The 335,995-nt window shown below is 70.3% G+C and carries 334 protein-coding genes, 3 tRNA genes and 1 pseudogene; 132 read left to right on the forward strand and 206 right to left on the reverse strand.

The window, feature by feature from the left end; translation table 11 throughout:
- Positions 1–29: 29 nt before the first annotated feature.
- Together HNO83_RS01110 and HNO83_RS01115 are read right to left on the reverse strand one after the other, a co-directional pair.
- Positions 30–524: a gluconokinase gene (locus HNO83_RS01110; protein WP_175335654.1), complete on the reverse strand. Its 495-nt coding sequence runs from the start codon at positions 522–524 to the stop codon at positions 30–32.
- Complete coding sequence (locus HNO83_RS01115) at positions 521–1,936, reverse strand: GntP family permease (protein ID WP_217498550.1); 1,416 nt, start codon at positions 1,934–1,936, stop codon at positions 521–523. The genes HNO83_RS01110 and HNO83_RS01115 overlap by 4 nt, the downstream gene beginning before the upstream one ends.
- Before the next feature lie 142 nt (positions 1,937–2,078).
- Here HNO83_RS01115 and HNO83_RS20685 point away from each other — a divergent pair, with 142 nt between their 5' ends.
- Positions 2,079–2,774: a FadR/GntR family transcriptional regulator gene (locus HNO83_RS20685; RefSeq protein WP_175335655.1), complete on the forward strand. Its 696-nt coding sequence runs from the start codon at positions 2,079–2,081 to the stop codon at positions 2,772–2,774.
- Positions 2,775–2,801: 27 nt separating this feature from the next.
- Here HNO83_RS20685 and HNO83_RS01125 read toward each other — a convergent pair whose 3' ends face one another.
- The 5 genes from HNO83_RS01125 to HNO83_RS01145 form a co-directional block, all read right to left on the reverse strand.
- Positions 2,802–4,193, reverse strand: coding sequence for an MFS transporter (locus HNO83_RS01125; RefSeq protein WP_175335656.1), 1,392 nt, complete (start codon positions 4,191–4,193; stop codon positions 2,802–2,804).
- Positions 4,194–4,226: 33 nt separating this feature from the next.
- Entirely contained in the window at positions 4,227–5,243 is a 1,017-nt protein-coding gene (locus HNO83_RS01130) for a LacI family DNA-binding transcriptional regulator (protein WP_175335657.1), read from the reverse strand.
- A gap of 145 nt (positions 5,244–5,388) precedes the next feature.
- Positions 5,389–6,705, reverse strand: coding sequence for an APC family permease (locus HNO83_RS01135; protein ID WP_175335658.1), 1,317 nt, complete (start codon positions 6,703–6,705; stop codon positions 5,389–5,391).
- A 71-nt stretch (positions 6,706–6,776) separates the two neighbouring features.
- On the reverse strand, positions 6,777–7,871 hold the full coding sequence (locus HNO83_RS01140) for a hypothetical protein (protein WP_175335659.1): 1,095 nt from the start codon (positions 7,869–7,871) through the stop codon (positions 6,777–6,779).
- A complete protein-coding gene (locus tag HNO83_RS01145; protein WP_349627044.1) occupies positions 7,846–8,454 on the reverse strand; it encodes an RNA polymerase sigma factor in 609 nt (202 codons plus the stop codon). The genes HNO83_RS01140 and HNO83_RS01145 overlap by 26 nt, the downstream gene beginning before the upstream one ends.
- Before the next feature lie 136 nt (positions 8,455–8,590).
- Between HNO83_RS01145 and HNO83_RS01150 the strand changes: the two genes are divergently transcribed.
- The 4 genes from HNO83_RS01150 (at position 8,591) to HNO83_RS20515 (ending at position 11,730) form a co-directional block, all read left to right on the forward strand.
- Positions 8,591–10,177, forward strand: a complete 1,587-nt coding sequence (locus HNO83_RS01150; protein ID WP_175335661.1) for a Na+/H+ antiporter — start codon at positions 8,591–8,593, stop codon at positions 10,175–10,177.
- A gap of 79 nt (positions 10,178–10,256) precedes the next feature.
- A complete protein-coding gene (locus HNO83_RS01155) occupies positions 10,257–10,421 on the forward strand; it encodes a hypothetical protein (RefSeq protein ID WP_175335662.1) in 165 nt (54 codons plus the stop codon).
- A gap of 77 nt (positions 10,422–10,498) precedes the next feature.
- Complete coding sequence (locus HNO83_RS01160) at positions 10,499–10,705, forward strand: hypothetical protein (protein ID WP_175335663.1); 207 nt, start codon at positions 10,499–10,501, stop codon at positions 10,703–10,705.
- A 74-nt stretch (positions 10,706–10,779) separates the two neighbouring features.
- Positions 10,780–11,730, forward strand: a complete 951-nt coding sequence (locus tag HNO83_RS20515; protein ID WP_175335664.1) for a helix-turn-helix transcriptional regulator — start codon at positions 10,780–10,782, stop codon at positions 11,728–11,730.
- Positions 11,731–11,754: 24 nt separating this feature from the next.
- On the opposite strand, the gene HNO83_RS01170 is transcribed toward HNO83_RS20515, so the two are convergent.
- Both HNO83_RS01170 and HNO83_RS01175 read right to left on the reverse strand, forming a co-directional pair.
- The gene (locus HNO83_RS01170) at positions 11,755–12,024 is read right to left on the reverse strand and encodes a hypothetical protein (protein WP_175335665.1); all 270 of its coding nucleotides are present in this window, start codon (positions 12,022–12,024) and stop codon (positions 11,755–11,757) included.
- Positions 12,025–12,087: 63 nt separating this feature from the next.
- The gene (locus HNO83_RS01175; protein ID WP_175335666.1) at positions 12,088–13,203 is read right to left on the reverse strand and encodes a glutamate--cysteine ligase; all 1,116 of its coding nucleotides are present in this window, start codon (positions 13,201–13,203) and stop codon (positions 12,088–12,090) included.
- A 238-nt stretch (positions 13,204–13,441) separates the two neighbouring features.
- On the opposite strand from HNO83_RS01175, the gene HNO83_RS01180 reads away from it, so the two are divergent.
- A complete protein-coding gene (locus HNO83_RS01180; protein WP_249776401.1) occupies positions 13,442–13,798 on the forward strand; it encodes a hypothetical protein in 357 nt (118 codons plus the stop codon).
- Here the strand turns inward: HNO83_RS01180 and HNO83_RS01185 are convergent.
- Genes HNO83_RS01185 through HNO83_RS01195 form a run of 3 tightly spaced genes read right to left on the reverse strand, consistent with a single transcriptional unit; the run spans position 13,708 to position 16,684 of the window.
- Entirely contained in the window at positions 13,708–14,127 is a 420-nt protein-coding gene (locus HNO83_RS01185) for a VOC family protein (protein WP_175335667.1), read from the reverse strand. The genes HNO83_RS01180 and HNO83_RS01185 overlap by 91 nt on opposite strands.
- Positions 14,128–14,147: 20 nt before the next feature.
- The gene (locus tag HNO83_RS01190; RefSeq protein ID WP_283810044.1) at positions 14,148–15,323 is read right to left on the reverse strand and encodes a cystathionine gamma-synthase; all 1,176 of its coding nucleotides are present in this window, start codon (positions 15,321–15,323) and stop codon (positions 14,148–14,150) included.
- Complete coding sequence (locus HNO83_RS01195) at positions 15,320–16,684, reverse strand: cystathionine beta-synthase (protein WP_175335669.1); 1,365 nt, start codon at positions 16,682–16,684, stop codon at positions 15,320–15,322. The genes HNO83_RS01190 and HNO83_RS01195 overlap by 4 nt, the downstream gene beginning before the upstream one ends.
- Before the next feature lie 65 nt (positions 16,685–16,749).
- Here HNO83_RS01195 and HNO83_RS01200 point away from each other — a divergent pair, with 65 nt between their 5' ends.
- A complete protein-coding gene (locus HNO83_RS01200) occupies positions 16,750–17,421 on the forward strand; it encodes a metal-dependent transcriptional regulator (protein WP_175335670.1) in 672 nt (223 codons plus the stop codon).
- Positions 17,422–17,487: 66 nt separating this feature from the next.
- Here the strand turns inward: HNO83_RS01200 and HNO83_RS01205 are convergent, their stop codons facing one another.
- Genes HNO83_RS01205 through HNO83_RS01220 form a run of 4 tightly spaced genes read right to left on the reverse strand, consistent with a single transcriptional unit; the run spans position 17,488 to position 21,778 of the window.
- A complete protein-coding gene (locus HNO83_RS01205; protein WP_175335671.1) occupies positions 17,488–18,162 on the reverse strand; it encodes an NYN domain-containing protein in 675 nt (224 codons plus the stop codon).
- A gap of 54 nt (positions 18,163–18,216) precedes the next feature.
- A complete protein-coding gene (locus tag HNO83_RS01210; protein WP_175335672.1) occupies positions 18,217–19,455 on the reverse strand; it encodes an Nramp family divalent metal transporter in 1,239 nt (412 codons plus the stop codon).
- Between the two features lie 52 nt (positions 19,456–19,507).
- Entirely contained in the window at positions 19,508–19,858 is a 351-nt protein-coding gene (locus HNO83_RS01215) for a nuclear transport factor 2 family protein (protein ID WP_175335673.1), read from the reverse strand.
- 30 nt (positions 19,859–19,888) lie between these two features.
- Positions 19,889–21,778, reverse strand: coding sequence for an ABC transporter ATP-binding protein (locus HNO83_RS01220; protein WP_249776403.1), 1,890 nt, complete (start codon positions 21,776–21,778; stop codon positions 19,889–19,891).
- 196 nt (positions 21,779–21,974) lie between these two features.
- Here HNO83_RS01220 and HNO83_RS01225 point away from each other — a divergent pair, with 196 nt between their 5' ends.
- From HNO83_RS01225 to HNO83_RS01245, 5 genes are all read left to right on the forward strand, one after another.
- Entirely contained in the window at positions 21,975–23,258 is a 1,284-nt protein-coding gene (locus HNO83_RS01225) for an ABC transporter substrate-binding protein (protein WP_175335674.1), read from the forward strand.
- Between the two features lie 83 nt (positions 23,259–23,341).
- On the forward strand, positions 23,342–24,385 hold the full coding sequence (locus HNO83_RS01230; protein WP_175335675.1) for a carbohydrate ABC transporter permease: 1,044 nt from the start codon (positions 23,342–23,344) through the stop codon (positions 24,383–24,385).
- Complete coding sequence (locus tag HNO83_RS01235; protein ID WP_175335676.1) at positions 24,382–25,299, forward strand: carbohydrate ABC transporter permease; 918 nt, start codon at positions 24,382–24,384, stop codon at positions 25,297–25,299. The genes HNO83_RS01230 and HNO83_RS01235 overlap by 4 nt, the downstream gene beginning before the upstream one ends.
- Positions 25,300–25,303: 4 nt before the next feature.
- Positions 25,304–25,543, forward strand: coding sequence for a hypothetical protein (locus HNO83_RS01240; RefSeq protein WP_175335677.1), 240 nt, complete (start codon positions 25,304–25,306; stop codon positions 25,541–25,543).
- Positions 25,544–25,556: 13 nt separating this feature from the next.
- Positions 25,557–26,564 carry a LacI family DNA-binding transcriptional regulator gene (locus HNO83_RS01245; protein ID WP_175335678.1) on the forward strand — a complete coding sequence of 336 codons (1,008 nt, stop codon included), beginning with the start codon at positions 25,557–25,559 and terminating at the stop codon, positions 26,562–26,564.
- 194 nt (positions 26,565–26,758) lie between these two features.
- Here the strand turns inward: HNO83_RS01245 and HNO83_RS01250 are convergent, their stop codons facing one another.
- Together HNO83_RS01250 and HNO83_RS01255 are read right to left on the reverse strand one after the other, a co-directional pair.
- Entirely contained in the window at positions 26,759–27,997 is a 1,239-nt protein-coding gene (locus HNO83_RS01250; RefSeq protein WP_175335679.1) for an MFS transporter, read from the reverse strand.
- Positions 27,998–28,065: 68 nt separating this feature from the next.
- Positions 28,066–28,530 carry a MarR family winged helix-turn-helix transcriptional regulator gene (locus tag HNO83_RS01255; protein WP_175335680.1) on the reverse strand — a complete coding sequence of 155 codons (465 nt, stop codon included), beginning with the start codon at positions 28,528–28,530 and terminating at the stop codon, positions 28,066–28,068.
- 90 nt (positions 28,531–28,620) lie between these two features.
- On the opposite strand from HNO83_RS01255, the gene HNO83_RS01260 reads away from it, so the two are divergent.
- Positions 28,621–30,084, forward strand: coding sequence for an amino acid permease (locus tag HNO83_RS01260; protein WP_175335681.1), 1,464 nt, complete (start codon positions 28,621–28,623; stop codon positions 30,082–30,084).
- Here the strand turns inward: HNO83_RS01260 and HNO83_RS01265 are convergent.
- From HNO83_RS01265 to HNO83_RS01285, 5 genes are all read right to left on the reverse strand, one after another.
- Positions 30,079–30,729 (reverse strand): class I SAM-dependent methyltransferase, encoded by a 651-nt coding sequence (locus HNO83_RS01265; RefSeq protein WP_175335682.1) that lies wholly within the window; start codon positions 30,727–30,729, stop codon positions 30,079–30,081. The two genes, HNO83_RS01260 and HNO83_RS01265, sit on opposite strands and share 6 nt — an antisense overlap.
- An 89-nt stretch (positions 30,730–30,818) precedes the next feature.
- A complete protein-coding gene (locus tag HNO83_RS01270) occupies positions 30,819–30,962 on the reverse strand; it encodes a hypothetical protein (RefSeq protein ID WP_175335683.1) in 144 nt (47 codons plus the stop codon).
- 233 nt (positions 30,963–31,195) lie between these two features.
- Entirely contained in the window at positions 31,196–31,585 is a 390-nt protein-coding gene (rplL, locus tag HNO83_RS01275; RefSeq protein WP_064110997.1) for a 50S ribosomal protein L7/L12, read from the reverse strand.
- Between the two features lie 53 nt (positions 31,586–31,638).
- Positions 31,639–32,154 carry a 50S ribosomal protein L10 gene (gene rplJ, locus HNO83_RS01280; protein ID WP_175335684.1) on the reverse strand — a complete coding sequence of 172 codons (516 nt, stop codon included), beginning with the start codon at positions 32,152–32,154 and terminating at the stop codon, positions 31,639–31,641.
- Between the two features lie 313 nt (positions 32,155–32,467).
- Complete coding sequence (locus HNO83_RS01285; RefSeq protein ID WP_175335685.1) at positions 32,468–33,601, reverse strand: DUF5005 domain-containing protein; 1,134 nt, start codon at positions 33,599–33,601, stop codon at positions 32,468–32,470.
- A 166-nt stretch (positions 33,602–33,767) separates the two neighbouring features.
- On the opposite strand from HNO83_RS01285, the gene HNO83_RS01290 reads away from it, so the two are divergent.
- Genes HNO83_RS01290 through HNO83_RS20690 form a run of 8 tightly spaced genes read left to right on the forward strand, consistent with a single transcriptional unit; the run spans position 33,768 to position 43,930 of the window.
- The gene (locus HNO83_RS01290) at positions 33,768–34,793 is read left to right on the forward strand and encodes a LacI family DNA-binding transcriptional regulator (protein WP_175335686.1); all 1,026 of its coding nucleotides are present in this window, start codon (positions 33,768–33,770) and stop codon (positions 34,791–34,793) included.
- Positions 34,794–34,839: 46 nt separating this feature from the next.
- A complete protein-coding gene (locus HNO83_RS01295) occupies positions 34,840–35,784 on the forward strand; it encodes an ROK family protein (RefSeq protein ID WP_175335687.1) in 945 nt (314 codons plus the stop codon).
- Positions 35,781–37,550: a class I mannose-6-phosphate isomerase gene (locus HNO83_RS01300; protein WP_175335688.1), complete on the forward strand. Its 1,770-nt coding sequence runs from the start codon at positions 35,781–35,783 to the stop codon at positions 37,548–37,550. The genes HNO83_RS01295 and HNO83_RS01300 overlap by 4 nt, the downstream gene beginning before the upstream one ends.
- A 49-nt stretch (positions 37,551–37,599) precedes the next feature.
- The gene (locus HNO83_RS01305) at positions 37,600–38,859 is read left to right on the forward strand and encodes an ABC transporter substrate-binding protein (protein WP_175335689.1); all 1,260 of its coding nucleotides are present in this window, start codon (positions 37,600–37,602) and stop codon (positions 38,857–38,859) included.
- Positions 38,859–39,734, forward strand: coding sequence for a carbohydrate ABC transporter permease (locus tag HNO83_RS01310; RefSeq protein WP_349627045.1), 876 nt, complete (start codon positions 38,859–38,861; stop codon positions 39,732–39,734). Before HNO83_RS01305 ends, HNO83_RS01310 begins: the two co-directional genes overlap by 1 nt.
- A gap of 8 nt (positions 39,735–39,742) precedes the next feature.
- Entirely contained in the window at positions 39,743–40,567 is an 825-nt protein-coding gene (locus HNO83_RS01315; protein WP_175335690.1) for a carbohydrate ABC transporter permease, read from the forward strand.
- A gap of 34 nt (positions 40,568–40,601) precedes the next feature.
- Positions 40,602–42,749, forward strand: a complete 2,148-nt coding sequence (locus HNO83_RS01320) for a glucosidase family protein (RefSeq protein WP_175335691.1) — start codon at positions 40,602–40,604, stop codon at positions 42,747–42,749.
- Complete coding sequence (locus HNO83_RS20690) at positions 42,746–43,930, forward strand: GDSL-type esterase/lipase family protein (RefSeq protein WP_217498552.1); 1,185 nt, start codon at positions 42,746–42,748, stop codon at positions 43,928–43,930. Before HNO83_RS01320 ends, HNO83_RS20690 begins: the two co-directional genes overlap by 4 nt.
- On the opposite strand, the gene HNO83_RS01330 is transcribed toward HNO83_RS20690, so the two are convergent.
- The 5 genes from HNO83_RS01330 to HNO83_RS01350 all read right to left on the reverse strand — a co-directional run bounded on the left by HNO83_RS01330 (position 43,908) and on the right by HNO83_RS01350 (position 49,422).
- Complete coding sequence (locus tag HNO83_RS01330; protein WP_175335692.1) at positions 43,908–44,816, reverse strand: DsbA family protein; 909 nt, start codon at positions 44,814–44,816, stop codon at positions 43,908–43,910. The two genes, HNO83_RS20690 and HNO83_RS01330, sit on opposite strands and share 23 nt — an antisense overlap.
- A 109-nt stretch (positions 44,817–44,925) precedes the next feature.
- Positions 44,926–46,476 carry a sensor histidine kinase gene (locus HNO83_RS01335; protein ID WP_175335693.1) on the reverse strand — a complete coding sequence of 517 codons (1,551 nt, stop codon included), beginning with the start codon at positions 46,474–46,476 and terminating at the stop codon, positions 44,926–44,928.
- Positions 46,473–47,243, reverse strand: a complete 771-nt coding sequence (locus HNO83_RS01340; RefSeq protein WP_283810034.1) for a response regulator transcription factor — start codon at positions 47,241–47,243, stop codon at positions 46,473–46,475. The genes HNO83_RS01335 and HNO83_RS01340 overlap by 4 nt, the downstream gene beginning before the upstream one ends.
- A gap of 71 nt (positions 47,244–47,314) precedes the next feature.
- Positions 47,315–48,211, reverse strand: coding sequence for an RNA polymerase sigma-70 factor (locus HNO83_RS01345; RefSeq protein ID WP_175335694.1), 897 nt, complete (start codon positions 48,209–48,211; stop codon positions 47,315–47,317).
- The gene (locus tag HNO83_RS01350) at positions 48,208–49,422 is read right to left on the reverse strand and encodes an NAD(P)/FAD-dependent oxidoreductase (RefSeq protein ID WP_175335695.1); all 1,215 of its coding nucleotides are present in this window, start codon (positions 49,420–49,422) and stop codon (positions 48,208–48,210) included. The genes HNO83_RS01345 and HNO83_RS01350 overlap by 4 nt, the downstream gene beginning before the upstream one ends.
- A gap of 166 nt (positions 49,423–49,588) precedes the next feature.
- Here HNO83_RS01350 and HNO83_RS01355 point away from each other — a divergent pair, with 166 nt between their 5' ends.
- Positions 49,589–51,133, forward strand: coding sequence for an ABC transporter permease (locus HNO83_RS01355; RefSeq protein WP_175335696.1), 1,545 nt, complete (start codon positions 49,589–49,591; stop codon positions 51,131–51,133).
- Positions 51,134–51,169: 36 nt separating this feature from the next.
- Positions 51,170–51,841, forward strand: a complete 672-nt coding sequence (locus tag HNO83_RS01360; protein WP_175335697.1) for an ABC transporter ATP-binding protein — start codon at positions 51,170–51,172, stop codon at positions 51,839–51,841.
- A gap of 66 nt (positions 51,842–51,907) precedes the next feature.
- On the opposite strand, the gene HNO83_RS01365 is transcribed toward HNO83_RS01360, so the two are convergent.
- Together HNO83_RS01365 and HNO83_RS01370 are read right to left on the reverse strand one after the other, a co-directional pair.
- A complete protein-coding gene (locus tag HNO83_RS01365) occupies positions 51,908–52,528 on the reverse strand; it encodes a hypothetical protein (protein WP_175335698.1) in 621 nt (206 codons plus the stop codon).
- Between the two features lie 8 nt (positions 52,529–52,536).
- On the reverse strand, positions 52,537–53,133 hold the full coding sequence (locus HNO83_RS01370) for a pentapeptide repeat-containing protein (protein WP_349627046.1): 597 nt from the start codon (positions 53,131–53,133) through the stop codon (positions 52,537–52,539).
- A gap of 59 nt (positions 53,134–53,192) precedes the next feature.
- Here HNO83_RS01370 and HNO83_RS01375 point away from each other — a divergent pair, with 59 nt between their 5' ends.
- Both HNO83_RS01375 and HNO83_RS01380 read left to right on the forward strand, forming a co-directional pair.
- On the forward strand, positions 53,193–53,741 hold the full coding sequence (locus HNO83_RS01375) for an isochorismatase family protein (RefSeq protein WP_175335699.1): 549 nt from the start codon (positions 53,193–53,195) through the stop codon (positions 53,739–53,741).
- Between the two features lie 128 nt (positions 53,742–53,869).
- A complete protein-coding gene (locus HNO83_RS01380; protein WP_175335700.1) occupies positions 53,870–54,496 on the forward strand; it encodes a DedA family protein in 627 nt (208 codons plus the stop codon).
- Between the two features lie 78 nt (positions 54,497–54,574).
- Here HNO83_RS01380 and HNO83_RS01385 read toward each other — a convergent pair whose 3' ends face one another.
- The 4 genes from HNO83_RS01385 to HNO83_RS01400 are packed head-to-tail and all read right to left on the reverse strand — an operon-like array spanning position 54,575 to position 58,598.
- Complete coding sequence (locus HNO83_RS01385) at positions 54,575–55,609, reverse strand: sugar phosphate isomerase/epimerase family protein (protein ID WP_175335701.1); 1,035 nt, start codon at positions 55,607–55,609, stop codon at positions 54,575–54,577.
- Positions 55,606–56,772 carry a Gfo/Idh/MocA family protein gene (locus tag HNO83_RS01390; RefSeq protein WP_175335702.1) on the reverse strand — a complete coding sequence of 389 codons (1,167 nt, stop codon included), beginning with the start codon at positions 56,770–56,772 and terminating at the stop codon, positions 55,606–55,608. The genes HNO83_RS01385 and HNO83_RS01390 overlap by 4 nt, the downstream gene beginning before the upstream one ends.
- 9 nt (positions 56,773–56,781) lie before the next feature.
- Positions 56,782–57,879, reverse strand: coding sequence for a Gfo/Idh/MocA family protein (locus HNO83_RS01395; protein WP_175335703.1), 1,098 nt, complete (start codon positions 57,877–57,879; stop codon positions 56,782–56,784).
- Positions 57,876–58,598: a sugar phosphate isomerase/epimerase family protein gene (locus HNO83_RS01400; RefSeq protein ID WP_175335987.1), complete on the reverse strand. Its 723-nt coding sequence runs from the start codon at positions 58,596–58,598 to the stop codon at positions 57,876–57,878. The genes HNO83_RS01395 and HNO83_RS01400 overlap by 4 nt, the downstream gene beginning before the upstream one ends.
- A 165-nt stretch (positions 58,599–58,763) precedes the next feature.
- Here HNO83_RS01400 and HNO83_RS01405 point away from each other — a divergent pair, with 165 nt between their 5' ends.
- The 5 genes from HNO83_RS01405 to HNO83_RS01425 all read left to right on the forward strand — a co-directional run bounded on the left by HNO83_RS01405 (position 58,764) and on the right by HNO83_RS01425 (position 63,793).
- Complete coding sequence (locus HNO83_RS01405) at positions 58,764–59,954, forward strand: ROK family transcriptional regulator (protein WP_175335704.1); 1,191 nt, start codon at positions 58,764–58,766, stop codon at positions 59,952–59,954.
- Between the two features lie 74 nt (positions 59,955–60,028).
- Complete coding sequence (locus HNO83_RS01410) at positions 60,029–61,174, forward strand: Gfo/Idh/MocA family protein (RefSeq protein WP_175335705.1); 1,146 nt, start codon at positions 60,029–60,031, stop codon at positions 61,172–61,174.
- Positions 61,171–61,905, forward strand: coding sequence for a ThuA domain-containing protein (locus HNO83_RS01415; RefSeq protein WP_175335706.1), 735 nt, complete (start codon positions 61,171–61,173; stop codon positions 61,903–61,905). The genes HNO83_RS01410 and HNO83_RS01415 overlap by 4 nt, the downstream gene beginning before the upstream one ends.
- 26 nt (positions 61,906–61,931) lie before the next feature.
- Positions 61,932–62,975, forward strand: a complete 1,044-nt coding sequence (locus tag HNO83_RS01420; RefSeq protein ID WP_175335707.1) for a Gfo/Idh/MocA family protein — start codon at positions 61,932–61,934, stop codon at positions 62,973–62,975.
- A gap of 35 nt (positions 62,976–63,010) precedes the next feature.
- Positions 63,011–63,793, forward strand: a complete 783-nt coding sequence (locus tag HNO83_RS01425) for a YqaJ viral recombinase family protein (protein ID WP_502708416.1) — start codon at positions 63,011–63,013, stop codon at positions 63,791–63,793.
- Here the strand turns inward: HNO83_RS01425 and HNO83_RS01430 are convergent.
- A complete protein-coding gene (locus HNO83_RS01430) occupies positions 63,685–64,443 on the reverse strand; it encodes a DUF998 domain-containing protein (RefSeq protein ID WP_175335709.1) in 759 nt (252 codons plus the stop codon). The genes HNO83_RS01425 and HNO83_RS01430 overlap by 109 nt on opposite strands.
- A gap of 205 nt (positions 64,444–64,648) precedes the next feature.
- Between HNO83_RS01430 and HNO83_RS01435 the strand changes: the two genes are divergently transcribed.
- Complete coding sequence (locus HNO83_RS01435) at positions 64,649–65,617, forward strand: NADP-dependent oxidoreductase (protein WP_175335710.1); 969 nt, start codon at positions 64,649–64,651, stop codon at positions 65,615–65,617.
- 13 nt (positions 65,618–65,630) lie between these two features.
- Here the strand turns inward: HNO83_RS01435 and HNO83_RS01440 are convergent, their stop codons facing one another.
- Together HNO83_RS01440 and HNO83_RS01445 are read right to left on the reverse strand one after the other, a co-directional pair.
- Entirely contained in the window at positions 65,631–66,608 is a 978-nt protein-coding gene (locus HNO83_RS01440; RefSeq protein WP_175335711.1) for an Abi family protein, read from the reverse strand.
- A gap of 197 nt (positions 66,609–66,805) precedes the next feature.
- Positions 66,806–67,339, reverse strand: a complete 534-nt coding sequence (locus HNO83_RS01445; RefSeq protein WP_175335712.1) for a GNAT family N-acetyltransferase — start codon at positions 67,337–67,339, stop codon at positions 66,806–66,808.
- Positions 67,340–67,441: 102 nt separating this feature from the next.
- Here HNO83_RS01445 and HNO83_RS01450 point away from each other — a divergent pair, with 102 nt between their 5' ends.
- Positions 67,442–67,792, forward strand: a complete 351-nt coding sequence (locus HNO83_RS01450; protein ID WP_175335713.1) for a hypothetical protein — start codon at positions 67,442–67,444, stop codon at positions 67,790–67,792.
- 63 nt (positions 67,793–67,855) lie between these two features.
- On the opposite strand, the gene HNO83_RS01455 is transcribed toward HNO83_RS01450, so the two are convergent.
- The 8 genes from HNO83_RS01455 to HNO83_RS01490 all read right to left on the reverse strand — a co-directional run bounded on the left by HNO83_RS01455 (position 67,856) and on the right by HNO83_RS01490 (position 74,912).
- On the reverse strand, positions 67,856–69,853 hold the full coding sequence (locus HNO83_RS01455; protein ID WP_217498553.1) for a S53 family peptidase: 1,998 nt from the start codon (positions 69,851–69,853) through the stop codon (positions 67,856–67,858).
- A 351-nt stretch (positions 69,854–70,204) separates the two neighbouring features.
- The gene (rplA, locus tag HNO83_RS01460; RefSeq protein WP_175335714.1) at positions 70,205–70,894 is read right to left on the reverse strand and encodes a 50S ribosomal protein L1; all 690 of its coding nucleotides are present in this window, start codon (positions 70,892–70,894) and stop codon (positions 70,205–70,207) included.
- Positions 70,895–70,965: 71 nt separating this feature from the next.
- Positions 70,966–71,397, reverse strand: a complete 432-nt coding sequence (gene rplK, locus HNO83_RS01465) for a 50S ribosomal protein L11 (RefSeq protein WP_175335715.1) — start codon at positions 71,395–71,397, stop codon at positions 70,966–70,968.
- Between the two features lie 118 nt (positions 71,398–71,515).
- Entirely contained in the window at positions 71,516–72,439 is a 924-nt protein-coding gene (gene nusG, locus HNO83_RS01470) for a transcription termination/antitermination protein NusG (protein WP_175335716.1), read from the reverse strand.
- 52 nt (positions 72,440–72,491) lie between these two features.
- On the reverse strand, positions 72,492–72,764 hold the full coding sequence (gene secE / locus HNO83_RS01475; RefSeq protein ID WP_175335717.1) for a preprotein translocase subunit SecE: 273 nt from the start codon (positions 72,762–72,764) through the stop codon (positions 72,492–72,494).
- Positions 72,765–72,806: 42 nt separating this feature from the next.
- Positions 72,807–72,879 (reverse strand) — tRNA-Trp (locus HNO83_RS01480).
- 126 nt (positions 72,880–73,005) lie between these two features.
- On the reverse strand, positions 73,006–73,680 hold the full coding sequence (locus HNO83_RS01485; protein ID WP_175335718.1) for a LuxR C-terminal-related transcriptional regulator: 675 nt from the start codon (positions 73,678–73,680) through the stop codon (positions 73,006–73,008).
- On the reverse strand, positions 73,677–74,912 hold the full coding sequence (locus tag HNO83_RS01490; protein WP_175335719.1) for an ATP-binding protein: 1,236 nt from the start codon (positions 74,910–74,912) through the stop codon (positions 73,677–73,679). The genes HNO83_RS01485 and HNO83_RS01490 overlap by 4 nt, the downstream gene beginning before the upstream one ends.
- Positions 74,913–75,026: 114 nt before the next feature.
- On the opposite strand from HNO83_RS01490, the gene HNO83_RS01495 reads away from it, so the two are divergent.
- The 3 genes from HNO83_RS01495 to HNO83_RS01505 all read left to right on the forward strand — a co-directional run bounded on the left by HNO83_RS01495 (position 75,027) and on the right by HNO83_RS01505 (position 78,796).
- Positions 75,027–76,241 carry a PspC domain-containing protein gene (locus tag HNO83_RS01495; protein WP_175335720.1) on the forward strand — a complete coding sequence of 405 codons (1,215 nt, stop codon included), beginning with the start codon at positions 75,027–75,029 and terminating at the stop codon, positions 76,239–76,241.
- Between the two features lie 23 nt (positions 76,242–76,264).
- Positions 76,265–76,543: a hypothetical protein gene (locus HNO83_RS01500; protein WP_249776404.1), complete on the forward strand. Its 279-nt coding sequence runs from the start codon at positions 76,265–76,267 to the stop codon at positions 76,541–76,543.
- A gap of 162 nt (positions 76,544–76,705) precedes the next feature.
- Positions 76,706–78,796 carry a RecQ family ATP-dependent DNA helicase gene (locus HNO83_RS01505; RefSeq protein ID WP_175335721.1) on the forward strand — a complete coding sequence of 697 codons (2,091 nt, stop codon included), beginning with the start codon at positions 76,706–76,708 and terminating at the stop codon, positions 78,794–78,796.
- Positions 78,797–78,827: 31 nt separating this feature from the next.
- Here the strand turns inward: HNO83_RS01505 and HNO83_RS01510 are convergent, their stop codons facing one another.
- From HNO83_RS01510 to HNO83_RS01590, 17 genes are all read right to left on the reverse strand, one after another.
- Positions 78,828–79,646, reverse strand: a complete 819-nt coding sequence (locus HNO83_RS01510; protein ID WP_175335722.1) for a hypothetical protein — start codon at positions 79,644–79,646, stop codon at positions 78,828–78,830.
- An 89-nt stretch (positions 79,647–79,735) separates the two neighbouring features.
- Positions 79,736–80,878 carry a UDP-N-acetylmuramate dehydrogenase gene (locus tag HNO83_RS01515; RefSeq protein WP_175335723.1) on the reverse strand — a complete coding sequence of 381 codons (1,143 nt, stop codon included), beginning with the start codon at positions 80,876–80,878 and terminating at the stop codon, positions 79,736–79,738.
- Positions 80,875–81,312: a MaoC family dehydratase gene (locus HNO83_RS01520; RefSeq protein ID WP_175335724.1), complete on the reverse strand. Its 438-nt coding sequence runs from the start codon at positions 81,310–81,312 to the stop codon at positions 80,875–80,877. The genes HNO83_RS01515 and HNO83_RS01520 overlap by 4 nt, the downstream gene beginning before the upstream one ends.
- Positions 81,312–81,758, reverse strand: a complete 447-nt coding sequence (locus HNO83_RS01525) for a MaoC family dehydratase N-terminal domain-containing protein (RefSeq protein WP_175335725.1) — start codon at positions 81,756–81,758, stop codon at positions 81,312–81,314. Before HNO83_RS01525 ends, HNO83_RS01520 begins: the two co-directional genes overlap by 1 nt.
- A gap of 532 nt (positions 81,759–82,290) precedes the next feature.
- Positions 82,291–82,644, reverse strand: coding sequence for a hypothetical protein (locus tag HNO83_RS01530; protein WP_175335726.1), 354 nt, complete (start codon positions 82,642–82,644; stop codon positions 82,291–82,293).
- Between the two features lie 202 nt (positions 82,645–82,846).
- Positions 82,847–84,076 carry an ABC transporter permease gene (locus tag HNO83_RS01535; RefSeq protein WP_175335727.1) on the reverse strand — a complete coding sequence of 410 codons (1,230 nt, stop codon included), beginning with the start codon at positions 84,074–84,076 and terminating at the stop codon, positions 82,847–82,849.
- Positions 84,073–84,771, reverse strand: coding sequence for an ABC transporter ATP-binding protein (locus tag HNO83_RS01540; RefSeq protein WP_175335728.1), 699 nt, complete (start codon positions 84,769–84,771; stop codon positions 84,073–84,075). The genes HNO83_RS01535 and HNO83_RS01540 overlap by 4 nt, the downstream gene beginning before the upstream one ends.
- Positions 84,771–85,790: an efflux RND transporter periplasmic adaptor subunit gene (locus HNO83_RS01545; protein WP_175335729.1), complete on the reverse strand. Its 1,020-nt coding sequence runs from the start codon at positions 85,788–85,790 to the stop codon at positions 84,771–84,773. The genes HNO83_RS01540 and HNO83_RS01545 overlap by 1 nt, the downstream gene beginning before the upstream one ends.
- Before the next feature lie 4 nt (positions 85,791–85,794).
- Positions 85,795–87,018, reverse strand: a complete 1,224-nt coding sequence (locus HNO83_RS01550) for an MFS transporter (protein WP_175335730.1) — start codon at positions 87,016–87,018, stop codon at positions 85,795–85,797.
- The gene (locus HNO83_RS01555; protein WP_175335731.1) at positions 86,999–89,788 is read right to left on the reverse strand and encodes an FAD-binding and (Fe-S)-binding domain-containing protein; all 2,790 of its coding nucleotides are present in this window, start codon (positions 89,786–89,788) and stop codon (positions 86,999–87,001) included. Before HNO83_RS01555 ends, HNO83_RS01550 begins: the two co-directional genes overlap by 20 nt.
- 13 nt (positions 89,789–89,801) lie before the next feature.
- Positions 89,802–91,448, reverse strand: coding sequence for an ABC transporter ATP-binding protein (locus tag HNO83_RS01560; RefSeq protein WP_175335732.1), 1,647 nt, complete (start codon positions 91,446–91,448; stop codon positions 89,802–89,804).
- A complete protein-coding gene (locus HNO83_RS01565; RefSeq protein WP_175335733.1) occupies positions 91,445–92,623 on the reverse strand; it encodes a serine hydrolase domain-containing protein in 1,179 nt (392 codons plus the stop codon). Before HNO83_RS01565 ends, HNO83_RS01560 begins: the two co-directional genes overlap by 4 nt.
- A complete protein-coding gene (locus HNO83_RS01570) occupies positions 92,620–93,828 on the reverse strand; it encodes an anhydro-N-acetylmuramic acid kinase (protein ID WP_175335734.1) in 1,209 nt (402 codons plus the stop codon). Before HNO83_RS01570 ends, HNO83_RS01565 begins: the two co-directional genes overlap by 4 nt.
- Positions 93,828–94,763 (reverse strand): N-acetylmuramic acid 6-phosphate etherase, encoded by a 936-nt coding sequence (gene murQ / locus HNO83_RS01575; RefSeq protein ID WP_175335735.1) that lies wholly within the window; start codon positions 94,761–94,763, stop codon positions 93,828–93,830. Before murQ ends, HNO83_RS01570 begins: the two co-directional genes overlap by 1 nt.
- A complete protein-coding gene (locus tag HNO83_RS01580) occupies positions 94,760–95,653 on the reverse strand; it encodes an ABC transporter permease (RefSeq protein ID WP_349627047.1) in 894 nt (297 codons plus the stop codon). Before HNO83_RS01580 ends, murQ begins: the two co-directional genes overlap by 4 nt.
- Positions 95,650–96,627 (reverse strand): ABC transporter permease, encoded by a 978-nt coding sequence (locus HNO83_RS01585; RefSeq protein WP_175335736.1) that lies wholly within the window; start codon positions 96,625–96,627, stop codon positions 95,650–95,652. Before HNO83_RS01585 ends, HNO83_RS01580 begins: the two co-directional genes overlap by 4 nt.
- A 55-nt stretch (positions 96,628–96,682) precedes the next feature.
- The gene (locus HNO83_RS01590; protein ID WP_175335737.1) at positions 96,683–98,230 is read right to left on the reverse strand and encodes an ABC transporter substrate-binding protein; all 1,548 of its coding nucleotides are present in this window, start codon (positions 98,228–98,230) and stop codon (positions 96,683–96,685) included.
- Positions 98,231–98,414: 184 nt separating this feature from the next.
- Between HNO83_RS01590 and HNO83_RS01595 the strand changes: the two genes are divergently transcribed.
- The 3 genes from HNO83_RS01595 to HNO83_RS01605 all read left to right on the forward strand — a co-directional run bounded on the left by HNO83_RS01595 (position 98,415) and on the right by HNO83_RS01605 (position 100,166).
- Positions 98,415–99,296, forward strand: coding sequence for a MurR/RpiR family transcriptional regulator (locus HNO83_RS01595; RefSeq protein ID WP_249776405.1), 882 nt, complete (start codon positions 98,415–98,417; stop codon positions 99,294–99,296).
- Positions 99,297–99,306: 10 nt separating this feature from the next.
- A complete protein-coding gene (locus tag HNO83_RS01600) occupies positions 99,307–99,819 on the forward strand; it encodes a GNAT family N-acetyltransferase (RefSeq protein WP_175335739.1) in 513 nt (170 codons plus the stop codon).
- Positions 99,820–99,890: 71 nt separating this feature from the next.
- Positions 99,891–100,166, forward strand: a complete 276-nt coding sequence (locus HNO83_RS01605; RefSeq protein WP_175335740.1) for a type II toxin-antitoxin system TacA family antitoxin — start codon at positions 99,891–99,893, stop codon at positions 100,164–100,166.
- 63 nt (positions 100,167–100,229) lie between these two features.
- On the opposite strand, the gene HNO83_RS01610 is transcribed toward HNO83_RS01605, so the two are convergent.
- Together HNO83_RS01610 and HNO83_RS01615 are read right to left on the reverse strand one after the other, a co-directional pair.
- Positions 100,230–100,754 (reverse strand): GNAT family N-acetyltransferase, encoded by a 525-nt coding sequence (locus HNO83_RS01610; protein WP_175335741.1) that lies wholly within the window; start codon positions 100,752–100,754, stop codon positions 100,230–100,232.
- 78 nt (positions 100,755–100,832) lie between these two features.
- Positions 100,833–102,068 (reverse strand): S1C family serine protease, encoded by a 1,236-nt coding sequence (locus tag HNO83_RS01615; protein ID WP_249776406.1) that lies wholly within the window; start codon positions 102,066–102,068, stop codon positions 100,833–100,835.
- Between the two features lie 263 nt (positions 102,069–102,331).
- Here HNO83_RS01615 and HNO83_RS01620 point away from each other — a divergent pair, with 263 nt between their 5' ends.
- Complete coding sequence (locus tag HNO83_RS01620) at positions 102,332–103,156, forward strand: alpha/beta fold hydrolase (protein ID WP_175335742.1); 825 nt, start codon at positions 102,332–102,334, stop codon at positions 103,154–103,156.
- Positions 103,157–103,175: 19 nt separating this feature from the next.
- Here HNO83_RS01620 and HNO83_RS01625 read toward each other — a convergent pair whose 3' ends face one another.
- Genes HNO83_RS01625 through HNO83_RS01640 form a run of 4 tightly spaced genes read right to left on the reverse strand, consistent with a single transcriptional unit; the run spans position 103,176 to position 110,554 of the window.
- Entirely contained in the window at positions 103,176–103,925 is a 750-nt protein-coding gene (locus HNO83_RS01625; RefSeq protein WP_175335743.1) for an ABC transporter ATP-binding protein, read from the reverse strand.
- A complete protein-coding gene (locus HNO83_RS01630) occupies positions 103,912–104,823 on the reverse strand; it encodes an ABC transporter ATP-binding protein (RefSeq protein ID WP_175335744.1) in 912 nt (303 codons plus the stop codon). Before HNO83_RS01630 ends, HNO83_RS01625 begins: the two co-directional genes overlap by 14 nt.
- Positions 104,820–107,513 (reverse strand): FtsX-like permease family protein, encoded by a 2,694-nt coding sequence (locus HNO83_RS20695; RefSeq protein ID WP_175335745.1) that lies wholly within the window; start codon positions 107,511–107,513, stop codon positions 104,820–104,822. Before HNO83_RS20695 ends, HNO83_RS01630 begins: the two co-directional genes overlap by 4 nt.
- Positions 107,510–110,554, reverse strand: coding sequence for an FtsX-like permease family protein (locus HNO83_RS01640; protein ID WP_175335746.1), 3,045 nt, complete (start codon positions 110,552–110,554; stop codon positions 107,510–107,512). Before HNO83_RS01640 ends, HNO83_RS20695 begins: the two co-directional genes overlap by 4 nt.
- A gap of 30 nt (positions 110,555–110,584) precedes the next feature.
- Between HNO83_RS01640 and HNO83_RS01645 the strand changes: the two genes are divergently transcribed.
- Complete coding sequence (locus HNO83_RS01645) at positions 110,585–111,577, forward strand: class I mannose-6-phosphate isomerase (protein WP_349627048.1); 993 nt, start codon at positions 110,585–110,587, stop codon at positions 111,575–111,577.
- Between the two features lie 56 nt (positions 111,578–111,633).
- The gene (locus HNO83_RS01650; protein ID WP_175335747.1) at positions 111,634–112,173 is read left to right on the forward strand and encodes a GIY-YIG nuclease family protein; all 540 of its coding nucleotides are present in this window, start codon (positions 111,634–111,636) and stop codon (positions 112,171–112,173) included.
- A gap of 77 nt (positions 112,174–112,250) precedes the next feature.
- Here HNO83_RS01650 and HNO83_RS01655 read toward each other — a convergent pair whose 3' ends face one another.
- A complete protein-coding gene (locus tag HNO83_RS01655) occupies positions 112,251–113,783 on the reverse strand; it encodes an MFS transporter (RefSeq protein ID WP_249776407.1) in 1,533 nt (510 codons plus the stop codon).
- 153 nt (positions 113,784–113,936) lie between these two features.
- On the opposite strand from HNO83_RS01655, the gene HNO83_RS01660 reads away from it, so the two are divergent.
- The 8 genes from HNO83_RS01660 to HNO83_RS01695 all read left to right on the forward strand — a co-directional run bounded on the left by HNO83_RS01660 (position 113,937) and on the right by HNO83_RS01695 (position 121,314).
- Positions 113,937–114,503: a TetR/AcrR family transcriptional regulator gene (locus tag HNO83_RS01660; protein ID WP_175335748.1), complete on the forward strand. Its 567-nt coding sequence runs from the start codon at positions 113,937–113,939 to the stop codon at positions 114,501–114,503.
- Between the two features lie 38 nt (positions 114,504–114,541).
- Positions 114,542–116,266 carry a cation:proton antiporter gene (locus tag HNO83_RS01665; RefSeq protein ID WP_175335749.1) on the forward strand — a complete coding sequence of 575 codons (1,725 nt, stop codon included), beginning with the start codon at positions 114,542–114,544 and terminating at the stop codon, positions 116,264–116,266.
- A gap of 95 nt (positions 116,267–116,361) precedes the next feature.
- Positions 116,362–116,541, forward strand: a complete 180-nt coding sequence (locus HNO83_RS01670; protein ID WP_175335750.1) for a hypothetical protein — start codon at positions 116,362–116,364, stop codon at positions 116,539–116,541.
- Between the two features lie 29 nt (positions 116,542–116,570).
- Complete coding sequence (locus tag HNO83_RS01675; protein WP_175335751.1) at positions 116,571–116,984, forward strand: Fur family transcriptional regulator; 414 nt, start codon at positions 116,571–116,573, stop codon at positions 116,982–116,984.
- A 22-nt stretch (positions 116,985–117,006) separates the two neighbouring features.
- Positions 117,007–118,500: a catalase gene (locus tag HNO83_RS01680; RefSeq protein ID WP_175335752.1), complete on the forward strand. Its 1,494-nt coding sequence runs from the start codon at positions 117,007–117,009 to the stop codon at positions 118,498–118,500.
- Between the two features lie 135 nt (positions 118,501–118,635).
- Complete coding sequence (locus tag HNO83_RS01685; protein ID WP_175335753.1) at positions 118,636–119,772, forward strand: 3-oxoacyl-[acyl-carrier-protein] synthase III C-terminal domain-containing protein; 1,137 nt, start codon at positions 118,636–118,638, stop codon at positions 119,770–119,772.
- A complete protein-coding gene (locus HNO83_RS01690) occupies positions 119,769–120,443 on the forward strand; it encodes an iron-containing redox enzyme family protein (protein WP_175335754.1) in 675 nt (224 codons plus the stop codon). Before HNO83_RS01685 ends, HNO83_RS01690 begins: the two co-directional genes overlap by 4 nt.
- 1 nt (position 120,444) lies before the next feature.
- Positions 120,445–121,314, forward strand: a complete 870-nt coding sequence (locus tag HNO83_RS01695) for a DUF6999 family protein (protein WP_175335755.1) — start codon at positions 120,445–120,447, stop codon at positions 121,312–121,314.
- Here the strand turns inward: HNO83_RS01695 and HNO83_RS01700 are convergent.
- Positions 121,311–122,003, reverse strand: coding sequence for a PhzF family phenazine biosynthesis protein (locus HNO83_RS01700; RefSeq protein ID WP_175335756.1), 693 nt, complete (start codon positions 122,001–122,003; stop codon positions 121,311–121,313). The two genes, HNO83_RS01695 and HNO83_RS01700, sit on opposite strands and share 4 nt — an antisense overlap.
- A gap of 59 nt (positions 122,004–122,062) precedes the next feature.
- Here HNO83_RS01700 and HNO83_RS01705 point away from each other — a divergent pair, with 59 nt between their 5' ends.
- A complete protein-coding gene (locus HNO83_RS01705) occupies positions 122,063–122,284 on the forward strand; it encodes a three-helix bundle dimerization domain-containing protein (protein ID WP_175335757.1) in 222 nt (73 codons plus the stop codon).
- A 33-nt stretch (positions 122,285–122,317) separates the two neighbouring features.
- On the opposite strand, the gene HNO83_RS01710 is transcribed toward HNO83_RS01705, so the two are convergent.
- Both HNO83_RS01710 and gabT read right to left on the reverse strand, forming a co-directional pair.
- The gene (locus HNO83_RS01710; RefSeq protein ID WP_175335758.1) at positions 122,318–123,802 is read right to left on the reverse strand and encodes an NAD-dependent succinate-semialdehyde dehydrogenase; all 1,485 of its coding nucleotides are present in this window, start codon (positions 123,800–123,802) and stop codon (positions 122,318–122,320) included.
- A complete protein-coding gene (gene gabT, locus HNO83_RS01715; RefSeq protein WP_175335759.1) occupies positions 123,799–125,160 on the reverse strand; it encodes a 4-aminobutyrate--2-oxoglutarate transaminase in 1,362 nt (453 codons plus the stop codon). Before gabT ends, HNO83_RS01710 begins: the two co-directional genes overlap by 4 nt.
- 92 nt (positions 125,161–125,252) lie before the next feature.
- Between gabT and HNO83_RS01720 the strand changes: the two genes are divergently transcribed.
- Both HNO83_RS01720 and HNO83_RS01725 read left to right on the forward strand, forming a co-directional pair.
- A complete protein-coding gene (locus HNO83_RS01720) occupies positions 125,253–126,704 on the forward strand; it encodes a PucR family transcriptional regulator (RefSeq protein WP_175335760.1) in 1,452 nt (483 codons plus the stop codon).
- A 101-nt stretch (positions 126,705–126,805) separates the two neighbouring features.
- Positions 126,806–127,729, forward strand: a complete 924-nt coding sequence (locus tag HNO83_RS01725) for an aldose 1-epimerase family protein (protein WP_175335761.1) — start codon at positions 126,806–126,808, stop codon at positions 127,727–127,729.
- A 144-nt stretch (positions 127,730–127,873) separates the two neighbouring features.
- Here the strand turns inward: HNO83_RS01725 and HNO83_RS01730 are convergent, their stop codons facing one another.
- Positions 127,874–130,156 carry an FUSC family protein gene (locus HNO83_RS01730; RefSeq protein WP_175335992.1) on the reverse strand — a complete coding sequence of 761 codons (2,283 nt, stop codon included), beginning with the start codon at positions 130,154–130,156 and terminating at the stop codon, positions 127,874–127,876.
- 104 nt (positions 130,157–130,260) lie between these two features.
- On the opposite strand from HNO83_RS01730, the gene HNO83_RS01735 reads away from it, so the two are divergent.
- Positions 130,261–132,219: a potassium transporter Kup gene (locus HNO83_RS01735; RefSeq protein ID WP_175335762.1), complete on the forward strand. Its 1,959-nt coding sequence runs from the start codon at positions 130,261–130,263 to the stop codon at positions 132,217–132,219.
- A 508-nt stretch (positions 132,220–132,727) separates the two neighbouring features.
- On the opposite strand, the gene HNO83_RS01740 is transcribed toward HNO83_RS01735, so the two are convergent.
- The 3 genes from HNO83_RS01740 to HNO83_RS01750 are packed head-to-tail and all read right to left on the reverse strand — an operon-like array spanning position 132,728 to position 134,597.
- A complete protein-coding gene (locus HNO83_RS01740) occupies positions 132,728–133,963 on the reverse strand; it encodes a hypothetical protein (RefSeq protein WP_175335763.1) in 1,236 nt (411 codons plus the stop codon).
- A complete protein-coding gene (locus HNO83_RS01745; protein ID WP_175335764.1) occupies positions 133,954–134,316 on the reverse strand; it encodes a hypothetical protein in 363 nt (120 codons plus the stop codon). Before HNO83_RS01745 ends, HNO83_RS01740 begins: the two co-directional genes overlap by 10 nt.
- Positions 134,313–134,597, reverse strand: a complete 285-nt coding sequence (locus HNO83_RS01750; protein WP_175335765.1) for a TIGR04197 family type VII secretion effector — start codon at positions 134,595–134,597, stop codon at positions 134,313–134,315. Before HNO83_RS01750 ends, HNO83_RS01745 begins: the two co-directional genes overlap by 4 nt.
- A 154-nt stretch (positions 134,598–134,751) precedes the next feature.
- On the opposite strand from HNO83_RS01750, the gene HNO83_RS01755 reads away from it, so the two are divergent.
- Complete coding sequence (locus tag HNO83_RS01755; RefSeq protein WP_249776408.1) at positions 134,752–135,024, forward strand: ester cyclase; 273 nt, start codon at positions 134,752–134,754, stop codon at positions 135,022–135,024.
- A gap of 67 nt (positions 135,025–135,091) precedes the next feature.
- Entirely contained in the window at positions 135,092–135,628 is a 537-nt protein-coding gene (locus HNO83_RS01760; RefSeq protein WP_175335767.1) for an MOSC domain-containing protein, read from the forward strand.
- A 25-nt stretch (positions 135,629–135,653) separates the two neighbouring features.
- Here the strand turns inward: HNO83_RS01760 and HNO83_RS20520 are convergent, their stop codons facing one another.
- A complete protein-coding gene (locus tag HNO83_RS20520) occupies positions 135,654–135,782 on the reverse strand; it encodes a hypothetical protein (RefSeq protein WP_283810036.1) in 129 nt (42 codons plus the stop codon).
- Positions 135,783–135,868: 86 nt separating this feature from the next.
- Positions 135,869–136,804: an NADP-dependent oxidoreductase gene (locus tag HNO83_RS01765; RefSeq protein ID WP_175335768.1), complete on the reverse strand. Its 936-nt coding sequence runs from the start codon at positions 136,802–136,804 to the stop codon at positions 135,869–135,871.
- 98 nt (positions 136,805–136,902) lie between these two features.
- Between HNO83_RS01765 and HNO83_RS01770 the strand changes: the two genes are divergently transcribed.
- Positions 136,903–137,406, forward strand: coding sequence for a MarR family winged helix-turn-helix transcriptional regulator (locus tag HNO83_RS01770; RefSeq protein WP_175335769.1), 504 nt, complete (start codon positions 136,903–136,905; stop codon positions 137,404–137,406).
- Positions 137,407–137,424: 18 nt separating this feature from the next.
- On the opposite strand, the gene HNO83_RS01775 is transcribed toward HNO83_RS01770, so the two are convergent.
- From HNO83_RS01775 to HNO83_RS01785, 3 genes are read right to left on the reverse strand one after another with little or no spacing between them, the layout of a single operon-like run.
- Positions 137,425–137,754, reverse strand: a complete 330-nt coding sequence (locus HNO83_RS01775) for a hypothetical protein (protein WP_175335770.1) — start codon at positions 137,752–137,754, stop codon at positions 137,425–137,427.
- A gap of 25 nt (positions 137,755–137,779) precedes the next feature.
- Positions 137,780–138,118, reverse strand: a complete 339-nt coding sequence (locus HNO83_RS01780; RefSeq protein WP_175335771.1) for a YciI family protein — start codon at positions 138,116–138,118, stop codon at positions 137,780–137,782.
- A 31-nt stretch (positions 138,119–138,149) separates the two neighbouring features.
- Positions 138,150–138,602 carry an MSMEG_6728 family protein gene (locus HNO83_RS01785; protein WP_349627049.1) on the reverse strand — a complete coding sequence of 151 codons (453 nt, stop codon included), beginning with the start codon at positions 138,600–138,602 and terminating at the stop codon, positions 138,150–138,152.
- Positions 138,603–138,741: 139 nt separating this feature from the next.
- Here HNO83_RS01785 and HNO83_RS01790 point away from each other — a divergent pair, with 139 nt between their 5' ends.
- Complete coding sequence (locus HNO83_RS01790) at positions 138,742–140,394, forward strand: thiamine pyrophosphate-binding protein (RefSeq protein ID WP_175335773.1); 1,653 nt, start codon at positions 138,742–138,744, stop codon at positions 140,392–140,394.
- Between the two features lie 71 nt (positions 140,395–140,465).
- On the opposite strand, the gene HNO83_RS01795 is transcribed toward HNO83_RS01790, so the two are convergent.
- From HNO83_RS01795 to HNO83_RS01815, 5 genes are read right to left on the reverse strand one after another with little or no spacing between them, the layout of a single operon-like run.
- The gene (locus HNO83_RS01795) at positions 140,466–141,635 is read right to left on the reverse strand and encodes a serine hydrolase domain-containing protein (RefSeq protein ID WP_175335774.1); all 1,170 of its coding nucleotides are present in this window, start codon (positions 141,633–141,635) and stop codon (positions 140,466–140,468) included.
- Positions 141,632–142,609: a glycoside hydrolase family 68 protein gene (locus HNO83_RS01800; RefSeq protein ID WP_175335775.1), complete on the reverse strand. Its 978-nt coding sequence runs from the start codon at positions 142,607–142,609 to the stop codon at positions 141,632–141,634. The genes HNO83_RS01795 and HNO83_RS01800 overlap by 4 nt, the downstream gene beginning before the upstream one ends.
- A 4-nt stretch (positions 142,610–142,613) precedes the next feature.
- Complete coding sequence (locus HNO83_RS01805; protein WP_175335776.1) at positions 142,614–143,438, reverse strand: carbohydrate ABC transporter permease; 825 nt, start codon at positions 143,436–143,438, stop codon at positions 142,614–142,616.
- The gene (locus HNO83_RS01810) at positions 143,435–144,421 is read right to left on the reverse strand and encodes a carbohydrate ABC transporter permease (protein ID WP_249776409.1); all 987 of its coding nucleotides are present in this window, start codon (positions 144,419–144,421) and stop codon (positions 143,435–143,437) included. Before HNO83_RS01810 ends, HNO83_RS01805 begins: the two co-directional genes overlap by 4 nt.
- Before the next feature lie 23 nt (positions 144,422–144,444).
- Positions 144,445–145,797 carry an ABC transporter substrate-binding protein gene (locus HNO83_RS01815; protein ID WP_217498555.1) on the reverse strand — a complete coding sequence of 451 codons (1,353 nt, stop codon included), beginning with the start codon at positions 145,795–145,797 and terminating at the stop codon, positions 144,445–144,447.
- Positions 145,798–145,953: 156 nt separating this feature from the next.
- On the opposite strand from HNO83_RS01815, the gene HNO83_RS01820 reads away from it, so the two are divergent.
- The 3 genes from HNO83_RS01820 to HNO83_RS01830 all read left to right on the forward strand — a co-directional run bounded on the left by HNO83_RS01820 (position 145,954) and on the right by HNO83_RS01830 (position 147,707).
- A complete protein-coding gene (locus HNO83_RS01820) occupies positions 145,954–146,979 on the forward strand; it encodes a LacI family DNA-binding transcriptional regulator (protein WP_175335777.1) in 1,026 nt (341 codons plus the stop codon).
- Between the two features lie 78 nt (positions 146,980–147,057).
- Positions 147,058–147,267: a hypothetical protein gene (locus HNO83_RS01825; RefSeq protein ID WP_175335778.1), complete on the forward strand. Its 210-nt coding sequence runs from the start codon at positions 147,058–147,060 to the stop codon at positions 147,265–147,267.
- Positions 147,267–147,707, forward strand: coding sequence for a MarR family winged helix-turn-helix transcriptional regulator (locus HNO83_RS01830; RefSeq protein ID WP_175335779.1), 441 nt, complete (start codon positions 147,267–147,269; stop codon positions 147,705–147,707). Before HNO83_RS01825 ends, HNO83_RS01830 begins: the two co-directional genes overlap by 1 nt.
- Before the next feature lie 73 nt (positions 147,708–147,780).
- Here HNO83_RS01830 and HNO83_RS01835 read toward each other — a convergent pair whose 3' ends face one another.
- The 8 genes from HNO83_RS01835 to HNO83_RS01870 all read right to left on the reverse strand — a co-directional run bounded on the left by HNO83_RS01835 (position 147,781) and on the right by HNO83_RS01870 (position 154,828).
- Positions 147,781–148,191 carry a hypothetical protein gene (locus HNO83_RS01835; RefSeq protein WP_175335780.1) on the reverse strand — a complete coding sequence of 137 codons (411 nt, stop codon included), beginning with the start codon at positions 148,189–148,191 and terminating at the stop codon, positions 147,781–147,783.
- A 74-nt stretch (positions 148,192–148,265) separates the two neighbouring features.
- Entirely contained in the window at positions 148,266–149,891 is a 1,626-nt protein-coding gene (locus tag HNO83_RS01840; protein ID WP_175335781.1) for an alkaline phosphatase family protein, read from the reverse strand.
- A complete protein-coding gene (locus tag HNO83_RS01845; RefSeq protein WP_349627057.1) occupies positions 149,888–150,616 on the reverse strand; it encodes a RibD family protein in 729 nt (242 codons plus the stop codon). The genes HNO83_RS01840 and HNO83_RS01845 overlap by 4 nt, the downstream gene beginning before the upstream one ends.
- Entirely contained in the window at positions 150,516–151,568 is a 1,053-nt protein-coding gene (locus HNO83_RS01850; protein WP_175335783.1) for a lysylphosphatidylglycerol synthase domain-containing protein, read from the reverse strand. The genes HNO83_RS01845 and HNO83_RS01850 overlap by 101 nt, the downstream gene beginning before the upstream one ends.
- A gap of 11 nt (positions 151,569–151,579) precedes the next feature.
- Positions 151,580–152,398: an SAM-dependent methyltransferase gene (locus HNO83_RS01855; RefSeq protein ID WP_217498556.1), complete on the reverse strand. Its 819-nt coding sequence runs from the start codon at positions 152,396–152,398 to the stop codon at positions 151,580–151,582.
- Positions 152,395–153,459, reverse strand: coding sequence for a glycosyltransferase family 4 protein (locus HNO83_RS01860; protein WP_175335784.1), 1,065 nt, complete (start codon positions 153,457–153,459; stop codon positions 152,395–152,397). Before HNO83_RS01860 ends, HNO83_RS01855 begins: the two co-directional genes overlap by 4 nt.
- Positions 153,456–153,851, reverse strand: a complete 396-nt coding sequence (locus HNO83_RS01865; RefSeq protein ID WP_175335785.1) for a 6-pyruvoyl trahydropterin synthase family protein — start codon at positions 153,849–153,851, stop codon at positions 153,456–153,458. Before HNO83_RS01865 ends, HNO83_RS01860 begins: the two co-directional genes overlap by 4 nt.
- Positions 153,851–154,828: a zinc-dependent alcohol dehydrogenase gene (locus tag HNO83_RS01870; RefSeq protein ID WP_175335786.1), complete on the reverse strand. Its 978-nt coding sequence runs from the start codon at positions 154,826–154,828 to the stop codon at positions 153,851–153,853. Before HNO83_RS01870 ends, HNO83_RS01865 begins: the two co-directional genes overlap by 1 nt.
- An 83-nt stretch (positions 154,829–154,911) precedes the next feature.
- Between HNO83_RS01870 and HNO83_RS01875 the strand changes: the two genes are divergently transcribed.
- Complete coding sequence (locus HNO83_RS01875; RefSeq protein WP_349627050.1) at positions 154,912–155,661, forward strand: CDP-alcohol phosphatidyltransferase family protein; 750 nt, start codon at positions 154,912–154,914, stop codon at positions 155,659–155,661.
- A gap of 72 nt (positions 155,662–155,733) precedes the next feature.
- The gene (locus HNO83_RS01880) at positions 155,734–158,388 is read left to right on the forward strand and encodes a lamin tail domain-containing protein (RefSeq protein ID WP_217498557.1); all 2,655 of its coding nucleotides are present in this window, start codon (positions 155,734–155,736) and stop codon (positions 158,386–158,388) included.
- Between the two features lie 60 nt (positions 158,389–158,448).
- Here the strand turns inward: HNO83_RS01880 and HNO83_RS01885 are convergent, their stop codons facing one another.
- From HNO83_RS01885 to HNO83_RS01920, 8 genes are read right to left on the reverse strand one after another with little or no spacing between them, the layout of a single operon-like run.
- Complete coding sequence (locus HNO83_RS01885) at positions 158,449–158,766, reverse strand: hypothetical protein (protein WP_175335787.1); 318 nt, start codon at positions 158,764–158,766, stop codon at positions 158,449–158,451.
- The gene (locus tag HNO83_RS01890; protein WP_175335788.1) at positions 158,763–159,086 is read right to left on the reverse strand and encodes a hypothetical protein; all 324 of its coding nucleotides are present in this window, start codon (positions 159,084–159,086) and stop codon (positions 158,763–158,765) included. Before HNO83_RS01890 ends, HNO83_RS01885 begins: the two co-directional genes overlap by 4 nt.
- An 18-nt stretch (positions 159,087–159,104) precedes the next feature.
- On the reverse strand, positions 159,105–160,340 hold the full coding sequence (locus HNO83_RS01895) for a hypothetical protein (RefSeq protein ID WP_175335789.1): 1,236 nt from the start codon (positions 160,338–160,340) through the stop codon (positions 159,105–159,107).
- The gene (locus HNO83_RS01900; protein WP_175335790.1) at positions 160,337–160,714 is read right to left on the reverse strand and encodes a hypothetical protein; all 378 of its coding nucleotides are present in this window, start codon (positions 160,712–160,714) and stop codon (positions 160,337–160,339) included. Before HNO83_RS01900 ends, HNO83_RS01895 begins: the two co-directional genes overlap by 4 nt.
- A gap of 56 nt (positions 160,715–160,770) precedes the next feature.
- Positions 160,771–161,250: a hypothetical protein gene (locus tag HNO83_RS01905; protein WP_175335791.1), complete on the reverse strand. Its 480-nt coding sequence runs from the start codon at positions 161,248–161,250 to the stop codon at positions 160,771–160,773.
- Positions 161,237–161,662: a hypothetical protein gene (locus tag HNO83_RS01910; protein WP_175335792.1), complete on the reverse strand. Its 426-nt coding sequence runs from the start codon at positions 161,660–161,662 to the stop codon at positions 161,237–161,239. The genes HNO83_RS01905 and HNO83_RS01910 overlap by 14 nt, the downstream gene beginning before the upstream one ends.
- Positions 161,659–161,946 carry a hypothetical protein gene (locus HNO83_RS01915; protein ID WP_175335793.1) on the reverse strand — a complete coding sequence of 96 codons (288 nt, stop codon included), beginning with the start codon at positions 161,944–161,946 and terminating at the stop codon, positions 161,659–161,661. The genes HNO83_RS01910 and HNO83_RS01915 overlap by 4 nt, the downstream gene beginning before the upstream one ends.
- The gene (locus HNO83_RS01920; protein ID WP_217498558.1) at positions 161,943–162,323 is read right to left on the reverse strand and encodes a hypothetical protein; all 381 of its coding nucleotides are present in this window, start codon (positions 162,321–162,323) and stop codon (positions 161,943–161,945) included. The genes HNO83_RS01915 and HNO83_RS01920 overlap by 4 nt, the downstream gene beginning before the upstream one ends.
- 172 nt (positions 162,324–162,495) lie before the next feature.
- Here HNO83_RS01920 and HNO83_RS01925 point away from each other — a divergent pair, with 172 nt between their 5' ends.
- Positions 162,496–163,008, forward strand: coding sequence for a GNAT family N-acetyltransferase (locus HNO83_RS01925; protein ID WP_175335794.1), 513 nt, complete (start codon positions 162,496–162,498; stop codon positions 163,006–163,008).
- A 120-nt stretch (positions 163,009–163,128) separates the two neighbouring features.
- Here the strand turns inward: HNO83_RS01925 and HNO83_RS01930 are convergent, their stop codons facing one another.
- Positions 163,129–164,139 carry an aldo/keto reductase family protein gene (locus HNO83_RS01930; protein ID WP_175335795.1) on the reverse strand — a complete coding sequence of 337 codons (1,011 nt, stop codon included), beginning with the start codon at positions 164,137–164,139 and terminating at the stop codon, positions 163,129–163,131.
- Positions 164,140–164,286: 147 nt separating this feature from the next.
- Here HNO83_RS01930 and HNO83_RS01935 point away from each other — a divergent pair, with 147 nt between their 5' ends.
- Entirely contained in the window at positions 164,287–164,583 is a 297-nt protein-coding gene (locus HNO83_RS01935) for a DUF2277 domain-containing protein (RefSeq protein ID WP_175335796.1), read from the forward strand.
- Here the strand turns inward: HNO83_RS01935 and HNO83_RS01940 are convergent.
- The 11 genes from HNO83_RS01940 to HNO83_RS01990 all read right to left on the reverse strand — a co-directional run bounded on the left by HNO83_RS01940 (position 164,575) and on the right by HNO83_RS01990 (position 175,687).
- Complete coding sequence (locus HNO83_RS01940; RefSeq protein ID WP_175335797.1) at positions 164,575–165,900, reverse strand: NosD domain-containing protein; 1,326 nt, start codon at positions 165,898–165,900, stop codon at positions 164,575–164,577. The genes HNO83_RS01935 and HNO83_RS01940 overlap by 9 nt on opposite strands.
- The gene (locus HNO83_RS01945; RefSeq protein ID WP_349627051.1) at positions 165,897–166,811 is read right to left on the reverse strand and encodes a carbohydrate kinase family protein; all 915 of its coding nucleotides are present in this window, start codon (positions 166,809–166,811) and stop codon (positions 165,897–165,899) included. The genes HNO83_RS01940 and HNO83_RS01945 overlap by 4 nt, the downstream gene beginning before the upstream one ends.
- A complete protein-coding gene (locus HNO83_RS01950) occupies positions 166,808–167,788 on the reverse strand; it encodes a glycoside hydrolase family protein (protein WP_175335799.1) in 981 nt (326 codons plus the stop codon). The genes HNO83_RS01945 and HNO83_RS01950 overlap by 4 nt, the downstream gene beginning before the upstream one ends.
- 11 nt (positions 167,789–167,799) lie before the next feature.
- A complete protein-coding gene (locus HNO83_RS01955) occupies positions 167,800–168,846 on the reverse strand; it encodes a LacI family DNA-binding transcriptional regulator (protein ID WP_175335800.1) in 1,047 nt (348 codons plus the stop codon).
- A gap of 25 nt (positions 168,847–168,871) precedes the next feature.
- Positions 168,872–169,711, reverse strand: coding sequence for a carbohydrate ABC transporter permease (locus tag HNO83_RS01960; protein ID WP_175335801.1), 840 nt, complete (start codon positions 169,709–169,711; stop codon positions 168,872–168,874).
- The gene (locus HNO83_RS01965; protein WP_175335802.1) at positions 169,708–170,601 is read right to left on the reverse strand and encodes a carbohydrate ABC transporter permease; all 894 of its coding nucleotides are present in this window, start codon (positions 170,599–170,601) and stop codon (positions 169,708–169,710) included. Before HNO83_RS01965 ends, HNO83_RS01960 begins: the two co-directional genes overlap by 4 nt.
- Before the next feature lie 59 nt (positions 170,602–170,660).
- Entirely contained in the window at positions 170,661–171,938 is a 1,278-nt protein-coding gene (locus tag HNO83_RS01970; protein WP_175335803.1) for an extracellular solute-binding protein, read from the reverse strand.
- A gap of 190 nt (positions 171,939–172,128) precedes the next feature.
- Positions 172,129–173,397, reverse strand: coding sequence for a wax ester/triacylglycerol synthase domain-containing protein (locus HNO83_RS01975; RefSeq protein WP_175335804.1), 1,269 nt, complete (start codon positions 173,395–173,397; stop codon positions 172,129–172,131).
- Between the two features lie 330 nt (positions 173,398–173,727).
- Complete coding sequence (locus HNO83_RS01980) at positions 173,728–174,630, reverse strand: alpha/beta hydrolase (RefSeq protein WP_175335805.1); 903 nt, start codon at positions 174,628–174,630, stop codon at positions 173,728–173,730.
- Between the two features lie 11 nt (positions 174,631–174,641).
- On the reverse strand, positions 174,642–175,145 hold the full coding sequence (locus HNO83_RS01985) for a beta-class carbonic anhydrase (RefSeq protein WP_175335806.1): 504 nt from the start codon (positions 175,143–175,145) through the stop codon (positions 174,642–174,644).
- Between the two features lie 173 nt (positions 175,146–175,318).
- Positions 175,319–175,687 (reverse strand): VOC family protein, encoded by a 369-nt coding sequence (locus tag HNO83_RS01990; protein WP_175335807.1) that lies wholly within the window; start codon positions 175,685–175,687, stop codon positions 175,319–175,321.
- 62 nt (positions 175,688–175,749) lie between these two features.
- Here HNO83_RS01990 and HNO83_RS01995 point away from each other — a divergent pair.
- A pseudogene (locus HNO83_RS01995) lies at positions 175,750–176,193 on the forward strand (MarR family winged helix-turn-helix transcriptional regulator); the annotation flags it as partial.
- A gap of 4 nt (positions 176,194–176,197) precedes the next feature.
- Here HNO83_RS01995 and HNO83_RS02000 read toward each other — a convergent pair.
- Positions 176,198–177,643, reverse strand: a complete 1,446-nt coding sequence (locus HNO83_RS02000) for an MFS transporter (protein ID WP_175335809.1) — start codon at positions 177,641–177,643, stop codon at positions 176,198–176,200.
- The gene (locus HNO83_RS02005) at positions 177,640–178,080 is read right to left on the reverse strand and encodes a MarR family winged helix-turn-helix transcriptional regulator (protein WP_175335810.1); all 441 of its coding nucleotides are present in this window, start codon (positions 178,078–178,080) and stop codon (positions 177,640–177,642) included. Before HNO83_RS02005 ends, HNO83_RS02000 begins: the two co-directional genes overlap by 4 nt.
- 53 nt (positions 178,081–178,133) lie before the next feature.
- Between HNO83_RS02005 and HNO83_RS02010 the strand changes: the two genes are divergently transcribed.
- The 4 genes from HNO83_RS02010 (at position 178,134) to HNO83_RS02025 (ending at position 180,312) form a co-directional block, all read left to right on the forward strand.
- Complete coding sequence (locus HNO83_RS02010; protein WP_175335811.1) at positions 178,134–178,688, forward strand: cysteine hydrolase family protein; 555 nt, start codon at positions 178,134–178,136, stop codon at positions 178,686–178,688.
- Positions 178,689–178,833: 145 nt separating this feature from the next.
- Entirely contained in the window at positions 178,834–179,172 is a 339-nt protein-coding gene (locus HNO83_RS20215; RefSeq protein WP_175335812.1) for an ArsR/SmtB family transcription factor, read from the forward strand.
- A 1-nt stretch (position 179,173) separates the two neighbouring features.
- Entirely contained in the window at positions 179,174–179,824 is a 651-nt protein-coding gene (locus HNO83_RS02020) for a dihydrofolate reductase family protein (RefSeq protein ID WP_175335813.1), read from the forward strand.
- A gap of 14 nt (positions 179,825–179,838) precedes the next feature.
- Positions 179,839–180,312: an SRPBCC domain-containing protein gene (locus tag HNO83_RS02025; RefSeq protein WP_175335814.1), complete on the forward strand. Its 474-nt coding sequence runs from the start codon at positions 179,839–179,841 to the stop codon at positions 180,310–180,312.
- Here the strand turns inward: HNO83_RS02025 and HNO83_RS02030 are convergent.
- Complete coding sequence (locus HNO83_RS02030; protein ID WP_175335815.1) at positions 180,296–180,928, reverse strand: TetR/AcrR family transcriptional regulator; 633 nt, start codon at positions 180,926–180,928, stop codon at positions 180,296–180,298. The two genes, HNO83_RS02025 and HNO83_RS02030, sit on opposite strands and share 17 nt — an antisense overlap.
- A gap of 71 nt (positions 180,929–180,999) precedes the next feature.
- Between HNO83_RS02030 and HNO83_RS02035 the strand changes: the two genes are divergently transcribed.
- The 8 genes from HNO83_RS02035 to HNO83_RS20700 all read left to right on the forward strand — a co-directional run bounded on the left by HNO83_RS02035 (position 181,000) and on the right by HNO83_RS20700 (position 188,867).
- The gene (locus HNO83_RS02035; protein ID WP_175335816.1) at positions 181,000–182,529 is read left to right on the forward strand and encodes an MFS transporter; all 1,530 of its coding nucleotides are present in this window, start codon (positions 181,000–181,002) and stop codon (positions 182,527–182,529) included.
- Between the two features lie 186 nt (positions 182,530–182,715).
- Complete coding sequence (locus HNO83_RS02040) at positions 182,716–183,480, forward strand: HAD family hydrolase (RefSeq protein ID WP_175335817.1); 765 nt, start codon at positions 182,716–182,718, stop codon at positions 183,478–183,480.
- A gap of 77 nt (positions 183,481–183,557) precedes the next feature.
- On the forward strand, positions 183,558–184,577 hold the full coding sequence (phnD, locus tag HNO83_RS02045; RefSeq protein ID WP_175335818.1) for a phosphate/phosphite/phosphonate ABC transporter substrate-binding protein: 1,020 nt from the start codon (positions 183,558–183,560) through the stop codon (positions 184,575–184,577).
- Positions 184,578–184,665: 88 nt separating this feature from the next.
- Positions 184,666–185,478: a phosphonate ABC transporter ATP-binding protein gene (phnC, locus tag HNO83_RS02050; protein WP_175335819.1), complete on the forward strand. Its 813-nt coding sequence runs from the start codon at positions 184,666–184,668 to the stop codon at positions 185,476–185,478.
- The gene (phnE, locus tag HNO83_RS02055) at positions 185,475–186,275 is read left to right on the forward strand and encodes a phosphonate ABC transporter, permease protein PhnE (RefSeq protein WP_175335820.1); all 801 of its coding nucleotides are present in this window, start codon (positions 185,475–185,477) and stop codon (positions 186,273–186,275) included. The genes phnC and phnE (HNO83_RS02055) overlap by 4 nt, the downstream gene beginning before the upstream one ends.
- Positions 186,272–187,171 carry a phosphonate ABC transporter, permease protein PhnE gene (phnE, locus tag HNO83_RS02060; protein WP_175335821.1) on the forward strand — a complete coding sequence of 300 codons (900 nt, stop codon included), beginning with the start codon at positions 186,272–186,274 and terminating at the stop codon, positions 187,169–187,171. Before phnE (HNO83_RS02055) ends, phnE (HNO83_RS02060) begins: the two co-directional genes overlap by 4 nt.
- Positions 187,168–188,016 carry a metallophosphoesterase family protein gene (locus HNO83_RS02065; RefSeq protein ID WP_349627052.1) on the forward strand — a complete coding sequence of 283 codons (849 nt, stop codon included), beginning with the start codon at positions 187,168–187,170 and terminating at the stop codon, positions 188,014–188,016. Before phnE (HNO83_RS02060) ends, HNO83_RS02065 begins: the two co-directional genes overlap by 4 nt.
- A complete protein-coding gene (locus HNO83_RS20700; protein WP_175335822.1) occupies positions 188,013–188,867 on the forward strand; it encodes a MurR/RpiR family transcriptional regulator in 855 nt (284 codons plus the stop codon). Before HNO83_RS02065 ends, HNO83_RS20700 begins: the two co-directional genes overlap by 4 nt.
- A gap of 15 nt (positions 188,868–188,882) precedes the next feature.
- Here HNO83_RS20700 and HNO83_RS02075 read toward each other — a convergent pair whose 3' ends face one another.
- The gene (locus tag HNO83_RS02075; protein WP_175335823.1) at positions 188,883–189,419 is read right to left on the reverse strand and encodes a TetR/AcrR family transcriptional regulator; all 537 of its coding nucleotides are present in this window, start codon (positions 189,417–189,419) and stop codon (positions 188,883–188,885) included.
- Between the two features lie 83 nt (positions 189,420–189,502).
- Between HNO83_RS02075 and HNO83_RS20220 the strand changes: the two genes are divergently transcribed.
- Positions 189,503–190,201, forward strand: a complete 699-nt coding sequence (locus HNO83_RS20220) for an SDR family NAD(P)-dependent oxidoreductase (protein ID WP_175335824.1) — start codon at positions 189,503–189,505, stop codon at positions 190,199–190,201.
- Between the two features lie 64 nt (positions 190,202–190,265).
- The gene (gene mraY, locus HNO83_RS02085; RefSeq protein ID WP_175335825.1) at positions 190,266–191,372 is read left to right on the forward strand and encodes a phospho-N-acetylmuramoyl-pentapeptide-transferase; all 1,107 of its coding nucleotides are present in this window, start codon (positions 190,266–190,268) and stop codon (positions 191,370–191,372) included.
- Positions 191,373–191,464: 92 nt separating this feature from the next.
- Here mraY and HNO83_RS02090 read toward each other — a convergent pair whose 3' ends face one another.
- The gene (locus HNO83_RS02090; RefSeq protein ID WP_175335826.1) at positions 191,465–192,496 is read right to left on the reverse strand and encodes a LacI family DNA-binding transcriptional regulator; all 1,032 of its coding nucleotides are present in this window, start codon (positions 192,494–192,496) and stop codon (positions 191,465–191,467) included.
- 308 nt (positions 192,497–192,804) lie between these two features.
- On the opposite strand from HNO83_RS02090, the gene chvE reads away from it, so the two are divergent.
- From chvE to HNO83_RS02120, 6 genes are all read left to right on the forward strand, one after another.
- Entirely contained in the window at positions 192,805–193,926 is a 1,122-nt protein-coding gene (chvE, locus tag HNO83_RS02095; protein ID WP_175335827.1) for a multiple monosaccharide ABC transporter substrate-binding protein, read from the forward strand.
- A 72-nt stretch (positions 193,927–193,998) separates the two neighbouring features.
- The gene (mmsA, locus tag HNO83_RS02100; protein WP_175335828.1) at positions 193,999–195,543 is read left to right on the forward strand and encodes a multiple monosaccharide ABC transporter ATP-binding protein; all 1,545 of its coding nucleotides are present in this window, start codon (positions 193,999–194,001) and stop codon (positions 195,541–195,543) included.
- Positions 195,540–196,715 carry a multiple monosaccharide ABC transporter permease gene (mmsB, locus tag HNO83_RS02105; RefSeq protein ID WP_175335829.1) on the forward strand — a complete coding sequence of 392 codons (1,176 nt, stop codon included), beginning with the start codon at positions 195,540–195,542 and terminating at the stop codon, positions 196,713–196,715. Before mmsA ends, mmsB begins: the two co-directional genes overlap by 4 nt.
- A gap of 37 nt (positions 196,716–196,752) precedes the next feature.
- The gene (locus HNO83_RS02110) at positions 196,753–197,454 is read left to right on the forward strand and encodes a helix-turn-helix transcriptional regulator (protein WP_175335830.1); all 702 of its coding nucleotides are present in this window, start codon (positions 196,753–196,755) and stop codon (positions 197,452–197,454) included.
- Between the two features lie 101 nt (positions 197,455–197,555).
- Complete coding sequence (locus tag HNO83_RS02115) at positions 197,556–197,924, forward strand: VOC family protein (RefSeq protein ID WP_175335831.1); 369 nt, start codon at positions 197,556–197,558, stop codon at positions 197,922–197,924.
- Between the two features lie 534 nt (positions 197,925–198,458).
- A complete protein-coding gene (locus tag HNO83_RS02120) occupies positions 198,459–199,172 on the forward strand; it encodes a hypothetical protein (protein ID WP_249776410.1) in 714 nt (237 codons plus the stop codon).
- Positions 199,173–199,238: 66 nt separating this feature from the next.
- Here HNO83_RS02120 and HNO83_RS02125 read toward each other — a convergent pair whose 3' ends face one another.
- The 3 genes from HNO83_RS02125 to HNO83_RS02135 all read right to left on the reverse strand — a co-directional run bounded on the left by HNO83_RS02125 (position 199,239) and on the right by HNO83_RS02135 (position 201,492).
- Positions 199,239–200,108 carry an alpha/beta fold hydrolase gene (locus HNO83_RS02125; RefSeq protein ID WP_175335832.1) on the reverse strand — a complete coding sequence of 290 codons (870 nt, stop codon included), beginning with the start codon at positions 200,106–200,108 and terminating at the stop codon, positions 199,239–199,241.
- 157 nt (positions 200,109–200,265) lie between these two features.
- On the reverse strand, positions 200,266–200,598 hold the full coding sequence (locus HNO83_RS02130) for a hypothetical protein (RefSeq protein ID WP_175335833.1): 333 nt from the start codon (positions 200,596–200,598) through the stop codon (positions 200,266–200,268).
- A 9-nt stretch (positions 200,599–200,607) separates the two neighbouring features.
- A complete protein-coding gene (locus HNO83_RS02135) occupies positions 200,608–201,492 on the reverse strand; it encodes a P-loop NTPase family protein (protein ID WP_175335834.1) in 885 nt (294 codons plus the stop codon).
- A gap of 1,109 nt (positions 201,493–202,601) precedes the next feature.
- On the opposite strand from HNO83_RS02135, the gene HNO83_RS02140 reads away from it, so the two are divergent.
- Complete coding sequence (locus tag HNO83_RS02140; protein ID WP_175335835.1) at positions 202,602–204,194, forward strand: MFS transporter; 1,593 nt, start codon at positions 202,602–202,604, stop codon at positions 204,192–204,194.
- 12 nt (positions 204,195–204,206) lie between these two features.
- Here HNO83_RS02140 and HNO83_RS02145 read toward each other — a convergent pair whose 3' ends face one another.
- Complete coding sequence (locus tag HNO83_RS02145; protein WP_175335836.1) at positions 204,207–204,803, reverse strand: TetR/AcrR family transcriptional regulator; 597 nt, start codon at positions 204,801–204,803, stop codon at positions 204,207–204,209.
- 109 nt (positions 204,804–204,912) lie between these two features.
- Here HNO83_RS02145 and HNO83_RS02150 point away from each other — a divergent pair, with 109 nt between their 5' ends.
- On the forward strand, positions 204,913–205,932 hold the full coding sequence (locus HNO83_RS02150; protein ID WP_175335837.1) for an aldo/keto reductase: 1,020 nt from the start codon (positions 204,913–204,915) through the stop codon (positions 205,930–205,932).
- Positions 205,933–205,945: 13 nt separating this feature from the next.
- Here HNO83_RS02150 and HNO83_RS02155 read toward each other — a convergent pair whose 3' ends face one another.
- From HNO83_RS02155 to HNO83_RS02165, 3 genes are read right to left on the reverse strand one after another with little or no spacing between them, the layout of a single operon-like run.
- Entirely contained in the window at positions 205,946–206,251 is a 306-nt protein-coding gene (locus tag HNO83_RS02155; RefSeq protein WP_175335838.1) for an EthD family reductase, read from the reverse strand.
- A 30-nt stretch (positions 206,252–206,281) separates the two neighbouring features.
- Positions 206,282–207,772 (reverse strand): dihydrolipoyl dehydrogenase family protein, encoded by a 1,491-nt coding sequence (locus HNO83_RS02160; protein ID WP_175335839.1) that lies wholly within the window; start codon positions 207,770–207,772, stop codon positions 206,282–206,284.
- Positions 207,769–208,335: a hypothetical protein gene (locus HNO83_RS02165; RefSeq protein ID WP_175335840.1), complete on the reverse strand. Its 567-nt coding sequence runs from the start codon at positions 208,333–208,335 to the stop codon at positions 207,769–207,771. The genes HNO83_RS02160 and HNO83_RS02165 overlap by 4 nt, the downstream gene beginning before the upstream one ends.
- Positions 208,336–208,459: 124 nt before the next feature.
- Here HNO83_RS02165 and HNO83_RS02170 point away from each other — a divergent pair, with 124 nt between their 5' ends.
- The 4 genes from HNO83_RS02170 to HNO83_RS02185 all read left to right on the forward strand — a co-directional run bounded on the left by HNO83_RS02170 (position 208,460) and on the right by HNO83_RS02185 (position 210,210).
- Positions 208,460–209,017 (forward strand): TetR/AcrR family transcriptional regulator, encoded by a 558-nt coding sequence (locus tag HNO83_RS02170; RefSeq protein ID WP_349627053.1) that lies wholly within the window; start codon positions 208,460–208,462, stop codon positions 209,015–209,017.
- 65 nt (positions 209,018–209,082) lie between these two features.
- The gene (locus HNO83_RS02175) at positions 209,083–209,232 is read left to right on the forward strand and encodes a hypothetical protein (RefSeq protein WP_175335842.1); all 150 of its coding nucleotides are present in this window, start codon (positions 209,083–209,085) and stop codon (positions 209,230–209,232) included.
- 127 nt (positions 209,233–209,359) lie between these two features.
- A complete protein-coding gene (locus HNO83_RS02180; RefSeq protein ID WP_175335843.1) occupies positions 209,360–209,686 on the forward strand; it encodes a DUF7882 family protein in 327 nt (108 codons plus the stop codon).
- 98 nt (positions 209,687–209,784) lie between these two features.
- The gene (locus tag HNO83_RS02185) at positions 209,785–210,210 is read left to right on the forward strand and encodes a hypothetical protein (RefSeq protein WP_175335844.1); all 426 of its coding nucleotides are present in this window, start codon (positions 209,785–209,787) and stop codon (positions 210,208–210,210) included.
- A gap of 12 nt (positions 210,211–210,222) precedes the next feature.
- Here HNO83_RS02185 and HNO83_RS02190 read toward each other — a convergent pair whose 3' ends face one another.
- From HNO83_RS02190 to HNO83_RS02200, 3 genes are all read right to left on the reverse strand, one after another.
- A complete protein-coding gene (locus tag HNO83_RS02190) occupies positions 210,223–210,789 on the reverse strand; it encodes a GNAT family N-acetyltransferase (protein ID WP_175335845.1) in 567 nt (188 codons plus the stop codon).
- A gap of 97 nt (positions 210,790–210,886) precedes the next feature.
- A complete protein-coding gene (locus tag HNO83_RS02195; RefSeq protein ID WP_175335846.1) occupies positions 210,887–211,324 on the reverse strand; it encodes a hypothetical protein in 438 nt (145 codons plus the stop codon).
- A gap of 88 nt (positions 211,325–211,412) precedes the next feature.
- Complete coding sequence (locus HNO83_RS02200) at positions 211,413–211,832, reverse strand: MarR family winged helix-turn-helix transcriptional regulator (RefSeq protein WP_175335847.1); 420 nt, start codon at positions 211,830–211,832, stop codon at positions 211,413–211,415.
- 52 nt (positions 211,833–211,884) lie between these two features.
- On the opposite strand from HNO83_RS02200, the gene HNO83_RS02205 reads away from it, so the two are divergent.
- The gene (locus HNO83_RS02205; protein WP_175335848.1) at positions 211,885–212,673 is read left to right on the forward strand and encodes an alpha/beta fold hydrolase; all 789 of its coding nucleotides are present in this window, start codon (positions 211,885–211,887) and stop codon (positions 212,671–212,673) included.
- A 20-nt stretch (positions 212,674–212,693) separates the two neighbouring features.
- Here HNO83_RS02205 and HNO83_RS02210 read toward each other — a convergent pair whose 3' ends face one another.
- The 12 genes from HNO83_RS02210 to HNO83_RS02265 form a co-directional block, all read right to left on the reverse strand.
- On the reverse strand, positions 212,694–213,617 hold the full coding sequence (locus HNO83_RS02210; RefSeq protein ID WP_175335849.1) for a Ppx/GppA family phosphatase: 924 nt from the start codon (positions 213,615–213,617) through the stop codon (positions 212,694–212,696).
- 9 nt (positions 213,618–213,626) lie between these two features.
- Positions 213,627–214,406 carry an HAD-IIB family hydrolase gene (locus HNO83_RS02215; RefSeq protein ID WP_175335850.1) on the reverse strand — a complete coding sequence of 260 codons (780 nt, stop codon included), beginning with the start codon at positions 214,404–214,406 and terminating at the stop codon, positions 213,627–213,629.
- Positions 214,406–215,509, reverse strand: coding sequence for a LacI family DNA-binding transcriptional regulator (locus tag HNO83_RS02220; RefSeq protein WP_175335851.1), 1,104 nt, complete (start codon positions 215,507–215,509; stop codon positions 214,406–214,408). The genes HNO83_RS02215 and HNO83_RS02220 overlap by 1 nt, the downstream gene beginning before the upstream one ends.
- Positions 215,491–220,074, reverse strand: a complete 4,584-nt coding sequence (locus HNO83_RS02225; protein ID WP_175335852.1) for a polysaccharide lyase family 8 super-sandwich domain-containing protein — start codon at positions 220,072–220,074, stop codon at positions 215,491–215,493. Before HNO83_RS02225 ends, HNO83_RS02220 begins: the two co-directional genes overlap by 19 nt.
- 34 nt (positions 220,075–220,108) lie before the next feature.
- Positions 220,109–221,203: a glycoside hydrolase family 130 protein gene (locus HNO83_RS02230; RefSeq protein ID WP_175335853.1), complete on the reverse strand. Its 1,095-nt coding sequence runs from the start codon at positions 221,201–221,203 to the stop codon at positions 220,109–220,111.
- 39 nt (positions 221,204–221,242) lie between these two features.
- On the reverse strand, positions 221,243–222,145 hold the full coding sequence (locus tag HNO83_RS02235) for a carbohydrate ABC transporter permease (RefSeq protein WP_349627054.1): 903 nt from the start codon (positions 222,143–222,145) through the stop codon (positions 221,243–221,245).
- Positions 222,142–223,053, reverse strand: coding sequence for a carbohydrate ABC transporter permease (locus HNO83_RS02240; protein WP_175335854.1), 912 nt, complete (start codon positions 223,051–223,053; stop codon positions 222,142–222,144). Before HNO83_RS02240 ends, HNO83_RS02235 begins: the two co-directional genes overlap by 4 nt.
- 61 nt (positions 223,054–223,114) lie before the next feature.
- Entirely contained in the window at positions 223,115–224,440 is a 1,326-nt protein-coding gene (locus HNO83_RS02245; protein WP_175335855.1) for an ABC transporter substrate-binding protein, read from the reverse strand.
- A gap of 160 nt (positions 224,441–224,600) precedes the next feature.
- Positions 224,601–225,626 carry a LacI family DNA-binding transcriptional regulator gene (locus HNO83_RS02250; protein ID WP_175335856.1) on the reverse strand — a complete coding sequence of 342 codons (1,026 nt, stop codon included), beginning with the start codon at positions 225,624–225,626 and terminating at the stop codon, positions 224,601–224,603.
- A 115-nt stretch (positions 225,627–225,741) separates the two neighbouring features.
- A complete protein-coding gene (locus tag HNO83_RS02255) occupies positions 225,742–226,329 on the reverse strand; it encodes a ClpP family protease (RefSeq protein WP_175335857.1) in 588 nt (195 codons plus the stop codon).
- Complete coding sequence (locus tag HNO83_RS02260) at positions 226,326–226,955, reverse strand: ClpP family protease (protein ID WP_175335858.1); 630 nt, start codon at positions 226,953–226,955, stop codon at positions 226,326–226,328. Before HNO83_RS02260 ends, HNO83_RS02255 begins: the two co-directional genes overlap by 4 nt.
- Before the next feature lie 87 nt (positions 226,956–227,042).
- Positions 227,043–227,555, reverse strand: a complete 513-nt coding sequence (locus HNO83_RS02265; RefSeq protein ID WP_175335859.1) for a MarR family winged helix-turn-helix transcriptional regulator — start codon at positions 227,553–227,555, stop codon at positions 227,043–227,045.
- A 93-nt stretch (positions 227,556–227,648) separates the two neighbouring features.
- On the opposite strand from HNO83_RS02265, the gene HNO83_RS02270 reads away from it, so the two are divergent.
- Entirely contained in the window at positions 227,649–228,218 is a 570-nt protein-coding gene (locus HNO83_RS02270) for an NADPH-dependent F420 reductase (protein WP_175335860.1), read from the forward strand.
- A 28-nt stretch (positions 228,219–228,246) separates the two neighbouring features.
- Here the strand turns inward: HNO83_RS02270 and HNO83_RS02275 are convergent, their stop codons facing one another.
- From HNO83_RS02275 to HNO83_RS02285, 3 genes are all read right to left on the reverse strand, one after another.
- Positions 228,247–228,780 (reverse strand): PspC domain-containing protein, encoded by a 534-nt coding sequence (locus HNO83_RS02275; RefSeq protein WP_175335861.1) that lies wholly within the window; start codon positions 228,778–228,780, stop codon positions 228,247–228,249.
- Positions 228,777–229,094, reverse strand: a complete 318-nt coding sequence (locus HNO83_RS02280) for a PadR family transcriptional regulator (RefSeq protein WP_175335862.1) — start codon at positions 229,092–229,094, stop codon at positions 228,777–228,779. Before HNO83_RS02280 ends, HNO83_RS02275 begins: the two co-directional genes overlap by 4 nt.
- An 87-nt stretch (positions 229,095–229,181) precedes the next feature.
- A complete protein-coding gene (locus HNO83_RS02285) occupies positions 229,182–230,516 on the reverse strand; it encodes a YibE/F family protein (protein WP_175335863.1) in 1,335 nt (444 codons plus the stop codon).
- 114 nt (positions 230,517–230,630) lie between these two features.
- Here HNO83_RS02285 and HNO83_RS02290 point away from each other — a divergent pair, with 114 nt between their 5' ends.
- Positions 230,631–231,416 carry a nucleotidyltransferase domain-containing protein gene (locus HNO83_RS02290; RefSeq protein WP_175335864.1) on the forward strand — a complete coding sequence of 262 codons (786 nt, stop codon included), beginning with the start codon at positions 230,631–230,633 and terminating at the stop codon, positions 231,414–231,416.
- A 10-nt stretch (positions 231,417–231,426) separates the two neighbouring features.
- Here HNO83_RS02290 and HNO83_RS02295 read toward each other — a convergent pair whose 3' ends face one another.
- Positions 231,427–231,630 (reverse strand): hypothetical protein, encoded by a 204-nt coding sequence (locus HNO83_RS02295; RefSeq protein ID WP_175335865.1) that lies wholly within the window; start codon positions 231,628–231,630, stop codon positions 231,427–231,429.
- 143 nt (positions 231,631–231,773) lie between these two features.
- Between HNO83_RS02295 and HNO83_RS02300 the strand changes: the two genes are divergently transcribed.
- On the forward strand, positions 231,774–232,628 hold the full coding sequence (locus HNO83_RS02300; RefSeq protein WP_175335866.1) for a serine/threonine-protein kinase: 855 nt from the start codon (positions 231,774–231,776) through the stop codon (positions 232,626–232,628).
- A 6-nt stretch (positions 232,629–232,634) separates the two neighbouring features.
- Here the strand turns inward: HNO83_RS02300 and HNO83_RS02305 are convergent, their stop codons facing one another.
- From HNO83_RS02305 to HNO83_RS02330, 6 genes are all read right to left on the reverse strand, one after another.
- The gene (locus tag HNO83_RS02305; protein ID WP_175335867.1) at positions 232,635–233,531 is read right to left on the reverse strand and encodes a 1-phosphofructokinase family hexose kinase; all 897 of its coding nucleotides are present in this window, start codon (positions 233,529–233,531) and stop codon (positions 232,635–232,637) included.
- On the reverse strand, positions 233,528–234,481 hold the full coding sequence (locus HNO83_RS02310) for a carbohydrate kinase family protein (protein WP_175335868.1): 954 nt from the start codon (positions 234,479–234,481) through the stop codon (positions 233,528–233,530). Before HNO83_RS02310 ends, HNO83_RS02305 begins: the two co-directional genes overlap by 4 nt.
- On the reverse strand, positions 234,478–235,365 hold the full coding sequence (locus HNO83_RS02315) for a carbohydrate ABC transporter permease (protein WP_175335869.1): 888 nt from the start codon (positions 235,363–235,365) through the stop codon (positions 234,478–234,480). Before HNO83_RS02315 ends, HNO83_RS02310 begins: the two co-directional genes overlap by 4 nt.
- Positions 235,365–236,318 carry a carbohydrate ABC transporter permease gene (locus HNO83_RS02320; RefSeq protein WP_175335870.1) on the reverse strand — a complete coding sequence of 318 codons (954 nt, stop codon included), beginning with the start codon at positions 236,316–236,318 and terminating at the stop codon, positions 235,365–235,367. Before HNO83_RS02320 ends, HNO83_RS02315 begins: the two co-directional genes overlap by 1 nt.
- 20 nt (positions 236,319–236,338) lie before the next feature.
- Positions 236,339–237,685 (reverse strand): ABC transporter substrate-binding protein, encoded by a 1,347-nt coding sequence (locus tag HNO83_RS02325; RefSeq protein WP_217498562.1) that lies wholly within the window; start codon positions 237,683–237,685, stop codon positions 236,339–236,341.
- A gap of 73 nt (positions 237,686–237,758) precedes the next feature.
- Positions 237,759–238,640, reverse strand: a complete 882-nt coding sequence (locus HNO83_RS02330) for an SIS domain-containing protein (RefSeq protein WP_175335871.1) — start codon at positions 238,638–238,640, stop codon at positions 237,759–237,761.
- A 155-nt stretch (positions 238,641–238,795) separates the two neighbouring features.
- Here HNO83_RS02330 and HNO83_RS02335 point away from each other — a divergent pair, with 155 nt between their 5' ends.
- On the forward strand, positions 238,796–239,866 hold the full coding sequence (locus tag HNO83_RS02335) for an amidohydrolase family protein (protein WP_175335872.1): 1,071 nt from the start codon (positions 238,796–238,798) through the stop codon (positions 239,864–239,866).
- A 25-nt stretch (positions 239,867–239,891) separates the two neighbouring features.
- Here HNO83_RS02335 and HNO83_RS02340 read toward each other — a convergent pair whose 3' ends face one another.
- Entirely contained in the window at positions 239,892–240,740 is an 849-nt protein-coding gene (locus tag HNO83_RS02340) for a class II fructose-bisphosphate aldolase (RefSeq protein WP_175335873.1), read from the reverse strand.
- Positions 240,737–242,080 (reverse strand): alpha-galactosidase, encoded by a 1,344-nt coding sequence (gene melA / locus HNO83_RS02345; protein WP_175335874.1) that lies wholly within the window; start codon positions 242,078–242,080, stop codon positions 240,737–240,739. The genes HNO83_RS02340 and melA overlap by 4 nt, the downstream gene beginning before the upstream one ends.
- A 121-nt stretch (positions 242,081–242,201) precedes the next feature.
- Between melA and HNO83_RS02350 the strand changes: the two genes are divergently transcribed.
- Positions 242,202–243,017, forward strand: coding sequence for a DeoR/GlpR family DNA-binding transcription regulator (locus tag HNO83_RS02350; protein ID WP_175335875.1), 816 nt, complete (start codon positions 242,202–242,204; stop codon positions 243,015–243,017).
- A 90-nt stretch (positions 243,018–243,107) separates the two neighbouring features.
- Here the strand turns inward: HNO83_RS02350 and HNO83_RS02355 are convergent, their stop codons facing one another.
- From HNO83_RS02355 to HNO83_RS02365, 3 genes are read right to left on the reverse strand one after another with little or no spacing between them, the layout of a single operon-like run.
- Entirely contained in the window at positions 243,108–243,839 is a 732-nt protein-coding gene (locus HNO83_RS02355) for a hypothetical protein (RefSeq protein ID WP_175335876.1), read from the reverse strand.
- 3 nt (positions 243,840–243,842) lie between these two features.
- Positions 243,843–244,472 (reverse strand): helix-turn-helix domain-containing protein, encoded by a 630-nt coding sequence (locus tag HNO83_RS02360; protein ID WP_175335877.1) that lies wholly within the window; start codon positions 244,470–244,472, stop codon positions 243,843–243,845.
- A gap of 22 nt (positions 244,473–244,494) precedes the next feature.
- Positions 244,495–245,295: a TIGR04255 family protein gene (locus HNO83_RS02365; protein ID WP_175335878.1), complete on the reverse strand. Its 801-nt coding sequence runs from the start codon at positions 245,293–245,295 to the stop codon at positions 244,495–244,497.
- A gap of 158 nt (positions 245,296–245,453) precedes the next feature.
- Between HNO83_RS02365 and HNO83_RS02370 the strand changes: the two genes are divergently transcribed.
- Positions 245,454–246,332 (forward strand): serine/threonine-protein kinase, encoded by an 879-nt coding sequence (locus HNO83_RS02370; protein ID WP_175335879.1) that lies wholly within the window; start codon positions 245,454–245,456, stop codon positions 246,330–246,332.
- On the opposite strand, the gene HNO83_RS02375 is transcribed toward HNO83_RS02370, so the two are convergent.
- The 4 genes from HNO83_RS02375 to HNO83_RS02390 all read right to left on the reverse strand — a co-directional run bounded on the left by HNO83_RS02375 (position 246,307) and on the right by HNO83_RS02390 (position 252,421).
- A complete protein-coding gene (locus HNO83_RS02375) occupies positions 246,307–248,376 on the reverse strand; it encodes a glycosyltransferase family 39 protein (RefSeq protein WP_175335880.1) in 2,070 nt (689 codons plus the stop codon). The two genes, HNO83_RS02370 and HNO83_RS02375, sit on opposite strands and share 26 nt — an antisense overlap.
- Positions 248,377–248,378: 2 nt before the next feature.
- Positions 248,379–249,644 (reverse strand): glycosyltransferase, encoded by a 1,266-nt coding sequence (locus HNO83_RS02380; protein ID WP_175335881.1) that lies wholly within the window; start codon positions 249,642–249,644, stop codon positions 248,379–248,381.
- Positions 249,645–249,722: 78 nt separating this feature from the next.
- The gene (locus tag HNO83_RS02385) at positions 249,723–250,313 is read right to left on the reverse strand and encodes a hypothetical protein (RefSeq protein WP_175335882.1); all 591 of its coding nucleotides are present in this window, start codon (positions 250,311–250,313) and stop codon (positions 249,723–249,725) included.
- A gap of 131 nt (positions 250,314–250,444) precedes the next feature.
- Positions 250,445–252,421: an ATP-binding protein gene (locus HNO83_RS02390; protein WP_175335883.1), complete on the reverse strand. Its 1,977-nt coding sequence runs from the start codon at positions 252,419–252,421 to the stop codon at positions 250,445–250,447.
- A gap of 153 nt (positions 252,422–252,574) precedes the next feature.
- Between HNO83_RS02390 and HNO83_RS02395 the strand changes: the two genes are divergently transcribed.
- Genes HNO83_RS02395 through HNO83_RS02415 form a run of 5 tightly spaced genes read left to right on the forward strand, consistent with a single transcriptional unit; the run spans position 252,575 to position 255,959 of the window.
- A complete protein-coding gene (locus HNO83_RS02395; protein ID WP_175335884.1) occupies positions 252,575–252,901 on the forward strand; it encodes a hypothetical protein in 327 nt (108 codons plus the stop codon).
- A complete protein-coding gene (locus HNO83_RS02400; protein WP_175335885.1) occupies positions 252,879–253,859 on the forward strand; it encodes an FAD:protein FMN transferase in 981 nt (326 codons plus the stop codon). The genes HNO83_RS02395 and HNO83_RS02400 overlap by 23 nt, the downstream gene beginning before the upstream one ends.
- Entirely contained in the window at positions 253,856–254,431 is a 576-nt protein-coding gene (locus tag HNO83_RS02405) for a ferric reductase-like transmembrane domain-containing protein (protein ID WP_175335886.1), read from the forward strand. The genes HNO83_RS02400 and HNO83_RS02405 overlap by 4 nt, the downstream gene beginning before the upstream one ends.
- Entirely contained in the window at positions 254,428–255,672 is a 1,245-nt protein-coding gene (locus HNO83_RS02410) for an NADH-ubiquinone oxidoreductase-F iron-sulfur binding region domain-containing protein (protein ID WP_217498564.1), read from the forward strand. The genes HNO83_RS02405 and HNO83_RS02410 overlap by 4 nt, the downstream gene beginning before the upstream one ends.
- Positions 255,672–255,959: a ferredoxin gene (locus HNO83_RS02415; protein ID WP_175335887.1), complete on the forward strand. Its 288-nt coding sequence runs from the start codon at positions 255,672–255,674 to the stop codon at positions 255,957–255,959. The genes HNO83_RS02410 and HNO83_RS02415 overlap by 1 nt, the downstream gene beginning before the upstream one ends.
- A gap of 136 nt (positions 255,960–256,095) precedes the next feature.
- On the opposite strand, the gene HNO83_RS02420 is transcribed toward HNO83_RS02415, so the two are convergent.
- Positions 256,096–256,941 (reverse strand): SDR family oxidoreductase, encoded by an 846-nt coding sequence (locus HNO83_RS02420; RefSeq protein WP_175335888.1) that lies wholly within the window; start codon positions 256,939–256,941, stop codon positions 256,096–256,098.
- 66 nt (positions 256,942–257,007) lie between these two features.
- Here HNO83_RS02420 and HNO83_RS02425 point away from each other — a divergent pair, with 66 nt between their 5' ends.
- Complete coding sequence (locus HNO83_RS02425) at positions 257,008–257,430, forward strand: hypothetical protein (protein WP_175335889.1); 423 nt, start codon at positions 257,008–257,010, stop codon at positions 257,428–257,430.
- A 2-nt stretch (positions 257,431–257,432) separates the two neighbouring features.
- On the opposite strand, the gene HNO83_RS02430 is transcribed toward HNO83_RS02425, so the two are convergent.
- Positions 257,433–258,203 carry a GNAT family N-acetyltransferase gene (locus HNO83_RS02430; RefSeq protein ID WP_175335890.1) on the reverse strand — a complete coding sequence of 257 codons (771 nt, stop codon included), beginning with the start codon at positions 258,201–258,203 and terminating at the stop codon, positions 257,433–257,435.
- A 189-nt stretch (positions 258,204–258,392) separates the two neighbouring features.
- On the opposite strand from HNO83_RS02430, the gene HNO83_RS02435 reads away from it, so the two are divergent.
- From HNO83_RS02435 to HNO83_RS02450, 4 genes are read left to right on the forward strand one after another with little or no spacing between them, the layout of a single operon-like run.
- Positions 258,393–258,542: a hypothetical protein gene (locus HNO83_RS02435; RefSeq protein WP_175335891.1), complete on the forward strand. Its 150-nt coding sequence runs from the start codon at positions 258,393–258,395 to the stop codon at positions 258,540–258,542.
- Entirely contained in the window at positions 258,539–259,285 is a 747-nt protein-coding gene (locus HNO83_RS02440; protein WP_175335892.1) for a cytochrome b N-terminal domain-containing protein, read from the forward strand. The genes HNO83_RS02435 and HNO83_RS02440 overlap by 4 nt, the downstream gene beginning before the upstream one ends.
- Positions 259,282–260,250: a hypothetical protein gene (locus HNO83_RS02445; protein WP_217498565.1), complete on the forward strand. Its 969-nt coding sequence runs from the start codon at positions 259,282–259,284 to the stop codon at positions 260,248–260,250. The genes HNO83_RS02440 and HNO83_RS02445 overlap by 4 nt, the downstream gene beginning before the upstream one ends.
- A gap of 35 nt (positions 260,251–260,285) precedes the next feature.
- Positions 260,286–260,765: a hypothetical protein gene (locus HNO83_RS02450; protein WP_175335893.1), complete on the forward strand. Its 480-nt coding sequence runs from the start codon at positions 260,286–260,288 to the stop codon at positions 260,763–260,765.
- Positions 260,766–260,846: 81 nt separating this feature from the next.
- On the opposite strand, the gene HNO83_RS02455 is transcribed toward HNO83_RS02450, so the two are convergent.
- Positions 260,847–261,032: a twin-arginine translocase TatA/TatE family subunit gene (locus tag HNO83_RS02455; protein WP_175335894.1), complete on the reverse strand. Its 186-nt coding sequence runs from the start codon at positions 261,030–261,032 to the stop codon at positions 260,847–260,849.
- Between the two features lie 180 nt (positions 261,033–261,212).
- Here HNO83_RS02455 and HNO83_RS02460 point away from each other — a divergent pair, with 180 nt between their 5' ends.
- The 4 genes from HNO83_RS02460 to HNO83_RS20705 all read left to right on the forward strand — a co-directional run bounded on the left by HNO83_RS02460 (position 261,213) and on the right by HNO83_RS20705 (position 266,442).
- Positions 261,213–262,256, forward strand: coding sequence for a LacI family DNA-binding transcriptional regulator (locus HNO83_RS02460; protein WP_175335895.1), 1,044 nt, complete (start codon positions 261,213–261,215; stop codon positions 262,254–262,256).
- 251 nt (positions 262,257–262,507) lie between these two features.
- Positions 262,508–264,865, forward strand: coding sequence for a ricin-type beta-trefoil lectin domain protein (locus tag HNO83_RS02465; RefSeq protein ID WP_175335896.1), 2,358 nt, complete (start codon positions 262,508–262,510; stop codon positions 264,863–264,865).
- A gap of 131 nt (positions 264,866–264,996) precedes the next feature.
- Positions 264,997–265,212, forward strand: coding sequence for a hypothetical protein (locus HNO83_RS02470; RefSeq protein WP_175335897.1), 216 nt, complete (start codon positions 264,997–264,999; stop codon positions 265,210–265,212).
- 42 nt (positions 265,213–265,254) lie between these two features.
- Positions 265,255–266,442, forward strand: coding sequence for a right-handed parallel beta-helix repeat-containing protein (locus HNO83_RS20705; protein ID WP_175335898.1), 1,188 nt, complete (start codon positions 265,255–265,257; stop codon positions 266,440–266,442).
- Between the two features lie 82 nt (positions 266,443–266,524).
- Here HNO83_RS20705 and HNO83_RS02480 read toward each other — a convergent pair whose 3' ends face one another.
- From HNO83_RS02480 to HNO83_RS02495, 4 genes are all read right to left on the reverse strand, one after another.
- Positions 266,525–267,427, reverse strand: a complete 903-nt coding sequence (locus HNO83_RS02480; RefSeq protein WP_175335899.1) for a carbohydrate ABC transporter permease — start codon at positions 267,425–267,427, stop codon at positions 266,525–266,527.
- Complete coding sequence (locus HNO83_RS02485; protein WP_175335900.1) at positions 267,424–268,296, reverse strand: carbohydrate ABC transporter permease; 873 nt, start codon at positions 268,294–268,296, stop codon at positions 267,424–267,426. Before HNO83_RS02485 ends, HNO83_RS02480 begins: the two co-directional genes overlap by 4 nt.
- A 53-nt stretch (positions 268,297–268,349) precedes the next feature.
- On the reverse strand, positions 268,350–269,663 hold the full coding sequence (locus HNO83_RS02490) for an ABC transporter substrate-binding protein (RefSeq protein ID WP_217498567.1): 1,314 nt from the start codon (positions 269,661–269,663) through the stop codon (positions 268,350–268,352).
- 112 nt (positions 269,664–269,775) lie between these two features.
- Positions 269,776–270,777, reverse strand: a complete 1,002-nt coding sequence (locus HNO83_RS02495) for a LacI family DNA-binding transcriptional regulator (protein WP_175335902.1) — start codon at positions 270,775–270,777, stop codon at positions 269,776–269,778.
- 217 nt (positions 270,778–270,994) lie between these two features.
- Here HNO83_RS02495 and HNO83_RS02500 point away from each other — a divergent pair, with 217 nt between their 5' ends.
- The 10 genes from HNO83_RS02500 to HNO83_RS02545 all read left to right on the forward strand — a co-directional run bounded on the left by HNO83_RS02500 (position 270,995) and on the right by HNO83_RS02545 (position 283,229).
- Positions 270,995–272,338, forward strand: coding sequence for a glycoside hydrolase family 172 protein (locus HNO83_RS02500; protein ID WP_217498568.1), 1,344 nt, complete (start codon positions 270,995–270,997; stop codon positions 272,336–272,338).
- 2 nt (positions 272,339–272,340) lie between these two features.
- Positions 272,341–273,639, forward strand: coding sequence for a glycoside hydrolase family 32 protein (locus HNO83_RS02505; RefSeq protein ID WP_175335904.1), 1,299 nt, complete (start codon positions 272,341–272,343; stop codon positions 273,637–273,639).
- Positions 273,640–273,862: 223 nt separating this feature from the next.
- Positions 273,863–274,891: a LacI family DNA-binding transcriptional regulator gene (locus HNO83_RS02510; protein WP_175335905.1), complete on the forward strand. Its 1,029-nt coding sequence runs from the start codon at positions 273,863–273,865 to the stop codon at positions 274,889–274,891.
- 24 nt (positions 274,892–274,915) lie between these two features.
- Positions 274,916–276,241, forward strand: coding sequence for an ADP-ribosylglycohydrolase family protein (locus tag HNO83_RS02515; RefSeq protein WP_175335906.1), 1,326 nt, complete (start codon positions 274,916–274,918; stop codon positions 276,239–276,241).
- Complete coding sequence (locus HNO83_RS02520; protein WP_175335907.1) at positions 276,238–277,251, forward strand: nucleoside hydrolase; 1,014 nt, start codon at positions 276,238–276,240, stop codon at positions 277,249–277,251. Before HNO83_RS02515 ends, HNO83_RS02520 begins: the two co-directional genes overlap by 4 nt.
- A 25-nt stretch (positions 277,252–277,276) precedes the next feature.
- Positions 277,277–278,632, forward strand: coding sequence for an ABC transporter substrate-binding protein (locus HNO83_RS02525; protein WP_175335908.1), 1,356 nt, complete (start codon positions 277,277–277,279; stop codon positions 278,630–278,632).
- Positions 278,633–278,720: 88 nt separating this feature from the next.
- On the forward strand, positions 278,721–279,644 hold the full coding sequence (locus tag HNO83_RS02530; protein WP_217498569.1) for a carbohydrate ABC transporter permease: 924 nt from the start codon (positions 278,721–278,723) through the stop codon (positions 279,642–279,644).
- On the forward strand, positions 279,641–280,483 hold the full coding sequence (locus HNO83_RS02535) for a carbohydrate ABC transporter permease (protein WP_175335909.1): 843 nt from the start codon (positions 279,641–279,643) through the stop codon (positions 280,481–280,483). The genes HNO83_RS02530 and HNO83_RS02535 overlap by 4 nt, the downstream gene beginning before the upstream one ends.
- Positions 280,480–281,355 carry a ribokinase gene (locus HNO83_RS02540; RefSeq protein ID WP_217498570.1) on the forward strand — a complete coding sequence of 292 codons (876 nt, stop codon included), beginning with the start codon at positions 280,480–280,482 and terminating at the stop codon, positions 281,353–281,355. The genes HNO83_RS02535 and HNO83_RS02540 overlap by 4 nt, the downstream gene beginning before the upstream one ends.
- A 44-nt stretch (positions 281,356–281,399) precedes the next feature.
- Positions 281,400–283,229 carry a choice-of-anchor Q domain-containing protein gene (locus HNO83_RS02545; protein ID WP_175335910.1) on the forward strand — a complete coding sequence of 610 codons (1,830 nt, stop codon included), beginning with the start codon at positions 281,400–281,402 and terminating at the stop codon, positions 283,227–283,229.
- Positions 283,230–283,377: 148 nt separating this feature from the next.
- Here the strand turns inward: HNO83_RS02545 and HNO83_RS02550 are convergent, their stop codons facing one another.
- The 5 genes from HNO83_RS02550 to HNO83_RS02570 are packed head-to-tail and all read right to left on the reverse strand — an operon-like array spanning position 283,378 to position 290,388.
- Positions 283,378–285,288, reverse strand: a complete 1,911-nt coding sequence (locus tag HNO83_RS02550) for a glycoside hydrolase family 127 protein (RefSeq protein ID WP_175335911.1) — start codon at positions 285,286–285,288, stop codon at positions 283,378–283,380.
- Positions 285,285–286,199, reverse strand: a complete 915-nt coding sequence (locus HNO83_RS02555) for a carbohydrate ABC transporter permease (protein WP_175335912.1) — start codon at positions 286,197–286,199, stop codon at positions 285,285–285,287. The genes HNO83_RS02550 and HNO83_RS02555 overlap by 4 nt, the downstream gene beginning before the upstream one ends.
- A gap of 1 nt (position 286,200) precedes the next feature.
- Positions 286,201–287,112, reverse strand: a complete 912-nt coding sequence (locus tag HNO83_RS02560; protein WP_175335913.1) for a carbohydrate ABC transporter permease — start codon at positions 287,110–287,112, stop codon at positions 286,201–286,203.
- Positions 287,112–288,392 carry an ABC transporter substrate-binding protein gene (locus HNO83_RS02565; RefSeq protein WP_175335914.1) on the reverse strand — a complete coding sequence of 427 codons (1,281 nt, stop codon included), beginning with the start codon at positions 288,390–288,392 and terminating at the stop codon, positions 287,112–287,114. Before HNO83_RS02565 ends, HNO83_RS02560 begins: the two co-directional genes overlap by 1 nt.
- A gap of 34 nt (positions 288,393–288,426) precedes the next feature.
- On the reverse strand, positions 288,427–290,388 hold the full coding sequence (locus HNO83_RS02570; RefSeq protein WP_175335915.1) for a glycoside hydrolase family 127 protein: 1,962 nt from the start codon (positions 290,386–290,388) through the stop codon (positions 288,427–288,429).
- Between the two features lie 146 nt (positions 290,389–290,534).
- On the opposite strand from HNO83_RS02570, the gene HNO83_RS02575 reads away from it, so the two are divergent.
- Entirely contained in the window at positions 290,535–291,632 is a 1,098-nt protein-coding gene (locus HNO83_RS02575; protein ID WP_175335916.1) for a LacI family DNA-binding transcriptional regulator, read from the forward strand.
- A 64-nt stretch (positions 291,633–291,696) separates the two neighbouring features.
- Here HNO83_RS02575 and HNO83_RS02580 read toward each other — a convergent pair whose 3' ends face one another.
- The 19 genes from HNO83_RS02580 to HNO83_RS02670 all read right to left on the reverse strand — a co-directional run bounded on the left by HNO83_RS02580 (position 291,697) and on the right by HNO83_RS02670 (position 309,619).
- A complete protein-coding gene (locus HNO83_RS02580; RefSeq protein ID WP_175335917.1) occupies positions 291,697–292,464 on the reverse strand; it encodes a glucosamine-6-phosphate deaminase in 768 nt (255 codons plus the stop codon).
- A complete protein-coding gene (locus tag HNO83_RS02585; RefSeq protein WP_175335918.1) occupies positions 292,461–293,372 on the reverse strand; it encodes an ROK family protein in 912 nt (303 codons plus the stop codon). The genes HNO83_RS02580 and HNO83_RS02585 overlap by 4 nt, the downstream gene beginning before the upstream one ends.
- 5 nt (positions 293,373–293,377) lie before the next feature.
- Positions 293,378–294,394: a zinc-dependent alcohol dehydrogenase family protein gene (locus HNO83_RS02590; RefSeq protein ID WP_175335919.1), complete on the reverse strand. Its 1,017-nt coding sequence runs from the start codon at positions 294,392–294,394 to the stop codon at positions 293,378–293,380.
- Between the two features lie 25 nt (positions 294,395–294,419).
- Complete coding sequence (locus HNO83_RS02595; RefSeq protein WP_175335920.1) at positions 294,420–295,415, reverse strand: Gfo/Idh/MocA family protein; 996 nt, start codon at positions 295,413–295,415, stop codon at positions 294,420–294,422.
- On the reverse strand, positions 295,412–296,401 hold the full coding sequence (locus tag HNO83_RS02600; protein WP_175335921.1) for a Gfo/Idh/MocA family protein: 990 nt from the start codon (positions 296,399–296,401) through the stop codon (positions 295,412–295,414). The genes HNO83_RS02595 and HNO83_RS02600 overlap by 4 nt, the downstream gene beginning before the upstream one ends.
- Positions 296,398–297,264, reverse strand: coding sequence for a sugar phosphate isomerase/epimerase family protein (locus tag HNO83_RS02605; RefSeq protein WP_175335922.1), 867 nt, complete (start codon positions 297,262–297,264; stop codon positions 296,398–296,400). The genes HNO83_RS02600 and HNO83_RS02605 overlap by 4 nt, the downstream gene beginning before the upstream one ends.
- Positions 297,261–298,118, reverse strand: coding sequence for a sugar phosphate isomerase/epimerase family protein (locus HNO83_RS02610; protein WP_175335923.1), 858 nt, complete (start codon positions 298,116–298,118; stop codon positions 297,261–297,263). Before HNO83_RS02610 ends, HNO83_RS02605 begins: the two co-directional genes overlap by 4 nt.
- Positions 298,115–299,329 (reverse strand): sugar ABC transporter permease, encoded by a 1,215-nt coding sequence (locus tag HNO83_RS02615; RefSeq protein ID WP_175335924.1) that lies wholly within the window; start codon positions 299,327–299,329, stop codon positions 298,115–298,117. The genes HNO83_RS02610 and HNO83_RS02615 overlap by 4 nt, the downstream gene beginning before the upstream one ends.
- Positions 299,326–300,078: an ATP-binding cassette domain-containing protein gene (locus HNO83_RS02620; RefSeq protein WP_175335925.1), complete on the reverse strand. Its 753-nt coding sequence runs from the start codon at positions 300,076–300,078 to the stop codon at positions 299,326–299,328. Before HNO83_RS02620 ends, HNO83_RS02615 begins: the two co-directional genes overlap by 4 nt.
- A gap of 14 nt (positions 300,079–300,092) precedes the next feature.
- Positions 300,093–301,208, reverse strand: a complete 1,116-nt coding sequence (locus tag HNO83_RS02625; protein ID WP_175335926.1) for a substrate-binding domain-containing protein — start codon at positions 301,206–301,208, stop codon at positions 300,093–300,095.
- Between the two features lie 127 nt (positions 301,209–301,335).
- Positions 301,336–302,322 carry a substrate-binding domain-containing protein gene (locus HNO83_RS02630; RefSeq protein ID WP_175335927.1) on the reverse strand — a complete coding sequence of 329 codons (987 nt, stop codon included), beginning with the start codon at positions 302,320–302,322 and terminating at the stop codon, positions 301,336–301,338.
- Positions 302,323–302,335: 13 nt separating this feature from the next.
- Complete coding sequence (locus tag HNO83_RS02635) at positions 302,336–303,358, reverse strand: ABC transporter permease (RefSeq protein ID WP_175335928.1); 1,023 nt, start codon at positions 303,356–303,358, stop codon at positions 302,336–302,338.
- Complete coding sequence (locus HNO83_RS02640) at positions 303,355–304,170, reverse strand: ATP-binding cassette domain-containing protein (protein ID WP_217498572.1); 816 nt, start codon at positions 304,168–304,170, stop codon at positions 303,355–303,357. Before HNO83_RS02640 ends, HNO83_RS02635 begins: the two co-directional genes overlap by 4 nt.
- Before the next feature lie 28 nt (positions 304,171–304,198).
- A complete protein-coding gene (locus HNO83_RS02645) occupies positions 304,199–305,740 on the reverse strand; it encodes a GMC family oxidoreductase (RefSeq protein WP_217498573.1) in 1,542 nt (513 codons plus the stop codon).
- 162 nt (positions 305,741–305,902) lie between these two features.
- A complete protein-coding gene (locus tag HNO83_RS02650) occupies positions 305,903–307,063 on the reverse strand; it encodes an ROK family protein (RefSeq protein WP_175335931.1) in 1,161 nt (386 codons plus the stop codon).
- Between the two features lie 171 nt (positions 307,064–307,234).
- Positions 307,235–307,609 carry a hypothetical protein gene (locus HNO83_RS02655; RefSeq protein ID WP_175335932.1) on the reverse strand — a complete coding sequence of 125 codons (375 nt, stop codon included), beginning with the start codon at positions 307,607–307,609 and terminating at the stop codon, positions 307,235–307,237.
- A gap of 626 nt (positions 307,610–308,235) precedes the next feature.
- Positions 308,236–308,802, reverse strand: a complete 567-nt coding sequence (locus HNO83_RS02660; RefSeq protein ID WP_175335933.1) for a dihydrofolate reductase family protein — start codon at positions 308,800–308,802, stop codon at positions 308,236–308,238.
- A complete protein-coding gene (locus HNO83_RS02665; RefSeq protein ID WP_175335934.1) occupies positions 308,790–309,257 on the reverse strand; it encodes an SRPBCC family protein in 468 nt (155 codons plus the stop codon). The genes HNO83_RS02660 and HNO83_RS02665 overlap by 13 nt, the downstream gene beginning before the upstream one ends.
- Positions 309,257–309,619 (reverse strand): ArsR/SmtB family transcription factor, encoded by a 363-nt coding sequence (locus tag HNO83_RS02670; RefSeq protein WP_175335935.1) that lies wholly within the window; start codon positions 309,617–309,619, stop codon positions 309,257–309,259. The genes HNO83_RS02665 and HNO83_RS02670 overlap by 1 nt, the downstream gene beginning before the upstream one ends.
- A 209-nt stretch (positions 309,620–309,828) precedes the next feature.
- Here HNO83_RS02670 and HNO83_RS02675 point away from each other — a divergent pair, with 209 nt between their 5' ends.
- Entirely contained in the window at positions 309,829–310,194 is a 366-nt protein-coding gene (locus HNO83_RS02675) for a bleomycin resistance protein (RefSeq protein ID WP_175335936.1), read from the forward strand.
- A gap of 21 nt (positions 310,195–310,215) precedes the next feature.
- Here HNO83_RS02675 and HNO83_RS02680 read toward each other — a convergent pair whose 3' ends face one another.
- A complete protein-coding gene (locus HNO83_RS02680) occupies positions 310,216–310,887 on the reverse strand; it encodes a TetR/AcrR family transcriptional regulator (RefSeq protein WP_175335937.1) in 672 nt (223 codons plus the stop codon).
- Positions 310,888–311,108: 221 nt separating this feature from the next.
- Between HNO83_RS02680 and HNO83_RS02685 the strand changes: the two genes are divergently transcribed.
- Both HNO83_RS02685 and HNO83_RS02690 read left to right on the forward strand, forming a co-directional pair.
- The gene (locus HNO83_RS02685) at positions 311,109–312,023 is read left to right on the forward strand and encodes an NAD(P)-dependent alcohol dehydrogenase (RefSeq protein WP_249776412.1); all 915 of its coding nucleotides are present in this window, start codon (positions 311,109–311,111) and stop codon (positions 312,021–312,023) included.
- A 35-nt stretch (positions 312,024–312,058) separates the two neighbouring features.
- Entirely contained in the window at positions 312,059–312,508 is a 450-nt protein-coding gene (locus HNO83_RS02690) for a DUF6326 family protein (RefSeq protein ID WP_175335938.1), read from the forward strand.
- A gap of 67 nt (positions 312,509–312,575) precedes the next feature.
- Here HNO83_RS02690 and HNO83_RS02695 read toward each other — a convergent pair whose 3' ends face one another.
- Genes HNO83_RS02695 through HNO83_RS02715 form a run of 5 tightly spaced genes read right to left on the reverse strand, consistent with a single transcriptional unit; the run spans position 312,576 to position 318,031 of the window.
- On the reverse strand, positions 312,576–313,505 hold the full coding sequence (locus HNO83_RS02695; protein WP_175335939.1) for a carbohydrate ABC transporter permease: 930 nt from the start codon (positions 313,503–313,505) through the stop codon (positions 312,576–312,578).
- A 1-nt stretch (position 313,506) separates the two neighbouring features.
- Positions 313,507–314,472, reverse strand: a complete 966-nt coding sequence (locus tag HNO83_RS02700) for a carbohydrate ABC transporter permease (protein WP_175336008.1) — start codon at positions 314,470–314,472, stop codon at positions 313,507–313,509.
- 40 nt (positions 314,473–314,512) lie between these two features.
- The gene (locus HNO83_RS02705) at positions 314,513–315,889 is read right to left on the reverse strand and encodes an ABC transporter substrate-binding protein (RefSeq protein WP_175335940.1); all 1,377 of its coding nucleotides are present in this window, start codon (positions 315,887–315,889) and stop codon (positions 314,513–314,515) included.
- 41 nt (positions 315,890–315,930) lie between these two features.
- On the reverse strand, positions 315,931–316,911 hold the full coding sequence (locus tag HNO83_RS02710; protein WP_175335941.1) for a sugar phosphate isomerase/epimerase family protein: 981 nt from the start codon (positions 316,909–316,911) through the stop codon (positions 315,931–315,933).
- Positions 316,904–318,031, reverse strand: a complete 1,128-nt coding sequence (locus HNO83_RS02715) for a Gfo/Idh/MocA family protein (protein WP_175335942.1) — start codon at positions 318,029–318,031, stop codon at positions 316,904–316,906. Before HNO83_RS02715 ends, HNO83_RS02710 begins: the two co-directional genes overlap by 8 nt.
- A gap of 168 nt (positions 318,032–318,199) precedes the next feature.
- Between HNO83_RS02715 and HNO83_RS02720 the strand changes: the two genes are divergently transcribed.
- Together HNO83_RS02720 and HNO83_RS02725 are read left to right on the forward strand one after the other, a co-directional pair.
- Entirely contained in the window at positions 318,200–319,417 is a 1,218-nt protein-coding gene (locus HNO83_RS02720; RefSeq protein ID WP_175335943.1) for an ROK family protein, read from the forward strand.
- A 130-nt stretch (positions 319,418–319,547) separates the two neighbouring features.
- Positions 319,548–320,537: an NADP-dependent oxidoreductase gene (locus HNO83_RS02725; protein WP_175335944.1), complete on the forward strand. Its 990-nt coding sequence runs from the start codon at positions 319,548–319,550 to the stop codon at positions 320,535–320,537.
- 230 nt (positions 320,538–320,767) lie between these two features.
- On the opposite strand, the gene HNO83_RS02730 is transcribed toward HNO83_RS02725, so the two are convergent.
- The 5 genes from HNO83_RS02730 to HNO83_RS02750 form a co-directional block, all read right to left on the reverse strand.
- On the reverse strand, positions 320,768–323,377 hold the full coding sequence (locus HNO83_RS02730) for a CBM35 domain-containing protein (protein WP_175335945.1): 2,610 nt from the start codon (positions 323,375–323,377) through the stop codon (positions 320,768–320,770).
- A gap of 90 nt (positions 323,378–323,467) precedes the next feature.
- Positions 323,468–325,111: a hypothetical protein gene (locus HNO83_RS02735; protein WP_175335946.1), complete on the reverse strand. Its 1,644-nt coding sequence runs from the start codon at positions 325,109–325,111 to the stop codon at positions 323,468–323,470.
- Between the two features lie 28 nt (positions 325,112–325,139).
- Positions 325,140–326,414, reverse strand: coding sequence for an ABC transporter substrate-binding protein (locus HNO83_RS02740; protein ID WP_175335947.1), 1,275 nt, complete (start codon positions 326,412–326,414; stop codon positions 325,140–325,142).
- A 72-nt stretch (positions 326,415–326,486) separates the two neighbouring features.
- Positions 326,487–327,428, reverse strand: coding sequence for a carbohydrate ABC transporter permease (locus HNO83_RS02745; protein WP_249776413.1), 942 nt, complete (start codon positions 327,426–327,428; stop codon positions 326,487–326,489).
- Complete coding sequence (locus tag HNO83_RS02750; protein ID WP_175335948.1) at positions 327,428–328,357, reverse strand: carbohydrate ABC transporter permease; 930 nt, start codon at positions 328,355–328,357, stop codon at positions 327,428–327,430. Before HNO83_RS02750 ends, HNO83_RS02745 begins: the two co-directional genes overlap by 1 nt.
- Positions 328,358–328,467: 110 nt before the next feature.
- On the opposite strand from HNO83_RS02750, the gene HNO83_RS02755 reads away from it, so the two are divergent.
- Entirely contained in the window at positions 328,468–329,490 is a 1,023-nt protein-coding gene (locus tag HNO83_RS02755; RefSeq protein ID WP_175335949.1) for a LacI family DNA-binding transcriptional regulator, read from the forward strand.
- Positions 329,491–329,616: 126 nt separating this feature from the next.
- Here HNO83_RS02755 and HNO83_RS02760 read toward each other — a convergent pair.
- The 3 genes from HNO83_RS02760 to HNO83_RS02770 form a co-directional block, all read right to left on the reverse strand.
- Positions 329,617–329,690: transfer RNA gene (locus HNO83_RS02760), tRNA-Met, on the reverse strand.
- A 45-nt stretch (positions 329,691–329,735) separates the two neighbouring features.
- Positions 329,736–329,807 (reverse strand) — tRNA-Thr (locus HNO83_RS02765).
- Positions 329,808–330,017: 210 nt separating this feature from the next.
- Positions 330,018–330,974 (reverse strand): aldo/keto reductase, encoded by a 957-nt coding sequence (locus tag HNO83_RS02770; RefSeq protein WP_175335950.1) that lies wholly within the window; start codon positions 330,972–330,974, stop codon positions 330,018–330,020.
- A 110-nt stretch (positions 330,975–331,084) separates the two neighbouring features.
- Between HNO83_RS02770 and HNO83_RS02775 the strand changes: the two genes are divergently transcribed.
- The 3 genes from HNO83_RS02775 (at position 331,085) to HNO83_RS02785 (ending at position 334,902) form a co-directional block, all read left to right on the forward strand.
- Positions 331,085–331,942 (forward strand): pentapeptide repeat-containing protein, encoded by an 858-nt coding sequence (locus tag HNO83_RS02775; protein WP_175335951.1) that lies wholly within the window; start codon positions 331,085–331,087, stop codon positions 331,940–331,942.
- 181 nt (positions 331,943–332,123) lie between these two features.
- Entirely contained in the window at positions 332,124–333,149 is a 1,026-nt protein-coding gene (locus HNO83_RS02780; protein WP_175335952.1) for a LacI family DNA-binding transcriptional regulator, read from the forward strand.
- Between the two features lie 34 nt (positions 333,150–333,183).
- The gene (locus tag HNO83_RS02785; protein WP_175335953.1) at positions 333,184–334,902 is read left to right on the forward strand and encodes a glycoside hydrolase family 13 protein; all 1,719 of its coding nucleotides are present in this window, start codon (positions 333,184–333,186) and stop codon (positions 334,900–334,902) included.
- Between the two features lie 12 nt (positions 334,903–334,914).
- On the opposite strand, the gene HNO83_RS02790 is transcribed toward HNO83_RS02785, so the two are convergent.
- A complete protein-coding gene (locus HNO83_RS02790; RefSeq protein ID WP_175335954.1) occupies positions 334,915–335,727 on the reverse strand; it encodes an inositol monophosphatase family protein in 813 nt (270 codons plus the stop codon).
- Between the last annotated feature and the right edge of the window lie 268 nt (positions 335,728–335,995).

Consider the following 335,995-nt stretch of genomic DNA (forward strand, 5'->3'; position numbering starts at 1 on the left):
ACTCAGGAGCTCTTGGCTTGGAGCGGGGGTCAGAGGGCGGCGGCGGCTTGGGCGGCGAGGGTTGCGGGAGGGGCGGCGATGTCGAGGGTGATGTGGCGCTCGTCGGGGGTGAGGGGCTCCAGGGTGGCGAGCTGGCTCTGCAGCATGCCCGCCTTCATGAAGTGGTGCTCGCGGGAGGCCAGCCGTTGTTCCAGGAGTTCGGGCGTGCCCGCCAGGTGCACGAACGTCACCTCGTCGCGCCGCAGCACGTCCCGGTAGCGCCGGGCGAGCGCGGAGCACGCGACCACGACCGACCGCCCCGCGGCCAGCCGCTCGTCCGTCCAGGCCGCGATCGCGGCGAGCCAGGGCGCACGGTCGTCGTCGGTGAGCGGGATGCCCGCGGCCATCCGTTCGACGTTCGCGACGGGGTGCAGCGCATCCCCCTCCAGGAGGTCCCAGCCGAGCCGCTCGGCGAGGAGCGCCGCCACGGTCGACTTGCCGCAGCCGGCGACCCCCATCACGACGACCGCGCGCCCGGCGCTCATCCGAGGCCGCCGACGAACAGACTGAGGACGAGCACGCCCGCCAGGCCGACGATCGAGACCAGGCATTCCAGCACCGTCCAGCTCTTCAGCGTCTGCGGGATGTCGAGCCCCAGGTACTCCTTCACCAGCCAGAACCCGGCGTCGTTGACGTGCGAGAGGAACACCGAACCCGCGCCGATCGCCAGCACCATCAGCGAGATCATCGGCGTCGACAGGTGCTCGGTGAGCGGCAGCAGGATGCCGGCAGCGGTCACGGTCGCGACCGTCGCGGAACCGGTGGCGACGCGGATGAGCGCCGCCACCGTCCAGGCGAGCAGCAGCACCACGATGCCGCTGGCGCCGGTCGCCCAGCCGGCGATGACCTGGCCGATGCCCGTGTCCACGAGCACCTGCTTGAAGCCGCCGCCCGCGCCGACGATGAAGATGATGCCCGCGATGGGCGGCAGCGACGCGCTGAGGCTGGTCTGGATGGCCTTGCGGTCCATCCCGCCGCCGACGCCGAGCAGGAACAGCCCGGCGAGGACCGCGACCGTCAGGGCGATGACGGGAGTCCCCAGGAAGTCGACCGCGACCTTCCACACGGGCGCCGCGTCCGGCGACGCGATGTCGGCGACCGCCTTGGCCAGCATGAGCACGACCGGCAGCAGGATGCTGACGAGCGCCGCGGCGAACGACGGACGGCGACGGGTCTCGATCTCCTTCTCGTCGGCGACGAACAGGTCGGGCACGCCGACCGGCACCCAGCGGGCGGCGAGCTTGCTGAACAGCGGACCCGCGATCGCGATGGTCGGGATGGCGACCAGCACGCCGAACGCGAGGGTCAGGCCGAGGTTCGCACCGAGGGCGCCGATCGCGACGAGGGGGCCCGGGTGCGGCGGGACGAGGCCGTGCATGGCCGAGAGGCCGGCGATGGTCGGCAGGGCGATGCGCATCAGCGGCAGGCCGGAGCGGCGGGTCACCAGGATGATGACCGGCATGAGCAGCACGAGGCCCACCTCGAAGAACATCGGCAGGCCGATGATGGCGCCGACCGCGCCCATCGTCCACGGCAGCAGCCGCGCGCTCGTGCGGGAGACGAGGGTGTCGACGATGCGGTCGGCCCCGCCCGAGTCGGCGAGCAGCTTGCCGTACATCGCGCCGAGCCCGATGAGCACGCCGACGCTGCCCATGGTGTTGCCGAAACCGGTGATGAAGCTGGCGACCACGGCATCCGCGGCCATGCCGCCGACCAGCCCGGCGACGAGCGAGCCGAGCAGCAGCGAGAGGAACGGGTGGAGCTTGAGCCAGGTGATGAGGATCACGATCACCGCGATGCCGACGATGGCGGCGAGGATCAGCTGTCCCTCGGGGGCGGTGGGGTGGGGCGCCGGAGCGGCGGCGGCCGCGAGGCGCGAGAGGGTGGTGTGGAGCATGAACGTCCTTGGTCAGTGCGGATAGGGCAGGAACACTCTAGGAATAAATCAGATTTGTGTCTAATCAATGCCGGACAATACCGACATTACGCCGACCAACGACCGCTTTGACCGGATGAGTCTCCTCCGCGGATAATGAAGCGTGACCCAGCCAGCGCCCGGCTCCCGCCACGAGCAGACGATCGCGTCGCTCGGGGCCCGGATCGTCGCGGGCGACATCCCGGTCGGCACGGTGCTGACGCCCGAGAGCCTCGGCAGCTCGCGCACCGTCCTGCGCGAGAGCATCCGCGTGCTCGAGTCGCTGGGCCTCGTGCAGGCGCGCCGCCGCCGCGGAACGATCGTCACCCCGTCGAGCGCCTGGCAGGCGCTCGACCCACGCGTGCTCGCCTGGCGGCTCGCCGGTCCCGACCGGCTGACCGCGCTCGGCGACCTCAGCGAGCTGCGCCTCGCGGTCGAGCCGGTCGCCGCGCGCCTCGCCAGCGCCCGGGCGACGCCGGCGCAGTGCGGCGAGCTCACGGCCGCCATCGTCGGCATGGCGGCGACGCAGCGGTCCGCAGATCACGACGAGTACCTGGCGCACGACCGCGACTTCCACCGCATCCTGCTGGAGGCCTCCGGCAACCCCACCTTCGCCGCCCTCAGCGGCGCGGTGGCGGAGGCCCTCAACGGCCGCACCGCGCACGACCTCATGCCGCACAACGCCAACCCCGAGGCGATCCGCCTGCACGAGGAGGTCGCCGCGGCGGTGCGTGGAGGCGACGCGGCGGCCGCGGAGGCGGCGATGCGGGCGATCGTCGAAGAGGCGGACGCCGCGGTGCAGCGCGTAGCGCGGGCGTAGCGCGGGCGCGGCGCGGGCGTAGGGCCGCTACCGCCGCAGCAGCCGCGGCCCCACCGCCCAGGCGAGCCCGCACAGCACCACGGTCAGCGCGAAGGCGCCGACGTACGGCCACCCGCCGTCGAGCAGCCGGAGCGCCGCGAACACGATCGCCGTGGCCGCCAGGGCGATCGCCGAGCCGGTGGCATCCGCGATCGAGAGGGCCGAGCTGTTGAAGCCCTGGTTCTCCGGGGTCGAGTACTTCAGCGTGAGCACGCCGAGACGCGGGTACAGGATGCCCATCCCGCCGCCGGCGAACGCCCAGCCGACCACGACGACCGTGGGGTGGAGGTGCCACACCGCGGTCGAGATCAGGCAGGCGAGCGCGATCGTCAGCCCCAGTGCGCCGAAACGTGCCGCGGCGAGGTCGGTGATCGACGGGAACCGGCCCTGCAGCCACGAGGCCGCCGACCAGGTCAGGCCCGCCGCCGTGAGCGCGAGGCCCGCCACCGCCGCCGACAGGCCGTACTCGGTGACCATGATGCGCGGCACGTACACCTCTGCTGCAAAGAAGGTGCCGGCCACGAGCGCGCGCATCAGGATGACGCTGGGCAGCCCGGCCCGCGCCAGCAGCGTGCCCCGCGGGATCAGCGGCCGGATCGCGAACGCGGCGACGGCGGCGGCCACGACCGGGACGATCCACTGCACCGGTCCGGAGGCCTCGGCGGCGAGCGTGAGCGCGAGCACGGCGACGGCGAGGAGCACCGCCCAGAGCAGGCGGGAGACCCGGATCGGCGTCGTCTCCTGCGGGGTGGTGAGCGCTCCACGCATCACGGGCACCACCATGAGCATCGCGAGCGCGACCAGCGTGACGACGCCGAGGAACACCCAGCGCCAGCCGACCGTCTCCGCCAGCACCCCGGCGATGAACGGGCCGATCAGCGACGGGATCACCCAGGCCGCGGCGAAGCCCGCGAAGATCCGGGCGTGCAGCACGGGCGGGTACACCCTCGCCACGATCACGTACAGCACGACGGTCAGGCCACCGCCGCCGAGGCCGTGCACCAGCCGGCCGACGACGAAGACCGGCATCGTGGAGGCCGTTCCGGCGATCAGCAGGCCGGCCGCGAACAGCACGACGGATGCGATCAGGGCGTTGCGCGGGTTCCCCCGGTCGGCCCAGGCCCCTGCGGACACCATCCCGACCACGCTGACCGCCAGCGGCCCCGCGAAGGCGAACGCGTACAGGGCGTCGCCGTGCAGCTCCCGGCTCACCTCGGGCATGATCGTGGTGACCGCGAGCGCCTCGAACGCGGCCAGCATGATCAGCAGGCACATCCCGATGCTGGTCCAGCGGAAGCGCGGGCCGAGCACGCCGCCGGGAGGGGCGACATCGCCGGGTGCGGAGCCTGCAGTCACCGAGTCCAGGTCGCGCGAGCTCATAGGGGCCAGCCTAGGCCCGACCGCCGACGCCGGTCAGGCCGTGCGCGGAGGCGCGGTCGACGAGCGCACGATGAGCTCCGGCTGCAGGCTCACCGCCGTCGCCTCCGCTCCCCCCTCGATCTCGGCGACCAGGCTCTCGACGCTCCGCCGGCCGAGGTCGGTGAAGTCCTGCAGCACGGTCGTCAGCGGCGGCCAGAAGTGCGCGGCCTCCGGGATGTCGTCGAAGCCGACGACGCTCAGTTGCTCCGGGATGCCGAGCCCCCGTTCGCGGGCCGCGTGGTAGACCCCGAGCGCCATCTGATCGTTCGAGGCGAACACGGCCGTGACGCCCGGGTCGTCCAGCACCCGGCGGCCGAGCCGGTAGCCGGACTCCGCCGTCCAGTCGCCCTCCAGGACCGGCTCCGGAGCCAGCCCGGCCTCCTCGAGCTCGGCGCGGTAGCCGTGCACGCGCGCCTCCGCCTCGAACCACTCGAGCGGTCCCGACAGGTGCACGATCCGGGTGTGCCCCAGGCGGATGAGGTGCCCCGTGGCCGCGCGGGCTCCGGCCACCTGGTCGACCGTCAGCTCGCGCTGCACGGCCGAGGGACCGCCGAGCAGGGTCACATAGGGCACGCCGAGCCGCGCGCGGCTCAACCGGTCGAGCACCACCTCCTGCGGGGCGATCACCACGATGCCCTCGACAGACTGCGCGAGCAGGTGGTCGAGCCCTGCGGAGATCGCGTCGGCGCTCAGGTCGGGCAGCTGCGCGACCGCGACCGAGTAGCCGGCGGCCCGCCCGGCATCCTGGATCGCGTTGATGCTCGACACCGGCCCGTAGAGGGCGGCGGCCGAGGTGGAGAGCACGCCGATGGTCCGCGACCGGGCGGTGACGAGCGCCCGCGCGGCGCGGTTGGGACGGTAGTGCAGCTGGTCCATCGCGGCGCGGACCCGCTGCCGCGTCGACTCCCGGATGCTGGGGTGCCCGTTCACGACCCGGGAGACGGTCTGGTGCGACACCCCCGCGAGGGCGGCGACGTCGCGCATGCTGGCGGCGCGCTGGTGCTCGGTCACGCGTCCCCTCCCTGCGTCCGCGGCCCGCGCGGGTGCCCCCATTATGCGCGCTCGCGGTCGCGGCGCCGCGACTGCTGCCGTTCGGAACGTCCGCGCCGCGGCGAGCACCCGCCCTCGTTCCGAACGGCAGCAGTCGCGAGCGGGCTCAGCGTCGCGCGCGCTGCACGGCGCCGACGGCGAGCGCCACGAGCGCCACGACGGCCGGGAAGACCAGGTGCCAGCCGGCCAGCACGAGCAGGCCCGCGGCGAGCACGCACGAGAGCAACGCCATCCACCAGCCGAGCGACCGCCGGGGCAGCAGCCGGAGGGCGGATGCGACGCCGAGGCCGTAGACGGCCGCGGCGATGCTGGTGTGCACGAGGATGAACGGCGGGAGGTCGCCGCTCGCGAGCACCACGACGGAGTACAGCGCCATGACGACGGCGGAGAGCAGCAGGCCGCGGCGCGCGACCGCGCCGTTCTCGACGCCGCGGCCGAACCAGGCCGGGAGGTCGCCGTCTCGGCCCATGGCGGCGCCGAGCTTGCTGAAGGCGGCGAGGTATGCATTGAAGACACCGGTGACCACGATCGCCGCGATCACCGCGACGACCACGCCGCCTCCGGAGCCGGTCGCCACCTCGACGAGGTCGAGCAGCGGCACGGCGCTCGTCGCGGCGCGCTCCCCGAGCACGACGACGGTCACGGTCTGGATCGCCAGATAGGCGACCGACACGATCACCAGCGCCAGGGCGGTGGCGCGTGGGATGTCGCGCCGCGGGTTGCGGAACTCTCCCCCGATGCCGGCCACGGCCTCCCAGCCCGCGAACGCCCAGATGTACAGGCTCATCGCGAGCCCGACGCCCGCCCAGCCGTGCGGGAGCAGCGGCTGCAGGTTCTCCGGCCTTGCGTGGGGCGCGGCGGCCGCGAGCACGAAGATCAGCACCGCGATGAGGGCGCCGGAGAGGACCAGTTGCACAGAGGCGGCGAACCGCACACCGAACGCCGTCACGATTACCGGGACGATCATGAGCGCGACCGCGATCAGGGTCGTCGTCGCTGTGTCGCCGCCGATCACGGCGACGACGTACCGCGCGGTCATGAGCGCGGCGATGGGAGCGCCGATCGGGGTGACGAAGAAGAACCAGTAGCCGATCACCCGCGCCGCGCCCGGCCCGAACGCGCGGCGCGCGAACGTGGCGACGCCGCCCGCATCAGGATGACGCCGGGCGAGCGCCGCGAAGGTGGCCGCCAGCGGCACGGAGATGAGCGCGAGCGCCGCGACCGCCACGATCGCGCCAGGACCGGCCGCCGCCGCGGCGAGCGCCGGCAGGACGAGGATGCCCGTCCCGAGCACCGCCGCGATGTACAGGGCCGTGCCGCCCGCCACTCCGAGACGACCGTGGGGCGTCGCGGGGACCCGTGGATCGGGGAGCTCCGGCTCCTCGCCCCGGGCGTGCGCGGTCGAGGGCGCCCGTTCAGTCATGCGTCCATCCTGGCGGACACCACCGACAGCGGATGAGGGGCCGGCGGTCCCGGCCCCTCATCGTCAGCTGCTCACCGTTGAGCCGGCGCGGAGTCGACCACCTGCTGCGTGATGACGTACGTGACATCGAACCGGTCGCCGAAGAACGCCGGCCGGGTTCCATCCGGGTTCGCACGCGAGTCATAGCGCTCCTCGACCTTCCGGACCTCACCGGTGGCGTTGTCGATGCTCACCCGGTACGTGAGCTCGACGTCGGAGTCGTACTCGAGCACGCTGAACTCGCCGCTGGTGCCGATGATCCGGGTTCCCGGCGCCAGCGCGAGGGCCTTGAGGAAGGTGGCGCGGTACTCCGCCGGCGCGGAGTGGAACTCTTCACGCGTGAGCTTGCCCCACATCCGGATACCGGTGAGTTCGGGCAGCTTCTCCTCGTTGCGTTCCAGACCCGTCAGTTCGACGAACTCGCGAGTGCGCTGGAGCTGCGCGTCGAAGAACGCCTGCGGGTCACGGGAGTACTCGCCGACGGACGACGCGGGCCCGAGGTTCTCCACGGTCGCCGCGGGAGCCGGTCCGCCGATCGCCGGGACACCGTTCCGCTCGTAGTAGCCGTTCCAGGCCGCCTCGGCCGCTGCCGTGTCTCCCAGGGCCTCGATCCCGTGGAACGGCGTCTGCTCTCCGATCACATCGGCGGCGGGGTCGGCGGGCCGATACTGGGTCTCGATCGACGACGAGCGTACGACCGCGACCACCTCCCCGCTGCTCTCCTGGAAGGGGTCTTCCGACGTCTCCCAGCCCGTTCGCAGGTCGACCATCTGCTCCATGTCGATCGACGTCCGCAGGTACTGCCCGGGCTGAAGGGCGACGTCCGCCGTCTTGAGCTGCAGCTCCGCCGCCCGGTTGAGCACCGCCGAGGCGAGCTCCATCTTCGGGGCGGCCTCCGCCGTGCCGGCGAGGCGCGGGGCCTCCACCGCAGCCGGTTCACCGCCCACGACGAACGCCGTCACGACGCCTCCGACGGTCAGCACGCCGGCCGCCGCGAGCGTCGCACCCGCGACCCGTCGCCTCCGCGAACGGTGAACCGCCATCTCGCTCTCCAGCGCCGCCCGCGCAGCGCTCAGGTCGCTGGCCGATTCGGGGCGCGCCTCACGCACCCTGTCGAAGGTATCCATCGTCTCTCTTCCTTTCGTCGGTTCTCTCTGCGAGCACTCGCGCCGGTCGGGGCGGCGACGCGAGGCGGGAACGGATGCGGTTCAGCCGCGAGCGCACGGTGCCCACCGGGACACGCAACGCCGCGGCGACCTGCTCGTACGTCAGGTCGCCCCAGGCGTAGAGCAACAGGGTGTCGCGATCGCGCTGGGACAGCCCCGCGATGACCGGCGCGAGCTCTCGCACCGCCGCCGTCGCGTCCACGCGGTCCCCCGCGCACTGGACCTCGTCCGCCGTGCTGAGCTCCGCGCTCCCGGCCCCGGCGGCCCACGCGCGCCAGTGCGCGGCCTCGGCGGACCGGTGACGGCGGATCATCCGCACCGCGATCCCCAGCAGCCACGGGCGGGCAGACTCCTTCGACAGGTCGAACCGTCGACGAACGCGGAACGCCGCGAGGAACGTCTCGCTGAGGATGTCGTCTTTGGCGGCCGCGCCCACCCGGGACGCGACGAACGCCTCCACGCAGGCCGCATGCCGCTCGAAGATCTCCGCGAACCGTTCAGGCGCGCGGAGCGACTCCCGGATCACATCGCTATCAGTACTCACACTGTGTATTGCTTCTCTTGGTACGAAAGGTTCGATATCCGTCATCGGAGAAGACGCATCCGCGGGGGAATCATGATCCGCTGGGAGGGTTCCCCGCCGCCCTCCGCCGCGGGAACATGGGCGACAAGGAGGTCTGTTGCTCGGACTCGAACTCGTCGTCGTCATCGGCGTCACCACCCTGCTGACCAAGGTCATCGCCCGCAAGACCGGGATCGCCCAACCCCTGCTGCTCGTCGGCATCGGCGTGCTCCTGGGGCTCGTGCCGCTGTTCCGCGGCATCGAGCTCGCCCCCGAGGTCGTGCTCTTCCTCTTCCTCCCGGCGATCCTGTACTGGGAGAGCCTCACCACCTCCCTGCGCGAGATCCGGAGCAACCTGCGCAGCATCGCCCTGATGAGCACCGCCCTCGTCGTGCTGACCGCGGCCGCCGTCGCTGTGCTCGCGCACGCGATGGGCCTGCCGTGGGGGCCGGCCTGGGTGCTCGGGGCCGCCGTCGCGCCGACCGACGCCACCGCCGTCGTGTCGTTCACGCACTCGCTGCCGCGGCGGAACGTCACCATCCTCCGCGCCGAGAGCCTGGTGAACGACGGGACGGCGCTCGTCCTCTGGTCGCTCGCCGTCGGGTTCACGATCGGCGACGCCGACGTGAGCCTCGGCGGCGTCACGGTGACGTTCCTGATCGCGTACCTCGGTGCGGCGGCCATCGGCGCCCTCGTCGCCTGGCTGGCGATCCTCGCCCGGCGTCGGCTGCGCGACGCCATCACCCAGAACATCGCCATGCTGCTGACGCCGTTCGTCGCCTACCTGCTGGCCGAGCTCATCCACGCCTCCGGGGTGCTCGCCGTGGTCGTCGCAGGGCTCATCATCAGCCAGGCCGGCCCGCGCATCGGCGTCGCGGAGGGCCGGCGCCAGTCCGACGCCTTCTGGACCTTCTCGACCTTCCTGCTCAACGCCAGCCTGTTCGTGCTCGTCGGCATCGAGCTCCCCCGCTCGACCACGGACCCGGGCACACGCGACATCGGGATGGGCCTCCTCGCGATCGTGGCGGTCACCCTGATGGTCGTGGCCGTGCGCTTCGTCTTCCAGTTCGGCTCGGTGTTCCTGATCCGCCTGCTCGACCGCCGCCCGGAGCAGAGGGCACGACGGATGAGCAGCCGCTGGCGTGTGGTCAGCAGCCTCTCCGGCTTCCGCGGGGCGGTCTCCCTCGCGGCCGCGCTTGCGGTGCCGGCGGCCCTCGACAACGGCCACCCGTTTCCGAACCGCGACTTCATCGTCTTCGTCACGACGGGCGTCATCATCGTGACCCTCGTCGTGCAGGGACTCATCCTGCCGAAGGTCGTGCGCTGGGCGAAGCTGCCTGGCGACGAGGCCGTCGGCCACGAGCGGCGGCTGGCGGAGACCAGCGCGACGCGCGCGGCGCTCGACGAGCTGCCGGAGCTGGCTCGGCGGCTCGGCGTGGACGAGGAGGTGAGCGAGCGCATCCAGAACGAGTTCGAGGAGCATCTGGAGCTGCTGGAGGCCGAGGACGAATCCGAGGGCGGGGAGGAGGCCGTCGAGCGCAGCCGTCAGGACACCGAGCTCCGGCTGGCGCTCCTGCACTGCAAGCGCGAGGAGGTCGTCCGCCTCCGCGACGAGGGCGACATCGACGACATCGTGCTCCGGGACGTGCAGCGCCGGCTCGATGTGGAGGAGGTCCGGCTCACGGGCCGCGAACCCGGCGAGTGACCCCTATCCGGCGTGCGGGAGCCCGTCTACCATCGCCGTCAGAGCATCCGGAAGTCCGGCATCCAGGAAGGGAGCGGCCATGACCGACGCGAAGGAGAACTGGCCGGAGACGCCGTCGGGGGAGCCGATCGACGTCGACGCCATCGCCGAAGGCGGGGATGGCGTGGGTCCGTACGACGCGGACGGCTTCGTCGAGCCGGAGCACGACGAGTACGATCCGCTGGAGGACGACGGCGGGAATTGACTGCCGCGGCTCTTGTCCCCCGGTCATGTACCCCGATAGGGTCGCCTTGGAAGGCCGCCCAAGGGGAGGGGTGCAGCATGACCACGTTCGAATCATCCATCGGGAACATCCCGAAACCGGGGCAGGATCTCCATCTGGTCCGGTGGGTCCACTCGGCGGACGGCTGGAGGAGCCAGACGCTGCTCTGCACCTATGTGGGCTGCACGCCGGAGCACTGGATCGTCGACGAGCACGGCGAGCAGGTCTCGCTCGAGCGCGCCGAGTGGTCGCAGTTCGCGTTCTGACGGAACGCGGGGGCTTACACTCCAGGCAGGGATGACCGGCCCTCAGCGTGAGAGCCGGCCCGGCGAGGAGCGATGTGCCCGACACCTTCCACACCCGCGAGCAGGCCGCCGGTCCCGATGCCGCCGAGGAGATCCTGCGCCGCAGCTACGGCGATGTCTCACTCGGCCCGGGCGTGCGCGAGAGCGGCCTCAGCTACGGAGAGGAGCTGCGGGGCGACGACCGCCTGCTGCTGGGGCGCCACCGCTTCGGCGGCGACCTCTCGCTGGCGTTCGAGCTGCCATTCCTCGCGGTGGGCCTCGCCTCCGGCCGCTACCGCTGGCAGGCGGGGGACGAGGAGGGCGACCTGGCGGCGGAGCCCGCGCTGTTCCAGCCGTCCGCGACGGCCCGCGGGTCCATGGACCACGCCGACGTCACCGTCGTCGCGTTCGACCCCGCGGCCCTGACGACGACCGCCCGGGGTCTGTTCGGCGAGGAGCGACTGGAGGCGTCGTTCCTCTCCGCCGCCCCTGTGTCGGCGGCCGCCGCCCGCCACTGGCGCTCTGTGCACGACAACGTCTGGCGGCAGGTGGACGCCGGCGCGTTCGAGAGCCCGCTGCTGCGGGCCTCGCTGTACCGCCAGCTCGCCGTCGCGACTCTGGAGACCTTCCCGCTGCCCGGGGACCACGAGGCGCGCCGGACCACCGTCGCCTCTCGCGGGCTGGCCTTCAAGCACGCGGTGAGCTTCATCGACGAGCACGCGTCGCTGCCGATCACTCCGGAGGACATCGCGCTCGCGGCCGGGACCTCCGTGCCGGAGCTCGTCCGCGCCTTCGACATGCACCTGCCATTCACTCCGCTGCAGTATCTCGCCAGCGTGCGCCTCGCCGCCGCGCACGGCGACCTCCAGCGGCCGCTCGACGGGTCGGCCACCACGGTCGCGTCCGTCGCAGCGCGGTGGGGCTTCCCGGACGAGCCCACCTTCGCCCGGCTCTACGCGGAGCGGTTCGGGCACCCTCCCCAGCGCACGCTCGACCTCGCGGGCTGAGCACGCCGGTGCGCCGTCGCCCCGTCAGAGCCCGGCGTGCGCGGCCAGCAGCTCGACGGCCACGCGCCAGTCCTGCGCGGTGACGCCCTCACCCGACTCCTCCTCGCCCGGCAGCCGCGCGACGAACCCGGGCCACAGCTCGCCCGTGCTGTGCAGTTCCTCGATCAGGCCGAGGTACTCGCCGCCGTAGTAGACCTCCCACGCCGCGGTCGCCGTCGGGCTGTACATGAGGGTCAGCGGCAGCGAGCCGTACGTGTAGACGGCGTGCTGGTGGGCGAGCTGCCTCTCCGTCATGACCGCAGAATAGGCGCGATCACCGTCGGGCGGAAGGCCGGATGACCCGGGGCGACGTGGGGCTCATGCGACGACCAGATCGTCGTCCTCCGACTGCTCGTGCGTCGCCGTCACGGCGAGCCCGACGACGTCGCGCATCCGGCCGCGCCGCGCGAACGCGGAGCGCTGGCGGCCCGCGCCTCCGCCGACGGCGTGGATGCGGGCGACCCCGCGGCGGACGAGCGCGAGGTCGCCGTTCGCCTCGAGCGCTCCGGCGGTGTGGGCCACGAGCGCATCCACCGCTTCCACCGCCGAGACCTCGCGCCAGGTCACCGGATGCGGGAGCGAGCCGTTCACCCCCGTCAGTGCGGCCTGCCACTCGGCCAGCCGCAGGGCCGCCGAGGGGACGGCCGCCGGAGGGATGCCCGCGCGCCACTCGGCGACCGCGGTGTCGACGAGCGCCCGGACCAGGGCGGCGATGACGGCGGCGTCGCGTGCGTCGAGGCAGACATCCGCCACCCGGATCTCCACCGTCGGAACCTTGTGCGACACGCGCGCGTCGAGGTACAGCATCCCGGAGTCGAGGATGACGCCTGTGTCGACGAGGAAGCGTTCGAACCGGTCGTACGCCTCCACCGAGCCGAAGACGTCGGTCGGGCCGGCGCTCTGCCACTGGTGCCAGGCCGCGAAGCGGTAGCTGGCGTGCCCGGTGTCGGCGCCGCCGAAGAACGGCGAGTTGGCGCTGAGAGCGAGCAGGGTCGGCAACCAGGTGCGGATGCGGTCGAGGACGGCGACGCCCTCCTCGCGGGAGTCGATGCCGACGTGCACGTGGTAGCCGCAGACCAGCGTTCCGCGCGCCGTCAGCCCGTACCGCTCGATCATCTTCGCGTAGCGAGGATCGTCGGTGACGTGCGGCCGCATGCGCATCGGCGACATGGCGACCGCGATCGCCCGGGCCCCGTGCCGCTGCGCGAGGGAGTCGGCCAGCTCCCTGCCGCCGACGATGTCGAGGAGGAGGTCGCTCGTGGAGAGCACCGGGCGCGTCTGCGTCTCGATCATCTCCTGGTTGAACTCGGCGCTGACGGAGGGGCCGTCGACCACGGGCGGCGCGTCGGCGAGGAGCGCAGGAGCGAGCGGGGCCGCCAGCCCCCGCGCATCGACCAGGAGGAGTTCCTCCTCCACCCCGAAAGTCCTCACCATTCCACTATCGGGGGCAGGCGGCGCCCCGTAAATACCCTGTACTCCGTGAATCACCCGTGCAGCGGAGGCGCCTCGCCGAACGAGGCGGGGTACATCCGCATGCCGATTTCTTGCAGGTCGGGGTACATTTCCGGCCGGATCGTGCTCGCTGTCTTGGTTCGACGAGCGACCTGCGCCTATAACTGACTCAACCGCGCAACGATCCACCGCCCGACCGCACCGGCAGCCAGGAGGCACCATGTGGGACACGACCACTCGCATCCCGTTCGACGCCTCGCTGCTCACCGAGCGCGGCGGAGCCGAGGCCCGCGCCGAGCTCCTGCGGCTGATCGCCTCGCGGCCCGGCATCGGAATGGACGAACTGCACGGGATGCGCCTCCCCGGCCTGTTCGCGGGCCTGCGCGCCCTGTACCGCGCCGGACTCATCCGCACGGACACCGCCCCTCCGCGCTTCTTCGAGCGCGGCACGCGGGTCTTCCCCGCGGACGGAGGTGCCGCCGGCGCTCAGCCGAGAGTGAGCGTCCCGTCGTCGGCGAGCGGCCAGCCCGGGTTGAGCGCCACCTCCCAGACGTGCCCGTCCGGGTCGGCGAAGTAGCCGGAGTAGCCGCCCCAGAATACGCGCGCCGCAGGCTTCAGGATGCGCGCGCCCGCCGACTCCGCCTCGGTGAGCACGCGGTCCACGTCGGCCTCCGATCGCTGGTTGCACGCCAGCGTGATGCCGCTGAACGTGCCGTCGATCGGCGCGCGCGCATCCTCCGCGAGGTCGTCGCGGTCGAACAGCGCGAATGCCATGCCGGGCAGCTGGTAGAACACGACCCCGTCCGGCGCGTCGGCCGGCTGCCAGCCGAGCCCTTCCTCGTAGAACGTGCGAGAGCGCGCCAGGTCGGCGACCCCGAGCGTGATGAGGCTGATGCGTTGGTCCATGCGGCCGACGCTAGCGCGGGCTACCGACGCAGCGCCTGCTCCACGTCCTCCAGCAGGTCGTCGACGTCCTCGATGCCGACCGACAGTCGCACGATGTTGTCCGGGACCTCCAGCGCGGTTCCGCGGACGGACGCGTGCGTCATCTCGCTCGGGTAGCCGATGAGCGACTCCACGCCGCCGAGCGACTCGGCCAGCTGGAATACGCGGGTGGACTCGGCGAAGCGGCGCGCCGCCTCCGCTCCCCCCGCGAGCGCGACCGACAGCATGCCGCCGAAGCCGCTCATCTGCCGGGCGGCGAGCTCGTGGCCGGGGTGGTCCGGCAGGCCCGGGTAGTAGACCCGCTCGACGCCGGCGTGGCCGACCAGGGCCTCCGCGATCGCCTGCGCGTTGGCGCTGTGCTGCCGCACGCGCACCTGCAGCGTCTTGATGCCGCGCACGGTCAGCCACGCGTCCATCGGCGAGGACACCGCACCCGCCGCGAACTGCAGGAACTGCGCCTTGGCGGCGAGCTCCTCGTCAGCGAACACCAGCGCGCCGCCGATCACGTCGGAGTGGCCGCCGAGGTACTTCGTGGTCGAGTGCACGACGACGTCGGCGCCGAACGACAGCGGCTGCTGCAGCGCGGGCGAGGCGAACGTGTTGTCCACGACGACGACCGCGCCGGCCGCGTGACCGAGCTCGACCAGGGCGGCGATGTCGCTGATCTTCATCAGCGGGTTGCTCGGCGTCTCGATCCAGAGCATCCGGGTGCCGTCGGCGGCGAGCGCCTCGCGCACGGCGTCCAGGTCGGACAGGTCGACGGTCGTGTTCCGGATGCCCCACTCGCCGTGGATGCGCTCGATCAGCCGGTGCGTGCCGCCGTACGCGTCGTTGCCCAGCACGATGTGGTCGCCCGGCCGGAGCGCCGCGCGCAGCAGCGCGTCCTCGGCCGCCAGGCCCGAGGCGAAGGACAGCGCGCGCACGCCGCCCTCGAGGGAGGCGAGCAGCGTCTCGAGCGACGAGCGGGTCGGGTTGCCGGCGCGGCCGTACTCGTAGCCGTTCCGCAGGCCGCCGATGCCGTCCTGCACGAACGTCGAGGTCTGGTAGATGGGCGGGATGATCGCGCCGGTGGTCGGGTCGAACTCCTGACCCTCGTGGATGGCGCGCGTGGCGAAGCCGTGTGTCATGTGCCGTTCTCTCGTGTCGCGGGGTTTCAGTCGCTGAAGTAGTTGAGGAGGTCCTGCCGGGTGAGGACGGCGACAGGCTTGCCGCCGTCGGTCACCAGCAGCGCGTTGGTCGTGGCGAGCGCGGCGCGGGCGGCCGTGACCGGCTCGTTCACGCCGATCAGGGCGAGCGGTTCGCCCAGGTGCTTGCCGACCGGGTCGCTCATCTCGGCGTGGCCGCTGAACACCGCGTCCACCAGGGAGCGCTCGTCGAGCGCGCCCGCGACCTCGCCCATGACCACCGGCGGCTCGGCCGTGAGCACGACCAACTGCGAGACGCCGTACTGGTTCATCGTCTGGATGGCGTCGCGCACGGTCTCGGTCGGGTGCGTGTGCACCAGGTCGGGGAGGGCGCCGCTCTTCGTCTTCACGATGTCGTGCACCGTGGACTCGTCGGGCACCTCGCTGAAGCCGTGGGACTGCATCCACCGGTCGTTGAAGATCTTCGCCAGGTAGCCGCGGCCGCCGTCCGGCAGGATCACGACCACCACGTCGTCCGGGCCCAGGTCCTTCGCGGCGCGCAGGGCGGCAGCGACGGCCATCCCGCTCGACCCGCCGACCAGGATGCCCTCCTCGCGCGCCAGCCGCCGCGTCATCCGGAACGCCTCGGCGTCGCTCACCGCGATCACCTCGTCGACCACGGTCGGGTCGTAGGCGCCCGGCCAGAAGTCCTCGCCGACGCCCTCGACCAGGTACGGCCGCCCGGTGCCGCCGGAGTAGACGGAACCCTCGGGGTCGGCGCCGACGATGCGGACGCGTCCGTCGGAGACCTCCTTGAGGTAGCGTCCGGTGCCCGAGATGGTGCCGCCGGTGCCGACGCCGGCGACCAGGTGCGTGATGCGGCCGTCGGTGTCGCGCCAGATCTCCGGACCGGTGGTCTCGTAGTGGCTGCGCGGGCCGTTCGGGTTGAAGTACTGGTTCGGCTTGAACGCGCCGGGGATCTCGGCGGCGAGCCGGTCGGACACCGAGTAGTAGGAGTCGGGATGCTCGGGCGGCACCGACGTCGGCGTGACCACCACCTCCGCGCCGTAGGCGGTGAGGACGTTGATCTTGTCCTCCCCCACCTTGTCGGGGAGCACGAACACGCACCGGTAGCCGCGCTGCTGCGCGACCAGGGCGAGCCCGACTCCGGTGTTGCCGCTCGTCGGTTCCACGATGGTGCCGCCGGGCTTCAGGAGCCCTTCCTTCTCCGCCGCGTCGATGATGCGGGAGGCGATGCGGTCCTTCGACGAACCTCCGGGGTTCAGGTACTCGAGTTTGACGAGCACCGTCGCCGCGATCCCGTCGGTCAGCCTGTTGAGCTTCACGAGCGGGGTGTCGCCGACCAAGTCGATGATGGTCTCTGCGTACTTCACGCGACCAACCGTAACAGCGCGTTCGTGCCCGGACGACTCTGTGACGTCCCGCCTAGAATCGGCTCATGCCGGTGTCCGACCTCTCCCCCGTCGCGCAGGACTACCTCAAGATCATCTGGTCGGCGCGGGAATGGTCGGACGTGCCCGTCACCGTGAAGCAGCTGTCCGAGCGGATGGGCGTGCGCGCGGCCACGGTGTCCGACGGTGTCCGCCGCCTCGCCGACCAGGGCCTCGTCGCCCACGAGCGTTACGGGCGGGTCGAGCTGACCGACGAGGGACGCCGCCACGCGGTCGCCATGGTGCGGCGTCACCGGCTGATCGAGACGTTCCTGGTGGAGGAGCTCGGCTACGGCTGGGACGAGGTGCACGATGAGGCCGAGGTGCTGGAGCACGCCGTCTCGGACGAGCTCGTGGCCCGCATCGACCGCCGCCTCGGCTTCCCCTCCCGCGACCCGCACGGCGATCCCATCCCCACCGCCGACGGCACCCCGCGGCGCCCGGAGGCGGTGCCGCTGCTCGACGCCGCCCCCGGCGCCGACGTGACGGTGGTGCGCATCTCGGACGCCGACCCCGCCGTGCTGCGCTACCTCGCCGAGCGCGGAATCGGCCTCGACACGACGCTTCGCGTCGAGGAGCACCGGGCGTTCGCGGGCGACGTCACCGTGGAGGTCGGCGGCGCGCCCGTCGTCCTCGGCGCGACGGCGGCGGCCGCCGTCTGGGTGGCCCCGCGCGACTGAGCCGCTCGCGGCAGCCAGCGAGCTGAGCTAAGATCGACACACAACCCCCGTTCCTCTGGATCGGGCTCAGGGCCCCGCTTCGGCGGGGCTCTGCTTCTTCTTCCAGGCCGACGGTCGCCTCACCGGCCGCCCGCTTCGGGAGACCATGACGTCCGGCAGCTGCGACTCCGCGACCAGCGAAGGCCGCAGGTAGAGACTCGACCGCGCGCCCACGCGTTCGAACTCCTTCGTCCGCTCGTCGCGCGGGTAGACGACGATGACGCGTCGCCCGCACCGGTTGACGGCGATATCGAGGGCGGCACCGAGGTCCGAGTCGCTGCTCACCACCACATAGGCGTCGTACGCTCCGTCGACCGCGTCCACCACGAGCTGGACGGCGAGCTTCACATCCGACCCCTTCTCTTGCACCTTCCACACGTCGACCCACCGCACCTCCTCGGTTCCCCTCAGGCGAGCCCGGCTCGGATGGATGGTGAACTGCGACCGGTGGATCGTCACGCGAGGAAGCGTCTCGAGCGCACGCAGGTATGCGGCCTGGCGATCCGGCGCGGTCGGATCCTCCGGGTTCGCGCGACCGCGCACATGTGCGGTGAAGTAGTGGATGCGAGCGATGGAGTAATCGTCCAGGAGGGAGTCGAAGAGCCGCTCCAGATCTAGCCACTTGTTCTCGGGCCGGCTCTCGAGCTGCCCCTTGTAGAGATTGAACCCGTCCACGTAGACGGCAGCGGAGGGCTTCGGCACGCCGGACACCCTATCGACGCGAGGCGCCGCCGCCAGCGTCGGCGGTGGCCGCAATCAGGCGCCGGCGACCGTCAGCGCGACGAGCGCCAGGTTCAGCAGCACGACGAGGCCGGCGACCGCGCCCCCGGCGATGCGCACCCAGAGCCGGTCGGCGTGCTCGCCCATCACCGCCCGGGACCCGGTCAGGCGCAGTAGAGGGATCATCGCGAACGGGATGCCGAGGCTGAGGAAGACCTGCGACAGCACCAGCGCCCAGGTCGGATCGACCCCGAGCGCGAGGATGACGACCGCCGGCACCACCGTGACGATGCGGCGCGTGAGCAGGGGCACCCGCAGCCGCAGTAGCCCGCCCATGATGGTCGCCCCGGCGTAGCTGCCGACCGAGGTGGAGGCGAGCCCCGAGGCCAGGAGGCCGATCGCGAAGACGACGCCCACGGCGGGGCCGAGCGCGGCGGAGATGGCCGCGTGCGCGCCGGCGATCGTGTCCGTGCCGGCCACACCGCGCAGGGACGCCGCGGCCACGAGCAGCATGGCGATGTTGACGGCGCCGGCGAGGACCAGGGCGAGCAGAACATCCAGCCGGGTGGCCTTGAGCAGGATGCGGATGCGGCCGCCGCCGGCGCCGTGCCGGTCACGGGCGAGCGCCGAGTGCAGGTAGATCGCGTGCGGCATGACCGTGGCACCGAGCATCCCGGCGGCCAGCAGCACCGTGGGGGCTCCGTCGAAGCGCGGGACCAGCCCGGCCGCCGCTTCCGTCCAGTTCACCGGGCTCACGAACAGGCCGGCGAGGAAGCCGACCGCGATCACGGCGAGCAGGCCCAGGATGACGGCCTCGAACGGACGCTGGCCCCGCCGGGACTGGATGGCGAGGATGCCGATCGCGACCACCCCGACGATGAGGCCGCCGAGGGGCAACGGCAGCCCGAAGAGCAGGTTGAGCGCGATGGCGCCGCCGATGACCTCCGCAATGTCGGTCGCGGCGGCGACCAGCTCGGCCTGCACCCAGTACGCGCGACGGCTGGTCGTGCCGAGCCGTTCGCCCAGCAGCTCGGGGAGGCTGCGCCCGGTGACGATGCCCAGCTTGGCGGACTGGTACTGCACGAAGACGGCGATCGCGTTGGCCGCGACCAGCACCCAGACCAGCAGGTAGCCGTAGCGGGCGCCCGCGGTCAGGTTGGCGGCGACGTTGCCGGGGTCGACGTAGGCGATCGCGGCGACGAACGCCGGCCCGAGCAGCAGGAGCAGCCGCGCGGGGGCAGCCCGCGATGCCCGCTCCCGCACGTCAACGCTCATCGGCCCCTCCGACTTGAAAGTTAGCCCAGTCTAACTCTCGTCGGCAAGGGCGTCAGGCGAGGAGGGTGCGGAGGGTGTGGATGCGGCCGTCGCGGACCTCGATAAGGTCGATTCCGCGCGCGACGGGCTCGCCCTCCGGGCCGAAAGTCCATGCCAGCGCGCCGGAGTCCAGGCCGAGGTAGGCCGGCCCCGCCTCGGCGAGGGCGAACGACGGCGGGGTGCCGTCGAGGATGCTCGCCGCCTTCTCCTCGAGCCCGTCCCAGCCGCGCACCTCCCCCTCGGGATCGGCGAACACGACGTCCTCGGCGAAGACACGCTCGATCGCGGCGCGACGGGATGCGGCATCCCGGTTGCCGAAGACCTCATGCAGGTTGGCGGACAGCAGTTCCGTGATCGTCGGCACAGGGTCTCCCTTATCAGTCGCGGGCGGTCGTCACTCCTCGACAACCGCGCTCTCGGTCTGCTCGCGGTACAGCCGCGAGTACACGCCGCCGAGCTCGAGCAGCTCGCGGTGCGTTCCGCGCTCGACCACTTTGCCGTGGTCGATCACGAAGATGATGTCGGCCGCGACGATCGTCGAGAGCCGGTGGGCGATCGCGATGGTGGTGCGGCCGCTCGATGCGGTGTCCAGCGCCTGCTGCACGACCCGTTCCGAGATGGTGTCGAGCGCGCTCGTCGCCTCGTCGAGGATGAGGACCTCCGGGTCCTTCAGCAGCACCCGCGCGATCGCGATGCGCTGCTTCTCGCCGCCGGAGAGGCGGTAGCCGCGCTCCCCCACCACCGTCGCGTACCCGTCGGGGAAGCCGACGATCGTCTCGTGGATGTTCGCCCGCTTCGCCGCATCCTCGAGCTCCGCGTCGGTCGCGTCCGGCCGGGCGTAGCGCAGGTTCTCGGCGATGGTCGCGTGGAAGAGGTAGGTCTCCTGGCTGACGACGCCGATGTGGGAGACGAGCGACTCCTGCTGCAGGTCGCGGACGTCGGTGTCGCCGAAGCGGATGTGGCCGCTCGTCGCGTCGTAGAACCGCGGGATCAGGTACGAGACGGTGGTCTTTCCGGCGCCGCTCGGGCCGACGAAGGCCGCGAACTCCCCGGGGCGGATGACGAACGACACGTCGTCGAGCGTGTTGCGCTCGCCCTCGCGCGAGTCCGGGTAGCGGAAGACGACGTGGTCGAACTCGATCCGGCCGAGCTTGCGGCTCGGGTCGACCGGCACCGCGTCCGCTCGGTCAGCGATCGCGGGCTTCAGGTCGAGGTACTCGAAGATGCGGGCGAACAGCGCGCCGGAGGTCTGCAGGTCGAGCGCGACGCGCATCAGCGCGAGCAGCGGGAACAGCAGCCGCGCCTGCACGGTGGTGAAGGCGACGATCGTGCCGGCCGAGATGTCGGTGGTCCCTCCGGCGATCAGCCAGCCCGAGACCAGGTAGACGATCGCCGGGATGGACGACAGGAAGATGTTCACCATGGCGAAGAACCACTGGCCGCTCATCGCCTGCGACACCTGCAACCGGATCTGGTTGCCGTTCTCGTCCGAGTAGCGCTCCACTTCGGCGCCCTGCCGGTTGAAGCTCTTCGACAGCAGGATGCCGGACACGCTCAGCGTCTCCTGCGTGATCGCGGTCATGTCCGAAAGCGACTCCTGCGTCTTGGTCGCGATGCGGGCGCGCACCTGCCCGACGCGGCGCTGCGCGATCACCAGGATGGGCATCAGCACGACCGCGACGATCGTGAGCTGCCAGTTCAGCAGCAGCATGGCGACAAGCGCGGCGATCACCGTGACGGTGTTGCCGAGGATGCTCGACATGGTGTTGGTGAGGACGTTGGCGACGCCGCCGACGTCGTTCTGCAGCCGCGACTGGATGATGCCCGTCTTGGTGTGCGTGAAGAAGCTGAGCTCCATCGACTGCAGGTGCGAGAACAGCCGGACGCGCAGCGCCCCCATGACCTTGTTGCCGACCGACGCCGTGAGATAGGTCTGCCACACGCCGAGCAGCGCGGAGACGACGTACACGACGAGCATGAGCACGACGATCTCCACCAGCACCGGCAGGTTCGGCGTCCCGCTCTTCGGGAACAGGCCCTGGTCGAACGCCCGCTCGGTCAGCAGCGGCGGGATCACGGTGAGTGCCGCCCCCGCGAGAACGAGAACGATCGTGACGGCGATCGCCGCGCGGTGGGAGGCGAACAGTTCGACGATGCGGCGGAACAGGTGCGGGATCTTCGGAGCGGTCGCGTTCAGCGCCCGCTGCGCCTCCGCATCGCCGCCGCTGACGCGCCCGCGACCGCCGCCGCCTCCGGCCGCCGCCATGCCGCGCATCCCGCTCATGGGTTCAGCCTAAGCCTCCCCACCGACCGTCCCGTTCCGTCCGCGTACGCGCTGGGAGAACGCCCGACGGGGCGTCGCCGCGTGATCGAACCGTGATGCAAGCGCTTGACGTAAACGCTTGCATCAAGGGTGAACGGAGGGGTACGGTTTCGGCGGGCGCAGCCGCGCTCGCACCAAGAGCTCAACGAGGAGTGAAATGAAAGCAGCACGTCTCTCCGTGATCGCCGGTGTGGCCCTTGCGGGTCTCGCACTGGCTGGATGCACCGGTGGCGGTGGCTCCGGAAGCGGCGGCGGCGACGCCGGCGCGAACACCGACGGCAAGGGCCCGATCACCTACGTGCAGGGCAAGGACAACTCGAACGTCGTCCGCCCGCTGATCGAGAAGTGGAACAAGGCCCACCCGGACGAGAAGGTCACCTTCAAGGAGCAGACCGACCAGGCCGACCAGCAGCACGACGATCTGGTGCAGCACTTCCAGGCGAAGGACGCCAACTACGACGTCGTCGACGTCGACGTCGTCTGGACGGGTGAGTTCGCCGCGAAGGGTTGGCTCCAGCCGCTGACCGGCACGTTCAAGATGGACAACTCCGCCCTGCTCGCGCCGACCGTCAAGTCGGGCACCTACAACGGCACGCAGTACGCGGCCCCGCAGACCTCCGACGGCGGCATCCTGTACTACCGCAAGGACCTGGTCCAGTCCCCGCCGAAGACGTGGGATGAGATGCTCAAGGACTGCGACATCGCCAAGGCGAAGGGCATCGGCTGCTACGCCGGTCAGTTCGCGCAGTACGAGGGCCTCACGGTGAACGTCGCCGAAGCGATCAACACCAACGGCGGCACCATCGTCGGCTCCGACGGCAAGAAGGTCACCGTGGACAGCCCCGAGGCGAAGGCGGGCCTGACCCGGCTGGTGGACGGCTTCAAGAACGGCCAGATCCCGGCCGAGGCCATCACCTACCAGGAGGAGCAGGGCCGGCAGGCGTTCGAGGCCGGCAAGCTGATGTTCCTGCGCAACTGGCCGTACGTGTACAACCTGGCCAAGACGGACGGCTCCTCGACGGTGAAGGACACCTTCGGCATCGCGCCGCTGCCCGGCATCAGCGCGGACAAGCCGGGCGTCTCCAGCCTCGGCGGTCACAACGCGGCGATCAGCGTCTACTCCAAGCACAAGGCCACCGCCTTCGAGTTCCTGAAGTTCCTGCAGAGCGAAGAGACGCAGAAGTTCTTCGTGACCCAGGGCTCGCTCGCACCGGTCGTGTCCTCGCTGTACGACGACGCATCGCTGAACAGCCAGCTGCCGTACCTGTCGACGCTGAAGACGTCGATCGAGAACGCCGTGCCGCGGCCGGTGTCCCCGTTCTACCCGGCCATCACCAAGGCCGTGCAGGACAACGCCTACGCCGCCCTGAAGGGCGACAAGTCGGTCGACCAGGCGCTGAAGGACATGGCGTCGGCGATCAACACCGCCAGCGCCGGCTGATCCCGGCCTGAATCGGTCGCCGGGCGGCGGGAACTCTCCCGCCGCCCGGCTCCCCTCCTTCCGACCCCCATCCGGAGGCACACATGTCAACGTCGAACGTCGTCGCCCCCTCATCCACCCAGACCGGCGCCGGAGGCAAGAAGCCCGTCCGCGCCGGCGTCAAGCAGAACCGCCGCCAGCAGAGCCGCTGGGCCCTCTACCTCATCATCCCGACCCTCGTCCTGCTCGCCATCGTCATCGGCTACCCGGTGGTGCAGGCGATCGTGATGTCCTTCCAGAAGGACGCCGGCCTCGACCCGGCCACCGGCCTGTTCGTGCAGGGCGGCTTCGCCGGCTTCGAGAACTACGCGCACTGGCTGTTCCAGCAGTGCGCCGGCCCGAACGGGACCACGATCAGCTGCCCGCCCGGAAACCTGGGCTCGGCGTTCTGGAGCTCGGTCTTCGTCACCTTCTTCTTCACGGTGACCACCGTGATCCTGGAGACCCTGCTCGGCCTCTGGTTCGCCCTCATCATGAACCGGGCCTTCCGCGGCCGCGGCTTCGTCCGCGCGGCCATCCTGATTCCGTGGGCCATCCCCACCGCCGTCACCGCGAAGCTGTGGTTCTTCATCTTCTCGGTCGCCGGCGTCGCCAACGCCCTCATCGGCGCCCGCATCCTGTGGACCTCCGACGAGTGGGCGTCCCGGTTCGCGGTCATCATCGCCGACACCTGGAAGACGACGCCGTTCATGGCGCTGCTCATCCTCGCCGGCCTCCAGCTCATCCCGGAGGACGTCTACGAGGCGGCGAAGATGGACGGCGCGAGCACCTGGCAGCGCTTCTGGCGGGTGACCATGCCGCTGCTGAAGCCGGCGCTCATGGTCGCCATCCTGTTCCGCGTTCTCGACGCGCTCCGCATCTACGACCTGCCGCAGATCCTCACCGGCGGCGGAGGCGGGACCGGACATGCCACGACGACCCTCTCGATCCTCGTCGTCGACCAGATCAGGCAAGGGTTCAACAGCGCAGCGGCTCTGTCGACCATCACGTTCATCATCATCTTCCTGATCGCGTTCATCTTCGTCCGGATACTCGGGACGAACGTGGTCAGAACGCAGGAGGACCAGCAGAAGGGAGCGAAGCGATGACCGCCGTCGCCGGGCCCGCCGCCGCCACGACCGAGGCAGAGAGCCTCCCCCGCACCACGACGAAGCGGCGCACCGCCGCTCGGCGCCGCCGCAGCCAGAGCGCGCGCACCGGAATCCAGGCGATCGTGATCGTGCTGTGGTGCCTGCTGCCGTTCTACTGGATGGTCGTCACCTCGTTCCGGGATGTCGGCTTCACCTTCGACAACACCCCGTGGTTCACCCACTTCACCTGGGACAACTACGCGACCGCGCTGTCCACCCAGCTCGGCAACAACCTGCCGGGCGCGCTGCTGAACTCTTTGTTCATCGGCGTCTGCGTCACGATCATCTCGCTGGTCGTCGGCATCTTCGCCTCGTACGCGCTCGCCCGCCTGGACTTCAAGTTCAAGGGCATCGTGCTCGGCGTGATCCTGGCGGCGTCGATGTTCCCGGGTGTCGCGCTCATCACCCCGCTGTTCCAGCTGTTCACGAACATCGGGTGGATGGGCACCTACCAGGCGCTGATCATCCCGGAGATCTCGTTCGCCCTGCCGCTGACGGTCTACACGCTCACCTCGTTCTTCCGCGAGATGCCGTGGGACCTGGAGGAGGCGGCGCGGATCGACGGGTGCACGCAGGCGCAGGCGTTCCGGAAGGTGATCCTGCCGCTGGCGGCGCCCGCCGTGTTCACGACCGCGATCCTGGCGTTCATCTCCTCGTGGAACGAGTTCCTGATCTCCAGCCAGCTCTCCAGCGACCGGACGCAGCCGGTCACGGTGGCCATCGCCTCCTTCACCGGCACCCAGCCGCACCAGGAGCCGTACACCGCGATCATGGCGGCCGGAACGATCGTGGTCGTCCCGCTGATCATCCTGGTGCTGATCTTCCAGCGCCGCATCGTGGCGGGTCTGACGGCCGGCGGCGTGAAGGGCTGATCGGATGCGCTGGCGTGATTCCCGTGAAGTGGTCGACGTTGGCCTCGGCTTCGTCGGTTTCTTCTCGGTCGCCTTCCTCGGCATCACCGTCTTCTGCGAGCTGACCGGCGAGCCGGCGCTCGGGTGGGCGCTCACCCTGCTGGTGCTCGTGCTCGCCTTCATCGGCCTCCTGCAGCTGCGCCGTCGCATCATCGCGCGGCGGCAGGAGGCCGAGGAGGCGCGGTTCGAGCGCCAGGACTCCTGAACGGACCGGTCCGATGGCGGGTATCGAGGAGGTCGCGCGCGCGACCGGGGTCTCGACGGCCACCGTCTCCCGGGCGCTGCGCGGCCTCCCGAACGTCTCCGACAAGACGCGGGCGGCCGTGCGGCGCGCGGCCGACGAGCTCGGCTACGTCGCGTCGTCGAGCGCGTCCGGGCTCGCGAGCGGACGCACGCTCGCGATGGGCGTGGTCGTCCCGTCGGTGAGCCGCTGGTTCTACACCCAGGTGCTGGAGGGTGTGGATGCGGAGCTCCGGGCGGCGAGCTACGACATGATCCTGTTCAACCTGGGCGGCCACCGGGGCGACCGGGAGCGCGTGTTCCACCGCAGCATCCTGCGCAAGCGCACGGATGCACTGCTGGCCCTGTGCCTCGACTTCACCCCCGCCGAGCGCGAGCAGCTGGCGACCCTCGGCCACCCGACGATCGTGGTGGGCGGCCCGGTGAAGGGTCTGCGCAGCGTCGGCATCGACGAGACATCGACGGCTTACACCGCGACGTCGCACCTGATCTCGCTCGGGCACACCGGCATCGCGCACCTGGGCGGCGAGGACGAGGAGGGGCTGAACAGCCAGGTGCCGATCGGCCGGCTGCACGGCTTCAAGGACGCGATGCGCGACGCCGGACTCACCGTGCGACCGGAGTGGGTCATCCCCGGCGGGTTCTCGCTGCCGGAGAGCCGCGCGGCGATGAACCGGCTGCTCGACCGCCCGGGCCCCCGGCCCACGGCCGTCTTCGCCGGCTCGGACGAAATGGCGTTCGGCGCCATCCTCGCGGCGGGCGACCACGGCCTCCGCGTGCCGGAGGACCTCTCGGTCATCGGGATCGACGACCACGACTACGCGGCGGGGTTCGGCCTGACGACGATGGCGCAGGACCCGTTCGAGCAGGGCGCGATGGCCGCGCGCATCCTCCTGGACGAGCTCGGCGGTGCCGAGCCCCGGGTCAGCTCGGTCAGTTCCCCGGTGAGCCTGGTGGTGCGGTCCTCCACCGCTCCGCCACGCTGATGCGCGGAAACGTTCTCGCAGTCTGAGAGAATAGGTGTCGCGATCATCCGGCCGACCGTGCCTTTCGGGTAGGCGCGACCGGCTGATGGGATCGTCCGTCGGGCTATCGGGGCCCACATGACGGGAAGAGCCGCCCTGACTCGTCAGGGCGGCTCTTCGCGTGCCGGGAACGTTCTCGTCGAGGAGCGCGGCCGTCAGTCGGCGTCGGCGAGGGCCAGGACCTCCGCCTCCTGCTGGGCGGTCTCCGTCGGGGCGTCCACGCGCTTGAGATGCTTGTGGCCGACGACGATGAGCGCTGCCGCGACGAGCACGGAGATCCCGCCCGCGTAGAACGGCATCGCGCGGCTCACGGTGTCGGCGAGCAGGGTCGCGGCCGGCGGCGCGATGGCGCCGCCGAGGAAGCGCACGCCGGAGTAGGCGCTCGACGCGACGGTGCGCGGGAGGTCGGTGGCCTCCATCACGCACTCGGTGAGCACGGTGTTCAGGATGCCGAGCAGGAGACCGCCGACGATGACGCAGACGATCAGAGCGACCAGCGAGTTCACCCAGAGGCCGGCGGCGAGCAGGTCGAGCGCGAGCAGCGGCATCACCAGCCACAGCACCCGCGTCCGAGGGAGGCGGGAGGTGAGCAGCGGCGCGACCCAGACGGAGGTGACCGCGAGGGCCACGCCCCAGCCGAAGAAGATGAGGCCCAGCGTGATCGCGTCCTCCACGCCGAGCGGGACGAGCGCGAACGGCGTGTAGGCGAGCAGGACGAAGAAGCCGATGTTGTAGAACAGCGCGGCGGCGGCGAGGAAGCCGAGCGCCGGCTTGCCCAGCGCGCGGAACGGAGCGGACAGGCGCGTCGGGGTCGGCTTCTCCGGGTTCTTCTTGAGCAGCACGACGATCGCGATGAAGCCGATGGCCATCAGGGTCGCTGTGCCGAAGAACGGTCCGCGCCAGCTCCAGCTGCCGAGGAGTCCGCCGAGGAGCGGCCCGATGGCGATGCCGAGCCCGAGGGCCGCCTCGTACAGGATGATCGCCGACGAGGTGCCGCCGGATGCGGCCCCGACGATGGTGGCGAGAGCGGTCGAGATGAACAGCGCGTTGCCGAGGCCCCAGCCCGCGCGGAAGCCGATGATCGACTCGACATTCTGCGAGAGGCCCGCCGCGAGCGCGAATACGACGATCAGGGCCAGGCCGATGAGCAGCGTGCGCTTCGCGCCGATGCGGCTCGAGATCCAGCTGGTGAAGAACATGGCGACGCCGGTGATGAGGAGGTAGCTGGTGAACAGCATCTCCGTCTGGGTCGGCGTCGCCTGGAGGCTCTTGGCGATCGCGGGCAGGATCGGGTCGACGAGCCCGATGCCCATGAAGGCGATGACGGACGCGAAGGCGACGGCCCAGACGGCGGTCGGCTGCTTCAGGATGCTGGTGGGGCGTTCATGGGACATGGAGGGGTGTCGGCTCCTTGGACGATCGAGTGGGTGAGGGGTGGGAGGGGAGGTCGGCGCGCGACGCTTTAGCGGCTTCCGGCCACGGCCGCCGAGGTCGCCGCGGAGAGGTCGACCCGCGACCCGATGATCTCGACGGTCGTGCGCATGGCGGCGACCTCGGCCTCGCTCAGGTCCGAGAACATCGGGACCAGGGCGGCCGAGAGCTCGTCGCGCCAGGTCTGCAGCGCGTCCACCCCCTTCTCGGTGACGGCGATCTGCCAGGCGCGCGCGTCGTCGGCGTCGGCGATGCGCTTCACCCATTCGGCGTCGACGAGGTTGCGGACGAGCTTGGTCATGGTCGGCTGCGAGACCCGGCTCTGAGTCGCCAGCTCGCCGAGCCGCATCGGGCCGCCGCTCTGGAGCACGCTGAGGGTGCGCCAAGTGGCGGGCGATTCGGTGCTCCCCGTGACCTGGGCGGCGAGCCGTGCGAGGCGGTGCGCGGCGACGACGAGGTCGCCGATGATCTGGCGGAGTTCGGGTGTCTCGGGCATGACCTCCATTATATATAGCTTGCCTATGTTTCGTCAATTGCGGCCACCCGTGTTTGCGCCCGAGGTATGGGGAGGTAGTTGACTTCCCGCATGACAAAGACGTTCGACTCCGGCCGGCAGTACCACCGCGGCCTCAAACGACGACACATCCAGATGATGGCCATCGGCGGCGCGATCGGAACAGGGCTGTTCCTCGGCGCCGGCGGCCGCCTGGAGTCCGCCGGTCCCGGCCTCATGTTCGCCTACGCCATCTGCGGGGTGTTCGCGTTCCTGATCCTTCGGGCCCTCGGCGAGCTGGTCGTGCACCGTCCCGACTCCGGGTCCTTCGTGGTCTACGCCCGGGAGCTCTTCGGCGAGCGCCTCGCGTTCGTCACCGGATGGGTCTACTGGATGTACTGGGCGATGATCGCGATCGTCGACACCACCGCCATCGCGCTGTACCTGAACTTCTTCGGCCGCTACATCCCGTGGTTCGGCGAGGTCCCGCAGTGGGCGTGGGCGCTCGGCGCCCTCCTCCTCGTGATCGGGCTCAACCTGCTGTCGGTGAAGGTGTTCGGCGAGCTCGAGTTCTGGTTCGCCCTCATCAAGGTGGCCTCGCTGGTGCTCTTCTTCGTCATCGGCGTCGGCTTCATCGTCTTCGGTCAGGAGGTCGGCGGCCACACTCCCGGGTTCTCCCTGATCGCCGACAACGGCGGGATGCTGCCGAGCGGCCTCCTCCCCCTCGTCCTGGTCGTGCAGGGCGTGGTGTTCGCATACGGCGCCATCGAGCTCATCGGCACCGCAGCCGGTGAGACCGCCGACCCGGAGAAGACCATGCCCCGCGCGGTCAACACCGTCATCCTGCGCATCGCCGTCTTCTACGTGGGCTCGATCCTCCTCCTCTCGCTGCTGCTCCCCACGTCCGCCTACACGGCAGGCGAGAGCCCCTTCGTGACCTTCTTCTCCTCCATCGGCGTCGCCGGCGCCGACTCGGTGATGAACCTGGTCGTGCTCACCGCCGCCCTGTCGTCCCTCAACGCCGGCCTCTACTCGACGGGCCGCATCGCGCGTGCCCTGGCCCAGCGCGGAACGGCGCCCGCCTTCGCGGGACGGCTGAACCGGGCGGGAGTGCCGTACGGCGGCATCCTCATCACGGGTCTGTTCGCCCTGGTCGGCGTCGGGCTCAACGCCGTCATCCCGGAGGGCGCGTTCGAGGTCGGGCTCAACATGACCTCCCTCGGCCAACTGGTGGTCTGGGGCGTCATCGTGGCCTGTCAGCTGCGGTTGCGTCGCCGGTCTCTCGAGGGGGTGCTGGAGCGTCCGCGGTTCCGGATGCCGTGGTCGCCATGGAGCGGGTACCTCACCTTCGGGTTCCTCGGCGCCGTCGCCCTGCTCATCCTGCTCGACTATCCGACCGGCACGCTGACCTTCGGCGCGGTCGTCGTGCTCGCCGTGCCGGCGCTGGTCATCGGATGGTTCGCCGTGCGGCGCCGCATCGTCCCCGACGCGCCGGAACAGGTCGCCGACCGCGGCTCCCTGGTGGGAGCGGGCAACGGCCCGGCCGACGATTCATGAGCGCCGGCGTGCCAGCACATACCCCTGCGGCGACTTCTGCGGCGGCACGGGCTGGGTCACGAACTCCGCGAGCAGTTCGAACCCCGCGTCGTCGAGGCGCCGGAGCACCGCGGCCGGGTCCTGCCGCCGTGTCCGGAGGTCGATGTCGTGTCCGTAGGCATGCGTCAGATGCACGATGTCCTGACCCGCCTGGAACGCGAGCAGCAGAGCGCCACCCGGGCGGACGACGCGGGCGAACTCGGAGTACAGCTCCGGCTGTCGTTCCTCGGGCGTGTGGATGACGGAGTACCAGGCGAGCGCGCCCGCGAGCTCGCCGTCGGCGAAAGGCAGAGCGGCCATCGACGCGACCTCGAACCGCAGCGCGGGATGCTCGCGCCGCGCGACATCCACCATGCGTGGGGACAGGTCGATGCCGACCACGTCCATCCCGAGGGCTGCCAGGTGGCCCGTGATGCGGCCGGGGCCGCAGCCGAGATCGCCGACGAGTCCGCCGCCCGCGCGGGCCACCTGCTCCGCGAAGACGCCGAGCATGGCGCGGTCGTACTCGCTCTGCGCCAGGTCGTCCCGTAGCAGGGCCGCGTAGTCCTCGGCGACGAGGTCGTACGCGGTGCGGGTCTCGGTCACGTCCGGGTGCTCCGTACTCACCCTCGGAGTCTAGAGCCGGGCGATTCGTGCCGAATGTGCGTCATCCCGCGGGAAAAGCGCACATTCGGCACGAATCGTGGTGGGGGGTGTTACCGCAGGTACCTGTCGTAGAGGAGGGTCCTGCGGCACAGATCCGGCGGGTGGCACCCGCTGTCGCGGGGCTCCCCGTGGAGCAGCGCGTGACCGAAGTCGCGCAGCCGGGCGGCGTAGGTACGCCAGGAACTCGTATTCATGGTGGCTCTTCTTCCGTTGTGCGTCCTTGCACACCGATGCACGCTGGCAGGCGCGATCGGACGCGATGGGATGGATGAGCATCCGCGTCCGGGCGCGTTAACGCACGGAGGGCGTCGCCCCGTTGCGGGGGCGACGCCCTCCACAACGCGGACACTCTCTATTGCGAGGAGTCCGCGTCGCGATACGACGAGCCTGTCAGCCTGTCAGTAAGAAGAGCCCCGAAGGGCGCGAATTACTTGAGGGTGACGGTGGCGCCAGCCTCTTCGAGCTGGGCCTTCGCCTTGTCGGCGGTCTCCTTGTTGGCGCCCTCGAGCACGGTGCTCGGCGCGCCATCGACGAGGGCCTTCGCCTCACCGAGGCCGAGGCTGGTGAGGGCGCGCACCTCCTTGATGACCTGGATCTTCTTGTCACCGGCGGCCTCGAGGACGACGTCGAAGGAATCCTTCTCCTCGACCTCTTCGGCGGCGGCACCCGCACCACCGGCGGCCGGGGCGGCCACGGCGACGGGGGCGGCGGCGGTGACCTCGAAGGTCTCCTCGAACTTCTTCACGAACTCGCTGAGCTCGATGAGCGTGAGCTCCTTGAACGCGTCGAGCAGCTCGTCAGTCGACAGCTTTGCCATTGTTCTCTCCTTAGTTTCTGTGGTTACTCACCGCTGGCAGGATCCGGGACGGATCAGGCAGCGGACTCCTGCTTCTCACGCAGCGCGTCGACCGTGCGAACGGCCTGCGACAGCGGTGCGTTGAACAGATATGCGGCTCCGAACAGCGAGGCCTTGAAGGCGCCGGCCAGCTTGGCCAGCAGAACCTCACGGGACTCGAGGTCGGCGAGCTTGCCTACCTCTTCTGCGGTCAGAGCGTTACCGTCGAAGTAACCGCCCTTGACCACCAGCAGAGGGTTTGCCTTGGCGAAGTCACGCAGCGACTTCGCGACGGCGACAGGGTCACCGTGCACGAAGGCGATCGCGGACGGACCGGCGAGCTCGTCGTCGAACGACGAGATGCCTGCCTTGTTGGCCGCGATCTTGGTCAGCGTGTTCTTCACCACGGCGTACGTCGCGTGCTCACTGATGGACTTGCGCAGCGTCTTGAGCTGAGCAACAGTGAGACCGCGGTACTCGGTCAGCAGAACGGCGGTCGAGCTCTCGAACAGTCCTTCGAGCTCGGCAACCGTGGCTTCCTTGTTCGCCATGGCCTACTCCTCAATCTTCTTCGTCGCACACCGCGGGAGCGGTGTGCCGACCAGAGACCGCCGGGCAAAGAAAAAAGCTCCGGCGCAGGGCACGGAGCTGACGACCGCAAGGAACTCGCGGAGATTTGCTTCACACACCTGCGCGGGCCTCCACCTGAGTGGAACTTCGGTCGTGCATGCACGACGACCAGCGGTCTTTGGCTCAGAACAGGCTACGGGATGCGGGCATGCGTCCGCAACTCGACCCCGAGGTGCACGTCGTGGCGGCTGTTCCGGCCGGATTCCCGCCACGACGTGCAACCGGGCGAGACGATCAGCCGAGATGGACGTCGATGTAGCGCGGCCGGTAGTTGTCGACGTTCCGGTACACGTCGGCGGTGTCGAAGCTGTTGACGTTGTAGGTCACCAGCAGCGTGTCGCGGTCGCCCAGTTCCGGATGCGCCTTGGCGTTGTAGGTGAAGACGTTCCCCGAGGTCTCCGGGGTCGTGTAGAGAAGGGTCTTGCCGGTGAACGGGCCCACCGGGGACGAGGACCGGTAGAGCACGACGTGCTGACTGAGGATCTCGGTCGCGTCGCTGGTCACGAGCGCGTAGCCGCCCTGGAACTTGGACACGCTGTACTCGTTGGCGACCCCTTCCATGACGCGGCCCGAGGCGGACTCGTCCGCCGACCAGCCCGAACCCGTCCAGAACTGCCACGGCGCGCGGGTGAGACCGTTCGTCCGCACGCGCGCCACGTGCATGTACTTGGTCGCCTGCAGGTCCTCCACGCCGTAGACGTAGGTCCACGGGCCGTCCTCCAGGATCGCCGAGCCCCACTGGACGGTTCCGGCCGGCCGATCGACGACCCCCTCCAGCCGCAGGGAGTGCACATCGAAGGAGGCGACAGCGCTCCCCGCATAGGCGAAGTCGAACGGCCCGTCGCCGGTCTTGCGGAAGTGCAGCAGCATGACGCGCAGGTGCGAGCCCTCCACTGTGCCGTCTCCGAACCAGTACCAGTCCTTCCCCTCGTCGCCGCCCGCAACGGTCACCAGCGACTCCGGGGCCGCGGCGGTCCCGCCGGTGTAGGTCGTGAGGGTGCCCTTGCGGTCGACGACGATCGAGTTGTGGATGAACGGCGAGTCCGCCGGCCGGGAGTGGTCGGCGTTCACCCGGCCGAGGAACGTGTCGGAGTACAGCCAAGCGATTGCCCCTCCGGGCAGCGGGACGCTGTAGGCCGAGTCGGCGCCGGTCCAGCGTCCGGCGGTGTCGCCGTAGTGGCCGAACCGCTGGGTGAGGGTGGCATCCACCGTCGCGGACACGGCGGGAGGGGCAGCGGTCGACAGGGATGGCGCGTCCGTCTCCGCCACGGCGGCGGGAGCGGCGAGGGTGGCGGCGACGGCGGCCGCGACGGCGGCGAGGGCGGAGCCCAGGGCGGCCCTGCGGAAGGGGCGAGGCGTGCGGTGCATGGCTCTCCGATCGGTTCGCCGTCCGGGCGCCGGACGGCGGTGTCCATGGTGTGCGGGTGGTCCGCATCGTTGATATCGTTATCAACTGCGGGACACCATAGCACCCCCACGCCGCCGACGGGAGTGCTCGGCTAGGTTGGAGCCGGAGACCGGCGGAGGAGCCACGATGACCGAGACGTTGCCGGACGGCCAGGCGAAGCCGCCGACCGTCCGAGAAGTCGCGCAGCTCGCCGGCGTCAGCCCGATGACGGTCTCCCGCACGCTCGCGGGCGGCAAGAACGTCCGGCCCGACGTGCAGGACCGCGTGTTCGAGGCGGCCCGCGCGCTCGGCTACCACCGCAACGAGAACGCGCGCAGCCTCCGGCCCGGCCACACCAGCGGGCTCGTCGGCGTCGCCATCACCAACCTCGGCAACCCGTACTACGGCAACTTCGCCCTGGGAGTCGAAGAGGTCGCCGCGCAGTACGGCCGGCGCATCCTCCTCGGGAACACCGGCGAGGACATCGCGCGCGAGCGGCAGCTCGTCACCGACTTCATCGGCCGCCAGGTCGAGGGACTGATCGTCGTCCCCTCCGGCGAGGACGCCGCTCACCTGCACGAGGAGGCCCTGCGCGGACGGCCGCTCGTGCTGGCCTCCCGCACGGTGCCGGGCGTCCCGGCCGACTCCGTCGTGCTCGACGACGTCGGAGGCGCGCGGCGGGGCACGGCCGCCGTGATCGAGGCCGGTCACCGCCGGATCGCCTACCTGGGCAACGTGACCAGCGTCTTCACGGGCCGGCGCCGTTTCGAGGGTTACCGCGAGGCGCTCGACGCCGCCGGGATCCCCTTCGACCCTGCGCTGGTGCGGCGGGGGCAGCAGGATGTGGAGACCGCCTCGGCCGCCATGACGGAGCTGCTCGCGCTCCCCGACCCGCCGACCGCCGTCTTCACCGCCAACAACCGGAACACGATCGGCGCCATCCGGGCCCTCGCCGGCCGGATGCAGGCGAACGAGGACCTGCCGGCCATCGTCGGGTTCGACGACTTCGAGCTGGCCGAGCTGATGCCGATGCCGGTCACGATCGTCACCCACGATCCGCGGGCCCTGGGCCGCGAGGCCGCGCGACTGCTGTTCGACCGTCTGCTCGGCCGGACGGAGGCCGCACCGCGGTCCCTGCAGATGCCGACGCCACTGCGCATCGCCCGGCCCTGACGGGATGTCCGCCCGGCGAAGTTGACGCCGATCTGGACGATGTGCAATGGTAACGATACCAAGACGGAAGGACCCGGACGTGGGCGTGCTGTGCATCGACTTCGGCGGCACCGAGATCAAACTCGGTGTCCTCGAGGGCTCCCGCACGCTCGCCGCGACCGCCCTCCCGAACACGGGCAGCGAGCGCGACCTCGACGCGGTGGCCGCGGCCGCCGGCGGCCTGTCGCAGCCGTTCGACGCGGTCGGGATCGCCGTGCCGGGAGTGGTGGACCGCCCCACCGCCTCCCTCGTCGCGGCGCACGGCAAGTACGGCTGGGCGCTCGGGCGCGACCTCGGGGCCTGGTCGCGCGACGCCTTCGGTGCGGCGGCGGTCGTCGAGAACGACGCCCGGGCCGCCCTCCTGGGCGAGACGACCCACGGCTGCGCCGCCGGCGCCCGCGACACCGTTCTCGTCACCCTCGGCACCGGGATCGGCACGGCCGCCCTGGTCGACGGCGTCCTGCTGCGCGGCCCCCACGACCACGCGGGCATCCTCGGTGGACACATCACGGTCCAGCTCGACGGACCGCCGTGCACCTGCGGCAACATCGGCTGCGCCGAAGCGGTCGCGAGCACCTGGGCGCTCCAGCGCGACGCCGCCGCCGACCGGGCGCTCGCGGCAGCGCTCGCCACCCCCGACGGCTCCGCGCCCGGCCTCAAGGAGCTGATCGACCGCTCCGGCGACGAGGTGGCGGCCCGCGTGCTCGACCGCTTCGTACTCGCCTGGTCTGCCGCGATCGTCGGGATGTGCCATGCCTACGACCCCGAGACGGTGATCGTCTCCGGCGGGGCGATGCGCGCCGCCGACCTCCTCCTCCCCCGTCTCACCGCCGTGGTGCACGAGCACCTGTGGTCGTCCTCCTTCCGCCCGCCCCTGATCTCCCCGGAAGCGCCCGAGCACTCGGTGCTCCTCGGCCTCTCGGCCGCCGCTTCCCGAAAGGACCTCTCGTGACGACCGCCCCCTCCACGTACGACCGCCAGCCGAGCATCCCCCTTCCGGCCGGCAGCCGCATCCTCTCCGGCGCGGAGGCCTGGGCGGAGCTGGACCGGGCGGCCCGCACGGCCGGCGGTCAGCCGGTCATCGCGGTCGACGCGTACCCCGGAGTCGACGTCCCCGCCCTGGTCGCCGAGCTGCAGGCGGCACTCCCCGAGTACGCGGTCATCGACATGGAGGTCGCCGCCAAGCCCGCCGAGCAGCTCGAGGCGATGATCGCCCGCAACCTCACCGACGACCGCGTGTTCGGCGTGATGAGCCACTTCACCCTGGACGAGTTCTACCTCGCGGCCGAGCTGGAGGAGCTGGGGGCGGCCGTCTCCGCCTCCCGCCGGCCGACCGTGCTCGTCGGCTGGGGCGCCTCCCTCGTCCCGGTCGGGCCGAGCGTGCTCGTGCTCGCCGACCTCGCGCGCTGGGAGATCCAGCGCCGCCACCGTGCCGGGGCGACGAACTGGCACGCGGCCAACCCCGGAGAGGACATCCTGCGCAAGTACAAGCGGGGCTTCTTCGTGGAGTGGCGCACGGCCGACCGGCACAAGCGCACGCTGTTCGACCGGCTCGACTACGTGCTCGACACCAACACCAGCATCCCGGAGGCGGGCCTGATCACCGGCGACGCCTTCCGTGGCGCGCTCGCCGCCGCCAGCACCGCGCCGTTCCGCGTCGTCCCGTTCTTCGACCCCGGCGTCTGGGGCGGCCAGTGGATGAAGCGCACCCTCGACCTCGAGGACGGCCCGGCCAACTACGCCTGGTGCTTCGACTGCGTCCCCGAGGAGAACTCGCTGCTGCTGGAGGCCGACGGCCGCGTCGTCGAGATCCCCGCGATGGACCTCGTGCTCACCCGGCCGCGGGAGCTGCTCGGCGCGAAGACCTTCGCGCGCTTCGGTGCGGAGTTCCCGATCCGCTTCGACTTCCTCGACACGGTCGAGGGCGGCAACCTCTCCCTTCAGGTCCACCCGCTGACGGACTACATCCTCGACACCTTCGGGATGCACTACACGCAGGACGAGAGCTACTACCTGCTCGACGCGGAGGACGATGCGGTCGTCTACCTGGGCCTCAAGAACGGCGTGGACCGCGACGAGATGCTGCGGGCGCTCGAGGCCGCGGCCGACCCCGACCGCCCGTTCGACGCCGAACGCTTCGTCAACGTGTTCCCGGCCCGCAAGCACGACCACTTCTCGATCCCGGCGGGCACCGTCCACGCCTCGGGGGCGAACTCGATGGTGCTCGAGATCTCGGCGACGCCGTTCATCTTCACCTTCAAGCTGTGGGACTGGGGGCGCCTCGGGCTGGACGGCATCCCGCGTCCCGTCCACCTGGAGCACGGCAGCCGCAACATCCAGTGGGACCGCGACACCGACTGGGTGCGGGAGAACCTCCTCGACCAGGTCGAGCTCCTCTCGGAGGGCGACGGGGTGCGCGAGGAGCGCACCGGCCTCCACGCGCTGGAGTTCCTCGAGGTGCGCAGGCACTGGTTCGAGACCGAGGCGCAGCACGACACCGACGGCACGGTCAACGTGCTGAACCTGGTCGAGGGTGACGCCGTCGACGTGGTCAGCCCGACCGGCGCCTTCGCCCCGTTCCGGGTCCACTACGCCGAGACGTTCATCGTCCCGGCCGCCGTCGGCCCCTACATCGTCCGCCGAGCGGCGGGCTCGTCCGCCGAGGCCTTCGCGACCGTCAAGGCCTCGGTGCGCGGCACCAGCACCACCGACAACTGAACACCGCACAGTACCCGGCCGACGGCCGGACCCGAACAAGGGAGTTCACATGCACAAGAGACGCACCATGGCACTCGCCGCGTCCGTCCTGGCCGCCGGCCTCCTGCTCGCCGGATGCTCCGGCGGCGGGGACTCGGGCGCGACGACCGGCACGCTGAAGTTCTACACGGACAAGGCCGCCTGGAAGCCGCAGTTCCAGTCCCTCAACCCGACATCGCAGAAGGATGTCAAGATCTCGCTCAGCACGACCGGCTACTCCGACGAGAACCAGTACCAGGCCTTCGTCAAGCAGTCGTTCCGCACGCAGCAGAGCCCCGGGCTGTTCACGTGGGCCACGGGCGACCAGCTCAACCAGCTGGTCGGGCAGAAGCTCGTCGCGGACACCTCCTCGATCTGGAAGAAGGCGATCGCCGACGGCGACGTCAGCGAGGACCTTTCCAAGTACTACACGGTCGACGGCAAGCAGTACTGCGTGCCGATGAACATCGCGTACTGGGTCATGTACTACAACAAGAAGATCTTCGACCAGAACGGCATCGAGAAGCCGACGACCTGGAAGGAGCTGATGGACGACGCCGCGAAGCTCAAGAAGGCCGGAGTGACGCCGTTCTACCAGACCAGCACGCTGTTCACCTTCCCCTGGTTCGAGACGCTGGTCGCGGGCACGGATCCGAAGCTGTACAACGGCCTCTCGGACGGATCGGTGAAGTACACCGACCCGCGCATCGTCGACATCATGAACGAGTGGCTCGACCAGCAGAAGAAGGGCTGGTTCAGCGACGCGGGAAGCAAGACGGACCCGGCCCAGATGCTCAAGCAGGGCGACATGGCGATGATCAACTTCGGCACCTTCTTCGGCGCGTCCCTCGACGGCGTCGGCATGAAGGCCGGCACCGACTACGACTACTTCATCATCCCGGCGGTCAACCCGGACCTGAAGAAGACCCCCGTCCCGGTCGAGACCGGCCCGATGTGCGTGGCGCAGAGCTCGAAGCAGAAGGACCTCGGTCTCGCCTACTCGAAGTGGTGGATGACCGCGGGCGCGCAGACGGCGTGGAGCAACGCCCGCGGCGACGTGCCCTTCAACCCGAAGGCCGAGGTCAAGGACGCGGGGCTCAAGAAGCTCGGCGAGGACGTCTCGGGCCGCGACTACCAGCTGGTCACCCGCTACTTCGAGGCCGCCCCGACGCCCGTCCTGAACGTGGCGCTGGAGGAGTTCGGCGCCTTCTCGGCCAACCCCGGTGACCCGCTGCCGTACCTGCAGAAGATCCAGGATGCCGCCGACAAGTACTGGGCGAGCAAGAAGTAGTGAGCGACGCCCGACCTCAGTACCGCTGGGCCGCCCGGGGCTTCATCGCCCCGGGCGCGATCCTGGTGGCCGTCCTCCTCTACCTCCCCCTGCTGTGGACGGTGTTCCTCAGCCTCACCGACTACAACGGACTCGGCGACCCGGTGTGGGCCGGGCTGGCGAACTACCAGACGATGTTCGAGGACCCCGACTTCCTCAACTCGATGTTCAACACCCTGCTCTGGGTGGTCGGAACGCTGGTCATCCCCGTCGGGCTCGGCCTCGCGCTGGCGCTGCTGACCTTCAACCTGAAGGGCGGGGTCTGGCTGCGCCTGCCCTTCCTGATCCCGTATGCCATCTCCGGAATCGGCGTCGGCCTGATCTGGTCGTTCGTGCTGCAGAGCAACGGTGCGCTGGACCAGGCCCTGCACTTCTTCGGCGTCCAGGACACCCCGAGGTGGCTGCTGGACGCGCCGCTCAACACGGTGGTCATGATCGTCGCGGCGGCGTGGCAGGGCGTGGGCGTGAACGCTCTGCTGTTCACGATCGGGTTGCAGTCGATCCCGAAGGAGCCGCTCGAGGCCGCACGCCTCGACGGAGCGCGAGGGTTCCGGCTGTTCGGCAGCATCCTGTGGCCGATGCTCCGCCCGCTGACCACCGTCGTGATCGGGCTCTCGATCGTCGCGAGCCTGAAGACGTTCGACATCGTGCTGGGGATGACGAAGGGCGGCCCCGGCCGCGTCTCCGAGACGCTCGCCCTCACCATGTACAACGACACGTTCGTCGACAGCCAGTACGGCTTGGGGTCGGCCATCGCGGTGTTCCTCACCGTCGTGACCCTCGTCGCTTCTGTGCTGTACCTGCGGCAGCAGCTGTCGAAGAAGAACGAGCTCTAGGAGAACCCATGGCGTCGACCGCCTCCCGCATCGCCCGGACGACCGTCCTCGTCGTCTTCGGCATCATCTGGCTGCTGCCGGTGTACCTGCTCGTCGTGAACGCCGCGAAGTCGCCCCAGGCGTACGACTCCAAGCAGTCGTGGATCCCGACCGGCTTCGACCTGTTCTCGAACATGGCGGAGGCGTGGCAGCTCAGCAACCTGGGCGACAGCGTCACCAGCACGGTGATCTACGCGGTGGTGTCGCCGCTGATCGCGGTGATCGTCGGCGCCGCCGCCGGTTTCGCCATCGTCGCCCTCCGGCTCAAGCGCGGCTTCTTCTGGTTCGTGTTCATCTTCGGGGGGACGGTGTTCCCCCTCCAGATGGTCCTGCTGCCGTTGTTCGACGGGTACTCCCGCGTGGGGCTCTTCGACACGCAGCTGGGCATGATCATCGTGTACACAGCCATCTCCATCCCGTTCAGCGCCTTCGTGATGCGCAACTTCTTCACCGGCATCGCGCACAACGTCTTCGAGGCGGCGGTGGTGGACGGCGCATCGACCTGGCGCATCTTCGTGCGCATCTACCTGCCGATGGCATCGAGCGCACTGGTGGCGGTGTTCATCCTCCAGGCCACGTTCATCTGGAACGACCTGCTGCTCGGCCTGACGCTCAGCCAGTCCGACAACGTGCGCCCGATCGTCACGACGCTCAGCGGGATGCAGAGCACGTACGGCGGCGCGCAGCTGTCGACCGTGCTCGCGGCGGGGATCCTGGTGTCGCTGCCGACCGTCATCCTGTTCCTGTTCACCCAGAAGTTCTTCTCCCGCGGCCTGGCCCTCGGGCAGTACTGACCCGCACCACGCCGTCCCTAGCTCTGGAGCACCGATGCCCCGCACCGCCAACCGCACCATCCCGACGGTCGACGACCTCGCCGCCGAGCCGGTCTCGCACCACTACGACGACCTGATCGCCCCGGCCGGCCTGACCAACCACCGCGGAACGGTGACGGTCGGGCACGACCTCGTCGGGCTGTCCTCCGTGACGTTCCCGCCGGTGTCGCAGGGGCTCGCGAAGACCGGCGCTCTCTTCGTCGACGGCCGGGTGTTCGAGTCGTTCGGCATCCCGATCACGCACTCCTGGCGTCCCGACCGGGTCGTCCGCGAGGCCGAGGTCGACGGCCTGGCGATCGCGTCGACGACGGTCGCCGTGCCGGGCGAGCACGCGGTGGCCGTGGACATCGTCGTACGCAACACGGGCGACCGCCCGAGGTCCGTCCGCATCGGGCTGGCGCTCGCGGCACGCGTGACCGCGGTCGCCGGCTCGTGGGGCGACGCGGAGTCGCCGAACGTGCGCAACACGGTCGAGGTGGACGGCGACGAGACCCGGTTGGTGTTCACCGACGACGGCCGGACGGCGTGGAGCGTGCAGGGCCTCGACCGCCCCGGGAGCGCGCGCGTGAGCGCCGTCCCGCCGTCCCCGGTGGACGGCTTCGAGGTCGGCATCGGCGGCGCCGGGCGCGGAGGGGAGGTCGACACGGTGCTGGAGGTCGCCGCCGGCGGAACCGCCCGGGTCGGTTACATCCACTCCGTCGCCCCCGATCGGGAGCAGGCGGTCGCCGCGTACGACCGCGTCGCGGCCGACGTCCCCGCAGCCGTCGCCGCGGCGGAGCGCTACTGGGACGACCAGCTGCGCGCGGCGTTCACCACCGGGAACGGCGAGTACTCCGGCCGGCTGCCGGAGCTCGACACCAACTCGGACGAGCTGCGGACGCTCTACTGGTGGGGCGTGCTCGGGATGCTGTACTTCCGCCGCGACTACGAGACCGGCGTCCGTCCGCGGACCTACGACACCCTGATGCCGAACTACTGGGCGACCACCACGTTCATCTGGGACTACTCCCTCAGCTCCGTGGCGCACGCCCTCCTCGACCCGGACGAGATGCGCGCCCAGCTGCTGCACTGGATCGGGAGCGACATCCACACGCACTTCGGCACGTCGGCGCTCACCGGCGGCCCGGTCGGCCGCTGGTACTCGGTCAACGACTACGCGATGACGCGCCTGGTGGCCGACTATGTGCGCATCACCGGCGACGACGGCTTCCTCGCGGAGCGCGTCGGCGCGGCAGGCGCCGAGCGGACCGTCCTGGAGCACGTCGTCGAGTGGGCGCAGGCGTACCGCGGGCTGCGGGTCGGCGGCCGGCTCGCCGACTACGGCGAGATCGACAACCTGCTGGAGTGCGTCAGCTCGTACACGCACGAGGTGGCGAGCCTGAACGCGGCCAACGTCTGGAACCTCCGCACCGCCGCCGATCTCCTCGACCGCGCCGGCGACCGCGAGCGCGCGGCCGGGCTGCGCGACGAGGCGGAAGCGCTGCTCCCCCACGTGCGTGCGCTGTACCTGGACGGGACCGGCCACTTCGCTGCGGGCCAGCCGGACGGCACCCGCATCCCGGTCCGCCACTGCTACGACTTCAACGTGGTCGGCACCACCATCGCCGACGACCTGGAGCCCCGGGTCCGCGACGAGATGGTCGCCTTCTTCAGGCACGACCTGCAGACGGACAACTGGATGCGCGCCCTCTCCCCCTGGGACCCGGACGCGAGCTTCAGCGTGCGCCCCGACCACCAGTGGAACGGCGCCTACCCCGCCTGGCCCGCGGATGCCGCTCGCTCGCTCATCGCGCTCGGCGCCGCCGAGGTCGCACTGCCCTGGCTGGGCGGGCTCGCCCGCACGGCGAACCAGGGTCCTCCCGGTCAGGCCCACTTCGTCGAGGAGGCGCTTCCCGGCATCGCGGGAGGGGCACGCAAGGCCCCTCCGCAGCTGCCGTACATCAACGACTGGGCGTGCTCGTCCGCGGGGGCGTGGATCGCCCTCGTGCTCGAGTCGGTGTTCGGCGTCCGGTCCGCGGTCGACGGAAGCGTCTCCGCGGTCTCCGTCGCCCACCGGCTGGACCCCGACGCCACCCTCGCCGGTTACGCTGCGGGCGGCCGGCGCTACCGCATCCATGCCGACGGCCGGGTGGACGAGGAGTGACCGCACCGATCGAGGTGCCGCTGGACCCGGTGCTCGGCAGCCCGGTGGAGCTGCGCGGCGCCGTGGAGGTCGTGCGTGGAGCCCTCGGTGTGCTCCCCCGCCGCGTGCGGTCGGATCAGTGGTCGCGCATCCCGGACGACTTCATGCTCGCGTCGGTATCGCAATGCGCGGGGGTGCGCCTCGCGTTCCGGACGCCGGCCGACGTGCTGGAGCTGACGGTGCACGCCACGAAGATGGTCCCGGACGAGCAGGTTCCGCTCCCCGCGGCCGCGTACGAGCTCGTGGTCGACGGCCGCCTGGTGCAGACCAGGGAGTCGTCCGCCGGCTCGCGTTTCGTGTTCGCCTTCGAGCGCCCGGATGCCTACCGCGTTGCGGGAGCGACGGACACCCTCCGGTTCGAGGGGCTCGGCGGCTCGATGAAGGACGTGGAGCTGTGGCTCCCCTACACCGACGAGGTGGAGCTCGTCTCGTTGCGCGCGGACGCTCCGGTCGAGGCCCCCCGCTCGCCGTCGGGCCTCCGCTGGCTGCACCACGGCAGCTCGATCAGCCACGGCTACATCGCGACCCGCACCTCCCGGACCTGGCCGGTCGCCGCCGCCCGCGCGGTCGGGGCCGAGCTGACCAGCGCAGCGTTCTCCGGCAACGCACTGCTCGACCAGCTGACCGCCAGGACGATGCGCGACACCCCCGCAGACGTCATCAGCGTCAAGGTCGGCATCAACGTCGTCAACGGCGATCTCATGCGGCGCCGCATCTTCCGGAGCGCGCTGCACGGGTTTCTCGACACGATCCGCGACGGGCATCCCGGGACGCCGCTGCTCGTCGTCTCCCCGATCTTCTGCGAGCCGGTTGAGCACCTCCCGGGCCCGACCATCCAGGATCCGGCCCGCACGGACCCGTGGACGATCACGGCCGGACGGGAGGAGGAGCTGGAGCAGGGGAAGCTGAGCCTGGGTGTCATCCGCGAGGAGATCGCGGCCCTCGTCGCCCTCCGCTCCGGCGAGGACCAGAACCTCCACCACCTCGACGGCCTGACGCTGTACGACGCGGACGACGCCGCGCGGATGCCGCTCCCCGACAACCTCCACCCGGGTGACGACGTGCAGGCCCTCATCGCCGAGCGCTTCGCCCGGCTGGTGTTCGGGCCGGGCGGTGCTTTCAGCGGGCCGAAGGGAACGTGAGGTCCTTGCCGCTGCCGGCGTCCCGGACCATGGTCTCGACGAACCTCGCGAACTGCTCGGGATCGCTGATCGCCCCTCGGTACCTCTCCCCGTTGACGAAGACGGCCGGGGTGGTGAAGCCACCGCGGATCGGGTCCTTCAGCTGCGGATGGGACGTCGCGGCGAGCGTCGCGTTCGTGACGAAATCGGCATGCGTCTGCTCGTTGACGCAGGTGGTGATCGCCTTCGAGGAGACCCCGGCGCCCGCGAAGACCTTGAGGATCTCGTCGTTGGTGAGCCCGTCGTCGTTCGCCTCGTCCGGCTGATCGGCGAACAGGGCGGCGTTGACATCCCAGAATTTCTCCGGCCGAGAGCTTGCGACGCAGCTCGCGGCTGCGGCCGAGCGCGTGGAGTACTCGTTGTTCGTCGGGATGTCGCGGATCGCAACCGGGTGCAGCTCCAGGGTCGCCGTTCCGTCGGTGAGCCACTTCTCGATCTGCTCCGCGTTCTGGGCCTCGAAGGCTTTGCAGCCGGGGCACTGATAGTCGACCCAGATCTGGACGTGAGCGGTCTTGCCGTCGAGGGCTACCGTGGTGGGCTTCGGCTCTGCGCCCTTCGTGAGGGCCGCCGCCGGCGTCACGGTCATCGATCCGTCGTAGCGCACGCCGCCGCTCGGCATGTTCTTCGGGTTCACCGCCTCGGCGACGGCGGCTGGTCCGCTCCCGAACACCACCGCACCGACGATCGCCAGCGCCGACACGATGCCGAGGATCACGGAACCCTGGACGACGATCTTGCGTCGCCTGGCCTTCCTGGCCGCCTCCTCGCGGACCCTCCGGGCGGTCTCGCGGGCCTGCTGCCGGCGGTCGTTCCTGCTCGGACCCGTCGCTCCCCTGCCGGTGCCCATCCCTACCGTCCCATCGATCTCGGCGAACGGGGTGCGCGATCGCGCCCCTCAAGTGAGAGACGCGATCGAAGCCGGCTTCATGACGCGGTGACGCCCGCGGCCCGCGTACTCAGTCGCTCGACGGCGCCAGGGGCAGCGCCACCGTGAACACGGTGTCGCCCGGGACGCTGCGCACCGTGACCTCCCCGCCGTGCGCCTGCACGACGGCCTGCACGATCGCGAGCCCGAGCCCCGTGGAGCCGGTGGCGCGGTTGCGGGAGCTGTCGCCGCGGGCGAAGCGCTCGAACAGGGTGGCCTGCAGGTCCTCCGGGATGCCGGGGCCGTCGTCGGCGACGGTGACGATCGCGCGGCCGGCGTCCGCATCCACTCGCAGTCCGGCAGTGACCTTCGTGCCCTCGGGGGTGTGGACGCGCGCGTTGGCCAGCAGGTTCATCAGCACCTGGTGCAGCCGCGGAGCGTCCCCGACCACCTCGACCGGCTCCTCCGGCAGGTCCAGCACCCATTCGTGGTCGGGTCCCGCCGCGTGCGCGTCGCTGAGCGCGTCGACCAGCAGAAGCGTGAGGTCGACGGGGTCGCGGTCGAGCTCCCGGCCCTCGTCGAGACGGGCGAGCAGCAGGAGGTCCTCGACCAGCGAGGTCATGCGCGTCGCCTCGGACTCGATCCGGCCGAGCGACCGGGTCACGTCGGGAGGGAGCTCGTGCGGCGCGCGCCGGGTCAGCTCCGCGTAGCCGCGGATCGACGCGAGCGGCGTCCGCAGCTCGTGGCTGGCGTCGGCGACGAACCGCCGTACCTTCTGCTCGCTGGCCTGCCGGGCGGTCAGCGCGGAGGCGACGTGGCCGAGCATGCGGTTCAGGGCGGAGCCCACCTTGCCCACCTCGGTGTGCTCGTCGGTGTCCTCCTCCGGCACCCGCACCGACAGCGCGACATCGCCGTGGTCGAGCGGCAGCTTGGAGACCTGCTCCGCCGTGCCGGCGACCCGCTCCAGCGGACGCATCGCCAGCCGGACCACCACGCTCGCGAGCAGGAAGGCGAACACCAGTCCGGCGAGGGTGACCAGCACGATGACGAGGGTGAGACGGGCGACGGTGGCGTTCACGTCGCTGAGCGGGAGGCCGATGATGACGCTGTCGCCGTTGGACAGCTCGACGGCGGCCACCCGATAGTCACCGAGCGACGGCCCGAGCTTGATCGTCCGCGGATGTCCGTCGGCCGGGAGCGTCAGGAGCGCTGTCGTCCCGATGGTGACACGCTGTGGCGCGACAGGCTGATCGGGCGTGCCGTTCTGCGGCCGCTCAGAGAGGATCACCGGATACAACAGCATGTCCCCGCTGCGAATGACGCCGAAGGTGCCCGTCTGCTGTCCGGGTGTCTGCACGATGCCGATGACGTCCGGACCGGTCGGCTGATCACCGTAGATCCGGTCCGCCGCGTGCTGACCACGCACGAGCGCGGACGTCAGCTGGGCATCCAGCCGCTGCATCAGGTAGTTCTGCAGGGCGAAGACGCTGATCGTGCCGATGACCGCGCCGAGGACGGCCAACATCGCGACGACGACGAGCACGACACGGCTGCGCAGCGTCCACGAGCGGAAGGGACGGATGCGCGGGAGCTTGCCGCGGCCCGCCGGAGCTGGGGCGCCCGCCGTGCGGGCGGTGGTCATTGCGCGGCCTTGACCATGTAGCCGGCGCCGCGCACGGTGTGGATCATCGGGGCGCGGCCGGCGTCGATCTTCTTGCGCAGGTAGGAGATGTAGAGCTCGACGACGCTCGAGGAGCCGCCGAAGTCGTAGCTCCAGACGCGGTCGAGGATCTGCGCCTTGCTGAGCACGCGGCGCGGGTTGCGCATCAGGAAGCGCAGCAGCTCGAACTCTGTCGCGGTCAGCTGGATGAGTTCGCCGTCGCGGTGCACCTCGTAGCTGTCCTCGTCGAGCACGAGGTCGCCGACGATGAGCACGGGGTCGTCGTGGTCGGCGACCGCCGCACGAGAGCGGCGGAGCAGCCCGCGCAGCCGGGCGACCAGCTCCTCCAGGCTGAACGGCTTCGTCACGTAGTCGTCGCCGCCGGCCGTGAGCCCGGCGATGCGGTCGTCGAGCGAGTCCTTCGCAGTGAGGAACAGCACAGGCGCCTCGTTGCCGTCCGCCCGCATCCGGGAGAGCACCTGGAGGCCGTCGATGTCGGGCAGCATGATGTCGAGCACCACGACATCCGGCTTGAACTCGCGCGACAGTTGCAGCGCCTGCTGGCCCGTCGACGCCGTCTTGACGTCCCAGTCCTCGTAGTGGAGCGCCATCGCGAGCAGATCCGTCAGCGTGGCCTCGTCGTCGACGACGAGCACGCGGATCGCACCCCCGTCCGCCCGGCGCAGGAGGGTACGGGGCTGGCTGGAGGCGCTGGAGGCGGCGCGGGCGTTGATGGTCACCTTTCTCATTATGAGGAGCGGAATGGATGGTGACTTTGCGGAAGCTATGAACTCTCTGAGCGCGGCGTCCGCCTCAGGGCTCAGCGCAGCGCCAGCGGCGTCTCCTCCGTCACGCGCGTCAGCTTGTTCGGGTTCCGCACGATGTACATGCCGGTGATGAGGCCGTCCTGGACGCGCGCCGCCAGCACGCCGTCGAACTCCCCGTCGACGTAGAGCGCGAGGGCCGGGTTCCCGTTGAGCACCGTCGGCTCGCTCGTCAGCACGGCGCCGGTCTTGCGCAGCCCACCGGCGATGAAGCGGGTGATCTTGTCGGCGCCCGCGATCGGGCGGAGCGCCGCCTGCTTCACGCCGCCGCCGTCGCTGATGAGCACGACATCGGGGGCCAGCACCGCCAGCATCGCCTGGGTGTCGCCGGTCTCGACCGCGCGGCGGAAGGCGTCGAGCACGGCGCGCGCCTCCTCCGCCGAGACGGACACCCGCGGACGGCGCGCCTCGACGTGGGCGCGCGCCCGGTGGGCGATCTGCCGCACCGCGGCCGGTGTCTTGTCCAGGGTCGCCGCGATCTCCGCGAACTCGAAACCGAACACGTCGTGCAGCACGAAGACGGCCCGCTCGGTCGGGCCGAGCGTCTCCAGCACCACCATGAGCGCCATCGAGACGCTCTCGGCCAGCTCCACGTCCTCCGCGACGTCCGGAGTCGTCAGCAGCGGCTCGGGCAGCCAGGGGCCGACGTACGACTCACGGCGGTGCTGCGCGCTGCGCAGGCGGTTCAGCGCCAGGCGGGTGGCGATCCGGACCAGGTAGGCGCGCGGCTCCCGCACCTCGTCCCCATCCACCTTCACCCACCGCAGCCAGGTCTCCTGGAGCACGTCCTCCGCGTCGGCCGCCGAGCCGAGCATCTCGTACGCCACCGTGAACAGCAGATTGCGATGCGCGACGAACTCCGCGGTCGCCGAATCCGTCCCGTCACCGCTCATGGCCTCGCCGCTCCCCCGCTCGCCGGCGCCGTCGTCCGCACCGCGGCGCCGCTGCTAGCGAGCATACGGGCACGGCCCCGGTCGCCGAAGGCCGCCGGGAGCCGGGTCGCTCCGGGGTGGCGCGCCTCCAGCACGAGCTGCTGGACGGTGCCCCAGCAGACGAGCTCCTTGACGGACGCGCCCGCGCGCCCGGAGATGCGGGCGCCGGTCGGGCGGTCGTCCCTGTGCTCGAACTGGAACACGCCGTGCCGCCGGCCCAGGCTCAGGCAGAGGCCGACGAAGCCCATGGCGAACGGCTGCGGCTGCTCGCCGTGGATGCGGCGGAGCACCGTGTCTGCCGCGTGACCGCCCAGCGGACCGGCTGCCTGGCAGCTCATCCGCAGCGGGACGCCCGACGGGGACGCCGCATCGCCGGCCGCGAGGATGCGCTCGTCGTCGACGCTGGTCAGCGTCTCGTCGGTGAGCAGGCGACCGTGCGCGTCCGTGCTGAGGCCGCTCGCGCGCGCCAGCTCCGGGACGAGGAAGCCGGCCGTCCACACCACGATCCCGCCGATCGTCCGGCCGTCGGCGAGCGCCGCACCGTCGACGGTCACCGCGGCGACCCGCGAGCCCGGGCCGTCCAGCACCTCCACCCCGAGCGCGGCGAGCCGCCGGGCGACGCCGCGGCGCGTCCGCTCGTGCAGCGTCGGCCCGAGCGGACCGCCGCAGGCCAGCACCACCGGGCGGCCCCGCTCCGCGAGCTCGGCCGCCAGTTCGATCCCGGCCGGGCCTCCGCCCGCCACGACCACAGGAGCCTGCGGCCCGGCCGCCGCGAGCGCGTCGCGCAGCGCCCCCGCGTCGCGCAGGTCGGCGATCGCATGGGCGGACCCGCCGCCGGGGACATCGGCGAGGGCGCGTCCGCTCCCCGCCGCATAGATGAGGTAGTCGTAGGAGAGCGCAGCACCGGACGCGAGCAGCACCCGGCGGTCCGCCGCGTCGATGCGCTGCACCGCGTCCACCCGCAGACCGACGGCGGGAGCGAGCACCCGGCCGAAGTCGACGACCGCGTCGTCGGTGCCGGCGACCAGCTGGTGCAGCCGGATGCGCTCCACGAAGACGTCGCGCGCGTTCACCAGGGTCACGCTCACGGTGTCGTCGGAGGTCAGCCGGTTGGCCGCCGTCACTCCGGCGTAGCCGCCGCCGATCACGACCACGCGGGTCTGCTGCTTCATGGGGGTCCCCTTCCGTCGACGAACGCTGTCGACCGTGAGACACCGCAGCCCCGGGATGTGTGACATCGGCGCACACGGCGAATGCATAGCTTCGCCATAGCGCCCCGAAAACGGCGGTCCTTAACCTCGCGCAAGAACCACATCCGCCCCCACAGTTTGGAAGCCAATGTTCGGCACCTACCTGCGCCGCGAGCTGTTCAACCGCCGCAAGCAGACGATCATCATCGCCATCGGCATGGCGCTCGCGATCGCCCTCGTCATCATCGTCAACGCCGTCTCGGCGGGCGTGAAGCAGGCGCAGGAGAGCGTCCTGCAGTCCGTCTACGGCGTCGGGACGGACATCACGGTCAGCCAGCCGGCGACCGCTCAGGGCGCGAACGCGCTGCAGGGGGCCGGCGGCGGACCGCGCTTCGACTTCGGCGCGAACGCCGGCACCGACACGGGGACGGCGCGCCAGGTGAACACGTCGCGGCTGGAGGCCACCCGCGGCTCGACGACGATGGACGCGTCCACGCTCTCCACCGTCCAGAAGGTGCAGAACGTGTCGGCCGCGGCCGCGGTGCTGTCGCTGACGAACACCAGCTTCAGCGGCACGCTGCCGAACTTCCAGCAGCTCCGGCAGGAGCGCCAGAACGGCCAGGCCGCCTCCCCGACCGCCCCGCCGACCGGCGGCTCCGACGGCGCGGGCGGGAGCTCGTTCACGGTCGACTCGTTCTCGGTGCTCGGCCTCGACCCGGCGGGCAAGTCTGTCGGTCCGCTCGCCTCCGTGACGCTCACGGGTGGCCGCAGCTTCACCGCGGCCGACACGGGCAAGGACGTCGTGGTGCTGGACGCGAGCTACGCGAAGACCGCGAGCAAGGCGGTCGGCGACACGGTCACCATCGGCGGGACCTCGTTCTCGGTGATCGGCATCGTCGCGGCGACCGGCTCCGACTCGACCACCGCTGCGAACGCGTACATCCCGCTGGACGTCGCGCAGACCCTGTCCGGCGAGACCGGCAAGATCTCCTCCGTCTACGTCAAGGCCGCGTCGTCCGGCGACATCGACCAGCTCAAGACGGACCTGACGAAGGCCGTCTCCGGTGCGACGGTCAGCACCCAGGCCGACCTCGCGTCCACCGTCTCCGGCTCGCTCGGCAGCGCCGGCGAGCTGATCGGGAACCTCGGCACCTGGCTGTCGGTCATCGTGCTGGCGGCGGCGTTCCTGATCGCCATCCTGTTCACCATCTCCGGTGTCACCCGGCGCACCCGCGAGTTCGGCACGCTCAAGGCGATCGGCTGGTCCAACGGCCGCATCGTCGGGCAGGTGGCCGGCGAGTCGGTGGTGCAGGGCGTCATCGGCGGCGTGATCGGCGTCGCCGTCGGGCTCCTCGGGGTGCTCGTCGTCAACCTGGTCGCGCCGACCCTGACCGGCAGCATCAGCCACGGCTTCGGCACGAACGCCGCCGGTCGGTTCGGGGGAGGTGCCGGCGCGTCCGGCACCGCGACGAACGCCCCGGGCGCCGGAGGCTTCGCCGGCGGCGGGGCGTTCGGCGCCGCCCGTGAGGCGGCCACCACCTCCGCGAACATCGCGCTGCACGCCCCCGTGACGCTCTGGATCATCGTCGGGGCGGTCGCTCTCGCGGTGCTCGGCGGCCTGCTCGCCGGTGCGATCGGCGGCTGGCGGGCTTCCCGCCTGCGTCCGGCCGCCGCCCTCCGCTCGGTCGCCTGAGCCTCCCCCGCGCATCCCGAACCCAAGGAGTCAACCGTGTACACCCTCACCGATGTGACCAAGAAGTACAGCCAGTCGAAGCGCCAGGTCGTCGCGCTCAACGACGTGAGCCTCAAGATCCCGGACGGCCAGCTGGTCGCCATCCAGGGCCCCACCGGCGGCGGCAAGTCGACGCTGCTGCAGATGCTGGGCGCGCTCGACCGGCCGACGTCCGGCTCCGTCGAGCTGGGCGCGGACAGCCTGTCGAAGCAGCGGGACTCGCGGCTCGCGAAGATCCGCGCGAAGGAGATCGGCTTCGTCTTCCAGGGCTTCAACCTCATTCCGACGCTCACCGCCCAGGAGAACGTCGAGACCGCCCTCGCTCCCCTGCACGTCAGCGCCGCCGAGCGGAAGCGCCGTGCCGCGGAGGCTCTCGCCTCCGTCGGTCTCGCCGACCGCGGCAACCATCTGCCGTCCGAGCTCTCCGGCGGCCAGCAGCAGCGCGTGGCCATCGCCAGGGCACTGGTGAAGGACCCGGAGGTGCTGCTGGCCGACGAGCCCACCGGCAACCTCGATGAGGAGACCCGCGACGAGATCATGGACCTGCTGGAAGGCCTGTGGCGCGACCGCGGCCTCACCGTCGTCATCGTCACCCACGACACCGCCGTGGCCCGCCGCGCCCAGCGCCGGCTGCACATCAAGCACGGGCAGGTCAGCGAGGTCGCCTGACCTTCCGACCCGCCCGCGCTGACGGCGCCCGCCCCCGCGACACCGGGCGCGGGCGCCGTCAGTGCGTCAGGCCGGAGGCGTGAGCGTGACGCCGCGGTGCGCGAAGAACCGCTCGAACGTCGGGAGATCGAGCTCGGCGTTCTCCGCGGTGCCCGGCACGCCCGACGGGTTGTGCAGCATGATGCGGTCTCCGTCGAAGCGGTGCACGAGCACGAGGTGGCCGCCGCGACGGGCGTTCGGCCGCTCGGGGTAGCGGATCTCCGGCGAGACGGAGGCCAGCGCGACGCCGCCGGAGCGGACGTGCTCGAGCAGGCCCTCGGCCTCCACGAGCGGGTGGACCGTGCCCTCGATCCCGAAGTCCTCGCCGATCCACTCCACGAACGGCCGGTAGAACAGGCCGCCGACCGCATCGCCGTCGCGGGTCAGGGCGCCGTGCAGTTGCGCCCGGCGGACCAGCTCGAACATGGCGATCCGTCCGTGCTCCGGAGACCAGGCGCGGAGCACCGAGCGCAGCGAGGCCAGACCGCAGACGTGGTGCGACCAGAAGAGGTACTCCTCCACCGAGGGATACCCGTCGGTGGACCAGTCGAAGAACCGGGACGGGTCGGCTCCCTCCTCGATGAGCGGCCGGTTGCAGGCGATGTCGCCCCACTGGGACTCGTACGGATAGACGACCGCCGGAGACACCCGCCCGCTCACCGGACCGGCACCACGACCATCCCGAGCGCCTCGGCCAGCACCACGGCCTGGCGCTCGTCGATGACGGTCCCCCGCAGCGTCACGTCGGAGAGGTCGACGCCGGTCAGGTCGCTCCCGGCGATCGTGGCCGCACTCAGATCGGCGCGGTCGAGCGCCACTGCGCTCAGGTCGCAGCCCTCGAAGGTCGCCTCCTGTGCGCGCACCTGCGACAGGTCGGCTTCCCGGAACCGCACGCCCGTGAATGTCGCGCCGCGCAGCTCCGCCCGGGACAGGCCGGTGAACGACCAGTTGCCGCCCTCCACCTTCAACAGCGCGAACTCGCAGGCCTGGAACGTGCTGCCCGTGAGCTTGCACCGCCGGAAGGTGGAGTCGAAGAAGTTGCACGACTCGAACCGGCAGTTCACGAAGGCGGAGTCGGTGTGCTCGCTGACGTTGAACCGGACCTTGCGGAAGACGCACTCGGTGAACGTCGCCCCCGAGCTCCGTAGCTCTGTCATGTCGACGTCGTCGAACACCACCCCGGTGTACTCGACGCCGTCGAGATCGCGGCCGTACCAGTCCTCGCCTTTGATGGCGTCCGGGATGCTCGTCACCCGGCGAGCCTAGCGCCGACCGCAGACAGCGGGGTGCCTGCGGGGGTAGCATCCCGGTCGTGACGACTCTCCAAGGACGGACCGGGACGGCTCTGCTGGTGATCGACGTGCAGAACGGGGTGATCGGGGGCGCCCACCGGCGCGACGACGTGGTCGAACGCATCGGCGGCCTCGTCGAGCGGGCACGCGCCGAGGGCGTGCCTGTCGTGTGGATCCAGCACTCCGACGAGCAGCTGGCAGAGGGCTCGGAGGAGTGGGAGTACGTTCCCGAGCTCAGCCGGGACGACGCCGAGCCGCTCGTCCCGAAGCACTACGCCGACGCGTTCGAGGAGACGACGCTGGAGGATGTGCTCGCGGCGGTGGGCACCGGGCGCATCGTGGTCACCGGGTCGCAGACGGACGAGTGCATCCGTTCGACCATCCACGGCGGTCTCGTGCGCGGCTACGACGTCACCCTGGTCGGCGACGCGCACACCACGGAGGACCTCTCGGACTGGGGTGCACCGACTCCCGACCTCGTCATCGCGCACACCAACCTCTACTGGTCGAACCACCGGGCGCCCGGACGCACGGCGGAGGTCGTGGACGCGGCCGACGTGCGGTTCTGAGGTCGCCTCCGCCGCAGAACTGAGCGATCGAACGGCCGAATCTCCTTCCTGGCCGCCTTACGTCGGAGATCCGCCGACCAGACGACCGAATCTCCGACGGAGGCGGCCGCGTGCCATACGCTCGAAGCATGGCCCACGACCTCGCGAACGTCCTCGGCGACGTCGGGCCGCTGCTGTTCTACCTCGCGGTCTGGGGGCTGGTCTTCGCCGGCACCGCGCTCTTCGTCGGGGTGTTCATCCCGTTCATCACCGGCGACTCGCTGCTGTTCGCCGCGGGGCTTCTGACGGGGACGCATCCCGAGCTCTCCATCTGGGTGCTCGCGATCGGCGTCGGCATCGCGGCGGTGCTCGGCGATCAGGTCGGGTTCTGGCTCGGGCGACGGTTCGGGCGTCCGTACCTCACCCGCCGCGGCGGCCGCTGGGTGCAGGCGGGCGTGCGCCGGGCCGAACGGTTCTACGAGCTGTTCGGCTGGTGGTCCGTCGTCATCAGCCGCTACATCCCGTGGGGCCGCGTGTTCATCCCGCCGATCGCCGGGATCAGCGCCATGCGCTACTGGCGCTTCCTCACCGCGAACATCGTCGGCGCCCTCAGCTGGGGCGTGCTCATCACGGTCATCGGCTACTTCGCCGCGGTCAACCCGAGTGTGCGGCCCGTCGCCTACATCGTCGCCGGGGTCGTCATCGCCGCGTCGATCGTCGCGGGCATCCGCGCCTGGGTGCTCGACCGGCGCTCGCGTCGGCGCGAGGGTGCTTGACATGGCGTGACTGCGGCGTTTCGGAACGACGGCGGCTGCTCGCGCAGGCGCTGTCGTTCCGAAACGCCGCAGTCGCGCTCAGTCCTGGTTGCTGAAGGCGGCGTCGAAGGATGCGGTCGGCTGCTTCCAGAGCAGCGAACGGATGTAGCCGACGGCCTCCTTCGCGCCGTGCAGGCGGTCCATCCCGGCGTCCTCCCACTCGATCGAGATCGGACCGGTGTAGCCGATGGACTCGAGCGCGCGGAAGGCGTCCTCCCACGGCACGTCGCCGTGGCCGGTGGAGACGAAGTCCCACCCGCGGCGCGGGTCGCCCCACGGCAGGTGCGAGCCGAGCACGCCGGCGCGGCCGTTCTTCGGGCGCAGGCGCGTGTCCTTGCAGTCCACGTGGTAGATGCGGTCCTGGAAGTCGACGATGAAACCGACCGGGTCGATGTCCTGCCACATCATGTGCGACGGGTCCCAGTTGAAGCCGAACGCCTCGCGGTGGTCGATCGCCTCCAGGGTGCGGACGCTGGTCCAGTAGTCGTACGCGATCTCCGACGGGTGCACCTCGTGCGCGAACCGCACGCCCTCGCCGTCGAAGACGTCGAGGATCGGGTTCCACCGGTCGGCGAAGTCCTGGTAGCCGCGCTCGAAGACCTCGGCCGGCACCGGCGGGAACTGTGCGACGTACGGCCAGATGCTGGAGCCGGTGAAGCCGACGACCGTGTCGACGCCGAGACTGCGGGCGACCTTCGCCGTGAGCTTGAGCTCCTCGGCCGCGCGCTGCCGCACGCCCTCCGGGTCGCCGTCGCCCCAGACCTTCGAGCCGACGATCGCCTGGTGACGGAAGTCGATGGGGTCGTCGCAGACCGCCTGCCCCTTCAGGTGGTTGGAGATCGCCCAGACCTTGAGGCCGTAGCGGTCGAGGATGTCGAGGCGGCCCTGCAGGTAGGCGTCGTCCTCGGCAGCGCGCCAGACGTCGAGGTGCTCGCCGGAGCACGCGATCTCAAGACCGTCGTAGCCCCACTCGCTCGCGTACTTCGCCACCTCCTCCAGCGTGAGGTCGGCCCACTGGCCGGTGAAGAGGGTGACCGGGTGCGTGCGACCCGACTCGGCGGCGACGTCAGTCATTCGTTCGTTCCCATCTCGATCCAGGTGCCCGACTCGGCCGAGTCGATCACCGCGTCCGTGACCCGCACGGCCCGCAGGCCGTCGGTGAAGCGCGGGAGGCCGTCGGGCGTCTCGCCCGCGACCGCCGCGTAGGTGTCGGCGACGAACGCGTTGAACGCGTCCTGGTAGCCCTGCGGGTGACCCGACGGCACGACGCAGAGCCGTGCGGCGTCCTCGCTGAGCTGATCGGCATCGCGCGGGATGACGAGGCTGCCCTTCCTGCGCCCGACCCACAGCGTCTCGGGCTGTTCCTGGTCGAACGCGACGCTCTCGGAGCTGCCCGCGATCTCGAGCCACAGCCGGTTCTTCCGCCCGGGGGCGACCTGCGACACCAGCAGGGTGCCGAGCGCGCCGGCACAGGTCTCGACGACCACTGCGACCGCGTCCTCCGTCGTGATGCCGGAGTGCGCCGCGCGCTCCGCGAACACGGTCCGCTTGGTGGCGGAGACGCGACTCACGCGGTCGCCGCTGACGAACTCCACCAGGTCGACCAGGTGCGAGCCGATGTCGGCGAAAGCACGCGAACGGCCGCCCTGGGCGGAGTCGACGCGCCAGTTGTCGTCGTCGGAGCCGAGCAGCCAGTCCTGCAGGTACGAGGCGTTGATGCTGAGCACGCGGCCGGCCTGCCCGGAGGCGAACCGGGAGCGGGCCTCGCGGACCAGAGGATGGAACCGGTACACGAACGGGACCGTCGCGGTGCGGCCCTCCGCCGCGGCGACGAGCCGCTCGGCGTCGGCCACGGTCGTCGCGAGCGGCTTCTCGCAGACGACGTCCTTGCCCGCGCCCAGCACCGCGGCCGCCTGATCGGCGTGCAGCGCGTTGGGCGTCGTGACGTGGACGACGTCGACCTGGTCGTCGGCGAGCAGCTCGTCGAGCGACGTGTAGGCCCGCGCCGCGCCGAGGCGATCCGCCGCGGCGACCGAGCGTTCGGGCGTCGACGAGACGATGCCCGCGAGCTCGGCCCTCGCTGCGCGGATCGCCCGCGAGTGCACCTCGGCCATGAAGCCGCCGCCGACGATCGCGACGCGCAGGCGTGCGCCCGCGGCGCTCTCGTCGCGGCGGGTCAGGCCGCCGGTCTGCGCCGCGCCCTGCGCGGCCGGGCTCCGGTCACTGCCGTCCGTCATCGCGGCCGCCTACGCCAGGGTCTCCGCGCGCGGATCCCAGTCCTCCGGCAGCGCCGGGGCGACCTGGACCGTGCTCTGCACGTCGACCGGCGTGCGGGACTCGCCCGCCTCGATGGTCGAGACCATGATGTCGAGCACGTGGTAGGCCTGCTCGCCGGAGGCGCGCTCGGGCACACCGGCACGGATCGCGCGTGCGAGCTCGACGACGCCGATGCCGCGGCCGGCCGAGGTCCCGGTCGACGGGAGCGTCTCGATCCCGTCGCCGCCGTGGACGAGCAGCTCGCCCTCGAAGGTGTTCGGGTCGGGCACGACGAGCGTGCCGTCGGCGCCCGCGACCTCGAACTGCGTGCGGCCGAGCTTCGAGTCGAAGCTGAACACCGCCTGCGCCGTCTGGCCGCTCTCGAACTCGTACAGGGCGCTCACGTGGGTCGGCACCGTCACGGCGAACTCCTCGCCGGCGCGCGGCCCCGAGCCGATGATGCGGGTCTCGCGCGCTTTCGAGGCGCTCGCGCTCACGCGGGCGACCGGGCCGAAGAGCTGCACCAGGGCGGTCAGGTAGTACGGGCCGATGTCGAACAGCGGGCCGGCGCCCTCCTGGAACAGGAAGTCGGGGTTGGGGTGCCACGACTCCGGCCCCGGGCTCTGCATGAGCGTCAGCGCGGTGAGCGGAACGCCGATGTCGCCGTTCTCGATCAGCCGGCGCGCCGACTGGATGCCCGCGCCGAGGAAGGTGTCCGGCGCGGTCGCGACGCGGAGACCCTTGGCGTGCGCCGCCTCGAGCAGCTCCGTGCCGCTGGCCCGGTCGAGGGCGAACGGCTTCTCGCTCCACACGTTCTTGCCCGCGGCGAGCACCTGCAGCGCCACCTCGACGTGCACCTTCGGGATGGTCAGGTTGACGACGATCTCGATCGCGTCGTCGGCGAGCAGCTCCTCCACCGTTCCGGAGCCCGCAACGCCGTACTTCTCGGCCTGCGCCTTGGCCCGCTCGAGGTCGATGTCGGCGACGAAGCGCACATCGAGGTCGGGGAACGAGGTGAGGTTCTCGAGGTACTGGTTGCTGATCACTCCGGCCCCGATGACGCCGACGCCCACGCGGCCGGCGGTCATGCGAGGCCCTTGGAGTTGAGGAAGGCGAAGCTGTCGGCGACGGCCTGGAACCGGTCGCCGCGCGAGTCGTCGAGCTCGATGACGCGCAGGGCGTCCGGCGCGGCCGCGATGATCTGCTCGACCGGGAGCGAGCCCTGACCCACCGCCACTTGGTCCTTGGTCTCGTGGGTGCCGGGGCCGTCCTTGATGTGCAGCGCGACGACGCGGTCGCCCAGCTTCGGGAGGTACGCGACCGGGTCGACGCCCCCGACGGCCACCCAGTACGTGTCGACCTCGAGCACGACCTCCGGCGCCAGCTTGCCTGCGAAGAACTCGAGCGCGGTGACGCCCTCGATCGTGCTGGAGATCTCGTGGTCGTGGTTGTGGTACCCGACGCGGATGCCGTGGCGCGCGGCGACCTCGGCCGCTGCGTTGAGCTGCTCGGCGGTCTGCGCGACGCCGGCGGCGCTCTGCCACTTATCCGGGGCCACGAACGGGTCGATGACCGTCTCGATGCCCAGCTCCTTCGCGGCGCCGAACACCTCGTCGAGATCGCCGCCGATGAAGCCCTGGTGAGTGGTGGGGGCCGAGAGACCGGCCTCCGAGAGGCCCTGGCGGAGGGCGTCGCCGAAGCTGAGGAACGCGAACGGCTCGACCTGCGTGAATCCGATCTCGGCGATCCGCTTCAGGGTTCCGGCCGTGTCCTCCGTCAGGAGCTCACGGACCGTGTACAGCTGCACGGAGACTTTTGACGTCGACACTGTTCTCCTCGTCGAGTTCGTTCATGGGGGTCGGCCGGTCGGCCTTGCTCCATTCAATCCGGACTTCTGCCGGATGTCAAACAAAAGTCGACCATTGCGTGCATAACTTTGGGCCGAAGGCCGACACTGTGGTTCAATGTCGCTATGACCGACAGCGCGCGAGACTCGGTGCTCGTCGCCGCAGACGCCGCGGAGCTGCTGGCGATCCTGCGCGACGGCGTCCCGCGCACCCGCGCGCAGCTCGCCGAACTGACCGGCCTGGCGCGCTCCACCATCGCTGCGCGCATCGACATCCTCACCGGGGCCGGACTCGTCATCCCCGCGGGCGACGACGTCTCCTCCGGCGGCCGCCCTCCCGCGCGCATCCGGTTCAACCCCGATTCGCGAGTGATCGTCGCGATCGACCTCGGCGCGACCCACGGCGTCGTCGCGCTGGCCGACCTGGCCGGCAACATCACGGCGAGCGAGTCGCGCAGGCTCGACATCGCCGAGGGCCCCCTGCGCGTGCTCGACTGGGCACTGGAGGCGGCGAGCGAGCTCTACATCGCCTCCGGCCGCCAGCCGGAGGAGCTGATCGGCGTCGGCGTCGGCGTCCCCGGCCCGGTCGAGCACTCGACGGGGCTCCCGGTGAACCCGCCGATCATGCCCGGCTGGGACCGGTTCGACATCCCCGCGTACATCCGCCGCGTGTTCGATGTGCCGGTGCTCGTCGACAACGACGTGAACCTGCTCGCTCTCGGCGAGCAGGCGCTGATGTGGCCGGACGAGACCGACCTCCTGTTCGTGAAGGTGGCGACCGGCGTCGGCGCGGGCATCATCGCGGGCGGGCGGCTGCAGCGCGGCGCCCTCGGCTCCGCCGGAGACCTCGGTCACGTCCGCGTCCCGTTCGGCACGGACACGCCGAGCCACGGGGAGCAGGACGCCGACCTCGAGTCGCTGGTCAGCGGGCCGGCGATCGCCCGGGCGCTCCGCGAGGCCGGCTTCGCCGCGGAGACGAGCGACGACGTCGTCGAGCTCGCCCGCAGCGGCAACCCGGTCGTGCAGGAGGCCATCCGCCAGGCCGGCCGCGACCTCGGCGCCGTCGTCGCGACGTGCGTCAACCTCCTGAACCCGTCGATGATCGTCGTCGGCGGCAGCCTCTCCCGCGTCGGCGAGCAGCTCCTCGCCGGGATGCGCGAGGTCGTCTACCAGCGGTCCACCCCGCTGGCGACGCAGCACCTGACCATCACCCAGTCCCGCTCCGGCGAGACCGGCGGCGCCATGGGCGCGGCCATCATGGTCATCCAGCGCGCCCTCGATCCGAACATCGGCATCCCGCGCACCCTGTTCCGCTGACCCCCGCGGCGGACTCCCCCCACCGACCACCATGACCATGCTCGAATCGATTCGAACCCCCTGAAAGGAGTGCCGTGAGCACGCACAGCGAATCCCTCGGCCGTCCCCTCCGCGCCGGAGTGATCGGCCTCGGCTGGGCCGGCCAGCAGCACATGGCCGCCTACGACGCGCTCCCCGGCGTCGAGCTCGTCGCCATCGCGGGCATGGAGGACGGCCCGCGCGCCGAACTCGGAGAGCAGTACGGCCTGACGCGACTGCACCGCGACTGGAAGGACCTCGTCGCCGAGGGCGACCTCGACCTGGTGAGCGTCGCGGTCCCCACCTTCCTGCACGCCCCCATCGCCGTCGGCGCTCTCGAGGCCGGCCTCCACGTGCTCAGCGAGAAGCCGATCGCCCGCACCGCGGCCGAGGCGCAGACCATGGTGGACGCCGCCCACCGCGCCGGCCGCGTGCTGGAGGTCGCCTTCAACCACCGGCGCCGCGGCGACATCGAAGCGCTCAAGGCTGCGATCGACGGCGGGCAGATCGGCCGGCCGTACCACGCACGGGCCATCTGGCTGCGCCGGGCGGGCATCCCCGCGCTCGGCAGCTGGTTCACCAACCGCGAGATGGCGGGCGGCGGCCCGCTGATAGACATCGGCGTCCACGTGCTCGACTACGCGCTGCACCTCTTCGGCGAGCCCCGCGTCCAGGCGGTGTCGGCCGTCACGCACGCGGAGCTCGGCAACCGCGGCCGCGGAGGGTCGACCGGTTCGGTCAAGCAGAACGTCGACTCCGCCTACGAGGTGGAAGACCTGGCGAGCCTGCTGCTCCGCCTCGAAGGCGGCGGCTCCATCGTCATCGAGACCAGCTGGGCGGCGTACCGCCCGGCCGGCGACGAATTCGGCATCACCCTCTATGGCACCGAGGGCGGCGCCGACCTGCGCGTCGTCGACTACGCGCCCTCCGGCGAGCTGACCATCTTCACCGGAGAGGGCGAGCAGAGCGAGGACATCACCGTGACCGCCGACCCGGGACGCGGCCACCTGGCGGTGGTCGAGACCTTCCTCGAGCACGTCGCCGACCCGGCGAACTGGTCGAACTGGGACGGCTCGCTCGCCCTCGACCGCGCACGCGTCATCGACGCCGCCTACGAGTCGGCCCGCATCGGCGCCGAGGTGCGCCTCTCCCCCGCCACCAACGCGGACGGCGCCACCGCCGCCACCACCGAAGGAGCATGACCATGGCACTGCGCGTCACCGTCTGGAACGAGGGCGTCCACGAAGCGACCCAGCCCGAGATCGCCGCGATCTACCCGCACGGAATCCACGGCGCCATCGCCGAGGGCCTCGGCGAGCTGCTCGGCGACGAGGTCGAGGTGCGCACCGCGACCCTCGACGACCCGGAGCACGGCCTGAGCGAGCAGGCGCTCGACGAGACCGACGTCCTGCTCTGGTGGGGCCACATCGCGCACGACCGCGTCTCCGACGAGGTCGTCGAGCGGGTGCGGCAGCACGTGCTCGGCGGGATGGGGCTCATCGTGCTGCACTCCGGGCACTTCTCGAAGATCTTCATCCGGATGCTCGGCACCACCTGTTCGCTGCGCTGGCGCAACCCGCAGGGCGGCGAGCGCGAGCTGGTCTGGAACGTGAACCCGACCCATCCGATCGCGGAGGGCGTCGAGCAGCCGATCGTGATCGAGGCGCAGGAGATGTACGGGGAGTTCTTCGACATCCCGACGCCCGACGACCTGGTCTTCATTAGCTCGTTCACCGGCGGCGAGGTGTTCCGATCGGGCGTGACGTTCACGCGCGGCCGCGGCAAGATCTTCTACTTCAGCCCGGGCGACCAGGAGTACCCCGTGTACTTCCATCCGCAGGTGCGGCGCGTGCTCGCCAACGGGGTCCGGTGGGCCGCGCCGGTCGCCGGCGCACGCCGGGCGCCCGAGGTGTCGAACCCGCAGCCGGTCTGACCCGCGGACCGGACGGAGGCGAGACCATGACCGACGACCTGTCGACACTGCCCGAGCCGCGGCATCCCGACCCCGCCGACGCGCCACCGCTGCGGTGGGGCGTGCTCGGCCCCGGCGCGATCGCCGCGGACTTCACCGACGCGCTGCACCGGCACACCCGCCAGCGGGTCGTCGCCGCGGGGTCGCGTTCCGCCGAGCGCGCCGCGGCCTTCGCTGCGGCGCACGGGGTGGAGCGGTCGCACGGCTCGTACGAGGCGCTGGTCGCCGACCCGGAGGTCGCCGTGGTCTACGTCGCCACCCCGCACAGCGAGCACCTCGAGCACGCGCTGCTCGCGATCGCGGCCGGCAAGCACATCCTGATCGAGAAGCCGATGGCGGTCACCGCCGAGCAGGCCGGGCGGATCGTGGCGGCGGCACGCGAGGCAGGGGTGTTCGCGATGGAGGCGATGTGGACGCGGTACCTGCCGCAGACCGACATCGTCCGCCAGCTGCTCGACCGCGGCGCGCTGGGAGACCTCCGCGTCGTGACGGCCGACTTCGGCGGCCGCGCGGCGTTCGACCCGGCGAGCCGGCTGTGGGATCCTGCGCTGGCGGGCGGGGCGCTGCTCGACCTCGGCGTCTACACCGTCTCCTGGGCCTCGTTCGCGCTCGGCGCGCCGGCCGGGATCGTCGCGACCGGGACCCTCGCCTCCACGGGTGTGGACGAGCAGGCGGCCCTCGTGCTGTCCTCCGCCTCCGGCGCCCAGGCGCTGCTGAGCACGTCCCTGCTGGCCGCGACCCCGTCGCTCGCCACGATCTGCGGCAGCGAGGGGCGGGTGGAGACGGACAGCCCGTTCTGGGGCCCGAGCGGCATCCGCGTCTTCCGCGCGGACGGGACGCTCGCCGCGCACTGGCGCGACCCGTACGGCCGCCCGCACCGCGACGGCATGGCGTACGAGGCCGCGGCGCTGGCGCGCTTCATCGCGGAAGGCCGCACGGAGTCGCCGCTCCACCCGCTGTCGGAGGCCGTGGACACCCTCGCGACGATCGACGAGGCGCGGAGGCAACTCGGCGCGACGCGCGTGGAGTGACAGCCGGCGCCGGTCCGACGCGGCAGAATGGACAGGTGCTCGACTCCGCTCCCTACCGCACCGCCGACCTGTACCGGCCGGCCGTGCTCGCGGACCTGAGCCCCGCCCGTCCCGCGCCGGTGCCCGTCGTGCCCGCCGTCCCCGGGGAGTCCGGCCACCTCGCGCGCGTCGTGGCGAGCTCCAGCGATCGTGCCGGCTGGCTGCGGGCCCGCAGCCGGGGTATCACGGCGACCGACGTCGCCAAGCTCTCGACGCCGCGGTCGGTCCGGGCGGCCGCGTACGACAAGCTGCACGGCACCGGGTTCAGCGGCAACGTCTTCACCCAGCACGGTCGCTCGCGCGAACCGGAGATCGCCGCCTGGGTCGCGGCGACCCACGGCATCGAGCCCTCCGACCTGCTCTTCCACGCGGAGCGGGACCGCCGCCACCTGGCGACGCCGGACGGCCTCATCCTCCGCACCGGCGGTCGCATCGAGCTGGCCGAGATCAAGACGACGAACAAGCCGTTCCGGAGCATCCCCCGCCACTACCTCCGCCAGATCTGGTGGCAGCAGTACGTGCTCGGCGCGGAGCGCACCCTGTTCGTCTGGGAGCAGCACGACGGCTTCGTCCCGCTGCGCGACGAGCCGGAGTGCCGCTGGGTGGACCGCGACGAGGCCGAGATCGCGAAGCTCGTCGCCCTCGCGGCCGACCTGATCGATCTGCTCCGTCAGGCGACGTCGAGCGCCGCGCCGGCCTCGGGCTCCGCCGCCGCCGCGTCCGCTCCCTCCACCACCGTCGCCGAGCCGAGCGGGACGCGCGCGAGGGCGACCGCGTAGACCGCGATCCACGCGATCGCGACCGTCGTGCCGATCAGCTCCAGCCACGCCCCCACGTCCGAGCCGACCCGCACGATCGCGAGCAGCCCGCCCACGATCGTGATGACCGCGACCGCCCCGCAGCTGAGCCGCGACAGCAGCGAGAGCCGCGGCAGCCGACGGCTGAACCCGACCTGCAGCATCGCGTAGCACGCCGCCGCGAACCCGACGACGGCGGACACCGTGTGCACCAGATCCTGGACCGTCGACTTCGGGTCGACCAGCGGGACCGGGCAGTACGCCGTGCACGTCACCTGCGACGCCAGCACGAAGCAGAGCGCGGCGAACCCCAGGGTCGCCGCCGGCGTCCACCGGGCGAGCAGCGGCGCCGACGAGCGGACATGGCCGCTCGCGACCGCGATCGCGAACCCGCCCACCGCGATCAGCAGCAGGGCGAGGGCGAAGGGCCCCGCCGTCGGGGCGCCCTGCGCGCCGAGCTCGCTCACGTAGACCGGGTACGGAACGGTCAGGCGGGCCGCCCAGATGATCGTGAGGCCGCCGAGCACGCACAGCGTCCCGATCCCGAGCAGCACCGGCACCGCCCGCTGCCAGCCGCGCGCGAGCAGCGGAACCGCGAAGGGGTCGCGGGCGACCCGCAGCAGTCGTCGCACCTGTCGCTCCTCGGGTCGGCCGTCGTCTCCGGAGCCGGCGGCCGGCGCCGCCCCGGGTCGCAGCATCCTAACCGGCCTGCCGCTGGGAACGACCTGGGGGTATCCGAAACAGACTGTTCACATGTGGTGACCCGACGGTAACACCCCCGAAGCACGGGCAGGCTTGACTGGCACGCAGGACTTGGATCCGACGAGGGGAAAGCGAATGCCGAAGACGATGCGCGCCGCGCTCCTGGACGCCCCCGGCGGGCCCGACGCCCTCCGCATCGGCGAGACCGCCTACCCGGACAAGGTGAACGCGGAGTTCCTGGTCAAGGTGGTCGCGTCCAGCGTGAATCCGATCGACGCCAAGACGCGGGCCGGGCGCGGGGTGTTCGGCGCCATCCACTCGTTCCCCGCCGTGCTCGGGCACGACTTCAGCGGCGTCGTGGTGGAGTCGCCCTACAGCGCCCACCCGATCCGCCCGGGCGACGAGGTGTTCGGGATGGTGGTGGTCCCGCGTTTCGGCGGGAGCTACGCCGAGTATGTCTCCGTGCCGGCGCTGAGCGTCGTGCGGAAGCCGTCGACGCTGTCCCACATCGAGGCGGCCGCCGTTCCCGTCGCCGCGCTCACGGCGTGGGGCATGGTGGTGGAAGTCGCGAAGGCGCACGAGGGTCAGCGGATGCTCATCCACGCCGGGAGCGGCGGGGTCGGCCACTTCGCGGTGCAGTTCGCGTCGTACTTCGGCGCGCACGTGATCGCCACCGCGTCCGGCGGCAAGGCGTCGTGGCTGCGCTCCCTCGGCGCGGCCGAGGTGATCGACTACACGACGACGCGGTTCGAGGACGTCGTGCACGACGCCGACGTGGTGATCGATCTGGTGGGCAACGTCCACGACGACACGGGGACGCGGTCGCTTCAGGCGCTGCGGCCAGGGGGTCTCATCGTGAACGCCCCGACCGGCAGCTGGCCGACCTTCGCCGAGGAGACGGCGGCCGCCGGCGTCCGCGGCACCGACTACAAGGTCGCACCCGACGGCAACGCCCTCGCGGTGATCGCACGGCTGCTGGAGGCCGGGAACGTGCGCGCGCACGTCGACCAGATCTTCGCCCTGGAGCAGATCGCCGACGCGCACCGCGCCGTCGAGGGCGGCCACACGCGCGGCAAGGTGGTCGTGAAGGTCGCGGAGGGCTAGAGCGCCCGCTCCATCACGCCTTGTTCCACAGGGCGAGCTCATGCCAGTCCTCGGGAAACCCCATCGTGTTCTCGAGCGTCATGCCGCCGACGTTGCCCAGTTTCTTCGCCTGTGTTCGAAGCGCCGACCATGCCCACGTGCTCGACGGATTCAGGGCCCTCTCGAGGTAGGCCGTCAATGCAATCAGAAGGTAGATCTTCTGCCTCTGATCGTTGTCCAACTCATTGAGATGGTGCAGGTCCGCGGGCGCTACCTGAATCGAGTACTTGGGGGGAACGTCGACGGTGGAGCGGTTCCAGATCCGGTTGCTGTGCGCGCAGTGATTACGCAAGATGTTCAAGGCCCGCAGCCAACGAAGTAGCGTGTCGGATCCGTTCCCTCCGAGGCCCAATTCGTCAGCGATCTTCTTACGATCGCGCTTATCCATCAATGAATAGAGACGTATCAGGCAACCGAAATCCATGAACCCGGTGGCCGCCCAGATCGGAATCTCGCCACCATAGTGGAGGATATGGTGCTTGACGTACTCCTCGTCCTTGGCATCCTGGCGCAGTTTCTCGTAGCGGCGCACCCACGCTTCGTGTGCCGATTCGCCGTCAACATTGACTCTCGAGCAGGCAGCCGAATCTAGGCAATCAACCCGTAGGTGCCCGTCTCCGGCGCGTTTACGTAGCAGGTAGCCGACCTTGGTCGCGAACCCGACCTCGATCTCCTGTAGAGCTGGCAGCAGTACTGCTCGAAGTTTTCGATCGAACTCGTGGAGCCGTAGCGCGTCATCAAAGTCGGCACCATCACGAAACTCATCCGCACGGGTGCGCCCGGCGTTGCGATCGGAGTCCGTGGGAGGCTTTCTGAATGGATACGTGTAGGCAGAAAGCCGGTAGTAGCCGATGCGTTTGAGTGCCGCTATAGCTTCTGGACGACTCGCGGTCGATAGACCACGACCCACCATTCGCGCTAGCTGGGCCTCGTAGGACAGATGACCCTTCACGCTACCCACCGTGGCGACAAAGAAAACCAGCCCATGTCATCTCGGTGACTCGAAAGTCGGTGAGCGACAGCGGGGCTGGTATTTATGGCCCTAGCTTAACCGTTCGGCGTGCACGCGTGCAACGACTTCCCGGGGAGTTTTGAGCTTTCCCGGCGTGTCGGCGCGGGTTTGTTCCGAGTCGGGACGGATGGGTGGTTCTAGAGCGCCCGCTCCATCACGAAGTCGTCCTCGTAGCGGTCGCCGACCAGGAAGCGCTTGACGCCGACGCGCTCGAAGCCGTTCTTGCCGTAGAAGCGCTGGGCGCGGCCGTTCTCCTGGTTGACACCGAGCCAGATCCCGTCGGCGCCCGCCTGCTCCGCCAGCCGGAGGCTCTCGGCCATGAGCCGGCCGGCGACGCCCTCTCCGTGGTGGCCGGGCAGCACGTAGCACTTGCTCAGCTCGGCTGTGGGGCGGATGCGGAGGCTGGCGCGCACGTCCTCGTCGCCCGGTTCGCCCAGGACGACCATGGTGTAGCCGATCGCGACGCCGTCCCCGTCCTCCGCGATGAGCAGCCGGCGCCGATCGTCGGCGAGGTACTCGGCGAAGCGCTCCTCCGACAGGACGGACGCGATGAACGCGGCCTTCGCCTCCTCGGTCGTGTGCGGCGGGCACGCGAGCGGGAACGTCACGGCGGCGACGGCGGCCAAGGCGGCCTCGTCGCCGGCGGCGGCGGGACGGATGGTGACGGTCACGCCCTCAGCCTACCGAGCGCCGCGCGTCATGAATCGGGTGGCACGGGCGTCTCTGAGGAGAGACAAGGCATGAGTTCCACCGCAGGAGAGGCGCGCACAGCAGTGACTGAGAGAGACGATTCTTCGTACCTTCCCGACCCTCAGCAGGGCGCGACGATCGCGCCGGGAGCCGTCGCGACGTCCCGGGCGCGTTCTGGCAGCAATCGCCGCGCGTGGCTGCTGCTGGTGCTCTGCGCCCTGCTCGGCGTGGCTCTGACCACGGTCACCCACTCCCTGGGCGTGATGCTGACCACGGCCTGGTTCTCGAACGCCGTCATCGTCCTCACCCTTCTCGTCAGTGCGCTGCTCATGCTGACGGGACGATTCCGCGCCTGGGTGCCCATCGTCGGAATGGTGTTGGCCGTCGTCGCCTGGACGGCGCCCTTCTTCATCGTCATGCTGCTGCTCCGATAGCCCGCACAGCGGACCGGCCGCCTCCCGCGAGGGAGACGGCCGGTCCGGCGGGCGTTCGGGCCGTCAGTGCCGGCCCTGCGCCACCCAGCTGAGCAGGTCGAACGAGACGCCGCCGAGGCCGGTGACGTCGTCGTAGCCCTTCGCCGTCTTGAGCGAGGTGTCCTGATCCAGCGTCACCAGGTAGGTGTTGCCGCTGATCTTGCTGGTGTAGACGAGCGCCTGCGGCGGGTTCTGCGGCTGCACGTCGCGGAACGCGTTCGGCAGGATGCGCTTCACGCCGTACAGCGTCGGGTTGGCGAACCCGATGGTGCTGCGCGTCGCCTGCTGCACGATCGCGATCTGCGCGGCCACGATCGGCGCGGCCAGCGACGTTCCGCCGTAGGTCTCGTTGATGTAGTCGCCGGTCGCCAGCGTGCTGTCGTCGACGATCGGGCGGATGCCGATCTGGAACCCGGTGTAGGGGTCGGCCAGGGCCGCCACGTCGGGCGAGACGCGCTTGCCCTGAGCGAGCGCCTGAGGGACGATGCCGCGCTGGTAGTCGGGCTGCGCGAACACGGCGCTCACGCCGCCGCCCGCACCGCCGACGAACCGCGTGCCCGGGAGGGGCTGCGCGTAGCTGAGCGTGCCGTCGGAGTTCTTGACGATCTGGTCGAACTGGTCGCCCCAGCCGGTCTCCCACGCGATCTTGCCGTTCTTGTCGATGCCGGTGCTCGTGCCGCCGACCGAGGTGACCCACGGCGAGGACGCCGGGAAGTCGGGCGACGCGTAGCCGAGGTTGGCCACCTCGTCGCCATTGTCACCGCTCGAGAAGTACAGGCCGATGCCCTCGCCCGCGGCCTGGAGCTGCAGGTTCACCTCGCCCTGGATGACGTCGGCCGGGACCGCCTCGCCGACGTTGCCGTAGCTGTTGCTGACGATGTTGGCGAGCTTGTTGTCGAGGATCTTCGACATCGCGATGTCGAGGCCGCCGCCGCAGTCCGTGCCGCCGACGTAGAGGATGCGCGCACCCGGCGCGATGGCGTGCACCGACTCGACGTCGAGCGTCTGCTCGCCCTGCCATCCGCTCGGCTGCTGGCACAGCTCCTGGTCGGTGAACTCGCTCGGCTTCGGCACCAGCTGCTGGTAGCTGGAGTTGGTGAGGCCCGGCTCGCCGTTCTGCTGCGAGTAGGAGTTCACATCCTTCAGGATGCTCGGGCTGGCGTACGCGTCGATGATCGCGACCGTCTGGCCGGTCCCGTTGACGCCCTTCTTGCCCAGAGTGTCGAGCCCGTACGCGCTGCGCAGCTGCTGCGGCGTGTAGCCGCAGTTGTTGGTGCTGTACTGCGTCTGGCCGTTGTACGCGGGCGGGACGGTCACGGTGTGCTCGCCGATGTAGTGCGAGCACGGCGCATCGATCACCGGCGCTGCGGCCGCGAACTTGCGCGCGACGGTCGGGTCGCCGGAGGGGCCGAGGTCGCCCTGTTTGATCGAGTCGGGACGCGTCGTCGTGCGCGACTGCTCGATGCTGATCGCGGACACCTTGCTCGCCAGCGCCGTCGGAACCGACGGAGCCGACGACGGCGCCACGAGCTTGCGGTCGGCGTGGTTGTACGAGTGCAGCGACGTCCCGAACACCGAGCCGAGCTGCTCCGCCGTGCCGCGGAAGACGACGTACTGGCGGCTGTCCGGGACACCCTGGATGGTGAGCCCTGCCGTCTTGATGAAGCTCACGACCGAGTCGAAGTCGGCCTTCGTGGGCGAGAAGCGGTTGATCCACTGCTGCGGCGACAGCGCCTTGCGGTACCCGCGGTCCAGCGGGTTCGAGACCGCCTTCGCGAGCGCCTCTGCGCCCTTCTGGTCGCGCAGGGGCAGGTAGATCTCGCCCTGCACCGTCGTGTCGGCCGCGGCCGCGCCCGCGTCGTTTGCGGGCGTCGCCCAGGAGGGGACGGACCCGGCGTACGGCACCCGGTCGGCCGCGTTGGCGGCGGAGGTCCCCGCCAATGACAAAGCCACCACGGCAGTCGTGGTGGCGACGATCCCGAGAGCCCTCTTGTGAAGGGATCGGGTGGTGCGAAGTGCCATGAATGTCATCCTTCGAACTCGGGACGGGCTCGACGTCGAGCCGCCGCGCGACGCGCGACAGGAGCGACCCTAGACCCGGGCGTTCTACCACCGCAACAGGGGGTAGACAGTTCCGTCGCAGAACTTGCCGGACATGAACCATCCTCACCCGCCCCGCGGCTCTCCCGCTGGCCCACCCGCCTCCCTACCGGACTCCACCCCGACCCCGTCGAGGTGAGACTGATCGTCGTTATTCCGCCCGAGTGGTGGCAAGATGTCGCGACTCGGCGGCCGCGCAGGGCTCGGAGGAACGGCGGAAGGGCCGGGACCGCGGTGCGGTCCCGGCCCTTCCGGGGTGTTCGGTGAACGAACTCAGATGGCGTTGACGTCCAGCGGGATGCCCGGGCCGAACGTGGTCGACACGGCGCCCTTCTGGATGTAACGGCCCTTCGCGGCGGACGGCTTGAGACGCACGACCTCCTCGAGGGCGGTCTTGATGTTGTCGTTCAGCTGCTCGGCGGTGAAGCCGGCCTTGCCGACGACGAAGTGCACGTTGGCGTGCTTGTCGACGCGGAACTCGATCTTTCCGCCCTTGATGTCGGAGACGGCCTTCGCCACATCCGGGGTGACCGTGCCGGTCTTCGGGTTGGGCATGAGGCCGCGCGGGCCGAGCACCTTGCCGAGACGGCCGACCTGGCCCATGAGCTCCGGGGTGGAGACGGCCGCGTCGAAGTCGGTGTAACCGCCGGCGACCTTCTCGATCAGGTCGGCGCCGCCGACCTCGTCCGCACCGGCCGCGATGGCCGCCTCGGCCGCGGGGCCGGTGGCGAACACGATGACGCGGGCGGTCTTGCCCGTACCGTGAGGAAGAATGACGGTACCGCGGACCATCTGGTCCGCCTTGCGCGGGTCGACGCCCAGCTTCAGCGCGACCTCGACGGTCGAGTTGAACTTGGCGGAGCCGGTCTCCTTCGCGAGGGCGACGGCCTCCTCCGGCGTGTAGAACTTTCCGGCCTCGATCTTCTCGGCCGCGGCCCGGTAGGCCTTGGACTTCTGTGCCATGTGATTTCTCCTAACGAGAATGTGGTGCGAGCCTGGCCGGCTCTTCCACGTATGTCTTGAGGGGGTCGGGCTTACGCCTCGACCGTGATGCCCATCGAGCGGGCGGTGCCTGCGATGATCTTCGACGCCGCGTCGATGTCGTTGGCGTTGAGGTCGACCATCTTCTGCTCGGCGATCTGACGCACCTGCTCCTGGGTCAGCTTGCCGACCTTGGTGGTGTGCGGGACGCCCGAGCCCTTGGGGACGCCTGCCGCCTTCTTGATCAGCTCGGCCGCCGGCGGGGTCTTCAGGACGAACGTGAACGAGCGGTCCTCGTACACGGTGATCTCGACCGGGATGACGTTGCCGCGCTGCGACTCGGTCGCCGCGTTGTACGCCTTGCAGAACTCCATGATGTTCACGCCGTGCTGACCCAGGGCCGGGCCGATCGGCGGGGCCGGGTTGGCGGCGCCGGCGTTGATCTGAAGTTTGATCAGACCGGTGACCTTCTTCTTCGGTGCCATGTCTCTTCCTTCTTTGTGTATTCGAGCTCGTGGGCTTCACGCCCGCGTCGCTCTCCCGGTTTCTCGGCCCTTCCGAGACCCGGTGTTCTGTAAAACCGTGGGGAGGCTCTGAATGTTCCTACTGCTTGGTGACCTGGTCGAAGCTGAGCTCGACCGGCGTCTCGCGCTCGAACAGCGACACGAGCACGGTGAGCTTGCCGCTCTCCGGCTTGATCTCGCTGATCGAACCCGGCAGGCCCGCGAACGAGCCCTCCTTGATGGTGATGGTCTCGCCGATCTCGAAGTCGACCTCGGTGATGACGCTGCGCGCAGCGGCCTTCTGGCCCTTCGCGGCGCCCTTGGCCGGTGCCGCCTCGACCTGCACGAGGCTCTTCAGCATCGAGAAGGCCTCCTCGAAGCGCAGCGGCGTCGGGTTGTGGGCGTTGCCGACGAACCCGGTGACACCCGGGGTGTGGCGCACGACGGACCAGCTGTCCTCGTTGAGGTCCATGCGCACGAGCACGTAGCCCGGGATGCGCACGCGGTTGACCATCTTGCGCTGGCCGTTCTTGATCTCGACCACGTCCTCCATCGGGACCTGGACCTCGTAGATGTAGTCCTCCATGTTCATCGAGACCATGCGGTTCTCGATGTTGGACTTCACGCGGCGCTCGAAGCCGGCGTACGAGTGGATGACGTACCACTTGCCGATCTTGGAGCGCAGCTCGGTGCGGAACGCCTCGTAGGGGTCGGCGACCGACTCCTCCTCCTCGTCCTCGACGGCGAGCTGGGCGGCCTCCGCCTCGTCCTCGCTGTCGACCTCGAGGGCCTCGTCGACGGCACGGTCGGCCTCGGGGTCGACGGCCTCCGCCATCGCGTCGAGGACGGCGTCGAGGTCGACCTCGGTGCCGTCGTCGGCGACGACGTGCAGGGCCTCGTGCTCGGCGGCGTCGGACGCCTCGTCCTCGCTGGCGAGGACGTTACCGGTCTGCGCCTCGTCGTCTTCGGAGGACTGCTCCGCGGCAGGGGCCCAGTCCACGTCGTCGCGATTGGTCTCAGACACTGAATTCATTCCATTTCTTGTCGGGGAGGCCGGTGCGGCCCTGTCGACTCGTCTACTTCGGGTTTCCGAACACCCACACGACACCCAGTCCGAACACCCAGTCAAGGAGGGACACGAGAGCCATCATGATGACCACGAACACCAGCACGACGCCGGTGTAGCTGAAGAGCTCCTTGCGGGTCGGTGTGACGACCTTCCTGAGCTCGCCGATGACCTGCCGGATGAACAGGGCGATCCGGGCGAAGGGGTTGCGCCGCGCAGCGCGATCCTTCTTCGCGTTGGCGACGATGTCCTCACTCGGCTCGTCGATTACCTTTCGGGCCACCTCGTTACACCTTTCGTGGACCGGCACCTGAGTGCCGATGTGCAGGGCGGACAGGAATCGAACCTGCAACCTGCGGTTTTGGAGACCGCTGCTCTGCCAATTGAGCTACCGCCCTAAGAAGCGAATCGCCGAACCTCACGTCGCCATCCTCTGAAACAAAAAAGGGCGCAGAAAAGCTTGGCGGATTCAACCACCTCGTCAAGTGTACGTGACGCCGACGCCCGCCCGCAAAGCGGTCAACTCAGAGCAGTCGGCGCTCCAGCGCCCAGGCCGTCAGCTCGTGCCGGGAGGAGAGCTGGAGCTTGCGCAGCACGGCGGAGACGTGGGTCTCCACGGTCTTGATGGAGATGAACAGCTCAGCGGCCACCTCCTTGTAGGCGTAGCCGCGGGCGATGAGCCGCATGACCTCGCGCTCCCGGGCCGACAGACGGTCGAGCTCGTCCGTCGACTCCGCCTGCTCCCCCGCGGCCGCCCCGAAGGCATCGAGGACGAATCCGGCCAGTTTCGGAGAGAAGACCGCGTCGCCGCCCGCGACCGCGACCACGGCATCGCTCACCTGAGGGCCCGAGCTGCCCTTCGTCAGATAGCCGCGCGCGCCCGCCCGGATGACGCCGACGACATCCTCCGCCGCGTCGGAGACGCTCAGCGCGAGGAACCGCGTCGCAGGCGCCTGCCCGGCCGTGCGGCGCACCACCTCGGCGCCTCCCCCGCCGGCTCCGCCGGGCAGGTGCACGTCGAGCAGCACCACGTCGGGGCGTGTCTCGAGCACCGCGGCGACGGCCGCATCCACGTCCGCCGCCTCTCCGACGACCTGCAGCCGCCCGTCGAGGTCGGAGCGCAGCCCCGAGCGGAAGATGGAGTGATCGTCGACGATCACCACGGTCACGGGCCGGTCGCCGCCGGAGGTCTCGGTCATGTCGTCTCGCTCGGGATGTCGATGGTCAGCTGGATCTCGGTGCCGGTCGGGCGCGCGTTCACGGCGGCCTGGCCGCCAGCGCGCCGCATCCGGCCGATGATCGATTCTCGGACGCCGAGGCGGCCCTCCGGAAGGGCGGTCAGGTCGAAGCCCGGTCCCCGGTCGCGGATGAAGACGTCCGCCCTGGCCGGCGTCTGCCCGCTCGCCGGCGCCGCCTCGATGTAGACGGAGACCTCGCCGCCCGCGTGCCGCGCAGCGTTCAGCATGGCCTCGCGCGCAGCCGCGCCCAGCTCGGACGGGGCGTTGCGCACCGGCTCGCCCACCGTCACGATGTCGAAGTGGACGGGGTGGTCGACTTCGAGCGCTGCCGCCACCTCGCGCAGTTCCGCAGCGAGGTCGCGCTCCTCGCGCGCCGACCGGGCCGCGTCGGCGAACAGCCATTCGCGCAGCTCGCGCTCCTGGGCGCGGGCGATGCGGCCCACCTCGCTGGAGGCGCCCGCCCGGTTCTGGATGAGGGCGAGGGTCTGCAGCACCGAATCGTGCAGGTGCGCCGCCATCTCGGCGCGCTGCTCCTCCTTGATGCGCGCCGTGCGCTCCGAGATCAACTCACGCCAGAGTCTGACCGCCCACGGAGCGAGCAGCACGGCCGCGCCTGCGAAGGTGGCGACGAGGATGCCGAGCCACAGCATCCCGGAGCCGCCGACGTTCTGCGTGAAGGCGATCGCGAGTGCGACCACGACGAGGAACGCGCCGCACGCGATGCGGAAGACCGTGGGCGACAGCGGCGCGAAGGCCGCGGGCTCCTCGTCGGCGAGCGTCTCCCACGCGACGGCGAGGACGAGAAGGGCGACCGCGGCGGCCAGGGCGCCGAAGCCGGCGGCCGTCGCGCCGCCCGCCGCGAGGACGACGGCGGCGACACCGGATGCGGCGCCGGCTCCCGCGAGCACCCACGGCACGTTGACACGCCGCCGCACGCCGTCGGCAGGGTCGGAGCCGGACGGCGGCCGGAGCGGCGTCAGCGCCCAGAACCACAGGTAGAGGAGCAGGCCGGCGCCGCCGAGGAAGGTCGCGCCGACGAACGCCCACCGCACCGCAACGACCGGCCAGCCGAGATGATCGGCGAGCGCGACGGAGACGCCGCTCACCCAGCAGGAGCGCGGGCGAGCCAACGGCGGCCGGCGAACACCGGCGCCCGGACCGGCCGACGGACCGGCGGGCGCGGAGGAGGACATGCTGGAATCCAAGCAGACCCCGAGGAACCCCGCATCCGTCAGCGGCGGGAATCAGGGTCCGCTCAGGGGTTCACCGGATGCCCGGCGCCGGGCGCCGCCGCCAGGATGGTGAGCATGTCACAGAACGATTCGACTCCCCCGGTGGGGACGCCCGCGAACCCGTACGGCGGGCCCCGGACCGGCTTCTCCGGCCGCGGAACGCGCTTCTTCGACTGGATGCGCGGTCTCGGCGTGGTCCGGGCCGACGGCTGGCTCGGCGGCGTCTGCGCCGGTATCGCCTACCGGCTCGGCATCGACCCGCTGATCGTGCGCGGGATCGTCGTCGTGGCCGGGATCCTCGGGGCGCCCGTCCTGCTGCTGTACGCGGCGGCGTGGGCGCTGCTGCCCGACCGGGACGGCCGCATCCACCTGCAACGCCTCTTCGAGGGCGACTTCGAGCCGCCCATGGTCGCCATCGGCGTCCTGCTGCTGCTGTCGCTGCTGCCGTGGGCGAGCGGGTTCTGGTGGGCCGGCGGACCGTTCTGGGATGTCCCCGGCTGGGGAGAGGTCGTCGGCCGCGTAATCTGGACGCTCGTGGTGATCGGTGCGGTCGTCGCGCTGATCGTGGTGGCGGTGAACCGGTCGGAGGCGCGCGGGCCCGGTGGGGCGTCGAGCACTGCTCCGTCGCAGGCGGATGCGGGGGCTGCGGGGGCTGCGGGGGCTGCGGCTGCGCCTCCCGCGCCGGATTCGGCTCCGGCCGCCGCAACGGCCACGACGGTCGCGGCGGAGAGCGTCCAGTTGGACATCGCCGCCGAGCCGACGCCGCCTCCCGCTCCACCGCAGGGCGCCTCCACGGAGGACGTGGCCGACTGGCAGCAGCGGCAGGCCCAGTGGCGCGCCGACCACGCGGCGTGGAAGCAGCGGCTCGCCGCCGACATGCGCGCGGTGAAGGCGCAGCGGTCCGCCGAACTGCGCACCCAGGTCGCCACGGCGACCGCGGAGGCGGCGGCCCGCCGCGACGCCTACCGCGCGGCGAACCCACGGGTCGGCGCGGCGGTCGGCTGGCTCACCGTCGGCCTGGCGCTCGTTGCCGGGTCGCTGGTGGCGATCGTGTGGCCGCAACTCGCGGAGGTCGCGCGGTTCACGACCGCGGCCGGGCTCGCCGCAGCGACGCTGGTCGTCGGCGTGGCCGTGCTGATCGCCGGGCTGGCGCGGCGGCGCAGCGGGTTCCTGATCTTCCTCGGGATCCTCCTGGCCGCCCTCACGGTGGCGGCGCTGGTCCTCGCCGGGAACGGGATCTCCGGCATCCACCTCACCCACGAGGGCCTCCCGGTCCTCCTGCAGCTGTGACCGAGACCGACAGGGAGACGATGATGACCGGACCTCAGGATATGACAGGGCCGACGGCGAGCGCGCAGATCCGCTGGGGCGGGGTCGTGTGGGGGCTGCTGCTCACGCTCTTCGCCGGCTCGACGCTCTACGTGCTCGCGTCGGCCGAGCGGGCCGCCGAGGTTGCCCTGTGGCTGCGCTCGCTCACGCCGGGATCGGCCTGGGCGCTCGCGGCGGCCGTCCTCGGCCTGATCATCGTGGTGTCCGCCCTGCTCGGGGGCATCCGGGCGTCGCAGCGGCGCCGCGTCCGCCCGCGGGTCTGAGCCCACCCGTCACCCGTCACGCGTCACCCGTCACGCGTCACCCGTCACGCGTCACCCGTCACGCGTCACCCGTCACGCGTCCACAGCCGGACCCCGATCGCACTTCTCCACAGATGTGGGCGATCGGGGCCGGCCGTCAGGCGTCCCTGCGACGATGGCTCCATGACCACAGCAACAGACGCCCTCACCAGCCTCCGCGCCCTCGTCGGGCGACCGGAGGCCGGGTTCCACGACGGTCAGTTCGAGGCCATCCGCGCCCTCGTCGACGACCACCGGCGTGCGCTCGTGGTGCAGCGCACCGGCTGGGGCAAGTCGGCCGTCTACTTCGTCGCGACCATGCTGCTGCGGGCGAGGGGCGCCGGCCCGACCATCCTCGTGTCGCCGCTGCTCGCGCTGATGCGCGACCAGGTGGCGGCGGCAGAGCGCGCGGGCGTGCGTGCGGTGACCATCAACTCGGCCAACCGCCACGAGTGGGACGACGTGGCGGCACGGCTCCGAGAAGACTCGGTCGATGTGCTCCTCGTCTCCCCCGAGCGGCTCAACAACCCCGAGTTCCGCGACACGCAGCTGCCCGCCCTCGTCGATCGGAGCGGGCTCCTCGTCGTCGACGAGGCGCACTGCATCTCCGACTGGGGCCACGACTTCCGGCCGGACTACCGTCGGCTCCGCGACCTGATCGCCCTCCTCCCCGCCGACATCCCGGTGCTGGCGACCACCGCCACGGCCAACGAGCGCGTCGTGGCCGACGTGGTCGAGCAGCTGGGCGCGGGCAGGGAGGGCGAGGTCCTGACCATCCGCGGCCCGCTCGCGCGACGCTCCCTCCGGCTCGGGGTGCTCCCCCTGCCGGACGCGACCACGCGGCTCGCCTGGCTCGCCGGTCACCTGGCCGACCTGCCGGGGAGCGGCATCGTGTACACGCTGACGGTGTCCGCGGCCGAGGACACCGCCCGCGTGCTGCGCCGAGCCGGCCACGAGGCCTACGCCTACACCGGTCAGACCGACACGGCCGAGCGCGAAGACCTGGAGGGGCGACTCAAACGCAATGAGCTGAAGGTGCTCGTCGCCACGAGCGCGCTCGGCATGGGCTTCGACAAGCCCGACCTGGGCTTCGTCGTCCACCTCGGCGCGCCGTCGTCTCCGGTCGCCTACTACCAGCAGGTCGGCCGTGCGGGGCGGGCCACCGACAACGCCGATGTCCTGCTGCTGCCCGGCCCGGAGGACCGGGCGATCTGGCAGTACTTCGCGACCGCCTCGATGCCGTCGCGCGAGAAGGCGGCGGCCGTACTGGAGGCGCTGGGCGAGTCCGCCCAGTCGACCCGCGTGCTCGAGAGCCGTGTCGATCTGCGGGCGTCCACCCTCGAACTGCTCCTGAAGGTGCTCGACGTCGACGGCGCCGTCCGCCGGGTGAGCGGCGGCTGGGTCTCCACGGGTGCGCCCTGGGCATACGACGAGGAGCGCTACGCCCGCATCGCGGCCGCCCGCGAGGCGGAGCAGGCGTCGATGCTCGAGTACGAGTCGACGTCCGGCTGCCGCATGGAGTTCCTTCAGCGGGCGCTGGACGATCCGGACGCCGGTCCCTGCGGCCGGTGCGACAACTGCGCCGGGGTGTGGTTCCCGACCGAGGTCGACGACGGCGCGGCCGGCCAGGTGGGTTCGCTGCTCGACCGCGTGGGCGTCGAGGTGGAGCCGCGCAAGCTCTGGCCGACCGGCGCCGACCGGCTCGGCATCCCGGTGCGCGGCAAGCTGGCGGCCGATCAACTGCTCGAACCCGGGCGCGCCCTCGCCCGCCTGACCGACCTCGGCTGGGGCGGTCGCCTGCGCGACCTACTGGCCGACGACGCCCCCGACCAGCCGGTGCCGCCGGCGGTCCTCGACGCGTGCGTGCGCGTACTCGCCGACTGGGACTGGGCGTCCCGGCCCGCCGCGGTGGTGGCCATCCCCTCGCGGCGCAGACCGGTGTTCATCGAGTCGCTCGCGCGAGGCATCGCCACGGTCGGCCGACTCCCGTTCGCCGGAACGCTGGGCTGGAGGGGCGCCGCCCCGGCGGGCTCACCCGCCGGGAACAGCGCCTTCCGCCTCGCGTCCGTCTGGGAGCGCTTCAGCGCCGAGGGATTGCAGCTCCCGCCGGCGGCGCCCGTGCTCCTGGTCGACGATCTGGTGGATAGCCGGTGGACGATCACGGTGGCCGGTCAGGAGCTCCTGAGGTCGGGCGCCTCGGCGGTGCTCCCCTTCGCCGCCGCCCTCCGGGCGTGACGTCGTGGCTCGCCGGGAGCGGGCGGTGGCCTCAGATGAAGTCGCCGCCCCCGAAGTCGCCGCCCCCGAAATCGCCCCCGCCGAAGCCGCCCCAGTCGCCGCCGCCCCAGCCGCCTGCGTCACCGCCGCCTGCGTCACCGCCGGTGCCGCCGTCCCAGCCACCACCGGTGTCGCCGCCGGAGCCGCCGTCCCAGCCGGCCGCTTCGGTCGAGCCGCCATCGCTTCCGCCCTGGTCACCCGAGCCGCCGTCGCCGGAGCCGTCGTTGTTCTGATCGTTCGCGTTATCGGCGTTCTGTTCGCCCGAGCCGGCATCCGCCTGATTGTCGGCCGGCGACGGCAGGAACGAGCTGACGATCGCCGAGCCGATCACGTACCCGGCGACGCTCCCGAGCAGCGAGGTGGCGAACATGCTGCCGAGTCCCGGGCCCCCGAAACCACCGCGGCCCCCGCCCGCGCCGTAGCCTCCGAGGGAGCGCTCCAGCGTGCCCGGTTGCCGCAGCTCGGAGCGCGTCGCGGCCTGCGCGAGAGAGCGGGGGTCGTCCGCCCTGGGCTGCTCGCCCGCGGGCGCGTTCTGGCTCAGCTGCTCGAAGACCATGCGCCGCTGCTCGGGCGTCAGCTTCGCGAACGCCTCCTCGTGCACCTGCTCGATGGTCTCCGGCGGGGCGGTGCGGAGCAGGTAGCGGTAGCGCTCGACCGCGATCTCGTCCTCGCTCCGCGGCTGCGCGCCGGCCGGCGCCGGGGCGCCCGCGGCGGCTCCGGAGCCTCCGTACGGCTGGTACCCGGCGTTCTGCTGCTGAGAGCCGTTCGGGCGCGGTTCCTCGCGTCCGAGAAGGCGGTCCAGGAATCCCATGTCGTCCCTCCGGTCCGTCCCGACGCGGTGCGCGTCGTCGTGGGAACAGCCTACGGAGGCGGGCGTGAGAATCTTCTCAGAGTCCGCCGTCAGATCGCCAAGCCGACCAGCACCGGCTCGGGCTGCAGCACCACCCCGAACTCGGCCTGCACGCGCGATTGGATGAAGGTCGCCAGCTGCACCACGTCATCCGCCGTCGCGCCCCCGCGATTCACGATCGCGAGCGTGTGCTTCGAAGAGATGGCGGCTCCGGAGCCGGGAAGTGCGAAACCCCGGCGGATGCCGGCCTGCTCGATCAGCCACGCGGCGCTGAGCTTGACCGTGTACTCCGTGGCGGGCAGCGACGGAACGTCGAGCGGGTGCACCCCACCCGGCGGCAGGTCGAGCACGGTGTCCGGCTCGGCCGGCTCCTGCGGCCAGCGCGGCGCGTTCGCGGGCAGTGTGCGGGCGAAGGTCTCGGAGACGATCGGATTGGTGAAGAACGAGCCCGAGCTGACCGAGTCCGGGTCGGCCGGGTCCAGCACCATCCCCTTCGACGAGCGCAGCGACAGCACCGCTCGCCTCAGCTCCGCCACCGGCACACGGGATCCGAGCGGCACGCCGAGAGCATCGGCGAGCTGCGCGTACGCGACGGGTGCGCTGAGCGGTGCCGCGATCCCGCCGGGAACCGAGTTGTCCGAGAGCTCGAGGTCGACCGTGAGCACCACGCCGAAGCGTCCGCGCTTGAGCACCGAGGTGCGGTATCCCAACCCGAGGTCGTCGCGGGTCAGGTATTCGACCTCCCCGGTCGCGTCGTCGAGGAACTCCACCCCGAGGAGCGCCGACTCGATCTCCTGGCCGTACGCGCCGATGTTCTGCACGGGGGCGGCGCCGGTCGATCCGGGGATCCCCGAAAGGGCCTCGATCCCCGACCACCCGTTGTTCACGGTCATGGCGACGAGTCCGTCCCACGGCTCGCCCGCCTGCACCCGCAACCGGATGCGGCCGTCGGGCGCGGCCAGCCGCTCCACCCCACGGGTGCGGGCGTGGATGACCGTGCCGTCGAAGCCCTCGTCACTCGCGACCGTGTTGGAGCCTCCGCCGAGCAGGAACCAGTCCTCGCCGCTGCCGCGGGCGTCGAGCACGGCGTCGATCAGCTCCTCGCGCGTTTCCGCCGCGACGAGCAGCCGTGGAGCGCCGCCGACGCGGATGGTGGTGAGGTCGGCGAGGCGTGCCGTCGTGGAGTCCGTCATGCCAGCCGGACGCGCACCTGCGCCTTGCCCAGCACCGTCTCGCCTCCGAAGGTCGTGGTCAGGTCGATGCGGGCGACGCGCGCCTCCGCATCCAGCTGACCGACCTTCGCCGTGACGGTGACGGTCGCACCGTCCGCCGGGTCCACGACCACGGGCCGTGTGAAGCGCACCTGGTAGTCCGCGACCAGGGCGGGGTCACCGACCCAGTCGACGACCGGCTGCACCGAGAGGCCCATGGTGAGCATCCCGTGGGCGATCACGCCGGGCAGGCCGACCGAGGTGGCCACATCGTCGCGGTAGTGGATGGGGTTGAAGTCGCCGGAGGCGCCCGCATAGCGGACGAGGGAGTCGCGGCTGAGCTCGACCGCCCGCTCGGCGACCACGTCGCCGACGGTCAGGGCGTCGAAGTCGGGAATGCTATCGGTGCCGGCCATTACTCGTCTCCTCGCACGACCAGGGTGGATGTGGCGGTCACCACGTGGGCGCCGTCCGCGTCGACGATGGTCGACTCGGCGGTCACCATCGAGTGGGCGCCCAGCGACTTGACCGAGGTGACGCGGAGCGTCGCGGTCAGCTCGTCGCCGGCGAACACCGGGCGGCTGAACGTGAAGCGCTGGTCGCCGTGGACGACCCTGCTGAAGTCGATGCCCGCGTCCGGCTCGGAGAGCAGCTGGGCGAGCGTCGCCTCCTGCACGACCACCGGGAAGGTGGGCGGCGCGACGAGGTCCGGGTGCCCCGCGGCTCGGGCCGCCTCGACATCGAACGAGAGCGGGGTGGTGGCGAAGACGGCGCGCGCGAACTCGCGCACCTTCTCACGGCCGACGAGGTACGGCTGGGTGGGTGGGAACTCACGCCCCTGCAGCTCTGGATTGACTGGCACCCGACGATTCTACTGACCGCTCCCTGCGCGCCTCCGGGAGCGCCCCGGACGACAGAAGACCCCGGCGGCCGTGCGGCCGCCGGGGTCTTCGTGCTCGGTGCTAGCGCCTTACTGGCAGCTGTCGCACTGCAGCAGGTCCATGGGGTCGACGGGAACCGAGTAGCCGCCAACGCTGTCGTTTTCGTAGTCCATGATGGCCTCCCCTTGAAGTCTTGGTGATCCGCATTCCCGCGGTGTTCACCCACTATATAACCCGAATGACACTATTGTCATTCCACTACATGTTGTGTTTTGGGGTTTTTTCTCGCTGCCCCCAGATTAGGGGGAACCACCGACATCATCGGCGGGTCGGACGATGCCGGACGAGCTGTCGTGACATCGGCGTTTTGTCGCAGGTCAGGTAGCGATTCAGACCGTTCCCGTTCCGGTCTCGAGTGCACGCGCCCCTCGTACCGGACTGCCCGGGCCCAGGCGAGCGATCCCGGTCTCGGCGTGTCGTGGATGCCGCGCGCCCTCGGCACGGCACGGGCAGTCAGACGGACGGACGCGTCGGGACCGCCGCCACGATCCCACGGCCGTTCTCCGGCCAGCCGTCCCAGCCGCGGAGCTGGAGACGGTACTCGCCGCCCACCACCAGGGAGCGGCCCACCTTCTGCGCGGCCGCGTCGGGGAATCGTTCGCCGTCACGCGTCACCTCGAGGCGTCCGCACTGCCGCGTTCCCACATTCCAGTCCGTACCGAGGAAGCCGCTCTTCGAGTACACCGGATGGTGAGCCAGGGTCGTCACCGTGCACTCTGCGACCGAGTGCACGTTCCACCAGATCCCGTCGACGATCAGGCTGCCGAACGTGAACACCGAGATCCCGAGCACGACGAAGGCTGCCACGAGGGCGAACTTCCCGGCCCTGCGGCCGGAGCGACTCATCGGGAGGGCGGGTGGCATCGGGTGGTGCTGTGTCAGCGGCCGTCGGTCGAAACCGGTCTGCAACCTGTCCGCCAGTGTCCTCCGCTCCATCGCACCTCCCATCGGCGATGGTAGCGACCCTGGGCGAAAGCAGCGGACCTCGGCCTCGCGCAGACCGCGCCGATCAGTACCGGATGGCGTCGATCGGCCGCACACGGACGGCGACGAGGGAGGGCAGCAGCCCGGCCAGCGCTCCGACCCCGACGGCGACGAGCATCCCGAACGCCGCCGCGGACAGCGGGAAGGCCGGCACATCCTGGAGGCCCTGGCGGTGCAGGAAGCCGATGACGATCGGGTTCTCCAGCGCGAGGATCGCGACCATCACCCCGGCGACCCCGGCCACGGTGGTCGCGACCACGCTCTCCATCATGACGCCGGCGAACACGCGGGCCGCGGTCGCTCCGAAGCTGCGGCGGATCCCGATCTCCCGGATGCGGGCCCGCACGGTGACCATCGAGATGTTCAGCAGCCCGAGGGCGCCGAGCAGCAGAATCAGGCCCGCGGCGGCGCCGCCGACGATCTTGAGGAAGAGCAGCGGGTCTGGGCCGTCCACAGCCTGGTAGTCCTGCCTGTTCACGCTCACCGTTGCACCGCTGCCGACGGCGCGCGAGAGGTCGGAGGAGAGGCGCTCCGACAGCGACGCGGAGAGGGCGGGCGGCACCCAGGCGTAGTACTGCGTCGAGCCCGCCTCGTCCTGCGGTGTCCCGGGCGGTTGGAGCGCCCGGTAGGCGTCGTAGAGCATCCACAGCTGGGCCATGTGCTCGTCGCCGCCCGCGGCGACACCGATGACGACCGCGTCGACCGGGGCGGGGCTGATCAGGTGGAGCTTGGGGTGAGAGCGCAGGTCCGGCGAGCCGAGCAGGCGCCAGAGACCCTCGTTGACGACCACGGCCGGCACGAGCCGGTCGGCGTCGCGCGCCGAGAACCAGCTGCCGGCGACGATCCGGGTGCGGAACATCACCGCGTAGTCGGGGTCGACCAGCTGCCCGCTCAGGTTGGCATCGGCAGGGAGCCCGCGCACGACGGGCTGTGCGTAGCCCTGTCGCGTCGAATGGCTCACCTGGTACCGCGCAAGCACGTCGGTCACCAGCCGCCCGAACTCCGCATCCGTCGTCAACGCCCGGCCGTCCTCCGAGTACGGCAGGCTGATGTTCATCATCGCCGGCCGCCCCTGACCGCGTTCGAGCCCCTCGACCACCCCCTGCTGGGCGACCGCCGAGATGGCCGCGATGGAGGTGAGCGCCATGATCGCCACGGCGACGCCCACGATCGCCATGAGCACCCTCGCCCGGTACACCCGGAACTCGGACCACGCCTCCACGACGACGCTGTAGACCGACGTCAGCGCCCTCACCGCACGACCTCGACCTCGTCGGGATGCAGCACGCCGCCGTCGAGCCGGTGACGGTGGTCGGCCAGCGCGGCGATGTACGGGTCGTGCGTGATGGTCACGAGGGCGGCGCTGCTGTCGCGGGCCACCCCGTCGAGCAGCCGCATGACCGCCTGGCCGGTCTCCACATCCAGGGCTCCGGTCGGCTCGTCGGCCAGGATCACCCGCGGCTCCCGGACGAGAGCGCGGGCGATGGCGACGCGCTGCTGCTCGCCGCCGGAGAGGCGGCTCGGCAGCCAGTCGGCGCGGTCGGCGAGCCCGACCCGGTCGAGCATCTCCAGGGCGAGCCGGCGACGCCGCCAGAACCGCTGCGGCTCGGCGTACAGGAGCGGCGTGGCGACGTTCTCGGCGGCCGTCCGGCCGGGCAGCAGGTTGAACTGCTGGAAGATGAACCCCACCTCGCGGCCCCGGCGCCTGTCCCGCTCCGCCGACGACATCCGCTGCACCGGGACGTCGTCGAACACGATGCTGCCCGCCGTCGGCTCGTCGAGCAGCCCCAGGATGTTGAGCAGTGTCGACTTGCCGGAGCCGCTGCGGCCCACGATCGACACGTGCTCACCGGCGTCGACGACGAGGTCGATCCCGCGCAGGATGTGCAGCGGCTCGGCGTCCGGGATCTCGACGACGCGCGTGACCCCGTCCAGCACCAGGATCGCCATCAGCCGCCGAAGCCGTTCGCCGACGCCGCCTGCTCGTCGACCTTCGACGGAACGAACTCCAGGATCTCGTCGCCCTTCTTCAGCCCTGCGACGATCTGCACCTGCCGACCGTCGAAGATGCCCAGCTGCACCTTCACCGGCGTCGGGGCGCCGCCGTCCGCCGCGGGCCGGTACACCGTGCCCGCCGCGCCCGCTCCCTCGACGGCGGTCGCGGGCACGATGAGCGCGCCGTCTGCCGACCCGGCGCCGATGGTCAGCTTCGCCGCAAGGCCGGCGAAGACGGTCACCTCGGCGGGCACCGCGCAGCGCACCGTCGGTCCGCCGGACGACCCGGCGCCGGAGGACGACCCCGCGGAGGGCGCGGGACCCTGCGCCGGGCCGTCGGACCCGCCGCTCGCCCCGGCGAGCGGAGCGCTGACGGTGAGGCCGGTGCAGGTGAACGGCTCCGGTCCGCCGGCGATGGTCACCTTCGCCTCGGTCGGCTTGCTGAGCAGCCGGTACTGCTGCACGGCGGCGATCGACCCCGAGACGTTGAACGTCGGCGGGGCGACCTGGCCCAGCACGTCGCCCACGGAGACCTGCTGGCCGACGAGCACGTCGACCGCCGACAGCGTCCCGGCCGCGCCCGCGGCGATCGTCTCCGTGCTGTACCGGGGGCTGCCGTCTGCGGCGGGCGTCTCGAGTTGGTGCTTGACGACGGCCACGGGAGTCGCGGCGTCGACCGCGGCGCCCGGCGCGGCGGCGACCTTCGTCACCTCGCCCGCCGCCGTGGCGCGCACCGGCGCCGCCGCGTCCGCGAATACCGTCGCGTCCAGGGTGAGGTCGTTGCGGATCGAACCGCTCTGCACGGTCGTCGTCGGCTCGGCCACCACCCCCGTCGGACTGATCCCGTCCGCGCCGGCGGTGGCGCCGCTGAAGAACGCGAGCTTCACGAGCGCTGCCGCGATGGCGGCGAAGACGACGAGGCGGAGGACCGGGAACACCCAGCGGCGCATCACACCGGGGGACGACGAACTCATCCCCTCAGTCTGGCCGAACCATGCGAAGACTCTCATCATCCTCCGGGATGACCGCACCACCCCGCCGGACCCCCAGCACGGACAGCACGGCGCAGCCGGCGAGCAGGAGGGACACGACGAGGAGGACCGCCGCCGGGGCAGCCCCGACCGTGGCCGCGACCACGAACGAGATCGCAGAGCCGCCGGCCGCGCCGACGGCGACTAGAGCGCTCGAGATCCGCGCCGCGCCGCCGGGAGGGGTGACCGCGAGCGCGCAACCCATGAGGAGGGCGTAGCCGGGCGCGACGCAGACGACGACCGCGGCGACCAGCAGCGCGGCACCGACGCCCCGTCCGACCGCCGCGCCGGCCGACCCCAGGACCGCGGCGACGAGGGCGGCGACCGGGAGATACACGGCCGGCCGTACGCCGCGGGCGAGGAGGGCCGTGCAGGCGAAGCGGCCGACGGCCATCAGCGTCCAGAACACGGTCGTCCCTGCCGCGGCCGCGGCCGGCGCGATATCGAGCAGCTGGGCGGGGAGGGTGCTCGACCATCCGGCGAGGATGGTCTCCGCGCCGACGAAGAGGAAGAGCGCGACGGCCAGGAGCGTCACGCGGCCGCGCACGCCCGGACCCGAGCCCGCACCCGCGCCCGAGCCGGCGCCGCGAGCGCGAGAGGGCGCTCCGTCGGGAGAGCCCGGCCAGCCCGTCCTGACGACGGTCCCCGTCACGGCGGCCCCCGCGGGTACCAGGGCGATCGCGAGGAGCGGCGCCCAGGGGGCACCCTGTCCCGCCACGATCAGGAGCGGCGCGCCGGCGGCCGCCACGGCCGAGGCGCCGTTGAGGGCGCTCAGCCGCGCGGGGGTGCCGTGCGCCGACCGCGCCCGGGTCAGCGCGGTCGCACTCGCCTCCACCAGCCCGAAGCCGATCCCCGTGGCGAGCGCGGCACCGAGGAAGACCGGGACCGACGGCGCACAGGCGACCGCGATCAGCCCTGCCGCTTCGAGACCGCTCCCGACCGGCAGCATCGTCCGCGCGCTCCCCCGCCGCGCGACCGCGACCACGACGACCCCGGCGAACAGGCCGAGGAACAGCAGGGACACGCTCGGCAGCAGGTCGGCCGCGGCGACGCCCAACCGCGTGGCGGCGGCGGGGAGGGAGGCCGGGATCGCCGCGCTGACCGCGCCGAGGGAGACGAAGGCCAGCGTCAGCGCAGCATCCTGTCGCCGTTCAGGGCCGGGTCGCGTCATCGAGCAGCTCGAGGATGTGCCGGTACGGCCTGCCGGTCGCCCGCGTCATGCCGAGTTCGCAGGTCCGGTTGGCGGAGGCGTACGCCGCGAACTCCCGGCCGGCCAGCTCGGCCGCCTCCGCGCGCGTCGCCGACGCGGTGAGCTCGGGATGCAGCATGCCGCGGTCGCCGGCGAAGCCGCAGCATCCCCAGTCGACCGGGACCACCACGTCGTCGCTGATCGCCCGGGCGACGCGCACCATCGGGTCGGTGACGCCGAGGTGGGTCGACGAGCAGGTGGGATGCACGGCCACCGACTCGAGCGGCCGCCTCACGGTGAGCAGGGGCAGCACCTCACGCTCTACGAATTCGACCGCGTCGACGACGGTGAACCCGGCGCCGTCGGTCAGGTGGAGGAAGCCTTCGGTGCACGAGACGCCGTCCGAGATCACGGGCAGCTCTCCGGCGCGCGTGGCCTCCCGGAGCACGGGCAGCGCCGTGTCGGCCATCGTCCGGTGCCCCCGCGGGTTGCCCTTCGACGTCCACGGGGTTCCGCAGCACAAGGACTCCACCCCCTCCGGGATGGCGACCGCGACTCGCGCGCGCTCGCACAGGGCGAGGAACGCCTCCCGCACGCCCTGCGACGACTCGGCGGGCCCGAACAGGGAGCCGATGCACGACGGCACGTACACAGCGACCGCGTCGGCCGCCTCCCGGGGCCGTCTCCGGACGCCGCCGCGCGGGAGTCCGCGGTCGTAGCGCGGGACGTCGTCCGAGCCGATCACGATGCGCCCGAGGTCGGTGACGGCGGTCACCAGCGGCGCGGGCAGCAGCTTCGCGGTCGTCATCGCGACAGCGCCGACCCGCGTGACCGCGTCCCAGCGGCCGGCGGCGACGTTCCAGCCCGCGGCGACGAGCGAGTCGTCGTGCTCCGCCCGCAGCCGCTTCACGAGCTTCCCGGTGTCGATGCGCACCGGGCAGGCGGTCTGGCACATGCCGTCGGCGGCGCAGGTGTCCAGGCCGTCGTAGCGGTAGTCGCGGTCGAGTTCCTCGACCAGCGCGAGGTCGCCCGCCAGCCGGGCGCGCTCCCGTTCGCGGCGGAGCACGATCCGCTGACGCGGCGTGACCGTGAGGTCCTTGCTCGGGCAGACGGGCTCGCAGTAGCCGCACTCGACGCAGCGGTCGACCTCCGCCTCGACGGTCGGAGTGAGCTTGAGGTGCTGCAGGGGACCGTCCGGGTCCTCGTTCAGGAGCACGCCCGGGTTGAGCAGGCCGCCCGGATCGGCGAGCTGCTTCACGCGCAGCATCACGCCGTAGAGAGCGTCGCCGAACTGGCGGCGCACATACGGCGCCATGATCCGGCCGGTCCCGTGCTCGGCCTTGAGCGTGCCGCCGTTGCGGAGCACCAGCTCCACCATCTCCTCGGTGAACTCGGCGTAGCGCCGCGTCGAGCCGGGGTCGTCGAAGTGCTCGGTGAGCATGAAGTGGATGTTGCCGTCCTTTGCGTGCCCGAAGATCACGCTGTCCTCGTAGCCGTGGCGGTCGAACAGCTCGATCAGCCCCTCGCAGGTCGCCCGGAGGGTCGCGACCGGCACGGCGATGTCCTCGAGCATGGCTGTCGTCCCGGACGGGCGGTTGCCCGCGACGGTCGCGTAGAGGTCCTTCCGGATGTGCCAGAGCGCGTTCCTCCTGGCCGGGTCCCGGGTGAGGGCCGCCGGCTGGGCGAGCGGGAGGGTGGGGGCCAGCTCGCTCCAGGCGGCGAGGCGGGCCGCGAGCGCGTCCGCGTCGGGCTCCTGGTACTCGACGAGCAGTGCGGCGTGCCGGTCGACATCCAGGCCGAGGAGCTCGTCGTCGGCGCCGGGGTCGCGCTGCGCGACCCGCAGCGAGGTGGCGTCGAGCAGTTCGACGGTGGCGAGGCCGGAGGCGACGAGCGCGGGCAGAGCGCCCGTCGCGTCCGCGAGCGTGCGGAAGTACAGCATCCCGGTGGCCGTGTGGGTCCGCACCGGCAGGGTGGCGAAGGTCGCCTCGGCGACGAAGGCCAGCGTCCCCTCGCTGCCGACGACCAGGTGCACCAGGATGTCGACCGGCGCGTCGTGGTCGAGGAAGGCGTTGAGGCCGTAGCCCATCGTGTTCTTGATGGCGTACTGGCGGCGGATCGTCGCGACCATTCCGGCATCCGCACGGAGGTGCTCGCGCAGCTCGGCGAGTCCCGTCCACAGTTCCGGGGAGGCGGTGCGCAGGCGCAGGTCGGCGTCGGGCGCGGCGGTGTCGAGCACGGTCCCGTCCGCGAGCACGAGCACCGCCGACACGATCGTGTTGTAGGTGTTGTGCTCGGTGCCGCACGCCATCCCGCTGGAGTTGTTCGCGACGACCCCGCCGATCGTGCACGCCGCCTCGCTCGCGGGGTCCGGGCCGAGCTTGCGGCCGTGGCGGGCGAGTCGCGCGTTCACCTGGCGGACGGTCGCGCCAGGCTGCACGCGCACGCGCTCCCCGCCGTCGAGCACCTCGATGGCGCGGAAGTTCGCGCGCGTGTCCAGCAGGAGGCCGGTGGTCGACGCCTGCCCGGACAGGCTGGTGCCGCCGGAACGGAATGCGACCCGCGCCCCCGACCCGGAGGCGACGCCGAGCAGCTGCGCGAGGTGAGCGGTGTCGCGCACCGTCACCACGCTCAGCGGTGTCATCAGGTAGTGGGACGCGTCGTGCGCCATCGCCAGCCGGTCGATCGCGCGGTCGCGCACCGAGCCGGGCGCGAGGCTCTCGAGCCGTTCGGCCAGTTCCGCGGGGGCTGCCATCGCCGGCGTCCGCTCAGGCCACCGCGAGCGAGGAGCCCGGGATGGCGGCGATCAGCTGACGGGTGTACTCCTGCTGCGGCGACTCGAAGATGGCGTCGGGCTCCCCGCTCTCCACGATCTCGCCCGCGCGCATCACGTACACCTGGTGCGCGACCAGGCGCACCACGGCGAGGTCGTGACTGATGAAGAGGTACGACAGCCCCAGTTCGCGCTGGAGGGAGACCATCAGGTCGAGGATCTGCTCCTGCACCAGCACATCCAGGGCGCTCACCGCCTCGTCCATGACGACCAGCTCGGGGTTCAGCGCGAGCGCCCGGGCGATCGCGACGCGCTGCCGCTGGCCGCCGGAGAGCTCGTGGGGGTAGCGGTCGGCGAACGAGCCGGGCAGCGCGACCTTGTCGAGCAGGTCGGCGACCGCGGTCCTGCGGCCCGCGGCGTCGCCGATGCGGTGAACGCGCAGCGGTTCCGCGATCACCTGCCCGATCGTGTAGCGCGGATCGAGGGAGGCGTAGGGGTTCTGGAACACGGGCTGCACGGCCCGGCGGAATTCCAGGAGACGGCGGCCGGTCAGCCGCGAGACGTCCTCGCCGCGGAAGGAGACGCTGCCGCCGTCCGGCTCCTCCAGCTTGAGCGCGAGACGTGCGGTGGTCGACTTGCCGGAGCCGGACTCGCCCACGATGGCGACGGTCTGGCCGCGCGGCACCCGGAGGCTCACGCCGTCGATGGCGAGGAACGGCTCCGACCGGCCCCGGATGCGGTACTTCTTCACCGCGCCGGTCACCTCCAGCAGGGTCTCCGGCGCCTCGCCGCCGGGCCCGGAGACGACGGCCGGGGCGACCTTCGCGCTCGCCATTCCGGGTGCCGCGGCGAGCAGCCGCCGGGTGTACTCGTGCTGCGGGTTCGCCACGAGCTCCGCCGCGGGCCCGGTCTCGACGATCTCCCCGCGGAACATCACGGCGACGCGGTCGGCGCGCTCGGCGGCGAGCGCCAGGTCGTGCGTGATCAGGAGCACCGCGGCCCCCAGTTCCGAGGCGAGCTCGCCCATCTGGTCGAGCACCAGGCGCTGCACGGTCACGTCGAGCGCCGAGGTCGGCTCGTCGGCGAGGAGGACCTCGGGGCGGCACGCCAGCGCCATCGCGATCAGGACGCGCTGCCGCATGCCGCCGGAGAACTCGTGCGGGTACTGGTTGAACCGGGCGGGCGCGTCCGCGATGCCGGCGCGCTCCAGCAGGCGGATGGCCTCCTGCTTCGCCGCGTCGCCCTTCGCCCGGCCGTGCACCTGCAGCGCCTCGACGATCTGCGCCCCGATCTTCATGACCGGGTTCAGGTTCGTCATCGGGTCCTGCGGCACGAGCCCGATGCGGTTGCCGCGGATGGCCGTCATTGCGCGTTCCGGCGCCGCCGTGATGTCGAGCTCCTTGAGCCGGATGGTGCCGGACGAGATCCGGCCGTTGTCGGCGAGCAGCCGGTTGACGCAGGCGGCGAGGGTCGACTTGCCGGACCCGGACTCGCCGACGATCGCCACGGTCTCCCCCGCGGCCACGTCGAGGCTGACGTTGCGGACCGCCTCGACCTCTCCGCGGGAGGTCGTGAACGTGACGGACAGGTCGCGGATGCTCAGCACGGGCTCGCGGACGGATTCCTGATGGTTGCTGTTCATCGTTCCTCGGCGTTCGTCGGGAGGGGAGAGGCGGCGGCCGCGAGCGTGTCGGCGGCCGCGTCGAGCAGGACGGACTGGATGGCGTCGCCGGTGACGAGCACCGGGATGCGCGGACGTTCGGTGGCCGCCGGGAGCGGTCCGACGACGCCGGCGAGGCGCATCGCGGCGCCCGCGACGACCACGTCGGCATCCAGGCCGAAGCCGAACCAGGTCCCGGTGAACCCGCTGTGCCCGAGCACGGTGACCGTGGCGTCGCCCGAGCCCAGGCTGCTGCGGCGGAAGCCGACCGCTTGTCCCGGGTTCACCGAGGAGGGCCGCGCGAAGCGGCGCAGCGTCGGCTCGGAGACGAAGCCGCCCCCACGCAGAGCGGCTCCGAGTTCGAGCAGGTCGTCGACGGTGGAGAAGAGACCCGCGTGGCCGGAGACGCCGCCGAGGGCGTGCGCGGCGTTGCCGTCGTTCACCTCGCCGCGCAGCGGGCGACCGCGCCAGCCGGCGAACCCGTCGACGCGGAACGGCACCGGGTAGGGCTCGCCGGTGGCGACCATCCCGAACTCGTACGCGTCGCTGTCCGCACTCGTGACGGCGGAGTTTGCGGGCACCGGACCGTACACGCTGGCGAGGCCGAGCGGCTCGGCGACGAGAGTGCGGTACGCCTCGCGCAGGCCGAGGCCGGTGACCCGCTCGACGATCGCGCCGGCGAGGATGAGGCCGAGGTCGGAGTAACTCCAGACGGTCCCCGGCGCGGCGGCGAGCGGGAGCTGCTGGGCGCGCAGGAGGGCGCCGTCCCGGTCGGGGGCCTCCAGGTACAGCGGCCACCACGGCTGCAGCCCCGCGGTGTGCGTCAGCAGCTGTTCGAGGGTGACCTCGGCCTTGCCGTCGCCGGTGAAGGCGGGAAGCAGACGGTGGACCTTCTCGTCGAGCGCGACGCGGCCGTCATCCACGAGACGCATGACGAGCACGGTGGTCGCGGCGACCTTGGTGACGGAGGCGAGGTCGAGGAGGAGGTCGCGGCGCATCGGGACGGCCGGGGCCGTCTCCGAGGCCGCAGCGGCCCAGCCGCCGACCGCGACGTCGGAACCGTCGGAGGTGCGGACGCCGACGACCGCCGACGCGGGGTGCGCGTCGGCGCCGCCGAGCCGGAGCATGCGGTCGACGTACGGGTCGAGCGGGCTCATCGGGCGCCCCTCTCGCTCGGGCGGAACGTCACACGCGGCCAGGCGTCGCGGACAGCCGCGGGCGGCAGCGGAGCGCCCGGCGCCGGGCTGAGCCGCCCCAGCACCCGTCCGCCCGAGGCGCCGGTGCAGCTGGGGACGTTGCCGGGCAGGCCGTTCGCGCTCGCCCAGCCGATCAGGGCGAAGGCGACGGCCTCCTTGTCGTCGGACGGGACGCCGACGGCGTCGCTCGGGCGCACCTCCGCCTCCGGCAGCAGCTCGGCGATGCGCCGGAGCAGGACGGGGTTGCGGACGCCGCCGCCGGAGGCCAGCAGCCAGTCGACGCCGGCGGCACGGATGGCATCCGCCACCGTCCGCGCGGTCAGCTCGGTCAGCGTGGCGACGACGTCGGCGAGCGCGAGGTCGGCGCCGCGGCGGGCCAGGTGGTCGCGGACGTAGTCGAGGTGGAACAGCTCCTTGCCCGTGCTCTTCGGCGTCGGCAGCGCGTAGTACGGCTCCGCGAGGAGCTGCTCCAGGAGCACGTCGTCGACGGTGCCCGCCGCGGCCAGCCGGCCGTCCCGGTCGAACCCGTCCGCGGTCCCGGCATCGGCCGTGACCACCGCATCGATGAGCGCGTTGGCGGGGCCGATGTCCCATGCCACCGGCTCCTCGCCGGAGGAGACCACGGTGACGTTGGCGATCCCGCCGAGGTTGAGGGCGCCCGCGCGGCGGCTCTCCTCCGCGGCGCCGGTGAGGAGGATCGTGTCGAGGATGGGCACGAGCGGCGCGCCCTGCCCGCCCGCGGCGATGTCCGCCGCACGCAGATCCGACAGCACCGGGAGGCCCGTGGCCTCCGCGATCCAGGCGGGCTGCCCGAGCTGCAGCGTCCCGAGCGCGCGGCCGTCGGCGATCCAGTGGAACACGGTCTGCCCATGCGAGCAGATCAGGTCCACCGGTCCGAAGCCGGCCTCGCCGTGCGCGCGCAGGGCAGCGGCCGCGGCAGCACCGAACTCCTGGCCGATCAGCGTGTCGAGCTCGCACGCGACGTCGAAGCCGACCGGCGCGGGCGGGAGCGCCGCCCGCAGCCGCTCGCGCAGTCCGGGCGAGTACGGAGTGGAGGTCGTGTACTCGATCGCGACGGTCACGCCGTCCGCGTCGTCGGCGAAGTCGACGACGGCGATGTCGATGCCGTCGTGCGACGTGCCGGAGATCATGCCGAGGACGCGCATCAGGAGGCCGCCTTCGGAGCCGAGGCGACCACCGTGCGCAGGACGCCGGCCGCATCGTCCAGCGCACGCCGGGCGTCCTCGACGCTCATGCCGGTGACGATCGTCGCGATCGCCAGCTTCGCGTTCCAGTCCGCCGCATCGAGGGCGACGCGCGCGGTCTCGTCGTCCGTGCCGGTGGCGAGGGTGACGATGCGGACGGCGCGGCGGACCAGCTTCGCGTTGGTCGCCTTCACGTCGACCATGAGCGTCTTGTACGTCTTGCCGAGCCTGATCATGCTGATCGTGGAGATCATGTTGAGCACCAGCTTCGTCGCGGTCCCTGCGCCCAGCCTCGTCGAACCGGTGACCACCTCCGGGCCGACCGCGATCTCGATGCCGTACCGGGAGATGGCCGAGATCGGGGTGTCCAGGTTGCAGGACAGGCCGACGGTGAGGGCGCCGCTCTCGTTGGCGAGAGCAAGCGCACCGAGCACGTACGGGGTCCGGCCGCTGGAGGCGATGCCGACGACGGTGTCGAGCGGCCCGGGCGCGACGACCTCCAGGTCGCGTCGTCCGGTCTCCTCGCTGTCCTCCGCCGCCTCGATCGAGCTGACCAGGGCGGTCGGTCCGCCCGCGATCAGGCCGAGCACGATGTTGCCGTCCGTGCCGAACGTCGGCGGGATCTCGGAGGCGTCGAGCACGCCGAGCCGCCCGCTGGTGCCGGCGCCGACGTAGATGATCCGGCCGCCGGCGCGCACCCGGTCGGAGGTCTCCTCGATCGCCGCGATGATCGTCGGCAGCGCATCCCGCACCGCACCCGGGATGAGGGCGTCGCGGTCGTTCATCAGGGTGACCAGCTCCGCGACGCTCAGCTCGTCGAGCATCAGGTCGTCGTCGGCCACCGCCTCGGTCATCAGCTCGTCGAGTTCGGCGTCGGGCGAGTTCGCAGCCATCATCGGCCTCCGGTCTTGGGGTCGAGGGCGGCGCGCAGGCCGTCGCCGAGCAGGTTCAGCCCGATGACGGCGCAGATCAGCGCGGCGCCGGGGAAGAGCAGCATCCACGGGGCGACGCTGGTCAGCGCCTGCGCCTCGTAGACCATGCCGCCGAGGGAGGCGGCCGGGGGCGGCGTCCCGAACCCGAGGAAGCTCAGCGCGGCCTCGGTGAGGATCGCCCACGACAGCGACAGCGTGACCTGCACCACGAGGATGCCGCGCATGTTCGGGATGACGTGGGCGAACAGCGTCGAGAAGCGCCGTCGGCCGATGGCGGTGGACGCCTGGACGTAGTCGGCGGTGCGCAGCGTCAGCACCGGGCCCCGCGCGACCCGCGCGAAGATCGGCATGTAGACGACCGCGATGGCGATCGCGACGGTCAGCCAGCTGCGCTGCAGGGTGGCGGCGAGCGCCAGCGCGAGCAGCAGCGACGGGAAGGCGAACAGCACGTTCGTGACGATGCCCACCACGCGGTCCGTCACCCCGAGGAAGAACCCGGCGAGCACCCCGATCAGAGTGCCGACCACGGCGGCCGCCGCCACGGACACCACGGCGATCAGCAGCGAGTTGGCGAGCCCGGCGGCGACGCGGGAGAACGTGTCACGGCCGAACTGGTCCGTGCCGAACCAGTGCTTCGCGCTCGGCGCGCTCAGCGCCTCGGAGACGTTCTGGTGGGCCGGGTTGTACGGCGTGAGGCCGAACGCCGCGAGCAGGGCGAGCACGACGACCACCGCCATCAGCACCAGCCCGGTGATCCCCGGCACGGTGCGGAAGGCCGCGATCCACGTGTGCGAGCGGCGGCTCGAATCGATGGCGACGTCGGGGACGTTGCTCATGCCGGTCGCGGCGCTCACCGGACACGCACCTTCGGGTCGACGACCCGGTAGACGAGGTCGGTGAGGAGGTTCACCAGCACGAACATCGTGGCGATGATCAGCACCGTGCTCTGCACCACGGCGTACTCCTTCTGGTTCAGCCCGAGCAGGACCTGGCGTCCGATGCCCGGGATCGCGAAGATCTGCTCGGCGACGAGGGCTCCGCCGAGGAGGAAGCCGAACTGCAGGCCCGTCATCGTGACGACGGGGATGAGCGCGTTGCGCAGCACGTGCCTCACCCGCAGGCGCCGCTCGGGGACGCCCTTGGCGCGGGCCGTGCGGATGTAGTCCTCGGCGCGGATGGAGAGGATGGCGGTCCGGGTCGTCTGCAGCACCGGCGGTGCGATGCTGATGCCGAGCACGAGCGCGGGCAGGATCATCTGCTGCAGGTTGAGCGCCGGATCCTGGAGCAGCGTCTTGTACCCCTCGCCGTTCGGGTACCAGCCGAACGAGTTGGCCAGCCACGTCGCCAGCACGGTCGCGAGCAGGAACGACGGGATGGACAGCGCGAGCAGGCTCCCGAACTGGGTGACGTTGTCGCCGAAGCGGCCGGGCCGGTTGGCGGCGAACACCCCGCCGGGGATGCCGAGCAGCAGCCCGATGACGATCGAGAACAGCGCCAGCTCGATGGTGTTCGGCAGCGCCTGCGCGGTCATCTGCACGACGCTCTGGTGCGAGGTGGTGTTGACCCCGAGGTTGCCGGTCAGCACGCCGCCGAGCCAGTCGAAGTACTGCACGATCGGGGGCTTGTCGATGCCGTAGTACGACTCCAGCTGCCGGATCTGCTCCTGGGTCAGGTCGCCCGCGGCGGTGCCGTAGGCGGCGGTGATCTGGTTGCCGGGGACCACCCGGAGGATCACGAAGGTGAGGATGGACACCCCGATGAGGGTGAGGATCGCCTCGCCGACCCGTCGGGTGACGGGATGGCGGAGGAGGTGCAGGAGTCGAGTCATGGCAGCCGTGGGGTTCGGGTGCCGGGGCGGGCGCTGGGCCCGCCCCGGCGCGCGGTCAGGAGAGGGTCGCCTTCCACAGGGTGGACACGTCGGCGTCGTAGCGGGCCTCGAAGCCGTTCACGCTGGAGTTGAGCACGATGTACTCCTTCGGCGTGAAGAGCCAGATCCAGGCGGCGTTGTCGACGAGCTCGTTCGACAGCTTCTCGTAGACCGCCTTGCGCTTGGCGGTGTCGGTGGTCGCGATGCCCTCGGCGAAGAGGCTGTCCAGCTCGGGAGAGCTGTAGCCGGCCACCTTGTTGTAGGTGCCGCCCGCGGTGAAGTAGCGCGCGTACATGGTGTTCGGGTCGGCGCTGCCCGCGTTCTGGGCGATCGCCGCGTCGAAGTCGCCGGCGAGCCACTTCTGCACGTAGGCGTTGGAGTCGAGCGCCTGCACGTTGACCTTGATGCCGACCTTGCCGAGCTGGGCCTGCACGTTCTGGGCCTCGTCGACGGCCGTGGAGTAGAGGCCCTGCGAGGTCATGACGTTGAGCGTGAAGCCGTCGGGCGTGCCCGCCTTCTGCAGGTACTCCTTCGCCTTCTTGAGGTCCTGCTTCGCGCAGGGCTGGGCGTTCGGGTCGGAGCGGTACTCCGGGGAGGTGATCGGGCCCGTCACGGTGCCGGAGCCGAGCGCGGCGGTGTCGATCACATCCTGACGCGAGATGGCGCACTGGATCGCGAGCCGCGAGTTCACGTTGGCGAGGACCGGCGAGGCGGCGCGCAGCTGGAGCACGTGGTACTGCAGCGAGCTGGCCTCCATCGACTTGGTCTTGTTGGAGACGGCCGTCTTGGCGGTCACCGGGTTGTCGAAGATCGCGACGTCGACCGATCCGGTCTTCAGCGCCGAGACCATCGACTGGTCGTCGGGGATGATCCGGAACTCGACCTTGGCGGCTCCGGGCTTCCCGCCGAAGAAGTCGGGGTTGCGCTCGAGCGAGATCGACTCGTTCGCGACGCGCCCGGCCCACTTGTACGGGCCGGAGCCGACCGGGTCGGTCTGGAGGCTGTCGACCGACACGTCGGAGGGCACGATGCCGGTGTTCACCGCGGTGAGCCCGGACGGGAAGGACGCGTCCGGCTTCTTCAGGTGCACCACGACCGAGGTCGGCGACGGCGCGTCGATCGACGCGACCGAGGCGAAGTACGACCGCGAGCTGGCCTTGGACACCGGGTCCATGATCTTCTCGTACGTGTACTTCACGTCGGCGGAGTCGAGAGCGGACCCGTTGCTGAACTTCAGGCCGTCCTTGAGGGTGAACGTGTAGGTCAGGCCGTCCTCGGAGACCTTCGGGAGGGCGGCGAGGTTGGCGACCGGCTTGTCGTTCTTGTCGGTCGTCAGCAGCGGGCTGTAGATCTGCGAGAGGACCTGCACGGACTGCTCGGAGGTCGTCGTCCACGGGATCGTCTGGGTCGGGTCGGCCGTGATGCCGAAGACGAGGGTGGCGTTCGGGTTCGCGGACGCGGTGGGGGAACTGCCGGTACCGGTGCATCCAGCGAGCAGCATGGATGCGGCGGCAACCGCGGCACCGGCGGCGATCGCGTGCCGTCCGTAGCGGTTGACCTTCATTTCGGGCCTCCTTGGTAGGTGTTGCGCCTGCTGTGAGCAACAACGTCGGCGACGTTGCCGGGATCAACGCTATGAGAAAAATATTCCTCTTGCGTTTCCAAGTTGTAAATTATTTAGCACGATGGACGCGGTAAGTCCAATGGGTGCCGCTACGGTGAATCTGGACGACGACGAGGAGGCAGTGTTGACGGAGGACATCCTGGTGCGCTTGCGTCAGGCGCTGCCCATGCTGCGCCGGAGTGAGCAGCTGCTCGCGCAGGCCGCCCTGGCCTCCCCCGCCGAGGTGGCGAACCTGAGCATCACCGAGCTCGCGGCCCGCTGCGGGACGTCGACGGCCACGGTCGCGCGGTTCTGCCGCAGCGTCGGCTTCGACGGGTACAAAGGGTTCTGCCTCGCGCTGGCCCGTGCGGCGGTCGACGAGACCGGGCGGCGCTACCAGTTCGGCGTCTCCGAGGGCGACATCGACCCGACGGATTCGACGCGGGATGTCGTCCGCAAGCTGGCCTTTCAGGAGGCGCGAGCGGTCGAGGAGACGGCCGAGCTGCTCGACCTGGACGAGGTCGACCGCGTCGTCACGGCGATCATCGACGCCCCCATCACGGACGTGTACGGCTCGGCCTCCAGCGGCCTGGCCGCGCAGGACCTGGGCCAGAAGCTGCGCCGCATCGGCTACATCGCGAACGCGTGGACGGACGCCCACCTGGCTCTCACCAGCGCGGCAGTCCTCCGGCCCGGGTCGGTGGCGATCGCGTTCTCGCACTCCGGCGAGACCGAGGAGGCCCTCTCCGCGATCGAGACCGCGCACCGGGCCGGGGCCTTCACCGTCGCGGTCACCAACTTCCCGAACTCCCCCCTCGCCCAGATGGCGGACGCCGTACTGACCACGGCATCGCGGGAGACACGGTTCCGCTACGGCGCGATGTCGAGCCGCATGGCGCAGCTGATGATCGTCGACGTCATCTTCATGGGCGTGGCCCAGCGGAACCCCGACCAGGTGGCGGACGCGCTCGCCGCATCCCTCGCCGCAGTGGAGGGCCGCAGACGCCCGCGCCGGGGCGGCAGCTGACTCAGAGCCGATGAATGAGCAAGCGATAAGGTTCGTCCCATTCTCGTCGCGATTCGATCGGTCGACTTTCGACTGCGGCGAGGCCCCCGTCAACTCCTGGTTCCGTACGCAAGCTGGGCAGGCCGACCGCGCCGGGGCACCGCGAACCGTCTTAGCCGTTCGCGGGCAGGAGATCGTCGGGTTCTACTCGTCAGTTGTCGGCGTGATGACGCGCGACGAAGCAGCGCAAGCATTCGGCATAGGACGCGCGAAGTATCCGCTGTCCGCCATCCTCCTCGCACAAATGGGGGTCGACACACGCGAACAGGGGAAAGGTCTGGGCAAGCTGCTCCTTGTTCACGCTCTGACTGCGTTCGTCGAGGTCTCGAAGCTCACCGGGTTTGAGGTGGTGCTTGTCGACGCGCTCACGAACGAGCTCTGCGCGTTCTACCGAAAGATGGGATTCACGTCTTTGGAGGATCACCCGCTGCGGCTGTTCATGACAACCAAGAATCTGCGAGCGACCTTCGCATCGGCATCCTGACTCCACCACACCTTGCTGCGTGAGTACAGCGTATGTACGCTAGACACGTCAGCCACCGCAAGGGATCAACCGTGAAGTCCGAGAGAATCAACATCCGCCTGTCCGAAGAAGCGCGGGACATGCTGCGCCATGCCGCCGATCTGCAACAGCAGGACCTCACGTCTTTCATTCTCGGGCCAGCCCTGGACAACGCTCGGGCCATCCTCCTGCAAGACGCTCTTCTCAAGCTCAGTCCTGTTGAGGTGAACCAGATCGAGCGCGCGCTGGAAGCCCCTGCCGTTGCGTCCAAGCCACTCGCCGATCTCATTCGTCAGGTGCGCGAGAGCCAAGCCCTCGAGTCCGTCTAGAACGTCGTGGGCCAGTAGGACGCCGCCGCGTGGCATCGCGCCCGCGCCGGGGCGGCAGCTGACTCAGAGCCGCTTCGCCATGCCGATCTGCGGCACGCCCCACTCGGGGAGGGTCTCGCGCGTGCCATCCGGCTCCCAGCCGGAGCGCTCGTAGAAACGCCGGGAGGGCTCGTTCTGCTCGAAGACCCACAGGCGGGCGGTGGTGGCGCCGAGCTCCGCCAGTCCGCGCTCGGCAGCCGTCAGCAGGTGGCGTCCGAACCCGCCGCCCTGCGTGTGCGGCGAGACGTAGAGGGAGCTGACGTAGCCGACGCCCGGATCGGCGATCCGGAACCCGACGATGCCGGCGAGCCGCCCGTCCGGCCCCTCGGCGCCGAGGAACTCCATGCCGGGATCGGCGAGGCTCCGCGCCCACAGCTCCTCGGCGGCCTCGGGGCTCATCCGCGCGACCAGCTCGGCCGGCATCACTTCGCGGTAGCTGAGCCTCCAGCAGTCCAGGAAGATCGCGACGACGTCCGCGAGGTCCGGAAGCCCGACCTGCCGCACTGGGACGAGCTTCCGATGGATGTCGACGCGATCGATCCGGACCATGTAAGGATTTTACGCAACTGTCGCCGGATGTGTAAAAAGTACACGGTGGATGAGCGGCTCGGCCGATGGGAAGGGGCCTCAGGCGACCGGCCCCTCCGTCAGCGTGAGGTCCGCGGTGTGCGAAACGCCGTCCCCGTCGGTCCACGTGACCGTGACCGTCTGGCCCGGCCGGTGCGCGGCGAGTGCGGAGGTGAGGTCTTCCGCGGAGGAGACCGCGGTCCCGCCGAGGGCGGTGATCGTGTCGCCCGCGGACAAGCCGGCGGCGGCGGCGGGGCCGCCGTCGACGACTCCCGTGATGGCCGCGCCAGTGCCGGTCGCGCCGGCGAGGTCGGACGCCACCTCCACCCCGAGGAACGCCGGGTAGCCGATGGTCACGGTGGACGAGGCCTGACCCGCCTCGATCCGCGCGGCGATCGCGAGAGCATCCTCGATGGGGATGGCGTAGCCGGCCACCGTCGACCCGCCCTCCTGAGCGGCGGTGTCGATCCCGATCACGCGGTCGGACGCGTCGAACAGCGGGCCGCCCGAGTCGCCCGCCTGGATGTCCGCGTCGGTCTCGATGAGGCCCGAGAGCGTCTCCGAGGCCGCCGTCTGCTCCGCCTGCGTCGTGATGGTCTGGTCGAGCGCGGTCACGGTGCCGGGCGAGGCCGACGGCGTCCCGCCCGTGCCGCCCGCGTTGCCGACGCCGGTCACCGCCTCGCCGACCACCGTGTCGCCGGAGGTGTCGAGAGCGGCCGTGGCGAGGCCGGACGCGCCGTTCAACTGGAGGACCGCGACGTCGTCGGTCGCGTCGGTCCCGACGACCGCGGCCGTGTAGACGGCGCCGGTCGCGACGACCGTCACGCTGATGCTGGTGGCGCCCTCGACGACGTGGTTGTTGGTGAGGATCTCGCCGTCCGACGACAACACGATGCCCGTCCCGGCGCTCTCGGCCTGAGCGTAGGTGAGCTGCGAGGTGATGTCGACCACTCCCACCTCCTGCGCCGCGGTCGCGCTCGCCAGCGCGGTCGCGCCGGACGAATCGGACGCCGAACCCCCGTGACCCGAGCCCCCGCCGTAGCCGTAGGGACCGCGCGCGAGCGCAGTCCTGACGTCCGGCGCGGAGGCGGTGTGGGCAGCGGCCGACGAGCCGGTCCCGGTCGCCGCCGCGATCCCGAAGGCCGACCCGGCCACGAGGGCGAGGGCGAGGGCCGACGACACGGCGACCATCCGCCCCTGCCGCCGACGCGCGGGGACGCGGTGCCCGTCGCCCCCTCCCGGCGTCACGGCGTCCCGGTCGTCCGGGCTGGCGGGGGCTCCGTCGTTCGTGTTCATGGTCTGGTCCTCTCGGGATGTGCTGGCCTGCTCAGCACACCGCACCCGCGTGAGGGAACGCGATGGCCCGGATGTGGGTCCGCCGGGAGAAAGCCAGAGCTTCCTATGAGAAGGAAGGGAGATCGCTCGACACGCGGTACCGAACCGGTTCACACGTTCGTAACCGGACCGTTCCAGCCCGGGCCTGGTGCACCCCGTCCGGGGGACGTTAGCGTTGCCCTGCACCCTGACCCACAGCACCGCACTGCTCACCGGAGGGAAACATGGGAACTGTCACCACGTCGGACGGCGTCGAGATCTACTACAAGGACTGGGGTTCGGGTCAGCCGATCGTGTTCAGTCACGGCTGGCCGCTGTCGGCCGACGACTGGGACACGCAGCTGCTGTTCTTCCTCCAGCACGGCTACCGCGTCGTCGCGCACGACCGGCGCGGGCACGGGCGCTCCAGCCAGGTGAGCGACGGCCACGACATGGACCACTACGCCGCCGACCTGCGGGCGGTGGTCGAAGCGCTCGACCTGCGGGACGCCATCCACGTCGGGCACTCGACCGGCGGCGGCGAGGTCGCGCACTACATCGCCACCTACGGCGAGGACCGCGTCGCCCGCGGTGTGCTGATCAGCGCCGTCCCCCCGATCATGGTGCAGACCGAGAACAACCCGGGCGGACTGCCGAAGAGCGTGTTCGACGACCTGCAGGCGCAGCTCGCGGCGAACCGGTCGGAGTTCTACCGCGCGCTGCCGTCCGGTCCGTTCTACGGGTTCAACCGTCCGGGCGTCGAGTCGTCCGAGGCGATCATCGAGAACTGGTGGCGCCAGGGGATGATGGGCGGTGCGAAGGCGCACTACGACGGCATCGTCGCCTTCTCGCAGACCGACTTCACCGAGGACCTCAAGAAGATCACGGTCCCGGTGCTGGTGATGCACGGCGAGGACGACCAGATCGTCCCCTACGCCGACGCCGGCCCGCTCTCGGCGAAGCTGCTTCCGAACGGCACGCTGAAGTCGTACCCGGGCTTCCCGCACGGGATGCCGACCACCCAGGCCGACACGATCAACGCCGACCTGCTGGAGTGGCTGCAGTCGTAGCCGTCGAGGCGGGGAGCGGCTACAGGGCGTGCCGCCCGCGTCGCCGCTCCTCGCCGCCGAGCCGGCCGTCGTGCAGCCCGAGCACCCGGTCGGCGCGGGCCATGAGCAGCGGGTCGTGCGTGGTGACGACCGCCGCGACGCCGTCGCGGTGCACCAGCTCGACCAGCAGGTCCATGATCGCGCGACCGGTCACGCTGTCGAGCTGGCCGGTGGGCTCGTCGGCGAACAGGATGCGCGGCCGCGCGGCGAGCGCCCGCGCGATGCCGACGCGCTGCTGCTGGCCGCCGGACAGCTCGGTCGGACGCTGCCGCGCGTGTGCGCCGAGGCCGACGGCCTCGAGCAGCTCGGCGACCCGCTCCTCCCGCTCCGCCGGGGCGACTCCGAGAAGGCGCAGCGGCAGTTCGACGTTCTCGGCCGCCGACAGCACGGGAACCAGCCCGAACGATTGGAACACGAACCCGGTGCTGCGCCGCCGCAGGTCGACGAGCTGCGACTCGAAAGCGGTCCCGAGGTCCACACCGTCCAGGACGATCCGCCCGGCGGTGGCGCGGTCGAGCCCGCTGAGCACGTTCAGCAAGGTGGTCTTGCCGGAGCCGGACGGACCCTTCACCACGACCAGCTCACCCGGGTGCACCGAGACGTCGGCGGCGGAGAGCGCCGCGATCGGGCCGGCCGGCGTGTCGAAGCTCCGGGCGACCCCCTCGGCCACGAGCAGCGGGCCGTCCCCGTCCACCGGCTCGCGCTCGGTCAGTGCGTCAACGGTCGTCACCGTCGGACTCCCTCCGGTCGTCGTGCGGCCAGACGCCGACGTGGTCCTGCTCCAGTGCCAGGCGCACGCGGTCGCGCATCCCGAGCGTGGTGAGGTACTCCTGCGGCAGCTGGAGCCGGCCGACCCGGTCGAGCACGGCGAACTCCTCCGCCACCGTGTGCTCGTCGCCGTGCTCGTTCACGCCGGTGCGGCGCAGCACCTCGGTGGCGGTGCGTCCGTCGCGGATCTGCACGGTCCGGGCGACGTGCTCCGAGACGGTCGGGTCGTGCGTCACGATCAGGGTCGTGACGCCGAGCTCGCGGTTGACGCCGCGCATGGCCTCCAGCACCTCCACGCTCGTCGCCTCGTCGAGTTCGCCGGTGGGCTCGTCGGCGAGCAGGACGCGCGGCTCATTCGCCAGTGCGACCGCGATCGCGACGCGCTGCTGCTCGCCGCCGGACATCTCGGTCGGGCGGCGGTCGGCGCAGTGGGCCACCTCCAGCAGCTCGAGCAGTTCGGCGGCGCGGCGGTCGCGGACGCCGGTGCGGGCGACGGACATCGCCAGCGCCAGGTTCTCGCGCGCGGTCAGGTAGCCGAGGAGGTTGCGTGAGGTCTGCTGCCAGACGAAGCCCACGGTGTGCCGGCGGTAGTCCACTCGCTCCCGGTTTCCCAGGGTCAGGAGGTCGCGCCCGGCGACCGAGACGGAGCCGGCCGTCGGCGTGTCGAGCCCGGAGAGGATGCCGAGCAGCGTCGACTTTCCCGAGCCGGAGGCGCCGACGATGGCGACCAGCTCGCCCGCGTCGACCCGGAGGGTCAGGCCCTGCAGCGCCTGGACCTCCACACCGTCCGCGGTGAAGATGCGCACCAGGTCGGCGCAGCGGATGGCGGCGTCGGGGGCTGGCGATGTCACGTCGGTCATTCTCCTCCGATCCTCAGCACGGCCGCGGCCGACCGGCGGCGGGCGCCCGCGAGCGCAACAGCGGTCGCGACAGCGGCCACCAGGGCGAAGCCGGCGAGCACGGCTCCGACGAGCGCGGGATCCTGCACGATCGCGGGCTGCACCGGGCTCCCGGTGAACCCGCGCAGGTCGAGCGGGGTCAGCACGATGGCAGGCAGGGCCAGCCCGACCACGGCGCCCGCGGCGAGGCCGAACACCAGGACCGGGCCGAGCTCCCAGGCCAGCACGCCCGCGGTCTGCCGGGAGCTGTACCCGATGGTGCGCAGCGTGGCCACGAGCCGGATGCGCGCGGCGGTGTTCAGGACCAGCGTCAGCAGCAGCGCGGCGATGCACAGCAGCAGCGTCAGCGCGATCGACAGCGCGGCGATCGCCTCGGAGCCCGCGACGAGCGGCGACGCGCCCAGGGCGGCGCGCTCGGCGACCGCGTCCCCCACGACCGCGCCGCGACCGCCGATGCGCTGCAGCTCGGCGTGCACCGTCGCGGCGTCCGCCCCGGGGGCGAGCTTCACCAGGACGGTCTGCGGTCGGCCGCCGATGCCGCTCGACGCCGGGAGGGACGTCTTGTCGATGAACACCCACTCCGCGTCGCGGACATACACGCCGGGGACGAAGTCGATCTCCTTCACGCCCAGGTGCACGTTCGTGCCGCTGGTCTCGACGAGGGCGCTGGTGATCGGGATGCGGCTCGTCGAGCCGCCGAGAGCGGCGCCGGTGCGGCCGGGGAGCACGCCGGTGAGCGCGGTGGAGAGGCGGGCGGCGCGCGGCAGATCGGCTTGCACGGCGTCGAGGGCCCGAGGATCGACGAGGTAGCCGGAGACGGACGAGGAGTCGCCGGCCGCACTGAGCCGCAGGCCTCCCGCCCAGTCGACGGTCGCGGTGTGCTGGACTCCGGGGATGCGGGCCACCGCATCCACTTGGGCCCCCGACAGGGTGGACGCAGCGGTGAGCGACAGGTCGGAGCCCACCCGGATCCGGGCGCCCTCTGCGAGCCCCGCACTCGTCGTCGCCAGCATGCTCACCGAGAACAGCGCGATGCCCACGCCGGCGACCAGCGTGAAGACGGGCCAGAGCAGCCCCGACCGGGCGTGCCGCGCCGACGACGCACCGAGGAACGCGACCGCGCCCCGGCCCCGGCGCAGCGCGCCCGCGACCCACCCGACCGGGTACCCCGCCAGCCGGACCACCAGGATGCACGCCGCGAGCGCCACCAGCACGGGGGTGAGCGCGGTCAGCGGGTCGACCTGCATGCCGGCGCCGGAGGCGTCCAGCCCGCGACGGGCGACGAGGGCGACCCCGGCGACCGCCAGCGCCAGCACGACCACCTCGGCGACCCAGGCGAAACGGTTCCTGCGCCGGGTCGAGGGCGCAGGCTCCAGGGAACCCGCGGCCAGCAGGAGCACGACCGGCGGGAGCAGGACGCACAGCACGGCGAGCCCGACCGGCAGCGCGAGCGGTACCGCCCCCGGTGTGAGCAGGAGCGCGGCCGCCAGGCCGGCCGCCGCCGCAGGGAGCGACGCCAGCAGGCCGTGCGCGGCGAGCTCCGTGCGCAGCCGTGCCGGGGAGGCGCCGCGCGCCGCCATCAGTGCGAGGGCGGGCCTCCGGCGATCGACGACGAGGCGCCCGGCCTGAGCGAGCACCGCGAGGGCGACGACCAGCGGCCCGCTGAGGAGGATGGCGAACAGGGTCTGCGCGGGCTGGGCCCGGGCCGTGAAGTCGTCCAGCGGCTGCTGCAGCGCGGTGGCGAAGGACAGCGGCACGGACGCGCCTCCCACGGACGCGGTGCGCGGGGACGCGAGGAACGCTCCGAGCGCGCTGCGGACCTGCGGCAGCTCCTCCGCGGTGAACCGGCCGGGGACGACGGGGAACCACACCGAAGCGATGGTCGCGTCGAAGCGCGGGGCGAGGGCGGGCCATGCCTGCGGAGCCACCCAGGCGACGCCGCCGTAGTCCTTGCCGGAGTCGCCGCCGTCGACGAAGTGACCGAGGGCCCGCGTGACGTCGAGGTCCCAGAAGTCGGCCGAGCGGTCGAGCGGACGGATCGTCCCGACCAGCTTCAGGGGCACCGTCGCCGCCGGCATCGGGGCCGCGGTGCGCACGTCGCCGACCCGCCAGCCGAGCAGCGACGCCGCCGTCGCGGTGAGCACCACCGGGATGGGGCCCGCGTCGTCGGCCGTCGGCGCCGTCGGCCACTCGCCCGACACCAGCCGCGCGTTCCGTCGCAGGTCCGGGTAGACCTCCACCGTGACGGAGTACCTGCTGTTAGGAGCCGCCCCCGCGGGCGAGTCGGTCGGCTCGGCGAGGCTGCGGGCGGCGATGTCGCCCGGTGACGTGACGGCCCGGAGCGGCGGCCGCATGGCGTCGCGCACGGCCGTGGCCGTGGCGGGCAGATCGTGCCACAGCTGCGCCGGGTCGACCTCGGGGCCGCTCGTGAAGGTGCCGGTGCGGATGCCGGCGACGATGTCGCGGCCGCCGCCCCCCGCCTCCACGAGGCCGTGGCGCAGCTCGCCGCCCAGGACGATGCTCGTCACCCGGGGCCACGAGGCGAGCGCCAGCGTCGTGACCAGTGCGACGACGGCGAGGAGGGCGAGCCCTCCCCCGTACGCCCGCACGGACCGGAGGAAGAGCCCGGCGTCGGTCGTTCGCCCGCTCACCTCGTCTCCTCCCGGTAGGCGGTGTCCGCGGCCTGGCGGCGGACGGCCCTCCCGTAGCCCCACACCGCGAGCGCGAGCGCGGCGGCCAGGGCACCGAGGCCGACAGCCAGCCCGGGCACGTCGACCCGGCCCTGCACGGAGAGAGTGGAGGGCGCGGTCACCACCGAGAGCCGGGCGAGGGTGTTGGCCACCAGCAGCACGACGGCGACTCCCCCGGCCAGGCCGAAGACGGCGGAGGCGACGGCCACGCCGATCACCTCGAGCCGCCGCGACCACGCCTGCTGCGCGCCGGAGAGGCCGACGGCGCGGAGCACCACGACCTCGCCGCGGCGGCGGCGGAGCGAGGAGGAGATCGCGGCGGCGACGGCCGCGACGGCGAGCAGCGCGCATCCCGCGGCACCGAGCCAGGTGCTGAGCACGGCGCCCGAGAGGAAGCGCGAGACGAACGTCCCGTCGGCGGTGGTGACGACCGCGTCGGGTCCGACCATCGCTGCGACGCGGGAGCGCAGGGCGTCCGCGTCGGCGGCGGTCGCCCACACCGACGACGCCCGGGTCGCCGCGGGCGCGGTGCGCAGCAGCTGCGCGGTCACGGCGGAGTAGTCGGCGAGCACGGCCCGCTCGGAGGAGGTGCCGGGCACGGCCGCGACGATCCGCGCCACCGTTCCGGTGAGAGTGCCGATCGGACCCCGCACGTCGATCCGCTGGCCGACCTCCAGCGCATCGTCGTCGGCCAGGGCCTGCGTGACGACAAGACGGAGAGGAACGGGCTCGGGCCCGGGCACGAACCGCGCCGACGCGGTCCGGTCCAGGGTGGCCGTGGCGGCGCGACCATCGGACGACGCCACGAAGTCGGAGCTCGACGCGAACGCGCCGGGGGCGAGCGACCACGCGTCCGCCGCCCGTGGCAGCCCCGAGAGCGCGACCTCCACGTTCGCGGCGCCCGCCTCCGACTGCGGCTCTGCGGTGACGTCGACGGCCACCAGCCGTCGCGGTCCTCCCGTGGCGAGCGGGATGCGGACGACTCCCCCGGCGTCCGGGCGCGCCGCGACGGGCACGGCTTCGCCCTGGGCGGTGGCCAGCCACGCCGTCACAGCGGTCGGCGTCGCCGTGCCGCTGCCCGCGGACGCGGCCACGCGGAAGGTCAGCGCACTGTCGGCCTCCGGGAGTTCGGCCCCCGGGATGCCGCCGCGCGGAGGGAGGGCCGCGGCGACGGCCGGCGCGTCGAACAGGTAGGAGCCGACCGGCACGAGAGCCGGCAGCCGCGCGGCGTCGGCGACGACCACGGCGACGTCCGTCTCGCCGACCGTTCCGTCGTCCACGATCGCCGGAGACGCCGTCGCGCCTCCGTGCGAGAGCTCCGGGGCGGGCGAGAGCGCGGCGGCGGACCGGGCCGCCCCGCCCGTTCCGAGGTCCGCCCGCACGGCGGCCCCGGTGGTGAGGAGACCGGAGTCGTGGAGGAAGCCCGAGAAGGTGCCCGCGTACCCCGCGGCGAAGCCGAAGGAGCCCACCGCGAGCACGATCAGGGCGACCGGTCCGGAGAAGAGGCTTATCCCGCGGCCCACCTGCCGGGCGGGGAGGACACCCTCCACGCCCCGGCCGCGGCCCGCGAGCCGCTCCACCGCCGCTGCCGCGGGACCGAACAGCGACAGCCCGAGCAGCGCGATCGCGCACAGCACGGCAGCGGGGGCCAGCACCCCCACCGGGTCGACTCCGCCGACGCCGGCGGAGGAGCTGAACACGAGGAAACGCCATAAGGTGAGCGCCGCCGCGACGAGGGCCAGCACCGCGAGCCCGGCCGAGACGGCACTCCGGGCGCGCCCGGCCTCCACTGCACCCGGCGCGTCCGTGAGGGAGCGCGCCGACAGCACCGCGGTGAGGGTGGCGGTGGCGACGGCCGCCGCGAGGGCCGCGAGCGGAGGGAGCACGACATCCATCACACCGGAAGCGCCGGCCGCGGGTCCCCCGGTCAGCGGGACGAGAACCGCCTGCGCGGCGAGGGCGCCGAGCGCGACGGCGAACACTGCCGCCGCCGCGGACTCCGCAGCCGCCGCACCCGCCAGCGCGGGCAGCGTCACCCCGCGCGATCGCAGCAGCCGGGTCTCCGGCCGGCGCGCGTCCGACAGGAGACGGCCGAGCAGTGCCAGCGCGATCACGGCGCACACGGCCAGCACCGCGAGCGGGATCGGGATGACCGCCTGCAGCGCCACCACCGAGCGCTGCATCGCCACGACGGTCGCGAGCCCCTGACCGGCCGACGAGAACGGGCTGTCCGCGGCCGTCGAGTCCGCGCTGAGCGCGACACGGATCCCGTCGAAGCCCTCGCGCAGGCTGGGCAGCCGATCCGCGGTGACGCGACCGGCATCCGGTGTCACCACCCACTGCACGGCGGTGCCGTCGCTCGCGGCGTCCGCGACGCCGGCCGAGGCGATGACGCGGCCGTCGGTGCCGCCCGCTCCGTCGCGGAGGCCCAGCCACGCGGGAGCGGCAGGGTCGGCGGGCCGCCACACCGCCGTCACGGTCACGGGGACCGCCCGATCGGAACCGGCGAAGGCGAGGCGCCCGCCGACGGCCAGGTGGTGGGCCCGCGCGAACGACTCGTCCACGGCCGCTTCGGTCGCCGCCGAGGGCCACCGGCCGGAGACCAGCCGGATGCGGTCGCGGACGTCGCGGGAGGCCACGATCACCGCCGCGGTCCCCCCTCCCTCCACCGGGGCGGACGGGACGAACGCCGTCTCCGCCGTCCGAAGCGGCACTCCGCGGAACTCCGACCGCAGGACGGACCGCACCGCGTCCTCCTGCGCCGCCGCATCCGTCGACCGCGACGTCTGCAGGGCGACGGACGTCGCCGCGGCGGGCTCGTGCGTCAGGGTCGCGCGCACAGCCGCGTCGGGCGACCGCAGCGCCAGGCCGGTCATCACCGAGGCGAGGAAGGCGACCACGGCCACCACGAGGGCCGTCGAGATCAGCGTGCCCAGCTGGGCGCGGCTCCGGAGCAGCCAGAAGGGACGCATCCGCCCGGACCGCCCCTCCTCTGCACGCATCGTCTCACCGTAGCGCGTAGATTTCTGACGGTGAGCCTTCCCACACCCCTGCTTCTCGGACCCAACCAGCCGCTGGACCGGCCCTATCGGGGCGGCGCGGGGATCGCACGATTCCGCGGGACACCGCAGCCGAGCGAGTTCATGCCGGAGGACTTCGTCGGGTCGACCACGCAGATCTTCGCGGGCGGCGGGATCGGGCTCACGGTCCTGCCCGACGGCCGGACGCTGCGGGATGCGGTCGACGCCGACCCCGTCGCCTACCTCGGCGAGGAGCACGTCGGCCGGTTCGGCGCGCGAACGATGTTGCTGGTCAAGCTGCTCGACACCGCGGAGCGCCTGTTCGTGCACTACCACCCGGACGACGCGTTCGCGGCGCGCCACCTGCGCAGCCCGCTGGGCAAGACGGAGGCGTGGGCGGTCATCGAGACCGAGGGCGACGCCTACGCGGCCCTCGGCTTCCGGCGCCCTGTCCCCCGAAGCGAGGTGCGTGCCTGGTGGGACGGCCAGGACACGGAGGCCATGCTCGACGCCATGAACCGCGTGCCGCTCTCCGCGGGCGACACGCTGCTCGTGCCGGCTGGACTGGCGCACGCGATCGGGCCGGGCGTCACCCTGGTGGAGCTGCAGCAGCCGACCGACCTCTCCCTCCTGCTGGAGCGGCGCTCGCTGACCGAGGCGGAGGCCCTGCTCGGCCTCGACCTCGACACCGCGCTCGACGGGCTCGTCGTCGACGCGACGCCCGCGGAGCGGATCGAGACGCTGCGCCGGGGGCGCGGCGCGGAGACGCTGTTCCCGGCCGACGCCGACGCTTTCTTCTCCGCCGAGCGGCTGCAGGTCTCAGGATCGCGCGAGCTCGAGCCGTCCTTCTCCGTGCTCGTCGTGCTCGACGGCACCGGGACGCTGGAGTCTGCGGCGGGCAGCCTCCCGCTCCGGCGCGGCAGCACGGTGCTCACGGCGTTCGGGGACGGACCGGTCGGCCTCACCGGCGAGCTCCAGCTCATCCGCTGCCGGCCGCCGCGCTGAGCCCGGCCGGTCGTCGCCGTCCGTCCGCTGTCGGACGCCGCGGCTACGCTCGCGCCATGGACAGCCGATGCGCGCTCTGCGGCGGGCCGCCGCATCCCGGTGCCCCGCTGGCGCTGTGCCTCACTCACCTGCTGGAGGCGCACGACTGGGTGGCGGGCGAGTTCGGGATGACCGACCTGCTGCCCTCGCCGTGCGTGTTCTGCGGTTCCCGCCTGGGCGTGCGGTATCCGTCGGGCTGGCTGTGCGCGGTGTGCGAGTGGCGCGTCGGCGAGGTGCCGCCGGACGATCCGGCGGCCTCGCGCGTGGACGTGGTCTACTACCTGCGCTTCCGCGACCGGATCAAGATCGGCACGACCGCGAACCCGGCGCAGCGCTTCGCGGCCCTCCCGCACGACGAAGTCCTCGCCTTCGAGCGCGGCGACCGGACGCTGGAGCAGCGCCGCCACGCGGAATTCGCGCACTTGCGCATCCCCGGCACCGAGTGGTTCGAGACCGACCAGTCCCTCCTCTCCCACATCGCCTCCCTCCGCGCTCCGACCCCCGACCCCTGGTCCCTCCTCGCCCGCTGGCGCAGCGAATCCGCCGCCCGCGCCTGACCCCCCCACCGTCGAGTACACGAAGACTGCACGCGACACCGGCGTGTCGCGTGCAGTCTTCGTGTACTCGACGGTGGTCAGGCCACTTCGAGGGTGGGTTGCGGGGTGGGGGTGGGGTCGAGCTTGGCGGCCAGGCGGGCCATGTCGGCGGCCTCCTCGGCTGCGGGGTCGATCAGGGGGATGGCTGCGGCCATGGCGGCGGGCGGGGCCGCCGCCTCGGGTGCGGGGTCGGCGCGGCGCGCCCGCATGAGGACCGCGGCCACCACGGTGACGGCGCCCGCGGCGATCGCGAGCACTCCGGCGGTGGCGAAGCCCTCGGTGTAGCCGGACTCGGCGGGGAGGCCGTCGGGGGCGATGGCGCCGGTCACCAGGGCGGTCATCACGGCCGCCCCGACCGCGGAGCCGACCGTGCGCAGGTTCGCGTTCATCCCGCTCGCGATCCCGGTCTGGGTGGCGGGAACGCTCTGAACGACCACGCTCGTGATCGCCGCGTAGATGAGGCCGAGGCCGATGCCGAACACCCCGGAGGCCGCGGCCACCGCGAACAGCGAGCCGTGCAGGAACGCGAGCGACAGGCTCGCGGCGCCCATGAGCACGGCGGAGACCACGATCTGCGCCCGGAAGCCGACCCAGCGGGCGAGCGGCCCGCTGAGGAACCCGGTGACGGCCATGGTCACCAGCATCGGGAGCATCAGCATCCCCGACTCCGCCACCGAGGCGCCGAGGCCGTAGCCGGTGGAGGCCGGCGTCTGCACGAACCGCGGGAAGTAGGCGAACACGGCGAACATCGAGGCGCCGATGAACACGGCTGCGGCGTTCATGGACCAGACGCCCGGCTCCCGCATGAGCCGCATGTCCACCAGCGGGTGACGCGAGCGCAGCTCGACGAGCACCCACGCGGCGAGCAGCACGGCCGCCACGACGAACAGGCCGACGACCTGCGGGGAGCCCCAGCCCCACTGCGCGCCCGTGCTGAGCGGCAGCAGGAGGGCGATCAGCCAGCCCGAGAGCAGGACGGCCGCCCACGGGTTGACCCCGCCGGTCGCCCGGGTGGGCGACTCGGGAATGGCGATCAGGGCGAGGACGGCAGCGGTCACCGTCAGGGCGACCGGCAGCAGGAACAGGCCGCGCCAGCTGAGCGCGTCCGCCAGCGGTCCGGCGAGCACGGTGCCGAGCCCGCTGCCGATGGCGATGATCGACGCGATCGCGCCGATGGCGGAGGGCAGGCGGTGGGCCGGGAACTCGTCCCGGATGATGCCGAAGGCGAGCGGGAACATGGCGCCGCCGAGGCCCTGGATGACGCGGCCGGCGATCACGACGCCGATGGTCGGCGCGACGGCGGCGACCACGCTTCCGAGCGCGACGGCCAGGAGGGCGAGGACGAGGATGCGCCGCTTGCCGACCAGGTCGCCGACGCGGCCGAGCAGGGGGGTGGCGACCGCGGCGGCGATGAGCCAGGCGGTCATGGTCCAGGTCACGCCGGCGGTGGTGGTGTGCAGGTCCGCCTGGATGACGGGGAGGACGGGGACGACGAGCGACTGGAGGGTCGCGAAGGAGCCGACGCTCAGCGCCAGGATGGCGAAGGTCAGGCCGGGACGGGATCGAGACATCGTCGGTTGTTTCCGTTTCTCGAGATGAGTGCCGAAAAGGGCTAGAATTGGAGGCAGGCTCCGTTCGGAGGGTTCCTCCGGTTAGTGGATACATTACCGGAGGGCGCCTCCGTTTTGCAACCCCGATCTCCCGACCCCGGAAGGACCGACCCCGTGACCGGCACCGAGACCCCCACCGTCGGAGTGGTGCGCCCGCAGCGCGCGGACGCGCGCCGCAACTTCGACGCGCTGCTCGCCGCAGCGCGCGAGGCGTTCGCCGCACAGGGTTCGAATGCGCCGCTCGAGGACATCGCCCGCCGCGCCGGCGTCGGCATCGGCACGCTGTACCGCAACTTCCCGACGCGGGACGCGCTGGTCGAGGCGGTCTACATCGACGAGGTCGCCGCCGTGGTCCGCGCAGCCGACGACGCCGCCGCCCTCGAGCCGTGGGAGGCCGTCGAGGCGTGGCTGCGCCGCTTCGTCGCGTACGTCGGGACGAAGCGGGCGCTGGTCGACGGGCTCAATAAGGAGTCGCCCGTGCTGCTCAGCTGCCGAACCTCGCTCTACACCGCGGGCGAGCCGCTCATCGAGCGCGCCCAGGCGGCCGGCGAGCTGCGCGCCGACGCCACCATCGGCGACGTGATCCGGATGGTCTCCGGGATCGCCGGTGTCGCGTTCGATGACGACGAGCAGCGCGACCGCGTGATGGCGATGGCCGTCGACGGTCTCCGCGCCCGCTGAGCCGCATCCCGCGCGCGACCGCTGACTACTCTTAGAGGATGGAGCTCGGCGTCTACGCGGTGATCGCCGTCGCGGTCATCGTCGGCGTCGCCGCCTTCGCGCGCAAGCTCGGCGTCGCGGCTCCGATCATCCTCGTGATCGTCGGCGTTCTGCTGTCGTTCCTGCCCGGCGTCCCGGAGATCAAGGTGCCGCCGGAGGTGATCCTCGACGGACTCCTGCCGCCCATCCTCTATGCCGCGGCCATCAGCGTCCCGCTGACGGACTTCCGCCGTAATCTCGCCCCGATCGCCGGCCTGTCGGTCGTGCTCGTGATCATCACCGCCTTCGCCTCCGGGTTCGTGCTGTTCACGATGCTGCCAGAGCTGAGCCTGGCCGCGGCGGTGGCCCTCGGCGCGATCATCAGCCCGCCGGACGCGGTGGCCGCGACCTCCATCGGCCGCAAGCTCGGCCTCCCGCCGCGCCTGCTGACCGTGCTCGAAGGCGAGGGGCTGGTCAACGACGCCACGGCGCTCGTGCTGCTGAGGACCGCGCTGGCGGCCGCGCTCGGCACGCTGGCGACGCCCTGGGCCGGCGTGCTCGACTTCCTCTCCGCCGTGCTGATCGCGCTCGTGGTCGGGCTCGTCGTCGGGTTCGTCTCGGTCTGGGTGCGGTCGAAGCTGAGCGACCCGGTGCTCGACACCGCGCTCTCGGTCGTCGTCCCGTTCGCGGCCTTCGCCCCCACGGAGGCCCTGCACGGTTCCGGCGTGCTCGCCGTGGTCATCGCCGGCCTGTACACCGGGCACGCGGCACCGCGGCAGTTCAGCGCGCAGGCGCGGATCAGCGACCAGATCAACTGGCGCACCATCCAGTTCCTGCTGGAGAACGGCGTGTTCCTGCTCATCGGGCTCGAGCTGCGCACGCTCATCGGCGACGTGCAGCAGTCCGAGGTGATCAGCGTCGGGAGCGCGATCGGGATCGGGCTGGTCGCGATGCTCTCGCTCGTCATCATCCGGTTCGTGCTGATCGTGCCGCTCATCCTCGGCCTTCGAAGACGCGCGGAGCGCGCTGAGCGCTCCGTGCTCCGCGAATGGCTGATGATCAGCTACTTCCGCGACCATCCGGTCCGCTACCGCTGGCAGGCGTTGCGGAAGCAGCGCGCCGAGCAGCGCTACCTGAGGCACCGCAGCGACCTGGAGGAGTTCCGCCAGGAGGCGATCGACTGGAAGGGCGGCGTCGTGCTCGGCTGGGCCGGGATGCGCGGCGTCGTGACCCTGGCGGCCGCCCAGTCGCTGCCGACCAGCATCCCGTACCGTCCGCAGCTCATCCTGATCGCGTTCACGGTCGCCTTCGTCAGCCTCGTGGTGCAGGGCGGCACCCTCCCGTGGCTGATCCGCACCCTCGGCCTGCAGGGCGCGGACGCCGGCGAGGACCGGCGCCTGCTGGCGCAGCTGCTCGACGACCTCAGCGAGGCCGGGCTCGCCGTGCTCGACGATCCGGAGTCGGCGGCGGGCACGTCCGCGCCCGTCGACCCGGAGGTCGTGGAGCGGGTGCGCCAGTCGTCCTACCTGCGGGCCGAGTCGGCGTGGGAGCGCACGCTCACCCACGCGCCGCCGGACCAGCGCCCGCATCACATCTATCGCACGCTGCGGCTCGCCGTCGTCGACGCCGAGCGCACGCGCCTGCTCCTGGAGCGCGCCCGCGGCTCCTATCCGTCGCGCGTGCTCGCGGAGGCGCAGTCCCTCCTCGACCTCGAGGAGACCCGCCTGCGCACGCGGTCACGCTGAGCGGACCGGGCGGATCCTCCGCATCGCGTCATATCGCCGCGCCCGCCGGGTCTGTATAGGTGAGCCCTTTCCGTTGAGGGCATGAGGAGGAACCCATGGAACTCACCGTGATCCGGGAATCCGACGGCCGCCGCATGGTCGTCGCGGTGACGGCCGCCGACGAGAACGAGGCGCTGCGCGCGATCCAGAACGCGATCGGGAGCGTCACCGTCGCCCGCGAGGCGCCGGTCGTCCGCACGCGCAGGCAGGCGTTCCGCATGGCCGCTGCTTTTTAGTCATTCAAAACACCGTGTAGGGTCGGACCATGGACACGGCACGGCTCGAAGGCGTCCTCCACGACGCCGGCCTCAGGGCGACGCGAGGGCGGGTGGCGGTGCTGAACGCGCTGACCGTCCACCCGCACGTCGACGCCGAGACGGTGTTCCGGGCGATCCTCCCGGAGCTGCCCGGCACCTCCGTCCAGAACGTGCACAACGTGCTCGGCGACCTGACGGCTGCCAGGCTGATCCGCCGCATCGAGCCGGCGGGCTCCGCGGCGCTGTACGAGCGCCGGATCGGCGACAACCACCACCACGTGGTCTGCACCGCGTGCGGTGCCGTCGCCGACGTCGACTGCGTCGTCGGTCGCGCGCCGTGCCTGCATCCCTCGGACGCGGGCGGCTTCGCGATCGACACGGCTGAGGTCACGTTCTGGGGACTGTGCCCGTCCTGCCAGTGAAGAGATCGATACGAGGAGAAGAATGACGGACGACTACACCACCACCCAGACCGGTACCCCGGTCGCCAGCGACGCGCACTCGCTGACGGCGGGACGCGACGGGGTCACCGCCCTGCACGACCGCTACCTCGTCGAGAAGCTGGCCCAGTTCAACCGGGAGCGCATCCCGGAGCGGATCGTCCACGCGAAGGGCGGCGGCGCCTTCGGCGAGTTCGTCGTCACCGGCGACGTGACCGCCTACACGAAGGCCGCGGTCTTCCAGCCCGGCACCGCCACCCGGACGCTGCAGCGCTTCTCGTCGGTCGCGGGCGAGCAGGGATCGCCGGACACCTGGCGCGACGTCCGCGGCTTCTCGGTGAAGTTCTACACGACCGAGGGCAACTACGACATCGTGGGCAACAACACCCCGGTGTTCTTCATCCGCGACGGCATCAAGTTCCCCGACTTCATCCACTCGCAGAAGCGCCTGCCGGGCTCGGGCCTGCGCGACGCCGACATGCAGTGGGACTTCTGGACGCTCTCCCCCGAGTCGGCGCACCAGGTCACCTACCTCATGGGCGACCGCGGGCTCCCGCGCTCGTGGCGCACCATGCCCGGCTACGGCTCGCACACCTACCAGTGGATCAACGCGGCCGGCGAGCGCTTCTGGGTCAAGTACCACTTCCACTCGCTGCAGGGCAACGAGGAGATCACGGGTGTGGAGGCCGAGCAGCTCGCGGGCGCCGACGCCGACTACTACCGCCGCGACCTGTACGAGGCGATCCAGCGCGGCGACTTCCCGGCCTGGCGCGTGTCGGTGCAGGTCATGCCGTACGAGGACGCCAAGACCTACCGCTTCAACCCGTTCGACCTCACCAAGGTGTGGCCGCACGGCGACTACCCGCTGATCGAGGTGGGCATCCACACGCTCAACCAGAACCCGGAGAACTTCTTCGCGGAGATCGAGCAGGCGGCGTTCTCGCCGGCCAACACCGTCCCGGGCATCGACATCAGCCCGGACAAGATGCTCATGGCGCGCGTGTTCTCCTATCCTGACGCCCAGCGCTACCGGGTCGGCACCAACTACAACGAGCTGCCGGTGAACCGCCCGGTCGCGCCGGTGCACAACTACTCGCAGGACGGCTCGCTGCGCCACGGCTTCAAGCCGGCCGACTCGCCGGTCTACGCCCCGAACTCGTTCGGCGGCCCGGCCGCGCAGCCGGAGCGCGCGGGCGAGGGCTCGTGGGAGTCCGACGGCGCCCTGGTGCGCTCGGCGGCGACCCTGCACGCCGAGGACGACGACTTCGGCCAGGCCGGGACGCTGTACCGCGAGGTGTACGACGACGCGGCCAAGGCGCGCTTCCTCGACACGATCGCGGGAGCGGTCGGCGGCGTGAAGCGCGAGGACATCCGGGAGCGGGCGATCCAGTACTGGACGAACGTCGACGGCCAGCTCGGCCGCGCCCTCCGGGACCGCCTCGACTCGCCCGCGGAGACCCCGGACGAGGCCGCCGAGTACGTCGGCGTCGCCGAGTAATCAGGCCGGAATGGGAGGTGCCCGCGGCCGGATCGGCCGCGGGCACCTCCCTGTGAACATTGCGGTCGGCACGGAGTCGCGCCGGCGCGCAGATCGGTAGTCTGAGCCGGACACACACACGATTGGGGGTCGTGATTGCCTGCCGCCGCATACCTGACGGGCTTCGGCCGTTATCTTCCCGGGCCGCCCGTCGAGAACGACGACATCGCAGGGATCCTCGGGGGCGACGATCCGGTCACGGACCGCATCCGCCGTCGCGTCCTCAGCGCCAACGGGATCCGGCAGCGCCACTACGCCCTCGACGCCGACGGGCGCCCGACGGAGCTCAACGAGGAGCTGGCGGCGAAAGCCGTCACGGCGGCGCTGGAGGATCGCGGTCTCCAGGCGCACGATCTGCGGATGCTTGCCTGCGCGACGACGATGGGCGACGTCCTGGTCCCCGGCTTCGCCTCCATGGTCCACGGCCGGCTCGGCGGCGGGCCGATGCAGACCCTGTCGGTCTCCGGCGTCTGCACCTCGAGCCTCGCCGCCCTCGACGCCGCAGCGGCGAAGATCCGGCTGGGGGACCACCCTCGCGCGGCGGTCGTCGGATCGGAGCTGGCGAGCCGGAGCCTGCATGATAGCCGTTTCGACGGCAGGCGGGAGGGCCTCGACTCCCATTTCCTCCGCTGGATGCTGTCGGATGGTGCCGGCGCGGTGGTGCTCGAGTTCCAGCCGCATCCGACCAAGCCGTCGCTCCGGCTCGACTGGGTGCGCCAGGTGTCCCTCGCCGACCGGCATCCCGTCTGCATGACCGCGGGGATGAGGGGCGACGAGGCCCGGCCGGGCGACACCTGGCAGGACCTCAGCGTCGCGGATGCCGAGGCGGCGGGGATGTTCGTACTCCGGCAAGACATCGGGATGCTGGGCGACCTGGCCGAGGAAGGCATCCGGCAGTTCGAGCAGCTGGTCGACACCGGCCTGGTCGACATCGGGCGCCTCGACCACGTGCTCTGCCACTACAGCACCAACGCGTTCCGCGACATCGCCCTCGACGCGATCCGCCGGCGTGCGCCGAGCCTCGTCGAGGACCGGTGGTTCTCGAACCTCGAGACCTGCGGAAACACCGGCTCCGCCAGCATCTTCATCGCGCTCGAGGAGGCGTGGCGCACAGGGAGGTTCGCCGTCGGCGACACGATCCTCCTCGCCGTTCCGGAATCGGGACGCTTCTCGTTCGCCTTCGCCCACCTCACCGTGGTGGGGCCCGACACACGTAAGGACACCTCAACATGACCATCGAAGCCGTCGAAGAGACGACGCTGAACACCCGCCTCGCTCGCGTCTGGGAGGAGCTGGAGGAACGCCTGGAGCGCGTGCCCATCCTGAAGCGCCTGGCCGAGGGCGACGTGACCCTCGAGGACTACACCCGGCTGCTCTTCAACCTCCGCCAGCAGGTCGTCGACGGGACGCCGTGGATCTCGCGCGCCGCATCCAACTTCGACGCGGAGCACTTCGCCCTCCGCTCGGCCGCCATCCGTCACGCCGAGGAGGAGCACCGCGATCACCTCATGCTCGAGCGCGACTATGTCGCGGTGGGCGGATCGCTGGACGACCTGCGTCGCGGTCGCAAGAACATCGGCTCGGAGGCGCTGTCGGGCTACATGTTCCACTACGCGAGCCGCCCGAACCCGATCGGCCTGCTCGGCGCGATGTTCGTCATCGAGGGCCTGGGTGCGAAGCGCGCTGCCGGCTGGGCCGGACGCTTCCAGGAGGTATTGGGGCTGGCCGACAACCAAGTGCACTTCATGCGATACCACCAGGAGGCCGACGCGCAGCACACGGGCGCTCTCGACGCGATCCTGGCTTCCGATCTCATCGACGACGATGCTGCCGACGAGATCGTCCGCTGCGCACAGGTGGTCGCGCGCCTCTACGCCCTGCAGCTCGAAGAACTGGATCGCTGACATGACCGCCCCGGCGTCGCACGACCCGAGCATCTGGGAGGCGATCGCGGCCGATCCGTCGATCCCGCTCGACCGGCGGCTGACCCGGCTGATCCTGGAGGACCAGCAGCGGCCGTCGCGGCAGTGGCTCTACCCGCTCGCGCGCATCCTGAGCCGGGTCGCCGTCACGGTGGTGTCGATCGTCAAACGATTCGTGCCACGGCGCTGGATGTCGCTGGAGACCATGGATGCGCTCTGCCTCTGGTTCCTCCGGCGGTTCGTCTCCCCCGACGCCGTCGAGCTGCTGATCCGCCATTTCGTCGTCGAGACGAATCTCCTCAACTTCCTGATCCGCAACTCCCCGGCAGCGATCGAGCCCGTCGCGCTCCGACCGGTGTCCCTCGCGGGTCTCGGCGATCACGCCGTCGTCGAGCACGACCTCAACGTCTACGACGTCTTCATCGCCCTCGACGGCGCACCGGTCTCGCGCAGCGAGCCGCTCGACTTCCAGCAGCTCGATGTGCCGCCGCTGGATCCCGAGCGGCGGCGACGCCGGATCCTGCGGCTCGACATCCAGACGGCACTGTGCCTCATGAACATCCCGTTCTGCATCGCCCTCACCCGCGACGAGTACCGACGTGCCATCCACTCGATGAGGTTCGACGATTCGCTCCTCGACATGCTCGCCGTGGTGTGCGGCGACGAGGGTTTCCGCCGCTGGACCTCCGGCACCATGAGCATCCGGATCGACTCGAACGTGGATGTGCCGCGTGCCGTCTACGTGCACGCGCTGATCTGCGAGTACGCGCACGCCCGCTTGGTGCACCTCGCGGAGTCGGCGTCCGGATCCCTCCGGGGAGCGAAGGACGCCTCCCCGTCGCAGAGAGGCTAGAGGGTCGCCTCGATGGTGCGGTCGTAGACCGTGGTGCCGCCGACCCGCACGCGGCCGTCGCCGACCGGCTCCGTGGCGATGTCGGAGCCCTCGCCCTGCAGGATGCTGAGCGGACGGCCGAGGCGTGCCGTCAGCGCGACCGCGGCGGCCCCGGTCGCCTCGTCCTCGACGATCCCCATCGCCGGGGCGAACATGCGGGCGCGGATGGCCCCGGCGGACTCGTCGATCCAGGCGTAGGCGTAGGTCTGGCCGGTGGTGAAGGCGAACGGGTCGAGCGCCTCGACGTCTTCGGGCGACTCCAGCGCCAGCCACTCGAACTCGGGCGTCCACTCCGGCCGCGCGGTGATCCACGCCGTGTCGTCGTCGACCGCGACCTCGACGTCGCCCGCCGGCTCGCGCAGCACGTCCACCGGGGTGCGGCGGTCGGCCAGCCACCACGCCGTGCCGACGCTGGGGTGCCCGGCGAAGGGCAGCTCCTTCGCCGGGGTGAAGATGCGGATGGACGCGGCCCGGCCGGGCTCGTCGACCGCGTCGACGAACACGGTCTCGCTGAACCCGAGCGCGGTGGCGATCTCCTGCTCGCGGGCGGCGGTGGCCTCCGAGCTCTGCACGATGCCGAGTTCGTTGCCGTTCCGGCCGCTCTCGTTCGTGAACACGCGTACTACGACGACGTCGATGGTCTCATCCATGGGCCCAGCCTGCCAGACGCATATGCCCGCCGTTAAGACCGCTGGTGCATAATCGCGGCATGAGCGACGACCGCCAGAACGCCAACGAAGAGGACCTCGCCGTCGAGCACGCCGCCGAGCGGCTCGCCGAGCGCTTCCCCGACGTCCCGCGGGACCACATCGACGCCCTGGTCGAGAAGCACCACGAGGGGTTCGACGGTGCGCCCGTGCGCGACTTCGTCCCCGTGCTGATCGAGCACGACGTGAAGCGGGAGCTGAACGCGCGAGAGCGCACCGACTGACCCAGCCGGCGCGCCCGCGCGAACCCTTCCCGGTCAGGCCGGGATCAGCGTGTACTTCGTGCTGAGGTACTCGTGGATGCCCTCGAGGCCGCCCTCGCGGCCGAGGCCCGACTGCTTCACGCCGCCGAACGGTGCGGCCGCGTTGGAGACGAGCCCGGTGTTGAGGCCCATCATGCCGGTGTCGACGCGGTCGATCAGCCGCTGGCCCCGCGCGAGGTCCTGCGTGAAGACGTAGCCGACGAGGCCGTATTCGGTGGAGTTGGCGGCAGCGACGGCCTCGTCCTCCGTGGAGAAGGTGGAGATCGCGAGGATCGGGCCGAAGATCTCCTCGCGGAGGATCTCGCTTCCGGGCTGCACGTCGACGACCACCGTCGGCTCGAAGAAGTAGCCGTCGCCCTCCGGCGCGGTCCCGCCGGTGAGGACGCGCGCGCCGCGGGCGACCGCATCCTCCACGAGCGCCGTCATGGACGCGACCGCGCGGTCGTCGATGAGCGGGCCGATCGTGACGCCGTCGCCGGTGCCGCGACCGAGCCGCAGCGCCTGCACCTTCTCGGTGACACGGCGCGCGAACTCGTCGGCGACCGACTCGTGCACGATGAAGCGGTTGGCCGCGGTGCACGCCTGTCCGATGTTGCGGAACTTGGCGAGCATCGCGCCCTCGACGGCCTTGTCCAGGTCGGCGTCCTCGAACACGACGAACGGGGCGTTGCCGCCGAGCTCCATCGACGTGCGCAGCACGTTCTGGCCGGCCTGGGCGAGCAGGGTGCGGCCGACCGGCGTGGAGCCGGTGAAGGACAGCTTCCGCAGCCGCGGGTCGGCGATGATCGGCTCCGACACCGCTCGGGCGGTGCTGGTCGGGATGACGTTGACCACGCCCGCGGGCACGCCTGCGTCCTCCAGCAGCTGGGCGAAGAAGAGGGTGGTCAGCGGGGTCAGCTCGGCGGGCTTCACCACGACGGTGCAGCCCGCGGCGAGCGCCGGGGCGATCTTCCGCGTCGCCATCGCGAGCGGGAAGTTCCACGGCGTGATCAGGTAGCACGGGCCCACGGGACGCTGCGAGACGACCATCGTGCCGGTGCCCTCGGGGTTCTGCCCGTAGCGGCCGGAGATGCGCACCGCCTCCTCGGAGAACCAGCGCAGGAACTCGCCGCCGTAGGTGACCTCGCCGTTCGCCTCCGCGAGCGGCTTGCCCATCTCGAGCGTCATCAGCAGGGCGAAGTCGTCGCGCCGCTCCTGCAGCAGGTCGAACGCGCGGCGCAGGATCTCGGCGCGGACGCGCGGCGCGGTGGCCGCCCAGTCGTCCGCTGCGGCGGCGGCCGCATCCAGCGCCCGGATCCCGTCCTCGGGCGTCGCGTTCGCGATGCGCTTGACGACGCGGCCGGTCGCGGGATCCTGCACGCCGATCTGCTCGCGGCTACCGGCCTCCCACACCCCTCCGATGTAGAGGCCGTCGGGGACGCGGGCGAGAAGCTCGCTCTCGCGGGCGGTCAGCTCCGCAGTGGTGTCGACGATGGTCATGCGCCCGCCACCGCCTCCGCGACGACGTCGAGACCCTCGATGAGCAGGTGGTCCGGGATGCTGAGCGGCGGGAGGAAGCGGATCACGTTCCCGTAGGTGCCGCAGGTGAGAAGCACGACGCCCGCGGCGTGGGCGGCGGAGGCGACCTTGGCGGTGAGGGCCGCGTCCGGCTCCCCGGTGGTCGGGTCGACGAGCTCGATCGCGACCATGGCGCCACGGCCGCGCACCTCGGCGACGCGCGGGTCGGCGTCGCGGAGCGCTCCGAGCTTCTCGAACAGGATGTCGCCGATCTGGCGGGCGCGCGCGGCGAGGTCCTCGGTCTCGTAGGTCTCGATCGCGGCGAGGGCGGCGACGCACGCGAGCGGGTTGCCGCCGTAGGTGCCGCCGAGGCCGCCGACCTGCGGCGCGTCCATGATCTCGGCGCGGCCGGTGACCGCCGACAGCGGCAGGCCGCCGGCGATGCCCTTCGCGGTGACGATGAGGTCGGGCACGATGCCGAACTGCTCGGAGGCGAACATGGTGCCGGTGCGCGCGAAGCCGGTCTGCACCTCGTCGGCGATGAAGACGACCCCGTTCGCGTTCGCCCAGGCCTGGAGTGCCGGGAGGAAGCCGTCGGCCGGGACGATGAAGCCGCCCTCGCCCTGGATCGGCTCGATGATGAGGGCCGCGAGGTTGGCCGCTCCGACCTGCTTCTCGATCATGCTGATCGCGCGCTTGGCCGCCTCCGCGCCGGTCAGGCCGCCGTCGCGCAGCGGGTAGCTGAGCGGTGCGCGGTAGATCTCGGGGGCGAAGGGACCGAAGCCGTTCTTGTACGGCTGGTTCTTGGCGGTGAGGCCCATCGTGAGGTTGGTGCGGCCGTGGTAGGCGTGGTCGAAGGCGACCACGGCCTGCTTGCCGGTGTAGTGGCGGGCGATCTTGACGGCGTTCTCGACGGCCTCGGCGCCGGAGTTGAACAGGGCGCTGCGCTTGGCGAAGTCGCCGGGGGTCAGGCGGTTGAGGGCCTCGGCGACGTCGACGTAGGAGTCGTACGGCGCGACCGTGAAGCAGGTGTGGGTGAACGCGGCGACCTGCGCGGTGACGGCGTCCACCACGCGCGGGGCCGAGTTGCCGACGCCGGTGACGGCGATGCCGGAGCCGAAGTCGATGAGGGAGTTGCCGTCCACGTCCACCAGCACGCCACCGCCGGCGGCGACCGTGTAGACGGGGATGGTGGCGCCGACGCCGGCCGCGACGGCCTGCGCCTTCCGCTCGGCGCGCTTGCGCGACTCGGGGCCGGGGATCGGGGTGACGAGCCGGCGCTCCTGCGGGAGCGAGGGTCCGCCGACGGGGGTGTCGATGGCGGTGTCGAGGATGCTCATGTGGGGAATCGTAGGAAGGACGGGCCCGGGCGACGGTGGACGCGACGTACAATCGCTTCGCCGACGATCGACACCCTGGCGGATGGAGCCCGATGCCCGCGACCCTCACCCAGCTGCTCGCGCGTGCCGAGCTGGGGCTGCGACTGCTCACGCCGCACAGCGCGGGCGACCCGGACGCGCCTCTCGCCTGGGCGCACAGCTCCGACCTCCCGGACCCGACCCCGTTCCTCTCCCCCGGCCAGGTGCTGCTGATCACCGAGCCGCCGGAGGACGCCGAGGCCTACGTCGCGCGGCTCTCCGCGCACGGCATCGCCGCGCTCGGCTTCGGCACGGAGGTGGTGCGGGCCGGGACGCCGGAGTCGCTGGTCGACGCGTGCACGCGGCACGGTCTCCCGCTGTTCGAGGTGCCGTACCGCACGCCGTTCATCGCCGTGGTGCGCTTCGTGGCCGACCGCGTGGCTGCCGACGCGTACGCGAGGAACACCTGGGCGCTGCGCGCCTCCCGGGCGATCTCGCTCGCCGCGCTGCGGCCGGACGCCCTCGGCGCGGTCCTCTCCGAGCTGTCGCGTCAGATCGAGCGGCCGGTGGCACTGGTCGGCGCGGACGGTGCGGTCGCGCGGTCGTACCCGGCCGGCGCGGTGGACGCGCGCGCCCGCCGCGCCCTGGCGGAGGCCGCCGACCCGCTGCTGCGGAGCGGTCGCCGTGCCGCGGGGACCGTCGGCACCGACGCCGGTCCGTTCGCGCTCCAGACGCTCGGAGCCGCCGGGCGCCTCCGCGGCGTGCTGGCCGTGGGCTCGGAGGGGCTGGATGCGGCGGCCCAGCAGGTCGTCACCGGGGTCGTCGCGCTTGCGGGCCTCGCCCTGGAGCAGTCGCGCGCCGCCGACGCCGCCCGCTCGCGCCTGCGGACCGCCGTGTGGCGCGCGCTCGTGGCCGGCGACACCGCGGTCGCGGCGTCGATCGCGGAGCCGGTGCTCGGGGCGCTGCCGCAGCCGCCGTTCCGCGTGGCTGTGCTCGGCGGGAGCGGGGTGGCGGCCGCGGCCGACTGGCTGGAGTCGAACACCGACGTGTTCTTCGCCCGCGACGGCCAGGACCTCGTGGTGCTCGGCGACGACACCGTCCCTGCGACGCTCGCCGGCCGGTTCGACCTCCGCGGAGGGGTCTCCTCCCCCGCCGGTCTCGGCGGTCTCCCCTCCGCGCTGGAGCAGGCGGCCGCCGCTCGCAACCGCGCCACCGCCGACGATCCGGTCGCGTCCTTCGACGACGTCGCCGCGGCCGGGATGCTGGAGCTGCTCCGCACCCCCGACGCCCGCGCCGTCGCTGCGACGGCCCTGCAGCCGCTGTTCGCCGCCGATCCGACCCTGCCCGGCATCCTGCGCACCTGGCTGGACGCGGACGGCGTCTACGACGTCGCCGCCCGGCAGCTCGGCATCCACCGCCACACGCTGCGCGCCCGCGTGGCCGAGGCGGAGCGCCTGCTCGGCCGCGACCTCTCCTCGTTCGCCGCCCGCGCCGACCTCTACGCCGCCCTCCGCGCCACCGTCTGATCCCACCACCGTCGAGTCCGCGAAGACTGCACGCTTCCGGCGGTTCGAGCGTGCACTCTTTGCGGACTCGACGGTGGGCGCACATCCGCCACAATGGGGGGATGAGTATTCCGGTATCGGGGACACACTTCGGCCTGACCGCCGGCGACTACCACGCGACGATCGCGTCGGTGGGTGCGACGCTGCGGACCCTGCAGTTCGACGGCCGCGACCTCGTGGTTCCGTTCGACGCCGACGAGGTGCGGCCCGCCTTCCGCGGCGCGACCCTCGCCCCGTGGCCGAACCGCGTGGTCGACGGACGCTACACGTTCGACGGCGTCGAGCAGCAGCTTCCGCTCACCGAGCCGAACCGCGGGCACGCCCTGCACGGCCTCGCCGCCTGGCTGGACTTCGCCGCCGTCGACCGCGCGGCCGATAGCGTGACCTTCGTCGCCACCATCGAGGCGCAGGCGGGCTACCCGCACCGGGTCGAGGTGAGCGTCACGTTCTCGCTCGACGAGACCGGCCTCCACACGACTGTGACCGGCACGAACACCGGGCCGACGCCTGCGCCGTGGGGCACCGGTCCGCACCCCTACCTCGTGGCCGGCCCCGGGCGCGTCGACGACTGGACGCTGGAGCTGCTGGCAGGGCAGGTGCTCGAGGTGACAGAGGACCGGCTCATCCCGACCGGCCTCGCCGACGTCGAGACCGCGGAGGGCGGGATCTGGGACTTCCGCACCCCGCGCCCGATCGGCGACACCTTCATCGACCACGCGTTCACCGACCTGGCCCGCTCGGCCGACGGCGAGACGATCGTCCGCGTCACGGCTCCCGGCGGCACGGGCGTCGAGATGGTCTGGGGCGAGGACTGCCCGTGGGTCCAGGTCCACACCGCCGACCAGCCGCTCCCCGAGCTCGACCGCCTCGGCCTCGCCGTCGAGCCGATGACCTGCCCGCCGGATGCCTACAACTCGGGAACGGACCTGATCGTCCTGGAGCCCGGCGCGTCCGCCTCGGCCTCCTGGACCATCCGGGCGATCTGAGCCGCCTCCGGCACACAAAGAAGATGCGCGCGGCCTTCCACGACCGGCCGCGCGCACTGCGATGGTAGGCCGCACCAGCCGACGCTCGCGCTGTACGCGGTGTCGAAGCGCGTTGCGCTGTCTCGACAGCAGGGCGGATGCGCGTCAGGACGAGCCCCGGGCGCCGCGCGACACGTCGTCCCGCAAAAGCATCGCCGGGCGGACGATCGCGCGCTCCAGCCGGCGGACCACCTGCAGGTAGTCGGCCGTCCAGATGATGCGCACCGCCGTCGCCATCGCGTCCGCGGGGCCGTCGAGGTCGTCGCGGACCGCCGCGGCGAGCTCGTCGCTCGCGGCAGGGTCCGCCGGGTCCGGTTCGGGCAGCGGGCCGAGCGCGACCAGCTGGGCGGCGAGCTCGGCGTACCAGCGCTGCAGCCGGTCCATCGGGTCGAGGAGCGCCTGACGGGTGGAGGCATGGTCGCTTCTGGCCGGCGTCTGCCCGCGCCACAGCTCCAGGATGGCGTCGGCCGCCAGCCGCACCCCCGCGACGCCGGTCACGGTCGCGGAGACCTCGGAGAGCGGGCGCGTCTTCGACCCGCGCTCGGTCAGGAACGTTCGGAACGCGTCGTCCAGCCGCCGGGAGGCCGCGGCCGCGCGCAGCGACTGCTGGTGCGGTTCGGGATGCGCCGGTGCCGACGGATCGCACCGCCCCACCCCGAAGGCGACCGCCGCGCGGAGGTAGTCGACCCCGGCGAGGTACGCGTCGGCGACCGCCGAGCGGAGCGACGCGGCGGCCCCGCGCGGCCAGAACAGCGCGCCGACGACCAGGCTGACCGCGCAGCCGAGTGCCACATCCTCGATCCGGACCAGGCCGACCGTCCACCCGGCCGGTGCGATGATGTTGAACAGCAGCACGAGTACGACAGTGAACGCGGCCTGCCCGGCCGCGAACGAGATCGCCGAGGGCGCCACCCCGGCGATCAGGATGGCGACCGGCAGCACCAGCCAGAGCACGACGGGATTGGAGCCGATCGCCAGCAGCGCCAGCGCACCGACGACGACGCCGATCACCGTCCCGAGAACGCCGCGCAGCGCCGTCTGCCCCGTGCTCAGGGCGCTCGAGCGCAGCACGGAGAGGGTGCCGAGCACCACCCAGAAGGCGTGGTCGACGCCGGTCAGCTTGGCGATCAGCACGGCGAGGCCGAGGCCGATCGCGCCGCGGATGCTGTTGCGCAGCCAGACGGAGTTCCAGCCGACGTAGCCGCTGGCGCGCTCGGCCGCGGCGGCGACCGGGCCCGCCAGGTCGCCGGGCTGGCGGCCGAGGGCCCGCTGCCACCAGGAGCGGCGCTCCGCCTGGGCGGTCAGGACGATGTTGCGGCCGACGGTCATCACCGCGTAGGCGAGCTCCTGGGCGCGGAAGCCGGGTCCGAGTGCGGCGATCACGGCGTCGGCCGACATCCCGGAGCCGCCGTCCCGCGCCCCGGACTCGGCGAACGCAGGAGAGAGCGTGGCCGCCTCCACCGCGCTGCGCGCGAAGGACAGTCGTTCGAGCGCCGCGTCGAGCTCGGTCGTGTCGCCGCCATGTCCGGCAAGGACCACCGCGCCTCGGTCGAGCACGTCGGCGGCCGCCTCCCGGACCGTGCGGGCGGCCTCGTGTGCCGGCGCGGGCGTGTCGTGCGGCATCCGGATGTGCCGGTCGAGCTGATCGACGACGCTGTTCAGCCACAGCAGCTCGTCGACCAGGCGCACCACCGTCCGGGCGGGAGCGCTCAGCCCCGTCGGCCGGTACGGAGTGGCGAGGAAGCCGGTGTGCAGGGCGGTCACCGCGACCTGCGCCTCGGCGGCCGTCGCATCGGCGTCCGCAGCCGCGGCGGGTGACAGCTCCCCCGGCGCCAGGGAGCGCGCACGGGCTGCCAGCGCCCGGCAGGCGTCGGCCGCCCGGCCGCGCAGCGGTTCCCGGGTGGGCGCAGGCCAGAGCAGCGTGATCGCGGCGACGCTGACCAGCGCCGCGATGCCCCAGCCGAGCAGCCTCGGGCCGACGGACGCCGGGGTGCCGGGCAGCATCACCGGCAGGATGAACGTGAGCAGCAGCGATGTCCCCGCCGACGCGATGACGGAGCTGACCGACCCGGCGAACAGCACGACGAGCGCGACGACGGCCATCGCCGACGCGGAGAGCCAGACCGGGGAGGACGCGAGCGTCCCCAGCGCGACGAGCACCCCGCCCGCGACGGCGAGCGCGACCTGCGCCTGCACGCGTTCCCGCAAAGGTCCGCCGAAGTCGACGAACAGCAGCAGCGCGAACGAGCCGAACGCCGAGAACAGCGCGACCTCCGGGCTGCCGATCACCCGGCTCCCGAGCAGGAACAGGAGCGGAACGGCGATCGCCGCCCGCCCGGCCCGGCGCAGCGCCATCAGGCCGGGGTCGTGCCCGCTCAGCCAGGACATGACGCGCACGCGGACCTCCTCCCGCCGGGCGGCGCCGTCCGGCGCGCGCGCCGCGCCCCACACACTAGCGCGGGCGGGCCTCCGCCGGGGTACCGTGGCGAGAGATGAAGGTCACAGCCAAAGCCGGCGGGTCGCGCCCACCGTCGACGGGCGTCCCCCGGAACCCGGCGGGCGTCGGCCGCACCGCGCTCTACGCGACCGCGCTGGCGGCACTCGGCGTCGTCTTCGGCGACATCGGCACCAGCCCGCTCTACGCGCTCAAGACCGTGTTCCTGCTCGACGGCGGCGCCGTGCGACCCAACCAGGACGACGTGTACGGGGTGGTGTCGCTGATGTTCTGGAGCATCACGATCATCGTCTCGATCAAGTATCTGGGCATCCTGATGCGCGCCGACAACGACGGCGAGGGCGGCGTCATGGCGCTGGCGGCGCTCGCCCAGCGTCTGTACGCCCACAAGGCGGGCAAGGCCGGGGTGCTGCTCGTGATCGGCATCGTCGGCGTCTCGCTGTTCTACGGCGACTCGATCATCACGCCCGCGATCAGCGTGCTCTCCGCCGTCGAGGGACTCCACGTCACGACCCCGGCGATCTCGCACCTGGTGCTCCCGATCGCGGCCGTCATCCTGATCGCGCTGTTCGCGCTGCAGCGGTTCGGGACGGGCCGGGTCGGCGTCCTGTTCGGTCCGGTCATGGTGCTGTGGTTCGTCGTGCTGGCCGTGGCCGGACTCGGGATGGTGATCCAGTACCCGTCGGTGCTGGTCGGGCTCTCGCCCACGTTCGCCGTGACGTTCATCGTCGCGCATCCCGCCATCTCGTTCATCGCGCTCGGCGCGGTGGTACTCGTCATCACCGGTGCGGAGGCGCTCTACGCCGACATGGGGCACTTCGGCCGCTCGCCGATCCGCCGGGCGTGGTTCCTCCTGGTCTTCCCGGCCCTGACCCTCAACTACCTCGGCCAGGCCGCGCTGGTGCTGAACCATCCGGCGGCGAAGGCGAACCCGTTCTTCCTGCTGTTCCCCGACTGGTCGCGCCTGCCGGTCGTGTTCCTGGCGACGGCGGCGACCGTGATCGCCAGCCAGGCCGTGATCTCGGGGGCGTTCTCCCTGTCGCGGCAGGCCGTGCAGCTCGGGCTGCTCCCGCCGCTGACGGTGCGGCAGACCTCGGAGCGCGAGGGCGGCCAGATCTACATGCCGGCCATCAACATGCTGCTCTTCCTCGGAGTGATGGCGGTCACGCTCACCTTCGGCTCGTCCGACCGGCTCTCCACGGCGTACGGCATCTCCGTCACCGGGGCTCTGGTCGTCGACACCGTCCTGCTGTTGCTCGTGTCCCGGCGGCTGTGGAACTGGGCGCCGTGGAAGATCGTGCTCGCGGGCCTGGTCTTCGGCGGGCTCGAGCTGGCCTTCCTGGCCGGCAACCTGTCCAAGATCATCAACGGCGGATGGGTGCCGCTGCTGATCGCGGGGGTCGTCATCCTCATCATGACCACCTGGCGCCGCGGCCGCCGCCTGGTGCAGGAGGACAGGAAGCGCAAGGAGGGCTCGCTGACGGAGTTCATCGAGCACGTCCAGGAGGAGCGGCTCCCGCGCGTGCCGGGCGTCGCCGTCTTCCCCCACCCGAACAAGGACAGCACCCCGCTCGCGCTGCGGGCGAACGTCAAACACAACCACGTGCTGCACGAGCACGTCATCATCGTGTCGGTCGGGTTCGCGCAGGTGCCGCACGTGCCGCCGGCGGAGGCGTTCGAGTACGACGACCTGGGGTACGCGGATGACGGCATCGAGTACCTCGGCATCCGGTTCGGGTTCTCCGACGACCCCGACATCCCGAAGGCGCTGCGGGCGGCCTGCCGCATCGGGGCACTCCCGATCCGGACGGAGGACCTCACGCACGCGTCGTACTTCATCTCGCGCGGCGCCATCCGCACGACGCGCACCAAGAGCATGGTGCGGTGGCGGAGGTCGCTGTTCGTCGCGCTCGCGCACAACGCCGCGGACCCGGCCGCGCGCTTCGACCTGCCGCCGCTCCGCACGGTCACGATGGGCAGCGACGTCGAGATCTGACGCTCAGGCGCCGGACGGCGCGAGCAGCTGGTCCGTCAGCATGCGCCTCGTCTTCTTCGTGGACGGCCGACGTCGTTCGTCCGGCGGGGCTTCTCTGCTCCAGGAGGCCGAAGCAGCAGTGTTGCGAAGGGCAGGACGAGTCCGAGTGCTAGGTCGGCCCACACCAGCCATGTTCCCCAGAAGACGGACCACGACTGGAGGTGCGTCCATCCGACCCAGAAGAGCCCAGCGCAAAGGCCCGCCACGAGCCAATTAACCGTGATTCCGTGGAGACCGAGCAGACGGTTGAGAAGGTACGCGATGCCGCCGAGCGCAAAGCCGCCAATCGCTCCACTGAGGAAGAACATGACGACGAAGACCGGGAAGTAGCCCCAGTGTTGCGAGGATATGGTGCGCGCCCACAGATCGAATTGAACGAAGACCACGACGACAACCGCCACCAACCACGGTCCGTGGCGCCTTGGCTTCGCCAATTTGCTTCCGCTGCCTGTCTGGTGGAGGTCGCGATTCACTTTTGCGGGGGCTGTGCGGGAAGCGGCGGGTGTCCCATCGCTGCTTGAAGGTTAGCCGCGTAACCCGTCCAGAGCAGTCCTGTGAAGAGTGAATACGCGTCGTCCCAGCCTTCTGGTGTCGATTTCTCGAAGCCCGCTTTGACGTCGAGAAAGTTGTGGCCATTGGCTCCTGCTCGCACGGTGAACTCAACGGTGCCCGGGTACTCCGGGTGGCCGGGGAGAGCCTCGATGGTGTAGCTGGTCTCCGTGAGCTTGGTGACTTTGATGTCCCCGGAGGTCAGACCTTCGTTTTCCAGGTCCGCCAATCTGGTGTGGATCACTTGGCCGACGCGAGTCAACGTGACATCTTGAGCGGAGCCGTCACGCCTCCACGCTGGCGGAAAGACCTGGCCGAAATGAGCCTTGATATAGGCGAAGATTTCTTCCGGAGTCTTGTCGTTCATGTATGGCCCGAGGTCGTACTGATGTAAGTAGCCAAGCGGGTATCCGAAGTTGCCTTCTTGAATCGCTCCTGATTGAGCTGAAACGTCGACGCCAGCGTACTCGTGGGTGGAAATCTTCGCGGCGAATAGCCCCCGAATGACAGCGAGGTCCACGCCGTTCGCGTAATAACTGCCGTCGGCCTCTACCGCGACCTTGTCCAACTCGACGGCCGCCTGCGTGGCGAGGCGCATCACGTTCAGGCTGTCGGAGAAGTACTTCGCCACGTCGGCGACGAACCACTCCAACTTGTCGATCTTCTCCTTGAGGTCTTCAACCTCGTTCTCGACCTGATCTCTGAGCCGCTGGAGTGCCTGGTTCTGGTGGGCGAGCTTCTCCACGTCGCCGGTGAACACCGCTTGGAGTTGTGTGAAGAAGTCGTCGTTTCGTTCGATCTGCTCCTCGATCAGGCGAAGCCGCTCCTTGGCCTCCTGCAACGCCTTCGTGAGGTCGTCGTGGTCGAGGTTCCCGTATTTGGCGAGCACGGAGTGCGCGTGCTCGTAGGAGGCGAGCTCGGCCTGGACATCGCCCATGGCTTCGCGGAGCTTCGCGATGCCCGGCAGGATCAGCTCCGCGAACAGGCCGCGCCCAGCAGCGAACGCCGCCCCCTGAAGGACGCCCGCGTCGAGTTGGGCGACCAGATGCTTGGACCCAGAATCCAGGCGGCTGACGATCACGTCCGCGGTCGTGATGTTGCTGCGCATCGCGCTGATGAGGTTGCTCGAATCAGCGGCGCTGAACCTTACGCCCATGGCAGCGCGTTCCTCTCTTTCGCGAGCTTCTCCAGTTCATCGTCGAACGACTGCCGGACCCGCGAACGCGTCTGCTCGAGCTCCTCCGACGTTTCTTCCACGTACCGGTCGATCCTCAGCAGTAGGTCGTTACGCACCTCCAGTTCGTGCTGCACGCCCCTGTCACCGGCCTCTATCCGTTCTCTGAGGGAGGACTCTCGGTCCCGGCCCACCGCATGGAACTGTTCACGGAACTGCTCCAACGAACCCTCGTAACGCTGCCGAGCCTCGGAGAACTCGTCCTCCTGCCGTTCCACCCGCTGGATCTGCCCGTTCAGTTCGGCACGTTCCGTCGCGCTCCGATCCGCACTCACTGAGCATTCACCCAGCGTTCCGCATCCGCGACATCACGCTTTTCGATGCTGCTCGCAAGCTCCGGGAACTTGTTAGCCTGGCCCAAGACCGCAGCGCAGAACTGGCTGATCGTCTGGAACATCTCGTTCGTGACATCCCGGCCCGCATCCATCCCAGGAATGCCGGCGGCGAAACCGAATGTCACTTGCTGGTCCGAATACTCAGAGGTTTCGATACCGACCAGCTCATTCACCGCGGCATCGGCGCCGACCGTGCTCGAAACGATCCTTCCAGCTGACATCAGTTCCCCTTCATCGCTACATCCGACACGAGCAACATGCGCGTGCCCTTGGGCTGAAACATATCAACTTTAAGAACACGTGTTCTCGATACGGAATGATTGCGGCCATTACGACGACGGACGCAACGTTGAGCGCATTGGTGCGGCGATGCCGATGGGATGCCGTGCAGCCCAGCCCGACATGGTTATACGAGCGGTCGGGCTGACGCGCACCATCTGGGTCAGGGCGAAGGGCATGGCGACCAACACCGGTCCGTTCCTCGGGCCGCCGAGCGGGCTTCCCGTGCGGTTCACCGTGCTCGACATCGCGCGCATCGTGGACGGGCGGATCGTGGAGCACTGGGGCGTACCAGACCGGTTCGAGATCCTGGTGCGGACGGGGAGGCTGCCCGTCGCGGCCGCGTCGGCCGGGGCCAGTCAGCCGTAGCTCCGACCGGGAGGCGACGCGCCGGGCCGCGCTGGACGCGCCGGGCCACCCGCGGCACGATGGACGAATGACGAGCGCACGCGTGGTCGGGGTCAGCCGGGATGGGAGGCACCGCTTCTCGAAGGAGCCGGAGGACTCCATCCGGCTGGTGACGGGTCTTGGGGTGGAAGGCGACGCGCACTTCGGCGCGACCGTGCAGCACCTCTCGCGGGTGCGGCGCGATGCTACGCAGCCGAACCTGCGTCAGGTCCACCTCATCCATCGCGAGCTGTTCGACGAGGTCACCGCGGAGGTCGGCCCGGGTCAGCTCGGCGAGAACATCACGACGGAGGGCGTCGACCTGCTGGGGCTGCCGCGCGGCACGCGGCTCAGCGTCGGCGACGCGGCCGTCGTCGAGCTGACCGGGCTGCGCAACCCGTGCGTGCAGATCGACCGCTTCCGGCCGGGACTGCTCAAGGAGGTCGTCGCGACGGACGAGGACGGCGCGGTGGTGCGCAAGGCGGGGGTCATGGCCGTGGTGATCGCGGGAGGCGTCGTCAGGCCGGGCGACCGCATCGAGGTCCTGCTGCCCGATCCGCCGCTGGAGGCGCTCGCGCCGGTCTGAACGGGTGGCCGGGTCTCGGCGTCGTTCAGTCGTAGCCGAGGATGACGGAGTCGAGCCCGTCGGAGAGCCACATGGGTGCCGTCCACAACGGGCTGCGAGCGGTGTCGCGGGGGACGATCACCCGCTCCTGTTCGACATCGATGTCCGCGCTCATGCCGGAATGCTAGGCCGCACGCGCGCGGACCCGGGATGGACAGCGTGTACATTCCGGGGCCGCTTCGCGACGCGAGGTACAAGCGGTCACGCTCCGGGGACGGCCACGACCTTCCCGCGCAGCGTGCCGGCCGCCGACTCGGCGTGGATGGCGGGGAGCTCGCTCAGCGGAGCCCGCCGGGCGATCTCCACGCGCAGCTCGCCGCGGTCGACGCGGGAGACCAGTTCGGCCAGCTGGGCGGCGTCACTGCGGACGAAGACCACCATGCCGCGCACGCCGCGCTCTTCGTCGGAGGGGGCGGGCATCCAGGCCGTGGTGCTCACGACCACGCCGCCGTCCGCGACGAGCGGCAGCAGGCCGGTGAACTCCCCCGGGTCGAGCGGCGCGAGGTTGAGCAGCACGTCGACCGGCTCGGTCACGGCGTCGAGGAGCGAGGTGGTGGTGTGGTCGACGACCTCGTCCGCTCCGGACGCGATGACGCTGTCGCGGCTGCGCGGGCTGGCCGTCGCGATCACGTGCACACCCGCCTGCGCCGCGAGCTGGACAGCGTAGCCGCCGACCGGGCCGCCCGCGCCGACGATCAGCACGCGCTGCCCCTCGCGGAGCCCGGCGTCGTCGAACAGAGCCTGCCATGCGGTGAGGCCGACCGACGGCAGACCAGCCGCGTCCTCCAGCGGGATGCTCGCCGGGGCTGCGACCAGGGCTTCGGCCGGTGCGAGCGCGTACTCGGCGGCAGCCCCGTCGCCGGTCATCGGGAGGAAGCCGATCACGGCATCCCCGACGGCGAACCCGTCGACGCCCTCGCCGAGCGCGGCGACCGTGCCCGACATGTCGTAGCCGGGGATGTGCGGGAGGGCGACCGGGATGGGGAGGCGCCCCTCCCGGATGCCGCCGTCGGCCGCGTTGAACGCGACGCCGGCCACGCGGAGGAGCACCTGGCCCGGACCGGCGGCGGGCTGCTCGATGTCTTCGTAGCGCAAAACATCGGGGCCGCCGTGCTCGTGGAACCGTACTGCCTTCATGGTCTGACTTCCTTCTCTCGAAACCGTGTGCTTCGAATTCGAAGCATCTGAGAAGGACGATAACACTGCTTCGAGTTCGAAGCAAGTAGACTGTCGTCATGTCCGACGAACGACCCGCTCTCGACCCCGCGGAGCTGAGCGCCTACTTCTCCCTGATCGAGGTGAGCAGCCTGCTCAAGCACACGGTCGAGCAGCAGCTGCGCGAGGCGGGTGAGCTCAGCTATGTGCAGTTCCAGCTGCTCGCGCGGCTCGGCGACGCGCCGGAGGGCAGTCAGCGGATGACGGACCTGGCGGACGGCGTCGTCTACAGCCGCAGCGGGCTCACCTACCAGGCGCAGGTGCTGGAGCAGCGAGGCTTGGTGACGCGGGCGCCGGGGCGCGATGACGAGCGCAGCGTCACCGTGGCGATCACCGACGCCGGGCGGGACGTGCTGGCCGCGGTCTTCCCCGGCCACATCGCGGTGCTCCGGGAGCTGCTGCTCGCGCCGCTCACCCCGGACGACGTGCTCGAGCTCGACCGCGTGCTGGGCCTCGTGCGCGACCACATGCGCTCGAACCCGCCGAGGTCGGCCGCGCCGCGCCGCCGCCGCTCGTCCTCCTGAGCCGCCGCGGCGCCGCGGTCACCAGCCGTGGGTGTTGAACCACGCGCGGGAGCGGGCGCGCTCCGCATCCGTCTCATCCGGGTCCGTCGTGTCGTGCTCGACGAGGCGGCCGCCGGAGCCGAGCGCGACGAAGCGGAGGCAGTGCGGGCACAGCGCACGGCCGCCCGGGAAGCCGTCGTCGATCGCCGCGGCCGGCTCCCCCGGCTCGCCGGAGCCCGGGCACCGCGGCGGGTCGGCCTCGACCTCCGACCAGAGCAGCCCCTGCCGGCGGTGCAGCCCGGGATGGCCGAGCGGCCGCTCGCAGCGGCGCCCGCCCCGTCTGCTCGGGCAGAAACGCGGACTCTCCACCCCTCGAACCTAGCCGTCGAGAGGGTCAGGCGTCGGCGTCGTCGCCGTAGGCGCGCACCTCCTGCGGGCAGCGGCAGGCCTGCGCGAGGCGGGTGGCCCAGCGCAGGGCGTCCTCCTGCGTCGGCACGTCGACGACGGTGAGACCGCCGTCGAGCACGCGGTCGCCGAACCCGCCGGAGGTCGCGGAGCCGTCGCGGCCGACCAGCACCGGCGCGACGCTCGCGTCGATGCCGCCCGCGAAGACGAGGACTCCGGCGTCCTTCATCTCCTGCACGGCGGCGTGCGAGTCGATCACCACCTGCGGCATCTCCTCCGGAGTCAGCTGCATCGCCCCGCTCGGGAACCAGATCGCATACTTCGTCATCGCTTCTCCTCAGTGCTTATTGCTTGGGGGCTTATTGCTCGGGGGCATCGCGGCTCGGGCCCGGCCAGAGGTACGGGAGGTCGTCCGGCACGTCCGGGAACAGCGGCCGGTAGAACCCGGGGTCCTTGCGCACGAGGTTGGACTGGTGGCTGCGGTGGAACTCCGCGTCGCCGATCCATGGTGGCAGCTCGAGTTCGTCCTGCGCCAGGTCCGCCACCTCCGGTGCGAAGGCCAGCACCTGCGGGCGGACCGTGTCGGCGTGCCCCAGCTCGATCCAGGCGTCGGCGGACTCCAGCGCGTACTTGGTGAGGGCCGGCAGGTAGCCGCGCCACATCTTCGCAACCGGGTGGTGCCGCCAGCCGTACCCCTCGACTGTGATGGCCCGCAGCACCTGCAGCGCCTCGACGCGCTGCTTGCCCATCCGCGCACGGTCCAGCGAGCGCACGCTCTCCGCGAAGGACGGATAGGGCAGGAAGGTCTGCACGCCCACACCGTACGCCGGTAGCATTGTGGCGTCCGGCGGACGACCGCCGGTGCTCGAAAAATGGGCACGAAGCCACCGAGACGGCGCGCGAGACACATACGGAACCCGTCCCCTCCGTCTGTCTCGAAAGGCGTTCGCCATGCCCTCCGTCTCCGCCCACGTCGCCGCCACCCTCTCCTCCCACGTGAGTCACGTCTTCGGCGTGATGGGGAACGGCAACGCCTACTTCCTGGATGCACTGGAGCGGCAGAGCGGCGTCTCCTACTGCGCCATGCGGCACGAGGGCGGTGCCGTCGTCGCGGCGGACGCGTACTACCGCGCATCCGGGCGGCTCGCTGCCGCGACCGCGACCTACGGCGCCGGGTTCACCAACACGCTGACCGCGCTGGCGGAGGCGGTGCAGGCGCACATCCCGCTCATCCTGGTGGTGGGCGACGAGCCGACCTCCGGGCCGCGCCCGTGGGACGTGGACCAGATCTCGCTGGCCGCCGCCGTCGGCGCCCGCACCTACACCGTGGGTCGTGCGGACGCCGCCGCGACAACCGCCATCGCGGTGGAGCACGCGCTGACGTACCGGGTGCCGACGGTCATCGCCATCCCCTACGACGTCGCGACGCGTGAGGCCGGGCCGGTGCCGCAGGCGCCAGAGCCCGTGCTGCCGTCGCCGCTCGCACCTGTCGGCCCGTTCGCCGAGGCCGCGGTCGACGCCGCGGCCGCCGCCCTGGCCGCCGCGCAGCGCCCCGTGCTCGTGGCCGGCCGGGGCGCCTGGCTCTCCGGCGCCGGCGCGGCACTCGGCGCCCTCGCCGACGCGACCGGCGCCCTGACCGCGTCGACCGCGCTCGGCCGCGGCGTGTTCCCGGATGCCCGCTACGACCTCGGCGTCACCGGCGGCTTCGGAGCCGAGGGCGCGATGGAGCTCATCCGCTCGGCCGACGTCGCGCTCGTGGTCGGTGCGTCCCTCAACCAGTTCACGATGCGGTTCGGCGCCCTGTTCGCGCCCGGCACGACGGTGATCCAGGTGGATGTGGCGCCCGCCGCGTCGCACCCGCACGTCGGCGCGTACCTGCGCGGCGACGCGCGACTCGTCTCGGAGGCGCTGCTCGAGCGGGTGCGCGCGATCGGCGCCGCGCCGTCGGGCTGGCGGGAGTCGGTGGGCGTCGACGCCGCCCGCGTCCGGCCCACCGGCGACGGCCTCGCCGCGGACGGCCGGCTCGACCCGCGCACGGCGGCCGCCCGCCTGGCGGAGCTGCTGCCCGCTGACCGCGTGGTCGTGTCCGACGGAGGTCACTTCATCGGCTGGGCGAACATGTACTGGCCGGTCGCCTCGCCGGACCGGATGATCATGGTCGGCACCGCATACCAGTCGATCGGGCTGGGCTGGCCGAGCGTCGCCGGCGCCGCGCTCGCGCATCCCGAGTCCACCATCGTGCTCACCACCGGCGACGGCGGCGGGCTGATGGCGCTCTCGGACCTGGAGTCGGCCGTGCGCGTCGCCGGCGGCAGCGGCCTCGCGGTGGTGTGGAACGACGCCGCCTACGGCGCCGAGGTCAACCTGTACGGGCTGAAGGGGCTGGCGCAGGAGCCGATGCGCATCCCCGAGGTCGACTTCGCGGCCCTCGGCCGCGCGGCCGGCGCGGAGGGCGTCGTGGTGCGCACCCCGGACGACCTCGACGCCCTGCGCGAGTGGACCGCCCGGCCGGCCGCCGAGCGCCCGTTCCTCGTGCTCGACCTGCGCATCTCCGGCGCCGTGATCGCCCCCTACCAGGAGGAGATCATCCGCGTGAACTCGTAGCGCCGCGGCGACTCGTCACGAATCGCGGCGGTTCGTGACGAACGGAGGCGACTCGTGACGAATCGGGGCGGTCAGGAGGTCGCGCGGCGGACGGCGTCCACGATGCGGGTGGCGCGGTCGTCGGCGCCCGCCTCCATCCAGTTGGTCACGAAAGCGAAGCCGAGACGGGCGCCGCGGTCGGCGAAGGCGACCTGGCCGCCGGCGCCGTCGTGCCCGAGGCTGTGCTCCCCGAGGTAGCGGCGCGCCTCTGAGTCGAGCTGGAAGCCGCGTCCCCAGCGGGGCCACGGGCCGGGCGTCGGGAAGACCGGCTCGCCGCCGCTCTCCGGAACGAGCGCGCGATCGAGCACGTCGTCGTCCAGCAGTCGGACGCCCTCCGTCTCCGCCACCGTCGACGACCACAGGGCGGCGAGCGCGTCCGCGGTCGCGATGCCGCCGGCTCCCGGGATCTGCGCCGCGTGCACCCGCGGGTCGTTGAACCCGCCGTCCGGCGTCACCAGGTGCGGCGGGAACGCGTCGCCGAGCGTCATGGCGAGGGCCGTCCACGGCGACTCCGCCCGCTCCAGGTCGCGGCCGGCCTCGAGCTGGCTCTCCGACGCCTGCAGGTGGGCCACCCGCTGCTCGCGGTCGGCGGGCAGTCCGACCCAGAGGGAGTCCGACCAGGGCGAGGCGAGCTGCGCCAGGTACTCCCCCGGCATGAGCCCGGTGGCGCGGCGGACCAGCTCGCCGGTCAGCCACCCGTGCGTGAGCGCGTGGTACGCGTAACCGGTCCCCGGCGCCCACAGCGGCTCCTGCGCGGCGAGCTCCGCAGTGACGACGGACCAGTCCAGTGCCTCGTCGAGCGTCAGCCGGCGGCGCAGGGCGGAGAGGCCCGCACGGTGGGAGACCAGCTGCGCCACCGTGACGTCCTCCTTGCCCGCCGCGGCGAACTCGGGCCAGTAGCGGGAGACGGGCGCGTCGTAGTCGAGCAGGCCGTCCTGCACCAGCCGCGCGACCAACACCGACATGACGCCCTTGGTGCACGAGAACACGACGGAGGCCGTGTCCTCCGTCCACGGCTGCCCGTCGCGCTCGTCCTTCAGCCCGCCCCAGAGCCGGACGACGGGTCGGCCGTCGACCCGCACCGCGAGCCCGGCGCCCATGGTGGGGCGGCCGGCGAAGGCGTCCGCGAACGCCTCGGCGACCTCCTCGAATCCGGGCTCCACCGTCCCGTGGATCGCGGTCCCGTCCAGCTCCGTCGTCATGAGTTCTCCTTCTGCAGTTCAGCGTCGGCGAGGCGCGGTCGCGCGCCCTCCAGGTCGAGGTCGAGCGGGTCGGCGAGGCGGCCCCCGAAGCCGCTGCCGCCGCCGGTGTTCTCGAACGCGAGCAGGCGCGGCAGCCCGTCGCGGCCGTGGACGACCCGGCCGGCGTAGAAGCGCTCGTCGACGAGCAGCTCCGCCGCCTCCAGATCGTAGCCGCCCGTGGTGGATGCGGGGGGCGCGATCCACACGCCGCCGGTCGCGCCCTCCCGGTCGCCGGCGAGGTGCGCCGCGTCGCAGGAGAACAGCAGCCAGGGACGACCGCCGAGCACGACCGTCTGAGGCACCTCAAGGTGAGCGAACCCGGCGCCGGGGGCGGTCAGCGGCGGCTGCACCGTCCACTCCGCGAGGTCGGCCGACGTGGCATGCCCGACGACCCCGCGGTCGCGGCCCCAGCGGCCATCGCGCGAGCGCGCCGTGATGAGCATGTGCCAGCCGTCGCCGTCCGGATCCCGGAAGACCCACGGATCGCGCCACGCCTCCTCGTGCCAGGTGCGGTCGGGCAGCACCTCGTACCAGCGCGGGTCCGCCTGCAGCCGCAGCGCGGGGTCCTTGGTCCAGGCGGACAGGTCGTCCGAGCGGGCGAGGCCGATCGTCTCGATGTTCGTGATCTCGGCGGGCGAGAGGAACGCGGAGCCGGTGTAGAACATCCGCCACACGCCGTCGTCGCCGCGCACGACGCTGCCGGTCCAGGTCGCGGACGCGTCGAGGTCGGCCGGGCCGCCCGGGCCGAGCACGACGCCGTGGTCCTCCCACTCCGTCAGGTCGTGCGAGGTGGCGTGCCCGATCCTGGCGTTGCGGTGGCGCAGGTCGGGGTCGCCGAGCGACGCCGGCGCGTGCAGATAGTAGAGGTGGAAGAGCTCGCCGTCGTCGGCGACCCAGAAATCCCAGACCCAGTGACCGTCCTTGCTGAAGCCCATTCCGTCAGCCCTTGACCGCGCCCTGGATCAGCGCCTTGATGAACTGGCGCTGGAAGATCACGAAGATCAGGATCGTCGGCAGGATGATGATGAGCGCACCCGCGTTCAGCAGCGGGATGCTGAGGCTGTACTGCCCCTGGAAGAAGGTCAGCGCGCCCGCCACCGTGCGCTGCAGCGGGTCGGCGATGAGCACGACGGGGAGCAGGAACTGGTTCCATGTCCAGAGGAAGAGCAGGATCGCGAGCGCCGACAGCGCCGGGCGCGCCAGCGGCAGGTGGATGTGGCGGAGCTCCTGCCACATCCCCGCACCGTCCATCCGCGCCGCCTCGGAGAGCTCCGCCGGCACGCCGACGAAGTGCGCGCGCATCCAGAACACGCTGAACGGCATGAACAGCCCGATCAACGGCAGGATGATGGCCCACTGGGTGTTCAGCACGTTCAGCGACTGCATCTCGTAGTAGAGCGGGATGATCAGCGCCTCGAACGGGATGGTGAGCCCGAGCACGAACAGCACGAGCACCGCCTGCGACCCCTTCATGCGGAGGGCGCCGAGCGCGTAGCCGGCGAGACCGGCGATCACCAGGCTGACCGGCACGACGCCGAGCACGATCAGCAGGCTCGAGCCGAGCAGCTCCCAGACGTGGCCGGTGTTGAACGCCTCGGCGAAGTTGCCCCACTGCGGGTTCGTCGGCCAGGCGAGTCCGGTCGGGTTGACGTCCGCCGGCTGCAGCGCGGCCGAGACCATGTTCAGCAGCGGGATGACGGTGAGGACGAGCACGAGGACGAGCAGGACGCGACCCGTCCACTTCTCGATCGGGTTGACGATCATTTGTCACCGACTTTCGAGAGACGCTGGATGGGGAGGACGACGACGAGGACGAGGATCATCAGCACGATGCCGAAGGCGGACGCGAGCCCGACCTCGCTCTGGGTGAAGCCGATCCGGTAGATCGAGATACCGGGCACGAGCGTCGCGCGGCCCGGGCCGCCGAGGGTCGTCGTGTAGATGATGTCGAAGCTGCTCAGCGCGGCGATGATCGTGATGGTGATGAGCACCGCCAGCTCCTGCCGGAGTCCTGGGATGGTGATGGTGAAGAACTCGCGCCACCACCCGGCGCCGTCGAGGCGGGCGGCCTCGTACAGCGAGGTGTCGATCTTGCCGATGCCGGTGAGCAGCAGCACGGTGCAGAGGCCGGTCAGCGTCCACGAGCCGATCAGGCCGACCGCGGGGAGCGCGGTCTGGTAGTCGCCGAGCCACGGCCGGGCGAGGCCGCCGAGGCCGACCCAGCCGAGGATCTGGTTGACGGCGCCGGTCTGGGCGTACATCCACGACCAGGCGATGCCGGCCGCGGCGAGCGGGATGATCTGCGGGAGGAACAGCACCGTCTGCGAGAAGCTGGAGAAGAACCCGGCGCGGATCGACCGGATGAGCGTCGCCAGCACGAGACCGGCGATCACCGGGATGACGGTGAAGAAGGCGATCAGGACGAACGCGTTGCGGATCGCCCCGAGCAGGTCGGGGTCGGTGAACACCGTCAGGTAGTTGGCGAACCCGACCCAGGTGGAGGCGCCGATCCCGTTCCAGTCGTAGAACGAGAACTGCACGCCCTGGATGAGCGGCCAGAGCACGAAGGCCGCGTAGAAGAACAGGGCGGGGGCGACCAGCAGCCAGCCGATCGTCCCGGCCCGGCCGGGGGCGCCCCGTTTCCGGGGCGCCGGCCGGCCGGCGGTGCTGCTCGACGCGGCCCCGCGCGCGAGGTCGCGAGCCGCCCGTCGCGCCGACGGGGTGGGGCGGATCGTGTCGTCGCCCATGCGAGGCCGCGTCGAGGTCATCGTTACTTCTTCACTTCCTGCTCGTAGAAGGCCTGGACCTTGTCCACGAACTCCTGGCCGCTGATCTTGCTGGTGACGAGCAGCTGCGACTCCGGGATGATCGCGCCGGCGTAGATGCCCGCCGTCGTGTTCGCCATGAAGTCGACCTGACCATCCTCCTTCGCGATCTGCGCCGCGGCCGCCAGGACCTGCTCGGTGATGGAGCCCTTCTCGACCTTCGGCTGCGCCTGCGACGGGTCGCCGCCGGGGGCGGCGCCGGTCACGTCGACGACGATCTGGCGCGCCTTGTCGTTGGTGTGCACCCAGTTGAGGAAGTACGCCACCTCGTTGAGGTGCTTCGACTTGGCCGCGACCGAGAAGGAGTTCGCGGCGCCCATCGCGACGTGGTCGCCGCCCTTCTTCGCCGGAGGAACGAGGAAGAAGGTGAGGTCCTTGCCGAGCTTCTTCGCGTAGTTCGCCGCCTCCCAGTTGCCGTTGAAGGTGAACACGCCGCCGCCGTCCTGGAACCGGCTCACGAAGGTGAAGTAGTCGAGGGCGTTGATGTCGGACGGGAAGTAGCCGGCGTCGGCCCACTTGCGGATCAGCTCCGCACCCTTGACGTTGCCCGGCGTGTTGTAGGTCGCGCCCGGCTTGTTGAACATCCAGTCGAGGAACTGCTGCTTGTCGGCGTACTGGTTCATCGCCGCCTGGACGGTGAAGTTCACGACGCCGTCCTTGTCGCCCTCGACCAGCGGGGCGATCCCGGCCGCCTTCGCCTTGGCGAAGTCGTCCTCGAGCTCGGCGAGCGTCTCCGGCGGTGCGCTGATGCCCGCCTGCTGCGCCAGCTTGGTGTTCATGAAGATGCCGGTGACGCTGTAGCCGAGGCCCAGCTGGTAGAGCGAGCCGCTGCCGCGGACGCCGTCCTTGGTCATCCGCAGCGGCGCGAGCTGCGCGGGCGACCACTTGTCCCAGCCGTAGGCCTTGAAGAACGGGTCCAGGTTGGCGACCAGGCCGTCCTTCACCGTGTCGCCGAGGGTCGGCAGGCGGATGAGGTCGGGCGGGGTGGAGCTCGCCAGCAGCTTCGGCGCGTTGGCGGTCAGGTTCTGGAACGTGTCGCGGGTGATCTTGAACGTGATGTTCGGGTGCTGCTTGGTGAACTCCTTGGTGAGGTCGTCCGTCAGCGGGAACCCGGTCTCGTCGGCGATCGTCAGTTGCACCTTGTCCTTGGTGAGCGTGGTGCTGACGTCGGTCGCCGTGGTGGCGCCACCGGTGGACGATCCGGGTGCGCACCCGGCGAGGGCCAGGGCGGTGAGCGAGACGATGATGCCGGCGGCGGCAGTGCCGCGCACCCGCCTCACGCGCGTCGGTGTGGACATGCAGGACTCCTTCGTCGTGGACCGGGACTCGGTGCGATCCCGGTGCTAAATGCTTTCAGCAGGCCCTATACTGAGTTACGCCGCGCCGATTGTCAACTGGCCGCCGCAGCCAAAGGGGGGAGCGGGATACGATCCCGCAAGGAGGAGGACCACTCGATGTTGAGCAAGCGCGTGACCCTGGCCGACGTGGCCAGGAAGGCGGGCCTGTCCGTCTCCGCCGCATCCATGATCCTGAACGGGCGGCCCGACACGCGACTCTCCCAGGACGCCCACGACCGCGTCCACGCCGCCGCCGCGGAGCTCGGCTACCGGCCGAACGTCGCGGCCCGCGGGCTCAAGACCGACAAGACGCACACCTTCGCCTTCGTCTCCGACGTCGTCGCCACCACCCGCTTCGCCTCCGGCCTCATCAAGGGCGCGCTGACCGCGGCCGAGGCCGCCGGTCACGTGATGATGGTGCTCGAGACCGGCGGCGACCCGAAGCGCGAGACGGAGGCGATCGGCGCCGCGCTCGACCGCCAGGTCGACGGGATCGTGTTCGCGACCATGCGCGCCCGGGAGCTGTTCCTGCCCGAGATCCGGATCGAGACGCCGGTGGTCATGCTGAACGCGACCAACGCGCGCTTCCCGCATGCGGTGCTCCCCGACGAGTACGGCGGCGGCCGCGCGGCGGTTCACGTGCTCACCGACGCGGGCTTCCGCGACGGCATCGCCCTGCTCGGCCAGAGCGACGCCAAGGAGAAGGGGCTGTTCCGGTCGGCGACCGTGGCCCAGCGCGTCGCCGGGATCCGGGACACGATGGCGGAGCTTGGGCTCGACTTCGTGTCGGAGACCTCGGTGTGGCTGTGGGAGCCCGACGAGGGCTACCAGGCGACGAGGCGCCTGCTGCGGCAGAAGACCCGGCCGAAGGCGATCGTCGCGATGAACGACCGGCTCGCCTTCGGCGCGTACCAGGCGGCGAGCGAGGCCGGGGTGCGCATCCCGGAGGACCTGTCGATCGTCTCGTTCGACAACGACGAACTGGCCGCCTACCTCCGGCCGGGGCTGACCACCGTCGCCCTCCCGCATGAGGCGATGGGCTCGCGCGCGGTGGAGCTCATCCTGCAGCCGGAGCCTGCCGGCGAGACGCTCATCCCGATGCCGGTGATCGCGCGCGACTCGGTGCGGCCGACGGCGGACTGAGCCACCGCGCTCCGTGGACGAGCGCATCAATTAGTGCAATAATGATTCGTACACGAATGAATCGTGGAAAGGATCATCATGGCAGGCCGCATGTGGCGCTTCTACGAACGCGCCAACGACGTCGTCCGCACCTTCACCGGTCCGGCGCAGCTGGGCGCGGGGCACCCCGAGGAGCCGGACGTCCGTCGCACCGACGCCGCCTGCCCGCTGTGCGGGAAGCCGCTCGACCAGCACCGCATCGAGCGCTTCGAGGACTCGCGCACGTCGACGCGCATCCACTGCCCGTGATGACGACGGCCAACCCGCTGGCGCTTGAGAGCCAGGTCTGCTTCGCCCTCTCGGTGGCGGCGCGCTCGGTGATCTCGGCCTACCGTCCGGTGCTGGAGCCCGTCGGGCTGACACATCCGCAGTACCTGGTCATGCTCGCGCTCTGGGAGCACGGGCCGCTCTCGGTCCGGCGGCTCTCCGACCTGCTCGCCCTGGAGCCGGCGACGGTGTCCCCGCTGCTCAAGCGCCTGGAGGCGCTGGGCTACGTCACGCGCGAGCGCTCCTCGCGCGACGAGCGCGTGCTCGAGGTCGCCCTCACCGACGCGGGGTGCGAGCTGCGGTCGTACGCCGAGACCATCCCCGGCACGATGATGCAGCGCCTCGGGATGGACGCGGACGAACTGGGCGAGCTGCACGCCACCATGACCAAGCTGATCGCGGCGGCCCGCCCGGCCGAGTAGCGGCGCGACTGCGCCCATCCGGAACAACCGCGGGTGCGCGCGCACCCGCGGTCGTGACGCACGGCCGCAGTCGTCAACCGGCGGCCGTCTGCAGCCCCCGCGGCCGGCGCAGCACGGCGGCCGTCGTGATCGCGAGCACCACGATCCCGATGGACTCGACGATGACCGTCTCGGGCACGAGGGTGAAGCTCCACACCTCGCGGATGCCGAACAGGCCGACCGTGAGGGCGAGAAGGAGGGCGGCCAGGCTCGCGATGAGGAAGAGCAGGCCCAGCACGGTGGTGATCCGCAGCAGTGCGCCGCGCGTCACCAGCTCGCCGATCGCGAGCACGAGACCGGCGATCCCGTTGAGGACGAAGAGCACGCCGAGCAGGCCGCCGACCCCGACGGTGAGCAGGTAGAGGTGGATGCCGCCGGCGACGGCCAGGAGGATCGCACTCAGGATGCGCAAGGCCAGCAGCGGGCCGCGGCTCCGTTCGGACATGAGGACACCTGCCTTCCGTTCGCGCCGGCGCTGTGCCGGCCCTGTCGAGAACACGAGATGGGGCGCGGGATGGTTCACCCCGGCCCGAAGGCGGAGAGGAAGCGGTCGCGGAACGCGTCCATCCGCCACACGGGCGCGGACGGCGAGGGCAGCATCCCGGGCTCCCACTTCCACGAGGAGATCCGGTCGATTACGGCCGGGTCCTTCGCGACGATGCTGATCGGGACGTCGTGGTTCGCGCCCGCGCCGCTCACCACGGAGGCCGGCTGGTGGTCGCCGAGCACCACGAGCACGAGGTTGGGGTCGTCGACGGCGCCGAGGAAGGAGAACAGCGACCGGAGGGAGTACTGCACCGACTCGCCGTACAGCTGCTGCACGTGCTTCGGGTCGCGCCACACCACGCTCGGCGGGAGGCCCTGCGCGGGCTGCGGGTCGTAGATCGAGCCGTCGCCGATCGCGTCCCACGGCACCACCTGCGGGAGCGGCGTCCACGGGGTGTGCGAGGAGACGAGGTCGATCTCCGCCATCACCGGCGAATGCGGTTTCGCCAGCTCGCGCTGCTGGAAGTGGGCGAGCGTGTACTGGTCCGGGATGCGGGCGTAGCTGAATTTCGGGCCCTGGTAGCCGACGTCGGTCGCGTTCAGCAGCTCGTCGTAGTGGTAGAACGAGCGACCGACCGGCCACGGTTTCGTGTCGGACGGCACGTCGCTCACGGTGCGCCAGCCCGCCTTGCGGAACGCCGCGCTCAGGGTGAAGCGGTCGCTCGACGTGACCTGGTCGTACTTCTGCTGCGAGTCGATCCAGAGGCCGGTCTGCAGGGTGGAGTGGGCGAGCCAGCTGATGCCGCCGAAGGTCGACGAGGTGAGGAAGGCGCTGCGCTGGGAGTACCCCTGCGCGGTCAGCTGTGCCGTGCCGTCCCGCAGCACGGCGTCCACTCCGGGAGAGAAGCCGGTCCCCTGCACGGCGACCTGGCCGTAGCTCTCCACGAAGGCGACGATCACGTCCTTCCCGCGTAACCCTGTGAGCAGGTCGGATGCGGGGACCTGCGCGTACGGATCGGAGCCCGTCTGCCGTGCCAGCGCAGCCTGCGCGCCGACGGTCTCGACCGCCTCGCGCGTCTTCGCGATCCCGGTGGAGACCGTGTCGGCGGCGGCGACCGGCTCGCCCGGCACCAGCTGGGCCCCGACGAGGGCGACCACCAGCCAGCCCGCGGTGACGCCGGTCGCTCCGATGAGCGCAGGGCTCCGTCGCGGGGCGAGCAGGCGCGTCACGCGGAGCAGCGCGGCCGCCAGCAGCGCGACGGCGGCGAACGCCGCGACCCCGAGCAGGGCGACGAGGGCGGCCGCCCCGACCGGCCCGGTGGAGTCGCTGACCACGCCGTAGCCGTCGCCGAGCTCCTTCCACCCGCCGACCGGGTCGAACGGGCGGCCGACCGTGGAGGCGAACACGCGGTCGAGGGCCGCGAGCAGCGCGGAGACGACGAGTGCGATCGCCAGCAGGACGGCCACGATGCGGCGGGCACGGCGCCACGGCAGCAGGAGGAGCAGCACCAGCGCCAGCACGCCCTCCAGCGGGATGCGGACGAGCGCGAGCAGGGAGTCGGACGCGATCAGGCCGGGTGCGAGGCACGCGAGCACCACCACGACGGCGGCGAGCACGTCGAGCATCCGCGAGACGACGCGGCGCGTGCGGGCCGTCACGCGCCCTCCCCCGTGCCGGCGCCGCGGCGGACGTCGGCCGCCGCGGCACCGGTTGCGAGCTCGAACCGGTCGGAGAGCGCGTAGCGCAGCAGGACGACGTCCCCGATCGGGCGCACCTCCACGAGCTCGGCGCGACGCTCGGCCGACCAGGGGAACGCCGCGTCGCCGACGAAGCGCGGGGCACGCCTGTCCCCGACGAAGAAGGGCGCAACGGCGACGGTCAGCTCGTCCACGAGTCCCTCGGCGAGGAATTGCGTCAGGGTCACCCCGCCGCCCTCGACCATCAGCCGCCGCACGCCGCGGCCGCCGAGGTCGTCGAGGAGGTCGGCCATGACGACCTCCGTGCCGAGCCCCACCACCTCGGCGACCTCGCCCAGTCGCCGGCCGATGCGCCGGGCCTCCTGGCGCGGGCAGTAGACCAGCTTGCGGGAGTCGCCCTCGGTGAAGAACGCCGCCCGCGGATCGAGGTCGCCTGTCGCCGTCACGGTCGCCTTCCACGGCGAGCGCTCGGCGCCCGAGGCCTCGCGCCGGCCGCGCCGCTCGGCGCTCCGCACCAGCAGCCGCGGGTTGTCGCGGCGGACGGTGCGCGCACCGACCAGGATGACGTCGCTGCGGGCGCGCAGCTCATCCACCCGGTCGAAGTCCTCCGCGTTCGACAGCGCCAGCCGCGGCGGGTCGGCCGAGTCGAGGTAGCCGTCGAGGGAGATGGCGCAGTTGACGGTCACGTAGGGACGCTCGGACACGGGAGGTCCTCCTCACGATCAGAGGGACGAGTGCCGCCGCGAGCACGCCCGGGACGACGGAGACGACGGCGAGCACGCCGACGAGGGTGGCGGCGGAGACGCCGAGGGAGGCGGTGGAGCCGCCGACGGCGAACGCCCAGGCGGCGACCCCCTCGCGCGGCCCCCAGCCGCCGACGTTCGCCGGGATGGACGCGGCGCACAGCACGACGACCGCGAGCGTCAGCATCCGGTCCGGCTGCAGGCGCACCCCGACTGCAGCCGCCGCGAGCACGACGGTCGCGACGTGGCACGCGACGACGACGACCGAGGCGGCCGCGATCTGGGCCAGGGCGATCACGGCGCGGCGGTCGGTGCGCAGCCGGTGCACGCCGGCGTGCAGCAGGCGTCGCATCCGGGCGCTCAGGAGGGCCGAGGCCGTCAGGACGACGGTCACGACGGCGAGCACGCCGCCGATCGCGGGGAACAGCACCCCGCCGAACGCGGCGCCCGCGGCGAGCAGCACGGCCACCGTGATGACGAGCTGCACGAGCTGGCCCGCGACGCGCTCCCCCGCGACGGCCTGCGCCGCCCGGCCCGGGCGGTCGGTGCTTCGGCCGTGGTCGACCGCCCGGTGCACGTCCCCGAGCACGCCGCCGGGCAGCACGGTGTTGAGGAACTGCGAGCGGTAGTACATCCCGACGGCGCGCGGCCAGGCGACCTCGACGCCGAGACCGCGGGCGACGAGGTGCCACCGCCATGCGGCGGCGGCGGTGGCGACGAAGGCGAGCGCGATCGCGGCGGCGAGGACCGCCGGCCGCAGGCTGAGCAGGCCGTGGAGGAACGGGCCCGCGCCGACGCGCCACACGACGGCGGCGAGCGCGGCGCCGGCGACGACGAACCGGGCGACGAGCATGAACCGCCGGGAGCGGACGATCCGCCCGGTTGCCGAGGTCACCTCCCGGACGGTCATCGCGGCCCCGCCAGCAGGTCGAGGTGGTAGACCACCGCGGAGAGCTCGCCCCGGCGCTGCTGCGAGCGCCGCAGTTCCCGATAGGCAGCGGCGTCGCTCCGGAGGCGCGGCTCCTGCTCCTCCGCCGCCGCCAGCCAGCCTTCGAACCACTCGTCGAGCAGTCGCGGGTCGCGGTCCGAGAGCCGCCAGGTCGTGAGCGCCCGGCGGACGTTCCAGCCGGCCAGCCGGAACAGCCCCTCCACGATGCGCCCCGCGTACGGACCGAGCAGCCGGCGGCCGTCGACCTCCCGGCGCTGGTGCGCGTTGAATGCCGCCGCCACGCGACGGTCGAGGGGATGCCGGGGACGCAGCGCGACCTCCCCCGTCACGCTGAGCGAGAGCAGCGCGGGCGCCCGAGCCGCGACGCACGCGTCGACGACGGCGTGCGCCTCCTCCGCGGTGAGCACATCGAGCAGCGCGGATGCCGTGACGAGCGAGGCGCCGTCGAGGTCGGCGGCGGTCAATCGCTCCAGCGGCTCGACACTCGACCGCAGCGTCACCGTCCGGCCCTCGCGGTCTCGCGGAATGCCGCGGGCGGCGGCCTGCGCGGCGAGGTCGGCGTTCCAGTCGTGCAGCACCCAGGTCTGTGGTCCCGGCAGCGACGGCGCCAGCCAGCGCGCCATCGACCCGGTTCCGCTGCCGAGGTCGTGCACGGTGACGGGCCCCGCCTGCAGCAGCGCGGCTGCGGCCCTGGCGAGCGCGCCCGAGCGCGCGCCGGCGTCCTCCGCCTCCCGGAGGGCCAGCCAGTCGCTGCTGACCTCGATGACGCCGCTCACGATCGCACCGCCGATCCCACCGGTCGCGGATGCACGCTCGGGACCTCGTCCGCGACCTCCCGCAGCGCCCGCCCGACCGTCGCGGCGGTGTCCGCCCAGCCGGGACGGGCGCCGCGCGCGTCCCGCGCCGCCGCGGCCAGCTCGGCGCGCCACTCCGCGCTCCCCCACCAGCGCCGGAGCACGCGCTCCAGCGCCCAGGCGTCGCCGGGCGGCACGGTGACCGCGCCGCGACCGTCGGCGATCGCCTCCGGGATGCCGCCGACGGCGGACGCGACGACCGGGATGCCGTGCGCCAGCGCCTCCACCACCGCCATGCCGTAGCTCTCGCTGCGCGACGGCGCGACCAGGAGGTCGGCGCTCGCATAGGTCTCGTCGAGGTCGGACCCGGTGAGCACGCCCCCGAACCGGATGCGGTCGCCGAGCCCCGCCTCAGCGACCGCGGCGCGCAGTCCCGCGGCGAACTCCGGTTCCGTCTCGGTCGAACCGACGATCGTGCACGTCCAGCCGGGCACGTCCCGGGCGGCGGCGAGGGCCGCCACCAGCACGTCCTGCCCCTTGTGCGGGGCGACCACCCCGACGCACAGCAACCTGCCGCCGGCCGCCGACGGCCGGGACGCCGGCGCCGGCTCCGTCCCGGGGCGCGCGACGACGATGCGCGCGGGCTCCGCGGCATCCTGTGCGATCAGTTCGGTCCGCGTCCACGCGCTGGTCGCGACGATCCGCCGCGCTGACCGGAACGACCCGCGGGCGCCCGGACCGTCCTCCGGCGGAGGCATGTGCGCGAGCACGACCAAACGCAGGCGGCGGTCCTGCGCGGGAAGCGCCGCGGGCTCCCGCTGGACGAGCAGCCCGTCGACGAGCACCACGGCGCCGTCGGACACCCCGGCGAGCGCGGCCTCCAGCGCCGCGGGAGCATCCGCCACGGGAAGCAGCCGGACCTCCCAGCCGTCCAGCCGCAGGCCCTCCGCCACGTGCCGGTCGTAGACGTTGCCGCCGCTCACGCGTGCGGGGTCGTCGATCCCGTCCGGGACCGCGAAGACGACGACGGGATGTCCGCTCACAGTGACCTCGTGTAGCTCGCCCACGCGATGTGCGACTCGTGCAGCGTGACGGCGATCGTGCCGACGGCCCCGCCGCCGAGGTCGCCCGCCGCCACCCGTTCGGCGAGCCGGTCCGCGATGGCCCGGCAGAGCACCTCGGTGGTGGTGTTCCGGCCTGCGAACTCGGGCAGCTCGTCCAGGTTGCGGTAAGTCAGGGCGCCGGTGATCTCGGCGAGCGCGGCGGACGCCCGGCCGATGTCGACCACGACGCCGTTGGCGTCCAGGTCGTCCGCGCCGAAGGTCGCATCGACGACGAACGTGGCGCCGTGCAGCCGCTGCGCGGGCCCGAACGCCTCCCCCGTGAAGCTGTGCGCGACCATCATGTGGTCGCGGACCGTGACCGTGTACGGCATCAGGCATCCCTCCAGTCGATCGTGTGGCAGAGCGCGTCCCGCTGCCCGGCGGCGAGCGCGGCCATCGTCTCCGGCAGCTCCCGCCACGACGAGGAGCCCGTGAGCAGGACGTCGAAGGCCGGGTCCCGCAGCAGGTCCAGAGCGAGCGCCAGCCGGTCGGACGTACTGCGCCGGTCGCGCCTCCGCGGCGACACCGCACCCACCTGGCTGGACCGGATGCTCAGCCGCCGGGAGTGGAAGTCGCCGCCGAGCGGGAGCGTCACCGGCCGGTCGCCGTACCAGCTCGCCTCGACGATCTCGCCCTCGTCGACCGCGGTGCGGAGGGCCAGTCGCAGGCCGTCCTCCGACCCGCTCGTGTTCACGACGACGTCCTGGTCGCCCGGCGCCTCATCCGGTTCGGCGAAGCCGACCCCCAGCCGGCCGGCGACCGCGCGGCGGCCCGGCTCGGTGTCCACCAGCGTCACCCGCGCGCCGGGGATGCCGCCGGCCAGCCTGGCGACGCAGCACCCGATCATCCCCGCGCCGATCACCGTGACCCGATCGCCGAGAAGCGGCGCCGCGTCCCACAGGATGTTGACAGCGGTCTCGACAGCGCCCGCCAGCACCGCGCGCCGGGGTGGCACGTCGTCCGGCACCGGGATGACGGCTCGCGCGGGGACGACGAACGCCGACTGGTGCGGGAACAGGGTGAAGACGACCCGGCCGAGCAGGTCCTCCGGACCCTCCTCCACGCGGCCGACGTTGAGGTAGCCGTACTTCACCGGGCCGGGGAAGTCGCCCTCCTGGAACGGCGCCCGCATCCGCTCGTACTCGCTCGGCGGAACCCGCCCGCCGAACACCGTCGTCTCCGTGCCGCGGCTCACCCCCGTGTGCAGCGTCCGGACCAGGACCTCGCCCTCGCCGGGTGCGGGCAGCGCCTCGGTGCGGAGCGCGCCGGCGCCCGGCCGCTCCGTCCAGAACGCTGTGACCTCCCGCACGTCGTCTCCCTCCGCGTGAACCTGCGGCGCCCCCTTCTCGTATTACACAGCGAAGGGGTCGTACCCGGGAACACGAGGCAGGCGTGGAAAGAGTTCACTTCGAGGCGATCGGCTGGTCGGCGGGTGGGGCCGCGCTCGCCCTGGCCGGGCAGACGCTGGCGGTGGCGACCGGGGCCGTCGTGCCGTCGGTCGTGGGATGGGCGGCGCTCGTCGCCTACCTCCTCGTCTCGTCCGCGCTCCTGCTCCGCGGGCTGGTGCGCTCCGGAGCCAGGCGGTTCGGCGCCGCCAACGCGGTCACCGCGGTGCGCTCCTCGCTGGTCGGGCTGATCGCGGGACTCGTGGCGGCGTCCTTCGCCGGGCCGCTCTCCCCCGGTTTCCTGGTCGCGGTCGTCGTGCCCGCGCTCGCTCTCGATGCGGTCGACGGCTGGGTGGCCCGCCGCACCCACTCGGTCAGCGCCCTCGGTGCCCGCTTCGACATGGAGGTGGACGCGTTCCTGCTGCTGGTGCTCAGCATCCACGTCGCCGGGTCGTTGGGCCCCTGGGTGCTCGCGATCGGGCTGCTGCGGTACGCGTTCGTCGCCGCCGGGTGGATGCTGCCCTGGCTCGACCGCACCCTCCCGGCCCGCTACTGGCGCAAGGTGGTGACCGCCGTGGCCGGCATCGCGCTCGCCCTGGCCTCCTCCAGCGCGAGTCCGGGCCTGGCGGCGCTGCTCGTCGCCGTCGCGCTCGCGCTGCTGCTGGAGTCGTTCGGCCGGGACGTGCTGTGGCTGTTCCGCCGCCGGCACGACGCCGAGGTGGTACGCGAGCCGGTCGTCGCGCAGCGGTCGCGCTGACCCGCGGGCGTTTCCCGCCCGTTCACCCGGGCGTCGCCGCCCGGACGGCCGGTTTCGTTAGCTTCCGTCTCTATGAGACTTCTCAGAACCCGAGCCGTGGGGGCCCTCGCCGCCACCGCGACCGCCGGAACGCTGGCGTTCGCCCTCCCGACGGCCGCCCAGGCCGCGGCCGCACCCGACGTCCGCATCACCGAGTGGATGTACAGCCCCGCAAGCACGGGCGCCGAGTTCATCGAGTTCACCAACCTCGGCACGACCTCGGTCAGCCTGGCCGGCTGGTCGTTCGACGACGACAGCAGGACGCCCGGCACGGTCGCGCTCGACTCGCTCGGGACGCTGGCGCCCGGCGAGTCCGCCATCGTCACCGACACCACGGCGGCCGCCTTCCGCACCGAGTGGTCGCTCGGCGCCGACGTGAAGGTGCTCGGCGGCAACCCTGCCGGTCTCGGGCGCGCCGACGAGATCAACCTCTTCGACGGGACCGACCCGGTCGCGAACCTCGTCGACCGGCTCACCTACAACGACGCCGGCACGGGAACCGTGAAGGGCCCGCGCACCCAGGGCTTCTCGGGCGTGCCGACGACCGCCGCCGCGCTCGGCGCCGACGACGCATCGCAGTGGCAGCTCTCCGTCGTGGGCGACGCGGAGGCCTCGTGGGCTTCGGCGAGCGGCGACATCGGCTCGCCGGGCGCGAGCCGCTTCGCGCCGGGCGCGCCCGACTGGACCCACGTCCACATCAACGAGGTGTCCTCCGACAACACCGCCACTCCCGTGACCGACGCGATCGAACTGCTCAACAGCGGCGCGGCCGACGTCGACATCAGCGGCTGGCTGCAGGTCGACAGCAGTGCGGCGACGCCCGCTCCGTTCGCCGCGAAGCTGGCCGACGGCACCGCGACCACGGTCGTCCCGGCGCACGGCTACGTCTACTTCGGCTCCACCAAGGGCCTGGGCAGCGGCGGCGACGGCGTTCGGCTTTACCTCCCGGACGGCGCAGGCGGCACGGCGGGCACGCTCGTCGACTCGGTCGACTACACCGCGGGCGAGGCCGGGACGGACGAGACGAACGGCTTCGGCGCCGGCGCCTACGCCCGCTGCCCGGACGGCACGGGAGCGTTCGCCTCGGTCGCCGCCAAGAGCTTCGGCGCCTCCAACGCGACCGCCTGCCAGAACGTGCTCACCAACCCGGGCGGTGGCGGGAACGGCGGCGGCCCGACGCTCACCTGCCAGCCGGAGGCCCCGTCGGGCACCGGCACCCTCCCCGCCTCCGCACTCACCCCGACCGCGTGGCCGGGCAGCGGTTCCGTCGTGGTCGCGGACCAGCAGTGCGCGTGGGAGACCACCACGGGCCCGGAGGGCCGCGACGTCAGCGGCCTGGTCTTCGACCCCGCCGACCCGAACGTGCTCTACAGCGTCAAGAACAAGAGCTGGGTGTTCCGGATGGTGAAGCAGGGCGGCCTGTGGGTCGCCGACACGGCCAACGGCTGGAGCGCGGGCAAGCAGATCTTCTTCCCGGGCAGCACGGACACGGCGACCAACCAACCCGACTCCGAGGGTCTGACCGTCGGCCCGGACGGCGCGCTCTACGTCACGACCGAGCGCAACAACGCGGCCAACACCATCCCGCTCAACTCCATCCTGCGCATCGACCCGGCCTCGTCGGCGACGCAGCTGGTCGCCACCGACCAGTGGGACCTGACGGCGGAGTTCCCGGAGCTGCACGCGGGCAGCAAGACGGAGGCGAACCTCGGCTTCGAGGGCGTCGCGTTCGTGCCCGACAGCTACCTGACCGCGAACGGCTTCGTCGACCAGTCCACCGGGAAGACGTACCGGCCCGCGGACTACCCGCAGCACGGCAGCGGCCTGTTCTTCGCCGCGCTGGAGAACGACGGGAAGCTGTACGCGTACGCGTTGAACAGCGACCACTCGTTCCACCGCGTCGCCGTGGTGGACACCGGCATGGGCCACGTCATGGACGTGCAGTTCGACGCGGCGACACAGCGCATCTGGGCTCTGTGCGACAACACCTGCGGCGTCGCCTCGACGGTGCTGAAGGTCGACGGGACCGGGGCGATCGTCCCGCAGGTCGTCTACGCCAAGCCCGCCGGCCTCCCGGTGGACAACCTCGAGGGCTTCGCGCTCGCCCCCGCCTCGACCTGCAGCGGCGGCACGCGCGAGGCGCTGTGGTCGGACGACGGCGTCTACGGCACAGGCCCCGGCAGCGCCACCGAGGGCCACGCCCTGTACACCGGCCGGATCGCCTGCGACCTGGCCCTCGGGGGCCAGGGCGTCTCGACCCCGTCGACCCCGGCGGCCGCGCTCGCGCTCTCGCTCGGCTCGGGCATCGCCGGCGACCGCGTCACCATCCGCGGCGACCACTTCGCCCCGGGCACGCAGGTGTCGTTCGAGTTCCACTCCGCCCCGGTCGCACTCGGCACGGCGACGGCGGCTCCGGACGGGACGCTGACCTTCACGTTCGCCGTCCCGGCGGTCGCGCCCGGCCAGCACACGGTCACCGCATCCGTCGGCGGCACGGTCGTGGCCAGCGCCGCGTTCACGGTCGCGGCATCCGGTACAGCGGCCGGAGACCCCGCCACGGCGCTCGCGTCGACCGGAACCGACATGGGCGCGGCGCCGCCGCTGCTGGCGCTCGCACTGCTCGTCGGTGGAGCCGGGCTGGTGGCCGCGCGGCGGCGGAAGGCGGCCGTAGGGCAGCGGGGGCGGTAACGGACGCGGACAGACGGTTCGCCCGGGCGGAGTGCGTCTCCTCCCGGGCGAACGCCCGCATCAGCTGAGGCCCTCACGCTCATTCTGCTGCTCGCGGGTCAGGGCGTCGTACTCGTCCTGCAGTTCGCCGAGCACCCGGACGCCTTCCCGGATGTGCTCGTCGTAGTCGTGTGACACCTGCTCGAACGCGAGACGGAAGCCCGGGTCGTCGGCCACTCCCCGCTGCACGGCCACCCCGTGGAAGGTCTCCCGCATCGCGTTCATCTGTGACCGGTAGTGCATCAGCCGTTCGTCCGCCGTCTCGATCCGGCGGCGTACGGCCGTCCGCGCTTCGTCGTGTCTCTCCTCCAGGTCGCGGAGGCTGTTCCTGTCGGTCATCGGATGCTGTTCACCGCCCGGGCGTAGTCGGTGTCCTTCGCCAGATGCGCGAGGCCCTCGTCGACCTTCTTGGCAACCATGCCCGCCAGCACCGTGTTGCCCATCCCCAGGCCGGCCCGGTGGGCCTGGACCGCTGCGGAGTGGGCGGCGATCTGCGCCCAGGCGGCCGCCTTCGTGAGCTCGTTCCCGCCGTGCACCATGGGCGGCAGCATCGCGTTCAGCAACTGCACCGCGCCGTCGTGGACGAGCCCGTCGATCGCTTCGGCGGCCGCATCGGCCATGTCTTCGGCAGCGGTCATGATGTCCTCGATAGTGCTCACGCGTCGTCTCCTTTCTGCCTACCGATCGCCATACGCCTGCGACCATTCCATGTCTTGCGCCACCGCGTGCGCCACGGCCCGGCCGATGCCCGCCACAAGCTGGAAGACGGTTTCGATGTGGTCGTCCACGAGGCGACCGACCTCCGCGACGGCCTCCAAATCGAGGTTGTGTCGCACCTCGAGCCGGTTCCGCTCCACGCACTCCAGCACGTCGTGCTCTGTCACGAAGGGGAAGAGGTTCACCGCTGTCATCGCACCAGTGAGTCCCTGCTGCAGTTGCTCCTCCAGGCCCTCGTTCACGGACTTGATCCCGCGCAACGCATCCGCGGCGCCGAGGATGCCCGAGGACATACCCATGGCCGCCACGGTATCGACCGTGACGATCAGGCCGGACACCAGCTTCCCGACCGTCGACCCCACTCCAGGGTCACGCAGAGCGCCCATCGTCGCTGACAGCACGGGAACGAGAAGCCAGGACGGCGCCGGAGCGTCCCTGCTCACGAGGTTCGCGATGATCTCCTGGTCGGTGCGCCCCGGGACTCCTGCCCCGATCACGGCACCCTCGTCGTCGAAGTCGAAGGCTTCCTCCAGATCGTGGTACGACAGGACGTCCTTCAGGGGCGTCCCCTCCACATAAACAATCGCCCCCAGCCAGTCAAGTACGGAGTTCCCGACGATGTCGTACTCATTGACGTAATCCGTCAGCGGATTCCTGCCCGCCGCGAACTCCGCCTTCAGCCACGCCTTGGCCTCGGGCGACAGGTCCTCCCACGGGATGGGACCGTTGAACGCCGTCGACCGGCACCGCCTCTCGGCGGCGACCAGCATCGCAAGGTAGCCGCCCAGAGAGTGCCCCGTCGTCGACATGGCGGGCGGGACACCGCCGTTGCGCTTCGTCGTTTTCGCCGAAGCCTCATCGGCGAAGGCGAGAGCGTCCGCCGCCTGCGTGCCCTGGCCGGACTGCAGGCCGACCACCGTCACGACATCCGCGATCGCGTCGGCGCGATGGTCCGGGTTGGTGCCCGCGTAAGAGACGATCAATTGCGAGAAGTCGGGGGCGCCGTCCACCACAGGGACGACGGCCATGCCCTGGAAGCCGGAGATCGGGTTGGTGGACGTATGGACGACCAAGTACTCCTGCTCGCCTGGACCGGCCGTGAACTTTTGTCCTTCAGCAAGCGGTGGGTACTGCTTCAGAGGATCGACGGAGTACGCCTCCTGGGAGAGCGTCTTGTAATCCTCCGCGGTGGTCATTTGAGAATCTCCGATGTGCCATCGGAATAGGTCACACAGACCGATGCTGCTGCGGCGCCGGCCGGCGTATCCGGGAGGGGATCGCCGCCCCAGAAATCTGTCGCGAGGATCTCCTCAAAATCCGCGCCATTTACTGTTGCGACAGCGTTCACGCGCCACGACGCGCCGAACCCCGGGCGTCCGCCCTCGTTGGTGAAACGAAGCGCAGTCAGCTCCGGATTCGAATAATCGTTGATGAACTTCAGCGCTACCCTGCGCTGATTCTCCAAGTTAATCTCTCTGGCCTCTTCCTGGCTCACCGTTGTACCTCCGATCAATGAACATCCGTTACCCACGGCACCTATGCCGACGGCCAGAATGATCGCCATGGTCACGCGGGCAGCCGTGGCCGCCAGGAAACTTCGGCGTCGCACTGGAGCCCACCTCGCTTTCAGGGTGCGGACTTGAAATTGAAAGTATCAACATCAGTCCTAGATCGGCGAACGCACACTGACCGCAATTGCTGATAACGGTTTGTCGACATGGTCGGCCGGACGTTGTTGTTGCGCTTCGCCACCTTCGCACGCGCCTCATCGGAGAACGCCAGGGCCTCCGCCGCCTGCGTGCCGGAACCGGACTGCAAGCCCACGACCGTCACGACATCCGCGATCACATCGGCGCGATGGTCGGGATTGGTGCCCGCGTACGAGACGATCAGCTGCGAGTAGTCGGGTGCGCCGTTCACCACGGGAACGGCGGCCATGCCCTGGAACCCGGAGACCGCGTTGGTGGCGGTGTGGACCACCAGGTATTCGGGAGTCGAACCCTGCGCTGGAATTCTCGACCCTTCAACCAGAGGCGGGTCCTGTTTGAGGGGGTCCGCAAAATAGGCCCACCCCGAGAGCGATTCGTAATCCTCAGCGGTTGTCATTCAACACCTCGGAAGCTCCATCGCTGTACGTCACGACGACACCCGCCAATTCGTCTCCGAGCACCTCCGGAGGCAACTGCTCGCCCGCCCAGGAGTCGAGCTGCAGGACTTCTTCATAGTGTTGGTCGCCAATAGTGATCCGGGCGTTCACACCCCATGGCGCACCGAGGCCGGGACGCCCTCCCTCCCGCATGAAGCGGATCGCTTTCAACTCAGGATTGCGGTATTCACGCCGAAACATGACCGCCGCCCTTCGCTGGTTCGCAAGGTTGACCTTCGTAGTTTCTTCTTGGCTCACTGCCCTGCTTTCGATAGTCGAACATCCGCTTGCAGTTCCGGCGATACCGCAAACGATTGCCAGCGTCGCCGCCAGACGGCCAAGCGCGCCGACACCAGATGCAGCCGGCATCATCGGCCCTCTCCGATGACGGCGATCGCATCGGCGCGATGGTCGGGATTGGTGCCCGCGTACGAGACGATCAGCTGCGAGAAGTCGGGGGCGCCGTCCACCACAGGGACGACGGCCATGCCCTGGAAACCGGAGATCGGGTTGGTGGACGTATGGACCACCAGGTACTCCTGGCCGCTGACGCCGCCACGGAAGTAAGAACCCTCTGCGAGTGGAGGCTGCTGCTTCAGCGGGTCGACGTTGTAGGCCTCCTGCGCGACCGACTTGTAGTCGTATGCCGTCGTCACTGGAACACCTCTGCCGTTCCGTCGCTGTACGTGACGGTCACGGGACCATGGGTTGAGCCGGGATGCAACTCGGGAAGTCGATCGCCGCCCCACACGTCGTTTGTCGCAAGGATCTCGTTGTAGTCCGTGCCCGCGACCGTGACGACGACGTTGACACTCCATGGGACTCCCAACCCCGGGCGCTCCCCCTCCCGAGTGAAGCGCATCGCTGTGAGCTCCGGGTGCGGGTAGTCGACCAGGAACAGTGACGCGACTTTTCGCTGGTTCGCCAGATTCGTTCTCGTGGTCTCTTCCTGGCTCACAGGCCGCCCTCCGATCAGTGAGCACGCGCTCGTTCCGGCAACCACCCCAAATGCAACGGCGAAGGTCGCAACCATTCGGGCGCACTTTCGCCGACGCCCCGCCATGGAATGACTTGTGCTTCGCCACATCCGGGGAGAAGTACGCCGAATCATGCCCCTCCGAATCAAGATTGATGTTTAATGTTCTAACACCAGTTGTGCGAATCCGGACGCACGGTGGCCGCAATTGCCGACTACGGTGGAACCGATGACCGGCTTCCACATCAGGCCCGCCGCCGACTCCGAGTTCCCGGCGATCGGCGCGCTCACGCACGCGGCCTACACGCACGACTACGACGACCTTCCGTCGAACTACCAGAACGAGTTGCGGCATCCCGAGGCTCTGACCGACTCGTTCGCGTTCTTCGTCGCGGAGGACGACGCGACGGACGAGCTCATCGGGACCATCGCGATCCTGCGCCCAGGGCACGACATGCACGGGGAGATCGGGCCGGACGAACTCTACTTCCGGCTGCTGGCCACCCACCCGGACGCGCGCGGGCGCGGGGTCGGGATCGCGCTGACCGAGTTCGCCGTCGAGCAGGCCGCGGAGCGCGGTGCGCGGGCGGTCGTGCTGAACAGCGGGCCGGACATGGTCGGCGCGCACGCGCTGTACCGCAAGCTGGGCTTCAGCCGCCGGTCGGAGCGCGAGGGCGTCGTCGAGCTGCCGGACGGACGCAGCTTCGTCCTGTTGACCTTCGTGCGCGACCTCGCCGCCTGAACAGCGTCGAAACAGGGAGGCGGCGGCGTGCGACGCGCCGCCGCCTGACGGCGAACGGAGGAGTTCCGGGCCCGACAGGACCCGGAACTCCTCCGTCTCTGCAGCGAGGGCGCGGCGGGGTCAGGCCTCGCGCGTCTTCGGGGAGCGCGTCGCCGTGTGCGAGGGGTCGCGCTCGACGGCGCCGCCGAGCACCTCGTCGATCCGGCCGAGCAGCTCGGCAGGGATGGTGACGCCCGAGGCCTTCACGTTCTCCGCGACCTGCTCGGGCCGGGACGCGCCGATGATGGCGGTCGCGACGTTGTCGTTCTGCAGCACCCAGGCCACCGCGAGCTGTGCGGGGGTGAGGCCGAGCTCCTGCGCGATCGGGGTGAGCTCCTGGACGCGGGTGAGCACGTCGTCCGTCAGCCAGCGCTTGACCGCGCCGGCCCCGCCCTTCTCGTCGGTGGCCCGGCTGCCCTCGGGCAGCGGTGCCCCCGGCTTGTACTTGCCGCTCAGCACACCCTGCGCGACGGGCGACCAGACGACCTGCGAGATGCCGAGCTCCTTGGAGGTCGGCACGACCTCCGCCTCGATCACGCGCCACAGCGCGGAGTACTCGGGCTGGTTCGAGATCAGCTGGATGCCCAGCTCCTTGGCGAGCGCGTGCCCGGCGCGCAGCTGGTCGGCGGTCCACTCGCTGACGCCGATGTAGAGGGCCTTGCCCTGGCGAACGACGTCCGCGAACGCCTGCATGGTCTCCTCGAGCGGCGTCTCGACGTCGAACCGGTGCGCCTGGTAGAGGTCGACGTAGTCGGTCTGCAGTCGCTGCAGCGAGCCGTCGATCGACTCCAGGATGTGCTTGCGCGACAGCCCGACGTCGTTGTGCCCCTTCGGACCGGTCGGCCCGAACACCTTGGTGAAGATCTCGAGCGACTGGCGGCGCTCGCCCTTCAGCGCCTCGCCGAGCACCGACTCCGCCAGCGTGTTGGCGTAGACGTCGGCGGTGTCGAAGGTGGTGATCCCGTTCTCGAGCGCGGCGCGGACACACGCGGTCGCGGTGTCGTTCTCCACCTGGGAGCCGTGGGTCAACCAGTTCCCGTAGGTGATCTCGGAGATCTTGAAGCCGGAGTTCCCCAGGTATCTGAACTGCACTGTCGTTCCCTTCCGTGACGTTGGTCTGCACGCGATGGTAGACGCGCATCCTCTCATCACTCCAACAGCAAATGCCTCTCGCACTCAGCGACGCCGCCGATCAATCCCGCAGTCGCGGCGCTGGCGCGGTCGGACTAGGGTCGCGGCATGTGCAGGAACATCCGCTGCCTCCACAACTTCGACCCGCCGACGAGCGACGACGAGGTCCGGGAGGCCGCCCTCCAGTTCGTCCGCAAGGTGAGCGGGTCGACGCGTCCGTCCCGCGCCAACGCGGCCGCCTTCGAGCAGGCGATCGACGAGATCGCGGAGGCCACGCGCCGCATGCTCGACCAGCTCGTGACCAGCGCCCCGCCCAAGAACCGGGAGCTGGAGGCGGTCAAGGGCCGCGAGCGCCACGAGAAGCGCATGGAGCGCGAGGTCAGGATCCGCACCGCCTCAGCGTGAGGCGGGTGCGGCGAGGCCCGGCGTCGCCCGGAAGGCGTTGCCGGCGCGATCCATGACGACCTCGTCGTCCGTGCCCGAGTCGAGGACGGTGTTGCGCGCCGATGCCGGATCGACCAGGACGGTCGTGACGTCCAGCGCCTCCGCCTCGCCCGTCGTGAGCAGCGCATCCACCTGGGCGGCATACGCCGAGTCGCCGGAGGTCGCGCGCACCGCGAGGCCGACCATGTGGTTGTTCGCCACGTGGTTGCCCGCGCCCTCCTCCAACCGCACGACGACGGGACGGGCACCCAGGGGACGGACGGTCGCCGGGTCCACCACGACCGAGAAGTGGTTGCCGATCACCGAGTTGCTGTCGCCGCCGATGCGCAGCAGCCCGAAGTCGTCGTCCACACCGTTGTCGACGTCCTGGAACGGCGTCCACGGCTCGCGGTCCCGCAGGAAATGGTTCGAACCCACCAGGTTCTCGGAGCTGCCGTCCTCGAGCCGGACCATCCCCGGGTAGAACGAGTGCATTCGGTTGTTCGTGACGCTCGACCTGCTCACCCCGCGCAGGTGCACGCTGCTCGCGCCGCGCGGGAACACGTTGTTCGCGGTGACGAGGAGGCCGCCGTGGTTCTCGGCGTAGATCGAGTGCCCGCGGAAGCCGGCGCCGATCAGGTTGTCGGTCACCTTCGAGGCCTGCCCCCAGCCGCGCAGCTCGATGCAGCTCCCGCACTCCGCGATGAAGTTGTCGTGGATCGAGAGGGCGTCCGCGTGATGGATGGTCAGCGCGTGCTCGAGGTAGACGAAACCCATGCCGGTGATCCGGAACGAGTCGTTCGCGCTCGCGACGTGGATGCCGGTCTTGCCGTTGACGTACGTATTCTCCGGGTCGAGCCCGGAGCCGTCGTCGGCGAAGTGCAGGCCGTCGATGCAGAAGCCGGAGAACTCCACCGAGCTGATGCGGGGGCTGCCGCTGCGCTCGACGATGAAGGCCGGCCCCGGGGTGTCGACGAGCACCCGGCTGCCGCCCGGCCAGAGCTCGTGCAGGTCGGGCCATTCCTCCTCCGGGACGTTGAACCGGATGCTGGACGAGGTGAAGCCGTGACCCGAGCCTTCGATCCGGAGGAAGCTGACGTCGATGCGCACGGGGGTGCGCAGCCGGTGGTCGCCGGGCGGAAGGTGGATGACCGCGCCCGGCTTCCCGCGCCCGTCGTCGTCGGCGGTGTGCTGGCGCCGCTTGACGTCGGCGATGATGCTGTTGATGACCTCGCCGACGTCCTCCGCCGGGTCGCCGACCGGCCACTCGGTCACGTCGTAGTGGTTGGCGCCGCTCATCGGCCGCCCCCTTCCGGTCGGATGTCGGCGAGCCGAGGCAGGTCGGCCCCGGGCCGGGAGACGGTGATGGCCGCAGCATGGGCGGCCGTCTCGCCGGCGGCGCGGAGGCGGCCGGCGGTGACAGGGCCGCCATCCCAGCCGGGGCCGTCGAAGACGAGCGCCCAGATGAGCGCGGCCATGAACGTGTCGCCCGCGCCCACGGTGTCCGCGACCGTCGTGCGGATCGCGTCGACGCCGAGGCGTTCCCCTCCGCTCGCCAGCAGCGCACCGGCTCCCCCGCGGGTGATCGCGGCGACGCCGGCGCCGGCGCCGACGAGGAGGTCCAGGACATCCTCGAGGGGCGTACCGGGATAGAGGTACCCGGCGTCCTCGTCGCTGAGCTTCACCAGGTGCGCGGCGGCCGCCAGCCGGGTGTGGAGCTCCCGGACCGCTCCCGGGTCCGGCAGCAGCGACGGCCGGATGTTCGGGTCGAACGAGACCAGCGCCCCCTGCGACCGGCCCTGCTCGACCACCTCCAGCGCGACCTCGGCTCCCGGCTCCAGGAACGCGCCGATGGACCCGGTGTGGACGACCGCCGGCGACCCGAGGTCGCGCAACGGCGCCGGTGCCCAGGTCAGCGCGAAGCGGTAGGTGGCAGACCCGTCGGCGGCCAGGGTGGCCACGGCCTTCGAGGTCGGCGCGGGGGTGACCGACTCCGGCGTCAGCCCGACACCGGAGCCGCCGAGGTGACGACGGATCAGTGCTCCGTCCTCGTCGTCGCCGATCGCCGTGTGCAACCGGGTGGCGACGCCGAGCCGCGCCAGTCCCAGGGCCACGTTCGCGGGCGAGCCTCCGGGATGGCGGCTGACGCTGCCGCCGTCGACGACCTCGTCGATGAGGGCCTCGCCGACGACGAGCGCTCCGCCGGTCACGACGGCATCCGCGCGTCCAGCGCCGCCTGCGTCTCGCCGACATGCGGCTGCAGCCGTCCCCCGCTCCAGCGGACGGGCTGCGGATCGGTGATCTCGCCGACCCATCCGCCCGCCTCGTCGTCGTTCCGGAAGGCCAGCAGCTGCCAGTCCCCCGCGCGGTCCTGCACGAGACGGCCCACGTAGAGCCGCTCGTCGGTCAGCCGGTACGCCTCCTCGATGTGGAACGGCCCGGTCGGCGAGTCCGCCGGGAAGGCCCAGACGCCGCCGACGCCGTCTGCGGCCCTGCGCCCGGCGGAGAGCTCGGTCGCGAGGCACGAGAAGAGCCCGACCGGCCGGCCGTCGACCTCCACGGTCTGCAGCACCTCCAGGTGGCCGAAGCCCGCCCCCGGCTCGGAGAGCGGCGGCTGCACGGTCCAGCGCTGCAGATCGTCGGACGTGGCGTGACCCACCACGCCGCGATCGTCCGGCGCCCCGTGGTTCGCGCGGGCGGTTACGAGCATGTGCCAGAGGCCGCCCTGCCGGAACACCCACGGGTCACGCCACGCCTGGTCCGGCCACTGCCGCGTCTCGGCGGTCTCGTACCACCGGGGGTCCGGTTCGAGCACCTGGCGCTCCGGCTCGCGGCGCCAGGTGAAGAGGTCGTCCGAGACGACGGAGCTGATCCGCTGGTTCAGGCCGCCCTCGGCGCGGCTGACCGCGGTGTAGAACATCCGCCACGTCCCGTCGTCCTGCCGCACGACGGAGCCGGTCCAGGTGGCGAGGTCGTCGAACGCCGGCGAATCGTCCGGCAGGACGGCGTCGGCGTGCTCGGTCCAGTGCGTGAGGTCCGTGGAGGTGGCGTGGCCGATGGTCGCGCGCCAGTGCCGCCGGTCGGGGTCGAGCAGCGCGCGGGACGCCTTGAGGAAGAACAGGTGGAAGTCGTCGCCGTCGTCGGCGATCCAGAAGTCCCACACCCAGGAGGCGGCGAGACGGAGCATGTGTGTCCCTTTCAGTCGGTGCGTGGTGCGGCGACGGAGTCCCTGACCACCAGCGGGCAGTCGAGCAGCGTCGGTTCGTCGGAGAGACGGCGTGGGTCGGCGTCGTCGTGGAGGAGCCGGACGAGCGTCTCGACGGCCCAGGCGCCCATCTCGTAGTGGGGAAGCGCGACGGTGGTGAGCCCGGGGAACAGGTTCGCCGCGATCAGCTCCTGGTTGTCGAACCCGACGACGGACAGGTCGCGCGGGATGTCGAGCCCGAGCTCCGCCGCCGCGCGGTAGGCGCCCATCGCCATCCGGTCGTTGTAGCAGAACAGCGCGGTCGGCCTGTCGCTCCTGCCGAGCATCTCGCGGGCGAGCCCGTAGCCGGGCAGCGTCTCGGAGGGCGCGGAGAGCACGAGGCGCTCGTCGAACGGGATGCCGTTCTCCTCGAGCACCCGGCGGTAGCCGGCAAGGCGCAGGTGCGTCGCCGGCACGTCGTCGTCGTTGTTGAGGAAGCCGATGCGCGTGTGCCCGGCCTCGACCAGGTGCGCGACCGCGGCGACCGCCCCGCCCACCTCGTCCGGCACGACCGCCGGGACGATCCCGGCCCGGTCGGTCGAGTCGATCAGCACGGCGGGGATGCCCTGGAGGTTGGGCGGGAGGGAGACGGTCCGGTGGTACATGGTCGCGTACAGCACCGCATCCACCTGCCGGTCGATCAGGGCCTGGACGTCCTCGCGGTGGGAGGTCCCGTCGGCCTCGCGCTCGGTGTTGATGATGACCAGCGTGAGGTCGTGCTCCCGGGCGGCGTTCTGGGCGCCCAGGATGATGCGGCCGGCGTGCGGGGTGGTCGCGATCTCCTCGCTGAGGAGCCCGATCAGCCCGGAACGGTTGGTCCGCAGGGCCTGCGCCATGCGGTTCGGGCCGTAGCCGAGCGTCTTCGCCGCGTGCCTCACCCGCTCGCGCGTGTCCTCCGACACCCGCGTGTGCGGCGTCTCGTTGAGCACGTGCGACACCGTGGTGACGGACACCCCGGCGAGCTGCGCCACGTCGCGGATCCCGGCGTTCTTCACAGCCACCCCTGCCTCTCCTTCCCCCACGGAGTCATCCCTTGACCGCCCCCAGTGTCAGCCCGGCGACGATGTGCCGCTGCAGCAGCAGCGTCAGCAGGATCACCGGAATGGAGTAGACCACGGCGAGCGCCGTCATCGACCCCCAATCGAGCCCGAACTGCGTCTGGAAGTTGGCGATGACGATCGGCGTCGTCTGCGACCGTACCGCCGTGAGCAGCAGGGCGAACAGGAACTCGTTCCAGCTGGCGAGGAAGGCGAAGATCGCGGTGACGGCGACGCCGCCCGCGGTCACCGGGATGACCACGCGCCACAGGGCTCCGAGCCTGCTGCTGCCGTCGATCTTCGCCGCCTCCTCGAGCTCGGCCGGGACCGCCTCGAAGAAGCTCGACATGAGCCAGATCGACAGCGGGAGCGAGATGGTGGTGTGGGCGATGGCGAGCGCGAGCGACGTGTCGGAGATGCCGAGCGTGCGGAAGATCGAGATCATCGGGACACCGATGACGATCGGCGGGACCATCCGGGCGACGAGCGCCAGCACGATGAAGATCCGCCCCGTCCTGGTGCGGAACCGGGTCACCGCGTAGGCGGCCGGGATGGCGAGCGCGAGCGAGATGAGCGTGCTCAGGACCGCCGTGACGATGCTGTTGACGAACGACGCCAGCACGCCGTCGCGGGTCAGCGCGGCGATGTAGTTGTCCACCGTCCACACCGTCGGCAGCAGCTTGGGCGGCACGGAGATGGTCTCCAGCGGCGTCTTGAACGACGTGAACAGCATGTACAGGAAGGGGAAGCCGTACAGCACGACCACGGCGACCAGGATCAGCCAGAGCAGTGCGCGGGAGCTGAGCCGCCGCGCCTCCAGTCCGTTCATCGTTCCGTCTCGCTTCCCGGCCGCCAGATGGTGAGGATCGCGACGAGGGCGACGGCGAGCATCGCGATCAGGTAGACCGTGCCCATCGCGCTGGCGAGGCCGGGATCGCCGAACCGGACCATGGTCCGGTAGATCAGCAGCGAGAGCGTCTCGGTGCTCTGCTGCGGGCCGCCGTTGGTCTGGATGACGATGACGTCGAAGGCGCGGGCCGCGTCGATCCCGCGCACGATGAGCGCGACGGCGATGACCGGCCGCAGCAGCGGGATGACGATGCGGAACAGGATGGTCGTGTACCGGGCGCCGTCGAGCCGTGCGGCCTCGATCACGTCGCCGGGGATGTTCTGCAGCCCGGCGAACAGCACGAGGGTGATGAACGAGGTGGTGAGCCAGATGTCCGGGATGGCGACCGAGAAGAGCGCGATGTTCGGGTCGCTCAGCCACTGGATCTGGTCGCTGGAGTGGATGATCCCGGCCGACTGCAGGAGCTCGTTGACGATCCCGAAGTTGTCGATCAGCAGGAAGCGCCAGAGCAGGCCGGCCACGATCGGGGCGATCATCAGCGGGTACAGGAAGATCGTGCGGAACACACGAGAGCTGGAGCCGAGCGAGGTGAACAGGAGCGCGACGAGCAGGCCGAGCACGAACTCGAACGCCACCACGATGATCGTGTAGACGACGGTCCGCCATGCGGCGTTGCCGAAGTCGGAGCTGGTGAACGCCGTGACGTAGTTGGCGAACCCGACGAACTCGCGCGGCCCTCCCGCGATCGGGCTGATCCTGTAGAAGGAGTCCCCGACGAACTGCAGGAGGGGCCAGCCGATGAAGACGGCGAGGAAGAGCGCGGCGGGCAGCATGAGCAGGGCCGCGAAGCGCCGGTCGGAGGCGCGCATGGAACGTCTGCGGGGAGCGGGGAGTGGGCGAGCCGTTCGCTCGCCCACTCGCTCCTCGATCATTTGACCAGAGATTGGACCTGCTCCTTCGCGGCCTTCAGGAGTGCTGCGTTGTCGGCACCCGGCTGGAGCGACTTCTGGATCATCGGGACGAGGACCGTGTCGACGATCTGCTGCCACTTCGGGGTCGCGGGGCGCGGGATGGTGGCCTCCGCGTCCAGCGTCTCGACCAGCGGCTTGTAGTTCTCGTAGCCCGGCTGGTCCTGGTACTTCTCGAAGGCCGACTTGCGGGCCACCAGTCCGAGCGAGGTCTTCGCGCTCAGCTCGTTGTGCTCGTAGGCGAACTTCACGAAGTCGAGGCCCTGCTGCTGCTTCTTGCTCGCCTTCGCGACGGACAGGTACCAGGCTCCTGGGACACCGGCGACGCCGCCGGGACCGGCGATCATGGGGGCGACGCCGACCTTGCCGGAGACCGAGGCGTCCTTGGGGATCTGGCGGTAGGCGTGCGCCCAGAAGCGCATCATCGCCGTCTTGCCCTGGTTGAACAGGTTCTGCGCACCCGCCCAGTCGAGCTGGGCCGAGCCGGCCGGGGCGTACTTCTGCAGCCCGGTGTAGAAGTCGAGCGCCTTCAGGCTGTTCTCGTCGCCGAGGGTCACCTCGCTGCCGGAGCCGTTCAGCACCATCGTCTTCTCGCCGGTCTGCGAGAGGGTCGCGAGGTACTCCGTCTCGACGGCGCCCTTCACGTCGGTGCCGTACAGCCCCTTGTCGGGCTGGGTGAAGAAGGCGGCGGCGTCCTCGTACTGCTGCCAGGTGGTCGGCGGCACGAGGTCGTAGCCGTACTTCGCCTTGAACGCCGCCTGGTTGGCCGGGTCGCCGAAGAGATCCTTGCGGTAGTAAAGGATCTCGGAGTTGGTCCAGACGGGCATGCCGACGTAGGTGCCGTCGACATCGGCCTCCTTCACCAGCGCGGGGAAGAGGTCGCTCTTGACGCTCGACGTGAACTGCTTGTCGAGCGGGGTCACGGCGTCCTTGAAGGCCGGGAGCCAGATGGCGTCCAGCGCGGCGACGTCGAACGACACCGTCCCGGACGCGAACTCGCTGTTGAGGCGGTTGTAGAGACCGTCGTACGGGAGTTCGACGAAGGTGACCTTGGTTCCCGTCTCCTTCTTGTAGAGGTCGGCGATGGGCTGCAGTTCGGCGTGGCCGCCCGCCTCCACCAGCACGGTGATGGCAGAGGCCGAGGAGGACGAGTCTCCCCCTCCGACGCCGCACCCGGCGAGCGCCAGGGCGACGGCGGCGCCGACTGCTGTCGCCGCCGCGAATTTCTTACGAAGCATCGTTACTCCGGATCGTGAGAGCAGCTGTGGCTGCAGGATTGGGCACCATACTACGGTGCCAAGACGTTTTGGCAAAACGTCTTGGCACGAAGGTAGGTCGCGCGCCGTCGGCTCCGCAAGCGCCAAAACGTGCCAAAATGCCAAAACTTGCCAAACGGCAGTCGAGCCCGGCGGCCCGCCCCTCCGCGTGCTACGTGCGAGCCGACGCGCCGATCCGCTCCAGCGCTCGCGCCATCCCGTCGGCGAGCACCCGGGCCGGCGGCAGGTGCGACGCGTCGGTCTGGATGCTGACCCGGAAGCGCCCCGCGTAGGAGACGGCGAGCGCGCCGACCCGGACGTTGCCGGAGAGCAGCGCGAGCGGCCACGCCGCGACGAGCTCGGCGCCGCCCAGCCGCAGGGTGGCCGGAGGGCCAGTGAGCTCGGACGCGATCGCGCCGACCGCCCGCTGCCGCAGTGCGAAGTGCATCAGCATCCGCGCCGCTCGCGGGTTACTCATCAGCCGGTACGTGCCGACCGCGCGGGCGCGGGCCTTCTCGGAGCGGGTGAGGGCTGCGACGCGCGCGACGCTCCCCTCGATGTCGGCGTCGGAGCCCGCGACGGGGATCGGGACCAGCATCACGCCGGTGGCGTTCCCCTCCCCCGCCCGCCGCGCGAGCCGCACAGGGCTCGACACCGGGATCGCGGCCGGCGGGGTCTCGCCCGCCGCCGTGAGCATCGCCCGCATCCCCTGCCCGAACGCGGCGAGGAACGCGTCGTCGACGGTGCCGCCGAGGCGGTGGGCGCCGTCGTGCAGGCGCGTCAGGTCGACGTCGAGGAAGGCGACGTCGCGGGTCGGTCCGAGCGGCCCGAGCAGCGCGTCGGAGCGGACGCTGCGCCGGAAGACGGCGGCCGTCTGCACCGCGAGGTCGCCCCAGCGGCGGAGGAGCGGGCGTCGCGCGGCGGGCGGCGGCTCGGGAGACTGCGCGCGGACGGCGTCGGCTCCCTGCGCATCGTCGGAGAGCGCGGCGACCAGGGCCTCCGCGCCGAGCCCGTCCGCGACGGCATGGTGCAGCCGGAACAGCATCCCGCAGCGGTGGCCGTCGGCGCGCGGGACGAGCAGCAGCTCCCACAGCGGCCGGTCGGGATCGACGGGCGTCATGAGGACGCGCGCACAGGTGCTCTCGAAGGACGTCGACGGGTCGATCACCCGGATGTGGTGGGCGAGGTCCGGGGCCGCCGAGCGCCACCTCCACTCTCCCCCGGTCTCGACGGGCACGCGGTGCAGAACCTCCACCCGCTCGATACGTGGGGCGAGCACCTCGCGCAGCGCGGCCGCGTCCGGACGGCCGTCGGCGTCGACGACGCCGCCGGGCGCGAGCAGACCGGCCAGGGTCACGACGTTCGGCTGCCCCCGCTCCAGCGCCAGGTTGGCCGCGTCCACCGCCGCCATCGGCGTCGACTGCGCCGCGCCCGCCTCCATGGGACGACCCTAGGTCGGGCGGCCGCGCCCGCGCGGGCCTTAGGTCCCTGCGCGACAGCCAGGGTGCCGGACCGTGCGGCGATAAGCCGGGTCGCCCATACGCGGGAGCCACCGCTCGCGTCGGATCCGGCGGATCGAGGTCCGAATCTCCGACGGATGTCGGCCCGGCAGGAGATTCGAACGTTCGATTGCTCACCGGCTCAGCCGCTCCCCGCGTGTCGACGTGCCATTGTCATGATCCGCGTCGTGCTCGGTGAAGTAGGGAACCCCGAAGCGTCGACGTACGTGACGATCCAGGACGCGAAGTCGCCCGTATCGACGTTGCTGGTCTCAGCCGAGGTGGGTGTGCAGGAAGGCGCCGATCCGATGCGTCGCCTCGGCAGCCTCCGGAGTCCCGGCGTTCAGCTGGTAGACGTGCGGCAGACCCTCACCGACCTCGAGAGTGACCACGACGCCGGCCCGGCGTGCCGCCTCCGCCAGTCGCTCGGCGTCGCTGAGGAGCAGGTCGGCCGTGCCGACCTGGATCAGCAGAGGCGGGAGGCCGTCGAGCCGGGCGAAGAGAGGCGATGCGAGCGGAGTCCGCGGGTCGGCGCCGTGCAGGTAGTCCGACGCGAGCCGGCTCAGCAGTTCCGGCGTGGAGATGGGGTCCTCCTTGACGCGTTCGGTCATCGACCGGCCCGATCCGGTCAGATCGACCGTCGGGGACAGCAGGACGACCGCCGCGGGCGGCTCCTCTCGTGCGTCACGGCCCGCCACCAGCAACGACGCGGCGAGACCCCCGCCTGCGGAGTCGCCGGCCACCCCGAGCGAAGCCGCCGGCATCCCTTGGTCGTCCCGCAGCCACCGCCACGCCGAACGGACGTCGTCGAGCGCCGCGGGGAAGGGGTGCTCCGGCGCAAGCCGGTACTCGAGGAACAGGACGCGCGTGCCGGCGCTCCGCCCGATCCGTGACGCCAGCTCGCCGTCGCTCGCGAGGGACCCGAACTGGAAGCCGCCGCCGTGGAGGAACAGGACGGCGCGGTCACGGTCCACCCCCGGCGCGTCCAGCCAATACGCAGGAACGCCGCCCGCGTTCGCCTCGGCGACCGTCACATCCGCGGGGATGGGGTGCAGCGCGTCGGCCGGGACGAATGCCGCCCGCGCCTCCGCGAGAGTCGCAGCCGAATCGTCTGCGGCCGACTGCCGTCGTCGTCTCAGGGTCGCCAGGACCTTGTCCATCTGCGGGCTTGGCACGGTCGCCCGCCTCAGTCGGGGGACACTTCGGCCAGGAGGCCGGTGTGCACGTCGAAGATGAAGCCGCGGATGGGGATGTCAGCGGCGATCCACGGGTGCGAGCGCGCCTTTCGCATCTGCAGCCTCGTGTTCTCCTCGACGTCGGTGAAGCTGAAGAACGTCTCCGGCGCGACAGGGACGAGGCCCGTCTCCCGGCCGAGCCTATCGGCCAGTTCGTCGCCCGAGAACGCCGAGAGCCCGCACTCGTTGTGGTTGATGATCATGATCTCGCGCGTGCCGAGCACACGTGTCGAGATGACGAGCGAGCGCACCACGTCGCTGTCAACGACCGTGCCGACATTGCGGATCAGGTCGACATCCGCGTCCGGGAGCCCGAGCAGGCGGACGACACCGGTCAGCCTCGGGTCCGCGCAGGTGACGATCGCGATCTTCGGCGCGGGACGTCCGCCGAGCGCGGGGTCATAGCCGTCGGCCAGTGCTGGATTGGCGTTCAGCGCTCCATCGATGATGCTCATGCCGCCGGACTGTAGCGTTCCGGCCGTCCGGCGGCCCGCCGGTTTTCCGCCGACTTTCGGGATCTCTCCCTCGTCACGTGGGGGGAAAGCGTCGGAGATCCGGCGGATCGAGGTCCGAATCTCCGACGGATGTCGGCCCGGCAGGAGATTCGAACGTTCGAGTGCTCACCGGCTCAGCCGCGGTCGTGCAGCGTGACGTGGTATCCGTCGGGGTCGGCGAAGGTGAACGTCCGGCCGAACGGCCCATCGATCGGATCGGCGACGATCGGGTGGCCGTCGGCGGCGAGCGCGTCGTGGATGGCCTGCACGTCGGTGGCGTGCAGCCACAGCGCGACGCCGAGGCCGGGGCGCTCGATGGACGCCAGGTCGGTGCCCGGCACGAGGTCGCGGAGCGCGAAGGCGACGGGCGCGGTGTCGAACACGACCGCGTGCGGAGGGCCGGCGGGCGAGCGGACCAGGCCGAGGTACCGCTCGTAGAACGCCTGGGAGGCGTCGAGATCGCGCACCTGAAGCGAGACGAAGTCGGGGCCGGTGACGGGCATGGGGAGCTCCATTCGATTGATGTCAGTTTTCTGACACACCGAGGTTATGTCAGAATACTGACATGAGTCAAGGCGATGCGACGATCGACCTGCAGACCTCCCTCGGCTACCTGCTGAAGGAGGCCGCGAGCGCACTGCGCACGGCGATGGAGGACGTGCTGCGGCCTCTCGGCATGAACATCACGCACTACTCCTGCCTCGAACTGCTGGCCCAGCGCCCTGGCCTCTCCAATTCCGAGCTCGCCCGCGGCGCCTTCGTGACCCGCCAGACGATGAACGTGCTGCTGCAGTCGCTCGAACGCGACGGCTTCGTCACCCGCGCGGCCGAGCCCTCCGCCGGCAAGGCGCTCCCGACACAGCTGACCGCGCGGGGGCGGAGAAGCCTCGAACAGGCGAGCGCGGCGGTCCGATCCGTCGAGGTCCGGATGCTGGGCGGCATGACGCCGGAGGAGCAGACGGCCGCCTTCCGCAGCCTCCAGAGCATGGTCCGGTCGCTGCGCGGCGACGCGCTCAGCTCCGCGCCGCGCCCTGCTGCGCCGGCTGCTCCGGCTGCGCGTCCTTCGGCTCCTTCGGCTCCCTCCCGAGAGCGCGGAGACTCCGGTCGAACACCGTGATCAGCAGGAACACCGCTGCGACGCCGATCACCACCCAGCCGAGCACGTGCAGGCCGGCGGTGCTCGCCCGGGCGCCGTACACGTTGCCGTAGATCACGGAGGCGACGATCGCTCCCAGATAGAAGAACGTGCGCAGCAGGCCCGCCGACGACGCGATCCGCTCCGGCTGCGCCTGGTAGTACAGCGTGTTCTGGATCGCCAGGTTGTTGAGCCCCTGAGGGATCCCGAGCACCAGCATGGTCACGACCAGGAACCAGATCGGCGACCCGCCCGTCATGAACAGGACCAGGATGCCGGCGGCGAGTTGCGCGATGGAGCCGATCAGCAGCTTCCACAGCACCTCCGGGCGCCGCCCGAACGCGAGTGCGAAGACGATCCCGGCCGCGAACACCGGCAGCAGCACGAGCCCCGCCGCGGTCGGGTCGAGCGCCCTCCCCTGCTCCAGCCACTGCGTGAAACCGTAGACGAACGTGTACGAAATGGTGGCGGTCAGCAGCGACCGCGTGTAGGTGAGCAGCAGCGGGCCGTTGCCGCCGAGCACCCGGATGTCGATGAACGGCGCCGTCACGCGCAGCTCCCACCAGACCAGACCCGCGCCCGCCACCAGTGCGAGGGCGAGCAGCCAGAGGGTGGAGACGGACAGGTTCTGCAGGAAGATCAACAGCGACAGCATCGTCACCGCGAACAGGAGGATGCCGAGCCCGTCGATGCGCGGACGGTCCTCCTCCGCCGGCTCGAGCCCGGTCGTGCGCGGCAGGAGGATCCAGCCCAGGATGACGCTCGCCACGCCGAGAGGGAGGTTCACCGCGAAGGTCGCGCGCCAGCCCCAGGCTCCGATCAGCAGCCCGCCGAGGGTCGGGCCGATGACCGCGACGGTCTGCGTGGTGACCGACAGCACGGTGAGGATGATCGCGGGAGAGGCGACGCCCGTCCGCTTCCCCTCCGCTCGGATGAGGTGCATCGCGGCGGGATAGCCGGCGCAGGTGCCGAGGCCCAGCACGACACGGGCGACGACCAGCCACCACACACTGTCGCGGCTCTCCGGGATCAGCAGGCCGACCGCACCGGCGACCGCGACCAGGGCCCCGCCCGCGAGGTAGAGGCGCTTCACGCCGAAGATGTCGACCAGCCGCCCGACGAGCGGCTGACCGATGGCGGTCGCGAGGTAGAGGGCGGACACCAGCCACACGGTCTCCGACGCCGGGGCGCCGAGCGCGATGCCGATCGGCGCGAGCGCGACGGCGATGATGGCGGTGTTGATCGGGTTGAGCACCGCGCCGAGCATCATCGGCGCGAGCAGCCGGCGGTCGAAGCGGCCGGCGGGCGCAGGCCTGCGCGTCATCGGTCGAGGATCCGCTCGAGGATGGCGGTGGCCGCCGCGAGGGTCTGCAGCTCCGCCTGCGAGACCTCCTCGCTGAGCGCCTGGTCGAGCCATGCGACGCCCGCCTCGCGCTGGCCGGCGATCTGCGCCCATCCCGCCTCCGTCAGGTCGACGATCTGGCGACGGCCGTCGTTCGGGTCCTGGCTGCGGGTGACGAACCCGAACCCTTCGAGCGCCTCGACGATCGTGGCCATGGACTGCGGGCGCACCTTCTCGGCGTGCGCGAGCGCGCTGACCGTGGAGACCCCGCCCTTGCCGAGCCGGGAGAGGGCGGACGCCTGCGACGGCGTGATGCCCTCGTTCGTCGCCTCGCGGAGCTTGCGGAGGAGGCGCGCGAGGACGGCCCGCAGGTCCACAGCGGCCTGATGCGGGGTGGGCACCTGTTGCTCTGTCGTCATATAAACAGCCTAGACTGCACAGTTGTAACTGTCTACTTGCTCCGGAGGACCCCATGACCACCGCACTCCTGCTCCTCGACTTCCAGAACGGCATCGCCGGCCGGCCCGGCTTCGAGGGCGCCGTCGCAGCCGCGGGCCGCGCGCTCGACGCCGCCCGCCGCGACGGGATGCCCGTCCTCTTCATCCGCGTCGCCTTCCGCCCGGGCTACCCCGAGGTGGCCGCCGGTTCGTCCTTCGGCGGCCGCGCGGCCGCGGCGGGCGACACCATGCTGCTCGACAGCCCCGCGACGCAGATCGCCGACGCCCTCGCTCCGCGCCCGGACGAGCCCGTGGTCGTCAAGAAGCGCATCTCCGCCTTCGCGGGCAGCGACCTCGAGGTGCTGCTGCGCGGACTCGGCGTCGACTCCCTCGTGCTGGCCGGCATCTCCACCTCCGGCGTGGTGCTCTCGACCGTGCGTCAGGCCGCCGACCTCGACTTCCGCCTGACGGTCCTCGCCGACGCCTGCGCGGACGCCGACCCCGAGGTGCACCGCGTCCTCACCGAGAAGGTCTTCCCCCGCCAGGCGGAGGTCCTCACCGCCGACGACTGGGCCGCCGCGCTCACCTGACCCGCCCCGCGCACGAGGTGATTCGTGCCGAATGAGCGCTATTCGTGACGAATGGCGCCCATTCGTCACGAGTCGCGAGGGGTCACCGTCGGCGAAAGCGAGCGGAGGGTTGCGCAGGCCGGGCCCAGCAGGCATAGTTAGGCGCGTGCCTAACTATTACGACCAGCTCGACGGGGTGCTGCGCGCGCTCGCCGACCCGACGCGTCGAGCGGTCGTCGAGCGGCTGGCGAAGTCGCCGGCCGTCGTGTCGGAGCTGGCGGAGCCGTTCGCTATGGCGCTCCCGTCGTTCCTGCAGCATCTCCGGGTGCTCGAGGATGCGGGCGTCATCACCTCCGAGAAGCACGGGAGGGTGCGCACCGTCACCCTCCGGCCGGGAGCGCTCGACGTGCTCCACCTCTGGCTCGGGGAACAGCGCACGCCCGCAGAGCACCAGGCCGACCGGCTCGGCATCCACCTCGTCCGCACCGCCCAGAAGGAGCACTGACATGACCCGCGTCCGCATGGACCTCTTCGCCTCGCTCGACGGCTACACGCCCGACCCCGCCGACGCCACCGCCGACGACCCGATGGGGCCGGACTGGGGGCGCCTCACGTCCGCGTACGTCGGCACCCGCACGTTCCGCGCCAAGCTCTTCGGCGACACGACCGGCGCCGGCACGACCGGCGTGGACGACCGCTACGCCGCCGCGTTCTTCGACGGCATCGGTGCCGAGATCATGGGCGCCGGGATGTTCGGCCTGCACAGCTTCCCCGACGACCCGGGCTGGAAGGGCTGGTGGGGCGAGCGTCCGCCGTTCGGCACCCCGGTGTTCGTGCTCACCCACAGCGCTCCCCGGCCCTCGATCGAGATGGCGGGCGGGACGACGTTCCACTTCCGCGACGCGAGCCCGGAGGAGGTGCTCGCCGAGGCGACCGACGCCGCAGGCGGTCTGGATGTGCGCATCGGCGGCGGCTACGGGACGGCACGGGCGTTCCTGCGCGCCGGTCTGGTCGACGACCTGCACCTGATGGTCGCGCCGATCTTCCTGGGCCGCGGCCACCGCCTGTTCGACGACCTCGCCGGCTTCGACGCCGACTACACGGTGACGAGCGAGGTCGCCGAGAGCGGCGAGCTCCACATCACCCTGACGCGCTGAGAAAGGGACGCCGCATGACCACCGAACGCCGCCTCGCCCGCTCCGGCTTCACCCTCACCCGCGACTACCCCGCGCCGCCCGAGCGGGTCTGGGATGCCTTCGCCGTCGAGCAGGAGAAGCTCGCCTGGTGGGGCGCCGGCGACGCCATCGAGGAGGACCGCGAGTGGGCCTTCGACTTCCGGGTCGGCGGGCGCGACGTGGCTGAGGCGAAGTTCCACAACGGGCCCGTCTCGCGCTACGTCGCGACCTACACCGACATCGTGGAGCACGTCCGCATCGTCACGACGTACGACATGTGGCTGGACGGCGAGCACATGTCCACCTCCGTCGCCTCGCTGGAGTTCGAGCCCGTCGACGGCGGCACACGCTTCACGCACACCGAGCACGGCGTCTTCTTCGACCGGTTCTGGGCCGACGGGGTCGGCCGGGAGCAGGGCACGAAGGGGCTGATCGAGGCCCTCGGCCGCTACCTCACGCCGGAGCGCTGACCGTGGCGTCCTTCTGGAGGCCGACGGCGGGCAGCAGGATGTCGTCGAGCACGCTCATGAGGAACGCCCGGTCGACCGGCTTGCGCAGCACGAGCACGCGGTAGGAGGCCATCGACGGCGCGAGGAGGGCGAGCTGCTCGATGTCCACGTCGGCCGGGATCTCGCCGCGGTCGACCGCCCGCTGCAGGAACAGCCGGTTGACGGAGGCCCGCGGCTCGACGATCGCCTCGTTCACCGCGTCCGTGAACTCGGGATTCTGCGCGAGCATCGAGACGAGGCCCGCCATCACCTGCAGCTTCTTCTCGGCGTCGACGATCGTGTGCGGCTTCATCATCGCGATCAGGTCGCCGCGGAGGGTGCCGGTGTCGGGCAGCTTCGCCGGGTCGGCATCCATCTTCTTCATGCAGGCGACGGCCTCGATCACGAGGTCGGCCTTCGAGGGCCAGCGCCGGTACACCGTGGCCTTGCCGGCCTTGGCGCGCGCGGCGACCATGTCCATGGTCATGCGGTCGTAGCCGACCTCGGCGAGCACGTCGAGGGCGGCGTCGAGGATCTCCGGGTCGCGCGTGTGGTCCCGCTTGCGCCCGAGCCTCGTCGCGGGGGCTGAAGTATCCATTGCGGACAGTCTAGATGAATTTCTGAACAAAAGAGATCCGGAACTAGCGAGTTTCGTATATGCTGGCCCGCATGTCGCAGACCTCCCCCACCCTCCCGCCGGCCGCACCCGGGCAGCCGGCCGTCTCCACCCGCCGCTGGTGGACGCTCGTCACCGTCGCGCTTGCGCAGCTGATGGTCGTGCTCGACTCGACCGTCGTGAACATCGCACTGCCCTCCGCGCAGGCCGACCTCGGCTTCAGCAACGCCGACCGGCAGTGGATCGTGACCGCCTACTCGCTCGCGTTCGGCAGCCTCCTGCTGTTCGGCGGCCGCCTCTCCGACCTCATCGGCCGCAAGCGCGCCTTCATCATCGGCCTCATCGGCTTCGCGGGCGCCTCGGCTCTCGGGGGCGCGGCCGGCACCTTCGGGCTGCTGGTCGGCGCGCGGGCGCTGCAGGGTGCCTTCGGCGCGCTGCTCGCCCCGACCGCCCTCGCGGTGCTGACCACGACCTTCACCGTGCCGAAGGAGCGCGCCCGCGCTTTCGGGATCTTCGGCGCCATCGCCGGGGCGGGCGGCGCGGTCGGGCTGCTGCTCGGCGGCGTGCTCACCGAGCAGCTGGACTGGCGCTGGAACCTCTACATCAACGTCGTCATCGCGCTCGTCGCGGTCGCCGGTGCGGTCGTCTTCGTCACCTCCGTTCCCCGCGTCGGCCCGCGGCCGAAGCTCGACGTGCCCGGCACCATCCTGGTCTCGGCCGCGCTGTTCTCGCTCGTGTACGGCTTCTCCAATGCGGAGTCCGACGGCTGGGACTCGCCCGCCTCGTGGGGCTTCCTCGCCGCCTCGGGGGTCCTCCTGGTCGCCTTCGTGCTGTGGCAGCGCAAGGCGGAGCACCCGCTGCTGCCGCTCCCGATCGTCCTGCACCGCAACCGGGCGGCGTCGTACAGCGCGATCCTGATCGCGGGAGCCGGGATGTTCGGCATCTTCCTGTTCGTCACCTACTACCTGCAGGCGACGCTGAAGTTCACGCCCATCCAGACCGGACTCGGCTTCCTTCCGATGATCGCGATGCTGGTGCTCGCCGCCCAGCTGTCGACCAACATCTTCGTGCCGCGCTTCGGCCCGAAGGTCATGGTGCCGATCGGCATGACGATCGCCGCGAGCGGCATGGTCTACCTGACGCACCTCGGCGTGACCGCGAACTACGCGGCCGACCTGCTGCCGCCGCTGATGATCCTCGGCTTCGGCATGGGCTCCACGATGCCGGCGGCCATCCAGACCGCGACCCTCGGCGTCGACCGCCACTACGCGGGCGTCGCCTCGGCCATGGTCAACACCAGCCAGCAGGTCGGCGGCTCGATCGGCACCGCGCTGCTCAACACGCTCGCCGCGACCGCGGCCGCCGACTACCTCGCGTCGCACCTCCCGCCGACCCCGGCGGTCGCGGCCGAGGCGGCCGTGCACAGCTACGCGACGGCGTACTGGTGGGGAGCGGCGTTCTTCGCCTTCGGCGCCGTGCTGACCGCCTTCCTCTACCGCCGCCGCTCGGCCACCCTCGCGGCCTCGCCCGCGGGCGGCGCCGACGCGCCGGCCGACACGCCGGAGCCGGTCGTCGCGCACTGACCCCAGGTCCGCGCTGAGAACGGAGGAGGAATCGGCCGAAGGGCGTGATTCCCCCTCCGTTCTTGTCATCCCGGCCATTCACGGCCGACCTCTCCTCCGATTCCGACCGTTAACGTTTCATGAACAGTCGTTTCATGCACGTGATTTCCATGAACAAATCGTTCACGGGCTCCTATGCTTCTGGATGTGACCCCCGCCACCGCCGCCCAGAAGCCCGTGCTCGTCCTCGATTTCGACGGGACCGTGTGCATCGGCGATGCTCCGGTGTGGGCCTACGCCGAGGCCGTGATCGCCGGCATCCTCGACGACGGCGACGCGGAGGGCTCGTCCATCGACGCCGACCTGCGGGCGCGGCTCGGCGCCTTCCTCGACGGCGAGCCCGGGTCACCCGCATACGCCGACGGCTACGCCGCGGTCGCCGAGCTCGCAGCGGGCCGGGCGGATGCTGAGCTGCTGCAGCGCGCCTACCAGCGCAGCCGCCGCGAACTGGCCAGCGGCCGGCTGGACGTGAGCGCGCCGGCCGGGCTCGCCGAGTTCCTCGACAGCCTCGTCGACCGCGTGGAACGCGTCCTCGTCACCAACGCTCCCCTCGCCGGCGTCGCCGAGACGCTCTCGACCCTCGGCCTCGCCGACCACATTGACGCGATCCACGCAGAAGCGGCGAAACCGGGAGGCTGGGCCGCCCTGCTGCCCGCCCTCCTGGACGGCCGCGACCCCGCACTGCTGCTCTCCGTCGGCGACATCTGGGGCAACGACCTCGCCGCCCCGCTGGCCGCCGGTTGCCCGGTCGCCCTCATCGACCGGTTTGGACACCGAGCCGGCCCCGCGCAGCTGACCGCCACGACCTTCCCCGAGCTCTACCCGGGGATCGAGGACTGGGCAGCGGACCCGCGCGGCTTCGTCGCCGCGCACCTCCTTCCCGCCACGACGGCCGCGGCCTCCCTCGCTTGACCGACCGTTCCCCGACCGCACCATCACCGCACCATCCGCTGTTCCACCCTCACGAACCCGCAAAGAATGGGACTGTAATGAAACTGCGCAAGACAACCGTGGCCGCCGCATCCGGCCTCGCCATCCTCGCCGCGATCGCCCTGAGCGGCTGCGGTGTCCAGCAGACCGCGGCGGCGGGAGCCTCCTCCACGCCAACGGCCTGCACCGGCAGCTCCGACGACAAGGCCGCCGATCCCACCCAGCTGACGCTCGCCCTCGTCCCCTCGGGCGACGCGAAGAAGCTGGTCGAGACGGTCAAGCCGCTCGAAGAGGCCCTGACCCAGCGACTCGGGATCCCGGTGAAGGGCGTCATCACCCAGGATTACCAGGCCGCCGTCGAGGCGATCGGCAGCAACCAGGCCCAGATCGGCATGCTCCCGAGCTTGCAGATGAGCCAGGCGTGCGACAAGTACGGCGCCGTTCCGGCCCTCCAGACGCAGCGCAACGGCAAGAGCAGCTACGCCGCCCAGTTCTTCACGAACAACCCAGACAAGTACTGCTCCGACAAGCCGGTCGCCGGCGCCAACGGGATGCTCTACTGCAACGGCACCGAGAAGGGCACCGGCCCCGCCGGACTCGACAGCATCGCCAAGGTGAAGGGCGCGACCGTCTCCCTGCTCCAGGCAGCCTCGCCTGCCGGCTACATCTTCCCGGTGGCGGCGCTCAAGAAGGCGGGCATCGACGCCGACAAGGACATCAAGACGGTCCAGGTGACCGCCAATGACGCGAGCGTGCTCGCGGTCTACAACGGCGACGCCGAGGTCGGGACCAGCTACTGGGACGCCCGGAGCGTCGTGCAGAAGGACACCCCGGACGTCGGCTCCAAGGTCGTCGTTTTCGCCCTCACCGACGAGATCCCGAACGACGGTGTCTCGATCACCGGCAAGCTGAGCGGGAAGTGGCAGAAGAAGATCTCTGCGGCGATGAAGGACTACGCGGGCACCCCGGAGGGCGTGAAGGCGCTCACCGCGATCTACCAGATCACGGGCCTGGTGGATGCCGATCCGAAGAGCCTGACCAAGACGCAGGCCACGGCGGCCACCATCGGCCTCGGCTGACACCGCACCACCCGGCTCCCCGGTCTGCCCGCGCGGGCGACCGGGGCGCCGGTGCTCCACCTTCCTACCGATCGACAGAGAGGCTTCCGTGAGCGCGACCATCCCCCCACCGGCGGGCGCCGGTGTGCGGTTCCAGAACGTTGGCGTCACCTACCCCAACGGCTTCACCGGCCTGCGCGACGTGAGCCTCGACATCCCGGCCGGGGAGATGGCCGCCGTCGTCGGTCTCTCCGGCGCGGGCAAGTCGACGCTGATCCGCGCGATCAACGGGCTCGTGCCGATCACCAGCGGCGAGATCACCGTCGGCGACGCGCGCCTGCACGGTCTGCGCGGCAAGCGCCTGCGGGCTCTCCGCAGCGACGTCGGGATGGTGTTCCAGAGCTTCAATCTGGCCAAGCGCACGACCGTGCTGAACAACGTCCTGATGGGCCGGCTCTACCACACCTCCGCCTGGCGCTCCCTCCTCGGGGCGTGGGAGAAGGATGACGTCGAGCTCGCGATGCAGGCGCTCGAGCGCGTGGAGATCGTCTCCAAGGCGTACGCGAACGCGTCGGAGCTCTCCGGCGGTCAGCAGCAGCGCGTCGCGATCGCCCGGACCCTCGCGCAGCGTCCGCGGGTCATCCTCGCCGACGAGCCCGTCGCCTCCCTCGACCCGCCCACCTCGCACGTCGTGATGCGCGACCTGCAGCGAATCAATCAAGAGCTCGGCATCACGGTCGTGGTGAACCTGCACTTCCTCGATCTGGCACGCCGCTACGGCGACCGGCTGATCGGCCTTCGCGCGGGCGAGGTCGTCTTCGACGGCAGCGGCGCCGACGCGGACGAGGCGGTCTTCGAGTCCATCTATGGCCGGTCGCTCACCGCCGACGACGTGCTCGACGCGCCGACGGTGCAGCTGTGACCACCGCGCACGCCGGCGCCGCGCGCCCGGCGAGGCCCCGAAACGGCTGGAAGGCCGTCATCGCCGTCGCCGTGATCGCCGCGATCACGATCTGGTCAGCGGTCGCGATCCAGGTGGATGTCGGTGCCCTGTTCGCCAACGCGCAGAACGCGTCGAATACGCTCATCCAGCTGTTCCAGCCCGACTACACCTTCTTCCCGGAGACGCTGCCCGCGCTGCTGCAGACGGTGCAGATGGCGGTCATCGCTACGGCCGTCAGCGTCGTGGTCGCGCTGCCGCTGTCGTTCCTGGCCTCGCGTGCGACGAACCCGAACGGGTCGGTGCTCGGCGTCGTCCGCCTCGTTATGAACGTGGTCAGGAGCGTCCCCGATCTGCTCTACGCTTCGCTCTTCGTGACGGTCGTCGGCACCGGAGCGCTGTCCGGCATCCTCGCACTCGTGCTCTTCAACGTGGGCATCCTCGTCAAGCTGGTGTCAGAGGCGCTCGACGGTCTCGACCGCGGCGGCCAGGAGGCGGCGCTGGCCGCGGGCGCCACCTGGTTCCGCGCCGATCGCGCGGCCATGGTCCCCGAGGTCGCTCCCGCCTATCTCTCCCAGGCGATCTACGTGCTCGAGCTCAACATCCGCGCCTCCACCGTCATCGGACTCGTCGGCGCCGGTGGCCTCGGCATGCTCATCGACAAGGTGCGCACGTTCTACCAGTACCACTACCTGAGCATGATCATCCTCGAGATCCTCGTGGTCGTTGTGCTGCTCGAGCTGCTGAGCTCGTTCACCCGCCGGAGGCTGCTGCGATGACCGCGACGACGACCCCCGACGCCGTTGGCGCCGCCACCGCGCGGGCGGGCCGCCCGCCACAGGTGCGACCGAAGCGCCCGCTCCGGGTCGCGCGCACGATCGTCTGGGTCGTGGTCACCGCGATCGTCGTCGCTGCGTTCTGGGGCGTCGACATCTCGTGGGACGCCCTCCTGACGCTGCCGGAACGGCTCGGCCACTACCTGAGCCTGATGTTCCTCCCGCCGGCATGGTCGAAGCTCCCGGACGCCCTGGCGGCCACCATACTGTCGGTGGCGATGGCGTGGTTCGGCACAGTGCTCGGCGTGATCGTGTCCTTCCCGCTCAGCCTGCTCGCGACGCGGGGCCTCATGCCGGCCGTGATCCGGTGGCCGCTGCGAGCGCTGTTCGCGGTGCTCCGCGCCGTACCCGAGGTCGTGATCGCCGTGCTCATGCTGTCGGTGACGGGTCTGACGGCGTACACCGGGGCGCTCGCGATCGCTGTCGGTTCCATCGGCACGCTCGGCAAATGGGGGTACGAGAGCTTCGAGTCCGTGGACCGCGGACCGGTCGAGTCGGCGACGGCCGCGGGCGCGTCGCGGCTGCAGGTCATGCGTTGGGGCGTCTGGCCGAGCGCTATGCCGGACGTGCTGGCGTTCTGGCTGTACCGATTCGAGATCAATGTGCGGGCGTCCGCCATCCTGGGCCTCATCGGGGCCGGGGGCATCGGCAAGATGCTGATCGACAACATCCAGTTCCGCGTCTGGGATGTGGTGGGGATGCTGATGATCGTGGTCGTCGTCGTCACCATGGTGATCGATCAGCTCTCCGGGATGGTCCGCCACCGCATCATCGCCGGCCGCTGGGAGCTGCCGCTGGTCACCAGGCTGCGCCGCCGAGCCAGTAGGGTGACCACGTGATCCCCGAACGTCGACGTGCTGGACTGCGCATCCTGCACCTGAGCGACACGCATCTGTTCGGCGACGGGAGCCTCCATTACGGCCGGGTCGACACCCTCGCCGCACTCGACCGCACGCTGGAGCGCGCGGCGACGATCGACGGCGTCGACGTCGTCGCGGTGTCCGGAGACCTCTCCGACGACGGCAGCGCCGAGAGCTACCGCAGCCTCGCCGCGAGGCTCGCACCGTTCGCCGCGGATCTCGGCGCCGAGCTCGTCTACGCGATGGGCAACCACGACCTCCGTAAAGGGTTCGAAGCGGTGCTGGGGGCACGCGAAACGGTGACGCAGCGCAACGGCTTCCGTATCGTCACCCTCGACACGTCCGTGCCCGGCGCAGGCTACGGAGCGCTCGACGCCGACCAACTCGACGCGCTGGCGGACGTTCTCGCCGCACCGGCGCAGCACGGGACCGTCGTCGTGCTCCACCACCCGCCCGTCCCCGCCGCGAGCGCTCTGCTCGCCGCGCTCGAACTGACCACCCCGGAAGCCCTGCTCGACGTCTGTACGGCCGGCGACGTGCGCGCCGTGCTGGCCGGCCATTACCATCACGCCCTCGCGACGCAGGCCCACGGCGTCCCGGTGATCGTTGCGCCCGGCGTCGCGAACAGCTCCGATCCGATGTCGCCGGCCGGCACCGAGAGGGCGACGGTCGGCTCCGGGTTCGCGGTCGTCGACCTTCCGCTCGAGGGGAGCCCTCGCGCCACCTTCGTGCCCGTTTCCGGCCACGGCGACGGTCAGGAGATCTTCGCGCTCGACGCAGCAGAGGTCGAGCGTATCGCCGCGGCCGCGGGAGCGCCGTCGTGAACGAGCAACGGCCCGGGGCCGTGATCGCGACCATCCGGAGCCTGCTGCCGTCGCTTCTCCCGACCGAGCAGGCCGTCGCCGCCGTGTTGCTGGAGCGCTCGTCCGAGATCGTTGAGCTCAGCTCGCAGCAGGTCGCCGACCTCTCCGGGGCGTCCCGCGCCACGGTGGTGCGCACGTGCCAGAGCCTGGGCTTCACCGGCTATCAGCAGCTGCGCGTCCTGCTCGCCCGGGATGCCGCCGCCCTTCCGCCTACCAGCGCCCCGGCGCCGACGGATGCGGCCGGGATCGTCTCCCACACGTTCACGCAGCTCTCCGGCCGGGTCCCGGACATGCTCGCCCTGCTCGACGCGGATGCGGTGGAGCGCGCGGTGACGCTGCTCGCGAAGGCCCGCAGGGTCGTGGTGGCCGGGAACGGTCTCTCCGCGCCGCTGGCGATGGATGCCGCTGCACGGCTCACCAGCATCGGACGCCCCGCCGACGTGCAGCTCGACGTGATCGGTCAGCAGATCACCGCGCGCCTGCTGCAGCCGGGCGACCTCCTGCTGGCGATCTCGGGAAGCGGTTCGAACGCCGCGACGCTGGGGACTGTGGCGGCGGCAAAGGCAGCAGGGGCCGAGGTGATAGCGGTCACCGCCTTCGGCCGCAGCCCGATCGCGCAGTCCGCTCCCCCTGCCCTGGTGGTCACAATGCCCGACCTGACGTTCCGTGACGAGATCACACTCGCCTCCCGATTGCCCCAGGCCATCCTCATCGAGGGCCTCGTCGCCGCGACAACGGACCGCCTCGGCGAGACCGCGACGCGCGCGAAGAGCCTCGCGCTCGACGCGATCGGCGCCAACCTCGCCGAATAGCCACGACTGCGGAGGTCAGTCCAGGGTGGCGAGCCAGCCCTCCATCAGCCGTGCGGACGTCGCCTCGTCGAGGTCGGCCAGCGGCGGCAGCTGGAGGAAGTGCCGCGCGATGGTGATGCCCAGGATGCTGGAGACGACCATCGCTGCGCGCGCGTCCGCATCCTCCCCGGTCATCGTCCTGGCCAGGTTGTCGGTGCGCTCCTGGAGGTAGTCGCGCATGACCGCCGCGGCCTCCGGTGAGGTGAGCATCGAGCGCATCAGGGCGCGCGTGGACGGCGGGAGGTCGTGGAGCCGAGCCGCCAGCACCTCGCGCAGGTGGGCGGGCACCTCGTCGGGGTCGAGGGGGGTCGCCGGACGGACGGCGAGCGAGAAGAGCGCCTGCTTGGTGCCGTAATGCTGCAGCACGAGCGAGGGGTCGACGCCCGCGCGCCGCGCGATGTCGCGGATCGTGGCACCGTCCGCGCCGTGCTCGCCGAACTCGGCCCTCGCCGCGTCCAGGATCTTGGCGGCCGTCGCCACCCTGCGCTCCGCCCGCGTATTTCCGCCCGTCATACATTCACTCTACATCTGTTGAGCGAGAGTGGTATTGTCACTCAACGTGTGGTGAGCGAACTCTCCACAGGAAGGCTGCGCACATGAGCATCGAAGAAGCATCCATCTGCTTCCCCATCCACGACGTGCTGATCGTCGGCGTCTCCCGCGGGCTCGGTCACGCCATAGCCGAGGCCTACGCGAACCGCGGCGCGCGCGTCGTGGGCACCGTGCGCACTCCGGACTCCGAGCCGCCGTCGGGCGTCGAGACCGAGCGCCTCGACCTGACCGACCCGGCGCAGCTCGCCGCCCTGCGCGCCCGACTCGCCGGTCGGCGCTTCGACCTGCTCTTCGTCGTCGCCGGCGTCTCCCTCGCTCCGCGCTGGCAGGCAGGGGCCGAGACCTCCGACGACGATTTCGACACCGTGATGAGGACCAACGTCCTCGGCGTCATGCGGACGGTCGAGGTGCTCCAGGACCTCGTCGACCCCGCGGGAACCATCGCCGTGATGTCGTCGGGACAGGGCAGCGTCGCGAACAACACCAGCGGCGGGTTCGAGGTCTACCGGGCGTCGAAGGCGGCCCTCAACCAGCTGTTCCGCAGCTATGCCGCCCGTCACGCCGACGACGCTCGCTCGCTCCTGCTCCTCGCCCCCGGTTGGGTGCAGACCGGGATGGGCGGCCCTGGCGCTCCGCTCACCATCGACGAGAGCGTGCCCGCGCTGCTCGACACGATCGACCGCCGGCGAGGCGTCGCCGGGCTCGCCTACCTCGACCGGAACGGGGATACCGTGGCCTGGTAGAACACCGCGCCCGCTGAGCGCGGGGGCGACGGCGGCCCCTCCGGCGACCTGGCAGGATGACGGGGTGGGGACCCTTCTTGCCGCCGCCAGCCTGTCGCTGCTCTTCTCGCTCCTGCTGACCCCGGCGTTCATCCGCCTGTTCCGGAGGCTGGAGCTCGGCCAGTACATCCGCGAGGACGGCCCCCAGTCGCACCACGTCAAGCGCGGGACGCCGACCATGGGCGGCATCGTCTTCATCCTCGCGACCCTGTTCGGCTTCTTCGGAGCGGCCCTCCTCACCGGCGGCGTCGGGATCACGCCGTCATCGCTCCTGGTGCTGCTGATGCTGGTCGGGATGGCCGCCGTCGGCTTCGTGGACGACCTCCTCAAGGTGCGCAACCAGCGCAGCCTGGGCCTCGGCGGCTGGTCGAAGATCGCCGGCCAGCTGGTCGTCGGCACGACGTTCGCCATCCTCGCGATCACCGTCCCCAACGCGCACGGGGTGACGGCGGCCTCCACCGCGATCTCGGGCGTCCGCGATATCCCCGCCCTCGATCTCGCCCGGATCGCCACCGCAGTGCCGATCGTCGGGATCGCGCTCTACCTGCTCTGGGTGAACCTCCTGGCCGCCGCCGCGACCAACGGCGTGAACCTGGCGGACGGGCTGGACGGGCTCGCGACCGGCGCGTCCATCCTCTCGATCGGCGCGTACGTGTTCATCGGCTTCTGGCAGTTCAGCCAGGCGTGCGTGGGCGGGAGGCTGCACCCGGACAACGTCGCCAAGTGCTACGCAACCGCCGACCCGCTCTCGCTGGCGATCGTCGCCGCCGCCATCTGCGGCGCGCTCGTCGGGTTCCTCTGGTGGAACACGAATCCGGCGAAGATCATCATGGGCGACACCGGCGCGCTCGGTCTCGGCGGTGCGCTGTGCGCGCTCGCGATCGAGACGCGGACCGAGCTGCTGCTGCTCCTGATCGGCGGCCTGTTCGTCATCGAGGCGGGATCGGTGATCCTCCAGCGGACGTACTTCAAGGCCACGCGGGGCAGACGCCTGTTCCTGATGACGCCCATCCACCACACCTTCGAGCTGATGAACTGGCGCGAGGTCACGATCGTGGTGCGCCTCTGGATCGTCGCCGGCATCCTCGTCGCCGTGGGCCTCGGCGCCTTCTACCTCGAGTGGCTCGCCTGACCCTGCGCGATTCCTGACGAATGCGCGCGCTTCGTCACGAATAGCGCGCGTTCGTCACGAATCGGCGGCGCAGGGTGGGTCGGAGCGGCGGGTCAGCGGCCGGGAGGCGGCGGCGCCGTGCTCGCGCGCACGATGAGCTGCGGCACCGGGAACTCCGCCGGCGGCCCGGTGTCCTCGCCCTCGATCTGCGCCAGCAGCACCGCGATCGCGCGGGCGCCGAGCCAGCCGAAGTCCTGACGGACCGTCGTGAGCGGCGGCGAGTAGTGCTTCGCCTCCGGGATGTCGTCGAAGCCGACGATGCTGAGCTGTTCCGGCACCGCGATCCCCAGGTCCGCCGCCGCGTGGATGAGGCCGAGCGCCATCTGGTCGTTCGAGGCGAACACCGCCGTGAAGTCCGGGTGGTGCAGGATCTTGAGGCCGACCTCGTAGCCCAGGTCGGCGGTCCAGTCGCCCAGGATCGGCGCCGTCACGGCCAGGTCGTGGTCGTTGAGCTCGGCGAGGAAGCCGTTCATCCTGTCCTCCGCCTCGCTCCAGTCCTGCGGGCCGGCGAGGTGCCGGATGCGGGTGTGGCCGAGCTCGATGAGGTGCCGGGTGGCGAGCCGGGCCCCGGCCAGCTGGTCGAAGGCGGCGACGCGATCGTCGCCCGCGCTCTTCCAGTGCAGGCTCACCAGCGGCACCTTGAACGTCACGCGCTGCAGCGCCTCGTGCGCGCGCTGCTGCGGCGCGATCACCACGACGCCCTCCACCCCCTGCGCCACGAACGCGTCGAGCGCCGCGCTGATGCTCTCGTCGTCCTCCCGGGCGAGGGTGGCGGTCAGGATGGCGTACCCGCGGTTCCTCGCCGCCTCGTCGATCGCCGTCGCGGCGCTGAACGGACCGTAGTGGGACCGGGCCGACACGAGCAGCCCGATGGTCCGCGACCGTGAGGTCGCGAGGGCCCGCGCCGCGCTGTTCGGACGCCACGAGTGCTCCTCGATGACCTTGCGCACCTGGGCCTCGGTGGACGGCTTGATGTACCGCTCGCCGTTGAGCACCCGGGACACCGTCTGACGCGAGACGCCGGCCAGCCGGGCGATGTCCCGGATGGAGAGCGCGCGCTTCTCGCCGGGTCCCGGTTCTTCCATACGTCCTGTTCCGTCGTGGGGTTCGGCGACAGTGCCGCGCGATTTCGCTCATCATATTTGGCCGAAGCACTTGACTGATCCGGGGTCGGGGTCATAACGTCTAACCCGTTCTGGGACCGGTCACATATATCGCGTACGGTCCAGCATACGACGAGGGAGTCGCCGATGTCAGCACCCCGATCGCACAGCCGCGGTCGCACCTGCGTCACCCCGTTGCACGCTGGCCGACGGGCGCGTGACAGTTCCGAGCCCGGCGAACCCCTGCGCATCGGGCGCACCGGTCGCCTCACCGCTCGAAGGGAATCACAGTGAAGTTCAGGAAAGTCGCACTCGCCGCCGCGGCACTCGGCGTCGCGGTCGCACTCGCCGCATGCTCCGGCGGACGCGGAGGGGACAACTCCTCCACCACCGACAACAAGGGCGCCCTCGTCGGCGTCGCCATGCCGACCAAGGTGTCCGAGCGCTGGATCGCGGACGGGAATGCGGTCAAGTCGGACCTCGAGAAGAACGGCTACAAGGTCGACCTCGAATACGCCAACAACGACATCCCGACCCAGGTGCAGCAGGTCAACACGATGATCACGAAGGGCGCGAAGGTGCTCATCGTCGCGTCCATCGACGGCGGGTCGCTGACCGACCAGCTCGACGCCGCCGCCAAGGCCGGCATCAAGGTCATCTCGTACGACCGCCTCCTCACCGGCGACAAGAACGTCGACTACTACGTCTCGTTCGACAACTACAAGGTCGGCGTCTACCAGGCGAACTCGCTGCTCACCGGCCTCGGCGTGCTCGACAAGGACGGCAAGAAGACCGGCCAGAAGGGCCCGTTCAACATCGAGGTGTTCGCCGGCAGCCCCGACGACAACAACGCCACGTTCTTCTACAACGGCGCGATGGACACCCTGAAGCCGTACATCGCCGACGGCACGCTGGTCGTGAAGAGCGGCCAGACCAACTTCAACCAGGTCGCCATCCTGCGCTGGGACCCGGCGACGGCGAAGGCCCGCATGCAGGACCTGATCGCCAAGTCGTACTCCACCGGCGCCGCGGTGCAGGGCGTGCTCTCGCCGTACGACGGCCTCTCCGACGGCATCCTGAGCGCGCTCGAGGGCGCCGGCTACGGCCAGGGCGGCAAGCAGATCCCGATCATCACCGGTCAGGACGCCGAGGTCGCCAGCGTCAAGCAGATCATCGCGGGCACGCAGTACTCGACGATCTACAAGGACACCCGCAAGCTCGCCAACGAGGCCGCCAAGATGGCGAACGACCTCCTGACGGGCAAGAAGCCGGAGGTCAACGACACCAAGAGCTACGACAACAAGGTCAAGGTCGTCCCGAGCTACCTGTTCCAGCCGGTCGTCGTCACGAAGGACAACTACAAGGAGGTCCTCGTCGACAGCGGCTACTACAAGGAATCCGAACTGCAGTAGCACCGGCCGCACGGTCCGGGCGGGCGCGCGTCACGCGCCCGCCCGGACCTCATTCGCGAAGCAAGGGAGACCATGGCCAACACGATCCTCGAGATGCGCAACATCTCGAAATCCTTCCCCGGTGTGAAAGCACTGGAGGATGTCTCGATCAGCGTCGAGGAGGGATCCGTCCACGCGATCTGCGGCGAGAACGGCGCAGGCAAGTCCACCCTCATGAAGGTGCTGTCGGGCGTCTACCCGCACGGCACGTTCGAGGGCGAGATCGTCTTGAACGGCGAGCCGGTGGAGTTCCGGTCGATCAACGACTCGGAGGAGGCCGGCATCGGCATCATCCACCAGGAGCTCGCGCTCTCGCCGTACCTGTCGATCGCCGAGAACATCTACCTCGGCAATGAGCGGCAGAAGCGCGGCTTCATCGACTGGAACGAGACGAACCTCGAGGCGGCGAAGCTGCTCGAGCGCGTCGGGCTGCACGAGAACCCGATCACCAAGATCAAGGACATCGGCGTCGGCAAGCAGCAGCTCGTCGAGATCGCCAAGGCGCTGTCGAAGGAGGTGAAGATCCTCATCCTGGACGAGCCGACCGCAGCGCTCAACGACGACGACTCCGCCCACCTGCTCGATCTGATCCGCCAGCTGCAGTCGCACGGCATCACGTCGATCATCATCAGCCACAAGCTCAACGAGATCAAAGCGATCGCCGACCGGGTGACGATCATCCGCGACGGCCACACGATCGAGACGCTAGAGATGGGGCAGGAGGGCACCAGCGAGGAGCGCATCATCAAGGGCATGGTGGGCCGGGATGTGGCGAGCCGCTTCCCCGACCACGTGCCCCACATCGGCGAGGAGCTGCTCCGCGTCGAGAACTGGACGGTGCACCACCCGCTCGACCGCACCAGGACGGTCGTCGACGACGTCAGCTTCACGGTGCGCGCCGGCGAGATCGTCGGCATCGCCGGGCTCATGGGCGCCGGGCGCACCGAGCTCGCGATGAGCATCTTCGGCCGCAGCTACGGCGTCGGCATCAGCGGCCAGGTCTACAAGCGGGGCAAGCCGATCTCGGTGAGCACCGTGTCCAAGGCGATCGACAACGGCCTCGCCTACTCGACGGAGGACCGCAAGCATTTCGGGCTGAACCTGATCGACAACATCCAGCGCAACATCTCCATCGCGGCGCTCGACAAGCTCGTCAACTGGTTCAAGTTCATCAACGAGCAGCGGGAGACCCTGGTCGCCGAGGAGTACCGGCGGTCGATGAACATCAAGACGCCCAGCGTCCTGGCGATCACCGGCAAGCTGTCCGGCGGCAACCAGCAGAAGGTCGTGCTGTCGAAGTGGATGTACTCCGACCCGGACGTGCTCTTCCTCGACGAGCCCACGCGCGGCATCGATGTCGGCGCCAAGTACGAGATCTACACGATCATCGACAAGCTCGCGGACCAGGGCAAGGGGATCGTCGTGATCTCCTCCGAGCTGCCCGAGCTGCTCGGCATCTGCGACCGCATCTACACGCTCAGCGAGGGCCGGATCACCGCCGATGTGCCGCGGGAGAAGGCCACCGCCGAATACCTCATGCAATTCATGACCCAGGAACGCGAGAAGAAGACCGCATGAAATCGCTCACCAAAGCCCTGAACTACCTCACCGGGCAGCTGCGCCAGGTCGGCCTGTTCATCACCCTGATCGCGATCGTGGTGTTCTTCCAGATCGCCACCGGCGGCATCACGCTCGCGCCGATCAACGTGTCGAACCTGATCGTGCAGAACAGCTACATCCTGATCCTCGCGATCGGCATGGTGATGGTCATCATCGCGGGCCACATCGACCTGTCGGTGGGCAGCGTCGTGGCGTTCATCGGCGCGATGGCCGGCGTGTTCATCTCGCAATGGCACCTGCCGTGGCCGCTCGCCGTGCTGTTCTGCCTCATCCTCGGCGCGCTCGTCGGGGCCTGGCAGGGGTTCTGGATCGCGTACTTCGGCATCCCCGCGTTCATCGTGACGCTGGCGGGCATGCTGGCGTTCCGCGGTGCGGCCCAGATCGCGCTCGGCAACCAGCAGATCTCGTTCTTCCCGAAGGAGTTCCGTGCGATCGGCTCCGGCTTCCTCCCCGCCTTCGGGACGACCGGTTACGAGCCGCTGACGATGATCCTCGGCCTGCTCGCCAGCATCGCGATCGTCGGCAACGCACTCCGTCAGCGGGCGGTGCGCCGCAAGTACGACCTCGAGGACGAGCCGCTGTGGTGGTTCCTGGTCAAGCTGGCGTTCCTGGTGCTGCTCGTGCTCATCATCACGGTGCTGCTGGCCAGCTACAACGGCACGCCGATCGTGCTCATCATCCTGGCGGTGCTGGTGGTCGGCTACTCGGCGATCATGAACCGCTCGGTGTTCGGCCGTCACATCTACGCCATCGGCGGCAACCTCGCCGCGGCCGCGCTGTCGGGTGTCAAGACCAAGCGCGTCACGTTCCTGCTGTTCGTCAACATGGGCGTGCTGTCGGCGGTCGCGGGCCTGGTGTTCACCGCCGGCCTCAACCTGGCGAGTCCGAGCGCCGGAAACGGGTTCGAGCTGGATGCCATCTCCGCCGTCTTCATCGGAGGCGCGGCGGTCACCGGTGGCATCGGAACGGTCCCCGGCGCGATCATCGGTGGCCTGATCATCGGCGTGCTGAACAACGGCATGTCCATCCTCGGCATCGACAGCGACTACCAGCTGCTCATCAAGGGCCTGGTGCTGCTCGCCGCCGTGGCGTTCGACGTGTACAACAAGCGGCGGTCGGTCACCGCGTGAGGCGCGTCCTCGCCGGGGTGTGCGGGATGATCGCTGTGTGAACCGCACCGATCGCCTGTACGCCCTGGTCGAGGAGCTCCGCGCGGCGGCGCCGCGACCCCGAAGCGCCCGGTGGCTCGCCGGGCGCTTCGACGTATCGGTGCGCACCATCGAGCGCGACCTGGGCTCGCTGCAGGAGGCCGGGGTGCCGATCTGGGCGGAGCAGGGGCGCACCGGCGGCTACACGATCGACGCGGCGGCGACGCTCGGGCCGATGGGGTTCACCCCGGATGAGGCGCTCGCGGTGCTGATCGGCCTCGGCACCCTCCGCCGCGGCCCGTTCAGGCAGGCCGCCGGCACCGCGCAGCGCAAGGTGCTCGCCGTGATGCCCGACGAGGATGCGCGCCGGGCGGCGTCAACGGCGTCCCGCATCCACCTGCTGGAGGCCGACGACGAGCGGCCCGTCGTGCCGGAGTTCGCCGCCTCGCTCCGCGCCGACCGGGTGATCCGTCTCGCCTACCGCGACCGGGACGGCACGCTCACCCACCGCGAGGTCGAGCCGCTCGGTTCGATCGGCAAGGACGGCGACTGGTACCTCATCGGCTGGTGCCGCCTGCGCGACGGCGTGCGCGCCTTCCGCGGCGACCGCATGGTGTCGATCGAGGTGACCGACGAGCGGCCCCCGGCGCGGACCCTCCGGCGCGAAGAGCTCGACATCCCGTTCGGCACGCTGCGGCCGATCCTCGACGACCCGCGGTGAGCGGATCCGGCGAAACACCGACAGGACGCTGTCGCGACCCCCGGAGAAGCTGAGGGGGCGGGTCCGCTCGGGCCGCATCCATCCACCACCCGGAGGTCACCGTGCCGTTCGCATCCATCCGCATCATCACCGAGGACGTCGACCGTCTCGCCGCGTTCTACGAGCGCGTCACGGGACTGACCGCGGAGCGCCCCGCTCCCGTCTTCGCCCAGTTCGCCGGGCCGGGCGCGACCCTCGCGATCGCTGCGCCGGCGACGGTGGCGATGCTCGGCGACGCCCTGGGGCCCGCCGCCAACCGGTCGATCGTCGTGGAGTTCGAGGTCGCGGACGTCGACGCGGAGTTCGGCCGCCTCGAGTCTTCGCTCGCGGATGTCGTGCTCCCGCCGACGACGCTGCCGTGGGGCAACCGCTCCGCGCTCTTCCGCGACCCCGACGGCAACCTCGTCAACCTGTTCAGCCGGCCGGCCTGATCGGAATCGCCGATCGCAACAAGCTGCGACTGGCGTCCGGTAGCGGATCGGCTTACGCGTCATGCCATCCTTGTCACATGGTTATGGGCGCTGGTCCTGAGTTCCCCGATGTGGACCCTCGGTTCGATGTTCAACCTCGGCGTCTGTTCGGTCCGTTCTGGCGGCTCCAAGTTGTGGACACCGTTACGGGCCGCAACGTCAATCCGATCGGCGGCGCCTTCCTAACCGGATACGCGTCTGTGCGACGGGCCGCGCGCTATTCGACGAAGTTCTATCTCGATCAGCTCGCCCGCCGTCAGGGTGAAGAGCCTGAATAGACAGACGCCCCTGCGCCCGCTCGCTAGCTGTTGCTGGCCAGGAGGTTGTGACGGGTCCCTCGTGCACGGTTGCCGATCGGCTTGCGGGAAGCGATCACGACACAGAGCGTTGCGAGAAGGGCGACTTGGAGCAAAGCTGTCTACATGTCGACGTCGCCTCTTGGTACGGATCCGGTCCCGGGCTTGACGGCTTTCAAAAGTTAGGCGGGTCGAACTGATGGGGACCGCGCCGATGCGTTTCGGGGGCTTCCTTCCGGAAGACGCGCCTGATCCCCGGCGCGCTCAGGCCGAGCAGGTGAAGCTCATGCCGGTGCCAGTCATGGGGTTTGTGGCTCAGCCGACCCTCGAGGACGCGAACATGGAGAGCATCACGTCGCAGCAGGGAACGAGCGGGCTCTCTCAGATGTCGGTGAGCATCAACTACACGCTGTGGCGCAATCCCGATGATCGATCCGACCCGGTGAACCTCGCCGAACTCGATGAACCCACTCGTCGCGCCCTCGACGAGCCCGCCCCGAGACCCCGACCAGCATGGTTGATCGAGATGGCCGAACGGAGGCGATACCCGATGCTGTGGGAAGCCGTGCGGACGACGTGGACGCGCGACGCATCCGAATTCTCGACGCCGTCCCGCCTGCTCATGGACCATGTGAACCACATTCTGATGAACTGGTTCCGGGAGCAGCTCGGGCTCGGCAACATGGGCGTTGACCGCTTCGTCTCACCGCTGACCGAGAAGGGCATCAACCGGGAAGCGATCGTCACGGTAGACGGCGTCGAGGTGCCGGCGCTGGAGATCGACACCGACCCGTTGGTGTATGCCATCGGAGTCGAACTCTCGAGCGACACAGTCCTTACCGCGGTCGTCCCTCGTGACGAACTGGGATACATCTGTCTCGAGTTCGCCCAACGTCCTTCCGCGGCCGACTGACCACACACGAGCACCTGGTACACACCAGTGCGCTGAAGGATCGGCTACCGGAACGCCTCCTCTTCGTCACTCCGCAATGGGTGCGACGGCTACGCTCGCAGAATTGCCCGAACTGACGGCGGCCAGCCAGTTTGTGAGCTCAACGGACAGTGCTGCTGGTGCGTCGAGCTGAATGAGGTGCCCCGCCTCCGGGATGAGTGCGACCGAGGCGTGCGGGATGAGATCTTTGAGCCGATGGGCGCGGTCAACTGGTATCCAGGCGTCTTCTGTGCCCCAGACGATTTTCACGGGCTCTGTGATGCTGCCGAGCCAGGTTTCGATCTCCGTCGTGAATCGCTCGTCAGCTTGTGCAATCTGACGGTAAAAAGCCGGTTGGCCTTCCTCGTCCAACCAAGGCTCGACAAGCATCTGCAGCTCGCTGGCACGGAGGTCTTTGTAGCTGGCGCCGCTGATGTAGGACTCTACTGCACCTCGGTGGACCGCTGACGGAAGTTGCTCGAAAACCTGCGCGTGGTTCTGAACGAGCTTGAAGAATGGCGATCCCCAGGGAGCGAGCGCCACCACATCTACGAGGCACAGCGACGCGAATGTGGCTCCGTGCAAGAGGCGCGCTCGGAGCGCAACAGCGCCGCCAAAGTCATGGGCGACGATGTGCGCCTGATCGAGTTCCCAGGACTCGAGGAGCGCTGCGAACAGTTCTCCTTGCACCCCGAGATCGACAGCGTGCGACGGGTCCTTAGATGATGAACCGTATCCCGGCATGTCCCAGAGGTAGACCGTGAACCGCCGCGCCAGAGCGAGCGCGATCGGACGCCAGAGCACCGATGACCAGGGCGTCCCGTGCAAGAACACCAACGCCGGCCCTGCTCCTATCCGATCCCACCGAACGGTCCGCCCACGCCAAGCAAATTCTTGAGTCAGCTGCGGGTTATTCATACCACTATGGTTTCACCTCACGAGCCTGAGCTTGTCCGATAGACGATCGACAACCGTGCTACTGACCCCGCAACCTCCCCGAGCTCCTCGCGATGCCGGCGACTCGTCAACCGTGACGCTGACGATGTGGGGAGAGCGCAGGGGGCCTCACGCCGAATCAGATGGTGAAGGCAAGGCTGAGGTTTTCGCTCTGTAACAGCATTTGCCCAGCGGTGTCAAACTTCGGCGGGAGGGAGAAAGCAACGTCCACGAGTCCTGCGAACGGTCCGCTATCGGATGATTTCTGCTCCTGCGTCGCTTGGGTACCAAGTGAATCTTCAAGTGTTATCCGCTCGTTCATCACCGTCGGTCGAAGCGTGCCATGCGCACCCGATTCGACCAACTCCGTGGCACGGAATCGAAGCAGGATTAGCGAATCTAACAGCTCGACACTCTGCAACTCAACGTTGATCCCGTGCTGATGTTTAACGGTGGGCACAATTACCGGCACGGTTGCTCCTCACTGAGTTGTACCTTCTGCGGTGTCGAAGTAGTCGCTACCGCCGACCGCGAGGAAGGCTTCTACTTCAAAGTGTTGCCCCTTCTGAGGGCAAATTTGGTTCAGGCGGGTTCGGAGAGATGAACCCGATCCGTCTGCGTCGCCGCAATCGGCCCAGGTCCCGTAGCTCATCCGAGATTCGCAATAAAGATGGCGATAGGTTCCGGTCGTCATTGAGCTAGCAGTGGTCCACCATTCGAGGTTACCCGGGCTAATGAGGAGATCTGCACTGAGATCGCCTACCCGGTTGATGTACTTCATTGGCGTGACGGTTCGACCGGCCGGAGCGGTCGACCCCTTCGGACCGGCATAGGGATGCGCGCACTTCCAGCTGAAGAAGTCGATGACCCGCTGCTGGTGATCAAGCGATAGTGGCGCTCCTGTTCGCTGGTCGTTCAAGTCCACTGTCGTGCCGGGGCAGATGGTCACCGCGCCCCCAGTCAGGATGTACTCGATCATCGCCCACGACAGCCTGTCCCTGGTCCCATCAAGACCGCCGATCCGTCTGGACGCCGGCCGCAGCGTGCGTCGGACGTATCGCGCCAGGCTCGCCGCCGTCGAGATGTCGAGGACGATGAGGCCCGTTGCCCGCTTCAGGCGCTGCGGCATGAGCTTCGAATAGTTCCCCTCGATCACCCAGCGCTCGGAGCGGATGGCCGCGTCGTGCAGTTCGGCGAATTCGTCATCCGACCGGAGCTGCCACTGCGACCCGGGCACGTGCCGATATTGATCCAGATGAACGACCGGCAGGCCGGTCCGCCGGCCGATCGCGGCCGCCAATGTCGACTTTCCGGCGCCGGACTGGCCGATGATGCAGATCCTGTCGCCAAGATCAGAAAGCCGCATGCTCCAACGCTAGGCCACAACTACAGGCGTGGCTGCCTTGCGGCACGGAGCTACGGGTGCTTCTGACGCTACGTTTGTCGCCATGAGTCGGGTTGCCAGAGGTCGCCGCTTTGAGCCGGTAGGGAACGTACTCATGCTTGTGAGTGTCGCGGTTCTGCTTCTGGGGTGCGTGCAGTCGTATCCCATGGGACGCGCGCCCGCCGGGGATCCCATCGACGCCGCTCGAGCACTGTCCGATGCGCCCGCTCCTGTTCGCGCCAGCGACGCCAGAAAAGCGTGCGGCGCGTTCGTCCTTACTCAGGGCCAGACGCTGCCCACCGAGGCGGTCAAGTGCCTCCAAGCGGCCGTTTCCAATCGAGATGCCGCGGAACTTGCATGGAGTGTCCCGACTAGCGAAGGCGATCCCATCGTTTCTTTCGCCTTCGTCACCCCGAGCAGCGGAGAAGTGACGGTCTACTCCACAAACGCCTTCGATTCCTACGGGGGCGGTACAAGGTGGACGCAGAGGTCATGCAGCGATCCCGTGATCGCAACAAGTCTCACCGGATGCGCGGCACCCTGAGGCACTAGAGCTGGCTGCGTACATGCTGGCGAGGCTCTCCCGCAGGCGAGTAGCGTCAAGGCATGCTCGCACGGCTGTGGCGGTTCTCAGGCGTCTTCTTGCAGTGGGTGGCCCAGGTCCTCAATCAAGTCGGGGGTTCTCTCAACGGCGGTCGAAGTGGCGACGAACTCGCGAGCAAGCTCTATGAGAAGCCACACGACGGGTATCGGCCCTGACTGACCCGGGCCATGGCTCGCGCACACCTGTTTGTCCCCCGGCAGCGATTCTCTAGCGGGAACAACGGTTAGCCGCGCGCCGCCCCGTCCACCAGTCGCGGGCCACCGATTCTCGTAAGAGCCGCCCGCAAATGTGCCCGGTGATGGTGCCTCATACGCTACGGCGAATCATGGCCGCACCGGGGATATCGAGAAGGGACGGAGCGCTCGGCATATTGCCGCCTCGCGTTATCGGCTAGCCGGTACTCACCATGCGGCTCTCCCGGAAACCGCCCCGTCGCGCGCGGCCCGGCGCCGATGCTAGCCTCCGCGTGTCGGCGGGAGGTCACGGGATGGCTGAGCGGTGGGGTGCAGTGACGGTGCTCGGCGCCGCACAGTTCGTGATGGTGCTCGACAGCACGGTGATGAACGTGTCCATCTCGACGGTGGTGCGCGACCTGCACACCACGATCGCCGCGATGCAGACGACGATCACCTTCTACACGCTGACGATGGCGGCGTTCATGCTGCTCGGGGCGAAGCTCGGCGACATCTGGGGCCGCAGGCGCGCGCTCATCATCGGCTCCATCGTGTACGCGGTGGGGTCCGGGACGACGGCGCTCAGCCCGAACATCGTCGTGCTGTTCGTCGGCTGGTCCGTGATCGAGGGGCTCGGCGCGGTGCTGGTCATCCCGGCGATCGCCGCGCTCATCGCCGACAACTACTCCGGCCACGCCCGCGTGACCGCGTTCGCCGTCATCGGCGCCGCCTCCGGGGTCGCGGTCGCGGTGGGACCGCTGATCGGCGGGTTCCTCACCACCTACGCCAGCTGGCGCTACGTGTTCGCGGGCGAGGTGGTCATCATGGCCATCGTGCTGATGTTCAGCGGGCTCGTGCGCGACAGCGGCGAGCGCGAGCGGGTCCGCATCGACGCCCTCTCCGTCCTGCTGTCGGCGCTGGGCCTGGTGCTCGTGGTCTGGGGCCTCCTGCAGACGAAGGTCTGGGGCTGGCTGCTCCCGAACACCGACGTGTCCATACTGGGCCTCTCGCCCGTGCCGTTCCTCGTGTCGGGCGGCGCCGTGGTCCTCTGGCTGTTCTTCCTGCAGCAGCGTGCCCTGATCCGGCGCGGCCGGCCTCCGCTGCTCGACCCGTCCCTCCTCCGCATCCGGCAGCTGCGGGCCGGCATCGGCAGCCTGGGCCTGCAGTACACGGTCACGGCCGGTCTCTTCTTCGTCGTGCCGATCTACCTGCAGCTGACCCTCGGCCTCGACGCGCTCTCGACTGGCCTGAAGATCTTCCCGCTCTCGATCGCGCTCGTGCTGTTCTCGATCCTGGGCACCGTGCTCGCCAAACGCGTCGCACCCCGTCGCATCGCGCGCATCGGCCAGCTGGCGCTCGTCGGAGCCAGCCTGGTGCTGCTGGGGGCCGTGGACCCTCAGCTCGACAGCTGGAGCTTCGGCGTCGGGATGTTCGTGGCCGGTGCCGCGCTCGGCCTCCTGGCCTCTCAGCTCGGCAACGTCACGATGTCGTCGGTCGGGCCCGATCAGCTGAGCGAGGCGGGCGGCATCCAGGGCGTCTTCCAGAACCTCGGCTCGTCGCTCGGGACGGCCGTGGTCGGCTCGGTGATGATCGCCGCGCTCTCGACGTCGTTCGCCGGCGGCGTTGCCGCGAGCGAGCTTCCGCAGGACGTGCAGACGCAGGTGCAGCAGGAGACGCAGCACGGCGTCGGCGTGGTGGCCGTGTCAGAGGTGCCGAAGATCGCGGCCGACCACGGGCTCTCGTCCGCCGACAGCGCGACGCTGCAGAGCCTGTACTCGGAGTCGCAGCTGGCCGCGCTCCGGCTCTCCTTCGCGACGATCGCACTGATCTCGTGCGGCGCCCTGTTCTTCTCGCGCAACCTGCCGAAGACGGTTCCGACGGGCGAGCCGGTCGCCGCTGCGAAGTAGCGGGAACCGCGCTCAGCCGGCCTGGCCGGGAACCGTCACGCCGTCGAGCAGCACGCCGATCATCCGGCCCGGCCGCCCGTCGGCGTCTCCGACCCGGTCGTCCGCGAGGCGGGCGAGCGCGTGGATGAGGTCCTCGGCGCGCAGGCCCGGCCGGATGGTGCCGTCGGCGGCCCCCGCGTCGAGGATGCTCTGCACCTTCGGCGCGAGCACCCCGAGGAACTGTTCGGGCAGCGGCGCATAGGCGGGGTCGCCCGAGTGGAGAGCGCTCGCGAAGCCGCGCTTGGTCGCCACGAAACGGCCGAGGCGTTCCGCCCAGAGCCGCAGCGCCTCCGCGGGAGGATGCGCGGCGGCGAGACGCTCGGCTTCCGCGCCCGTGTCCTCCAGCTCGCGGCGGAAGACCGCGATGATCAGGTCGGAGCGCTGCGGGTAATTGCGGTAGATCGTGCCGACCCCGACCCCGGCGCGCGCCGCGATATCGCGCATGGGCGCGTCCACGCCGAGCTCGGCGAACGCCGCCTTGGCCGCCTCGAGCACCACCTCGGTGTTGCGCACTGCATCGGCCCGCTTGCGCCGCGCAGGTGCGGCGGTGCGCTCGTCTGGCACGGTCATCCTGTTCCCTCGCGTGACAAACGGAACAATGTTCCGTATAGTTGCGGACGAGTGTTCCGCTTAGTCGATCCTACCGCGAGCGGCACCCGGACATCGACTGGAGGAGACCATGAAGTACCGCCCGCTCGGCCGCACCGGCATCCACGTCTCGCCCTTCGCGCTGGGCGCCATGATGTTCAGCTCGTTCGGCAACAGCGACCAGGACGACGTGAACCGGATGGTGGGCCGCGCGCTCGACGCCGGCATCAACCTCGTCGACACCGCCGACGCCTACGGCGACTCGGAGGAGATGGTCGGCCGCGCACTGAAGGGACGCCGCGACGAGGTCGTGCTCGCCTCGAAGTTCGCGCGCCCCATCGGCGACGATGTCAACCACCGCGGCGGCTCCCGTCGCTGGATCATGACTGCCGTCGAGAGCTCGCTTCGGCGACTGCAGACCGACCACCTCGACCTGTACCAGCTGCACCGCCCCGACCCGCAGACCGACATCGAGGAGACGCTCTCGGCGATGACGGACCTCGTGCGCAGCGGCAAGGTGCGCACGATCGGGTCGTCGGATATGCCCGCGTCCGAGATCGTCGAGGCGCAGTGGACGGCCGAGCGGCGCGGCCTCGAGCGCTTCCGCGTCGAGCAGCCGCACTACTCGCTCCTCGACCGCACGATCGAGCGGGAGGTGCTGCCCGTCGCCGAGCGCTACGGCATGGGCACGGTGATCTGGAGCCCACTCGCCAGCGGGATGCTGACGGGACGGGTGCGGCGCGGTCAGGACACCGACCTCCGACGCGTCGGGCTGTTCGCCGCCCTCCGCGACGAGCGCCGCATCGACGCGGTCGAGCGGTTCATCCCGCTGGCCGAGGAGGCCGGGATCCCGCTCACGCACCTGGCGCTCGCGTTCGTCGTCGCGCATCCCGGCGTGACGGCGGCACTCATCGGCCCCCGCACCATGGAGCAGCTCGACGACCTGCTGGCCGCGGCCGACGTCGAGCTCTCGGACGAGCTTCTCGACCGGATCGACGAGATCGTCCCGCCCGGAACCGGCGTCGGCCGCATGGACCAGGAGTACAACACGCCGCCGATCGTCGACGCGTCGCTCCGCCGCCGGCGGCCCGAAGACCGCTCGGCGGCGTGAGCGAGGGCGACGTTCAGTCCTCGGCGATGTCCGAGAACAGCCCGGTGAACGAGGTGCCCGTCCCGATGAGGCGCTGGAAGAACTCGCCCGCGGCGGGGGTGGCGACCGCGGCCGAAGCGTCCTCGTAGCTGTCGAAGTACAGGTCGAGCGTGCGGTGGGCCGGAGTGGGAGTGCCGTCCTCCTTCGGCCACACCTTCGCCGCCTCGGTCCGGCGGAGGCCGGGCAGCCGGCGGGCGAGGGGCTCGACCTCTGCGTACGCCTCCTCGAAGGCGGCCGGGTCGGCCGGGTTGTCGATGATGAGGGTGATCTTCGTGGGCATGGTTCGTCTTCCTTCTCTTATGGGTGGTTCTTATCGATCGCTCGAGACGAGCTGGTGGGTGGACCGCGTCCTCACGCGGGTGTCGCTGCCGGCGGTCTCCAGCAGGCGCAGCCAGAGCTCGCTCATCGTCGGGTAGGCCGGGACGGCGTGCCAGAGCCGCTCCAGCGGCACCTGACCGGCGACGGCCACCGTGGCGGCGTGCACGAGCTCGGCGGTGTCGGGGCCGACGGCGGTGAAGCCGACGATCGTGCCGGCGTCCTCGTCGATCAGCATCCCGACCCGGCCGGTGTAGCCGTCGGCGTGCAGGGACGCCCCCGCGACCGCGCCGAGGTCGTACTCGACCGGGCGCACGCGGAGCCCTGCCGCGGTCGCGCTGGCGAGCGTGTGGCCCACCGACGCGATCTCGGGATGCGTGAAGATCACCTGAGGAACCGCGAGATGGTCGGCGGTCGCCGCGTGCCGTCCCCAGGGCGCGTCGTCGACGTCCCCGCCGAGCGCGCGGGCGGCGATCACGTCGCCCGCCGCGCGGGCCTGGTACTTGCCCTGGTGGGTCAGGAGGGCGCGGCCGTTGACATCGCCCGTCGCGTAGAGCCCGCCGCCGGCCACGGGGGTGCCGGTCTCGTCCACCACACGGAGGGTCTCGTCGACCGTGAGCCAGCTCCCCGGTGCGAGCCCGATGGTCTCCAGCCCGATGTCGCCGGTGTTCGGCCGGCGGCCGGTCGCGACGAGCACCTCGTCCGCGCGGACGGAGCCGCCGTCGGCGAGGGCGATCCGCACGGAGCCGTCGTCCTCCCGCGACACCTCGACGGGCTCGGTACCGACCAGGAGGCGGACGCCGTCCGCGGTGAGCGCGGCCGCCACCTGCTCGGCGGCGAAGGGCTCGACGCGGGGCAGCAGCCCGTCCCGCGCGATGAGCGTCACGGCCGTGCCGAAGGCGCTGTAGGCGGTGGCTAGCTCGGCGCCGACGACTCCGCCGCCGATGATCGCCAGGCGTTCCGGGATGCGCTCGGCGGACACCGCGTCGCGGCTCGTCCACGGCTTCGCGTCGGCGAGCCCGGGGATCGGCGGGACCGCGGGGCTGGTGCCGGTCGCGACGACCACGGCGTGCCGGGCCTCCAGCACGGTGGTGCCACTGTCGGGTCCGGTCACCGCGACCGTGCGCGCGCCCCGGAGGCGACCGTGGCCGCGGACCAACGCGATCCCGGCGCCCTCCAGCCACGAGACCTGGCCGTCGTCGTGCCAGTGCGCCGCGAACCGGTCGCGTCGTTCCAGCACGGCGGCGGTGTCGAGCTCTCCGGTGATCGCCGCGGCCGCGCCCGGCAGGCTGCGAGCGGCCCGGAGCGCGGCGGCGTCACGCAGGAGCGCCTTGGTCGGCATGCACGCCCAGTATGAGCACTCGCCCCCGACCAGTTCGGCCTCCACGATCACGGCGGTCAGGCCGCCCTGCACCGCCCGGTCTGCGACGTTCTCGCCGACCGGGCCCGCGCCGATCACGATGACGTCGTACACCTCGGCGCTCATCGGGCGTCCGCCTTCGCGGCGCGCGACAGACGAATCGCCGACACCAGGAAGAAGACGCCGCCGAGGGTGGCGTACCCGGCCAGGCTCACGAGCGAGGCGCCCGCGCCTGCCGACTGCAGCGCGAACCCGGCGCCGGCGAAGACGGAGATGCCGCCGCTGAGGATCATCGGCCACTGGCCGCCGAGCGAGCGCCGCGAGATGCCGACGATCAGCTGGACGACACCGGCGGCGATCGCCCACAGCCCCCACACCAGCAGCACCGCCGACCGGCCGGAACCCGTCGCGAAGGCGAGGCCGACGGCCGCGAGCACGCTCAGCGCCATGTTGACGTACAGGAGGCCCGCCGACCGGGTGCCCCGCGACGCGCGGTGGTCGATGACCGCGGCGACGACGTCGAAGACGGGATAGAGCACGAGCAGCGTCGCGGTCAGCGGCGTGACCGACGCGGCCGTCAGTGCGATGACGATCGCCCAGACGATGGCGAAGCCGAAGCGGACGAAGTAGAGGGTTCGCAGCGCCGACGCGATCGTCGCGGGCCGCGTATCCGGGGTGGTCGTGGTCATGAGCTTCTTTCTTCAGCGAGATGAATGGATGTAGAATGACTAGTAACTCTACAATGATTCACACCATAGCCACGGGCCGGGCACGAACGCAAGCGGCCCACGAGGAGCACTTATGATCGGGAGCGTGAAGACGTCGATCCGGGACCGGCTGATCGACGCCGCGACGGAGCTGTTCTATGCGGAGGGACTCCGCGCGGTCAGCGTCGACAAGGTCATCGAGCGCGCCGGCACGACCAAGGTCACCTTCTACCGGCACTTCAAGAGCAAGGACGACCTCGTCGTCGCGCACCTCGAACGGCGGGCGGAACAGGAGCGAGACGGCATCCTGGGCGCGATCGCAGCGGCCGAGGGCGACCCCGATCGCGTGTTCCAGCTCATCGCCGCCCAGCTCGGCGAGTTCGCCTGCCTGCAGGGCTTCCGCGGCTGCCCGTTCATCAACGCCGCCGCCGAGTACCCGGATGCGGCGAGCGCCGTCCGGCTCACCGTCGACGCCCACCGCGCCTGGTGCAAGGCGACGTTCGAGGAGATCGTGGGGCCGCTCGGCCTCCCCGATGCGCACGCGGTCGCCGACGATCTCATGCTCATCCGCGACGGCGCGATGGTCGCCGGCTACCTCGACGCGGCCGACGCGCTTGCCGCATCCTTCCTGCGGAGTGCGCGCGCCCTCACCGGGAGCCGCTGACACCCCCTCACGCCACTCCCCCGTTGTCAACCGGCTACGGATCGGCGCGGACGGAGGATGGTTGAGTGGTGGATGTCCCCGTATTCGTCGTCGTGATGCCGCACGAGATCACCCCCTCCGTGCTGGGCGTCTACTTTGAACTGACCGAAGCCGAGGCCGCCTCGGAGGCGGCCGACGGCTTCACCGTCGTCGACCGTTCCCTGCTGCACGCCTGACAATCCTCGCAGACCGCTGGTGTCTACCCCCTGGATGGGTCACACTGGGTAGACGCCCTCCGGTAGACGTGAACTCGGCTGGCATCCGACTCTTTGCCCCCTTCCGGACCGACAGGAGGGAACCATCATGGGCTATCTCAGCTACGAGAACCACGACGTCGAGATCGACGACCGGACGCTCGCGCACCTGCATGTCGTGATCGTCAACAAGCTCCGCCACGGGCAGAGCTTCGCCATGTCCTGGAAGGACGGCCAGGCGTCGGGAGGCGGCCGCACGAGCGTCTGGATCCACCCGGCGAGCAACGTCCTCTTCCACTTCGACGGCTCCCGCGCACCCGCTCTGAACCGCAACTGGCTCGCCGACCTGGCCGCGTCCGCGGACAGCTCCCGCGGGCTGATCGTCGAACCGGAGGAACACGCCGCTGCACCGACACACGCGCACGCGCTCGTGTGAGAGACGTCGAGGGGAACGGCCGATCGGCTGTTCCCCTCGACGCCCGGACGGAGCAGAATGACCTCGACCCCGTGCCGTCCGAGTCGGAGGAGCAGCGCATGTCCGCAGCCGAAGCATCCGTCGGTGCCCCCGAGAGCCTCCGCCGCCGCTCCCGCGAGGCACTCACGGCCCTCGCGCTCCAATTCCTGCTCGGGATGGCCGCCAACCTGATCGGCGAGCCCGAGGGCGGGTTCGCCGTGGCCGCCGACTGGGTCATCATCATCCTGCACATCCTGATCGCGATCGGCCTGGTCGTGATCGCGGTGCGACTGCTGCTGGCGGCACGGCGCGCGCAGCTGGGTCAGCGGCTCGCGGTGTGGGGGCTCGTGGTGATCGTGGTCACCTTCCTCGCGGGCGTCGGGACCATGGCCTCCGGGAGCGAATGGGCGTCCTACCTCATGGCGACCGGCTTCCTCGTCGCCGCCGCCCTCTACGGCGGAACGTTCTTCGCGTCGTACCGCCTGGGCAGCGCAGCCGGGGCTTAGGGGCCGCCCGCGTCAGCCCAGCTCGCGGCGCATGATCCAGCGCAGGCGGCCGCCGGAGTGCGCGTCGGTCTCGGTCAGGCGAGTGAAGCCGTGCTTCTCGAACAGGTCGACGGTTCCGACGTAGCCGCTGATCACATCCACGCGCTCGCCTCCGGTGTCCACCGGGTAACCCTCGACCACGGTCGCGCCGTTCGCCCTCGCATGCTCGACCGCGCCATCCAGCAGGTCGTGCATCACCCCGCGCTTGCGGAAGCCGCCGCGCACGACGAAGCACACGATCGACCACGGGTCGCGCTCCTCATCCAGGTGCGGGATGGTGCGGGAGTTCATCAGGCGCCGGTACGTCGACTTCGGCGCAACGCTGCACCAGCCGGCGACCTCGCCGTCGAGGTAGGCCAGCACGCCGGGGCCGGGCGTCGTCCCGCACTCGTGCTCCATGTACGCGATCCGCTCGGGCATCGCCAGGCGCGCGTCCCGGTACGACATGCACACGCAGCCACCGCCGCCGGGCTTGCGCGGCACCATGAAGGTGGCGAAGTCGTCCCAGCGGCCCGTCGCCGGCAGCACCTCGATCGTCATGCGCCGAGCGTAGCGGGCGGAGCGGGTGGTCGCGGCGAGCGGTGAGTAACCGCGGGAATCCGCGCCGAGTCGTGACGTGATGTCACCACTCGGCGGCTCAGCGGACCGGGTTCGCCGCCATGTAGTCGCGCATGGGCACGAGGTTTTCCAGCGGCGCGAAGTACCCGAACCCGGGCAGGTCGAAGACGATCCCGCGCACACCGGAGTCGGCGAAGGAGGCGGCCCACTCGATCGCGTCGGGCATCGGCACCGTCAGCACGCGGGATGCGGCATCCTCGTCGAGCCCGGCGCTCAGTGCACCGTCGTGCGCGCGGGCGATCGTGGTGAACGCGAAGAGCATCGGTCCTGACTCCAGCTCGCCCACGAACGGGGACGGCGCGTCGTCGGTCCCGCGGGCGATGAACGCCCAGCGAGGGAGGGCGTAGACCGCGCGCCACAGCGCATCCATCGCCGCGAAGTCCCCCGGCGCCGCTGCGCGCAGGGCCGTGGCCGCTGCGTCGACCTCCGCGACCACCCGCTCGTCCGCCGGATCCATCCACTCCCCCTGCCGTCGTCCGCCACCACCGTACTCCGCCCCGAGACGGGAGTATTCGCGAGAATCCGAGCCGAGTGGCGACGAGATGTCACCGTTCGGACGGCGCGGTGAGGCGGGCCAGGGTTTCCAGTAGGGCCGCGCGTTGGGGCTCGTCGAGCGGCGCGAAGAGGTCGTCGAGCACGTCGGCGGCCACCACGTGGCCCTCCTCCAGCGCAGCGCGGCCGGCGTCGGTCAGCTCGTGGTCGATGCGGCGCCCGCGGCCGGCCGTCCTGACGATGAGCCCGCGCTCGGCCAGCCGGTTCGCCAGGGTGCCGAAGGCCTGGTCGCTCTGGAACGTGGCGGCGGCGAGGTCGTGCCCCGAAGCCCCGGGCATGCGCGCGATGGCGCGCAGCGCGTCCCACTGCACCAGGCTGATCCCGACCGGGCGGAGCGCGGCGTCCATCGTGCGGTGGTTGCGGTACTGCGCCCGCTTGATCGCCAGGCCGAGTGCTTCCAGATCCACCGTCATGGTGTTACTGTATCAATACTCGTAGATAAACATGTTGATATAGGAGCCCGCTATGATGATCAGCCTTCCCGTCGACCTCCCCGCGCTGGAGGCCGGCGAACCGGCCGCCCCCGAAGCGCTCGTCCTGCACGGCGGGGGCGGACCGCGCACGGTCGCGCCGATCGTCGCGCACCTCGCCGCGACCATGCAGGTCGTGGCGCCCACACACCCGGGCTGGGAGGGGACGGCCCGGCCGGGCTCGATCTCCTCCATCGCCGACCTCGCCACCGGCTACCTCGACCGGCTCCTCGACCGCGGCGAGCGCGGCGTCACCGTGGTCGGCTCCTCCATCGGCGGCTGGATCGCGCTGGAGATGGCGGTGCAGGCGGCCACGGACTCCCGCTACTCGGGCCTCCTCTCCGCCGTCATCGATATCGACGGCGTCGGTGTGGTCGTCGAGGGAGAACCGATCGCGGACTTCTTCGCCCTCGACGCGCGCGGCCTCGCCGAGCTCGCCTGGCATGACCCGGAGCGCGGCTACATCGACCCGGCCGCCCTCACCGACGAGCAGCGCGCCATCCAGCAGGGGAACGGTCGCACCATGGCCGCGATCGCCGCCGCCATGAGCGACCCCGGCCTGCTCGGCCGCCTCGCCGCCATCGGCGTCCCGACGCTCATGGTGTGGGGCGACAGCGACAGGATCGTCACCCCCGCCTACGGCCGTGCCCTCGCGGCCGCCGTCCCCCGCGCCCGGTTCGCCGAGATCCCGGATGCCGGACACCTGCCGCACCTGGAGAACCCGGAGTCCGTGTGGCGAGTCGTGGACCCCTTCCTGGCAGAGGTCACGCCGCGCCGGGCCTGAGCGGCCGCCGGGCCTGAGCCTCAGTCGAGGTGGTCGAGGTAGCGGAGGATGATGCCCTCGCGCAGCGCCCACGGGCACACCTCGAGCTCATCCACGTCGAACGCCCGCATCGCCTCCCGCAGCACGATTCCGCCCGCGACGATCTGGAACGCGCGGTCGGAGGTGATGCCGGGGAGGGCCGTCCGGGACTCCGCCGGCATCCGGCCGAGCCGCGGGACCCAGTCCGCGAGCCCGGAGCGGGTCAGGTGCACGCGGTCGTCGCCTCCGGCGCGCGCGGAGGTGGTCCCGGCGAGCCGGGCAAGCGACCGGATCGTCTTCGAGGTGCCGATGACGTGGTCGCCGTCGCCGCGCTCGAACTCCGGCACCACCGCGGCGAGGAGCCGTCGCGCGTGGTCGCGGAGCTCCTCCACCTGCTCGTCGCGCGGCGGGTCGTCGTGGAGGAAGCCGATGGTCGCGCGTCCCGCGCCAAGCGGCACGGACACCGCGGTGTCCGGGTACTCGTCGGTGCCCGAGGCGATCTCCAGCGACCCTCCGCCGATGTCCAGCAGCAGGATGCGGCCGGAGGACCACCCGAGCCAGCGCCGCACGGCGAGGAAGGTCAGCCGCGCCTCGTCCGCCCCGGAGAGCACCTGCAGGTCCACGCCGGTCTGCTGCCGGACGCGCTCGAGGAGCTCGGGACCGTTGGTCGCCTCCCTCAGCGCGGAGGTGGCGAAGGGCAGCAGCTCGTCGATGTCCTCCTCCTCCGCGACCCGCAGCGCCGACGAGATGGCGTCGAGCAGCGCATCGCAGCCCTCGTCGCTGATGCTGCCGTCCGGCGCGATGTAGCGCATGAGGCGGAGCACCGACTTGTGCGTCGCCGCCGGGAGGGGCCGCGCGCCCGGGTGGGCGTCGACGACGAGCAGATGGACGGTGTTCGATCCGACATCGAGGACTCCGAGGCGCACGATCGGAGACTATTGCACGGCGGACGATCCGGCGAGCGGGAGCTCGCGATCGGGTGCCAGGAGCGCTTCGACCACGGCTGCGGTCTCCGTCCAGTCATGGACGGAGACCGACGGGATGCCGAGCTTCAGCACCGGATAGTCGTTCCCGTCCGGGTCGAGCCTGTCCCCGACGAACAGCATGTCGGAGAACGGGATGCCTGTCAGCGACGCGAGCCTCGTCATCCCGTACGCCTTGTCCACCCCGCGGCGGGTGATGTCGATGCTGGTCGAGCCGCCTGCACGCACCTCCAGCCCGGGGAGCCTCGCCTGCAGCGCCGCACGGAGGTCCCTCCGCCGGGTCCGGTCGGGGTCCCAGGCGGCCTTCACCGCGACGGGCGCCGACTGGCCGAGTGCGGAGAACGTGATCTGGGAGCCGCGGTCCTCGATCACCGGTCCCCACGTGTTCTCCTCCCAGAGCCCGAGGCGCGATGCCTCCTCCTCCACGGCCGTCACGGTCTCCGCGCGTTCGCTGTCGCTCAGGTCTTCGGCGTAGACGAGCCGCCACCGCTCCCCCTCCCAGCGCAGGTAGCGCGTCCCGCAGGTCGGCATCAGGTGGAGCCTGTCGAGACGTGCCGACCCCGGCAGGCGGGAGAGGAGCTGGTCGCGGAACTGCTCGAACCGGCCTCCCGAGATCACGCACACCTGCGCGATCTCGAGGAGCCGGGTCAGCAGCCCGGCCATGCGCGGGTCGAGGGGCGACTTGGAGACCGCGAGGGTGTCATCGAGGTCGAAGGCGACGAGGCGGGGCATCAGGGGGTCCTTTCCTGGCGGGGCGGAGGCGGGGGCGGGCAGGTGCTGCCGCGGACGACGAGCTCTGCGCGCGGGGGCGCGGGCATCCCCGAGCGGCCGCCGTCGATGCTGGCGAGGAGGAGGCGGGCGCAGGCCCGTCCCCATGCTGCCTCGTCCCTCCTCACGGTCGTCAGCGCGGGAGTCGTGGACGCGGCGACGGGGTCGTCGTCGAGGCCGACCACCGAGAGCTTCGTGGGCACCGACAGCCCGAGGGCCGCTGTCGTGCGGAGGCCCGCCGCGGCGAGCAGCGCCGTCTCGTAGACGATCGCCGTCGGCGGCGACGAGCCTGCCACGAGCGCGGCGGTCGCCTCCTCCGCAGCGACCGGCGAGGGGTTCGGCAGAGGACGCGGCACGACCTCGACTCCGAACAGACGCGCCTCGTCGCCGAAGGCGTCGAGAAGAGCCAGTTCCGTCGCGACGAGGGCGACGCGTCGATGGCCGAGGGCCGCCAGGTGGCGGGCCGCGAGGCGCGCCCGCTCCTTGCGATCGGCGACCGCCGCGGCAGCCGGTGCCGGGGCGGCCACGAATGGCAGTCCCGACCGGATCAGAAGGGCCGGCACTCCGTCGCCGGTCCCGAGCGCGCCGACGAGCACGACATCCACCTGGGACTCCCCGGCGAACACGGCGTACGCCTCTTCCTCGTCGAAGGCGGACGAGACGGCGCGGACCACCAGCGCGGTGCCGCCCGAGGCGAGGGCGCCGCCGAGCCTCTCCAGGAAGCCGACCACGTCCGTCCACGGGCCCGGAGCGGGACCGTCCAGGCGGATCACCAGACCGACGCTCCGCGGCCGCTTCCTGGCCAGGGCCCGTGCGCGGGCGTTCGGCGTCCAGCCGAGGTCCTCCGCTGCGCGCACGATGCGGGCCTGGGTGGCAGCGCTGAGCCCGCGGCGCCCGTTGAAGACGAACGAGACGGCGCTCTTGGAGACCCGGGCCCGCGCGGCGACGTCCGCGATGGTGACGGGGCGCTCGCCCGGTGGCGGGGAGGAGTCGGCGGCGGGGCCGGAGCCCGGGCCCGAACCGGACCCCGGCCCCGCCGCCCCGCCGGTCAGCCCGCCACGGCCCATGGCCCGTTGGCCGCGCCAGGGGCCTGGTTGCGGGTGTACCACTTGGCGACGTACACGACGCCCTTGTAGCTGGCGCGGTCCCCGGCGTTGAAGACGCGCGACGGCGTCCAGAGGGCGGTGCCGTCCGGCGCGGTCGCGATCTCCTGCCACGGCCCGGTCACCGACCCGGGGACGTCGCCGCGGCTGTACCAGCCCGCGAGGAACGTCCGGCCCTGGTAGTCGACGGTGTCACCGGCGCCGAAGACACGGGAGGCCGTCCACACCGCCTGCCCGCTCTCGGTCATCGCGAGCTCCTGCCAGGCCCCGGTGTTGCTGAGGCCGGGCTGCTCGCCCTTGGTCGACCATCCCGCCCTGTAGACCGAACTGCGGTAGCTGACGATGTCGCCGGTCTTGTAGCTTGTCGTCTTGACCCAGGCATCCGGGAGGGTGACCGTCACGGCGACCGTCGTGCTGGCGCCCGCGACCGTGTCGCTGCCGCTGTACGCCGCCGTCAGGGTGTGGACGCCCGCGGCCAGGCCGACCGGCAGCGTCACCGTCGCGACGCCGTCGCGCAGGGGCGCCGTGCCGCGGCTCTTGTCGCCCTCGGTGAGCGCGACCTGCCCGGTCACCGGCAGCGGCGACGTGACGGTGACGGTGACGGTCGCCGCCGTGCCCCACGCCGTCGTGACGGCCGGAGCGCTGATCGCCGAGGTGACGCGCAGCCCGTCGATGGCGCTCTTCAGCGCCGCCGCGCGGGCGTCGATCGCGGACTGGGTCGAGTCGGCCGCCGTCAGGGTCGCCTTGGCCGCTTCCAGTGCCGGCACCAGCGGCGCCCAGCTCGAGGGCGTGTACTGCGTGCTGTCCAGACCGTTCGCGCGGTCGACCAGCGCCTGCAGCGCACTCCGGTCGACCGCGACCGTGACCGGGCAGCGGACGAACTCGTCGCCCGCGCTGTGCACGAGCACGATGGAGGTGCTCCCCGGCGCCCCGGTCTTCAGCGGGACCGCGAGCGTTCCGTCGGCGGCCGCCTGCGGTGCCGACGCGACCGCCGCGACCGACGGGTCGAGCGAGTACGCCGTGAACGTGTCCCCGCCGTCGACCGGCGTGATGGTCGCGCCGAGCGTCGAGGTGCTGTTGCGCTCCGCGTTCACGGGGGCGCCGCACGCCAGGCTGTAGCCGCCGTAGAGCTCGAACTCCCAGATGTTGAGGCCGTACTTCGTCGCGGGCGACCCGATCACCCGGACGTACCGCACCTCCGCCGTCGGGAAGTCGGTCGTGTCGCGGCGGTGGTCGGCGGTGCCGGCGTTCTGCACGCGCGCGAGCGGCGTCCAGTCCGACCCGTTCGCCGATCCCTCGATCCGGTAGTCGGTGGAGTTGCCCGTCTCCCACTCGACGACGGCCTGCGAGACCGGGCGCACCGACCCGAGGTCGACCTGCAGCCAGTTCTGGTTGGTGTACGGCGCCGAGCCGGACGGCCGGGCCGACGACCACTTCGTGGTCTTCGAGCCGTCCGTGGCGGCGGTGGGCTGCACGTTCGCCAGATTGTTGTACACGCTGTCCGCGGTGGTGGGCCTGCCCTGGGCGAGGTTCACCCGGCCGGCCGTCGCGGGCGCCGAGGCGATGGCGCTGTCGCCGAACACCTCGAACTCCCACACCGAGACGCCGTAGCTCGTGAGCGCGCGCTTCACCGTCTGCATCCGCACGTACCGGCCGCTCGCGTTCAGCGTCACCAGGTCGGTGCCGCCGTCGCCGCCTGCCGCCGGGGTGGCGTAGGCGTCGCGCCAGGTGCTGCCGTCGTCCGAGACCTGGATCTTGTACTGGCTGGCGTAGGACGCCTCCCAGAACAGGCGGACCGCTCCGACCTTCTGCACCTTGCCGAGGTCGACCTGCAGCCACGACGTGTCCGGCGACCCTGTGCGGTCGGCGATCCAGCGCGTCGTCGCGTTGCCGTCCGTCGCGCTGGCAGGGCTGGTGCCGTCGGAGGCCGTCGTCGGGGCGCCGAGGGCGAGGTTCACGCTCGCGGCGGCCGCGAACTCGGCGATGGAGTAGGTGCCGCCTCCCGGTCCATCGAGCGGCAGGATGCGGACGAAGTTCGCCGCGGTCGCCGGGAAGTCGACGTGCTGGTGGCCGCCCGTGCCGTTCTGGACCAGCTTCTGGTCGGTCCAGGTCTGCCCGTCGGTCGAGGTCTGGAGGAGGAAGCGGCCGGCGTAGTCGGCGCCCCAGTCGATGTCCGCGCCCGTCGCGTACGAGCCCGCGGCGAGCCGCTGCTGCAGCCACGGCGCAGCCCCGGCGGACTGCCAGGTCGTCGTCGTGTCCTTGTCGCCCGCCTGCGACGGTCCGTGGCCGGCGGCCGAACCGCTCGCGGTGTACGGCGATCCGTCGGAGTCGTCGACGGCCAGCGGCTCTGTGACGGTCTTGCCCAGGTTCGCGCCCGAGCCGAGCACGAAGGTGCCGTGCGACGCGCTCGCCCCGCCCTTCAGTGCGACGTCGACGAGCAGACCGGGCTGGCTCGGGTTCGACAGGCTCACCACCGGGGTGCCGGAGGACTCGTCGAGCATCACGATGCTCGGCTGGCTCACCGAGAGCGTGCGGCCGTCGCCGAGGTCCAGCGACCCGGCGCGGTAGAACGTCGCCATGGTCCGCTTGAGCCCGGGATGCTGCACCGCCTGCACCGAGGTGTCGTTGCGCAGCACCTTCACCGCGGGGTCTGCGGCGTACGCCTTGGTCTGCGCGGCCGACTTGGCGGGGAGCACGATGTACTCGTATCCCGCGTCCGTCGGCGCCGTCCCGTGGTCGAAGTAGAGCGTGAACGCGTCGTGGCTCTCGGGGTCGCCGCCGTAGTAGCTGCCGGTCTGCGTCTTGTCGGAGAGGGTCACCGGCTGGTCGGTCGGGAACACGTAGCCGACCTTGTCGTTGTAGGCCCACGACGGATCCCCGACGACCTTGCCGTCCGTGCCCGCGGCGAGGCTCTGCCCGTCGACCGACGCGTTGTCCTTCGCCGCGACCTGGTTGACCGTGGTGTGCACGGGCGCGGCCGAGGTGGAGCGGATGCCCGCGCCGAGGGCCACCATCTCGTCGTCGAAGTAGTAGTAGCTCTTCTGCGCCTGCGTGCCGGCCCGGTCCAGGCTCTCCACGCTCGCGCCGTAGGTGCCGTCCGAGACGCCGCCGGTGAAGGCGCCGCCGTTGGCCGACCGCCCGTCCTTTCCGAGGGTGGTCTCCTTCACGTACGGGACGGTCGTGCCCGGGTAGTGGTACCAGTCGAACGCCGGGCCGAGGTCGGTGTACTCCTTGTTCGTCACCTGGATGGCGGTCGTGCCGGTCCGGTTCCAGACGATCTCGTTGCCGACGTCCTTGCGGATGGTCGACCGGTACTCGCTGCCGACGGTTCGGCTCGAGTTGAGGCCGGTGACGATGCCGTAGCCCGCACGCTGGTGCGACGAGAACTCGGACCGCCAGAAGTAGCGGTCGCCGATGGCCCCGTTGCCCGTGGTCTTGCCGCGGATGTTGTCCGCCATCTCCCGGTAGTCGGTCGCGTACAGCGGGTCGGTGCGCGCCATCCGCTCCAGCGGGTCGAGGAAGACGGCCGCATAGCTGGTGACGCCGTCCACCGTCGTCGCCGGACGGTAGAGCAGGTAGAGCATCTCGATCTCGCCGCGGATCAGCCAGCGGGTGCCGTCGACGATGTAGAACGCGATCGTGTCGAGCTGGTCGCGGGTGAAGGCCAGGCTCGTGCCGCGGGCGGAGTCCGCCCACATCGCGACCATCGTGAACAGCGCCATCCCGTAGCCCTCGCTGTAGAGCTGTGCGCCGTGCGCCCAGAACGTCGCGTCGGGCTGCACGGCCTCCTGCACCGTGCCGGAGTCGTCGACGGCCACGGTCTGCACCATGGTGGCGAAGCCGGCCTTGATCTGGTCGGCGTTCCGGGTGGCGAGGGCCTTGTAGAGGTAGTCGGAGGTGCGCCAGGCGCCGTTCGCCCCGGCCGGGTCGAGCTTGCCCTGGTTGTGCTTGATCGCGAGGGCTGCGGCATCCGCCCCGAGGGCGTCCCCGACGAAGATCGAGATCCGCCCCATGGCGATCGACTCGCCGATCTCGGTCTCCCACCAATTGGTGTTGCCCGGGTTCACCTGGTCCCAGTACGCGAGCGCGCGCTGCTCGGAGTCGATCAGCCGGGCGTCCTGGTACCCCTTCGCCGTCTTGTCCCGGTACGCCTGGGCGATGGCGACCATCCGGTAGAGCGCCTTGTAGGCGTCCCAGGTCTTGCCGTTCGCCGAGCTCGTGGTGTCCTGGTAGTTCACGTCCGACCAGGAGCCGTCCGCGTTCTGCGAGGCCACGTAGTCGAGCGCGTTCGAGGTCTGCGCCAGGTAGATGCCGTTGGCGATCTGCACCTCGTCACCCTGGCTGAGGTAGTAGTCCTGCAGGCGCGAGACGATGGTGGAGACGTCCGTCTCCAGGTCGGCGGCCTGGGCGGGAGCGGCGAGCCCGGCCGCGCCCAGCAGGGCGGCGACCAGGAAGGCCACGAACGCCGCCGCTCGCGAGCGGCGGGCGAGCGGGGGGCGTGGAGCGTTCGGAACGGGATGACGCGTCATTGCGCTGGACTCCTCGTGTGCTGGGGCGGTGCTGTCAGATGGTGCGGACCAGGCGGGCGACGGCGATGCGTGTGTCGGCCGCGCCGTAGAAGACGAAGTGCTCTCCGCCGATCTTCTCGATCGCCGTGGGGAACACCACGTTGGCCACCGTTCCCGCGGTCTCGTCCGCGGTCTCGGGGGTGAGCAGGGGCTCGCCCGTGCGGGCGAGCACGCGCGACGGGTCGTCGGCGTCGAGCAGCATGGCGCCGACGACGTAGTGGACGCTGAACGCCTGCGGCACGAACGAGCCGCCCGGCAGGTCGCCGGTGACCCCGTGGTGCAGCAGCAGCCAGCCCTCCGGCACGCGCAGCGGCGCGGGCCCCGCGCCGATCTTGAGCGCCTCCCACTCGTGCTCCGGGCCCGCGACGAAGCGGTGTCCGGCCGGCCGGGTGAGCGCGGTGAGGTCCTGGACGGCGTCGCCGACCGGGACGTACGAGATCCAGATGCTGGCGCGAGGGTCCGTCACGCCCGCGGGAAGGGGCGGCTGCTCGTCCGGCCGCACGAAGCCGAAGTCCCACATCGGCCGGTGCAGCATCGCGAAACTCGGGCGCCCGTCCGGGTCCGGCACGATCTCGGGGAAGAAGACCACGTCCTTGTTGGGGAACAGGTTGAGGTCGGTGTCGAGCGCGTCGTCGTAGGCGAACTGGATGGGGCCGAGCCGCTGCCAGGAGACGCCGTCGGTCGACACCGCGATCGCAGGCTTCGGTCCGAGGGGGCCGAACGCCACGTACGTCATCACGTGGATGCCGAGGTCCTTCAGCGGGGTGATCCGCGGGTCCTCCACGCCGCCGTGCGCGGTTCCGTGCTCCCATCCGCGCTCCGCCTCCAGGGCGACCTCCAGGCCGTCCACTCCGCTCGGGACGCCGTCGGTCAGCACGACCCGTGCCCGGCCGATGCGCGAGACGTTGTGCTCTGCGACGAGGCGCGGGAACAGATGCACAGTGCCGTCGGGTCCCTGCACGGTCGCGGGGTTGAGCACGCCCTCGACCTGCCGCGGGTCGCGCAGGTCCGGCTCCATGACGACGCCGGCGCGCTCGAGCAGGTACGGGATGGCGACAGCGGTGCTGCCGGCGGGGATGGTGGTGGTCACGGGACCTCTCTCAGGTGGTGGGGCTGGGGGATGCGCTGCTCAGCCTTTGACGGCGCCGACGACGCCGTTGACCAGGTAGCGCTGGATGAAGATGTAGCCGACGATCAGCGGAGCGGCGACGATGAAGGTCGCGGCCGCGAGCAGCGGCCACTGGTTGCCGTACGTGCCTTTGAAGGCGTACAGCCCGACGGTCACGGGGAACTTCGCGGGGTCGGCGAGGAGGACCGTCGCGAGGATGATCTCGTTCCAGATCCACACCGCCTGCAGGATGAACACCGTCACGAGAGCCGGCCGCGCCAGCGGCAGGATGAAGGTGAACAGGTAGCGCCAGTAGCCGACGCCGTCCATCGCCGCGGCCTCGTCCAGCTCGCGCGGGATCGACTTGACGAACCCGCTGAGCAGCAGCGGGCCGACGCCCACACCGACGCCTACCAGCAGGATGTAGCCGAGCTGTGTGTCGTACAGCCCGAGCCGCAGCAGCAGCTGGAACTGGGTGATGAGGGCGTTGGGCAGGAACAGCACGAGCACGAAGACCACGGACCAGTACTTCGCCCCGCGGATGTACCCGCGGGCGACGGGGAACGCCAGCACCAGCGTGAGCAGGGTGCCGATCGCGGAACCTGCTGCGGTGTAGAGGACGCTGTTGAGGATGTACGCGCCGAAGTCGCCCTTCTCCCAGGCGGTCGCGAAGTTGCCCCACTGCGGGTCGGAGACGAGCCCGACCGGATTGGCGACGAACTCCGCCTGCGACTTCAGCGCGGTGTTCAAGAGGTACAGCAGCGGGAACAGGAACAGCACCATCAGGAGCGCGGCGCAGATGTATGCCCCGATCGGAATGCGGCGACGCCGACGGCGCTGCTCGGCCTCCCGGCGCGGCCCCGCGGGCTGCAGCGGCGGCTCGACCGCGGTCGAGCTCGCGGCGTCGGTGGCGGTGGTAGTCACAGCTTCGCCTCCCGTCGGCGGAGGATGGCCAGCGCGACGATCGAGACGACCGCCACGAGCACGAACTGGACCATCGAGACGGCGGCCGCGTAGCCCTGCGACTGCGACAGGGTGGTCCCGGATGCGCCGCCGAAGCCCTGCACGTAGACGAGCAGGGAGAGCACCTGGGTCGAGCGGTTGTTCGGCCCGCTGAGCACGTAGATCAGCTGGTAGCTCTGCAGGGCGTTGACGATGCCGAGGAGCACGTTCGCCGTGATCGACGGCGCCAGCAGCGGGACGGTCACGCTGCGGAAGCGCTGCCAGCCGCTCGCCCCGTCGATCTCGGCCGCCTCGTACAGCTCCTCGGGCACCGCCTGGAGCCCGGAGAGGAAGATGATGACCGAGACGCCGAGCACCATCCAGACCTGCACGAGGATCACCAGCGAGAGCGCGAGCCGCGGGTCGCCGAAGAACGCGGAGTGGCCTCCGAAGAGGTCGAGGATCGACGCCGCCGGTCCCCCGCTCACGTTGAAGATGAGCGACCACACCAGGCCCGTGACGGTCACGCCGAGGATCGTCGGCATGAACACGACCGCGCGGTAGAAGTCCCGTCCGCGGAGGCGGCGGTTCAGGAGCACCGCGACAGCCAGCGCGACGACGATCTGCACGGCGGTGCTCACCACGGCGAAGATGATCGTGTTGCGCAGCGCGTTCGCGCTGTCCGCCCACTTCGCGGGCGAGAAGAAGTCGACGTAGTTCTGCAGCCCGACGAAGTTGATCGGGATGCCGGGGAGGCCGCGCAGGTCGGTGAACGACGCGATCAGCACGCCGACGGCCGGCACGAAGCCGAAGATGCCGAGCAGCAGCATCCCGAGGCCGAAGGTCAGCCGGACCGGCGTGCGGCGGGGGAAGGGGAACGATTCAGTCATCTGTCTCTCGACTTCCGGGAGGGCGGCCCGCTCTCGTCGCGGGCCGCCCTGCCCGTCAGTGTCAGCCGGCCGCCGACCAGGCCTTCTGAGCGGCCTGAGCGGCCTGCTCCGGCGTGGCGGAACCGAGCGGGGTGAGCGCCGGGTAGTTGAACGGGAAGACCGCGTCCTGTCCGGCCTTGTTGTTGGCGAACCAGATCTGGTCCCACGCCGGCTCGTACGACTTGGTGTACTGGCCGATCGACTGGAGGAACGCGCTGGTCGAGATCCCTGGCTGAGCGGACGAGAAGCCGGACTTCTGCAGGAACAGCTCGTAGTTCTTCTTGTCGGAGAAGAACTTCAGCCACGCCATCGCCGCCGTCTTGTTCTTCGCCGAGGTGGGCACGGCCAGCTGCAGCTCCGTCTTGCCGTTCAGCAGCGCGTTGTCCTTCGCGTCGTCGGCGCCCGGGAACGGGAAGTACCCGTAGTCGAACTTCTTCGCGACGGCCGCGTCGATGACCGGCTGGTCCCAGGTGCCGTCGACGGTCATGGCGAAGTCGCCGGCCGCGAACCCGGACGGGATGGACGTGTAGTCGGCGCCCGCCGCGCCGTCCTGCGAGTTCTGCAGCACGTACTCCGTCTGCTGCAGCACCTTCACCTCGGTCGGGTCGGTCAGCTTGGCCTTGTTCGTCCACAGGTCCTTGGCCAGCTGCTGCTTGTCGTCGGCCGTCGGATACAGCGACGCGACGGAGGCGAGCATCGGCAGGCCTGCGGGCCAGCTGTCCTTGCCGCCCATGCCGAACGGGGTGATCCCCTTCGCCTTGAGCGCGTCGACCACCGCGGTGAACTGACTCCAGGTGGTGGGGATCTCGAGGCCGTTGTCGGCGAAGATCTTCTTGTTGTAGAAGACGCCGGTGTAGTAGCTGACACCCGTCGGGACCGCGTACTGCTTGCCGCCGATCGCCTGCGCGTCGAGGAGCGTCGGCGTGTACTGCTTGAGGAACGACTCCCCGGTCAGGTCGACCAGCGCGCCGGCCTTGGCGAGCCGGGCGTCGTCGGTGGCCGCGTCCTTCGCGTAGGACGGCGTCTCCATCAGGCCCTTGACCACGAACAGGTCGAGGTTGCCCGCCGTGAGGCGGGAGGACTTGGTCGCCGGGTAGTTGTCGTTCGAGACGGTGGAGAAGACCACGTCCACCTTCGGGTACTGCTTCTCGAAGGCGTCGTTGACCGCGCGGAAGCCGGCGTCGGTCGCGTCGCTGCTCGAGACGAGCAGTTGCAGCTTGCCGCTCGGCTCGCCGTCGCTCGATCCGCCGCCGCCGGAGCAGGCGGCGAGCGCGCCGATCGTGGCCGCAGCGACCGCGCCGGCGATCAGCCGCCGGCCCAGGGTGCCGCGCAACCTCTTCGTTGCCATGTGATGTCTCCTCGTCGAGTTCGGGAACGGTGCAAGTGGTGATTCGAGTGCAGAAACGTTTTGGAAAGGAACCAAAGCCTTACCGAAACGTTTCGGTTCGGCAATGTTGCCATGCATCTGCAGGCGAATGCAAGCCCCGCGTTCGAGCTCGACGTCCGGGTCAGTGCTCGGCGCGCACCGGCCCGGTGGAATCGCGGACGATCAGCTCCGCGTCGGGGATGCGCACGTCGGCGACCGCACCCTCCTCGATCAGCTCGACGAGCATCCTCCCCGACTCCCTGCCCAGGAGCCGCGGCGACGTGTGGACCGTGGTGACCGACGGCCGCACGTAGGTGCCGAGGCGGATGTCGTCGAAGCCTGCCACCGAGAGCTGCCCCGGCACGTCCACGCCGAGGTGCTGGGCCTGCGCGATCAGGCCGATGGCCGAGAGGTCGTTGGCACACATCACCGCGGTCGGCGGCTCCGCGAGCGCCAGCAGAGCGGAGGCCGCGGCCGCGCCGCCCAGGTACGTGAAGTCGCCGGGCACCACCGGTCCCGGCGCGAGGCCGAGTTCGAGCAGCCCGCTCCGCCACGCCTGCTCGCGCTGTACCGAGTGCGTCATGTCGGCACGGCCGCTGACGTAGGCGATGCGGCGGTGGCCGAGGTCGACCAGATGCCGGAGCGTCGCGCGGATGCCCGCTTCCGGGTCCTCCCGGACCGCGGGGATCGGGAAGTCGATGCCCGGGTTGATCGCGACGGCCGGCAGGCCGAGCTTCTGGACCAGCTGGATGCGCGGGTCACCGACCTCCAGGTCGGTGATGAAGACGCCGTCGACGCGACGGTCGGCCGCGAGCTTGTCGTAGCGCTGGAGCACCCGGTCCGACTCGGCGCTGATCTGCAGCACCAGCGCATAGCCGGCAGGATCGATCGCGTCCTCGATGCCGCCGATGAAGCCACCGAAGAACGGGTCGAGTTCGAGCACGTCCGGGTCGCGGTGCAGCACGAGGCCGACCGTGAACGCACGCCTGCCGGACAGGCTCTTGCCGCGCAGCGACGGCACGAAGCCGAGCTCGGCGGCGATCCGGATGATGCGCTCGCGCGTGACGTCCGAGACGCCCGGGCGCCCGTTGAGTGCGCTCGAGACCGAGCTGATGGCGACGCCGGCCTTGTTCGCGACGTCGACGATCGTCACGCGCTCATCGCCCATCGCTCCGCCTCGCCTTCCGCCCTCGGTCGAGCGACGGACATCCTATGCCGGATCGGGCGCCGGGCGCTCACCGGTCACGCGCTGGTCGTTCATGGCGCCGGGGACCGTCCCGCGCTCACCGCCGTTCGATCACCTGGTCGACGAGCCCGTAGTCGCGCGCGGAGGCCGCGGTGAACACCCGGTCGTGGTCCGTGTCGGCTCGCAAGGTCTGCGCGGTCTGGGCGGTATGGCGAGTGAGGACGTCCTCGATGTCGGCGCGCATGCGCACGACCTCGTCGGCCTGCAGGATCAGGTCGGGGATGGCTCCCCGTCCTTGGGCCGCAGGCTGATGGAGGACGATGCGCGCGTGGGGCAGCGCGGCACGTTTTCCCGGCGCTCCCGCCGCGAGGAGCACAGCGCCCACGGCGACCGCCTGACCGACGCAGGTGGTCGCCACCTGCGGCCGGATGAACTGCATGGTGTCGTAGATAGCCAGCATGGCGCTCGGGTCGCCGCCCTCGCAGTTGATGTAGAGCTGGATGTCGCGGTCCGGGCTGCTGGATTCGAGGTGGAGGAGCTGCGCGATCATCGCGTTGGCGACACCGGAGTCGATGGCGGTGCCCAGGTAGACGATCCGCTCGGTGAGCAGGTGGGAGTAGACATCCATGATCCGCTCGCCCCGGGGATGCTCGGCGATGACGTTCGGGATGGTGTAGCTGCTCATCGCTCGTCTCCCCCGATCAGGCTGCCCGAGCCCGCAAGGCGCGTCGCCCGCGGCCGGTACTGGTCGAACGACCGGACGATCGTGTCGACGAAGCCGTACTCGCGCGCCTCCTCGGCGGTGTACCAGTGGTCGTGGAGCGAGTCCTCGAAGACCCTCGGGAACGGCTGGCCGGTGTCTTCGGCGATGAGGGCCAGCACGGTGTCGCGCGTGTGGCGGAGGTCATCCGCCTGGAGCTCGATGTCGACGGCGGTCCCCGCGATGCCCGCGGAGCCCTGGTGCAGGAGCACCCGGGAGTTGGGGAAGGCTTTCCGCTTGCCCTTGGTCCCCGCCGAGAGCAGGAACTGCCCGGCGCTGTAGGCGATGCCGAACACCAGCGTCGACACATCGTTGGGGATGGTGTGCATGATGTCGCGGATCGCGAGCATCGCCGGCACGGAGCCGCCCGGCGAATGGATCCAGAGGGAGATGTCGGCGGATTCGTCCTCCGCGGCCAGGCTGATCAGTTGCGTCGCGATCAGCGTTCCGTTGTCGTCGTCCAGTGGACCGTCCAGGACGAGGACGCGGCGCTCGTACAGCTGCCGTCGCACGGCTTCGGAGAAGGTCGGCACTTTCGGGGATTCGCTCATGCGATCCACAGTGCACAGGGTTCACGCCTTGCGGCAGGTGTCTCTGCTGTGAGCAGTACTGCTCACAGCAGACGTCGCCCTGCGACGTCACCCGACCCGGGACTCGGCTGCCTGCACGACCGACTCGCACGCGTCGCTCGGCCTGCGGGCGGGGTCGATGCTGCCGATCAGGGCGGCCGAGATCTCCGCGAGCTGCTCGACCTGAGCCGGGGTCAGCGAGCCGAGGAGCCGTTCGCGGATGAGCTCGAGATGCCCCGGTGCCGCGTTCGCCACGAGCTCCGCACCTGCGGCGGTGAGGACCGCGTTGGTCGCCCGGCCGTCCTCCTCGCAGGGGACGCGCTCCACCAGACCACGGGACTCCAGCCGCGTGATGACGTGGCTGAGACGGGACGCCGAGGCGTTGGTCGCAGCGGCGAGCGCGCTCAGGCGCATCCGGCGGCCGGGCTCCTCGGCGAGGCGGGTGAGCACGAAGTGCTCGTAGTGGGTGGAGGCGGAGTCGCGAGACGCGTGACTGTCGAGCACCGGCGGCAGCACCTGGGTGAGCGCGATCAGCCCGAGCCACGCCTCGCGGCGGGTCTCGTCGTTCTCGTCACTCAGCATGTCTCGATATTACCCATTTGCTTGACGCTTCAAGAATAGGGTCCTAGATTTAGTTGAAGATTCAAGTAAGGCTTCGGCCGGGAAGAGGACACAATGACCACAGTCACGATCATCGGCAAGGGGAACATGGCGAACGCGATCGGCGTCGTCGTCGCCTCCGGCGGGAACACCGTCGAGTACGCGGGGCGCGAGGGCGACGCCATCAACGGGGAGATCGTCGTGTTCGCCGTTCCCTATCCCGAGGTCGACGCGGTCATCGCCACCTACGGCGACGCCCTGGCCGGCAAGACCATCGTCGACATCACCAACCCGCTCGACTTCGCCACCTTCGACGGCCTCGTCGTCCCGGCCGACAGCTCTGCCGCCGCCGTGATCGCAGACAAGGTGCCCGGCGCGACAGTCCTGAAGGCCTTCAACACCACCTTCGCGGCGACCCTCGCCTCCAAGGCCGTCGGCGGCCTTCAGACCACCGTCCTGATCGCGGGCGACGACGACAACGCCAAGCAGGCGCTGACCGAGATCGTCACCGCGGGCGGCCTCCGCGCGATCGACGCGGGCTCGCTGAAGCGCGCCCGCGAGCTCGAGGCGATCGGCTTCCTGCAGATCACCCTCGCGGCAGGAGAGCGCATCTCCTGGACCGGCGGCTTCGCCGTGGCCCCCTGACCGGGATGTGAGCTCGCGCAGTCTGCCCCTAGCGGGATGCCCGCCTCGGCCCATCCTTCTCGGCATTGCTCTGCTCGACGAGCAGGGCGCGATACTCCTGCGCGGACGCGATCCGCGGTGCGAACAGCAGCGCGATGAGGTAGGCCAGTCCGAGCAGCCCTCCGGTCAGCAGCAGGAGGAAGAACGCGATCGTCCGCAGCCAGTCGACGCGAAGCTCTGCGCGCGTCGCGAGGCCGAGGCACAGGCCGGACAACATCCGACCTTCGTCGATCCTGCAGAGGACGGGTGCCCGCCGCTGTGGCACTGACCTTGGCGACTCGACCGGCCCGAACTGTTCGAGAATGCGGGCAATGGTGTCGTCGTCGAGTTCGGCGCCGGAATCGAGCGCTGCGCGCAGGTGGTCTCCGAGATCCGCCTCGATGTCGCGCAAGACGTCGTCGCGATCGGGATCGTCCTGCCCGTCGGTGCGCGCCCTGCCGAGGTAAGAGAGAATCCGAGTCTTCGCGGCCGGCGTCATCGGGAATGCGCCGGCGTGGCCGGCAAGAGCGAGATGATCCATCATCGTCCGATCGTTTCGAGGAGCGTGGTCAGGGATTGGAAGTACTCGCGAAACTCCCGGAGCTGAGCTCGTCCCGCGTCTGAGAGCGAGATGTATTTGCGAGGCGGTCCGGTAGGAGATTCCTGCCACTCGTGGACAACGAGCCCGTCACGTCGCAGACGACTCAGCAATGGATGGAGTGTTCCTTCTTGCACGGGGAAGTCGGCGGCGCGTAACGCTTGCCCGATTTCCCCGGCGTATCGCTGTTCGTGCTCGACCGCGGCGAGCACGAGCGGTTCGAGCATGCCGCGCCGAAGGGCGGCCAGCTTGGCATCCATAACTAGGTACCGTACTACAACAAGGTACCTGCACCAACCCCGAAGGGTCGGCCGCCACTCTTTTGCTCACCTGCCGCCCCCGCCACCTCAGTACGACCGCGTCGCCTCCTCCTGCGCCGCCCGCGGGATGAAGGAGTACCAGCGCAGCTTGAGCGCCTCCATCACGCCGCCCTCGCGCACCACGACCTCGCGGGGGACGAGCGCCGCAGCGATCCCCGTGGTGACGGGCACGGCTAGGACGAGCCCGATGCCGCTGCACAGCGTCCTGACCACCTCGGCCGCGAGGTCCTCCTGCGACAGGAGGCTGAGCGCGGAGCGGTCGTAGAGATAGAGCACGACCAGCACGACCATGGCGGCTCCCGCGTACGCGAACGCGATCGTGTAGATCGTCGACGCGATGTGGTCGCGGCCGATGCGCATGGCCCGCGCGAACAGCTGGCGGCGGGAGAGCTCCGGGGAGGCCGCGCGCAGCTCCCACACGGCCGAGGCCTGCGTCACCGTCACGTCGTTGAGCACGCCCAGTCCGGCGATCACGATGGCGCAGGTGAGCAGGCCCCGGAAGTCGATCTGGGTGGCGCCGGCGAGCATCCCGCCGACATCCCCGCTGACGCCGGTCAGATGCGTGGAGTCGACGGCGAGCTGGGCGATCCCGGCCGTCAGCAGGATGCCGAACAGCGTGCCGAGCAGGGCGACCGTCGTGCGCACCGACAGTCCGTGCGCCAGGTACAGGGCGACGAACATGATGGCCGATGCCCCCACGACACCGACCGCGAGGCCCGGCCGGCCGGAGATCAGCGCGGGCAGCACGAACTGGACGATCATGAACGCGGTGAAGCCGAGCGCGACCAGCGACATCAGACCGCGCAGCAGACCGACGGCGACGACGACCGCGACGAACAGGAGCGTCCACAGCAGTAGCGGGCTGTCCCTCACCACGCCGTTCACCGTCACGCCCTGCGGGGCGTCCCCCTGACCCGACTGGGCGGAGGCGCCGGAGACCTGGGGCGGGACGATCAGCTCCAGCTCGTCGCCCGCGTGGACGCCGGCGGTGGCCCACGGCCACAGCAGCGGCACCGCCAGGGTCTTGCCCGCGTCCTTCCCGTTGAGAACCTTCACAGTGGCGATCTGGCAGGCCCGCGTGTCGCCGGGCTTCGACGACGCCGAGCCGGAGGAGAAGTAGCCGGGGCAGTCCTTCGACAGGGCGACGATCCGTCCCGTCGGGAAGGTGGTTCCGGGCGCCGCGAACTGGAGGCCGGACGACGCGGAGGCGACCTTCGACTGGTCGGGCCACAGCAGGGCGAGCCCTGCCACGGTCGCCAGCCCGGCCACGATCAGGATCGCCGCGACGACGGCCCGCAGCGGACCCCGGGCGCGCGGCTCGCGGCCCGACCGGCCGTGCGAATGGACGTGGGCGTGCGCCATGGGACCTCCGGAGTGCAGAGTCGTCTCCCCGGTCGGGCAACCGGGGCGGTCGCATCATCGCACGCGATCTTGTACTGTCGCCGATCAGGGGCCCGAGCTCGAGGAGTGGATGCCGTGAAGCACCATGACGACGCCGTCGACGCCTTCGTCCGGTCGGTCGCCGACGATCCGACGGTGGTCGGCGTCGTGATCAGTGGGTCCGTGGCCAGGGGCACCGAACGCGCCGACTCCGACGTCGACCTGTACCTGATCGTCACGGAGGACCGCTGGCGCGAGGCCGCCGAAGCCCGGCGGCTGATGTTCACGAGCGTCGACGGCATCGGCTACGACGGCGGGTACTACGACATCAAGCTGGCGACCCTGTCGTACCTCGACGATGCCGCGGCCCGCGGGGACGACCCCGTCCGCGACTCCTTCGCCCACGTGCGGGTCGCCTTCAGCCGCGTCGACGACCTCGGCGAGCGCCTGCGCCGGATCGCGGACGTGCCGGACAGCCGCTGGGACGACCTCTGCGCCGGTTTCGTCGCGCAGTGCCGGCTGCACGGCGGCTACTTCCTGGAGCAGGCGCACGAGCGCGGGGACAGGATGCTGCTGGCGCACGCATCCACCCACCTCGCGACCTCGGCGGCCCGGGCGCTGCTCGCCCACAACCGCGTCTTCTTCTCCGGCCCCAAGTACCTCGCGGCGCTCACCCGCACCCTGCCGGACAAGCCGGTGGGGTTCGACGGGATGCTGACGGCGCTGCTCGACGACCCGACACCGGCGACCGCGCGCACGGTGATGGACGCGGTGGAATCGACGGTCGGAGCCCTCCTGCCCGAGGAGGAGACGCTCTCCCGCTTCGTGCTGGACAACGAGCTGGCCTGGCGGACGGGACGCAGCCCGGTCGAGTACCGCTGACCGCCGCGCGCTACCCCTCGACGGCGGCGACGCCGCTGTCGGCCGTCGCGAGTCGCTGCCGGAGCTCGGCCAGCGATTCGGCGGGGATGCGCACCTCCCCGCGGTACAGGACCGTCCTCACTTCGCCGTTGCGGATCGCAGCGTGAATCCGCAGCTCCGGCACCCCGGCCCGCAGGGCCGCGGCCGCCGGCAGGAAGAAGTCCGGGTCGTCCATGGCCGAACGGTAGCACCGCGCCCGACAGTCGGCGACGGGAGGTTCGCCCAGGCGCCCATCGGGTGCGACGGCGCCCATTACCCCCGTCTCGCGTCGCCGTCTACCCGGCGGCGCGAACCCGTGGAATCCCGGAGGATATGGGGGTGAGCAAACCCCCGGCCCCGATCCCGCTGCTGCTGGAGAGGTACCGGCCGGAGCGGCTGCTGGCGCGCGGCGGCTCCTCGATGGTCTTCCGGGCTCGCGACGAGAACCTCGGCCGCGATGTCGCGATCAAGCTCTTCTCCTCGGGCAGCCAGGACGACCTCGCGCGGTTCCGGGCCGAGGTCGCCGTCCTCGCCGGCCTGCGGCACCACGGCGTCGTCTCGATCCTCGACGCCGGCGTCGACGACTCGTCCCCCGAGGACCCGCGGCCGTTCCTGGTCATCGAGCTGGTCGACGGCTCGACGCTCCGGACGCTGCTGGAAGGGGAGGCCCTTTCGACCCGGCAGATCGGCGAGGTCGCGTTCGAGGTCGCTGAGACGCTCGAATACGTCCACGCACGCGGGGTCATCCACCGGGACGTGACGCCGGCGAACATCATGATCGTCGACTACCGCACGCGGTTCTCGCGTCCGCGCGCCAGGTTGACGGACTTCGGCATCGCCATCCACGCCACGCATCCTCAGGAGTTCACGGAGGAGACGTTCGGCACCGCCGCCTACCTGAGCCCCGAGCAGGTGCGGGGCGCGACACTGACCCCCGCGTCGGACATCTACTCGCTCGGGCTCGTCCTGCTGGAGTGCTTCACCAGAACCGTCGCGTTCCCCGGAACCCCGGTGGACTCCGCGCTCGCCCGGCTGGACCGCGATCCGGAGATCCCCGGCTCCGTCCCCGAGCCGTGGAGGGCTCTCATCCAGTCGATGACGCAGGCGGAGCCGTCGCGCAGGCCGTCCGCGGCGGATGTCGCGACCGCGGCCCGCACCGCCCTCCGGGCGGACCCCGACGACGAGAACGCCTGACGGGACCTACCCCGCCAACGCCCCGATCGTCGGCACGTCGAACACTGCGGCCCCCGGGAGCCGGGCGTTCGCCGCGGCGACATCGGCGGCCGCAGCCAGCGCGTCGCTGAGGCCGCCACCCGCGTCGAGCACGGCGACGAGGCCGGCGAGGTAGCAGTCCCCGCTGCCGACCGGGAACAGACCGGGTCGGGCCACCGGCGGCGCGGTCACGCGCTCGCCGTCGGCGGCGAGCGCGAACGACCCGGCCTCTCCGTCGGTGACGACAGCGATCCCCGCACCCCGGGCGAGGAGGGCGGCGGCCGCGGCCTCCCGCTCGCCCCGGCCGGTCAGCTCTTCGGCCTCCGACCGGTTCACCTTCACCAGGCGCGGCCGCGCGACCTCCAGGATCGTCCCGAGCGCGGGGCCGTGCACGTCCACCGCCAGCAGCACCCCGCGATCGACCTCGGCCGCGAGCAGGTCGGCCAGCGCACGCGGGTCCACCGCAGCAGGCACGGCTCCGGAGAGCGTCAGCCACTCCCCCGGCCGCGCCTGCGCTGTGCGCTGCGCGACCTCCGCCAGAGGCACGTCGAACGCCGTGACGGGTTCGTAGAACTCGGTCAGGGTGCGCGCGGTGGTGTCGCTCGCGGTGACGCACATGCGGGTCTCCACCGCCGACGGGATGCGGTCGACGCGGACGCCGCTCACGTCCAGCAGCTGCGCCACCAGGTCGCCGATCCTGCCGCCGAGCGGTGCGATCGCGCGCACGGGGACGCCCAGCAGCGTGAGCGCCCGTGCCACGTTGAGCGACTTGCCGCCGGCGGAGCGCACCACGACCGGCGGACGGTGGATGCCGCCGAGCCGCACCTCGTCGAGGACGTAGACAATGTCGAGTGCGGGCGTCAGCCCGAGCGTGTGGACGGTCACGCGAGCACGCCCGCGAGGTCGCCGCGGGTCGCCTGCGCACCGGTGCCCCCGCGTCCACGCACCGACAGCGAGCCGGCGACGGCCGCCCAGCGGACGCGGTCCTCCTCGGCGGTCACGTCCGCGTCGAGCGCGGCGAGGTAGCCGGCGTCGAAGCTGTCCCCGGCGCCGGTGGTGTCCACCACGTCCAGGACCAGCCCCGGCGCCGCGGCGACCCGCTCGCCCCCGGCGAAGACGATGCCGCCCTCCGCCCCGGCCTTCACCACCACGCGGCAGCCGAGCAGGGAGAGCGTGGAGGCGGCCTCGTCCCGGTCGGTCTGCCGCCGCCCGGCGACGGCCGAGCCGATCGCGAGCGCCTCCTCGCCGTTGGGCAGGAACACGTCGACGCGCCGGAGGACCTCCTCCAGTCCCGTCCACTTCTCGGCCGGGTCCCAGTTCGTGTCGAGGCTCACGGTGACGCCGCGGTCCGCCAGCCCGTCGAGCACCCCGGGCAGCTCCGACGCCAGCCCCGGCTGGAGGAAGTAGGAGGCGACGTGCACGTGCCGCGGCCGCATGCGGTCGACCGCGGCGAGCACGGCCTCGGCGGTCAGGGCCGGGATGGTGCCGGGCAGCGTCAGGATCGCCCGGTCGTGCGGCTCGGAGAGCACCACCGAGATGCCGGTCGGGAGGCTCGCGCTGGTCTCCACCGCCGAGACGTCGACGCCGCCCTCGCGCAACCGCTCCAGCACGAACGCACCGAACGGATCGTCGCCGACGACCGCTGCCAAGGCGGTGCGCACCCCGAGCCTGGCCAGCCCGTGCGCGACGATCGCGGCGCTGCCGCCCAGCAGCAGGTCGGCGCTGTCGAGCAGCTGCTCGGCCTGTCCGAACCGCGGGACCGTGTCGCCGGTGAGCAGCAGGTCGGGGTTGGCGTCTCCGACGACGAGCACGTCCACCGTGCGCGAGGCGCTCATCCCTTGAGCCCGGAGAAGGTCATGGTCGCCACGAAGTGCCGCTGAGCGAACAGGAAGAACAGGATGAGCGGCAGCGTCGCGACGACGTTCCCGGCCATGATGAGGCTCCAATCGGTCTGGTGGGCGCCCTGGAAGTTCGCGATGCCGAGCTGCAGCGTGAACGCCTGCTGGTTGTTGATCGCGATGAGCGGCCAGACCAGGTCGTTCCAGGCGCTCAGCAGGGTGAAGATGGCGAGGGTCGCGAGCGCCGGCCGCGCGAGCGGGAGCACGATGCGGAAGAAGATCTGCCAGCGGTTGCAGCCGTCGATCGCCCCGGCCTCCTCCAGCTCCGCCGGGAGGGTGAGGAAGAACTGGCGCATCAGGAAGATGCCGAACGCGGTCGCGAGCCACGGCACGATCGCCGCGCCCAGCCCGTTCAGCAGCCCGAGCTTGGCGAACAGGATGTAGGTCGGGATCATCAGCAGCTGCGTCGGGATCATGATGGTCGCCAGGATCATCAGGAAGCCGACGTTGCGCCCCGCGAAGCGCAGCCGTGCGAAGCCGTAGCCGGCGAGCGAGCACAGGACGAGGTTCGACACGATGGCCACCGCCGACACGATCGCGGTGTTGCCGAGCCACAGCAGGATGTCGGTCTGCCCGAACAGCTTGACGAAGCCGTCGAGCGTGAAGTGCGAGGGGATGAACGGGGGCGGGAAGGCCACCAGTTCCTTCGCCGGAGAGAACGCCGCGAGCGTCATCTGCAGGAACGGCACCAGGAACAGGATGGCGATGGGGAACAGCACGAAGTGCCAGCCGCTCATCCTCGTCCTGCGCCCCGCGGGACGCGTCGGGCTGTCCGCCAGCTCACGGGAGGCCTGCGAGACCTCGTCGAGCACGGTCGCCATCAGAAGGCCTCCGATCCCCGGCGCCGCTGGAAGACGACGACGCCGATCGTGATGAGCAGGGTGGCCGCGAAGAGTACGTACGCGGCGGCGGAGCCGTAGCCGAACTGCAGGGCGTGGAACGCCTTGTCGTAGAGGAAGTAGACGATCGTCTTGGTGGCGTCGAGCGGGCCGCCGCGCGTCGTCGTGTACACCAGGTCGAACAGCTGGATGGCCTGGATCGTCTGCCAGATCGCGACGAAGACGGTCACCGGCGCGAGCTGCGGCCAGACGATGCGCCAGAACGTCTGCCACCGGTTTGCCCCGTCGATGCGCGCCGCCTCGATGAGGTCGGCCGGCACATCCTGCAGCGCCGCCAGGTAGATGACGGTGGTGAATGCTGCCGACCCCCAGAGCGACATGATCGCGATGACGAGCATCGCCTGCTTCGGATCGTCGAGCCAGCCCTGCTGCGGCAGGCCGAGCACGCGCAGCACGTTGTTCACCAGGCCGAACTGCGGGCTGAACAGGTACGTCGACAGGATGCCCGTGGATGCCGCGGAGGCGACGAACGGGACGAAGATCGCGGTGCGGTAGAAGCCCATCCCGCGGATGCGCCGGTTCAGCGCGACCGCGAGGAACAGCCCGAGCAGCACGGAGGCGGGGACGAACAGAACGGTGAAGCCGAGCGTGTTGACGACGGCGTTGCCGAACTCCGCGTCGGTGACCAGGTCGGCGTAGTTCTGACCGCCGACCCAGGTCGCCTGGCTGAAGCCGTCCCAGCTCTGGAACGACAGCACGAAGGCCCAGATCGCGGGGAACACCGAGAGTCCGAGGATGATGATGGTCGCCGGGCCCACGAAGCCCCAGCCGGTGAGGGCCGCGGCCCAGCCCTGACGGCGGCGCGCCTTCCGCGGGCGGGCGACGTCCAGCGATGCCGCCCGCCGCGACAGGGCGGGAGGGGTGGTGTCTGCCATGCCGGTTCCCTCCCTCACGCCTACTTCTTGTTCAGGGCGGCGTCTGCGGTCTTCGCCGCCTGCTCCAGTGCGGCCTTCGGCTCGCCGTCGCCCTGCAGCACCTGCGAGATCGCCTTGCCGATCGCCACCGAGAGCGCCGCGTACCCCTTGGTGGTCGGGCGCGTCTCCTTGACGTTGGCGGAGTTGGCGACGAACACCTCGTAGCCGGGGTACTCGGCGCTCTCCTTCTTCACGGCCTCGCTGTCAGCCTCCGAGGAGCGTAGCGGGAGGTTGCCGATCGCGACATTGAACCGCTCGTCCTGCTCCGCGGAGGTCAGCCACTCGGCGAACTGGGTCGCCCAGTAGGCGCGGTTCTTGTCCTGGTGGTCGAACAGCGCCCAGATGTCCGGGCCGGAGGCGGTCTGGTGGTCGCCGTTCGTGCCGGGAAGCTGGACGACGCCGTAGTCCGTGCCGCCGGTCTTGAGGTCGGAGAGCTGCCAGGGACCGGAGGTGATCATCCCGATCCGGTTGCTGGTGAAGAGCTGGCCGAACTTCACGTCGGTCTGGTCGAGATAGACGCTCTTGTCGTCGACGGCCATCTTCTGCAGGAAGGTCAGCGCATCCACACCGGCCTGCGAGGCGAACTCGGACTTCGTGGCATCCTTGTTCAGGATCTGGCCGCCGTTCTGCCACAGGTGCGGCCAGAACTGCCAGGTGGTCTCCTCGCTGCCCGAGACGGAGTACGCGTAGCCGTAGACGTGGTTCGGGGTGTCCGTCAGCTTCTTGGCCGCTGTGCGGAAGTCGTCCCAGGTCCAGTCGTTCGTGGGATATCCGAGCCCGGCCTTGTCGAAGAGGGTCTTGTTGTAGAGGAGGCCGATGTTGTCGACCACCGCCGGGAAGCCGATGACCTTGGTCCCGGTCGGCTGGGCCGTGCCGCGCGCGGCCGCCGTGAACTCGTCCCACTTCACCTCGGGCTTCTTCACCTCGGCGGAGATGTCGAGCGTGCGGCCGGAGGCCTCCAGCTGACCGGCCCACGACCCGAACGCGTACGACATGTCGGGATACTGGCCGCCCGCGAATCCCGCGGAGAGCTTCTGCAGGAGCTGGTCCGTGGAGGAGGCGCCGGGCGAGAGGTCGACGGTGACGTTCGGGTGCTGCTTCTCGAACTCCTTGGCGAGCGCCTCGATCTCCTGCTGCGCCGCGTCGGCCTGGCCGGACCACACCTCGATGGTCACCTTGGCCTTCGGGTCCAGCGTCGTGGCCCCCGAGGAGCCGCTGCAGCCGGCCAGCGCGATGAGGACGGCGGTCGCCGCCGCTGCTCCCGTCGTGCGCAGCATCCGGCGACGCAGCTCACTCCGGCCGTGCCGTTTCTTCGGTGGAATCGTCATCGTTGTCCTCATCTCGGGTGTGTGCGGTGCCGGTCGAGTGGCTGGACGCGGGCGTGTGGGGCGCCCCCGCGGCTCAGCCGAGCACGATCGAGCGTGTCAGGTGCCTGGGGTTGTCGGGGTCGAGACCACGGTGTGCAGCGATCGCGACCGCGAGGCGCTGCGCGTCGGCGAGCTCGACGAGCGGGTCGTGCGTGCTGACGCGAACGGTCGCGCCGGTGCGCTCGATGTCGGCCGGGAGGCTGGGCTCGGCCGGGCCGATGATCCAGACCAGGGAGCGCTCGTCGGCGACGGCCAGCGGGCCGTGCCGGTAGTCGAGGGCCGGGTAGGACTCCGACCACGCCTGGGCGGCCTCCCGGATCTTGAGCGCCGCCTCCTGGGCGAGGCCGTAGGTCCAGCCGCTGCCCAGGTAGACGAAGTGCGAGAGCCGCTCGGTGTCGACGTCGAGCGGGAGGGCCAGGGCCGCCTCCGCCTGGTCGGGGAGGCCCGCGACGTCCTCGCCGAGTGCGGCGCGGGCGAGCAGCAGGAACGTGGTCGGGAAGCGGGTCTGCACCACCGACTCCTCGTCCGCGAAGTCGAGCAGCAGCACGTCGTCGACGCGGTCGGCGACCGGGGAGTCGGCGACGCCGGTGACGGCGATCGTGCGCACCCCCTCCGGCAGCGCGTCGAGCGCGTCGATCACCTCGGTGGTGGTGCCCGAGCGGCTGAGCAGCACCACGGCATCGTAGTCGCGCCACGGCCAGGGCTCCGAAGCGTAGGCCGCGTCGGTCATCCCGAAGCCGGCGCGCTCGCGCAGCGCGGCGAACGACTCGGCGAGGTAGGCCGAGGTGCCGCAGCCGAGCACGAGCACGCGCTGGCCGGGCAGGGTGAGCAGCTCGGCCGCGCGAGCGCTGCGCGTCTCGAGCGCCTCACGCCAGATGGCCGGCTGGCTGGCGATTTCGCGGGAAGTCAGTGTCACGTCTGGTGCTCCTGGTGTCATGTGCGGTGCGCCGCCCGGGTGGTGGGCGTTGATTTATCATTGGCGCACACTGAGCGTTTGACAATAAAGATGTGCAGATCGATCATTCAGATTGATCGTTTGCACAAATCCCCCGCCGTTCCAGAGAGGTTCCGATGACGCACGCCCCCGCTCCCGACCCGTTCGACCTGCGCTTGAAGGACTGGGCGCCCCGCAGCCAGCTGCGGGCGGCCGCCACCGAGGTGGCCGAGCCCGCCTTCCCCGTGATCGATGCGCACAACCACCTCGGGCGCTGGCTGACGCCCGACGGCGGCTGGATGATCCAGGACCCGGGCGCACTCGTCGCGCTCCTCGACGAGTGCGGCGTGGGAATGGTGGTCAACCTCGACGGGCTCTGGGGCAACGAGGTCACCGCGAACGTCGAGCGCTACGACCGCGCCCACCCCGGTCGCTTCGTCACCTTCTGCCAGCTGGAATGGGAACGGCTGGCCGAGCCCGACGGCGAGCGGGCGCTCATCGCCTCCCTCGACGACAGCGCGGCCCGGGGCGCCCGCGGCGTGAAGGTCTGGAAGAGCCTCGGGCTGACCTTCCGCGACGCCGACGGCACGCTGATCTCGCCCGACGATCCGCGGGTGATCGCGGTGCTCCGGCATGCCGGCGAGCTGGGGCTGCCCGTGCTCATCCACACCGCCGACCCGATCGCCTTCTTCGAACCGCTCGACCGTCACAACGAGCGCATCGACGAGCTCGTGGGCGTGCCGGAGTGGTGGTTCGGCGACCGCAGCGTCCACCCGACCTTCGACCGGCTGATGGACGCGCACGCCGCGCTGGTGCTCGCCTGCCCGGGCACGATGTTCATCGGCGCCCACGCAGGCGGCTCGGCCGAGGACCTCGACCGCGTCGAACGGCTGCTGGCGGCAGCCCCCAACTACACGATCGACACCGCCGGGCGGATGGCCGAGCTCGGCCGCCAGCCGCGGCGGTTCGCGCGCCTGGTCGCCTCCTACCCCGACCAGGTGCTGTTCGGCACCGACATCTACCCCGTGACGGCGGAGCAGTACCGCCTGCACTACCGCTTCTTCGAGACCGCCGACGAGGGGTTCTCGTACGACCCGGGCAGCGAGGTCCCCGGTCAGGGCCGCTGGGATGTGTCGGCGCTCGCGCTCGATCCCGCGCTGCTCCAGCGCGTCTACGCGGGCAACGCCCGCCGCGTCCTGAACCTGTGACGCGGAACCGCGTGGTGGCGGCGGCTCAGGCCGCGGCCACCACGCGGCAGAAGCCGGCCACCAGCTCTGTCATCGCGCGGCGCGCGGTGGCCGTGTAGCCGCGCGGGTCGACCGCGTCCGGCTGCTCGGCCAGCGCGGCGCGCAGAGCGGCGGTGTAGGCGACGTTGAGCGCCGTGCCGACGTTGACCTTCCGGATGCCCGCGGCCACCGCCTGCGCGATCACGTCGTCGGCGACACCGGACGAACCGTGCAGCACGAGCGGCACCGGCACGGCCTCCCGGAGCCGGGCGATCAGCTCCAGGTCGAGCTGCGCCGAACGGTCGCGCATCGCGTGCGAGCTGCCGACCGCCACGGCGAGGGCGTCGACGCCGGTCGCCGCGACGAACGACGCCGCTTCCGCCGGGTCGGTGCGGACGCCCGGCGCGTGGGCGCCGTCCTTCCCGCCGATCTCGCCGAGTTCGGCCTCCACCCAGACCCCGGCGTCGTGCGCGCGGGCGACCACCTCGCGGGTGGCGGCCACGTTCGCGTCGTAGTCGAGCTTCGAAGCGTCGAACATCAGCGAGCCGATGCCGAAGTCGGCGGCCCGGGGCAGCACCCGCGCGACCAGCTCGCGGTCCTCGATGTGATCGAGGTGGATGGCCAGCGGGGTCCCGGAGGCGGCGGCCGCCTCCCGGCAGGCCGCCAGCAGGGGCTCCGGCGCGCCCCGGAAGGCGATCGCGTTCTCGCTCAGCTGCAGCAGCGCGGGCGCCCCGGCCGCCGCTGCACCGGCGGCCACGGCCTCCACATGGTCGAGCGACAGGACGTTGAAGGCGGCGACGGCGCGACCCGTCCCGACCGCGGCCGAGAGCAGTTCCGCCGTGCCCGCCGGGCTCATCGGCCTGCGCCGGCGCCGGCCCCCACCGGAGCCGGGACCTCCAGCGTGCCGCCGAGCGCCACGGGCAGAAGGGCGGAGTGCCTCTCGGTGAGCTCGTCGCAGAGCGCCCAGATCTGCTCCGGCGTGAGCGACGACGACGCGTTCGGGTCGGTCAGCACCGCACGCCGCACCAGCTCCGGGTCGCCCGTGCGGGCCGCCTCGATCGCGAGCTCCGCCACCGAGAGATAGGTGCGGTTGAGCGCGGCACCCTGCACCGGGATCGCGCCGAACGGCAGCGGGTGCACGCCGTCCGCGTCCACCCGGCTCGGCACCTCGACGACGGCCCCCTGCGGGAGGTTGTCGATCAGCCCGTGGTTCACGACGTTCGCGTGGATGGTGCGCTCGGTGCCCGTGAGGATCGAGTGGATGACCTGCGGGGCGTACTCGGCGGCGCCCTCCTCCAGCTCCAGCGCCTCCCCGGCGGCGAGCGCGGCCTTGGCGTGCTCGAACTCGGCCACGTTCTCCTCCGAGATGCCGACGTACTCGAGCGGACGCAGCCGGAAGCGCTCGATCTGCTCCGGCGAGCGCAGGAACCAGTCCAGGTACTCGGACGAGTGCTCGCTCGTCTCGGTCGGGTAGTAGCCGATGCGGGTGAAGATCTCGACGCGCACGCGGCGGCGCAGCTCCGGGTCGCGCTCGATCGCCTCGCGCAGGCGCGGGTACAGGTCCTCCCCGTCGCGCGACCACTCGACCAGCCAGGCCTGGTGGTTGACCCCGGCGGCGCGGTAGTGGGTGCCCTCCAGCGGCACGCCGATCAGCTCGCAGAGGTCGTGCACGGTCCAGTAGACGCTGTGGCACAGGCCGACGGTCTTGATGCTCGGGGCGACCACCGACATCCACCAGACGTTCATGGCCATCGGGTTGGTGTAGTTGAGGAACCACGCGTCCGGGCAGAGTTCGAGCATGTCGGCGGCGATGCCGGACAGCACGGGGAACGTGCGCAGGCCGCGGAACACGCCGCCGACGCCGGTCGTGTCACCGATGGTCTGCAGGAGGCCCGCGGCGGCCGGGACCTCGAGGTCGACACGGGTGGCGTCGATGCCGCCCACCTGGATCATGTTGATCACGAAGTCGGCGCCGCGCAGCGCCTCACGGCGGTCGAGCGTCGCGGTGATGCTCGCGGTGCGGCCGAAGCGGCCGGCGACCTGCTCCGCGGTGCCGCGCGCCACCTCCAGTCGCTCGGCGTCGATGTCGTGCAGCACGATGTCGAGCACGGGGAGGTCGTCGAAGCGGTACAGGTCGGCGAGCAGCTGACGCGTGAAGACCACGCTGCCCGCACCGAGGAAGACAATCTGAGGCATGCTGCGATCCTGCGATACGGTGTGCGGTCCGCGCAACGAAATGAGCGATTCGGGGCTAAAGTGATCAAGCAGATTGATTGCTTTGCTGTTCGCTTGACGTTCGGCCCACCGAGAGGACCCCATGGCCGCCCCCAGCGCCGAATCCCTGATCGCCCGCGTCACCTCCGGGCGACGCGCCCAGCGCATGGTGTCCATCCTCGACCTCGTCTCGGAGCGCGGAACGATCGGCCTCGCCGAGCTCTCCGAGACGCTCGGCATCTCGGCGGCGACCGCACGCCGCGACCTGTCCGACCTCGCCGACCAGCACCTGATCGTGCGCACCCACGGTGGCGCCTCCGCAGTGGAGCAGGGCCGCGAGATCCCGGTGGCGCTGCGGGACACGCGGTTCCAGGAGGCCAAGCGGCTGATCGCGAAGGCGATGGTGCGGCGGCTGCCCGCAGAGCGGTACGTCGTCGCCCTTTCCGGCGGGACCACCACCGCCAGCGTGGCGCGGGCGCTCGCCAACCACCGCGACATCGCCGTGGTGACCAACTCCCTCTCGATCGCCGGGCTGCTCTCCGGCTACCCCGGCGTGCGGGTGATCATGACCGGCGGCTTCCTGCGCCCGCAGTCGCTGGAGCTCGTCGGCGCGCTCGCGGAGAGCACCTTCAACGCCGTCAACGTCGGCACGGCCATCCTGGGGGCCGACGGCATCAGCGCCGCGACCGGGGTGACGACCCACGACGAGACCGAGGCCCGCACCAACCGCGCGATGGTCGCGAAGGCCCAGCGCACGGTCGTGGTCGCCGACGGCTCCAAGATCGGCAACGTCGCCCTGGCGCAGATGGCCGAGATCGATCAGGTCGAGATGCTGATCACCGACTCCAGCGCCGACCCCGCGCAGCTGGACCTGCTGCGGGAGGCGGGCGTGGAGGTCGTCATCGCCGATCAGGAGTAGCGACTCCTAGCCAGGACGATGCGCCGCGTCGCCACGGCTGAAGGATCGCACTGGAGCAGTTCCCAATTCGCCGCGGCGTGCCTGGCAGTCCTATCCGCCTGCGCCCGCACCGCCGTCTTGGCGAAGTGCCTTCAACTGCGTGCGCATCGCCTTCCTGATAATGCTGTGCGACTGCTGGTCTCTCAACTGCTCTTGGTAATTCGAGCCTCCCCGATCAGTGCGTAACCACCGAACAAACGCCTCCGCATCTGCACGTAGGTCGTCGCTCGAGATTTCATCGCACCACTCCTCGGCAAGATCTGCTTCTTCGTAGAACGCATGAGTCTGCTGCTGAAAATCGTCGGTCGGAACGACGACGCGCGAACTGTAGTGAACCCAGCGCTGCAGCAACAGGTTCACGCCGAATGGAGAGAGGGACGCCACCCTAGTTGAAAGTTCACCGGGTTTAACAACGTAGAGATCGTCAAAGTTAGCTGCGTAGTGGCCGGAGGCATGAGAGGCCAGCTTCAAATCAGGCAGCGGCATCAAGTTGAAGTAACCGGTAGACCACTCCTCCTCGGATATTTCCTTCCGCCTGGAGACCTCCGCCACAAGCACTTGCCAGCCAAGGTCGACCCCGTTTGTCCGCATTGAGCATGGATGCTGCAACACGATTACAGATCGTGACTTCACCTTTCCGGTCTTGCCGGGGAGCTGGAGACCCTCGAAAACGTCCCCCGTAAAGATCGGGCGGGTGGCCGAAACCTCGTCGCCGCGCGCGCGATAGAGGGAAGCCGTTCGAGGCGCACCCTCCTCGAACGGTGCTTCAAGGTTTCTTCCCAAGTGTCACCCCTTCATGCGAATGGATCGGTTTCCATCCCCGGCTTCGAACACTTCGAACTCGGACCGATAGTGCTCGCGCCAGTCCGGCTCAAACTGGCTAAGCAGCGACTCGGGATCGGTGTGTCCGCTGGCATATTCGAACACGAGGTCGGCGCGTTCTCTCGCGTAGAAATCGATGGGCGTGAGCGGAGCTGACATCGTTATGGGCATCTCGAACCAGGATGCGATCTCATCGACCATATAGTGACCCGCGATCAGGTCGCATGCAGCCAATAGATTCGCCAATTTCTGCCGACTTTCCCCGGACGCTCTCTCGCCCTTACGCCACTTCTGAACGGCCGGAACGCTGACCCCAAGCAGGCGCGCAATATCCCTCCAAGCGAAACCCAGATCAGCAAGTTCGCCCAACATTGTTGCGACACTCGACTTCGCTCGAGTAGCGGCTGCAGTTCGCCACTCGACGTCGTGGGTGCGTTGATGAAGGTCTTGATAGTCCTGATTCAGTACACGAGCCTCGCTTCGGTTACCACCGACCTCTTCCGTGAGCCGAGCTGCGGTAAGCCTCGTTTCGGTAAGAACAGGCGCAGGAATCGATTCACTGGCTGTTCCCTTCTGAGTCAGCGCACTTGCCACTGCAGCGTTCCCAACCCCGGAGTTAGCCATTCCGAAGAACTTCCCTTCTAAGTCGCTCTGAGATCATGCTTTCAAATACCCCGCCCACTGGTTTATGGAGAAGGTCCGCCTGCTCTAGCAAGACGCCTACCTCAAATTCCGGAACTTCCTCCCCGGCCTGCCAGAAGCTGTCTATGTCGAGCTTGAAAAGGGGCCCTGGGGGTGGGAGCGGCCGCCGCAGGTCGGATGTCGACTGCACCGCGTACTGGTCTTGCGCGCCGTATCTCAGCACTAGTGCAGTATTCTCGGCACCCGAATAGACGACCAAGCCTTCGTTGGCCACGGGCGATAGACCCAATTCGCTTTCCACCTCGACCGGGCCAAGCAGAGCCGAATTAATCCACTGATTCCAGTCCGGACGCTGACCGCTATTGGCCAGCGGTACTCGAATCTCGTCGATGTAGCGCAGTCCAATGCGATCTACGCCAGCAGGCCGCTCAACGCTAGCTCTCGCCTCAAGAGCACGATGGAAGAGGCTTTTCACCCGCTCGTAGCTACCGTATTGCGTTGTCTCTAGTACCAGCGCGTTCTGCCGAACCGTGAGCGCAGTTCGCTTGTCCCTGGTCGTCCATCGAGGGAGGGACACGACCTGCTGAACCGGCTGGGCAGCTCCTTGAAACTCGACTGATACCTCGCTAATTTCCCCTGGCAACGGGAAGATGTCGCGAAGCAACCCGCTCATTTGAGTCACCTGTCTGCGATCCAAGGGCTCGCACTGCGTATGCCGAACCTCGACAGCCATCAAGACAATCGGCGCGTTCGGGTAAACCTCTCGGGCCTTCACACAAATGATGCTACCGAAACTGAAACCGTTTCGACAACCCCGCAGATGGGGTTCAAAACGCCGCGAACCCCTGACCTTAGAACACCGACCCCTTACCCCGGTCTCACGCCCCCGTCTACCCGGCGGCGGGAACTCGCGGAAACCCGGAAGATGTTGGGGTGAGCAAACCCCCGCCCCCGGTCCCCCTGCTGCTCGGCAGGTATCGGCCCGAGCGGCTGCTCGCACGCGGCGGATCGTCGATGGTGTTCCGCGCCCGCGACGAGAACCTCGGACGGGACGTCGCGGTCAAGCTGTTCTCCTCCGGCAGCCACGGCGATGTCGCGCGGTTCCGGGCCGAGGTCGGCGTGCTCGCCGGCCTCCGCCATCACGGTGTGGTGTCGATCCTCGACGCCGGGGTCGACGACTCCTCTCCGCAGGACCCGCGACCGTTCCTCATCGTCGAACTGGTAGAGGGCGACACCCTCCGCGGCCTGCTGGAAGCGGGCCCGCTGTCGACCCGGCGGATCGGCGAGGTCGCGTTCGAGGTCGCGGAGACGCTCGAATACGTGCACGCGCGCGGTGTCATCCATCGCGACGTGACGCCGTCGAACATCATGATCGTCGACTACCGCACCCGGTTCTCGCGTCCCCGGGCCCGGCTGACGGACTTCGGACTCGCCATCGACGCCACACAGCCGCAGGAGTTCACGGAGGAGACGTTCGGCACCGCCGCCTACCTGAGCCCCGAGCAGGTGCGCGGCGTCGCACTGACACCGGCGTCGGACATCTACTCGCTCGGCCTCGTGCTGCTGGAGTGCTTCACGAGGACGGTGGCGTTCCCTGGGTCGCCCGTGGAGTCGGCACTGGCCCGGCTGGACCGGGATCCGGAATTGCCCGACAGCGTCCCCGAGCCCTGGCGCACTCTCCTCCGGTCGATGACCCTCGCCGACGCGTCGGACAGGCCGTCCGCGGCGGACGTCGCGACCGCAGCGCGCGCGGCGCTGCGGTCGGACCGGGAGAACTCCTCCGATCTCACTCCGTCAGGTCGTGGAGGGTGACCCCTCCGACGGTGGTCGCCGTGAAGTTCTCCTCCACCCAGCTCGCGATCTGACTGGACGCGTCGCTGCCGCCGTTCGACCGGCCGACACCGCCCGAGATGAAGTAGTGGATCTTCCCCTCGGCGACATACTGCTTGAACTGCGCGAGCGTGGGCGACGGGTCGGAGCCGTTGAAGCCTCCGATCGGCATCACGGCCTCCTGCGTCGCCAACTGGTAGCCGGCGGCCGAGTTGGAGCCGACCGCTGCCGCGACCCACGTGTACTTCGAGGCGTCGGCCTTCAGGAGGCTGCTGAGCTGGGAGCTCACGGTGCCGGAGTCGAGGAGGCCGCCCATCCCGCCGCGGCTGCCGCCGCCGTTTGTGCTGCCGCCGGGCGCTCCACCCGTCGCGCCGCCCGGGATTCCGCCGGCCGGCGGCGCGCCCTGGGCGCCGTTCGGCGCACCGCCGAAGCCGCCCTGGCGCGGCCTCCCGCCCCCGAATCCGCCCATCGCGCCCGACACGGTCGGTCCCGCCGTGACGATCGAGCCGGTATGCCCGGTCGTCACCGTCTGCAGGGTGTACGCCGTCGGCGCCAGCAGCGCCCCGACCAGAGTCACGGCGATGGTCGCGCCCGACAGCACCCGGCTGCGCGGGGGAAGGAGCAGCAGCACGGATGCCGCGAGCGCGACGATGAGGACCACGACCTTCAGCCACGGCAGCCACCCGGTCGCACGGTCGAGCAGTACCCAGGCCCAGACCGCGGTGCCGAGCATCGTCACGGCGGAGAGGATGCGGACCCAGAGCGTCTCACGGGACGCCCAGACGGCCGAAGCGCCGATCGCCACCACTCCGGCGAGCGCGGGAGCCAGAGCCACCGTGTAGTAGGCGTGGAAGATCCCGGCCATGAAGCTGAACGCGAGGGCGGTGACGATCAGCCAGCCTCCGAACAGCAGGAGCGTGGCCCGGCGGGCGTCAGTGCGGGCGAGCTTCCGGCCCAGCACCAGGGCGACGACGAAGAGGACGAGCGCGGCCGGCAGGAGCCACGTGATCTGTCCGCCGATCTCGTTCTCGAACAGCCGGAGGATGCCCGTCGAGCCCCACATCCCGCCTCCTGCCGCACCTCCGCCACCGCCTCCGCCGGTGACGCTGCCGGTCTCGTTCCCCGTGAGCCGCCCGAGCCCGTTGTACCCGAAGGTCAGCTCCAGGAAGCTGTTCGTCTGCGAGCCGCCGACGTACGGCCGCATCGAGGCCGGGACGAGCTCGACCACCGCCACCCACCATCCGGCCGCGACGACCACGGCGCCCAGCGCCGCGAACAGGTGACCGAAGCGCTTCGCCCACGACACGCGTGCCGCGGCGAGGTACACCCCCGCCAGCACCGGGAGGATGAGGAAGGCCTGCAGCTGCTTGGTGAGGAAGCCGAAGCCGACCGCGACGCCGGCCCAGATCACCCAGCGGATGCGGCCCGACTCGATACCCCGCAGGGTCAGGTAGGTCGCGAGGGTGAGCAGCAGCACGAGCAGCGCGTCCGGGTTGTTGAACCGGAACATCAGCGCGGCCACCGGCGTCAGGGCCAGGACGCCTCCGGCGAGCAGCGAGGTGCGAGCGGAGAAGGTGCGCCGCACGGTCAGATAGACGAGCCACACGGTCGCGACGCCCATCAGCGCCTCCGGCACGAGGATGCTCCACGAGCTGAGGCCGAACAGCCGCACCGACAGGGCCATGATCCACAGGCTCGCCGGCGGCTTGTCGACCGTGATCGAGTTGGCGGCGTCGCTGGAGCCGTAGAAGAAGGCCTCCCCGTTCACCGAGCCGGCCTGCACGGCGGCGGAGTAGAACGAGTTGGCCCAGCCGCTGGCGGCGAGGTCCCAGAGGTAGAGGAGGGCGGTGACGGCGAGGAGGCCGAGCAGCGCCGGGCGCTCCCAGGCCGCGGCGTCCTCCCGCCCGCGAACGAACCGGCGGAGGCCGGAGCGGAGGCGGCCGCTCAGCGGCTGGGCCGTGGCTCCGGCGGGAGCCGCCGAGGCGTCTGGCGCGGTGGTCGGCGTGGATGCGGTGGTGAGAGACATGGTCACTGCTCCGTTTCGGTCGGGACGAGCACGCGGGCGGGGTCGGAGGGTCGGTCGGCGTCAGCGGGATGCGGCGGAGTGGTTCGCCCGCGGCCGGCCCGGAAGACCCAGAGCCGCAGCAGCACGAAGCGCAGCAGCGTGGCGAACAGGTTGGCGGCGGTCAGCACGATGAGTTCGACCCGGGTGGATGCACCGGGCGCGGTCGCGTGGAGCACGGCAAGCGAGCCGCTCGTCAGTGCCCAGGCGATCCCGAAGACGATGAGGCCCTGGAACTGGTGCCGCACCATCCCGGGCTTCCCGCGCACGCCGAAGGTGAAGCGCCGGTTGGCCCAGGTGTTGGCGACGGCGGTCAGCAGCAGTGCGGTGAAGTTGGCGGCCTGGCCGCCGAGGACACCGGACAGCAGCAGGTAGAGCAGGCCGTAGGCCGCGGTGGAGAGCACGCCGACGATCGCGAAGCGCACCACCTGGCCGACGAAGCTGGGAGGTGACGGCGGCGCGAATGGGCGGCGCCCGAGCTCCGCGTACACCGCCTCCAGCGGGATGCGGCTGCGCGCGATGTTGGTCCCGACGCGCACCATCCCCTTGAGGTCCTCGCGGGCGGTGCGCACGATGTCGACCGAGCTGTGCGGGTCGTCGACCCAGTCGACCGGGATCTCGTGGATGCGCAACCCCGCCCTCTCGGCGAGGATCAGCAGCTCCGTGTCGAAGAACCAGCCGTCGTCCTCGACGAGGGGGAGCAGCCGTTGCGCCACCTCCCGGCGGATGGCCTTGAAGCCGCACTGCGCGTCGGAGAAGCCGACCGCCATCGTGCGGCGCAGCAGCAGGTTGTAGCTGCGGGAGATGAACTCGCGCTTGCCGCCGCGGGTGACCCGCGATGTCCTCCCGAGACGCGTTCCGATCGCCAGATCGGAGTGGCCGGAGAGGAGCGGCGCCACGAGCGGCGGCAGCGCGGCGAGGTCGGTGGAGAGGTCCTCGTCGAGGTAGACGAGCACCTCGGCGGGAGAGGAGCCCCACACCGCCTTGAGGGCTCGACCGCGGCCCTTCAGCGGCAGGTGCACGGCGACGACGTGCTCCAGCTCCGCGGCGAGCGCGTCAGCGAGCGCCGGCGTCGCGTCGGTGCTGGCGTTGTCGGCGATCGTGATCCGCCAGCTCTCCTGCACCGCGCCGGTCAGGTAGCGGTGCAGCCGGCGGACGGATGTCTCGAGCGTCGCCTGCTCGTTGTACACGGGCACGACGATGTCGAGGGCGAGGGTCGTTGGCTGAGACATGCCAGCAACCCTGTCGCCGTGACATAACCGTGACCTTTCGCACGGTTATGTCCCGGCGATGGGTGTTCTCACCGCTTGCTATGCGGAGGCAGTCACTCCGCTGGGAGCAGCAGCGCTGGTGTCGCTCAGCTCCTCGAAGGCGGACTCGAGGGCGTCGTTCTCCGCGTCCTTCTCGTCCGTCACCCCCGTCTTGACGATCTTCTTCTCCGCATTCGTGAGAAGCGCCCCGACATCCAGCCCCTTGGGGTCCACGGCGACGATGAGAAGGCCGGCCTGTCCGGACGACAACGTCTTGCCCATCTCCTCCACGGTCTCCTTGGGGATGTTCCGGTAGAAGTGACCGATGAGCCCGCCCGCACCGGCGAGCGCGCCGGCGCCGGCGACCGCCCCGGCACCCGCGCCGGCCGCGGCCAGGGTGGTGATCCCGAGCGGCGGCACGAGCACCACGAGCGACGCGCCGATGATGGCGCCTCCCCACGCGAAGTGCTTGGCGGTGGAGTCGTGGCGGTCCACGACCAGCTTGCCCTCATCGTCCTTGGCGATGACGGCGATGGCGAGATGGTCCAGCTCGCCCTGATGCTTGGCGCCCCGGATGATCTCGTAGTCCTCGACCGCGGCATCCCTCGAGGCGTAGGTGGCGACGGCGACCGTCGTCGGTTTCGTTGACATGATTTTCTCCTCCCTCACATCCGACGCCGCAACGGTACGACCGGCGGCGGCCGCCGGCGCGGGCCGAAGGTCCCCCGCCCGCGGCAGGTGAACGCGCCCGGCGGGTCCGAGCAGGCACCCGCTCGCCTCGGTCAGGTCGTGCGCATCAGCTCGACGGTCGCCCGCGTGCCTCCGCCGGGTCCGGAGGCCAGGCGGACCGAGCCCTGGTTGCGCTCGACGAGGGCGGCGACGATCGCCAGCCCCAGGCCGGTGCCCGGGACGGCCGCTCGTTCCATGCCGGGGGCGCGGTAGAAGCGGTCGAACGCGTGCGCCAGCTCGTCCTCGCTCATGCCCGGTCCGGTGTCCGACACCACGATGGTCGCCGTCGTTCCGGAGGCGGACGCGGAGACGGTCACCGTGCCGCCCTCCGGGGTGAACTTGACGGCGTTGGAGAGGAGGTTCGTCAGGATCCGTCCGACGTCGGCGGCATCGGCCACGGCGACCCCCGCCCGCCCGTCCACCCTGAGGGCGATCCGCTTCTTGGCGGCGACGACGCTCAGCTCGCCGATGGTCTGGTCGATCTGCGCGTCCAGATCGACGTCCTGCCGAGCGCCGCCCTCCGACTTTCCGTCCGCTGCGCTCAGGGTCAGCAGGTCCTCGACCAGGGACCCGAGCCGCGCGGCGTTCCGGCCGATCACCTCGATCCAGGAGCGCTCCTCGCTTCCGAGCGAGTCGCCGTCGGCGAGCAGCTCGCAGAAGCCGATGATGCTCGTGATGGGGGTCCGCAGCTCGTGGCTCGTCGTCGCGACGAAGTCGCCCCGCTGGCGTTCGAGGTCGATGCGCGTCGAGTGGGCGGCCTCCTGCGCCTGTTGCGCAGCGAGCGTGGCCGCCTGCAGACGGAGCGTCTCGGTGACATCGACGAGCTGAACCGCGAACCGGTCCGCCTCGTCGGGTATCGGGTTGGCGGCGACGGTGAGGGTCCTCTCCCCCGAGGGCAGGGTCACGGATCCGGCACCGGCGAGGGCGGCTCTCGCCGCGTCGGCGATGGGCCCGTCCCAGAGGGTGCCGCCGTCGGAAGGGAGGAGCTCCGCCGCCGTGCGGTTAGACCAGACGATGCAAAGGGACCCGGTCTCCGAGCGCTCGGCGATCAGGAGGCCGACCGCGGCTTCGACGAGACTGCCCGAGAGCAGGCGGGAGGTCGCGACGAGCCGGCGGTTCGACGCGCGCAGCTCGTACTGTGCGGTCGCGAGCACGACGGCGAACCCGGCGAAGGTCACCAGGAAGACCTCCGCCAGCCCGGCGCGCTGGGCGAAGTCCAGGGAGGGCAGGTTGTACGGTCCGCCGCCCGCGATCGTGAGGCCGAGCATCGCCACGGACGCCAGCAGCGTCTCGGTCACCACCACGCGGATGGGGAACCGGAACGACGCCCAGGCCAGGACCGGGTACGGGATGAACGAGAGGGACAGGTGGACGGACGGATGGAACACCAGGCCGATCACTCCGGCCAGGATCGCCGCCTGGACGACCATCTCGGTCACGGTCGCCCGCACGGGCAGCGGCGGCGGGAGCAGCCCGAAGGGGGCGATCATCAGCACGGCTGCGGCGTGCGAGGCGGCGACCAGCGCCGCCGTCGGGAAGAAGGAGACGCCGTCGAGCACGGCGACGGTCGAGCCCGCAAGCGCACCGATCACGATCGCGCCGCAGACGACCGCGAGGACGAATCTCGCTGCCGCGGCCAGAGTGCGCAGAGTCGGGTCGCCTCTTCCCAGCGAGAGCAGTACAGCGAGAACGACGAGCGCCTCCAGCGCGTTGGCCACTCCGAATGCGGCGGCGACCAGAGGCGGACGCCCGGCGACGACGTTCGCGAGCGCGGTGGTCAGCAGGATCGCTCCGAGCGCCCACACCTGTTCCCGCCGCGTCCGGACGACCAGCACCAGCAGGACGGACAACCCGGCGGCAGGCCACCAGACGGCGACGGAGCTGTGCGTCGGAGCGAACTCCACGCCGAGGATCGACGTCGCGAAGATCAGGACGAGCGCGACCGCCCAGCCCCACCAGGGAAATCTCGTCGAGAACCACGATCGCCTCGCGGGTTCGGCGAGGCTCGCATCCATGGCGAAGTCGCTCACACCATGGACGGTACCAGCCTGCGAGCAGGAGACCCGGCTCCCGCCGAGCGAGGAATCCCAAAGGGCTTTGCCAGCGTTCACCCACGCCACGTAAGAATCCGCCAAGAATCCGCGACGAACCTGGAGGCAGGTGATTCGAAACGGAGGCACACCATGGCGGCACTCGAACGCGGCAAGCGCATCGCCGGCTGGCTGACCGGGCTGATCGGCGCAGGAAGCCTGGCGGTCACGGCGGTCATGTCGGGTGCGCTGCTCGGCAGCACCCACACGGCATCGTCGACCACGCCCTCCACGACCACCCCCTCCTCCGGGACGTCGTCGGGAAGCTCCTCGGAGTCGTCCCAGCCGTCCGATCCGTCGACGGAAGGCGACGACGAGCAGCAGGCGCCGGCCGCTCCGGCCCCGGCCGCTCCGCAGGCCCCCGCGCCGGTCGCCCCGAGCCAGGGAGGGCAGAGCAGTGGCACATCCTCCGGCTCCTGAGCTCACGTCCGCGCGTTCCGACTGGCGCGTGTGGAGCACGGACGCCTCCCTCGTCGTCGAGCGCGGCGATGTCGTCGACGCCGCCCGTGCGATCGCGGACGAGGTCCTGGCGGCCGTCGGCGCGGCCTGCGACCGCTTCGACCCGGCGTCCGAGCTCTCCCGCCTCGGGGGCGAGAAGACGGCACGCGGTGTGGAGGTGTCCCCGCTTCTCGCCGACCTCGTCGCCACGGCGTTGCGGGTCGCCGAGCGGACCGGCGGGAGCGTCGACCCGACTCTTGGCCGGGAGCTCGCGCGCTGGGGCTACGACCGCGACCTCAGCGAACTGGACGCCCCGGCCGGCGCCTCCGACGCCGGCCGATCCGCACCGTTCACCGTCTCCGTGACCCGCCGCTCCCCCGGCTGGCGCTCCGTCCGCCTCGACGGGCGCACCCTGACCGTTCCGGCAGGGCTGCGCCTCGACCTGGGCGCGACCGCCAAGGCGTACGCCGCCGACCTCGTCGCCGCCCAGATCGCGTGCGAGCTGGGCACCGGCGCGCTGGTGTCCCTCGGCGGCGACATCGCGACGGCCGGTACGACGGCCACCGGCGGGTGGGAAGTGCTCGTGCAGGACGTGCCCGCCGACCCGTCGCAGCAGGTGTTCCTGCCCGACGGCAGCGCCATCGCGACCTCCAGCACGCAGAAGCGCCGCTGGCGGCACGAGGGACGCATCCACCAGCACATCCTCGACCCCGCCTCGGGAGCGCCCGTCGTACCGGTCTGGCGGTCGGCGACGGTCGCCGCGGCCGACTGCGTCGAGGCGAACGCCCTGAGCACCGCCGCGATCGTCCGCGGGCACGGCGCACCCCGGTGGCTCGCCGAGCAGGGCGCGGCCGCGCGCCTCGTCGACCTGCAGGGGCGCGTCGTCGTCACGGGCGCCTGGCCCGCAACGGATGCGCAGCAGCCAGGAGGTGCGCGATGAACGAGATGCTGTGGGCCTTCGGGCGCGCGAGCGGCGTGATCGCGCTCATCCTCTTCACGGTCACGGTGCTGCTCGGGATCGTCACCCGGTCCGGGAGGCCGCTCCCCGGGATGCCGCGGTTCTCGGTCTCGCTCGTCCACCGGAACGTGTCGCTGCTGGCGGTCGTCTTCCTCGTGCTCCATGTCGGCACGCTGATGTTCGACTCCTTCGCGAAGCTGAACCCGATCGATGTCGTCGTGCCGTTCGTCGGCTCCTTCAAGCCGTTCTGGCAGGGGCTGGGCACGGTGGCCTTCGACCTTGTCGCCGCGATCGTCATCACGGGCCTCCTGCGGCGCAGGATCGGGCAGCGCGCGTTCCGCTTCGTCCACTGGTTCACGTACGCCATGTGGCCGATCGCCGTCGTGCACGCGATCGGCAACGGCACCAACGGGACGAGCGGATGGTTCCTGCTGCTCGCTGCCGGCTCCGCCCTGCTCGTGCTCGCCGCGGTGATCTGGCGGGCGTCGGCCGGGTTCCTCGAGCATGCGCAGACGAGACGCATCGCCGACGTCTACCGGGAGGAGACACGATGACCATGACCTCGGAGCCGGGGACGGCCCCCATCGTCCAGGCCCCGGCCGGCACCCAGCGGGTCCTCGCCGCGGGCGCCGAGGCCGACCACGAAGCGCACCTGCGCACGTTCGGGCCGCTGCCGCTTCGCGACCCCGGCGCCCTGCTGGCCCAGCTCGAGGCCTCCGGCCTCACCGGCCGCGGCGGTGCGGGATTCCCCGCCTGGCGCAAGCTCGCAGCAACCGGCGAGGCGGCGGCAGGCCGGCGGCGCGGGCGCGCGCCGATCCTGATCGCGAACGGCTCGGAGGGCGAGCCGCTCAGCTGGAAGGACGAGGTGCTGCTGCAGAACGCGCCGCACCTCGTGATCGACGGGATGCTGACCGCTGCGCGCACCCTCGGCGCCCGCAACGTGCTCCTCTACGTCGGGTCCGGATCCCTCGCGGCCGTCGAGCGGGCCATCGGCGAGCGCGCCGACGCCCGCGGCATCGAGGTGGTGGAGGCGGCGGACAGCTTCATCGCCGGTGAGGCCAGCGCGGTCGTGAACGCCATCGAGAACGACGACCCGCGGCCGATCGACCGCACCGTGCGGCTCTCCGAGTCCGGGCTGCGCGGCCGTCCGACACTCGTGCACAACGTCGAGACCATGGCGCACCTCGGGCTGATCGCCCGCTTCGGCGGCGCCTGGTTCCGCTCGGTCGGCTCGCCCGAGGACCCGGGGACGCGCCTGATCACCCTCAGCGGCGACATCCCGCGGACGGGCGTGTTCGAGATCGCCACCGACGCCACGCTCGACAGCGTGCTGCGGGCGGCCGGCCTGCAGCCGGGGTCCGCCTCCGCGGCCCTGATCGGCGGGTACCACGGCGCCTGGGTGCCGGCGTCGTCGTTCGGGACGCCGCTGACTCCGTCGGGCCTGGAGCCGTTCGGCGCGCAGCCCGGGGCGGGCATCGTCCACGTGCTCTCCGACCAGCGTTGCGGCCTCCGGGCCACGGCCGACATCGTCGAGTACCTGGCCGGCCAGACCGCGGGCCAGTGCGGACCGTGCATGTTCGGGCTGCCCACTCTGGCGACCCGCTTCACCGCACTCGCCCGCGGCCAGGCCGCCGCGGAGAGCGCTGCGGAGCTCCGGCGTGTGTCCGGCCTGATCGTCGGACGCGGCGCCTGCCACCACCCGGACGGCACGGTGCGGCTCATCCGCAGCGCGCTGGACGTCTTCGCCCGCGACGTGCGCGCCCACGCCGGCGGCCGGTGCACGAGGAGGCCGTGATGAGCACATCCACGAGCACCCACGCCCTGCACATCGACTGGACCCGCTGCGACGGCCGCGGCCTCTGCACCGAGATCCTGGAGCGCGCGCTCACCCGCGACGACTGGGGCTACCCCGTCGCGACGCGCGGCCTGCCGGAGCGCCGGACGGACGCACCGCTGCGGGAGGACGAGCTCGAGGATGCCGAGGAAGCCGTGCGGCTGTGCCCGCTGGCCGCGCTGCGCCTGACCCGCGTCACCGTCCCCGCCGCCGCGGGAGGGGCGCGCCGCAGCGGCCGGTCAGCGTAGCGCTCGTCTGGCGCAACGTCGGGGATTCGGCCCCCAGCCGTTCGGATCTCCGACAGAGGGCAGCCCTGCAGGGGATTCGAACGCATTCGATCCGACGCAAGCAGGGGCCGCCGAGGCGGAGGAGGGCGCGGACGTCTCAGTCGCCGGCGACCCAGTGCGCCGTCACATGCTGGACGTGCGCTCCGTCGAGGTCGCTCAGCTTGACGCCGGCGAACCGGCGGGCGGCCTCCGATGTCTGGACGCGCGCCGCCGGCTCCGGGTCGAGGAGCGTCGCGACGATGACCTCCGCGACGCCGTCCGCCGTCTGCGCTGCGGACGGGTCGAACGCCGCCGCGGTGCGGGCGAGGTAGGCGTCGAGCAGCGGAGCGTACGGCGTCCCCGCCACCGGCAGCGCCTCCTGCGCCTGCACCGAGGCCACGAACTCGGTGCGCACGGCGCCGGGCTCCACGACGGTCACGCGCACGCCGAGTGGAGCCGCGACGGGCGTCAGCGACTCCATGAAGCCCTCGACCGCGAACTTCGCGGCGCAGTAGGCCTCGTTGAAGGGCTGGCCCACCACCCCGCCGACGCTGCTGACGGTGAGCAGCCGGCCGCCACGCTCGCGCAGGAGCGGCAGGGCGGCCTTCGTCGTCGCGACGACGCCGAAGAAGTTGACCTCCATCACCGCCCGCACCGCGGCGACCGACTCGACCTCGATCGTCCCGAGGTGGCCCGCGCCCGCGTTGTTGACCAGGCCGTCGAGGCCTCCATAGGTCGAGCGAACGTACGCGAGACAGGCGTCGATCGACTCCTGATCCGTGACATCCAGCGGCTGGACGTCCACCTCGACGCCCGCTGCCGCAGCGGCCTCCCGCAGCGGCCCCGACTTCTCCGGGTCGCGCATCGTCGCGACGACGCGGAAGCCGCGGCGCGCGGCCTCGACCGCCGTCGCGAGACCGATGCCGGACGACGTGCCGGTGACGAGAAGGATCGGATCAGCCATAACCGCATTCTGCACCCCGGATGTGCGCGGCAGCATCCATCGCTCGCATTCTGCGATCATGAGCGCATGGATCCGGACGGGCGTCCCCTCGGTCGGACGTGGAGAGGCGTTCGCGCCGTCGACCTCGTCGATGTGTTCAGCTACCTGATCGTCCTCGGGATCTTCATCCAGGTGTTCCCCGCGGTGATCTCGGAGAGCTTCCTCGTCGCCCTGCTCACTGCCGTCCTGCTGAAGCTCGTGCTCGAGGTCGTCCTCGCGGTTAAGAAGCGGGTCGTCGGGCGGATCCGGCGCAGCCGCCGGACCGCTGTGCGTGTCGTCAACGTCGTCGTGCTGATCCTCGTCCTCCCCGGCAGCAAGCTCGTCGTGCTCGAGCTGGTCGACCTGGTCTTCGGGGACGCGGTCCACCTCGGCGGCTTCTTCCAGGTGACGCTGCTCATCGTCGTGCTTATGCTCGTCCGCGGCGCGGTGCGCAGGCTCGTCCGGCGCTGACCTCAGGCGTCGGGATCGGACTCCGCCGACGGGCTGACCCAGCACTCCCACGCGCCGACATCGGCGAAGCCGAGCCGCCGGTACACCGCATGACCCTCCGGGCTGGACTGCAACCAGGCGCCCCTGGCGCCTTCGACCAGCGCATCCTCGACGATCCGGGCGGTAACGGCCGAGCCGTATCCCTTCCGCCGGTGCTCGGGCGGTGTGGCGATGTTGAAGACGCCGACGTGCTCTTCGAGAATCAGGCCGAGGCCGGTGGCGACCGGCTCGCCGTCCAGCTCGGCGACATAGAACCTGAGCGCGGACCCCTCCGCCGAGCCGAGCCGGGTGATCGGCGAGAACAACGCGGGCGGCGCCCCGAAACCCGCCGCGGCGATCTCGGCGTGGAGGCCGACGTCGGCGGGCCCGAGCCTCCGGATTCGCAGGCCGGTCACCGTCACCGGATCAGGGCGCGCTGCGGTGTACATCAGGGGCATGTCCTCGTCGCGGACCAGCCCGGCGCCGGCCGCCGCACCCCGGCCCTCCGCCGAACCCGACACGAACTGCGCGCAGTACGGCAGACCGGCATCCCGAACAGCCGACAGCAGCTGCGGCAGCCGTTCAGGATCGGGCCGTGCGGACCACACCCCGTTCATCGTGGCTGCGGCGAGGCCGGTGACGGAGGCCACCTGGTCCCCGTGGCGGAGGGACCACCCGCCCGCCACGTGCTCTCCCAGCCACTCGCGAGCGCCCACCAGCAAAGACGACGCCTGCTCGAACGAGGCGGGTTCCATGAGCGGAACCTACCCTGCCGGGCCGGTGTCCTGCGCGGTCGAGGCGCGTGTCGGTCCAGGTCGCGGGGCCCCTGGGTCGACCGGAACAGCGGGCACGCCGTTGCCGTCTGAGGCTGGAGCACGAGGGACCTTCGCCCCTGCGACCGCCCTCGGCCCGGAGGGATCCTGACTGCGACGAAGGAGGTCGACGTGGAATCCATCGCAGCCGCACCCGGCATCTACCTCGGTTGGGGGCCGGTCGCCATCCAGCTCGGCAACGCGATCGTGATCGCCGTCATGATCGTGCTGTTCGTGCTGGCTCTCGTCCTCCCGTTCCCGGCGCCACGGAGGCGGCGATGACCACCGAACGGACGCGCCCGCCCGACGAGCGCACGGCGGAGTCGGCACAGACGCCGCCGGCGGCACCCGAGCCGGGCGCGGGCGCGGGCGCGGAGGAGTATTACACCTGGACGGGCCGACTCCGCCGCTGGCTCCTGCGGAGACTCCCGCCCGCCAAGCTGCTGCCGCAGGAGCAGCCCAGCTACGTCGCCTCCTGGATCTACGTCTTCGGGATGGGAGCTCTCGCTGCGTTCGCGGTCGTCATCCTCTCCGGGTTGGTGCTCAGCCTGAACGGGCCCTCCTGGTATCACGCCTCGGCGCTCGGCCACTTCACCAACAGCGTGCACCTGTGGAGCGTCGAGCTGTTCTTCCTGCTCATGGTCGTCCACCTGTGGGGCAAGTACTGGATGGCCGCCTGGCGAGGCGGCCGCGTGCTGACCTGGATCACCGGCGTGATCGCGTTCGCCGTCTCGATCGCGGCCGCCTTCACCGGCTACCTGCTGCAGACGAACTTCGACGCCCAGTGGATCGCGTTCGAGGGCAAGGACGCCCTCAACGCCGTCGGCATCGGCGCCTGGTTCAACGTCGCGGATCTCGGCCAGATGTTCACCTGGCACATCGCCCTGCTTCCGCTGGGTGTGGGCATCATCGTCGCCCTCCATGTGCTGCTCGTGCGCGTCCACGGTGTGGTCCCTCCGATCGACGCCGACGAGACGGATGACCAGGTCGCGCACCCGGATGACGGATCGGGGCGGACGCGATGAACGGCGACAAGCAACGGCCGAGCCTCACCTGGAAAGCGCGGGGCGACCTGATCAGCCGTCCGTGGGCAGGACGGACCCGGACCTACGACCTGATCAAGGAGGTCACGATCGGGTTCGTCGTGGTCGCCCTCGCCACACTCGGACTCGCCGCCGTCTTCGGCTCGCCCGACGAGCCCAGCGTGACCTTCCGCTCGTGGGCGACCAGCGCACCCGTCGACTTCGCCACCACGGCGACGGCCGAGCTGGGCGGCACGAGCGACACCGCGCAGTACGGGCCGCCGTACAACCACACCCCGGACGCCACCCAGACGCTCGGCCCGCTCGACCTGCAGAGCCTCTCCGGCGTCCGGCTGCCCGTCGACACCGCGCGGGCGTTCGTGCTGGGGCCGCTGGAGACCATGCCGGGACCGACGCCGGCGATCCGACGGTGGAACACCGCGACCCCGGCGCAGAAGGCCGCCTGGATCGACGCCTACAGCAAGGCACTGGGGGCGGACAAGGGCGCCGCCCTGCCGCAGGCCCGACTCGCCTACGGCCCCGTTCCCGACCTCATCGGGAACCTCTCCCGGATGGCGCGCAGCGGCGCGCTCGACGGCGCGCTGGCGAACCGCGACGGATCGTCGGGACTGAACCGGACCTCCGCCATCCTCTTCCTCGGCGACGGCCAGTACTTCCAGAACCTCGCCGCCGACCAGCACCTCACCGGAGACCAGTGGGGGATGATGAACGAGACCGGGAACACACCGGGTCAGTCGTGGCTCTGGCTGTTCTCGCTGTTCTACCAGCTGCCGCCGTTCTCGTCGGCCCCGAACGCCGACCTCGTGATCGTCCTCATCTTGGGACTCCTCACACTTGTGCTGGCCCTTCTGCCCTTCATCCCCGGCCTGCGCACCATCCCGCGCTGGATCCCCCTGCACAAGCTGGTGTGGCGGGACTACTACCGCCGCCGCGTCCCGCGCGGCTGACGAGGCACCGGGCCCCCTGACCGAAGGCGGATGACGTGACAGCCGACCACTCCGACGCGATCCCCCAGGTCGGCCGCCGCCGCGGGCAATCGTCCGCGTCGCGCCGCGCGGGCTATGCGATCGCGATCCTGGTCGACGCGCTGCTGCTCTTCCTCGTCCAGGTCTGGCCGGGCTGGCATGCTCTCGGCATCCTGACCCCGGCGGCTGCCGCCGTGGTCCCCTGGATCGACGCCGCCTTCATCGCGGGGATCGTGGTGAACCTCCTGAATCTGATCTTCGACCGGCGTCTGCTGAAGGCGGTGGGCGACCTGGTGACCACGGTGATCGGCCTGATCGCGGCCATTGTCGTGTGGGACGTCTTCCCGTTCGACTTCGGTGCCCAGGGAGGCGGCTGGGAGGTGCTCGTGCGCGTCCTGCTGGTCGTCGCGATCGCCGGTTCGGCGATCGCGATCGTCGTGTCGCTGGTCGTGATCGCACGGCTCCTGTTCGGAGGCCGGACGGCCCGGGCGCGGTAGGCGGCCGGGTGGAGGCGACGGCTAAAGTCGTCCGGTGTGCGGAGGCGTGCGATCGCCTGGCGAGGTGGGAAGACGAGCGGATCAGTCGTCGTCGCGATCGTCCGGGAGGGGCTCGCCGTCGCGGTGCCCTCCCCGCACCTCCTTCTGGAGGATCCTCACCGACTGGCCCACGCCTCGGGCGAGTGCGGGGAGTCTCGTCGCCCCGAAGAGCAGGACCACGACGGCGACGACGATCAGCGCATGCCACCCGGTGAGGTTTGCGAACACGGCAACTCCTTTGTTCCTGTCCCTGAACGCTTCTCCCGTCAGCTGGCTGACGTATCGAAACGTTTGCTTGAGCATGCTAGGGGCATAAGGCACCCCGCGCAACAGTCCGGCAGGCGTGACGACGCCCTTCCGGGGTGCCCGGGTGATACGTTTCTTGCGCAAGCACTCTCCGGGGGTTCCATGGCGACCATGATCGACGTCGCCCGCCAAGCGCGGGTGTCGGTTTCGACGGTCTCGCACGTCATCAACGGAACGCGCCACGTGGAGCAGGCGACCAGGAAGCGCGTCCTCGATGCCATCGAGGCGACGGGATACCGGCAGGACACCCTCGCCCGGGCGATGAGACGCTCGAGGTCCGACAGCATCGGGCTCGTCCTCTCCGATGTCGGCGAGCCCGCATTCGCGGAGATGATCCACGGCGTGGAGTCCGCAGCGGCCGAACACGGCCTGACCCTCATCCTTGCGAACTCGGCGGAGGACAGCGACCGGGAGAAGCGCGCAGTCCAAGCACTCCTGAATCGGCGCGTGGACGGCCTGGTGCTCGCGAGCGCGGCGATCTCGGATCGTGGCCTGCTGGAGGAGCTGCAGGGCGAGAAGGCTCCGACCGTCCTCCTGGACCGGGTGTATCCAGAACTCGACTTCGACCAGGTCGGCGCGAACAACCGCGAGACCATGTACGCGCTCGCCTCGCAGCTGATCTCGCAGGGCCATGCGCGATTCCTGGTGGTGGCGGGCGACCTCCGGGTGCCGACGCTGCGCGAGCGTCACGACGGCTTCACGGAAGCCGTCGCGGCCGGAGGACTCCGAACCGAGGACCAGCACATCCTCAGTTCAGACGAAGGATCGCCACGCCCGGTCCCCGACATCGAGGCCGTGCGGAAGGCCCTCACGCTCTCCCGGCCGACCGCTGTGATCGCATCGAGCACCCCTCTCGCCGCCGTCGCGCTTCGGGCACTCGCCGCCGAGGGTCTTCGCATACCGGAGGATCTCGCGTTCGCCGCGTTCGACGGCTTCGACAATTCGGACCTCTTCGAGCCGCAGATCACGACGGTGCGGCAGCCGGCCTTCGAGATGGGGAGAACCGCCGTGGGACTCCTGATCGACCGGCTCGAGAAGCCCTCGACCAGCCATCGCACCGTGCGGTTGAAGCAGCGGATCGATTGGCGCAGCTCCACCCGGACCGAGAACGTCGTGGCTCCGGAGCACGACGCCGGTCTGGCCTGAGAGATCTCGACGAGATCGCGCCCGCGACTCGGATGAGTTGACACGGCGGCGTCACGCCATTACGGTCAGACAAACGTTTTCGCGCCAACGTACTTCGCGGCACCGCTCACCCTTCTCCCTACGAGGACGAGGCTGGGCGGTCGCCATCCAGAGCGCCTGCTCGTTCATCGAAGGAGATGCCCGTGCAACCGTCCCGTCTTCGCGTCACCCCGCACCGTCCCGTTCCCCCCGCGACCCGGCAAGGAGGTCGCGTGAGGACGCGACTCGCGTTCGTCGCCGCCCTCGCCGTTGCGAGCGCTGGGCTCCTGTGGGCGCCGCTCGCAGCGGACACGCCTGCACGAGCAGGCACGTCGGCGTCGTACCCGGAGTTCCCGTATGCCTCCACCGACTACACCGAGCCGCTCCGAGGTCAGTTCCACTTCAGTCCGCCCAACGGGTGGATGAACGACATCAACGGACCGGTGTACTACCGAGGCGTCTACCACCTGTTCTTCCAGAGCAACCCGCATTCGCTCGGACCGAATGACGATATCCACTGGGGGCACGCCACCAGCACCGACCTGGTGCATTGGACCCAGCAGCCGATCGCGCTCGAGCCCGGAGTGCACCGGCCGCAGGGAGCGCAGAGCCTGCTCTGGTCCGGTTCCGCCTGGGTGGACACCGCGAACGCCACCGGGCTGAAGACCGGGCCCGACGACCCCATCCTCCTCTTCACCGGCACCGATGGCGTCAGCATCGCCTACAGCGTCGACGGCGCCCGGACCTTCCAGATGTACAACGGCGGAGCCCAGGTGATCTCGACCGACACGACGGAGAGCCGAGATCCGAAGGTGCAGTGGGATCCGGTCGGGAACCGCTGGATCCTCGTGCTGTACGACTTCACCGGCTCGCAGGGGGCGAGCTTCTACACCTCGACCAACCTGCTCACGTGGACCAAGGCGGGTCACTACTCCGCCGGGTGGTTCGTCGAATGCCCCGACCTGTACCGCCTTCCCGTCGACGGCGACACCGCTGAGGAGAAGTGGGTGCTGCAGGACGCCGGCGGCCAGTATGTCGTGGGCGGTCTCGACCCGTCCGGCATGTTCGTCCCGGATTCCGCCACTCCCCTCAGCATGGATGGCGGGAACACGAGCTATGGCGGGACGTGGTACGCGTCCCAAACGTTCAATCAGCTTCCCGCCGCCCGCGTGGTCCAGATGGGATGGCAAGGCGGCAACCATGGCGCGACCTGGACCGGGAACGCGTCGTTCCCTGTCGAACTCGGCCTCAGATCGTTCCCCGACGGCGTCCGCCTGACCCGGAATCCCGTCAGCGAGATAGCGGCCCTGCGATCCAGCACGCAGTCGTGGCCGTCGTCGACGATCTCATCCGACCCGGCCTCCGACCCGCTGGCCGCGACGACCGGCGACACGTACGAGCTCCGGGCAGCCTTCTCCACCACCGGCGCGACCGCGCAGTCCGTCTCCTTCGCGCTCCACCGGCGCACGGACGGCTCCCGTCAGGCGACCGTCACCTACGATCTTGCACAGCAACTGCTGACCGTCGATAACACCGCCGGCAGCACGCATCCGACGTTCGCGACCCCGCTGCCGTCCGTGGGCGGAAGCGTCACCCTCCGAATTCTGGTGGACCGCGGCCAGCTCGAGGTCTACGGCGGCGACGGCAGAGCCGTCATCAGCGACAATGTCGACTTCAGCTCGGCGCCCGGCGATCTGGGGATGTCGCTGACGGCGGCAGGCGGCACCGTCCAGCTGAACAGTCTTTCGTTTTCGCCGCTGCGTTCTGCGTGGCGCCCCTCCCCGGAAGGGCGATCGCCTGCCGATGCGATCGTCTCTGCGCTGTCTCAAGTCCCGCGGAGCGGACCCGCAGATCCCGAGACCATGAAATGCGTCGACAACGACGGCCCGACGGGCACCGTGCAGATCTGGGACTGCACGGGAGGCTCCAATCAGTCCTGGGTCCTCAACGCGGACGGGTCCCTCATCGTCAACGGCCTCTGCATGCAGACGCCGCCCGGCCAGACGGCGAACCACACCCCGATCCTGACGGCCGCGTGCTCGGGGGCCGCCGATCAGAAGTGGGCGCGCGGCGATCGCGGCTCGATCGTCAACCAGCTGTCGGGCCGGTGCCTCGACGTCGACTACAGCGACTACACGAACGGCCGCCCGCTGCAGATCTACGACTGCGTCGGTTCTCCCAATCAGATGTGGGTCGGCCCGACGGTGTCGTTCCCGCCGACGGGCGCCGTCGTCTGGGACGACTCGTCGAAGTGCCTCGACCGGGATGTGGCCTCCGGCCGGGTCCAGATCTGGGACTGCGTGGGCAACGGGAACCAGACCTGGACGCTCAACCCCGACGGCACGATCAGCACCGCCGGCGCGTGCCTGGAGGCGCCTGCGGGTCAGACCGCCAACTACACGCTCGTGGATGTCGCCGCCTGCACGGGTGCTCCCAACCAGCTCTGGAACCGCTCCGCCAACCAGGCCCTGCGGAACACCGCTTCCGGCCGCTGCCTCGATCTCCCCTACGGGGATACGACGAACGGCAGGCAGCTGCAGCTGTACGACTGCGTCGGAGGCGCCAACCAGTACTGGAACCCTCCGATGTAGCCGCTGCGCATACCGGGACAACAGAAGAGACGCCGAACCACGATGTCCATCAAAACGTTTGCCTCGATCGGCGTCCGCACCTCCCGGCAGAGGCGAACAACTCACCAAGCGACAGGAAGCAGGGCGAAGACATGTCCGAACAGGCAACGAACGACGATTCCATCCCACCGGGAACCCTGACTCGGCAGCCGATCAGCCGGCGCTCGGTGGTCGGCATCCTCGGCGCCCTCGCCGTGGGCGCATTCGCCCTCCGCGACTGGTCGACCCCCGGCGTCGCCGAGGCCGCACCCGCCGCCCAAGCGGTCGCGGCCCCGCCGAGCTACCAGGGCATCATCGGCCTGCTGTAGCGCCCCATCCCCCATCAGTCACCACCAACGAAGGAGATCTCCGTGGCCACGACCGTCTATGACGTCACCACTTGGACCGGTTCGGCTGTGTCGCCGTTCACCGACATCGGCGCCGTCATCAACGACATCATCGCCGACATCCACGCTCATCAGACCACTCAGACGACGCGACCCGGCGCCGTCATCTACATCCCGCCGGGGCATTACACCTTGCAGACGACGGTGAACATCGACGTCAGCTTCCTCACCATCAAGGGCTCCGGTCATGGCTTCATGTCCGAAGCGGTGCGCGACGACAGCATCACAGGGGCGTGGGTGGAGACCCTGCCAGGATCCAGCCATGTCCAGATCGCCAATGCGAATCAGGTGGGCTTCTCCGTGAATCGATCGGGCACTCCCGGAACGAACGGACGCCTGGACGGCATCGTCTTCCAGGACTTCTGCATCGACGGCGTCAGCGCGTCGAAGCCGTACCTTCCCGGCAACGGCAAGACCGGCATCAACGTCCAGTACGACACCGACTCCCTGCGGATCGAAGGCATGGGGTTCGTCTACCTGGCGCACGCCATCGTCGCCCGCAATGCCGACGCCTTCAACATCACGAACAACTTCATCACCGAGTGCGGCAGCTGCATCGAGATGGTCAACAGCTCCGTCGTCGGGAAGATCACCAACAACTACCTCATCGCGCCGTGGGCGGGATTCTCGATCTTCATGGAGAACAACGACGGCGTCCTGATCTCCGGGAACAGCATCCTGTGGGGCGCGAGGATCCAGTTCAAGAACGTGAATCACGCCGCGATCACCAGCAACAAGTTCGTCAGCAACTTCTCCGGGATGATCGTCCACGAGACCGCCTGCAGCCAGAATCTGATCTCCGCGAATCAGTTCAACCGGATCTTCGGCGACGGCGGACCCGCGCGCAACGACGATCTCTACGGCATGGTCCAGATCAACGGAATCGAGAACTCCGTGACCTCGAACTCGTTCTCCCTCAATGTGCCGACCGCCAGCGTCGTTCCCGCCGGCGCCAAGCCGACCATCATCCTGGTGAAAGGAGGGGATCGGAACTTCCTCGCGACCAATCTGATCTCGGCGAATCAGGCCGTGCAGGTGGTCATCGACAGCTCCTCGACGAACACCAAGGTGCTGTTCTCGGCCAGGACCGACCAGCTTCAGGACGCCGCACCGAGCGGCCAGACCTCGCTCGTGGCGACACCCGGCGCCTGACGAACGCCCAAGGGGCCTCTCGAGGAATGTCTCGGAGGCCCCTTCGGCGTCTCCCGGCGGCCGGCGGCCGCCCGCAGCCCGATCAGCCCTTGACGGCGCCGACGGTCATCCCCGCGATCACGTGGCGCTGGAAGATGGCGTAGATGACGAGCTGAGGCAGGAGGACGAGCGTCGCCGCCGCCATCATCCCGCCGTAGTCGACGGTGTACTGACCCTGGAACCGCGAGACGGCGAGAGACACGGTCACCATGTCGGGATTGTTGATCAGGATCGAGGCGAACGGGAACTCGTTGAACACGTACACGACGTTGAAGATGAGGATCGTCGCGATGACGGGGCGCATGAGGGGCAGCACCACGGACCAGCAGAGCCGCCAGAGCCCCACCCCGTCGATGATGGCGGCCTCTTCGATCTCGGGCGGGAACTGGCGCAGGAATCCTGTCATCAGAAGGGTGTTGAACGGGATGGACACGGCGATGTACGGGATGATGAGCGCCGCGTAGCTGCCGAAGATCCCCAGTGCGAGGTCGAGACGGTACACCGGGAACAAGAGGATGTAGACCGGTACGGCAAGACCCGCGAGGAGGTAGAACCGGACCGACGATTGCGCTTTGGGGCGGCGGAACACCATCCGGGTCAGGGCGTACGCCGACATGAACGAGATCGCGGTGCCGACCGTGACGGAGACCACGGCGATGAGGATCGTGTTCCCGTACATGCGCAGCAGCGGGAGGGCGTTCGCCGCGTTCAGGTAGTTGTCGAAGGTCAGGTGGTTGAGCGAGAACGGATCGGTGAGGATGTTCGCGCTCGGCTGGAAGGACAGCAACACGATCCACAGCAGGGGCAGCACGATCAGGAACGTGATCAGATACGCGACGATCCCGACGATGACACCCGTGCGCCGGCTCTTGCGCCCCCGCGCCGGGGCGAGGGATCGCGGGCTGTCGGTGACGGCGTCTGCGATGACGTCGATGTCGGTCGTCATGCTGCGGCCTCCTTTCGGCGCACGGCGACGAGGTAACCGAGCGAGACCAGGGCGCCGAGGATGGTGATGATGACGGCGAGGGCCATTCCGTAGCCGTACTGCTGGTTGGTGAAGGTGACGTAGTACATGTAGCTGACCAGGGTCTCGGAGCGGTGCACGGGGCCGCCGCCGGTGAGCATGTAGACGAGCTCGAAGATCTTGAAGACGTTGGTGATCATCAAGATGGTCACGATCGCGAAGGTCTCGCGCATCATCGGGATCGTGATGAAGCGGATCTGCTGCCAGCCGGTCGCGCCGTCGAGAGCGCTGGCCTCCATGACGTCGGCAGGCAGCATCTGGAGCCCGGCGTAGAAGATCGTCATCGCGAAGCCGATGCTGCTCCAGATGAACACGATCGCCACCGAGATCGGAGTGAGATAGTCTCCACCGATCCACTGGATGGGCGTGCCCCCGAGAGCGGCGAGCACGCGGTTGAGGAGCCCGATCTTCGGATCGAGGATGAAGACCCAGATCAGGCCCACCAGGATCGGCGCGATGATGGCCGGGCCGAACACCAGGGCGCGGAGCACCCCTCGGCCGGGAATCGCGCGCTTGAGGAGAAGCGCCAGAGCGAACGAGGCCGGGATCAGGATCACGAGCGCCACGACGAGGATGACGATGGTGTTCTGCAAGGACTGCCAGAAGAAGGGGTCCGCGAGCAGTGCCGCATAGTTGTCGAACCCGATCCACGAGGGATCCCCGAATCCCTGGAAGCGGCTGAAGCTGAAGACCCCGGAGTAGATCACGGGGTAGACGACGAACATCGTGAAGACGATGAGGGCCGGTGCGAGCATGACCAGGATCTTCCAGCGGCTGCTGACCCAGTTCATCGATTCACTCCTTCGGAAGCGGGTGGGGCTTGTAGGGCCCCACCCGCTGTTGACTACTTGGTGTTTGCGTCGAGCGCCTTCTGCACGAGCTCGAGGGCGGCCTGCGGTGCGAGCTGACCCTGGATGACGCCGTAGATGCTGTCGTACATGGCGTTCGCCACGGGGGTGGGGACCAGCAGGTCCGGCTGCGATTGCGGGCTGGTGACCCCGTCGGCCTTGGTCGCGTCGAGCGCGGCCTTCAGTGCACTCTGCTTGGTCGCATCCAGCTTGGCCTCGTAGGTGGTCACCGGGGGCTGGCCATTGTCGACGAGGATCTGCTGCGCTTCGTCGCTGTAGTAGAAGCTGAGGAACTTCGTGACCGCCGCCAGCTTCGCCTTGTCGTCGCCGACCTTGTGGCTGACGGCGAACGGGGCGGATGCGACGTTCATGATGATGTTCTGCTTCCCGACGCCGTCGCTGAACTCGGGACCCTTCCAGAAGTCGACGTTGCCGGCCAGCGCGGAGGACTGGATGGCGCTGGAGGCCCACACGCCGGCGTCGAGCATCGCGGCCTTGCCGCTGGTGAACTGGTCGACGGCCTGCTGATACGTCTGCGTCGAGACGTTCGAGGGGAAGGCTCCCGCCTTGCGCAGTTCGTCGATGTGCTCGTACAGCTTCAGGAAGTCGCCGTTGGTGTACTTGGTCGAGCCGTCGAGCAGCCCCTTGACCTTCTCTTCGTACCCGAACCGGTCGAGCATCGTGAGGAAGCTCCACACGCTGAACGCCGACTGGTTGGCGCCGTCCGAGATCGTGGTGATGCCCTTGGCATTCAGCGCTTTGGCGGTGGCGACGAGGTCGTCGAAGGTCTTGGGCGCCGTCAGGCCGTTGTCGTCGAGGATCTTCTTGTTGATCCACAGCCCCGTCAGCAGGCCCTGGTAAGGCACACCGTAGATGACGTCGCCGGCCGAGAAGTTCTTGACCGTGCTCGCGGGGAACTTGTCGGTCAGCTTCTGGTCCTTGAGGAGGGGCGCGAGGTCGAGCAGCTTGCCCGCCTTCTGCATCTCTTCCGCGGTGGACTTGTACACCCAGAAGATGTCGGGGAGCGTATCGCTCTGCGCTGCGACGGAGAGCTTCTGCAGGTGCTCGGCGACCGCCTCGCCCGAGACGGTGACCCGGATGTTCGGGTTCTCCTTCTCGAATGCCTGAACGATCGCCCACGTAGCCGGGTCGGCGGTCTTGACGTCGGGGTTCTGCATGGACAGGGTGATCTCGGTCTTGCCATTCGCCGAGGCGCCTGAGCCGCAACCGGTGAGGACAAGCGCTGACGCCGCGAGTGCGGCTGCTCCGACGAGAACGCGTCCGAGTCTGCGCGAGGCTGTGTGTCGCACGTTCATCTCCTTTGATGGAAGTTCGGGTAATAAGTTGTTCGAATCATCGAAACGTTTGCGTCAAACGTTTGTCACACACTATGGCGGGCCAGAGCGCGTGTCAACAAACAATTCACGGCGCGTAGCCCTCCGTCGACTCGCGGAGCTCCAGGGTCTGATGAAGGCGGAGTGTGCGCGGGCTCGCATCGGGAGCCGCAAGGCGGTCGCCGAGAAGCCCGACGGCTGCGACGCCCATGTCGAAGGCGGGCTGGCGCACGGTCGTGATCCCCGGCCGGAACAGGTCGGAATCGCTGAACCCGTCGAAGGTCGCGAACGAGACCCCCTCCGGCGTGCTCAGCCCGGCCTCCGCCAGCGCCCGCAGCCCCACGACGGCGAGCGGGGTGCTGCACGCGATCACTGCGGTGTACCGCTCCTGCTTCAGCGCTTCGGCCATGCGCGATTGCAGGTGCCCGTCGTCTCGACCGGTGAGCACGAGCTGCTCCTGCTCCGGCAGCTGCGCGTCCCTGATCCCGTCGAGGAACCCGTCGAGCCGCTCCTTGAGCGCAGGGACCCGCGTGTCCCCGGCGAGGATCGCCAGGCGGGCATGCCCCTGGGCGACCAGGTGCCGGGTCAGTCGCCGCATCGAATCGCGGTTGTCGGCACCCACCTGATCGAGAAGCGCTTCGGGGAAGAGCCGGTCGAGGAGGACCACGGGGGTCTTCTCGCTTTCCAGCTGCTCCATGAGCCCGGGGGTGGATCCTGCGGCGCGCGCGAGGATGAGTCCGTCGATCCGCCGCTCGAGCAGAGTGGTGATCGCCCGCTGCTCCCGATCGGCGTCCTCGCCGGAGTTCGCCAGGAGCAGCGTCAAGCCGCGTTCGGCAGCGGCCTGCTCCACTCCGTGGACCATCTCCGCGAAGGCCGGCTCGCCGGCCGCGGAGACGACCAGCCCGATGCTGTCCGTCTTCGAACGCCTCATCGCCCGGGCCAGTGTGTCCTGCCGGTATCCGGTCTGCTCGATGGCGGAGAGGACGCGGCGACGGGTCCCCTTCTCCACATTGCGCGTCCCGTTGAGCACGTGGGACACCGTCGAGATGGAAACACCAGCGATCCGGGCGACATCGACCATCGTGGCCATAGAGGCCTCCACTCCTGAAAATCCGTAACCGATTTGCGCAAAGGTACCGCACTTGCGGCAATCGGACGAGAAAACCAGGAAACGCGGGCGATGCGGCGGACGGATGTTGCAATTCGGAGAGCCGGTGGCTACCGTTTCCAGATACAAACGTTTCGATGGCACAGCGGCCATCGGGGAGAAGCCAGTTCATGGCCTGGGAAGGACGATGATGACCGACATGACACCGCCGGCAGGGATGCTCGGAGACCTGACGAGAGCGCGGAAGGCGAAGTCCGCGCGCGCGTCGAGCTTCGACCAGTCGGGCCGTAACCGCGACAACTGGATCGTCATGCCGGGCGAGGAGCGCGTTCTCGCCGACATCGAGGGCCCCGGGTTCATCACCCACATCTGGATGACGCAGTCCTGCAGGATCCAGCCGGGCCCAGGGCAGATCGATCCGAACGTGGTCGGCGTGCCGATGCTCGAGATCCACAACGCTCTCGGCGTGAGCTGGGAGGTGGTCGATGCGGACTACTACCGCAAGGTCGTGCTGAAGATGTACTGGGACGATCAGGACACCCCGAGCGTCATCGCCCCCCTCGGAGACTTCTTCGGGCTGATGAACTCCCTCTCCGGATCCTACGAGTCCCTCCCGCTCTCGGTCTCCGCCAAGGAGCCGGAGCTGCACTCGTTCGGGGGCAGCGCCGCGTTCAACAGCTACTTCCGGATGCCCTTCAACCGCCGTGCCCGGATCGTGGTCGAGAACCAGAACGACATCCCCTACCTCCAGTACTTCTACATCGACTACGAGCTCGTGAAGGAACCGCTTCCCGAGGACACGGTCTACTTCCACGCCCACTGGCGGCGCGCTCTGCCGTCCGGGTGGGGACCGGACCTGCAGGCCAACAGCATCGAGACCACCGTGCCGAACCTCGACGGGAAGGACAACTACGTCGCTCTGGAGACGGAGGGGCGCGGCCACTACGTCGGATGCACCCTCGCCGTCCGGCACTTCCAGGGTTCGTGGTGGGGCGAAGGCGACGACATGATCTTCATCGACGACGACACCTGGCCGCCGAGCCTGCATGGAACCGGTATGGAGGACTACTTCGGTCACGCCTGGGGCATGCAGCACAACGACTACCTGTTCAACGGCACCATCGTCCACGAAGAGGACGTCCCCGGCTTCCACCACTCGTACCGCTTCCACATCGCCGATCCGGTCCGCTTCGAGAAGCGGATCAAGGTGACGTTCGAGCACGGTCACGGGAACCACCTGTCGGACGAGTGGTCCTCGACCGCCTACTGGTACCAGACGCTGCCCTCACCGGTCCTCTCCATCCCCGACGTCGAGGAGCGTCTCCCGCTCCGCCCGGTGGATCGCGTGATCGCGGCGCCGCTGCCGGAGCTGACGGACGTGCAGCGTGCGGCCAGGGACGCGGCCGCGGCTCGCATGCAGGACTTCGTCGCCAAGCGGGAAGCGTTGCGCGCGGAACGCCGAGCGGAGACGGACAGCTGGGAGCGCGGCAACGCCGAGATCGCGCGCGACGTGCGTCGCCGTTACGACGAGAGCGGGTCCTGATCATGCGCCCTCGTTTCCACTTCACCGCCGAGAGCGGGTGGATCAACGATCCTCACGGCATCACGTTCAGGGACGGGCAGTACCACGTCTTCTACCAGTACGTGCCGGGCCAGACCGTGTGGGGCCCGAACTGCCACTGGGGGCATGCGGTCGGTCCCGACCTGCTCTCGCTGAACGAGCTGCCGGTCGCGATCGCCCCCGGCGACGGCGACGACGGCATCTGGACCGGCTCGCTCGTGACCGACGACGACGGCAGGACGGTCGCGTTCTACACGAGCACGGCGCGTCCCGACATCGGCATCGGCCGCGTCCGGCAGGCTTCGCCGGCAGATGCGGATTGGATCGAATGGTCGAAGGGGCCTTTCGTCGCCGACGCACCGAAAGACCTGGACATCATCGCCTACCGCGACCCCTTCGTCCGGCGCGAAGGGGAGTGCTGGCGGATGATCGTGGGAGCCGGCCTCCGCGACGGGACCGCGACGGCGCTCTCGTACATCTCCACCGACCTCGATCACTGGACGTACTCCGGCATCGCCCTCCAGCGCTCCACCACCGAGACGGCCGACGTGTGGATGGGCGCCCTCTGGGAGTGCCCGCAGATCTTCGACCTCGACGGCAAGGCCGTGATGGTGTCCTCCGTATGGGACGACGATGTTCTGCACTACGCCGGCTACGCGATCGGCAGCTACACCGACGGGGTCTTCCATCCCGAGACCTGGGGACGCTTGACCTACGGGGACAGCTACTACGCGCCCTCCCTCTTCACCGACGCGGACGGCCACCCGTGCCTCGTGTTCTGGATGCGCGGCATCGGCGGCGCGGAGCAGGGGTGGGCCAGCGCCCACAGTGTGCCGCATCGACTTTCGATCCAGGGCGGCCGGCTCGTCGCCACGCCTCACCCGGACGTGACCGCCCGCCGTTCGTCGCAAGCCGGAGGCGCGTCGGTCCAGGGGCTCGCCGCCGACATCCTCTGGAACGGCGACGGCGTCCTGACCGTGGCGAGCGGCGGCGTCGATGTCGTCGCTCTCGACCGCGTGGGTCCCTCACTCAGCGTGCGGCTGGGTGCGGAGGCGACGCCGATCCCCGTGTCCGGCGAGGTCCGGGTGGTGCTCGACGGTCCCATCCTGGAGGTCTCGAGCGCTTCCGGGATCTTCGGGGCGCGGATCGAGCCGGAAGGGGACGAGCTCACGGTCACCGCCACGGGGGCGGGCCCTCTGCGGGTCCACGCGCTCGAGGCAGGGCCGGAGCGTGACGCCGAGGTCGGCCTCACGACCGGGGGAACCGTCGTGTCGCGAGCCTGATCGTAGGCCCCCGACGCGGGAGTCGCAGCCTCCGGAAGAGACCGGAGGCTGCGACTCCTGGCGCGCTACTGCCGCGCGGCAGCCGTGAGCGTTCCGCTTGACCTTGCGTTCGACACCCGATACAGTCACCTCATCGCAAACTAGTTTGCAAACAGTTTGCATTGAATTGGGAAGCATTTTCCGAGGTCGACGGGGATCGAACATGGCTAGCGATAGAACTGGTTTGGGTGCCGCGCACGAGAAGCGGACGGCCGCAGGCACCGTCACCATTCAGGCGGTTGCGGACGCCGCGGGGGTCAGCAAGACCACGGTGTCGCACGTGCTCTCCGGAAACCGGCCGGTGTCCCCCGAGACCCGACGCCGGGTCGAGCGGGTCATGGAAGACCTCGGCTTCACCCCGAACTTCTTCGCACAGGCTCTGAACCGCAATCGCAGCAACAGCATCGCGCTCATCGCCCAGGACATCACCAACCCGTTCTACCCGGCGCTCGCCCGAGGCCTCCAAGCCGCCGTGTCGAGCCAGGACCAGGTCGTGATGCTGTTCGACGCCGGCGCGGACAGCGGCAGTCTCACGCACGCCTTCGTCACCGACGCCATCCAGCGCAGAGCGGACGGCGTGGTCGTCGCGGTCAGCGATGTGGACGACGACATCGTGCGCCTTCGCGACGCCGGCATCCCGGTCGTCGCGGTCGGTTCCGGCGCGTCGTCGCTCCCGATCGACTGGGTGACCGCCGATGACGAACGCATCGCGGCCGATGCGGTGATGCACCTGCACCTCCTCGGACATCGTCGCATCGCGACCATCGCCGGACCCTTGACCCACACGCCGGGAAAACCCCGGCATGTCGGCTACCTCCGCGCGATGCAGGATCTGGACCTGCCGGTCGACGCCGCGCTGATCCAGCACGGCGAATGGACGCGCGAGAGCGGCTTCGACGCGATGCGACGACTGATCGCGCTGCGGACCAGGCCTAGTGCGGTGTTCTGCGCCAACGACCTCATGGCAATCGGCGCGCTCGACGCCGCCCATCAGGCCGGCCTCTCCGTTCCCGACGACATCGCCATCATCGGCGTCGACGACATCGACGCGGCCGGCCTGGTGCGGCCGGCGCTGACCACCGTCCGCATCCCGGCCGAGGAGATCGGCCGTGCTGCCGGGGAACTGCTGCTGCACCGCATCACGGAGGGGATGACCTCCACCCACCGGCACGTCCTCGTGCAGCACACGCTCATCTCCCGCGAATCCGCCTGACGACCCCCGAGAAAGAAGACACCAGTGCATTCTGCGCTCGACCCCCGCGACCTCGTCCCCGACGAGGCCGAGCAGCTCGCCCACTCCGGGTACCTGATCGGCGACCTCGAGACGCGCGCACGCGCCGCGGCAGCCTCCTCCGATCTGGACGAGCTCGCTCGCATCCGCGGCGACCTCGCGGACGCGCCGCTACGCGGGGACTGGCCGTTCGACGAGCCGAGCGATGAAGCGACGCTCTCGCGACTGGGAGCGAACGTCGCCCCGGCCCCGGTCGATGAGGCCGGACTTCCGCGGCGCCTCCGCGGAGCATGGCTCGGGCGCACCGTCGGCAACACCCTCGGCAAGCCCATCGAAGGCCTGACCCGCGCGGAAGTGGAGACGTACCTCCGCGCAGCGGGGCAGTGGCCGCAGACCGGCTACGTCGCCCTCCTCGACCCGCTCCCGGCGGGCGTGTCCCACCTGCACGAGTCGGCGCCTTTCGCCTCGGCCGGATTGTTCACCGACGTGCCTCGCGACGACGACATCGACTGGACGATCCTCGGGCTCTACTTGATGGAGACCTACGGACAGGATCTGAGCACGGCGGACATCGAGACCGAGTGGCTGGACCGCATTCCCTTCACCCAGACGTTCACGGCCGAGCGCGCCGCCTACCGCAACCTCATCCACGGCCTGCATGCGCCCGAGACCGCGATCGTCGACAACCCCTACCGGGAGTGGATCGGAGCGCTCATCCGGGCAGACATCTTCGGCTACGTCCACCCCGGCGACCCGGCGGCCGCCGCTCGCCTGGCCCTGGTGGATGCCCGGCTCACCCACGTCAAGAACGGCATCTACGGGGAGACGTGGGCGGCAGCGCTCGTGGCCGCAGCGTTCGCCACCGACAGCGCCGATCGCGCGCTCGAGGTCGCACGGCGCTTCGTCCCCGGCACCTCGCGCCTCGCCGCCGCCCTGGACGGCATCCAGGGCGTGCACCGCAGCGGCGCGACCGCCACCGATGCCCTCGACTGGATCGACCAGGAGCTCGGGCACTACAACTGGGTGCACACCATCCACAACGCGGCAGCGATCGCTGCCGGCCTGCTCTGGGGAAGCGACTTCACGACGTCCGTCGCGCTGACGATCGCGGCCGGCCGGGACACCGACTCGTCCGCCGCCACGACCGGGAGCGTATACGGCGCCCTGCACGGTGACGACGCCGTCCCCGCCGACCTGGTGGGCACGACCCACCACCGCGTGCGCAGCAGCATCCGCGACTTCGACCGGATCACGATCGACGAACTCGCCGAGCGCACGCTGGCCGTGGCCCGCGTGGCCGTCGCGGCCGAGCCGGAGGCGGTGCGCCGATGACGCCGCGCAAGGTGATCATCGACACCGACCCCGGCCTCGGGGAACCGGGCAGCGACATCGACGACGGGCTGGCGATCGCACTGGCGCTGCGCGCCCCCGAGTTGGACGTCCTGGGCCTCACGATCGTGAACGGGAACGTGTCCCTCGCCACGGGGGTCCACGTCGCGCGCAACCTGATCGACCGTCTCGGCGTCCCCGACCTCCCCGTTCTCGCCGGCGCGGACGCGCCGCTCGTCCGCGATATGGCTCCCGTTCGCGCGCTGTTCGACGCCGTGCCCGGTCACACGTCCTCTTCGCCGACCGGCGAGCTGCGCGGGCCCAGCTCCGGCCTCCACGCCGTCGACTGGATGATCGAGCAGGCCGAGCAGTTCCCCGGCGAGGTCAGCGTCATCGCGATCGGGCCGATGACGAACATCGCCCTGGCGATCCAGAAGTCCGAGACATTCGCTGCGAACGTGGCGGAGTTCGTCCTCATGGCCGGAAGCGCGACGACCTACGCCCAGAACATCACGGTCGTCGGAGACTTCAACGCCTACGTCGATCCCGAAGCCCTCGATATCGTCGTCCGCAGTGGCGCGCGCATCACGATGGTGGGCCTCGACCAGACGTCCAAGGTCCTCCTCACCCGAGACGATGCCGACCGCATGCTCGCCTCGGCCGACCCGTTCTCGCAGTGGGCCGGGGAGTGCACCCATGCGTGGATCGATTACCTGGCCCGCGCCTTCCCCAAGCGGCCTGAGCACTCCTCCGGCTGCTTCCTCCACGACCCGCTGGTCGTCGCCGCCCACCTCGACCCTGCGCTCTGCGAATGGGACTCGGCGCACGTCGAGGTCGAGCTGGTCAGCGAGCTCGCCCGAGGACTCGTGGTCGCGGACCGCGGACTCTCTCTCACCGTCCCGGGGGCACCGAACGCGACGGTCGCCACCGAGACCGACGTCGACGCATTTCGTCGGCTGTTCCTCTCGCGTATCACCCCTCCCCCCTCCCCCTCGCCCGTTCCGGGCACCTAACACACAGCAGAAGGAGAAACCCGACATGCGACCTCACAATGGCGTGACCCGCTGGCTTGCCGCCGGCGTCGGCACCGCACTCGCCCTCACCGCGTTCACCGCCTGCAGCGGCTCCGGTGGTTCCGGCGGCTCAGGCAGCATCAACGGCACCGCGCCGGCCAGCCTCACCGAGCCGACCCAGCCGATCACGGTCACCTACGCGGGCGCCGCGTACGACGCCAAGCAGATCCAGCCCGTGCTCGACGCCTTCCACAAGGAGCACCCGAAGATCACGGTCAAGTACGAAGCGGTGCCGTTCGACGACTTCAACAGTGTCCTCGCCGCGAGACTGACCTCGTCCAAGGACGCCATCGACGTGTTCGACGTCGACATGCCGCGCACCTCCGCCTATGCGGCCCGCGGCTGGCTCGCCGACCTGACGAAGACGTTCCCCGACCTGAAGTCAGCCGTCGACCCCGGCAGCCTGAAGGCGGCGACGGCGAACGGCAAGCTGGTCACGATGCCCTACCAGACGTCCACGAACATCATGTACTACAACAAGGCGCTGCTCACGGCCGCCGGCATCACCGCACCGAGCGCGGCACCCGAGGCCCGTCAGACCTGGGAACAGGTCACGGACGACGCGAAGAAGGCGAAGGCGGCGGGCGCCCAGTACGGGCTCGTATTCGATCAGATCGACCGCCATTACCAGCTCCAGCCGCTGGCCGAGAGCGCCGACGGCGGCCCCGGCGGCAAGGGCACCGGAAACCTCACCCCCGCCGTGACCAACGCCGGCTGGCAGAAGGCGTTCAGCTGGTACGGCTCCCTGTTCGCAGACGGGCTCTCGCCGCGAGGAGTCGCGGTCGCCGACACCCCGAGCCTGTTCGCCGCGGGCAAGGTCGCCTACTACGTGGGAGGCCCCTGGTGGGGCACACAGTTCGTCGGCGAGAAGGGGCTCGACTTCGGAGTCGCCCCCTTCCCGGCCTTCGACGGAGGCAAGGCGGCGACACCCACAGGCGGATGGTCGCTCGGGCTCAACCCCAAGGCGTCGACCGAGAAGGCCAACGCTGCTGCGCTGTTCATGAAGTTCATGGGCATCGACAAGGGAGGCTACGCGCAGTACCTCTCCGCCCTCGCCGTCCCCCCGTCGAACCTTGACGGCGCGGCCAAGTTCTACGAGTCGGACACTTTCAAGGATCCCCGATTCGCCGGGGTGGTCGACCTGATGAAGTCCGAACTGGCCCACACGTCCACGCTGCGCCTGCAGACCGTCGGCTATGTGGAGTTCGAGGACATCATGACCAAGACCTTCGACGACATCATCAACGGCACCGACGCCAAGACGGCCCTCGCCTCGGCGTCGAGCCAGCTCGACGACGCCTGGGCCAAGTACCGCAAGTAGACCACCAGCCGGTGCCGGGGCGCTGCCCCGGCACCGGCGATCTGGAGACATGATGACCTCGGTAAGACCGCTCGACCGACCGGAACCGGTGACGATCCCGGCCGCGGCCCACGTCCGCGCGAAGAACGGGCGGCGCGGCAGGCGGCGCCGCGATCTCATCGCGGCCGCCTGCTTCCTCCTCCCCACGATCGTGCTGATCCTCCTGCTGCGCATCTGGCCGACGATCGCCGCCGTCGTGAACTCCACGCGAAGCGGCCTGCCCGGCAGCCTGGCCGAACCCGAGTTCGTCGGCGTCGACGTCTTCGCCAAGATGTTCGCCAGCCCGGCGTTCTGGAACAGCGTCACCCAGACCTTGATCTTCAACGTCATCGTCAACCCGCTGCAGATCCTGCTCGCCCTGCTGCTGGCCGTGCTCCTCACCCAGAACCTCCCCGGCCGCGGCCTGTGGCGCACCCTGATCTTCCTGCCCGCCGCGGTGCCCCTCGCCGGCTCCACCATCGTCTGGGGGATCGCCCTGCGGCCCGACGGCCCGGTCAACGGATTCCTCGCGCTCTTCGGGTTGCCGGCGCAGCCATGGTTCACCAGCCCCGACCAGGTCATGCTCTCGATCATCGTGCTGGCCAGCTGGATCGGCATCGGCTACTGGATGATGTTCCTGATCGCCGGGCTGAACGACATCCCGCCGGTGTATTACGAAGCAGCCAGGATCGACGGCGCCGGACCGGTGCGCACCTTCTTCTCCGTGACCCTGCCGATGCTCAAGCGCCCGCTCCTGTTCGTGCTGGTCGCGGACACGGTGTCCAACTTCGTCCTCTTCGCGCCGGTGCAAATCCTCACGCGCGGCGGCCCCGAGGGCAAGAGCGACTTCCTGATGTACGACATCTACCACCGCAGCTTCGAGCTCAGCGACCCGTACCAAGCCTCCGCGCAACTGGTCGTCCTGCTCATCCTCATGATCGCGATCGTGGCCGTCCAATTCCGGCTGCTCGGGAACGGAGCAACCGACGAATGAATGCACGACCCACGCTCCTGTCCCGGAGCATCCTCACCGCCCTGGCCGTCCTGATCTCCGTCGCCTTCCTGGTCCCGGTGCTCTGGTTGCTCGCCAGCACGTTCCGGTCCGCGACCGAGACGTTCGCCTCCAGCGCTCCCCTGACCTGGCACGTGCTCTGGCCGCAGGACTGGACGCTCGAGAACCTGCGTTCCGCGGTCGACAGCGGGTTCCTCACGGCCCTGGGCAACAGCCTGATCGTCGCTGCCGCGACCGTCCTCGTCGGACTGATCATCAGCTCGGCCGCCGCGTTCGCACTGGCCGTCATACCGTTCCGCGGACGAGGCGCCGTGTTCACGATCGTCGTTCTCAGCTTCCTGATCCCGTTCGAGGCGATCGCCATCCCCCTCTCGCGTACCTTCTCCGACTGGGGGCTCGCGAACACCTTGCTCGCGCTGATCCTCCCGGGTCTGGGCAATGGCCTCGCCGTGTTCACCCTGCGCCAGTTCTTCCTCGGCATCCCGCCCTCCCTGTCGGAGGCCGCCCACCTGGACGGCGCGAACTGGTTCCGGATCTACTGGTCGATCTACCTCCCGCTCACCCGCCCGGCTCTCATCGGCGCTGGGCTGATCCTGTTCCTCTTCCAGTGGCAGGCGTACCTCTGGCCGATTCTCATCACCTCCACCGACGCGATGGACCTCGCGCCAGTCGCGATCGCCAAGTCGTTCGGCGCCTTCTCCACCGACTACGGCCGGGTCTTCGCCGAGACCGCGATCCTCGCGGTCATTCCCGCCGTGATCCTCCTCGCGCTCCAGCGCTACTTCGTCACCTCCGTCGCCAGCACCGGGAGCAAGGAGTGAGCGCCCTCTCCGCCGTCGCCGGCCGCTCGGTGGCGGTGGTGGGATCGGTGAACCTGGATGTCGTCATCACCGTCGACCGGCGACCGGGAGCCGGCGAGACCGTCGCCGGGACCGGAGTGCAGGACGCCATCGGCGGCAAGGGCGCCAACCAGGCGATCTCCGCAGCCGCCGACGCCCGGACGGTCCTCGTGGCGGCCATCGGCAGCGACTCCGCGGGAAGGACCGCTCGCGTCCAGCTCGAAGCCGGCGGCGTGGTCGCCGACGAGCTGCGCACCTCCCCGATTCCCACGGGGCGCGCCTACATCACCCTCACCAGCGACGGCGAGAACAGCATCGTCGTCGTCCCCATGGCCAACGGGGATCTGACGCCGGAGCACGTGCGCGCGGCGCTGGACCGGGCGGATCCCGGCGTCGTCCTCTGCCAGCTGGAGGTCCCTCTCCGCGCCGTCGAGGAGGCCGCCGCCTGGTGCGAGTCGTCAGGAGCCCGTTTCCTCCTCAACCCCAGCCCGATGATGCCTTTCGACCCGCATCTTCTCGCCCTTGCGGACCCGCTGATCGTCAACCGGCACGAGGCCGCCACGCTCTGCGACGACGACACCGCCGCCCCTCGGGAGCTCGCCCGGCGGCTCGCGTCGATCTGCCGATCGGTGGTCGTGACCGACGGCGGCAACGGCGCCTACGTCGCCGTCGGCGACGAGCTCGGCCTTGTGCCGGCGCCGCGTGTGACGGTCGTGGACACCACCGGCGCCGGCGATGCGTTCGCCGGCACTCTCGCCGCCCGGCTGACGCACGGCGACACCCTCCTGCAGGCGACGGAACACGCGGTCGCCGCCGCCTCCCGGATCGTCCAGCTGGCGCGATCCGAGCGTTAGACGCAGAGCCAGCGATCCCTCTCTGCAAAGGAGCAGAAATGAAAGTGATCCGATCTGTCGCCCTCATCGTCGCTTTGGCGATCCCGGCCACCGCACTCGCCGTGTCCTCCTCCGCGAACGCCGACCCGCTCTCCCCCGCCACCGGCGCGCGTCCCGCGGGCTCCGGCACGCCGGCCGCGGGGTCAGGAGGCACGGTCTACTACGTGGACTCCGCCTCCGGAAACGACGCGAACGCAGGCACGTCGGCCGGCTCCGCCTGGAAGACGCTCTCCAAGGTCACCTCCCACACGTTCGGCCCCGGCGACGTCGTGGCGTTCGACCGCGGCGAGACGTTCACCGGCGCCGCCACCATCACCGGGGGCGGCACCAGCACCAACCCGGTCACCATCACCGCCTACGGCACGGGAGCACAACCCGTGCTCACCAATCCCGGCGCCTGGAACATGCTCCTCATCGATTCCCCGTACGTCGCCGTCAAGGACCTCGCCTTCACCAACGGAGCAGTCTTCGACAACTCAGACGGCCTCGGGATCACCGGCGCCAAGTACGAGAGGAGCGGCGCGGTCGCCATCACGGGCAATGGCACGGGAGCTCTCGTGCAGGACAGCACCTTCAGCGACGTGGGGGTCGGGGTGAAGACCTACGGCGCGAACTCCAAGGTGCTCCACAACACCTTCCAGAACCTCCGCATCGCCTACCGCGGTCTGGATTCCGGAAGCCAGACGTCGTACGGAGCCATCGGGATATCCATCGACAACAGCGGAGTCGAAGTCGGCTACAACGACTTCATCAATTGCCGCTCCACCGACAGTCCCTACGGAGCCGACGGCGGTGCGATCGAGATCGAGGGCTTCACATACTCCAAGGACAACATCACCATCCACCACAACTACTCGCGGGGATCGCAGGGCTTCCTCGAGGTGACGGAGACGACATCCTCCGGCATCACCGTCAACGAGAATGTGAGCGACGACTACCAGCAGTTCATCGCCTGGGACACCACCACCACGCCGAGCAACTATCTGGCCCAGAACAACACCGTCATCCGATCGTCCGACTCGTCGACGCTGTTCGATCAGTACTACTACCGGGTCAGCGGCCCGTCGCCGAGCGCAAGCTGGATCTCCATCCAGAACAACATCTTCCAGACCTCCGGCGCGTTCAGCTTCTACAACTTCCCCCACGACCACAACCTGTTCACCCCAGCGGTGTCCCTGAGCTACGCGCTCGGAGCCGGAGACATCGTCGCGAATCCCGCGTACGTCAACGCGGCGAACCGCGACTACCGCCCAGTACAGACGAGCCCTGCCGTGGACAACGGGACCACACCGGCCGTGGCCACGGACCTCGCCGGCAACCCCGTGGGGGTGGGTCTCGGAGCGGACATCGGAGCGTTCGAGCTGCAGACCTCGCCGTCCTCGGTCGGCACAACCCTCGTCAGTGACGGCGGATTCGAGTCGCAGACTGCGATCTCCGCGGGCAGCACGCCGTGGTGGAGCGAAGGCAGCCTCTCCTACGGAGTCGACATCAACGCCGGGAAAGCCCACTCCGGACAGGACAACGGCTGGATCGCGACATCCGGGACCGGCTGGGGTGCGCTGAGGCAGACCGTCGCCGTCACCGCGAACTCCGACTACCGGTTCACCGTATGGGTCCGGAGTTCGAGCAACGTGAACAATGCGTGGCTCGGGGCGAAGACGACCGGCGGTACCGTGCTCGGTGAGCTCCGGCACGGCCAGGCCGGCGGGTACACCCGCTACGTCGTCACGTTCAACAGCGGCTCCAACACGTCCGTCAACCTCCACGTCGGACTCTGGGGTGCCGGCAGCGGGACCTGGGAACAGATCGACGACGCCTGGCTACAGAAGCTCTGAGCCGGTGGGCTCTGAGGCGTGACACGAGGAACGGCGGCTGATCATCAGCCGCCGTTCCGTGTTTCCCCATTTCATGACCTGTAGCGAGGGCGGGACTCGAACCCGCGACACCACGATTCGGCCCGGAGCTCATGGCCCGCAGCGCCGATCAGCCCTCATGGCTCAGAGGGAACCAGACACGCAGGGGTCCCGAACCGCGGTTGCCCCACGCGAAGTAGGGAACCATCGTGACGCTCACGCTCGTCATCTCGACGTTTGCGAGCGTCTCCTGTCGGCCATATGGCCAGGAGGGCCGCTCGTGCCGGCGGTGCCGCGTGCCGGGGACCCGCAGTGCGATCGGGACGGGGTCGAGCGGATGTTCTTCGGCGGGTGCGCCCGCCGTGCGCAGCGCCACATCCCCAAGGCATGAATCCTCCAGATCCACTCCTTCCGCGCAGAACACGAGTGGCCCGAATTCGACAGCCACCTCGCTGCGAAGGCCCTCCACATCGACAAGAGGGACGGTGTACCTCGGGCGCATGCCGATGTTCACGGCGACGACATCGCCGTCCTCCCATTCACGGTGCATGCGAAGATATCCGTCCGCGCCGGCTCGCGCTTCTTCGACGCGGCCGCCGATCGTCACGGAGAAGTCGTCTGCCCACGCCGGAACGCGCAGCGCGAGAGTCCACCGGGAGCGTGTCGACCGCTTGACCGTGATGACGACGCGGCCGTTCAGCGGGTACTCCGTATCGACGTGGAGTTCCGCCGAGCGAGCGGTGATCTCGCTGCGGACGTACTGATGCAGCTGCACTTCGTCATCGCTCTCCGACGCGACGTACTGTTCGATCGAGGCGAGCGTACGCATGATGTTGGGCGGGCAGCACGCGATCTCGAACCACGGCTGGCGGTCGTGTGACTGCCGCACGAGGAGCGGGTTGACGTAGTTGTACGCCTGCCCGTCGAGCGACACTCCCGCGAGCAGACCGTTGTAGAGACTGCGCTCGATGAGGTCGGCAACGCGGCCGTCGAGGCCGGTCAGCAGCAGGCGCCAGGACCACATCACCACGCCGATTGCCGCACAGGTCTCGCAGTACGCACGGTCCGACGGCAGTTCGTAGTCGTCTCCGAACGACTCCCCGTGATGACGGGAGCCGACGCCACCCGTGATGTAGGTCTTCGACGCCACCATCGCATCCCACTGCCGACGCGACGCGGCCAACAGGCCGGTATCGCGCGCCTCGACGGCGGCATCTACTGCACCGCTGCCCAGGTAGAGAGCACGCACGGCGTGCCCCTCGACGGTGTCGAGCTCTCGATAGGGGATGCGATCCTGGTAGTACCCGGAGCCGAACCGCCCCTCGCCGAGCAATCCGCGGCCCCGTCGATCGACGAACGCGAGGGCCAGGTCGGAGTACCGCTGGTCCCCCGTCTCACGAGCCAACTCCACGAGCGCCATCTCGATCTCCGGGTGACCACAGACCGCCTCGCGGCCGCTGGGCCCGAACTGCTCCACGACGAGGTCGGCGAACCGACGCGCCACGGCGAGCAGGCGATCGTCCTGCCTGGCCCGGCGGAAGGCGATCGCCGCCTGGATGAGGTGACCGAGGCAGTAGAGCTCGTGGCCGAACTGCAGGTTGCTGAACCGGGTCGACGGGTCTTGCGTCTGGTACCAGGTGTTGAGATACCCGTCCTCGTCCTGTGCGCGCTCGATGAGGTCGATCGCTTCTTCGGCCAGCGCTTCCACCTCGGCCGCGAGCGGTCCCCGCTCGCTCTCCCAGCCGACGGCCTCGAGCCACTTGTAGAGGTCGGAGTCGACGAAGTTCTTCACGTCGGAGTCTGCTGCGCCGGCGTGTCCGTGCCGGCCGCCCGAGCCGTCAGCGATGAGCCGGAAGTTCTCGAGGTTGCCCGCGTCGATCAATCGGTGGATCCCGAGGGGGATGGACACGTCCCGATTGATGCGCTGACGCTCCTGCAGCACGCTCGGCAGCAGACGGACGGCTCCGAGCGGCAGCGGGCGAGCAGCGAGGAGGTCGGCGCGCCGGGGGGCGACGACGCCGTGGGTTTCAAGGATTGTCATGATTTCACCGATCCCGCGAGGAGTCCCTCGACGTAGTAGCGCTGGAGAAGAAGGAAGATGGCGATGCAGGGGATCGAGGTGACGAGGACGCCGACCTGCAGCATTCCCCAGTCGATGGTCCCGAACTTGCCGGTCGTGAGGTTTTGAAGCAGCACCGGGACGGTGAACCGGTCGTCCGAGGAGAGCAGCACCAGGGCAGCGAGGAACTCGTTCCACGCGGTGAAGAACGCGAACAGCGCGACGGTCGCGATACCCGGACCGACGAGCCGCAGGCTCACCCGCCAGGCACCACCGAGGATGCCGCAGCCGTCGACCCACGCGGCCTCTTCGATCTCGGCCGGGATCGCCGCGAACGCATTGCGCATCACGAACGTGCCGAACGGCACCTGCGAGACGGTGTATACGAAGGCGAGCCCCAGTAGTGAGTCGTTGAGGTGAAGGTTGAGCAGGGTGACGTAGAGCGGCGTGAGGAGTGCCTGAAGCGGCACCATCATCGGCGCAAGGAGCAGCAGGAACACCAGGCTGCGGCGCTTGAAGGGCATTCGAGCCAGACCGTATCCGGCGAGGGTGCTGAGGACCAGGGTGAAGACAACGGTCATGAGCGACACCGAGAGGCTGTTGCCGAGATACACGGCGAGGCCCGAGCCCGCGTTCCAGAGATGGACGAAGTTGTCGAACGACAGCTGCGTCGGGAAGACCGTGGGCGGCGACGCGACGGCCTCGGCAGGGGTCTTGACGGACGTGAGCGCCACCATCACGAGAGGGAAGAGGAAGAGGCAGGCGATGAGCGCGCAGACGATCACCCAGAGCGCGGCTATCGGAAGGGGTTCCCGCTTGCGACGGAAGGGCGGGCGCTCGAGAGTACCGTCACCTGTCTCGGGCCGGGCGGGCGCATCGAGGGTCGTGGTCATGTCAGGACTCCTCCTCGCGCATTGCGCGCAGCTGGAATGCGGTGAAGAACACCAGGACGGCCAGGAGAACGAACGAGCCGGCCGCGCCGTAGCCCAGATCGAAGTCGAAGAACGAGGTGCCGAAGATCCACTGGACGACACCCGTCGTCGAGGAGCCCGGACCACCGCGGGTGAGGATGTAGAACGGCTCGAACACCAAGAAGGATCCGACTGTCGAGAAGACGAGGACGAGGGCGACCGTCCTGCGCATCATCGGGAGCTTCACCGAGAAGAAGGTGCGGAAGCGACCAGCGCCGTCAACCGCCGCGGCCTCGGTGATCTCGGCCGGGATGGACTGCAGGCCGCCCATCAGCAAGAGCATGCTGAACCCCACGGTCTTCCACAGGAAGAGCGTCACGGCCGAGAGCAGAGCGGTGCCCGTGTCGCTCAACCAGGCGATGTTGTGGTCGATCAACCCCACGTCGCGCAGGATCTTGTCGACGAGCCCCACATCCGGGTTGAGCAGCCAGAGCCAGATGTACGCGGCCGGCGCGAACCCGATGACCAGCGGGATGAAGTAGATGCTGCGGAAGACGGCGACGCCTCTGCGGCGGTTCTTGACCAGGAGAGCCAGCCCGAGGCCGAGCAGGACCGCAAGGGGTGTCGCGACGACGACGAACGTCAGGCTGACGACGAGGGCGCTGAGGAAGCTCTGGTCCTGAAACAGGTGGATGTAATTGTCCAGACCGACGAACCGGGAGTCGCCGACCAGTGGCCAGTCGCTGAGTGACATCCACGCCATCACGCCGAGCGGGATGAAGAAGAAGACGATGACGAAAACCAGCGCGGGCAGCGTGAGCAGGACGCCGGCCCGGCGCCGGCGGCGGGCGAAGGACGCCCGCCGCCGGCCGCTGGGAGCGGGGAGTGCGACCACTAGCGCGCCTTCTTGAGAATGGTCGTCCACTGCTCCTGGGCGGTCTTGGCCTCCTGCGCCACGTCTCCGTTGAAGACCGAGTTGTGGATCAGATTGGCCCAGGGACCGTTCGGGTCCTCGAACAGCTGGCTGTACACGGTGCTCTTCGGCGTCCGGCCCTCGGCCATGGCGGTCACGAGCGCCTTGAAGTTGGCATCGCTGTCCGCGGGGACGGCGTCCTCGCGGATCGGGACCACGCCCGCACCGGCGATGTACTTCTCCTGCACGTCCTTCGACGTGGCCCATGAGAGGAAGCTCCAGGCGGCGTCCGGGTTCTTCGAATCCTTCGTGATGGCGAGGGTGTCGCCGCCGGCGAATGATGCCTTGCCGCCGTCCTTGCCCGGGATCGGCGTGATCCCGTAGTTGAGGTTCGGGAACTTCGCCTTCAGCTCGCTGTAGGCGAAGGCCCCGTTGGCGAGCATGCCGACCTTGCCCGCCTCGAAAAGCGAGAGGATCTGGCTGCCGTCGTCGGACTGGGCGCTCTGCGGGATGGTGCCCGCGGTCCAGAGCGAGCGGTAGAACTCGAGGGCTTCGCTCACCGGGGCACTCGTCAGCGTCGCCTTCTGGTCGGCGCCTTCCCCGGTCAGCACGTCGCCGCCGTTGGCCCAGATGAAGGGAGTGAAGGTGAAGAGGTTCCACCCGGAGCCGCTGCCGGGGAAGTAGTACCCGGAGGTGTCGCCTCCGAGCGCGGAGATCTTCTCGGCAGCTGTCTTGATCTCCGCCCAGGTCGTCGGGGGCTTGTTCGGGTCCAGGCCGGCCTTGGTGAAGAGGTCCTTGTTGTAGAACAGGGCGGACGCATCACCCGTGAACGGCAGGGCGTAGAGCTTCTGATCCCAGGTTCCGAGGTTGATTTCCGACTTGTTCAGAGAGTCCAGATCCTTCAGCTTGTGGGCACGGTCCGTGATGTCGAGGAGCTGACCGGCCTGCGCGAAGTACGGGTCGTACACGAGGTTCAGCGAGACGAGGTCCGGTGCGCTGTGCGACGCCACCGCCGCCCCGAGTTTCTGGGTGAACGAGCTGCCCGCCGGGATCAGGGTGAGCTTCACGTTCGGCTGATGAGTCTTGTTGTACGCGTCGACCAATGGCTTGATGAACGGCGATGTGTCGCTTCGCGCCCACATGGTGAGCGGTGCCTTTGCGTCGCTGCCGCCGCTGCCGGAGCATCCTGCGAGAGCAACGGCCGACGCGGCGATGAGGGCGAGGGTCGCCACGGCTTTGCGCGTGGAACGGAACTGCTTCATTGCGTTTCCTTTCGGGTTGTTATGAATTGGAGGGTCACTCGGTCGGCAGCCACACGCGCATGGCGTTGCCACCGCGGTTCGCCCACGCGAAGTAGGGGATGGCTGTCAGAGTCGTCGGCGTCTCGGTCCTTCTGACACCGTCCGCGGGACGGTAGGCGAAGGCTCCGGCCTGCGGTGCGGTGACGACCCCCGCACCGACCGATACGGCGACGAGGCCTGGCACCAACTCGGGGCCCTCGCCGTCGGCGAGCTCGGGAACGGCGGCGACACGGATGTCTCCCAGATCGACGTCGCCGTTGTCTGCCTGCTCCACGCAGTAGACGAGAGGGCCGCGTTCGATCGCGACGGTGCCGTAGACGGCCGAGGCGCGAGGCATCGGGGCCGTCGCCCGCGGGATCAAGGGAAGCTCGAGCCTGATGGTGTCGCCGACCTTCCACTCCCTGGTCGCGGACCAGTAACCGGGATCAGCCGCAGCCGCATCCTCGTCGACCTGGACGGTGGCGCCCTCCGCCCAGCCGGGGATGCGCAGCGACAGCGTCCACGCCGCCTCCGTGGTCTCGGTCACGGTCACGGTCACGGTGCCGTTCCACGGATAGTCGGTCTGCACGTCGGCGGCGACCGGTCGACCATCGAGCTCGGCGTCGATCGTCCCGCTGGCGAACTGCTGGATCTGGAGGCCGCTGTCGTCGCTCGTGGCGATGTACTGCTCCAACGACGACAGCACCCGCATCACATTGGGAGGGCAGCAGGCGCAGCGGAACCAGGGTCGGCGATGGGAGGTCGCCTGCTCGGGTGCCGGGGAGATGTACCAGGGTGTCTCGCCACTCCACTCCGATTCGTGAGGCGCCTCGTGGTCCGCGCGGACCTCGAGCGGATTGGCATAGAAATAGGCCCGGCCGTCGATGCTGACACCCGCCAGGAAGGCGTTGTACAGAGTGCGCTCCAGCAGATCCGCGTACCGGGGGTCGCCGGTCGCCTGCAGCATCTTCCAGTTCCAGAAGATCAGCCCCGCGGCCGCGCACGTCTCGCAATAGGCGCGGTCGGGCGAGAGCTCGTACGGCTCGCCGATCGCCTCGTCGCGCTCCCGCGAGCCGAGCCCACCCGTCAGGTACATCTTGGTCGAGACCATGGAGTCCCACTGCCGCGCGAGCGCGGTCAGGAGTTCCGGGTCGCCCTTCTCCAGGTAGACATCGGCCGCACCCGTCGCCAGGTACATGGCGCGGACCGCGTGACCGGTGATGGTCTCCGCCTCGCGGACGGGCTCATGGTCTTGGTAGTAGCGCGGTCCGAACACGCCCGGGCCGACCAGGCCGTGCCCGCGCTCGTCGATGAAGCGCTCGGCCAGGTCGAGGTAGCGCTGCTCTCCGGTCTCGCGGTACAGCTCCACGAGTGCTAGCTCGACCTCTTCGTGCCCGTCGATCTCGGCGCGGCCGCCCTCACCGAACTCGGCGACGAGCAGGTCGGCGAAGCGGCAGGAGGCATCGAGCAGCCGCTTGTCGCCGAGGGTTCGCGACAGGACCACGCCGGCCTCGATGAGGTGGCCAGCGCAGTACAGCTCGCACCCGCGCGTCAGGTCGGTGAGCTTGCGGTCGGGCTCGACGGCCTGGAACCACGAGTTGAGGTAGCCGTCCTCCTCCTGGACGCGCAACAGCAGGTCGAGCACCTTCTCCTTTGCGGCGTGCAGTTCGCCGGAGCTTTCCCGGCCGAGCTCCCAGCCGACCGCCTCGAGCCACTTGTGGACGTCCGCGTCGAGCGTCAGCGTCGGGTGATATCCCGTCGCGTCTCCCGCCGCCACCTCGAGATTGTGGAGGTTGCCACCCGATTCCAGCTGCTGGAGGCCGTACAGCAGGCTCGTCTCGCGGTTGGTGCGCATGCGCTCGGCCAGGAACCCGCTCGTGATCCGCGTGCGGCCCGAGTTCACCGATGGACGCACGCGGGCGAACGGCGAAGCGGCCAGGCGCGGAGCGGCGCTGGTGATGTCGTGCTGGGTAGGCATTGGGGATGCTCCTCCACTCGTCTTCGAGCGGGTGAACAACGAAAGCCGAAACTGTTTCGCCATTTCCCGCAACCGGTTTCGAAATGTTAGCATCACTCGTCGGCCGGTTGTCAAACCGGACGAATCACGACAACGAGAGCTGAAAAATGGGCATCATCGACGATGGACGGTCGGCGGCAGAAGGTGGCGCGCGGAGGACCGGCGGAGTCGTGCTGCCGCCTGCGCGCTTGGCGGACGTCGCGCGGATGGCGGGGGTCTCCAAAGGAACGGCATCCAAGGCGCTGAACGACAAGAGCGACGTGCGCTCCGAGACACGGCTCCGCGTGCTCGAAGCCGCCGAGGCCCTTTCGTTCCGGCCGAGTGCCATCGCGCGCAACCTGACCTCCGGCCGTACGGGGACCGTCGGCATCCTCACGAACGACCTCGACGGACGCTTCGTCCTCCCCATCCTCGCCGGGGCGGAGGATGCCCTCGGTGCGGGAGAGATCTCCGTACTCCTGTGCGATGCCCGGGGGGACGCCATCCGCGAGCAGCGGCACTTGAAGACGCTGCTTGAACGGCGGATCGACGGGCTGATCGTGGTGGGGGGCGCGCGCACTGAGCCGCGCCCGACGCTCGGGAGGGACCTGCCGATCCCGGTGGTCTACGCGTACGCCCCGTCCTCCTCTCCCGACGACCTCTCACTGGTGTCGGACAACCGGCTGGGCGGGCGCGTCGCGGCCGAGCATCTGTGGGAGATCGGCCGGCGACGTATCGCCTACATCGGCGGCGACGCGAGCTTCGTCGCCTCACGCGAGCGCGAAGAAGGCGCTCGCGCGGCCCTGGCCGACCTCGGGGGAGAGTTGATCGCCGACGGCGCACTCTACGGCGACTGGACCGAACGATGGGGACGGGCGATGGCGAGCCGGCTGCTCCAGAGCAACCCCGAGATCGACGCGATCATCGCCGCGTCCGACGGGCTCGCGCGCGCGGCGCTCGACGTCCTCCGCGACCAGGGCCGCCGCGTCCCCGAGGACGTCGCCGTGGTCGGCTACGACAACTGGTCGATCATCGTCCAGAACACCCGCCCCGAGCTCACCAGCATCGACATGGAACTCGAAGCGATGGGCAGGCTGGCTGCGAGCCGGCTCTTCGGGGCGCTCTCCGGCCACGACCTGGGCAGCGGGGTCGAGGCCCTCCCCGTGCAGCTGATCGTGCGGGCCTCCACAGTGAAGGACGACCTCGACGGTGGATCACCGGGCTGACCTGCACGTCGAGAGCGTGGACACGGTGCCAGGGGCGATCGAGAGTGCAGGGCCGCCGCGCCGATCAGCGACCGACGCGCTCGGCCTCGTAGTACTCGCGGTGCGCCAGGCGACTCGCTGCGCCCTGGTCGAGGATGACCGTGACCCGCGGATGCAGCTGGATCACCGAGCCCGGGCATCCAGAGCTCACCGGCCCCTCGACGGCGGCCGCGACCGCGGCGGCCTTCGACTCACCGAAAGCGAGCAGCAACAGCTCCTCGGCTTCCAGGATGGTTCCCAGCCCCTGGGTTACGCAGTGGGTCGGCACGTCGTCGAGGCGGTCGAAAAAACGCGCGTTGTCCGCCCGCGTCGCGGCACTCAGCCGCTTCACCCTCGTCCGCGACGCAAGCGACGATCCCGGCTCGTTGAAGCCGATGTGACCATTGGAGCCGATCCCGAGCAGTTGAAGATGCACGCCTCCCGCAGCCCGGATCGCGTCATCGTACTCGCGAGCCGCCTCGTCCGTCCGCGAGGCCGAGCCGTCGGGCACCAGCACCGCGCCCGGCCGCAGGCCCAGCGGCTCGACGACGTCGCGGTCGATGACCGATCGGTAGCTCTCCGGGTGGCCTGCGGGCAGCCCGACGTACTCGTCGAGCGCGAACCCGCTGAGCGCCGCGACGTCGACTTCCCCTTCCCGAACGCGGCGGGCGAGGGAGCGGTAGACAGTGGTCGGGGTCGACCCGGTCGCGAATCCCAGCACGGGACGCCGATGCGCCCGGACCACCTCCGCGAGCCGATCCCCCGCCACGTCCCCGGCCTCGACGGCATCCCGCGCGATGACCACTCGTGTCATGCGGACACCTCCAGTAAGGCCGCTCCCACAGCGGCCACCGCATCGATCGGCGCTCCGAAGGCGACACGCCCCGGCACGTCGAGGGCGCGAAGGAAGGGCGAGTCGCCCTCCCACGAACGAAGCCGTCGGAGGACCGGGTCCTGCAGCTCCGCTCCCACCCTGGTCAGACCGCCCCCGACGACGACCTGCTCGACGTCGAAGGCGACGACGAGCATCCTGATGGCGGCCGCGATCCCGTCGACCATGTCGCGGGTCAGGATCCCCGCTAGGGGATCACCCTGCCTGCTCGCCCTGAACAGCTCGAGAACAGGATGCTCGGCCGAGCTCGGCCATCGCGTCGCGACCGCGTGGCCGGAGGCGATCGCTTCGAGACAGCCCGTCTGACCGCACCGGCAGCGCGGCCCGTCACTCCGCACGGGGATGTGGCCGATCTCGCCCGCCGTCCCGTTTGCACCGGAGAGGAGCATCCCACCGACCACGATGCCCGCGGCGAGGCCGGTACCGACGTTGAGGAACGCCAGAGAACGGAGCGGTCGAAGGGCGTCACGCGACAGTGCTCGGTAGGCGCCCAGGGCCGCGGCGTTCACGTCGTTCTCGATGCTCACCGGCACGCCCAGGCTCCCCGCCAGCTCTTCGCCCAGCCGGACTTCGTCGATGCCGAGGTTCACGGCGTGCAGCAGTGTGCCCGTGCGAGGGTCGACCAGGCCCGGGATCCCGACCCCGACCGACGCCGGGGCCCGGGAGGCCTCGCTCTGGCGCACGAGCTCGTCCACCGAGGCCTGCACGGTGGCCACCACCGCGGCGAGGCCGAAGCCGGTCGGCCGCACGTCGTGCGCCACCACGGTGCCGCGGTCGTCCAGCCCGACCGACTCCGTCTTCGTGCCGCCTACGTCGATTCCGATGCGCACGGTGCTCAGATCTCGCGCTTGCGGTCGTCGTGGGGGCGGACCTGCAGCTTGCGCCCGGAGCCGTCCCGGAACATCTGCATGGCATCTGCGTAGCCGTCCAGCGGGAAAGAGTGGCTGAACAGCGGGGCCGCCTGGATCGCCCCGGCGACGAACATGTCGACGGCTCGGCCGAAGCTGTGCCGAGCAGCCATCGAGCCGAGGATGGTGATCTCGTCCTTGGTGATCCGGAGGGGCTCGTACCGGGCCTTCGCACCGACCGGCGCGACGCCGAACTGTTGGAAGACTCCACCGGGCTTCACCCGCGTCATGGCGTCTTCCATCGCGGGAATCACGCCGGTGCAGTCGACGACCACGTCCCACTCGTGACGGTCGAGTTCGTCTGCGCTGCCCGCGCGCAGCTCCACGCCGACTTCGGCGGCCACGGCGAGTCGCGACGCATTGGTGTCGACAACCGACACGCTCGCGGCGCCTGCGCGCACCGCCATCTGCGCCATCAGCAGGCCCATCGTGCCGGCGCCGTAGACGAGGTAGTGGTCGCCGATCCGACGCGGCTGCAGGTCAAGGCCGCGGATCACGCAGGATAGCGGCTCGATCATCGTCGCCTCGAACAGATCGACGTTCTCTCCGAGCACGTGAACATTCCTGGCGGGCACGGACACGTACTCGGCGGAGGCGCCGAAGCTCCGGATGACGCCGAGGGAGTTCCAGTTGCGGCAGAGGTTCGGCCGCCCGGTCGTGCAGTACTCGCACTCTCCGCACGTGAGGGTCGGGTCGATCGCCACGAGATCGCCCACCCGGAGCGAGTCGACGGCGGAGCCGACCTCCACGATCCGCCCGGTGGCCTCGTGACCGGGGACCATCGGGAACTCGCCGCCGAGATAATCGCCCTCGAACACATGGATGTCGGTGCCGCACATCCCGACGGCCGCGACCTCGACGATGACATCGCGGGGGCCGGCGGTCGGATCGGGGACGGTCGTGACCGAGAGGTCGCCAGGGGCGGAGAAGACAACGGCGCGCATGGTGCGCTCCTTTCAGGAAGAGGGTTCAGGGAAGCCGGTCGAGCTGCACGGGCAGGCCCGTCGCCGCCGACTCCAGGGCGGCGAGGGCGACCCGCGTCGCGCTGAGGCCGGCCTCGCCGGAGATGGCGGGGGCGCGGTCCTCGCGGATGGAGGCGACGAATTCGTCGATCATCAACTGGTTGGTGTCGAGCCCGAAGTCGACCCAGCTCAGTGCCCGACGACCGCCGTACTGAACCAGCCGCTGACGGAACAGGTCGGCCTCCACCGTCCCCGCCTCGGCGACGATGGAGATCGCGAGACCGCCCCAGGTCGGGTAGTCGAGCGGGCGGTTCCAGCTGCAGTCGATGGTGGCGAAGACGCCGTTCTCGTAGGTCACGACGACCAGCCCGGAGGTCTCCACGGTGACAACCTCGGTGTGCACGATGCGATTGCTCACCGCGTACACCTCGACCGGCTCCGCGCCGACCATCCAGTTGTACAGGTCCGCGAGGTGCACGATGTGGTCCATCATGGCGCCGCCGCCTGCGAGGGTCTTGTCGGCGAACCACGAGCGCTCGCGCATCGGCATCACGCTCTGGTTCGTGCCCGTGAACGAGAGCACCCGGCCCAGGTCGCCCTCGCGCACCATCCGCTCCACCCGACGGGCGGCCGGGCTGAACCGGGTGGGGAACGCGGTCATCAGGCGCACTCCGGCATCCCGGCACGCCCGCACGATCGCCTCCGAGTCCTCGGCGCCGACGCCGAGCGGCTTCTCGCACAGCACCGCAGCGCCCGCGGAGGCCGCAATCTCGACGAGGGCGCGGTGGTGCACGGTCTCCGAGCACACGACGACGCCGTCCACCCCCTCGGCGACCAGCTCCTCGGCCGACGCGAAATACGGTATCGACTCGTCGCGAGCCCAGGTCGTCCCGCGCTCCGCGTCCCAATCGGACACGCCGACGATCTCGGCGCCCGCGTTGCGGAGGTTCTCGACATACGCATCCACGTGCAAGTGGGCCACCCCCAGAATGGCGATCCTCATCGGGTGCCCTCCTTCTCGATCGCAACGGGCCGACCGGTCTCCAGCGAATGGTTGACGGCTCCCGCGATGCGGACCGCGGCCAGGGCGTCGCCGGGCGACATGACGGGAGCCGCGCCATCCAGCTGGTCGAGGAACGCGCGCACTTCGGCGTGGAACGGATTCGAGGCCAGGTCCGTCTCGCCGAGGCCGGTGTCGCCACCGCCGCCGTCGTCGTGCAGACAGACCTCGAGGGGCGTGGTCTCCTCGGACGAGAACTGGATCAGCCCCTCCGACCCGGCGATCTCGAACGCCGTCCGGAAGTGGGGTGCGGGCAGCGCCCACGAGCTCTCCACGTGGCTCACGGCACCGTTCTCGTGGCTGAGGATAGCGACGGCCTGGGTGCGGTCGCCCGACGTGGACCTGGCATAGACCCTGGTGACCTCGCCGGCGACCCAGCGGGCGTAGTCGAGGTCGTGGATCATCAGGTCGAAGACGATCCCGCCGGACTTCGACGAGTCGGCGAACCAGCTCTCGCCGGCGCGTTTGGGCGCGAACGACCGGCGCGAGAGGCGAAGCACCGCCGGCTGTCCGATGTCTCCAGCCTCGACGCGAGCGCGTGCGATGGCGTACTCGGGGCTGTAGCGGAGGATGTGAGCCACCTGGAAGGCAACCCCGGCCGCCTCGAACGCGTCGACGACGCGACGCCCGCTGTCGGAGTCGAGTGCCAACGGCTTCTCGCACAGAGTCGGCTTGCCTGCGGCCGCCGCAGCGAGCGCGTACGAGACGTGCAGGTGCGTCGGGGTGCAGATGTCGACGATGTCCACGGCGTCGAGGAATTCGTCGAGGGCGGTGAAGACGGTCGCTCCGTGGCGCCGGGCCAACTCCGCCGCCGACGACGAGCCGTTGCCGAGCATCGCGACCGGGGAGTGCCCGATGGCGTCCCAGGCGTCGGCGTGAATCCCGCCCATGAAGCCCGTACCGATGATCCCGACGCGCCTGGCACTCACGCTCGCTCGTCTCGGGCCGACGGGATGGGGTCGGCCCGGAAGTCGAGCCAGGACGGGTGCGCCTCGATGCGCGCCTCGATGTCGCGGAAGGCCGCCGCCGACCGCCGGAGCTTGGAGTAGACGTCCCCGCCCATGGAGAAGCCCTGGATACCGATGGGGCCCTCGAAGCCGGCGTTCTTGAGCAGGCCGATCAGGTAGAAGTTGTCCTGCTCGCCCTCGTCGAGCAGCTCGATCGTCGCGGCCGTTCCGTTGTCGCTGGGGACTCGGCGGCTTCCGCAGAAGTTGGCGGCCGACAGATGTGGCACGACCGCCTCGATCGTCGGCCGGGGGCGGCGTCCGTCGGTGAGGTACCAGTGGTGGGACGAGAAGGTGAGCTTGAGGTTGGGCGCGTCGATCGCCGCCCGGAGCCGCTGCGCGTCGCCCAGGGTCTCCATCCAGCTGTTGATGTGGTGGTAGAGCGAGAGGACGATGCCGCGCTCGGCAGCGGCCCGGGTCAGCCGTTCGATGACCGGCAGGACCGCCGCGTCGCCCGCGGCGTCGGAGTTTGCAGAGGCGGAGCTGCTGCCCAGGACGGCCAGGTCGATGGTGGAGCAGTCCTCCATCGTGTCGATGAGGTCGTGGATGCGACGGATGCCCTCGTTGTCGTGATCGTCGGCGATCGACGTGTAGACCCCGGTGACGTCGATGCCGAACGAGTCGCGCACCGATGCGATCCGGGACACGTCCGCCCAGGACTCCTCGCTCCACAGCGTGAGGTTCACGCCGTCGAATCCCGTCTCGGCGAGGATCTCGCATTTGGCCTCGAACGGATACGACCCCAACGAGTTGTAGAACCAGGTGTCGAGTGCGAAGAGCGTGCTCATCGTGTGCTGCTTTCTTTGTGTAGGGCGAGAATGCTGTCCAGCGAGGCGGAGGCGTTGGCGAGACCTTGGTCCCAGAGCAGACGGTAGGGGGTCACTTCGGCCGAGCACCAACCGTCGTAGCCGATCGCGTCGAGCTCGGCGAAGACCGCGCCGAAGTCGACGTCGCCCGACAGAAGGTCGACGAACCCGGTGAGTCCTCCGGGGTTCGTGCGGTAGTCCTTCACGTGCACCCGCACGATACGCTCGCCGAGGATGCGCACCCACTGCTCGGGGTACCCCTGGCTCAGCGCGTTGCCGATGTCGAAGTAGGAGCCGACGTGCGCGCTTCCGACCGCATCCAGGAAGTCGCGCATCTCGAGGGGGCTTGTGAGGAACCGGTTCCACACGTTCTCGATGCCGATCACCACGTCCGCCTCGGCGGCTGACGCGGTCAGCCCGGTGATCTCTTCGAGCGCCCGCCGGTAGGCGTCGTCGTAGCGGACCGGCGTCGCTCCGGGGATGAAGTCCACCCCGACATAGCCGGGGACGACCAGGATGGCGCCGGCGCCCAGCTCGTGGGCCACCGCCAGCTGGCGCCGGGTGGCGTCGCGTGCCGTCCGCCGCTCGGCGGAGTCGTCCGAGACGAGGTTGTGCTGCAGCTGCAGCATCGACACGACCGAGATGATCTCGACGCCGTTGTCCTCGGCCAGCCGTCGCAGCTCCGCGATCTCAGCGTCGGTGGAGGCGATGGTGAGGTCGCCGTCCTCGGCCAGGCACAGCTCGGCGCCCTCGAATCCGTGGCGCGCGGCCCCGCGGATCACCTCGGCGTTACTCGTGCGCCCCGGGAACGACCAATAGTTGATGCCTTTTCTCATCGGCTTTTCCTCCTGCGCATGATGGCGTCGAAGATGACCGCGGCGATGAGCACGCCGCCGGTGATCATGTACTTGACCGGTGAGGGCAGCGCCAGCAGGTCCATCCCGTTGGAGATGGATCCGATCACCAGCGCTCCCAGGATGGCGGACCACACCGATCCCCGCCCGCCGAAGAGGCTCGTCCCGCCGATGACGACGCCGGCGATGGCGTTGAGGAGGATTTCGCCCGCCCCCGACGATTCGTTGACCGCCAGGAGCCGCGAGGCCGAGAGGATCCCGCCGGCCGCGGCGAAGGTCGAGGCGAGCGCGAACACGAGCACTGTGACCGTCTTGACCCGCACGCCGACGCGGGCGGCGGCGACCTTGTCCCCGCCGATGGTGAAGAGCCGGCGGCCGAACAGGGTGCGTCGGCAGACGAAGTCCATCAGGGCGAGCATCCCGCCGAGGATGACCACGCTGAGCGGCAGCCCGCGGCTCGAACCGAAGACCAGCAGGGCGGCCACGAGCACCACCGCCACCGCGCCGACGCGCACCGCGTCCGCAGCCAGCCGCCCCCGTGCCAGGCCCAGCAGGCGACGCCGGCGGCGGTCCCGTGCCGTGTTGAGCGCCATGGAGCCGATGATGACGATGGCCGCGGCCCAGCCGATCCAGATCGGGAAGAACACCGAGGTGAGGCCCGAGACGAACGGGTCCGTCAGGTTGATCGCGCCGGTGTCGCCGAGCAGCAGCAGCTGGAGGCCCTGCCAGGCGATCAGGCCGCCGAGCGTGACCACGAAGGAGGGCACGCCCCAGGTCGAGATGATCAGTCCGTGGATCAGGCCGACGAGCGCTCCGGCGCCGAGGCCGAGGAGGATCGCCGTCGGAGCCGGGATCCCCTGCTGAACGTTGAGCACAGCCATGACCGACGCCGCCAGGCCGCTCACCGAGCCAGCCGAAAGGTCGATCTCGCCGATCAGGAGGACCAGAACGACGCCGATTGAGATCGTCGCGACGGCGATGATCTGCTGCGCCAGGTTGGTGAGGTTGCCCGCGGAGAGGAAGTTCGGGTTCAGGACGGTGAAGGTCGTCCAGATGACCGCCAGCCCCACGAGTACGGGGACCACGCTGATGCGCGTGGCGTCGTCCGCGCGGAAGAGCGCCGCGAGCACGTTCGGTCGCTGCTCCGGGGGCCGTTCGGCCTGACGGGCGGATGCGAATGTGGACGTGGTCATTGCTGCTCCTCCGATGCGGACAGGGCGGTGCCGGTGATCGCCGACACGACCCGGTCCTGGTAGGCGGGGTCACCGGGGAAGGACCCGGCGTTCCTGCCCAGGCGCAGGACTTCGATCCGGTCGGCGACGGCGAACACCTCTGCGAGGTTGTGGCTGATCAGGATGACAGCGAGTCCGCGGGCCTGGAGCCGCCGGATCAACTGGGTCACCTGGTCCTTCTGGGCCACCCCCAGCGCGGCGGTCGGCTCGTCGAGCATGACGAGCTTGGGCGCTCCCAGGAGGCAACGCGCGATCGCGACCGACTGCCGCTGGCCGCCCGAGAGGCTGCTCACGGGCGCCCGGAGCGAGCGCGGGTAGACGGCGAGCTCGGCGAGGAGTCCTGCGGTCAGCCGCTCCATCTCGAGCTCGTCGATGATGCTGCCGTGGTTGAGCTCGCGACCCAGGAAGAGGTTGGCGACGACGTCGAGGTTCCCGCACACGGCGAGGTCCTGGTAGACCGTCGCGATGCCCAGGTCCACGGCATCGTTCGGGTGGCCGAACTGGACGGGTTTGCCCTCGAAGACGATCTCGCCGCGATCCGGTGTGATCGTACCGGAAAGGGACTTGATGAAGGTCGACTTGCCGGCACCATTGTCGCCGACGAGCGCCACGACCTCCCCGGCGGCGATCGAGAACGAGACGTCCTCGAGGACCCGGATCGCGCCGTAGGACTTGTTGAGCCCGGTAATCGACAGCAGAGGCTCCGTCATCGTCGAGACCGCACTCATTCGAGGCCCGCAGACGCGCAGGCCGCCTTGAAGTCGGCGGTGCAGACATCGCTGAGCTTCCAGAAGCCGGTGGGCTCGACCATGTCCTTGATGTTGTCGATGGTGATGACATCGTTGGTCCACAGGTAGGCGGGGATCTTCTTCCCGTTCACGCCGTCGACCGTGCCGTTGACGAGACCCGCCGGCGGCTTCTCGCCGGTTGCGAGCGCCGCTGCCAGGCGCGCAGTGTTGGCGGCGAACTTCTTGATGGGCAGGTTGATCGTGTTGAACTGCTCTCCCTTGATGATGCGCTGCAGCGCGGCCAGCGCGCCGTCCTGGCCCGTCGTGGGCTTGGTCGACGGGTCGATCCCCGCGCCCTTCATCGCCGCGATGGCGCCACCGGCGAGCTGGTCGTTGGCTGCGTAGACCGCGACGAAGCCCTTCTCGCCGACCTTGGTGATGGCCTGCGACATCTGATTCTGCGCCGCGTCTCCCGACCATCCCTTCGCGTCGTACTCGGCGGCGACTGTGAAGTCGGTCTTGTCGAGAACCGAGTGGGCGCCGCGCTTGTACTCCTTGCCGAACGCGTCGGTGGGGTCGCCGTTCAGCATCACGATGCCGCCCGAGGTGATGCCCTCGCCTTTCAGGTGGTCCACCAGGCTCTTGGCCTGCTGGGCGCCGATGCCGGCGATGTCCGTCGTCACGCCGTAGTCGACGTACGGACTCTGGATGATGCTGGCGTAGCTGATGGTGATGGCACCGGCGTCGTGCACGCGCTGCACGATCTGGCCGGCGGTCGTGAAGTCCGTCGGGGCGATCACGACGACGTCCGCGCCGTTCGTGACCGCCGCCTCGGCCTGCTGCAGCTGGGTCGCTCCGGACCCCTTCGCGTTGTACGAGGTGACCTCGCAGGTGGCGCAGGCCTTCTTGACAGCCGCCTCGAAGACGGGCTTGTCCTGCTGGTCCCAGCGGGCCGTCACGAGGTCGGGGAGGAGGAGCGCGATCTTGCCGCCCTTGCCGCCGTCGGCGGCGGCGCCGCCTGCGGAAGAGCAGCCGGAGAGCAGCAATCCCGCGGTGGCGAGGAGGGAGACGGAGAGTGCGATGGTGCGGGAGGTGCTGGAAGTGCGCTTCATTGATCTACCGGCCATTTCTCGGGTTCGTTGGATTTTGTTACGGAAAGAACAAAATTTGGTCATACGTCTGCCCTGCGGCAGACGGGTGGGGCGTTGGTGCGGTGGTGCGGTCGGGCGGCGCGTCAGGTCAGCAGGACGATGCGTAGAGGTACGACGCCACGTCGGGGTCGTCGACGTTGTCCCGGGTGATCCACTTGAAGCCAACCTCCGTGTGCTGGGGATACGACGCCTTCCCTTCGCCGCGGGCCTTGGCAGCGAGGATCTCGACTGCCTGATAGCCCATCTGGTACGGGTTCTGAGCGATCAGCGCGTCGAACGTACCCGCCTTCAGGCCGCTGACCAGTTCGGGACCCGCATCGAACGTCACGTTCAGGATGTCGCCCGTCTTGCCCGCCGCCTTGATGGCGGAGGCGGCGCCGCTCCCACCGGTGTCGGCCACCGAGTACACGGCCTTCAGACCGGGCGTGGACTGGATGAGCCCCGAGACGATGTCGGCCGCCTTGGCGGAGTCCAGGCCCTCGTACTGAGTGGGGAGCACGGTGACGTCCGGGAACGACTTCAGGCCCTCGATGAAGCCCTTGGTCCGCGCGACCGCGCTGGACCCGGTGGGGTTGGCGCCGAGGATGGCCACCGTGCCCTTGCCGTCCAGGAGCTTGCCCAACTGCCCGGCCGCCTCCTTCGCCGCCTCGTAGCCGTCGGTGCCGACGTTGGTGACGTCGACATGCTGAGCGAGGGCGTTGTCGACGGCGATCACGTTCGTGCCGGACGCCATCAGGGCCTTCACCGGCTGCACGAAAGCGACCGGGTCGAACGGGTCGAGGAGCATCCCGGCGGGCTTGGAGATCGAGGCGGCGTTGAAGGCGTTGAGCAGGTCCGCCGTGTCGGCCGACGCCACTCCGGTCCAGGTGAGGTTGACGTCGTGCTCCTTCGCGGAGGCTTTCGCACCGAGGCACATCGACTTGAAGTACGGGTTCTCCTGGAGTGGCATGACGCCGGTGATCGCGACGGCCTTCCCCGACGAGGAGCCGGTGGCGCCGGACGAGCATCCGGCCAGCGCGAGGGCGGCGACGGCCGCCGCGGCGACGACGAGCGGGATCTTCCTCTGGTGCTTCATTGCTGTGTTCCTTTCACGAGGTGGAGCGCTTGGAACTGCGGATGTCGATGTACACGGCGACGATCAACACGGCGCCGACCGCGATCTGCTGATAGAAGACGGGAAGGCCCACGATCACGAGCCCGTTCTGGAGGACCACGGCGAGGAGGGCTCCGAGCACCGCGCCCGGGATGGAGGCACGACCACCCCAGAGGCTGGCCCCTCCGATCACGGCCCCGGCGATGGCGGCCAGCGCGGTGTCGGTGTGCCCGCTCAGATTGGTCGTCGCGAACCGGCTGACGTCGACGAACCCGGCGAGCCCTGCCAGCCCGCCGAGCAGGACGAAGAGCCCGAACACGTAGCGTCGGCTCCGGATGCCCACCCGGTCCGCCGCTTGGCGCGAGGACCCGATCGCGAGCACCCGCACGCCGAAGCGCGTCTTGGTGAGGAAGAACCAGAGCAGCACCACGATGACCGCGACCAGGATCGCCGGCACCGGCAGCCCGTAGAAGGTGAGCAGGCCGAAGTTCTCCTGCACGGCCGGCGGGATGTTCACCACGTTCGTACCGTTCGAAATGACCAGCGCGAAGCCGGCCCCGACCCCGAGCATGCCCAGCGTCGCGATGAACGAGCTGAGGCCGAGCCTGGCCACGAGGAATCCGTTGACCGCCCCGAAGATCAGCCCGGCGGCGACCGAGGCGAGCGCCCCGAGGAGGATGGCGAGCGTCGCGTCCGGCTGGTGTGCTGCGGCCGGGTCCGGCGCGCCCGCCACGGCCACCATGACCTTGGCGCCGACGACGGACGAGACGACCACATTCGAACCCAGGGAGATGTCGAGCTCTCCCGCGCCGAGCAGAAGGGACATGCCGGCGGCGAGGAGCAGGATCTGGGAACCGCCGAACAGGATGTTCTGGATGTTGCCCGGCTGGAGGAAGTTCGGCGACGCGAAGGCGAAGGTTGCGATGGCGATCACGTTGACGACCGCGATCCAGAAGGTCGTCGAGCCTCGGAGAGCCTGCATCCGCGTCGCGGGCAGCGTGGGTGTGCTTGCGGTCATCGTTCCTCCTCCTCGTCGGCGTCGAGCTGCTGGTCGCCGGTCGTCGACCGCCAGGCCTCCGTCGGCACGTCCTCGCCCAGCATTGCGCCCAGGATCCTCGGCATCGTCGCCTCGGCCGCGGTCAGGTTGGCGGCCACCTGGCCGTGGCGCATGATCAGGAAGCGGTGCGCGAGGGTGAGCATCCGCGGGAGGTCGTGGGAGATGACGAGCACACCCAGCCCTCGCTCTGCGCAGTCCCGGATCGTGTCGCAGACGATCTCGGTCTGACGTGCGCCGAGAGCGGCCGTCGGCTCGTCCATGAACACGCCGCGGTCGGCCCACATCACGCTCCGCGAGATTGCCACGGCCTGCTTCTGTCCGCCGGACAGCGTCCCGATCGGAGTGCCGGGGCCGGGCATCTTCACCGACAGCTGCGAGAGCGCGGCAGCGGCGGCGGCGCGCATGCCACCTCGATCGAGCATTCCGAGTGCGCCGAGCAAGCCGCCTCTCACCCGCTCGCGACCGAGGAAGATGTTCTCGGAGAGGGTCAGGTCCGGGGCGAGCGCCAGGTCTTGGTAGACCGTGTCGATGCCATGATCCTGGGCCTTGTAGGCGGGATCGCTCCCCACCTCCACTCCCCCGATCCGGATGACCCCTCTGTCAGGGCGGACAGCCCCCGACAGGACCTTCATCAGGGTCGACTTCCCGGCCCCATTGTCGCCGACCAGCGCGACGACCTCGCCGGGGTAGAGCTTCAGACTCGCCCCGCGCAGGGCTTCGACGTGGCCGTAGGACTTGATGAGGCCTTCCGCCTCCAGGACTGCAGTGCCCACCGTCATCGTTCTCCGTTCACTGGCCGGCTCACGCGGCCGAGACGTGCTCGGCGGCCATGATGTGCTCGGCGGCCATCACGATCGCGAGCATCGGATTGGCTGCAGGGATCGTCGGCAGGATCGACGCGTCGACGACCCGAAGATTCGATACGCCGTAGACGTTTCCGTGCTGGTCGACGACGCCGCCGTGCTCGCGGTCGGCCATCTTCGCCGTTCCGGTGAAGTGGTAGCCCGACGCCACCGTGTCGGTGATGAAGCGTTCGAGGGCCGCGTCGTCGGCGATGATCCGCTCGTCCACGCCGATCGGCGTACCGAGCATCTCCGCCAGGGGCGATGCGGTGACGACCCGCCACCCGTCTCGCACGATCTGCTTCATCACGGCCATGTCGACCTCGGCCGAGAGGTAGTCCGGGTCGACAGCCGGCATCACTCCGGGCGCCGACGAGCGGATGGCCACCCGGCCGACCGATCGCGGCTTGTTGATCACGCAACCGACGCCGGCCACGTTCGCGATGCCGTCGTTCGCCGATCCCGCCATGCCGCGGCCGCCCTCATCGTTCGTGCGGGCGTCGAGATAGCTGAACATGGTCAGCTGGGCGTCGAGCGTGCCCGGCTGCACGTCGGTCGAGTAGCGCCAGGCGGTCTGCAGGCTGAAGTCGGAGGGCCTCCAGGCATCGGCGACGGGCGGTGCGAGCAGGGGCACGCAGCAGTGATCCGCGAGGTTCTCCCCCACCGGAAGATCGGCGACGACCTCGATGCCGTGGGACTCCAGGAGAGCCCGCGGACCGACACCGGATCGCTGCAGGATGGCCGGGGTGGCGATCGCGCCCGCACTCAGGATGACCTCGTCGGCCTCGAGCACGCTGCCGTCGAGCAGTTCGACCCCGTACGCGCGGTCGCCGTCGAACAGCACCCGGGCGACCTCCGCCTCGGCCCGGACCTCGAGGTTCGGACGATCCCGCACGGGGTTGAGGTAGGAGAGCGCAGTCGACACGCGCGTGCCTCCGACCCTCGCCTGCGGCACACGCCCGACACCCTCCACGTCCGGAGCGTTGAAGTCGGCGACCGGCTGTGCGCCCACCGACTGGGCCGCCTCGAGGAAGGCGCGCTGCAGCGGGGCGAGCTCGTCGTCGGTCGCACGGGTGATCGGGAACGGCCCCGCGTCACCGTGGTTGACCGCGTCCTCGGCCGTGTCGCTCTCAAGCCGGCGGAACGTGTCCGACACGGCTTCGAAGTCCCACTCGGGGTTGCCCGCTTCGGCCCACTCGCGGTAGTCGGCCGATGCCCCGCGAAGCGCGATCGCTCCGTTGATCGCCGAGCCGCCGCCGATCAGCTTGGCCTGCGGCACCACGATGGTCGTGCCCGCCATTTCTATGGTGAGGCCCCAGTCGTGCTTCGGGTCCACCTCCGGAGCGTGGCCCCGCATCGGCACGTACTTGGCGTCGAGCACCCCGGCGGGCGTCTCGTCGAGGGTCGGATAGTCGACACCGGCCTCGAGCACCATGACCTCGGCACGAGCGTCCTCGCTGAGTCGCGCTGCGACGATGCAGCCCGCGGTTCCGCCGCCCACGACGATGATCCGCCGCCCCTGTGCCGTTCGAGCTTCCTCGCCCATCTGTCCTCCCGGAAAGTAATTTGTTCTGGGAAGAATAAATTGACGGCCACACGTACGTCAAGCGGGGAAACGAGGTTGTAACAATCGCCGTTCGATCTGCGCGCAGTGGCGAGGGTGTCAGGCCGCGATTCCGCGAACGGTGGCTTCCGGGTCCCGGAGGAGGGGCTCGAAGGCGAGCTCGGCCGCCCCAACCAGGACGTCGTCGGCAAGTGTGGACGCCTCCAGCTCGATCGGGTCGAGCTGCGCGACGACGGAGGTCCCGAGCGCCCGGGAGAGGGGTCCCTGGAAGCGCGAGGCGAGGGCGGCGAGTAGTCCGGAGAGGACGATGCGGTCGGGGGCGAGCGTGTTCGCGAGACTGATCAAACCCGTCTCGAGATGCTTGACCACGTCGTCGAAGACCTCGTCGTCGTCTTCATCCTCGAGGACCTTCAGCAGCTCCTCCGTCGTCGAGCGCGGGTCTCTGCCCAGGGCCCGCGCGATCGCGCGGCCGTCCACGAACAGCTCCAGGCACCCGCGGGCACCGCAGCTGCACGTCGGGCCGTCGGGCTCCACCAGCAGGTGACCGGCCTGGAGCGAGTGGTCGGAGCGGCCGGCCTGCTCGTCGGCGAGGATGAGCGCCGAACCGACCCCCACCCGTTGTCCAGTCAGGAAGAGCAACCGTTGAGCGCCCCTGCCGGCCCCCCAGCGGAACTCGGCGAGCGCCGCCAGTGTCGCATCATGGGCGACCTGCAGCGGCACGCCGGGCGGGAGCCATCGCTCCAGGGAGCGCGTCATCTCGACGTTGCGCCAGCCGATCGGGAGCAGGGCCTGGGCGTAGCCGGTCTGCTGGTTGAAGATTCCAGGCACGGACAGCCCGACCCCTACGATCGGAAGCGTTGAGCTGTCGATGGTCTCGCGGAGGAATCCGCCCAGGATCTTGAGGGTGCTGGAGGGCGCCTCTGCCGCCACATCGAACCGTCGCTCGGCCCGGAAGCGCGTCGCGTGAGCTAGGTCGATGATGGCCAGAGTGATGCCGTCGCGCCCGAGCACCCCGGCGACCACCCCCGCCCCTGAGCTGCGCGGCACCAGGAACGACGACGGCCGCCCCCTCGTCCCCGGCGGCACTGGAGGCGAGGACTCGAGGAGCCCGAGACCTCCGAGATCCTCGACGGCTCGGCCGGCGGCACTCCGGGCCAGCCCCGCGAGCGCAGTGGCGTTCGACCGCGTCATCGACCCGTGCATGAACAGGGCCGCGAGCAGCCGGCCCGCTGCTGTCGAGCCCAGAATCGGCGTCGGCACACCACACCCCCTTTTGTTTTCAAGCATACAAAACTGCGGGGTGCGTGGCCGTACGACCGTTGAGGCACTTCAGGACCAAGTCGCGGCTCTTGAAATCCGGGAGTCTGAAGGCCGAGCCCGGAACCTGCAAGCGAACTCCTTTCGACGGCCACTGCAGCGTTCGATGCCGAATCAACGCGAAGGGGCCGTGAAGCCTGGCTCGCCGAGGTACCCGCCGCTCCAGACGATCCAGCCTGCCGCGGCGGGCGCGAAGGTCGCGAGCCAGCTGAGACACCCCGAGCACGTCCAAGCGACCGGACCGCTTTCCGTCCGGCCACGCGCCGGCGCCACAGCGAGACGGCGGGTGACCCGGTCGAAGTGCAGCTGCATCTGGGTCGGCGTGAGGCGCTCGAACGCCTCGACGTACGCCGTCTCGAGTGTCCGCGGACGGCTGCCGAGCAGTCCTTCGTAGCGCTCGACCGCCCGGAGGTCGGCACGCGAGAAGGAGGGTGCGGGGTCCGGTTCGAGGTCCAGCCGAGGGCCGAGGATCCGGTCGAGGCGGCTCATGGTCCGGTCCCTTCCCAGCGTCCCGGCGCCCGGGTGACGACCTGCTGGATCGTCCAGCGGTTGCCTTCCGAGTCGGGGAAGGATGCGTACGTCCCATAGCTGTCGGTTGCGGGATGCGCCCCGACGACGCGGTTCGCATCCCCGGCCCAGTGGAACACGCCGTCGGCGTCGTGCCAGAGCTCGCTGACCTCGGCCCCGCGGCCGATGAGCTCGTCCCGGGTGGCGGCGATGTCGTCCGTGATCAGGTGCAGCCCTTCGGCGCTTCCGGGTGCAGCCTCTGTGAGGTGATAGGAGGGCGCGGACGGCCGACGTGGACGACATGTCGATGGACACGATGATTTCGGAGCTGAGGAGTCGACACCTCAGCGAGGGCCCGACGCAACCGGGCGACGCGGCCGGGCAACGAAGAGCCCCCGAACACTGAACGGCTGATACATCCTGCGGAATTCCGCGGATATTCGACCACTGGACTCATCCTCAATCACCCCTTTCTTCTGAGAGTGTGTCCAATTCATGGATCACATCCGTCTCGTTCTCCGAAACTCGGAGTGATACTACCTACGAGCCAACCGATGCCATCGACTCGCTCATCAGAATGGAGCGGGTACCGGAGATTCCGGTGCATCCTACGAGTCGGCAGGGACGGTGTACCGCAGTCGGACGACTCCCCGGCCGAGCTGCCGGGCCTCGACCAGCTCGAGGTCGCTCCGGACCCCGCGCGGCAGTCCCGGCTTACCGCCTCCCAGGATCACCGGCAGGACGTAGAGCTGGACCTCGTCGATCAGACCGGCTTCGAAGGCCTGTGCGGCGAGGTCGGCCCCGCCGATGATCAGGTCTCCGCCTGCAGCCGCCTTCAGCGCGCGGACGGCGGCCGGGACGAACTCGTGTTCGATTCGGGTTCGGGCTGTCGTGGCCGCGGCGAGCGTCGTCGAGAAGACGATCTTCTCCGGCGCCTGCCAGGCCGCCGAGAAGGCGGAGAACGCGGGCGACTGCGCGGCGAGGTCGGTATCCGTCTCCCACACCGCCATGTTCTCGTAGAGGCGCCGCCCGTAGAGGTGGAGGCTGGTCGAACGCATCAGCTCGGTATGGACGGCGAAGACCTCCTCGTCGATCGGGTAGAAGGTGAATCCTCCGCTCTCGTCCTCGATGTATCCGTCCAGCGAGACGTTGGTCGGGTAGATCAGTCTTCCCATTTCGAGACCTCCTGTTCGAGGGTTTGGAATGCCTCGAGCCAGCCCTTCTCGGCTGGCCGGGCGAGGTCGGCAGGTAGCCACTGACGTATGTCGAGACGAGTGCGGCGGAGGCCTTCGTCGTGGAACTCGACGACGAAGCGGCTCTCGAACGGTGCAAAGCCGTCGCGGCGTGTACCGGAGACGTGCATCACACCGTCGATGAGTTCATCTGCACGCACGTCGATCAGTTCGATGTGCACGTGGATCCGGGCCTCCGGGTCCGAGGCCACGCGCTCGACCCAGCGCTGATGCCCTCCCGGACGGACGTCGAAATCCATCTCGTCGCGGTCGATCGAGTTGCCGATCGGACCCCACCATGCCGCCAGCTGATCCGGGTCGGTGAATGCCCGGTAGACGAGTGCGCGCGGTGCGTCGAAGACGCGGTCGATGTGGATCGGAGCGTCGCCGAGCCGCATCACTCAGCCCTCGCCTGCGGGCCCGGTGCGCCGTCCTCGTCGAGCGCTTCCGCCAGGTGATGCTCGAGACGATCCAGCGAGGCATCCCAGAACCGCTTGTACCGTCCGATCCACTCGGCGGCGTCGCGGAGCCGGGCAGCTTCCAGCCGGCTCGCGCGCCACTTGCCGACCTGCGACCTCGAGATGAGGGACGCATGCTCCAGAACCTTGAGGTGGCGGGATACGGCGGGCATCGAGATCTTCAGAGGCGCGGTGAGTTCCGTCACCGTCGCCTCGCCGTCCACCAGTCGAGCGAGGATCGCACGCCTGGTCGGGTCCGCCAGGGCAGAGAAGACGAGGCTCAGTTCGTCGGTTGCCGTCATGCGGGGTCCGATCGTTTAACCATGTCGTTAAACGTAATGGATGCGGGTGGGGCGGTCAAGCCCTGACCAATGCTGCGCGGACTTCCGACTGAGTCATACGCCGGGAATGTCTCACCAGCTCGTCGTCACGACACGCGTCCAAATGACGCCACCGTCGCGGTCCGCTCTCGACCGTGCAGTAAAAGCACGCGACTCGCTAAGCTGCCGAAATGGCGGACAGCGCGGCACCCAATCTTCCGTCTCGAAGATTCGATGACACGATCGCCTTCTACGGCGGGTTCGGGTTCGAGGTCACCTATCGTCACGAGGACTGGCTGATCCTGCGCCGAGGGGGGATTCAGCTGGAGTTCTTCCCTCATCCCGATCTCATGCCCGGGGAGAGCTCCTTCATGTGCAGTGTCCGGGTCGACGACGTGGACGCGCTGTATCAGCAGATCAAGGACGCGGGAGTGGAAGAGAAGTCGTTCGGGGCGCCGCGGCTGCATCCCGTTCGGCTGCAACCGTGGGGGCAACGAGCAGGATTCCTCATCGATCCCGACGGGACGCAGCTGCATCTCATCGAGAACACCCCCTGACGCGAAGCGGAGGTGCCTGCGTCAGGCCGACGTGCGGCGGCCTTCGAGGGCGTCCAGGACGAGGTCCAGGCCGAACGAGAACTCTTGGAAGGGGTCGTAGCGGATGCTCATGAGGTGGGCGCCGGACTCGTTCAGGTAGGGGAACTCGTCGGGAGGTAGCTGCGGGAGGTACACCTCCGCAGTCATGTCCGCCAGCTCATCGGCCGTGGCGAAGGGAAGAGTCGCCTGCTGCAGGGCGTACCCGTAGACGTGGCTGTTGATCAGCCAGTTCGCGTGAGTCGCCATGATCACCGAGAAGCCTCCTCGGCGCAGGCACGCGGTCACGGCCTCCCGGTGTCGCAGATTCGCCGGCCCCGGAGTCGTCCGCGACTCCATCAGACTGATCGCCCACGGGTGGCGCGCCAGGACTTGGCGCGCAGACATGGCCTCCACCCGCATCCCCGTCCGCCAGTCGACGTCGAGCGGCGGCAGCTCGATCTCGTCGAAGACGACGTCGACCATCGCATCCAGCAGCTCATCCCTGTTCTTGACGTAGTGGTAAAGCGACATGGCACCCGCGCCCAACGTTGCGGCCAGCCCCCGCATGCTCAGGCCGTCGACGCCGTCGCGATCGGCTATGCGGATCGCCTCGGCCACCACTCGCTCCCGGCTGAGACCCGGGGTCTCGGTCGCAGACTGACCTGGTCGCGCCATCGATTCCCCATTCCCTCGATCTGAAGTATTGACAATCGTACAGCGTACGCTCCATAGTACGTTGTACGACGTACGGCGTACGAAGCGCCGAGGTGGAAAGGACGACGATGATGGATCTCGCGACGCGGCGCTCCGCTGGTGGGGGCACGACGATCCCGCCGGAGAGGATGCGCGCCCTGATTCAGCGGCGATACGGCCGACCGGACGTGCTCGAATCGGCGATGATCGATGTCCCCTCGCCGGGCCCACGCGAGGTGCTGGTGAAGCTTCAGGCCGCCTCCGTGCATCCCGGCGACGTCTTCATCATGACGGGGCGGCCGCACATCGTCCGGCTGGCGTTCGGACTTCGCCGGCCGCGGCGCCAGACCCCCGGCATGGACCTCTCCGGAGTGGTCGAAGCCATCGGCCGGGACATCGACTCGCTGCGCGTCGGCGATCGCGTCTTCGGTTGGACCACCACGGGGTCGCTCGCCGAGTACGCCCGGGTACCTCAGGACAACCTGGCGCTCATCCCGGACCACCTCCCTGCGGACCAGGCGGCGGCGGTACCCACCTCGGCGATGACAGCGCTGCAGGCGATCCGCGATATCGCGAAGGTACTGCCCGGCCAGACAGTCCTGGTCACCGGCGCGTCCGGCGGCGTCGGATCCTTCGCCGTGCAGATCGCCGCCGCACTCGGAGCCGATGTGACGGGCGTGTGCAGCAGCCGAAACGTCGAGCTGGTCCGCTCCCTCGGGGCGCGTCACGTCATCGACTACGAAACGACCGATGTCACCACCAGCGGCGCGCGCTACGACGCCATCCTCGACAACGTCGAGGCGCAGCCGCTTGCAGCCATGCGCCGGATCCTCGCCCCGGCCGGAACCCTCATCCCGAACAGCGGGAACGGCGGCCGCTGGATCGGGCCACTGGGCCGCATCGTCGCCGGGCGCCTGCGATCGGCACTGACGCGGCAGCGGCTGAGGCCCTTCACCTCGCTGGGCACGCGCGACGACCTGCTCGCCCTTGCAGCGATGCTCTCAAGCGGCCGCATCACTCCGGTGATCGACCGCACCTACCCGCTCGCAGAGGCCGCGGAAGCCCTCCGCCACGTAGCCGCCGGCCACACGCGCGGCAAAGTCGTCGTCACCCTCTGACGGCGATTCCACACCACAACCCAGGAGAAACCACCGTGTCCCTCACCCATCAGACCCAGCCCACCCTCGGCCGCGCGACCATCCCGCTCCCGGCAAAGATCGCCGCCGCGTGGACGAGCTTCATGTTCCTCTATGTCTACGTGGACGTCCTCAACTTCTACAAGCCTGACGTCGTCGCAGAAATCCTCGACGGCCGAATCTGGCGGTTCGAGGTCACCCCTCCCCTGCTCACGGGGATACTGGCCTCGGTCATGATCCCCGCGCTGATGGTCGCGCTCTCCGTCATCCTGCCTCCCCGGGGGAATCGCATCGTGAACACCGTCGTCGCCACGCTCTATGCACCGTTCACGGTCTTCAATGTCGCTGGGGCCACCGCCGAATGGCTGCCCTTCTACGCACTCTCCATCGGCGCCGAACTTGCTCTCCTCGTCCTCATCGTGCGATGGGCGTGGATGGCAGTCCCGCGTCGCTCCGAGATGCTCTGAAGCAGGACAGACGACGAAACGGCGGCTGATCGTAAGGTCAGGATGATGTCTTTTCGATCGCGCGACTTCAGCCCTTGACAGCGCCGCCCAGGACGCCACGGACGAAGTACCGCTGCAGCGAGACCACGAGAACGAGCGGGACGAGGATGGAGACGAACGTCGCCGCCATGACCAGCGACTCCCCCTGTCCGTTGGACTGCACAAGGCCGGCCACCTGCACCGTGATCGGCGCGCTCATGTCCGAGCCGCCGAGGAAGATCAGTGGGATGAGGAGGTCGTTCCACGACCACAGGAACTGCATGATCGCGAGTGACGCCATCACCGGGATGGACAGCGGCAGCACCACCGAGCGGAACACCCGCAACGCGCCGGCACCGTCGAGCGCGGCCGACTCGAACAGCTCCTGCGGGATGGAGGCCATGAAGCCTCGGAGCAGGAAGATGCCGAACGGGATGGTGAAGCCGACCTGGTAGATCCAGACCGACGGAATCGTGCCCTGCAGCCCGGTCGCGTTGAAGAATCGCAGCATGGGGACGAGGGTCACCTGCGGCGGGATGACGAGCATCGCGACGAGGACGAGCGACAGGATGGTGCGCCCCGCGAAGCGCATGCGTGTCAGGGCATACGCCCCCAGCGCGCTCAGTACGGTGGTGAGCACGGTGACCGGAACGGCGATGGCGAGCGACGTCGCGAGGCTTCCCCCGACACCGATCACGCTCATCGCCTGCTGGTAGTTGTAGCCGGTGAAGAGCGGCTGGACGAAGGCGTTCCACCAGCCGTTCGCCGCGGTGTCCGACTGGGTGCGCACACTGGTCACGAAGAGCGACAGCACGGGGGTGAACCAGACCACCATGAAGACGACGACGATGAGGTGGAGGACGGGCCGCGTCCACGTGAGACGGAAGCGGCGGCGGGGGCGGACGGTCGCCGGGCGGGGCGCAGCGCCGGAGCGCGGGTCGGCCGTGACGGCGGCGGTGCGTTCGAGTGCGGTCGTCATGTCAGCGTGCCTCCTCGGCGCGGAACTGCCGGATGTTGATGATGACGATGGGCAGCGCGACGATCAGCAGGATGACCGCGATCGCGCTCGCGTGGCCCAGGTTGTTCGCCGCGAAGAGCTCGGAGTACATCTTGTTGGCGATGACGTCGGTTCCGAAGTTGCCGTTCGTCATCACATAGACGATGTCGAACACCTTCAGCGCGAAGATGACCTCGGTCGTGACCACGACGAGCACGGCGGGCAGAATGGCGGGCAGCGTGATCGAACGGAAGATGCGCCACTCCCCCGCGCCGTCGAGACGGGACGCCTCGACGAGCTCCGCCGGCACGTTCTTGACGGCGGCCGAGAGGATGAGGGCGGCGACGCCGAGGCTCGACCACACGGCCACGAAGATCAGGCAGAGCGTGTTGACGAACGGGGTCTGCAGCCACGGCACGGGAGCGGCGCCGGTCGCCGTCCATAGGGCGTTCAGCACACCGGTCTGCGGGGTGCCGCCTGGCTTGTACGAGTAGATCTGCCGCCAGATGATCGACCCCGCGGTGAACGAGATCGCTGTCGGCAGGATGATGAGGGTCATCGCGAGCTTCTCGTACTTCACGCGGTCGAACAGCACCGCGACGATCAGCGCGAGTACGAGGGTCGCGACGGGGAAGACGATCAGCCAGACGACGTTGTTGCCGAGCACCTGCATCATCTGGTCGCCGAACGCCCAGGCGAAGTTCGCCAGGCCCGCCCACACCTTCCCGTCGGCGCCGAAGAACGCGTACGCGATCGTGGCGACGAGCGGGTATACGAGGATGAGCGCGATGACCGCCAGGGGCACCAGCAGCCACACCCAGGGACGGACCCCGTGGGCGCGACGCGGCGTCAGCCGGGAGAGGATGCGCTCCCCCAGCCCCAGCATCAGGTACACGACGGCGGGGATGCCGACGGCGCCGATCACGATGAGCGCCGGGACGCTGGTCATGAGATCCACGGGATCCGTCCTTTCGGATGAGGGCGGTGGCTCAGGAGCCGTCCGCCGCCTTCTGGATGGTCTGCAGCACCGAGTCGAGCGAACCCGGGTTCTGCAGGTACGAGATCACGCCCTTGTAGAAGGCCGCGCTGGTGGCCGCGTTCGCCATGACGTTCGGGCCGGTCGCCAGAGTCACGTCGTCGCCGAAGTAGGTCTTCGCGGCACGCTGCAGCAGCGTCGACTTGTAGGTGTCCGACGGGACGTTCTTGTTCGAGACCGTCCAGTGGTCGGCCGACGCGAGCAGCGCTTGTGCGGGCGTGGACTCGATGAACTTCATGAACGCGCGGGTCTTGTCGTTGTCCTGGAACGCCGTCGCGACCGTGGTCTGGAAGATCTCGGTGTTCCGGTACTTCGGGTCGCTCGCCGGCACCTGATAGAAGTCGAGGTTCTTCCCCGCCTTCACGTCGGCGCCGATCAGGCCCGGCACCCAGCTGCCCCAGACATCCGCCTGGCACGTCGCGGGCTTCGCGACCAGACCGTTCGACCCGGTGGCGATGGAGGCGGCCAGCGAGCCGGTGACACCGCCGGAGACCTTCTTGTCGTCGGCCGCGATCGAGCCGAACATCTGGAACGCGTCCTTCACCTCCGGGCTCGTCCACTTCAGCTCGCCGTCGCCCCACTGCTTGAGCAGGTCGGGACCGTACTTCTTGGCGAACAGGATCTCGATGAACTGCGCGCCCGGGAAGCCGCTGCCTGCGCCCGACTCCTCCGCGATGCACCAGACCGGGGTGTTCTTTGCCGCCTCGGCGTCCGTCCAGTCGGTGATCTGCTTCCAGGAGGTCGGGTCCTTCGGGCCCGTGTACTGCTCCGGGTTGTACCAGAGCATGAAGTTGCTGAAGCCCTGGTAGACGCCGTAGACCTTGCCGTCGACGGAGGCTCCGTCGAGCAGCGACTGGTTGTAGTTCGCCTTCAGCTCGTCCTCGCCGATCACCTTCGACAGGTCCATCAGCTTGCCCTGCTTCGCGTAACCGGAGGCGACGCCGAGGCTGAGGTCTGCGATGGCCGGCGGGTTGCCCGCCTGCGACCGCGACTGGACGATGTTGTTGGTGTCCTGCGTGCCGGTGTAGTTGACCTTCGTGCCGGTCGCGTCGGTGAAGGCTTTGTAGACGGCCTGCAGGATCGCGCCCTCGTTGCCGCCGTTCGGGCCGATGTACTCGATGGAGCCGCCGAGCTGCTTGTCTCCGGCGATCTTCTTGGCCTGGTCGACGGCCTCCTTGTACAGCGACGAGTCGAGGCCGACGGCCTGCGCGGTGGCGCCGGGCTGGGACGCGGCCTGCTGGTCGCTGGCGCACGCCGTCAGGGCGAGCGCCGCGGAGGCGATGGCCGCGGTGGCGAACAGCACGCGCCGGCGGCTCTGGGATGACTGCATTGTCTCTCCTCGGTGGGGGTGGTGGGTGGTGCGGGTAGCGGCTACCGGGCGGCGGCCGAGGTCAAGATGTCGAGCTCGCGGTCGTCGACGCGGGGAGCGGCGGTCTTGTGGAGGGCGCGCTCGATGTACTCGCGCGCGGCCCGCATCTCGCCGATGGGGTCCGGCACCGCGTCCAGTTCGAGCAGCGTGACGCCCGCCACTGCGGTCTCGTTCACGAGCCGGTTCCAGGCGAACCAGTCGATTGAGCCTGCGCCGACGCGGCGGAAGTACTCGCGATGCGCCAGGTGCACGTTCTCGTCGATCGGGACCTGGGGCATCGCGCCGATGGCGTCCTTCCAGTGCGAGAGCACCATGCGGTCGCGGTGGTGATCCATCACCAGCGACGGGTTCGCTCCCGAGAGCGTGAGGTGTCCCGTGTCGGGGCACATGAAGACATAGACCGGGTCCGTCAGCGTCATCAGCAGGTCGACGTCGCGCTGGGTGCAGAACACCGAGTGCGCCTCTGTGTGCACGGCGGTCTTGACGCCGAGGCGCACGGTGGCGTCGCCGACGCGATGCAGGATGTCGGCGAGCGTCGACATGTACGCGTGGTCCACGAAGAGCGGAGGCTGCGCGTCGCGCGACCGGCGCATCGGCGGGCCGACGACCATGGTGTCACCGCCCGCGTCGCGGATGAACTCGGCGTAGGCCGCCGCCTCGTCCGCCGCCTGCGACGGGTCGGTGTCCGCACCCCAGCCGAGTGCGATGTGGAAGCCGCTCTTGAGAGCGAGGCCGCGCGATGCGAGCTCTTGACGGAACGCCACCGCGGAGCCGTACGCCTCGACGGCGGAGTGCCAGTCGGCCGGCGGGAAAGTCAACTCGAGGAGCTCGACGCCGGCGGCCTGCATCCCGTCGAGGATGCGCTCCCACATCGCCAGCGGGTCCTTGCGTCGGAGTTCCACGATCTCGTCGTAGTCGCCGACGCCCCAGAACTGCGGGTGGTAGAAGGTGATGAGGTCGACGCCGAAGCGGGTCTCAGGCATGTGCTGCGATGTCCTTTGCGTTGAGGAGGGACGGCTCGGGCCGCGACGGCCGCGACGCGATGGGGACGACGGTGGAGGTGCTGGACGCAGTCTCGATGGCCTCGAGGACCTCCAGCACGTGGAACGCCAGCTCGGCCGACGCGCGCAGCGGCGCGCCGTGGAGGGCGGCAGCGAGGTCGGCGACGCCGTGACCGCGGAGGTACTGCACCGGATCGCCCGGTGCTCCGCCCGGCTCCAGCACCGGCTCGAGAGTGGCCCAATCGGCGTCCGCATGACGCTTGAGCTGCACGGGGCCGTCGTACTCGTTGGGATCGGGCAGCGCGAGCGCGCCCTCCGTGCCGTAGAGCTCGATCTTGGGCAGGTGGTGGTCCCACACGTCGAAGCTGAACAGCAGCGTCCCGATGGCGCCGGAGGCGAATCGGATGGTGGCACCGGCGTGGGTGGGTGTGGTCACCTCGATGGTGTCGGCGCGGGCGCCGGGAGCCGTCACGGTGCGGACCGGGGCGCCGATGCGGGAGAAGCCGGTCACCTCGGCGACCGGGCCGAGGAGGTTGACCAGCGCGGTGATGTAGTACGGCCCGAGGTCGAGGGTGGGGCCGCCGCCCGGGCGGAACAGGAAGCCCGGGTCCGGGTGCCACGTCTCCGCCTTGGAGTGGGTGACGAACGCGACGGCACCGATGGGCTCGCCGATGGCGCCCTCGTCGACCGCGGCGCGTGCGGTCTGGCCGGCGCTGCCGAGGAAGGTGTCCGGAGCGGAGGCGAGGACGCGGTCCTCGCGAGCGGCCGCCTCCACCATCCCGGTCGCGTCGGCAACCGTCGCGGCGATCGGCTTCTCGACGTACACGTGCTTGCCCGCCGCGAGCGCCTGCTCCGTGACGGTGGCATGCGCGATCGGCGGGGTGATGTTCACCACGATGTCGATGTCGGTGTCGGCGAGCAGGCCGTCGATGTCGGCGTAGGCGCGGATGCCAGTGTCGGTGGCGAGGCTGTCGGCCAGCTCCTGCACGAGGTCGGCGCAGCCGACGAGCTCGAGCTGGGGGAAGCGTCGCATCCCCTCGACGTAGCGGCGAGAGATGTTGCCGCAGCCGATGATGCCGACGCGAGCGGTCGTGGTGGTCACGAGTGTCCTTTCCCGGCACCGCGTGTGCCCGGGAGGGCTCGACCGTCGGTGTCGTTCATCCAGTTCTAGATGACCCAGGTTGCTTTTGTCTAGTACTGCGCAAAACTTTCCTCCGTACGTATTCGCTTTTGCTACGAGCTATGCGCTGTTTGTGGAAGACTGGCTCACATGTCCGAATCGAGCGGCGTCGCGTCCGCCAGCGCCGGGGCAGCCGACCTGCTCCGGCTATTGCGCGACGGGGAACCGCGCACCCGCGCCCAGATCGGCGCGCAGACCGGCTGGGCCCGCGCCACCGTGGACAGCCGCGTTGAGACTCTGCGATCTGCGGGATTGGCCACGATCGAGTCGGTCCAGTCCACGGGCGGCCGCCCATCGACGCGCTTCCAGCTCGTTCCGGAGAGCCGCCTCATCGTCGCAGCCGACATCGGGCACACCCACCGCGTGATCGGCCTCACCGACCTGCTCGGTCGGGTACTGGCCCAGCGGCGAATCGAGGCGGACATCGAGGACGGCCCCGAGGTCGTCCTCGACTGGTGCGTCGACACCGCCGTCGAGCTCGCCCGCGATCTGGGCCGCGCGCCTCACGACCTCGCCGCGGTCGGCGTCGGACTCCCCAGTCCAGTGGAGTTCGAGACTGGCCGGCCGTTCAACCCCGTCGGAATGCGCGGCTGGACCAACTTCGACGTCCCCGGGTATGTCAGCCGGCGGCTGGACGTCCCGGTGCTCGTGGACAACGACGCCAACCTCATGGCGCTCGGCGAGCAGTCCCGCGCGTTTGCGGACCAGCGCGACCTCATCTTCATCAAGATCACCGCCAGCGGGCTCGGCGCCGGCGTCATCGCCGGCGGCGCCCTGCAGCGCGGCGGCTGGGGTATCGCGGGCGACATCGGTCACGTGCCGGTGCCGCGCGGTGCGGGCATTCCGTGCGAGTGCGGCAACACCGGCTGCGTCGCCAAGGTCGCATCGCTCTCCGCTATAGCGGACGCCATCCGCCAGGCGGGCATCGAGGTGCGCGACGACCGCCACGACGTCCCAGTGCTGGTCGCAGACGGCGTCGTCGAGGCGATTTACGCCGTCCGTCAGGCGGGACGCGACATCGGTGACCTCCTGATCGGCTCGGTGAGCCTGATGAACCCGTCCCTCATCGTGGTCGGCGGCGATTGGGGCCAGTCGGCCGAGCACCTCATCGCGGGCATCCGCGAAGTCGTCTACGCTCGCGCGCTCCCCCTAGCAACCGAGCACCTGAGCATCGTCGCGTCCCGCACCGGTGACGACGCGGCTCTCGTCGGTGCCGGGACGCTCGCCACGGACGCCGTCATCAGCCCCGAAGGCGTTCGGGCGGCGTTGCAGGCGAAAGAACGGCGCCCGGTCGCAGCCGCGAACTGAGGGCGATTCGGACGCACGCGCATCCCGGAGCGGTCGAATCCGAGGGCATGAACCGTAGCCCGTAGAATTTCTAGCCCGGCTAGGGATATTCTTCGGCCAGGGTCTCGAACCCTGGCGGAAGGAGCATCCGATGGCGAAGAAGCCCGAGGTGATCACGGTCTTCGAGTACGACCGCAACGGGGACGTGGACGTACTCGAGAAGCGCACGCGCCCCCTCCCCGAGCCCGGCCCGGACGAGGTGCTGGTCGAGGTGATCTCGACCGGCATCAGCCACATCGACGGCTTCATCCGGAGCGGTCGTGAGGAGGCGTGGGCCGACGAGCCGTTCCCGCGGGGTTCCGGCAGCGACTTCGCGGGGATCGTCGTCACCGGTGACGAGGGCGGACGGTTCCGCCGCGGCGCCGAGGTCATCGGCCATGTTCGCACCGGAGCTCACGCGACCCACATCGTCGTACCGGTCGGCGCACTCGTACCGAAGCCGCCGCATGTGGCATGGGAAGTCGCCGGCGGGTTGTACCTGGCGGGCGTCACCGCGCTCGACACCCTGGACGACTTGCGGATCGGACCCGACGACATCGTTGTGATCTCGGCCGCGGCCGGGGGCGTCGGCAGCATCGAGGCGCAGCTGGCGAAGCACCGCGGCGCTTACGTGATCGGCACCTGCGGCGACCGAAATTTCGACTACCTTCGTCAGCTCGGAATCAAGCCGGTGCGATACGGAGAAGCGATCGAGGACCGGATCCGCGAGCAGGCGCCCGGCAGGGTCACTGTGCTGATCGACAACTTCGGCCAGGACGGCCGTGCCCTGGCCGAGTCACTCGGCGTCCCGGCAGCCCGCTACCGGTCGAGCGAAGACCGCCGCGGTATCGAGCTCAAGCTGCTGCAGGAGGACCCGGAATCTGTCGCCCACGGCACCGCACAGCTCGCCCGGCTGTCCGAGCTGGCCGAGGAGCGCGCGTTCACGCTGCTCATCTCGGGCTTCTACCCGCTCGACGAGATCAAGTACGCCTACGACGACCTGCAGAATCTGCACTCCCGCGGCAAGATCGTGCTCGGCACTCATCCCGTCACCACCTACCGCACCCTCAAGGCCCGCGACGTCCAAGAGGCCCGGGACTGACCCTGACGTCAGCGCCGACGCCGAACTGACGGCTGATGAAGCAGCCATGTCGAGTACCGTGACGACCACCCGTTCGCGCTCGAGCATGAAGATGATGCCCTTGTCGATCGATGGGCCTCGTCGTTGATCTGCGACGGCCCCGCAGCTTCGTCAGAGATGCCCTGATGGATCACACATCTCCCCGTTCTCAAATTCGATAGCGATACCGAGTGGTGCCCCCACACCACCTCTCACTGTCTCCAGAGCTCGACCTTGTCGAAGGACGCCCATTGATTCGGGGAGGCGTTGGAGTAGGCGCCGATCGTGATGCTGCCGGAGGTGACGACGATCCCGGCGATACTCAGCCGCCGCCAGTTCGGATATCCGAGCCCCGGTGTCGATGCGGTCAACTCCGGCGCCCCGGCCGCGTACCCCTTGGCAGACAGGAAGCTCGCCGCTTGGCCTCCTCCTCCCTCGGCCCAGGCCGTGAGCGTGTATGTGCCGTTGGGGACGGTGACGGTCTGGCCGGTGTAGACCTCGTATGCGGTCGCCTTGTAGTGGCTGAGTCGTGTCGCGCCGTTGAAGGCGTCGGCTTCGGTGTAGTCGGCGTCGGCGCTGGTGCCCGCCGATCCTGGCCAGGTGCTCCAGCTGCCGGGCGACTGCGTTGGTCCGGAGGCGTCGAAGTCGCCGTTCGGCACTGAGATGTCCGAGATGGAGTCGTAGACGGGTTGGGCACCCGTCGACAGGTCGAGAGCGTCCAGCTGCACGTAGCCTCCGCCGGTCGCGGGCTTGGTCAACCGGATCGTGTTGCTGCCCGCTGCCAGCACCACCGGGATCTGAACGATGTTCCGCGAGAACTGCCCCCACCCCTCGGTGCGCGGGAAGGCCACGGTCGCCTTCGCTGACCCGTTCACGGCCAGCTGCAGGCTGCTCGTCGCAGTGGTTCCGTTCGCGAACGACACGTCGGCGCTGTACTCGCCGGCGGTGGCCGCATTCACCGTGAACTGCACGTAGTTGCCGGGATCATCGATCCCGCCGACGTAGGAACCGGCGGATGCGGTGGAGCCGGACAGCACTTCCGCGCCGCTCAGGCTCGCCGACTCCGCTTCATAGCGGGCGGTCGTCGGCTGGGTGACCTGCTCGACGGTGATGTTGTCGATCGCGGCGAAGCCGGTCGGCCCCGGAGGCAGGTGGAGGCCGACCTCGGCGGTCGAGCCGTCGGCCGTGAGATCGACATGGCGCGATACCCATTGGTTCTGGCTGTTCGAGTACGAGCCGACGACCGAGGCGTACTGCTCCACGCCGCCGGGGTTCGTGGCGTAGAGTCGCGCCGCCTGATCCGACTGGATGAACGCCTGGACCCGATACGTAGCGCCCGCCTGCAGTCCGCGCAACGTCGTGGAGAGCTTCACCTCCGGTACTGCGCTGTCGGTGAATACGGTTCCCTTCCAGCTGCCGGACTGGGCCGTACCGTTATTCTCGGCGAACGCATTCGGGCTGCCCGGGTCCGCGCCGGGTGTCCATTCGCTCCATCCCGCGAGCGTTCCCTGCTCGAAGTCTGCGTTGTCGATGAGGAGCGTCTTCTCCGGCTGGATGCTCTGGGCGTTGACGTAGAAGTTCGTGCCGTCCTGCGAGCCTCCCCGGGCGACGATCTGTGCGGCGGCGTTGCTCTGATACAGAGCGGCGATGTCGTCCCAGGACTGGCTGTGCGGGTAGTTCTGCTTGATGTACGGCGGGTAACCGGTGGTGTTGTCGTTGATGTAGCGACCTGCTCCGTTCTGGTAGATCCTGTCCTTGAACTCTTGAGGAGTCCCGGCCATGCCGGTGATGATCCCCATCAGGCCGGCGACGCCGGAGGCGGTGCAGTCGGCGTCGTTTCCGATCAGGGAAGCGATCTTCAGCGTGGTGAGGTAGTCGTTGCCGCCGTAGAGGATCGACAGGATGAGCGATCCCATGTTCCGGTCGGGGATCGCCATCGCGTTGTCCTGCCCGTAGACGTTCCGGGTGAAGGCCAGCAGTTGGCCTTGGGCCCAGCGCCAGTCGGTCGCGTTCTGACCGTGGAGCGCGACGGCCTTCTGATACACCTGGTACGGCCATCCGTTCCGGGGCAGCACGTCCTTCGCCTGGGCGAGCACGTCCCTCACGTCCGGGGCGAAGTACGCGAGCGAGTACATGGTGCCGAGGAACTTCGCCCAGGTGACCGAGTCCCATTCCGTCGTGACGGAGGCGAAGCGGCCGGTGAGGTCGCGGGCGGTCGCTGGCATCCCCGGCGCGACCATGCCAAGGGTGTCGTTCTCGATGTACGCCTCGGTGAGCCAGTAGAAGCGGTTGAACTCGGCAGTGCCGGTCTGTGGCGGCAGGTATCCCTGGGTGCGCATGAGCCCGTTGGCGAGTTCGCCCGGCCCCCAGTCGCCGACGTCGTGCGCGACCCATTCGTCCTTGATGTCCTGAAACGACGGGTTGGGGCCGTGATCGGCGAGGATGAGCTGGTTGAAGAAGTCGATGTGGTAATCGTCGTCGCTGCCCGTCTCGTTGCTCGCGAAGTTGGGCGCTCCGACGCGGTCATAGCCGGGGTAGTTGTTCGGCGTCCAGCAGCTGGCCGGCGCGTCGCCGGAGTAAGGGCCGTAGGCGGGACGGAAGCAGTCGTCGGTCGGATACGGGTTCGGCGAGGCGTATTCGTAACCGGTGACGACGCCGCCGACCTGTCCGAGGATGCCGGCGAGGGTCTTGTCGTAGTAGCTCGCCTTGGAGATCGTCAGGGTGGAGGCGCGGGCGGCCGGGGCGTCGCTGATGGCGAGGCCAGAGGCGAGCAGCGCCGTGGTGGCGGCCAGAGCTGCGAGGGGGATGAGGCGTCGAGACACGGAAGAACTCTCCTTTGAGCGGTGGTGTGGCTTGACGGGTGTGGGGTCCTGCCGGCGGAGCGGGCTAGGGGCGCTCCGCCGGCAGGAGGATCACGCGGTCGTGACCGGCGTGGTGAGGAACTCCTCCGCGTAGCGGTGCGCGTCCTCGATGATGAGCGCGATGCGCTTCGCGGCGGCGTCGAGGGTGTCCTCGACGAGCCCCATGGTGGGTATCACAGCCTTGCGCACCGGAAGCCGCCACGCCTTCACGTATCCGGCTTCGTGCACCCCGGAGGAGCCGTGGGCGGCGTCGCCGAGATTGACGTGCCCGAACGACCGGTTGCTGACGGCGAAGAGGTCCTCATCGGGCAGGTCGTGGTAGACGGGCACATTGAAGCGGTGGCCGGTCTGGACCAGCGGCGTGATGCTGCTGAGCGCATCGAACCACGCCTCGCCGGCGACCAGGTGTCCCGGCATGGCCGCGTGCAGCTCGTCGACGAGCGACCGCAGGCCCTCCGTGGTGCTCCCAGCGGGGTCGTTGGCGTGCATGGCGGTGATGTCGAGGAACGTCGCATCGAAGCCGAAGCGTTCCTGCAGCGTCGCCACCTGGTCGACCAGGTGTGCGCGCCACGGTGCGAACGCGGGGTTGAGCAGCGCGCCCGACCCGTGATCGTAGTGACGCGACCCGTCCCAGTCCACCGAGCCGGCGTCCACGAGCCCGCTGGCCCGGCGCAGGACGCCGGGGGCGCCCCACCGCTCGAAGCCCTCGACGTCGCGGGATGCGATGTTGGATCCGAACATCGGCATGACATGCACGCCGAGCTCGCGCGCTTCGCCGATCAACCGATGGAAGCCGTCCGAACCACCGAGAGCGGGGTCTGTGTCGTAGCGCCCGTACCAGCGGTAGTAACGCCCCTCCCAGCCGGGCACGTACGCGAGAATGCGCTCCCCGCTGAGCTGCGCGGCGACGCGGCGGATCTGCGTCAGCATCGCGTCGTAGTCGAGGAACACGCGGCCGGTGAAGTGGCGTCCGTGCAGCGTCATGACCAGCGAGACCTGCCGCATCCACTCGGGCACGTCGGCGCGGCTCTCCCACGGCTCGGCGGGATAAGCGGCGTGCACGTGCTCGCGATGGGCGACGAGCGCCGCAGTGGGTTCCGCCACCTCCTCGAGCGCCCATTCGACGGTGAGCGTCGGGCTCGGCCGCGTGGCGTCCGCCTCGACGAGCAGGTCGACGTCCATGACCTCCGGGCTCCCGAACTGCGGGATGAAAGCGAAGCTCGCGGGACGCGGCACGTCGTCGCGCAGGCCGGCCGTGAGCTTCCGTCCGCCTGGCTGCTCGATGCCGAGGAACGGGGTGGCGAGGTCGTGCCATCCGTTGGGGTACCGCACGATGCGTCCGTCTTCGCCGACCTCCAGCCGCCCTTCGCGCACCTCGGTCACGTCGCCGGTGGCGAGATCGTGCACCGTGACTCCGATCGACCGGATGCCGTCCGGGTGGGTCCCGGTCAGGGTCAGCCGGATGCCGTCGCCCGCGGCGCTCAGCACAGCGGTCAGCGTCCCGGTGCTGATCTGCTGGCCGCCGGCCCAGGTGAGGCCGGAGGCCGAGACCGTGGTGACACCGTCTGCCTCCTCGACGGTGGTCAGCCCGCCGTCGAGACCGTAGACGTTGTCGAAGGTGTGGATGCGGAAGCTGAGCTCCCCGATCCGCGACGGGAATCGCGGGTGCGGGTAGCGGAAGCTGAGATCCATCATGCGGTGTGTCTCCTCGGTGTGGGGATGGTCACTTCAGGCGTTCGTTCCAGGCGGACTGGGTGGCGGCGATGGCGCCGTCGCCCTTTCCGTCGATCACCCACGAGCGGATGAACTGCAGGAACGGACCGGTGGAGTCGATGAACAGGGAGTTGTACTTGGCCGTGTCGGGGACCTGCGCGGTCGCGATGAGCTTGTTCGCGGTGACGCGGCGCGGGTCGGCAGCGGTGTTGGGGTTGTCGACGAGGTCGGAGCGGACAACCAGCGAGCCGGCCTTGGCGACGATGTCGGTCTGCACCTTCTCGCTCATGGACCACTTGATGAAGTCCCACGCCGTTCCAGCGTTCTTCGCGCCGGTCGGGACGCCCACGATGTCGCCGCCGACGAACGAGGCCGTCTTGCCGTCGACGCCGGGGATCGGGGTCACGTCGAAGTCGGGTCCGCCCTTGGCGCCGTAGATGCCGATGGCGAAGCTGCCGAGGGCGATCATGCCGATCTTGTTCGACTGGTAGCTGGTGATCCAGGTGGCGCCGGTGTCGTCCTTCGCCGACGGCGGGATGAGCTTCTCCTGCCACATGGTCTGGAACAGGTTCATCGCGTCCGCCACGGCCGGGTCGTCGAGCGTGGCCTTCGTGCCGCCCTTGTTGAGGATGTTGCCGCCGTTCGCCCAGATGAACGGCAGCGTCGCGTAGGCGTTGCAGCCGGCGCAGTTGCCGGCGAAGTAGAACCCGTAGGTGTCGTTGCCGAGTGCGGTGATCTTGCGTGCGGCGTCGAGGATGTCGGCTGACGTCTTCGGCGGGTTCGCCGGGTCCAGGCCGGCCGCCTTGAAGAGCGTCGGGTTGTAGTAGAGGAGGGATACATCCAGCTGGTGCGGGACGCCGTAGATCTTGCCGTCCTTGCTCGAGATGTCGATCGCCGCCGGGGCGAGGTCCTTCTTGTACTCGAGGCCGTTCACCTTGTCGGTGATGTCGGTCAGGAGGTCCTGGCTGACCAGCGCCTGCGCGTTGGCGATGTCCGCGACAGCGATGTCGGGGACGTCTCCGGAGTTGACGCCCTGCACGAACTTCTGCACGTACTGTGCGTCGGGGATCGCCACGAGCGAGATCTTGCGCTTCGGGTTCTCCTTGTTCCACTCGGCGACCATCGCCTTGTCCAGCGGCGCGTCGGCCGCACGCACCCAGAGGGTCGCGGGGCCGTTGCCCTCGGAGGTGGTTCCGGAACTGGAGGAGCAGGCGGTGACCGCGAACGCGGTCGCCGCGGTCAGCACCACGGCTGCGGCGCGGAGGGTGTGTCGTCTGGTGATCATCGGGGGTGCCTTTCGGGTCGCGCTCGGCGGTGAGCGGCTTGTGGAGGGTGATGCGGTGGAGTGGTGCGGGGGTCAGCCCTTGACGGCGCCGGCCGTCAGACCGGCGACGTAGTAGCGCTGGAGGAGGAGGAACACGACGATGCAGGGCAGGGCGGAGACGATCGCTCCGGCCTCCAGGACGCCCCAGTTGAGCGTCCCGAAGGCGCCGGACTGAAGGTTCGCGAGTGCCACGGGGAGCGTGAAAGCGTCCTGCTTGGTCGTGAAGATGAGGGCGGCGAGGAACTCGTTCCACGCGTTGAAGAAGGCGTAGATGGCGACCGTCGCGATACCGGGCACGACCATGGGCCCCATGACGCGGGTGAGGGTCGTCCAGGTGGAGGCGCCGTCCATGATGGCGGCCTCCTCGATCCCTCCGGGGATCGCCTGGAACGATGCCCGCATCGTGAACACTCCGAACGGAAGCACAAAGCTCGTGTAGACGAGGATGAGCCCGAGGATCGAATTGGTCAGGTGCACCGAGTTCAGGATCGCGTAGAGGGCCGGGATGATCGATTGGAAGGGGATCATCAGGGTGCTCAGCAGGACGATGAACAGCACCCCGGCCCCGCGGAACCGGAAGCGCGCGAAGCCGTAGCCGGCGAGCACGCTGAGCCCGGTGCCCAGCAGGACGGTCCCGACTGCGGCCATCGCACTGTTGGCGGCGTACTGCCACATCCCCGCGTCGGCGAGGGCCCGGTAGTTCTCGATGCTGAAGACGCGCGGGAGGTAGGTGGGTGGCACCTGGGCGAACTCGGCCGAGGTCTTGAACGAGCTGAGGAACAGCCACCCCAGTGGGGCGACGAACAGCAACCCGACGATGGAGCTGACGATGTAGAAGGTAGCGCTGCTCCAGAAGGAGCGGGGCCGTCGCGCCGACGGGGCGCTGGGCATCTCGGGACGGGGCGTGTTGTCGGAAGCGTCGGACGCGGGGCGTCGGGTCGTCCGGCTGGGCAGTTCGAGGTCGGTGGTGGTCATCAGTCGTTCGCCTTCCGGAGCACTCGGAACTGCACGATGGTCAGCAGCAGGAGGACGACCATGAGGATCACCGACAGCGCTGCCGAGTACCCCAGGTCGAAGTCGATGAACGCCGCCCGGTAGATCAGGTAGACGACGGTGATCGTCGATCCGTCCGGGCCGCCCTGGGTGAGGATGAAGAACTGGTCGAACGCCAGGTAGCTGCTGATCACCGTGAGGATGAGCACCAGCGCGATCGTCGGGCGCAGGAGCGGGATGGTGATGCCGAAGAGCTTCCGCCACCACCCCGCGCCGTCGAGGGAAGCCGCTTCGTAGAGGTCGCCCGGAATCGCGTTCATGCCCGACATCAGGAGGAGCATGGTGAGCCCCACGGTCTTCCACACGACGAGGACGATCACGATTCCGAAGGCCAGTCCGAAGGTTCCGAACCAGGAGATCGGCTGGTCGATCGCCCCGACATCCCGCAGCACCTGGTTCACGACACCGATCCGGCCGTCGAGGATCCACAGCGTGATGTAACTCGCCGTGGCGAAGCCGATCACGACCGGGACCACGATGAGCGTGCGGAAGACGGGCGTTCCCCGCCGCTTCGTCGTGACCAGCAGCGCGAGGGCGAAGCCGACCGCGAAGAGCACGACCGTGACGACGACGGTGTAGAGCGTCGTGAACCCGAACGTCTTGTAGAGGCTGGGGTCGGAGAAGGCGCGGACGTAGTTGTCCAGCCCGAGGAAGGTCATCTTGCCTAGGAGCGAGTACTTGAAGAACGAGACGACGACGGTCCACAGGGTCGGGGCGACGAACAGCACCGCCACGAGGAGCATGGCCGGGAGGACGAAGAGCAGCCCTGCGCGATTGCGGCGGGCCAGGGGTCCTCGGCGGCGCCGCGGGACGGCCGTTCTGAGCGGGGGCGCTACGGGCACCGTTGCCATGGGGCGAACCTCATTCACGAAATCGATATCGTAACCTTGAGGCAAGACATTACTGGCCGCGGCGGGCGAAAGTCAACTAGGCTCGGCAACGATTTCGTAAGGAGGTCCGAGTGAGCGAATCCCTCGTCGACGGCAAGCGGATCACGCTGCGCGACGTGGCCACGGCGGCCGGCGTCACGACCTCCACGGTCTCCAAAGTCATCAACGACCGGAGGGACGTCGGCCCAGAGGTGCGCCAGCGGGTGCAGGAAACCATCGCCGCGCTCGGCTACCGCCCCAACTCGGTCGCCCGCGGCCTCCGCACCCAGCGCAGCGACACCATCGCCATCGTCACCGACGACCTCGAAGGCATCTTCACCAACTCGCTGATGCGCGGGGTGGAAGAAGTGGCGTCGGCGGCGGACAAGGCCGTGCTCCTCTGCAACAGCTACGGCGACAGGGAGCGCGAGGCGCGGCAGCTCAGCAGACTGATCGACCGCCAGATCGACGCCCTCATCTTCATGTCCGGCAACCGGGTCGGACCGCGTCCCGAACCCGCGATGGAGGTCCCCGACCACATCCCGTACGTCTACCTCTACGAGTACGGACCCCCCGGGACGACGGCGGTCCTCCCGGACGATCAGGGCGGCGCTGCGCTAGCGGTCGACCACCTCATCGAGCGCGGGGCGCGCCGGATCGTCTTCCTGAACGGCCCGACGGACTGGGAGGCCACGGCCGACCGCCTTGCCGGGTTCACGGCGGCCCTCGAGCGCAACGGTCTGCCCGCGACGTCCGATCTCGTCGAGAGCTCCCCCACGTGGGACCCGGAGGACGGCTACGCGACGATGAACGCCCTCTTCGAGCGCGTACCGGACCTCGACGCCGTGTTCTGCTGCAGCGACGACCTGGCCACAGGGGCGCTCGAAGCGCTGCACGATCGTGGTGTGGCTGTCCCGAACGACGTCCAAGTCGTCGGCTTCGACAACCGCTCGCTCGCCATTCACCAACGACCGCCACTCACAACGGTCGCTCTCCCCCTCGTCGAGATGGGCATGGAAGCAGGACGACTCGTGCTCGGAGAGCGGCCCATCCCCGAGAGCCTCGAGCTCCGGGTCGGGTGCTCGCTCGTGGCACGGGAATCGACGCGAAGCTGAGCCCCGACGATCCGCTGGAGCTCTTGGTTCGCCAATTCACTCCGGTGGGAGCAGATCGTGGTCGAAACGCTCCTGACACCGCAGAACGGCGGCTGATGATCAGCCGCCGTTCGTTTTCGAGTCTTGTAGCGAGGGCGGGACTCGAACCCGCGACACCACGATTATGAGCCGTGTGCTCTAACCACCTGAGCTACCCCGCCGTGGCATCCCCTCGCCGTGCGACGCGTCGCGAGACGGGGAGACGGAGCCCCCTGTGGGAATCGGACCCACTACCTCTTCCTTACCAAGGAAGTGCTCTACCAATGAGCTAAGGGGGCGGAGCCGGCGCCGGCCAGAGGACCGGCCGTTTTCGGCAACCGTACGAGGATACCATCTGCGGCCGGGTGCTCCGAACCACGCGCGAGCGGCGCATCCATGGGACGCAACACGCCGTTACGCGGGCGTCGGAACGGCGTGTTGCGACCCATGGAAGCGGCGGCACGCGGCCAGCCGGCGGCCGCGACGCCCCGCGCCGGCCGCGCCGGGCGTCAGGCGGCCTTGGCGGGAGCGGAGGCTCCGTCGAGGGCGTCGAGCTCGTCGGCCGACAGTTGCAGCTCGACGGAGGCCAGCAGGTCGGGCAGCTGCTCCAGAGTGCGGGCGCTGGCGATCGGCGCCGTGATGGTGGGCTGGGCCGCGAGCCACGCGAGGGCGACCGTGGCGACGGACGCGCCGTGCGCGGCGGCGACCTCGTCGAGGGCGGACAGGACGGCCCGGCCGGTGTCGTCGAGGTACTTCGACGCGCCGCCTGCGCGGGCGCTGTCGACGGTCACGCCGTCGCGGTACTTTCCGGTGAGGAAGCCCGCGGCGAGGGCGAAGTACGGCATCACGCCGAGGTCTTCGCGCTCGGCGATCGCCCGGTACGCGGACTCGTAGCCGCGCTCCACGAGGTTGTAGTGCGGCTGCAGGGCGACGGCGCGGTGCAGGCCCTCGCGCTCGGTGATGCGGAACCACTCCTCGATGCGCTCGGGCGAGTAGTTCGAGATGCCGATGTAGCGGACCTTGCCCGCATCTACAAGGCCGGAGAGGGCGCCGACGGTCTCCTCCAGCGGCACCGTCTCGTCGTCGAAGTGCGCGTAGTAGAGGTCGATGTAGTCGGAGCGCAGGCGCTCGAGCGAGGCGTCCGCCGCACGGCGGATGTTGTCGGCCGCGAGCCCCTTGAAATCGGGGTGCTGGCTCACCTTGGTGGCGAGCACGACCTGGTCGCGGTTGCCACGCGCGTCGAACCACTCGCCGAGGATGCGCTCGGAGTCGCCACCTGTGTTGCCGGGCACCCAGGCCGAGTAGCCGTCGGCCGTGTCGACGAAGTCGCCCCCGGCGGCGGTGTAGGCGTCGAGCACGTCGAACGAGGTCTGGCGGTCGGCCGTCCAGCCGAAGACGTTTCCGCCCAGCGAGAGCGGGTAGACCTCGAGGTCGGACGAGCCGATCGTGCGGCGGGGTGCAGTCATGCGTGATCTCCTTCGTTTGTTCCTCTTCCACGCTAACGTCGGGGTCCCGGCGCTATTCCGGCTCTCCCTGAAGATGTGGAAAGGTCCGCATCGGCCCGTACTGTGGACGGGTGCGCACCGCCGAAGACCCTCGCCGCGAGCTGAGAGCCGACTGCTCCCGCTGCGTCGGCCTCTGCTGCGTCGCGCTCGCCTTCGCCCGCTCCGCGGACTTCGCGTTCGACAAGCCGGCGGGCGACCCGTGCCTCAACCTCGACGACGACGACCGCTGCCGCATCCACTCGCAGCTTCGCGACCGCGGGTTCAAGGGCTGCACGGTGTTCGACTGCTTCGGCGCGGGCCAGCAGGTGACCGAGCACACCTTCGACGGACGCAGCTGGCGCGACGACCCCGAGGCCCGCTCCGGGATGTTCGCGGCCTTCCCGATCATGCGGCAGCTGCACGAACTGCTCTGGTACCTGGAGGACGCCCTCGCGCTGCCGGCCGCCGCCCGCCTCCATCCCGCCCTCCGCCAGGCCCGCAGCGACGTACGATCGCTGACACGCGCGCCCGCGGCCGACATCGTCGCCGCAGACATCGACGAGCTCCGCGCACCCGCCGCCCGGCTCCTGCGGGATGCGGCCCGCCTCACCCGCGAGTCGGGTCCCGTCGGCACCTCCCCGATCGGCACGGGCCGGAGGCACGTCGCACGTTCGCGCATTCAGCCGGGAGCCGACCTGCTGGGCGCCGACCTGCGCCGGGCCGATCTGCGCGGGGCGGAGCTGCGCGGCGCCCTGCTCATCGCCGCCGACCTCCGTGAGGCCGACCTGTCGCGCGCGGAGCTCCTCGGCGCCGACCTGCGCGACGCCCGCCTGGACGGCGCAGACCTGCGCGAGGCGATCTACCTCACCCAGCCGCAGGTGAACGCCGCCTCCGGCGACGCCCTCACCCGTCTCCCGGAGACCCTGGATCGGCCGGGCCACTGGCGCTGACCGCGCCACTGCGCCCTCCCGTCGCGTCTGCGCCCGCTCGCCCTGGCGCACAGGTGACGCCGTACCGCCGTCATCGACTGCAAACGCTTCCACTCGACTCGCTATACTCCCCCTGTGACCGGCGACACGCCCGGCACCGGCGGTCGCAAGCGCTTCCACCGCAGACGCTCCAGGAGGTGGCATGCCCGGCATCGACGACGTCGCGCGCCTCGCCGGCGTCTCGACGGCCACGGTCTCGCGCGCGCTCAGCGGCAACGGCCCCGTCTCGCAGCAGACCAAGGCGCGCGTCGTGCAGGCGGCGTCCGAGCTCGGCTACGTCGTCTCCTCCGACGCCTCCAGCCTCGCCTCCGGCCGCACGCGCAACATCGGCGCCGTCGTCCCGCACCTCAACCGCTGGTTCTTCACCTCGGTGATCGAGGGCGCGGAGCGGGTGCTGCTGCGCAGCGGCTACGACCTCACCCTGTACAACCTCAGCGGCGACGGCGAGGAGCGGCGGCGCGTCTTCGAGCACCACCTGCTCCGCAACCGGGTGGACGCGGTCTTCACCGTCTCCCTCGAGCTCGCCGAGGACGAGGTCAGCCGCCTCCTCGCGATCGGCAAGCCCGTGGTCGGGGTCGGCGGACCGCTCCCGGGCGTCCGCACCCTCACCATCGACGATGTCGCGGTGGCGCGCCTGGCGACCGACCACCTCGTCTCCCTCGGGCACCGCCGGATCGCGCACATCGGCGGGTCGCACGAGTTCGACCTCGACTTCCACATCCCGACCAGCCGCCGGCTCGGCTACGAGGAGTCCCTCCGCGAGGCCGGGCTGCCGGTCGACGAGCGGCTTCACCGCGCGTCCGACTTCACCATCCCGGGCGGCTACGACGCGGCGAAGCAGCTGCTCGGCACCCCGCACGAGCGTCCGACCGCGATCTTCGCCGCCTCCGACGAGATGGCGATCGGCGCGATCCTGGCCGCCCGCGACCTCGGGCTGCAGGTCCCGGGAGACGTGTCGATCATCGGCATCGACGACCATCCGCTCGCCGAGTTCTTCGGTCTGAGCACGGTCGCGCAGCACCCCGTCGGCCAGGGCGAGCGCGCCGCCGAGCTGCTGCTCGCGGCCCTCGATCGTTCCCGGACGAGCGCTCCCGGCCGCCCGGAACCGCCCGGCCACATCGCACCGGCCGACCTGATCGTGCGGTCGAGCACCGCCGCCCACCCCTGACCCCCGCAGAACCCAAGAGAGAGACGAACACGAGGTGACCACCATCGCATCCACACCCTCCCCCGAATCCGCGCTCACGCCGTCGGCCCCCGGCCGCGAGTGGTGGCGCTCCGCCGTGATCTACCAGGTGTATCCGCGGTCCTTCGCCGACTCCGACGGAGACGGGATGGGCGACCTCCCCGGCATCACGCACCGCCTCCCCGCACTGCGCGCCCTCGGCGTGGACGCCGTCTGGCTCTCCCCGTTCCAGCGGTCGCCTCAGCGCGACGCCGGCTACGACGTCGCCGACTACCGCGACGTCGACCCGCGCTTCGGGACGCTCGCCGACTTCGACCGGATGCTCGCGGAGGCGCACGGCCTGGGTCTGCGCGTGATCATCGACATCGTCCCGAACCACTCCTCCAGCGACCACGTCTGGTTCCAGGAGGCGCTGGCGGCGGCCCCCGGCAGCCCGGAGCGCGCGCGGTACATCTTCCGCGACGGCAAGGGCGACAACGGCGAGCTGCCCCCGAACAACTGGGAGTCGATCTTCGGCGGCCCGGCCTGGACCCGCATCGCCGAGGCCGACGGCACCCCGGGCCAGTGGTACCTGCACCTGTTCGACAAGTCGCAGCCCGACTTCGACTGGGAGAACCCGTGGGTCTGGGAGCAGTTCCGCGGCATCCTGCGCTTCTGGCTCGACCGCGGCGTCGACGGCTTCCGCGTGGATGTGGCCCACGGCATGATCAAGGAGGCGGGCCTCCCCGACTACACGCCGCCGGCCGACATGGGCAGCATGGGCGGCGTCCCGCTCGAGCCCGAGATCGCCGCGCACGCCGAGGCAGACCCGCCGACGCCGCCGTACTTCGCGCAGGACGGCGTCCACGCGATCTACCGCGACTGGCACACGGTGCTCGACGAGTACGAGGGCGACCGCGTGCTGTGCGGCGAGGCCTGGGTGGAGCCGCTGGACAAGCTGGCCCGCTGGGTGCGCCCGGACGAGATGCAGCAGACCTTCAACTTCGCCTACCTGGAGACCCCGTGGGACGCGGCGGCGCTGCGCCGCGTGATCGACCGCTCGATCGCGGCGTTCAGCAGCGTCGGCGCCCCGAGCACCTGGGTGCTGTCGAACCACGACGTCGTCCGGCACGCGACCCGGCTCGCACTGCAGCCGGGCAACCTGCAGGGCCACGGCATCGGCCCGAAGACGCAGGGCCTTCCCGACCCGGCGTTCGCACTGCACCGCGCCCGCGCGGCGACGGCCCTCATGCTGGCCCTCCCCGGCTCGGCGTACCTCTACCAGGGCGAGGAGCTCGGCCTCCCGGAGGCGATCGACCTGCCCGACGAGGCGCGGCAGGACCCGACCTGGTTCCGCACCAACGGGGAGCGCTACGGCCGCGACGGCTGCCGCGTCCCGATCCCGTGGGAGGGCGAGGAGGCGTCGTACGGCTTCGGCCCGACCGCGGCGAGCTGGCTGCCGCAGCCGGCGAGCTGGGCGGCGTACACGCGTTCGTCGCAGGAGGGCGTGCCCGGTTCGACCCTGACGATGTACCAGGATGCGCTGGCTCTGCGCCGGGAGCACGACCTCGCGTTCGGCGCGCCGGAGTGGCTCGACCTCGGCGGCGACACCCTGGCATTCCGCACGGGCGACGTCACGGTCGTGGTCAACTTCGGGACGACGCCCGCCGCCCTTCCCGCCGGCGAGATCGTGCTGGCGAGCGGCGCCCTGGAGGATGGCCTGCTTCCGCGCGACACGGCCGTCTGGCTGGTCTGACGGCGCGGGGGCTCACTCCCACGCGGCGAAGTAGGGCTCGACGCGCGGGTGCAGCTGGTCGGAGAGGTCCGGCGCGGCCGCCACGATGAGGCGGTTGTCCGCCGGGCCTCCCCCGAGCCCGCTGACGCGCGCGCCGGCCTCCTGTGCGATGAGGGCGCCGGCGGCGTGGTCCCACGGATTCAGCCCGCGCTCGAAGTAGGCGTCGAGCCGGCCGGCGGCGACGCCGCACAGGTCGAGGGATGCCGCGCCGATGCGTCGGATGTCGCGCACCTCGCCGATGAGCTCGCCGACGAGGGCGGCCTGCCGCCTGCGCACCTCGGCGTCGTACCCGAAGCCGGTGCCGACCAGCGCCAGCGGCAGCTGCACGCCCTCGTTGACGTGGATGGGCTCCCCGTTGAGGCGGGCCCCTCCGCCCGCGTAGGCGGTGAACACCTCGCCGAGCACCGGGTTCACGACCGCGCCGGCGAGAGTGCGCCAGGTCGCCGGGTCGGGGTCGCCCTCGACGACGGCGATGCTGACGGCCCACGCCGGGATGTCGTAGAAGTAGTTGACGGTGCCGTCGATCGGGTCGACGACCCAGGTGAGTCCGCTGTCGCTGCTGCCCCCGCCGGACTCCTCCCCCAGGAAGCCGTCGCGCGGGCGCGAGGCCGCCAGCGCATCCCGGATCAGCTGCTCGGTCTCGCGGTCGGCGCGCGTGACGATGTCGCTCAGCGACGACTTCGACGCGGCGATCTCGACACCGTCGCGCCTGCGCTGCAGGGCGAAGGCGGCCGCCCGGCGGGCGATGGTGGCGGCGATCTCGAGCAGCTCGGCATTGGAGGTCATGCGTCCAGCCTGACAGATGCGGGGCTGCGCCGGCTCCGGGGCTCCTGGCTTCCGTCGCAGATTCGGGCGATCCGCCTCCGAATCTCCGACGGATGTCAGCCCAGCAGGAGATTCGAACGTTCGATCGCTCACCACAGCAAGAAGCCCCCGGCCGTTGGCCGAGGGCGACTCACTGAAAACGTGGCGAGTGGGGTGTCTGGGTTCACGACATAGGTCTCAGTTGATAGGTCCCTGGTGAGTCGGGACATGCGTCACAGTCGGTGGCATG

Source organism: Leifsonia sp. C5G2, from assembly GCF_013359685.1.
GTDB lineage: Bacteria > Actinomycetota > Actinomycetes > Actinomycetales > Microbacteriaceae > Leifsonia.

Excerpts from the sequence above, each read along its gene's own strand:
- HNO83_RS01110 (WP_175335654.1), bottom strand. The coding sequence starts at position 524 with ATGAGCGCCGGGCGCGCGGTCGTCGTGATGGGGGTCGCCGGCTGCGGC.
- HNO83_RS01115 (WP_217498550.1), bottom strand. The coding sequence starts at position 1,936 with ATGCTCCACACCACCCTCTCGCGCCTCGCGGCCGCCGCCGCTCCGGCG.
- HNO83_RS01125 (WP_175335656.1), bottom strand. The coding sequence starts at position 4,193 with ATGAGCTCGCGCGACCTGGACTCGGTGACTGCAGGCTCCGCACCCGGC.
- HNO83_RS01135 (WP_175335658.1), bottom strand. The coding sequence starts at position 6,705 with ATGACTGAACGGGCGCCCTCGACCGCGCACGCCCGGGGCGAGGAGCCG.
- HNO83_RS01140 (WP_175335659.1), bottom strand. The coding sequence starts at position 7,871 with ATGGATACCTTCGACAGGGTGCGTGAGGCGCGCCCCGAATCGGCCAGC.
- HNO83_RS01155 (WP_175335662.1), top strand. The coding sequence starts at position 10,257 with ATGACCGACGCGAAGGAGAACTGGCCGGAGACGCCGTCGGGGGAGCCG.
- HNO83_RS01160 (WP_175335663.1), top strand. The coding sequence starts at position 10,499 with ATGACCACGTTCGAATCATCCATCGGGAACATCCCGAAACCGGGGCAG.
- HNO83_RS01170 (WP_175335665.1), bottom strand. The coding sequence starts at position 12,024 with ATGACGGAGAGGCAGCTCGCCCACCAGCACGCCGTCTACACGTACGGC.
- HNO83_RS01175 (WP_175335666.1), bottom strand. The coding sequence starts at position 13,203 with ATGGTGAGGACTTTCGGGGTGGAGGAGGAACTCCTCCTGGTCGATGCG.
- HNO83_RS01180 (WP_249776401.1), top strand. The coding sequence starts at position 13,442 with ATGTGGGACACGACCACTCGCATCCCGTTCGACGCCTCGCTGCTCACC.
- HNO83_RS01185 (WP_175335667.1), bottom strand. The coding sequence starts at position 14,127 with ATGGACCAACGCATCAGCCTCATCACGCTCGGGGTCGCCGACCTGGCG.
- HNO83_RS01200 (WP_175335670.1), top strand. The coding sequence starts at position 16,750 with ATGCCGGTGTCCGACCTCTCCCCCGTCGCGCAGGACTACCTCAAGATC.
- HNO83_RS01210 (WP_175335672.1), bottom strand. The coding sequence starts at position 19,455 with ATGAGCGTTGACGTGCGGGAGCGGGCATCGCGGGCTGCCCCCGCGCGG.
- HNO83_RS01220 (WP_249776403.1), bottom strand. The coding sequence starts at position 21,778 with ATGAGCGGGATGCGCGGCATGGCGGCGGCCGGAGGCGGCGGCGGTCGC.
- HNO83_RS01225 (WP_175335674.1), top strand. The coding sequence starts at position 21,975 with ATGAAAGCAGCACGTCTCTCCGTGATCGCCGGTGTGGCCCTTGCGGGT.
- HNO83_RS01230 (WP_175335675.1), top strand. The coding sequence starts at position 23,342 with ATGTCAACGTCGAACGTCGTCGCCCCCTCATCCACCCAGACCGGCGCC.
- HNO83_RS01235 (WP_175335676.1), top strand. The coding sequence starts at position 24,382 with ATGACCGCCGTCGCCGGGCCCGCCGCCGCCACGACCGAGGCAGAGAGC.
- HNO83_RS01240 (WP_175335677.1), top strand. The coding sequence starts at position 25,304 with ATGCGCTGGCGTGATTCCCGTGAAGTGGTCGACGTTGGCCTCGGCTTC.
- HNO83_RS01245 (WP_175335678.1), top strand. The coding sequence starts at position 25,557 with ATGGCGGGTATCGAGGAGGTCGCGCGCGCGACCGGGGTCTCGACGGCC.
- HNO83_RS01250 (WP_175335679.1), bottom strand. The coding sequence starts at position 27,997 with ATGTCCCATGAACGCCCCACCAGCATCCTGAAGCAGCCGACCGCCGTC.
- HNO83_RS01255 (WP_175335680.1), bottom strand. The coding sequence starts at position 28,530 with ATGCCCGAGACACCCGAACTCCGCCAGATCATCGGCGACCTCGTCGTC.
- HNO83_RS01260 (WP_175335681.1), top strand. The coding sequence starts at position 28,621 with ATGACAAAGACGTTCGACTCCGGCCGGCAGTACCACCGCGGCCTCAAA.
- HNO83_RS01270 (WP_175335683.1), bottom strand. The coding sequence starts at position 30,962 with ATGAATACGAGTTCCTGGCGTACCTACGCCGCCCGGCTGCGCGACTTC.
- rplL (WP_064110997.1), bottom strand. The coding sequence starts at position 31,585 with ATGGCAAAGCTGTCGACTGACGAGCTGCTCGACGCGTTCAAGGAGCTC.
- rplJ (WP_175335684.1), bottom strand. The coding sequence starts at position 32,154 with ATGGCGAACAAGGAAGCCACGGTTGCCGAGCTCGAAGGACTGTTCGAG.
- HNO83_RS01285 (WP_175335685.1), bottom strand. The coding sequence starts at position 33,601 with ATGCACCGCACGCCTCGCCCCTTCCGCAGGGCCGCCCTGGGCTCCGCC.
- HNO83_RS01290 (WP_175335686.1), top strand. The coding sequence starts at position 33,768 with ATGACCGAGACGTTGCCGGACGGCCAGGCGAAGCCGCCGACCGTCCGA.
- HNO83_RS01295 (WP_175335687.1), top strand. The coding sequence starts at position 34,840 with ATGGTAACGATACCAAGACGGAAGGACCCGGACGTGGGCGTGCTGTGC.
- HNO83_RS01305 (WP_175335689.1), top strand. The coding sequence starts at position 37,600 with ATGCACAAGAGACGCACCATGGCACTCGCCGCGTCCGTCCTGGCCGCC.
- HNO83_RS01315 (WP_175335690.1), top strand. The coding sequence starts at position 39,743 with ATGGCGTCGACCGCCTCCCGCATCGCCCGGACGACCGTCCTCGTCGTC.
- HNO83_RS01320 (WP_175335691.1), top strand. The coding sequence starts at position 40,602 with ATGCCCCGCACCGCCAACCGCACCATCCCGACGGTCGACGACCTCGCC.
- HNO83_RS01330 (WP_175335692.1), bottom strand. The coding sequence starts at position 44,816 with ATGGGCACCGGCAGGGGAGCGACGGGTCCGAGCAGGAACGACCGCCGG.
- HNO83_RS01335 (WP_175335693.1), bottom strand. The coding sequence starts at position 46,476 with ATGACCACCGCCCGCACGGCGGGCGCCCCAGCTCCGGCGGGCCGCGGC.
- HNO83_RS01340 (WP_283810034.1), bottom strand. The coding sequence starts at position 47,243 with ATGAGAAAGGTGACCATCAACGCCCGCGCCGCCTCCAGCGCCTCCAGC.
- HNO83_RS01345 (WP_175335694.1), bottom strand. The coding sequence starts at position 48,211 with ATGAGCGGTGACGGGACGGATTCGGCGACCGCGGAGTTCGTCGCGCAT.
- HNO83_RS01350 (WP_175335695.1), bottom strand. The coding sequence starts at position 49,422 with ATGAAGCAGCAGACCCGCGTGGTCGTGATCGGCGGCGGCTACGCCGGA.
- HNO83_RS01355 (WP_175335696.1), top strand. The coding sequence starts at position 49,589 with ATGTTCGGCACCTACCTGCGCCGCGAGCTGTTCAACCGCCGCAAGCAG.
- HNO83_RS01380 (WP_175335700.1), top strand. The coding sequence starts at position 53,870 with ATGGCCCACGACCTCGCGAACGTCCTCGGCGACGTCGGGCCGCTGCTG.
- HNO83_RS01385 (WP_175335701.1), bottom strand. The coding sequence starts at position 55,609 with ATGACTGACGTCGCCGCCGAGTCGGGTCGCACGCACCCGGTCACCCTC.
- HNO83_RS01390 (WP_175335702.1), bottom strand. The coding sequence starts at position 56,772 with ATGACGGACGGCAGTGACCGGAGCCCGGCCGCGCAGGGCGCGGCGCAG.
- HNO83_RS01395 (WP_175335703.1), bottom strand. The coding sequence starts at position 57,879 with ATGACCGCCGGCCGCGTGGGCGTCGGCGTCATCGGGGCCGGAGTGATC.
- HNO83_RS01405 (WP_175335704.1), top strand. The coding sequence starts at position 58,764 with ATGACCGACAGCGCGCGAGACTCGGTGCTCGTCGCCGCAGACGCCGCG.
- HNO83_RS01415 (WP_175335706.1), top strand. The coding sequence starts at position 61,171 with ATGACCATGGCACTGCGCGTCACCGTCTGGAACGAGGGCGTCCACGAA.
- HNO83_RS01420 (WP_175335707.1), top strand. The coding sequence starts at position 61,932 with ATGACCGACGACCTGTCGACACTGCCCGAGCCGCGGCATCCCGACCCC.
- HNO83_RS01435 (WP_175335710.1), top strand. The coding sequence starts at position 64,649 with ATGCCGAAGACGATGCGCGCCGCGCTCCTGGACGCCCCCGGCGGGCCC.
- HNO83_RS01455 (WP_217498553.1), bottom strand. The coding sequence starts at position 69,853 with ATGGCACTTCGCACCACCCGATCCCTTCACAAGAGGGCTCTCGGGATC.
- rplA (WP_175335714.1), bottom strand. The coding sequence starts at position 70,894 with ATGGCACAGAAGTCCAAGGCCTACCGGGCCGCGGCCGAGAAGATCGAG.
- rplK (WP_175335715.1), bottom strand. The coding sequence starts at position 71,397 with ATGGCACCGAAGAAGAAGGTCACCGGTCTGATCAAACTTCAGATCAAC.
- HNO83_RS01485 (WP_175335718.1), bottom strand. The coding sequence starts at position 73,680 with ATGACCGAGACCTCCGGCGGCGACCGGCCCGTGACCGTGGTGATCGTC.
- HNO83_RS01490 (WP_175335719.1), bottom strand. The coding sequence starts at position 74,912 with ATGTCCTCCTCCGCGCCCGCCGGTCCGTCGGCCGGTCCGGGCGCCGGT.
- HNO83_RS01495 (WP_175335720.1), top strand. The coding sequence starts at position 75,027 with ATGTCACAGAACGATTCGACTCCCCCGGTGGGGACGCCCGCGAACCCG.
- HNO83_RS01500 (WP_249776404.1), top strand. The coding sequence starts at position 76,265 with ATGACCGGACCTCAGGATATGACAGGGCCGACGGCGAGCGCGCAGATC.
- HNO83_RS01505 (WP_175335721.1), top strand. The coding sequence starts at position 76,706 with ATGACCACAGCAACAGACGCCCTCACCAGCCTCCGCGCCCTCGTCGGG.
- HNO83_RS01510 (WP_175335722.1), bottom strand. The coding sequence starts at position 79,646 with ATGGGATTCCTGGACCGCCTTCTCGGACGCGAGGAACCGCGCCCGAAC.
- HNO83_RS01515 (WP_175335723.1), bottom strand. The coding sequence starts at position 80,878 with ATGACGGACTCCACGACGGCACGCCTCGCCGACCTCACCACCATCCGC.
- HNO83_RS01520 (WP_175335724.1), bottom strand. The coding sequence starts at position 81,312 with ATGGCCGGCACCGATAGCATTCCCGACTTCGACGCCCTGACCGTCGGC.
- HNO83_RS01540 (WP_175335728.1), bottom strand. The coding sequence starts at position 84,771 with ATGGCGATCCTGGTGCTGGACGGGGTCACGCGCGTCGTCGAGATCCCG.
- HNO83_RS01545 (WP_175335729.1), bottom strand. The coding sequence starts at position 85,790 with ATGAGTTCGTCGTCCCCCGGTGTGATGCGCCGCTGGGTGTTCCCGGTC.
- HNO83_RS01550 (WP_175335730.1), bottom strand. The coding sequence starts at position 87,018 with ATGACGCGACCCGGCCCTGAACGGCGACAGGATGCTGCGCTGACGCTG.
- HNO83_RS01555 (WP_175335731.1), bottom strand. The coding sequence starts at position 89,788 with ATGGCAGCCCCCGCGGAACTGGCCGAACGGCTCGAGAGCCTCGCGCCC.
- HNO83_RS01560 (WP_175335732.1), bottom strand. The coding sequence starts at position 91,448 with ATGAACAGCAACCATCAGGAATCCGTCCGCGAGCCCGTGCTGAGCATC.
- HNO83_RS01565 (WP_175335733.1), bottom strand. The coding sequence starts at position 92,623 with ATGAGCCCGCTCGACCCGTACGTCGACCGCATGCTCCGGCTCGGCGGC.
- HNO83_RS01570 (WP_175335734.1), bottom strand. The coding sequence starts at position 93,828 with ATGCGCGTCCTCGGCATGATCTCCGGCACGTCGCACGACGGCATCGAC.
- murQ (WP_175335735.1), bottom strand. The coding sequence starts at position 94,763 with ATGATGGCTGCGAACTCGCCCGACGCCGAACTCGACGAGCTGATGACC.
- HNO83_RS01585 (WP_175335736.1), bottom strand. The coding sequence starts at position 96,627 with ATGACTCGACTCCTGCACCTCCTCCGCCATCCCGTCACCCGACGGGTC.
- HNO83_RS01590 (WP_175335737.1), bottom strand. The coding sequence starts at position 98,230 with ATGAAGGTCAACCGCTACGGACGGCACGCGATCGCCGCCGGTGCCGCG.
- HNO83_RS01600 (WP_175335739.1), top strand. The coding sequence starts at position 99,307 with ATGAATGAGCAAGCGATAAGGTTCGTCCCATTCTCGTCGCGATTCGAT.
- HNO83_RS01610 (WP_175335741.1), bottom strand. The coding sequence starts at position 100,754 with ATGGTCCGGATCGATCGCGTCGACATCCATCGGAAGCTCGTCCCAGTG.
- HNO83_RS01615 (WP_249776406.1), bottom strand. The coding sequence starts at position 102,068 with ATGAACACGAACGACGGAGCCCCCGCCAGCCCGGACGACCGGGACGCC.
- HNO83_RS01620 (WP_175335742.1), top strand. The coding sequence starts at position 102,332 with ATGGGAACTGTCACCACGTCGGACGGCGTCGAGATCTACTACAAGGAC.
- HNO83_RS01630 (WP_175335744.1), bottom strand. The coding sequence starts at position 104,823 with ATGACCGACGTGACATCGCCAGCCCCCGACGCCGCCATCCGCTGCGCC.
- HNO83_RS01640 (WP_175335746.1), bottom strand. The coding sequence starts at position 110,554 with ATGCGTGCAGAGGAGGGGCGGTCCGGGCGGATGCGTCCCTTCTGGCTG.
- HNO83_RS01650 (WP_175335747.1), top strand. The coding sequence starts at position 111,634 with ATGGACAGCCGATGCGCGCTCTGCGGCGGGCCGCCGCATCCCGGTGCC.
- HNO83_RS01655 (WP_249776407.1), bottom strand. The coding sequence starts at position 113,783 with ATGTCTCGATCCCGTCCCGGCCTGACCTTCGCCATCCTGGCGCTGAGC.
- HNO83_RS01665 (WP_175335749.1), top strand. The coding sequence starts at position 114,542 with ATGGAGCTCGGCGTCTACGCGGTGATCGCCGTCGCGGTCATCGTCGGC.
- HNO83_RS01670 (WP_175335750.1), top strand. The coding sequence starts at position 116,362 with ATGGAACTCACCGTGATCCGGGAATCCGACGGCCGCCGCATGGTCGTC.
- HNO83_RS01675 (WP_175335751.1), top strand. The coding sequence starts at position 116,571 with ATGGACACGGCACGGCTCGAAGGCGTCCTCCACGACGCCGGCCTCAGG.
- HNO83_RS01680 (WP_175335752.1), top strand. The coding sequence starts at position 117,007 with ATGACGGACGACTACACCACCACCCAGACCGGTACCCCGGTCGCCAGC.
- HNO83_RS01690 (WP_175335754.1), top strand. The coding sequence starts at position 119,769 with ATGACCATCGAAGCCGTCGAAGAGACGACGCTGAACACCCGCCTCGCT.
- HNO83_RS01695 (WP_175335755.1), top strand. The coding sequence starts at position 120,445 with ATGACCGCCCCGGCGTCGCACGACCCGAGCATCTGGGAGGCGATCGCG.
- HNO83_RS01700 (WP_175335756.1), bottom strand. The coding sequence starts at position 122,003 with ATGGATGAGACCATCGACGTCGTCGTAGTACGCGTGTTCACGAACGAG.
- HNO83_RS01705 (WP_175335757.1), top strand. The coding sequence starts at position 122,063 with ATGAGCGACGACCGCCAGAACGCCAACGAAGAGGACCTCGCCGTCGAG.
- HNO83_RS01710 (WP_175335758.1), bottom strand. The coding sequence starts at position 123,802 with ATGACCATCGTCGACACCACTGCGGAGCTGACCGCCCGCGAGAGCGAG.
- gabT (WP_175335759.1), bottom strand. The coding sequence starts at position 125,160 with ATGAGCATCCTCGACACCGCCATCGACACCCCCGTCGGCGGACCCTCG.
- HNO83_RS01720 (WP_175335760.1), top strand. The coding sequence starts at position 125,253 with ATGCCCGCGACCCTCACCCAGCTGCTCGCGCGTGCCGAGCTGGGGCTG.
- HNO83_RS01725 (WP_175335761.1), top strand. The coding sequence starts at position 126,806 with ATGAGTATTCCGGTATCGGGGACACACTTCGGCCTGACCGCCGGCGAC.
- HNO83_RS01730 (WP_175335992.1), bottom strand. The coding sequence starts at position 130,156 with ATGTCCTGGCTGAGCGGGCACGACCCCGGCCTGATGGCGCTGCGCCGG.
- HNO83_RS01735 (WP_175335762.1), top strand. The coding sequence starts at position 130,261 with ATGAAGGTCACAGCCAAAGCCGGCGGGTCGCGCCCACCGTCGACGGGC.
- HNO83_RS01740 (WP_175335763.1), bottom strand. The coding sequence starts at position 133,963 with ATGGGCGTAAGGTTCAGCGCCGCTGATTCGAGCAACCTCATCAGCGCG.
- HNO83_RS01750 (WP_175335765.1), bottom strand. The coding sequence starts at position 134,597 with ATGTCAGCTGGAAGGATCGTTTCGAGCACGGTCGGCGCCGATGCCGCG.
- HNO83_RS01755 (WP_249776408.1), top strand. The coding sequence starts at position 134,752 with ATGGGATGCCGTGCAGCCCAGCCCGACATGGTTATACGAGCGGTCGGG.
- HNO83_RS01760 (WP_175335767.1), top strand. The coding sequence starts at position 135,092 with ATGACGAGCGCACGCGTGGTCGGGGTCAGCCGGGATGGGAGGCACCGC.
- HNO83_RS20520 (WP_283810036.1), bottom strand. The coding sequence starts at position 135,782 with ATGAGCGCGGACATCGATGTCGAACAGGAGCGGGTGATCGTCCCCCGC.
- HNO83_RS01765 (WP_175335768.1), bottom strand. The coding sequence starts at position 136,804 with ATGAAGGCAGTACGGTTCCACGAGCACGGCGGCCCCGATGTTTTGCGC.
- HNO83_RS01770 (WP_175335769.1), top strand. The coding sequence starts at position 136,903 with ATGTCCGACGAACGACCCGCTCTCGACCCCGCGGAGCTGAGCGCCTAC.
- HNO83_RS01780 (WP_175335771.1), bottom strand. The coding sequence starts at position 138,118 with ATGACGAAGTATGCGATCTGGTTCCCGAGCGGGGCGATGCAGCTGACT.
- HNO83_RS01790 (WP_175335773.1), top strand. The coding sequence starts at position 138,742 with ATGCCCTCCGTCTCCGCCCACGTCGCCGCCACCCTCTCCTCCCACGTG.
- HNO83_RS01795 (WP_175335774.1), bottom strand. The coding sequence starts at position 141,635 with ATGACGACGGAGCTGGACGGGACCGCGATCCACGGGACGGTGGAGCCC.
- HNO83_RS01800 (WP_175335775.1), bottom strand. The coding sequence starts at position 142,609 with ATGGGCTTCAGCAAGGACGGTCACTGGGTCTGGGATTTCTGGGTCGCC.
- HNO83_RS01805 (WP_175335776.1), bottom strand. The coding sequence starts at position 143,438 with ATGATCGTCAACCCGATCGAGAAGTGGACGGGTCGCGTCCTGCTCGTC.
- HNO83_RS01810 (WP_249776409.1), bottom strand. The coding sequence starts at position 144,421 with ATGGGCGACGACACGATCCGCCCCACCCCGTCGGCGCGACGGGCGGCT.
- HNO83_RS01815 (WP_217498555.1), bottom strand. The coding sequence starts at position 145,797 with ATGTCCACACCGACGCGCGTGAGGCGGGTGCGCGGCACTGCCGCCGCC.
- HNO83_RS01820 (WP_175335777.1), top strand. The coding sequence starts at position 145,954 with ATGTTGAGCAAGCGCGTGACCCTGGCCGACGTGGCCAGGAAGGCGGGC.
- HNO83_RS01825 (WP_175335778.1), top strand. The coding sequence starts at position 147,058 with ATGGCAGGCCGCATGTGGCGCTTCTACGAACGCGCCAACGACGTCGTC.
- HNO83_RS01830 (WP_175335779.1), top strand. The coding sequence starts at position 147,267 with ATGACGACGGCCAACCCGCTGGCGCTTGAGAGCCAGGTCTGCTTCGCC.
- HNO83_RS01835 (WP_175335780.1), bottom strand. The coding sequence starts at position 148,191 with ATGTCCGAACGGAGCCGCGGCCCGCTGCTGGCCTTGCGCATCCTGAGT.
- HNO83_RS01865 (WP_175335785.1), bottom strand. The coding sequence starts at position 153,851 with ATGCCGTACACGGTCACGGTCCGCGACCACATGATGGTCGCGCACAGC.
- HNO83_RS01880 (WP_217498557.1), top strand. The coding sequence starts at position 155,734 with ATGAGACTTCTCAGAACCCGAGCCGTGGGGGCCCTCGCCGCCACCGCG.
- HNO83_RS01885 (WP_175335787.1), bottom strand. The coding sequence starts at position 158,766 with ATGACCGACAGGAACAGCCTCCGCGACCTGGAGGAGAGACACGACGAA.
- HNO83_RS01895 (WP_175335789.1), bottom strand. The coding sequence starts at position 160,340 with ATGACCACCGCGGAGGATTACAAGACGCTCTCCCAGGAGGCGTACTCC.
- HNO83_RS01905 (WP_175335791.1), bottom strand. The coding sequence starts at position 161,250 with ATGACAACCGCTGAGGATTACGAATCGCTCTCGGGGTGGGCCTATTTT.
- HNO83_RS01910 (WP_175335792.1), bottom strand. The coding sequence starts at position 161,662 with ATGATGCCGGCTGCATCTGGTGTCGGCGCGCTTGGCCGTCTGGCGGCG.
- HNO83_RS01920 (WP_217498558.1), bottom strand. The coding sequence starts at position 162,323 with ATGGTTGCGACCTTCGCCGTTGCATTTGGGGTGGTTGCCGGAACGAGC.
- HNO83_RS01925 (WP_175335794.1), top strand. The coding sequence starts at position 162,496 with ATGACCGGCTTCCACATCAGGCCCGCCGCCGACTCCGAGTTCCCGGCG.
- HNO83_RS01935 (WP_175335796.1), top strand. The coding sequence starts at position 164,287 with ATGTGCAGGAACATCCGCTGCCTCCACAACTTCGACCCGCCGACGAGC.
- HNO83_RS01940 (WP_175335797.1), bottom strand. The coding sequence starts at position 165,900 with ATGAGCGGCGCCAACCACTACGACGTGACCGAGTGGCCGGTCGGCGAC.
- HNO83_RS01950 (WP_175335799.1), bottom strand. The coding sequence starts at position 167,788 with ATGCTCCGTCTCGCCGCCTCCTGGGTGTGGGACTTCTGGATCGCCGAC.
- HNO83_RS01960 (WP_175335801.1), bottom strand. The coding sequence starts at position 169,711 with ATGAACGGACTGGAGGCGCGGCGGCTCAGCTCCCGCGCACTGCTCTGG.
- HNO83_RS01965 (WP_175335802.1), bottom strand. The coding sequence starts at position 170,601 with ATGCGCGCCTCCGACCGGCGCTTCGCGGCCCTGCTCATGCTGCCCGCC.
- HNO83_RS01970 (WP_175335803.1), bottom strand. The coding sequence starts at position 171,938 with ATGCTTCGTAAGAAATTCGCGGCGGCGACAGCAGTCGGCGCCGCCGTC.
- HNO83_RS01975 (WP_175335804.1), bottom strand. The coding sequence starts at position 173,397 with ATGGAGGCGGGCGCGGCGCAGTCGACGCCGATGGCGGCGGTGGACGCG.
- HNO83_RS01985 (WP_175335806.1), bottom strand. The coding sequence starts at position 175,145 with ATGAGCATCATCGATGGAGCGCTGAACGCCAATCCAGCACTGGCCGAC.
- HNO83_RS01990 (WP_175335807.1), bottom strand. The coding sequence starts at position 175,687 with ATGCCCGTCACCGGCCCCGACTTCGTCTCGCTTCAGGTGCGCGATCTC.
- HNO83_RS02000 (WP_175335809.1), bottom strand. The coding sequence starts at position 177,643 with ATGACGCGCAGGCCTGCGCCCGCCGGCCGCTTCGACCGCCGGCTGCTC.
- HNO83_RS02005 (WP_175335810.1), bottom strand. The coding sequence starts at position 178,080 with ATGACGACAGAGCAACAGGTGCCCACCCCGCATCAGGCCGCTGTGGAC.
- HNO83_RS02010 (WP_175335811.1), top strand. The coding sequence starts at position 178,134 with ATGACCACCGCACTCCTGCTCCTCGACTTCCAGAACGGCATCGCCGGC.
- HNO83_RS02020 (WP_175335813.1), top strand. The coding sequence starts at position 179,174 with ATGACCCGCGTCCGCATGGACCTCTTCGCCTCGCTCGACGGCTACACG.
- HNO83_RS02025 (WP_175335814.1), top strand. The coding sequence starts at position 179,839 with ATGACCACCGAACGCCGCCTCGCCCGCTCCGGCTTCACCCTCACCCGC.
- HNO83_RS02030 (WP_175335815.1), bottom strand. The coding sequence starts at position 180,928 with ATGGATACTTCAGCCCCCGCGACGAGGCTCGGGCGCAAGCGGGACCAC.
- HNO83_RS02035 (WP_175335816.1), top strand. The coding sequence starts at position 181,000 with ATGTCGCAGACCTCCCCCACCCTCCCGCCGGCCGCACCCGGGCAGCCG.
- phnD (WP_175335818.1), top strand. The coding sequence starts at position 183,558 with ATGAAACTGCGCAAGACAACCGTGGCCGCCGCATCCGGCCTCGCCATC.
- phnE (WP_175335821.1), top strand. The coding sequence starts at position 186,272 with ATGACCGCGACGACGACCCCCGACGCCGTTGGCGCCGCCACCGCGCGG.
- HNO83_RS02075 (WP_175335823.1), bottom strand. The coding sequence starts at position 189,419 with ATGACGGGCGGAAATACGCGGGCGGAGCGCAGGGTGGCGACGGCCGCC.
- HNO83_RS20220 (WP_175335824.1), top strand. The coding sequence starts at position 189,503 with ATGAGCATCGAAGAAGCATCCATCTGCTTCCCCATCCACGACGTGCTG.
- HNO83_RS02090 (WP_175335826.1), bottom strand. The coding sequence starts at position 192,496 with ATGGAAGAACCGGGACCCGGCGAGAAGCGCGCGCTCTCCATCCGGGAC.
- mmsA (WP_175335828.1), top strand. The coding sequence starts at position 193,999 with ATGGCCAACACGATCCTCGAGATGCGCAACATCTCGAAATCCTTCCCC.
- mmsB (WP_175335829.1), top strand. The coding sequence starts at position 195,540 with ATGAAATCGCTCACCAAAGCCCTGAACTACCTCACCGGGCAGCTGCGC.
- HNO83_RS02120 (WP_249776410.1), top strand. The coding sequence starts at position 198,459 with ATGGGGACCGCGCCGATGCGTTTCGGGGGCTTCCTTCCGGAAGACGCG.
- HNO83_RS02125 (WP_175335832.1), bottom strand. The coding sequence starts at position 200,108 with ATGAATAACCCGCAGCTGACTCAAGAATTTGCTTGGCGTGGGCGGACC.
- HNO83_RS02135 (WP_175335834.1), bottom strand. The coding sequence starts at position 201,492 with ATGCGGCTTTCTGATCTTGGCGACAGGATCTGCATCATCGGCCAGTCC.
- HNO83_RS02140 (WP_175335835.1), top strand. The coding sequence starts at position 202,602 with ATGGCTGAGCGGTGGGGTGCAGTGACGGTGCTCGGCGCCGCACAGTTC.
- HNO83_RS02145 (WP_175335836.1), bottom strand. The coding sequence starts at position 204,803 with ATGACCGTGCCAGACGAGCGCACCGCCGCACCTGCGCGGCGCAAGCGG.
- HNO83_RS02150 (WP_175335837.1), top strand. The coding sequence starts at position 204,913 with ATGAAGTACCGCCCGCTCGGCCGCACCGGCATCCACGTCTCGCCCTTC.
- HNO83_RS02155 (WP_175335838.1), bottom strand. The coding sequence starts at position 206,251 with ATGCCCACGAAGATCACCCTCATCATCGACAACCCGGCCGACCCGGCC.
- HNO83_RS02160 (WP_175335839.1), bottom strand. The coding sequence starts at position 207,772 with ATGAGCGCCGAGGTGTACGACGTCATCGTGATCGGCGCGGGCCCGGTC.
- HNO83_RS02165 (WP_175335840.1), bottom strand. The coding sequence starts at position 208,335 with ATGACCACGACCACCCCGGATACGCGGCCCGCGACGATCGCGTCGGCG.
- HNO83_RS02180 (WP_175335843.1), top strand. The coding sequence starts at position 209,360 with ATGGGCTATCTCAGCTACGAGAACCACGACGTCGAGATCGACGACCGG.
- HNO83_RS02185 (WP_175335844.1), top strand. The coding sequence starts at position 209,785 with ATGTCCGCAGCCGAAGCATCCGTCGGTGCCCCCGAGAGCCTCCGCCGC.
- HNO83_RS02190 (WP_175335845.1), bottom strand. The coding sequence starts at position 210,789 with ATGACGATCGAGGTGCTGCCGGCGACGGGCCGCTGGGACGACTTCGCC.
- HNO83_RS02195 (WP_175335846.1), bottom strand. The coding sequence starts at position 211,324 with ATGGATCCGGCGGACGAGCGGGTGGTCGCGGAGGTCGACGCAGCGGCC.
- HNO83_RS02200 (WP_175335847.1), bottom strand. The coding sequence starts at position 211,832 with ATGACGGTGGATCTGGAAGCACTCGGCCTGGCGATCAAGCGGGCGCAG.
- HNO83_RS02205 (WP_175335848.1), top strand. The coding sequence starts at position 211,885 with ATGATGATCAGCCTTCCCGTCGACCTCCCCGCGCTGGAGGCCGGCGAA.
- HNO83_RS02215 (WP_175335850.1), bottom strand. The coding sequence starts at position 214,406 with ATGCCCCGCCTCGTCGCCTTCGACCTCGATGACACCCTCGCGGTCTCC.
- HNO83_RS02220 (WP_175335851.1), bottom strand. The coding sequence starts at position 215,509 with ATGGGCCGTGGCGGGCTGACCGGCGGGGCGGCGGGGCCGGGGTCCGGT.
- HNO83_RS02225 (WP_175335852.1), bottom strand. The coding sequence starts at position 220,074 with ATGACGCGTCATCCCGTTCCGAACGCTCCACGCCCCCCGCTCGCCCGC.
- HNO83_RS02240 (WP_175335854.1), bottom strand. The coding sequence starts at position 223,053 with ATGACTGAATCGTTCCCCTTCCCCCGCCGCACGCCGGTCCGGCTGACC.
- HNO83_RS02245 (WP_175335855.1), bottom strand. The coding sequence starts at position 224,440 with ATGGCAACGAAGAGGTTGCGCGGCACCCTGGGCCGGCGGCTGATCGCC.
- HNO83_RS02250 (WP_175335856.1), bottom strand. The coding sequence starts at position 225,626 with ATGGGCGATGAGCGCGTGACGATCGTCGACGTCGCGAACAAGGCCGGC.
- HNO83_RS02255 (WP_175335857.1), bottom strand. The coding sequence starts at position 226,329 with ATGAGCAGCTACACCATCCCGAACGTCATCGCCGAGCATCCCCGGGGC.
- HNO83_RS02260 (WP_175335858.1), bottom strand. The coding sequence starts at position 226,955 with ATGAGCGAATCCCCGAAAGTGCCGACCTTCTCCGAAGCCGTGCGACGG.
- HNO83_RS02265 (WP_175335859.1), bottom strand. The coding sequence starts at position 227,555 with ATGCTGAGTGACGAGAACGACGAGACCCGCCGCGAGGCGTGGCTCGGG.
- HNO83_RS02270 (WP_175335860.1), top strand. The coding sequence starts at position 227,649 with ATGACCACAGTCACGATCATCGGCAAGGGGAACATGGCGAACGCGATC.
- HNO83_RS02275 (WP_175335861.1), bottom strand. The coding sequence starts at position 228,780 with ATGATGGATCATCTCGCTCTTGCCGGCCACGCCGGCGCATTCCCGATG.
- HNO83_RS02280 (WP_175335862.1), bottom strand. The coding sequence starts at position 229,094 with ATGGATGCCAAGCTGGCCGCCCTTCGGCGCGGCATGCTCGAACCGCTC.
- HNO83_RS02285 (WP_175335863.1), bottom strand. The coding sequence starts at position 230,516 with ATGGCGCACGCCCACGTCCATTCGCACGGCCGGTCGGGCCGCGAGCCG.
- HNO83_RS02295 (WP_175335865.1), bottom strand. The coding sequence starts at position 231,630 with ATGGACGACCCGGACTTCTTCCTGCCGGCGGCCGCGGCCCTGCGGGCC.
- HNO83_RS02310 (WP_175335868.1), bottom strand. The coding sequence starts at position 234,481 with ATGAGCGCCTCGCGCACGGTGGACGTGCTCGTCGTCGGAGACGCCAAC.
- HNO83_RS02315 (WP_175335869.1), bottom strand. The coding sequence starts at position 235,365 with ATGGCGACCGTGCTCGACGAGGTCTCGCAGGCCTCCCGTGAGCTGGCG.
- HNO83_RS02320 (WP_175335870.1), bottom strand. The coding sequence starts at position 236,318 with ATGGCAGACACCACCCCTCCCGCCCTGTCGCGGCGGGCGGCATCGCTG.
- HNO83_RS02325 (WP_217498562.1), bottom strand. The coding sequence starts at position 237,685 with ATGACGATTCCACCGAAGAAACGGCACGGCCGGAGTGAGCTGCGTCGC.
- HNO83_RS02335 (WP_175335872.1), top strand. The coding sequence starts at position 238,796 with ATGACGCACGCCCCCGCTCCCGACCCGTTCGACCTGCGCTTGAAGGAC.
- HNO83_RS02340 (WP_175335873.1), bottom strand. The coding sequence starts at position 240,740 with ATGAGCCCGGCGGGCACGGCGGAACTGCTCTCGGCCGCGGTCGGGACG.
- melA (WP_175335874.1), bottom strand. The coding sequence starts at position 242,080 with ATGCCTCAGATTGTCTTCCTCGGTGCGGGCAGCGTGGTCTTCACGCGT.
- HNO83_RS02350 (WP_175335875.1), top strand. The coding sequence starts at position 242,202 with ATGGCCGCCCCCAGCGCCGAATCCCTGATCGCCCGCGTCACCTCCGGG.
- HNO83_RS02375 (WP_175335880.1), bottom strand. The coding sequence starts at position 248,376 with ATGTCTCTCACCACCGCATCCACGCCGACCACCGCGCCAGACGCCTCG.
- HNO83_RS02380 (WP_175335881.1), bottom strand. The coding sequence starts at position 249,644 with ATGTCTCAGCCAACGACCCTCGCCCTCGACATCGTCGTGCCCGTGTAC.
- HNO83_RS02385 (WP_175335882.1), bottom strand. The coding sequence starts at position 250,313 with ATGTCAACGAAACCGACGACGGTCGCCGTCGCCACCTACGCCTCGAGG.
- HNO83_RS02395 (WP_175335884.1), top strand. The coding sequence starts at position 252,575 with ATGGCGGCACTCGAACGCGGCAAGCGCATCGCCGGCTGGCTGACCGGG.
- HNO83_RS02405 (WP_175335886.1), top strand. The coding sequence starts at position 253,856 with ATGAACGAGATGCTGTGGGCCTTCGGGCGCGCGAGCGGCGTGATCGCG.
- HNO83_RS02410 (WP_217498564.1), top strand. The coding sequence starts at position 254,428 with ATGACCATGACCTCGGAGCCGGGGACGGCCCCCATCGTCCAGGCCCCG.
- HNO83_RS02415 (WP_175335887.1), top strand. The coding sequence starts at position 255,672 with ATGAGCACATCCACGAGCACCCACGCCCTGCACATCGACTGGACCCGC.
- HNO83_RS02420 (WP_175335888.1), bottom strand. The coding sequence starts at position 256,941 with ATGGCTGATCCGATCCTTCTCGTCACCGGCACGTCGTCCGGCATCGGT.
- HNO83_RS02425 (WP_175335889.1), top strand. The coding sequence starts at position 257,008 with ATGGATCCGGACGGGCGTCCCCTCGGTCGGACGTGGAGAGGCGTTCGC.
- HNO83_RS02430 (WP_175335890.1), bottom strand. The coding sequence starts at position 258,203 with ATGGAACCCGCCTCGTTCGAGCAGGCGTCGTCTTTGCTGGTGGGCGCT.
- HNO83_RS02440 (WP_175335892.1), top strand. The coding sequence starts at position 258,539 with ATGACCACCGAACGGACGCGCCCGCCCGACGAGCGCACGGCGGAGTCG.
- HNO83_RS02445 (WP_217498565.1), top strand. The coding sequence starts at position 259,282 with ATGAACGGCGACAAGCAACGGCCGAGCCTCACCTGGAAAGCGCGGGGC.
- HNO83_RS02460 (WP_175335895.1), top strand. The coding sequence starts at position 261,213 with ATGGCGACCATGATCGACGTCGCCCGCCAAGCGCGGGTGTCGGTTTCG.
- HNO83_RS02470 (WP_175335897.1), top strand. The coding sequence starts at position 264,997 with ATGTCCGAACAGGCAACGAACGACGATTCCATCCCACCGGGAACCCTG.
- HNO83_RS02480 (WP_175335899.1), bottom strand. The coding sequence starts at position 267,427 with ATGACGACCGACATCGACGTCATCGCAGACGCCGTCACCGACAGCCCG.
- HNO83_RS02485 (WP_175335900.1), bottom strand. The coding sequence starts at position 268,296 with ATGAACTGGGTCAGCAGCCGCTGGAAGATCCTGGTCATGCTCGCACCG.
- HNO83_RS02495 (WP_175335902.1), bottom strand. The coding sequence starts at position 270,777 with ATGGCCACGATGGTCGATGTCGCCCGGATCGCTGGTGTTTCCATCTCG.
- HNO83_RS02500 (WP_217498568.1), top strand. The coding sequence starts at position 270,995 with ATGACACCGCCGGCAGGGATGCTCGGAGACCTGACGAGAGCGCGGAAG.
- HNO83_RS02505 (WP_175335904.1), top strand. The coding sequence starts at position 272,341 with ATGCGCCCTCGTTTCCACTTCACCGCCGAGAGCGGGTGGATCAACGAT.
- HNO83_RS02520 (WP_175335907.1), top strand. The coding sequence starts at position 276,238 with ATGACGCCGCGCAAGGTGATCATCGACACCGACCCCGGCCTCGGGGAA.
- HNO83_RS02525 (WP_175335908.1), top strand. The coding sequence starts at position 277,277 with ATGCGACCTCACAATGGCGTGACCCGCTGGCTTGCCGCCGGCGTCGGC.
- HNO83_RS02535 (WP_175335909.1), top strand. The coding sequence starts at position 279,641 with ATGAATGCACGACCCACGCTCCTGTCCCGGAGCATCCTCACCGCCCTG.
- HNO83_RS02550 (WP_175335911.1), bottom strand. The coding sequence starts at position 285,288 with ATGACAATCCTTGAAACCCACGGCGTCGTCGCCCCCCGGCGCGCCGAC.
- HNO83_RS02555 (WP_175335912.1), bottom strand. The coding sequence starts at position 286,199 with ATGACCACGACCCTCGATGCGCCCGCCCGGCCCGAGACAGGTGACGGT.
- HNO83_RS02565 (WP_175335914.1), bottom strand. The coding sequence starts at position 288,392 with ATGAAGCAGTTCCGTTCCACGCGCAAAGCCGTGGCGACCCTCGCCCTC.
- HNO83_RS02570 (WP_175335915.1), bottom strand. The coding sequence starts at position 290,388 with ATGCCTACCCAGCACGACATCACCAGCGCCGCTCCGCGCCTGGCCGCT.
- HNO83_RS02575 (WP_175335916.1), top strand. The coding sequence starts at position 290,535 with ATGGGCATCATCGACGATGGACGGTCGGCGGCAGAAGGTGGCGCGCGG.
- HNO83_RS02580 (WP_175335917.1), bottom strand. The coding sequence starts at position 292,464 with ATGACACGAGTGGTCATCGCGCGGGATGCCGTCGAGGCCGGGGACGTG.
- HNO83_RS02590 (WP_175335919.1), bottom strand. The coding sequence starts at position 294,394 with ATGCGCGCCGTTGTCTTCTCCGCCCCTGGCGACCTCTCGGTCACGACC.
- HNO83_RS02595 (WP_175335920.1), bottom strand. The coding sequence starts at position 295,415 with ATGAGGATCGCCATTCTGGGGGTGGCCCACTTGCACGTGGATGCGTAT.
- HNO83_RS02605 (WP_175335922.1), bottom strand. The coding sequence starts at position 297,264 with ATGAGCACGCTCTTCGCACTCGACACCTGGTTCTACAACTCGTTGGGG.
- HNO83_RS02610 (WP_175335923.1), bottom strand. The coding sequence starts at position 298,118 with ATGAGAAAAGGCATCAACTATTGGTCGTTCCCGGGGCGCACGAGTAAC.
- HNO83_RS02615 (WP_175335924.1), bottom strand. The coding sequence starts at position 299,329 with ATGACCACGTCCACATTCGCATCCGCCCGTCAGGCCGAACGGCCCCCG.
- HNO83_RS02620 (WP_175335925.1), bottom strand. The coding sequence starts at position 300,078 with ATGACGGAGCCTCTGCTGTCGATTACCGGGCTCAACAAGTCCTACGGC.
- HNO83_RS02625 (WP_175335926.1), bottom strand. The coding sequence starts at position 301,208 with ATGAAGCGCACTTCCAGCACCTCCCGCACCATCGCACTCTCCGTCTCC.
- HNO83_RS02630 (WP_175335927.1), bottom strand. The coding sequence starts at position 302,322 with ATGAAGCACCAGAGGAAGATCCCGCTCGTCGTCGCCGCGGCGGCCGTC.
- HNO83_RS02635 (WP_175335928.1), bottom strand. The coding sequence starts at position 303,358 with ATGACCGCAAGCACACCCACGCTGCCCGCGACGCGGATGCAGGCTCTC.
- HNO83_RS02655 (WP_175335932.1), bottom strand. The coding sequence starts at position 307,609 with ATGAGCCGCCTCGACCGGATCCTCGGCCCTCGGCTGGACCTCGAACCG.
- HNO83_RS02660 (WP_175335933.1), bottom strand. The coding sequence starts at position 308,802 with ATGGGAAGACTGATCTACCCGACCAACGTCTCGCTGGACGGATACATC.
- HNO83_RS02665 (WP_175335934.1), bottom strand. The coding sequence starts at position 309,257 with ATGCGGCTCGGCGACGCTCCGATCCACATCGACCGCGTCTTCGACGCA.
- HNO83_RS02670 (WP_175335935.1), bottom strand. The coding sequence starts at position 309,619 with ATGACGGCAACCGACGAACTGAGCCTCGTCTTCTCTGCCCTGGCGGAC.
- HNO83_RS02675 (WP_175335936.1), top strand. The coding sequence starts at position 309,829 with ATGGCGGACAGCGCGGCACCCAATCTTCCGTCTCGAAGATTCGATGAC.
- HNO83_RS02680 (WP_175335937.1), bottom strand. The coding sequence starts at position 310,887 with ATGGCGCGACCAGGTCAGTCTGCGACCGAGACCCCGGGTCTCAGCCGG.
- HNO83_RS02685 (WP_249776412.1), top strand. The coding sequence starts at position 311,109 with ATGATCGATGTCCCCTCGCCGGGCCCACGCGAGGTGCTGGTGAAGCTT.
- HNO83_RS02695 (WP_175335939.1), bottom strand. The coding sequence starts at position 313,505 with ATGACGACCGCACTCGAACGCACCGCCGCCGTCACGGCCGACCCGCGC.
- HNO83_RS02700 (WP_175336008.1), bottom strand. The coding sequence starts at position 314,472 with ATGACCAGCGTCCCGGCGCTCATCGTGATCGGCGCCGTCGGCATCCCC.
- HNO83_RS02705 (WP_175335940.1), bottom strand. The coding sequence starts at position 315,889 with ATGCAGTCATCCCAGAGCCGCCGGCGCGTGCTGTTCGCCACCGCGGCC.
- HNO83_RS02710 (WP_175335941.1), bottom strand. The coding sequence starts at position 316,911 with ATGCCTGAGACCCGCTTCGGCGTCGACCTCATCACCTTCTACCACCCG.
- HNO83_RS02720 (WP_175335943.1), top strand. The coding sequence starts at position 318,200 with ATGTCCGAATCGAGCGGCGTCGCGTCCGCCAGCGCCGGGGCAGCCGAC.
- HNO83_RS02725 (WP_175335944.1), top strand. The coding sequence starts at position 319,548 with ATGGCGAAGAAGCCCGAGGTGATCACGGTCTTCGAGTACGACCGCAAC.
- HNO83_RS02735 (WP_175335946.1), bottom strand. The coding sequence starts at position 325,111 with ATGATGGATCTCAGCTTCCGCTACCCGCACCCGCGATTCCCGTCGCGG.
- HNO83_RS02740 (WP_175335947.1), bottom strand. The coding sequence starts at position 326,414 with ATGATCACCAGACGACACACCCTCCGCGCCGCAGCCGTGGTGCTGACC.
- HNO83_RS02745 (WP_249776413.1), bottom strand. The coding sequence starts at position 327,428 with ATGACCACCACCGACCTCGAACTGCCCAGCCGGACGACCCGACGCCCC.
- HNO83_RS02750 (WP_175335948.1), bottom strand. The coding sequence starts at position 328,357 with ATGGCAACGGTGCCCGTAGCGCCCCCGCTCAGAACGGCCGTCCCGCGG.
- HNO83_RS02770 (WP_175335950.1), bottom strand. The coding sequence starts at position 330,974 with ATGACTGCACCCCGCCGCACGATCGGCTCGTCCGACCTCGAGGTCTAC.
- HNO83_RS02780 (WP_175335952.1), top strand. The coding sequence starts at position 332,124 with ATGCCCGGCATCGACGACGTCGCGCGCCTCGCCGGCGTCTCGACGGCC.
- HNO83_RS02790 (WP_175335954.1), bottom strand. The coding sequence starts at position 335,727 with ATGACCTCCAATGCCGAGCTGCTCGAGATCGCCGCCACCATCGCCCGC.